The organism is Paenibacillus sp. FSL R10-2788 (assembly GCF_038003885.1).
GTDB lineage: Bacteria > Bacillota > Bacilli > Paenibacillales > Paenibacillaceae > Paenibacillus_AQ > Paenibacillus_AQ odorifer.
In genome coordinates this window covers 2,594,649-3,056,021 of the sequence record NZ_JBBOQA010000001.1, presented here as the reverse complement: position 1 = coordinate 3,056,021, position 461,373 = coordinate 2,594,649, and the positions used below count along the sequence as shown (strand labels likewise).

447 protein-coding genes, 1 tRNA gene, 6 pseudogenes, 1 riboswitch and 1 other annotated feature (1 of these 456 cut by a window edge) are annotated in these 461,373 nt (G+C 43.3%); of the genes and pseudogenes, 124 read left to right on the top strand and 330 right to left on the bottom strand.

Translation table 11 applies throughout. The annotated features are described in order from the left end of the window. Positions 1 to 1,823, bottom strand: the 5' portion of a protein-coding gene (hrpB, locus tag NSQ50_RS13505; RefSeq protein ID WP_076224168.1) for an ATP-dependent helicase HrpB. Its footprint begins 670 nt before the window's first position; the window shows 1,823 of its 2,493 coding nt (coding positions 1-1,823); its start codon is at positions 1,821 to 1,823; its stop codon lies beyond the left edge, outside the window. 139 nt (positions 1,824 to 1,962) lie between these two features. Here hrpB and NSQ50_RS13500 point away from each other — a divergent pair, with 139 nt between their 5' ends. After that, positions 1,963 to 2,385, top strand: coding sequence for a GNAT family N-acetyltransferase (locus NSQ50_RS13500; RefSeq protein ID WP_036686651.1), 423 nt, complete (start codon positions 1,963 to 1,965; stop codon positions 2,383 to 2,385). A 138-nt stretch (positions 2,386 to 2,523) separates the two neighbouring features. On the opposite strand, the gene NSQ50_RS13495 is transcribed toward NSQ50_RS13500, so the two are convergent. Next, on the bottom strand, positions 2,524 to 2,922 hold the full coding sequence (locus tag NSQ50_RS13495; protein ID WP_036686648.1) for a DnaJ family domain-containing protein: 399 nt from the start codon (positions 2,920 to 2,922) through the stop codon (positions 2,524 to 2,526). Positions 2,923 to 4,491: 1,569 nt separating this feature from the next. Here NSQ50_RS13495 and NSQ50_RS13490 point away from each other — a divergent pair. Beyond that, positions 4,492 to 4,968 (top strand): SRPBCC family protein, encoded by a 477-nt coding sequence (locus NSQ50_RS13490; protein WP_036686508.1) that lies wholly within the window; start codon positions 4,492 to 4,494, stop codon positions 4,966 to 4,968. Here NSQ50_RS13490 and NSQ50_RS13485 read toward each other — a convergent pair. The 4 genes from NSQ50_RS13485 to NSQ50_RS13470 all read right to left on the bottom strand — a co-directional run bounded on the left by NSQ50_RS13485 (position 4,960) and on the right by NSQ50_RS13470 (position 9,343). Continuing rightward, positions 4,960 to 5,769, bottom strand: coding sequence for an SDR family oxidoreductase (locus NSQ50_RS13485; protein ID WP_076224165.1), 810 nt, complete (start codon positions 5,767 to 5,769; stop codon positions 4,960 to 4,962). The genes NSQ50_RS13490 and NSQ50_RS13485 overlap by 9 nt on opposite strands. A 219-nt stretch (positions 5,770 to 5,988) precedes the next feature. Continuing rightward, complete coding sequence (locus NSQ50_RS13480; protein WP_036686503.1) at positions 5,989 to 6,855, bottom strand: transglutaminase family protein; 867 nt, start codon at positions 6,853 to 6,855, stop codon at positions 5,989 to 5,991. After that, positions 6,852 to 7,805 (bottom strand): alpha-E domain-containing protein, encoded by a 954-nt coding sequence (locus tag NSQ50_RS13475; protein WP_036686637.1) that lies wholly within the window; start codon positions 7,803 to 7,805, stop codon positions 6,852 to 6,854. The genes NSQ50_RS13480 and NSQ50_RS13475 overlap by 4 nt, the downstream gene beginning before the upstream one ends. A gap of 74 nt (positions 7,806 to 7,879) precedes the next feature. Further along, positions 7,880 to 9,343, bottom strand: a complete 1,464-nt coding sequence (locus NSQ50_RS13470) for a circularly permuted type 2 ATP-grasp protein (protein ID WP_036686502.1) — start codon at positions 9,341 to 9,343, stop codon at positions 7,880 to 7,882. A gap of 354 nt (positions 9,344 to 9,697) precedes the next feature. Here NSQ50_RS13470 and NSQ50_RS13465 point away from each other — a divergent pair, with 354 nt between their 5' ends. Continuing rightward, entirely contained in the window at positions 9,698 to 10,576 is an 879-nt protein-coding gene (locus NSQ50_RS13465; RefSeq protein ID WP_076141473.1) for a DUF1835 domain-containing protein, read from the top strand. 125 nt (positions 10,577 to 10,701) lie between these two features. Here the strand turns inward: NSQ50_RS13465 and ftsY are convergent, their stop codons facing one another. From ftsY to NSQ50_RS13405, 12 genes are all read right to left on the bottom strand, one after another. Continuing rightward, on the bottom strand, positions 10,702 to 11,709 hold the full coding sequence (ftsY, locus tag NSQ50_RS13460; protein ID WP_036686498.1) for a signal recognition particle-docking protein FtsY: 1,008 nt from the start codon (positions 11,707 to 11,709) through the stop codon (positions 10,702 to 10,704). Positions 11,710 to 11,745: 36 nt separating this feature from the next. Next, complete coding sequence (gene smc, locus NSQ50_RS13455) at positions 11,746 to 15,315, bottom strand: chromosome segregation protein SMC (RefSeq protein WP_036686496.1); 3,570 nt, start codon at positions 15,313 to 15,315, stop codon at positions 11,746 to 11,748. Positions 15,316 to 15,588: 273 nt separating this feature from the next. Further along, complete coding sequence (gene rnc / locus NSQ50_RS13450; RefSeq protein ID WP_038570606.1) at positions 15,589 to 16,293, bottom strand: ribonuclease III; 705 nt, start codon at positions 16,291 to 16,293, stop codon at positions 15,589 to 15,591. A 15-nt stretch (positions 16,294 to 16,308) separates the two neighbouring features. Continuing rightward, positions 16,309 to 17,544, bottom strand: a complete 1,236-nt coding sequence (gene fabF / locus NSQ50_RS13445; RefSeq protein ID WP_076101782.1) for a beta-ketoacyl-ACP synthase II — start codon at positions 17,542 to 17,544, stop codon at positions 16,309 to 16,311. 218 nt (positions 17,545 to 17,762) lie between these two features. Continuing rightward, positions 17,763 to 17,996, bottom strand: a complete 234-nt coding sequence (locus NSQ50_RS13440; RefSeq protein WP_036686493.1) for an acyl carrier protein — start codon at positions 17,994 to 17,996, stop codon at positions 17,763 to 17,765. 125 nt (positions 17,997 to 18,121) lie between these two features. Beyond that, a complete protein-coding gene (gene fabG / locus NSQ50_RS13435; RefSeq protein ID WP_036686492.1) occupies positions 18,122 to 18,871 on the bottom strand; it encodes a 3-oxoacyl-[acyl-carrier-protein] reductase in 750 nt (249 codons plus the stop codon). Positions 18,872 to 18,925: 54 nt separating this feature from the next. After that, positions 18,926 to 19,849 (bottom strand): ACP S-malonyltransferase, encoded by a 924-nt coding sequence (gene fabD / locus NSQ50_RS13430; protein ID WP_076224162.1) that lies wholly within the window; start codon positions 19,847 to 19,849, stop codon positions 18,926 to 18,928. Between the two features lie 21 nt (positions 19,850 to 19,870). Beyond that, positions 19,871 to 20,860 (bottom strand): beta-ketoacyl-ACP synthase III, encoded by a 990-nt coding sequence (locus tag NSQ50_RS13425; protein ID WP_139329841.1) that lies wholly within the window; start codon positions 20,858 to 20,860, stop codon positions 19,871 to 19,873. A gap of 8 nt (positions 20,861 to 20,868) precedes the next feature. After that, positions 20,869 to 21,858: a phosphate acyltransferase PlsX gene (gene plsX, locus NSQ50_RS13420; protein ID WP_038570599.1), complete on the bottom strand. Its 990-nt coding sequence runs from the start codon at positions 21,856 to 21,858 to the stop codon at positions 20,869 to 20,871. Further along, positions 21,842 to 22,438, bottom strand: coding sequence for a transcription factor FapR (fapR, locus tag NSQ50_RS13415; RefSeq protein WP_036686484.1), 597 nt, complete (start codon positions 22,436 to 22,438; stop codon positions 21,842 to 21,844). Before fapR ends, plsX begins: the two co-directional genes overlap by 17 nt. 358 nt (positions 22,439 to 22,796) lie before the next feature. Further along, positions 22,797 to 22,970, bottom strand: coding sequence for a 50S ribosomal protein L32 (gene rpmF / locus NSQ50_RS13410; protein WP_019911234.1), 174 nt, complete (start codon positions 22,968 to 22,970; stop codon positions 22,797 to 22,799). Between the two features lie 69 nt (positions 22,971 to 23,039). Further along, entirely contained in the window at positions 23,040 to 23,552 is a 513-nt protein-coding gene (locus NSQ50_RS13405) for a YceD family protein (RefSeq protein WP_036686482.1), read from the bottom strand. A 209-nt stretch (positions 23,553 to 23,761) separates the two neighbouring features. Between NSQ50_RS13405 and NSQ50_RS13400 the strand changes: the two genes are divergently transcribed. Then, on the top strand, positions 23,762 to 25,000 hold the full coding sequence (locus tag NSQ50_RS13400) for a nucleotidyltransferase (protein ID WP_036686480.1): 1,239 nt from the start codon (positions 23,762 to 23,764) through the stop codon (positions 24,998 to 25,000). Here the strand turns inward: NSQ50_RS13400 and NSQ50_RS13395 are convergent. Beyond that, entirely contained in the window at positions 24,990 to 26,027 is a 1,038-nt protein-coding gene (locus NSQ50_RS13395; RefSeq protein WP_036686478.1) for a SepM family pheromone-processing serine protease, read from the bottom strand. The genes NSQ50_RS13400 and NSQ50_RS13395 overlap by 11 nt on opposite strands. 152 nt (positions 26,028 to 26,179) lie before the next feature. Between NSQ50_RS13395 and NSQ50_RS13390 the strand changes: the two genes are divergently transcribed. Next, positions 26,180 to 27,406 (top strand): nucleoside recognition domain-containing protein, encoded by a 1,227-nt coding sequence (locus NSQ50_RS13390; protein WP_051491461.1) that lies wholly within the window; start codon positions 26,180 to 26,182, stop codon positions 27,404 to 27,406. Here the strand turns inward: NSQ50_RS13390 and coaD are convergent. The 11 genes from coaD to nirB form a co-directional block, all read right to left on the bottom strand. Beyond that, entirely contained in the window at positions 27,384 to 27,896 is a 513-nt protein-coding gene (coaD, locus tag NSQ50_RS13385; RefSeq protein WP_036686476.1) for a pantetheine-phosphate adenylyltransferase, read from the bottom strand. The two genes, NSQ50_RS13390 and coaD, sit on opposite strands and share 23 nt — an antisense overlap. Continuing rightward, positions 27,880 to 28,488 carry a 16S rRNA (guanine(966)-N(2))-methyltransferase RsmD gene (rsmD, locus tag NSQ50_RS13380; RefSeq protein WP_036686473.1) on the bottom strand — a complete coding sequence of 203 codons (609 nt, stop codon included), beginning with the start codon at positions 28,486 to 28,488 and terminating at the stop codon, positions 27,880 to 27,882. Before rsmD ends, coaD begins: the two co-directional genes overlap by 17 nt. A 363-nt stretch (positions 28,489 to 28,851) precedes the next feature. Continuing rightward, complete coding sequence (locus NSQ50_RS13375) at positions 28,852 to 29,808, bottom strand: alpha/beta hydrolase (RefSeq protein WP_036686471.1); 957 nt, start codon at positions 29,806 to 29,808, stop codon at positions 28,852 to 28,854. A 228-nt stretch (positions 29,809 to 30,036) separates the two neighbouring features. Next, positions 30,037 to 30,141, bottom strand: coding sequence for a sporulation protein YjcZ (locus NSQ50_RS13370; protein WP_080742482.1), 105 nt, complete (start codon positions 30,139 to 30,141; stop codon positions 30,037 to 30,039). A 123-nt stretch (positions 30,142 to 30,264) separates the two neighbouring features. Next, on the bottom strand, positions 30,265 to 30,687 hold the full coding sequence (locus tag NSQ50_RS13365) for a hypothetical protein (protein WP_036686469.1): 423 nt from the start codon (positions 30,685 to 30,687) through the stop codon (positions 30,265 to 30,267). Between the two features lie 112 nt (positions 30,688 to 30,799). Next, positions 30,800 to 31,084: a holin gene (locus tag NSQ50_RS13360; RefSeq protein WP_036686468.1), complete on the bottom strand. Its 285-nt coding sequence runs from the start codon at positions 31,082 to 31,084 to the stop codon at positions 30,800 to 30,802. A gap of 20 nt (positions 31,085 to 31,104) precedes the next feature. Then, complete coding sequence (locus NSQ50_RS13355; RefSeq protein WP_036686466.1) at positions 31,105 to 31,914, bottom strand: glycoside hydrolase family 73 protein; 810 nt, start codon at positions 31,912 to 31,914, stop codon at positions 31,105 to 31,107. A 437-nt stretch (positions 31,915 to 32,351) separates the two neighbouring features. Next, positions 32,352 to 33,119, bottom strand: coding sequence for a uroporphyrinogen-III C-methyltransferase (cobA, locus tag NSQ50_RS13350; RefSeq protein WP_036686464.1), 768 nt, complete (start codon positions 33,117 to 33,119; stop codon positions 32,352 to 32,354). Then, complete coding sequence (locus tag NSQ50_RS13345) at positions 33,116 to 33,991, bottom strand: formate/nitrite transporter family protein (protein WP_036686462.1); 876 nt, start codon at positions 33,989 to 33,991, stop codon at positions 33,116 to 33,118. Before NSQ50_RS13345 ends, cobA begins: the two co-directional genes overlap by 4 nt. A gap of 28 nt (positions 33,992 to 34,019) precedes the next feature. Beyond that, positions 34,020 to 34,340, bottom strand: a complete 321-nt coding sequence (gene nirD, locus NSQ50_RS13340; protein WP_036686460.1) for a nitrite reductase small subunit NirD — start codon at positions 34,338 to 34,340, stop codon at positions 34,020 to 34,022. Positions 34,341 to 34,350: 10 nt separating this feature from the next. Further along, positions 34,351 to 36,780 (bottom strand): nitrite reductase large subunit NirB, encoded by a 2,430-nt coding sequence (nirB, locus tag NSQ50_RS13335; RefSeq protein ID WP_036686458.1) that lies wholly within the window; start codon positions 36,778 to 36,780, stop codon positions 34,351 to 34,353. 280 nt (positions 36,781 to 37,060) lie between these two features. Between nirB and NSQ50_RS13330 the strand changes: the two genes are divergently transcribed. Together NSQ50_RS13330 and NSQ50_RS13325 are read left to right on the top strand one after the other, a co-directional pair. After that, the gene (locus NSQ50_RS13330; protein ID WP_036686455.1) at positions 37,061 to 37,657 is read left to right on the top strand and encodes an ANTAR domain-containing response regulator; all 597 of its coding nucleotides are present in this window, start codon (positions 37,061 to 37,063) and stop codon (positions 37,655 to 37,657) included. 9 nt (positions 37,658 to 37,666) lie between these two features. Then, complete coding sequence (locus NSQ50_RS13325; RefSeq protein ID WP_076224159.1) at positions 37,667 to 38,722, top strand: anthranilate phosphoribosyltransferase; 1,056 nt, start codon at positions 37,667 to 37,669, stop codon at positions 38,720 to 38,722. Positions 38,723 to 39,163: 441 nt separating this feature from the next. On the opposite strand, the gene NSQ50_RS13320 is transcribed toward NSQ50_RS13325, so the two are convergent. After that, the gene (locus NSQ50_RS13320) at positions 39,164 to 39,772 is read right to left on the bottom strand and encodes a pentapeptide repeat-containing protein (RefSeq protein WP_036686451.1); all 609 of its coding nucleotides are present in this window, start codon (positions 39,770 to 39,772) and stop codon (positions 39,164 to 39,166) included. 123 nt (positions 39,773 to 39,895) lie between these two features. Between NSQ50_RS13320 and NSQ50_RS13315 the strand changes: the two genes are divergently transcribed. Beyond that, entirely contained in the window at positions 39,896 to 40,276 is a 381-nt protein-coding gene (locus NSQ50_RS13315; RefSeq protein WP_036686449.1) for a PilZ domain-containing protein, read from the top strand. Between the two features lie 111 nt (positions 40,277 to 40,387). Here NSQ50_RS13315 and NSQ50_RS13310 read toward each other — a convergent pair whose 3' ends face one another. From NSQ50_RS13310 to NSQ50_RS13290, 5 genes are read right to left on the bottom strand one after another with little or no spacing between them, the layout of a single operon-like run. Next, positions 40,388 to 41,116, bottom strand: coding sequence for a hypothetical protein (locus NSQ50_RS13310; RefSeq protein ID WP_036686447.1), 729 nt, complete (start codon positions 41,114 to 41,116; stop codon positions 40,388 to 40,390). Then, on the bottom strand, positions 41,110 to 41,811 hold the full coding sequence (locus NSQ50_RS13305) for an ABC transporter ATP-binding protein (protein ID WP_170914223.1): 702 nt from the start codon (positions 41,809 to 41,811) through the stop codon (positions 41,110 to 41,112). Before NSQ50_RS13305 ends, NSQ50_RS13310 begins: the two co-directional genes overlap by 7 nt. Before the next feature lie 13 nt (positions 41,812 to 41,824). Continuing rightward, entirely contained in the window at positions 41,825 to 42,199 is a 375-nt protein-coding gene (locus NSQ50_RS13300; RefSeq protein WP_036686443.1) for a GntR family transcriptional regulator, read from the bottom strand. A gap of 2 nt (positions 42,200 to 42,201) precedes the next feature. Next, the gene (locus tag NSQ50_RS13295) at positions 42,202 to 42,948 is read right to left on the bottom strand and encodes an ABC transporter permease (protein ID WP_038570578.1); all 747 of its coding nucleotides are present in this window, start codon (positions 42,946 to 42,948) and stop codon (positions 42,202 to 42,204) included. Beyond that, complete coding sequence (locus NSQ50_RS13290) at positions 42,941 to 43,897, bottom strand: ABC transporter ATP-binding protein (protein ID WP_256717060.1); 957 nt, start codon at positions 43,895 to 43,897, stop codon at positions 42,941 to 42,943. Before NSQ50_RS13290 ends, NSQ50_RS13295 begins: the two co-directional genes overlap by 8 nt. Before the next feature lie 195 nt (positions 43,898 to 44,092). Here NSQ50_RS13290 and NSQ50_RS13285 point away from each other — a divergent pair, with 195 nt between their 5' ends. The 4 genes from NSQ50_RS13285 (at position 44,093) to NSQ50_RS13270 (ending at position 45,894) form a co-directional block, all read left to right on the top strand. Then, complete coding sequence (locus tag NSQ50_RS13285) at positions 44,093 to 44,464, top strand: hypothetical protein (RefSeq protein ID WP_036686439.1); 372 nt, start codon at positions 44,093 to 44,095, stop codon at positions 44,462 to 44,464. 101 nt (positions 44,465 to 44,565) lie between these two features. Next, entirely contained in the window at positions 44,566 to 45,402 is an 837-nt protein-coding gene (locus NSQ50_RS13280) for a sulfurtransferase (protein ID WP_076104273.1), read from the top strand. A 48-nt stretch (positions 45,403 to 45,450) separates the two neighbouring features. Continuing rightward, positions 45,451 to 45,729 carry a DoxX family protein gene (locus NSQ50_RS13275; RefSeq protein ID WP_340949575.1) on the top strand — a complete coding sequence of 93 codons (279 nt, stop codon included), beginning with the start codon at positions 45,451 to 45,453 and terminating at the stop codon, positions 45,727 to 45,729. A gap of 18 nt (positions 45,730 to 45,747) precedes the next feature. Further along, positions 45,748 to 45,894: a hypothetical protein gene (locus NSQ50_RS13270; RefSeq protein WP_340949574.1), complete on the top strand. Its 147-nt coding sequence runs from the start codon at positions 45,748 to 45,750 to the stop codon at positions 45,892 to 45,894. Between the two features lie 270 nt (positions 45,895 to 46,164). Here the strand turns inward: NSQ50_RS13270 and NSQ50_RS13265 are convergent, their stop codons facing one another. Next, positions 46,165 to 46,857, bottom strand: a complete 693-nt coding sequence (locus NSQ50_RS13265) for a Crp/Fnr family transcriptional regulator (protein WP_036686434.1) — start codon at positions 46,855 to 46,857, stop codon at positions 46,165 to 46,167. A gap of 172 nt (positions 46,858 to 47,029) precedes the next feature. On the opposite strand from NSQ50_RS13265, the gene NSQ50_RS13260 reads away from it, so the two are divergent. From NSQ50_RS13260 to NSQ50_RS13250, 3 genes are read left to right on the top strand one after another with little or no spacing between them, the layout of a single operon-like run. Continuing rightward, positions 47,030 to 47,368, top strand: a complete 339-nt coding sequence (locus tag NSQ50_RS13260; RefSeq protein WP_036686432.1) for a cupin domain-containing protein — start codon at positions 47,030 to 47,032, stop codon at positions 47,366 to 47,368. A gap of 16 nt (positions 47,369 to 47,384) precedes the next feature. Next, complete coding sequence (locus tag NSQ50_RS13255) at positions 47,385 to 47,732, top strand: cupin domain-containing protein (RefSeq protein WP_036686430.1); 348 nt, start codon at positions 47,385 to 47,387, stop codon at positions 47,730 to 47,732. Positions 47,733 to 47,745: 13 nt separating this feature from the next. Continuing rightward, positions 47,746 to 48,501 carry a class I SAM-dependent methyltransferase gene (locus NSQ50_RS13250; RefSeq protein WP_036686429.1) on the top strand — a complete coding sequence of 252 codons (756 nt, stop codon included), beginning with the start codon at positions 47,746 to 47,748 and terminating at the stop codon, positions 48,499 to 48,501. A 375-nt stretch (positions 48,502 to 48,876) separates the two neighbouring features. Here the strand turns inward: NSQ50_RS13250 and NSQ50_RS13245 are convergent, their stop codons facing one another. Continuing rightward, on the bottom strand, positions 48,877 to 49,344 hold the full coding sequence (locus NSQ50_RS13245) for a hypothetical protein (RefSeq protein ID WP_036686427.1): 468 nt from the start codon (positions 49,342 to 49,344) through the stop codon (positions 48,877 to 48,879). Positions 49,345 to 49,428: 84 nt separating this feature from the next. Between NSQ50_RS13245 and NSQ50_RS13240 the strand changes: the two genes are divergently transcribed. Further along, positions 49,429 to 49,809, top strand: coding sequence for a hypothetical protein (locus NSQ50_RS13240; protein ID WP_036686425.1), 381 nt, complete (start codon positions 49,429 to 49,431; stop codon positions 49,807 to 49,809). Between the two features lie 30 nt (positions 49,810 to 49,839). Here NSQ50_RS13240 and NSQ50_RS13235 read toward each other — a convergent pair whose 3' ends face one another. From NSQ50_RS13235 to NSQ50_RS13225, 3 genes are all read right to left on the bottom strand, one after another. Further along, the gene (locus NSQ50_RS13235) at positions 49,840 to 50,298 is read right to left on the bottom strand and encodes a hypothetical protein (protein ID WP_036686422.1); all 459 of its coding nucleotides are present in this window, start codon (positions 50,296 to 50,298) and stop codon (positions 49,840 to 49,842) included. Positions 50,299 to 50,505: 207 nt separating this feature from the next. Next, positions 50,506 to 50,691, bottom strand: a complete 186-nt coding sequence (locus NSQ50_RS13230; protein WP_036686420.1) for a hypothetical protein — start codon at positions 50,689 to 50,691, stop codon at positions 50,506 to 50,508. A gap of 257 nt (positions 50,692 to 50,948) precedes the next feature. Next, a complete protein-coding gene (locus NSQ50_RS13225; RefSeq protein WP_051491460.1) occupies positions 50,949 to 51,965 on the bottom strand; it encodes an ABC transporter substrate-binding protein in 1,017 nt (338 codons plus the stop codon). A gap of 210 nt (positions 51,966 to 52,175) precedes the next feature. Between NSQ50_RS13225 and NSQ50_RS13220 the strand changes: the two genes are divergently transcribed. Beyond that, entirely contained in the window at positions 52,176 to 54,239 is a 2,064-nt protein-coding gene (locus tag NSQ50_RS13220; RefSeq protein WP_076224156.1) for a methyl-accepting chemotaxis protein, read from the top strand. A gap of 166 nt (positions 54,240 to 54,405) precedes the next feature. Here NSQ50_RS13220 and NSQ50_RS13215 read toward each other — a convergent pair whose 3' ends face one another. Together NSQ50_RS13215 and NSQ50_RS13210 are read right to left on the bottom strand one after the other, a co-directional pair. Further along, the gene (locus tag NSQ50_RS13215) at positions 54,406 to 56,646 is read right to left on the bottom strand and encodes a M56 family metallopeptidase (protein WP_076224153.1); all 2,241 of its coding nucleotides are present in this window, start codon (positions 56,644 to 56,646) and stop codon (positions 54,406 to 54,408) included. A gap of 5 nt (positions 56,647 to 56,651) precedes the next feature. Further along, positions 56,652 to 57,029 carry a BlaI/MecI/CopY family transcriptional regulator gene (locus tag NSQ50_RS13210; RefSeq protein WP_038570550.1) on the bottom strand — a complete coding sequence of 126 codons (378 nt, stop codon included), beginning with the start codon at positions 57,027 to 57,029 and terminating at the stop codon, positions 56,652 to 56,654. 202 nt (positions 57,030 to 57,231) lie between these two features. On the opposite strand from NSQ50_RS13210, the gene NSQ50_RS13205 reads away from it, so the two are divergent. From NSQ50_RS13205 to NSQ50_RS13185, 5 genes are all read left to right on the top strand, one after another. Beyond that, positions 57,232 to 58,722, top strand: a complete 1,491-nt coding sequence (locus NSQ50_RS13205) for a 4-hydroxyphenylacetate 3-hydroxylase family protein (RefSeq protein ID WP_076224150.1) — start codon at positions 57,232 to 57,234, stop codon at positions 58,720 to 58,722. Positions 58,723 to 58,934: 212 nt separating this feature from the next. Continuing rightward, positions 58,935 to 59,594: a response regulator transcription factor gene (locus NSQ50_RS13200; RefSeq protein WP_036686413.1), complete on the top strand. Its 660-nt coding sequence runs from the start codon at positions 58,935 to 58,937 to the stop codon at positions 59,592 to 59,594. A 79-nt stretch (positions 59,595 to 59,673) separates the two neighbouring features. Continuing rightward, entirely contained in the window at positions 59,674 to 60,969 is a 1,296-nt protein-coding gene (locus NSQ50_RS13195; protein ID WP_340949572.1) for a sensor histidine kinase, read from the top strand. 60 nt (positions 60,970 to 61,029) lie between these two features. Next, entirely contained in the window at positions 61,030 to 61,839 is an 810-nt protein-coding gene (locus NSQ50_RS13190) for a hypothetical protein (RefSeq protein WP_051491458.1), read from the top strand. 80 nt (positions 61,840 to 61,919) lie between these two features. Further along, positions 61,920 to 62,297 (top strand): PilZ domain-containing protein, encoded by a 378-nt coding sequence (locus tag NSQ50_RS13185; protein WP_036686410.1) that lies wholly within the window; start codon positions 61,920 to 61,922, stop codon positions 62,295 to 62,297. Between the two features lie 134 nt (positions 62,298 to 62,431). On the opposite strand, the gene mnhG is transcribed toward NSQ50_RS13185, so the two are convergent. From mnhG to NSQ50_RS13150, 7 genes are all read right to left on the bottom strand, one after another. Further along, positions 62,432 to 62,830, bottom strand: a complete 399-nt coding sequence (gene mnhG / locus NSQ50_RS13180) for a monovalent cation/H(+) antiporter subunit G (RefSeq protein WP_036686408.1) — start codon at positions 62,828 to 62,830, stop codon at positions 62,432 to 62,434. Next, positions 62,805 to 63,098, bottom strand: a complete 294-nt coding sequence (locus NSQ50_RS13175) for a Na(+)/H(+) antiporter subunit F1 (protein ID WP_036686407.1) — start codon at positions 63,096 to 63,098, stop codon at positions 62,805 to 62,807. The genes mnhG and NSQ50_RS13175 overlap by 26 nt, the downstream gene beginning before the upstream one ends. Next, positions 63,098 to 63,571 (bottom strand): Na+/H+ antiporter subunit E, encoded by a 474-nt coding sequence (locus tag NSQ50_RS13170; RefSeq protein WP_036686405.1) that lies wholly within the window; start codon positions 63,569 to 63,571, stop codon positions 63,098 to 63,100. Before NSQ50_RS13170 ends, NSQ50_RS13175 begins: the two co-directional genes overlap by 1 nt. A 4-nt stretch (positions 63,572 to 63,575) precedes the next feature. Further along, the gene (locus NSQ50_RS13165) at positions 63,576 to 65,054 is read right to left on the bottom strand and encodes a Na+/H+ antiporter subunit D (protein WP_036686404.1); all 1,479 of its coding nucleotides are present in this window, start codon (positions 65,052 to 65,054) and stop codon (positions 63,576 to 63,578) included. Further along, entirely contained in the window at positions 65,051 to 65,386 is a 336-nt protein-coding gene (locus NSQ50_RS13160; protein ID WP_036686402.1) for a Na(+)/H(+) antiporter subunit C, read from the bottom strand. The genes NSQ50_RS13165 and NSQ50_RS13160 overlap by 4 nt, the downstream gene beginning before the upstream one ends. Beyond that, complete coding sequence (locus NSQ50_RS13155; RefSeq protein ID WP_036686622.1) at positions 65,386 to 68,250, bottom strand: Na+/H+ antiporter subunit A; 2,865 nt, start codon at positions 68,248 to 68,250, stop codon at positions 65,386 to 65,388. Before NSQ50_RS13155 ends, NSQ50_RS13160 begins: the two co-directional genes overlap by 1 nt. Positions 68,251 to 68,377: 127 nt before the next feature. After that, positions 68,378 to 69,016 (bottom strand): universal stress protein, encoded by a 639-nt coding sequence (locus tag NSQ50_RS13150; protein ID WP_232061321.1) that lies wholly within the window; start codon positions 69,014 to 69,016, stop codon positions 68,378 to 68,380. Between the two features lie 348 nt (positions 69,017 to 69,364). On the opposite strand from NSQ50_RS13150, the gene NSQ50_RS13145 reads away from it, so the two are divergent. Then, positions 69,365 to 69,697: an ArsR/SmtB family transcription factor gene (locus NSQ50_RS13145; protein ID WP_036686399.1), complete on the top strand. Its 333-nt coding sequence runs from the start codon at positions 69,365 to 69,367 to the stop codon at positions 69,695 to 69,697. A 51-nt stretch (positions 69,698 to 69,748) separates the two neighbouring features. Beyond that, complete coding sequence (locus NSQ50_RS13140) at positions 69,749 to 70,285, top strand: SRPBCC domain-containing protein (RefSeq protein ID WP_036686397.1); 537 nt, start codon at positions 69,749 to 69,751, stop codon at positions 70,283 to 70,285. Positions 70,286 to 70,367: 82 nt separating this feature from the next. On the opposite strand, the gene NSQ50_RS13135 is transcribed toward NSQ50_RS13140, so the two are convergent. The 7 genes from NSQ50_RS13135 to NSQ50_RS13105 form a co-directional block, all read right to left on the bottom strand. Then, a complete protein-coding gene (locus NSQ50_RS13135; protein ID WP_051491457.1) occupies positions 70,368 to 71,120 on the bottom strand; it encodes an alpha/beta hydrolase in 753 nt (250 codons plus the stop codon). Between the two features lie 11 nt (positions 71,121 to 71,131). Then, entirely contained in the window at positions 71,132 to 71,932 is an 801-nt protein-coding gene (locus tag NSQ50_RS13130) for an alpha/beta hydrolase (RefSeq protein ID WP_076224148.1), read from the bottom strand. A gap of 19 nt (positions 71,933 to 71,951) precedes the next feature. Next, positions 71,952 to 72,956 (bottom strand): FecCD family ABC transporter permease, encoded by a 1,005-nt coding sequence (locus tag NSQ50_RS13125; protein WP_076104305.1) that lies wholly within the window; start codon positions 72,954 to 72,956, stop codon positions 71,952 to 71,954. 25 nt (positions 72,957 to 72,981) lie between these two features. Further along, complete coding sequence (locus NSQ50_RS13120) at positions 72,982 to 73,998, bottom strand: FecCD family ABC transporter permease (protein ID WP_036686394.1); 1,017 nt, start codon at positions 73,996 to 73,998, stop codon at positions 72,982 to 72,984. 13 nt (positions 73,999 to 74,011) lie between these two features. After that, complete coding sequence (locus NSQ50_RS13115) at positions 74,012 to 75,028, bottom strand: ABC transporter substrate-binding protein (RefSeq protein ID WP_036686393.1); 1,017 nt, start codon at positions 75,026 to 75,028, stop codon at positions 74,012 to 74,014. A gap of 217 nt (positions 75,029 to 75,245) precedes the next feature. After that, positions 75,246 to 75,698 (bottom strand): hypothetical protein, encoded by a 453-nt coding sequence (locus tag NSQ50_RS13110; RefSeq protein WP_051491456.1) that lies wholly within the window; start codon positions 75,696 to 75,698, stop codon positions 75,246 to 75,248. Positions 75,699 to 75,725: 27 nt separating this feature from the next. Then, a complete protein-coding gene (locus NSQ50_RS13105) occupies positions 75,726 to 76,064 on the bottom strand; it encodes a winged helix-turn-helix transcriptional regulator (protein ID WP_036686390.1) in 339 nt (112 codons plus the stop codon). A 165-nt stretch (positions 76,065 to 76,229) separates the two neighbouring features. Between NSQ50_RS13105 and NSQ50_RS13100 the strand changes: the two genes are divergently transcribed. Continuing rightward, positions 76,230 to 76,958 carry an SDR family oxidoreductase gene (locus NSQ50_RS13100; RefSeq protein ID WP_076141478.1) on the top strand — a complete coding sequence of 243 codons (729 nt, stop codon included), beginning with the start codon at positions 76,230 to 76,232 and terminating at the stop codon, positions 76,956 to 76,958. A 172-nt stretch (positions 76,959 to 77,130) separates the two neighbouring features. On the opposite strand, the gene NSQ50_RS13095 is transcribed toward NSQ50_RS13100, so the two are convergent. From NSQ50_RS13095 to NSQ50_RS13065, 7 genes are all read right to left on the bottom strand, one after another. After that, a complete protein-coding gene (locus NSQ50_RS13095) occupies positions 77,131 to 78,522 on the bottom strand; it encodes an alpha/beta hydrolase (protein WP_036686387.1) in 1,392 nt (463 codons plus the stop codon). An 854-nt stretch (positions 78,523 to 79,376) separates the two neighbouring features. After that, complete coding sequence (locus NSQ50_RS13090) at positions 79,377 to 80,099, bottom strand: sensor domain-containing protein (protein WP_051491455.1); 723 nt, start codon at positions 80,097 to 80,099, stop codon at positions 79,377 to 79,379. Between the two features lie 155 nt (positions 80,100 to 80,254). Further along, entirely contained in the window at positions 80,255 to 81,394 is a 1,140-nt protein-coding gene (locus NSQ50_RS13085; protein ID WP_036686385.1) for a toxic anion resistance protein, read from the bottom strand. A gap of 24 nt (positions 81,395 to 81,418) precedes the next feature. Next, a complete protein-coding gene (locus NSQ50_RS13080; RefSeq protein WP_076141479.1) occupies positions 81,419 to 83,107 on the bottom strand; it encodes a VWA domain-containing protein in 1,689 nt (562 codons plus the stop codon). Positions 83,108 to 83,120: 13 nt separating this feature from the next. Further along, the gene (locus NSQ50_RS13075) at positions 83,121 to 83,864 is read right to left on the bottom strand and encodes a hypothetical protein (protein ID WP_036686382.1); all 744 of its coding nucleotides are present in this window, start codon (positions 83,862 to 83,864) and stop codon (positions 83,121 to 83,123) included. A gap of 151 nt (positions 83,865 to 84,015) precedes the next feature. Beyond that, positions 84,016 to 85,257, bottom strand: coding sequence for a molybdopterin-dependent oxidoreductase (locus NSQ50_RS13070; RefSeq protein ID WP_076104290.1), 1,242 nt, complete (start codon positions 85,255 to 85,257; stop codon positions 84,016 to 84,018). 51 nt (positions 85,258 to 85,308) lie between these two features. Beyond that, positions 85,309 to 86,187: a LysR family transcriptional regulator gene (locus NSQ50_RS13065; RefSeq protein ID WP_036686616.1), complete on the bottom strand. Its 879-nt coding sequence runs from the start codon at positions 86,185 to 86,187 to the stop codon at positions 85,309 to 85,311. A 115-nt stretch (positions 86,188 to 86,302) separates the two neighbouring features. On the opposite strand from NSQ50_RS13065, the gene NSQ50_RS13060 reads away from it, so the two are divergent. Beyond that, positions 86,303 to 87,592, top strand: coding sequence for an adenylosuccinate synthase (locus NSQ50_RS13060; protein ID WP_076224145.1), 1,290 nt, complete (start codon positions 86,303 to 86,305; stop codon positions 87,590 to 87,592). Positions 87,593 to 87,735: 143 nt separating this feature from the next. Here NSQ50_RS13060 and NSQ50_RS13055 read toward each other — a convergent pair whose 3' ends face one another. Continuing rightward, a complete protein-coding gene (locus NSQ50_RS13055; protein ID WP_036686376.1) occupies positions 87,736 to 87,924 on the bottom strand; it encodes a hypothetical protein in 189 nt (62 codons plus the stop codon). Positions 87,925 to 88,043: 119 nt separating this feature from the next. Next, a complete protein-coding gene (locus NSQ50_RS13050) occupies positions 88,044 to 89,285 on the bottom strand; it encodes a stalk domain-containing protein (protein ID WP_036686374.1) in 1,242 nt (413 codons plus the stop codon). 167 nt (positions 89,286 to 89,452) lie between these two features. On the opposite strand from NSQ50_RS13050, the gene NSQ50_RS13045 reads away from it, so the two are divergent. Then, positions 89,453 to 89,989, top strand: a complete 537-nt coding sequence (locus NSQ50_RS13045) for a GNAT family N-acetyltransferase (protein WP_076224142.1) — start codon at positions 89,453 to 89,455, stop codon at positions 89,987 to 89,989. Further along, positions 89,986 to 90,702, top strand: coding sequence for an FAD-dependent thymidylate synthase (gene thyX, locus NSQ50_RS13040; RefSeq protein ID WP_076141485.1), 717 nt, complete (start codon positions 89,986 to 89,988; stop codon positions 90,700 to 90,702). The genes NSQ50_RS13045 and thyX overlap by 4 nt, the downstream gene beginning before the upstream one ends. 55 nt (positions 90,703 to 90,757) lie before the next feature. Here the strand turns inward: thyX and NSQ50_RS13035 are convergent, their stop codons facing one another. The 11 genes from NSQ50_RS13035 to NSQ50_RS12985 form a co-directional block, all read right to left on the bottom strand. Continuing rightward, complete coding sequence (locus NSQ50_RS13035) at positions 90,758 to 92,164, bottom strand: GNAT family N-acetyltransferase (protein ID WP_081386933.1); 1,407 nt, start codon at positions 92,162 to 92,164, stop codon at positions 90,758 to 90,760. Between the two features lie 103 nt (positions 92,165 to 92,267). Further along, entirely contained in the window at positions 92,268 to 92,996 is a 729-nt protein-coding gene (locus NSQ50_RS13030; RefSeq protein ID WP_076104294.1) for a DUF4163 domain-containing protein, read from the bottom strand. Positions 92,997 to 93,239: 243 nt separating this feature from the next. Next, positions 93,240 to 93,821 (bottom strand): hypothetical protein, encoded by a 582-nt coding sequence (locus tag NSQ50_RS13025; RefSeq protein WP_076141486.1) that lies wholly within the window; start codon positions 93,819 to 93,821, stop codon positions 93,240 to 93,242. An 11-nt stretch (positions 93,822 to 93,832) separates the two neighbouring features. Beyond that, the gene (locus tag NSQ50_RS13020) at positions 93,833 to 94,291 is read right to left on the bottom strand and encodes an outer membrane protein assembly factor BamB family protein (protein WP_076179036.1); all 459 of its coding nucleotides are present in this window, start codon (positions 94,289 to 94,291) and stop codon (positions 93,833 to 93,835) included. Further along, entirely contained in the window at positions 94,236 to 94,523 is a 288-nt protein-coding gene (locus NSQ50_RS13015) for a hypothetical protein (RefSeq protein ID WP_036686365.1), read from the bottom strand. Before NSQ50_RS13015 ends, NSQ50_RS13020 begins: the two co-directional genes overlap by 56 nt. A 697-nt stretch (positions 94,524 to 95,220) precedes the next feature. Further along, the gene (locus NSQ50_RS13010; protein WP_076224139.1) at positions 95,221 to 96,228 is read right to left on the bottom strand and encodes an ROK family protein; all 1,008 of its coding nucleotides are present in this window, start codon (positions 96,226 to 96,228) and stop codon (positions 95,221 to 95,223) included. Beyond that, entirely contained in the window at positions 96,221 to 96,907 is a 687-nt protein-coding gene (locus tag NSQ50_RS13005) for an N-acetylmannosamine-6-phosphate 2-epimerase (protein ID WP_036686363.1), read from the bottom strand. Before NSQ50_RS13005 ends, NSQ50_RS13010 begins: the two co-directional genes overlap by 8 nt. Before the next feature lie 8 nt (positions 96,908 to 96,915). Beyond that, positions 96,916 to 97,833, bottom strand: coding sequence for a dihydrodipicolinate synthase family protein (locus tag NSQ50_RS13000; RefSeq protein WP_076101719.1), 918 nt, complete (start codon positions 97,831 to 97,833; stop codon positions 96,916 to 96,918). A 57-nt stretch (positions 97,834 to 97,890) separates the two neighbouring features. Continuing rightward, complete coding sequence (locus NSQ50_RS12995) at positions 97,891 to 98,778, bottom strand: carbohydrate ABC transporter permease (protein WP_076101717.1); 888 nt, start codon at positions 98,776 to 98,778, stop codon at positions 97,891 to 97,893. Positions 98,779 to 98,790: 12 nt separating this feature from the next. Further along, positions 98,791 to 99,687 (bottom strand): carbohydrate ABC transporter permease, encoded by an 897-nt coding sequence (locus NSQ50_RS12990; protein WP_428323518.1) that lies wholly within the window; start codon positions 99,685 to 99,687, stop codon positions 98,791 to 98,793. Positions 99,688 to 99,768: 81 nt separating this feature from the next. Then, positions 99,769 to 101,160: an ABC transporter substrate-binding protein gene (locus NSQ50_RS12985; RefSeq protein ID WP_076224136.1), complete on the bottom strand. Its 1,392-nt coding sequence runs from the start codon at positions 101,158 to 101,160 to the stop codon at positions 99,769 to 99,771. A gap of 262 nt (positions 101,161 to 101,422) precedes the next feature. Between NSQ50_RS12985 and NSQ50_RS12980 the strand changes: the two genes are divergently transcribed. Then, the gene (locus NSQ50_RS12980) at positions 101,423 to 103,051 is read left to right on the top strand and encodes a response regulator transcription factor (protein ID WP_076224133.1); all 1,629 of its coding nucleotides are present in this window, start codon (positions 101,423 to 101,425) and stop codon (positions 103,049 to 103,051) included. 5 nt (positions 103,052 to 103,056) lie between these two features. After that, positions 103,057 to 104,862, top strand: coding sequence for a cache domain-containing sensor histidine kinase (locus NSQ50_RS12975; protein WP_076224130.1), 1,806 nt, complete (start codon positions 103,057 to 103,059; stop codon positions 104,860 to 104,862). A 2-nt stretch (positions 104,863 to 104,864) separates the two neighbouring features. Here NSQ50_RS12975 and NSQ50_RS12970 read toward each other — a convergent pair whose 3' ends face one another. Continuing rightward, a complete protein-coding gene (locus tag NSQ50_RS12970; protein WP_038570486.1) occupies positions 104,865 to 106,436 on the bottom strand; it encodes an ABC-F family ATP-binding cassette domain-containing protein in 1,572 nt (523 codons plus the stop codon). 167 nt (positions 106,437 to 106,603) lie between these two features. On the opposite strand from NSQ50_RS12970, the gene NSQ50_RS12965 reads away from it, so the two are divergent. From NSQ50_RS12965 to NSQ50_RS12955, 3 genes are all read left to right on the top strand, one after another. Next, positions 106,604 to 108,853, top strand: a complete 2,250-nt coding sequence (locus tag NSQ50_RS12965) for a pectate lyase family protein (RefSeq protein WP_244886476.1) — start codon at positions 106,604 to 106,606, stop codon at positions 108,851 to 108,853. Between the two features lie 890 nt (positions 108,854 to 109,743). Next, positions 109,744 to 110,061: a transposase gene (locus NSQ50_RS12960; protein ID WP_036683594.1), complete on the top strand. Its 318-nt coding sequence runs from the start codon at positions 109,744 to 109,746 to the stop codon at positions 110,059 to 110,061. After that, positions 110,010 to 110,936 (top strand): IS3 family transposase, encoded by a 927-nt coding sequence (locus NSQ50_RS12955; protein WP_143766314.1) that lies wholly within the window; start codon positions 110,010 to 110,012, stop codon positions 110,934 to 110,936. The genes NSQ50_RS12960 and NSQ50_RS12955 overlap by 52 nt, the downstream gene beginning before the upstream one ends. Positions 110,937 to 111,356: 420 nt before the next feature. On the opposite strand, the gene NSQ50_RS12950 is transcribed toward NSQ50_RS12955, so the two are convergent. After that, positions 111,357 to 112,478: a DUF4179 domain-containing protein gene (locus NSQ50_RS12950; protein ID WP_076224753.1), complete on the bottom strand. Its 1,122-nt coding sequence runs from the start codon at positions 112,476 to 112,478 to the stop codon at positions 111,357 to 111,359. After that, positions 112,471 to 113,007, bottom strand: coding sequence for a sigma-70 family RNA polymerase sigma factor (locus tag NSQ50_RS12945; protein WP_076179033.1), 537 nt, complete (start codon positions 113,005 to 113,007; stop codon positions 112,471 to 112,473). Before NSQ50_RS12945 ends, NSQ50_RS12950 begins: the two co-directional genes overlap by 8 nt. A gap of 224 nt (positions 113,008 to 113,231) precedes the next feature. On the opposite strand from NSQ50_RS12945, the gene NSQ50_RS12940 reads away from it, so the two are divergent. Beyond that, positions 113,232 to 113,615 carry a winged helix-turn-helix transcriptional regulator gene (locus tag NSQ50_RS12940; RefSeq protein WP_076179032.1) on the top strand — a complete coding sequence of 128 codons (384 nt, stop codon included), beginning with the start codon at positions 113,232 to 113,234 and terminating at the stop codon, positions 113,613 to 113,615. Between the two features lie 150 nt (positions 113,616 to 113,765). Here the strand turns inward: NSQ50_RS12940 and NSQ50_RS12935 are convergent, their stop codons facing one another. Next, positions 113,766 to 114,191 (bottom strand): hypothetical protein, encoded by a 426-nt coding sequence (locus NSQ50_RS12935; protein WP_036686349.1) that lies wholly within the window; start codon positions 114,189 to 114,191, stop codon positions 113,766 to 113,768. A gap of 197 nt (positions 114,192 to 114,388) precedes the next feature. Beyond that, positions 114,389 to 114,671 (top strand) — a binding site (T-box leader). A 104-nt stretch (positions 114,672 to 114,775) separates the two neighbouring features. On the opposite strand from NSQ50_RS12935, the gene trpS reads away from it, so the two are divergent. Beyond that, entirely contained in the window at positions 114,776 to 115,771 is a 996-nt protein-coding gene (trpS, locus tag NSQ50_RS12930; RefSeq protein ID WP_038570477.1) for a tryptophan--tRNA ligase, read from the top strand. A gap of 68 nt (positions 115,772 to 115,839) precedes the next feature. Here trpS and NSQ50_RS12925 read toward each other — a convergent pair whose 3' ends face one another. The 3 genes from NSQ50_RS12925 to NSQ50_RS12915 form a co-directional block, all read right to left on the bottom strand. Beyond that, positions 115,840 to 117,072, bottom strand: a complete 1,233-nt coding sequence (locus NSQ50_RS12925) for an aminopeptidase (protein ID WP_038570474.1) — start codon at positions 117,070 to 117,072, stop codon at positions 115,840 to 115,842. Between the two features lie 104 nt (positions 117,073 to 117,176). Continuing rightward, positions 117,177 to 117,635 carry a hypothetical protein gene (locus NSQ50_RS12920; protein WP_038570471.1) on the bottom strand — a complete coding sequence of 153 codons (459 nt, stop codon included), beginning with the start codon at positions 117,633 to 117,635 and terminating at the stop codon, positions 117,177 to 117,179. Positions 117,636 to 117,738: 103 nt separating this feature from the next. Next, the gene (locus NSQ50_RS12915) at positions 117,739 to 118,086 is read right to left on the bottom strand and encodes a hypothetical protein (RefSeq protein ID WP_038570468.1); all 348 of its coding nucleotides are present in this window, start codon (positions 118,084 to 118,086) and stop codon (positions 117,739 to 117,741) included. Between the two features lie 191 nt (positions 118,087 to 118,277). On the opposite strand from NSQ50_RS12915, the gene NSQ50_RS12910 reads away from it, so the two are divergent. Together NSQ50_RS12910 and NSQ50_RS12905 are read left to right on the top strand one after the other, a co-directional pair. After that, positions 118,278 to 119,375 (top strand): VanZ family protein, encoded by a 1,098-nt coding sequence (locus NSQ50_RS12910; protein ID WP_244886475.1) that lies wholly within the window; start codon positions 118,278 to 118,280, stop codon positions 119,373 to 119,375. Between the two features lie 87 nt (positions 119,376 to 119,462). Continuing rightward, positions 119,463 to 120,902 carry a serine hydrolase domain-containing protein gene (locus tag NSQ50_RS12905; RefSeq protein WP_076224751.1) on the top strand — a complete coding sequence of 480 codons (1,440 nt, stop codon included), beginning with the start codon at positions 119,463 to 119,465 and terminating at the stop codon, positions 120,900 to 120,902. 67 nt (positions 120,903 to 120,969) lie between these two features. Here NSQ50_RS12905 and NSQ50_RS12900 read toward each other — a convergent pair whose 3' ends face one another. Next, the gene (locus NSQ50_RS12900; RefSeq protein ID WP_036686601.1) at positions 120,970 to 121,734 is read right to left on the bottom strand and encodes an exodeoxyribonuclease III; all 765 of its coding nucleotides are present in this window, start codon (positions 121,732 to 121,734) and stop codon (positions 120,970 to 120,972) included. Between the two features lie 191 nt (positions 121,735 to 121,925). Here NSQ50_RS12900 and NSQ50_RS12895 point away from each other — a divergent pair, with 191 nt between their 5' ends. Both NSQ50_RS12895 and NSQ50_RS12890 read left to right on the top strand, forming a co-directional pair. Then, positions 121,926 to 123,071 (top strand): MFS transporter, encoded by a 1,146-nt coding sequence (locus tag NSQ50_RS12895; RefSeq protein WP_076101700.1) that lies wholly within the window; start codon positions 121,926 to 121,928, stop codon positions 123,069 to 123,071. Between the two features lie 162 nt (positions 123,072 to 123,233). After that, complete coding sequence (locus tag NSQ50_RS12890; protein ID WP_036686338.1) at positions 123,234 to 123,521, top strand: hypothetical protein; 288 nt, start codon at positions 123,234 to 123,236, stop codon at positions 123,519 to 123,521. A gap of 60 nt (positions 123,522 to 123,581) precedes the next feature. On the opposite strand, the gene NSQ50_RS12885 is transcribed toward NSQ50_RS12890, so the two are convergent. Beyond that, entirely contained in the window at positions 123,582 to 124,442 is an 861-nt protein-coding gene (locus NSQ50_RS12885; protein WP_036686336.1) for a helix-turn-helix transcriptional regulator, read from the bottom strand. 127 nt (positions 124,443 to 124,569) lie between these two features. Between NSQ50_RS12885 and fabF (NSQ50_RS12880) the strand changes: the two genes are divergently transcribed. Next, entirely contained in the window at positions 124,570 to 125,808 is a 1,239-nt protein-coding gene (gene fabF / locus NSQ50_RS12880; protein WP_076101699.1) for a beta-ketoacyl-ACP synthase II, read from the top strand. An 84-nt stretch (positions 125,809 to 125,892) separates the two neighbouring features. Here the strand turns inward: fabF (NSQ50_RS12880) and NSQ50_RS12875 are convergent, their stop codons facing one another. The 4 genes from NSQ50_RS12875 to NSQ50_RS12860 form a co-directional block, all read right to left on the bottom strand. Then, on the bottom strand, positions 125,893 to 127,365 hold the full coding sequence (locus NSQ50_RS12875; protein ID WP_370510598.1) for a family 43 glycosylhydrolase: 1,473 nt from the start codon (positions 127,363 to 127,365) through the stop codon (positions 125,893 to 125,895). 183 nt (positions 127,366 to 127,548) lie between these two features. Beyond that, positions 127,549 to 128,616 carry an ABC transporter ATP-binding protein gene (locus NSQ50_RS12870; RefSeq protein WP_036686331.1) on the bottom strand — a complete coding sequence of 356 codons (1,068 nt, stop codon included), beginning with the start codon at positions 128,614 to 128,616 and terminating at the stop codon, positions 127,549 to 127,551. 139 nt (positions 128,617 to 128,755) lie between these two features. Continuing rightward, positions 128,756 to 129,295, bottom strand: a complete 540-nt coding sequence (locus NSQ50_RS12865) for an HXXEE domain-containing protein (RefSeq protein WP_076101698.1) — start codon at positions 129,293 to 129,295, stop codon at positions 128,756 to 128,758. A gap of 67 nt (positions 129,296 to 129,362) precedes the next feature. Beyond that, positions 129,363 to 130,325 carry a phosphotransferase family protein gene (locus tag NSQ50_RS12860; RefSeq protein WP_052096993.1) on the bottom strand — a complete coding sequence of 321 codons (963 nt, stop codon included), beginning with the start codon at positions 130,323 to 130,325 and terminating at the stop codon, positions 129,363 to 129,365. A gap of 180 nt (positions 130,326 to 130,505) precedes the next feature. On the opposite strand from NSQ50_RS12860, the gene fabV reads away from it, so the two are divergent. Next, on the top strand, positions 130,506 to 131,696 hold the full coding sequence (gene fabV / locus NSQ50_RS12855; RefSeq protein ID WP_036686328.1) for an enoyl-ACP reductase FabV: 1,191 nt from the start codon (positions 130,506 to 130,508) through the stop codon (positions 131,694 to 131,696). Positions 131,697 to 131,715: 19 nt separating this feature from the next. Here the strand turns inward: fabV and NSQ50_RS12850 are convergent, their stop codons facing one another. The 6 genes from NSQ50_RS12850 to NSQ50_RS12825 all read right to left on the bottom strand — a co-directional run bounded on the left by NSQ50_RS12850 (position 131,716) and on the right by NSQ50_RS12825 (position 136,976). Continuing rightward, positions 131,716 to 131,973, bottom strand: a complete 258-nt coding sequence (locus NSQ50_RS12850) for a DUF2164 domain-containing protein (protein ID WP_036686326.1) — start codon at positions 131,971 to 131,973, stop codon at positions 131,716 to 131,718. 72 nt (positions 131,974 to 132,045) lie between these two features. Further along, complete coding sequence (locus NSQ50_RS12845) at positions 132,046 to 133,035, bottom strand: phosphotransferase family protein (RefSeq protein WP_256717088.1); 990 nt, start codon at positions 133,033 to 133,035, stop codon at positions 132,046 to 132,048. Beyond that, on the bottom strand, positions 133,023 to 133,991 hold the full coding sequence (locus tag NSQ50_RS12840) for a sugar phosphate isomerase/epimerase family protein (protein WP_076101695.1): 969 nt from the start codon (positions 133,989 to 133,991) through the stop codon (positions 133,023 to 133,025). Before NSQ50_RS12840 ends, NSQ50_RS12845 begins: the two co-directional genes overlap by 13 nt. 34 nt (positions 133,992 to 134,025) lie before the next feature. Next, entirely contained in the window at positions 134,026 to 135,096 is a 1,071-nt protein-coding gene (locus tag NSQ50_RS12835; protein ID WP_036686325.1) for a Gfo/Idh/MocA family protein, read from the bottom strand. Positions 135,097 to 135,118: 22 nt separating this feature from the next. Further along, positions 135,119 to 136,216 (bottom strand): Gfo/Idh/MocA family protein, encoded by a 1,098-nt coding sequence (locus NSQ50_RS12830; RefSeq protein ID WP_036686323.1) that lies wholly within the window; start codon positions 136,214 to 136,216, stop codon positions 135,119 to 135,121. Further along, positions 136,209 to 136,976, bottom strand: a complete 768-nt coding sequence (locus NSQ50_RS12825) for a sugar phosphate isomerase/epimerase family protein (RefSeq protein ID WP_036686321.1) — start codon at positions 136,974 to 136,976, stop codon at positions 136,209 to 136,211. Before NSQ50_RS12825 ends, NSQ50_RS12830 begins: the two co-directional genes overlap by 8 nt. Before the next feature lie 277 nt (positions 136,977 to 137,253). Between NSQ50_RS12825 and NSQ50_RS12820 the strand changes: the two genes are divergently transcribed. Next, entirely contained in the window at positions 137,254 to 138,072 is an 819-nt protein-coding gene (locus tag NSQ50_RS12820; protein ID WP_036686319.1) for an AraC family transcriptional regulator, read from the top strand. 22 nt (positions 138,073 to 138,094) lie between these two features. Here NSQ50_RS12820 and NSQ50_RS12815 read toward each other — a convergent pair whose 3' ends face one another. Both NSQ50_RS12815 and NSQ50_RS12810 read right to left on the bottom strand, forming a co-directional pair. After that, on the bottom strand, positions 138,095 to 138,826 hold the full coding sequence (locus NSQ50_RS12815; protein ID WP_036686597.1) for a class I SAM-dependent methyltransferase: 732 nt from the start codon (positions 138,824 to 138,826) through the stop codon (positions 138,095 to 138,097). Positions 138,827 to 138,887: 61 nt separating this feature from the next. Further along, complete coding sequence (locus tag NSQ50_RS12810) at positions 138,888 to 139,094, bottom strand: hypothetical protein (RefSeq protein ID WP_036686317.1); 207 nt, start codon at positions 139,092 to 139,094, stop codon at positions 138,888 to 138,890. Between the two features lie 162 nt (positions 139,095 to 139,256). Here NSQ50_RS12810 and NSQ50_RS12805 point away from each other — a divergent pair, with 162 nt between their 5' ends. Then, positions 139,257 to 139,937, top strand: coding sequence for a TIGR00266 family protein (locus NSQ50_RS12805; RefSeq protein WP_036686316.1), 681 nt, complete (start codon positions 139,257 to 139,259; stop codon positions 139,935 to 139,937). A gap of 73 nt (positions 139,938 to 140,010) precedes the next feature. On the opposite strand, the gene NSQ50_RS12800 is transcribed toward NSQ50_RS12805, so the two are convergent. Continuing rightward, positions 140,011 to 140,490 carry a Fur family transcriptional regulator gene (locus NSQ50_RS12800; protein ID WP_036686314.1) on the bottom strand — a complete coding sequence of 160 codons (480 nt, stop codon included), beginning with the start codon at positions 140,488 to 140,490 and terminating at the stop codon, positions 140,011 to 140,013. 318 nt (positions 140,491 to 140,808) lie between these two features. On the opposite strand from NSQ50_RS12800, the gene NSQ50_RS12795 reads away from it, so the two are divergent. Beyond that, positions 140,809 to 141,465, top strand: a complete 657-nt coding sequence (locus NSQ50_RS12795) for an S-layer homology domain-containing protein (RefSeq protein WP_036686312.1) — start codon at positions 140,809 to 140,811, stop codon at positions 141,463 to 141,465. A gap of 94 nt (positions 141,466 to 141,559) precedes the next feature. Here the strand turns inward: NSQ50_RS12795 and NSQ50_RS12790 are convergent, their stop codons facing one another. Genes NSQ50_RS12790 through NSQ50_RS12780 form a run of 3 tightly spaced genes read right to left on the bottom strand, consistent with a single transcriptional unit; the run spans position 141,560 to position 143,884 of the window. After that, entirely contained in the window at positions 141,560 to 142,312 is a 753-nt protein-coding gene (locus tag NSQ50_RS12790; RefSeq protein WP_076105018.1) for an amino acid ABC transporter ATP-binding protein, read from the bottom strand. A 13-nt stretch (positions 142,313 to 142,325) separates the two neighbouring features. After that, positions 142,326 to 142,994, bottom strand: a complete 669-nt coding sequence (locus NSQ50_RS12785; protein ID WP_036686309.1) for an amino acid ABC transporter permease — start codon at positions 142,992 to 142,994, stop codon at positions 142,326 to 142,328. 53 nt (positions 142,995 to 143,047) lie between these two features. After that, positions 143,048 to 143,884 carry an amino acid ABC transporter substrate-binding protein gene (locus NSQ50_RS12780; RefSeq protein WP_076105017.1) on the bottom strand — a complete coding sequence of 279 codons (837 nt, stop codon included), beginning with the start codon at positions 143,882 to 143,884 and terminating at the stop codon, positions 143,048 to 143,050. A 222-nt stretch (positions 143,885 to 144,106) separates the two neighbouring features. Then, positions 144,107 to 144,210, top strand: a riboswitch (TPP riboswitch). A gap of 198 nt (positions 144,211 to 144,408) precedes the next feature. On the opposite strand from NSQ50_RS12780, the gene NSQ50_RS12775 reads away from it, so the two are divergent. From NSQ50_RS12775 to thiE, 6 genes are read left to right on the top strand one after another with little or no spacing between them, the layout of a single operon-like run. Continuing rightward, positions 144,409 to 145,104: an ABC transporter ATP-binding protein gene (locus NSQ50_RS12775; RefSeq protein WP_179087078.1), complete on the top strand. Its 696-nt coding sequence runs from the start codon at positions 144,409 to 144,411 to the stop codon at positions 145,102 to 145,104. Then, positions 145,085 to 145,861 (top strand): ABC transporter permease, encoded by a 777-nt coding sequence (locus tag NSQ50_RS12770; RefSeq protein WP_036686305.1) that lies wholly within the window; start codon positions 145,085 to 145,087, stop codon positions 145,859 to 145,861. Before NSQ50_RS12775 ends, NSQ50_RS12770 begins: the two co-directional genes overlap by 20 nt. Next, on the top strand, positions 145,858 to 146,895 hold the full coding sequence (locus tag NSQ50_RS12765) for an ABC transporter substrate-binding protein (RefSeq protein ID WP_038570429.1): 1,038 nt from the start codon (positions 145,858 to 145,860) through the stop codon (positions 146,893 to 146,895). The genes NSQ50_RS12770 and NSQ50_RS12765 overlap by 4 nt, the downstream gene beginning before the upstream one ends. 41 nt (positions 146,896 to 146,936) lie before the next feature. After that, positions 146,937 to 147,731: a hydroxyethylthiazole kinase gene (gene thiM, locus NSQ50_RS12760; protein WP_038570426.1), complete on the top strand. Its 795-nt coding sequence runs from the start codon at positions 146,937 to 146,939 to the stop codon at positions 147,729 to 147,731. A gap of 23 nt (positions 147,732 to 147,754) precedes the next feature. Beyond that, on the top strand, positions 147,755 to 148,585 hold the full coding sequence (thiD, locus tag NSQ50_RS12755; protein WP_176462624.1) for a bifunctional hydroxymethylpyrimidine kinase/phosphomethylpyrimidine kinase: 831 nt from the start codon (positions 147,755 to 147,757) through the stop codon (positions 148,583 to 148,585). Beyond that, positions 148,575 to 149,231, top strand: a complete 657-nt coding sequence (thiE, locus tag NSQ50_RS12750; protein WP_038570424.1) for a thiamine phosphate synthase — start codon at positions 148,575 to 148,577, stop codon at positions 149,229 to 149,231. The genes thiD and thiE overlap by 11 nt, the downstream gene beginning before the upstream one ends. On the opposite strand, the gene NSQ50_RS12745 is transcribed toward thiE, so the two are convergent. The 14 genes from NSQ50_RS12745 to NSQ50_RS12680 all read right to left on the bottom strand — a co-directional run bounded on the left by NSQ50_RS12745 (position 149,212) and on the right by NSQ50_RS12680 (position 164,814). Next, positions 149,212 to 149,904, bottom strand: a complete 693-nt coding sequence (locus NSQ50_RS12745; RefSeq protein WP_076101683.1) for a pseudouridine synthase — start codon at positions 149,902 to 149,904, stop codon at positions 149,212 to 149,214. The genes thiE and NSQ50_RS12745 overlap by 20 nt on opposite strands. A gap of 109 nt (positions 149,905 to 150,013) precedes the next feature. Beyond that, positions 150,014 to 150,196: a DUF3934 family protein gene (locus tag NSQ50_RS12740; protein ID WP_038570418.1), complete on the bottom strand. Its 183-nt coding sequence runs from the start codon at positions 150,194 to 150,196 to the stop codon at positions 150,014 to 150,016. Positions 150,197 to 150,312: 116 nt separating this feature from the next. Beyond that, entirely contained in the window at positions 150,313 to 150,711 is a 399-nt protein-coding gene (locus NSQ50_RS12735) for a hypothetical protein (protein WP_076224749.1), read from the bottom strand. A 121-nt stretch (positions 150,712 to 150,832) separates the two neighbouring features. Next, on the bottom strand, positions 150,833 to 151,918 hold the full coding sequence (gene asd, locus NSQ50_RS12730; protein ID WP_038570412.1) for an aspartate-semialdehyde dehydrogenase: 1,086 nt from the start codon (positions 151,916 to 151,918) through the stop codon (positions 150,833 to 150,835). A 500-nt stretch (positions 151,919 to 152,418) separates the two neighbouring features. After that, a complete protein-coding gene (locus NSQ50_RS12725) occupies positions 152,419 to 153,021 on the bottom strand; it encodes a response regulator transcription factor (protein ID WP_036686291.1) in 603 nt (200 codons plus the stop codon). After that, on the bottom strand, positions 153,021 to 154,157 hold the full coding sequence (locus NSQ50_RS12720; RefSeq protein ID WP_076224747.1) for a sensor histidine kinase: 1,137 nt from the start codon (positions 154,155 to 154,157) through the stop codon (positions 153,021 to 153,023). Before NSQ50_RS12720 ends, NSQ50_RS12725 begins: the two co-directional genes overlap by 1 nt. A gap of 158 nt (positions 154,158 to 154,315) precedes the next feature. Continuing rightward, entirely contained in the window at positions 154,316 to 155,380 is a 1,065-nt protein-coding gene (locus NSQ50_RS12715; protein ID WP_036686288.1) for a fatty acid desaturase, read from the bottom strand. 142 nt (positions 155,381 to 155,522) lie between these two features. After that, positions 155,523 to 156,719 carry a hypothetical protein gene (locus tag NSQ50_RS12710; protein ID WP_076224745.1) on the bottom strand — a complete coding sequence of 399 codons (1,197 nt, stop codon included), beginning with the start codon at positions 156,717 to 156,719 and terminating at the stop codon, positions 155,523 to 155,525. Between the two features lie 14 nt (positions 156,720 to 156,733). Further along, entirely contained in the window at positions 156,734 to 158,332 is a 1,599-nt protein-coding gene (locus tag NSQ50_RS12705) for a response regulator (protein WP_076224742.1), read from the bottom strand. 17 nt (positions 158,333 to 158,349) lie between these two features. Beyond that, positions 158,350 to 159,669, bottom strand: coding sequence for an ABC transporter substrate-binding protein (locus NSQ50_RS12700; RefSeq protein ID WP_038574400.1), 1,320 nt, complete (start codon positions 159,667 to 159,669; stop codon positions 158,350 to 158,352). Between the two features lie 61 nt (positions 159,670 to 159,730). Further along, positions 159,731 to 161,455 (bottom strand): cache domain-containing sensor histidine kinase, encoded by a 1,725-nt coding sequence (locus tag NSQ50_RS12695; protein ID WP_076224740.1) that lies wholly within the window; start codon positions 161,453 to 161,455, stop codon positions 159,731 to 159,733. 83 nt (positions 161,456 to 161,538) lie between these two features. Then, complete coding sequence (locus NSQ50_RS12690; protein WP_038570403.1) at positions 161,539 to 162,402, bottom strand: carbohydrate ABC transporter permease; 864 nt, start codon at positions 162,400 to 162,402, stop codon at positions 161,539 to 161,541. Beyond that, positions 162,399 to 163,352 carry a carbohydrate ABC transporter permease gene (locus tag NSQ50_RS12685; protein ID WP_036686279.1) on the bottom strand — a complete coding sequence of 318 codons (954 nt, stop codon included), beginning with the start codon at positions 163,350 to 163,352 and terminating at the stop codon, positions 162,399 to 162,401. The genes NSQ50_RS12690 and NSQ50_RS12685 overlap by 4 nt, the downstream gene beginning before the upstream one ends. Positions 163,353 to 163,455: 103 nt before the next feature. After that, positions 163,456 to 164,814 carry an ABC transporter substrate-binding protein gene (locus tag NSQ50_RS12680; protein ID WP_036686277.1) on the bottom strand — a complete coding sequence of 453 codons (1,359 nt, stop codon included), beginning with the start codon at positions 164,812 to 164,814 and terminating at the stop codon, positions 163,456 to 163,458. Positions 164,815 to 165,106: 292 nt separating this feature from the next. Here NSQ50_RS12680 and NSQ50_RS12675 point away from each other — a divergent pair, with 292 nt between their 5' ends. Next, complete coding sequence (locus tag NSQ50_RS12675; protein ID WP_036686275.1) at positions 165,107 to 165,319, top strand: hypothetical protein; 213 nt, start codon at positions 165,107 to 165,109, stop codon at positions 165,317 to 165,319. A gap of 78 nt (positions 165,320 to 165,397) precedes the next feature. Here the strand turns inward: NSQ50_RS12675 and NSQ50_RS12670 are convergent, their stop codons facing one another. From NSQ50_RS12670 to NSQ50_RS12660, 3 genes are all read right to left on the bottom strand, one after another. After that, the gene (locus NSQ50_RS12670) at positions 165,398 to 165,559 is read right to left on the bottom strand and encodes a hypothetical protein (protein ID WP_169744764.1); all 162 of its coding nucleotides are present in this window, start codon (positions 165,557 to 165,559) and stop codon (positions 165,398 to 165,400) included. 170 nt (positions 165,560 to 165,729) lie between these two features. Then, on the bottom strand, positions 165,730 to 166,323 hold the full coding sequence (locus NSQ50_RS12665) for an LOG family protein (protein ID WP_076144048.1): 594 nt from the start codon (positions 166,321 to 166,323) through the stop codon (positions 165,730 to 165,732). Positions 166,324 to 166,412: 89 nt separating this feature from the next. Beyond that, positions 166,413 to 167,972: an RCC1 domain-containing protein gene (locus NSQ50_RS12660; protein WP_076144050.1), complete on the bottom strand. Its 1,560-nt coding sequence runs from the start codon at positions 167,970 to 167,972 to the stop codon at positions 166,413 to 166,415. 194 nt (positions 167,973 to 168,166) lie between these two features. Between NSQ50_RS12660 and NSQ50_RS12655 the strand changes: the two genes are divergently transcribed. Then, on the top strand, positions 168,167 to 168,838 hold the full coding sequence (locus NSQ50_RS12655) for a tetratricopeptide repeat protein (protein ID WP_038570388.1): 672 nt from the start codon (positions 168,167 to 168,169) through the stop codon (positions 168,836 to 168,838). Between the two features lie 85 nt (positions 168,839 to 168,923). Here the strand turns inward: NSQ50_RS12655 and NSQ50_RS12650 are convergent, their stop codons facing one another. The 5 genes from NSQ50_RS12650 to rpiA all read right to left on the bottom strand — a co-directional run bounded on the left by NSQ50_RS12650 (position 168,924) and on the right by rpiA (position 174,307). Further along, positions 168,924 to 172,085, bottom strand: coding sequence for an MMPL family transporter (locus NSQ50_RS12650; RefSeq protein ID WP_076144051.1), 3,162 nt, complete (start codon positions 172,083 to 172,085; stop codon positions 168,924 to 168,926). Continuing rightward, positions 172,082 to 172,537 (bottom strand): MarR family winged helix-turn-helix transcriptional regulator, encoded by a 456-nt coding sequence (locus NSQ50_RS12645; protein WP_036686266.1) that lies wholly within the window; start codon positions 172,535 to 172,537, stop codon positions 172,082 to 172,084. Before NSQ50_RS12645 ends, NSQ50_RS12650 begins: the two co-directional genes overlap by 4 nt. 172 nt (positions 172,538 to 172,709) lie before the next feature. Beyond that, positions 172,710 to 173,150, bottom strand: coding sequence for a GNAT family N-acetyltransferase (locus tag NSQ50_RS12640; protein ID WP_038570379.1), 441 nt, complete (start codon positions 173,148 to 173,150; stop codon positions 172,710 to 172,712). Between the two features lie 3 nt (positions 173,151 to 173,153). Further along, entirely contained in the window at positions 173,154 to 173,630 is a 477-nt protein-coding gene (locus NSQ50_RS12635) for a VanZ family protein (protein ID WP_141118495.1), read from the bottom strand. Next, positions 173,627 to 174,307 (bottom strand): ribose-5-phosphate isomerase RpiA, encoded by a 681-nt coding sequence (gene rpiA, locus NSQ50_RS12630; protein WP_143760539.1) that lies wholly within the window; start codon positions 174,305 to 174,307, stop codon positions 173,627 to 173,629. Before rpiA ends, NSQ50_RS12635 begins: the two co-directional genes overlap by 4 nt. 81 nt (positions 174,308 to 174,388) lie before the next feature. Here rpiA and NSQ50_RS12625 point away from each other — a divergent pair, with 81 nt between their 5' ends. Further along, entirely contained in the window at positions 174,389 to 174,586 is a 198-nt protein-coding gene (locus NSQ50_RS12625) for a hypothetical protein (RefSeq protein WP_036686261.1), read from the top strand. Positions 174,587 to 174,740: 154 nt separating this feature from the next. On the opposite strand, the gene NSQ50_RS12620 is transcribed toward NSQ50_RS12625, so the two are convergent. Next, complete coding sequence (locus NSQ50_RS12620; protein WP_076101672.1) at positions 174,741 to 175,196, bottom strand: hypothetical protein; 456 nt, start codon at positions 175,194 to 175,196, stop codon at positions 174,741 to 174,743. A 231-nt stretch (positions 175,197 to 175,427) separates the two neighbouring features. Between NSQ50_RS12620 and fsa the strand changes: the two genes are divergently transcribed. Further along, a complete protein-coding gene (gene fsa, locus NSQ50_RS12615; protein WP_036686257.1) occupies positions 175,428 to 176,075 on the top strand; it encodes a fructose-6-phosphate aldolase in 648 nt (215 codons plus the stop codon). Between the two features lie 56 nt (positions 176,076 to 176,131). On the opposite strand, the gene NSQ50_RS12610 is transcribed toward fsa, so the two are convergent. From NSQ50_RS12610 to NSQ50_RS12600, 3 genes are all read right to left on the bottom strand, one after another. Next, on the bottom strand, positions 176,132 to 177,445 hold the full coding sequence (locus NSQ50_RS12610) for an MFS transporter (RefSeq protein ID WP_080742475.1): 1,314 nt from the start codon (positions 177,443 to 177,445) through the stop codon (positions 176,132 to 176,134). A 132-nt stretch (positions 177,446 to 177,577) separates the two neighbouring features. Then, entirely contained in the window at positions 177,578 to 179,929 is a 2,352-nt protein-coding gene (gene helD, locus NSQ50_RS12605; RefSeq protein ID WP_038570373.1) for an RNA polymerase recycling motor HelD, read from the bottom strand. Between the two features lie 220 nt (positions 179,930 to 180,149). After that, positions 180,150 to 181,193, bottom strand: coding sequence for an FUSC family protein (locus tag NSQ50_RS12600; protein ID WP_038570371.1), 1,044 nt, complete (start codon positions 181,191 to 181,193; stop codon positions 180,150 to 180,152). A gap of 184 nt (positions 181,194 to 181,377) precedes the next feature. Between NSQ50_RS12600 and NSQ50_RS12595 the strand changes: the two genes are divergently transcribed. Further along, a complete protein-coding gene (locus NSQ50_RS12595) occupies positions 181,378 to 181,881 on the top strand; it encodes a hypothetical protein (RefSeq protein WP_076101670.1) in 504 nt (167 codons plus the stop codon). 68 nt (positions 181,882 to 181,949) lie between these two features. On the opposite strand, the gene NSQ50_RS12590 is transcribed toward NSQ50_RS12595, so the two are convergent. Further along, positions 181,950 to 182,603, bottom strand: coding sequence for a phosphatase PAP2 family protein (locus NSQ50_RS12590; RefSeq protein WP_340949564.1), 654 nt, complete (start codon positions 182,601 to 182,603; stop codon positions 181,950 to 181,952). Between the two features lie 98 nt (positions 182,604 to 182,701). Between NSQ50_RS12590 and hfq the strand changes: the two genes are divergently transcribed. Then, complete coding sequence (gene hfq, locus NSQ50_RS12585) at positions 182,702 to 182,923, top strand: RNA chaperone Hfq (protein ID WP_036686247.1); 222 nt, start codon at positions 182,702 to 182,704, stop codon at positions 182,921 to 182,923. A 136-nt stretch (positions 182,924 to 183,059) separates the two neighbouring features. Here hfq and NSQ50_RS12580 read toward each other — a convergent pair whose 3' ends face one another. Beyond that, positions 183,060 to 184,166 (bottom strand): lactonase family protein, encoded by a 1,107-nt coding sequence (locus NSQ50_RS12580; RefSeq protein ID WP_038570362.1) that lies wholly within the window; start codon positions 184,164 to 184,166, stop codon positions 183,060 to 183,062. Positions 184,167 to 184,372: 206 nt separating this feature from the next. Here NSQ50_RS12580 and NSQ50_RS12575 point away from each other — a divergent pair, with 206 nt between their 5' ends. Together NSQ50_RS12575 and NSQ50_RS12570 are read left to right on the top strand one after the other, a co-directional pair. Beyond that, on the top strand, positions 184,373 to 184,708 hold the full coding sequence (locus tag NSQ50_RS12575; protein ID WP_036686243.1) for a LytTR family transcriptional regulator DNA-binding domain-containing protein: 336 nt from the start codon (positions 184,373 to 184,375) through the stop codon (positions 184,706 to 184,708). A 185-nt stretch (positions 184,709 to 184,893) separates the two neighbouring features. Next, a complete protein-coding gene (locus NSQ50_RS12570; RefSeq protein WP_038570359.1) occupies positions 184,894 to 186,051 on the top strand; it encodes a peptidylprolyl isomerase in 1,158 nt (385 codons plus the stop codon). Positions 186,052 to 186,134: 83 nt separating this feature from the next. On the opposite strand, the gene NSQ50_RS12565 is transcribed toward NSQ50_RS12570, so the two are convergent. Beyond that, complete coding sequence (locus NSQ50_RS12565; RefSeq protein WP_036686240.1) at positions 186,135 to 186,329, bottom strand: hypothetical protein; 195 nt, start codon at positions 186,327 to 186,329, stop codon at positions 186,135 to 186,137. A 71-nt stretch (positions 186,330 to 186,400) separates the two neighbouring features. Then, complete coding sequence (locus NSQ50_RS12560; protein WP_038570356.1) at positions 186,401 to 187,000, bottom strand: nitroreductase family protein; 600 nt, start codon at positions 186,998 to 187,000, stop codon at positions 186,401 to 186,403. Between the two features lie 272 nt (positions 187,001 to 187,272). On the opposite strand from NSQ50_RS12560, the gene NSQ50_RS12555 reads away from it, so the two are divergent. Continuing rightward, on the top strand, positions 187,273 to 188,670 hold the full coding sequence (locus tag NSQ50_RS12555) for a metallophosphoesterase (RefSeq protein ID WP_076144057.1): 1,398 nt from the start codon (positions 187,273 to 187,275) through the stop codon (positions 188,668 to 188,670). Positions 188,671 to 188,768: 98 nt separating this feature from the next. On the opposite strand, the gene NSQ50_RS12550 is transcribed toward NSQ50_RS12555, so the two are convergent. Both NSQ50_RS12550 and NSQ50_RS12545 read right to left on the bottom strand, forming a co-directional pair. Further along, positions 188,769 to 190,286 (bottom strand): copper amine oxidase N-terminal domain-containing protein, encoded by a 1,518-nt coding sequence (locus NSQ50_RS12550; protein WP_051491446.1) that lies wholly within the window; start codon positions 190,284 to 190,286, stop codon positions 188,769 to 188,771. A 92-nt stretch (positions 190,287 to 190,378) separates the two neighbouring features. Next, the gene (locus NSQ50_RS12545; protein WP_076101665.1) at positions 190,379 to 191,047 is read right to left on the bottom strand and encodes a TraX family protein; all 669 of its coding nucleotides are present in this window, start codon (positions 191,045 to 191,047) and stop codon (positions 190,379 to 190,381) included. Between the two features lie 472 nt (positions 191,048 to 191,519). Between NSQ50_RS12545 and thrS the strand changes: the two genes are divergently transcribed. Then, positions 191,520 to 193,433, top strand: coding sequence for a threonine--tRNA ligase (gene thrS / locus NSQ50_RS12540; RefSeq protein WP_076144059.1), 1,914 nt, complete (start codon positions 191,520 to 191,522; stop codon positions 193,431 to 193,433). Positions 193,434 to 193,513: 80 nt separating this feature from the next. On the opposite strand, the gene NSQ50_RS12535 is transcribed toward thrS, so the two are convergent. The 12 genes from NSQ50_RS12535 to NSQ50_RS12480 all read right to left on the bottom strand — a co-directional run bounded on the left by NSQ50_RS12535 (position 193,514) and on the right by NSQ50_RS12480 (position 207,324). Beyond that, complete coding sequence (locus NSQ50_RS12535) at positions 193,514 to 194,503, bottom strand: aldose 1-epimerase (RefSeq protein ID WP_036686233.1); 990 nt, start codon at positions 194,501 to 194,503, stop codon at positions 193,514 to 193,516. 84 nt (positions 194,504 to 194,587) lie between these two features. After that, positions 194,588 to 195,304, bottom strand: a complete 717-nt coding sequence (locus NSQ50_RS12530) for an MgtC/SapB family protein (protein ID WP_036686231.1) — start codon at positions 195,302 to 195,304, stop codon at positions 194,588 to 194,590. Positions 195,305 to 195,485: 181 nt separating this feature from the next. Then, the gene (locus NSQ50_RS12525) at positions 195,486 to 196,277 is read right to left on the bottom strand and encodes an SDR family oxidoreductase (protein ID WP_036686230.1); all 792 of its coding nucleotides are present in this window, start codon (positions 196,275 to 196,277) and stop codon (positions 195,486 to 195,488) included. Between the two features lie 112 nt (positions 196,278 to 196,389). Next, the gene (locus tag NSQ50_RS12520) at positions 196,390 to 197,514 is read right to left on the bottom strand and encodes a rhamnogalacturonan acetylesterase (RefSeq protein WP_249267719.1); all 1,125 of its coding nucleotides are present in this window, start codon (positions 197,512 to 197,514) and stop codon (positions 196,390 to 196,392) included. Positions 197,515 to 197,564: 50 nt separating this feature from the next. Continuing rightward, a complete protein-coding gene (locus NSQ50_RS12515; RefSeq protein WP_038570347.1) occupies positions 197,565 to 198,404 on the bottom strand; it encodes a carbohydrate ABC transporter permease in 840 nt (279 codons plus the stop codon). A 3-nt stretch (positions 198,405 to 198,407) separates the two neighbouring features. Next, positions 198,408 to 199,307 (bottom strand): carbohydrate ABC transporter permease, encoded by a 900-nt coding sequence (locus NSQ50_RS12510; protein WP_036686586.1) that lies wholly within the window; start codon positions 199,305 to 199,307, stop codon positions 198,408 to 198,410. Positions 199,308 to 199,471: 164 nt separating this feature from the next. Beyond that, complete coding sequence (locus tag NSQ50_RS12505; protein ID WP_036686225.1) at positions 199,472 to 200,809, bottom strand: extracellular solute-binding protein; 1,338 nt, start codon at positions 200,807 to 200,809, stop codon at positions 199,472 to 199,474. 121 nt (positions 200,810 to 200,930) lie between these two features. Next, positions 200,931 to 202,499, bottom strand: a complete 1,569-nt coding sequence (locus NSQ50_RS12500; protein ID WP_036686223.1) for a response regulator transcription factor — start codon at positions 202,497 to 202,499, stop codon at positions 200,931 to 200,933. Next, the gene (locus NSQ50_RS12495) at positions 202,492 to 204,258 is read right to left on the bottom strand and encodes a sensor histidine kinase (RefSeq protein WP_036686222.1); all 1,767 of its coding nucleotides are present in this window, start codon (positions 204,256 to 204,258) and stop codon (positions 202,492 to 202,494) included. Before NSQ50_RS12495 ends, NSQ50_RS12500 begins: the two co-directional genes overlap by 8 nt. A 223-nt stretch (positions 204,259 to 204,481) precedes the next feature. Continuing rightward, complete coding sequence (locus tag NSQ50_RS12490) at positions 204,482 to 205,276, bottom strand: ABC transporter ATP-binding protein (protein WP_036686220.1); 795 nt, start codon at positions 205,274 to 205,276, stop codon at positions 204,482 to 204,484. After that, positions 205,269 to 206,192, bottom strand: a complete 924-nt coding sequence (locus tag NSQ50_RS12485) for an ABC transporter permease (RefSeq protein ID WP_036686219.1) — start codon at positions 206,190 to 206,192, stop codon at positions 205,269 to 205,271. The genes NSQ50_RS12490 and NSQ50_RS12485 overlap by 8 nt, the downstream gene beginning before the upstream one ends. Before the next feature lie 61 nt (positions 206,193 to 206,253). Continuing rightward, on the bottom strand, positions 206,254 to 207,324 hold the full coding sequence (locus NSQ50_RS12480) for an ABC transporter substrate-binding protein (RefSeq protein WP_076104998.1): 1,071 nt from the start codon (positions 207,322 to 207,324) through the stop codon (positions 206,254 to 206,256). 324 nt (positions 207,325 to 207,648) lie between these two features. On the opposite strand from NSQ50_RS12480, the gene NSQ50_RS12475 reads away from it, so the two are divergent. Beyond that, positions 207,649 to 208,584, top strand: coding sequence for a C40 family peptidase (locus NSQ50_RS12475; protein ID WP_076224738.1), 936 nt, complete (start codon positions 207,649 to 207,651; stop codon positions 208,582 to 208,584). An 89-nt stretch (positions 208,585 to 208,673) separates the two neighbouring features. Here the strand turns inward: NSQ50_RS12475 and NSQ50_RS12470 are convergent, their stop codons facing one another. Together NSQ50_RS12470 and NSQ50_RS12465 are read right to left on the bottom strand one after the other, a co-directional pair. Next, entirely contained in the window at positions 208,674 to 211,370 is a 2,697-nt protein-coding gene (locus NSQ50_RS12470; protein ID WP_143760538.1) for a cation-translocating P-type ATPase, read from the bottom strand. 125 nt (positions 211,371 to 211,495) lie between these two features. Continuing rightward, complete coding sequence (locus tag NSQ50_RS12465) at positions 211,496 to 211,909, bottom strand: DUF2500 domain-containing protein (RefSeq protein WP_249267720.1); 414 nt, start codon at positions 211,907 to 211,909, stop codon at positions 211,496 to 211,498. A gap of 184 nt (positions 211,910 to 212,093) precedes the next feature. On the opposite strand from NSQ50_RS12465, the gene NSQ50_RS12460 reads away from it, so the two are divergent. The 3 genes and pseudogenes from NSQ50_RS12460 (at position 212,094) to NSQ50_RS12450 (ending at position 214,151) form a co-directional block, all read left to right on the top strand. Then, positions 212,094 to 212,456: a hypothetical protein gene (locus NSQ50_RS12460; RefSeq protein ID WP_038570328.1), complete on the top strand. Its 363-nt coding sequence runs from the start codon at positions 212,094 to 212,096 to the stop codon at positions 212,454 to 212,456. A gap of 137 nt (positions 212,457 to 212,593) precedes the next feature. Further along, positions 212,594 to 213,164 (top strand): annotated as a pseudogene (locus tag NSQ50_RS31595) (cation:proton antiporter domain-containing protein); the annotation flags it as partial. A gap of 126 nt (positions 213,165 to 213,290) precedes the next feature. Further along, complete coding sequence (locus NSQ50_RS12450; RefSeq protein ID WP_051491444.1) at positions 213,291 to 214,151, top strand: YitT family protein; 861 nt, start codon at positions 213,291 to 213,293, stop codon at positions 214,149 to 214,151. A gap of 1,502 nt (positions 214,152 to 215,653) precedes the next feature. On the opposite strand, the gene NSQ50_RS12445 is transcribed toward NSQ50_RS12450, so the two are convergent. From NSQ50_RS12445 to NSQ50_RS12430, 4 genes are all read right to left on the bottom strand, one after another. Then, complete coding sequence (locus tag NSQ50_RS12445; RefSeq protein ID WP_036686212.1) at positions 215,654 to 215,941, bottom strand: stage VI sporulation protein F; 288 nt, start codon at positions 215,939 to 215,941, stop codon at positions 215,654 to 215,656. Positions 215,942 to 216,007: 66 nt separating this feature from the next. Then, positions 216,008 to 218,059, bottom strand: coding sequence for an ATP-dependent DNA helicase RecG (recG, locus tag NSQ50_RS12440; protein ID WP_036686210.1), 2,052 nt, complete (start codon positions 218,057 to 218,059; stop codon positions 216,008 to 216,010). A 9-nt stretch (positions 218,060 to 218,068) separates the two neighbouring features. Then, positions 218,069 to 218,932, bottom strand: coding sequence for a DegV family protein (locus NSQ50_RS12435; RefSeq protein WP_036686209.1), 864 nt, complete (start codon positions 218,930 to 218,932; stop codon positions 218,069 to 218,071). Between the two features lie 83 nt (positions 218,933 to 219,015). Then, positions 219,016 to 220,803 (bottom strand): DAK2 domain-containing protein, encoded by a 1,788-nt coding sequence (locus NSQ50_RS12430; RefSeq protein WP_036686207.1) that lies wholly within the window; start codon positions 220,801 to 220,803, stop codon positions 219,016 to 219,018. Positions 220,804 to 220,993: 190 nt separating this feature from the next. Here NSQ50_RS12430 and rpmB point away from each other — a divergent pair, with 190 nt between their 5' ends. Continuing rightward, complete coding sequence (gene rpmB, locus NSQ50_RS12425; protein ID WP_036686205.1) at positions 220,994 to 221,182, top strand: 50S ribosomal protein L28; 189 nt, start codon at positions 220,994 to 220,996, stop codon at positions 221,180 to 221,182. Between the two features lie 101 nt (positions 221,183 to 221,283). Here rpmB and spoVM read toward each other — a convergent pair whose 3' ends face one another. From spoVM to NSQ50_RS12345, 16 genes are all read right to left on the bottom strand, one after another. Further along, entirely contained in the window at positions 221,284 to 221,364 is an 81-nt protein-coding gene (gene spoVM / locus NSQ50_RS12420) for a stage V sporulation protein SpoVM (RefSeq protein ID WP_020431362.1), read from the bottom strand. A 177-nt stretch (positions 221,365 to 221,541) separates the two neighbouring features. Beyond that, on the bottom strand, positions 221,542 to 222,207 hold the full coding sequence (gene rpe, locus NSQ50_RS12415) for a ribulose-phosphate 3-epimerase (protein ID WP_036686202.1): 666 nt from the start codon (positions 222,205 to 222,207) through the stop codon (positions 221,542 to 221,544). Between the two features lie 4 nt (positions 222,208 to 222,211). Continuing rightward, positions 222,212 to 223,117 carry a ribosome small subunit-dependent GTPase A gene (gene rsgA, locus NSQ50_RS12410; protein WP_036686201.1) on the bottom strand — a complete coding sequence of 302 codons (906 nt, stop codon included), beginning with the start codon at positions 223,115 to 223,117 and terminating at the stop codon, positions 222,212 to 222,214. A gap of 96 nt (positions 223,118 to 223,213) precedes the next feature. Continuing rightward, positions 223,214 to 225,460, bottom strand: a complete 2,247-nt coding sequence (pknB, locus tag NSQ50_RS12405) for a Stk1 family PASTA domain-containing Ser/Thr kinase (protein WP_036686199.1) — start codon at positions 225,458 to 225,460, stop codon at positions 223,214 to 223,216. After that, on the bottom strand, positions 225,460 to 226,233 hold the full coding sequence (locus tag NSQ50_RS12400; protein ID WP_036686197.1) for a Stp1/IreP family PP2C-type Ser/Thr phosphatase: 774 nt from the start codon (positions 226,231 to 226,233) through the stop codon (positions 225,460 to 225,462). Before NSQ50_RS12400 ends, pknB begins: the two co-directional genes overlap by 1 nt. Before the next feature lie 6 nt (positions 226,234 to 226,239). Continuing rightward, a complete protein-coding gene (gene rlmN / locus NSQ50_RS12395; protein ID WP_036686196.1) occupies positions 226,240 to 227,280 on the bottom strand; it encodes a 23S rRNA (adenine(2503)-C(2))-methyltransferase RlmN in 1,041 nt (346 codons plus the stop codon). A gap of 151 nt (positions 227,281 to 227,431) precedes the next feature. Next, entirely contained in the window at positions 227,432 to 228,748 is a 1,317-nt protein-coding gene (gene rsmB, locus NSQ50_RS12390) for a 16S rRNA (cytosine(967)-C(5))-methyltransferase RsmB (RefSeq protein ID WP_036686580.1), read from the bottom strand. A 152-nt stretch (positions 228,749 to 228,900) separates the two neighbouring features. Next, positions 228,901 to 229,836: a methionyl-tRNA formyltransferase gene (gene fmt, locus NSQ50_RS12385; protein WP_076212679.1), complete on the bottom strand. Its 936-nt coding sequence runs from the start codon at positions 229,834 to 229,836 to the stop codon at positions 228,901 to 228,903. Between the two features lie 5 nt (positions 229,837 to 229,841). Further along, positions 229,842 to 230,321 carry a peptide deformylase gene (gene def, locus NSQ50_RS12380; protein ID WP_036686193.1) on the bottom strand — a complete coding sequence of 160 codons (480 nt, stop codon included), beginning with the start codon at positions 230,319 to 230,321 and terminating at the stop codon, positions 229,842 to 229,844. A gap of 85 nt (positions 230,322 to 230,406) precedes the next feature. Next, entirely contained in the window at positions 230,407 to 232,938 is a 2,532-nt protein-coding gene (gene priA, locus NSQ50_RS12375; protein ID WP_036686191.1) for a primosomal protein N', read from the bottom strand. Continuing rightward, on the bottom strand, positions 232,938 to 234,173 hold the full coding sequence (gene coaBC, locus NSQ50_RS12370) for a bifunctional phosphopantothenoylcysteine decarboxylase/phosphopantothenate--cysteine ligase CoaBC (protein WP_076099572.1): 1,236 nt from the start codon (positions 234,171 to 234,173) through the stop codon (positions 232,938 to 232,940). The genes priA and coaBC overlap by 1 nt, the downstream gene beginning before the upstream one ends. Before the next feature lie 216 nt (positions 234,174 to 234,389). Beyond that, positions 234,390 to 234,590, bottom strand: coding sequence for a DNA-directed RNA polymerase subunit omega (gene rpoZ, locus NSQ50_RS12365; protein ID WP_036686188.1), 201 nt, complete (start codon positions 234,588 to 234,590; stop codon positions 234,390 to 234,392). A gap of 52 nt (positions 234,591 to 234,642) precedes the next feature. Next, on the bottom strand, positions 234,643 to 235,212 hold the full coding sequence (gene gmk, locus NSQ50_RS12360; protein WP_036686186.1) for a guanylate kinase: 570 nt from the start codon (positions 235,210 to 235,212) through the stop codon (positions 234,643 to 234,645). A 19-nt stretch (positions 235,213 to 235,231) separates the two neighbouring features. Next, a complete protein-coding gene (gene remA / locus NSQ50_RS12355; RefSeq protein ID WP_006209218.1) occupies positions 235,232 to 235,492 on the bottom strand; it encodes an extracellular matrix/biofilm regulator RemA in 261 nt (86 codons plus the stop codon). Between the two features lie 48 nt (positions 235,493 to 235,540). After that, a complete protein-coding gene (locus NSQ50_RS12350; RefSeq protein WP_036686185.1) occupies positions 235,541 to 236,434 on the bottom strand; it encodes a YicC/YloC family endoribonuclease in 894 nt (297 codons plus the stop codon). A 38-nt stretch (positions 236,435 to 236,472) separates the two neighbouring features. Continuing rightward, the gene (locus NSQ50_RS12345; protein WP_076147266.1) at positions 236,473 to 238,341 is read right to left on the bottom strand and encodes a bifunctional homocysteine S-methyltransferase/methylenetetrahydrofolate reductase; all 1,869 of its coding nucleotides are present in this window, start codon (positions 238,339 to 238,341) and stop codon (positions 236,473 to 236,475) included. Positions 238,342 to 238,525: 184 nt separating this feature from the next. Between NSQ50_RS12345 and NSQ50_RS12340 the strand changes: the two genes are divergently transcribed. Then, entirely contained in the window at positions 238,526 to 238,783 is a 258-nt protein-coding gene (locus NSQ50_RS12340; protein WP_036686181.1) for a hypothetical protein, read from the top strand. Here the strand turns inward: NSQ50_RS12340 and NSQ50_RS12335 are convergent. From NSQ50_RS12335 to NSQ50_RS12315, 5 genes are all read right to left on the bottom strand, one after another. Beyond that, positions 238,756 to 239,856, bottom strand: coding sequence for a GerAB/ArcD/ProY family transporter (locus tag NSQ50_RS12335; protein WP_036686178.1), 1,101 nt, complete (start codon positions 239,854 to 239,856; stop codon positions 238,756 to 238,758). The two genes, NSQ50_RS12340 and NSQ50_RS12335, sit on opposite strands and share 28 nt — an antisense overlap. Positions 239,857 to 239,878: 22 nt before the next feature. Continuing rightward, positions 239,879 to 241,165: a Ger(x)C family spore germination protein gene (locus tag NSQ50_RS12330; RefSeq protein WP_081382500.1), complete on the bottom strand. Its 1,287-nt coding sequence runs from the start codon at positions 241,163 to 241,165 to the stop codon at positions 239,879 to 239,881. Further along, positions 241,083 to 242,744 (bottom strand): spore germination protein, encoded by a 1,662-nt coding sequence (locus NSQ50_RS12325; protein WP_063829831.1) that lies wholly within the window; start codon positions 242,742 to 242,744, stop codon positions 241,083 to 241,085. The genes NSQ50_RS12330 and NSQ50_RS12325 overlap by 83 nt, the downstream gene beginning before the upstream one ends. 146 nt (positions 242,745 to 242,890) lie before the next feature. Further along, complete coding sequence (gene dapF, locus NSQ50_RS12320; protein ID WP_076223870.1) at positions 242,891 to 243,727, bottom strand: diaminopimelate epimerase; 837 nt, start codon at positions 243,725 to 243,727, stop codon at positions 242,891 to 242,893. 137 nt (positions 243,728 to 243,864) lie between these two features. Beyond that, positions 243,865 to 246,684 carry a calcium-translocating P-type ATPase, SERCA-type gene (locus NSQ50_RS12315; protein ID WP_036686174.1) on the bottom strand — a complete coding sequence of 940 codons (2,820 nt, stop codon included), beginning with the start codon at positions 246,682 to 246,684 and terminating at the stop codon, positions 243,865 to 243,867. A gap of 290 nt (positions 246,685 to 246,974) precedes the next feature. On the opposite strand from NSQ50_RS12315, the gene NSQ50_RS12310 reads away from it, so the two are divergent. Then, a complete protein-coding gene (locus NSQ50_RS12310; RefSeq protein ID WP_076099568.1) occupies positions 246,975 to 248,858 on the top strand; it encodes an Rqc2 family fibronectin-binding protein in 1,884 nt (627 codons plus the stop codon). Positions 248,859 to 248,940: 82 nt separating this feature from the next. Here the strand turns inward: NSQ50_RS12310 and NSQ50_RS12305 are convergent, their stop codons facing one another. The 10 genes and pseudogenes from NSQ50_RS12305 to NSQ50_RS12260 all read right to left on the bottom strand — a co-directional run bounded on the left by NSQ50_RS12305 (position 248,941) and on the right by NSQ50_RS12260 (position 258,231). Continuing rightward, the gene (locus tag NSQ50_RS12305) at positions 248,941 to 249,828 is read right to left on the bottom strand and encodes a PHP domain-containing protein (protein ID WP_076224033.1); all 888 of its coding nucleotides are present in this window, start codon (positions 249,826 to 249,828) and stop codon (positions 248,941 to 248,943) included. 72 nt (positions 249,829 to 249,900) lie between these two features. Beyond that, a pseudogene (locus NSQ50_RS12300) lies at positions 249,901 to 250,353 on the bottom strand (GNAT family N-acetyltransferase); the annotation flags it as partial. A 23-nt stretch (positions 250,354 to 250,376) separates the two neighbouring features. Then, positions 250,377 to 251,276 carry a selenium metabolism-associated LysR family transcriptional regulator gene (locus NSQ50_RS12295; RefSeq protein WP_036686171.1) on the bottom strand — a complete coding sequence of 300 codons (900 nt, stop codon included), beginning with the start codon at positions 251,274 to 251,276 and terminating at the stop codon, positions 250,377 to 250,379. Between the two features lie 160 nt (positions 251,277 to 251,436). After that, positions 251,437 to 251,874, bottom strand: coding sequence for a hypothetical protein (locus NSQ50_RS12290; protein WP_076129159.1), 438 nt, complete (start codon positions 251,872 to 251,874; stop codon positions 251,437 to 251,439). Positions 251,875 to 252,038: 164 nt separating this feature from the next. Next, positions 252,039 to 252,302, bottom strand: coding sequence for a YlbG family protein (locus tag NSQ50_RS12285; RefSeq protein ID WP_036686170.1), 264 nt, complete (start codon positions 252,300 to 252,302; stop codon positions 252,039 to 252,041). A 40-nt stretch (positions 252,303 to 252,342) separates the two neighbouring features. Next, the gene (locus NSQ50_RS12280; protein ID WP_076129134.1) at positions 252,343 to 252,780 is read right to left on the bottom strand and encodes a YlbF family regulator; all 438 of its coding nucleotides are present in this window, start codon (positions 252,778 to 252,780) and stop codon (positions 252,343 to 252,345) included. A 20-nt stretch (positions 252,781 to 252,800) separates the two neighbouring features. Further along, the gene (locus tag NSQ50_RS12275) at positions 252,801 to 254,726 is read right to left on the bottom strand and encodes a helicase-associated domain-containing protein (protein WP_076223872.1); all 1,926 of its coding nucleotides are present in this window, start codon (positions 254,724 to 254,726) and stop codon (positions 252,801 to 252,803) included. Next, the gene (locus NSQ50_RS12270) at positions 254,723 to 256,435 is read right to left on the bottom strand and encodes a DNA repair helicase XPB (RefSeq protein WP_076223874.1); all 1,713 of its coding nucleotides are present in this window, start codon (positions 256,433 to 256,435) and stop codon (positions 254,723 to 254,725) included. The genes NSQ50_RS12275 and NSQ50_RS12270 overlap by 4 nt, the downstream gene beginning before the upstream one ends. Before the next feature lie 119 nt (positions 256,436 to 256,554). Next, positions 256,555 to 256,986, bottom strand: a complete 432-nt coding sequence (locus NSQ50_RS12265) for a CBS domain-containing protein (RefSeq protein ID WP_076223876.1) — start codon at positions 256,984 to 256,986, stop codon at positions 256,555 to 256,557. Positions 256,987 to 257,049: 63 nt separating this feature from the next. Then, positions 257,050 to 258,231, bottom strand: a complete 1,182-nt coding sequence (locus NSQ50_RS12260; protein WP_076223878.1) for a M20 family metallopeptidase — start codon at positions 258,229 to 258,231, stop codon at positions 257,050 to 257,052. A gap of 239 nt (positions 258,232 to 258,470) precedes the next feature. On the opposite strand from NSQ50_RS12260, the gene NSQ50_RS12255 reads away from it, so the two are divergent. Both NSQ50_RS12255 and ftsW read left to right on the top strand, forming a co-directional pair. Then, positions 258,471 to 258,818, top strand: a complete 348-nt coding sequence (locus tag NSQ50_RS12255) for a YugN family protein (protein ID WP_036686159.1) — start codon at positions 258,471 to 258,473, stop codon at positions 258,816 to 258,818. Next, entirely contained in the window at positions 258,815 to 260,056 is a 1,242-nt protein-coding gene (gene ftsW / locus NSQ50_RS12250) for a putative lipid II flippase FtsW (RefSeq protein ID WP_081383704.1), read from the top strand. The genes NSQ50_RS12255 and ftsW overlap by 4 nt, the downstream gene beginning before the upstream one ends. A gap of 88 nt (positions 260,057 to 260,144) precedes the next feature. Here the strand turns inward: ftsW and NSQ50_RS12245 are convergent, their stop codons facing one another. Beyond that, positions 260,145 to 260,510 carry an Asp23/Gls24 family envelope stress response protein gene (locus tag NSQ50_RS12245; protein ID WP_019911482.1) on the bottom strand — a complete coding sequence of 122 codons (366 nt, stop codon included), beginning with the start codon at positions 260,508 to 260,510 and terminating at the stop codon, positions 260,145 to 260,147. Between the two features lie 153 nt (positions 260,511 to 260,663). On the opposite strand from NSQ50_RS12245, the gene cax reads away from it, so the two are divergent. After that, on the top strand, positions 260,664 to 261,734 hold the full coding sequence (gene cax, locus NSQ50_RS12240; RefSeq protein ID WP_036686157.1) for a calcium/proton exchanger: 1,071 nt from the start codon (positions 260,664 to 260,666) through the stop codon (positions 261,732 to 261,734). 87 nt (positions 261,735 to 261,821) lie between these two features. Here cax and NSQ50_RS12235 read toward each other — a convergent pair whose 3' ends face one another. From NSQ50_RS12235 to NSQ50_RS12215, 5 genes are all read right to left on the bottom strand, one after another. Beyond that, entirely contained in the window at positions 261,822 to 262,118 is a 297-nt protein-coding gene (locus NSQ50_RS12235) for a YlaN family protein (RefSeq protein WP_036686156.1), read from the bottom strand. A gap of 202 nt (positions 262,119 to 262,320) precedes the next feature. Further along, positions 262,321 to 262,566, bottom strand: coding sequence for an HPr family phosphocarrier protein (locus NSQ50_RS12230; RefSeq protein ID WP_036686154.1), 246 nt, complete (start codon positions 262,564 to 262,566; stop codon positions 262,321 to 262,323). A gap of 106 nt (positions 262,567 to 262,672) precedes the next feature. Continuing rightward, the gene (locus tag NSQ50_RS12225) at positions 262,673 to 263,788 is read right to left on the bottom strand and encodes an aminopeptidase (protein WP_076223881.1); all 1,116 of its coding nucleotides are present in this window, start codon (positions 263,786 to 263,788) and stop codon (positions 262,673 to 262,675) included. Between the two features lie 95 nt (positions 263,789 to 263,883). Further along, a complete protein-coding gene (locus NSQ50_RS12220) occupies positions 263,884 to 264,711 on the bottom strand; it encodes a hypothetical protein (RefSeq protein ID WP_036686151.1) in 828 nt (275 codons plus the stop codon). 535 nt (positions 264,712 to 265,246) lie between these two features. Continuing rightward, positions 265,247 to 267,250 (bottom strand): sensor domain-containing diguanylate cyclase, encoded by a 2,004-nt coding sequence (locus tag NSQ50_RS12215; protein ID WP_076099563.1) that lies wholly within the window; start codon positions 267,248 to 267,250, stop codon positions 265,247 to 265,249. 400 nt (positions 267,251 to 267,650) lie between these two features. Between NSQ50_RS12215 and rpsD the strand changes: the two genes are divergently transcribed. After that, complete coding sequence (rpsD, locus tag NSQ50_RS12210; protein ID WP_036686147.1) at positions 267,651 to 268,250, top strand: 30S ribosomal protein S4; 600 nt, start codon at positions 267,651 to 267,653, stop codon at positions 268,248 to 268,250. Between the two features lie 244 nt (positions 268,251 to 268,494). Continuing rightward, a complete protein-coding gene (locus tag NSQ50_RS12205; RefSeq protein WP_051491442.1) occupies positions 268,495 to 271,407 on the top strand; it encodes a transglycosylase domain-containing protein in 2,913 nt (970 codons plus the stop codon). A gap of 83 nt (positions 271,408 to 271,490) precedes the next feature. On the opposite strand, the gene acsA is transcribed toward NSQ50_RS12205, so the two are convergent. Beyond that, the gene (acsA, locus tag NSQ50_RS12200; RefSeq protein WP_036686145.1) at positions 271,491 to 273,215 is read right to left on the bottom strand and encodes an acetate--CoA ligase; all 1,725 of its coding nucleotides are present in this window, start codon (positions 273,213 to 273,215) and stop codon (positions 271,491 to 271,493) included. Positions 273,216 to 273,374: 159 nt separating this feature from the next. Between acsA and NSQ50_RS12195 the strand changes: the two genes are divergently transcribed. Further along, entirely contained in the window at positions 273,375 to 274,007 is a 633-nt protein-coding gene (locus tag NSQ50_RS12195; protein WP_076223883.1) for a GNAT family N-acetyltransferase, read from the top strand. Between the two features lie 3 nt (positions 274,008 to 274,010). Here NSQ50_RS12195 and NSQ50_RS12190 read toward each other — a convergent pair whose 3' ends face one another. The 3 genes from NSQ50_RS12190 to NSQ50_RS12180 all read right to left on the bottom strand — a co-directional run bounded on the left by NSQ50_RS12190 (position 274,011) and on the right by NSQ50_RS12180 (position 276,526). Continuing rightward, on the bottom strand, positions 274,011 to 274,706 hold the full coding sequence (locus NSQ50_RS12190; RefSeq protein ID WP_036686141.1) for a 5'-methylthioadenosine/adenosylhomocysteine nucleosidase: 696 nt from the start codon (positions 274,704 to 274,706) through the stop codon (positions 274,011 to 274,013). Between the two features lie 92 nt (positions 274,707 to 274,798). After that, the gene (gene ccpA / locus NSQ50_RS12185; protein ID WP_036686140.1) at positions 274,799 to 275,809 is read right to left on the bottom strand and encodes a catabolite control protein A; all 1,011 of its coding nucleotides are present in this window, start codon (positions 275,807 to 275,809) and stop codon (positions 274,799 to 274,801) included. A 252-nt stretch (positions 275,810 to 276,061) separates the two neighbouring features. Continuing rightward, positions 276,062 to 276,526 carry a hypothetical protein gene (locus NSQ50_RS12180; protein WP_036686138.1) on the bottom strand — a complete coding sequence of 155 codons (465 nt, stop codon included), beginning with the start codon at positions 276,524 to 276,526 and terminating at the stop codon, positions 276,062 to 276,064. A 209-nt stretch (positions 276,527 to 276,735) separates the two neighbouring features. Here NSQ50_RS12180 and NSQ50_RS12175 point away from each other — a divergent pair, with 209 nt between their 5' ends. After that, the gene (locus NSQ50_RS12175; protein WP_036686137.1) at positions 276,736 to 277,260 is read left to right on the top strand and encodes a type 1 glutamine amidotransferase domain-containing protein; all 525 of its coding nucleotides are present in this window, start codon (positions 276,736 to 276,738) and stop codon (positions 277,258 to 277,260) included. A 93-nt stretch (positions 277,261 to 277,353) separates the two neighbouring features. Here NSQ50_RS12175 and NSQ50_RS12170 read toward each other — a convergent pair whose 3' ends face one another. The 8 genes from NSQ50_RS12170 to aroA form a co-directional block, all read right to left on the bottom strand. After that, positions 277,354 to 278,748 (bottom strand): DUF4179 domain-containing protein, encoded by a 1,395-nt coding sequence (locus tag NSQ50_RS12170; protein ID WP_076223885.1) that lies wholly within the window; start codon positions 278,746 to 278,748, stop codon positions 277,354 to 277,356. Beyond that, complete coding sequence (locus tag NSQ50_RS12165) at positions 278,741 to 279,271, bottom strand: sigma-70 family RNA polymerase sigma factor (protein ID WP_094902125.1); 531 nt, start codon at positions 279,269 to 279,271, stop codon at positions 278,741 to 278,743. Before NSQ50_RS12165 ends, NSQ50_RS12170 begins: the two co-directional genes overlap by 8 nt. A 179-nt stretch (positions 279,272 to 279,450) precedes the next feature. After that, complete coding sequence (ptsP, locus tag NSQ50_RS12160) at positions 279,451 to 281,220, bottom strand: phosphoenolpyruvate--protein phosphotransferase (RefSeq protein ID WP_036686134.1); 1,770 nt, start codon at positions 281,218 to 281,220, stop codon at positions 279,451 to 279,453. Beyond that, on the bottom strand, positions 281,217 to 283,103 hold the full coding sequence (locus NSQ50_RS12155; protein WP_036686132.1) for a glucose PTS transporter subunit IIA: 1,887 nt from the start codon (positions 283,101 to 283,103) through the stop codon (positions 281,217 to 281,219). Before NSQ50_RS12155 ends, ptsP begins: the two co-directional genes overlap by 4 nt. 344 nt (positions 283,104 to 283,447) lie before the next feature. Next, positions 283,448 to 283,639, bottom strand: coding sequence for a hypothetical protein (locus NSQ50_RS12150; RefSeq protein ID WP_076223887.1), 192 nt, complete (start codon positions 283,637 to 283,639; stop codon positions 283,448 to 283,450). A gap of 648 nt (positions 283,640 to 284,287) precedes the next feature. Continuing rightward, positions 284,288 to 284,956, bottom strand: coding sequence for a hypothetical protein (locus tag NSQ50_RS12145; RefSeq protein WP_076223889.1), 669 nt, complete (start codon positions 284,954 to 284,956; stop codon positions 284,288 to 284,290). Between the two features lie 453 nt (positions 284,957 to 285,409). Next, positions 285,410 to 285,844: a CoA-binding protein gene (locus tag NSQ50_RS12140; RefSeq protein WP_076212713.1), complete on the bottom strand. Its 435-nt coding sequence runs from the start codon at positions 285,842 to 285,844 to the stop codon at positions 285,410 to 285,412. Positions 285,845 to 285,919: 75 nt separating this feature from the next. Further along, complete coding sequence (gene aroA / locus NSQ50_RS12135; RefSeq protein ID WP_036686127.1) at positions 285,920 to 287,212, bottom strand: 3-phosphoshikimate 1-carboxyvinyltransferase; 1,293 nt, start codon at positions 287,210 to 287,212, stop codon at positions 285,920 to 285,922. Between the two features lie 110 nt (positions 287,213 to 287,322). Here aroA and NSQ50_RS12130 point away from each other — a divergent pair, with 110 nt between their 5' ends. Further along, positions 287,323 to 287,628, top strand: a complete 306-nt coding sequence (locus NSQ50_RS12130) for a rhodanese-like domain-containing protein (RefSeq protein WP_038570249.1) — start codon at positions 287,323 to 287,325, stop codon at positions 287,626 to 287,628. Positions 287,629 to 287,632: 4 nt separating this feature from the next. Here NSQ50_RS12130 and NSQ50_RS12125 read toward each other — a convergent pair whose 3' ends face one another. The 4 genes from NSQ50_RS12125 to NSQ50_RS12110 form a co-directional block, all read right to left on the bottom strand. Continuing rightward, complete coding sequence (locus tag NSQ50_RS12125; RefSeq protein ID WP_256717053.1) at positions 287,633 to 288,181, bottom strand: shikimate kinase; 549 nt, start codon at positions 288,179 to 288,181, stop codon at positions 287,633 to 287,635. 144 nt (positions 288,182 to 288,325) lie between these two features. Further along, positions 288,326 to 289,741: an NADP-dependent phosphogluconate dehydrogenase gene (gndA, locus tag NSQ50_RS12120; RefSeq protein WP_076104782.1), complete on the bottom strand. Its 1,416-nt coding sequence runs from the start codon at positions 289,739 to 289,741 to the stop codon at positions 288,326 to 288,328. A gap of 261 nt (positions 289,742 to 290,002) precedes the next feature. Then, on the bottom strand, positions 290,003 to 290,599 hold the full coding sequence (locus NSQ50_RS12115; RefSeq protein ID WP_036686566.1) for a hypothetical protein: 597 nt from the start codon (positions 290,597 to 290,599) through the stop codon (positions 290,003 to 290,005). 381 nt (positions 290,600 to 290,980) lie between these two features. Then, a complete protein-coding gene (locus NSQ50_RS12110; RefSeq protein ID WP_036686122.1) occupies positions 290,981 to 292,270 on the bottom strand; it encodes an MFS transporter in 1,290 nt (429 codons plus the stop codon). A gap of 97 nt (positions 292,271 to 292,367) precedes the next feature. Here NSQ50_RS12110 and NSQ50_RS12105 point away from each other — a divergent pair, with 97 nt between their 5' ends. Beyond that, on the top strand, positions 292,368 to 293,843 hold the full coding sequence (locus tag NSQ50_RS12105) for an aminotransferase class I/II-fold pyridoxal phosphate-dependent enzyme (RefSeq protein WP_036686120.1): 1,476 nt from the start codon (positions 292,368 to 292,370) through the stop codon (positions 293,841 to 293,843). A 130-nt stretch (positions 293,844 to 293,973) separates the two neighbouring features. Here the strand turns inward: NSQ50_RS12105 and NSQ50_RS12100 are convergent, their stop codons facing one another. Then, positions 293,974 to 294,285 (bottom strand): DUF1292 domain-containing protein, encoded by a 312-nt coding sequence (locus NSQ50_RS12100; protein ID WP_036686118.1) that lies wholly within the window; start codon positions 294,283 to 294,285, stop codon positions 293,974 to 293,976. Positions 294,286 to 294,365: 80 nt separating this feature from the next. Further along, positions 294,366 to 294,920, bottom strand: a complete 555-nt coding sequence (locus NSQ50_RS12095) for a copper amine oxidase (protein ID WP_036686116.1) — start codon at positions 294,918 to 294,920, stop codon at positions 294,366 to 294,368. 164 nt (positions 294,921 to 295,084) lie between these two features. Between NSQ50_RS12095 and NSQ50_RS12090 the strand changes: the two genes are divergently transcribed. After that, positions 295,085 to 295,822, top strand: a complete 738-nt coding sequence (locus NSQ50_RS12090) for an MBL fold metallo-hydrolase (RefSeq protein WP_036686115.1) — start codon at positions 295,085 to 295,087, stop codon at positions 295,820 to 295,822. Positions 295,823 to 295,887: 65 nt separating this feature from the next. On the opposite strand, the gene NSQ50_RS12085 is transcribed toward NSQ50_RS12090, so the two are convergent. The 4 genes from NSQ50_RS12085 to NSQ50_RS12070 form a co-directional block, all read right to left on the bottom strand. Next, the gene (locus NSQ50_RS12085; protein WP_036686113.1) at positions 295,888 to 296,127 is read right to left on the bottom strand and encodes a DUF3892 domain-containing protein; all 240 of its coding nucleotides are present in this window, start codon (positions 296,125 to 296,127) and stop codon (positions 295,888 to 295,890) included. An 86-nt stretch (positions 296,128 to 296,213) separates the two neighbouring features. After that, positions 296,214 to 296,657 carry a GNAT family N-acetyltransferase gene (locus NSQ50_RS12080; protein WP_036686111.1) on the bottom strand — a complete coding sequence of 148 codons (444 nt, stop codon included), beginning with the start codon at positions 296,655 to 296,657 and terminating at the stop codon, positions 296,214 to 296,216. Between the two features lie 107 nt (positions 296,658 to 296,764). Next, complete coding sequence (locus NSQ50_RS12075) at positions 296,765 to 296,977, bottom strand: hypothetical protein (protein WP_036686109.1); 213 nt, start codon at positions 296,975 to 296,977, stop codon at positions 296,765 to 296,767. A gap of 100 nt (positions 296,978 to 297,077) precedes the next feature. Next, a complete protein-coding gene (locus NSQ50_RS12070) occupies positions 297,078 to 298,151 on the bottom strand; it encodes a site-2 protease family protein (protein WP_036686564.1) in 1,074 nt (357 codons plus the stop codon). A 272-nt stretch (positions 298,152 to 298,423) separates the two neighbouring features. Here NSQ50_RS12070 and NSQ50_RS12065 point away from each other — a divergent pair, with 272 nt between their 5' ends. The 3 genes from NSQ50_RS12065 to NSQ50_RS12055 all read left to right on the top strand — a co-directional run bounded on the left by NSQ50_RS12065 (position 298,424) and on the right by NSQ50_RS12055 (position 300,258). Next, the gene (locus NSQ50_RS12065) at positions 298,424 to 299,572 is read left to right on the top strand and encodes a copper amine oxidase N-terminal domain-containing protein (protein WP_340949556.1); all 1,149 of its coding nucleotides are present in this window, start codon (positions 298,424 to 298,426) and stop codon (positions 299,570 to 299,572) included. A 162-nt stretch (positions 299,573 to 299,734) separates the two neighbouring features. After that, the gene (locus tag NSQ50_RS12060; RefSeq protein WP_076104778.1) at positions 299,735 to 300,037 is read left to right on the top strand and encodes a phosphatidylinositol kinase; all 303 of its coding nucleotides are present in this window, start codon (positions 299,735 to 299,737) and stop codon (positions 300,035 to 300,037) included. A 149-nt stretch (positions 300,038 to 300,186) separates the two neighbouring features. Next, positions 300,187 to 300,258 (top strand) — tRNA-Val (locus NSQ50_RS12055). Positions 300,259 to 300,459: 201 nt separating this feature from the next. On the opposite strand, the gene NSQ50_RS12050 is transcribed toward NSQ50_RS12055, so the two are convergent. The 6 genes from NSQ50_RS12050 to NSQ50_RS12025 form a co-directional block, all read right to left on the bottom strand. Continuing rightward, positions 300,460 to 300,609: a helix-turn-helix domain-containing protein gene (locus NSQ50_RS12050; protein WP_340949924.1), complete on the bottom strand. Its 150-nt coding sequence runs from the start codon at positions 300,607 to 300,609 to the stop codon at positions 300,460 to 300,462. Positions 300,610 to 300,930: 321 nt separating this feature from the next. Then, complete coding sequence (locus NSQ50_RS12045) at positions 300,931 to 301,851, bottom strand: helix-turn-helix domain-containing protein (protein ID WP_340949555.1); 921 nt, start codon at positions 301,849 to 301,851, stop codon at positions 300,931 to 300,933. A gap of 116 nt (positions 301,852 to 301,967) precedes the next feature. Next, entirely contained in the window at positions 301,968 to 302,414 is a 447-nt protein-coding gene (locus NSQ50_RS12040; RefSeq protein WP_340949554.1) for a hypothetical protein, read from the bottom strand. 4 nt (positions 302,415 to 302,418) lie between these two features. Beyond that, a complete protein-coding gene (locus NSQ50_RS12035; protein WP_340949553.1) occupies positions 302,419 to 303,153 on the bottom strand; it encodes a hypothetical protein in 735 nt (244 codons plus the stop codon). An 89-nt stretch (positions 303,154 to 303,242) separates the two neighbouring features. Next, positions 303,243 to 305,915, bottom strand: a complete 2,673-nt coding sequence (locus tag NSQ50_RS12030) for a hypothetical protein (protein ID WP_340949550.1) — start codon at positions 305,913 to 305,915, stop codon at positions 303,243 to 303,245. 64 nt (positions 305,916 to 305,979) lie between these two features. Further along, entirely contained in the window at positions 305,980 to 306,123 is a 144-nt protein-coding gene (locus NSQ50_RS12025; RefSeq protein WP_340949549.1) for a hypothetical protein, read from the bottom strand. Positions 306,124 to 306,999: 876 nt separating this feature from the next. Between NSQ50_RS12025 and NSQ50_RS12020 the strand changes: the two genes are divergently transcribed. The 3 genes from NSQ50_RS12020 (at position 307,000) to NSQ50_RS12010 (ending at position 311,091) form a co-directional block, all read left to right on the top strand. Continuing rightward, positions 307,000 to 308,295, top strand: coding sequence for a DNA sulfur modification protein DndB (locus NSQ50_RS12020; RefSeq protein WP_340949547.1), 1,296 nt, complete (start codon positions 307,000 to 307,002; stop codon positions 308,293 to 308,295). Next, positions 308,288 to 309,295, top strand: coding sequence for a site-specific integrase (locus tag NSQ50_RS12015; protein ID WP_340949546.1), 1,008 nt, complete (start codon positions 308,288 to 308,290; stop codon positions 309,293 to 309,295). Before NSQ50_RS12020 ends, NSQ50_RS12015 begins: the two co-directional genes overlap by 8 nt. Positions 309,296 to 309,921: 626 nt before the next feature. Beyond that, positions 309,922 to 311,091: a DNA/RNA helicase gene (locus NSQ50_RS12010; RefSeq protein WP_340949545.1), complete on the top strand. Its 1,170-nt coding sequence runs from the start codon at positions 309,922 to 309,924 to the stop codon at positions 311,089 to 311,091. Positions 311,092 to 311,800: 709 nt separating this feature from the next. Here NSQ50_RS12010 and NSQ50_RS12005 read toward each other — a convergent pair. From NSQ50_RS12005 to NSQ50_RS11995, 3 genes are all read right to left on the bottom strand, one after another. Beyond that, positions 311,801 to 312,712: a hypothetical protein gene (locus tag NSQ50_RS12005; RefSeq protein WP_340949544.1), complete on the bottom strand. Its 912-nt coding sequence runs from the start codon at positions 312,710 to 312,712 to the stop codon at positions 311,801 to 311,803. 133 nt (positions 312,713 to 312,845) lie between these two features. After that, positions 312,846 to 313,739: a hypothetical protein gene (locus tag NSQ50_RS12000; protein ID WP_340949543.1), complete on the bottom strand. Its 894-nt coding sequence runs from the start codon at positions 313,737 to 313,739 to the stop codon at positions 312,846 to 312,848. Between the two features lie 26 nt (positions 313,740 to 313,765). Continuing rightward, a complete protein-coding gene (locus NSQ50_RS11995) occupies positions 313,766 to 314,365 on the bottom strand; it encodes a hypothetical protein (RefSeq protein ID WP_340949541.1) in 600 nt (199 codons plus the stop codon). Positions 314,366 to 315,086: 721 nt separating this feature from the next. Here NSQ50_RS11995 and NSQ50_RS11990 point away from each other — a divergent pair. Further along, entirely contained in the window at positions 315,087 to 315,251 is a 165-nt protein-coding gene (locus NSQ50_RS11990) for a hypothetical protein (protein ID WP_340949540.1), read from the top strand. A gap of 14 nt (positions 315,252 to 315,265) precedes the next feature. Next, positions 315,266 to 315,472, top strand: coding sequence for a helix-turn-helix domain-containing protein (locus NSQ50_RS11985; RefSeq protein WP_340949539.1), 207 nt, complete (start codon positions 315,266 to 315,268; stop codon positions 315,470 to 315,472). Positions 315,473 to 315,548: 76 nt separating this feature from the next. Here NSQ50_RS11985 and NSQ50_RS11980 read toward each other — a convergent pair whose 3' ends face one another. Then, a complete protein-coding gene (locus tag NSQ50_RS11980; protein ID WP_340949538.1) occupies positions 315,549 to 316,403 on the bottom strand; it encodes a tyrosine-type recombinase/integrase in 855 nt (284 codons plus the stop codon). Between the two features lie 1,265 nt (positions 316,404 to 317,668). Here NSQ50_RS11980 and NSQ50_RS11975 point away from each other — a divergent pair. Further along, entirely contained in the window at positions 317,669 to 317,854 is a 186-nt protein-coding gene (locus tag NSQ50_RS11975) for a hypothetical protein (RefSeq protein WP_340949537.1), read from the top strand. Between the two features lie 435 nt (positions 317,855 to 318,289). Further along, positions 318,290 to 318,781 carry a hypothetical protein gene (locus tag NSQ50_RS11970; RefSeq protein ID WP_340949535.1) on the top strand — a complete coding sequence of 164 codons (492 nt, stop codon included), beginning with the start codon at positions 318,290 to 318,292 and terminating at the stop codon, positions 318,779 to 318,781. A gap of 64 nt (positions 318,782 to 318,845) precedes the next feature. Here NSQ50_RS11970 and NSQ50_RS11965 read toward each other — a convergent pair whose 3' ends face one another. Together NSQ50_RS11965 and NSQ50_RS11960 are read right to left on the bottom strand one after the other, a co-directional pair. Further along, a complete protein-coding gene (locus NSQ50_RS11965) occupies positions 318,846 to 319,016 on the bottom strand; it encodes a hypothetical protein (protein WP_340949533.1) in 171 nt (56 codons plus the stop codon). A 30-nt stretch (positions 319,017 to 319,046) separates the two neighbouring features. Then, on the bottom strand, positions 319,047 to 319,532 hold the full coding sequence (locus tag NSQ50_RS11960) for a hypothetical protein (RefSeq protein WP_340949532.1): 486 nt from the start codon (positions 319,530 to 319,532) through the stop codon (positions 319,047 to 319,049). A gap of 184 nt (positions 319,533 to 319,716) precedes the next feature. On the opposite strand from NSQ50_RS11960, the gene NSQ50_RS11955 reads away from it, so the two are divergent. Next, complete coding sequence (locus NSQ50_RS11955) at positions 319,717 to 319,941, top strand: helix-turn-helix domain-containing protein (protein WP_340949530.1); 225 nt, start codon at positions 319,717 to 319,719, stop codon at positions 319,939 to 319,941. Between the two features lie 13 nt (positions 319,942 to 319,954). Next, a complete protein-coding gene (locus NSQ50_RS11950) occupies positions 319,955 to 320,797 on the top strand; it encodes a hypothetical protein (RefSeq protein WP_340949528.1) in 843 nt (280 codons plus the stop codon). 78 nt (positions 320,798 to 320,875) lie between these two features. On the opposite strand, the gene NSQ50_RS11945 is transcribed toward NSQ50_RS11950, so the two are convergent. The 9 genes from NSQ50_RS11945 to NSQ50_RS11905 all read right to left on the bottom strand — a co-directional run bounded on the left by NSQ50_RS11945 (position 320,876) and on the right by NSQ50_RS11905 (position 327,357). Beyond that, positions 320,876 to 322,291, bottom strand: coding sequence for an ApeA N-terminal domain 1-containing protein (locus tag NSQ50_RS11945; protein ID WP_340949527.1), 1,416 nt, complete (start codon positions 322,289 to 322,291; stop codon positions 320,876 to 320,878). Positions 322,292 to 322,312: 21 nt separating this feature from the next. Further along, on the bottom strand, positions 322,313 to 322,858 hold the full coding sequence (locus NSQ50_RS11940; RefSeq protein ID WP_340949526.1) for a hypothetical protein: 546 nt from the start codon (positions 322,856 to 322,858) through the stop codon (positions 322,313 to 322,315). 31 nt (positions 322,859 to 322,889) lie between these two features. Then, positions 322,890 to 323,327: a hypothetical protein gene (locus tag NSQ50_RS11935; RefSeq protein ID WP_340949525.1), complete on the bottom strand. Its 438-nt coding sequence runs from the start codon at positions 323,325 to 323,327 to the stop codon at positions 322,890 to 322,892. Then, positions 323,290 to 324,183, bottom strand: coding sequence for a hypothetical protein (locus tag NSQ50_RS11930; RefSeq protein ID WP_340949524.1), 894 nt, complete (start codon positions 324,181 to 324,183; stop codon positions 323,290 to 323,292). The genes NSQ50_RS11935 and NSQ50_RS11930 overlap by 38 nt, the downstream gene beginning before the upstream one ends. 324 nt (positions 324,184 to 324,507) lie before the next feature. After that, on the bottom strand, positions 324,508 to 325,335 hold the full coding sequence (locus tag NSQ50_RS11925; RefSeq protein ID WP_340949522.1) for a hypothetical protein: 828 nt from the start codon (positions 325,333 to 325,335) through the stop codon (positions 324,508 to 324,510). A gap of 59 nt (positions 325,336 to 325,394) precedes the next feature. After that, positions 325,395 to 325,868, bottom strand: a complete 474-nt coding sequence (locus NSQ50_RS11920) for a hypothetical protein (protein WP_340949520.1) — start codon at positions 325,866 to 325,868, stop codon at positions 325,395 to 325,397. Positions 325,869 to 325,874: 6 nt separating this feature from the next. Beyond that, on the bottom strand, positions 325,875 to 326,252 hold the full coding sequence (locus NSQ50_RS11915; RefSeq protein ID WP_340949519.1) for a hypothetical protein: 378 nt from the start codon (positions 326,250 to 326,252) through the stop codon (positions 325,875 to 325,877). Between the two features lie 25 nt (positions 326,253 to 326,277). After that, complete coding sequence (locus tag NSQ50_RS11910) at positions 326,278 to 326,901, bottom strand: hypothetical protein (RefSeq protein WP_340949517.1); 624 nt, start codon at positions 326,899 to 326,901, stop codon at positions 326,278 to 326,280. 222 nt (positions 326,902 to 327,123) lie between these two features. After that, positions 327,124 to 327,357 (bottom strand): hypothetical protein, encoded by a 234-nt coding sequence (locus tag NSQ50_RS11905; RefSeq protein WP_340949515.1) that lies wholly within the window; start codon positions 327,355 to 327,357, stop codon positions 327,124 to 327,126. A 286-nt stretch (positions 327,358 to 327,643) separates the two neighbouring features. On the opposite strand from NSQ50_RS11905, the gene NSQ50_RS11900 reads away from it, so the two are divergent. Next, complete coding sequence (locus tag NSQ50_RS11900; RefSeq protein ID WP_340949512.1) at positions 327,644 to 328,321, top strand: hypothetical protein; 678 nt, start codon at positions 327,644 to 327,646, stop codon at positions 328,319 to 328,321. A 728-nt stretch (positions 328,322 to 329,049) separates the two neighbouring features. Then, positions 329,050 to 330,237 (top strand): tyrosine-type recombinase/integrase, encoded by a 1,188-nt coding sequence (locus NSQ50_RS11895; RefSeq protein WP_340949510.1) that lies wholly within the window; start codon positions 329,050 to 329,052, stop codon positions 330,235 to 330,237. A 532-nt stretch (positions 330,238 to 330,769) separates the two neighbouring features. Here the strand turns inward: NSQ50_RS11895 and NSQ50_RS11890 are convergent. The 4 genes from NSQ50_RS11890 to NSQ50_RS31590 are packed head-to-tail and all read right to left on the bottom strand — an operon-like array spanning position 330,770 to position 331,584. After that, complete coding sequence (locus NSQ50_RS11890) at positions 330,770 to 331,042, bottom strand: group-specific protein (RefSeq protein WP_076224000.1); 273 nt, start codon at positions 331,040 to 331,042, stop codon at positions 330,770 to 330,772. 47 nt (positions 331,043 to 331,089) lie between these two features. Then, entirely contained in the window at positions 331,090 to 331,323 is a 234-nt protein-coding gene (locus NSQ50_RS11885) for a YolD-like family protein (RefSeq protein ID WP_081386922.1), read from the bottom strand. Then, positions 331,302 to 331,433, bottom strand: a complete 132-nt coding sequence (locus tag NSQ50_RS11880) for a hypothetical protein (RefSeq protein ID WP_256715148.1) — start codon at positions 331,431 to 331,433, stop codon at positions 331,302 to 331,304. Before NSQ50_RS11880 ends, NSQ50_RS11885 begins: the two co-directional genes overlap by 22 nt. Before the next feature lie 58 nt (positions 331,434 to 331,491). Next, complete coding sequence (locus NSQ50_RS31590; protein WP_141240308.1) at positions 331,492 to 331,584, bottom strand: LexA family protein; 93 nt, start codon at positions 331,582 to 331,584, stop codon at positions 331,492 to 331,494. 507 nt (positions 331,585 to 332,091) lie between these two features. Between NSQ50_RS31590 and NSQ50_RS11875 the strand changes: the two genes are divergently transcribed. The 11 genes and pseudogenes from NSQ50_RS11875 (at position 332,092) to NSQ50_RS11820 (ending at position 341,254) form a co-directional block, all read left to right on the top strand. Beyond that, positions 332,092 to 332,949, top strand: coding sequence for a hypothetical protein (locus NSQ50_RS11875; protein ID WP_179088914.1), 858 nt, complete (start codon positions 332,092 to 332,094; stop codon positions 332,947 to 332,949). A gap of 620 nt (positions 332,950 to 333,569) precedes the next feature. Next, on the top strand, positions 333,570 to 334,625 hold the full coding sequence (locus NSQ50_RS11870; protein WP_076136087.1) for a cohesin domain-containing protein: 1,056 nt from the start codon (positions 333,570 to 333,572) through the stop codon (positions 334,623 to 334,625). 95 nt (positions 334,626 to 334,720) lie between these two features. Continuing rightward, positions 334,721 to 335,520: pseudogene (locus NSQ50_RS31585) on the top strand (ATP-dependent DNA ligase). A gap of 133 nt (positions 335,521 to 335,653) precedes the next feature. Then, positions 335,654 to 335,749 (top strand): annotated as a pseudogene (locus tag NSQ50_RS11855) (dihydrodipicolinate synthase family protein); the annotation flags it as partial. A 187-nt stretch (positions 335,750 to 335,936) separates the two neighbouring features. Further along, positions 335,937 to 336,122, top strand: a complete 186-nt coding sequence (locus NSQ50_RS11850) for a hypothetical protein (RefSeq protein WP_038570197.1) — start codon at positions 335,937 to 335,939, stop codon at positions 336,120 to 336,122. A 370-nt stretch (positions 336,123 to 336,492) separates the two neighbouring features. Then, positions 336,493 to 336,618 carry a hypothetical protein gene (locus NSQ50_RS11845; protein WP_256717054.1) on the top strand — a complete coding sequence of 42 codons (126 nt, stop codon included), beginning with the start codon at positions 336,493 to 336,495 and terminating at the stop codon, positions 336,616 to 336,618. 143 nt (positions 336,619 to 336,761) lie between these two features. Beyond that, complete coding sequence (locus tag NSQ50_RS11840; protein WP_081386923.1) at positions 336,762 to 337,847, top strand: hypothetical protein; 1,086 nt, start codon at positions 336,762 to 336,764, stop codon at positions 337,845 to 337,847. 617 nt (positions 337,848 to 338,464) lie between these two features. Then, the gene (locus NSQ50_RS11835) at positions 338,465 to 338,716 is read left to right on the top strand and encodes a DUF3951 domain-containing protein (protein ID WP_036686019.1); all 252 of its coding nucleotides are present in this window, start codon (positions 338,465 to 338,467) and stop codon (positions 338,714 to 338,716) included. A gap of 192 nt (positions 338,717 to 338,908) precedes the next feature. Continuing rightward, on the top strand, positions 338,909 to 339,439 hold the full coding sequence (locus NSQ50_RS11830; RefSeq protein ID WP_076224005.1) for a GNAT family N-acetyltransferase: 531 nt from the start codon (positions 338,909 to 338,911) through the stop codon (positions 339,437 to 339,439). Positions 339,440 to 339,833: 394 nt separating this feature from the next. Next, on the top strand, positions 339,834 to 340,055 hold the full coding sequence (locus tag NSQ50_RS11825; RefSeq protein WP_141240305.1) for a hypothetical protein: 222 nt from the start codon (positions 339,834 to 339,836) through the stop codon (positions 340,053 to 340,055). A 371-nt stretch (positions 340,056 to 340,426) separates the two neighbouring features. Next, positions 340,427 to 341,254 carry a hypothetical protein gene (locus tag NSQ50_RS11820; RefSeq protein WP_038570183.1) on the top strand — a complete coding sequence of 276 codons (828 nt, stop codon included), beginning with the start codon at positions 340,427 to 340,429 and terminating at the stop codon, positions 341,252 to 341,254. Positions 341,255 to 341,416: 162 nt separating this feature from the next. Here NSQ50_RS11820 and NSQ50_RS11815 read toward each other — a convergent pair whose 3' ends face one another. From NSQ50_RS11815 to NSQ50_RS11805, 3 genes are read right to left on the bottom strand one after another with little or no spacing between them, the layout of a single operon-like run. Beyond that, entirely contained in the window at positions 341,417 to 341,743 is a 327-nt protein-coding gene (locus NSQ50_RS11815; RefSeq protein WP_036686011.1) for a YolD-like family protein, read from the bottom strand. A 12-nt stretch (positions 341,744 to 341,755) separates the two neighbouring features. Further along, a complete protein-coding gene (locus tag NSQ50_RS11810; RefSeq protein WP_340949493.1) occupies positions 341,756 to 342,028 on the bottom strand; it encodes a hypothetical protein in 273 nt (90 codons plus the stop codon). A 28-nt stretch (positions 342,029 to 342,056) separates the two neighbouring features. Beyond that, positions 342,057 to 342,254, bottom strand: coding sequence for a hypothetical protein (locus NSQ50_RS11805; protein WP_370510578.1), 198 nt, complete (start codon positions 342,252 to 342,254; stop codon positions 342,057 to 342,059). Positions 342,255 to 342,474: 220 nt separating this feature from the next. Between NSQ50_RS11805 and NSQ50_RS11800 the strand changes: the two genes are divergently transcribed. Next, positions 342,475 to 342,606 carry a hypothetical protein gene (locus NSQ50_RS11800; RefSeq protein WP_256717407.1) on the top strand — a complete coding sequence of 44 codons (132 nt, stop codon included), beginning with the start codon at positions 342,475 to 342,477 and terminating at the stop codon, positions 342,604 to 342,606. A 67-nt stretch (positions 342,607 to 342,673) separates the two neighbouring features. Here the strand turns inward: NSQ50_RS11800 and NSQ50_RS11795 are convergent, their stop codons facing one another. Further along, the gene (locus NSQ50_RS11795) at positions 342,674 to 342,913 is read right to left on the bottom strand and encodes a hypothetical protein (RefSeq protein ID WP_036686008.1); all 240 of its coding nucleotides are present in this window, start codon (positions 342,911 to 342,913) and stop codon (positions 342,674 to 342,676) included. 134 nt (positions 342,914 to 343,047) lie between these two features. Between NSQ50_RS11795 and NSQ50_RS11790 the strand changes: the two genes are divergently transcribed. Continuing rightward, positions 343,048 to 344,007, top strand: a complete 960-nt coding sequence (locus NSQ50_RS11790; protein WP_081386702.1) for a hypothetical protein — start codon at positions 343,048 to 343,050, stop codon at positions 344,005 to 344,007. 32 nt (positions 344,008 to 344,039) lie between these two features. Here the strand turns inward: NSQ50_RS11790 and NSQ50_RS11785 are convergent, their stop codons facing one another. The 5 genes from NSQ50_RS11785 to NSQ50_RS11765 form a co-directional block, all read right to left on the bottom strand. After that, positions 344,040 to 344,474, bottom strand: coding sequence for a hypothetical protein (locus NSQ50_RS11785; protein ID WP_081384456.1), 435 nt, complete (start codon positions 344,472 to 344,474; stop codon positions 344,040 to 344,042). A 78-nt stretch (positions 344,475 to 344,552) separates the two neighbouring features. Then, entirely contained in the window at positions 344,553 to 345,017 is a 465-nt protein-coding gene (locus NSQ50_RS11780) for an NUDIX domain-containing protein (protein WP_076224008.1), read from the bottom strand. A 369-nt stretch (positions 345,018 to 345,386) separates the two neighbouring features. Continuing rightward, complete coding sequence (locus NSQ50_RS11775; RefSeq protein WP_076224054.1) at positions 345,387 to 345,983, bottom strand: DJ-1/PfpI family protein; 597 nt, start codon at positions 345,981 to 345,983, stop codon at positions 345,387 to 345,389. A gap of 5 nt (positions 345,984 to 345,988) precedes the next feature. Continuing rightward, positions 345,989 to 346,780, bottom strand: a complete 792-nt coding sequence (locus tag NSQ50_RS11770) for an AraC family transcriptional regulator (RefSeq protein WP_076147206.1) — start codon at positions 346,778 to 346,780, stop codon at positions 345,989 to 345,991. A gap of 16 nt (positions 346,781 to 346,796) precedes the next feature. After that, positions 346,797 to 347,030 carry a hypothetical protein gene (locus NSQ50_RS11765; protein WP_340949485.1) on the bottom strand — a complete coding sequence of 78 codons (234 nt, stop codon included), beginning with the start codon at positions 347,028 to 347,030 and terminating at the stop codon, positions 346,797 to 346,799. On the opposite strand from NSQ50_RS11765, the gene NSQ50_RS11760 reads away from it, so the two are divergent. Continuing rightward, positions 347,029 to 349,590: an Ig-like domain-containing protein gene (locus NSQ50_RS11760; protein WP_081386924.1), complete on the top strand. Its 2,562-nt coding sequence runs from the start codon at positions 347,029 to 347,031 to the stop codon at positions 349,588 to 349,590. The two genes, NSQ50_RS11765 and NSQ50_RS11760, sit on opposite strands and share 2 nt — an antisense overlap. Positions 349,591 to 349,731: 141 nt before the next feature. Here the strand turns inward: NSQ50_RS11760 and NSQ50_RS11755 are convergent, their stop codons facing one another. Together NSQ50_RS11755 and NSQ50_RS11750 are read right to left on the bottom strand one after the other, a co-directional pair. Further along, complete coding sequence (locus tag NSQ50_RS11755) at positions 349,732 to 350,373, bottom strand: uridine kinase family protein (RefSeq protein WP_038570174.1); 642 nt, start codon at positions 350,371 to 350,373, stop codon at positions 349,732 to 349,734. 129 nt (positions 350,374 to 350,502) lie between these two features. Further along, positions 350,503 to 350,709 (bottom strand): hypothetical protein, encoded by a 207-nt coding sequence (locus NSQ50_RS11750; protein WP_340949481.1) that lies wholly within the window; start codon positions 350,707 to 350,709, stop codon positions 350,503 to 350,505. Between the two features lie 163 nt (positions 350,710 to 350,872). Here NSQ50_RS11750 and NSQ50_RS11745 point away from each other — a divergent pair, with 163 nt between their 5' ends. Next, on the top strand, positions 350,873 to 351,550 hold the full coding sequence (locus NSQ50_RS11745; RefSeq protein WP_038574383.1) for a DUF1796 family putative cysteine peptidase: 678 nt from the start codon (positions 350,873 to 350,875) through the stop codon (positions 351,548 to 351,550). Here NSQ50_RS11745 and NSQ50_RS11740 read toward each other — a convergent pair. Continuing rightward, positions 351,540 to 351,809 (bottom strand): hypothetical protein, encoded by a 270-nt coding sequence (locus NSQ50_RS11740; protein WP_340949479.1) that lies wholly within the window; start codon positions 351,807 to 351,809, stop codon positions 351,540 to 351,542. The two genes, NSQ50_RS11745 and NSQ50_RS11740, sit on opposite strands and share 11 nt — an antisense overlap. A gap of 308 nt (positions 351,810 to 352,117) precedes the next feature. Then, on the bottom strand, positions 352,118 to 353,014 hold the full coding sequence (locus tag NSQ50_RS11735; RefSeq protein ID WP_076224012.1) for an SDR family oxidoreductase: 897 nt from the start codon (positions 353,012 to 353,014) through the stop codon (positions 352,118 to 352,120). Between the two features lie 317 nt (positions 353,015 to 353,331). On the opposite strand from NSQ50_RS11735, the gene NSQ50_RS11730 reads away from it, so the two are divergent. Continuing rightward, positions 353,332 to 353,523, top strand: coding sequence for a DUF6199 family natural product biosynthesis protein (locus NSQ50_RS11730; RefSeq protein WP_036685995.1), 192 nt, complete (start codon positions 353,332 to 353,334; stop codon positions 353,521 to 353,523). A 3-nt stretch (positions 353,524 to 353,526) separates the two neighbouring features. Here NSQ50_RS11730 and NSQ50_RS11725 read toward each other — a convergent pair whose 3' ends face one another. Both NSQ50_RS11725 and NSQ50_RS11720 read right to left on the bottom strand, forming a co-directional pair. Next, positions 353,527 to 355,122, bottom strand: a complete 1,596-nt coding sequence (locus NSQ50_RS11725) for a helix-turn-helix domain-containing protein (protein ID WP_076100654.1) — start codon at positions 355,120 to 355,122, stop codon at positions 353,527 to 353,529. 121 nt (positions 355,123 to 355,243) lie between these two features. Beyond that, entirely contained in the window at positions 355,244 to 356,266 is a 1,023-nt protein-coding gene (locus NSQ50_RS11720) for an ABC transporter substrate-binding protein (protein WP_076224014.1), read from the bottom strand. A 288-nt stretch (positions 356,267 to 356,554) separates the two neighbouring features. Here NSQ50_RS11720 and NSQ50_RS11715 point away from each other — a divergent pair, with 288 nt between their 5' ends. Continuing rightward, positions 356,555 to 357,610 carry a LacI family DNA-binding transcriptional regulator gene (locus NSQ50_RS11715; protein ID WP_036685989.1) on the top strand — a complete coding sequence of 352 codons (1,056 nt, stop codon included), beginning with the start codon at positions 356,555 to 356,557 and terminating at the stop codon, positions 357,608 to 357,610. Positions 357,611 to 357,786: 176 nt separating this feature from the next. Beyond that, positions 357,787 to 360,222 carry a GH36-type glycosyl hydrolase domain-containing protein gene (locus NSQ50_RS11710; RefSeq protein ID WP_076224016.1) on the top strand — a complete coding sequence of 812 codons (2,436 nt, stop codon included), beginning with the start codon at positions 357,787 to 357,789 and terminating at the stop codon, positions 360,220 to 360,222. Between the two features lie 94 nt (positions 360,223 to 360,316). Here the strand turns inward: NSQ50_RS11710 and NSQ50_RS11705 are convergent, their stop codons facing one another. The 4 genes from NSQ50_RS11705 to NSQ50_RS11690 all read right to left on the bottom strand — a co-directional run bounded on the left by NSQ50_RS11705 (position 360,317) and on the right by NSQ50_RS11690 (position 364,012). Then, positions 360,317 to 360,625, bottom strand: a complete 309-nt coding sequence (locus NSQ50_RS11705; RefSeq protein WP_076104769.1) for a hypothetical protein — start codon at positions 360,623 to 360,625, stop codon at positions 360,317 to 360,319. Positions 360,626 to 360,729: 104 nt separating this feature from the next. Next, positions 360,730 to 361,365: a pyridoxamine 5'-phosphate oxidase family protein gene (locus tag NSQ50_RS11700; protein WP_076224018.1), complete on the bottom strand. Its 636-nt coding sequence runs from the start codon at positions 361,363 to 361,365 to the stop codon at positions 360,730 to 360,732. 18 nt (positions 361,366 to 361,383) lie between these two features. After that, positions 361,384 to 361,953: an HIT family protein gene (locus NSQ50_RS11695; protein WP_256719515.1), complete on the bottom strand. Its 570-nt coding sequence runs from the start codon at positions 361,951 to 361,953 to the stop codon at positions 361,384 to 361,386. A 91-nt stretch (positions 361,954 to 362,044) separates the two neighbouring features. Further along, positions 362,045 to 364,012 carry a glycoside hydrolase family 127 protein gene (locus NSQ50_RS11690; protein ID WP_370511387.1) on the bottom strand — a complete coding sequence of 656 codons (1,968 nt, stop codon included), beginning with the start codon at positions 364,010 to 364,012 and terminating at the stop codon, positions 362,045 to 362,047. A 162-nt stretch (positions 364,013 to 364,174) separates the two neighbouring features. Here NSQ50_RS11690 and NSQ50_RS11685 point away from each other — a divergent pair, with 162 nt between their 5' ends. Further along, positions 364,175 to 365,041: a helix-turn-helix transcriptional regulator gene (locus tag NSQ50_RS11685; RefSeq protein ID WP_076224023.1), complete on the top strand. Its 867-nt coding sequence runs from the start codon at positions 364,175 to 364,177 to the stop codon at positions 365,039 to 365,041. Positions 365,042 to 365,250: 209 nt separating this feature from the next. Here NSQ50_RS11685 and NSQ50_RS11680 read toward each other — a convergent pair whose 3' ends face one another. After that, positions 365,251 to 365,457: a hypothetical protein gene (locus NSQ50_RS11680; RefSeq protein ID WP_340949470.1), complete on the bottom strand. Its 207-nt coding sequence runs from the start codon at positions 365,455 to 365,457 to the stop codon at positions 365,251 to 365,253. Positions 365,458 to 366,738: 1,281 nt separating this feature from the next. Between NSQ50_RS11680 and NSQ50_RS11675 the strand changes: the two genes are divergently transcribed. The 4 genes from NSQ50_RS11675 (at position 366,739) to NSQ50_RS11660 (ending at position 370,064) form a co-directional block, all read left to right on the top strand. Continuing rightward, complete coding sequence (locus NSQ50_RS11675; protein ID WP_038570150.1) at positions 366,739 to 367,341, top strand: YitT family protein; 603 nt, start codon at positions 366,739 to 366,741, stop codon at positions 367,339 to 367,341. A gap of 81 nt (positions 367,342 to 367,422) precedes the next feature. Next, positions 367,423 to 368,685: a DNA polymerase IV gene (locus NSQ50_RS11670; RefSeq protein ID WP_076100663.1), complete on the top strand. Its 1,263-nt coding sequence runs from the start codon at positions 367,423 to 367,425 to the stop codon at positions 368,683 to 368,685. 157 nt (positions 368,686 to 368,842) lie between these two features. Continuing rightward, the gene (locus NSQ50_RS11665; RefSeq protein WP_076224028.1) at positions 368,843 to 369,607 is read left to right on the top strand and encodes a threonine/serine exporter family protein; all 765 of its coding nucleotides are present in this window, start codon (positions 368,843 to 368,845) and stop codon (positions 369,605 to 369,607) included. Positions 369,608 to 369,635: 28 nt separating this feature from the next. Then, positions 369,636 to 370,064, top strand: a complete 429-nt coding sequence (locus tag NSQ50_RS11660) for a threonine/serine exporter family protein (protein WP_036685970.1) — start codon at positions 369,636 to 369,638, stop codon at positions 370,062 to 370,064. Positions 370,065 to 370,174: 110 nt separating this feature from the next. Here the strand turns inward: NSQ50_RS11660 and NSQ50_RS11655 are convergent, their stop codons facing one another. The 4 genes from NSQ50_RS11655 to NSQ50_RS11640 form a co-directional block, all read right to left on the bottom strand. Next, on the bottom strand, positions 370,175 to 371,062 hold the full coding sequence (locus tag NSQ50_RS11655; protein ID WP_076224061.1) for a DegV family protein: 888 nt from the start codon (positions 371,060 to 371,062) through the stop codon (positions 370,175 to 370,177). A 534-nt stretch (positions 371,063 to 371,596) separates the two neighbouring features. Next, complete coding sequence (locus NSQ50_RS11650) at positions 371,597 to 372,058, bottom strand: DIP1984 family protein (protein WP_038570144.1); 462 nt, start codon at positions 372,056 to 372,058, stop codon at positions 371,597 to 371,599. Next, complete coding sequence (locus tag NSQ50_RS11645) at positions 372,055 to 372,585, bottom strand: GNAT family N-acetyltransferase (RefSeq protein ID WP_256717056.1); 531 nt, start codon at positions 372,583 to 372,585, stop codon at positions 372,055 to 372,057. The genes NSQ50_RS11650 and NSQ50_RS11645 overlap by 4 nt, the downstream gene beginning before the upstream one ends. 2 nt (positions 372,586 to 372,587) lie before the next feature. After that, complete coding sequence (locus NSQ50_RS11640) at positions 372,588 to 374,606, bottom strand: Na+/H+ antiporter (RefSeq protein ID WP_036685967.1); 2,019 nt, start codon at positions 374,604 to 374,606, stop codon at positions 372,588 to 372,590. A gap of 249 nt (positions 374,607 to 374,855) precedes the next feature. Here NSQ50_RS11640 and NSQ50_RS11635 point away from each other — a divergent pair, with 249 nt between their 5' ends. After that, positions 374,856 to 375,617 carry an MBL fold metallo-hydrolase gene (locus NSQ50_RS11635; RefSeq protein WP_076224031.1) on the top strand — a complete coding sequence of 254 codons (762 nt, stop codon included), beginning with the start codon at positions 374,856 to 374,858 and terminating at the stop codon, positions 375,615 to 375,617. Positions 375,618 to 375,694: 77 nt separating this feature from the next. On the opposite strand, the gene NSQ50_RS11630 is transcribed toward NSQ50_RS11635, so the two are convergent. From NSQ50_RS11630 to NSQ50_RS11450, 38 genes and pseudogenes are all read right to left on the bottom strand, one after another. Next, positions 375,695 to 376,330 carry an NAD(P)-dependent oxidoreductase gene (locus NSQ50_RS11630; RefSeq protein ID WP_036685963.1) on the bottom strand — a complete coding sequence of 212 codons (636 nt, stop codon included), beginning with the start codon at positions 376,328 to 376,330 and terminating at the stop codon, positions 375,695 to 375,697. 18 nt (positions 376,331 to 376,348) lie between these two features. Then, positions 376,349 to 377,227, bottom strand: coding sequence for a beta-1,6-N-acetylglucosaminyltransferase (locus NSQ50_RS11625; protein ID WP_076224066.1), 879 nt, complete (start codon positions 377,225 to 377,227; stop codon positions 376,349 to 376,351). Positions 377,228 to 377,309: 82 nt separating this feature from the next. Further along, entirely contained in the window at positions 377,310 to 378,176 is an 867-nt protein-coding gene (locus tag NSQ50_RS11620; protein ID WP_076212739.1) for a VOC family protein, read from the bottom strand. A gap of 154 nt (positions 378,177 to 378,330) precedes the next feature. After that, a complete protein-coding gene (locus tag NSQ50_RS11615) occupies positions 378,331 to 378,843 on the bottom strand; it encodes a GNAT family N-acetyltransferase (RefSeq protein WP_076100668.1) in 513 nt (170 codons plus the stop codon). After that, positions 378,833 to 379,177 (bottom strand): low molecular weight protein tyrosine phosphatase family protein, encoded by a 345-nt coding sequence (locus tag NSQ50_RS11610; protein WP_076100670.1) that lies wholly within the window; start codon positions 379,175 to 379,177, stop codon positions 378,833 to 378,835. The genes NSQ50_RS11615 and NSQ50_RS11610 overlap by 11 nt, the downstream gene beginning before the upstream one ends. 36 nt (positions 379,178 to 379,213) lie before the next feature. Further along, entirely contained in the window at positions 379,214 to 379,765 is a 552-nt protein-coding gene (locus NSQ50_RS11605) for a GNAT family N-acetyltransferase (RefSeq protein ID WP_076100671.1), read from the bottom strand. Continuing rightward, positions 379,762 to 380,502, bottom strand: a complete 741-nt coding sequence (locus NSQ50_RS11600; RefSeq protein ID WP_036686532.1) for a Type 1 glutamine amidotransferase-like domain-containing protein — start codon at positions 380,500 to 380,502, stop codon at positions 379,762 to 379,764. The genes NSQ50_RS11605 and NSQ50_RS11600 overlap by 4 nt, the downstream gene beginning before the upstream one ends. Before the next feature lie 23 nt (positions 380,503 to 380,525). Then, positions 380,526 to 381,128 carry a GNAT family N-acetyltransferase gene (locus tag NSQ50_RS11595; protein WP_051491425.1) on the bottom strand — a complete coding sequence of 201 codons (603 nt, stop codon included), beginning with the start codon at positions 381,126 to 381,128 and terminating at the stop codon, positions 380,526 to 380,528. An 81-nt stretch (positions 381,129 to 381,209) separates the two neighbouring features. Beyond that, positions 381,210 to 381,944 carry a metallophosphoesterase family protein gene (locus NSQ50_RS11590; RefSeq protein ID WP_036685954.1) on the bottom strand — a complete coding sequence of 245 codons (735 nt, stop codon included), beginning with the start codon at positions 381,942 to 381,944 and terminating at the stop codon, positions 381,210 to 381,212. 547 nt (positions 381,945 to 382,491) lie between these two features. Then, entirely contained in the window at positions 382,492 to 383,016 is a 525-nt protein-coding gene (locus tag NSQ50_RS11585) for a hypothetical protein (RefSeq protein ID WP_036685952.1), read from the bottom strand. A gap of 175 nt (positions 383,017 to 383,191) precedes the next feature. Beyond that, complete coding sequence (locus NSQ50_RS11580) at positions 383,192 to 383,614, bottom strand: Rrf2 family transcriptional regulator (protein WP_076100677.1); 423 nt, start codon at positions 383,612 to 383,614, stop codon at positions 383,192 to 383,194. Between the two features lie 348 nt (positions 383,615 to 383,962). After that, a complete protein-coding gene (locus NSQ50_RS11575; RefSeq protein ID WP_051491424.1) occupies positions 383,963 to 384,790 on the bottom strand; it encodes a hypothetical protein in 828 nt (275 codons plus the stop codon). A 377-nt stretch (positions 384,791 to 385,167) separates the two neighbouring features. Next, positions 385,168 to 385,773, bottom strand: a pseudogene (locus tag NSQ50_RS11570) (4'-phosphopantetheinyl transferase family protein); the annotation flags it as partial. A 41-nt stretch (positions 385,774 to 385,814) separates the two neighbouring features. Next, positions 385,815 to 387,239, bottom strand: a complete 1,425-nt coding sequence (locus NSQ50_RS11565; protein WP_036685945.1) for a B12-binding domain-containing radical SAM protein — start codon at positions 387,237 to 387,239, stop codon at positions 385,815 to 385,817. Positions 387,240 to 387,257: 18 nt separating this feature from the next. Next, positions 387,258 to 388,001 carry a hypothetical protein gene (locus tag NSQ50_RS11560; protein ID WP_076225143.1) on the bottom strand — a complete coding sequence of 248 codons (744 nt, stop codon included), beginning with the start codon at positions 387,999 to 388,001 and terminating at the stop codon, positions 387,258 to 387,260. 21 nt (positions 388,002 to 388,022) lie between these two features. Next, positions 388,023 to 389,195, bottom strand: a complete 1,173-nt coding sequence (locus tag NSQ50_RS11555; protein WP_076105501.1) for an NAD(P)/FAD-dependent oxidoreductase — start codon at positions 389,193 to 389,195, stop codon at positions 388,023 to 388,025. Then, positions 389,192 to 390,220, bottom strand: a complete 1,029-nt coding sequence (locus NSQ50_RS11550; RefSeq protein ID WP_141240356.1) for a hypothetical protein — start codon at positions 390,218 to 390,220, stop codon at positions 389,192 to 389,194. Before NSQ50_RS11550 ends, NSQ50_RS11555 begins: the two co-directional genes overlap by 4 nt. Next, positions 390,192 to 390,452 (bottom strand): acyl carrier protein, encoded by a 261-nt coding sequence (locus NSQ50_RS11545; protein ID WP_162164283.1) that lies wholly within the window; start codon positions 390,450 to 390,452, stop codon positions 390,192 to 390,194. The genes NSQ50_RS11550 and NSQ50_RS11545 overlap by 29 nt, the downstream gene beginning before the upstream one ends. An 18-nt stretch (positions 390,453 to 390,470) precedes the next feature. Then, positions 390,471 to 393,812: a non-ribosomal peptide synthetase gene (locus NSQ50_RS11540; RefSeq protein ID WP_076225142.1), complete on the bottom strand. Its 3,342-nt coding sequence runs from the start codon at positions 393,810 to 393,812 to the stop codon at positions 390,471 to 390,473. 38 nt (positions 393,813 to 393,850) lie between these two features. Next, entirely contained in the window at positions 393,851 to 394,138 is a 288-nt protein-coding gene (locus NSQ50_RS11535) for a hypothetical protein (RefSeq protein WP_076141736.1), read from the bottom strand. Positions 394,139 to 394,165: 27 nt separating this feature from the next. Further along, complete coding sequence (locus NSQ50_RS11530; RefSeq protein WP_036685931.1) at positions 394,166 to 395,818, bottom strand: carbamoyltransferase family protein; 1,653 nt, start codon at positions 395,816 to 395,818, stop codon at positions 394,166 to 394,168. Continuing rightward, positions 395,812 to 398,397 (bottom strand): excinuclease ABC subunit UvrA, encoded by a 2,586-nt coding sequence (gene uvrA, locus NSQ50_RS11525; protein WP_076225141.1) that lies wholly within the window; start codon positions 398,395 to 398,397, stop codon positions 395,812 to 395,814. The genes NSQ50_RS11530 and uvrA overlap by 7 nt, the downstream gene beginning before the upstream one ends. Next, the gene (locus tag NSQ50_RS11520; RefSeq protein ID WP_094903500.1) at positions 398,390 to 400,123 is read right to left on the bottom strand and encodes a hypothetical protein; all 1,734 of its coding nucleotides are present in this window, start codon (positions 400,121 to 400,123) and stop codon (positions 398,390 to 398,392) included. Before NSQ50_RS11520 ends, uvrA begins: the two co-directional genes overlap by 8 nt. 10 nt (positions 400,124 to 400,133) lie before the next feature. Beyond that, on the bottom strand, positions 400,134 to 401,327 hold the full coding sequence (locus tag NSQ50_RS11515; protein WP_076105496.1) for a glycosyltransferase: 1,194 nt from the start codon (positions 401,325 to 401,327) through the stop codon (positions 400,134 to 400,136). Between the two features lie 2 nt (positions 401,328 to 401,329). Beyond that, positions 401,330 to 401,596 carry an acyl carrier protein gene (locus NSQ50_RS11510; RefSeq protein WP_036685924.1) on the bottom strand — a complete coding sequence of 89 codons (267 nt, stop codon included), beginning with the start codon at positions 401,594 to 401,596 and terminating at the stop codon, positions 401,330 to 401,332. A gap of 14 nt (positions 401,597 to 401,610) precedes the next feature. Then, positions 401,611 to 402,780: a peptidase U32 family protein gene (locus NSQ50_RS11505; RefSeq protein ID WP_076225139.1), complete on the bottom strand. Its 1,170-nt coding sequence runs from the start codon at positions 402,778 to 402,780 to the stop codon at positions 401,611 to 401,613. 3 nt (positions 402,781 to 402,783) lie between these two features. Beyond that, on the bottom strand, positions 402,784 to 403,980 hold the full coding sequence (locus NSQ50_RS11500; protein ID WP_076147185.1) for a glycosyltransferase: 1,197 nt from the start codon (positions 403,978 to 403,980) through the stop codon (positions 402,784 to 402,786). Further along, positions 403,977 to 404,891, bottom strand: a complete 915-nt coding sequence (locus tag NSQ50_RS11495) for an NAD-dependent epimerase/dehydratase family protein (protein WP_038570110.1) — start codon at positions 404,889 to 404,891, stop codon at positions 403,977 to 403,979. Before NSQ50_RS11495 ends, NSQ50_RS11500 begins: the two co-directional genes overlap by 4 nt. Positions 404,892 to 404,899: 8 nt before the next feature. Further along, positions 404,900 to 406,381 (bottom strand): class I adenylate-forming enzyme family protein, encoded by a 1,482-nt coding sequence (locus tag NSQ50_RS11490; RefSeq protein ID WP_076147183.1) that lies wholly within the window; start codon positions 406,379 to 406,381, stop codon positions 404,900 to 404,902. 12 nt (positions 406,382 to 406,393) lie between these two features. Then, entirely contained in the window at positions 406,394 to 407,188 is a 795-nt protein-coding gene (locus tag NSQ50_RS11485; protein ID WP_036685913.1) for an ABC transporter permease, read from the bottom strand. Between the two features lie 5 nt (positions 407,189 to 407,193). Next, positions 407,194 to 407,985, bottom strand: a complete 792-nt coding sequence (locus NSQ50_RS11480; RefSeq protein ID WP_036685911.1) for an ABC transporter permease — start codon at positions 407,983 to 407,985, stop codon at positions 407,194 to 407,196. Then, complete coding sequence (locus NSQ50_RS11475; RefSeq protein WP_036685909.1) at positions 407,982 to 408,989, bottom strand: ABC transporter ATP-binding protein; 1,008 nt, start codon at positions 408,987 to 408,989, stop codon at positions 407,982 to 407,984. The genes NSQ50_RS11480 and NSQ50_RS11475 overlap by 4 nt, the downstream gene beginning before the upstream one ends. Next, positions 408,986 to 410,134 (bottom strand): DegT/DnrJ/EryC1/StrS family aminotransferase, encoded by a 1,149-nt coding sequence (locus NSQ50_RS11470; RefSeq protein ID WP_052096964.1) that lies wholly within the window; start codon positions 410,132 to 410,134, stop codon positions 408,986 to 408,988. The genes NSQ50_RS11475 and NSQ50_RS11470 overlap by 4 nt, the downstream gene beginning before the upstream one ends. Before the next feature lie 12 nt (positions 410,135 to 410,146). Continuing rightward, positions 410,147 to 411,004, bottom strand: coding sequence for a hypothetical protein (locus NSQ50_RS11465; protein WP_076225138.1), 858 nt, complete (start codon positions 411,002 to 411,004; stop codon positions 410,147 to 410,149). A gap of 26 nt (positions 411,005 to 411,030) precedes the next feature. Further along, positions 411,031 to 411,726: a hypothetical protein gene (locus NSQ50_RS11460; protein WP_038570092.1), complete on the bottom strand. Its 696-nt coding sequence runs from the start codon at positions 411,724 to 411,726 to the stop codon at positions 411,031 to 411,033. Beyond that, positions 411,723 to 412,835, bottom strand: a complete 1,113-nt coding sequence (locus tag NSQ50_RS11455; RefSeq protein WP_249267735.1) for an electron transfer flavoprotein subunit alpha/FixB family protein — start codon at positions 412,833 to 412,835, stop codon at positions 411,723 to 411,725. Before NSQ50_RS11455 ends, NSQ50_RS11460 begins: the two co-directional genes overlap by 4 nt. 3 nt (positions 412,836 to 412,838) lie before the next feature. Continuing rightward, positions 412,839 to 412,925 (bottom strand): annotated as a pseudogene (locus NSQ50_RS31580) (4Fe-4S binding protein); the annotation flags it as partial. Continuing rightward, complete coding sequence (locus NSQ50_RS11450) at positions 412,922 to 413,725, bottom strand: electron transfer flavoprotein subunit beta/FixA family protein (protein WP_235219536.1); 804 nt, start codon at positions 413,723 to 413,725, stop codon at positions 412,922 to 412,924. The gene NSQ50_RS11450 and the pseudogene NSQ50_RS31580, both read right to left, overlap by 4 nt. A gap of 221 nt (positions 413,726 to 413,946) precedes the next feature. On the opposite strand from NSQ50_RS11450, the gene NSQ50_RS11445 reads away from it, so the two are divergent. Next, positions 413,947 to 414,933, top strand: a complete 987-nt coding sequence (locus tag NSQ50_RS11445; protein ID WP_038570088.1) for a hypothetical protein — start codon at positions 413,947 to 413,949, stop codon at positions 414,931 to 414,933. A gap of 33 nt (positions 414,934 to 414,966) precedes the next feature. Further along, entirely contained in the window at positions 414,967 to 416,055 is a 1,089-nt protein-coding gene (locus NSQ50_RS11440; RefSeq protein ID WP_036685899.1) for a hypothetical protein, read from the top strand. A gap of 196 nt (positions 416,056 to 416,251) precedes the next feature. On the opposite strand, the gene map is transcribed toward NSQ50_RS11440, so the two are convergent. The 6 genes from map to NSQ50_RS11410 all read right to left on the bottom strand — a co-directional run bounded on the left by map (position 416,252) and on the right by NSQ50_RS11410 (position 421,682). After that, positions 416,252 to 416,998 carry a type I methionyl aminopeptidase gene (gene map / locus NSQ50_RS11435; protein WP_076100706.1) on the bottom strand — a complete coding sequence of 249 codons (747 nt, stop codon included), beginning with the start codon at positions 416,996 to 416,998 and terminating at the stop codon, positions 416,252 to 416,254. Between the two features lie 32 nt (positions 416,999 to 417,030). Beyond that, entirely contained in the window at positions 417,031 to 418,017 is a 987-nt protein-coding gene (locus tag NSQ50_RS11430) for a hypothetical protein (RefSeq protein ID WP_143760576.1), read from the bottom strand. A gap of 168 nt (positions 418,018 to 418,185) precedes the next feature. Next, complete coding sequence (locus NSQ50_RS11425) at positions 418,186 to 418,812, bottom strand: SGNH/GDSL hydrolase family protein (RefSeq protein WP_076225136.1); 627 nt, start codon at positions 418,810 to 418,812, stop codon at positions 418,186 to 418,188. A 164-nt stretch (positions 418,813 to 418,976) separates the two neighbouring features. After that, positions 418,977 to 420,155 carry an NAD(P)/FAD-dependent oxidoreductase gene (locus tag NSQ50_RS11420; RefSeq protein WP_036685891.1) on the bottom strand — a complete coding sequence of 393 codons (1,179 nt, stop codon included), beginning with the start codon at positions 420,153 to 420,155 and terminating at the stop codon, positions 418,977 to 418,979. A gap of 40 nt (positions 420,156 to 420,195) precedes the next feature. Next, positions 420,196 to 420,639, bottom strand: a complete 444-nt coding sequence (locus tag NSQ50_RS11415; protein ID WP_036685888.1) for a DUF1641 domain-containing protein — start codon at positions 420,637 to 420,639, stop codon at positions 420,196 to 420,198. Positions 420,640 to 420,839: 200 nt separating this feature from the next. After that, a complete protein-coding gene (locus tag NSQ50_RS11410; RefSeq protein WP_076225135.1) occupies positions 420,840 to 421,682 on the bottom strand; it encodes a DUF2785 domain-containing protein in 843 nt (280 codons plus the stop codon). 220 nt (positions 421,683 to 421,902) lie between these two features. On the opposite strand from NSQ50_RS11410, the gene NSQ50_RS11405 reads away from it, so the two are divergent. Then, the gene (locus tag NSQ50_RS11405) at positions 421,903 to 422,520 is read left to right on the top strand and encodes a nitroreductase family protein (protein WP_036685885.1); all 618 of its coding nucleotides are present in this window, start codon (positions 421,903 to 421,905) and stop codon (positions 422,518 to 422,520) included. Positions 422,521 to 422,631: 111 nt separating this feature from the next. Here the strand turns inward: NSQ50_RS11405 and NSQ50_RS11400 are convergent, their stop codons facing one another. The 8 genes from NSQ50_RS11400 to NSQ50_RS11365 form a co-directional block, all read right to left on the bottom strand. Then, a complete protein-coding gene (locus NSQ50_RS11400) occupies positions 422,632 to 423,252 on the bottom strand; it encodes a hypothetical protein (protein ID WP_076225134.1) in 621 nt (206 codons plus the stop codon). Between the two features lie 3 nt (positions 423,253 to 423,255). Beyond that, positions 423,256 to 424,140 carry an EFR1 family ferrodoxin gene (locus NSQ50_RS11395; protein WP_038570079.1) on the bottom strand — a complete coding sequence of 295 codons (885 nt, stop codon included), beginning with the start codon at positions 424,138 to 424,140 and terminating at the stop codon, positions 423,256 to 423,258. A 183-nt stretch (positions 424,141 to 424,323) separates the two neighbouring features. Then, a complete protein-coding gene (gene dnaN, locus NSQ50_RS11390) occupies positions 424,324 to 425,052 on the bottom strand; it encodes a DNA polymerase III subunit beta (RefSeq protein ID WP_076225133.1) in 729 nt (242 codons plus the stop codon). A 30-nt stretch (positions 425,053 to 425,082) separates the two neighbouring features. Continuing rightward, complete coding sequence (locus NSQ50_RS11385; RefSeq protein WP_076225132.1) at positions 425,083 to 425,466, bottom strand: DNA polymerase III subunit beta; 384 nt, start codon at positions 425,464 to 425,466, stop codon at positions 425,083 to 425,085. Then, positions 425,467 to 425,802, bottom strand: coding sequence for a hypothetical protein (locus NSQ50_RS11380; protein ID WP_244886465.1), 336 nt, complete (start codon positions 425,800 to 425,802; stop codon positions 425,467 to 425,469). An 819-nt stretch (positions 425,803 to 426,621) separates the two neighbouring features. After that, on the bottom strand, positions 426,622 to 427,107 hold the full coding sequence (locus tag NSQ50_RS11375) for a DUF3888 domain-containing protein (protein ID WP_038570075.1): 486 nt from the start codon (positions 427,105 to 427,107) through the stop codon (positions 426,622 to 426,624). A 60-nt stretch (positions 427,108 to 427,167) separates the two neighbouring features. Continuing rightward, positions 427,168 to 428,130, bottom strand: coding sequence for a phosphotransferase enzyme family protein (locus NSQ50_RS11370; protein ID WP_052096960.1), 963 nt, complete (start codon positions 428,128 to 428,130; stop codon positions 427,168 to 427,170). Then, the gene (locus tag NSQ50_RS11365; protein WP_155288118.1) at positions 428,127 to 428,288 is read right to left on the bottom strand and encodes a hypothetical protein; all 162 of its coding nucleotides are present in this window, start codon (positions 428,286 to 428,288) and stop codon (positions 428,127 to 428,129) included. The genes NSQ50_RS11370 and NSQ50_RS11365 overlap by 4 nt, the downstream gene beginning before the upstream one ends. A gap of 174 nt (positions 428,289 to 428,462) precedes the next feature. On the opposite strand from NSQ50_RS11365, the gene NSQ50_RS11360 reads away from it, so the two are divergent. After that, positions 428,463 to 429,677 (top strand): MFS transporter, encoded by a 1,215-nt coding sequence (locus tag NSQ50_RS11360; RefSeq protein WP_038574369.1) that lies wholly within the window; start codon positions 428,463 to 428,465, stop codon positions 429,675 to 429,677. Positions 429,678 to 429,752: 75 nt separating this feature from the next. Here the strand turns inward: NSQ50_RS11360 and NSQ50_RS11355 are convergent, their stop codons facing one another. Then, on the bottom strand, positions 429,753 to 430,463 hold the full coding sequence (locus NSQ50_RS11355; protein ID WP_038570073.1) for an SAM-dependent methyltransferase: 711 nt from the start codon (positions 430,461 to 430,463) through the stop codon (positions 429,753 to 429,755). A gap of 388 nt (positions 430,464 to 430,851) precedes the next feature. Continuing rightward, positions 430,852 to 431,745: a LysR family transcriptional regulator gene (locus NSQ50_RS11350; RefSeq protein WP_076225131.1), complete on the bottom strand. Its 894-nt coding sequence runs from the start codon at positions 431,743 to 431,745 to the stop codon at positions 430,852 to 430,854. 131 nt (positions 431,746 to 431,876) lie between these two features. Between NSQ50_RS11350 and NSQ50_RS11345 the strand changes: the two genes are divergently transcribed. Beyond that, the gene (locus NSQ50_RS11345) at positions 431,877 to 432,617 is read left to right on the top strand and encodes an SDR family NAD(P)-dependent oxidoreductase (protein ID WP_076225130.1); all 741 of its coding nucleotides are present in this window, start codon (positions 431,877 to 431,879) and stop codon (positions 432,615 to 432,617) included. Positions 432,618 to 432,995: 378 nt separating this feature from the next. On the opposite strand, the gene NSQ50_RS11340 is transcribed toward NSQ50_RS11345, so the two are convergent. From NSQ50_RS11340 to NSQ50_RS11330, 3 genes are all read right to left on the bottom strand, one after another. Then, positions 432,996 to 436,625 carry a X2-like carbohydrate binding domain-containing protein gene (locus NSQ50_RS11340; protein ID WP_340949919.1) on the bottom strand — a complete coding sequence of 1,210 codons (3,630 nt, stop codon included), beginning with the start codon at positions 436,623 to 436,625 and terminating at the stop codon, positions 432,996 to 432,998. Positions 436,626 to 436,976: 351 nt separating this feature from the next. After that, on the bottom strand, positions 436,977 to 437,735 hold the full coding sequence (locus NSQ50_RS11335; RefSeq protein WP_038570065.1) for a DUF6612 family protein: 759 nt from the start codon (positions 437,733 to 437,735) through the stop codon (positions 436,977 to 436,979). Positions 437,736 to 437,953: 218 nt separating this feature from the next. Continuing rightward, positions 437,954 to 439,195, bottom strand: coding sequence for a purple acid phosphatase family protein (locus NSQ50_RS11330; protein WP_076224933.1), 1,242 nt, complete (start codon positions 439,193 to 439,195; stop codon positions 437,954 to 437,956). Positions 439,196 to 439,421: 226 nt separating this feature from the next. Between NSQ50_RS11330 and NSQ50_RS11325 the strand changes: the two genes are divergently transcribed. Genes NSQ50_RS11325 through NSQ50_RS11315 form a run of 3 tightly spaced genes read left to right on the top strand, consistent with a single transcriptional unit; the run spans position 439,422 to position 442,842 of the window. After that, complete coding sequence (locus NSQ50_RS11325; protein ID WP_036683495.1) at positions 439,422 to 440,135, top strand: polyphosphate polymerase domain-containing protein; 714 nt, start codon at positions 439,422 to 439,424, stop codon at positions 440,133 to 440,135. Between the two features lie 2 nt (positions 440,136 to 440,137). Then, a complete protein-coding gene (locus NSQ50_RS11320) occupies positions 440,138 to 440,866 on the top strand; it encodes a DUF4956 domain-containing protein (RefSeq protein ID WP_036683492.1) in 729 nt (242 codons plus the stop codon). Positions 440,867 to 440,895: 29 nt separating this feature from the next. Beyond that, a complete protein-coding gene (locus tag NSQ50_RS11315; RefSeq protein ID WP_076224934.1) occupies positions 440,896 to 442,842 on the top strand; it encodes a CotH kinase family protein in 1,947 nt (648 codons plus the stop codon). Between the two features lie 112 nt (positions 442,843 to 442,954). Here the strand turns inward: NSQ50_RS11315 and NSQ50_RS11310 are convergent, their stop codons facing one another. From NSQ50_RS11310 to NSQ50_RS11265, 10 genes are all read right to left on the bottom strand, one after another. Beyond that, positions 442,955 to 443,596, bottom strand: coding sequence for a DUF1775 domain-containing protein (locus NSQ50_RS11310; RefSeq protein WP_051491292.1), 642 nt, complete (start codon positions 443,594 to 443,596; stop codon positions 442,955 to 442,957). A 63-nt stretch (positions 443,597 to 443,659) separates the two neighbouring features. After that, positions 443,660 to 444,319, bottom strand: a complete 660-nt coding sequence (locus NSQ50_RS11305) for a response regulator (RefSeq protein WP_038570057.1) — start codon at positions 444,317 to 444,319, stop codon at positions 443,660 to 443,662. Beyond that, positions 444,316 to 445,134 carry a sensor histidine kinase gene (locus tag NSQ50_RS11300; protein WP_076106124.1) on the bottom strand — a complete coding sequence of 273 codons (819 nt, stop codon included), beginning with the start codon at positions 445,132 to 445,134 and terminating at the stop codon, positions 444,316 to 444,318. The genes NSQ50_RS11305 and NSQ50_RS11300 overlap by 4 nt, the downstream gene beginning before the upstream one ends. Positions 445,135 to 445,375: 241 nt before the next feature. Further along, entirely contained in the window at positions 445,376 to 446,269 is an 894-nt protein-coding gene (locus NSQ50_RS11295) for a hypothetical protein (protein ID WP_076224935.1), read from the bottom strand. 20 nt (positions 446,270 to 446,289) lie between these two features. Then, positions 446,290 to 447,210: a cysteine synthase A gene (gene cysK / locus NSQ50_RS11290; protein WP_076224936.1), complete on the bottom strand. Its 921-nt coding sequence runs from the start codon at positions 447,208 to 447,210 to the stop codon at positions 446,290 to 446,292. A gap of 148 nt (positions 447,211 to 447,358) precedes the next feature. Beyond that, positions 447,359 to 451,261 carry a galactose-binding domain-containing protein gene (locus NSQ50_RS11285; protein WP_076224937.1) on the bottom strand — a complete coding sequence of 1,301 codons (3,903 nt, stop codon included), beginning with the start codon at positions 451,259 to 451,261 and terminating at the stop codon, positions 447,359 to 447,361. 265 nt (positions 451,262 to 451,526) lie between these two features. Next, positions 451,527 to 453,221 (bottom strand): methyl-accepting chemotaxis protein, encoded by a 1,695-nt coding sequence (locus NSQ50_RS11280; RefSeq protein ID WP_076224938.1) that lies wholly within the window; start codon positions 453,219 to 453,221, stop codon positions 451,527 to 451,529. 161 nt (positions 453,222 to 453,382) lie between these two features. Next, positions 453,383 to 454,081 (bottom strand): Crp/Fnr family transcriptional regulator, encoded by a 699-nt coding sequence (locus NSQ50_RS11275; protein WP_036683474.1) that lies wholly within the window; start codon positions 454,079 to 454,081, stop codon positions 453,383 to 453,385. A gap of 94 nt (positions 454,082 to 454,175) precedes the next feature. Next, positions 454,176 to 454,700 carry a hypothetical protein gene (locus NSQ50_RS11270; RefSeq protein WP_076224939.1) on the bottom strand — a complete coding sequence of 175 codons (525 nt, stop codon included), beginning with the start codon at positions 454,698 to 454,700 and terminating at the stop codon, positions 454,176 to 454,178. A gap of 24 nt (positions 454,701 to 454,724) precedes the next feature. After that, on the bottom strand, positions 454,725 to 456,236 hold the full coding sequence (locus NSQ50_RS11265) for a DUF4153 domain-containing protein (RefSeq protein ID WP_076224940.1): 1,512 nt from the start codon (positions 456,234 to 456,236) through the stop codon (positions 454,725 to 454,727). A 112-nt stretch (positions 456,237 to 456,348) separates the two neighbouring features. Here NSQ50_RS11265 and NSQ50_RS11260 point away from each other — a divergent pair, with 112 nt between their 5' ends. Then, positions 456,349 to 458,043: an ABC transporter substrate-binding protein gene (locus NSQ50_RS11260; RefSeq protein WP_036683466.1), complete on the top strand. Its 1,695-nt coding sequence runs from the start codon at positions 456,349 to 456,351 to the stop codon at positions 458,041 to 458,043. A 71-nt stretch (positions 458,044 to 458,114) separates the two neighbouring features. Here the strand turns inward: NSQ50_RS11260 and NSQ50_RS11255 are convergent, their stop codons facing one another. The 3 genes from NSQ50_RS11255 to NSQ50_RS11245 all read right to left on the bottom strand — a co-directional run bounded on the left by NSQ50_RS11255 (position 458,115) and on the right by NSQ50_RS11245 (position 461,122). Further along, on the bottom strand, positions 458,115 to 460,067 hold the full coding sequence (locus tag NSQ50_RS11255) for a CotH kinase family protein (RefSeq protein ID WP_076106112.1): 1,953 nt from the start codon (positions 460,065 to 460,067) through the stop codon (positions 458,115 to 458,117). Between the two features lie 88 nt (positions 460,068 to 460,155). Further along, on the bottom strand, positions 460,156 to 460,647 hold the full coding sequence (locus NSQ50_RS11250) for a DinB family protein (RefSeq protein WP_036683461.1): 492 nt from the start codon (positions 460,645 to 460,647) through the stop codon (positions 460,156 to 460,158). A gap of 31 nt (positions 460,648 to 460,678) precedes the next feature. Then, positions 460,679 to 461,122: a GNAT family N-acetyltransferase gene (locus NSQ50_RS11245; protein ID WP_036683459.1), complete on the bottom strand. Its 444-nt coding sequence runs from the start codon at positions 461,120 to 461,122 to the stop codon at positions 460,679 to 460,681. Between the last annotated feature and the right edge of the window lie 251 nt (positions 461,123 to 461,373).

Sequence of the window (461,373 nt, the reverse complement as noted above, 5' to 3'; positions counted from 1 at the left end):
CGTTTCTTCACACTCCCACTTTCTTTATCCCAATACACATCCGCTTCCTCGGTGATGCGGTCTGCATGATAGGTAAGCAGTTGTCCTTCTTCTATCTCAGCTGCCAGCATAATTGCGCCCTGTGTAGCGCGATCATCGATCGAAGCAGCTACGATATAAGGTGACCGGGCCAGCGGTTGTCCTTCCCGCATGGCCGCCTCCCGACCGGAGGAGAGCAGAAACGCGCCATCGCCGCGTTTCTGCCCGATCCGGTCGGGATAGGCGAACGACAGAAGCAGCCCGCAGCGGCTGATGTCGTTCACGTTCTCGCCCGGCGCGGCTTGCAGCTGCGCCAGGAAAAGGCGGCTCTCGCGCTGCACAGCGCGCAGAGCTGCCTGGTCCGCTCCGCCGCTATCAGCGGAGCGCTCGAACCGGAGCAGCGCCTCAACGCGGAGCGTGAGGTCGCAATCTAGGGCCGCGGGACCCTTGAAAAGGTCCCGCTCTTGCAGCAGCGCCGCCAGTCGGCAGGCGAGCGGTGCTGCGCCAAGCTCTGCCGCGCGCAGCAGCATATGCGCGGCTCGCGGGTGCGCGCCAAGCGCGGCCATGCTGTGGCCGTGCGGCGTAATGGCGCCGCCGGCGTCCAGCGCGCCGAGCTGGCGCAGCAACGCGGTGCCCTGCGCATAAGGCGCAGCGGGCGGCGCGTCAAGCCAAGATAGCGCGGCAGGATCGCGCACGCCCCACAGCGCCAGCTCCAAAGCAAGCTGCGCAAGGTCCGTCTGCATAATCTCCGGCACATTGTCATCCGGAAGTCGATTATGCTCCTCCTGACTCCACAGCCTGTAGCACACGCCTGGGGCTGTCCGTCCGGCACGTCCCCGCCGTTGATCCGCGGAGGCTTTTGATACCGGGACCGTCGTAAGACTCGGCATTCCTGTGCGTGGTGAGAATACCTGTGTACGGCGTTGCCCTGTATCAATCACCGTTCGCACGCCTTCAATCGTTAGACTTGTCTCAGCTATAGAAGTCGCAAGCACTACTTTTCGTTCACCTTGAACAGATGCAGCCACGGCTGCATCTTGGATATTTTGTGGCAGCTGACCATATAAAGGGCGAATAATTGCCGGAACTGGCAAGCTCCCATTTTCCAACTCACTTTGAGTTCTGCGTATTTCTCTTTCCCCCGGTAAAAAGACGAGAATATCTCCGGGTTGTTCAGCAAGCGCATGTCTCACAGCAGCTGCAGCAGTTTTTTCCAGTGGAAGATTCCCAGTAGTTGGCACATAGATTGTTTCTACAGGATAGGTTCTGCCCGGACAATTTACTACAGGCGCATCCCCTAGTAAAGCAGACACCCGCTCACTGTCCAAGGTAGCTGACATGATAAGAATCCTTAGATCCTCCCGCAACACAGCCTGTGCTTCCAGTGCAAGGGCAAGTCCCAAATCCGCATGAAGACTGCGCTCATGGAACTCATCAAAAATAACTAAACCCACATCACCCAAAGAAGGATCGCTTTGCAGCATTCTCGTTAATACTCCTTCAGTGACTACAACAATCCGCGTATTTTTGCCTACTTTAGTGTCATTCCGCATCCGATAACCTACCGTCTGTCCAACACTTTCTCCAAGGCAGGATGCCATGTAAGTGGCGGCAGATCTAGCAGCAAGCCTTCTAGGCTCTAACATTAAAATGCTTTTACCCGCCATCCAGGGTTCGTCCAAAAACGCCGGAGGCGTTCCAGTTGTTTTGCCTGCACCCGGTTCAGCGATAAGTACTGCTGCCTGCGCAGTGTTAAGTATGTTTTTCAGGTCAGGAAGCACCTGTATAATCGGAAGCTGTTTCATTCTATCTCTCCATCGTCTATAATCATATGTTATAATTTTCCTAGAAGTTATCTTAGATCATCTTCATCATGTGTGAAAAAACCTTAAAGATCAAGACTTACCATTCATACCCTCTATAATATTAATAAGGAGACTTACTATGATATTCGTAACAAAAGCTACAATTTCAGATCTACCCATGCTAACCAAAGTAGACAGCAAGATCATTGGCAATGAAAGCCGCAAATCGAAGATTGAAAAATATATCAATCATGAGCAGTGTTACGTAGCATCGCATAATGGAACGCTTGTAGGATTTGCTTGCTACGATACCACCTTTTTCGAATGTTGTTTTATTCAGCTGGTCATTGTGGATCCTGAGTTCAGACGCCTAGGCATAGCCAAAACACTCCTTAGCTACATCGAGGAACAATGCCCAACCCCCAAGCTTTTCACCTCTACCAATGAATCCAATACGATCATGCAGCAACTATGTCTTTCTCAAGGGTTTGTTAAAAGCGGAGTCATTGAGAATTTAGATGATGGCGACCCGGAATGGGTTTATTTCAAACAAATTAGATGAGCATACATGATTAGTTACACACAACAAGCAAAAAGGCAGCTCTTCTGTCTAAAACGACCAAGAGATGCCTTTTTATTTTACACTATTTATTCTGATGTCCAAATGACCGTAGGTATTTAGGCAGTAACCTAACCAGCATTAATCCTCTTCCTTTATCATCTGTCCGTGTATTTGAGCACTGTATTGCATAAAAGCAGGGTTACTATCCAAGCCGCGTTCACGTAATAACTCCTGTAGACGCAGTCTTTTCATAGACAGTTTTGACCGCAGAGCCTTGCCCTCACTGGTTTCTGCACCTCCGCTATTATGACACGCCGCTAGCAATCCTTCCAACGTAACACATTCAGCTCGCAGAGAGATTTCCTCAGGAACAAGTCCGGAGTTCTTCATGATATTAAAAGACATCCGTAATTCTTCTGGCACACCTGATAAATCCTCAAGCTCCAGCGGCTTGCCATGCCCAGGTAAATCTCGAAATTCCCCGTTACGCATAGACTCCTGAATCCGCTGCTCAGCTAACCAAGACATCATCCCCATATACGCAGCCTCCTTCACCAATGCCACACTATTATCAACCCTGCCTAATCAAAAGTATATTTTACGGAATTGCGTTAATTTTAGCATAAAAGAATTAGGATTTGCATCAAGGTGCCGGAATGCTTTCTCAGATTTACCTATACGTTAACTATAGGTGTGGCGAGCTATTTACTCAAATGCTCCTTGCCCCTCGTCGCACAGTTGAGCAGCTCGGACTCTGTAACTATCGTATGCTAAGTATATTCTAAGTCCATAACCGTAACGTTAGAGCACACTCGCCTCAGGGAAACGTTCGGACTCAGATGACCTTATTTCACAAATTCAGTCCATTTCGCTGTACTATCGGACCTAGTTGCAGCTATTCGCTCATATGTGCCCTACTTTTAATCAAAATCACAGCGATAAGAGCTATGCAGTCCGATACTGCTAATAAACACACGAAAAACACCAAATAGCTGCAATACAGTCCGATACATTAGCGCACACTCGCCACCGTAAAACGTTCGGACCCTGGAGCTCTTGCTCGTATACTACATCCTTTATTATACATTCATTACATCTTCGTCTCCATTGATCGTTCGGACCCAGAAGCCCTTATTTCGCAAATTCATGCCTTTTTGCTCTGCTTTCGGACTCAGATGCAGCTATTCGCTCAAAACACACCTTACTTTTGTTCAAAATCGCAACGATAAGAGCTATGCAGTCCGATACTGCTAATAAACACACGAAATACACCAAATAGCTGCAATACAGTCCCATTCATTAGCACACACTCGCCCCGTGAAACGTTCGGACTCAGATGACCTTATTTCGCAAATTCATGCCTTTTTGCTCTACTTTCGGACTCAGATGCAACTATTCGCTCTAACACACCTTACTTTTGTTCAAAGTTGCGACGATAAGAGCTATACAGTCCGATACTGCTAATAAACACACGAAAAACACCAAATAGCTGCAATACAGTCCGCAACGTCAGCGCAAACTCTCCTCTACAAATCGATCGGACTCAGCAGCTCTTGCTCGTATACTACATCCTTTACGCCTTCGTTACATCCTCGTCGCAGCGTTCGGACCCAGTAGCCCTTATTTCGCAAATTCATGCCTTTTTGCTCTACTTTCGGACTCAGATGCAGCTATTCGCTCTAACACACCCTACTTTTGTTCAAAGTCGCGGCGATAAGAGCTATACAGTCCGATACTGCTAATAAACACACGAAAAACACCAAATAGCTGCAATACGGTCCGCAACGCCGATGCATCCTCGCCACCGAAAATGCTACTGTTTACTTCCGCCCTTCAACACACACTTACCCCAGTCTTCACTCACTTTTCACCCTCATCACTCCCTTATCTCCGCCAACACTAACTCCGCGCCGTACGCAAATCGAGCTCGTGGACTTGCTTGTGACCTTATCTCTCCCGCTATTTTATTGCCCTCTATTCCCTATAAGATAGTCTTCTAACTCACAGCCGCATCGTGCAATTAACACAGGCGATTGCTATACTCTTTCTAACAAGACTCAACTCAATAAAAAAAGGACTACCACAGTAGTCCAAAGGAGAATATTCATGTTAGCTAACATCCAAAAAGAAGATCAACATTATGTCGCTCGTTTCGAACGCCAGTTAAAGCATTCCGCAACTGAGATTTGGTCCTATTTGACCGAAAATGAGAAGCTTGCCTTATGGTTCTCTGAATTAAAAATCGAGGACCTGCGTGAAGGCGGACTTATAAAGTTTGATATGCAAAACGGAACGTTTGTGGATATGAAAATTACTGAGCTACAGCATCAATCTACTTTTGAGTTTACATGGGCTGAGGATCTTGTTCGTTTTGAGTTATACCCTAATTCAGAAGGCTGTTTACTCATCTTGAATGAAACACTACAGACGCTCACCTCGCATACACCACGAGATCTCGCTGGCTGGCATGTTTGTCTAGAAGTGATCCAGCATCTTTTGGAAGGCACGACGCTGGAGTCACGGAAAGACGAATGGAACAAATTGTACGAGCATTACCGGGAAGCCATCTCGAAATTAGGATAACAAGGACTCCGCGCCGTCAATCACGATTTGCGCACCTGTAATATGGATAGATTCATCCGAAGCCAGAAAAGCAACGAGATCAGCGACATTATCCGGCTTGCCCGGTCCATCCGCCAAGGGTTGCGCTCCATCAGGGAATTCAATCGGAATGACGATCGCTTCAACATCTTCGCTCATTTCAGTGGTTTCATCTATATTCGTAGCAATAGCCCCAGGGCAGATCACATTTACACGAATCTTAAACTTAGCAAGCTCGAGAGCTGCCATTTTGGCAAAAGCCACCTGTCCAGCTTTGGTAGTGCTATAAGTAGACCACCCAAAGCTGGCAAATCTAGTGTTCCCATTAATGGAACTAGTAATAATAATACTGCCCTTCCCTTTATCTTTCAGATGAGGAATGGTATATTTCAGGGTCAAAAAAGTCCCCGTCAAATTCACCGACATCGTACGCTCCCAGTCGCTCAAGCTCAGTTCTTCTATCGGACCTACAGCGCCATTAATTCCCGCGTTAGCGAATACTACATCCACGCCTCCGAATTGTTCCACCGTACAACGTACGGCTTCCTCTATCTTTTTCTCATCGGAAGTATCTACCTCTATGGCCAGCGCGCAATCTTTTCGAAGCTTATTAAGCTTTTCTGCCAAGGAAGAGGTTCTTTCAAGATTTAAATCAAACAATGCTACATTTGCACCTTCCCGCGCCAGCTTAATAGCGGTAGCACGGCCAATTCCCGAGCCCGCTCCGGTTATAATCGCTGTTTTTCCAATAAATCTTTGTTTCTTAGATATGTTTGGGCTCATATGTAATCTCTCCTCTAATGTCTGTAAGATAAGTACTATGGATCAAGATTACCCAAATAAACCTGTAATGGAATCATCTCGTTCATAAATCTTCATAATTTAAGCACGCCGCACAAAAAAATCTCCCCATTCAATAAGATGAGCGGAGAGTTTGTTTCGAATATTTTGATTTTTTTGATTGTTTCGATGTTCGATGTTCGATGTTTCGATTATTTCAATTCAATTGTCCAGCTTGCGTACGTCCACTTTTACAGTCAGTGTGCCTGCTCCGCCGCGATATACCCCTTTTACAGGTACTATATCTTTATAATCCCGTCCATGACCCAGCTTGATATAACGCCAGTTCACTTCAACATTATTCGTCGGATCAAAACCAAGCCAGCCCGTACCCGGAATATGGGTCTCCACCCAAGCATGTGAAGCCTGCTCGAAATTGGCATTGCTGCTCTGTAGATCACCGACAAAATGATATCCACTAACATATCTGGAAGGCAGACCCACACTGCGGCAGACAGCGATCATAAGATGAGCATAATCCTGACAGACACCCCGCTTGAGCTTCAGGGCTTTTTTTACCGTTGTATTTACGCTTGTTGCCTCAGGATCATAGGTGAACTGTTCATAAATCGTCGAAGATAACCTCAGAATCCATTGATACATATCTTCAGCTTCACTAAAAGGGTACTGTGAGGCGAACTCTACCAATTCAGGAGTCACCTCGGTATAACGGGTCGGCAAAATAAACTCAATGTACCGGTTCTGAAACTTCTCATCATTTAGCAGTTTAACTTGCTCTTCAAGGCTGGTTCGCGGAAGATCGGTACCTTGAGATTTATCCAGTGTTACTACAGTAGCTTTCGTATGGATTACCATTTCCGTATGTGGCTTATTAACTGAATAGGCATGCACCCGATTACCAAAGAAATCCTCATACGTTAATAGATTAGCTGCCGGATATACTTCAACCTCGTGGTGATAACAGGATTGCCGATAGTTGGTGCGAGGGGTGAGTCTGATTTCATTGACACTGTCCGTAACCGGCTCTGGATAACTGTATGTGGTGGTGTGATTGATTTGAATCTTCATACAGATACTCCTTCTCGCCGAAAAAAGGCGCCCTCCATCGTTTTGCCCAGTCTCTGGCAAGATATTACGAGTGATTGCAGTACATCTTCCACCAGCTCACCGGACATTTCTTCTTTTTCCATATAATCCAGCTCTGCCTTCAGCTTTCCTGCTTGACGGATGACCTTCTCATGACCTGAGCCTTTTTCTGAGGAATCCAGTTCAAGTCTAGCTAAATGTTCTTCCAGCTGGTGAAAAGAAAAGCGGATCGAACGTGGAAATTTGGGATTCGCGATCAAAAAATCTAAAATGCTCTCCGGTGACATGGCATCTGCATAATAACGGCGAAACGCCTGATACCCACTTACGGATTTCAGCACAGCCTGTAACTGAATATAGATTGCATTAAGCTCTTTGAAACGGCAAGAGGCTATAACTGCCTGCAAAATACGCGTCGTATTCTCGGCCCGTTCCAAAAAACGGCCGCTCTCTATAAAGTGCCATTCATTCCCTCTAAGCATTACGGATTGTTCTGCTCCTAGAAACATAGCTGCACGTTCCTTCACCTGCTGGTAGAAATGATGTGGACCACTCATAATATCAGCAACTGACCGCTCACCAAGCCATAGATTAAAGCTGTTGACGACATCCCATAGCTCACTTGGAAGATGCTGGCGCAGTGTGCGAAGATTATTTCTGGCATGATGTACGCAAGAGAATAATGAATTCGAATTGCCTAAATCAAGTGTAATAAAGGATAACACGTCCTGTTCAGAAAAGGTTTCGAACTGCTGTAAATATTCACTTCGAACCCCTAATGCATCGATAAGCCTCGACCATTTATGTCCTTCTTCCTGAAAATCCTCTTCCTGCTGGATATGATAATGTACATTGATTAGCCGCGCATGATTCTCTGCCCTTTCAATATATCGGCCGATCCAGAATAAAGCCTCCGCATTTCGATTCAGCATCTTTAGCCACTCCTTTATCCTCCAAATTGATGCTGCATATTTTTGATTCACAATCAGGCTTACAAGATAATAGATCAAGCCATAACCCAAGTATCCTTTACGCCACCACCTTGCGAGGAATTCACAACTAGTGAACCTTCTTTCATAGCCACTCGTGTTAATCCGCCAGGTATGACATGCGGCTTCCGGTCTGCACCCATTAATACAAAAGCCCTAAGGTCGATATGCCGGGGTGCCATAGTGCCTCCCGACAATACAGGTGCTCTAGACAAGGACATAATTGGCTGTGCCACATAACGATCTGGATCAGCAATAATTTTCATTCGGAACTCGGCTAATTCTTCTTTGGTTGCCTCGCTTCCGATCAACATCCCATATCCACCGGATAATGAGGTTTCCTTAACAACCATTTCGGATAGGTTCTCAAGAACATACAGGCGTTCATCGGGTCTGGACAACAAATACGTCGGCACATTGCCAAGGATCGGCTCTTCATTCAGATAATAACGAATCATATCCGGTACATAGACATACATCGCTTTATCATCTGCAACGCCGGTTCCCGGAGCATTAGCAATCGCTATGTTGCCTGCCCTATAAGCATTCATAAGTCCTGCTACACCCAGTAAAGAATCAGGTTGAAAGGCTAGCGGGTCAATGTAATCATCGTCCAACCGACGATACAGCACATCCACTCGACGTAGTCCGTTCATTTCTTTCAGATATATTTTGTGATCCTTTGTTACCAAATCTCGTCCTTCGACCAAATGTATACCCATCTGCTGTGCCAAAAAAGCATGTTCATAATATGCAGAATTGTATTCTCCAGGCGTTAGGAGTGCTATAACCGGATCTGACCTCCTTGATGGAGATAGACTACGAAGCACGGATAAGAAGCGATTTAAGCTATGATCTACATCTCGGATGGAGCTGGCAAAGGACAATTCAGGAAACAATTGATTCATAAGTGTTCTGCCTTTAAAAAGATAGGAAAAGCCGGAGGGTGTTCGCAGGTTGTCTTCAAGTACATAATAATGCCCATCGTGATGGCGGATCAGATCGATTCCTGAGGTGGTGATGTAAGCTCCACCGGGCACTCGCAGACCTGACATTTCTGGCCGGAAGTAACAGTTGGAAATAATCATACGCCTAGGGACGATGCCATCTTTAACAATGTATTGCTCATGGTAGATGTCATGAATGAACAAATTCAAAGCTGTGATACGCTGAATTATTCCAGCTTCTAGCCTCTCCCACTCATTCTTAGGGATTATACGTGGAATCATATCGAAGGGGATCGTTCGCTCCATAGGATGATCTTGAGCTGGATTGTAAAGCGTAAAGGTAATTCCTTCTTCCATCATCCTACGCTGCATTAAATTTTGCTTCCCTTGCAGCTCTTCGGAGCTCATTCCGGAAAACATGCGGTTCACATGTCTGTAGTGCGGCCGGACATTCCTCTTATCAGCATACATTTCATCGAAAAAATGCTGTAATGGATACGGAGACAGACCTGGCAGAGGATCTAATTTGGACATGAGCCCGACTCCTTTCGATAGATGTAATCTTTGTTAACAACTTATACTTTCATTTCAGAAAACATCCATGAAAATATTGGTTTATATTCTCATAATACGTAAATCTACTTGTTCATGTCAACATATATAACAGAGAAATGTGATTCCAGAGGTATTTGTATTTTTTGGAATCGCTTCCTTTCTCTCTTATATAGGTTGCCGGAGATGAAATGTACATTCATCATTGAATTGTATGCAGGAAGTGTGACAAGCATTACTATTATGAATTTTTCATATAATGTATTTTTTATATAGTTGCCTGAGGATGTGGATTCATTGAGTATGGTATAATTTGTTGCGATGGGAGAGTGACCTATGGAGCACAAATATACTATGTCAATTGAGCAGGAAGAGCTTAGGCGGAATCACATTTATCTGTTATTTGGTCTATCGGAAGCGGGGTCAATGAAGGTAGCCCTTAGTCATTTGGGTTATCGCCATTTAATACGAGTACTTTCATTTAATGAGACATTCTCTGCTGGACCGTTGCGTGAATTACATAATAATGAAGGATATCATACCCGTGAGTTATGGTTTCAGGAACGATTTCCGGATCATGGTTATCATCTCAATCCCCAGCACAAACTGGAAGCCGTGATACAGACCTTAAAAGAAATTCCCGAGGACAAAAAAATCACTATTTGGTGCGGAGACAACTCCCATGATCAGACAGGTTTACGATTTGCGCTTTCTATTCTTAATGAGAGGACGCAACCTATTCATGTTATTGATCCCGTCAAGGCTTATAGGGAGATTGCCGCTCCATTTGAAACCGGCTTATATCCCAGAGCACTTAGTCAGCTCCCAAACGAAGCTGTGCAAAAAATTATAAAAATTACCGAAAACACATCCCCTGTCACCTCCGCTCAAAGAAAACAGTATGAACTAGAATGGCAAAAAATAAGCAACACCGAGGATATGCTTAGAGTTTGGGTTGATGGCCAGCTTATGAATGTTCCCGAGAGTTACTATGACGAAGAAATTCTTTCTTTAATTCTGCAACTTCAACAGTGTGAGGAAAGAGAAGGCTACGTAAATGCAGGTCTGATTGTAGGCGCAATTATAGGGCAATGGAATTTGTATATCAGTACCTCATTCATAGAATATCGCTTCTGGAGGCTAGTTAGTGAGGGAAAGCTGTTATTTAAAGGGATCCCTTACGCGATGCATTTATACTTTCTAAGAGTCGCTTAGCAGTTGCTACAAAATGACGGACAAACCCTTTATAAAAAAGAAAAGGAATGCCCTCCTAAACTAAATATAGCTTCGAGGGCATTCCTTGTAAATATGACTTCTTTATGATTATATTGTGCTGTTGATTACACTTGCTCTTCCGATTCTTCTGACTCTTCTTCCTCGGCAATTAATCCAGCAAAAAGAGCATGTACGAACTGCTGCGAATCAAATGGCTGCAGGTCTTCCATTTTTTCTCCAAGACCTACAAACTTCACCGGCAAATTCATTTCCTGACGAATCGCTACAACGATTCCGCCTTTAGCCGTACCGTCCAGCTTCGTCAAGACCAAGCCAGTGACGCCACTCTTTTCACCAAATAACTTGGCTTGTGTAAGTGCATTTTGACCTGTCGTAGCATCTAGCACCATCAGTACCTCATGTGGAGCACTTGGGATTTCTCTTTGAATAACGCGGAAGATTTTGTTGAGCTCTTCCATCAGATTGCTTTTATTCTGCAGTCTGCCAGCAGTATCGCAGATTAAGATATCCACATTGCGCTGTTTAGCCGCTTGCACCGCATCGTACATTACAGCCGCCGGGTCAGAGCCTGCTTGTTGTTTAATGACATCTACGCCTGCGCGTTGGCCCCAAACCTCAAGCTGCTCAATCGCTCCGGCACGGAACGTATCCCCTGCAGCCAAAAGAACTTTTTTACCTTCTTGTTTGTAACGATGAGCCAGCTTGCCGATGGTAGTCGTCTTGCCCACGCCATTAACCCCAACGAACAAAATAACTGTAATTCCATTCGGATTTTCCTTCAGGCTGTTATCATCATCTCCGCGCAGCAGCTCCATAAGCTTACGGGACAAAATCGGCTTCAGCTCGGCAGCATCTTCAATCCGATTTTGCTTCACTTCGGCACGCAAATCCTCGACAAGGGTCATAACAGTGTTTACACCCACGTCTGCACCAATTAAAATCTCTTCCAGCTCTTCGTAGAACTCTTCATCTATCTTTTTGCGGCGGATGATAAGGTCGGAGACCTTCTCTACAAAACCTTTACGGGTTTTCTCTAATCCGTCGCGGAATTGTTTCGTTACACTCTCCGTTTTGCCGGAAATGCTTTCTTTTAATTTTCTAAAAAAGCTCATTTGGTTCCTCCTAAAAGTTTCTCTTCTTTGATGAATTTAAGCAATCTCAGCTTCTTCATCCTCTAAACGTACTGAGACGAGCTTGGAGACGCCGCCCTCTTCCATCGTTACTCCGTATAACACGTCCGCCTCTTCCATCGTTCCTTTGCGGTGGGTAACGACGATGAACTGAGTTTGTTCAGAGAACTCGCGTAAGTACTGTGCAAAACGAACAACGTTTGCTTCGTCGAGTGCAGCCTCAACCTCATCCAATACGCAGAACGGAACTGGCTTCACTTGCAGGATAGCAAACAATAACGCCATCGCAGTTAGAGCGCGTTCGCCGCCGGATAAGAGCTGCAGATTTTGCAATTTTTTACCCGGTGGTTGGGCTACGATATCTATACCTGTTTCCAGCATATGTTCCGGATCCAGCAGCATAAGATCAGCTCGCCCGCCTCCGAACAGCTTTGAGAACACGGTCCCGAACTGTTTACGGATCGCATCAAAGGTCTGTTTGAAACGCTTGGACATTTCATCTTCCATCTCACGGATTACCTGATACAGAGTAGTCTTAGCTTCGACTAGATCATCTTTTTGTCCACTGAGGAACGTATACCGTTCATGGACCCGCTGATATTCTTCGATCGCCCCTAAGTTAACCTCACCTAGCGCAGAAATACTGCGTTTCAAACGTTGTACATCGGCTTGTGCGGCAGGTACATCTTCAGGCACCGGATATCTCTGTTTCGCTAATTCATAACTTAGCTCGTAGTCATCACTCAGCTTGCGTAGAATATTATCCAGCTCCACATCGAGTCGACCAACAGAAACTTCAGTGGCACGCAGCTTGTCCTCGACTACTTTAAGGGCCTGACGTTGATCTTTAGTCTTGCCTTCCTCAAGTTCCAGCTTACGGGTTAACGCTGTACGCTCAGCCCGGGCAAAATCCAAAGTTCCAGTCGTCTCTTCCTTCTTCAACCGGTAACTGTTCAAATCTTCCTTCTGCTTCACAGCTTCCAAAGCATTGTTAGCCAGATCTTGTTCTATCGTATGTAACAGATTTCGATTCTGGCGCAGCTCCTTGTCCTGTGAACCCACATCTTGTCTAAGGCGACGTAACTGCTCCTCCAGGGAGAATATCTCCTGATCAAGCTTGCCTTCCGAGACTTTCATACTGGTCAACTTGCCTTGCAGCTCTTCCTTAGCTGATTCATTCGCTTTACGCGCAGATTCAGCGTTACGGATACCCTCATGGGCTTCCTTTTCTTCCTTTTCAAGGCGTTCAAGCTCAGCAGTGGCTTGTTTCCGCGTCTCTTCAAGCGCACGTACTTCACTCTCAAAGCCGCTGCGTTCCGCACCTGTGCTCTCCACTTGCTCCTGCACATGCCGAAGCTCATGCTCGAGCTGCTTCAAATCACCGGAGACTCTTTGCTCTTCCAGTCTCTTCTCGTCACCATCACGGCGCAGGTCCTCCAGCTTCACGCTAGCGTTCTCCTGCTCCTCACGAAGTCTGGCAATGCCTTGCTTCAGCTTCACTATTTGACGTTCGCTTTCTTCAATTTCACTGCTTAATTGATCCAGCTGACGTTTGCGGCTAAGCAAGCTATTGTTCTTCTTATGCTGGCTACCCCCGGTCATCGAACCGCCGGCATTAACTACATCGCCTTCCAGTGTAACTACCCGATAACGATATTGGCATCTAGCGGCAATGCGGTTCGCTTGCTCCAAGCTCTCCGCAATAACCACATTGCCGAGCAAACTGCCGATAATGCTAGTATATTTATCATCGTAACCAACGAGTTCGGAACCAATTCCAACAAATCCGTCAGCATCACCCACCATACCACGGTCACTGCCAGAAATCTGGCGCGGCCGGATAACATCTAGCGGAAGAAAGGTAGCTCGTCCCAGCTGACGTTGCTTTAGAAATGATATCGCTTGGCGGGACACAGTCTCATTATCCATGACCACATGCTGAAGTGATGCACCTAGAGCAGTCTCAATCGCCATTTCCAGCTTCTCCGGAACGGAGATCAGCTCTGCAACCGCACCATGCACTCCGTTGAGCTGTCCTTTCCGGGCGCCCTTGAGCACTTCTTTAACCCCAAGCATGAAGCCATCGAAATCATCCTGCATCTCTTTCATGGTCTCATGACGAGAGACTTGCGCTTCCCGCTTCTGTTCCCACTTCCGAAGACCGGACTGTGTTTCTTCAATCAGCTTCTGACGTTTACTGAGCTGTTCACTTTCAGTGATGTAAGCCCCGCGAAGATTGCTAAGTTCCTTCCCTAGCTGGGCAATCTTGTCCTTCAGCCCTTTCTGGTTGGCAGACAACTCTTCATGCCGGGCTGTCCATTTGCCGCTTTCTTCTTCACTGCGGCTCATACGACGTTCCAGATTCTCCTTCTGTTGATCCGCGTAACGAATTTCGTTACGTGCATTCGCCATAAGGTTCATTAACTCCAAAAGAGCACTTTTGAGCTTTTCTTCCTGGCTCTGGCTAATCCCGTCTGCCACACCTTCAAGCCTTGTCTCTTCATCTTCGATCTGTTTCCGAAGATCCACAAGCTTAAGCCGCGATTGTTCAAGCTTAAGCTCCAGATCCACGACTTCACGCTGACGATCTGCAGAACGCTCGCCAACCGAACCTAACGTGAGCATTAACTGCTCACGATTGCTTTCCAGATTTCGCTTGCGTTCCCTCAGCACTTCACCGTAACCTTCGCTCTTCTCAAATGCTTCGCTATAACGCAGCAATTGCTCTTGCTGCTTCTCGATCTGTGCTTCGAGTGTGCGCAGTTCAGAGCGTCCGCTCTCCAGCTTGGCATCATGAGCCGAAACAACGGTAGACAGCTCCAGCTGCTCGTCCTTCAACGTTTCAAGCTTTGCGTTACCTTCCTGCCAAGCGGTATGAATGCCTTCAATCTGGTGTACGTATACTGAAATTTCCTGATGTTTTAATTGTTCGCGAAGTTCCTTAAAGCGGATAGCTTTCTCGGACTGATCCTTAAGTGGCCCAATCTGATCCTCAAGCTCACTGATCAAATCATGAATACGAAGCAGGTTCTGCTCGGTATCATCCAGCTTTCGACTTGCGTCTTTCTTGCGCGATTTATATTTTACAATACCTGATGCTTCTTCAAAGATGCCTCGCCGATCTTCGGAACGAGTACTTAGAATTTCTTCAATCCTACCCTGCCCGATAATCGAATAGGCTTCACGTCCGATACCGGTATCCATAAACAGCTCTGTGATATCCTTCAGACGGCAGGATTGCTTATTAATTAAATATTCACTATCTCCACTGCGATGAACTCTCCGAGTCACTGTAACTTCGCTAAAATCCAGCGGAAGTGTGTGATCTTCATTATCAAGCGTAAGTGATACTTCGCCATAATTCACGGCTTTACGCGCATCACTTCCAGCAAAAATGATATCCTCCATCTTGCCGCCACGCAGTGATTTAGCACTCTGTTCGCCGAGTACCCAGCGTATGCCGTCAGAAATATTGCTTTTGCCGCTTCCGTTCGGGCCAACTACAGCCGTTATACCGCGCACAAACTCCATTTCTGTTTTGTCGGCAAATGATTTAAAACCAGCTAATTCTATCCGTTTCAAAAACATACTTGCCAATCACCTCTGACCCATTATACCATAGCGTTTGTACCCTAAAAAACCATTAAGATGCAGCTTATTCTATCCTTCAAGCATAAACGCTTTCGCTTAACTTCCCTATAAGGACGGCAAGTGTCTAAGCGAGAAATAGAAGGCTACTTTATAACGTGGACATATAAGTTCTTATATTGTCGAAAAAGAGCAGCAACGGTCTGAGCTCCGCCTAAACGCCGGTATTCAGACCTTTGCTGCTCTCCTCCGCTTGTCCCCTTGATGCAAAACTCAGGCACCGTCCTCTTTCAGATGCAAGAGTGCAGCTGCCGCTGCCTGCTGCTCTGCTTCCTTCTTGGACCGGCCGCTTCCTTTACCAAGTGAACGGTTAGCCATATACACCTCTGAGACGAATTCACGCTCATGTGCGGGTCCCCGTTCTTCTATAATTCGATATTCCAATGTACCCATATTGTGCTGCTGAATTAGCTCTTGCAGTTCCGTCTTATAATCGGTCATCTGCATTTGCAATTTCCCATCCGTTTCCACCAGAGGAAATACGTGATTATCAAGAAAACTTCGCACCGTTTCCAGTCCTTGGTCGAGATAAAGCGCTCCCACGAAGGATTCGAATACATCAGCCAGCAGGGCCGGGCGAGTACGTCCGCCCGTAAGTTCTTCCCCTTTGCCCAACAGTACATAACGGCCAAAACCTAAACTCTCCGCAAATTTGACCAGTGAAGGCTCGCATACAATAGCGGCCCGCAGCTTGGTCAACTCTCCCTCAGGTCGGTCTGGCAATAGATTGTACAAATATTCAGAAACCGTTAACTCCAGAACTGCATCCCCAAGAAATTCGAGACGCTCATTGTCCTGATGCTGATTGAAACGGTGTTCATTCACATAGGATGCATGGGTAAAGGCCTGCTTCAGAAGCACAGAATCGTGAAATTGGATTTGAAGTTGCTGTTGTAACTGCTTCAGTTCTCCTTTCACCGCACTGTCCCCTTACTAATTATATTTTTTTAGAATAACTGTTGCGTTATGTCCCCCGAAGCCGAACGAATTCGACATTACAATATCAAGATCAGCTTTACGTGGCACATTTGGTACATAATCCAGATCACATTCCGGGTCTTGGTTGTCCAAATTAATCGTTGGCGCAATCATCCCTTTTTGCAAGGAAAGGCCACAAATAATAGCTTCTACTCCACCAGCGGCACCCAGAAGGTGACCTGTCATGGATTTCGTTGAACTGATTGCCACTTTATATGCATGATCACCCAATGCTTTCTTAACAGCAGCAGTTTCTGATCTATCTCCTACAGGCGTTGAAGTACCATGAGCATTGATATAATCAATATCTTCAGGAGAGATACCAGCATCCCGGATTGCCATCTTCATGCAGCGAGCTGCACCATCTGGATCAGGCTCAGTCATATGATGAGCATCTGCGCTTAGACCATAACCGATAACCTCAGCATAGATCTTCGCTCCGCGCTTTTCAGCATGTTCGAGTGATTCCAGAATAAGAATCCCGGCGCCTTCACCCATAACAAAACCATCGCGATCCACATCAAACGGACGACTTGCCTTCTCAGGCTCATCATTGCGAGTGGACATTGCTCTCATTGCACAAAAACCAGCCATACCTGTTGGACGAATGGTCGCTTCGGAACCACCGCAGATCATTGCATCTGCGTCTCCACGTTGAATCAAGCGGAAGGATTCCCCAATGGAGTGACTTCCTGTAGCACAAGCAGTTACTGTCGTCGTATTAGGACCCTTTGCTCCAAGGTTAATGGACAACTGTCCAGAACCCATGTTAGCGATCATCATCGGAATGAAGAACGGACTAACCCGCTTCGGTCCTTTTTCAAGCAACAAGTTATGATTGTCTTCCCAAGTTCCAAGACCACCAATACCTGATCCTACAGATACACCTATTCTTTCGGCATCAATATCTTCACCGATCTTAAGTCCGCTATCTCGCAACGCATCCTCACCGGCAGCCACTGCAAATTGTACAAAACGGTCCATTTTGCGGGCTTCCTTACGACCAAAAAGTGCCTCTGGATCAAAATCTTTAACAGAGGATGCTATTTGCGTAGTATACTCACTGACATCAAAGGTCTCAACCTGTGATACACCGGATTTGCCGCTCATAAGATTATCCCAGAACGTCTCCAAATCTTTGCCCAATGATGTAACTACGCCCATCCCGGTAACAACCACTCTATGACTCAAACACAATCACCCCATCTATAGGTTGTATACATTATATTCAGAACTTATATACTTTCTGTTGCTACTATATGAACAGCGATAACCGCATCAATAACCATCCTGCGGTTCTGTTATATCCCTTATATAGTTGCTCAAGGCAACCTTTGATTCCTCTTTAATGCTCTATAAATGAGGAGAAGTCCCGCCCTAGCAGGAACGGGACTCTCAATCATATGACTCTAGGTATGAGATTGTATGTACTTCACAACTTCACCCACGGTCGTAATCGTCTCTGCATCTTCATCAGAGATTTCCATATCGAATTCATCTTCCAATTCCATAACCAATTCTACTACATCAAGAGAATCAGCACCTAAATCATCTTTGAAAGACGCTTCTAATGTTACCTCAGCTTCATCGGCACCTAAGCGGTCGATGACAATGCGTTTTACACGCTCTAATACATCGGACATCCGGTTCACCTCCTCTTTTGGTATTATACGAGATATGAGTTCAAAATACCATAGAGCGTCAAAAACGCTTTCTTTATCCCTCACATTTCAGCATTAAAACAGTGTAATTTCTCCTTGACGGAGAGTTACATATACATCCCGCCATCCACGTGTAGTGTCTGGCCGGTCATATACGCAGCGCCTTCAGAGGCCAGGAAGACTACAGCCATAGCAATCTCTTCAGGGCGCCCCAGACGAGCAAGTGGAATGCCCTTCTCAAGCTCACTGCGCACTTCCTCAGAGAGCTCACGCGTCATATCTGTATCAATGAAGCCAGGAGCGATACAGTTCACCGTGATCCCCCGTGAGGAAAGCTCACGAGCCGATGCCTTCGTTAAACCGATGACACCTGCCTTAGCTGCGGAGTAATTAGCTTGTCCAGGATTTCCTGTTACACCTACTACGGAAGAAATATTGATAATTCGCCCGTAGCGTTGCTTCATCATAGGGCGTGTAGCTGCCTTTAGGCAGTTAAACACCCCTTTTAGATTCGTTTCGATCACTTGATCGAACTCTTCTTCTTTCATGCGCATAATCAGGTTGTCTCTGGTAATGCCGGCATTATTGACAACAATGTCAATACGTCCCCAGGTATTCAGAACCTCTTTGACAAGGTTCTCGGCCTGTTCACTATTGCCGACATCGCCACGAAGGGCAATACCCTCCGAGCCAAGCTCGACAATCCGAGCTACGGTCTCTTGTGCGGCTGCTTCACTGCCCGCATAGTTCACGGCCACCTTCACGCCATGTTCCGCGAGAGCAAGTGCAATACTGCGGCCGATGCCGCGAGAGCCACCAGTTACAAGGGCCGTTTGACCCCGCAATGCTGAGAACATCATTTATTCCCCCTTCGATCATATTGCTATTGATAAACAATGTTTGAACGTATCTTACAAGACAGCTTGCACACTTTCTAGCGTGTTAATGTTGATTACTTTGACCGTTTTGTCTATTTTGCGGATCAGACCTGCCAGAACACTGCCAGAACCAATTTCCACAAAAGTATCCACACCATCAGCAATCAGCCATTCAATACTGTCTTGCCAGAGCACAGGGGAGTACACCTGGCGGACAAGCAGTTCACGGATTTCTTCAGGATCCGTTACAGGTGCTGCGGTAACATTGACAATAACAGGTACAGCCGGAGCATTAAAAGTAACACTCTTCAGCTCGTCTGCCAAGCGGTCTGCCGCAGCCTTCATCATCGAAGAGTGAAAAGGTCCACTTACTTCCAGCGGAATAGCCCGCTTTCCGCCTGCTTCCTTAACACGCTGCACAACACCGTTAACCCCGGCTTGTGAACCAGAAACAACAATCTGTCCCGGGCAGTTCACATTCGCCAGTTCTACCACGCCGCTCTCCTCGGATACGCTCCGGCATAATTCTGCCAGAGCATCCCGCTCCGCACCAAGCACTGCAGCCATAGCTCCCTGTCCACCTGGAACAGCTTCCTCCATAAAACGACCGCGTAAACGCACAAATCTTACAGCATCTTCATAGGACAATACGCCTGCCGCAACCAGTGCGCTGTATTCTCCTAGGCTATGACCAGCTACATAATCCGGCTTCATCCCTTGATCACGTAATGCTTCCAGATAAGCCACACTTGCTGTTAGCAGAGCTGGTTGCGTATTTACGGTCTGTTTCAAATCACTGTCAGGTCCTTCAAAAATCAGCTGGCTCAGTGGAAATCCGAGCACCTCATCACCTTTTTCGAATACCGCGCGGCTGTGCGGAAGAGCTTCATATACATCTCTACCCATTCCAACTGCCTGTGCACCCTGACCGGGAAAGACAAATGCGATTTTACTCATAAGTAAGAACTCCTTCCTCTATTACCAGATCAATACGGACGCGCCCCAAGTCAAGCCACCGCCGAATCCAACCATCAGAACCGTGTCGCCTTCCTTCATGCGTCCTTCTTCCGCTGCTTCAACTAGAGCTAAAGGAATAGAAGCTGCTGATGTATTAGCATATTTATCAACATTGATTACACATTTCTCCGGTGGCAGGTCAAGCCGCTGCATAGCGGATTGAATGATACGAATATTCGCTTGGTGCGGTACGAACAAATCAATATCTTCTTTACCTAATCCGGCTTTAGTAAGCACACGTTCTGTAGCTGAGCCCATAACACGAACGGCAAACTTAAACACTTCACGGCCATTCATATAGATAAAATGTTTCTTGTCTTCAACCGTCTGCTGAGATGCAGGCAAGCGCGAGCCCCCAGCTTCCAGCTTAAGCAAGTTTCCTCCAGAACCTTCAGCACCCAGATCGAAGGATTGGAAACCGCGTCCCTCTGGAACCTCACCGATGATTACTGCTCCTGCACCATCGCCAAACAGTACACAGGTGTTACGATCCGTATAATCAGTGATGCGGGATAAAGTGTCCGCACCAATTATGAGTGCATTATTGTACATTCCGTTCTGAATAAAGCCAACCGCAGTAGCTAGGCTGTATACAAAACCAGAGCAGGCTGCTGACAAGTCAAATGCCGCAGCACCTTTTGCTCCAAGTTTATCCTGCAAAATGCAGGCTGTGGAAGGAAAGGAGCTATCAGGGGTTACCGTTGCAATAATAATAAGATCCAGATCTTCGGCTTTCATGCCTGCAGAATCCAAAGCTTTAAGTGCAGCTTCATAGGCTAAATCAGAAGTTGCCTCATGTGGTGCAGCGATATGTCTTTCACGGATCCCTGTCCGACTGACGATCCATTCATCGTTAGTCTCCACTATTTTTTCTAGATCACTGTTTGTTAAAATTTTCTCAGGTACATATTTACCCGTACCGATAATCCCAACCGGCCGCAACTGTTTCATTTCGTCACTCACTTCCCGCTAATTTCCTTGGATATACTTGGCACAAGATCGGCTTGCAGAGCAATCCGCGCTTGTCTTACCGCATTTTTAACCGCATTTCCGTCTGAAGATCCGTGCCCCTTAACTACCAATCCGCTAAGACCAAGCAGCGGTGCACCACCATGCTCTTTGTAATCCATCTTGCCCTTCAGGGCTCTAAGCTCCGGCATCAGCATAGCCGCTCCAAGCTTAGTTTTCAGAGAACGACTGAATTGCTCCTTCAGCAAAGAGAACAATGCACCTGCTGTACCCTCAAGCGACTTCAATAGGATATTACCAGCAAATCCATCGCAGACAAGCACATCGCAGTTTCCTGTCAGTACGTCGCGTGCCTCAACATTACCGATAAAATGAATGCCTGGCAAGTTCTCCAGCAGTGGATAGGCTTCTTTGGTCAGCTCGTTGCCTTTCCCAGGCTCCGTTCCTACATTTAGAAGTCCAACCCGCGGCTTAGCAATACCGTGCACTTTATTCCGATAAATGCTGCCCATCAGCGCATATTGCACCAGATGTTCAGGTTTCGCATCCATGTTAGCACCAAGGTCAAGCGCAAGCACGCCAACATCATCCAGCGTCGGAATCATAGGTGCCAGCGCAGGACGTTCAATCCCCTGCATACGGCCCACTACGAGTAACCCTGTAGTCATAAGCGCCCCTGTGTTACCTGACGAAATCATAGCATCTGCTTCGCCCTCACGCACCATACGTCCAGCTACAACCATGGATGAATCTTTTTTGCGGCGAACCGCCTTAACCGGCTCTTCATCAGAACCAATAACATCTCCTGCATGCCGCACACTCAGGTTGGACGGCTTGTCCTTCAGCAGCGGCTCTAGTCTGGCTTCGTCACCTACGAGCACAATCTGCGTATCTTTCCATTCCGCGGCCGCGGACAACGCCCCCTCGACATTACATTCAGGAGCGTTGTCCCCGCCCATGGCATCAATGGCGATCAGCACTACGGTTACCCCCTTCACTATACTCTTCATTAGCGGAACGATACACTATAAAGTGGCCTTGAAATACCAATTCTTCTCCGACATAGGTGAATACGTCCACCTCTGCTTTGCCACCTCTGCCTGCAAGTGACCGCACTTGAGCTTTAGCAATGCACTTCTCACCAAGCAGAACCATACGAACAAAGCGTATGTCGGCTGAAGCAGTCAAGGCAATTTCATCGTTAATCACAGCAACCGCAAGCGAGTTGGCTTGAGCAAACACGTAGTGGCCACGGGCGATCCCATTTCTGGAAAAGACATGATCCTCACGAATTTCAAAGATCGAAATCCCGCTCTTATCGAGCTGTAAATCCACAATATCTCCGATCACTTCATCCGCAGGCAAAGAGCGCACCTGATCATAGGAATGCTCTGCCATTTGTTTCATTCTTTCACGCAGTTCTGGTATTCCCAGCTCCATCCGGTCTAACCGAATCGTCTGAATGCTCACCTTCAGCTGACGAGTCAACTCCCGATCAGTCACAAAAGGATTGCCTGCAATTATATGTAGCAGCTGTTGCTGACGTTCTTTCTTGGACATCCGCTCGATAGCGGCTCACCTCCTGGCACATGCCAAGCGTAAACGCCTTCGGCGTCCTAATAAGGACGGTAAGCGTTTAAGCGAGAAATATAAGACATAAAGTATAGGTGCATAACTTATACTTCCTTATATTTTAAAGAAAGCATCCGGCCTCTTGAATGGCCGCTGTTATATTAGGTCAAACAATCATAAATATTATTTAGAACCAGGTACTAATATGTAGTATAAAGCATGCCGCACCAAAAATAAAGCATTGACTTCTGAGCGGAACATAAAGTATAGGTGCAAACCCTATCTTTATTAGATTTGGACAAAAAAATAGTACCTCACCGAAGTGAAGTACTACTTATTTTTGAAACTATTGTTTGATGATTTCTCTTGCTTTGTAAGTTCCGCAAACTTTGCATACGTGGTGAGCTAGTTTCAACTCTCCGCATTGTTCACATTTCACCATGCCCGGCACAACCAACTTAAAGTGGGTGCGACGTTTGTCACGGCGTGTTTTAGACGTTCTACGTTGTGGTACTGCCATGTGTTCCACCTCCTCGTGATATTTCTGTCAGCCTGCTCCTCAGAGCAGGATGTGTTTTGTTGTAATGTTTCATTTGAAAAAGTCTTTCAACCCAGCGAGTCGAGGATCGATCACTGTGTTGTCGCAACTGCAGGTGCCTTCGTTCAAGTTCTGTCCGCATTTCTGACAAAGACCAAGACAGTCTGCCTTGCACAATACCGAATCCGGTAAGTGCAGTACGAAATTTTCTTCCACATACGGGATAAGATCCACAACCTCATCCTTGACGTAAATGAGATCCTCATCTTCGTCATCATCTGGAAGAACTGGCTGCTTAAGCCACTTGAAAGTCTCAGCAAAAGGAATGTTCAAATCACTTTTGACCTCCGTGAGACAACGTGAACATAACATGTCCACATCTCCACTCAGTTTCCCCACCACGTTCACACAATCGGTTCCCGCGGGCAGCGCTTTAAGGTCTACTGAGAGCGGAGCAACAGTTAGAATATCCTTGCGCCCTTTGACTACCTCGCTGACATCCACAACATCGTGAATATGTAACGGTTCGTCGGCATTCGCTAATTTGCGAAAGTGAATCTGCATACTTATCACTCCCAAACAAACAAAATTTATTATACCTAGTATTCTATACCTTTGTCAACCATTTTCCCTTTATATTGTTTCAGAAAATGCGGTGAATTATGATATAACTATTAGTGTAAATCAAAAGATCAGCTTGTGCTAACAGTATCTCTAGAAATCTACCCTACTAAACTCAATAAATATACCTTACTTATCGGAGGGAAGCCACAGTGACAACGGTTGGAATCATCGCAGAATACAATCCTTTACATAACGGACACGTGCATCACTTCACAGAAGCCAAAAGACTCTCCGGCGCAGAGCGCACCATCGTCGTCATGAGTGGTCCCTTTACCCAGCGCGGCGAGCCGGCGGCGGTTAGCAAGCAGGCCCGGACAGAGATGGCGCTGCATATGGGCGCCGACCTCGTCATTGAGCTGCCGGTGGCCTATGCCGTCCAGCCAGCCGAGTGGTTCGCGTTCGGAGCAGTTGCACTGCTGGAAGCGACCGGGGTCGTGGACAGCTTGTGCTTCGGCTCCGAAGCCGGCACTTTGGGCTCGCTGCTCCCGCTGGCCAGATATCTGGCTGAGGAAAGTAGCGAGCTTCAGAGCGAGATCCGCCGCCGCATGGCGCTCGGAGCAAGCTTTCCCGCCGCCTACAGCGCAGCGGCGGCGGTGGCCTTTGAAGGGACTCTCCCGGAAACGGAGAGTCCCGGAGATGCAGGCGAGCTGCTACGCCAGCCGAATAACAGCCTTGGCCTGCATTATCTTATCGCCTTGCAGCGGCTGCACAGCAAGATAATGCCACTAACCGTTCCGCGCACGGCAGCAGGCTTCCATGATCCATTACAAGCCGACTCTTCTATTGCAAGTGCGACGGCCATCCGCAAGCTGCTGCAAGAAGGTGGCTCTCCTGCTGCTTATATGCCGGATTATAGCGTGTCCATTTTGGAAAGAGAGCATGCAGCCGGAAGGGGTCCTCTGAGCTTAGAGAGCTTCAATATCCCTCTCCGCCATCTGCTGTCTACCCATACCGCTGCCGAGTTACAAGCAATCCACGATATGAATGAAGGCTTGGAAAACCGGATACTGCGGCTTTTACCTGAGTTGGAGCAATTCTCTGTTTCAGGCCTGCTTCACACCCTTAAGAGTAAGCGCTACACGCATACACGGCTCCAACGGCTGCTGCTACATGTTCTGTTAAATCATTCTAAAAAAGAAATGACCCCTTCCATACTAGCAGAGGGGCCCGGATATATTCGCATTCTTGGTTTTAGAGAAAGCGGACGAGCACTGCTTAAAGAGATGAAACAAAAAGCTACGTTGCCCATCGTCATGCGCCCGTCCCTTTGTTCCCATCCGCAGCTTGAGCGAGATCTTCAAGCCGCTTCCGCTTTCGCGGGAGCTTTTAAGGAACCCCGCAGAATTGATATGTACCGCGATTATTTGGAACCTCCGGTCATGGTTTGACCGGCAGTTCCTCCATATACTTCAGCGCCTCATCCAGCGTAGATACAGGCACCAGCTTCATAGATGTGCCGATTTTATCAGCTTTTGCTTTGGCTTCGTCATAATTCTTAACAGGCACGAAAAAAATCTCCGCCCCTTCTCGGTCCGCAGCCACGATCTTGTGTTTCACTCCACCGATAGCACCTACCACACCCTCAGCGTTAATCGTACCCGTCCCTGCAACCCTATGGCCTTTAGTTAAATCACCAGAAGTAAGGCGATTGTAAATTTCCATAGTGAACATTAGCCCTGCCGAAGGTCCGCCAACATTTGTATCTACAAAACTGACAGCTTTCCCTGCTTCTTTTGGTTTTACTTTTTGAACGGCGGCAATAGTGACTCCAAAACCAGGTCGAACGGCCGCGCCCTCTTTATCCTTTATTTCAACCAGCGTCACTTGTTCTTTAACTTCCTTGCCATTTCTTTGCAAAACAACAGCGACTTGATCTCCGATTTTTTTAGTGGAGAGCAGTTTAGACAGTGCTTCAGGATCGGGCACTTTTTGTCCTTCTACGCTAATGATTTTATCACCCGGCAGAAATTGTCCCTTATTACTTTCTACAGGAACCGAAAAGACGTAGAGATAATCCACTACATCCTCATATGGAATTCCCGCTGCATGATAAGCGGCCTGAACAGAATAAGACTGTGAGCTATTCATGTAAAAAACCTGCTCCGCAGCATATTCGTCTTCTGACTTATCCCCTAGCCGGGTTTCTTTTCGCACAACCTCTGAATTGGAATTAAAAGCAGAGGCGACCAATAAGGCCACATTAGCATAACTAGCAGACACCGTAGTCATCATAAACGTTCCTTCTTCAGCCGGATCGGCATTCTCCACCTTAATCATAGGGGCAACTTCAGATGCACTGCCTGGCTGATATACGATGTACGGGGTGTTCATAAAGACAAATACATACACGATAACTACAAACGTAAACAGATAAGCTGTGGCGCGGAAACCCGGCCGATGCTTCAGTTGCTTCACTGCTCTTCCCTTCTTTCCCGCGGCACATTTAGGATATGAATGATTGAACTTCATTACCGCTTCGACTAGTGGTTTGGCATGATGGTTGTCTACTCTGCATAAATTGATAACACATCGTCCATGCCTTAAGTTATGAAGAGGTGATCTGAGAAATGAAAAATATTCAAATACGCCGACTAGCTACACGCTCCACACCATTTATACCCGGGATTATGGCAATCCTGATAGCCATTGCAATTATTATCTCACCGGAGAGCTCCTTTGAGGCTTCACTCCAAGGATTGAAGCTTTGGTGGACACTCGTATTCCCTGCCCTGCTCCCCTTCCTGATGCTGTCAGAGATGCTTACCGCTTCGGGTTTCGTGCATGGTTTTGGAGTGCTTCTGGAGCCATTGATGAAAAAGGTCTTTCGTCTGCCCGGTGCCAGCGGCTGGACCTTGGCACTCGGAATCACAGCCGGATTCCCCGGTGGAGCTGGAGGGGTCATGCAGCTACACAAGCAGAACAGCATCTCTGACAAGGAAGCCGCTCGACTTGCAGCACTTACACACTTCGCCAGCCCAGTAACCATGCTTATAGTAATTGGCATAGCTTTTCTACACAGTAATTCAGCAGGTTATTTCCTGCTGGCCATCCATTGGATCTCTGGACTTCTAGCCAGCTATACCGATGCTCTGTTAAAGGGACGGTCAGCGAACACGAAACCAGTTGATAAGATTTCTGCGGACACCAAACGTCCTTCTTTATATAGTCGTGTTCAGCTTGCAGCAACAGATGCCAGAGCAAAAGACGGTCGCAGCTTCGGCAAGCTTCTCGGTGAGTCCGTAGCTAATGCCGTGCAAAGTCTGATGGTCGTGGGCGGTTACATGATTATGTTCGCTGTAGTCATCAATATCATCACTACTGTACTTCCCGCATTGCCAGCTGCTCTGCCAGCAAGCCTACTGGAAATTCATTTAGGCGCCGACGCAATCAGCAAAGGGCTGGAAAGCATTGGAACAGGTCCCTCTAGTATGCTCGGGATAGCTTTGCTGTCTGCTGCACTGGGCTGGAGCGGACTATGTGCACAACTACAGGTGCTGACCATGCTCAAACAAGCCAGAGTCAGATTTCTACCCTACGCTACGGTTCGTCTGATGCATGGACTTTATGCTTTTCTGTTAACTTTATTGCTCTGGAAACCATTGCTGGCTATCCGTAAAGCTGCTTTACCAGCACTTGCAGACTCACGCCCGACTCCAACCGGCACCATGAATGTTACGGACATATGGAGCTCTTTTCCACAGCTGCTAAGTCTGCAAGCACTTCTGCTCATCATACTGTTGGGATTATCTGCTGGAACTTATCTGGTAAGTACTATTCGCCATCGACTCGGTTAAATTTACGCTTCATCGCTTGTTCAACCTCAGGCGTCACAAAATCAGTCACATTCCCGCCGAAATGGGCGATCTCTTTAACAACACTGGAACTTAAGTAGGAATATTTCGGATTAGTCATCATAAAAATCGTTTCCGCATCGGGATCCAGGCTATGGTTGATCGATGCGTTTTGCAGCTCATATTCAAAGTCAGTAACGGTACGGATACCCCGAACTATGACCTGAGCATCTTTTTGACGAACATAATTCACTAACAGATCACGGAAGCTGTCAATTTCCACATTGGGAATATCAGCGGTTGCCTGTCTTAATAGCTCTGTCCGTTCATCTACAGTAAACAGCGGGTTTTTACTCAAATTATTAAGCACCGTTACAATCAAACGGTCGAATTGCTTGGATGCGCGCCGAATAATATCCATATGTCCCATAGTCACGGGATCAAAGGTACCTGGATAAATGGCAACACGTTCTTTTCTAATTTGCTGACTCATTCTCTACCTCCTCACCAGCTTCACTTTCCTCTGTAGGATTAGCTTCATACTGGTAAATAGAAATTGTCGTTTCTCCGTATACGGCCTGACGCAGCCTATAAAATCCTGGAATATCTTCAGGATAGGCATAACTTGATTCATGCTCCAGAACAATAATCGCGTCCTCTTGCAGCATTCCTTTTTCGACCATCATAAGCATAAGCTCATCCCCGTGCTTCAAGCGATAGGGAGGGTCCAAAAAGACCAAATCAAAAACTTTTCCCCGCTTCTCCAGCGCACCTAGCGCCCTTCCAGCTTCATTACGGTACACCTGCGCTTGTTCTTCCAGCTTGGTAGCCTTCAGATTGGCGCGGATCGTGTCGATACTTTTAGGATCCATATCAACAAATACACCGCTTTCCATCCCTCTGCTTAAGGCTTCGATCCCCAAACCGCCAGTACCGGCGAACAAATCCAGCACCGCTCCACCTTCGAAATATGGGCCTACCATGCTAAATACAGCTTCCTTCACCTTATCGGTCGTAGGCCTTGTCCCACTTCCCGGAACACTCTTCAGTGGCCTTCCTTTTGCACTTCCCGATACCACTCTCACTGTTATTCACCCGCTCTATATCTCTGTTTGTTATGCCCAAAAGGGCATAAGTCCACGCCTATCGTAACACATTTGCGCGATGAAATAAAAAATTTGTCTAGATATGAAATAAGAAGGCGAAACAGCTTATTCAGAGAAATAAGTCATCTTAATGTATAAGATTGGACTTCCAGGGACATCATGTAATTATCGACACCACAAATGTCGTAGACAACCGCGGAGCAGGCTTACGTTTCCCCATAAGCTCTTCGTCCGGTTTCTCCTCTCCCATGAAAGGGGCCCTAGAGATAGGGCCCCGAATTTATGTTTAACGGTTTTATAAACACAAAAAGACTACCCTTTCGGCAGCCTTTTCAGCAGCAACTATTTCACAAATCTTCCGATAAACTCAGAAACTACGCTCTCATACTTAACCGGATCCATGCGGAAAGCTTCTCCGTGACCCGCATTAGGAACGATGTAAAGCTCCTTCTCGACCGGACTATTCTCATATACCGTATGAACCATTTCCGTAGGAACAAAAGTATCATTATCGCCATGAATAAACAGGGTTGGCGTTTTAGATTTCTTCACCTGTTCTAAGGCTGAGGCTTCACCAAAGGAATAACCTGCCCGAATCTTTGTTAGCATACTGGTCGTATCTACAATTGGAAAGGCGGGGAGATGGTACATTCTTTTTAATTGAAAGGTAAGCTCGTCCTTCACTGAGGTATAACCGCAATCTTCCACAATTGCTTTAACATTAGCTGGTAAATCCTCTCCGCTTGTCATCATAACGGTAGCTCCCCCCATGGAAACACCGTGCAGGATGATCTGTGTATCCTCACCATTTGCTTTTAGGGCACTCTGAATCCACTTCAGGTAATCCTTACGTTCAGGCCATCCAAATCCGATATAGTCACCGCCACTTTCACCATGTCCTCTGGCATCCGGCAGCAAAATATTATATCCAAGTCTCTCATAATACATTCTGGCATATCCACTCATTTGAGTTGCATTTCCAGCATACCCATGAGCAACAATAACTGTCTTATCGGAATGTTCAGGGGCAGCTAAATAGTACGCTTTAAGCTGTATTCCGTCATCAGAATCTATCTCCCATCTATCAAAGCTCTGGGTATCCCACCACTCTTGGTCTGCCTTCGAGGTATCTTTAGATTGTTCTACCTCTGGACTGGACTGCAGGTCAGGGCTTTCATTTAAGAAATCCTTTGAAGCACGTGCAATAGCAACATGATAGAAATAAAAACTTCCCACAGTCACAACAATGATTAAAAGTACAATAACAGAAGAAATTCCGATCATCATTTTTTTCTTCAAACTAGCTCTCTCCTAAATAAAATTTAACAGTATTAATCTATGTTATCAGACTAAGATACCATGTATATTTGAATATTCAAAATCACAGTATTGTAAACTCATGTTATTCACTACGTGATTAGTATTCTTTTAATTCATTAATTTATATAGCTTTAATGGACACAACATTTACAAAAAAAAGCCCCAAGTCGGCAAAATGCCAACATGGAGCCCTGCTATTTTAGAAATTTAGAACATACATGCACTTGTAATAATTACTAATAAGATGAACAATACTAAGATTGCGCCTGTAGAAGTAAAAGCGCCACCAACCTGACCATATTCAGCACCCATGAGAAGACCTCCTCCGTATTTAGAATACAATATATAATATGTATTTATCCCCCTAGAAGATTGGGCGTACGGTTAAAAAAAAAGACCTCCACTGGGCTACCAGCGAGGTTATGAGCTCAACATCTAATCAGAAACTAAAATACCATCAAAGCTTTCCGGACCCACACGTACTGTACCGAGAAGATTAGAAGATACAAATGCTGTATAAGTGAGCTGAGGTGTAATGGCTGGTAAGAAATCCGCTGCTGAAAAGGTTATTACTTGCGGAGCCAGAAGACTAAGAGAAAAAGTAGAAGTAGCAGAATACACTTTTGGATCAGTAGCCAAGGTTCCTCTTACAATCGTAATTGTGATACCTACTAAAGCTAACGGAAGCGTTACAGATATCGTTCCTTTAAGAAGAACGCGTGGATTGGTAGTCACTCCAGCCGTTAACAACCCAATCTGTCCAAAGAGCTGCGGCGTGTTAAGTACCGTAATAGGAATAGATATAGAGTTGGCGAGGCTGGCATTTTGAGATGTTCTTGCATCAAGGTAAGTTCCCATCGTTGCACCCCCTTTATATATTGGCATACCATAATATATTAGTGTTCTCGATAGAATGCATAGCCACATTACCAGTGTAAAACGATTGTTTTATAAAACTCATAGGCAAAATCTATTTATCATCTTTTTTCGTCCCATCCCTTTTATTAAACGCCAGTTCAAACAACCCGGTCGCTGATAGTCCCGCAAGCCCCCCCGCCCAGAGTCGCAGAATCAGATTCATATCAGTGAACGGATAGGCAACTGCTCCAACCAGCAAGCCAATACCCAACCCCACAACTGGCACAATGTTCCGCGGAAGTTCAATGCTATTCTTCACAAGTTGTACTAGTGCCATTACAAAAACAGCTAGGACTGAAGCAAAGGCAAGCACACTGTTGAGAGCATCGTTATACATGTTTTTTAATCCTCCTTATTTCATTTTTTACTTTCTGTTACAAGTAAACCTGCACGGTTCAGAACCGTTAATATGCGATAGAAATCGTAACTGCCACCCGATGGAGTATCGAGAAGTCCTGCCGCAGTCGCTGTTTTCACAGCCGCCTCAGCCCATGCAGGGACATTCATGACTGCTCGATTTTCAATTAATGCCACCCGATCTCTAAGCTTAGTGATCGACTGCCCCTGTTCTTGCACACCTGTTTTCAGCGTATCCCTGCTAGCTGTAAGAACTGCAATAAGGGCACGCAGTTCCTTTACTTCCGATTCTAGACTAACAAGCTTTTGCTTATCCTCTGCGGACATCTCATCATCTCCTCCCATGGATTTGTCGTCATATTGATACAGATTATAGGTATTCATAATTTGAATCAGCTTAGCTGCATAGTTCGGATCAGTAGCGTAGCCAGCTGCGGCAATCTCTTGTGCGGCCGCCTTGCCACTCGCACCGAGAACCTTGCTGTAAAGGTTGCGATTCCATGAGACTCCATTCACAATCAATTCGGAGTGATCCGCGATAGATTCTCCCCAGTTGTTGTAGGCTCGAAAAGGGGCATTAACTTTAACAGCTTTACCGTTAATATATTCAGTAGTTTGTACAGTAATGCTGCCAGCAGGTCCACTTCCTTTGATCCCAAACAAATTATTCGCTTTCACAGTCAATCCACTGCTGCCCCAGCCTGACTCCAGAGCCGCTTGAGCAATGGTTAACGAAGCGGGAACCTTAGTGAGCTGCATGTCCTTTACAGCAAAATTTGCAATCTTCGCTATAAACTCGCCTTCTGTCATCTCATCACATCCTCTCCATTTATTAAATGCGAGGCATCATAAAATGACTGTGCTTATCCCCTACTAACATTGTGTTTTTACTAGATTCGTATCCGCTATAGGACTCAGCTGACCTTATACGCAGCATTAGCTCACATTTGGAATGTTAACGGACTCCATAGCCGCAATTGGCACCAAAATCACTCAATATCATGCTCTTCATATGGAATAGTGTCACTGGGGTCCGAAACCATGCTCAAATGGTTAAATACATGCTAATAACGTCATCCGGGTCCTTAAGCTTAAGCAGACTGAATATGACTCGGCGGTGTAAAAGCAGCCAAACAACGCTCCAAAAAAGGAGCAGCGGTTCTCCTATTATTGGAGAACCGCTGCTCCTTTATCTTTTCATGACATCGACATCTGCTATCCACTGTGATCAAGCACTTTTCCCGTGTTTAGCTAATTTCCGATCTCACTAATCCCTGTAAATGTATCAGTTGCTCTCTCACCTTCACAACTTCCCCTACTATAATAAGAGCAGGATTTTTAATCTTTGTGGCCACTGCCAGCTTATCGATATTCTCCAGCGTGCCTGTCACTGTTCGTTGGCAAGCAAATGTACCATTCTCAATCAACGCAATCGGTGTTTGGGCATCTTTTCCGTGTATTAAGAGTTGTTCACGAATATGGCTTAATTGACTAACTCCCATATAAATAACAAGAGTATCTACACTATGCGCTAACCGGTTCCATTGTATAGGAGCAACATGCTCAGGGCAGCGACTACCCGTGACGACGGCAAAAGACGCTGCAATACCACGATGTGTCAGGGGAATTCCAGCGGAAGCGGCTACACCGATTGCGGAAGTTATACCCGGAATGACTTCATAAGGAATACCAGCTTGCACGACAGCCAGTGCTTCTTCCCCGCCTCTGCCGAATACGAAGGGGTCTCCACCCTTGAGTCGGACCACTCTATGGCCTTCGCTAGCATATTGAATGAGCAGCCCGTTAATTTTCTCCTGTGACATTGAATGCTGGCCTGGAGATTTACCACAATAGATTACTACTACTCCGGCTTTGGCATAGTTAAGCAATTCTTCATTTACCAAGCGATCATATAAAATAACGTCTGCTTCTTGGATTCGCCGCATTGCTTTTATCGTTATAAGTTCTGGATCTCCCGGTCCCGCTCCAACTATAGCTACGCATCCCGGCTTCATATCGTTTTCTCCAACACAACCTGTTCCAGCACAACAGAATCTCCGCGACCCGTCGATACATCAGACGCAGGAGTTAAGCGACTGCCCTTGAAACTTTTTTGAGAGAGATAGAATAGAATTCCAGTAAACAGAACACCTCCAATAAAATTTCCAAGGAGAACAGGAATGCCGTTCCATAACCACCAGTCACCAAAGCTAACACTCGCTCCCAGCATCATCCCTGCAGGGATCACGAACATATTTACGACGGTGTGCTCAAACCCCTGTCCAAAAAAAGTTAGGATTGGCAGCCACATGGCAATGATTTTACCGGAGGTAGAGCTCGAAGTCATAGCCATAACAGCCCCTAAGGTAACCATCCAGTTACAGAGCATGGCTTTAATAATAACTAACAGCATTCCGTCTCCACCCATATTTTTATAGGCAATGGTCTTGGCCTCACTTGTATTAATGAGGGTTTGAATCATTGGATGACTCATATCTGTGCCCATTTTTGTAATCGTAAGGCCATAAAGAACAGCGTATACCGCACAACCGAGCAGATGTCCGAATATAACCCATAAATAGTTGTTCAACATCCGCTTCGTTGTTGTCTTCTTTTCCAGAACCGCCAGAGGGATCAGCGCAAAACTGCCTGTCACTAGCTCTAGACCAAGTAGAATAATCATTACGAACCCTACCGGAAAAATAATAGCTCCTACCATAGGAATCCCGGTCTGCGCCGCAGCTGTAAATGCAAGTGTAGTAGCACAAGCCAGAATCGCTCCACCCAGACTACCTCTCACCAATAACTGCAGGATAGATAACTCTGCTTTGTTCTTGCCGCTTTCAATCATAGCGTTCAGCACTTCACGTGGTTTGATATAATCCATGATTAATCCCCCTTCAACGGTCTTTTCTTTAAATGGTTACATAGATCGAACCACTATTAGGATCAATTTCTACATCAAATGTAACAACACAGCCTTTATCTGGCTCCATAGCAACTCCACTATGCAGGTCAATCTTCCAGTCGTGCAGAGGACAGTGAACCTTCGTACCACATACCATCCCTTCGGATAATGCGCCACCTTTATGAGGACATTTATTCTCTACCGCAAGAACCTCACCATCTGAAAGTCGAAATAACGCGATCTCCATGTCATTGACCCTAAAAGTTCGTGAACCCCTTGTATCAATATCAGTTACTTTACCAACGAGCATTTTGGTTATAGTCATCATTAGCCCCCCTTTAAACACTCTCTATTTGTGCAATAGCTTCGAAATTCTTACGTAGTTCTGGCTCATTCACAATTTGTTTCCAAGGATCAGTAGTGAGCCCCAGCACTGTCTCAATTCGTTCTTTGAGCGCCAAGCGCTCCTCCTGACTTTCAAGAGCTTTCTTTATATTGTCTACCCCTACTCGTTCAACCCAGTGTGCAGTTCTCTCATTCCAGCCGGCCTGCTCACGGTAATATTGTAAGAACGCACTTGCCCATTCGACTACCTCTTCTTCAGTCTTCACCACACATAGAAGATCCGTGGCCCGCACATGTACCCCTCCATTCCCACCAATATGCAGTTCCCATCCACCATCTATCGCCACAACACCAAAATCTTTAATCGTCGCTTCCGCACAATTACGAGGACATCCGGAAACCGCAAGTTTCACTTTACCCGGCGCATTCAGGCGTTCGAATTGTTTTTCCAGTGTAATCCCCATACTGATCGCATCCTGAGTGCCAAATCGGCAGAAGGTAGACCCCACACAGGTCTTCACTGTACGTAACGTTTTGCCATAAGCATGCCCGGAAGGCATATCCAGCTCCTCCCACATCTTAGGCAAGTCTTCCTTCTTAACGCCAAGCAAATCTAGTCTTTGTCCTCCAGTAAACTTCACCATAGGAACAGCAAATTTCTCGGCAACCTCTGCAATCTTCTTCAATTCTGCAGGTGAAGTTACCCCCCCATAGATTCGCGGAACCACAGAGTAAGTCCCGTCCTTCTGAATGTTGGCGTGATATCGCTCGTTTGTATAACGAGACTCTTTCTCGTCTATATATTCCTCAGGCCACAACATGCCCAGATAATAGTTCAGCGACGGGCGGCATTTCGCACAACCTTCCTCCTGACTCCACTCCAGAACATTCATCACTTCTTTAACTGTCATTAGCTTCATTCTTTTTATCTCAGAAACAATTTCATCACGGTTCAGCGTTGTACAGCCACATATTCCTTCTTTAACTACGGTGACCGCATCACCTGCATAGAGTTGCAATAACCCTTCTACAAGTGGTTTACAGCCCCCACAGGAAGCGGATGCTTTGGTGCACGCCTTAATTTGCCCTACACTGGTACAGCCTCCAGACTCAATCGCTTCAGCAATAGTCCCCTTCGAAACACCATTACATCCACAAATGATTTCATCTTCCGGCATAACTTCCAACCGATTCCCTTGCGTCGATGAGAACACATCCGCTGAGATTCCTAATAACAGTTCCTTTTCTCTTCCACTAATATTTTCTTTATTCTTAATTATCGAGAACAAGTGAGCACCGTCGCTGGTATCACCAAATAGTACTGCCCCGATTAACATGTCATCTTGTATAACTAGCTTTTTGTAGACTCCTTCTATTTCATCCTGATATCGCAGCGCCCTGGACCCGTCCGGCTCGGTGAATTGTCCTGCTGAGAATACATCAACACCAGATACTTTCAGCTTGGTAGAAGTTACAGAACCCATGTATCCTTCAACCTTAACTCCAGCCAGCCTTTTTGCTAATACGGCACCTTGTTCATATAAAGGAGCTACCAGACCATAAGCGATTCCTCGGTGCTCGGCACATTCCCCCAGAGCAAAGATACCGGGGATATTCGTCTCCATATAATCATTTACGATAATTCCGCGGTTGATCTGCACACCACTTTTCTTTGCCAATTCAACATTTGGTTTAATCCCAACTGCCATGACAATAAGATCCGCATCGGCTGTGCTACCATCTGTGAATAGTAAACCTCTTACTCTCTTCTTACCTAAAATCGCCTCGGACTGCTTATGGAGCAGAAATCTCATTCCTTGAGCTTCCAGCTCTCTTCTGAGCATTACTGATGCAGCTTCGTCCAGCTGGCGCTCCATAATATAATCGTGGATATGCACTACAGTGACTTCCATTCCCAGATGTAACAGACCTCTAGCCGCTTCCAGCCCTAGCAGGCCTGCACCGATGACAATCGCCTTTTTATAAGATCCTGCAGTCTCCTGCATGATCTGGCAATCCTTAATATCACGAAAAGCAATGACCCCTTCTTTATCCGCACCCGGTATCGGCAACATAAAGGGATTCGATCCTGTAGCTAGGATTAACTCATCGTATTCGGCAGTGATCCCCTTATCGGAATATACCTTTCGACTCTCACTGTCTATTGAAGTCACCGTATGTCCCATATACAACTTAATACCTTGGCTGTGATACCACTCCAGATCATTGATGATGATCTCACTCATATTCGCTCCACCAGCAAGAACGGAAGATAACATGATCCGGTTATAGTTAGGATAAGGTTCCGAACCAAAGATGGTAATCTCATACCCCTCAGGATTTAATTTGAGCAAATGTTCAATCGTACGAACCCCCGCCATTCCATTGCCGACTAACACCAGTTTCTTGCGCGCAGCTATCATCTATATCTCTCCTCTCCGTTTGGAAAACCCAAAAAGCCCGCTCCACTCCACACGGAAACTTACATTTCCATTGCGATAAGTGAAAGCAGGCGCCATTGCCGCTTCAGTCGAATACACCGTTGTATTCGTGAATGATTAATTTGTTAAACCGACTATACAACAGGAATCAGAGAACGTCAACAATTATGACATATAAAATTTAAAAATCTTAAATTCGTCGACAACCCATCGTTTCTGTGTTATATAAAATAACATAACGATTAAGAAAGGGCGTCGAACTATGCATTCCCTGTTGATTATTCAGAATAGCACGACAGAGAAGGACACAGCCGAGCGCTCAAATAGTAAAACGGATGCCATTCTCCGTTCCTCCGGATATATTGTCACAGTAGCCGTTACACAAGAAGAAGCTGTGGCACGGATCAAAGACGCTGATGCTTCCATACTCCATTTACCCATCACAGAGATCAATAGCTGGGGTACTTTACTAATGAGTCATAAGATTGCACCAATCCTTTGGTGGTGTACTGACGAAACAGCCACACTTTCACTTGCTGCATGTGAAGATAATATCATGGTGGATGGTGTATTATCGCCTTCCATGCTCTCACAGGAGATCCATTGGATCCTTCATTTCAGTGCCAAGCAATGTTTCGAAAGACAACAATGGCGTAAAGAGCGAGAACAGCTGCATGCTCGAATCGAAGAACGGAAATGGATTGATATGGCTAAAGGTATCCTGTCCAAGGTCAAGAATATTTCCGAATCTGAAGCTTATGATCTTCTCCGTAAACAAGCAATGAATGAACGTAAACGTATGGTTGATGTAGCTACTTCAATCGTTAGAGTCTATCAATTACTGCAAGATCAAACCTAAGGGGGGAATATACCTATGATCAACATTTTAAAAGAAGTCGCCCGAGGCAAAAGAGGCGCCCGAGATTTAAATTATGAAGAGTCTACATATGCCGCAGAATCTATACTCGGACGAACAGCATCTCCTGCTCAGATTGGAGCCTTTCTGGCTGCTGAGCGGATTAAGCTAGAAAGCGTAGAAGAACTTGAAGCTTTCGTCTACGTTTTACGTAAATATGCGCATCGCGAACCCCTTTTTGCGGAAGGTCTTGATTGCGCCGGACCCTATGATGGTAGAAAATCCTCATTCATCGCAACTTTTCCCACTGCATTTCTATTGTCCGCGGCCGGACTGCCAGTCACACTACACGGTACTGCTTCTCTGCCTCCTAAATGGGGAATCACTTTACAAGATATCATCTATCAATCTGGGATTGAGAAAACTGCGCTAGAACGTACAAAAGCCATTTCAGCTGCTAACAAGAGTAATGTACTATTTGCCGATGCTGAAGAATGGTGCCCTCCTCTAGGCGACCTTCGCAGCATCCGTGAGGAAATTGGTATGAGAACCTTATTCAACACCGCCGAGAAGCTGATTGACTACGCCTGCTCTCCTTTTATTATCTTCGGGATATACCATAATACAGTCTTTGACCGATTATCTAGATTACTCATAAAGCTTGGTTATCAAAAGGCGTTAATTGTCCAAGGGGTGGAAGGCTCCGAGGATCTTTTCATCGACCGACCTACCCGCGTTTACACTGTCGAGAACGGTGTGGCGGCTCTTGATATTATTGATCCGGAAGGATTTGGTTTGGATACAATTGTTCCTGAAGTCCATTGGACACCACATCAACAGCTAATGACAGCTGAGGCAGTTCTACAGGGCGGCGGTCACATGGCTTTCTATAATCAAACTCTGCTGAACGGTGCAGCAAGATTACATCTAGCTGGAAAAGTCAACTCTATCGAGGAAGGGCTGTATACCTGCAAAAGCTTATTGGATAATGGTGAAGCTTGGAGCGTATATGTGAAATGGAGGGGTGCACTTCTCGGTAGCACAAGCGGTGCCTTAGGTCCTGCATAATGCATTATCACCTCATTTTACCCGGACAATATGTAATTATTAGTAAATCTAGCTTGTGAATCCCGTAGAATTAGCGTAATATATAGTAATAATTTACTATATAGGAGGGTCTAACAGACTATGCCTTCATATTATTTTAAAGAAGTATGGACACCCTTACGCTGGGTAGGTATAAAGTTTTTTCGTGATGATGATGGATTCTTATGGATCAAATGGTGGGCAAAACCCAGAAAACGGTTACGTTAACGCATAATATTTCATATGCAATAATACATAGGTTCAGCAGTGAGTTAATTATAATAATCTGCGTTTGCCACCACCTCCGCTCTAAGCATTGGTTTGCTAGCGGAGGTCTTTAGGCATCTTTCCTGATGAAATCCTTCAAATTCAATTAAAAAGAGCACCCATCGCTAAAGTACTAGCAACTGATGCCCCTATTTACTAATTCCCTACTTTTGCCCCAAATGAACGTGCCAAGAGTACCGCCTGTTCCATATCCATCCGCACTCCCTGTAGATCCAGACTCTTTAAATCAATGCCTTCAACAATCGCTTCCCGCATATCCGCTCCCTTAAGCTTGCATTGAGACAATTGTACACGGCTCAAATCCGCTCCACGCAAGTCACTTTTTTGCAAATTACAGCCCATTAAATCCGCTTCTGTAAATCGAATCCCCCGCAGATCCTGTCTGCTTAGATTGGTATGTCTAAGGTTCGTGTACGACCAGTCCCCTCCAAGCAGCGAGATTCCGTCCAAATAAGCGTTTGAGAAATCCGATCCTACCATCTTGCAATCTTCAAATTTAGATACAAACAGGTTCGCTCCCGTAAATTTACAATTGGTAAAAGCTGAACCTTTATGGTGAGACGCATTAAGCATGGCTCCTGTAAAATCACAATCAATAAATCGACAGCCAATAGAGTTCATCTCTTCCATAGAAGTGCCTTTGAAGGAGCATTGCTCGAATGTGCAGTTGTTTAACTCACCATCCTGCAAGCTTCCTTGGTCAAAATTGTGATTACGGAACGTTTCATTAAGGTATTGGTACATATAAGTCTCATCACCTTCATCAGTATTAAAAAAATTAATTCTTAATTAAAAATAGCACTTTAGTAGATTGTTCTCAACATTCCCTTTCGATATAATAGCAAATAAACAATGGGGAGGTAAATTATGGATGTGTCCAGCAGGAAAGAACCATTCCGTTATGTTATGAACCATCCGCTTGAATGCTGGATTGAAGTTCCGCTTAACAATTCCGGTCCAGGTGCTGGAAAGTTAACAGAGGCTGTATTACTCGATCTTAGCCGTTCGGGTTGTAAAGTACGCACCCCTTTGAATCTTCGATTCACGGCAAGAGATACCAGGCTTATTATTCATCTTCGATTAAATGAAGAGAAGCTTCAGCTCTTATGCAGCGCCCGTTGGGGTTGGATGTTTGGACTTGGCCAATATCAATATGGAGTTAAATTCCGCTTGGACGAGAATGAGGAAGACCGCCTAATAAGAGAGCTTGAGACATGGACCGCCACCCTTCGGGTTGAAGGTCTGTAGAACTTACCATAACAGATGCCCTTCACTTAGAAGGACGTCTTTTTTTTGCACAAAAACGAAGACAAAGCTAAATCGCTCTGCCTCCGTTCTAAAAACTATTCCGCCATGTGGTTAGGCGTCCACTCTTTTTTTAACGAGCTTGATGATGACTGCTATAAGGAGAACTGCTATCACCGCTTCAAATAGAAGAGGAGCTAGATTCAAATGACCCTGTGTAAGCTGTATCCCACTTCGGGTATCGGTCTCAGCTATGACCTCGAACTGGAATACACTTTCCCAAGCAGTGAAGTTACTATTGAAAATCAAATATTCCAAATAGGATATTCCATTCTGTAACAAATACGCAGTGGCCAGCCCAATCCATACTCGCCCCTTAAATTTCATACTTCGCGCAACCGTAATGGAGACCATCAAGGTAAGCATGATATAACCGGCAAACCAATATGCCTGCAAAAGAACTAACAATCCCACTGTCCAGAAATTCTCTGGAAGAACTAATGTGGAATACATCGAGAGATACACGCCTAAATGCATCAAAGCTATTAAAATAATACCCAGCAGCAGAGCTAAAAAAAGTACTAACGGAGAAAGGACTGTGTTCAGGGTTCTTACGGGCAATAGGCGACGATTATAGGAATTTATATTGTTAAAAAAGGTTCGTGCTGCCATGACAAGAAAGATCAGCCCTGCGATGACATAAGTTAATCCGTTCAAAATAAACCTTTCATAGTCATGTAATTTAGTGAACCCCAACCCGATCTGCGCCAGAATTATGATTACAAAAACAGCAAGGAACTTATCCCTATCTCGTCTAAAATCGTACTTCACTAGCTTTAGCATTCTGCGTACACCTCTCTGAACAGTTCATCTATGCTTTTGCCTTGGCGAAGCCGGATATCCTCTACCGCCGTATGCATCACAATTTCTCCCTCTTTTATAAAAATCACATCATCAAAGATCCGCTCAATATCCGATACTAAATGGGTTGATAAGAGAATGGTACTATCCTCTTCATAAAACTCTACCAATGCATTAAGAATTTTTGTTCTAGCTACCGGATCTACACCACCAATGGGTTCATCCAACAAATAAAGGCTAGCTCGGCGTGATAGAGCAAGTGTAAGCTGTAAACGTTCATTCATCCCTTTGGACAGATCCTTTACCTTATCTTGCGGACTTAGCTTCATAAACTCCAACATTCGCGAGGCTTTAGTCAGATCAAAATCAGGATAGAAGTCAGTTTGGAACTTTAGAGCATCAGAAACACTCATCCAAGATTCTGTAAGCGGCTTATCAGGCATAAACGATACCACCGCTTTACTTTCTGTTCCTACAGAACCCCCAATGACCGATACACGACCGGTCGTAGGCTGTGACAGCCCGGCGATGATTTTCATAAGTGTACTTTTGCCGCTGCCGTTACTGCCTAACAGTCCCGTGATCTTACCCGCACTCAGATTAAAGGATACCTCGCGGAGGGCATGCTTGGAACTATATTTTTTTGTAACTTCATGAACCTCAAGTATATTTTCCAACTTGCGTATCCCCCTATTCTCCATCCTTATTGCGGATATTCTCCGCCACCGCCGCTAAAATATCTTCGCCTTGAAAGCCAAGATCCTGCATACCACGAATGAAACGATCCAGCACATCTTTTGCCATTTCTTTTTTGATAGTCAGGATAGTACCTTCATTACTTGTGACGTATCTTCCCATTCCACGCCGGGTTTCCACGATTTCTTCACGCTCCAGTTCCTGAAAAGTTCTTTGCACCGTATTCGGATTAATCTGCAGCTCACTGGCAAGTTCTCGTACCGAGAGAATTTTATCACCCGGTTTCAGCTTGCCTGTGACGATTTCACCTTTGATGTAATTCATGATCTGGATATAAATCGGCAGGTTGTTATCGAATTCGATTGTCATGATTAAGCAACATCCCTTCGTCTAAAGACGGAGAAACCTATGAGAAGAAAGACAACTGTGTATAAGGCAAGCATCACGATGGAAAAGGTCAGCGTCATTCCAGGCATAGGTGCTCCTCCACCTTCATAAGCAGCTAAATTTAAGTTAGGAAACAGAACATATTTGTAAAAATCACGAGAAATAATCAATTTGTCTATCATTAGCGCAAACATAGTAGCCCCAATCGTTACCCCAGTTGAAGTGGTTAATACCCCCAGCATAAAAGCAAGTGTTCCATACACAACCGTACTAACGAGATTATACAATAGGTTTGTAAGCATCTCACTCATACCCGCTTCTCCACCACTTAGTCCAAACCACAAAGCTCCTGTTCCAAAAACGGCTATGCCTCCGATGACGGTCAAAGTCAAAGCATACAACAGTACAACCACATATTTGGATGCGAGGATTGCTGTACGGCTTCTGGCGCGGATAAGCAGGAACTTAATGGTTCCTTGACTATACTCTTTTGAGACAATACCTGCTGTTCCGATGATCGCAAGAATTGTAATCACTTGGCCAATCCCTTGGGAAAGCAGCATCATAGCTGAAAAATCATAAGCTGATTCAAACATGTCAGGTGAAACAGAATGAACAATATAACCTAATAGCAGGGATAATAGAATTAATATCACATATGGCACAATAAATGTGCGTTTCTTTGAAATCTTGAGCCATTCATTAACAATAAGATTATTGAAGTTACGCAATGCGGTTTCCTCCTGTCCATTTCAAGAAATCTTCCTCAAGACTCTGTTTATTCTCCGTAATCCGGAAAATTCCCACACCTTCATCACTAAAAGCAGATACAAGCTCCGGTACTCTGCTATCAAGCAGACTTACTATCACTTCAGAACGAGCGCTGTCCATGGAGGCCAATTCCGCATAATCTAAACGCTCCAAGAGGTTTATCGCCGCTTCAACCGATCCTACACGGATGGTTAGCTTTACTTGTGCGGTTGCTTCCTGCTCTTCACCAATCGCAGTTACGGTTACCAGCTTACCATTCTGGATTACGATAGCCCGATGGCATATTTGTTCAATTTCAGTGAGCAAGTGGCTGGAAATTAGAATAGAGATGCCTTCCACTTCGGCGATGGTACGCATATAATCACGCATTTCCCGTATTCCAGCCGGATCAAGTCCGTTCGTAGGCTCATCTAAAATCAATAACTTGGGCCGATTGAGTAGCGCCTGAGCAATCCCTAGACGTTGGCGCATGCCCAGCGAATAAGCCTTTACTTTTTTATTCATCGCTTCTTGAAGTCCTACCAGTTCTACAACCTCATCTATTCTGCCAGCCTCAATATTATCCGTCATTCTTTGGTACTGCTTCAGATTATCAAGTCCAGTCATATACGGATAAAACTCTGGATTCTCAATTATCGCACCGATATGGCCAATCGCCTGCTTAAAATCATTCCTTACACTGTGACCTTGGATAATCACATCGCCTTCACTCATCCGTATTAAACCCGTCATCATTCGAATCGTTGTGGTCTTACCTGCACCGTTTGGACCTAACAACCCAACAATTTCACCCTTACGGATATCAAATGTCAGCTTATCCACAATCGGTCTTCCTTTGATAATCTTACTTACCTCATTCATTTGCAGAACGACTGAATCTTTCATCTCTACACCACTCCTCTGTTTCATGCGGATCCTCCCTGCCAACTAATGTATTGTTCATTCGTTTTATTGTGTCAGTGTTATAGTTGAATAGTACACTAATATGTTATTGAAGTAAAGCCCAAAATGATAAGTTAATGCAAATAAGGGCTTTCTATTAGACTATTAGCCAAGCAAAAAATTTATATGAACATAGATTAGATAACAAAGGAGGAATTACAAATGAAAAAAGAAGTTCATGTATCGCAGACTTACCCTCGCTTGACCGTGTACGATGAAGAAAACTTCAATGGACGCCGTAGAATATATACTGGCAACCTGGGTATTCGTAATACGGACAACATCCTCGATGGTATTGAGAGCCTTCGGTTCTTCTCTACTAGCAGCAATGCTACACTGGTACTTTTCACTAGAACACGGTTTAGAGGGAACTTCCGTGTACTTCGCGGGAACCGCAACATTAGGGATCTGGATGATTTCATTTCAGGTAATGACGTGGAGTCCATTATTTCTACTAACCAACGCTTAACCCTCGAACAAATCCGTAATATCCGCAGCAGCGGTAACTTGCCTTCGGGATATCGTTTGATCTAATTTTTAGAGGACGCAGTTTAAGCCATAAGCTTAAGGTGCGCCCTCTTTTATTTTCCGCTATAATGACTCCATACATATTAAACAGGAAAGAAGGCTACTTTATGGAACCGATCGTTTCTACTCGATGGCTGCTTGCTCGGTTATACGAGCCTGAACTTGTTATAGTTGATTGCCGTTTTTTACTTACTGACCCGGAAGCTGGACGTAAAGCCTATACAGAAGATCATATTCCCGGCGCAGTTTATCTACATCTGGAAGAACAACTCTCCGCTCCTGTAAGCTCACACGGGGGACGCCACCCACTGCCAGAAATTTCAAAGCTAACTGCCGCACTTAGTAAGGTTGGTATTAACAGAGATAGTATTGTTGTTGCTTATGATGATCAAGGTGGTGCCTACGCTTCCCGTCTGTGGTGGATGCTTAAATATTTGGGGCATGAACGTGTGTTTGTAATGGATGAAGGCTACTCTGCTTGGAAAAAAGCATCCTTCCCCGTCAGTGATCATCAAGCGGTTCGGATTCCTAGCCAGTATGAAGCAGATGTTCAGAAGAAGATGCTTGCTAGCATGGAAGATGTGCAAAATGTAGTTAACGCCGGTGGCGCACTATTGATTGATTCCCGCGAGTCCCGTCGCTATGAAGGTTTGGAAGAACCGATTGATCCGAAGGCAGGTCATATTCCTGGTGCGATCAATAAGTTCTGGAAGGATGTTCTCGATGAGCAAGGGCGCTGGAAATCAACTGAGGTGCTGAAAGAGCATTATGAAGGAATTGATCCTGAGCAAGAGATTATTGTGTACTGCGGTTCAGGTGTAAGTGCCTGCCCTAATGTGCTCGCGCTAGGCAAAGCCGGGTACAAGAATGTTAAGCTGTATGCGGGAAGCTGGAGTGATTGGATTTCATATGAGGAGAATCCGGTGGCTACGGGAGAGGGTTAAGCGTTCGTTTTTATTTGTATATTTAAGAAAAGGAAAAGCCCGCAATCTTTGCGGGCTTTTTTAGCTTGCGCTATATACCGAAACGTTTACGGCAAGAAATCGATTTTCCGAAGGTCGGATACGTTTGCCTCTGCTTCGTCTTCTTCACCGTACAGCATCGTACATATCGTATTGGCGGCAGGCTTCGTATATTCGGGATGGATGAAAACCGTTCGTATTGAGTCGTCAAAAAAGACATGGGCCTGGGTAAATGATGTGCCGAAAAGACTAGTTGTTCTGATCGGAATCGCGGAGCTACTCGGAGCGCTGGGCCTTGTTTTGCCGTGAGCACTGAACATAGCTCCGTTGCTAACGCCGATCGCCGCGATCGCTTTGGCTGCGGTTGCACTGCTCGGGATGCTGTTTCATATTGGGCGAAAAGAGTACCGGGAGCTCGGCGTAAATATCTTTTTTGTAGTTCTGGCGTTGATCGTGGCAATTGGAAGACTATAAAGGAAGTTGTATGCGGGTAGTCGGAGTAATTGGATTTCATATGAGGAGAACCCGGTGGCTACTGGAGGAGAGTAACATACAAAAGCCCGCGTCCGACGCGGGCTCTTGTATTTATGAGTAACTCCGATAGATAGCTAAAATCAACAAATCAAAACTCAAGTCAACAGTTAACTAACTTCAACTACCTCTTTTATGCTGTTTAGATCGGTCAAATACTTTTCTAGTGCATTTTCTAGCTGCGTACTCTTTTCAAGGTTTGGAGGAATTATTCTAAAAATCGCTGATCCGCAGCTGATTCTCCGCGTCCAACAGCTCAAATTGATTTCGATTAAACCGGATCAGCCCGTCCTGCGCCATCCGCTGCAGCTCTCTGGACAAGGCGCTGCGGTCAACAGTCAAATAATCAGCCAGGTCGCTGCGGGTAAACGGAATTTCAAAACAGGCGGAATTGTTTTTTTTGGTCTGGAGGGCTAAATAATGCAGAATACGGTCCCGCAGCGATTTGTGGGAGACCAGATCCAGCTTTTGATAGATGGACCGGTTGTTCTCAAGCAGCAGGGCCAGCATATTCTCAATGATCCGGCCCCTTAAATGGCAAGTGTCCTGGCCGGGCCGGACAATTTTATTTATTTTGACAAACAGAATCCGGCATTCCGAACCCGCCACCGCTTCATAGCCGCTGTGTTCTTGGACAAGGCGAAGCGCCGTTTCGCCAAAGATTTCCCCATCCCCGAGCTCCGAGAAAATAAATCTCATGCCTGAGATATTATCTTTGCACAGCAGAACATTGCCATGGATAATAATGCCCGCCGAATCCAGAATATCGTCTTTTCTAAAAATAACCTCCTTCCGCGCAAAATCCTTGATTGTGCCCTGCAAACAGCTCAGCGCTTGCTGCACCTCCCGCTCCGCGAACCCCTTAAACAAAATAGTGCTCTGTATCCTGCTCAGATATTTCTGCAATTTTCTCAGCCTCCTGTTGCCATGGCAACAGAGTCATGATAAATACTCTGCTACAATAAAATAAATGAGAATAATTCTCATTGGTCATTCTCATTATATCAAATTGCAGGAATCATTCAATCAAGCAATTTGGAAATAAACAAAATGCTGTACTTTGAACAGGGGGGATCGTATGAGTGGAATTACAGCAGGCAAGGTATTTTTTTTAACAGATATGATCAGCGTTAAGCCACACCGGATTGCGAGCCGAGTGCTGGCATTGCCCGTATCTGCAGCCGAAACAGCGGCACAACCGGAATGGGTATTGTATGCCATGGATCAGGAGGAGACCATCAGTTCAGAGACCTCCCCCAAATCTAAAATCATCCATGTGCTGGAAGGCGAGCTTCATCTGCTGGTGGCGGAAGAGCCCTATCAATTGACAGCCGGCGCATCCGTTATCGTCCCAGCGGGCACTTGGCATGATTATTCCGCCCGCAGCAGCTGCAAATTTCTGCAAATTAGTATATAAAACGGAGGTATTCAAAATGGAAACAGGTTTATTCATTAAAAAACTGCCGCAATCCGCAGTCATTGATTTGAAGGACATCATCACAATAGAGGAACAGCAGGTTTCCAGTCTGACCCTTGTACAGCGGCCAAATCTGGCAATGACACTTCTTTCGCTGGACAAAGGCTCGTCGATTGGGGGACATTCTTCCCCGGGTGATGCCATGGTCAACATTTTGTCCGGGCAAGCGGAAATTACAATTGGAGAAGACAAGTACACTGTTCATGCCGGGGAGACCCTCGTTATGCCGGCCAATATTCCGCATGCCCTACACGCAACAGAGGCGTTTCAGATGCTTCTGGTTGTAGTCAAGCCGGATAAGTAATGGGGTGAATGCGATGAAAAAGGAAGTAGGCCATAATTTTTTAGCGCGGCTGGGAAAAAAACGTTTGCGGCCCGGCGGCGTTGCAGCAACCAACTGGCTGATCCAGCAAGCCAATCTGAGTACGGACAACCAGGTATTGGAGGTAGCCTGCAATATGTGCACCACCTCCATTCAACTGGCCGGGAAATACCACTGTCAAATTACCGGCATTGATATGGACCCGCGGGCGCTGGAAAAAGCAAACCGAAATATCAAAAATGCCAACTTGGAAAACTATATCCGTGTCCGGCAAGGAAATGCACTGAAGCTACCTTTTGAGAATGAGAGCTTTGACGTTGTCATTAATGAAGCCATGCTCACGATGCTTAACCAGCCTGCGAAGGAAAAGGCAGTCGCCGAATACTATCGGGTACTGAAACCTGGCGGCATTCTGCTTACCCATGATATTACCTTTGCCAAGGAAAATATGGAAGAACGTCTGGCCGAGCTGCGCCGCACCATTCACATCAATGTCGAACCACTGTCTGTTGGGCATTGGGCGGGATTGTTCCACTCCGCAGGCTTTAAGCAAGTAGACAATGCTACCGGTCCCATGTCCTTGATGAGTATCAATGGACTCATTCGTGATGAAGGGGTTATCGGGGCGCTGCGTATTGTGAAAAACGGGCTCAAGAAAGAGAACCGGGAACAGTTCAAAAAGATGTATACCTTTTTTAATACGACGGGTAAAGATCTGAATTATATTGCCGTTTGCAGCAGCAAACAATAGTTGTGCGCAGGCCTATCATGTCTTATGATAGGTTTTTATTTCCGCTGACGTTGAGAATGATTATCAATACAATTCATCGATATTACCGTCTAGAAGTCAAAATAACCGCTTGAAAGGAACTCACGATGAAAGCTAAATCTGTTTATGCCTTGTGTCTCAGTTTGCTGTGTTAAGTGCCTGTTCGCAACAAAAAAATGAAAGTTCGCCCAAATCCGCTGCTCCCTCCGAAATTCTGGAGCAGCTGCTGACGGCGCAGTAATTGCCTGAATGAAGCAGAACATTTCAAAATCAAGTATATAGAAAACGCGAGCCCGGGTAGCACTGCCCTGAACTCGCGCTTTTTTGCTAAGTTATTCGGTTATGTATTTCTATCGCCTATTTTGCCGGGTATCGCTTCAACTGCTGCTCAAACACGGTATTGTAGTAAAATTTTCGCGGATAGGCATCCTCCTTCAACAACTTGTAAAGTACGGATTGACCTTCTTCATAACGGACCGCAAATTCACATTCATCATAAAAACGCCGGGACAGCTCGCGGATCAAGTCTATCTCGGACGAACAGCGCCATCCGAAATAAATCATATCTAGCTGGTCCAGCGGATCACGGTAAGTGTCGAGGACAATACAAGCGTTTGGCTGCACTGGATTACTGTAAACAAGCACATGTCCGTTGTGAACAGGGTTGGCAAAAAAATGTTCATAAATCTCCGCAACGGGTACTGTAATGCCCAATTGATCCATGATCATCTGAAAATTCGGGTGCGCAATGTAGGCATCATTCTGCTCATCCGGGTACTCCACCAATTCTGTAATGGATGCCATGATCCCAAATTCATACTTCATATGAACATCCTCCCTGTTGATTGCTTGAAAAATATCCCTATGCTTGCTATGATAACAAAATTATTGGGATGAGAGGCGATTATTATGAAAAAAAAGCTGCGTTCTATCACGCTCAGGGGACTGGAATACAGCTACATACTGGGCATGCGAATCCATGACAAACGGAGTCTGCTTGAATTAAAGGTTTATCATAAAAATGTAAAGCTCCATCCGCTACGCATCCAAATCCTAACATGGGATGATCCGATTGCCGGATGTCCGCTGAATACAGGCTATCTGCTGCAAAACCATAAAAAAGGGTTTGATGTTGTCTATAATCTAAACCATCCACAGCGTATCCGCGAATGGATCGAATATGGAACGGCTAAAGGCTGGGACGGCACCCGGACAATAGAGATCATATATGGATTGGATGCTATGCAGGAAATGGGCTACGATATTACTTCATTGCGCACTTCTATATAAATTCAGGCGTATGAAGTTAACGGTTGCGGATCAGTCAAAAACCTGTTCCAGTGCTTGCGGATTATAAGGACTGATAATTTTATATGCATTCAAGTGAGGATTGCTTAAATCATTGTCATAGATGATCATATGCTGTCTGCTTTTTAGAATAATATCAAATCGTTGCTTGCGATCAGCCTGAACTATCGTAATATAATAGCTGAAATTTTTGTCAGAACTGACATTTCGGGCCGATTTCATTAATTGAACATGAGAGAAATCAGTAAAGATCCGCTCAATAACAGCAGGATCAGTAATAATGATGTCTTTCTTTTCACCGGGAACTGAAGACAATCGCGAGATTTCTAGAGAGGCGATTTCTTCCAATCGGATGGTATTAGCTACGATTCGTTTAAACGAAGTATAGCGGCTTGCTGTATAGGCCATCAAAGAGACACCTCCCCCTGTCAGAAGCGCACCGACAAGCATGTATTTTCTATTTTTATCCATTTCCCATTCCTCCCAGTAATACGATTCTGTAAGCTACAATTATAAAACTATAAAGACATCGGTGCAAATCTGCTTATTTTAACTTCTACATAGCACACGAGCCAGGGTCAGAAGGAAATACTTAAGTCAAGTCAGCCCCCAAGCTGTTTTGTTCCTAAACTAGCGCAGAAAAGCCACTCTATGGGCGGTACGATGGACGGCTTGCCCCTAATCCTCTAGCTCGTCCAGCTTCGCTTCCAGTTCAGCCAGCTTACGATTTGATTGTTCCAATATTTCCTGAAGCTCTGCAGCTTCTGCTCGTTTTATTTCTTTTTTAACGGTTTCAATCTGCTGTTCCAAATAGAGAATATCGGCTTCATTTCCTGAGTTGTTCCAAATCTGTGAGTAAGTCATAGTCAGCCTCCGTTTATCTGTGTGCACGATTCAAGCATAACCCGCATTCTACTTCTTCAGATTAATCGATGCTACTCTTAGCGTCTAGCTAATCAACAAAAATCAATGAGCCGATTACTTTCCTATATTCAACACCCTCTACTTTATAAGCAAAACAAAGAAGCAGCGAGTTACTTCACTGCTTCTTTGTTGAATCTCACTTCTCTCATTCAAAACGGTCATTAAACTTCACGTCAAGGGTTAACCTGAGATCTCATTTATTTAGTCAGCAGTTTAGGGAACTCATCCAGCAGCATGCTGCTGGTCAGCATATCGTCGTAATTCCATTTGGTCTCCACAAAAGTAACTTTTCCGCTCTTAACAGCAGGGAGCGAGCTCCACAACGCAGTTTTCATTAACTCATTAAAGGAATTTTCCGCATCAGCATTGGCCGGATAAATGACAAACAAATGGTCACCAATAAGCATCTTATGCATTAGCTCAGGGGAGACCTCAATATAAGGCGCGCCTTCTGCCGGCTCAATTTCCTTCACTGCTTCTGACATTTTGTAGCCCTGCGGCTGATACAGTAGTGCAGGAATGCCACCAGTTTTCATCAAATACATTGTCTTGTTCCAATAATAAATCAGCACTACCGCTGTTTCTCCTTCGGCAAGTTTGCCTTCCTGACGCAATCCGCTCCACATATTCTCGGCCTTGCGATTATATTCGGACAACAGTTGCTCTGCTTCAGCCTTTTTACCCACTATCTCACCAATGACAGGCAGACGCTCAGACAAGGGTTTACTCTGGTCAAATACAACAGTAGGTGATATTTTGGACACTTCTTCATATTGTTTGTCCATCACATAACCTAGCATTGTTAAATCCGGTTCCAGATCCAAAACAAGTTCCAGATTTGTAGGAAATCCGATATCCTGTGCCGGGGTTATCTCCTTGTCCAAATAGACTGATTCTTCAATAAACCGGCGGTCGACACCGACCGGCTGAATCCCGAGTGCCAGCAGGTCTCCGATCGAATTACCCTGCAGCACAATCCGCTGTGGACGCTCTGGAATATCAACCTCATGCCCCTGACTGTCTTTATATACTCTTGTAGATTTTGAATTGGTGGCTGAGTCCGGTGGACTTGTCTCTGTTTGCACAGAGGATACCGGACTAGGGCCAGCATTCGCAGAATTAACAGGACTGTTCCCTGAAGAGCAAGCACTAAGCATTAAAACCAGACATAACAGCATCGCTGCTCCCATTGACATTTTTGTATTTCTAACCATCAGTAAATCCCCAAGTGAACAGACTAATTGTTAAGATCTCCCTCGCCCCCCACCATCTTGAAATCCCGAACCAGTCAAGTGTTTATCCTGTGCGTTATCCATTTTAATTTAATTTTTTTATTCTCAAAATTACTATTTCGAAAATCTCACTATCTTCCGATATGTTCTTATGAGCTATTTGCTCAGAGACAACTTGGGGGAGATGGTAGCATGTTAAAACAACTAAAAAAAAGGCGGTTCGGTTCATCAAGCATAGCAAATACTTTGTCCATTGTACTTTTAGTTATTATTGTTGTCGTCTTCTCAATCTTGGGAACCTTTATGTTTTCCAGCACTCGCAGCATACTTGTGAAACAACAAGAATCTATGCTTCAGACCAAAACACAGGCACTTGTCAGTCAAATTGATGCACTATTTAAGGAAAAGGGTTCACTGGTCAAGCAAATGTCAACGAATAACTTATTCAAACAATACATCGAAACCACCAAATCTCCAGAAATGGCCAAGACTTCACCGCATGCCGCTGAAGTAGCAAAGACACTAGCTGCCATTGTAAAGGTGGAACCCACTTTTGCAGATGCATGGATTGCTAGTACTGCCGGCAAAGGTTTTTACATCCTCAACAATGGTACGACATCAGATGCTGCTTTTAACATTAAAGAACGGCCGTATTATAAGCCAGCAATCGAAGCAGACGGCCTATACTACTCCGATCCTTATATTGACGTCACTACAGGCGATATGCTGATGGGTATTTTTTATCCGATAAAAAATGACAACAATACATTAATCGGTTTTGTCGCGGTTGATATAGCGTCTAAAAATATCCCTGAGATAATGGAAAGCTATAAGCTAGGCAGCACTGGTTATTCCATTCTCGCCTCCAAAACAGGTGATATTCTGTATCACCCAGACCAGTCTAAGGTCACAAAGGAAAAGATTAATGAGCTGCCAGGTGATCTTGGGGGGATCGGCAAGAAAATGATCGCTGGTGAATCCGGCGTACATCTGATTAATGACAACGGAGAACGCCGTTACATCGGCTATGCTACAAGTAAAGATACCGGCTGGTCCGTAGGTTTAACTATTTCAGAGCGTGAAGTGCTCTCCGAATTAAAAAAGTTCACCTGGATTACTATTGGCGGGTTTGTGGCAGCGGCGATTCTGCTCGTTCTATTTTCGTATATCACACTCCGTTATCTGCTCAGATCCATACCGAAGCTGCTCACCAAAATCAAACGGGTGGAAAATGGGGATTTGACTGTTCAATTTGATGCCTATTCCAACAACGAAATTGGACAAATCTCCAACGGAATATTCAACATGGTCCAGAAAATTCAAGGGATGCTTCAAATAGTGGGTACCTCCGCTCAGGTATTAAACCAGTCCTCAAAAGATCTGCAATCCATTTCTTCCCGTACAGCTATAACGATGAACGATACAGCAACGGCCATTAATGAGATTGCGAATGCGACCAACTACCAGTCGATTGAAACGGATACGATTTTGCAAAAAACCGGATCATTATCTGGTCAAATTGACGAAATCGCAAATGATGCTATAGCCATAGAGACGATGGTGCAGGCTTCTGCCGACCAGAGCGAACTGGGGTTAGGTGTATTGAATCAGTTATCGAAATGGGCAGAAGAAAATCACAACTCCACTCATTCGATATCGTCTGCCATTCATGATATTGATCAAAGCCGTCATGAAATTTCAAGTATCGTGGACACGGTACATCAAATCGCTACGCAAACCAATCTGCTGGCGCTAAATGCTTCCATTGAAGCAGCACGTGCGGGAGAACAGGGGCGCGGATTTGCCGTTGTTGCCGGAGAGGTTCGCAAGTTGGCGGAGCAGACCGCACAGGCCACACAGGAGATTGGCAGAAAGGTTCATGAAATCGAGGAAAAAACTAGAGCATCCGTGGAATACACAGCCCAAGGACTTGAAATTGCCGAAGAAAATGCAAAATCCGTGGAGGCTACGAAACAGGTATTCTTTAGCATCAACAGCGATTTGGAGGCTTTGAGATTACGTATGATTCAAATCAGCAGCAACACCTCCAAAGTCCATAAGCACAAAGATGAGATCCTACAGGCACTCGAAATCATTTCTTCAACTACAGAAGAGAATTCCGCTTCGACGGAAGAAGTTAGCGCAAGCACGCAGGAACAATTGGACAGCATTGAACAGGTTGCCGAGCTATCCCAGCAGCTCAACCAGTTGTCCAAAAAGCTTCAGGACGAATTAAACCAGTTCCAGGTCGAATAGCCCTCTAGTCATCCGTAAGTTACGCAGTCATGAGACTATCCTCCCTTCTAGAAAAATTAAGCAGCCAGTGCATGCCGATAATCCATCGGCGCGCACTGGCTGCTTTTAGTTTCAATTCGCTAGTAATGGTCTCTTCAATCGTACGGTACAGACCTATGATAATTAACTATTTATACGGGTCAGGAATTTCCTCCCACTGACCAGTAAAGACATCTACTTTAATCGTGAATTCCCTGCTTCCTTGCCTAACATCACTGAACAAATAACCATCCCCGATAAACCCTGAAATCCAGTCCGTACCTGTTGGCTTGAAACCCTCTGTATCAAAGATAGGTTGGAGTAACTTATACAGTTCCTTCTGGTATTCTGTACCGTTAGAGATATCCCACAGATCTATCGCTTCTCGGTTTACAAGACTTCTCAGTGGACTGCCAGAAGTTACGTCATGAACCGTTCCGGTAAGCGGATTAATTTTATAGCTGTTGCCTTCCCCTACGCCATTCAGTGGATCTATATCCACCCTATATTGATCTCCGTCTTTGCTAAAGGTCCAACCGCTTGCCGGAAGCTGTTTTTCCATCATGGACTTGATGTCCTGTTCACTGAGCGGTGGAGATATAAACGAACCATAGTACATCTGTGCGCTCTCAATGGTCAGATTCTTCCCGTAAACGGCAATAACTTCGAGCGGAAACTCAGACATAGAGGCTGCACCAGCCAAGTGGGCTATAATTTGGTCATCTATCAGCTCGTATGAAACTATTGAGCCAAATCCGACCTTCTCTCCCCAAGCTCCCTCAGTGTAATCATATACTTTGGTCAAATGCTTTCCGTCCAGTTCAGCAGATACATAGGTATGGTTATTTCGGTGTATAATGGAGGATTTCAGCCTCTGATTCAACGTTTCGATCGGATCTTCGACCACAAGCTCTTCCAAGGTAACAGGCTGGAGCACATGAATCTCACTCATAGAGAGTCCGGTACCCGTGCCGGTCGTAATGCGTATGAAGATTTCTTTAGTCCCATCCCCGTTCACATCTGCTTCTTCAATCAATGGAGGCCGAGTTTCATCTTCCCCGGCATTCCACAAGAACGTACGGCTTACTTCACCACGCACATCTACCGTGATTTTATGCAAAAGTGCATTCTCCCCAGTGGGATTAGCAGATACCGTGATTCCGTTTTTTTCCGCCAATAGAGTGCCTTTAACGCTGGAAGCCGTGCTCTCTTTGTCCTGCGCTTCTGCCCGAAAAGTAGCAGGAGCGCTCTTTGCCGGGGCTGATGCAGAATTCAGCTTTGCCCCTGTCAGGGTACAGCCACTTAAGATCATAATTACAGCTAGGCCCAGCAGTGAGTTTTTTGCCGTAAATTTTTTGTGTCTGGTAATCATGATAATCCTTCTTTCCATTTCCTTTTTACTGCTCGAAATGCCAGCTGTACCTGCCAACCGGATCGGGTCGGGTAAGGTTTCTAACAATTTGAGAAGTGTCAGGGCATAACTTCTGTGGCACGCTGGTTCAAGATGCTTCAAGGCCAGAGCATCACAGGCAACCTCTTGATCCTCTTTCATTTGGCGTACGGCATACCACAACAGAGGATTAAACCAATGCATGGCCAGCAGCAGACCTGTCAGCAGATTTAGCAAAATATCACGGCGCTTCACATGCGCCAGCTCATGAAGGAATATATGACGGAGCCCGTTCGTCTCCAGAGTGTGTAAGGTAGAGGTGGGCAGCAGCAACATGGGCCTTATAACGCCAAGTAGTGTCGGTACGGCAATCTGCTTCGTCTCGATCAGCTTGACTGGGCGCCGTACCTGCATCTCCTGCTGACAGGTTCGGAACAACCGTTGGATTTCTAAGGAATGAATCTCTGGTTCCCTTCGAACCCGTGCGGTAAATCGAAGTTGTACTCGAACTGACAAGCCCAGTACCACCGCGGCTCCGCCAAGCCACACCAAAACCAGTAAATGTAGAGGCTCCCACCCTGAATCGGTCGCCCTGGAAGAACTGTCTATTTGCGGATTGACTTGTGCCACATCATCCGATGCTGATGCTCCCGGCAAAGGTCCAGTTTCTGCAATTCCAGTAACTGACGCTGCTTCCTCTTCCTCTCCGGTCAACCCGGGCATATAAGTAAAGCCGATTTCCGACTGTACTGACGGAAAAATGGTACTCTGCGCCGCTTCTTTCTCCAGCGGCAACAGATTAAAAATACTAAATGTGCTTTCTGGTGCCCAAGGTATTGCCAGCCTCACGATCAGTGGTATCCACAGAAGATACGTCCAGGTAGGTTTTAGACGATCCTTGAACAGGAACCGGGTCAATAAGATCAGCAGAGCCAGCACGCTCGCCATGGCAGACAGCGACAATACCTTGACGAACAGATTGTATGCAGCTTCCAGCAAGCGGCTCAGTCCTTTCGTTCATCCAAAATTCTCTTCAATTCTTCAATATCTTCCCGGGACAACTTTTCATCCTGCAAAAAATTGACCAACATCGGGCGCAGAGTTCCACCGTAGATCCGCTTCAGAAAGGATCGTGTCTCCGATTGGACACATTCCTCTTCCCTCACCAGCGGATAATATGAATACACCCTACCTGTCTGGTTATAACCAATAGCCCGCTTCTCTGTCAGACGCTTAATCAACGTCCGTACCGTCTTTGGGTTCCAGTCCCTGCTGCCTTCTAGTGCTTCAACAATCTCACCTGCAGTGCGCGGGGCACTTGCCCACAGCACCTTCATCACTTCCCACTCGGCATCCGAAATCCTTGGAGTTTCCTTAGACATAATACTATCCACCATTCTTTCCTGGCATGACTACATTTGTAATCCAATATCCAAAATATACAAGTCAGCTTCGTTTATGTCAACCCCAAACTCCCTGTTCACACACGGTATATGGACAATGTACACGTAGATTCATGGTCACGTACATTAATAGCAATAATACGGCTTATTAGTCAAAGATGACTTCAATGAGGTGGAACCTATGCCTATAAAAACAGGTAATCAATACATCGAACGAATCGACCGGCAAAAGATCAATATCTGGTACAGAGGAACACGTATTGAAGGTCCTTTATCCAAACACCCTGCCTTTCAGGGTCTCATACAAACACAAGCTGAAATGTATAACATGCAGTGTGATGAACGTTATTTGGCGCAGATGACCTTTCCTTCACCTGATACTGGAGATCCTGTTGGTTTATCTTTTCTTCCACCCAAAAATGCTGAAGATTTAGAACGCCGGAGAAAAATGATTGAACTCTGGTCCAATAGACATCATGGATTTTTAGGACGCTCCCCCGATTATATGAATACAGCCATTATGTCTCTCTTCACAGCTGCTGATATCCTTGAGGACCTTAATCCGAAATATGCTGAGAACCTCAGAAAATACTATGCCTACTGTCGTGATTATGACATTACCTTATCCCATGCCTTCATCCAGCCTCAAGCCAGCAAAATATCCGGCCAGATTGATGCTACAGAGGATTCTATCGCTGCTAAAGTCGTAGAAATCAATGATGAGGGGATGATTGTTACCGGTGCTTTTATGATGGCAACACAGGGAGCTACCTGCGATGAAATGCTTGTATTCCCGACTCCCTCACCCTCACTTGTGGATGATGATAATCCCTTTGCGTTTGCCTTTGCGGTGCCTAATGATCTGCCTGGAATGACTTTTTTTTGCCGTGAAAGCTACGCTGCCTCATCTACTTACGACCATCCGTTAAGTTCAAGATATGAAGAAATGGATACCCTTGTTATCTTTGACCGTGTACTTATCCCTCATGATCGTATATTTTATTATGGCGATGAGATTTACTGTTCCCGATTATTCGGCGAGAGTAATTTTCATACGCATATGGCCCACCAAATTGTCACCCGCTATATTGCAAAAACCGAGTTTTTTCTTGGTATGCTAGAGTCTTTGGCTGAAGAACAAAACGCTGTCCTTGAGTCCTACACGATTCTGCCTATTTCCAGAATATTAACCTATTTAGAAACATTCAAAGCCTTAAGACTTGCAGCGGAAATAGGGGCTTCGCTCGACAAATTTGGATATCTCGTTCCAGACAAGGGACCACTATTGGCTTCAACCATTCACTTTTCAGAGTTTTATCCAGAAATGGTTGAAATGGTTCAAAACCTCAGTTCAAGCGGTCTCATCATGATCCCCTCTGAAGCCGACTTTACATCAAGCGCTGGTTCTTATCTTTATGAGTATTTGAAGGGGAATGTCTCGGATGCATGGTATCGAAATGCCTTATTCCGGCTGGCGTGGGAACTAGGAGCGGGTGCATTCGGAGGTCGTCAAACCCAGTTCGAGCGGTTATTTTTCGGCAACTCCCAAACGGTGGCCTGGCGTATGTACAACAGCTATGATAATCACGAATATTTCCGTCAAATCGTTCACGATTTTATTGCCCCCGATCCCCCCTTGCCTAAGTCAACAACGGATGGAATTTCCAATTAATAAAGAGTTGCAAAGGCTTATAATGATGTGTTTTAGGATTGATTAAGAGACTGCTTTCGTTCTCTTTCAGTCCTTTTTGAGCTCTATTCACAATCAAAATTATGAAGAACTAGATGCTTTTTCATACCTTCACTGGACAATTCTGTAATAAGTTGTTTATAGTTTATTAGCATTAGGAAGTGATTTGCTAGCTTAGGAGGGAACAATGAACTATGGGCCATATCATAGTCGTAGAAGATGAACGTGCAATCAGTGACTTAATTACTATGAATCTAAAATTAGTCGGACATACCTATAGCAAGGCTTATCGCGGGCTGGAGGTTATTGAACTGCTGGAACGTGAAAAGGCCGATTTAATTCTGCTCGATATAATGCTGCCCGAACTGGATGGTTTTGAGATCATGCAGCGGATTGCTCACTTACAAATTCCGGTGATTCTAATCACCGCTAAAGATTCACTGGCTGATCGCATCAAGGGCTTTGAGCTGGGCGCCGATGATTATATCATTAAACCTTTTGAAATCCTTGAATTGTTGGCAAGAATCAATGTGGTGTTACGCAGGAGCGAAAAAGGCACTTCCAATTTTCTTTGTGAAAACGTTGAGGTACGTTATCTTGAGAGGCTTGTCATGGTGGATCAACTACCCGTAGATTTAACCGCTAGGGAATTTGAGCTTCTTGAAGTCCTTATCCGCAACAGAAACATTGCTTTATCAAGGGAAAAGTTGCTGGAATTAGCCTGGGGCTATGATTTTGAAGGAGATACCCGTACCGTAGATGTCCACATCAGGCAGCTGCGCAAAAAACTAGGCTGGGAAGAACGAATTAAAACCGTATTTAAGCTTGGTTACCGCTTGGAAGTTCAGGTCTAGTATGAGATTCTGGCATAAAATTCTGCTGTCAGTCCTCGCCTTCTTCATCGTCGCCCTAGATGTGAGTGTAATAATGATTATGAAAAAAAGCTGGCAGCTGAACATGGACAGCGAAATGCAGCGTGCTTCAAGCGAACAGCTATTAATTGCAAACAACATTTATGAAAATCTTGAATCGATTCAGACCCGTGGGGCCACACTTACCTCTACTTTAATCTCCAGCGTGGCTCAATCCTATGGTGAATTTTATCATAAGCAGGGAATCGGACTACAGCTCTGGGAGAATGACCAGCTGGTTTATCCGAATGCCGGAGTCCCATCCGTCTCAACGCCGGAATCACATTCTATTCAACTCTCTACTGAGCTCCCTGCTCCCTATCAAGCTTTGACGATCGTTTATCAACGTGATATCAGTGACCTGTATGCTAAGCAGCATGAGCTGAACCGTTTTTTTGTAATGATTAACTGGATTATCGGTCCAATTCTGCTCCTATTACTCTACTTGCTGATCCGGCAGTTGACCAAACCACTTAAACAGCTTTCAAAGACTACAAAAACGATCGCTGAAGGCAAATATACCGAGCGTGTGCAGTTGCGCAGTAAAGATGAATTTGGTGAGTTAGCCCTGAACTTTAACCGAATGGCAAACGCAGTGGAACAGCACGTGATCGAACTGTCTAATATGGCCGATGAAAAGCAGAGAATGGTAGATAACCTCGCCCACGAACTGCGCACACCTTTAACCAGTATGCAGGGATTTGCTGAATTTCTGACTTCCGCGAATATAGGCCAGGAAGAACAGCAGATGGCTGGTCAATATATCCTTAGTGAAACCTTACGCCTGAAGAATTTTGCCTTCAAACTGCTGGATTTGTCCGTCCTACGGCATCATCCTCTGACTCTGAAACAAGTAGACATATCAGATTTGTTCAAATCGGTTAAACAGATTGTGCAGCTTAAATTGGACGAAGCAGGCATCAAACTAGAAATGGATTATTCGATCCCTGCGGTTTGGGGTGATCATGATCTGCTAACTTCCTTCTTGGTTAACCTTGTCGAAAATTCCATTCATGCATCTCCGCAAGGGAGCACCATCCGCTTGCTTGCCTATGCATTGCAAAATGAAGCCATATTGGAAGTATGTGATTCGGGATTTGGGATGACCCCGGAACAGAGCGCGCGTGTTTTTGAACCCTTTTATCGAGGTGAAAAATCGCGCACACGCGAATACGGGGGTGCGGGTCTTGGTTTATCTTTATGCAAGCAAATCGCAGATGCACATCAAGCCAGAATTTCACTGAATTCTACTTTAGGTCAAGGAACAAGTATCCGCATTTTTTTACAACTCCATAACATCTGTTCACCTACTCTATAACATCTATAGTTTAAGGTTAGGAAGATTCAGCATCATCCGAAGCAAATGGAGGTTATTCAAGTGAATAACAAAAAATTCCCCACTGCTTTAGCTGTACTCCTGTTCTCGGGGAGTCTGCTAATCGTCAGTGCAGTCATTCAAAACACCACCCATTTAGCTTTAACCAGCATCAAAACCCCAGGGGTGAAGTTGGAAGCACCCACGCGGGTGTCCACAGAGAATGACGATCTACAACAGCAGACGAGCCCTAAAGAAATACAACAAATTAACAATTTCATAGACATGGCTGGTAATGAGACTTCTGTATCCAAACGGAACACTGTTACACCGCCTGCTGTAGGGCATTTGAGTCAAAGCGATACCGTTGCTCTCGCTGCTTCAAGCGTTCGCAAATTATTCGAAGTGGACATGGGAAAGCTGCAGATGCGGGTTATTCTGAGTGATACCCGAACCTCGCTGCCGTGGACATGGGCTGTACATTTCAGTCCATATAACGCCAAGACCCTAGAAGGGCAAGGTAAGGAATTCTGGGAATACGATGTACTAATTGATCCCATAAACGGTATGGTAGTGAATACGACCGCGATTAATAATTCTCTGAAAAGAACACCAATTAGCGCTTCTGCTGCCAGCGCCATCTATAAAGATGCTAGTTGGATCAATACGGCCATTACTATCCTTACAGATAAACAAAAAGAAAGCCGAAAAATTGTTACAGCAACACTAATCAACACTGAAACCAATGATAAACGCGGCATGGTCGCTGTTCAGATGATGCTGGAAGATGGCAGCAGCTACACGGCAGAAATGCGTTATCCTGATCAAAGTCTGCGCTGCCTTACCTACGAGACTGCTCAAGTAGTGAAATAAATCAAAAATAGAATCAGCTCTTCACTAATCCTACTTTTATGTCGATAATTTATAATACATGGAAAAGTATGGAGGAGCATATGAACACTAATCGCAGAACCGAACCTTTTCGATATACCCTTAAAGAACCTGTAACATTTGATCTTCATATTCTTACTATTAACGGCATCCAGGTTCCTTCCAAGCCTGTAAGGGCTGTATTGTTCGACATCAGTCGATCGGGTTGCCACTTATCGTTACCCCTCAATATCAACCCAGAAAATAACCTAGTACGCATTGGCATGGAAATGAATCTTACGGATGAATCTATGTACATAGAAGGAATATTGAAATGGAACAAAGAACAACAAGGCAGTTTCCACTACGGCATTCAGTTGGACATCCCTGAGAATGACGGTGAACGACTCCCAAGGGTACTTCGCATACTTGCTGGAGAAGGCAAAATATTAGTTCGTTAAGATAACAAAAAAAGAGTAGTTTTAATCTAAAAAAGCAACAACCCCGCGTTTTCATGCAGGGTTGTTGCTTTTTAGCTATTGCGATCCAAACTTATTGTTGTAATCCGAAATTACAGACTAACATTTCCTGAATTTTATTCTTGAGGCACATCCCGTTCAGGGGATGCTGCTACAGCTTTTTCTTTCTCCAGTACCTCTCTTAAATCATCCTGAATTCTGCGATTCCATAAGGGAACCCCTGAGCGATAAGCAGCTCTACCTGTCAAATGCGCAGATAAAGGTGAGGTCATAAATACAAAGACAATCCCCAGTAGCAGCTTAGCACTTATATGATCTAGAAAAAATGCAAAATATAGAAAGGCCCCGCTCAGAACACATAAAACACCAAGGGTTGCACTTTTAGCAGCGGCATGCGATCTCAGATAAACATCAGGCAGCCGAATCAGTCCATAAGCACTTACAGCACTAAGCAATGCCCCCATCAGAATTAACAAAGCAAACAGCAATTCACCGACTGTCTTGATCGTTTCCATGTTCTAGCACCACTCCCCTTTCGATGTATCTGGCAAATGCCGTCGTGCCGATAAAGGAAAGAATGCCTATTAACAAAATAATTTCGATAAAAGCCTGCGTTCGGAGTAAAACAGAAAGAACGGCTACCATGGCTAACAGATTAATTCCAATCGTATCCAGTGCTGCTACCCGGTCAGGCAAAGAAGGTCCCTTCAACAAACGCCAGGCGCATACACCAATCGCCAGCGCCATAATCGTAAGCGAGAGCATAAGAATAAAATGGATCATTAACGGGTCACCTCCAATATCGCACGCTCAAAGGTGTCACGGATATTCGCTCTGAACTGTGCGGGATCATCAACATCCATGGCATGAATATACAAAGTCCGGTTATCATCCGATACTTCAAGTACCACAGATCCGGGAGTAAGGCAGAGCAATGTGATCAAAGTAGCCACTTCCCAATCCGATTTCAGCTCTGTAGTATATTTCAAGATTGCTGGACGTATATTAAGCTCCGGTCTCAGAACGGCTTTTACCACTACATAACTTGAAACGACCAGTTCCCGCAGCAGTAAAAGGATTAGCTTAATAATTGCCCACACTTTTCCTAGATATAATTTGGGCCAAAAACGTCGCATTCCGAGCAGAATGAGGATACCGATCAAGAAACCAATGACGAAACGTGGCCCAGTCCAGTCATTGTGCAGGAACATCCACAGGAATGCTATCATGAAATTCAATAATAGTTGAAAAGCCATAGTATCACTCCTTCATGACAGCGTTAATGTATAGTGCTGGATCAGCCAGTACGGCTCCGGCTTGACTCACAAAACCGTTTACCGTCTCCGCACCTACACCCATCAGAATTACAATCACGAACAGAACAGCCGCCGGTGCCATCATGGCTTTATAATGAAGCGGTTTGACTTGTTCTTCCCTTTTCTCGCCACCCCAGAATACTTGCTGGAATACCTTGATCAAGGAATATAACACTACAAAGCTGGATGCAAGTGCAATCAGCGCCAGAGCCACGTGATTCTCTCCAAATCCACTACGCACCATCATCACTTTTCCAGCGAAACCACTAAGGGGTGGAACACCAACCAATGCCAAAGTCAGTACAAAAAACATCCAGCCGGTCCACGGATAACGTCGGATCAAACCACCCATTTCTTTTAATCGGTCGGTGCCCGAAGCTGAGATAATCATCCCACCCAGGAAAAATAATAATGCTTTGGCAACCATGTCATGCATTAAATAAAACACTACACCATTTAACGAATCCTGAGTCGCGACAGAGATCCCAAAAGCAATAAATCCTACACTGATGATGATATTATAATTAAATATTCGGCCCAGATCGTTGTAAGCCAATGCCCCGATTGCCCCAAGTATCATTGTCGCCCCCGCCATCCAGGCAATCAATGTATGGGTGAGTCCCGGTTCTTGAATAAAAATCAAAGTAAAGGTACGTGTAATTGCATACAATCCGACCTTGGTTAACAAAGCCCCAAACAGGGCTCTAACAGCCAATGGCGGTGCACTATAGGAATCGGGAAGCCAGAAAAAGAGCAGCAAACCTGCCTTAATCGAAAATACAATTAGCAGCAGGACCGCAATGACGTTCATTACACCGCCTTGTCCCGCCTCTGCTACACGCATAGATAAATGCGCCATATTCAGTGTGCCTGTCGCAGCATATAAATAAGCAATCGTCGCCACAAACAAGGAAGAGGAAATCACATTAATTAATACATACTTTAATGTCTCTCGCAGTTGACCCTTGGACCCACCAAGTACGATCAAAGCGTAAGAAGCAACTAACAGCACCTCAAAGCAGACAAACAAGTTAAACAGGTCCCCGGTGAGGAAAGAGCCAAAAACCCCGGTTAATAAAAAATGGAAAAACGGGTAGTAATAAAACCGTTCTCTGTCTTCCCCAATGCTAGCGAAGGAAAAAAACAGACAAGCCGCACCAACAATGGCCGCTGTCAACACGAGCAATGCCGAAAACATATCGGCAACAAACACAATGCCATAAGGTGGACGCCATCCCCCCATATATAAGGTCTGGATACCGTTTATATTTACCTGATACACAATGAATCCTGCAACAAAGATATTTAAAAACACACTGACGGCACTTATGATTCGTTGCAGACGTACTCGTTCTTTCAGAAAAATGAGTATAACTGCCGTAATGGCCGGAATCAGCAGAGGCAGCACTAACAAGTTGTTCATCGTCTCTCCTCCTTGGTTCCTTCCACATCATCGGTACCCGTCGAGCGGTAAGTCCGGTATGCCAAAACAATAAAAAATGCTGTTACTCCAAAGCTAATTACAATAGAGGTCAAAATGAGCGCCTGCGGCAAAGGATCGACATAAGCTTCCGCTTCCTCACCCAGCAATGGTGCAGCACCTGTCTTGAGGCCAGACATTGTCAGTAACAACAAATGAACGCCGTGCGTTATTAAAGTGGTTCCCAGAAGGATACGCAGCAAGCTTTTGGAAAGAACTAGATAAACACCTACGGAAAACAGTACACCGATCGCCAGGGCAATAATAAGCTCCATTAGCTATCCCTCCCGATCGTAAATATGATATTCATAGTGACACCAATAACAGCTAAGAAAACACCGAGATCAAAGAACATTGCTGTGGTCAGTTCTGTTTTGCCCATAAGTGGCAGTTGGAAATAGCCAAACGCTTGGCTCAGAAAAGGTACATCGAATAAAAACGAACCTATTCCTGTAAGAAAAGCTACAGATACCCCTATCGCGATTAACTTACGATAGTCGATAGGCAATACCTTCTCAACCATATCAATCCCAAAAGTAATGGCGAGTAGTACCAATGCGGCTGATGCCATCAATGCTCCAATAAATCCGCCTCCCGGATTATTATGTCCGGCGAAAAACAGATAAAGCGAAAATATTAGTATCATAACGAAGGCTACTTTAGCTACCGCTTGTAGTAACACATCATCACTTACAGAAGAACGTGGTTTATTATCCTTCACAGCCCGCTTCAGTGGGGCAATAGTTCCATCTGTATCCAACTGCAGTTTGATCATGGAATAAATAGCAAGTGAGGCAAGGCCAAGCACTGTAATTTCAAACATGGTATCAAAGCCGCGGAAATCAACGAGCAGAACATTAACAATATTTTTACCGCCACCCAAGGTATAGCTATTCTCCACATAATATTTCGAGATGGATTCGAACGGACTACTGCCTAAAGCAGCAAGTGCAACCAATGTCATGGTTATTCCCATCCCGATGGAAATAATTAGCTTAGGCAAGCGGGACCGAAGTTTGAACGGTTCTTTCTCCAGCTTAGGCAAATGCCGAAAACATAGCAGGAACAATGTAACGGATACTACTTCGACAATCATCTGCGTAAGCGCCAGATCAGGTGCCCGGAACAGAACAAAGAGTAAAGTAACCATATAACCAACCATTCCTGTTAACAAAATGGCTGTGATTCTGGAACGTACAAATGGGATAGCCAAAGCGCCCGCAAGCATAACCATAACAACAATAACTTCAAACAACGAAAACGGAGCATATTCAGTTGTCCCAAGCGTAATTCCATCGGTATACCACACGGCTCCACCAATGGCTACGATCAGGAAAGCGAAGATATACATCAAGTAATGGCGCATGGAACCTGTCATATAGGTGCCAGTCAACGCCCTAGACGATTTCTCGACCAGCCGGATTACTCCGTCATAGACTTGATTTAAAGTGTAGCCACTGCCCCATTCTTTATCGACCAGACTCCAGCGGCCATAGATTCGGTATACAATAATACCAAGAATCACAACACCAAGTGTCATCCATATTTCTGGTGTAAAGCCGTGCCAGAAATGAATATTCACAACAAAGGGTTCTCCGGTCTGCAAGATTGGGTGAATAGCATTCATTGCAGGGATAATAAGTGTATTGGATAATATATTCGGGAAAAAACCGATAAATATAGACAGCACTGCTAGCAGGCACGGGGCAAGCAGAAGTCCAAATGGGGCTTCATGCGGTTTTTTGTCCAGCTTCTCAGGCTGATATTTTCCGAAAAAGGTGTGAAAAACCAAAATCATACTGTATGCAAAAGTAAACACGCTGGCAATCCAGGCCAAAACCGGGAAGAGCGTAAACAACGAGGGAACAGACAATATATCCAGGTTTCGGATATTCAGAACAGCTGTAAAAAACATTTCTTTACTTAAAAACCCGGAAAATGGCGGCAAACCAGCCATCGAGAAACTGCCGATCATCGCTACCGTAAAGGTAACCGGCATAATGGAAATCAGTCCGCCCAACTTCCGCAGGTCGCGGGTACCCGTCTCATGGTCAACTATACCGACCATCATAAACAAAGAGCCTTTAAAGATGGCATGGTTAATAAGGTGAAAGATAGCCGCTGTTGTTGCAGCAGTGTAAAAGACTGAATCTCCCCCTACATAAAATGCCGCTGCCGATCCCATTCCCAGCAATCCCATAATCAGTCCAAGTTGACTAATCGTTGAATAGGCTAATAGAGCCTTCAGGTCCGTCTGCTTCATCGCCTGGATAGAGCCATAAATCAAGGTGATCAAACCGACGCCTGACACAACCCAGAACCACTCATATTGCCCCGCAAAAACAGGGCTGAAACGGGCGACAAGATACAATCCAGCTTTAACCATCGTTGCCGAGTGAAGATAGGCGCTAACGGGTGTAGGTGCCTCCATGGCATCTGGCAGCCAGATATGAAACGGGAACTGCGCTGATTTGGTGAAGGCGCCTAAAAGAATTAGTAGCATCGCCGGAATAAATAAAGCATGCCCGCTAATATCGCCAACCTCACTCCAAATTTCCCGGATACTAAAGGTGCCTGTCATTACATAAAGCATTAAAAAGCCGGCAAACATCGCTAAACCACCAAATACGGTAATCAACATAGATTTGAGAGCACCATACCGCGATTTTTGCCGCCGATGCCAAAAGGCAATTAACAGAAATGACGAAACACTTGTTAATTCCCAAAAGCCGTATAACACCATCAAGTTATCCGAGAGCACAACGCCAAGCATCGCCCCCATAAACAACATTAGATAAATATAAAAAGGGGTTAACGCTTCTTTTCGCCGGTCAAGATAATAAATTGAATAGATAATTACAAGACTACCCATCCCAGTGATTAGCAAAGCAAACAACAAACTTAATCCATCCAGATGGAAAACCAAATCAATTCCTAGTGAAGGAATCCATGAAATGGTTTCATATCCCAAATCCCCACCCTTAATAACGGGAATCCGGGTTAAGAAATAAACAAACAAAACGAGTGAACCAGGGAAAACAAGCCATCCTCTATGAAGGTTGGGTGCTCTCTTGGACAAAAGTGCGATTACTAAGGCCATTAGAAACGGAACAAGTATGATTACATGCAGCAAAGGCAGTCCTCCTTTTCCACTTGAGCTTATTAAGTTGTGAACTTTAGTACTTACTTTTTTACCAAAAGCCAAAGATCATATGATTGGTAGGGCCTTATATACAAGGCCCCAATGTTGATAAGGGCAAGCCTAATTATAAAGAATCGGTCAATGTGCCATCACAAATATGCAGATATCTAGCCTTTCCATCTTCCTGCTCAATTCTGAATAAACCGTTCTCAAATTCTGTGTGTAGTTCGTGAAAGAACTTTCCCTTAAGCGAATACTCTCCCTGAGGTTCATCACTGAGCTGATATTCAGCCCCGTTTTTGACCAGGTAGGCGATAACGCCTTCCTCATGGGTTTCTTCCAACCCGGCGCGCATCCGCTGCACAGCCACGACATGCAGATCCATCATTTTCATTTTACCAATGAGTTCATTGATGAAATTACGTTTGGTAAGCTCCTGCCACCGAGTTTGAGCAGATTGTCCAATGACGATCTGTGTGACCTCATTTTCTTCAGCAACTTCTACAATAATATCTGTTGTTTTTCGGCCTTCACGTTTCCGAATGATAAACTCTGCGCCAGCTTCATCGGCAAGACGTTTCCAGACCGTCATATACATTTCTTTGCTCTGATTATATTCATCAATATCCGAACTATCGACATTTAATACAAACAATGGCGCCCCTATAATTTCAGATAGTTGGACACCACGCCGGATTAAACGCTCCCCATGCGGACCATAATGAACACAAACCATAATCTTTTCATTGTGTATGACCTTCACCCTCCTGTAACATGGCCAAGAAATACAAAAGGAGCCCACTGGCGTTAGGCCCCTTGCGTATTACTAAAACCCGATAAGTTATACTTAATTATATCTATTCCTATGTTTTTTGTAAAGTTTGATGGTTATCATGGAACATATTTCTTTTTAATGCTTGTATCATGCCCTTCTTTTGCAGGTGTCATTCAATGCATTTTATACATTCCTTTACAGGAATATTCCTGTCATGGTATATTAAAATTATTATTACAAACAGGAAATAACAAAAAGGAGGCGCTATAGAGCCGTTTAACCATGGTGCGTCATAATAGAGCGAATGAATTTAATGAATCGAAGTGATCCTCGTTTATGAATACTAACGTTATGAGTGCCTTAGCTGAGCCCCACCGCATGCAGATCGTTGAACTATTACGGGTTAATCCCTTAACCGTTGGGGAGATTGCAGAAAGTCTTCAGCTACGGCAGCCTCAAGCGTCCAAGCATTTGCGCGTCCTTAGTGAAGCGGGCTTAATTGAAGTTCAAGCTGTTGCTAACAAGCGCATTTGCAAGCTCCGTCCTGATCCATTTAAGGAAATAGACGATTGGTTAGACTCCTACCGCCATATATGGGAAGAACGATATGATCGACTGGATGATTATTTGCAAAAGCTACAGAGCAATGAAAACAATAAAAAATCATAGTCTCAGGCTGAAATTGGCAGGAAGCATACAAATTTGAGGAGGATCTATCCCATGACAAATTCTAACCCGTCCAACCAAGTGGTATCCAAAATTGTTGATGGCAACACATTAGTATTAGAGCGCGTATTCCAAGCTCCACGTGAACTTGTATTCAAAGCTTTTTCTGAGGCTGAGCATTTGAAGCACTGGTGGGGTCCAAAAGGTTGGACGCTTCCCGTATGTAATGTCGATTTCCGTCCAGGGGGTACTTGGCATTATTGCATGAAGTGCGAGGATAAGAATCAAGGTGATTTCTACGGTATGGAGTCTTGGGGCAAGGCATTGTATAAGGAAATTACAGTCCCAGAACAAGTCATTTATACAGATGGGTTCTCAGATGCAGAGGGTAATATTTCAAAAGATTTGCCTGAGACGCTTGTCCAACTAGATTTTATCGTCCTGGATGGTCAAACGAAGCTGGTGAATACCGGTAAATACTCTTCTCCGGAAGCCTTGCAACAAGTTATTGATATGGGGATGTTAGAGGGGATTTCCCAAACCTTCGACAATTTGGATGCCCATCTCGAGAATTTACAGAAGAATAACTAGAGCAGCTATGTGCTAGCCATGACCCTTTTCATCGATAAATAGGACGAAGCAAGGCTACTCTCTCCCGCTCGTCCTATTATGTTTATTTTGCAGGAAATAAGAACCTGATACTATTCGGAAAATATTGCAGGAAAAACATGTCATTATGCGTGCCCAGCGGATCCGTCTCAAACTTCACACGCTGATCAGCTTCATCAATCTTCTCTTTTAAAATATCATAAGCACGTTTGCTGTTAGGCACCATGTCCTTCTGGACATTTGTCTTGTGGATACCTTCCTGTTCACCAACATACATATAAATTCTGCATTCCCTATCTAGTCTTGAAGCTTCCATGTAATGAATGAAATCTTTAAACCATACAGACGCAGATATGAATATAAAATTTCCAAAAATAGCTTCAGTCTTGTACATTGCGTACAGACTTATTAATCCACCTAGTGAAACACCACCCAAAGCCAATTTCTTCGGCTCGTTAGAGATGCGATAGGAGCTTTTGATATAGGGTACAAGATCCTGATAGACGTAATTCAAATAATCATCGCCCTTGCCCCCAAAGGACCAATCCTTAAAAAGAGCAGGCATTTCCCAAGGTGTATATTCATCATTCCGCAGTTGAGAATCAATCCCGATAAAAATAACCGGCTCTGTTACTCCCTCTTCCACATCTTTCTCTATAGCTATAATCGCCTCTTTGAACAAAAAATCTCCATCCTGTAAGAAAACCGCTGGAAATATCCGCTCCGGAAATAGATGATATTCTTTCGGTAAATACACGGTAATCTGACGATCTATATGTTCAAAAAGCACAAGCTCGCCTGCCCTCATTTGCGTCATATCCCCACTCCTTAACAGTTCAGCACTCGAAACGCTCTACTCATAATCGTTGGCACTACAGAAGCGTGATTTTCATTGGGTGCGACATAGTGCTCAACCTCTAAATTAGGCAGAGCATATTCATTCATTTTTGAAAATAATAATGCTGCGTCATCGACCATAAACGACTCTTCACTCCCTACGGTAATCAATAACTTTTGTTTATCGGCCATCTTCACTTGTACATTGTTATAGAACTGCTCCGCATACGTCAGGATTTCATGATCATTCCACCAAATGGATGGACTAGAGGCCAAATAATACTGGAACAGCTTCGCACGAGTGAATAACGTCCAGAGGACAAATAAACCGCTGAGAGAGTGACCAAACAAGGCTTGTTTATGTTGATCCACATTATATTTCTTGTTGATTGCTGGCATTAACTCTAATTCTAAAAAAGCTAAAAACTTCTCAGCCCCACCATGTGGTCCTATGTCAGCATTTTTCAATCGATCCGGATATACATACAACCTCGCAGGAGGTGTGAAATCATAAAATCTTCTTTTAGAGACCTCTTCATCTGTACCATAATGTCCAATTCCAATCACAATTGCTGGTGCAATAAAAGTTTTTGGGGCATTTCTTGACTGCAGTTTTACGACATCCCGACCTAATTGAAAATATGAATTACCATCGAGCATGTAATATACTGGAAAGCCCTTTTCTGGTGCTGCTTCTCTGGGAAGAGAAACCTTTATATCGTACGTGTAACCCATATACTGAGATTCAAGTTTCCATGATTCTGTGTGTTCGAGCTCTACTTGTGTTGTCATTTTTTCTGTACACTCTCCCCTACACTCTTGACTTGGCTAATAAATATAAGAAATATGGAATACCAATAATCGAAACGACTATACCCACGGGTAACTCTGCCGGCTGAAATATTGTTTTGGCAAAATAATCTGAGATCACCAGCAAAAACATCCCAACCACTGCACTGGATAACATAATATAGCGGTGATTAATTCCTACTAATCGTCTGGCGATATGAGGAGCCATCAAGCCTATAAAACTTATAGAACCGGATACAGATACACAAACACTTACAATCCCCACACTGCATAACAGAAAGATCAGCTTTTCTTTTTCTACCGAGATCCCCAAGCTTTTTGTACTGGAATCCTCCAATTGAAAATAATTGAGTAAATAGCTTTTTCGATACATTACAAATCCTAAAATAAGCACCCAAGGTGCGATCATAATGATATAAGTCCAGTTCGCGCTATAAATACTTCCGACACTCCAAACCGCGGCCATTTCATAATCACTTGCATTCATTTTCAGAGAAATATACAACGACAACGCACCAAAACCACTACTAATCGCGATCCCTGTCAAAATCAAGCGTTGCATATCGAGTGCACCATTCCGCCAAGAGAAAATAAAGATAATCACAACTGCGGCAAGCCCACCTACAAAACCAAACAGCGGCATGGCTAGTATCGAGAACCAGCTTTCTTTGAAAAAAGTAACTCCCGACATCTGAAAGAAAAACATAAACGCGACGATGGCAGCTCCAGCGCCTGCATTAATCCCAAGGATCCCTGGATCAGCCAGCCCGTTACGGGTAATTCCTTGAATGACAGTTCCCGCCATCCCCAGACCTATTCCTACTAAAGAAGCAATAATGATCCGTGGTAACCGAAACTGAAAAATAACCAGATCAAATTTAGGGTTAGGATCTATTCGCAGCAGCGTTTTTATCACATCCATTACAGACATATCAAACACGCCATTCGTAAGATGAAAATACCCCGCCACAAGGGTTAACAGGATAAAAACTAATAGTGTCAGCATATAGCGGCTAAACTGTATTTTACTTCTATCCACGCTGCTCTCCCCCTTTAACCCGAATTAAATAAAGGAAGAACGGGATTCCAATAAAGGCTGTTACAACACCGATTGGCGTCTCAAACGGAAAGTTAATATAACGGCTTAAGACATCGCATAACGCTAAAAAAACAGCTCCAATCACCGCTGAGCAAGGAATGATAAAGCGATAGTCTATACCTACGATAAAACGTGTAATATGAGGAATGATTAGGCCCACAAAGGCTATCTTGCCAACTAAAGCTACTGCTGTCCCGGTCAGACATATAACAGATATAATACTGACAATTTTCACCCATTTTGTTCGTTGACCCAAGCTAATCGCCGTTTCATCCCCTAGGGAAGCAACCATTACTGATTTAGAAATACTAACCGCCAAGAGCAGTCCAACGATTATAAAAGGAATCGATAATATTAGCATATCTGGATTAACGGTATGTATTTTCGAGCTATACCAAACGCTAACATTTTGTGAGACTTGAAAAAACATCGCTACTGCTGAGGCGATACTACTTAAAAAAGTACCAATTACAGTCCCAATAATAGCTAACCTGACTGGTGATAAACCGTTTTTGACCAAGGAACCAAATCCGAAAACCAAACCCGCTCCGATGGCTGAACCCACCATGGATAAAATAATCATCTGAACATTCGATAATCCCGGATAAAACACCATAGCCAACGTAATAACAAATGCCGATCCGTCATTTACTCCCATAATCGATGGTGATGCAAGATAGTTACGTGTAACCCCCTGCATTAACGCCCCTGAAACAGCCAGAGCCGCTCCAACTAATAAAGCGGCGATTACACGCGGAAATCTAGATGTCATAATAATGTTGTGGTCCACATTATTAGCATCGAAGTGTGTAATCGCCTGCCATATTGTCAATATTCCAATATCTTTAACACCATATAAGACGGATACAACAATTGCTAATACGATGAATAATGGAGAAGTTGATAGGATCAATATAACTTTCCAATTTTTTGTATTCATTTTATTCATCGCACCTTTGGTTTTACTTCAACAGGTTTTCAATTGCTGAATCCAGGAATCTTACTTTAGACCAAGCCGTTCCACCTTGTGCCAACGGATCAATTGCATTTACAAACACATGATTATTTTTGACAGCAGTAACGCTTTTGAAGATCGGATTCTTGAGCAAATCATCAAGTGCTGTTGCATTATCAGTATTCTCACTAGTCTCAAACTGCAAGAAAATATAGTCCGGATTAATATCCGCCAAAGCTTCTAATGAAAGCTCTGCTTGTGCCTCTGTAGAGGAGATCACCTCAGGAATGGCAGCGCCCAGATCTTCATAAATAACCGGATTCAAATAAACGCCAGCAGGATATACACACATACTGCCTTGACGAATACGAATGACTAGAATGGATTGATCTTTCAGCTTTTCTCCGATTTCAGCCTTAGCATCAGCGGCTTTAGATTCATAATCGCTAATAATCTTTTCCGCATCTGCCGTCTTACCGGATAATTGACCTAATAAGAGCAAGTTATCTTTCCAGTTCGTTGAAATATGTGAATAAGGAATCATCGTTTGAATTTTATTAAGTGCGCCTGCCACATCTTCCCCAAACTTGGAAGACCCTAAGATAACATCTGGATCCAGCTGCAGGATCGCTTCATTACTTGGAGCAAATTTATCCCCCACTAAGGATGCACCCGCTAGCTCTGTTGACAGATAACCTGGAATAGCATCAGCTATCGCAAGTACACCTACAGGTTTCACTCCCAGTATGGCGGCATCCTCCATAGATTCGAGACTTGCTGCTACAATATTATTAATCTCTGCAGGCACGACATAATCCTTGCCCAAATATGTAACGGTTTGTTCAGTGGCAACTGCCTCCTGAGCCGCATTTCCTTTGTTATTTGCTGTTCCTTCTGCTGCTACTGCAGCATTATTTGTGCTTTTTTCTGAAGCTGTCTTATCCTTCTCATTGTTACCGCAAGCTGCCAAACTCAAAGCTAAAACTGCTGATACCCCAGCTAATAAATATTTTTTCTGATTCATATTCAATCTCCCCATCTATATTTTATTTATCATTCTTCAAACCAAAGTGATGATAATGAGAATCGTTATCATATTAAATCATATGAGAATAATTATCAATACTTTTCTTTGAATATATGAAATCTTGTAGTTTAACAGATGCGTAGAAATATTAATGAGCATGCAGAAGAACCCGCACCAAATGCGGGTTCTTCTGCACTAAATATGAGTTAAATTTTTAATCAACGTTATAAAACTCAGATAAGTCACGGAACAACAATCCGCACTCCTCTAGTCTATTAAGTTCCTCATTCACATCAGTGATCAAATTGCTTTCTCTCTCATGGGCTGTATTGATTAGCCACGGTTGTCCTTGTTTTAGAAAACAAAGATCATCAGGCAGCCTGGTCTGTACCCACGAGTACAAGCTGGTGGAATAGGATAAAAGAATATCGACCGCTTCAGGTGAACAATGAAAAAAATAAACATCTGCATAATGCCCCATAAGCCGAGTCCCCGGCCAATAGTCATCTTTTATGACCTTTTTGAGAAATGGTTGCAGCTGTTCAAGCAGTTCAACTCCTTCTGGCTCCAACTCCATCTGATCACGTTTTACTAGAATAAATTCATCACATACTTCCATAGCTACCTGTACCAGCGTCTTGTAGGTCTGACCCGTTGGTTCCTGCAAAATAGTATGAATAATAATGTCCCCCCTCTACTTATTTGTATTATTCAAATATTCTTTATGCATCCTACCCCAGCCACACATGCTATCCAACACTGTAATTAGCGATTTTCCATGTTCTGAAATACTATATTCTACCCTCAAAGGAAGCTCATGATAACTCACCCGGTCGATAAGCTGATCCTCTTCAAGCTCACGTAATTGTTTAGCTAACGTACCTTGGGAAACATCAGGGATGATCCGTCTAAGTTCCCCAAATCTTTTTGTGCCATCTATCAATAAAATAAATAAAATGAGCGGCTTCCACTTTCCACCGATCTTTTCAAGTGTTGTAAGAACCCCAGTCAATCTCGGCTCCAGCAAATCCATGTGATCCCCTCTTTCGATAGTTATATAACTATATGTTCGAACCAGCTAGTACGAAAAATCGTACCTAGTACGAAAAAAGTGCGTACTGTGCAGGTTATATTTTATAGCTAATAATAAAAAACAGAACTTAATAAGTCCAATTAACTATGAACGGAGAAGATAAATATGTCCACTATTTCATTAAAAAACCAGCGTATCGTCATTATCGGAGGAAGCTCCGGAATAGGGCTTGCGACTGCCAAACAAGCGGTTGAACAAGGCGCAGCTGTCATAATCGCTGGGCGTTCACAAGATAAATTAGAGAATGCTCAACAGCTTCTGGGATTCGATTCTGTTGAAATTCATTCACTAGATAATCAAAATGAACAGGACTTGAAAGCTTTCTTTGAAAAAATCGGCGCATTTGACCATTTGTTCACTCCGGGAGCCTCCTATGTTAGAGGACCGATTACTTCGAGCTTAGGGGTTGCTCACAATTGCTTTAATGCAAAGTTCTGGCCGCAATATAATGCTGTAAAGCATGCTATCCCTTTTATCAACCCTACAGGCTCCATTGTTCTTATGTCCGGCGCATTCAGCCAACGTCCACTTGCAGACGGTGCCTCCTATGCAGCTTGTAACGGCGCGATTGAAAGTCTGGGAAAAGCATTAGCAGTAGAATTGGCTCCGATTCGGGTAAATGTCATTTCCCCCGGAACCATTCATACCAACTTTAATTGGGAAGGCGCAGAACAGGAAACTAGAGACAAGGCTTACGACGAATATACGAATATCAATCTCCTTGGCAGGGTTGGCCATGCCGACGAAGCAGCACATACAACGATTTATTTGATGACCAATGGCTATACAACAGGAAGTACTTTATTTCCGGATGGGGGATATATTTTGCGATAAAAAACAGCTGACTCAATAAGTAAGAATTTCTACTTATTGAGTTAGCTTCTTTTAGTTTAAAGAATTAGGGAAGAATTCCTTGATTATCAGCCAGGGGATCCGTTTCCCTTAGTTAAGATCATAGTAAATTCAAATAAGGAGCATAACCTCATTTGATTATGAACTCCAATGACTACTTCGTATTAAAGGTTATACTTATGGAATCCTCCTGAATCTCCTTAATTGTATATATACCGATTTTTTCAGCAGCGCTCACTAGCGCTGAGATATACTCAGGAGTTGAATTTAATTTCCGAGCAGAGGGCTTCAGATTAATGGAGAACTCCTCCCCATGCTCGTCAACATCAAGAGATTTCACATAAACTTTAAATACCTTTACATAATGCTCATAGTTAACTAAATGTTCTTCAGTAACACCTTGAAATGAAACATTTACTTTCAAGGATTCCGGCTTCAGGAAGCTCACCTTACCTGCCTTGTCTAACTGCCCTACTTCAGGATTCAACACTTGATATTCAACTCCGTCAAGGATTGTAAAATCCATCCCATTATCCATAGTAACTAGTAAATTAAGACGCACGTCGATAGCTTCTGGTCCGATTAATGTCAGATAGTCGCTAACTTCATGCTTGATCGTTTGTCCAGCCTCTTTCCCGGCGAACATAATCAATGGACTATGTACACGTCTATTCCATGACTTCTCTTCATGTGTACCCAAAGGGTCCATCTGAAAGAATAGGTCCTTCCCTAATACAAATCCCTTCGACTTTAGTACCGTCACAAGCGGATCAATTGGCATTCCTTCGGTTACACCCATGTCGAGCCAAATCTTCAATGCAGGCTTCCCGGACTCTTTCGCCAACTCATCCAATATACGCCCATTGCTTACCCAAGTGGCAGGGGATAAAGCCCCTATCGCTGAGAAGGTCTCCGGGTGCTGATACCCCATCCATAATGCCTGAACAGCACCGAATGACGATCCCATGATCATCCGGTGATCCCGATCGGGAATGGTCCGGTAAGCGCCATCCACATAGGGAATAACTGTATTGATAAAATATTGGGTAAATTCGGCTGCACTCGCTCCATCCGAAGGAATAGACTGATCCGGAAATGGAACATACTCCATTCCCCGTTCTGATCCATCACTTGAAGCGACTCCTATCACGATAACCTTCTCCATGGTTCCATCAGCAACAAGCTGATCAATGATCTCCTCAACTCTCCATTCTTTGCCTAAAGAGCTGGTATTTGTGTTAAAAATATTCTGCCCATCGTGCATATACACAACAGGATAACGCTCACTGTCAGCTTCATACCCTGCAGGTAAATAAACAAATATTCTCCGCTCACCTAGATTCTCTATGTGCACAGTACCTTTTGCCGCCCCCACATTGGTTGGGTTCTCCGATGCATTAGAAGTATTGCTTATCGTTGGATTGGGGGTTGGTGATGTAGCAACTTTTTCATTTACATTTCCGTTACTGGAACATCCCGAAAGCGCTAACAAAACTAATACTGCAAATCCCCAAAACCTCCATCTAAATAATCCATTTGAATGCATAGAACCCCTCCTGATTTTTGTTCAAACGTTTTCACAACTCTTATTATACAGGATTTATATGGGATTATGAACATTTTTTCACAAGTTGGGGGAGCGTTATAGTAAGCTCTAAACCAAGTACATCCTGGGACATACAAACCAACTCCGACAACGTCCAAACAACCCGAAGAACGGTTTACGGATCGCTCCGTGAGGGCTACAATTTGTAGCATTGCCATAGCAGGCAGGAATAGGGCATATTTTTATAACATCATTCAAAGGCATAAAGGAATAGGAAAAGCCTGCTTGGAGTTCCCAAAGAGATGATTGTTGAAGACTAACTGATCTCTAACCTGATACACGCGCTTATGAATGAACATATAAATCTATATAATTTGTGCGATTACACTCCAGCGACAAGTGATGCATGGAGAGTTGAGTTGACGGGGGGGCAATGTGTAAAAGCGTTCGAGTTTAATTGTATTTCATACAACTATAATCAAACAGAACGCTCGATCACTGGATATAAGTGTATTTCGTGCAGCTATTTTCTGAAATTACTCCCTTATAAGTGGATTCTCTAGTTTTTAGTTGTATAAAGTGCAGTTAAAGTCAGGATTATTCTTTTGGCACTCGAAATAACTGCACAAAGTACAGCTATTTCGCAGATTCCTTCTACTTCCCACACCAACAACCCGACGAAAAAATCAAAGAAGCAATCAGACAACCTCCACTAGCTCATCATTTGCAAAAGCAAACCTCCCCGCAGACCAAAAACACCAGACAGTGATTCTCCACGAACTGAAGGATCACTGTCTGGTGTTTTATTCAGATTCAGAAAGGGTTGTTGTTTTGAGACAAACTCTTCTTTCCAATTAGTACTGTTGTCTTTCCTCGTAGGATACGAACAGCATTCTACGTTGCACATCCATAAGCATACGAATCACCCAACTTGCTAACAAGGCAACAACAAATCCAGCTACTACATAGGAGATATATTGTTGGGATAATGTCCAGTCGATCTGGAACAAAGCAAACACACTATTCTCTAAAATGTTCAAATCCATGGTTTGCAAGAAAATCTGGTGCAGCACAGGTAGTGTAATCAGGCCCAATGCAGCCGCTACTACAGTTACTGTTATTGAAAAGAATATAATGCTGGATACGAATCGACCCATAATCAGCATAACGTTACGGGCAAACTTCGCTCCATGAAAACCTAACTTCATTCGTTGCAGGAAGCCCGCTCCCTCCAGCTGCATTTCCGATCTGGCCTCTTCACTAGGTCTAGGAATATCTAACAATGATCTGACCAGCTCTTGCTCAAATTGTACGATGTAATCCAATCCCTTAGCTACTGCAAAAAACAAAGGAATTCCGATGAATATTGGGGTTAACGCAATGGATAACGTCAGCCCTGTCACCATAAACACGAAATATACAATCGTAAGCGGCAAAGAGATTAAGAAGTATAAAATACTCCGATATGTCTTTGGACTTGCTCCACGTTTGCGCGTTTTAGATTGGGGTTGGGATTCTGCTGGAATATGCATGGAATCAAGAGCTCCCATCGGCATAGAGTATAACTTATCATTCATTTCTATTGTCCTTCCTCTCACGTTTTTCAATTAATCTCATTATACGTGGGAAAGAGAAGGCTCAAAACAGTCTTGGGACTGGAGTCATACCAGACTAAAGGCTAGGATTTATTCCTTCAAGGCGCATAATTGATCGGTTTTATGATTTTGCTAGGCTACAATCCCAAGTTATTTCCCTTTTCCAGCCGTACAATCTGCTGTTCGCCATTATCTGCCAGCTCTCTGAACTGATTAATAGTTTCACGCATTTTGGGGAGAGCTTCCTGCTTATAAGTACTGATGGAATCGAGAGCGGATAGCACATCTGTAAAAGCTTGCTTTAATGTATCCACTGAAATACTTGATTCTAACGACTGTTTATGGATTTCCGCCCCTTGGTTTTTCAACATTTTTGAGGTACCGCTGATCAGGCTATCGGTGGTTTGATTTAGAAGTTCGATCTTTTTCAAAACAATTCTTTGATTATACAGCGCACTAGCTACCGTAACCGATATTTTCAAGGCAGACACGGTAACATTTCTAGCTCTGTCCACCCCTCTGATCAGCTCTTTATTATTTCGAATAACTACTTCTATGGCCATAATTCCTTGTTGATTCACTACAAGCATCTGTTGCAAATCCATAACACGCTGCCGCAACGGAAACAGCACTTCTTCTGTAATGAACCGAACTTTCTCCTCATCCTCATCACGCAGCTTAGCCGCTTCCAGTTGCGTCTCTATCTCCTGATCCATCAACATGCCGAGCTGAATCTCTTTTTGTAGCTTTTTTGTGAGTTCCCGAAGGGCCTGTTGCTCGAATTCCAGCGTAGTATTGTCGTTCTTCAAAACGGTCTTACCCTTATCTAAAGAAATTATAATATCTGAAATCACAGCATCCGCCTTTTGATATTTAGCAAAATAACTACGTAATGGATTAAAGAACTTACCTAGAAAACCCGTCTTGGCAAAATCTACTGCACTGGGATCCAAATCCTTCAGCTGGAGATTAAGCTCAGTCAAACCTTTTGCTACTTGGCCGCCTTCATCTCCTGTTTTTGATAAATTCCCCACAGAAATCTGCAACAGGGAGTTTTTGTCCGAAGAGGATCTCATCGTTTCCATACCGAAGCTATCAATGGATTGCAGCACCCCTTTTCGCTTATCCAGTGACTCTAAATTCAGATCCAGAATGGCGGAGACATTGTTTACTGCCAGTGCTTTGAGTTGTGATACTTCCTCGGGCTCAGGTTTGACCTGCTCCTCAATTACTGATTTCAGCTTTTCCTGACTTACGACTTCCATAGTAAACGACATAGAACCCCTCCTAAAAAATATAGCTTACATTTGAACATTGAGCAGGTTGCCGATTTTATAGACTACATCCTCTGTATCTGCATTGATGTTGGCCGCTTCATTTATACTCGAAATACTCTCAAGCGCCTTGATATTCGCATTGTAGCCAATCGTGTAAATCGGGATTTTGTAGGTCTCAATCAGACCTCTGATATCATTCAAGGAATGCCCTGCATTGGTCTCCCCATCACTTAATACAAAGATCAACGGCTTTAAATCCGGATTTAGCTGTAATTCCGATTGAAGCATGTGGATGGCTACCGCGATCCCGTCAAAAGTAGCCGTCCCCCCATTTGCTTGTAGACTGTCAATCGCACCAACAAACATGGACTGCTGGTTCGTGTCATATTTTCCAATCGGAAGATTGATTGTAACGTTATCAGAGTAAGAGACAAAACCAATGCTGTTATCCTTGCCCAAGTACTTCTGGCCTGTTAATAAAGATTGCTTTAAACGGTTCAAGGGTTCCCCGTTCATACTTCCTGAGACATCTGCTACAAATACTGCGGCGATAGGTTTATTACCATTTTTCTTCTCTTTCCACAGCTTCTGAGCTGAGGATATGAGACTACCATCCACTGTACTAAGCTCTGATTGGTAATCATTAAGACCATTGAAGCCTTTTTTCTCACCCAGTTCCTGGTATTTATCCAGTTCAACAAACTCAGCAAACTTCTTAATAATATCGAGTTTTTCCTGAGGAAGATCACCCAAAGCATAAAGCGGGCTGTCATGTCTTACACCAAAAGGAGTGAATACATACCCCCCTTTCAAATCTGTTGCATTCACAAAGATCTGGTATTCTAAGACAAAAGCATCAAGCTTACCGGTTTTTGCAGCCTCTCGCATCTGTAAAGTGGTTGAGGCGATAAAGGGTACATTTGCTTGGAATTTCTCAAAGCCCTGCACCGCTTGCTCACCAAGTAAATCTGCACCGCCAAACGTCCCAAGCGCTGTTACCAGAAAATTCAAACCCGTAGAACTGGCAAAAGGATCGGTATAACCCATTGATAATTCATTATTTGCTATGGCGTCTGTAACCGTCTTTACGTTTAAAGAACCGTATTTCTCTATTAGTTCATCATATTTCGCCTTACTGGTAACAATACCAGCTACATTACCTATAAGGCGTTTAGTGATTAGCTGCGTGTTCATCCCGTTTGCTTTTACCATTTCGCCCCACAACTCATTTGAAGGGGTAAAGGCATCTGGCACATACTTCCCAGATCTTATGTAATCTGTCGCTGTACCTGAAGCAATATTACGGATTTTCACAGAAACGTGACTCCCGTTCACCTCAATATTAGAGTTGTTAAAATCTGTAGCAACTTCATTCAGCCACCCGTCATTACCTGTTCCTGATTTTTCAGTAGAAGAGAATATCTCTACAAAGCTATCTGTTGTATTGTCTACGGATACAGGAAACTTTGAGATATCTGGTAATGAATCCCCAATCGCAACAGGATCCAGGTCAATCTGGCCTTTGATTTGCTCAGCCGTAGTCACGTTTATGTTCTTGTATAGCTTCTCTAGCTGCTTCCCCGCATCTTCGGAAGAAATCTGGGTTTTGGTTTTTCCTATATTAGAGGTTAAGGTGATTCCAAAATACACGAGAGCAAAAACTACCACAGTAATGGTCCCTAAAACTGCTACTGTTTTTCCTTTATTAGCCATACACATCTCCCCTTCATTGCTTATAAAATTTCGTCTGCTTGATCAGCTCATCGATTTCCTTCATACAAGGCATCTCTTCAACATCTGTATAATCTGTACTGTCGAGTAGCGATATTTCCAGCAGCAGCTTATCCAGCTTCAGCAGAATCTCTTCATTTGCCCCAAGATACCCTGTTACGTAGGCCAAATATTCATTGTACAAAGCTGTCTTTTTCTGCACCAATTTTTCTGAGAACTGCGAGGGTCTATGCCGGCTGGAGAAAAGGGTGAACTCTGAGGCATCAAATACACTGAGTTTATTCAGAATCCCTCGAATGTTCAGGTAAAAAAGCTTCGCTACTTCATAACTGACTGCATTAAATTTTTTGAAGCTAAGTTCAGTGGATTCGAATCTCTGACCTAAAACATCTAACAAGGTACTTCTCTTCTTTTCCATCCGGGATATCTGATCTAGAGCAAGCGCAATGTCTTTTTTCAGTACTTTGACATTTTTGTATTGAGTAAGCGCGGCTATATAATCCTCATAAGATTTCAGTGTTTTCACAGCAGGGATAGATGAAGGTTTAAACAATAAAATATAACTTCCATAAAGAATAACAAGTAGACTAACAAACAACAATGTCACACCCAAAGCGGTTTCAAATACACTGGTTCCTCCGATTTCCACCCCTAATAAACCTGGTGACAACACGATAATGTTCAGTAGTACCACACCGAGAATAAGTCCCAACAGCTTTATGGCTCTAACCCCGTTCATCACAACCACCTCCTGCATCCAGTCACTTCTATTGTATGGAGCAATTTCTGTTATTACGTCTCTTCATTTGCTATATGTTAAAAAAATAAGGAATTAATCAACAAAAAAACCTTAACAGGCAATAAGCCCATTAAGGTTAACGATCACTATTTTATACCCACGCATCATTTGAATACCCGCGTTGCTCCCAATATCCCGTATGATCGCCTTCGATCAGCTCAATCCGGTTCAGCCACTTCACAGACTTGTATGCGAACATCTTCGGAACGATTAACCGTACAGGACCGCCGAGATCGCTAGGAATCGGCTTTCCATCATGCATTACTGCGACCAGCACATCATCCATGTCAGCTTGTTCCAATGTGAGCGTATCCGTGTATACACCATCACCAGAATAGAATTTCACAGTCTTAGCTGTGGGCTTCACACCGGCCTGACTCAAAAGATCTTTTAGCTTGATGCCTTCCCAGGTATTCTTATAGACTGACCAGCCTGTCACACAGTGAAAATCACTCACCTGAACGGTCCGCTTCAGCTTTACGAACTGTTCCCAGTTCCACTTGAAATTCTGCTCCACAAGCCCATCTATCGTAAAAGACCAATTGTTGTTCGTAAACTCCGGAATCGGAGTGACTGTGTAAACACGGAATTGTCCTTGCGCCCCTCCTCCGAGAGGGGGTGAGGATGCCGCCAGTGGCTGGGGTGCAGGCAACAACTGATTGCGATCACTTTCGATCAGCTTTTCAATCGTTTCGCTGCCCCCGATATTTCCAATTGAACTGCCGAGCCATTTTATAAACGATGGGCCTATAGTTACCGCAAGCCCAACACCAATCGATCCGCGTATGAAAGCTCTACGTGTATAAACCGGCTGCGGGGTTTCCCGATGATTCGAAGGGCTACCTGTCTCAATGCCGCTTTTCACTACCCGGCGGCTCGGTTCTTTAAGCCATTTTACCCGAGTCAAAGAATGATAAATAATATAAGGAAGGCCTATCCAGGTCAATAAGTCATGGACGACCAGAGCAACGTTCGATACATGTGGACCCACCACGCGGAATTGCCAAAGTAGCACTCCTGAAACGAACCAGCCTAGCAGCAATGAAAGTACAACGATTACATTAAAACGTTGCCAAGGCCGCTCCTTCAATTGTTTCCAATGTTTCCCTGCCAGCAGCAAATAATAAATAACCGGAATAATCGAAACAACACCGACCACGATATGAAGCCCTTTGATCCATACTCTGCCTTCCCCTAAGAAGCCACGCCAGAAGCCACCTACAAGTACAAGTCCTGTGAGCGTGAGCAACACAACCAGCCAGCCATTCCAGGTATGAAGCGCCCGAAGCTTTTTCCCGTATCCCTTGCGCAGCCGAGCCAGTAAAGAATTCATTACCTTTCCTCCTCTTCACTAGGTATGCTCAAATTGCTCTTTATCCTGATTCTACTCTAATAATGTTAGAAAAGACTTTGAAGCAGCTGTAAGAGGAACTCCACGCAGGGTAGCAATTCCTATGTTACGTTCTGGCAAAGGTGGGTCCAGAGGAATCTCGACAAGCTCACCTTTCTTCAATTCTTCGGTTACGTAATCACGAATAACAAAAGCAAGGCCAAAACCACGTTTCGCAAACTGAACAAGCAAATCCACACTGCCCAGTTCAAATTCAGGTGTAATCGTCAGATGATTAGAAGCTAAAAACTGATCCATATACTTTCTGGTGCTCCCACCCGCTTCTAAGCATAACAACGGATACTGCTGAATGTCTGCAAGCGGCATGGTCTTGTCCGCCAAATGACGAAAACCTTTGCCTCCTACAAGGCAATCTTGAAGCTGAGTACTTTTGCGAAAATCAATCTGTTTATCAGATGTCGGCAAGCTGACGATACCAAAATCAATTTTCCCTTCTTTTAAAAGCGTAAGTGTTTCTGGTGTCGTACGATTCGTAATATGAATGCGGATATTGGGAAATTGTTCGTGAAATTGCTCCAAAAAAGGCAACAGATAATATTTGCATAAGGTGTCACTTGCTCCGATATGAATCTCGCCGCTGTTCAGATTGTTCATATCTGCGATCGCTCTTTCGCCCATGTCTACATGATGAAAGGCTTGCTCAATAAAGCTAAGCAGTACTTTTCCTTCTGTTGTTAGATCAACCCCGCGAGAAGTGCGAAAAAATAACGGGCCGCCCATTTTCTCTTCCAATTGTTTAATCGTGTGACTTACTGCCGGTTGTGTAATATTGAGTCGTTCTGCCGCAGCAGTTAAGCTCCCTGTATTTGCTACCCAATAAAAAGAGCGATACCACTCCAAATTAATGTCCATCCCCACGTCATTACTCCACCTTATAATAGATATAACTTATATCAATTTTTCTAATGATTTAACTAGCATTATACTTAGTCCTGTAGCCAAAAACAAGCTTGGGAGGCGAAAACGCGTGACCGTAATTGCAATTGTAGGAGCAAACTGGGGCGACGAAGGAAAAGGAAAAATGACGGATGTGCTAGCTGCACAATCTTCCTTTGTCGTTCGTTTTCAAGGTGGTAGTAATGCTGGGCATACCATCATAAACCAATATGGAAAATTTTCATTGCATATGCTGCCATCTGGGGTATTTTATCCTTCCGTTACAAACATTATTGGACCAGGAACAGCACTTGATACAGAAGTATTAATAAGAGAACTGAAAGCTTTAACGGATAGAGGCGTGCCAAAACCTAGGTTATTCGTATCCGAACGGGCGCAAATCGTGCTTCCAATCCATCGTTTGTTTGATGAACTAGAAGAGGAACGTCTGGGATCTCAAGGATTCGGTTCAACAAAACGAGGAATCGCACCATTTTACGCAGATAAATATGCAAAGCTAGGCATACAGGTAGCGGATTTATTTGATCCTGCTCGACTTGAGAAACGTCTTGAACAATTACTCGCTTCCAAAAATATATTACTTGAGCATTTATATAAGAAAACGCCTATCCAAATCTCGGAATTAATGGTTCAGCTGCAAGAAGAAGCTGCACAGCTAGCGCCTTATGTAGCCAATACAACAGACTTACTGCAAGAGGCTTATGCCAAGGGAGAGACTATTTTACTTGAAGGTCAGCTTGGGGCTCTGCGTGATCCTGATCACGGTATTTATCCTTACTCCACCTCCTCTTCAACACTTGCCGGGTTTGCACCTGTCGGTGCTGGTCTTCCTGCAGCAGCTATCACGAATGTCATCGCTGTAACCAAGGCCTATTCCAGTTGTGTCGGCGCTGGACCTTTTGTTACGGAATTAGAAGGACCCGTAGCGGATGAACTTCGTACAAGAGGTGGCGATGCCGGGGAATTCGGGGCTACGACTGGCCGTCCTAGACGTATGGGCTGGTTTGATGCTGTAGCTACTCGTTATGGTTGCCAAATGCAGGGTGCCACTGAAGTCGTGTTGACTAATCTTGACGTGCTTGGTTATTTGGATGAGATTCCGGTTTGTGTGGCTTATGAGCTTGAAAATGGAGAGATTACCGACAAGTTCCCGGCTACCCATAAACTGAACTCTGCAAAACCGATATTCACGCATTTATCTGGCTGGAACAGCGATATCTCTCAGATCACCGACTTCGAAGATCTGCCAGAACAAGCTAAGCTTTACATTGATTTTATTGAAACCTCTATTGGCACGCGTATTACTACGATTTCCGTGGGTCCTAGACGCGAACAGGTCATTAATCGGATAACGAAATAATCATATACGTACTAAATCTCTGTAGAATTTAAAAGAAGCGCCTCTCTTATTAGAGAAGCGCTTCTTTGTTTTATTCATGAGAAGGGCTGCCTCATACGTAGAAAAATCCACTTTTGAGACAGCCTCTTTTTTGTGTACTCTTTTTAAATCAACACGGCATCTACTTTTGTCTGCGGAGCCTTGTCACAGCGTTTACAGACCTTAACGACTGCTCCATCCGTTTTTTTCTTGGGATAAAGCAGCTTAATACGGGTGTTCTGACAGATTGGACAAGTCCCTCTGCCCCTTGATGGTAAATTCCAAAGTGCATGTCCACGTTTTGACTTTGCCATGAATAAACCCCTCATTTCGAACAACAATAGTCAACACTTTAATTCTGAAAGTGCTTCTCCAAAATGATATGTCGCAAAGACAGGCTCTATGACTAAAGTAACGCAGAAATAAGGAAGAATTAATTCGTATAGATCATGGAGACAACACCGTTCGTAAAGGTAACATAGTTATAATTACCATACTGCCAGGTCTCCACTTGAATGCCACTACCTGATAGTGTAGATTTACTTATTGGCTTACCCCAACTAAACTCCACTTGCTGCTTGGTCATCCCAGTAGCAACTATGCTCTTTTTAATCTTAGTCCAAATCGCATCCGACCACTTATAGGTCTTAAATGGATCCGTTGTTAAGAAATATTCTTTATTTCCTAATGTACGGATCAACTCATCTCCCGACATTTTATAAGAGTTAAGAATTTGCCCCGTCGATAAAACCTTAAATGAAATGGCGAATTCACCTTCATAATCAGGTAGAATATCTACAATAGTGACTTTTTGGAACTTATAATCGGAGTCGAATTGATTGAGCCAATATGTTTTTCCAATGAACTTAACGAGGTTTCCTTGTTCTTCCTTCTTAAAAATCTGCGCGGTTTGTTTCGTATAGGCGAACAACTCTGCTTTGCCGAAGTAGATCTCCATCGTCTGATAATTTCCATCCCAAATTAACTCTGCTGACAGTGCAGTCTTTAAAAGCGTGGCAGGAAAAACTGTAGATCCGTCGATCTTTTGCACTTTACCACTCATTTTGACCTTCGCACCATTCACCATTGCAATATCGCTTCCGAGTTGAAGCTGTATTGGCAAATCACCTAGACGAATGCTAAAGGTTTTAGTTGCTGTATTAACTTGGACTGTTGCTCCCAACGTTTGAAAAACCGATTGAACCGGCAAATACATTGTTCCATTAACAAATGCACCTTGATCAATATCATGGTCCGCACTGATCGAAACTTTTATTGTTTTGGTATCTGATCCTGAAATGACCGTTACGTTCGTTTCTCCTACCGCTAAGGCTTTCATTGTGCCATCGGCTTGCTTTTGCAGCAAATAAGGCTTTTCAATTACGACATTTGCTTGAGCTAACGGGACGCGTTCGGATATGCCATCGGCATCTTTAGCATAGATTTGTACCGGAACATTATCCCCAACAGTGATTTCCGTAGCATCCATCTGAAATATCAAATCTTCAACCTGCTGATTGCCTTCATTGTATGATGACGAAACTGAACTGGCACTCCGTAAAATACTACCTTGATCGTAATCGACGTTACGCGTATCTGCCGCCTTCACTGTATGTATTGGACCCAACATAGATACTGCTAACGCTGCAGTGATGCTCCATTTAATAGCTTTCATTTTCCTTACATCCCCCTCTAAATATATAAACCTTAATTACTGTATCACAATTCCACAATTTTACTAGAGAAAAATTTACAGAAATATTTTTTTGTATTTCTAGTGAATTTACTCCGTGATAATTACAGAGTCTTCCATTATAATCATTGATTAGGAGGTGTTAGCCCGTGGAGATAATAGCCGACAGATTGATATTAAGAGATTATACAAGCGATGATTTTTCTTTTTATGAAGAACTGGAACTTAATCCTTTGTCTCACAAATATGAAAACTCCGCACCAGATGCAAAACAAATTAGAGAGAACTTCCTGTCGATTCTGACTCAGACTACCAGCGATCCGCGTGAGCATTATGATCTAGCAGTATGTACTAAGCAAAATAGAACACCCATAGGTAACGTAAGTATAAAGTTAAATTGGGAAGAGATCAGAGAATGGGAGATTGGCTGGGTCCTACTGCCGGAATACTGGAAAATGGGCTATGCGACTGAAGCCGTCAAAACACTGATAGGTTACGCCTTTAGCTCTCTTAATGCCCATAGAGTCGTTGCATATGCCAATGCAGAGAATCTTCAATCTGAAAAAGTTATGATTAGAGCAGGAATGATTAGAGATGGAATCCTCAGAGAGACTAGATTTTGCAATCAACAATGGTGTGACGAGTTCATTTACTCTGCTCTAGAAAAGGAGGCTACATTAAATTGACAACAATCAAAGTTTTAAATGAAGGTTATGTAAGATTAGTAGATCATATGGGCTCAGATTTAACGGTTGCTAACGCTGCGCGTGTATCTTATGCTAAACAATCTTTTGAGCTTAGTGATCGGGATATTAAACTAATAAAATTCCTTGCCCGTGAAGGACATACCTCTCCTTTCCGCCATGCCATCACTCAATTTGAGGTTTATGCCCCATTAATGGTTGCGAGACAGTGGTGGAAATACGTAGTCGGTTCTGCTCATTACGAAGGTACTGGGGATAGCTTGGAAGCCTGGAACGAATCCAGCAGAAGATACATTACAGAAGAACCCGCTTTTTATCAACCTGCTGCGGGAGAATGGAGATCCAAACCAGAGAATTCCAAACAAGGCAGTGGCGACATCATTGCATGGGAGCTTGGTGAAAAATTCACCCGCGAGCTTCAAGAATACACCGAGTTAGGATTATCTAAGTATGAAGCAGCTTTAGCAGATGGCATATGTGCTGAACAAGCAAGACTGTTTCTACCTGCTTATGGATTATTCGTTCGTTGGTACTGGACAGCTTCAGTTCAATCTGTAGCTCATTTTTTAAATCAAAGACTGGAGCATGACGCTCAGAAAGAAATTCAGGAGTATGCAAAAGCAATTCTATCGCTAATTGAGCCACTATTCCCTGTCTCTTTTGATCAGCTGCTGACTACCGGCTCTGTAGATTAATTTTATTTCCTTATATAAAAAAAGAGCCGCCAAACCTTTGGCGGCTTCTCCCTTTCTACACTACCAACCCTCGTATAACTTCAACCTCGTCCCTACTGACTTCAACGAACCCGAGTGATGTATATAAATTCGAAGCACGTTCGTTCTCGATCCGATGGCCAATAACGATTTTGTCGCAATGATGTTCTGCTTTAATATAACGAATTAAGGTATCCATACCCGTTCTGCCTAAACCTCTGTTTTGGTACTTCTGGTCAATCATAAAAGCCATAATCCAATAACTTCCATCCTCAGGATCTACGCTATACACAGAGAAACCTACCAATTCCTCATCTGCATATAAAGCGAGCGGGGTCATACCACAATAAGCTGCTTCTGCTAACCAATAGACCACCGGTACGGGGAAAATAGACTTTTGCGCATCCGATACTTCTAATTGAGTACAAGCGTACCAATTTTTTTCCGTGATATCCTTCAGCACTATATGTGCTTGAAAGCCGGTTCGTAATCGGTCACAAATTCTTTCTAATTTCAGTTTAAGCTGTTGCGCCCAATCCGGGAAAATAGAATCATCCGAATTCTCCATACACCGAAGTAATCTAGCAAAACTGTATAAGTCTGCAAATCTTTGAAATTCAGGTATCAACTTAATATACTCATCATCTAGCTGCTTAACCGATCTATATCCACTAATAAAATGGTCAATGTTTCTTCTACTTTTATCATCATCCGATTCCGTCAGGTCTCTTAACGCCGATGTAATATCCATCGCAAACCAGTGATACATAGAGTCATCAAAATCGATGGCACTGTAGCGGGATTCTTCTTGCATATAAAAGATATTATCTATCTCAAAATCATAATGTACGAGCCCAGTATGCCCCACTCCAAAAGGGAGCTCTGATAACCAAGCTTCAATCCGCTCATATTCCTTAAGCGCCTTATGCTCCTCAGGATGCCTGCTCAATACGGAATAAATAAAATTCAATGAATCGACCCAGCTTTTGCGATAAGGCGTGCTCGGTGCATAGGTTTCCGAAAAATTATGCAGACGTGCAAGCGATTGGCCCCATTGATAAAAATGAGGTTCCTTCATCTCATCAAGTGAAACATATTCACCCTGGGCCTGTTCAAAAACTACCCCGTGGTATCGCCCGTGATTCGTTAACAACGTTTCAATCCAATTGCCAGACTTAGAACGCACAGGAGCGACGGTCTCATAACCTTGCTCTAATAAATACATCATAAAATCCAGCTCTGCCTGGATATTGTCTGCAGAATTATCCTCTTCATGAGTAAACCTTAAATAAAAGCGTTTACCATTCCACTGAAAGGTATAAATAAAATTGCTACTGGCCCTTACCATCTTTAAAGTTCCAGGCTCATGATTCCAATACTTAATCATTTCTTTAGCAGGAAGATCGTTCTCCGTTCCCCGCACCATGTTCATTAAAGTCATCATTGTCCGATAGTGCCTCCTGCTTCATGACGGATTTGATTCTGGGTTCCCCATTAACATTATCGGTAAATTATTCTATTAAATCAAGGGAATTTAATAGGCTCTATTATTTCTGGAAGAAAAAAGTATTCAGCTTAGGCTTCAGTTTGTCATACTTGATTTCAAACTCAGCATGATCTCCGATAGCATGAGAAATCTGCACACTTATCCCCAGCGTATTCTCCGTCAAGTACCATCTTATATCCGCTCCACTAGTATCTGCGTGCTGAAGTGAAGTCAGCCATTCCTCATCTGATCTTTCAGTAAGAATATTCTTTTGCTCAATAATATCGGATTGAAGTTCACTTTCCTTCAGCTCCTTCAAAAATTCCGCATCGATGGTCACGATATCAGTTAATTGTAGGGGTTCAAATTTCTTCATATCAATATTTATAGTATCAAAAATATCTACAGGATGAGCAGCACCTTCAACATAACTGTATCCTGAAAACTGAATACTTAGTAAGCCCTCATTTTCTAAAGATACAGAATAATCCATATCTAAACTAAAGGTCTCTTTTTCCTCCGGAGAGTAATTATCCAAATAACTATAAGCACGTTCCTTGATCATTTCATTTAACTTCTCTTGTTCATTCGGTTTTCCAAAAATAGATATTTGCGGATAGTTAATATTAATTTGTTCATTGTAAGTATATAACTCCGGAGATAATTCATAAGAAATGCTGTGTTGATTTTCGATTAGCTTAGTTTCGTTTATGTGGTTTTCAAGTGTCGGCTCCTTGTTAGTACAAGCTGTTACAGCACACATTACTACAGCAAGAATTATGGATAACATGGTGGTTTTCTTAATATTAATGCTCCTTCCATCAAAATTGAATTATGATTTGAGCTACAGCGCTTTTGTTCTCCCACCATCTCTAATGTATTGCCCCTTTTTAATAATTGAAGTTGGTGATAGATCTAACCTTTTACTTATTTCCTCAAAATCTATATTTTCATCATGAACTATAAAAGAAAAATTCCCTTTCATTTAGCTTTCCCTATCATATCTATAGCATTTTATAAAAAAAATACTTTTCTAATTAGGACTATATAATTCATTGTGCCGGAGCAAATCCCCTTGGGATTTGATAGTTTGAAGGTCTCTGCGGACGTGAACAAATTCCCGACAAAGCGACTCATCGTCCTCTATCCAGTCATATTTCAGAATAAGCGGAGCAGGCACAACAGTCTCCAGTTGCTCTACAATCTCCCGGACATCATCATTCTGGAACATGACACCCAAAGAATCGGGCGAAACGGTCAACCCCAAACGTTCGACGACTGCAGCGTAGTCAAAAGTCTCCGGCTCCATTTCATATTCTTCTAGAACATCACCTCCAGCATATCTGTCCAGTATTTCCCCATTCTGATAAATGAATATTTCCAACACTTCATCATCAAAGTATCCTATAGCAAGTACAAGGGAAGAGATCAAGTTAGACAAAGATCTGGCGCTTTCACCAATCGTTTCCCAGTTGAACTTCTCCCCCAGTACTGTTGTCCAGCCTTGGGACTGCCCGATGTAGTAGCTTCCTTTAGGTCTTAGCCGTTTCAAGCTCTTCAGCACGGCTTCCTTATCGTTTGTAAACACGTGGAGATTAGCAAATGAAGTTCCCATTATTCAACCACCTAACAAATGAATTCCCCGCCGGTCAAATTTACGTATAAATTACCGTCTGCGCCCAGGGAAGGGCTGGTGTCAACGTAACTTTCCTCCGGTTGGTATATCCATTTCACTTCGCCATCCGGAGCAATGGCATATAACTGGCTAGAAAGACACCAATACATAACCCCATCCTGATCTATGACAGGGGGACGGTGCCCTTCTCCTTGACCCATCCGTTTCTCCCACAACAACTCTCCATCAGGACTAAAAGCATAAAGTTTGGAATTCACATTTTGACCAACATATATGATTCCTTCACGGGAAATAACCGGATCGCACCAAAATATGGACGAGCACTTGTAAACCCATCTTATGGTTCCATCCGCGTCAAAAGCATAGAGTCTCCCAATAATTTGTGACTCATCTTCATATGTACACAGGTAAATATGGTTTGCCGTATTGATGATTAAGCTCGAAATCACCCTGCCCCACAGCTAAAATGGCTCTCCCTTGTTCATCCACTGTAAACGGGCTTAATCCATATGAAAAATCCGGCCGCCCCGAGTCAACAACTCGCTTCAAAACTGAAAGCGATGTTGGAGCTCTGAATCGGGATTGTCTGGTCCAATTCGCATCAATGGGATGAATGGCTAATGGACGATAGCTACCTTGTTGAAAACCGCCTATTCCTTCGTTGTTATTATAATCGACCATAGTTTGCCCATCCTTTGTTATATAAGTTAAGGGATACAAATTGGATATCTTGTATTTCTTAAGCCTAATTAAAATCTTAGCTAGGCTGGTTTGGTCAAACAAGTTTATCCGAGCCGGACCAGTTAAGGTCGAATTTCCCCGAGTCTTTGGACACATTGAATTCGTCGTAGCGATATCGTGTGATATACTCACATTAATGAATCACCATCATAAATTCAACGTAAAAAGCGAAAAACTGCTCTCTATAACATAGGTTAGTTGTGTTGATGGTTGAACGAAGGGTTCATTCGGCATTGGGTACTGGGGTGGGCTATAACTAATAAAAGAAACCACATGGAGTATTATTCACATGTGGTTCTAACTTAATTATTTAAAAAATTAATCAATCCCAAAACACTAATCAATCTTCAATGGCTCAATTACACCGGATCTCAGGGGAATCTGAGGAATGGAATAAATGTATTCTATACAGTTATTTCGTAGGCAAATGCAATCATTTTGACTTTAGTTGCATTTTATACAACTAAAAACACGAGAAGCCACCACTAAGGCTGTAAATCAAGAAAATAGCTGTACAAAATACACTTATGCCCATCGGCTTGAGGGATTCGAGAAATATAGTTGTACGAATTACAATTAAATGCTTCTACGTATTGCTCCCGGTGACTTTCTATACAGATAGATTGTGCATAGATCCTTATAGCTCTGCTCTCTTTACTTTATTGGGGCTATACTCCCACACCTGCAGCCCCGCTCCGATCATTCCACATAAATTACCATGATAGGCCGCTTCAATACGAACATTTTCCAGCATCGATGGCATTACTCTGCTCTTTACTTCTCTTCTAATGCCTTCAAATAAAAGTTCGCCTGCTTCAGCCACTCCACCGCCAATGACGATGACTTTAGGGTTAAAAATATGGATTAATGAAGCGATCGCGGATCCGAGCGCAGCAATCGTGTCTACCATTAACTCTGTAGCCAGAGAGTCACCCGCCCTCCATCTCGCTAACACTTCCCGTGAGTCTACGTTCTCTGGGGACTGGTTATGTAATAAAAGCTTGTCGCGCATGCGACGTGCGATACTTGTGCCTGAAGCATACTGCTCCAAGCAGCCTTTTCCACCACAAACGCATGCAGGACCTTTGAAATCTACGGACATATGGCCTAACTCTCCAGCCCCCCCCCAAGAACCATGAACAAGATGGCCGTCTACGACTATCGCTCCACCCACGCCCGTACCAAGGGCAAGACAGATAAAGTCTTTTACCCCTTTGCCTGAGCCTAAATATTTCTCTGTTAATGCTAATACATTCACGTCATTATCAACGATTACCGGAAGTTGAAACTGTGTCTGAAGTAAATCCTTCAAAGCTGTGCCAGCATAGCCAGGGATAAGCTCCGAAGCGGAGCGGACACGCCCCGCCTCCCAATCCATTTGCCCTGCTGATCCTACGCCAATTCCTTGGAGCTGAATTCCCGCTTGTTGTGCTGTTATTTCATCCATTAATGTCTGAATTGCTAGTATAATGCGATCCATTGTTTTCGTCTGTCCAGCCAATGTGCTTAGGCTTACAGTATGTAAAACGCCCCCTTGTGAAGAGACGAGTCCGGCATTAATTTTCGTGCCGCCAATATCTACTCCGATCGCATATTCTATATGAGGATCATATCCTTCCACCGCGGACTCACCTCCGTCAGTCATCGACATTGCTCACGGCCTTAACATATCTCGAAGTGATTAATTGTGGCCTAGTAATTGCACTTCCTACAACAACATATGATGCCCCTGCATTCTTAGCTTTTGCTGCGTCTTCCGGTGTCCATATACGTCCTTCCGCAACAACAGGAATGTTCACAGATCCGCTTAATTGTTGAATTAAGACAAGGTCCGGTCCTTCCTGCTGTGTACTGTATGGGGTGTAGCCTGAAAGCGTGGTACCGATAAAATCCACACCTAATTTCTCAGCGGCAAGCCCTTCCTCAAATGTAGAAATATCCGCCATAACAAGCACACCTCTCAGATGTGCATATTCTATTAATGGCTTTACTGACTCTAAGCGTTCTTCCCGATTCGTTACATCAAGCGCAATAATCTCTGCTTTTGCAGAAACAATCGCCTTCACTTCATCTAAGGTTGGTGTTATAAATATGGCTGATCCGGGAATCTCCCGTTTAATAAGTCCAATGACCGGTACATTTACTTCTTTTTTGATAGCTACAATATCTGGAACACCATTTGTCCGGATTCCTATAGCTCCTGATTGAACCGCTGCTCTTGCCATTTTAGCCATTGTATCCCCACCATGAAGCGGCTCATGCTCAAGTGCCTGACAGGAAACAATCAGACCTTTCACCGGAAAGATATCACTTATTCGAGTCATTATTAACCCTATCCCTTCGCTTCAAGAATATAGTCTAATATTCTATTGTTCAGAGCTTCCACCCGCTCCTGATCGGAATCCTTAATCGGTAAAAGTGGCATCCTTGGCTGACCTGTTTCAAATCCGCGCACACTAAGGATCGCTTTACACGCACCATATAATGAAGGAAAGGATAGCAATTCAACAATGAGCTCATTGATGATGAACTGCCATTTCTGCGCCTCAGCCATCTCTCCTTGCACATAACATTGTTCCACCTTTAGGAATAACTCGGGCATCACCCCATAAGTTCCACCAATCCCGCCATCTGCCCCAATACTGCGGCCCGCCAAATACTGCTCATCAGGTCCATTTAAGACTAGAAAATCCTTCCCGCCTGCGGCTTTAAATTGCTGAAGCTCAAACGTGCTCTCCGCCGAAATTTTCACCCCGATTACTTTATCCTGAGCTGCCATCTTAATCAGCAAGCTTTTCGATAATTGAAAGCCTGTAGTTTGCGGGATGTGATAGATAATAAATGGAAGCGCCGTACTATCAATAATCGCCTGCCAATGACTTTCAACACTGTCCGGTGACAGACGATAATAAATCGCTGGAACAGCCGATACTGCGTGTGCGCCAACTTTCTCAGCATGGATAGCAAGTTCAACACTGTCTCTTGTAGATGGAGCACCCACGTGAGCAATGATTGTAAGCTCTTTTCCAACCTCTGCTATAACTGCCTCGAGCATTTGTTTGCGTTCTTCTACAGATTGCAGCATACCTTCGCCAGAGCTTCCGCCAACATAAAGACCTTTTACTCCGGTAGTAGCATAATGACGAGCTAATTTCCGGGCTGCTTCTTTATCGATTCCCCCCTCAGCATCATAACTGGAGTACATAGCGATAATAATGCCTTTAAAGGATTCAAGCTCATATGATTTCATAAATTACAGCCTCCGTCGTTTAATTCATACTACTAATTTTCGTTGTTATAAGAATAATTAACCTTTTACAGCCCCCATAGTAATCCCTTGGGTAAAGGCTTTTTGGAACATTAGAAAAATTGCAATCATAGGAATAGAGGCTAACGCAGCACCCGCCATAAGCAGTCCATAGTTTGTTGTGAATTCACCCCGAAGAGTCGCTACCCCAAGTGGTAATGTCATCATTGAAGTCGATCTGGTCATGATCAGCTGACTGAAATAATCATTCCAAGAAGTGATGAAGGTAAAGATGGCCAGTGCCCCTATTGCAGGCTTTAACAAAGGTAAAATGATGGTGCCGAACAAGCGAATCTCAGAGCTGCCATCTATTTTGGCTGCTTCAATCAATTCTCCTGGAATGGTCTGCGCGAACTGCTTCATTAGGAAGACTCCAAATGGCCAGCCAATCGCCGGTAAAATAAGCCCTTTATACGTATTGACCCAACCAAAATCTGCAAGCATCGTAAACAGCGGGACAAGAATAACTTGCTTAGGCAATGCCATTGCGGCAACAAACATCGTAAAAATAATCCCTCGGCCAGGAAAAGACTTTTTGGCAAGCACATATCCAGCACAGGAAGAAACGATACAAATCGCTGCCATTTCACAAAAAGCAATGATGAAACTATTAAACATCCAGCGCTCAACGGGATTCTTAAATAACTCGGTCCAGTTTTGCAGAGTCGGCTTAGCCGGAAACCATTCCGGGGGGATCGTTGTTGCTACAGTCTGAAGCTTAAATGCCCCTGAAACCACCCAATAAAAAGGGAAGATAAAAAACAACGTTGCCAGAATCAACAGGATGGTGGCTAATATTTTTGGAATCGTCAATTCTTTTTTCCATCTGCTTACTTTCTTAGATTGGCCAATAGGTGCTCTCAGTTCTAACGGATTCGTAGAATTCATGATGTCCCCTCCTTAATACTCAACATCACTGCCAAAGTATTTGAATTGAATGATAGAAATGATCCCGATCACAATCGCAAGGATGACACCCATCGCCGAGGCATATCCAAAATGACCGAGCATAAAGGCTTGTTCGTAAACGCCATACATTACAGTCGATGTGCTATACACAGGTCCACCCGAGGTGAGCAGCTGAATTAGCGCAAAACATTGAAAGGTGTTGATCGTGGTAATCACGATAATATATAAGTTCGTTGGCATTAGCATTGGCCATAATATTTTTCGGAAAATCTGCCAAGGCGTCGCTCGATCAATCTCAGCTGCTTCTATGTAAGAAGTAGGAATGTTCCCAATAGATGCCACATATAAAATGATCGGCTGCCCTACAGAGGTCGTTATCAGAACCACGATAATTGCAAGCAGTGCAGTCCTCGTATCTCCTAACCAGGATATAGGCTCCATTCCCAAAAAGCTGGTTAAATAATTTAGAATCCCATAGTTCGGATGATAGATCCAGCCCCAAACGACTGTGATGCTTACGACCGAGGATACAGCCGGCAAATAGAACACTCCGCGGAAAAATGATCTGGCAAACTCTTTTTTCTTATAAATATTCATAGAGATAAATAACGAGAAAATAATAACGATGGGTACGGTGATGAGTACAAGCAATAATGTATTTCCCATCGACTTCCTGAAATTATCATCTTTTATTAAGGAGATATAATTATCGAGGCCAATAAAGCTAAAATCTCTCAACGAATAATCGAAGAAACTAATATAGACCCCTTTCACCATCGGATAAGCTACAAAAAGCAGGAAAAACCCAAATGCCGGCACTAAAAAGAGATAACTCATCATCCAGTCGCGAATCACATAACCTTTTATTTTGCGAACCGTTGTCCCCACAGTCCTTCCCCATTTCTTCGATGATTTAAAAAGAAAAGAGTGCTTCCCGCACTCTATTCTTTTGGACATCATTCACTTTTTTTATTTCATTGCAGCCTTTGCTTTTGTAATCGCTTCGTTTGCTTTTGCAGCAAAGCTGTCCAAAGCTTCTTTACCGGTTGCGCCTCCAGTTAAAGCACGTTGTAATTCAGGGAACCAGAAAGTACGAATATCAGCATATCCATCGGCAATGGTAGGTGCATCTGTTGTGAATTTACGAGCATACTCAGCGTATTTGTACTCTGCATCATCATAGAGGCCTGTAATCGAATTACGAACAGACAGACCACCTGTTTGAATCAAGTTTTTCTTACCCCATACAGGGTCATTAGCGATAAAATCAATCAGCTTCTTAGAAGCTGCAATCTTGGCATCATCACCATTATTGAATACAGCCATACCGCCGAGGTAAGGTTCAAGCTTAGGTTCCGATCCATCTAAAGTAGGGAATGGAAGCAGAACATCTTCGAATTCAACCATTTTTTTAGATACGTTCTGAGCTTTAAGTACTGCAGAATAGTTAAGTGTAAAGGCTAATTTTCCTTGCAAAAATAAGTCGTTCACGTCAGCAGCCGCAAGGGAAGCCGCACCAGAAACGCTAAGTTTATCTTTTGTAGCTTGAACTATCCAATCCAACGCTTTCGCAGCATTATCAGTATTGATCGCGACTGCGGAATTATCTTCATTTAGAAATCTGGATACACCTAAGTTAGCAAGATATGCGCGAGTTCCTTGATCTCCAGCTTGGCTCTTCGCGAAGAATCCGGTAGGGATAACATCAGGTGCTTTTTCTTTAACTGCTTCCAGCGCTTTCTTATATTCTTCAAACGTCCAAGTTCGATCTTCCTTATCCAGAGGAAGCAAATCTAGCGCGCCAATCTTCTCAAAAACGGTCTTGTTTACCGCCATCATAAAAGGAGCTGTATTGATCGGGTACATAAAGGTCTCATCGCCAACACTAGACTGCTTCCAAAAGGCTTCCGAAATATCATTTTTCACTTCATCGGTCACCATATCATTAAGAGGTGCTAATAAGTCCTTTTTACCCCAGTCAATAATCCGTCCAGGAGCATCATAAATTACATCAGGTGCGGTATTCGAAGCAATCGCCACATTCAGTTTTTCAGGGCCGCCTTCAAATGTGATCATCTCAAGGTTGACTTTAATTTCCGGATTCTTCTCATTAAAAGCTGCAATGATTTCCTTCTCATATTTACCAACTTCACCATCTAAAGCTTGAAAGCTCGGAAAATTCCACCATGTTATTTCTACTGGTTTAGCAGCAGTCTCAGTGGCCACGGGCTCACTCTTATCAGTATTATTACTTGGTTCATTGGCGGAATTCGCTGTATTCGTATTTCCGCATGCAACTAACTGTGTACCTAAAAGTGCGACACCAACAATGCTCATTAGCCCTTTTTTCATTGCTCTCATGTGCTACCCCCTATTATTTTTGTGGAATAAAATGCTTTATCATTCCTTGCGCTAATCATAAATCAATTATAAATTTAGGAGAATCCCACTCCTTTTACATTTAGGGTCGTATTCTGACCTATACCTTCTTTCAGTCCCTCTTCAATGTTATAATACATTACATATTTCACCTATAATTATTTTAATTTTTAGCTTATAACTTACATTTGATGGTATCGATGTTGAATAATCCACTATAAATCTAGTCTTCCGGAGGGATTTCATGTACAAGCTTATGATTGTAGAGGATGAACCGTTAATACGGACAGGATTAAAACATTACTTTTCGTGGCAGGAGCTTGGTGTTCAGAGTATTGTTGAAGCGGAGAATGGAAAAGAAGGCTTCGTTACCGCACTGCGTGAGCAGCCAGATTTAGTGATCACTGATATTCGCATGCCCGAAATGGATGGTATTCAGATGATCGAAGAGCTTCGCCAATTCCTTCCTGATACTTTGTTTATCATTTTGACGGGATTTAATGATTTCGAATACGCTCAACGAGCCATCAAACTTGGGAGTGTACATGCTTTTTTGCTCAAACCTTTGGAATATGAAGAAAGCCTAACCGTGATTCAAGAATGCATGAACAAGCTGCAACTTAAACAACAAGAACAAAGGAAACGTTCTACTCTGGAAGGCTCACAACTTATAAAGCTACTACTGGAAGAAGAACAACCTTCAATTGACACTAATATAATCTCTGAATTATGTAGTTTCAAAAGTAAACATTATTTGTATCTCCCTTTTGTTTTGGCAGGTTTCCTTATCAGAGAAACTCCTTCACAATCCACCTTGTGGATAAGAGAACAGGCGACTAAGTTTATACATCTTGCTACGGAGGGCTATCTCCCGGCAAATCTGCCACGATCTATTTTTACATATGCTGCTAAATCCAAACTTTACGGGCTAATAGTCATGGGATCACAGACTGCAACGAGCACTATCCCTTTTGAGACACAAGTACTTACTGAACTCGATCAGCATTTGAACAAGCTTACACTAGAACATCATTTTTCCCTTTATCTTGCTATAGGCACAGTAACGAACGAACTATCTCAAATCACTTCATTACTTCACGAGTCTGAAAAGCTGTTATATCAGCGCTTCTATCAGAAAGAGCGCAATATATTCCATATCTCATCCATGAAGGCTGGCGCCACAGCTACTAAACCAACGCTTATTCAACTAGATGACAACGATAAGAAGCGAATAATCTCCTGCATCGAAAACGCCAATAAACAAGAGATATTGCAATTAACGCAACGATTGGCACAAGATATTTTGCATAAAACAGATGGCTCTTCTACTGATCTATGGCTTGCGTATTTACAAGAAATTATAAGTGTCATTATCCGCTTCGCTAATAAAAATCAGATTCATATGGATGGTGTGTACAGCGATAAACTCTTAAACCTCACTTTTGTAGAGAATTTCCACTCCCTTGAGGTCATGTTCGAGTGGCTGGGGAATTGGATGGTTCATTTGGGAAACATTTATACCGAAGGTCTGACGGATAACCATCAGCAGGATGTGATTATCTTTGAACATATTAAATCCTTCATTAGAGCTAATATTGATCAAGATATTACTCTACAAATGGTAGCGGATCGATTCTTCTATAACCCTTCTTATTTAAGTCGTCTGTTCAAAAGAAAACTCGATAAGAACTATATGCGATTTGTAACCGAAATCCGTATGGAATACGCGCAGGAATGCTTAAAAAAACCGGAGATTCTGGTGACCGATGTCTGCACAATGTGTGGTTACAAAAGCTATAAGCATTTCGTTAAAACGTTCCGGATTTTTACCAACATGACCCCATCAGACTATAGAAAACAATCGGGGTGGTAAGCAAAATGATACAAATTAACCAGCCAAAAAAACGTTATCGGATGCGGCATGTCAATCGGCAGATTTTTGTGCTGATGATCCTGACCATTACCATTCCTTTGCTGATTATATCCGCGATTATCTATATTTTTTCAAATCAAGCCGTCAAAAATGAATATCAAAGCAGCTCTAATCTCATCCTTAATAATCTTTCTTTCAACATCGACCAGTATCTGCAAAGCATTGAAAAAGGGACCCTTAATGCCCAAGTAGATAGTCAATTACAAACCGCCCTCGAGCATTGGACTATCAACAAAGATAATATCGGGAATGATCTAAGTATTCAGTATGGAAACACGATTGAACAGTTCATCAGCGGGATTGAAATGACGATTAAAAATGTCGACAGTGTGCAGATTTTCGCGGGGTCACGTGTATTCTACTCCGCCAATTTCAATCGTGCGGATTATGATGTGAAGGACTACACCCAAGAGGATTGGTATTTACAGACGCAACAAAAAAAGGGTGGTGTAATCCTATTTGGAAGTCATCTCCCCTTCTATCGCACCAATTCTAAACAATCCGTCATCTCCATCGCCAGAGTCATTAATAAAAAAGGAAGCAAGCAGCCCTTAGGTGTCATGTTAATTGATATCCGGCTGGATTCATTACGTGAAATCTTAAAGCTGTCCGAGAATAGCAAGCGGAAATTCATTATTTTAGACGATAAAGGAGGCAACGTTTATAGCTCAGATTCATTGGAGACGAGTCCTTTAGAGCCTATCCCCATCGACAAACAGGCGCTTAACACTTTTATGAACAATGACGCCGGGAGCTTATATGGTACTTTTGATGACAAGGATTCGTACATTAATTTTGTTACTTCTCCTTACTCCAACTGGAAGGTCATTCAATATATTGATGAAAAAGAGATGACTAAGCAGGCTTCTTTTCTTGGCAAAATCATTTTAACTTTGGCGCTCTTATCGCTTGTCACTGCACTCTTATTTATGTATATCCTCTCGGAACGTGTAACCAAACCTATTATTCTGTTAAGCCGGAAGGTGAAGCTGGTGGGGATGGGTAATTTCGATGTGGATTTGTACAGTAACCGCCAAGATGAATTTGGGGTTCTATATAATGGAATTCGTAAAATGGTAAAAGATTTGCAAAACTATATTGAGCGATCATCGATGGCCAAGGCTCAACAAAAGGTAGCCCAGTATGGTGCGCTCAAAAGCCAAATCAATCCTCATTTTCTGGCAAATGTCCTTGAATCAATTCAAATGAAAGCCATCATCAATGGGCAAAGAGAGATTGGCGAGATGGTGGGAATCGTGGGCAGATTGTTTCGGATTCATATTCAGACTGGGAAAATCACCGTTACCTTGCGCGAAGAACTTGAGCATGTCCGGCTATATGTGAAAATTCAGCAGTTACGTTTTGGGGATAAATTACAGTATATGGAACAGCTAGATCCGCAATGCGAGATCGTTAAGGTCATGCACTTCTCCTTGCAGCCCATCGTAGAGAATGCTATCGTACACGGCCTAGAAAGTCGCAGTGAACCAGGTCTGCTTGAGGTATCCTCGGTGATATCGGGGGATGATATGCTGATTATCGTTAAAGATAACGGCATTGGCATCGAGGAAGAGAAACTTAAACAGCTTCGTTTCCGTCTCTCTCAACCCTCAGATACCTTAGATGAGGAACATATTGGCATTAAAAATGTTCATGATCGTATTCAATTTCATTTTGGCGAAAAATATGGAATTGAAATTTCCAGTCACGTAGGTGAAGGAACGACAGTGATCATCCGTCTTCCCGCGTAATCCTAGACATTTTGCTCAGTAATGCCTAATTTAGGATCAAAGGTGAGCATTTTCGTCGCTATTTTATCAATAAAAAACCGATCATGACTAACTGTTACTACAGCGCCAGGAAAATGAATCAACGCCTGCTCCATCACCTGAATACTAGTTAAATCCAAATGGTTAGTGGGCTCATCTAAAATAATGACAGCAGCTCCGGAGAGAAGGCATTTCGCTAAAGCCACTCTGGCCTGCTGTCCGCCTGAAAGGCTGCCAATCGTTTTGCTCAGATCCATTTCCGAGAATTGCAGCATCGATAGAAATTTATTCACCTTTTTCCGCGGTGCGTCCAGTCCCAGTCCATAAACATTTACGGCATGGCTGACAGTATCTTTATGATCCAGCTCATCCCACATCTGATTAAAGTACGCATAGCTGACCCCGCGTTCCCAAGTCACTTCCCCCGATTCCGGTGCTTCTTGTCCAGTCAATACTTTGATGAGTGTCGACTTTCCGCTGCCGTTCGGACCCACGATTGCTATCCGGTCTTCCTTTTGAATATCGAAGCTAATGTTCTGGAAGATGGAGCGGCCATCATAACTTTGTCCAATCCGCTTCACTTCCCCCAGCTTGTCAGGAAAACGTAAATTACTATAAATATCAGTGATTAATACGTTAACTGGATGAGGTTCCACTCGTTTTTTCATATCCGTTAGCTTACGCGAAAGACGATCCTTAGAGGACTTCTTACTACCGCGGTTTTCAATGGCCTCAGACTCCATAAGGAGAAGTTCTTCTTCCCACTCAAATTGCCGATCGAGCACTTTTTTGCGCATCTTCTTTTTACGAACGTAATCGGTATAATTCCCTTCATATTCCTGGAAATGATAGTTCTCGATTTCTATCGTCCGCGTGACCACTCTGTCAATAAATTGCCGATCATGAGAGACCAGAAGCATCGCCCCATTGAAACGGTGCAGCCACTGCTCCAACCATACGATCCCTTCCATATCCAAAAAGTTAGTAGGCTCATCGAGCAATACAACATCAGGCCCTTCAATTAAGACTTTAGCCAGTGCCGCGCGGTTCCTCCAGCCTCCGGATAACTCCTCTACAGGTTGATGCCGCGATCTCTCATCGAATCCTAATTTAGTCAGCACCGTATTGATTTCCACAGATACATTCCAGCCATCCAAATGCTCCATTTGTCCAAAAAGCTCAGCTTGGCGCTCTAAAAGTACATTCATCTGGACATCATCCGACACCTGCCCAAGCTGTTCTCCTATTTGGTTAAGCTCCTGTTCAATGCGTGCTACCTCTTCGAAGCAAAGTTCTAACTCTTGTTGTACAGACAAAGACCCGGAAAGCTCCGAGAATTGAGAGAAGTAGCTGATCTTCACATTGGGATCTAATTCTACTTTTCCTGCCGTTGGCTCCTCTTTTCCCATTATTAGCTTAAAAACAGTAGATTTACCTGCTCCATTTCGTCCGATTAAGCCAATACGTTCACCCTTGCTCACACGAAAATAAATATCTCGAAAGATCAATGTATTCTCATATTTCTTAGTTACGTTCTCCATTCGGATTACGCTCAAGTCTATCACTCCTAGTTCGTATAGATCAGAATTCATCGTTGAATACCCAAAAAGCTATTATAGCACTAATTAAAAAAAGGACTTTATAATCATATTATTACTTATATTTATTTCCGATATATGTATTTATATTAATATAAATTTATAAATACATAAGGAGGATTACAATGAGTTTGCTAAAATCAATCAAGAAAAATGTGAGTGTTACTATGTGCATAACCCTGCTCTTTTCTCTTTTTATTGTGTATCCGGCAAGTGCTTCTACCTTCTTCCAAGACCGCTTTGAAGAGGGCGGTAATCTATGGACATCCACTAGTGGGAATTGGACTATTGTTGAGGACGAAGGCAACAGCGTATATTACCAGTCTGCCACAAAAGAAGGACGTACTTCTGCAGGTGATTCAGCCTGGAGCGATTACACTGTGGAAGCGGATGTAAAAGTAGTTGATTTTAATGGCTCAAACAGAACTTATGTTGCAGGCAGATACATAGATGGAAATAATTTTTATGCAGCTTCTTTGTATAATAATAATGATGGCATGCTGGAAATCAGAAAAAAGGTTTCTGGATCTACTACAACTTTGACCAGCAAACCCTACACTCTGCAAACAGGAGTTTGGTATAATGTAAAACTTGAAATGAGCGGAAATACCATCAACATGTATGTAAATGATACGCTGGAGCTCTCAGCTTCCGATTCCAAATTAAAAAAAGGTACAGCAGGGCTCGTTACCTTTAAGACAATTACGATGTTCGACAACGTGACCGTTTCTGACACCAATGGCACTACACCGACACCGACTGTCACGCCGTCACCAACTGCTATACCGACTCCGACTGCTATACCAACACCAACTACAATACCGACTCCGACTGCTTCACAGACACCAACTGCTTCACCGACACCTACTGCTACACCAACACCTACTGCTGCACCGATACCGACTGCAATACCGACTCCGACTGCTACACCAACACCTACTGCTACGCCGATACCGACTGCAATACCGACTCCGACTGCTACACCAACACCTACTGCTACGCCGATACCAACTGTTTCACCAACGCCTACACCGGTACAGGTTAGTGAATATGATTTGGCTGGGTTTGCCACAGGAACAACAGGTGGTGGAAATATCCAAGAAACCAGTCCACTCTATAAAAAGGTATATAGCGCAGAAGATCTTGCCACTGCACTGAGAAAAGGATCCAAAATAAAGGTTATTGAAATTATGAACGACTTGGATCTGGGATGGAATGAAATTTCTGATGCGGCAAAGATCTCCCCATTTAGCGCTCATAACAGTGCTTTAACACATCCCGTATTAATAGAGACTGGTGTCAGCAAAGTGTCTATAGACAACTTCGACGGTTTGACCATTTTCTCTGCTAAGGGTGCAACCCTTAAACATGCCGCTTTTACTTTTAAAAGAAGCTCTAACGTCATCATCCGCAACCTTGAATTTGATGAGCTGTGGGAATGGGATGAAGCAACCAAAGGAAATTACGATAAAAACGACTGGGACTACATCACCATTGAGAATAGCAACAACGTATGGATCGACCACTGCACCTTCAATAAATCTTATGACGGAGTTGTCGATGTTAAAAAAGGCAGCAACGGCGTCACCATTTCATGGTCTTCCTTCTTAGGGGATGATAGAAACGCAAACAGCTGGGTTACTCAGCAAATTAATGCTATGGAAGCCAACAAGGCTGCTTATCCCATGTACGCTTATTTAAGAAGCAGCTCAGTTGGCCTAAGTAAAGACGACATCATTGCGATTGCCGCTAGTCAAAAAAAGGGCCATTTAATAGGCGCAACAGAATTTGCAGCTGATAATGCGCTTCTTTCTGTGACGCTCCATCACAACTACTATAAAGATATACAAGACCGCATGCCCCGCCTTCGTAGTGGTAATGCGCATGCCTATAACATTGTAATGGACAACGAAGATACCAGATTGGCTAAAAAACGTCTAACCTCCGCTATGGAAAAAGCGATCTCAAGCAAGGGGTATCATTTCGGGGTTACAAGTAACGGAGCAATCTCGACAGAAGGAGGAGCTGTATTACTTGAAAGTTCTGTAATCATTGATGTAGTGAATCCACTTCGCAACAATCAAGCGGATGCGAGTAATAGCAAATATACGGGTGCAATCGCAGCTTTAGATACGATCTATTCACTAGATGGAGCAACATTCAGAGGAGACAGTACATCTAAGAACAGCCCTCTCTCCCCTGCACCCGCTGCCGTTAAAGCATTTGCATGGAACGGATTCACAACACTACCTTATAGCTACACTTCAGATGACCCAGTTAGTCTAAAATCTAGACTTACCGCTGTTGACGGTTCAGGGGCTGGCAAATTGTCCTGGTCAAACGAGGAATGGTTGAAAACAAGTTACAGTAACTAATTCGACTAATGCGACTAATGCGACTAACTAATCACTGAACACATACTCCCATAACTACAACGAGAAAAGTTACTAACTTAGTTGCCACATTAGCGCCACCTTTGCACCAAATTAGCGCCATATTAGCGCCATATTAACACCACATTAGCACCACTTTTGTTCCGCACTAACGCCACTTTTGTTCCGCCGAAATATCTAAGACGCTCAGACGGTGTTTTACAGTTTACTGTGCAGTATTTACGAGGTCAGATGGCGAGTTTACAGTTTACAGTGCAGTATTTACGAGGCCAGATGGTTCGGACTCAGGAGCCCTTATTTCGAAAAATCCGGGCATTTCGCAGTGCTATCGGACTCAGATGCAGCTATTCAACCCAATATGCTTAATTTTGGTGTGGATTTAGACCAATAAGAGCTATGCAGTCCGAAAACTCAGCAAAATGGTCAAAAAAGCCAAAATAGTTGCAATACAGTCCGTTAGGAGTGTTACGCGCGTGAGAAACATGAGGAACATGAGAAAAGTGAGGAGCGTTATTAACTTAATTGCCACTTAGCAACACTTTTGTACCGCACTAACGCCACTTTTGTTCTGCCGAAATATCTAAGACGCTCAGACGGTGTTTTACAGTTTACTGTGCAGTATTTACGAGGTCAGATGGCGAGTTTACAGTTTACAGTGCAGTATTTACGAGGCCAGATGGTTCGGACTCAGGAGCCCTTATTTCGAAAAATCCGGGCATTTCGCAGTGCTATCGGACTCAGATGCAGCTATTCAACCCAATATGCTTAATTTTGGTGTGGATTTAGACCAATAAGAGCTATGCTGAAGCTAGAATGAAAAGTGGACAGTAGTTAACAGACTGGCGATAATGAGTCCACGGAGGTGTGTTCACATGGGAGAACATCGACAACGGTATAACGAAGAATTTAAAAAACAGACAGTGCAGTTCATTCAAGAGCAAACAAAGACAGTGGGCGACTTGGCGGAAGAGCTCAACATCCCAAAAAGTACCCTGCATCAATGGATGAGCCAGTATCGAGAACTAAAGAATGAACCGGCAGCTAGCGTGGATCGAGTACGGGAACTCGAGGCACAGTTGAAAGAAATGAGCCGACAACTTCAAGAAAAAGATAACAAGATTGCTGATGTGGAAGAGGAATTAGCGATCGTAAAAAAAGCAGTGCACATCTTCAGCAAACCAAGGAACTGAGATTCCAGTTTATTGAAAAACATCGCTCCGAGTTTCTCTTGGAGAAGATGTGCATGACCCTACATGTGTCACGGAGCGGGTACTACAAGTGGCGGACAGAAAAAAACAGTACGCATATGCTTCGTAAGGCTGCGATAATGAAGCGAATTCAGTATCATTTTGCAGACCATCAAAAGCGGTATGGGAGTCCGAAGATCACCCGCCTGTTGCATCAAGAAGGTTATACCGTTACCGAACGCACGGTGAGTGTGTACATGCGACATATGAAGCTTCGCTCCATTGTCTCCAAAACGTATCGCGTACAGACCACCGACTCCAATCATGACCATCCGATTGCCCCGAATACGCTGAACCAGCAATTTAAAATACTCAAACCCAATTCAGTATGGGTTACCGACATTACGTACATTCCTTGCCGGGGAGGGCGCTTGTACCTGGCTAGTGTGATGGACCTTTGCACGCGCGAAATCGTGGGGTGGCGCTTGGAGAACCATATGGAAACTAGCTTAATTTCGGGCGCCTTACAAGATGCTTACGAAGCTAAACAACCGGAAAAGGGTCTATTACATCACTCCGATAGAGGTTCTCAATATACTTCTCATGAATACAGGCAGCAGTTGAAAGCGTATGGCATGGAGTCCAGCATGAGCCGCAGAGGTAACTGTTATGATAACGCCTGTATCGAGTCGTGGCACAGCATTTTGAAAAAGGAGCTCATTTATTGTAATCCACGATTCAAAACTAAGGAGCAAGCCTACCAGACACTTTTTCAATATATTGAGTTTTATTATAACCGCAAGCGAATGCATGGCGCGCTGGGGTATCTTTCTCCAGTTCGTTTTGCTGAGCAATTGACTAGAATGTCTGTTGCGTGAGTGTCCACTTTCTTGACAGAGGTCCATGCAGTCCGAAAACTCAGCAAAATGGTCAAAAAAGCCAAAATAGTTGCAATACAGTCCGTTAGGAGTGTTACGCGCGTGAGAAACATGAGGAACATGAGAAACCTGTGAAACATGTGGAGCCTGAGAACATGAAGAGCCTGTGAAACGTGAGAAGCCTGTGAAACGTGAGAAGCCTGAGGAACATTAAGAGCCTGTAGCCCGTGAGGAGCATTAAGCACATATAGTCCCGATAGGAGCATTAGGAGTTTGTTCTCATTAACAAGTGATGCGTTTGGTGTTAATGGTAACTCACAAAGTTAGTATAATGTCCCAACAATAACAAAAAGGCCGCAACCAGCGGCCTTTTTGCTATATTACAACTCCCAACGCATATTCACTAATATCGTATACCGCTCATTTTTTCAGAATATCAATATACTCTTCTTTCTCTCGATCTGCCCCCGCATTAAGCTTCAGTCGTAGAGACTTCGGGTGATCCAACACATTACTGCTGAAGTAACTTATAAATCCATCATCAGCTCCACTACCAGAATTCGGATTAATTTTAATGTCGTGCTTCCCAACCTGCGCAGTTAATTCATAGGGGAGCTTTTGAAACAGTTCATTTCGGACGATCCAATCCGTTTGCAATTCCTCATTTATCGTATATTTGAGCGCTATGCTTAACGGAGAAAGCTCGACTTCGGCTAGTTTTACTTCCTGTCCGTCAATAATAAAGGGATGGTCTACAACTAATGTCTCCGTCTTCTGCTCCCAAAACTTAGGATCAATAGAGAAGTTCACTTTTAAACGATCAGAATACCGCATGTCGGATAAAACCGTTCCTGTTTTCGGTTTACTTAACATTCCCGGGTCTACAGAGGCAATCTGGAAATCCGCCACTACGTCTGTTGGCCTTGGTTTATTTCGGTCCAGTGAGAATATAGTTTTACCGAGCCAAGTATATATGGTTCCCTCTGCGTGTGCTCCCATTCCGCCCCTATTCCCATTCTCCTCCATTACGTCTCGTCCAGTTTCAGCATCTGTCAGCTTCACACTATTTACACTGTACACTTCCTGACCATCACTTGTTGTCCCTGTATACAGCAGCATGATTTTATTTTCATCAGCAAGCACAGCATTCAGAGTAATTTTATATCCATTTGATTCAGCACTCTTATTAACGATTTGTAAATAATCATTCCGGATTGCAGACTCTAAAGTAAGAGCATCAATATCAGCTGCAGCCAATGTTTTAAAAGGCTCCAATACGCCCCAATCGAACGTTTCAGCACTCGAAGTCCCTTGCTGTGGCATCAGCTGGGTTGGATTGAAGAACAGCAGGCCCGCTATCATCACTGCAGCCGCCAGCACAGACATCGCGCTTTTTGTGAACATTAACCTTCTGCCACGTTTCTTGCCTAATTCCAAACCTGCTTGGATCGCATAGATTTGAGCGGCTGCATTCTCTATTTTTTGTTCTTGTGGGATACGTTCGGCATCGCTTAACATGGCAAGCTCCTCTTGACTACTCATGGTTCCATTCACCCCGATTCTTTATGATGGTTCGCAACTGCTTCAGCCCCTTATGCTGCCAAGTCTTAACCGTCCCCTCGGGTTTATTCATAATATTAGCGATCTCAGTCAAGGTCATATCGTTGTAGTATTTTAGCAGCAGCACATGGCGATACTTGGGCTTAACCTGCTCGAGTGCCCACAGCATTTCCATCCGATGATGGCCAATGTGTGTGACCTGTTCTCCTATTCTTTCATCTACCAGCGGCGTGGAACGTTTTCTTCGTCTTTGTTCATCTATACAGACATAAATTAGAATGCGAATAATCCATGATTTGAATGCTTTGGGGTCCTTTAAAGTTTTTCTTTTAATCCAGGCCCGGCAAGTCATTTCCTGCATCGCTTCCAGCGCATCGTTTCGGTTCCGCAAGTAACTATAAGCAATACTGTACAGTTGTTCTCTATGTACCAATATCGAATCGTAAAAATCTGTCTCGCTCCGAGTATCAAGAATCGTTACTTTTTTCATTTCTGCATTAGTCATCGTCATGTCCTTCCTTAGCCTCCTCTCTTCAACCTTTCATAGATTAAGACGGGGGAGGTATAGAAACGGTTTTTATTTCGTTTTGCTTTTTTTGCCCAAAGCTCTCTAAATTATAGCATTCTATAAAAATTGAACGAAAAATGTTATGATAGGTTAAATTGGACATAATCAATAGTACGCACTCAAAAGTGCCATAGGTGCTAAAAAGTACCCATACCTTGGAGGTTATCATGACAACAACATCTACAACAACTGTCAAGAAAAAATACAATATTTCTGTTGAAGCCACACTAGAGGTCATCGGAGGGAAATGGAAATGCGTAATTCTATGTCATTTAACTCATGGCAAAAAACGCACCTCCGAGTTAAAACAGTTGATGCCCGGCATTACTCAAAAAATGTTAACCCAGCAGCTACGCGAGCTTGAGGCAGATGGAATCATCAACCGAATTGTTTATAATCAGGTTCCACCAAAAGTAGAATACGAGCTTAGTGAATATGGTGATAGTTTAAGCGATATTTTGACTGCATTATGTAATTGGGGAGAACAACATATCATTAAGCAATTCGGCGATAAATACGCTGTTTTAGAGGATAACATTTTAAATAAATAAACCGCTCTATCAAGGGTATGGTTGGATATTTATGCTGCGAGAGTTGTACTTCAATTATACGTTCATGAAAAAAGGACAGCTGAATCAGATCGATTCAACTGTCCAAAGCTTTGATTCACCCGTCCCTTGAATGGCGCACAGGAACACAACTTAAATTACGCCCTCTCCTCCAATAGCAGTTGCTGTGAATGATATGGGTCCAAATAGATTTATAGGCAAGTTGCTATCATTCTGAATTACCAATTCATAGTTGTGGACTCCAATATAAGCACCATCAACCCACTGAGCACTTAATTGAATATCAGTAATAGTAGTAAAACGATAAAAGGATCTATAAATATCGACTCCAGCTCGTCGGATGATAACAAGAAATTGGCTATTAGCAAGTGCAGTAAGACTAAAACTACCATTTAACTCGACTCTACTGGAGAAAGAAGCCGGATTAGCCGGACTAATATTTACTTGCGCTGTGGCTAGACCCGCTCCAGCTCCAGGAATCCCTGCAACCGTTATAGCTGTAGTAAACGGATCTAACGGGATTTTTGCCTGTGACCCATAACTTATTATTGTCGCCATTTATCATCACTCCATTTCAAGGTTATAGAGTAGTATATTGTGAATCCGCAATGATAGATTGGACTAAATTCCTGATGATTATATACATTTAAGGTATACTTTGCTAGATCATATAAACCTAGATACCTCATCAATCACCATACGATTTCCACTCATTGACAACACCCCTGTTCAGAATTACAATAATTCACATATCATGAACAACGATGACAAAGGGTAAGTAGACAGACGAACATGGTCTTCAGAGAGCCGGTGGTAGGTGCGAACCGGTGACCAGCGTATGCTCGAATGGCCTTTATAGTTGTTTTTCCGAACTATCTTAATGGATGCAGTAGGGAAAACCGGGGTTCCCGCCGTTATCAAGGGACCTGTATCGAGAATTAATTCAACCTCTCCGTACAGGTAAGAGAAGATCGAAAGCCAAGAATCGTAAGGTGACACGATCATTTAAGGTGGTACCACGACAACTTCGTCCTTATTGGATGAGGTTTTTTTGTCATTTAAAGGAGGTGATGGCCATGGATGATGGCTGGTGGTGGCGACTCGAGTGTAACCAAATGCTAAATAACAGGAGGAATTTTTATATGATGAACGAACGTGTCTTAACTGGAGATCGAGTGACTGGAAAGCTTCACCTTGGCCATTACGCCGGCAGCTTGCAGACCCGAGTAGCCCTTCAGGAGCAATATGAAACTTTTGTGTTTTTAGCGGATATTCAAGCCCTAACGACCCATTTTGATCGTCCGCAGCTGCTGGGTCAACATCTGCATGAGATCACACTGGACTATTTATCTGCGGGTATAAATCCGGAGAAAACAACTATATTTATTCAATCGATGATCCCTGAAATCGCAGAGCTGACCATCTTGTTCTCTATGTTTGTTACTGTGAATTCTTTACGGCATAATCCCACGATTAAAGCCGAATCAAAAAATTCCAGCTTAGATGAATTGTATTACGGTTTTCTAGGTTATCCAGTTAGTCAGACTGCTGACATAACTTTTTGTAAAGCAACGATCATTCCTGTAGGAGAAGACCAGCTCCCCCATCTGGAATTAACCCGCAAAATCGTCCGCAGATTCAACGAGCTGTACAGCCCGATACTGGTGGAACCCAAAGCGCTGATCAGTGAGACGCCGAGACTTGTGGGTACGGATGGCAACGCTAAAATGAGTAAAAGCCTTGGCAATGCCATCGAGCTGGACTCCACTAAGGAAGAAATCACCTTCAAGATAAGAAAAGCCACAACCGATCCTGCGCGTGTGCATAAAAATGATCCTGGACATCCAGATATCTGTCCTATTTTTGCTTATCATGGTGCTTTTCGCTCAGCGGGGGTAACCGAAATTCGTGAAGGCTGTGAGCGGGGTACCATGGGTTGTTCTGCTTGCAAACAGTTGATTTCGACAGCTCTAGATCAGCTTATAGAACCGATGCGAGAGCGGCGTTCCTATTATGCTACTAAGCCCAAGCTTGTGCAGGAAATCTTAATCTCTGGAACACAGCATGCCCGCAGCATTGCTCAGGAAACAATGGCCGAAGTACGTGAGGCTATGAGTCTTAACTATTTTTCAATCTAAAAATGATATTTATAGGTACTCAAAAAAGCCGGAAGCTCATTGGAAGAGATCCGGCTTTTTTCTTCTCCTTACAACACCCAATTTCCCTTACGGAATACGGGTTCAATCGTGCCGTCCGCCAGCTCTCCGTCAATATCCAGCTCTGCTGAACCGATCATAAAATCGACATGAGTTAAGCTGACATTAGCTCCTCTAGCCACAAGCTCTTCGTTCGTAAGCTTTGTGCCGCCTTCAATATTTACAGGATAAGCACTTCCTAACGCGAAATGGCAGGAGGCATTCTCATCAATCCCTGTATTGTAAAAAATGCGGTTCAAGCGAGAGATTGGAGAATCATGCTGCACTAAGGCTACTTCTCCTAGATAAGATGCACCTTCATCCGTTGCCAGCAGTGAGGTTAAATGCTCGCGTCCGGATTCAGCTTCATAAGCTACGACTTTCCCCTTTTCAAAAGTGAATGAAAGTCCTTCAACTAAACGTCCATTCAAATTAAGAGGGAGCGTGCTTCTAACTGTGCCATTCACTCCAGTACGATGGGGCATGGAATAAATCTCTTCTGTTGGCATATTAGCAACAAAATAAACACCTTTATCATTCTCACCGCCACCCCCGCGCCATAAATGGCCTTCCGGAAGCTCTACATGCAGATCCGTTCCCGGAGCACGGTAATGCAGGCTTTTATAACGTTTAGCGTTCATTCTATCCTGACTTTCTTTCAACTGACCAATATGCTCTCTCCAAGCAGCTACCGGATCATCGCTGCCCACACGATTCATCTGGAATACAGCTTCCCACATCGCCTCTACCCGCTCTTCTTCAGGAAGATCGGCAAAAACCTTGTTCGCCCAAGCACGTGTTGGCGCTTTGACCAGAGACCAGCTGATTTTGCTGTTCCGAGTATATTTGGAGTAGTTCTTGCGAGCAACAGCTGCTGCTTTGACTGCTCTAGATACCTTAGAAGAATCAATGCCATTAAACAGTTCCGGATCAGGTACTTTAATATGTAAGATGGCACCATTTTCTTCCGCGAATTTCTCCATCATCTCAGCCTGCCACTGTGGATAGTAATCGAAAGAATCCTCTGGGGCTTTTTCATAACGGATCCGTGTAGTTGCTTCATCGTCCCAGTCAACAATTACATATTTTGCTCCCGCTTCATAGGCTTTCGCTACAATCAAGCGAGTAAGTTCTGCGGTTTCTATCGGTGCATGTACCATAAGGACTTGTCCAGGCTGTACATTTACTCCTACTTTTACAACTAGGTTCGCGTATTTCTCCAGCATTACTTCAAAATCTTTCATGAATTCTCTTCCTCCATCTCTAGGGTTGCTATAAGCACTCGGTCAGCTTCACTTCTTATTTTAACGCAAAACGAGGATAGTTGCGATTCGATTTAGATTCTCAGTTACTTCACTTCAGGTATTTCCCCTGTATAGACACCTAGAGCATTCTTATGAATCTCTACAATGGACGTTCCGATCTGCTTATCATTATGGTAAGCAATCACTATGATCTTGGTATCCTGAGGCTCATTTATTTGTTTATTCTTTCCATCCATTGGACTCCAATAAATTTGATCTCCAGATTTGATTTTCAGCTCAAGACCTTTGTTATGCACCTTGTAGTCAGGGGGGTTCCATAACAATAAATTGCCGGACGTAGCCTGTATCTTAATAACATTCGCCCCTTCAGCAGTTATAAGCATAGGTAATCCTGGAGCACTACTATCAGTCACCCTGTATTCCGCTGTTGGGAACAGAACTTCCGGTTTCACCTCAAGTGATTGATTATTATGCTGCAAAATAAAGAAGAAAAAAAGTAAAATCGTTAAGCCCATGACGCCTCCGATGATTATTTTTTTCACTATTCAACCTCCCTTCTACCCTAATACTGTAACATATTTCCTTAATCTGGACAGTTATCAGCCAAATAAAGCGGCTCCCACAAGGAACCGCTCACTTGAATCACTATTTTTTATCCACCTGTAGCAGTGTTACGGTCTTCAAAGCATAAGTATGCATGATTTTATCCTCTGAAATTACATTCAACTTGGTCAAGCTTGCCACCTTTGCCGGATCTGATTTGGAGAGCAAACGCCACACTTCAGGGTCCGATAAGGTCTCATATAACTTTGCATCATCATATTCTTTGCGGTTTTGCACGACCAGCTTCACTTTATAGCTGCCAATTTCAGTCTCGGTGGTTTCCTGCTCACTACAATAATTTAAAATATCCTGACGAAGCTCGGCCAATTCTTTTTCAATATCTTTTTGCTTTTGCTTGAGCCGATAATACTGCTGAACCTTTTTCTCCATCCACTTCACGCTCCTTCATAGACATATGTATGCCGGAAACGTTCGATAAATTAGTTGAGTTCCCTATCATAAAAACTTATAATGAGCCGGGGATAGCTAATTTCCAAGTAGAGTCAAATTTCTTATAAAAACAATTCCACGGCAGGTGACTTATGTTTCATTCGTACTTTTTTCCAATTTCGTATGCGTTCATGATGTTTCCAATAGCAGCGCTGTTCTTCACACTTCCTTTTCTTATCGTACAATACCGCAGACATGGCTATATACATAAGCTTAGAGCTTTAATCCTATATCTGCTGCTGCTCTATCTGATGAACGCTTATTTTCTAGTCTTGCTTCCTTTTCCATCCTCCCGGCACAATGCTGCACCTTCTGGGAGTATCGTCCAATTCATTCCCCTTCAATTTATTCAGGATATTGTGGATGGATCGACGATCATCCCTGATCAAATCTCTACCTACTGGTCATTACTGCGTGAGCCTGCATTTTTACAGGTCATTTTTAACGTTGCATTGACCGTACCGTTTGGAATGTTTCTGGGCTATTATTTTCGTACACGCTGGGTCGTGTGCATTCTACTATCCTTTGCCTTTTCCCTGTCCTTTGAGATCACGCAGATTACAGGGATTTACGGTTTCTTCGATCATCCTTACCGTCTTTTTGATGTCGATGATCTCATTACCAACACAATCGGAGGAATCTTTGGATTTCGAATTTCCATTTGGATCTCCGGGCTATTGCCACGTATAGAACAACTGGATACAAACATTAACCGCTCTGCCAAAAGAGTCTCCTATACCCGCAGAGGAATAGCTTTTCTAATCGATAGTATGGTGTGGAGCATCGGGTTTGGGGTACTCTTCGGATTCGATATAAAAGCTGCCTTCTGGATTGTAACTGGTATTTACTTCATGCTTGTTCCGGCTCTCACGGGCGGACGGACCTTAGGGAAATGGATGGTGCGGATTCGGGTGAAGAGCAGCGGGAATCATGCTTTTTTCTGGGCTCTGATGCTCAGATATGGCCTGCTATATTGGTTGCTGCTTGGGATTCACTCTCTTTTGCTTGATTCCGCCCTTCTAGGGCATCTTTCCTCCGTATGGAATATGCTTATTCATCTGTTTGTTCTATTGATAGACTTGGCTTTCTTTATTCATTTAGTCATTAGTATATTCAAAAAAGAAACTCAGCTAATATATGAGAAACTAAGTCAAACTTCTCATGTTATTTCTTGGCCAGAGAAACGGCTCCAATCTGATGTATCCAGCAACAGCCCTGTAGAAAGCTAAACTAGTTATTTTTTAAAGGGTATTTTAACATTGGAAATTATTATAGAATTAGGAGGTGAGCATTCTCAAAATTTAGGAGATGAGCGTATGGAAACTACAAGCAGCTTGCGGTTATCTAGAAGTCTTCCAGAAGAACAGGGCATTTCATCAACCGCAATATCCAGCTTTATTAGTGCAGTAGAGGAACAAAATTTAGGCCTGCACAGCTTTATGCTACTTCGACATGGTTATGTGGTCTCTGAAGGCTGGTGGGCCCCTTACAGGTCCGATCTTCCGCATATGTTATTTTCACTTAGCAAAAGTTTCACCTCAACCGCAATCGGGTTTGCTGTTACAGAGAAACTCGTCACCTTTGATGATTCTGTCCTATCCTTTTTCCCTGAAGATGCTCCTGATCCAATCACAGACAATCTAACCAATATGACAATCAGACATCTATTGATGATGGGTACCGGGCATGTCGTGGATACTATGGACACACTTCGCAAAAGTGCAGACGGGAATTGGGTGAAGGCTTTCTTCTCCGTCCCGGTCGAGAAACAACCAGGTACACATTTCCTATATAATACCGGTGCTACTTACATGCTGGCCGCGATCCTTCAACGGGTTACTGGCCAAACACTGCTAGAATATTTAGAACCACGCCTCTTCGTTCCTCTGGGCATTCACGGCGCAACGTGGGAGTCTTGTCCACGCGGAATTAACACAGGGGGATTTGGCTTAAACATTACAACCGAGGATATCGCTAAATTCGGCCAGCTATACTTACAAAAAGGAATCTGGAATAATCAACGGGTTCTGCCTGAAAAGTGGATTAATGAGGCTACTTCCAAACATATTTCCAATGGCGAAGGCGATCATGACTGGGCAATGGGATATGGGTATCAGTTCTGGCAATGCCAGCACGGTGCCTACCGGGCAGATGGCGCCTTCGGTCAACTCTGTGTCGTGCTTCCGGAGCAAGATGCCGTAATTATTACTACTGCTGCATCAGACAGTATACAAGGAATGTTGAATGCTGTGTGGGAACATCTGCTTCCCGCGATGGAGCAAGCACCCTTGCCATTAGAGCCTGCTGCTTCTGCCCACTTGGTTGAACAATTAAAGTATTTATCTATCCAACCGCCACAACTGCAGCCATCTTCATCACAAGAAGAACGAATAAACAGCTTAACCTATAAGCTCGATGACAACCAATTTGCCTTGGACACCTTCTCTATCTCTTTCAATAACAACGAAGCTGCAGTTACTTTACAATTTAAGACTGGAGAGGATTCTGTGATCTGTCTTGGTCGAGGGAAATGGCTCGAAAGCTTCGCACAGGTCATTGATGCTTCCTTGAACCGAATCATGTCCAGCTTTACTTGGGTTGCTGATGATCAGCTACAGCTCACTTTATTGTTTATTGAAATGCCTTTTTGCATAACTCTTGAAATAATCTTACTAGAGAAGCAGCTAATTCTTAAACAAAAGTTTAATGTGAATATGGGACCGACTGAATTCCCTGAGATCATTGGCAGACTATAATTCTTAATGAATAAAAAAGGCCGCTTCCTCCTTTAAAGAGACTTAGCGGCCTTTTAAATATTCGATCCTAGTCAGTGAAATCAGCAAGCTTGAGGATGACCGGGCAATGATCGCTCCCCATAATGTGGCAATCAATTTGGGCATCCAGCAGATTAGGTGCAAGTCTAGAAGAAGCTAGGAAATAATCAATCCGCCAGCCTACATTCCGTTCTCTCACCTTCGGCATATAAGACCACCATGAATAAACGCCTTCAAGCTCTGGATGAAAATATCTAAAGGTATCTATGAAGCCGGACTCCAGCAGCGTACTCATTTTTCCTCTTTCTTCATCGGTAAAGCCAGAGTTTCCGCGGTTAGCTTTAGCATTTTTGATATCAATATCCTGATGGGCTACGTTCATATCGCCGCATACAACGACTGGTTTTAGCTTGTCCAGTTCCAGAAGGTAATTGCGGAAGCGGTCCTCCCATTCCATTCTGTAATCCAATCTAGCCAGATCTCGTTTGGCATTTGGTGTATACACATTCACTAGATAAAAATGTTCGAACTCCAGCGTAATAATCCGGCCTTCCGCTTCTTCATCCTCTTCCATTCCGTATCTCGCAGAGATCGGCTTGATTTTGGTGAATATAGCTGTGCCTGAATACCCTTTTTTCACTGCATAATTCCAATATTGATTGTATTCTTCACCCTGTTCCAGAACAATCTGCCCTTCTTGCAGCTTTGTCTCCTGAACACAGAAAATATCTGCTTCTACTTCCTTAAAATATTCATCAAACCCTTTTTTCACACAGGCCCGAAGGCCATTCACATTCCATGATACCAACTTTATCATTAACGTTTCTCCTTGCATTTTGCTTTGATAGTAACCAGTTTATCATATAACGACCAGAAATTTATAGAGGATTAGGGTCATCTTGAGCAATTCCGCGAATAGATTTATATCCTAATCATTTACTATCCATGATACAATAGCAAAATTGACTCTATACAAATTTTCTAACACGTGAGGTAAAAAAACTTATGAATGCACCAAATCTTTTACGAGGGTTTAACTTTTTGTATTTTGCTCTGCTGGCCATGTTTATTCCCTTTCTGCCAGTCTATCTAAGTGAACAAGGTCTAAGCCCATCGCAAATCGGCTTCATTATTGGAACTGGTGGTTTTGTTACCATCATTGCTCAACCTTTATGGGGGATGATTAGTGATAAAACAAAAACCATCCGCAAAGTGCTGTTAGCTCTGCTGTTATGCTCAGCGGTGACCGGATACTTTTTGTTCGATTCCAGCAGTTATGCTGTTCTCATTCTTTTTGCTATGCTGCTGTATTTCTTCTTGATGCCCATTGATCCGCTGACAGAAAGCTTGAATTTCCGAGTCTCTGAGGTGGCTGGAATTAGCTATGGTTCTATCCGTACATATGGTGCGCTTGGTTATGGTGTAATGGCTTTGATTACTGGCTATGTGCTTGGTTTTTTCGGCTCTCATGGTATAGCTCTTCTGTTTGTTGCCATTTGCCTTATAAGCTTTATAGTAAGCTGGAACATGCCAGATGCCCCCGTCACAGGTAAACCGGTCACGCTGAATAGTCTCAAGCACTTTTTTGGCAACAAAAAGACATTGATGTTTCTGGTGCTCATATTTATTAGCTCTGTACCCGCACGAATGAACGATACATTTATTGGAGTTTATATTCGTGAGCTTGGTGGCAGTCCTCAATTGGTAGGCCAATCGTTTTTCCTCGCGGCAATAAGTGAAATCATTGTCTTTGCATTAAGCTTCTGGTGGTTGCGTAAAGGAAAAGAACTGATCATCATATCGATTTCCGGAGGCTTCTATTTCCTTCGTTTCTTTATTTCAGCTTGGATCACTGATCCACACTTATTAGCCTATTTGCAGATTCTGCAAATTCTTACCTTCCCTGTGTTCTACTCGGCTGCTATTCAATACCTGTACAGTATTGTACCCGAGGAATGGCGTGCTACAGGCCAGACCGTACTTGCACTGTTGTTCTTCGGTGTATCAGGTATCCTGGCTTCTTATGCTGGCGGGGCATTATATGATGCCTTTGGGGGTAAAGCTCTTTACTTAACGATCTCCGCGATGTCGTTTGTCGGCATGCTGTTCGGATTGATACTGTATCTGATTTATCGAAAAAAAACGGAATAAGTGTACCAAAATAAACCGGGGTTGTCCCAGCCACTTTCTAAATGGCTATAGGACATCCCCGGTTTTTTCTATCAAAAAGTGCTAATTCACCATGGCATTCGCTCTAGCATTAATAGATTTTCAACATAGAATATCCTATCAAACGAAAAGGAGGTCGTTACTATGGCCATCGTATTACCGATTCAATATTTCAATTTAGCCCCTGTCATTGGTAAATCTTATTATGAAAACCTTGCAGGTGGTATTAACGCTGCTGTTACTGTGAACAATAACTCCAACTTCCCAGTAGATTTAGTAATCACTCGTGTGAATGCTCCAGTTATCACATACACGATTCCAGCGTTCAATAGCCTTACGCTTGCAGTTCATGCCCTTTTGGTAGCTGCACTCTTAAGCACTCCTGCTGGCACCACATTCGGAACTATTGAAATTTCAACATCAGATTTCTAATAGTGTAGTATTAAGCATCTCTAGCTGAAAGTTCAGCTAGGGATGCTTCTCTATGTGAATCTAGCTTAATCCTTCTATTGTATGCTGCTCCATAAGCTGCTTTAGCTTGGTTTCAGTATTCGAATCTCCCGCAGGAGTATAGATGCTGCATCGTAAATCGGCACTGCCATGAACCTGCAAAGAGGTAAGATGAAATAACATTTTCCCCGCCTTGGCATGTCTGAATTCTAGTAACACATCCGGGGCCGAACTAACCCGACTTTGCTCCCACATCTCATTAAAAGCCGGATGCAATTCTTTCAATTCCTCTATAAATTCATCATACCAATGATCCTCTACATACTGTCCGTAATACGCTCTGAAGATAGAAAGATAACCGCTGACGAACTGTTCCCAATTCACCGCTAAGCGTCTGAACTCCTTACGAACAAATAACAATCGGATCATATTCCGCTCTTCGATGGGCAGCTTTGAGAAATCAAGAAAAACATGCGCGGCAGCATCATTCCAACCGACGATCCCGCAACGTCTATCAGAAATTATCGTAGGACAATATTTGAGTTCCTGTAAAATTTTCTGCAGCGAAGGACTAATTACAGAAGATTCATCTTGCGGATAGGGTGTGGTGCCGGTTCCAGTTTCTAAAGCCAGTGCAAAAAGATACTTCCGCTCGTCTTTAGTCAGCCTAAGTGCAGTGGCAATACAGTCCAAAACAGATGACGAGACTTTTATATCTCTGCCTTGTTCAAGCCACGTATACCAGGTGCTGCTTACCCCTGCAAGCTGTGCAACCTCTTCCCTGCGGAGTCCTGGCGTCCTTCTGCGTGTGCCTTCCGGCAAGCCTACAGAGCTTGGTGAAATGGCCGCACGACGTGCTTTCAAAAAATCGGATAATGCTTGTAATCTTGTTTGATTAGCCATAAGCTACCTCCACTTTGGGATTCCTGTTCCTTTAGTATAGTACAAATTATACTAGGATAAACGATAACTTGTAATAGGATAAGTAAAATGAAAAAATACTAGTATACACTAGCTGAGGAGGTTCATTATGGAACGCGTAGTGATTACAGGCATGGGCTTAATCTCACCACTTGGGAATACAATCGGGCAATTTTGGGATCGGCTAATTTCTGGTGAGTCGGGTATATCCCCGATCACTTCATTTGATACAACAGGTTTTAAGACGAGGATTGCTGGCGAAGTACGTGATTTCGATGCAGAGGGCAGATTTGGCCGTAAAGAGGCACGCCGAATGGACAGATTCAGTCAGTTTGCCCTCGCAGCTACTGAAGAGGCTTGGAAACAATCTGGTCTCCAGCTTGATAAGATTGACAAGGAGAGACTTGGCGTTTATGTAGGATCTGGCGTTGGAGGAATTCAGACCTTGATGGATCAAGGTACGGTCCTGAAGGATCGTGGTCCTGATCGAGTTAGCCCTACCTTAATTCCCATGATGATCTCCAATATGGCTGCGGCAATGATCAGCATTAAATTTGGAGCTCTCGGCCCGACCATGTCTCCAGTAACAGCTTGTTCTATTGGCAATACTGCGATTGGCGAGGCTTTCCGTTTAATTCGTTATGGCGGTGCGGACATCGTTATAGCCGGGGGTTCTGAAGCTGCTATTACTGGCATCTCGCTGGCCAGCTTTGGGAATGCCACCTCTTTATCTACACGAAATGAGGAGCCTACGAAAGCGAGTCGTCCTTTCGATGGAGAACGGGATGGCTTTGTAATCGGTGAAGGCGGCGGCATAGTCATTCTAGAGTCACTCTCCCATGCTCAGCGTAGAAACGCCAAGATTCACGGCGAAGTGATCGGGTATGGTGCTAGCTCTGATGCTTATCATATGGTTGCCACTCATCCGGAGGGAATTGGTGCCTATCAAGCTATGAAGTTAGCGCTAAATGAAGCTAATCTCCAGCCTCACAATGTAGATGTAATCAGCGCACACGCGACAAGTACAGTAGTAGGAGACCACTCTGAAACACTAGCGATTAAAAAATTATTTGGCGAGCATGCGTACCACATCCCCGTAACCGCTAATAAGTCCATGACTGGACATGCTTTGGGGGCCGCTGGCGGCTTAGAAGCCATTGCGTTAGTTAAGAGTATCCAAGAAGGAATCATTCCTCCTACCATCAATCAGGACACGCCTGATTCCATCTGTGATTTGGATTACGTACCTAACAATGCACGAAAAGCTAATCTCGAAATAGGCATCTCCAATTCATTTGGCTTCGGCGGCCATAATGCTGTTATTGTGATCCGAAAGTTCGTAGACTAATCTTACATTATAAAAGGGGTTTCAACTTAGCCATTACACATGACTAGTTGAAACCCCTTCTGCTGTTAATCCTTTTAAACTATCTTATTCCGAAGGTGATACATGACTTCCCCAGATAGAGATCCCTTCATTAGAAACCGCGGTGAACGTCATAACATTACTGGCTGTAGCTTCATTCCACTCTTTCAGGAACACACCCTTATAATTAGAACCACCTATCGTTAACTCTGCAGTATGATCGTCGATAAGCTTCCACTTGCCCTTAACCGCGCCTTTGATTTTACCACTCTTCGTCAATTGAATTAGCTCTGATTGCACGATATCAGCCGTAATCTCTTTATTATGATTTACATATTTGTATTCGCCTGCGATTTGCTCTTTCGTATATTTATCAATGGTCTCGCCGCCATAACGGTGTGGTGCGACCACCGGCCAGCCATCAGCGTTCATGAACATTTGATGTACTCTAACCTCATGCTTTTCACCACGATTCGGGAACCGTGTATGGAAGATCAAATAATACTTGCCAGTCTCTTCATCGTAAAATGCGGAGTTATGTCCTGGTGATACATATCCTTCCCCACTTACTGGGAGCTCATCGTCATTATTCAGGAATTCGAAATTCCCCATGAGTTTAACTCCGTAAGGAGCATAAGCAGGATCATCAAACAATACGCCAGCTGTGCCCTGTGAATGGATCATATCCTGGCCCTCAGAATCTTCAAAAGGTCCATCAGGTGTCTTCGAGCGAGCTACACGGATGTTATATCCACCATCTGCAGCCAGACCTCCGTAGGATAAGAACAGATAGTAGTAATCCGTCTCAGGACTGTACAGCATATAGGGAGCTTCTATCCGCGCATGATTTGCGCCTAGAAGCTTTTTGCCATAACCTTGGTCTGGCAGTGGGAATCCTGTGCTTGTATCCAGTTCCATAATAAAAATACCACCAGAATAAGAACCATACACCATCCACAATCTGCCTTCTTTATCAAAGAACACATCCGGATCTACAACATTCGGCTTTTGTGTGGCATCATAAGTTTCTCCGTCATCCCCTGCGCCCACCATACCGGACTTCAGAAAGATCCCTTTGTTCTTATAAGGTCCTTCAATATGGTCTGACACGGCTATACCGAGTGCTGATAATGGGGAATCGCCTTTACAAGCGTTGTAATACATATAATATTTGCCATCCGCCAATTGAATGACATCCGGAGCCCATAAGGTGTCCGTCTTTCCCCAGGTTAAGGCCTCTTTTAATTCCTCTTTGACATTCGGGATGAGTACGTTTCCATCAACAACTCCAGAGGACAATTGAGTCCAGGACATCAGGTCGTCGGATTTAGCAGAAGCCAAATGAGAGCCAAACACATAGTACTTATTATCAGCCAAAATAATGGATGGATCATGTACAGAAACATTTTTAAAGACAGGCTGAACAGGCTCAGGTCCGCTGTTTGTGTTGCCAGAGTTAGCCGTGTCGTTGTTGCATGCGGTTACAGCTAATAATGAAACACTAAGTAAAGTAGTAATAATTATCTTCTTCATCGTTATACCCCCTATGTATGCCTTTTCATTTTGAGATGAAAACGATAAATAGTCAACCCTTTTATTTAATTAAGTTCGTATTAATTCATACTTATTTAAATAATAGTGAACATTTTAGAAAATAAAAAAAACGCTAAGCCAACTAAATGGCCTAACGTTTCCTCTTATTATTTAGTTAAAACAAGTTGCTTACTTAGCGCCTTCTTGCACTAAAACAGGCTCTGGATAAGCGTTCTTAAGCACACGTTGTCTATTCTTAACAACTGTTGGTGGTTCCACCTTAGGAGCCATCGGATGCATTAGCCAAGATTTCACCATATGGGTATCCGAAACCTTATACATTGGAGGCTCTTTCTCCATATCGATTTGCATAGCATAGGTGCTGCGAAGTGCGAAGGCATCACCCTTAGGCGGTTTGATCAAATCTGGAGGTGTACCAGGAATCGCGGTAAGCAAAGAACCTTTGCTCTCAAGACTTGGCATGGATGCAAGTAATCCCCAAGTGTAAGGATGTCTTGGATCGTAGAAGATCTCTTCTGCAGTTCCCATTTCAACAATTTGTCCGGCATACATTACCGCTACACGATCCGCCATTCTTGCTACAACACCAAGATCATGGGTGATAAAAATAATCGCCGTATCAATCTTCTTCTGTAATTCCTTCATCAGGTCAAGAATCTGTGCCTGAATGGTTACGTCGAGCGCTGTAGTTGGCTCATCCGCAATCAGAAGCTTTGGGTTTGCTGCAAGTGCCATTGCGATAACGACACGTTGACGCATACCGCCACTGAACTCATGTGGATATTGATTGAAGCGGCGCTCTGGTGAAGGAATACCTACTAGCGTAAGCAGCTCAATCCCACGTTTATTTGCAGCTTCTTTGGAGATTTTCTCATGTTTGTGCAGTACTTCAGTTATTTGTCTGCCGACCTTCATCATCGGGTTCAAGGAAGTCATCGGATCCTGAAAAATCATACCGATCTCTTTACCACGAATCTTCTGCATTTGCTTTTCAGTCTTACCGATCAAATCTTGTCCATCAAATAAAATTTGTCCACGTTTATATTCTCCTGGCGGCGTTGGAACTAGCTTCATTACCGCTTGTGAAGTTACACTTTTACCGGAACCGGATTCCCCAACAATCGCTAGAGTTTCACCTTTATCTACATGGAAGCTAACACCACGGATCGCTTGTACTTCTCCACCGTGTGTTTTGAATGATATCGCTAGATCTTTTACCTCTAAAAGGCGCTCCATCTTGTCACCCTCTCATTTCCTCGTCAATTATGATAATGATTCTCACCAAGTTGTAAGCAATAAGTATTATTTTATCTAGTTCTAAGGGTTCTAGTCAAGATTTTTCTGAAAAAGATATGGCCAGCAGCAGCCTTATGTACTAGTTCTGATTAATGCGAGCTCTATTCTTCACTAACAACCACAATATTGGCGGAAGCAGCAAAAGAACTAACAGTAGAGACCATCCGATATCTCCAAGGGATACCAAGTTGTCATTCAATAGTCGATAATACGCATAAAGAGAATAGGGAAGAACTACTAGTACTGCTGTAACTACCCCTGGTGCATATACCTTTAAATATATCGTCTGTCCTAGATGAGTAAATACATGTAAGAAAAATACCGCAAGCACTGCCAGGTACAATAAATAATTAGAAAAGAAAACTGCAATACAAGTTACCGTCACTATAAAAATATACACGAATAATACGTCCATTGCAAAATTACGTGTAGTCATTTGTAACATCGAATGATATGTCTTGCGCATAAACGAAGGAATTGCAGCCTCTAACTTGGTTCTATACTTTGCACCCCATGCTTCAATCGTTAATATTTCTTCAAAATCATGAAACATAAATAGGATCGGCAACAGCCACAGCAAACTTACGATATCTATATGTACACTTAGCCACTCAAGCATGTGAATCCTCTCCCTTCTCCTACTCAGCCTCCTTACCTTCTTATGTTGTGATCTTGCTGAAAATGTCCTAACCCATGAAACGGTCCCAACCTTCCAGCAGATTATCATGTGCCCACTGGAAATGGCCTTGGCTATCGTATTTACGCGAATAACACTCAATGAAATAAATTAAATCGATATATAAGTCGTAGAGCTTTTTGCGTGCACATTCATTAGGGCTATCAAAGCTGTCCCCATAACCTCTACAGAAATACTCAGAATTCTCAATATAGCGAAAATAATATTCCATAAGGTGATCGCCCCATAACGCCCGTTCCCAATCGATTAAAGCAACAATGCTTCCCTCTCGTACAAACACATTCCCATCCCATAGATCCCAGTGAACTAAACGTGGCTCAGTCACCACATCCATCACATGTATACGGCTGTTGATCTCCGCCTCAATCGTTTCTAAAGGAATGGGCATCTTTGCATCTAATCGCCGAGCATCATCAAGGAGGTTGCCAATTAAATTTTGAAAGGTTTCCCGCCAAGAAGTCCCCTTTATCTTCGAGGATACATTAAATAATCCGAAATGATCCCCTTGAATCTCATTAATAATCCGGCTATAACGACCTAATTCTTCCTCAATACAACTTCTTTGCTGCGGACTAAGCTCTTCCTTAATTTCATTATAGGGCTGGCCGATTATTTTCTCCATGAAAAAAAAGTCACTAGATATTAAATTTCTGCTGTTATCATAAGCGTATACCTCAGGCACAGGTACCGTTCCTTTAGACTTCATTAGCTGCATTGCCGCAACCTCTGTAGCCATGATATCGTGCTCGTAACTTAGCGTGTCTGTCTCATCAGATGGCGATATCTTAAGAATCGTAGCCCTGCCATCTGACAATAGAAGGTCATAAGCTGCGTTGAAATAACCTCCCGTCAATTCCGTACTTTGAATGATTTTCACATGGCTTCCAAAAGCAGCACCCACCAGGATGTCCTGCTGCTCAACCGTCAATTTTGTTTTAGTCTGACTTTCCAAGACTTCACCACCATACAGAGTTAAGTAAAAATGCAAAAATCCAACCTTTTAAAAGCCCAGGATTTATTGTATTTGATACAAGAAAGATAAACAATCCTTCTCCATTGGAATGAAAATTGTTAAAATTAGAAATAACACGTATCATTAGCTGCTTTTCATGAAAGAGAGGAAACTATTATTATGATCATAAAACCTAGAACACGTGGCTTTATATGTACAACCGCACATCCGCAAGGCTGCGCTCGTCAAGTCGAGCGGCAAATTGAGTATATTAAGGCACAACCCGAGATCAAAGGACCACAGAAGGTGCTAGTCATTGGCGCATCCACAGGCTACGGCCTCGCCTCACGGATTACAGCCGCCTTTGGGGCTGGAGCCAGCACAGTAGGCGTATATCGGCCGAGCAGCAGCAATGGAACCCGTACAGCCTCTGCTGGGTGGTACAATTCTGCAGCCTTCGAACAACTTGCGGAGTCTGCAGGCCTGCAATCCTACAGCGTTACCGGAGATGCATACTCCAAAGAGACCAAAGAAAAAACGATTCAGCTGATCCGCAGCGAATTAGGACAAGTCGATTTGGTCATCTACAGTGTTGCTTCTGGGCGCCGTACAGATCCGGAGACGGGTGAAGTGTATAACTCTGTTCTCAAACCTATTGGCGACACCTTTACCAACAAAACTGTAAATTTTCACACCGGTGAGGTAAGTCAAATCTCCATTGAACCCGCGACCGATAAGGAAGTTCATGATACCGTACGGGTGATGGGCGGTGATGATTGGCAGCTATGGATAGAAGCACTCCAGCAAGCCGGAGTATTAGCAGATCACGCAACCACTATTGCTTATTCGTATATCGGATCAGAGCTTACTCAAGCGGTATATCGCCAGGGAACCATTGGACTTGCTAAAGACCATCTTGAAGCTACGGCGAGAACACTTAACGAAGCGTTATCTGTTACTCACGGTAGAGCTTATGTAGCGGTCACAAAAGGTCTTGTCACACAGTCCAGCTCGGCGATTCCTGTAGTACCCCTCTATATTTCCGCCCTTTACAAAGTCATGAAAGAGCACAGTCTTCATGAAGGTTGTATTGAGCAGACCTATCGGTTGTTTGCTGAACATCTCTATGCAGCGAAAGGAACTCCTGTGGATGAAGAAGGCCGTATCCGTATAGATGATTGGGAATTGTCTCCGGCAGTCCAGCAAGAAGTTATCGAAATCTGGGACCAGCTTACTTCAGACAATATCTACGACCTAACGGATCTGCATAGCTATAAACAGGAATTCTTCCAGCTATTTGGCTTCGAGACTGAAGGTGTAGATTACGAAGCTGATACTGATCCAGACGTAACTGTTATAAATCTGCGTTAAAATTTATCGTGTTTTTGGATTATCTTCTGCCTGAGGATAAGGGTTGTTCGAGAGCATACATTTCCTCTTCCAGAGATATCATCTTTTGCTCAATCATTTTTCGTGCATCTGCCAACGCTTGATTGTAAATATAAGGCGAAAGTTCTTTGAGCATAAAATCGAGAAGGTTCTCGCTGGCTAATTGCCCAATTTCACTGGACAGCTCTGTATCAAAATATTCTTGAATACTGGCTGTAATCTGAAGCTTATGTTCTCTCGGTATTTTTAACGGCTGCATGGTAATCCTCCAATCTAATTAGATACAGGAAAATGACGTGCTTTCGCACGTCATTTTTCACACCTATAACCTTCATTCAATGCTGCCTTTGAAACGGTTCCAACCCTCAGTCAAGTTATCGTGCGTCCAACGGACATAACCTTCGTCTGCATATTTGCGTGAATAACATTCAATAGCAAGAATAAGATCAAGATAAAGATCATAAAGCTTCTTCCGCTGAATCTCGTTTGGACTGTCGTAGGTTGTTCCGTACCCCTTATAGAAACTGGCAGAATTCTCAAAATGCCTAAAATAATACTCCATCAGCACATCACCCCACAGGGCTCTCTCCCAGTCAATCAGCGATACGATGACTCCATCCTTCACAAATACATTCCCATTCCATAAATCCCAATGCACCAGTCGTGGCTCGGTTACAGCATCTAATGCAGGGAGATACTTGGAAACCTCCTGCATAATCTCTTCATAGGACGCAGGGAGCTGTGCATTCAGCCTCTTGGCATCAGCAAGTACACTTTCCATCAGGCATGAAAAGGTCTCTCTCCACGAGGCTCTTGGCTCCTCTGAATCCGTTCCAAAAATGCCAAAACGTTCTCCGCGTATCTCATTGATTATGCAATTGTAACGCCCCAGCTCAGTTTCGATAGCATCTCTCTCCGGAAGTGAAAGACTCTCCTTCACATCACTGTAGGGCTGGCCCTCCACCTTCTCCATAAAGAAATACGGAATAGGAATGAGCAGCAGACTTTCATCATAATGGTAGACGGCAGGCACGGGCACGACACCCTTATCTGCAACCATTCGGAGAGCTTCCACTTCAGTTCGCATAATGTTCTTCTCGTAACTTAACGTATCTGTCTCTACAGCAGGGGCAACCTTTAGAATGACAGATTTCCCAGTGCTAAGTTCCAAATCATAGGCTGTATTAAAAAAGCCTCCGGTAAGTTCTGAACTAAGGTTAACTGCAGTTTCTGAACCGAAAACCGCTTTCACCAAAATATCCAGCTGTTCATCATTTAATTTAACTTTCGTGAAGCTCTCCATTTCGTTTAAACCCACCACATTTCTGTCAGTGGCTCCTCAATCAATACTTGTTGAAGATTACTTACAGCTTTAGAGAAACCTTCTTCAATAGACATCAGCCCATCTTCATGCTCGATACTAACCACATAGTCATACCCAACCAAACGAAGTGCACTAATAATGTCAGCCCAAGTCTTAAGATCATGTCCAAAACCGACAGAACGGAACTGCCAAGCACGGTCAAGCATCTTGGTATACGACTGCATATCAGTTAATCCGTGCATGTTGACATTCACAGGATCAATAACGGTATCCTTCGCATGGAAGTGATGGATTGCACCTTGGCGTCCCAAAATATGAATCGCTTGCACAGGATCAATTCCTTGCCACCACATGTGACTCGGATCAAGGTTCGCACCGATCACTTCACCTGCTGCTTCTCTCAGCCGCAGCAAAGTACCTGGTGTGTGTACAGAGAATCCGCCATGCAGCTCAAGACCTACCTTTACATCGTGCTGAGCGGCAAAGGCACCCCATTCTTTCCAATAAGGAATAACCTTGTTCTCCCATTGCCAGTCCAGAATTTCTTGATAATCATTTGGCCATGGAGCTACAGGCCAGTTCGGATATTTAGCACCCTCATGATCTCCAGGACATCCAGAGAAGGTATTCACAACCGGAACCCCTAGCTTCTGCGCCAATTTGACCGAGTTTACGAAATCCTCATGATCCTTTTGAGCAAGTTCTTTTTGCGGGTGCAATGGGTTACCGTGGCAGCTCAAAGCACTGATTGTAAGTCCGCGAGATTCCACAGCATGTTTGAATTCTTGTAAGGCTGTTTCATTCTCCAGCAGCATTTTAGGGTCGCAGTGGCTGTTGCCAGGATTGCCTCCCGTACCGATTTCTACCGCCTTTAGCCCTTTGGATACTACATAATCAAGAGCATCCTCCAGCTTACGACCTCCAAACAAGACCATAAATACTCCAAGTTTCATTGTAGGCCACCTCCTCTTGGAAATAGTTCACTTATTATTTACCGTAGATATCAAAATTCTTCACCACTTGATTACTCTCAGCAGCTTCAAAAATAACTTCAATCAAATTCTGTACCCGCATAACCTCAGCGTTCTTAACGATAGGTTCTGCAGTACCCTCAATGACAGCAGCGAAATTATCATAAAAGCTAGAGCTTAACTCCGACGGCTGAGGTAATTCCTCAGTGATCGTTGCCCCCTCCGATGGAGGTGCCATAGTTTTAGTTAGTCCTACACCTGCACGAATCGGCTTCGGTTCGATTTTTTCACCTGCGTTATTTCTTGTCACCAATCTTCCGGTTAATGACCAGTCTTCAATAATTCCAGTACCTTCGATACCCTTCACATACCATCTTGGCAATGTAATAAAGTTAGTCGTCCCAACCTCTACGATCGCTTTAATTCCATTCTCAAATTGCAGAATAGCTTCAAAGCCGTCATCGACATCGTTTCCTAAAATAAAGCTTAGACTACTGCTCACACTGGTGATTTTGCTATCAATCATGAATAATAGCTGGTCCAATAAGTGAACGCCCCAATCCAGCAGCATCCCTCCGCCTTGTGCCTTAACATGACGCCAGTCTCCAGGAATTCCGTTTGCTCCATGCACGCGGGATTCGATCTGGAATAGGGATCCAATCGTCTCCTCATCGTACATTTTTTTGATGGTTAAAAAATCTTCATCCCAACGTCTGTTCTGATGCACCATAAACACACGTCCAGCTTCATCAGCGGCTGCCAGTATTTCTTGAAATTCAACCTTCGATAGAGTAACTGGCTTCTCACAAATGACATGTTTGCCAGCTTGTAATGCACGAATCGCAATTTCTTTGTGCACATCGTTCGGTGTGGCAATTAGAATAATTTCGACCGAAGAATCTGCCAATACTTCTTCATAACTTTGGTACGCCTTGTAGCCAGCGTCGTTGGAATTGGTACGACGTGCTTCAAGCACATCGTACGTTCCAACTACGATTAAGGTAGTGGTCTCTTTTATCAATCCTGCGTGATAACTTCCCATTCCTCCAAAACCAACAATGACTACAGAATGTCTGTTTGAACTCATGAACTTCACACCTGCTTCTCGTTTAGTTATCTGATGTTCCGTCAAAATACACAGCACGACCTGTACGGGAAGATTCGTAAATAGCCTCCAAAATTTGGGTAACGACAAGGGCTTGTTCAGGTTTAACTACTGGTTCTTTATCTTCCCTAACTGCCTCAAGCCACAAGCGAGCTTCACGATCGGATTCACTCTCTTGTCCTCCGTTAAAGAAAGCTACTCCCCCTGCGGACAAGTCAATTTTAGTCTCGTATAGACGGCCACCACGGTCACCATTTAAGCGTAACCCGTCCTTCATATCTGCGCCACCCTCTGTACCTGCGAGGAGCGTCTTCGCTTCTCCAAATTCCGATACATTAAGAGCCCAGCTTGATTCCAGTACAATTGTAGCACCATTTTCCATGGTAATAAATCCAAATGCTGAATCTTCTACTTTAAATTGTTCAGGGTCCCATGGACCAAAGGCATTTCCGCCGTTTTTACGGTTACCTAGCTTATGAAAAGTCGAGCCCATAACACTACGCGGTTTATAATTGTCCATCATCCATAATGTTAGATCAAGCGCATGCGTACCGATATCGATCAGTGGACCCCCACCTTGCTTTTCTTCATCCAGGAATACGCCCCATGTAGGAACCGCACGACGACGTACTGCGATCGCTTTTGCATAATAGATTTCACCAAGCTCACCGTTTTCGCAAACGTCTTTAAGATATTCACTATCCGCACGATAACGGTTTTGATAAGCTACAGACAATTTCATGCCTGTACGTTTAGCAGCCTCTAACATTTCCTGTGCTTGAGCTGTAGTCTTCGCCATAGGCTTCTCACACATTACATGATTGCCAGCTTCCAATGCTGCGATTGTGATCACGGAGTGACTGTCATTCGGTGTACATACATGCACGATATCGAATCCTCCGGCTTTCAAAAGCTCTTGATAATCTGTATATACAGCCGCGCCTTCAGCGCCATAGGTTTTTGCTGCTTCCTGTGCACGTTCTTCGACGATATCACAGAAGGCTACCATTTCAGCATCTGCTTGACGTGACAAACTTGGCATATGTTTTCCATTAGCAATTCCACCGCAACCGACAATAGCAATTCTCAACTTTTTAGACATGAACATTTCCCCCTTGATTAGCGTATGCTTTTACCCATTTCAAACTATCTTCTACACTTTCTAATGGTGAACGGCTGCAATAATCCTGCTCCACTACCGCCCACTCTACCTTTGCCTGTACAGCCGCATCAAGAATTGCTGTAAGGTTTACTTCTCCTTCGCCTAGAACAACCGTTTCCGGTGAACCATCCTCATGTTTCTTCAAATCTTTCAGATGGATGATCGGCAACCGGCCAGCGTATTTGTTGATATATTCTACGGCATCATAACCTGCGTGATGTACCCAGCATGTATCCATTTCAACTTGCAGCAAATCAGCTGGCACTTCTTCAAACAAACCGTCAAACGCTGTACGGTCACCATATCGATCAGTTAACTCAAAGTCATGATTATGGTACAAAAGAACCGCTCCACGCGCCTTGCACTTTTCTCCAATGATCTTCAGATTCGCAGCAACTTCTTCATAGTTACGTTGTTCTTCTGACAGATACGGCACAATCAGATTATGATTTCCAATCTCTAGGTTGTACGCAATCTCTGCCTCTGTATCATTTAACAACGCGTCATAGGGACGGTGTGCGCCCAGCGCAACTAATCCTAGTTCATCAAGCAGTTGTTTGACTTCTGCTGCGCTACGGCCGAAGTAATGGAAAAACTCCACGCCTTTATAACCAAGGGCTGCCACTTTACGCAGTGTCCCTTCAAAATCCTGTTCCAGTTCTTCTCTGAGCGTATACAATTGCAGGCCTATCTTCAGCATTTTCGAATCACTCCAATTGGATTTAAAGTTAGCTTTCTGTAGTGATAATCACTTGAACAATAATGCTGTAACAGAATTGACTAATCTGATTCTCATCAGTTTCCTTAAACTGTCATTCTTGTAAGCACAGCTAATACCGACTGTTTCTAGCGTTGATGGTCGATTTCTTTCTTTATTGCTTAGCTACATAGTAATATGAAAGCGTATATATTAAAATGAAGAATATGATTAAAACATGAACAATCTGCTTATCATTTCAATACACCTAGGAGGACCTATGACTCATTCTGCTACCTGTCACGTATTATCAGCCGGATTTTCTTTTCATCGCAAGCCTTTTCATATGTCTCAAAGTCAAGGGAACCAGAACTTTCTTATACGTCTGCAAACGGAAGGAAGAAGCCGTGCATTGATCGATGGTGTGATGTCACCTGTGGAAAGCGGGGATATTATGTTATTCGCTCCAAATGATCCTTACTATTTGATCATAGATAAAGAAGAGTACCCTGTAGGCAAGCCACGAATTGAAAGCGGAGATTATCATATTTTTTGCGGGGGAACATGGATTGATGAATGGTGGCAACGTTCACAAAGACCCACTCGCCTAAGTGTGCCGCTTAGTGAGAATTTTCTTGGCTTGTTTCGCCAGTTAATTCTGGAGCACCGTCGACTTTCCGACTTCTCTCCAGAAATATCTGCCTGCTATCTGCAAATTCTATGTATGGAAATCGACCGGCTAATTACAGACCAGCCAGCAATTACTCCAAAAGGTTATTTGGCATACCGAATGAAGCAATATGTTGAGGAGCACGCAACCGTACCCTTTCTATTGGAGGATGTAGCAGGTTTTGTGGGTATATCCGTCTCGCGAGCCGTTCATTTATTTAAAGAAGCCTTTGGGACCAGTATTATTAAATATGTAAACGATGTCCGACTGGAAATGGCCAGAGAACGGATAACCTTCAGTCCCATGCCGCTGGAGCAAGTAGCAGAAACTTGTGGTTTTGCGAACTATACCTATTTTCACCGCGTCTTCCGAAGCCGTTTTGGTATGTCACCAAGAGAATATCGTGTGCACAGCAGAGAACAGGTGTAAATGAAGAAACATGAGAATGAAATTATTCTTTTACAGCCGAAATGATCAGGAACATCGGTCTACGCTCCTCATCCTTCATCCATGGATCATTACTCATTTCTTCTGAAGGCTTTGGTTCTTTAACCGCTTTAATAGTAAAGCCAGCTTCAATCAGGTCATTAAAGTAGGTGGAAATCGTGCGATGGTATTTAATCACATTTTCTGTTAAGAATTTAGTTTCACGAAGTCCTTCTGATTGATAATGATCTACGGGCCAATGCAGGCGGTTACCTTGTTCATCGGTATACCAGTCTTGCTCTTCCCGTGAAGTAAAGATAGGATGCTCCACTGAAAAAATAAAACTCCCACCAGGCTTAAGAAACGCATGGACTTTGCGGCAGATGGCTGTAAAAGATTCAATATAGTGGAAAGCCAATGAACTGAGGACCACATCAAATTGCTCGCTCGTAAAATCAATGTCCTCAATCGGCAGCTGGATATAAGTTATAGCAGGATCGTTCGTTTTTTCACGCGCCTGTTGCAGCATTTTTTCAGAGATATCCACACCTATAACTGAACTCGCCTGCTGCTCACGGGCATACAGGCAATGCCAGCCGAAGCCGCAGCCCAGATCAAGCACACTTTTATTATGTAAGTCTGGAAGAAGCGCCTTTAATACATGCCATTCACCTGCTGCTTCTAGTCCTCCAATAGAACGAGGCATTTGCTGGTAGGCTGAGAAGAAATTCGAATCGTCATATTTATTTTGTTTCATCATGGATACATCTCCTATATATTATTTCTTCAATTACTATACGCTGAGCAATGTTCTCTTATCAAATAGCCAATAAAAAAGGAGCATCATCTTGGAAGATCTGCCCCTTATATCTATTCTTATTCAATTGTTCCTGCTTGCTTGGTGTTAACCGTACATGCTGTGAAATGGCTCCATAATCACTATTCGATCTACGACTTTGTGCTGCGCACCAGGCTCCGGAGCGCTCTGCCTTACGCAAGGCTTTTTGTGTCTTGGTTCGTGCCATGTGACACCACTCTCCTATTCATGGGTGAATGATTATTGATCTTACATCTATAAGACAACTTCATTTTAACATATTCCAGACTATGAGCGAAGCAAGAATTCCGTTACACTTAGAGCAAAGCTAGTATTCTATCTTATCTAAATAGATGCGGAGGTTTAAAGGATGAATTACCAGGTTTTGTATGAAGGTGCTTTTGCTATGTTAAAGGTCCAACTAAATCCCGGTGAAAGCGTAAAGGCTGAAATGGGCGCAATGGTCGCAATGTCACCTAACGTAGAATTAAAAGGAACCGTGGATGGTGGTTTAATGCGCGGTCTCGGGAGAATGCTGAGCGGTGAGAAATTCTTCTTTCAAGAACTTAGAGCGACCCGTGGTCAAAGTGAGGTATTGCTGTCACCTGGCTCACTCGGCGATATTCAGGCGATAGAATTAGACGGATCGTATAAACTGTTAGTTCAAAAAGACGGATTTCTCGCCGGAACTGAAGGCATTCAAGTAAATACCAAAATGCAGAATTTAACCAGAGGGCTCTTCTCCGGTGAAGGCTTCTTCATTGTAGAAATCAGTGGCAGAGGAACGGTGTTCCTGTCTTCCTTCGGTGCTATCCATGCGATTAATTTAGGACCTGGTGAAGAAATGATTATCGATAACGGACACCTCGTAGCATGGCCAGATTATATGGACTATAAGGTAGAAAAGGCAGCCTCTGGCTGGCTAAACAGCATAACCAGTGGTGAAGCACTTGTCTGCCGCTTCCGTGGAGAAGGTGTAATTCTCGTTCAGAGCCGTAACCCTGGCAGTTTCGGAACGTGGATCAAATCCTTTGTACCTACTCGAAGCTAGACTTCCAAAAACGCAGTAATCAAAAAAGACACAGGCTTGGAGAAAGCCTGTGTCTTTAGGTTAGAAAGCGATCTTAGGAGACTGCTTTATCTGCTTCTGCTTTTGCTTTTTTGCAGCCTGTACGTTTACATGTTCCATAAGTACCCTTGAAATCAAGGCGGTGATCCGTGACGTTAAAGCCATATTCACGTTCCACTCTTCTCTCCAGCTCCACAAGCCAGTCGTCCTTAATTTCCTCCAACCGACCGCATACGCTGCATATCAAATGATGATGCATATGCGAATGATCGTTCCCGCGCAAATCGTAACGGGCAACTCCGTCTCCGAAGTTCATCTTCTCTACAATGTGTAGCTCACATAAAAGCTCAAGTGTACGGTATACCGTTGCCAGGCCCAGATGTGGATAGCTGTTCTTAACAAGCATATATACTTCTTCTACGCTTAGATGATCCTTCTCATTGTCGAGCAGAACGTTCACTATAGCTTCACGCTGAGGCGTTAATTTATATTTTTGCGCCGCAAACAATTGACTGATATTTGATATTTGATCCATTTGGTCTCCTACCTTCCCGGAACGATTTAACATCCGTACCCTCTGAGACGCTCCTATTTATGCAGTTTGGACAATACATAAATAGTAATCGTTACGATATAATCATAACAAAATTAACCACGAATGAAAAGAGCCTGACATCATTATATCATTTCATGCCACTTATCCAAAGTACTACACCCCAATCTGGCCCATATTTCTATTAAAATCTACTTTTTCGTGAAATAATACAGATTAGACCGCAACCTTTCCATAATTTACAACGTTAAAGGAGTGACAAAGGCTAAGGAGCCTATCCATACAACGAGGTGAAAAGACATGAACATGAAAAAAAGCACACTAGCAGCGATCACAACCGTAGCCATTTTCTCCTTTTCTTTGGGTGGTCAGATGTTTGCAGCTGGGAACACCTTTAAGGATATTGATAACATAAACGGCAAAGAAAAAATCATTTCTTTAAAAAATCAAGGGTTAATTAAAGGTGTCAGCGAATCTCAATTTCTCCCTGGCTCTAAGGTAACTACAGCCCAAGGGATTCAGTTTATCTCCGGCGGTCTCCAGCTTAGCCTCGCGGCCATTGATTTTAACAAAGCTCCTGTTGTCAGCGGCTTGTTCACAAAAGTAAAAGACAAAGCCTGGTACGCTGAAGCCTTTATCAATGCTTATTACAATGAAGTTAAGCTTCCTAAAGACATTGATCCTAACCTCATTATGACCAAAGAGCAATTCACTAACTATCTAGTGCAAGCGATCGAAGGCGTTGGCAATCTGCCGATGATCAATATCGTTCCAGTAGATATCGCTGATGAAGCTTCTCTGACTCCTGCGTATCAAGGCAGTATTCAGCGCTCCCTGAAATACAAGATCAATAGCCTGGATGCTAACGGAAAGTTTAATCCAAAAAGCGAACTCACCCGCGCCGAAGCAGCGATTATGCTCTACAACGCTTTGGAATTTCTGAAAACTGGAGTATAACCAAATTTCAGATACTCTTCTCATTTGAATAATCCACACATGAAAAAGCAGCTCCGGATGATTCCCGAGCTGCTTTTTCGTGTATATTGTCTTTCTACTCTTCTTCACCATTCAGTCTGTTCAGAAATTGCAGAGCCCGGGGATTCTTCGGATGCTCCAGCACTTCTTGCGGAGTCCCTTGCTCTAAGATATGACCACCATCCATCAAAATGATCCGGTCCGCTACATCGGCGGCAAATTTCATCTCGTGGGTCACAATCGCCATAGTCATACCTTCTGCCGCTAATTGTTTGATAACCTTAAGCACTTCCCCTACCAGCTCAGGATCGAGCGCCGAAGTGGGCTCATCAAACAATAACACTTCTGGATCTACTGCCATAGCCCGGGCGATGGCCACTCTCTGCTGCTGTCCACCTGACAGCTGATGTGGATAGTTATCAGCTTTATCTGCCAAACCCACCTTAGCCAGCAGCTGAAGCCCCCGCTTGCGCGCTTCTTCCTTGGATCGTTTCAAGACAGTTACCTGTCCCTCCATCACATTGCCAAGCGCAGTCATATGCGGAAATAAATTATACGATTGAAAGACCATCCCTGTTTTCTGACGAAGGGCCAATACGGAATTCTGAGGAATTTTCTTATGATCTGTAAAATTGATGGTGATATCACTGAGCGACAGGCTGCCTTGATCCGGGATTTCCAACAGATTAAAACAGCGCAGCAGTGTAGTCTTCCCGGAGCCAGATGGCCCAATAATGACAAGTACCTTTCCATGCTCCATTTTCAGATCAATACCCTTTAACACTTGGAGTGCGCCGAAGGATTTATGCAAATTAATGATTTCAATCACAAGTATCTCTCCTTTAGGTCGCAGAGTAACGATCGAGTCGTTTCTCCAAGTAATTTTGCAGCGCCGACAGCACAGAACAGAACACTAAATAAAACAATCCTGCTTCGGAGTATACCAGCAGAGGCTCATAAGTGGTAGAGGCTACCTGCTGTGCGGTTCTAAACATCTCCGTATAGGTGATGATCGCTGCAAGCGAAGTATCTTTAACCAAGCTAATAAAGGAATTGGATAACGGCGGTACAGAAACGCGCGCAGCTTGTGGCAGAATTACGCGGCGCAGAGCCTGCCCACGAGTCATCCCGACTGAGAAGGCAGCTTCCCATTGGCCTTTATGTATCGACAGGATAGCAGCGCGTACGATTTCCGATGAATAAGCCCCTACGCTAAGAGTAAATCCAATGGTGGCGGCAATGAAGGGGTCGAGTACAATACCAACAGCCGGCAAACCATAAAATATAATAAATAGCTGCACTAACAATGGGGTTCCTCGAATAACCCACACATAAAAACGGGCGATTAGCTTCGGAATTACCCACGGAGAAAGACGTGCCAGCGCGGTTAGGATCGCCAAAATCAATCCAAGCACAAAGGAAAGTAGCGCCAACGGAATGGTAAAAGCCACCCCGGCTTTTAGCAGGGGTAGCAGTGTGTCTAAGAAAATTTGTATTTTGCGGTCATCCATTATTCAGACATCCTTTTTAGCTTCCAGGCTTAATTAGCCTTGCTAGCCTTGTATTATTTTGAAACGTCAGCTCCAAAGTATTTCTCGGAAATTTTCAAGTACGTTCCATCACTCTTCATCTCTGTAATCGCATCACTGACCGCTTTCACCAGCTCATCATTACCTTTCAGGAATACCGCGGCACTTTGTGATCCTTCAGGAATCTCATCAACCACTTTAATTTTTGCATCTGGTTTTTGTTTTTTTAGATCCAGATAAGACAAGCCATCATTCACAGTTGCATCAATACGTCCCGAAGTCAGCAGGTCCATCGCTTGATTGAAACCATCTGTAGCTACGATTTCAGCACCGTTCTCACGAGCGATATCGGATAAATTACTTGTCAGGGATTGTCCGGCTTTTTTACCTTTAAGATCGGCAAAGGTCTTAATATCCTCATTGTCTTCGCTCACGATCAATACTGCTTTGGATACGATATAGGGTTCAGAGAAATCATATTTCACTTTGCGATCTTCGTTAATGGAAACTTCATTGAAAATGACATCAAACCGTTTCGCATCCATCCCAGCAAAAATACCATCCCACTGAGTTTCAAAAAATTCAGCTTTGACACCTAAACGTTTGGCTACTTCTTCAGCAATTTCCACGTCAAAACCAGTCAATTTCCCCGCAGTGTCATGATAAGTAAAAGGTGCATAAGTCCCTTCTGTACCTATCCGCAATTTGCCGCTGGCCTTCACAGCCTCCAAACTGTTTTGCGCTGAAGATGCTGTTCCACCATTCGTTCCAGCTGTTGGTTCAGCAGCCGTATTGGTATTCGAATTATTGCCGCAAGCCGCTACAAGGACCACGGTTAACGCCAATATAATAGTTAAACTCCATTTTTTCATTATTAAATCCCCTCTCTCTATCCGGTTTTTTTCCGGTAAATTGAATAGTACACTGCCATCACATGATCGTCAATACTTTTTTCCGATTATATACATCGGAATTATAATATTAACTAGATTCCTACCTATATCTTACCCAATCTTGGATTAATCCTTCACTTCTTTCTCTCTTTACTTCTCAGAAAGATATGGTATATTTATTAACAAATTAATATGGACCTGTTATTTCACTAGGGGAGTCGGCCGACTGAGACGGAGCTTCAAGCTCCGGACCCTTGGAACCTGATCTGGATCATACCAGCGGAGGGAAGTGGAGCAGAATTTTCATCAAGCATGTTAAGTGTTATTATGCAGAATGAACTTTTTGACCCATTCATTTCCTCTGGAAATGGATGGGTCTTTATTTGTTTAGGCGCTCCACAAAAATTTTAGGAGGTTAGATCATCACGACCATTTTATCTATTCAAGGCCTAACCTACTCTTTTCCGGAATCTGAGCAACCCCCTGTATTCGCAGATCTATCCATGGATATCAGGCAAGGGGAATTCGTCTCCGTAGTAGGTGCTAGCGGATGCGGGAAAAGTACATTTTTCAAAACGATTGCCGGTTTACTCGAACCTACTCACGGAAAAATAAAACTCTCTACGCACCCGTCAACCGCTAGTCGTTTAGGCCAGATCGCTTATATGCCTCAGCAGGATTTATTGCTGCCTTGGAGGACAGTGCTCGACAACTGCCTTTTGCCTTGGGAGATCAAGCCCAGATTCAATAAACAAGAAACGATCACTCAGATTCGGGAAATGTTGACCCGCTTCGGCTTAGCAGATGTAGAGAACGCTTATCCCCATGAACTTTCGGGTGGAATGAAACAGCGAGTCGCATTTCTGCGCACCTTAGTGGCTGGAGGCGGAAGTGGTCTTATGCTGCTGGATGAGCCCTTTGGCGCTCTCGATGCCATGACCAAACGCGAGATACACCGTTGGCTGTTGGAGTTATGGGGTGAATTGAATCAGACGATTATGCTCATCACTCATGATCTGGAAGAAGCACTATTGCTCAGTGACCGGATTTATTTATTATCTGGCGGTGCGCACAGCGAATTACAGGAGATCGTTGTGGATCTACCAAGGCCAAGACATTATAAGATGAACTATGAACCCCGGTTTATAGCACTACGGGAAGAGTTGGAGCGAAGATTGCATGCAACCTTTACCTTTTAAAAAACATCTAGACAATTATGGTCCCTTCGTTCTTCTGGTACTGCTCATTCTTGTAATCTGGGAGTCAGCTGTTCGCCTTCACATGATTCCAGCCTTTATTCTCCCTGCACCTTCATCTATTGGCTTCGCATTGATCGAGCACAGGCAATTATTATTCGGACAGCATTTATTGGCAACGTTACAGGAGATACTGGTGGGTTTTGTCCTTTCTGTTATTTGTGGTGTATTGCTGGGCACTGGAATGTTCCTGTATCGCCCCATAGAAAAGGCCATCTATCCCTTTCTTATCATTAGCCAGACGATCCCATTAATTGCGCTATCCCCCATTTTTATTATGTGGTTCGGATATTCGCTGTGGAGCAAAGTGGCTGTGGTGTTTTTGACGGCTTTTTTTCCAGTCGTAGTGAGTACATATGATGGACTTCGTACAAGTGGCCAGACTTACAAGGACTTATTATTAACATTTGGTGCAAACCGCTGGCAGCTGCTTGTCAAAACCCAAATTCCACTGGCGTTGCCTGCTTTTTTCTCTGGCTTAAAGCTGTCCATTGTATACTGCGTCATCGGAGCTACTATCGGGGAATGGCTCGGCGGCAGTAAAGGACTCGGTTACTTCAGCCGCAGAATGGCCGGAAATATGCAGAGCGATGAAATGTTCGCGGCTGTATTTCTGCTGTCCGCGCTTGGTGTGGTGCTTTTTCTGGCGATAGCTTTACTCGAACAATTATTTTTAAAGAAAAGAGGATCAAACCAATGAATCATTTAAAATCCCCACAACGAGGACTTATTTCTGTATTTCTAGTATGCACACTTTTGCTCTTAAGCAGCTGCGGGAAGGCAGACAAGATAAATAACAACTCCCAAACCGATCCCTCCAATACCGAAAATAAGCAGTCACACAAGCTGACGATTATGCTTGATTGGTATCCCAATGCCGTTCATTCCTTTCTATACGCTGCGCAACAGCAAGGTTTTTTCCAAGAGGAAGGTTTGGATGTCGAGATCAAAATGCCTGCAGACAGCAATGATTCCCTAAAGCTTGTTGCAGCGAATCAAATTGATCTAGCGCTCAGTTATCAGCCTCAGGTACTTATGGCACGCGGCGAGAAAATCCCTGTACGTTCGATTGCAGCAATCGTGCGGCATCCACTGAATCATCTGATGGTTCCTCAGGCTGGCAGTATTCATAGTCCAAAAGAGCTCGCGGGAAAACAAATCGGCTATTCCTCCATTCCGCTCTATGAAGCGATGATTCGGACAATGATCCAGAGTGATGGAGGCGATCCTTCATCCGCCAAGCTGATTGACGTAGGTTTTGACCTCATCCCTGCGATCTCTACTGGACAAGTAGACGCAATAATGGGCGGGTTCATCAACCATGAACAACTAATCCTTGAAAAAGAGGGACATCCGGTCACTTCGCTTAATCCAACGGATTACGGAGTGCCTGACTATTATGAGCTTGTGCTGGTGGCCAGCGAACAAGGATTGCAAAATTCTGAAGCCTACTTTAAAAAATTTCTAAATGCCATTACAAAAGGACAGGAATTTGTGGAGCAGAATCCTGAACAAGCCCTGGATTTACTGGTTGCACATGAAGATGCAACTTCACCGCTCGACAAGGAGATTGAGAAAAAAAGTCTTGAGATTCTGCTGCCGCTGATGAATGCTGGCGATCAATCTTTTGGATATCAAGACCCGACATCTTGGGAAAAGGTTCAGCAGTGGTTATCCACCAACAATCTTCTACCAGAGGATATTAAAGCACAGGAAGCTTTTATCAATCTGTAATGTTTAGTTAGTTGTTCATACAAGCTTGAGGAGGAATTATGATGAGTTATTTAGCCAAAGTACGGGAATCCAACCCGTTGATCCACAACATCACTAATATTGTGGTAGCCAATTTCTCAGCCAACGGTCTGTTGGCGCTTGGCGCCTCTCCCTTTATGGCGGATGCCCACGAAGAAGTGATCGACATCGCCGCTATGTCGTCTGCTGTAGTTCTAAATATCGGCACACTCAATGATTACGCCATTCAATCTATGTTGCTTGCTGGTAAATCCGCTAATAAACACAGGGTTCCCCTAGTGCTTGACCCGGTAGGTGCAGGCGCAACTTCTTATCGGACCGCTGTCACTCAAAAGCTAGTGAATGAGATGCAAATCACCGCACTGCGGGGGAATGTGGCTGAAGTCGCTAATGTCATTGGAGAGAGTTGGTCCATTAAAGGGGTGGATGCTGGCGAAGGTGAAGGCGATGTAGTCCTTTTGGCTGAAGCTGCTGCGAGGAAGTTAAGCTGTGTGGTCATCATAACTGGAAAAGACGATGTGATCACGAATGGAAAAAACACCTATATTGCTAGCAACGGTCACCCTATTCTCACGAAGGTTACAGGAACTGGCTGCTTGCTCAGCGCTGTTGTGGGGGCATTTCTCGCGGTAAGTGGCGGTGACTCGTTGGAGGCCGCAGTGGAAGCCCTCTCCTTCTATGGAGTAGCAGCTGAAATCGCCGCTGAACTAACGACTGGTCAAGGGCCGGGAAGTTTTCAGGTTGAGTTTCTAAATCAACTGACATGGGTCACGCCAGAAGTCTTCCTAGAAAGATCCAGCATCAAACAGCTCAGTTAATGACCCTCGAAGGAGTGAATTCGATGATTATATCCAAAGCTCTAACCATTGCCGGCTCCGATAGCGGCGGTGGTGCTGGCATTCAGGCCGATCTAAAAACCTTTCAGGAGCTTTCTGTCTATGGCATGTCCGTCCTCACAGCTGTGACAGCGCAGAATACGCTGGGTGTCCAAGGGGTTTATCCAGTGACTCTGGACGCCATAATTCAGCAGCTTGATTCTATAGGATTTGACCTGCAACCAGATGCCGTAAAGACCGGGATGTTATTTAACAGTGACATCATCCGCATTGTGGCAGATAAAATTAAGCATTACGGCTGGTCTAATCTTGTAATTGATCCTGTGATGGTCGCTAAAGGAGGGTCCACACTGCTGCTGCAGGAGGCAGTTCAATCCTTAGTCAGCCATCTGCTGCCCTTAGCATTGGTGACGACACCCAATATTCCCGAAGCCGAAATAATCACAAAGATGACGATCACCACCATCGAAGAACGCAAAAAAGCGGCCAAAATCATTCATGGCATGGGCTCCAAATATGTAGTGCTAAAAGGGGGACATGATACCTCGACCACAGCAGTAACCGATCTTCTATATGATGGTGACGAATATACCTTATTGGAGAGTAACCGGATTCAGACCAGACATACGCATGGTACAGGCTGCACCTATTCAGCAGCAGTCACCGCCGAGCTAGCCAAAGGCAAATCCGTAGCTGAGGCCATTCAAACTGCCAAAGCGTTTATACAAGCGGCGATTGAAGACGAGCTGGGCATAGGGGCTGGACATGGACCAACCAATCATTTTGCTTATCAAAACAGACTGCGAGGGATTAACAGTGCAACGAATGAACAGTGAACATCTGCGAGATCTATTAAAAGTCTATTTCATTATGGGCAGTGTAAATTGCCGTAAAGCTCCAGTTAAGGTGCTGCAGGAAGCGGTTGCTGGGGGCATAACCATGTTTCAATTCCGTGAAAAGGGTACCGGTTCCTTAAGCGATAAGGCTCGACTTAATCTTGGGAGACGACTTCAAAAGATTTGTCATGCCAATGGCGTGCCCTTTATCGTGAATGACGACATTGATTTAGCGATCGCGCTTGATGCGGACGGAATTCATGTAGGACAGGAGGATACACCTGCATTGGCAATCCGCCAGCTACTTGGAGAGAATAAAATCATTGGTGTATCCGCTCACTCTTTCGTTGAAGCTCAGCAGGCGATTGCCGATGGAGCCGACTATCTGGGCGTGGGTCCCATTTATCCTACGTCATCCAAGGAGGATGCCAAAGCTGTTCAAGGCACTGCGATTATTGAAGAACTAAGAAATAAAGGCATTACCATCCCTTTGGTTGGCATTGGGGGAATCACGCTGCAAAATGTTGCACCTGTATTAGCAGCCGGTGCGGATGGGATCTCTGTTATCTCAGCGATTACCGGAGCTGTAGACATTACCCCAACTGCCAGAGGCTTTGTTGACAAAGTTAGTTTAAGCGGGACATAAGCTCATTCAGCTCTTCACTGCTTAAATGCCGCCATTGTCCCAGCTCCAAGCCGTCTAATGTAATATTCATAATTCTTATGCGCTCCAGCTTTAGTACTCTATATCCTAACTCCTTGCTCATTCTGCGTATTTGCAGATTAAGACCTTGAGTTAGGATAATTCTAAACTGACATTCTGTGATCCGATAGACCTCACAAGGTTTCGTTGTGATTCCAAGAATGTTCACGCCGCTAGACATCGCTTGTAAGAATTCTGACGTAACCGGTTTGTCTACATTAACTACATATTCTTTTTCATGCCCATTCTCGGAACGCATCATTTTATTTACGATCTCTCCATCGTTGGTTAACAAAATGAGGCCTTCCGAGTTTTTATCTAATCTGCCGATCGCAAAGATCCTTGAAGGATACCCTACAAAATCAATAATGTTCCCAGCTACATGTGGGGCTGCTGTACAGGTAATGCCTATCGGCTTATTCAAAGCGAGATACACTGGCTCCCCTTTACTGCTTGTTATCGGCTCCCCATCGATCCATACGATATCCTCTGGCTCTATAAGAATGTTCGCATCACAGACGATACCATTCACAGCGATTCGACCTGCAGCAATTAATCGTTTGGTTTCCCTTCTGGAACAAAAGCCTGTTTCGCTTATATATTTATCGATTCTCACTGCTGATCCTACTTTCTCTCTATATACTTACATCTGGTCATAAAAAAACACCTGATTTTAACGATCAAAATCAGATGTTAACCTTCAGGAATAACCCAGTTTATTGGAGCTATTTGGTGCTTCCGCTTTTTTTCACGTTACTGCCCTTGCTTCCACTTGCACCTTTAGCACCTGGACCCGTCGTTGGGTCACCTTTAGCAGGTTTAACTGGTTTTGCTGTTTTGTTCCAGCGTGTCCAGCCTTTACTCCCCGTACCTCTGCCTGTGCCGCCACCTTTACTTTTTGCACCCATTATATCACTCCGTCAGTCATTCAGAATTCGTATAGTTTATACACTTTACCTATCTTACCACACTCTCAACCTTTCTGTTTAAGTAATAACAAATGCTTCATCTAACTAGCCACTGTTTAGAATTTAGCATCTTTATTCATTTCATGAATATCAAAGCTATCCTCATGTATTTCGATGGCGATGACGGTGTCCTTTTTTTCAAAAAATTGCACATGCCCTAACCGCTTGTCCTCCAGCTCTATCCATCCATCATCGCTTAATTTATTAAAATAGCTGTCAGGCCGATAAAGACCTTGTTCTCCCCCTATATTATCCAACTCGTACTTTGCTCCAATTTTTATTTTAGGTTTATTTGAATTTGTTATCACTTCGATTTCTTTGGCATTCTTCGGAATTGGAATTTCAGCATTTATAGATGACACTCCATACTCTTGTTCCTCTTGAGCTGACGATGTACAACCGCTTGTAAACAGGATTAATGGTAACCAAATAAAAGCTAATAAATATTTATTCAAAGGTATCCTCTCCTTCCATAACTTATTTTACCAAATGTAAAATTAAAATAAAAACACCCCACCAAAGACTAAGCTTTGATGAGGTGTCTATTCACATCAGCTTTGCAGCTCATGTATGGACTTATTTCGGTTGAATATAACCTTCTGCTTTCAGAAGCTCAGCGATCAACACAGCACCGCCAGCTGCTCCGCGCAGGGTGTTATGGGAGAGACCTACGAATTTGTAATCATAGAGGGCATCTTCGCGAAGTCTGCCCGTCGATACGCCCATTCCGTTCTCAATATCACGATCCAGCTTGGTCTGTGGACGATTGTCCTCTTCAAAATAGGTAATGAACTGTTTAGGTGCGCTAGGCAGTTCAAGCTCCTGAGGACGTCCTTTAAAGCTCTTCCAGAGATTCAGAATCTCTTCTTTGGACGGTTTTTTCTCAAAAGAAACAAATACAGCAGCCATATGTCCATCCGCTACAGGCACACGGATACACTGCGAAGTAATCGTTGGCGCTTCACTCTTTACGATACCCTCTTCTTCAACGCTTCCCCAGATCCGCAAAGGCTCTTGCTCACTCTTCTCTTCTTCGCCACCGATGTAAGGAATCACGTTGTCTAGCATTTCTGGCCAGTCCGCAAAAGTCTTTCCTGCACCAGAAATAGCTTGGTAGGTAGTGACCACCACTTTAGATGGATTGAAGTCTTTGAGCGCATGAAGTGCAGGCACATAACTTTGAATGGAGCAGTTAGGTTTAACTGCAATGAACCCTGTCTCTGTTCCCAGACGTTTTCTTTGCTGTGCAATAACCTCAAGATGCTCCGGATTAATCTCAGGAATGACCATAGGCACGTCAGGCGTCCAGCGATGCGCTGAGTTATTGGAGATTACTGGCGTTCCGGTGCGAGCATAAGCCTCTTCGAGCGCTTTAATCTCATCTTTTTTCATGTCTACAGCACAAAAGATCAAATCTACATCCGCAGCTACTTCCTCTACCTTAGAAGCGTCTTGGACCATAATATTCTTTACGTTCTCAGGCATTGGAGTAGACAACTTCCATCTGCCCTTGGCCGATTCTTCATACGTTTTTCCAGCAGATCTAGCACTGGCAGCAATCGCAGTTACTTCAAACCAAGGATGATTCTCTAGAAGGGCAATAAAACGTTGTCCTACCATACCTGTGCCGCCAACTATGCCGGCTCTTAGCTTTCTTGACATCAGAAAATACACTTCCTTTTGATTAACTGTCCTATTGTGAATAATAGGCCGATAATTAATGATATACGGCGCGGGAACATTTGGCGAGTGTTAACATCAAAATAACATTAAAAATTTTATTTTTAGCAGATTATATTGAATTTCATTAATGCGAATAAAAGAAATAGCTGCACTCAGTACAATTATAAGTATATTTTCTGCTTAGACAACTCTTTAACTGCATTCTCTACAACTATTTCCCCGAAAAATAATGGAAATGCCCTCTAAGCGAACTTTTAGATGTAAGAAATGCAACTAAATCGCATCTGCCGAGCATTTTATAGCATATAGTTGTAGGAAATACATCTATTTGCGATTGGTGAGTATAAACAGCGATTGGCGATTAGCAATCAGCGATTAGCAATCAGCGATTAGCAATCAGCGATTAGCAATCAGCGATCAGCGATTAGCTATTCACGTTTACAAGCTGCTTCTGCCAACTAATCGTTTCTTACCCACGCTCATTTAAACCAACCTTTTTCCTTAAATCGAGTGATTGCCTCGATGCGGTTACCTACATCCAGCTTATCTAGTATAACAGAGATGTAATTCCGGACTGTTCCCGTGGTAATGTACAATTGGCTGGCGATCTCTTTTGTATTTTTACCGTCGGCAATGAGTCCAAGTACTTCCTTCTCCCGCTGAGTCAGAGGATTCACTTCACCGCTGTAGGCTTCATCCATTAGCTCCGGTGCATACATGCGTCGGCCTGCCATCACATTACGTATCGAAAGTGCCAGTTCTTCGCTAGGACTGTCTTTCAGCAAATAAGCATGAACTCCCGCCTTGAGCGCACGTTCGAAATATCCCGCACGGGCAAAGGTGGTTAATATCATCGTTTTGCAGCCGCTATTCTTCAGCGCTTCCGCAGCGTCGAGACCACTCATCGCTGGCATTTCAATATCCATAATACAGATATCCGGCTTATGCTGCTGAACCATCGCTACAGCTTCTTCCCCGTTGCTTGCCCGGCCCACTACCTTCATATCCTCTTCTAAATCCAACAAAGATGCCAGCGCTCCAAGGAGCATCCGCTGATCCTCAGCGATTACAATCTTAATCATTATAAGGTTACCTCCTGTTCCGGATGCTTAAATGCATTAGGGACCTTAATCACGATCGTAGTTCCCCCATCTTGCACGATATCCATACAGCCATTCACAAATTCAAGACGTTCCCGCATGCCTTGCAACCCATGTCCTTTAAAATAAAGATCATTGCCCGGGATGCCGGTTCCATCATCTTTCACTTTAATGATCAGATCTGTACGCGTAGGTTCGATGATAATTGAGCAGGATTGTGCATTACTATGCTTCACAACATTTGTGACAGCTTCCTTAATACACATGCTGAGCACATTCTCCGTAATCAATGAAGTGTTAGAAAGTTTAGGATTGCCTTGCAAAACATAATCGATCTCCGCAGCCGCAAGAAACTGCTGAATATGAACGAGCTCGTCTTCAAGGCGAATGCCACGCATTCGCGTAATCATCTCCCGGACCTCTTTCAGTGCACTTCTCGCCGTCTGGCGTACATCATTGATCTCGGCTTTTGCTTGCGTCGGATCACTGTCGATAAGCTTTCCTGCCAAATCACTTTTCAGACCAATTAACGAAAGCTTCTGACCTAATGTATCGTGTAGATCACGTGAAATCCGCTGGCGTTCCTCGAGCTTAACCAATTCAGAGATTCGCTTATTAGCATCCTCCAATTGGTCTTGCAGTTTCCCTTGATTATTGCGGTTATAGGTACTGATTGGCAGCAGGATCACTGCAATCATACTGACAAGCACAAACGGAAGCTGGCTGATAAATACGGGATTACGCGACAGCAGCTCATAATTGATCGTAATAATCGTAGTCAGCAAATGAATGGAGTATAGGGTGAAAAAACCTACTCGATTCTGGATATTCCCAATAAAAAAGGCTAAAAAAAGCGCAAAATACATATATCCAAACAACAACGTCATCGTTATAGAGACAAGTATCTGCACGCTCGTCCAAAAATAAACTAACCAACCCTTGGAGACAAAAGAAAGCACATAACAAACAAAAAACACAGCGATCATCAAGATTCCCGAAACTACCTGGTAGGGAGAGGAGGACCGAAAGATGAAATAAAACGGTAGAATATAAAATACGACCCATACATAAGGGCTAAGACCTGTACTTTTATGAAAAATATGATGCCACTTCTGCATGTTCGCTCTCCTTTTTGCCATATGCCACTCACCCTATTCTAGCATAAATCCGGTAAAATCCGGTGAACCACAACGATAAAGAGAAAAAAGATTAGAGCGCGAATGAGTTCTCCGGCTCTAACCTTCCATTTGCTGCTATTTGATTACAATGTGGACCATTATTCTCCCTGGAGTCTGGGCTTATGAACTTGCAGGACCTCGCCTGCTGTTTTAGGTTTATTTAATATGGACTTCATCTCTTTGAAACTGATGAAACGTTTATTTTCCTCATCCCAAAGACGGAAGTGAAGAGCCTTCAAGCTGGTACCAATCGTAATCGTTGTTGCTTTTTGTAGCGGTGGAGTCGCGTTATGCGCTTTTTCCAAATTATAGTTTGGCACCTTTGGACTTAAATGATGCACATGGTGGAAGCCGATGTTGCCCGTAATCCATTGCAGCACCTTCGGCAGCTTATAATATGAGCTGCCTTCAACCGCGGCCATCACATAACTCCATTCGGATTCATTCTCGAAATAAGAGTCTTCAAACTGATGTTGGACGTAGAACAACCATATGCCGAGAAACCCTGATACAAATGCTACAGGCAGCTGCACCATAAGAAATGCCTGCCAGCCAATAGCCCATATCAGCAAGCCATAAAGGGCTGCGATTGAAATATTCGTCAAATAGGTATTCATCCGCTCTTTGCGTCTAGCACCTTTAACATTAAAACGATACTGAATCATAAAAACAGCAATCGGTCCAAGACCAAACATCACGATGGGATTGCGGTAAATCCGGTAATATAGACGTTTCCAGAAGGAAGCTGCTGCGTATTCATCGACCGTCATAATCCAAATATCGCCGATCCCTCTTTTATCGAGATTACTGGAGCTGGCGTGGTGAATGGAATGACTATGTTTCCACTGCCGATAAGGAACCAGTGTCAGTACACCTGTGATCGTTCCGATAATATCATTCGCTTTACGATTCTTAAAAAACGATCCATGTGTGCAATCATGAAAAATAATAAAAGTTCGAATTACAAATCCTGCTGCAGGAATAGCTAACAGAAGGGTGAGCCAATAGGAAACGGATAAAGAGAAATAAGCTCCGCCCCATAACAGCACAAGTGGTCCTAAAGTATTGATGAGCTGTCTTATACTTGCGTTGCGGTCATTTTTCTCGTAAGGGGCTACACTCTTTTTAAGGCTGGAGAGCTGTGATGTCTGTTTTGTAGTCATCTATATCGTTTCCTCCTTGATGTGTCCGGCTAAGGATCTTTTCATCTACTCTAAGTATAGGCGATGAAGTATCATCCTATAAGTCATAAACATCAAGTAGAGAGTATGACAAATGTCATACTCTCATTCTAATCAATTTCCGTCAGCATTGCAGCCAACATCCATCTTCCTTCACTTCGTATTGGCCTTTGATCTCACCAATTCCATTAAGGATTAACGAATCTTTATTAAAAGTTGGAGGTTCATCTAATACTAAGTGCAGTTTATTAATATTTCGAAGGTCAGCTTTATAGTAGCTAATCACTGGCTTTTCCAGAAAATACTCCGCATCATTGATTTGGATTCGTAAATTATTCTTATGAATACATTTCTCATCTCCACCAATAATACCCATAGGATTAAAACCCGTAGATTTTATATCTCCTTCAATATACAGGTGGTACCCTTCAAGGCTGATAAAATCAATGAATTCCTTCTCCCTGATTGTTTTGACCGATTGCATAATATCTTCCGTTTCTTTGCTGATGGATATCTCCTCGAAGGGAATGATGACTTGATCCACAAATTGCTTAAAAAACGCATATAAACTTAACTCCGACTTCATAAACTCTTCTTTCCAATCGGTGCGAAGCTCATCCAGCAGCAAACATATAAACAGTCCAGAACCATAGCAGCTTCTTCTAATATTTGCCGATGATTCAAGTTCATCTATTAAATACGAACTGAACTTCTGCAATACCTCCTCATTAGGAAGTGTGGATTTCTCGGCATAGGCATTTAATTCAACATACCAAGCGGGTCCTTCCAGCGTTTCAATAAGATATTCATTTAGCGCGTACTCCCCGAGCAGCTGCTCTCTTTGTTGACGTAAGGCAATAAATCTGTACATTGCTTGATTACGCTCTTCAATAGTAGCTGCCATTACACTAAGATATAAATGATGTCTTTCTTGAATCCGCAATTCCATATTTTCGAGGGATAAAGGGTAGGTAATCATCAATAATTCATCTGCATAACGTTCATCTCCCATCAGGAATTGATAACCGTGAAATAATTCGTGTACACAAATGGCGTACAAGTCTTCGAATTCTTCATGTAATTCCAGATTAACGATGGCTGTAGGGTGATCCTCATATAAAATGATTGTATCTCCTGAGAATTCATTACTCCAAGGAAGCAAATGTGGATGATATCCTATCGTTTTGAATTTGGGATGATTGTACAGATACACGTTATCCTTATTATAAAATGCAAAAGAAACAGCCTCGAACCCTTTCCAATATTTCTGCAGCTTGTGGTTCGTTAAACACTTAACAATCATCTCCAAATGAAATTCCATCCCTTACCTCCTCTTTAATGGATCTGCTTAGTATGCTCTTCTCGGTATTCTGTTGGTGTTTGACCACTAGCTTTTTTAAAAACCTGTGTAAAATAACGCGGGTCCTGATAACCGACGAGAGGAGCTATCTGATACACTTTTACGTTGCTGCTCTGCAAAATATACTTCGCCCTCTCCATCCGGCAGTGTGTAACATACTCCAAAAAGGTATAGCCCGTTATTTGTTTATATAAAGTACAGAAATGACTGATACTGAGATCAGCCAGCTCCGCTACTTCCTCAATACTCAAATCTTTATGGTAATTACTCTCAATATAACGTTTCGCTTTCTCGATGGCGCTACGCGTATCCTCGCGATTCACAGGCTTGTTCCCTTGCTCCAATCGCACACCAAACTCTTCTTTCAGAGCAGAGATCACTTCATTTAAAGTGCCAAGATTGTGCATCTTGCTAAGCAATCCATGTAAAGACCAATCTGAATTTATATTCAAATACTCATAATTTCTGTACAAAACAACGATCATTTCAACAAGAAGACGTTCAGCCATATCCTTAGGAACAGCTTGTGACTCAATAAATAAAGCAAGCTCATCAAATAAAGACCACATCCGGTCTCTATTTAAGGTACGTATACTTTCAATCAGCGCGGTTTCCAGCTCTTTTGGGTATTTCAACTCTTTAATGCTAGGGAACGATATCTCTTCATCAATAAAGACCCCGGCAAGACCCGAATAGAACCGTTGATATAAGGCCTTCGCAGCCAGAGGGTAAACCTTACTTAATTGATCAATGCCTTGTGTGGTGCGGCTGATGCCTACGGAACAAGACTGCTTGGAGTATCTCTTGATCCCCGCTATCAAATGTTCACCAAGTTCTCTCCTGCTGGCGCTTAAAGATCCAGGGAACAGTAGTATCCACTCTCCATTATGAAACGGGAAAACCGTCAGCACTCCATGTTCCAGTGACCATTCTTCCACAATATTGCGGATTGCAAACAGCCATAGCCGTTTTTCTTCTACACTCCATTGATTGCTCAGTGTGGAGTAATCATCTAACTGGACAACAGCCATGAAATATCCGCTCTCCAGTTCACTGTTCTCCAGCCATTTCAGATGCTCAAGCGGCCTTGCATTTCCCAAAGTGATTTCTGCAAACAGACGTTCACGTGCAAGCAGTGACAGCATCTGCACAGAATGAATCAGCTGATCATTTTGCTTCTGTTCATCCAGCTTGGTTCTCGCGCGGTTTAACATTTCAACCAGTTCATCATGATCGATCGGCTTCAATAAATAATCAAAAGCGCCTTGACGTAATGCTTCTCTTGCATATTCGAACTCTCCGTACCCGCTTATAAAAATAAACACCAGCTTCGGATTTTTAGACAATACTTCCTTCATCAACGTAATCCCGTCAATTACGGGCATGCGAATATCACTAATCACGATATGTGGTGAAGTGTCTTCTATTAAGCGAAGAGCTAATTCTCCATTTCGTGCCTCTCCCACAATCTCCATCTGAAGATCATTCCATGGAATGGCTGCTTTTAAGCTACGAAGAATAATCGGCTCATCATCCACGATTATTACTTTATATTTCTCTTGTAACTCATCCATTCCCTGCACCTCCAGGATCATTGTACACTTGAGCTTTGGATCAAATTCCAATATTGAATGGAGGATGCCTGCACTTGCTTTAACGCTTGCTCAGCAGACATTTCTCCGTTAATCATCTGTTCTATAACACTCAGGAACGTTTTTTTCACTTCTGGTGACAATACATTATCATAAGGGACAAAGCTCTTGCGGTTAACTTCCATCATATTCATGACTTGCGCGAATACGGGTCCTGTCTTCTCAGGATCAAAGGCGATGCGCATGGACGGAATTCTCAACCCTTCATATACAATCCGTGTCTGAACCTCCTGGGTGTAAAAAGCTTTCATGAGATCGAGTGCAGCCTCCCGCTTCGCTCCGCTTAGTTCGGAGGAAAGGCCGATGCCAAATGTATAACCGCCGGCTATCGAAGGTTGTTCCCCCTTCTTCAATGTGGGAAAAGGAATAACACCTACCTCATTTTGAAAATCCGTAGGAGCAGCTGCGCCGGCAAATAAATTGATATCCCAGTTTCCGTTTAGATACATCGCAGCCTTGCCGCTCGTAAATAGTCCCACCGCATTTTCTGTGGATAACACATTCGATTTCGTGCTGAAGGCACCTTCTTTAATCCATTGCTCCAAGTGCTGAAAAGCCTTTAAATAGACCTCATTCTGAAAGCTGGCTTGATCTTCACCAGTAATTAGCTTCTCGATCAAGTCGGCGCCGGCATAACGATCCATTAAATAATGTGCAAAAATCCCTGCGGGCCAACGATCCTCGTTGCCAAGTGCAAATGGAATATACCCAGCCGACTTCAGCTTTAGTATGGCAGCATCAAGCTCTTGCAGCGTTTCTGGCGGCTTCAAACCCAGCTTTTCGAATATGGTTTTATTAAAATATAAGGGTTCAGCATTCCCTTCAATAGGCAAGCCATAAATATGGTTGTCAAAGGTCCAGAGATCCAGATCCTTGAATTGATTGGTCAGCGCATTCTCCCTGACGAAATCAGTCAGATCAATCAGGCGCTTAGAGCGCACATATGGCTCAATTTCCGCTCCACCGAACAAAACAAACATATCTGGCGGGGTGCCAGTAACCATCTCGTTCTTCAGCTTTTGATCACGGTGCAACGTCTGATCTAAACCTTCAAAGTTAACTTTCACATTTGGATGTTCTGACTGATATTTGTCCACGATATCTTCATAAATAGTCAACAATGGCCGATCATGCTCTTTAATCCAGAAATGACGGAAAGTTAATGTGATTTTTTCTGGTGAATCATCTTCAATGGGTTCTTGCTTTCCTAAAGTTATAAATAAAACAGCACCCGAAATCAGCACTAGATATAACCACATCCAGCCCCATTTCAATAACCATTTTTTGATAACAATCTCCCCCTTCTTTCCGCACGGTCGATTACGGCAGTATTTTTGGTATTCGGATTCGGATGGTTGAACCAAAGCCGGGGGAAGAACACACTAGTATGCCGTATGGACTGCCGAATCGAATATTCAAGCGTTCATGCACATTTTTAAGCCCCACGCCGCTATCACTGTATTTCTTCTGAGCACTTCCCTCGTTATCCCAAAGACTCATCATCTTGGCAAGGTCAAAGCCGGGGCCGTTATCTTTTACGATAATGATCATATCCGTGCCCATTTCATAGGCCGTAATCTCAATGATCCCTGGGTCCTCCATCTGCTCAATCGCATGATACAGCGCATTCTCAACAATCGGCTGAACAATCAGCTTTTGTGTCATGAACGTCTTAAGACCATCCGAAAGATCTATGATATACGAGAATTTATCTTCAAAACGAAACTTCTGGATATCCAAATAATGACGGACATGTTCGAACTCCATATGCAGCGGAATCAGCTCCTGATTCTGACTGATGCTGATTCGCAGCAGCTTGCCGAGTGAGATGACCATTTTGCTAATATCTTTATTGCCTTGCAGCACTGCCATCGAATTAATCGATTCAAGTGAATTATAAATAAAATGAGGGTTAATCTGCGCCATTAGCGCTTGCATTTCTGCTTCCTTCTTACGTCCCTGCTCAGTCTCCACCTGCACAAGCAGCTCATTGATCTGCGTGCTCATCCGATTAAAGCCATCAATCAGCAAATCACTTTCATCATCAGCACGATAGGGTGTAGTGATCGGCGTAAATATCCCCTGCTTCACCCGCTTCATCCCGTTAACCGCACTATTGATACTATGAACGAGCCTCCGTACGAAATAGCGGTCGAACAAAATGGCGGACAACAGCGAAACAGTACTTAAAATAATCGCAATATTTCGGATGGATACAGATTCTGACGAGATTAGATTCATAGGTGTAATGGCTACTAAATACCAGGCTGCATTATGAGAAGGTAGGAAGGTTATAAGTGATTTTTCCCCCTGATAGTTGTCGATGTAATAGTCATGTTCTTTAGCATAATCATTTTGTAAAAAGGGGAAATCTGTGCGTTGTCCAATATGTTCACCGGATTTATTAAAAACAATATTTCCTAGCTTGTTGACCAGCAAAATATCCCCCTTCTTGAGGGTTGCTGCTTCCCAGAAAATCTGATCCAATAAATCAGGTTTTACATTAACAACCAGATATCCGATATCTTCGAGAGAATATGAATCTTTGATTACTCTTGCTTGTACAAGTACCGGATTGCCGGAGATCTCCGAGCCATTTTCTCCCGGTCCTGACCACACGGGCCGCCCTTCGGCGCCTTCCATCGCGTCAAACCAGCTTTGTCTTTTCAAGTCCTCAAAGGACATCGATGCATTGTATTGATAAATTAAACGATCTTTACTATAAAAACTAAATGAAGTAATCATCGGATGATCAATAAGATAACTGCTAAGCTCTTGCCTTCGATCATAAGTGATTACAAAGTTCTTCTGCTTCAGTGATTGCTGAACAACCGGCTGCGTAATTTTTGAATTCGTGATCGAGGTGATTTCACTAAGCGCGAATTTAAGCTTTCGATCCGTTTCAAGCAGTGAAATCCAGTAGAAGTTGCTTGATTTTTTCTCCATTGCATTAGAAAAATTAACGTAAGTGACGATCCCCATCAGGATAACCGGAATAAAGACGAGAAGAATAATAGCGAACAAGATTTTACGGCGGAGTTTCATGATATTCCCCTTCCCCCTGCTGTCTCTGTCCTCTAGTATTCTTCACAAAACCGCCTATTCCCTGTAAAGATCAAAAAGTAAGATCAGCTCTTAATAGCTCCAGAAGTAAGTCCAGCAATCACCCAGCGGCTAAATAACAGGAATACAATCAGCAGTGGCAAGGTTGCCGTAAATGTTGCTGACATGATCATTCCGTAGTCTAGACCATCGCGATTGGAGAACAGCTGCTGGAGCGCAATTTGAATTGTGAAATGCTCTTGATTCTTCAGTACCACTAAAGGCCAGAAGAAGTCATTCCAAACGGTCATAAAGTTCAGGATACCTAGTGTTGCCATAGCTGGAGTAATGACCGGGATAGCGATGTTCCAGAAGATCCGGAAATGTCCGCCGCCATCGATCCGACCTGCTTCAATCAATTCCGTATGTACAGCTGTAGTGATATACTGCCGCATCCAGAAGATCCCGAAAGCATTAACCATCGCCGGAACAATAAGTGCCTTGAAGGAGTCTATCCAGTGGAGCTTGGCCATAATTACGTAAGTAGGTAATACACCAAGCTGCTGTGGCACAAATAATGTAGCAATTACAAAGTAGAACAGAAAATTTTTAAACGGAAATTCATATTTGGCAAAGGCATAACCTGCCAGTGTACAGAAAAACACGACTGATATTGTAACCATAGAAGAGACAAATAAAGAGTTGCCCAAGGCTTGAAAGAAGTCCGTTTTGTCCAGTACCCGCTGGAAATTCTCAAAAAACTGGTCTCCAACCGTAAGCAAAGGTGGCACATGGAATACTGCGCCTCTGTCATTAGTGCCAACTACAAACATCCAGTAAAAAGGAAAAATGGACACGAGCGCACCAACAATCAGCAGCAGATAAAATCCTAACTTGCCGATGATCCCTAGATCATCCGGATCTTTTTTAAATACACGCAGCGTACTCACGCTTTACCCCCTCCCGTATCTCCACCCATGCGATTTGAGACCAGCATATTGAGGACAGAGAAAATAATCGTGACCAGGAACAGCAAGACTGCCGTAGCTGCTGCCGTACCAAAAAATCCGTTGCGGAATGCTTCGCTATACAAATAAGTAACCATAGTGATTCCTTCCTGACGTGTAGATCCAGTTCCCGCTTGGCCCAAAAATACATAAGGCTCAGTGAACAGCTGCAAGGCACCTATAGTTGAAAGCAAGGTAACAAATACAATGAATGGCTTCAATAGCGGTAACGTTATAAAGGTTAGCTGTTGTCTTCTGTTCGCACCGTCAATACGTGCCGCTTCATATAGATCCGTAGGGATACTTTGCAAGCCTGATAGAAAAATAATGGCATTATACCCCGTCCAGCGCCACATAACCATCGTAGAAATGGCGATTTTAACGCCCCACCAGCCAGAGTTGAAGGCCATACTATCCAGTCCCAAGCCGTTTAGAATCCAGTTGATCATTCCGTTGTTGCCAAACAGTGTACTGAACACGAGCGTAACCGCAACGATAGACGTAATATTAGGCATAAAAAATAAAACCCGGAACGTCTTCTTAAAGCGAGTCATCGCTGAATTCAGCAAAACAGCAATCAATAGAGCTAGTAATATCTGTGGAACAGTACCCATAAGCCCCATAATTAAAGTGTTGCTAAAAGAAATCCAGAAAGTCGGATCACTTGTGACCAGATCATAGTTTTTCCACCCTACAAATTTCATAGGATTCAGGGCATCCCATTTAAAGAACGAGAGATAGATCGTGAAAAAGATCGGATATAGTCCAAATATCGAGAACAGAATAAAAAAGGGCGAAATAAATGTGTACGCAGTGATGCGGCTCCTTCTTTGTTCAGTTAAAAAGCGGCGCTTGCTCTCGGCATGCGGACTTGAAATAACAGGTTGTGCCATGTCACACCTCCAGGTAATCTAACGTGTAAATCCGAATTCACAGAGAATGTTTCACTCTATGAATCCGGACCTTCTAGAAATTAAATTTCATAAGCTTGAAATCTTAGCTGCGTTCAGCCAATGTTTTCGCTTGTTTTACTGCTTCGTTCCATTCTTTGGTCGGATCTGCTTTTTTCTCCAACACATTTTTCAAGGCGTTTTTGAAGAAAGTATCGGTTTGGTCATGAAGCGGACCGTAGTATACAGGTTTTACCCGGTTTGCTGCTTTACCGAATTCTACAGCGGTTTGTTGTCCACCGAAGAAATCATCTTTGAAATCTACGAATGCAGGATCTTCATACAGTGCAGGAATGGAAGGCATAAGTCCTTTAGTTTTGAACGATTCCAGTTGGTTTTCCTTGTTATCCATCCATGCGATAAAGTCATAAGCTTCTTTCGAGTGTTTGCCTTCTTTTGGCAGCGTCAGGAACGAGCCACCCCAGTTACCAGCACCTTCAGGGAGCTGAGCAATTTTCCATTTCCCAGAGGAGTCTGGAGCATTACTCTTAACATTTCCTGCCATCCAAGCTGGTCCCATAACTACTGCAAATGAACCGTCGTTCATGCCTTGACCCCATTCAGGAGACCAGAGCATAACATTGCTGATCCAGCCTTCTTGAATACCTTTAACCGTGAAATCATAAGCTTTTTTGACTTGCGGATTGGTATCTCCAATAAAGCTGCCATCAGCTTTGCTGAAATAGATTTCATCAGCAGATTGGTCACGCAAAGCATTAAAGGTAAGATCCGTAAGGTCTACAAATGGTTTGCCTGTTTTTTCTTTGAAAGCTTTGGCAACAGCTGCGAACTTATCCCAAGTATCAATAGCAGCGCCGAATCCTTCGGAATCACTTGGCAGTCCAGCCTCTTCAGCCAAATCTGTGCGGTAATATACGACCGTTGGGCCGATATCTGTTGGAAGACCCAGCTGGAAGCTGCCATCTACGGAAGATGCTTGTTTCCATTTCCAATCCAGATAGTTGGCTTGAATATCTTTGGCACCCAGATCATTCAGGTTATAGAACTTGTCCTGAGCGTTGATGAAACGTTCCATGAAACCGATTTCAAGTTGGAAAATATCAGGTGCACCCGATCCTGCCGACAAAGCAGTGGTCAAATTATTATGGTGAGCGGTTTGGTCACCGGTATTTTGCACTTTGATCGTAATGTTTGGATGTTCCTTAGTGTACTCCTTCGCTAAATCCTCGTAGTTCACGTTGCCCAACGTCCAGAAAGAAAGTTCGATTTTCTCAGCCGGTTCTGTTCCCTCATCTTTAGTAGGTTCACTAGTGCTTGCTGCGTTGTTACCTGTATTTTTGTTCGATGTGTTGTTGTTCTCGGCGTTGTTGCCTCCGCATGCTGCCAGTGAACCTACGAGCATGATAGCGACTAACGATAGCGCCAAGTGTTTTACTTTATTCATTCCCCTGTACCCCTTTCAAAGGTTTCTCTTACAAGAATTAGTGTACAGGGTTTAAATTCTTTTTTTGAGGAGGTAAACTTCCGATTTATGGTGGAAATAATTACGAAACGTGGAAAAGCTCAAACAAATATTTCGTACAGGCCTATACCTGCTAAGGAGGGAGTATAGAATTTTGTCCAATTATGTTCCTCACAGGATACATGTACTTCATCTTAAATTGGATTTCTTGTGCTTCCGCAGGTATACTATTTTTATTTCTTACTTCATTACATGATCAAAGGAGTTATTCCCCATGCCAATTAATCGCCCGCTGCTAACCGACAGCGATTTCCAAGAAGCCGTTGACCGCAAATTACCTGTTCGTGTATTTCAGGACGATCATTTAGTAAATTCAGGAGCTACCGTTGTCCGCTTCACTGATTTTGATGTTGTTATTCAATCTAGAGTTAGTGATCTGACTTACTACTCTCGCAAGAGCTGCGAATTTTTTGAGGTCAGACCCTAAAGAAAGCCGGAATGCAATGATCTCTAAGATCATCGCGTTCCGGCTTTCTTTAACAAACATAGGTTATAGCTTTCATACTTAATTTTTGTTGTAGGTGCTGTACACTTTCATTTTCTCATTCAGAACTTCCTGGAAACTCATTCTCTTCTTGTCTGCTTTCCCTTGCTTGGGATTGACCACGGGTTGAGGTCTAAAAAACTGATGATTGTAAGCCATAAGATTATGTACGATCACATTCATTGGATTTCAACCTCCTTCCGTAATGTTCCTGGATTTTGCATTTCTGCTTAATTACTTACGGCTTATTTACCCAGCTTCGCCAAAATTCAAACAGTTTTATCTCCCCCTAATGTCAAAAAAAACCTCCAAGCCATATAAAACAGCTGGAGGTTGTTCATATTCTTATTGTTTTAGCGTTGTGACGGGAACCTTGCTTTCCCCTTCGTTTCATTACTATGATCAATCCGACCGCGCATCAGTTCAAGCAAATATTCGGGATCTGAGTTCGTATGCAGCATTTGGAGTGCAGTTTTTGGTGCAAAACCTTCAGCCACACTATGTGAAATCAAGGCTTGCAGTGGATTAAAATAACCTCGAACATTCAGCAGCCCTATAGGCTTCTGATGAATACCAATCTGCATCCAGCACAGAATTTCAAACAGCTCATCAAAGGTTCCAAGACCTCCCGGCAAAGCAATAAAAGCATCCGCCATACCGCTCATTACCGCCTTACGTTCATGCATACTGGAGACCTCAATCAAATTCGTCAATCCGGAGTGTCTGATTTCATCTTGAAAAAGATCCACTGACATAATTCCTACAGCTTCGCCGCCATTCGCAAGTACCCCGTCCGCAACCTGTCCCATAAGGCCATTCCGCGAACCTCCATAGACCAACCTACAGCCTTGTGCCGCTATATGATAACCTAATTCCCTAGCCATTTCCGTATATTCAGAGTTAAGACCTGGATTCGATCCGGCAAACACACATATTGTAAAAGCCATTCCTATCACTCCAGACTGGTTATTATGGTGCAATTGAGATTAATTCACTTATTGTACCTCAGAATATTAATATAAGTGTTAAATGAAAATCATCTTTTTGTCTGTAATGTTAATTGGTACAGCGTACTATTCCAATCCGCAGAAAGACCTAGAGCTTTAGCCAAAGCTGCTGCTGGAACTAGCGAAGTATAGCTTACTTTAATGGATTCTGCTGACGGTAATGAAATTTTCTTTCCAGCTTTCGTCAACGTCAGTTCCCCCTCCAAAGAGAGGGTATATCCCAGACTTTCTGTTACATCCCTAATCGGTACTTTTACACTACCATCCTTAAAAATAGCGGACTGTACGGAGTCAATTTTTTGACCATCTACAATTACAGTAACAGGCTTTAAAATAGGAGATATAGCAAAAGGACGTGAATCAACAGCACTAATTCCGAGTTGACCAAACATATTCGTTCCCCAAGCCACAGCTGTACCATCCTTCAGGACTGCATACTTACTATTCTCACCCTTGGCAAAAGAAACAGGATCACTTAGTCCTTTTATTAACTTAGGCTGCGTAAAAACCAAACGGTTGTCGGTTGTAGGTTGGGTACTCCAAGTCCACACGGTGCCATCTTTTTTAACAGCTACAAAGTTGCCTAAATCCAGCGTAAGTTTCGAGATCGATTTTACGGCTGTAATCTTTTGCAGACCTTGTAGTGAGGTACCAGCTTTCCATACCCAGTATTCTCCTTTTTTATTGGCAACAAGGTTGAAGCCGTTTTTCGTCTGGACAGATACAATATCCGTAAGACCTGGCATCTTGCTCATCGTGACTTCGTTATAATTATTGCTGTCAATTGTTCCCCAGACGCTCCCGCTCTCGGTTAAAGCCAGTATACTGCGATCGCTCATGGAAACAGACTTCACATGGTATAAATCCTTAACTGGGGTCGGTTTCTTCATCACGTTCGTGTTCTCTGTTTGCGGGATAGCACTCCAAATCCACAGGGTACCGTTAGTTCGAATGGCGGCATGATAAATACTGCTTCCGATCCACTTCACTTCGCTTAAACCCTGTACCTTAGTGGCAGCAGGCAGCTCTGTATAGCCCACATCTGAAGCTTCTGGAGGATTCCACTGGAGAAGGCTTCCATCGTTTCTCAAAGCTAATGCACTATGCAATCCTGACGTTATACTAACCACATCTGTCATTCCAGAGATCCCTTGAGGAAGCAGAACCTTGTGTTGTTTAGCACTTGCCCCATTGCCAGCTTCTGCAACACTCTTATCCCGATAATCTCCCCAAGCCTTAACCGTGCCGTCTTCGTTCAGCGCTACATAGTACGCTTCGCCGATCGCCAGCTGTTTCGTATGTTCAAGCCCAGCTATTTTATGGGGAGTAATCGTCCAACCCTCAGGCCCGGCGGCACCATTAGCAAATTGACCAAAAACATTACTCCCCCATGACCAAACAGTTCCATCAGTTCTCACTGCGAAGGAGCTTCCACCCCAGAAACCTGGCGAAGCAACAATCTCCTTAATCCCACTCAACTTCGCAGGTGATGGAGCTGCACTTATAACTTGAGGGACAGACAATGCAGTCACCAGAGTTGAACAAACCAACAAACTAAGCAGCCTTAGCTTCCTTGCAAATAAGTGCATCTTGATTTTCCCTTCTTATGATATTATTGTAATTATTATTTCTATTACACTAAGACGCTATAAAGCTGACAAAAGTTGTACTTTATCTTAAATCCCGGGATTCAGATTGGTTTGAATTATGATATAATTACGCTGCCTTAGATCTGCTCTTATTCAACCGCAATACCGGAACCAAATGATCATGGAGGGAAATCATGCTTAAATTTATAGGTATTATGATGCTTTTCAGATTAGTGGGCAACCCTTTTCTGGCTTTATTCATCCTGCTTGTTATCTTGTATTTCTTAGATCGGCGATACGTGGGGATCTTCCCTAGTATTACAAAGCCCTTCAAACGAGTGCGGCAAATCTCCAAGCTGCGCACAACGGTATCTTTGAATCCAAATGATGTTTCTGCTAAATTTGATTTAGCCCGGAATCTGTCAGAACGTAAAAAGTATAAGGAAGCCAAAGATATTCTGCTACAGATCGAAGACCGTTACGAACAGTCTGCCGAATATTGGGTAGAGCTGGGTCATGTGAATCTTAAGCTGGGCGCTTTTGAAGAAGGCGAAGATCAGATGCTTCGTGGTCTAGAAATCAACCGAAAGGCCCAATATGGTCAGCCATATCTTCGGTTAGCGGAAACCTTTCGCCATACAGATCACGATAAAGCGTTGCATTACGTTACTCAATTTCAAGAGATTCAGTCTTCCTCTAGTGAAGCCTATTATTTAGCCGGCTCCATGTACAAAGCATTGGGCAGAACCGAGGATGCTAAACGTGCTTTCGACGAATCCACCGCCATCTACCGTTCGCTACCCAAATATAAAAAACGGCAAGAACGCGGCTGGGCGTTACGTAGCTTTTTTGCCAAGATGAAATAACCTTTGCACTTATATTTCAACCAAAAAACCTCTAGCCGCCTATTTATTTAGGCGAACACTAGAGGTTTTTTGCTGTGTAGAGTGATTACATGTTTACATCTTGTTTAGTGGGTTCTCCACTTTGTTTGACCGCAAATGGCCACCAGTTCCCACGGCCGAAGATCCGTACCATAACAGGGACAAAAAATGGCAAGAAGATTAGCGCATACAAGGCCAACCCTACGAGCACCACTGTTGCAATCTGCATCATCGACAATACGCCTGAAGGATACATCGATGCGAAGGTGCCGCCCAAAATAACTACCGCTGAAAGAATGACTGTTCCCATATTGCGCATGGCATGCAGGATCGCTTCTCGAACATCCCATGTTTTATATTCGTTAAAGCGGGCCATTAAGAAAATACTATAATCTACACCAAGCGCAATCAGCATAACAAAGCTGAAGAATGGCGTTGTCCAGGTAATCCCTTCAAAGTGCAGAAGGTGAACGAATATAGCCTCTGTAACACCCAATGCCGAAAAATAAGTAATCAAAAGAGAAATAATAAGGTAAATCGGCATTACGATTGAACGAAGCAGCAACACCAAGATGATGAAGATCCCACCCAGCATTAAGATTACTGTACGTGTGTAGTCTTCGTTGGAAATATTACGCAAATCGTTCTGACTGCTTGTAACCCCGCTGATTGCAGACTCCGCATTTTCCAGCTTCGTTCCTTTCACTGCACGATCTACTGCTGCTTGAATATCATCAACACTGTCGATAGCTTCTGAACTATATGGATTCTCAGTGAATACCACATCCAGCGTCATCACCTTACGGTCATCAGACAAGTAGGTATCGAATACCTGCTCTATACCTTCAGCTTCAAGAGCCTCAGCCGGTACAAAGAATCCACTCAGCTCATCATCCTTAGCCGCTTGAATCTGATTCAAATAATCTTGTGCGGAAACCAGCCCACTGGTAATTTGTTTCAAGCCGTTTGCACTGTCGCTTAATCCAGTAGTTAAGGCTCCTATCTGCCCTGTTAATTGACCAAAACCATCCGCAAGCTGCTGCTGTCCACCTTGCAATTGATCTAGGCCACTAGTAATGGATGGAATTTTATCTACGATCTGTCCTTGGCCTGTTGCGGCCTGCTCCAGCCCAGATTGCAGCTGACCGATGCCCGCAACGAGCTTAGCTAAACCTTGTGCGAGTGCGCTTTGCCCTGCCGAAGCTTTGGCATAACCAGCATTCGCCTCGTTTAAGCCTGCTGCTGCTCCTTTAAGCTGCTCTGAGATCTGTCCGAGACCCGCCGCCAGCTGCGCTGCCCCAGTACCACTCTGCGTTACGGTGCCTTTAATCGTCAGGTAATTAACATCCTGCAGAATTTCCGGATAACTGCTCTCAAGACCCGTAAAAGAACCATCCAGTCCCTTCAATGCTTCTGCCACACCTTGCAGCTGCTGCGGAAGCTGCCCAAGCCCTTGATCCAACGCAGTTAAACCGCTGCCGATTTTTTTATAGCCCTCCAGCAGCTTCGTATTGGCATCCGCAAGCTGCTTAGCACTAGCAGCTGCCTGTTGAAGTCCTGCTTTGATCTCTCCTGCACCTGCTGAGCCGGTTTTTATTCCGTTCTCAATACGTGCCAGCCCATCACCTAACGCGACGATACCATCTTTCAGCTCTGCTGTGCCTTCCGTCAGCTTAGCGCTGCCTTGAGCAGCCTCTGTAAGCTTAGGTGCATTTTCACTCAGCTGTTTACTTGCTTCAGACAATCCCGTTTGAATCTTGGTCAGTCCCTCACTGGTCTGATCCAGACCTTCAGATAAAGTCCCCACCTGATTCGGGATTAAAAAATCACTGATCAGCTCTCCCGTTGGACGAGACATGCTGCGCACCGATTTTACGCTGTCCACTTTTTCCAGCTCGCGGCTGATTTTTTCTGCAAGTCCAAGATATTCTGAAGTATCCATCCGGTCATCATTTTTGATTACGATCTTGCCAGGCATGGATTCACCCGGCCCGAAACTATCCGAAATGATGTTAAATCCTTTTACCGAGGCATATTCTGAGCCAATTTCCTCCAAGCTGTTGAAGGACAGCTTTCCGCTATAGGTAACAAGGAACGGAGCTACGATTACTGCAACAATTAGCAGCGCGGCCCATGGTCTTTTTAAGGAAAAAGAACCTGCTGCTCCCCAAATACGGCTCTCACTGTGCTCCAGCTTGCCGCGTGAAGGCCAGAAGAGCTTTTTGCCAAGTACCGCCATAAAGAATGGAACAATGGTTACAAGCGCCAGCAGCATAACCGCAATCCCCACGGCAACGGCTACCGCCGAGCGATACAGAATGAATTTGGATAATCCAATCGCTACAAAACCTACGAATACCGCAAGTCCGGAATAGAACACCGTCCCACCAGCCTTACGATAGGTTGCAATAATAGCACTTTTGGTATCTTCTGCTGTCATCATTTCTTCTTTAAAACGACTGATCAATAGGATACAATAATCCGTACCAATCCCGAACATGACCGCAACCATAAAGATTTGAGTAAACGTAGATAATGGAAAATCATAACGGTCTACCAAAAAAGCCACAACAGACTGAGAAACAATATAGCTGAGTCCTACGGTCAGTAGCGGAACAAACGGTGCCACGAACGAACGGAACACCACGAACAGGATAAGTAAAATAAATACTACCGTAATATATTCCGATTTCTTAAGCCCGGCTTCCGAGCTAGCAATCATATCCTCAGTAATCAAACCCTCACTGGTTAAATAATGATCCGCCTTAACATCTGAGAGTAATTCATCCACTTTATCAGGAAGTGCGGTGACAGACTCTCCTCCGCCCTTTATAGACAACGCCACCATTATCGTCTTGCCATCCTTGGCAATCAACGTATCCTTAAGTTCACTTTGTGAAAAAGGATCGGTGATGGAACCAATCTGCAGCGTCTCCTTATTCGCAGCCAACTTCTCAACACCCTGCTGGATACTGGCTGTTTCATCGGCTCCGATTCCCTCAGGATTATTGAATACAAGAGCTACCTGATGCAGTGTCTCTCCGCCCTTGTCATTCGCCGCTTCCTTTAAGATCTCTGCCGCTCTAGAAGAGGAATAGCCATCAGGTACAGTAACCTGCCCCTTCTCACGTACAAGATCAGAGAACGAAGGGGCCGTCATGACCAAAACTACGGCCACAGCGAGCCAGATTGCGATAACCGCCCATCTTGCTTTTAGAATCGTCTTCATGGATTCTTCCCTCCATCATCATTCTGAATTAAATTCGCCAGCTTCTCGAACATCATGACGAACATTTCAATATCCTTCTCTTCAAAATGAAACAAATACGGGGAAATCACTTCATGTACCTGCGTCTCCGCTGCTTCAAAAACTCTTTTCCCGTGCTCAGACATCGATAAATACACCTGGCGGCGATCATTCTCGTCACGAGTTCGCTCGATAATACCCGCATGCACCAATCTGTTGATGATTGCTGTAATGGAGCTTTTACCCACGCAAAAAGATTCAGCAAGATATGTAGACGTACATTGTTCCTGAGCATTAATCAACCGAAGAATTTGATACTGATCATTCGTTGTCTCCGCAGCAATACTATCTTTAATTCTTGCTGCTACTTGTCTGGTCACAATCAAATAAGCATCCATGTAGCGATTGATCCAATGTTGCACTTCGTTATCCAAAGCTTCCTACCTCCAAAATATAGTTCAACTGTCGAACAGTTTCATTGTCAAACTATAATGCCTGCCTTTATAAAAGTCAATTGGCTTTTTTTCGGGCATTTAAAGGCGAAATGCACAAAAAAACAGGCCGAGATTTCTCTCGACCTGCCATTTTATGACCTCCAAAGACTTTTTAGTCCTCATCCTCGGTCTCTTCAACTTCGTATACACATCTTAACATTTCAATTCCGGCTTCATTCTCTCCTAAGCTGTACACCATGAACCCTAGACTGCGATAAAAATCTGCGGCGATTTCATCCTCAGTCTCAGCTACCAGATAACGCGGCTGACGAGTAGCGAGCAGCTCCAGAATCATCCCCCGTGCATAACCTTTCCCTCTATTCTCTGGCAAGACGGCAATATGCCGAATGTCCAAAGAACCGTCTTCGGTTTCTTCGAAGCCTACAAGACCAAGCAGGAGTTCTTCTTCTTCCCAGCCATATAACTTCAGCCCGGCTTGTTCGTTGTACTCAGACGAAGTCTGCTCCAAAGCGTTGGGGTCATCAATGACCGCATACGTCAACAGCTCGTTCACCTCAGGCGAACCAATAAGGGATTTAAGATCTACCAACATTGTTCACATTCCTCCTTCTCTGTTGCTTCTGTACCCGATTCGAAACATACCGTAACCTGTCCATATCCCTAACATGTTTAACAATAAATCATCAATATCAAAGCTTCCCACATGCAGCAGCATTTGCAGAGACTCCAAAAGCAGGATGCAAGGAACAGCATATAAAGAGATTCTTATCCAAGAAATTGGCCGTGTCTTTGCAAGTGGAATTAGTATACCAAATGGAATAAACACAACAACATTTCCAAGCAGATTCACAAACCGGCTGATCAGCGATAACCCGTTATTCATGTCGAAATAAAGTGACACCGTACGTAATGGGATCAAATTGTACTGAAGCGGGCCACCTGTATGAATCTCACGCCCAAAACCGATGAACATCCAATAGATAACAGTAGCACTATACAGAGTCAGCCCTATCCGTGTCAATGCTCTCAGCTTCCGTAAACTGCTAGATTCTCTAGATCTACGAACGATCAATTGCCCGGTTTAACTTCTATAATTTCAATGCTTCCATCTTTTTTACCCACAATAGCCATAGCTGCAATTTCGATAAATAGGCCGTGTTCTACAACTCCCGGAATACTTTGGATGGCCAGTGCCAGCTTCGGTGCGGACTCAATCGCTTCGAACCGGCAGTCTGCGATGTAATTGCCGTTATCTGTCTTGTACAGCTCTTCTCCACTACGACGCAATTCAGGATTGCAACCCAGCTTGGCAAGTTCAGCCACAGTCCATTCCCATGCAAAAGGAACAATTTCTACAGGCAGCGGGAATTTGCCGAGTGTATTTACCACTTTACTCTCATCGGCGATAACGATCATACGAGTACTGTTACTCGCAACAATCTTCTCCCGAAGCAGCGCGCCGCCGCCGCCTTTAATAAGCTGTAGACTACTATCCAGCTCGTCCGCTCCGTCAATGGTCAGGTCCAGACTATCAATATCTCCAAAAGCTACGATTGGAATCCCAAGTTCACGCGCCTGTTCTTCGGAAGCACGGGAGGTTGCTACAGCGGTAATCTTTAGACCTTCACTGACGCGCTCACCAAGCTTGTTGATCGCCCAATAGGCAGTAGATCCAGTGCCAAGGCCGATCTTCATGCCATCTTTTACAAATTCCACTGCTTTTTCCGCGGCTAATTGTTTAACATTGATACTCATTTTATTACCCCCATGTTATCCGTTATAATGATCTATGATGATGTTGAAATCACCTATTGTTCAGGAGGATTCCGGATGAGAACCGAAAACCAAATTCAATCTAAAATCAACGAATTGACACTGCAGCGCAGATCTCTGGAATCAAGATTAGCTTCATTAACAGAAGACAGTCCACAGCAAGATAACCTACAAACTCAGCTCACTAGAGTAGAAGATATGATCATGATGCTGGAATGGGTGCTTAATGCACCCGTAGGGAGATATCATGCCTAAGTGCTGACTGGCATCCATTATTTTACCAATCAATGTGCCGCGGTAGCTGTGTTTAACATAAAACGCGATTGCTTCCGGCTGTTTGATTCTTTTTTATATCCAAATTTGTATTATGCTTTGCGCAGAGCAAAAAATCAATATCTTTCACCCTACTCTATGTATATTGTAAATTCACTGCATCCTCTAGATTGAGAACCATCTCTTTTTCTGTGTGATTAGCCGTCCTGTGTAAGTAGGCTTTATGCTCAGAATACGCATTCAAAGGCATTGGCCTACTAATCTTGTCAAGCATATTACGCTCGACATCGGCCAGTAAGTAATCACCTTTACCCGCAGCAACTCTGCACAGAATAATCATAGCTACAGGCTTGTTCACAACAACCGCTCCATTCGACCGCGCAAATACAGTGTATTGAAATAACGGAATGGCCTCAGGTTCTTCAACACCAGCTGCACTAGATTGGTCAAAGATAGAATACATAAGGGAAGGATCACTTGATGCAGTACCGAGTTTCTTCTGATTAGACACCAACTTGCTGTTCTGGTAGGCAAGGAATCCCGCTGCTGCCAGCACAAGCACAAGTAAAATAAGCAATATCGCATACATCATCCCATCCCCACCCCCCACTCCAAAATAACAATTCCGGTTATATATTATCATGGAGGGAGGCCTAAGCCAATCTTATATTATCTGAAATTCAGCGCATACAGGTAATACTGGTTCTATAAAGTTATTTTGAAATATTCAAAATAACAGTTGAAACTTTGATTTGCATGTCTCATAATGTAAATATGAATGTTGCTTGTCAATCCATATGGAAATCAAGGGAGGAAATTTAAAATGAAGTTTTTCTTGGATACCGGAAACATTGAAGAAATCAAACGTATTACTCGCCTGGGACTAGTGGATGGCGTAACGACTAACCCTTCGCTGATCGCTAAAGAAGGAAGATTGTTCAAGGATGTTATCAAAGAAATCGTTGCAATCGTTCCAGGACCTGTAAGCGCAGAAGTAATCGGACTTACAGCAGAAGAAATGCTCAAAGAAGCATACGAAATTGCTGAATGGGCTCCAAACGTTGTAATTAAACTCCCTATGACTGAAGATGGCTTGGAAGCTTGTTATGAGCTTACTAAAAAAGGCATCAAAACTAACGTTACACTAGTATTCTCCGCGGCTCAAGGTTTGATGGCTGCTAAAGCAGGCGCAACTTATATCTCTCCTTTCGTAGGTCGTCTGGATGATATCGGTGTTGATGGAATGAAGCTGATCAAGGATCTGAAGACTATCCTGACTAACTACAACTTGAAATCCGAGATCATTGCAGCAAGTATCCGCAACATTGCACATGTTGAGCAAGCAGCTATTGCTGGTGCTCACATCGCTACAATCCCAGGCTCACTTCTGCCAACCCTCTGGAAGCACCCGCTGACAGATAACGGTATTGAACGTTTCTTGAAGGATTGGGAATCCGTTCCACAAGCCTAAGAATATCTTTTATTCTTTTATCAAGAGGGCTATCCCACAAGCTGCGGCAACGCAGCTTAGGGATAGCCCTTTTTTCCATCCAGAGACATTGCAGAGGTTTGGCGAACACGTTTCGGCCAGATCGGAGGAATTATCTTCTCTGTATCTTTAACGCCTGGTTCTCCCTTTTCCCCCTTACTCGGAGTTACCGCAAATAAGGTCAGCAATCCACCAATTGCCCCTACTGTAGCCATCAACGCGAACAATACCCAATGCCCACTGCTTAACAGCAGCGATACCACCGGCGGTCCCAACGCTACCCCTATAAACCTCATACTACTATAAAGAGCGGTTATCGTGCCGCTGTTCTCCTTCTCAATCCCCTCCGTGATTAAAGCGTCCATACAAGGAAGTACAATCCCGATTCCAACACAGCCTAAACCCATAAATCCTACTAAAAAATAAATGCCTTTGTTGAATCCCGCACAAATCATGGCCGCAGTCAGTAACACCATTCCTCCAAAGCCCAGCCATTTCATTAGCGTTTTATTCTGACCAATGATCTTTCCTGTGCCATAGGAGGACAGACATAAGAGGGCAAGCGGTATCGCCAGCACAAACCCCTTCGTCGCCCCGTGCATTTTATATTTAGTTTCCAGCATTTCTGATAAATAGAATTGAACACCAAAGGTCACAAACATACAAATGCCGCCTATGGCAAAAATAGCATACAGCCAACGCCCTTTTTTACGTAAAACACTCACAATTCCAGCTAAAAACGCTCGGATTTCCTGTTTCTCAGGTTCATCCTTCGCTTCGGGCTTTCGGACGAGAAATAAAACTAAAAAAAATGAAATTAGACATAGAATGGGAATTGCAATAAAAGGAGCAAACCAGAGCCATATCCCAAGATAGGCACCAAGAATTGGACTGAGAACTTTACCAAACGTATTGGAGGTCTCAATGATTCCCAGACTTTTGCTCACATCCTCTTCTTCCTTGAACAAATCGCCTACAAAGGGTATTACAATTGGAAAAGCACCCGCTGCACCAATTCCTTGCAACAGACGCCCCGCTAAGATCACCCAATAAGCGCTAACCCCCTTCATAAACCAAGCAGCTACCACGCAGACGGCACCACCAATTGCGGCAATGATTAAACTAGGAAGAATAACCTTCTTTCGCCCAAAACGGTCTGACAGATAACCTGCAATAGGGATCATTACAATTGCCATCAATCCATACACGGTAATCAGCATACTGACTTGAAAAGCACTAATGCCTAGTTCTTTGGAGATCTGCGGCAGAATAGGCAGCAGCATGGAGTTACCGAGGGTCATTATTAGTGGGATTGATGCTAAGGCAAGCAGATCCCATTTTCTTTCCTTCATGAACTGACCACCTTTGTCATTGTGTACAACATTCTTTATTGTGGTTTGTTCGCTCTTCTTTATTCATGAAAACAAAAAAACCGTCCCTCCGCTGCTGCGAAAAGGACGATCTTAAAATGAAGAGATCTATGGTTACAGCGATCCGGCGCTTAAAGATGCCACATTAGCGGACGGAATAAAATGACTAGGTTCACCCAGGCTAAAAATATGCAGTAAGTGCATAGCCCGAGTGCAAGCCGTATAAAACAATTTGCGTTCACTTTCTCTGCCATATTGTTCAGCCGAGCCATCAAAGATGACGACCGCATCAAACTCCACACCTTTTGCTAAATAAGCAGGCAGAACCAGTGTCCCCTTCTGAAAATTCGGCGTTTCCTTTGTAACAAGTCTTACCGGCAGGCTACGATTCAGTTCAGCATGAACCCTTGCGCTTTCCTCCGCTGTTTTGCAGATGACAGCTACATAATGATATCCCTCAGAATGCAGCTTCCGGATATCCTGTTCTACAGCATTCAGGAGCTCCTTCTCGCTGGATACCACACTTAGCTGGGGTTCTTCTCCCCGCCGATTAAACGGTACGATCCGTTCTCCTCCAGGGATCATTGACCGCGTAAACTCCACGATCTCATAAGTTGAACGGTAGCTTTGGGTTAACGAAATCACTTCTGTGTTTTCTTCACCATATATACTTACGAGACTAGACAAATCCCCCAGTACCTCACCTTGTGCATAAATGGCCTGGTTCAGGTCGCCTAATACGGTCATTTTTGCTCTTGGAAATAAACGGCGCATGAACTCTAATTGAAATGGAGAGTAGTCTTGTACTTCATCTACAATCACATGGCGGATCAGTGTGTTGGTCCGGAAGCCTTGGCTTAACTCCTTCAGATAAAGGAATGGCGTAGCGTCTTCATAAGCAAGCTCGTTCACTCCAATAGATTCCAATGTCTGCTCACAGATATCATCCCACACCTCTGGTAAAGGATAATCACCATTGAGGCGCTCCATAAGTTCGCGATCTGTAAATAACGTGCTGTACAAGCCCTTAACGTCCACAAATCGACCCCGTTTAGTCCAACCACGCAGTGGTTTGAGCCGCTGGCTGACTACATAACGAGATAACACTTCTTTTTCGGTATCAAAATCGTCAAAGCTATCCTGCGAAGCTTTCTTCTTCCGGCGCAACATCTGATACGCACGGTGATAATCGCTGGAATCCAGCAGCTCGATCTGATCTTCAACCCACTGTGCATTTCTTTCCTCATGGGTAAAATCTGCGATCTTCTTAAGCAGCCAGCGGATCATCAAATCCACACGATTCGCAAGCTTTATGGCAGGATCGTACGCGTAGAATTGGCGTTCCATTTCTTCTTTACTGACCACTGCTTTCCCTTGAAACATTAAAGGTTTAAAAAGCATGCCCTCCTGTTCCAGCAACGTAGCATATCGCCGAATCACATCTAGGAAAGGTACAGACGATTTATAGGCAATGCCTTCTCTGCGTATAGCCACCTCAGGACCATCAGGAGCATTTAGTAGACTTTCGGTCTGACTAAAGACATCTTCGAGCTGGAATTCATGGCCAAGACGATGTTCCAAATACATTTGAAACGTTGTTTGCTGCATATTTTCTTCGCCTAGCTCCGGGAGCACTGTAGATACATAGCTGTTAAACAGCGGATTCGGTGAGAACAGCAGCATTTGATCTGCTGATAATACTTCACGGTATTTATATAGAAGATAAGCTACCCGCTGCAATGCAGCAGACGTTTTCCCGCTTCCCGCTGCTCCTTGCACAACTAGCATCCTGCTTTTGTCGTTGCGGATAATCGCATTTTGCTCTTTCTGAATTGTAGCAACAATACTTTTCATCCGATCGTCAGCGCTATGACTTAGCACCTGCTGCAGCAGCTCATCCCCGATCGTAACCCCAGTGTCAAACATAACTTCAATTACACCGTCAGCAATAACAAACTGGCGTTTAAGGTTCATTGTTCCGGAGACTAATCCTCCAGGTGTTTCATAAGCAGCGGGACCAGGGGCTCCGTCATAATACAGACTGGAAATAGGCGCGCGCCAGTCATAAATCAAAAAGGTACCATCATCCTCCATCAATGATCCAATTCCTAGATAAATCTTTTCCAGCCCGCCAGTTGGTTCCTCGGTGAAATCAATTCGGCCAAAGTAAGGAGAGACAACCAGCTTTTTATATTTTTTCAGCGCTTTGCTTGATTGCAAATGATGACGTTCCCGTTCATTTAGGATTTGGGACTGTTGGCGAAGACTTGTTGAGGTTTCTCCCAAATCATCCGGGCTACTGAAGTTTACGGTTACCTCTTCCCAGAAGTCTTTCCGCATATCCACTACATCACTGCGATGAAGTCCAAGCTCCTCTGATAAATGGCGAATATGGGCTGACAGAAGTTTGGTTACTCCGTCAACCCGTTGCTGTTCCTCTTTCCACTGACTTTCATTGTTATCCACTACATTTCATCCCCTTTTGGAAGGTTGACATTCCATTTGAATCGTGATATGATAAATTTGCATATTTATGTTTTTAAATGCATGTTTATTCGATATCTTCTCATTTTAGCAATTACAAGTTGAGATTTCAAGTATTCTCTTAAATAGATGATCCGGTCCCTAAGGAACCGGATTTTTTTACTGTTACAAAGCTTATATGTTGCTCTTCACAAGGTTATGTTTAGGCTTCGTGCACAGATTCTTTCTCCTCTGCTATACGATTCATCTGATCGGCCACTTTATCTAAGCGCTCCAATTGATATCCGTAATCATAAATCGCCGCTGCCACAACATATAAACGCAGCTGACCTATTTTCTCTGCATTATACCCCAAAATCGCGGTATTCAGAAAATCATCATTGTCTTCTCCCAAGGGTTCGGAATCATTGGCATTGGGCTTTAATTTGTCTTCAAACTTAAGTAAGATGTGCTGATGATATTTGATTAAATGTTCCAAATGATTATCAAATAGAGCATCTGTATGTTCGGTCCGATCCGCCTGGAAATAATGCCGATCTACAGCCTCGAGAACATCGTAACCTTTTTGCAAAGAAGCTAACAGGTTCTTATACACAACCATTTGTCTAGTCTGGCTATACTTGGCCCGTTTTAACTGCTTCTGCTCCTCCTCAAACAATGCATACTTATCCGCCAACGATTTTATGGATGAATGTAAGGCATTTTTTTCATCACGAAATACACTTTCCTTCATCTCATGAGAAACCGCTGTTCTCAGCAATAAAGAGAGGCTTGAAAAAACATTCTCAATTTGCTTAATGTATTGCTTACGAGGTTTTGGAGGAACGACAATAATATTGATTAGAAATGCAGAAACAATACCTGTCAAAGTTAATAAAAAGCGATTAAGTGCGAATTGCCATTCACCCGAAGCCTCCATCACTGTTATTACAGTAACTAACGTAAGACTTATCGTATCCGCCCGGTTGATTTTCATACTGATCATAATGACTAGAATACAGACCAAACCGACTGCTATTGGGCTATTGGATAACAGCATCCCTCCGAGTAAAGCCAGAACGGCCCCCATTGTACTAGTCGTGAGCTGGTCAAGAAAATAACGCCAAGAGCGATAAATAGAGGGCTGCATAGCGAAAATCGCTGCAATCCCTGCACCCACGGCAGAAGGAAATTGAAGCATTACAGCTAAATACAGGGCTAGCGTAACGGCCAAACCTGTTTTAAATATGCGAGCTCCTAAAGCCAAACCTATCCCTCCTAAAAATTAGCCCACGCTACAATATGAACATCAGCGAACCCTCGTACTTCTAATTACCCCAGCCTGGAGTTGATGAATTTTAAGAACATTTAAGCTCTCACTCATGTTTCTTTCAGCTTGAAGGGAATACTAATCCGAGTAGTGCCTATCACATAACATACGAGGTGAGTGAATGAATAACCATATCAAAAGATTAATGACTTTCACAACCGTTATTTTTCTCAGCCTGTCTCCAGCTCTTGCGCCAATTGGAAGTGCTTCTGCTGAGAAAGTAACCCCCACAGCCACCGCACCTGGTGCCCACCCTTCAGAGAAAGGTCACGGTCACCATCCAGGAAAAGACGGAAAGGTTAGGGCTGGTGGACATTTCATTATTTTTGAAACGGCTAAACTGCTGGAAATGGATCGTACAGAGCTAATCAATAGCCTGAAAGCAGGCAAAACGCTCCCGCAGCTTGCTCTTGAGAAAAAAGGCTGGACGGAAGATCAATATATTCAGAAGCTCTGCGAATCGGCAAACCAACGGCTGGATCAAGCCATCACCGAAGGACGTCTGACAAAAGACGAAGCCCAAAAGCTTAAAGCAGGACTTCCTGCGATGCTGAAGCAAAAAATAAGCAAAATGGGACAATTCCAGGATCGCAAAACATCTGAACAACATGTGACGACCCCTTAACCAATCTTCTTCCACATAAAGACGGATATCTTCATGCGCTATGAAAGATATCCGTTTTTGTATCTATCCTAATTCGTACGCGAGCTCTTGTAGATTTGAAATAAACAAATGGACAACATCAGCCAAGCGCCACTAGCCATATATCCCCCAATAACGTCACTCGGATAATGAACACCCAAATAGATACGACTCCAGCCAATCCCCACGGTCATGAATACAGCGAACATTATTAATAAGACCCGTTCATGCCTCCGCCGTAGATGACGCCACAGTATAAAGGCAATAACGCCGTACAAAGAGAAGGCTGCCATTGAGTGCCCGCTCGGAAAACTATAACCAATCTCTTCGACAATACGATGTAAATTCGGACGTTCTCTGTGAAAACATAACTTCATTATTGTATTCAAGAGCTGCGAGCCTAATCCAACCCATAGGAACAAGATTAATTCAAACCGGTGTTTCAGCAAAAAATAGAGCAGTGCCATGGTAACGATAGATATGCCAATAGCGATCTTAGAGGAACCAATTAGAGATAAACCTTTGGCGAATGAGGTCAACCCCGGTGATTCCGCTGATTGTACCCAATCAATAATATAGTTATCAAAGGTTGATACCTTATTCATACTTACAAGGACAGCTATAACGGCGAAACAAGCAGCAAACCCTAAAAAAAAGCGAAAAGCTTTAGACCAGTTCTGATAATAAAGCATAAATACCTCCATGTCTATTCAGGTGACTGTTGATCTCATTTCCAGTGAGGGACTAACCCATGTTATAATTATTGAGAGAAAAAATTCACAGAAGATGGAGTGCTGCCAAAGTGGAGAGTTTAAAATTGCAAGAACGATTGTTGAACCAGTTCATTTCCACAAAGGTCCCTGTGACGATTTTTACGACGAATGGTGTGAAAATGCAAGGGCTCGTAACCTCGTACGATGCTTTCACAATCACTTTACAAGGTCAAGGTGATGGCAGGCAAAATGTGCTATTCAAATCTGCAGTATCCACTATTGTACCTCTTAAGCCCGTTTCGCTCAAATAGTCTTCTCCCTCATTCACCTCATCAACCAGATAATCACAGGCTTTTATTTTCAAAAAAAGGGAACACCGGACTTTATATCCGGTGTTCCCTTTAGCATTTCCCAAGATCACTTATTCACTCTTCAAGCGGAGTAACTTTATGCAGGAACAATTACGGGCTTCACACATACCGGTTTGGATACTTCAGCTGTATTTCCAGTAAATTCGAGTCGGCCACTAGCCGCTTCTATTGAAAATACAACCAGGTTATTCGCATCACGATTCGCTACTATAAGATAAGCTCCATCTGGTGTCAATGCGAAGTGACGTGGATGTCCTCCACGAGTAGATACATATTCAAGATGTGTAAGCTTAGCAGAAGCATTATCCACCGCATATACGGCAATATTATCAGCCCCACGGTTTGAAGCGTACAGATATTTCCCATCCTTGGAAATAGCGATTTCAGCGCATGTATTCTCTTCGTCAAAATCATCAGGCAGTGTCGGCACTGTATCTACAGTGTGCAGAGTGCCTGCGGCACTGTCATATGTAAACGATGTAATGGTGGAATCCACCTCGTTAATTACATAAGCAGACTTTCCGTCTGGATGGAAAGTGAAGTGGCGTGGTCCCGCTCCTGGATGCAACGCCGTATCACCATGTACCTCTAGTTTGTTGGTTTCTCTATTGATTCTATAGGCCCGAATTAAATCAAGCCCAAGATCAGATACAAACACATACTGCCCGTCCGGACTGAAAATAGCGGAATGGGGATGAGGGCGGTCCTGCCGTTCAGGATGTTGGCCATGACCTGAATGTACGGCCACATCAACTAATTGATCTGCAGCTTTATCTTCATTTAATTTGATCAAGCCAACACTTCCACCATGATAACTACATACAACCACGTATTCATCATTCAAATCTCTATTGATATGGCAGGTGGTTGTTTGACGGTTGCCAGAGGCAGGCATGGAGGGAATGCGTTTCAGTTCACTCAATTTCCCGTCCTTTAGATCAATAGCAAAGGAAATAACCTCGCCTTCTTTTCCACCCTCACCATTCGGTTTTTCTCCTATAGCGTATAGACGTTTCTCTGCGGCATCTACATTAACAAAGGTAGGATTAGTTAAGCCCTGCACCGAATCCAGCAGCTTTAGCGTACCACCTGCAGCTCCATCGAATTCAAACACCTGCACTCCGCTTTCTGCGGCACTTGCATAAGAACCTGTAAACAGCAATAACTTATTCTGCTCATTCATCTCTATATTCCTCCTCAAAGTATTGCTACTTCACACTCATTAGATGTGATCATCTATATAATCTACAATTTTTAAACGTTAATTACAAACGATAAAGTTAGAAATGTACGAAACAATTCAAAAATGGGTCTTTCCAACGATTAACTGTTGTGATATAATGAAAGCGCTAACATTAGTCTTTTATTCCGTATAAAGGGGGAACATGAATGAGTAGCATCCTGCTGGAAGCCAGAAATGTGTACGAGGACTTCGAGGTGGAGACAGACATTCTGTTCTTTAAGGTCGGGGACCATGATTTGGTCATTTTTCACGGCAGAAACTATAACATAAAAAAGAGAATGACTGCCGAGCAATTAAATCGATTGTTGTCCAATTCAAGTTATTATCATGTGTACGGTGGCTGTTATGTCAACCTGAACAAGATCAGCTCTATCGCAGATGACTGCATTTATTTCGGTGAAATGGGCCTGTATGCTAAAAACGTACGTGTCCCAAGACGAAAACAAGAAAGCATTCGTCATCTTCTGAAAGGACTGAAGTAGACATCTTATTCCCATTAGCCGGAAGGGCATGTTACTGATGCCATTTCCGGCTTTTTGCTTTTTATTAATAGAAACTTAAAAAGATCCTGCCTTTTTTTATACTTTCTTAAGGTTTAGGATTAGGATTTCTGTTAAAGTTGTAAATAGACAAGCAACACCTATATTGAAGGGAGTCATTACTAATAATGGACAAAAAAGATCTGAATGGAAATGAGAACTTAGAAAACAACGGAACCACGGAAGAAGATTTGAACACTTCCGAGATTATCAATGAAGAGGTTGAAGTAGCGCAAGCAGCTGCTGAGGAACCTGTGAATACAACAAAAGCAGACAGTATTCCAGTAATGAACAAAGTCGGTGCGAACAACGCTACGCCTCCTACACCTCCGACTGCTCCTAGAAGCAATAAAGCTTGGATGATTGCCTCTATCGTATTAGCTGCAGCACTAATCATTGTTCTGGTCGTCCAAAAAGACGACAGCAAAAAAGCTGTTGCAACAGTAAACGGAACAAAAATTACAAAAGAACAACTTTATGATAAATTGATCGAAGCAGGCGGAGAAAGCACGCTGCAATCTATGATTACTACTGAGCTTGTTGATCAAGAGGCTAAAAAAGCCAACGTAACTGTTACAGATGAAGACATCAACACTGAACTTGAAGATCTTAAAGCACAATTCGGCGGAGAGGCTGCCTTTAATGCTGCTTTGTCCCAAAGCTCAATGACTGTAGACGACTTGAAAAAGCAAATGCCGCTGCAAGTAAAGCTGCGTAAAATCCTTGAGCCACAAGTCACTGTAACGGATGATGAAATCAAAGAATACTATGACACAAATAAAGCTACTTTCAGTGAAGAAGAACAAGTTCGCGCTTCCCACATTCTCGTTGAGACTAAAGAAGAAGCAGATGCAATTCTGAAACAATTGAAAGAAGGCGCAGATTTCGCTACTCTTGCCAAGGAAAAATCCTCTGATACGGGTTCCAAGGATAATGGCGGAGATCTAGACTTCTTCAAACGTGGCGATATGGTAGCTGAATTCTCTGATGTAGCCTTTAAGCTAAAAGTTGGTGAAACCAGTGATGCTGTGAAATCCGATTATGGTTATCACATCATTAAAGTAACCGACCATAAAGATGCTAAAGACTATACACTGGAAGAAAAGAAAGATGAAATTCGTAAAACTCTAGTTTCGCAAAAGGTTTCCACTCTGTCCTCCACTTGGTTGTCAGAAACAACTGAAAAAGCAAAAATTACGAACACACTTACTGACGCTAAAGAAGATGCAGCTGCAACAGCTGAGCCAACTGCAAGCGCAGCAGCAGGAAATGAATCTACTAAATAATTGTGCCAGTCAAAAAGCAGGACAAGCGTTAATAAACGCTGTCCTGCTTTTTTTATTTCTATGCTCAGGCCTTTGATTAAGCCTTAATGGCCTTTTTTACGGATTTGTTTATCGTGGTTCTCCCCCCACTCTTTCGCCTGCGCTGTGGCAATTGAAATCGCCCGCCCCTCCTCATAACCATCTTCGAGGAGCGCATTCGCAATATCGATTGCCTTATTGCGAACAGGTGCTGTGAAGTTCTTTAATGATTCTGGATAATCCTCTTTGTTCCATGGCATACAAAAAACCTCCTTAACCAGTCTATATACATACTTAGCCTGGCTAAGGAGGTTTCAAACGCTTATCTCACTTATTTAAAGACTTTAACACGATCTTCAACCGGTTGGAATTGTTTCTCACCAGCAGGAGTAACGGTTTTACCAAATGGCAATTGAGCAATCAATTTCCATTCTTGCGGGATGCCCCATGCTTCTTTTACTTCATCATCAATCAGTGGATTATAATGCTGCAAGGATGCACCTACACCTGCTTCAGAAAGTGCTGTCCATACTACAAATTGCAGAATACCAGAGGATTGGTTAGCCCAAATTGGGAAGTTCTCAGCATATAGAGCGAAGTTCTCTTGCAGGCTCTTCACTACCGTTTGATCTTCGAAGAATAGTACGGAACCGTAACCTGCTTTGAAAGACGCTAATTTTTGCGCTGTTCCTTCAAATTGTTCGGCAGGAACGATTTTACGCAATGTTTCTGTAGTGATATCCCATAGCTTATCATGTTGTTCACCAAGAAGAACAACGGCTCTTGAGCTTTGAGAGTTAAATGAAGTTGGGCTATGTAGCACCGCTTGTTCAACGATTTCTACAATTTGTGCATCCGAAATCGTAGTTTCTTTACTGATGGCATATATGGAACGTCTTCCTTTTACTGCTTCAAAGAAATTGTTAGACATAAAATAACTACCTCCATTAATTTTAGTAACTTACTTTTGTATATCTTAGCACCTTTTTTCTGAAAACACAACAGTTATTCACAACTTATTTTGTCGGATATATTCGTTGCCAACTCTTATTGTCGCATTTATGGGCTTAATTATGCACCTGATCTATTAATCATTAATCAATTCATGCGGGCTAGAAACTGCCCTCTTCCTTTTCCGATATACACTACGAGCTAAAATGCGCTACAATAGTGCAGCAAATGTATAGAAGGAAGGTTATAATCATGAATTTTCTGAGCAAGAAAGCCCTTGTTCGACATAAAAAATCAGTCTTTACCTCTTTGTTGCTGCTCCTTTTCCTGAGCTTGGCTCTAACTAGCTGTAAAGACACAAATTCGTCTAATTTGACCTTTACAGAACTAGATCCGACTGATCTTCACCCCCTCACTTTCTGGGTGGCAACGGATACTCACTTCTTAGATAAGAAGCTTCAGGATGGCGGTACAGCTTTTCAGAAATATGTAACTGGCGGTGATGGAAAAATGCTGCCTTACAGTGATGAAATCCTTGAAACCTTGGTTTATGATACTGAGCAGCAGAAGCCTGATTTTCTCATCCTCAGTGGAGATTTAACAAATAACGGAGAACGCAGCAGCCATCAGGAGCTAACCCAAAAACTAAAGCGAATTGAAGCGCAGGGAACCTCTGTTTATGTCATTCCAGGCAACCATGATTTATTTAATCCTTGGGCCAGATCCTTCAGCGGGGATAAGCAGCTCGTTACGGATTCTATTACAGACAAAGACTTTACCAAGATGTATGAGAATTTCGGCTACAAAGAGGCTGTATCACGTGATAAAGAATCGCTAAGTTACATCGTTAAAGCAGCTCCAAATTTATGGCTCCTTATGATTGACAGCAGCCAATATCATAACAATCAGAAATACGGTTTCCCCCAAACGGACGGACGCCTGACCGCCTCTACCCTATCATGGATAGATAATTCTGTTAAACTAGCTGCCAAGGAGCATGCTTCTGTCCTCACGGTTATGCACCACAACCTACTAAGCCACACCTCTATGTCTGTTTCAGGCTTTAAACTTAACAACAGTCAGGAAACAATAAAGTTACTTCGTGAAAATGAACTTAATTTAGTCTTGTCAGGCCATATCCATATGCAGGACATCCAGGTAGACCCGGCAACTTCTTCGGAAGTAATGCCAATTTATGATATCGCAACAAGTGCAATGGCTGTTTATCCACATCAATATGGAGCGATGACCTTCGATCCTCTGAGCAGAACCGTCAATTATGAAGCAATGCCCTTAAATGTAGAAGGATGGGCTAAAGCTAATGGCATTACAGATCAGAATCTTTTAAACTTTAAGACCTATGCTGAGGATATTTTTGCTACAAACTCTTATAACAAAGCTATGGATGGTCTAAAGGAGAGTTCCTTTACGCAGTCTGAAAAGGCATCGATGGCAGAGGTAATGGCCAAGCTAAATGTAAGATACTTCGCGGGGACAGCCGGCAGCTCCTCAGAAGATATTAAAGCGATGCCAGGTTACAAGCTTTGGGAAGGCCTACAAGAAGGTTTCTTAGGTGGATACATCCAAAGTATGACAGAGGATAAAGAGCTTAGTAATATAGCTTTAGAGGTGGTATTAACGAAGCAATAACTGGTTTATGTATTTCATATAAAAAACCCAGCCTCCACTCGCATTTATGCGTCAGATGGAAGCTGGGTTTATTGTGTTAATTGATCGTTAAGATGCAACTAGTTCCGTACAATAGTAATCCAACCATCTTCATCTACCGACACAGTAGCATGAAGCGCTTCAGCAAGCAGACGCAAGGATACATATGCATCGCCATACTCGTCAACAAATACAGGTTGGGCAAGCTTTACAGCCGTGCCGTTAATCAAGGCTTCGGAAGAACCGATTTTGAACACCAGTTTATCTCCGTACACACCATCAGTAACGTTAATTGCACGATTGACAGTATCCCATTCTACAGTAGCATCTAAATCTTCTGCCAAATAACGCAGTGGGATATAAGTAGTGTTCTTGTCTACAATCGGGTAATAATATTCGTCATCAGGTTCGATAACAATGGTTCTCTTCGTAATGCCCAGATCATCCTTCAATATACGATATACATCAGAATCTGGGGCAAAGTTTCTCAAAGTCTCTCCAGGTGTAAGCCCGGAAGAAATATCAAGTGCACCTTCAGTGCTGATTGGATCAGCAGTTACAGCACCGCCAATGTTCCAAACCTGACTGGAAGCTTTAAGCGAGAGACTCTTCAGTGGGAAATCCTCGGTACCCGGAAGCGCCACTTTCAGATCAACATTCTGTTTACGCACATGCAGAGCACTATCAACGAAAATATCAACAGATAACTTCGTATCCTTACTCAACACAGTCTTAATCTCAGGAGTTGATTTGTAAAGACTGTCCACTTGATTGTCATATACTAGCAGCAATGCATCAACAGCCAATTTGGCAGCATCATGCAATACAGTTACGACAGCTTCTTTATCATCCAGTGGAATATCTCCGAATCCAAGATTGAAAATATCGCCAGAACCGTCTTCATCCATAGCTTTGATCACAGGGTACAGATAGTCGTAAAGACCACCTACCAATTCAGTAAAACCTTCTGTGTCTTTGGAGACAGACTTCAGGAAGCCTTTTAACAGTGCAGGAAGCTCATCACCCGTCACTTCTGCATGCAGCTTCGTCATGTTCAACTGCTCGCCATACACAGCATCACTAACCGGTGTAATGTTGATTACGCCAGGATTAGGAAGATTCTTAACAACGAATTTCGTCAACAGCTTACTGACATCTTCAGCTTTTGCCGTATCCAAGCCTACTTCACCTAAGATTTCATCGTATCCTTGTACAGGGAAGTAGAACGGTTGTTTTGCTCCTTCAACTGTAAAAGCAAGTGTTTGTTTGTCCATAAACAAGGTGAATGGAATATCCAATTGTTTATAACCAACAGTTCCTTGGGCCGATAAACTCCCATTATCTTGTAACTTAGCTTTACTAATATTCAAGGAAAAAGAATTAATAAGATCAACCATTTCCTTATCTTCCGCGCTAATTCCCTCTATGGGCTCAGCATTCATGGAAAAAGTCATACTGGATTCTGATGATTTAACATCAACATCCCCAATCAACGCCTTATTAACATCGAACCCCCCTACCGACTGACAGCCGGCAAGAACTAGCATCAGTGCGACAAAAGGCAAAAACCACTTCATTTTTGCTTTAACTCTACTCATAGCATGTCTCCTTCATCTTATTTTGTGAAATCAATCCATTATCTCAGCTAAGGTAAGTTTTGTAAATCAAAGTTCCTTTTATTGTAAAATGTTTAAATATTCAACAAACTTCGCCATTCGATCTGAGCCCATTCCTTGTAAATTACAGCCTTAACTATTGCCAACATCAGTAAATGTGCAGGATAAAATGACCACCACACCCAGCGCGGAACCCGATGCCGCTCCAAGCGATTCCAAATCAAAGGCGTAAAAGCAATCAGCAAGGTAGGTAAAATACTTAGCATCTGTACAACCCAATAATTATAAAACATATAGAATAGATTCAGTGCCAAATGGGCTCCAACAAGCCAGTACGATTTCGTATAACGAAAAATCAATACTAAGAGCAAACCGTACGCGTTATAATCTATAGGGTAATAATCCATTAACACTATAGCAGCAATTACCACAGGTATACCTAGCCATAGTGAAGGCAGTTTGTCCAAAATAACCAGTACGATTGCCGACAGCAATAACGTAAACACCACGTTCCAGCCACCAGAATTTAGCGCTAAATTATAGGGAATCTGAGCAACAATCGCTATCAAGAGCAACCGTAATAAATATTTAGGTCTGGATGAAGTATGGATATGTCCCTGCACAAGCCCATAACAATAAATCGGAAAAGCTATTCTCCCTACATATCTCCAAGCAAGATTCTCCGGGAAAAAGATATAGCCAATATGGTCGATTAGCATCGTCAGCATGGCAATAATCTGCATTACAATCCTCCTTAAGCATATTGAAATATAAATTCGCCAAGCCCTTCCTCATTTCCTTTACCAATAAGCAAATGAAGAACGCGGAGAAACGATCATCCGCTTTCTGTGCACCTCCCCCCTTGACTTTATCGAATACTATTGAGTAATATTAACTAGCAACAGAATATGGCAATGATCAAAGACATGATTTCCTACACGAACTGTCCAGAGAGAGAAGTCCAGGCTGCAAGCTTCTCCAGTTACCGGTTGTGAAGTTACCCCTTTGTAGCCGTGACGCTGAATCCGTAGAACTTTGTTTTTCGGTAGTATGCGGCACCGATTTATCCCCGATATCGGATACCAATGAGGTCCTGTCCATGTGACAGGTCGAATTAGGGTGGAACCACGAGCTGAACGCACTCGTCCCTTTCTGGGAGAGATGCGTTTTTTTGCGTTCACAACTAACAATATTTGAGAAACGGAGGCTAAAATCATGAAGATCAAGGTAACACTGCAAGATGGAACAATTAGAGAGGTACTGCAAGGAACAACGATTAAAGAAGCAGCAGGTGCCATAAGTACCAGTCTGAAAAAAAATGCTGTAGCTGGAAAAATTGATGGAAAATCTGTTGATCTAAACCAAGCGATCGAACATGATTGCCGGCTCGATATTGTTACGTTGGATAGCAAAGACGGTCTTGAGGTTTATAGACACAGTACTGCACATATCATGGCGCAGGCCATAAAACGTATATATGGAGATAAAGCTGTCCAGCTAGGCATAGGTCCTGTTATCGAAGACGGCTTCTATTATGACATTGATATTGAGAAACCTCTATCCACTGATGATCTTGCTGCAATCGAACAAGAAATGGCGAAAATCATCCAAGAGAATCACCAGATTGTCCGCCGTGTGGTGAGCCGCGCAGAGGCCATTAAACTTTTTGAAGAGTTGAATGAGCCTTTAAAGCTGGAGCTTATTCATGATCTGCCGGCAGACACAGTATTAACTATTTATGATCAAGGTGAATTCTCCGATCTTTGCCGTGGACCACATCTTCCCTCAACTGGCTTGGTCAAAGCCTTTAAGCTGTTGAATGTAGCGGGTGCCTACTGGCGTGGAGATTCCAATAACAAAATGCTGCAACGTATTTATGGAACTGCCTTTCCTAAAAAAGCGCAGTTAGAGGAACATTTACTGTTTCTTGAAGAAGCTAAAAAACGTGACCACCGTAAGCTCGGCAAAGAACTTGAGTTGTTCATGTTCTCTGAAGAAGCGCCAGGCATGCCCTTCTATCTTCCCAAGGGAATGACAATCCGTACAGAGCTTGAGAACTTTGCCCGGGAATTACAAAGACAGAGAGATTACGATGAAGTTCGTACACCGCTGATGATGAACAATCGGCTTTGGGAGCAGTCGGGGCACTGGGATCACTACAAGGACAATATGTATTTCACAAATGTAGATGAAACAAAATTTGCCCTTAAGCCGATGAACTGCCCTGGGCATATGCTAATTTTCAAAAACAATCTGCATTCCTACCGGGAACTGCCTATCCGTATCTCGGAATTCGGTCAAGTGCATCGCCATGAATATTCTGGAGCACTTAACGGGATGATGAGAGTCCGCACTTTCTGCCAGGATGATGCTCACCTCTTCGTTTTGCCAGAGCAAATCGAGGATGAAATAAGACGGGTAATCTCACTGATTGACCATATTTATCAAGTGTTCGGCTTTGAGTATAAGATTGAATTATCTACTCGGCCGGCAGATTATATGGGATCTGAAGAATTATGGGATCAGGCTGAACAATCTTTACAAAATGTATTAGACAATCTCGGGATCGAATATCGAGTGAATGAAGGGGATGGCGCGTTCTATGGACCTAAGATTGATTTCCATATCTTAGATGCGCTAAAACGAAGCTGGCAATGTGGAACAATCCAACTAGATTGGCAAATGCCAGAGAAATTCGATCTTACTTACATCGGGGAAGATAATCTTAAACATCGCCCGGTCGTAATCCATCGCGCTGTGTATGGATCGATCGATCGTTTTATGGGGATTATTACTGAGCATTTCGCTGGAGCTTTCCCACTGTGGCTCGCACCTGTTCATGCGAAGTTATTGCCAGTCTCTGAGAACTATGTTGACTATGCACTGCAAGTGAAGCATCAACTGGAGAAGGCTGGCATTCGTGTCGAAGTAGATATTCGAAATGAGAAGTTAGGCTACAAAATTCGTGAAGCTCAGCTTGAAAAAGCACCTTACATGCTCGTACTGGGGGAGAACGAAAAAAATTCCGACACTGTCTCTGTAAGAAAACGTGGTGAAGGTGATCTTGGTTCGAAGAGTATCCAAGACATCATTAAACAGATTAATGAAGAGATTATTAGTAAGAGATAAATTTAAGGGGCTGTCTAATCGTAGAAAAACTACGTTTGAGACAGCCCCTTCTTTATAACCTATTCATATTCACATGAACTCTATTTTACGTACAGGCGACTGCTTTCTTCCCAATATTCGCCTGGTTTCAGGCTGAACAAGCCAATATCATCAGCAGGAAGGTCTACCATTGGCGCATTCACCAAGTTAATTTGTGGCTCAGGGCAGAAGAACTGTTCTGTAGCACCGTTATTCCAGATCATCCATTGTTTGTACGAAGTCCCTACATCGTACACCAAGGTTACTCCAGCTTTGCTATCGGTAAGCTCCATCCGGTTGCGTCCGTTCTGAGGTACAGCCGTGTAGTGATTGTCCATCGATGCAAAATATGGATTCACACCTTCTTCACGAAGCTGAACTTCTCCTGGCTCCAACGCCTGGAATTTGCCTGTTGGCAGCATGCGGTCGTTAAGCTCCCAGCGCTCGCCAATAGTAGCTTTTACGCGGTAATCTTGTGCCGAGCTTCCTGGTGCGAATGGTGCGTTAATGGCAGTGTGGAATGCCAGCAAGCAAGGCATCACGTCATCTCCATCATTGTGTACCAGCACCTGTTGAGATAATCCTCCTTCGCCGAGGGTATAACGCAATTTGATCGTATACTTATGTGGCAAATATTGATAAGAAGGATGATTCTCATCCACCTTGATGAATACGGTTACGAAGCTTTCAGTCTTACCGCTGCCAAATTCTTCGACTTCCCAAGCTGCAGTATGTAAAAATCCGTGTAAATGGTTGCCCGTTGCAACTTCATTTACGGGGAATTGATAAGTTTGACCATTCCATGGAAATTTACCATCCTCATAACGATTTGGAGGAAATAATACAGGAATTCCGTGAATCCCCGGACTTGCCTTGAAGGCTTCCATTTCTTCAGCTCCAGGCTCATGCAGGAAGCGATATCCGTTTTCGGTATCACGAAAACAGATCAGGTTGCCGCCAATGCCTGGCAGAATAGCTGCCTCATAACGACCGGCTTTCAACCAGATAGCTGCTTCTCCTTCATATTGTCCTTCATACGCTGTGATTGACATAATATATTGTTCTCCCTTCCAGTGTCTGATAATTGTCTCCACTTGATAGATTACCACATCTAGTCATGAGGTGACATGCTCTTTTTACAATTGCTCCACTTCTACGCTCATTACATGTTCAATTTTCTTCACATCGTAATAAATTTCTGTTGCGTAATCTCGATCCGGGGCTGAGATCACCATATCGATCATTTGTCTGCCATCTTCCAAATCTTTAATTTTCATTCTTCGAATCGCTCGGGATGGACCTCTAGTACTACGCTGCGAGCTGACCTGAGGCCGCTCGATTTTTTGGATCACTTCTGTAAGCACAAAATTAGCTTCCATAATGATCCTCACTGAAACTTCATGTTTATTCAGTACTTCTGGTCCTAGCGAGCGGATTAAATGAGGAACTAAATTCACAGCAAACATCAGCAGAATAACCGCATATGCTGCTTCAATATAGAATCCCGCACCCACAGCTATACCAATTCCAGAAGCTGTCCAGATGAGTGCTGCCGAAGTAAGGCCCGAAATGGCATCTCCGCCTCTACGCAGAATAACACCCGCACCCAAAAAACCAATCCCGCTGACAATCTGAGCCGCAAGCCGCATTGGGTCCATGTTTGGATGCTCTGGCCCTGCGAACTTATCAAAGGCATGGATAGACACCACTGTGACAAGACAGCTCGCAATGCTTATGACCATACTGGTCCGTATCCCCAGCGGTTTCTGCTTGATCTGTCGGTCAATCCCGATGAACAGCCCGAACAGCATGGCCACTAGTAACTTCATTAATGATTCCAATTGAAAATCCATATCGCAATCTCCTTTCTCCAGAGATACTCCATTATAACGGAAATTGGAGATAATGATTAGCTTTATTTTACAACAAAAAACGGTATAACCATCCTCAGCGCTTATGCTCTTTCGACCCGTGTGGTCCGGCATAGCGACGAGGATGGAATCCGTTATGAGAGGTCAAGATTATGTTGGAAAATTAACCATGCAGAAGCGACTCTGCACCGTCACAATAAATTTCCGTCCCCGTAATATGATCTGAATCTTCCGACGCCAGAAACAGAGCCAGCTTCGCTACTTGATCAGGTCGCCCCGGACCTTCTTCCAGCGGTTGATCTCCCTCAGGAAATTCTACTGGGATTTTCACTTCTTTCAGATCCTCTGATGGAAAAGTGTTGTCATCTATATTGGTCTTTATAGCCCCAGGACAGATCGCATTTACGCGGATTTGAAATTGAGCCAGTTCCAGTGCCGCCATTTTCATAAAAGCAACCTGTCCTGCCTTAGTCGTGCTGTAAGCAGAAAAACCAACATTGGAAAACACACGATTTCCGTTAATGGAGCTGTTGATCAGGATGCTGCCTCCGCTTTCTTTTAGATGCGGTATCGCATATTTTACAGTCGCGAAGGTTCCACGCAGGTTAATATGAATGGTCTGATCCCAAGATTCAATATCCATCGTTTCAATAGGCGTCATCGCCCCATTAATCCCTGCGTTGGCAAAAACAACATCAAGACGACCCCATTTCGCGGCCGCCTTGTTTATCGCCGCTTCCACTTGTGGTGGTTCAGCAACATCACATTCGATAACTAGGGCTTCTCCGCCCTCTTTCTCCACTTGCTGTCTAACCTTTTCAGCGTTCTCCACAGTTCTGTCCAATAATACAACTTTGGCTCCGTTACGTGCGAACTCAAGCACGGTTGCCCGGCCAATTCCTGAGCCGCCTCCGGTTACAACTGCAACCTTACCTACAAGCTTTTTATCTGCCATATCGTGATATCCTCCTTCTTATCATGCAAGTCTTCCAGTTAAGTTCTTTCCTTAACCTTAACCTTGCATACAGAAGTTGAACCGACAGATATTTACTTTTCCTTTAGGATTATTATTCTCCCTGACGAAGATGAATGATGAGATCGTTTAATCCGGCTTCCCGGATCCCTTCCACTATAAGTTCAGCTAGAAGACGAGCCCCTAAAATCTGAAAATGTGTATTATCCTGCACGCCACCTGGATGCGCAATAAATTCTCCTGGATAGCTCCACATGAATAAATCTTTTGAGCCCTCTGAGCCATAAGCTTCAAAGAGCTTGCGGCTCTTCTCGGCTAAATCAATCAGTGAAACCTGCTCGGTATCTGCGAGTTCCCGTATGGCGATTAAATAATCTCCATGCGTGTCTACAATTGCTTCTTCACTATCAAATCTTCGCCGATGTACAGAGCTCACAAGAACCGGATAGGCCCCCGCTTCTCGGGCGACTGTAATCAACCGGAGCAAATGTTCCTTATATGTAGTAAAGGGCTCGGTATGTCTTAAATCATCAGTTTTGGAATCATTATGTCCAAACTGGATGAACAGATAATCTCTGGGTCTGATATCTGCGGCAATGCCCTCCAAATGCCCTTCCTCAATAAAACTCTTGGAACTGCGTCCAGAAAGTGCTCGGTTATCAACAACTATTCCCGCTTTGAAGCAGCGTGGCAGCAGTTGACCCCACCCCGCATAGGGATAACCTTCTTCCCCTTGATCGGTCACCGTGGAATCTCCCGCCAGAAACAAGACTAGCGCTTCATTGTCCATCTGAATGTCCAAGGCGTTAATACGCGGTGCCGCACCCGAGAACGATAGCTTTAGCTGCCCATCCTTAATTCTAATTGCAAAGGATTCGCGTAAATATTGGCCCGCAGGCACATTTAGAGTGTCCAATACGAACTTGCCTTCTCCAGCTTTGATAAATGTGCTGGTCTCTGCCAGAGCATCACCCAACAGCAGCGTAACACGGTAGATCCCATTCGGGAGATCCAGAAGAAAAACTGCTTTCTGTGGGATGCAGCAATCACTTCGCAGTATATCTGTTCCCCCTCTGAAACGACCAAAGACGGTGGAATCAGAAGTGAAACCATACCCTATTTCCTTAGAATAAGATGTGTCCGGCCGAATTTTGGTGTAGCCAGGCTCAGCTTCCTTAATCCCAAAATCAAAACGATAGCTATCCAAATTCAGCCGCACCTTTCTTAATTAGAGATTTAAAACATTTATATTATATTCATTTGCTGAAATCAACCTTTCAAACCACTGGTGCTGATTCCTTCTACGATCTGCTTTTGGAAGATAAAGAAGATAATCATGACTGGTGCCAAACTTAGAACAGACATGGCGAACATTGGACCCCAGTTGGATACGGACTCACTGTCCAGGAACATTTTCAGCCCCATCGAAACTGTATATTTAGAAGGTGAGTTCAAGTACAATACCGGTCCAAGCAAGTCTTCCCAACGCCAATAGAAGGAGAAGATTGCCGCAGTAGCCATAGAAGGACGGATAAGCGGAAGTATAATTCTGAAATAAAGTCCAAATTTCCCACAACCATCGATGGTAGCCGCTTCATCAAGTTCAACAGGAATGGTCCGAATAAACTGCAGCATTAGGAAAATGAAAAACGGGACACCGAAGAACTGTGGAACAACGATCGGTTTGATACTGTCGAGCCATTCCAATTTGGCATAGATAATGTATTGAGGGACGAGCACCACATCGGAAGGAAGCATCAGGGTCATCATCATGATTCCGAACCATAAGCCATGGCCTACAAATTTATTGCGGGCAAAACCAAAGGCAACCAGTGAAGATGAAATGACTGCGCCCAGTGTTGCGACAATGACAATTACGAAAGAGTTCTTGATGAAGACACCAAAGGAGTAACCTGCAATACCTTCCCAGCCTTTAGCATAGTTCCCCCATTCCCATGGATCAGGTATAAGGTGCTGAGCTGTAACAAATACAAGCCGGCTCTCTTTAAAAGAACTCATGATCATCCACAGAATCGGATACAGCATAACGATAGCGAGGCCACCTATAAGGATGTGATAAAGCGGCCATTTCAGTTTAATTTTCGCCATGGATTATTTTCCTCCTTCCGACTCGTAGAAGACCCACGATTTGGATGTCTTGAACAAGATTCCGGTCATGATGCCGACAAGCAACAACATCACCCAAGCCATAGCCGAAGCATAACCCATATTATTAAACATAAAAGCCTGACGGAATAAATAGAGAGAATACAACATAGTGCCGTCCATAGGTCCGCCTTCACCTTTAGAGATAATATAAGCTGGAACAAAGGTCATAAATGCGCTGATCGTCTGCATAACGAGGTTAAACAGAATTACAGAACTTAAGAGTGGCATAGTAATCTTAAAGAACTTTCTGAAGAATCCGGCTCCATCTACACTAGCTGCCTCATACATTTCACCAGGAATATTTTTGAGACCTGCCAGAAAGATTAACATGGATGAGCCAAACTGCCACACAGATAAAGTTATCAACATAATAAGCGCAGCGTTCGGATTGCCAAACCAACTTACCGGACCAATCCCGAAAAAGCCAAGCATACCGTTAATAATTCCAGTATCACTAAAAATATTACGCCACATGATGGAGACCGCCACACTGCCACCTATAATAGAAGGTAAATAATAAGTTGTCCGATAAGCTCCTACCATACGCGATTTCGTATTTAAAATCATAGCCACAAATAATGCGAAGGTTAGACGTAAAGGCACACCGATAAATACGTAAAGCAGGGTTACCTTTAGTGAATGCAAATATTTCGGGTCATTGGAGAACATTTTGATGTAATTATCAAATCCAATCCACTTAGGTGGAGCGAATAAATTGTATTTAGTAAAAGAGAGATACAGCGAAATGATCATTGGGATCAGTGTGAAGCAAAGGAAGCCAATGACGAACGGACTGATGAAGGCATATCCTGTAAGGTTGCTTCGTAACCGCCGGCCGGTCAACTTATTTTTCTTAACAGCCAATGGATTCGAAGGTAGGGGATTCGTTAAGGCCAAGGGTCTCCAACTCCTTTTTATGTGAATAATATGGGAAACGGGATGCCGCCTAGCGAAATGGCATGCCGTTTCCCATGTGAGACGCAGTATAGTTATCTGTTACCCTACGTTTAACGGCTGGAGAGAATAGAGTTCGCTTCTTTTCGGAACTGTGCCGCTGCTGCTGCTGGGTCGATTTTTCCGAAGTTCATTTGTTCAGCGAGGTCTGTAAGCAGTGCTACAACCTCTGGGGATCCTACCGGTGGACTCATAGGTGAAGTAGTAGGCTCCATGTCAGCAACAAACTTAAATACTTGCTTACCGGAATCAGTTAATTGTGTAGCTACAGATTCTTTGATTTTGCTTGAAATTGGTACTCCGCGTTCGCCTTTGATCAGGTTGTTAGCTTCCACATCATTAATCCAGAAATCAACGAACTTCGCTGCTTCTTCCTTCACTTTAGAGTTAGAAGTAATTGACCAGTACATACTTGGCTGCATGTAAAGCCCTTTATCCATATCTGGACCAGGCATTTGTGCCAGCTCCATAGGACGATTTACAGCGATTTGCAAAGCAACGTATTGGTTCGACCATTGCCATACACCGATACCTGTCCCTTTAACAATATCCGACTCTTCAATAACCCCTTTATTTTGGCTCAGTTTGTCTTGTGATGGGACCGCTCCATCTTTAATCAAACCAGACAACATTCCGAAAAAGTCAGTGAACAACGCATCGTCCTCATAACCAAGTGCGGAACCATCATTGTTATAGAGTGCCAGCCCTTTTGTACGCAGATAATAGTTGAAGAACACGTCTGCTGCCATGGAACCATCCATATACAGTCCAGCCGACTTAGCTTTCGCGGCGATTTCCTTGTATTGATCCCAAGTCCAGTTCTCTGGGATAGAATCAACACCTGCCTTTTTCAGCAATTCTGGATCATATTGAAAACCAAGTACGTTAACCCCTAACGGAATTCCGTATTGCTTCTCACCGATCACTCCAGTACTCAGCACGTTCTCATTCACATCGCCGACTTGAATCTGAGAGTTCAAATAAGGTTTCAAGTCTTCGAGCTGTCCGTTAGATCCATATTGATTGATATAAGAAATATCCATTTGAACGATATCAGGAAGCCTATTTGCAGCGGCTTGCGGAGCAAGCTTTTTCCAGTAATCATCAAAGGATGCATATTCAGGCTCAATGGTTACATTCGGGTATTTGGCTTCATACATATCGATAACTTGTTGTGTATAAGAATGTCTTGTATCTCCACCCCACCATGCGATTCGCAAGGTTACTGGTTCTGCTGAGGTCGTAGCCGCAGGTTTCGTCTCTGAAGGAGTATTTGTAGCGGAATCCGTAGCGGCAGCATTGTTATTGTTGTTACCTCCACCACAACCAGCTAACATCGACGACAGCAATAATGGTACGGCTAGTAAAGCGAATCTCTTTTTCAATTTCATGTCCCCTTTTCCTATGATAGTGTAAAGGCTCTGATCCCTTTAGGTAGCGCTTTCATTGGTTAAATTTTCTCAAATATTCCGTGATTATTGAATACAAAAAACCGTCTTGTTTGTTCAATAATCAGTTCGCTTGAGGGGGTTTCATGAAATCTGTAGGGGTCTGGCCGGTTACTTTTTTAAATACCTGACTGAAATATTGTGCATTTCCACCGAATCCGAACATTTCAGCCAGCTCAAATACTCTTACATCCCCACTTCTCAAAATATGCTCCGATGCTTTAGCAATCCGGTAATTGGTTACATAATTCGAGAATTTCTCCCCGGTAATTTTCTTGAAAATTTTGCCGAGATAGTCGGGATTCATATATAACATTTCAGCAGCGACCGAGCTAAGCGACAGCTCTGCATTCTTGTAATCCTCTGCGATAATTTTGAACATTTTGTCTACAATAAGTGATTGCCGGGAACTAAAATGTCGGTCATACATCGCTGTTAAGCGAACCGCTGCCTCTTTGACGTATGCTTTTAAACCTCCCAAGGTTCTAATTTCGGCAAGCTCCGCCAAGCCCGATGTGAAGCTATTTCTTTCATCAGGGACTGCTAAACGAATCATAGCGGAATATAACTGTAAAACATAAGAACGCGTCACGTTAATATCTAACCGCTCATCAGCGAGCAAGTTGAATAATCGTTCCAATTCCAGCTCAACCGTATTTTGATCGCCTGCTTTTATAAGTAGACAAATATGCTCTTCATCTAGCTCGATATCATTTCTTCCACTTAGCTCATCACTTGGGATATCACTCCCGGTAATCAAACCGCCCGCCTCCAAATAAAAACGATGGTTCAGGCACTGCAAGGTCTGACGATACAATCTCCGGGAATGAATCATAAGGTCAGCATCACTAATCGCGATTGTCACATCCATTTTATAAAACTTGCAGAATACCTCTCTTACTTCAGCGATACGTTTAAGCAGGGAGCTATTCTGCACCGTATTCCCTTCATCTTCCAGTAATATTAATAAATGACCACCTATCGTCGCACTCAGGAGTGTTTCCTGAAGTACGTCCTGGGCAATATTTTGCAGAGCGAACAATTGCTCATATTCGTAAGAACCTTCTAGTCGGAACAGGAGCAAGCGCACCGTTTTGTCATTAAGTTCAATGCCGAATAGTTCCTGATAATACTCTAGATCCTGACTTCCATAAGTTTTATTAGAGATCCATTCCTTCAAAAATTGTTCTTTCACATGGGGCAATACCTTCTGAAGACGTTGTTTCATACGATTTACGAATTCGCCTCTGCTCTTCTGCTCATCGAGTTCCGCTACCAGCTCAATCAGTGCTTCATGGATCTGATTCTCATTGCACGGCTTTAAAAGATAATGTTTGACCCCGTTCTGCATAGCAATACAAGCATAATCAAAATCCTTATAACCAGTCAGCATAACGAATTTCACGTCTGGAAATCGTTCACTGCATTTTTGCACCAGTCCCAGGCCATCTAGACCAGGCATAGAAATATCCGTGATCACAATTTCAGGGTTAAGCTCCTCAATTTTCACCAAAGCTTCAATCCCGTTCCGTGCCGTGCCTACAAGCTCTGTTCCCGCTCGTCCCCAGTCCACAACCTGCGATATCCCTTCCAGAATCAAGCGTTCATCATCCACCAGCAGCAGTTTATACATTCTCTAGCACTCCTTTTAAGTAAGGTATACGCACATGTATAGTTGTTCCTTGACCCGGCTCACTTTCTATGACTGTGCCCCATTCAGGGCCGAAGACGATTTGAATACGCTCCGCGATGTTAGCTAAGCCGATGCCTTCTCCACGTGTCTTAACTCTCCCCATCTGTAAATCTTTGATAAATTCAGCGCTCATCCCCGGTCCATTATCACTGACTTTGATATCGAGGCCCTGATCTTCTTCACTAACTGTTATAGAAATGGTGCACGGCTCAATATTAGGCTCTAGCGCATAGCGAATAGCATTTTCGATTAAAGGCTGCAAGGTCAGCTTCGGAATTAATGCATCATGCAGATTTTCAGGTACATCCATCCGGAAATCAAGCCTCTCATCAAACCGTGTTTTCTGGATAATGACATAATTTCGCACGATAGTGATCTCTTTTTCAAGTGTAATTAGCGGATCCTTGAGACCAATAGAGCTGCGGAACAAGTAACCGAGCGCTTCTACCATTTCTGAGATTTTGGCTTGTTTGTTCATTTTGGCTAACCAATTGATCGATTCCAGTGTATTGTACAAAAAATGCGGATTAATCTGTGCCTGTAATGCTTTCAGCTCGGTCTCTCTAATAATCAGCTGCTTCGCATAGTTCTCATCAATAAGCTCTCTGATCCTGCGGATCATCATTTTAAAAGTCCGGTTTAGCTGACTAACCTCGTCCTGCGCAGTCTGTGAAACCACACCTAATGACTGTTCCTCCAGATTGTCCAGATCGCCCTTCTCGATTTGCTTCATTTTTTTGGTCAGCTTAGAGATCGGACGTACAATACTACGAGCAAGCCTGTAGCCTAAAAGGAGACCAATTAATAAGATTAGTGCGAATATGATGACGACCAGTTTTTTGACAAAAGTAATATGTTTGAACATCTCATTAAATGGAGTTGCATTGATGTAGATCCAATCTATATAAGATGATTTCGTCTTGGTTATAAAATAAGTACCTTCTTGATATTTGGCCGTGCGATATAGCTCCGGACGTTCTGTCTCTTCTTTAAGCTCTTCTGGCAAAAGAATCGGTACTTCAGGATAGATCGCCTGTCCCGTCGTGGCATCAACAGCTATTAATTGGTCGGTATCGCTCGTACTATCCGCAATGATTAGATCGATCCGAATACGGATCACGAGTGTTCCCAGATCATCCAGCGTAAACGTTGACCCTGTATAAGATTTAATCTGCCGAACCGCCAAAAGTGAATTTCTGTTTCCTTGCGGATACCACACTATACTCCCGCTAGCTTCCGCAGCTAACGGCTTTAACTGATCCTGCAGATCCTGTGATACCCCTTCACGATTGCCCGCAGTCATTACTCCGCCACTCGTATCCATCAGCATCATGGAATAAACGTATTTCTCTGCCCCTGCAAAAGCAACCAGCCTGTTTATGATCTTGTTATGTAGAACTTGTCTTTCATAAGGCTGTGGATCATTCTGCAATTGGCGCAGGCATTCTTGGATTTGCTCATCAGACACCACTGTAAAAGAAAGCTGATCCAATTCTCTTAGGGCATTCTCGATGCTAATGGAGGACATCCCCAATACCTCAGAGGCCTTTTCATAAATTTGCTTGTCATAGATACGATACACATATTGCAAAACGGTCAACGAGAATAAAAAGGAAAGTAGAAGCAAAAAGGAAATAATCAGTATCATTTTGTTGAAAATGCCCGAACTTCTGTAAGCGCTAACATTTTTCCAAATCATCTGTTTTCTCCGCTCCCTAAATATGATAATTTTCATTTATTATCACTATAATTCCATTATAAACCATAATGTTCCATTTGGGTAAATTTACGTGAACTGAAAGCTAAGGATAGTATAATGGCTCGACGAAAAAAATCCTATGTAAAAAAGGGCTCGAAATGAAATCCAGAATCAGAGTTCACTTCAAGCCCTTATATTGAGCTACCTTCACACCTACAACAGACTAACCAAGCATCATTCGGTCATCTGCCAATTTATGTCCGCTGATTGTCTCGAATTCTCCGAGCAGCCGTTCTACGGTAAGATCTTTTTTACGAACCTCGTCGATATCCAAAATAATACGGCCCTTATCCATCATGATCAGACGATTGCCAAGACGAATGGCTTGCTCCATGTTATGGGTAACCATTAGGGTGGTTAACTTCATCTCACGGACAATGGACTCTGTCAGTTTAGTAATCAGCTCCGCACGAGAAGGGTCAAGGGCTGCTGTATGTTCATCTAAAAGTAAAATTTGCGGTTGAGTAAAGGTCGCCATTAGCAGACTTAGCGCTTGTCTCTCTCCACCTGACAACAACCCTACTTTTGCCCGCAGGCGATCCTCCAGCCCAATCCCCAGACGGCTTAGCTCGTCGCGAAATAAAGCTCTTTTTGCTTTATTTACTCCAAAGGTTAACCCTCTGCTTTTGCCTCTTTTATAAGCCATAGCTAAATTTTCTTCAATCGTCATATGTGGAGCCGTACCCGCCATTGGGTCCTGAAAGACCCGGCCGATCCAGCGACTCCGTTGAAATTCCGCCAAATGGCTGATTGAATTTCCTTCAATGCTGGCTGTACCCAGATCCGGCTTCATGACACCGGAAATAATGTTCATCAACGTAGATTTACCAGCTCCATTACTTCCAATGATGGTGACAAAATCACCGGGAAGAAGCTCCAAGTCAATGCCGAGCAGCGCTATTTTCTCATCTGGTGTTCCGGGATTGAACAGCTTAGATACGTTCTCCAGTTTAAGCATCGATGGTGCCTCCTCTCTTGCTGCTTAGCGCTTGCTCAGCTAATTCAACGGAACGCCTCCGTGCCATATTCTTCTGCTTCAGGAAACGCTGAATCGACGGGAATACAAGAGCGAAAATAACGATAATTGCTGTGATCAGCTTAAGATCCGAAGCTTTCAGCCACGGTACCCGCAAGGCAAGTGCAACTACGATCCGGTAAACTATGGATCCGAGCACAACAGCCAATGTGGCCCGAAATACATTTTTGGCACCAAATATGGCTTCACCGATGATGACCGAAGCTAAACCGATTACAATCATCCCAATACCCATCGAGGAATCCGCAAAAGTAGAATACTGAGTAATTAACGCTCCCGAGAGCGCCACCATTCCATTGGATAAACTGACACCAAGAATAGTGGTATTATCCGTGTTTACACCCAGACTACGGATCATTCTTGCATTATCTCCGGTAGCCCGCAGCGCAAGTCCAAGATCCGTACGCAGGAATAAATCCATTACTATTTTCACAAAAATAACTACAAACGGCAGTACGAGCAGAGGATCAATGGAAGTGAACAAGGTAGTGTCGCCCATTAAAGACCAGTTGGGTTTGCCACCAAATATCCGCAGATTAATGGAATAAAGTGCAATCATCATCAAAATACCGGATAACAGTCCATTAATCTTGCCTTTCGTATGTAATAGGCCCGTGCACATTCCTGCCAGCATTCCACCAGCAATAGCGGCCAAGGTAGCAAGCCATGGTGCATAACCGTTAGTAATCATAACAGCGGCAATGGCGCCACCAGTGGTAAAGCTCCCATCTACAGTCAAATCAGGGAAATCAAGAATACGAAAGGTAATGTATACACCTAAAGCCATAAATGCGTAAAGCAAACCCATTTCAACGGCCCCGAGCATCGAATTTAACATAGATGACTTCCTCCTTCGAGCGGAAAGGGGCGTTCTCACGAAATCGCCCCTATATAATGGCTTATTGAATAATATTGTTAGCTTGATCGGCAACTTCTGCCTTCATTGCATCAGTCACTTCTATGCCTTGTGCTGCTGCAGATTTCAGGTTAAGAATGAGATCAAGTTTTTCTTGCATGGTTACTTTCATATCAGCTGGCTTTTTACCATTTTTCAAGATATCCACGGCCATTTGACCCACTTGATAACCATGATCGAAATATTTAAAACCAACGGTGGCAAAAGCGCCCTTTTCAACCGTATCACGGTCACTGGAGAAGAACGGGATTTTCTTGTCATTAGCCGTTTGAATAATGGTATCTACTGCACTTACGACTGTGTTATCCAAAGTAATGTAGAATGCATCTACACGACCCACAAGTGATTCCGCAGCTTGTTTGACTTCAGAGGTATTCGTGATGGCAGCCTTCACTAGCTCGATTCCATGCTTATCCAATTCTTTTTTAGCAATCTCAGCCATAATTACTGCATTGGGTTCACCTTCATTAATAACGATGCCCAGCTTTTTCACGTTAGGAAATTGGGTAGCTATAAATTGCATTAATCTGTTAATCGCTTCGGGATTGGTGTCCGATACACCTGATACATTTCCACCTGGATGCTCCAGATCCGTGACAATCTTCGCGTCGAGTGGGTCAGTTACTGCTGCGAACAAAATCGGTGTATCCTTACTTGCTTTGCTGAGTGCTTGAACAATTGATTGAGCGGAAGGCGTTGCAATTGCCAATACCAAATCATTTGAGTCAGCGGCAATTTTTTGAGCAATGGACAAGTTATTCGCTTGGTCAGCCTGAGCATTCTCAAGGTCAACCTTCAGGTTCTCGCCTTCAACGATTCCTGCATCCTTCAAAGCAGCGAGAATTCCTTCGCGTGTAGCATCGAGTGAGGGGTGCTCCACATATTGCGAGATCGCAATTTTGTACGTTTTTGAATCTGCTGCTCCTGCATTCGTAGGGGAATTACCGGAATTCGCTGCATTTCCTGAGTTTCCAGCAGTGTTATTGTTGCCACAACCAGTTGCTACGAGCATGAAGCATAAGCTTAATCCCGCCAAAATGTTTCTCTTTTTCATCAAAGTACCCCATTTCATTAGTTTATTAACGCATACATCAAGGTGAGCGACTCAGCATTATCACTTTTATCGATAAAAGCATTAAAGCATAAGCTTACACGTACCTCACATTAATGATAGAAATCTATTAAACCTATATTATATGGAGGTTGTTTATCCGTCAATCACTTATCATATTTCCATAGATTTCAAATTCTGAAGAATATATGACATCAAAAGAGGTAATGCTTGGTTGTCTCTTACAGCGATTGCCTTCGTTTCTTTTACATAAAAAAAATCGCCCTGCACAAACTTAATTTACAGTTTGAAGATGGAGCGTGTTAAATGGCTAATAATCACAAAAGACTACTAACCACCGCTACTGTATTGCTTGTTGTCGCTTTAACGAGTTCATCCTGCGGTTATTCTTCTCAATCGCAAAAACCTAAGGTTAACGCGCTAACTCCTGATGGTAAAAATGCCTCCAGTTATTATGAACAATCTGCAATTACTGACGCTCAGGGAAAGTACTGGATTCCACTCAAGCCTGCGGTTACTTCGCTCGGATATCGGATGAAGGATGATGGTTCTAGTGATGGATACACTAAAATCGGTTATAGCGATGTTATGTATATGCTGCGCCCTGGCTCTCCACAGGTATTCTCACTTGGGGAAAAAATCACACTGCCACAAGCCCCTAGACGGCAAGAAGGGCAAATCTATATCACCCCTTTAGCCTTGTCCAAATTTTTGCAAACAGAAGTAGGCTGGAATCCCCAGTCGGGTGAGATAAACATTGCTACACCGTCCGAACGTAAGACTATCGAAAAATTATCGACGGTCGAATCCACGAGTGAATCTAAATCTTTACGCATTCAAAGTATTTCTGAAGCGGATAAACAGGAGTTAATCTCTTTTGCCAAAAATTTCTTGGGTGTTCCCTACGACTTTGGCGCTGGATCTTATGAAGAAACCAAAAAATTTGATTGCTCTTCTTTTACAAGGCATGTATTCAAAAAATTCGGAGTCAGCTTACCTCGTTTAGCTAAAGATCAGGACAATTTAGGTACCCGTGTAAGTCGAGACGAACTGGATGTAGGAGATCTTATCTTCTTTACCGTTCCCGGTCGATTTGAAAGTGATGCTATACCTGGTCATGTCGGTATTTACATTGGAGACGGAAAGTTTATCCACACCTGGGGTGAACCCGGAGTTCAGATCAGTGACCTCGACTCAGGTTATTGGAGTAATGTAATCCTCCATATGCAACGTGTTTTATAAGCTTCCCATACTTTAAAAGAAATCATTCAAAAAGCCTGAATCCCTATTGATGGGGTTCAGGCTTTTTGACTACAACTCTTATCCATTTCTTAATCCCAGCTCTTGCCCCTTCCGCTCATCCGGACAAACAGCTTTACAAGTTCAACTATAACAATAATCGCTACGGCCGCTGCACATACTATTCCCCACTGTAATCCACTTAAATGTGAAACACCAAACCAGTCGTTTAAGCCCGGGATGATGATCACAAGCACAAGCATTAGTATAGAGATCAGCGAAGCCCATAACATATAGCGATTGCTGAACCAACCGATCTGGAATAGCGATTTTTTATTGGATCTGACGTTAAAAGCATGAGCGATTTGCAGTAATCCTAATGTACCAAAGGCCATTGTAACCGCAATACCTTCATTGTAATGCGTATGCGCCCATTGATACACGATCAACGTAAGCGCCGCTTCTATAATCCCTTGATATATAATCCCGATCCCCACGCCGCCCGCAAAGATGCTACTGCTTGCTTTACGCGGCTTCTTCGCCATTACATCCTCGCCGGCTTTCTCAAGTCCGAGGGCAAGTGCAGGTAAGGTATCCGTAACGAGATTAATCCACAGAATATGGATCGGCTCTAGAATACGCCAGCCAATCATAGTGGCAATAAATAATGTCAGCACTTCCCCAAGATTAGCGGAGAGAAGGAACTGGATAGCCTTGCGGATATTGCTGTAAACCTTCCGTCCTTCTTCTACGGCAACAACTATAGTCGTAAAGTTATCGTCGGCAAGCACCATATCTGATACACCCTTGGCAACATCCGTTCCGGTTATTCCCATGCCCACGCCGATATTGGATGATTTAAGTGCAGGAGCATCATTTACACCATCTCCGGTCATCGCCACAATTTTTCCTTTTTGTCGCCAAGCCTTAACGATACGAACCTTGTGTTCAGGAGAGACGCGTGCATAAACCGAATAATCGGTAACCTTCTCCGCAAATTCCTCTTCGCTGAATTTATCCAGCTCACTACCCGTTAATACACCTGATTCATCTTCAATAATCCCTAATCTTTTGGCAATAGCCGCTGCTGTATCACGATGATCGCCTGTAATCATTACAGGTCTAATTCCCGCTTTACGGCAGATAGCTACCGCATCCCGTACTTCCTCACGCGGCGGGTCAATCATACCGACCAAACCAATAAATACTAACTCTTTCTCCGTGGTATCTGGTGAGAGATCGGTCGGCAGCTGCTCCTCATCTCGGAAAGCAAATGCCAAGACTCGAAGTGCATCATTCGCAAGTAATTTATTACTTTCCATGATATTCCGCTTATGTTCGTCTTGTAGAGTTACAATTTCTCCATCCACATAGATATGGCTGCATTTGGACAAAAGTACATCTGGTGCACCCTTTGTCAGCACACGATAACGTCCAGCTTCGACCTCATGAACCGTTGTCATCAGCTTGCGATCGGAGTCAAAAGGCAGCTCATTTTTACGTGGGTATTTCTTTTCCAGCTCCCTTTTGTCAGTGCCTATACTAAGCGCATAATCGACTAACGCAGTCTCCGTCGGATCGCCGATGATTGCTTTTCCGCTCTTGGTTTGTGGGTCCTTAGCTCCAGCTTTTGCTTCAGGTTCACTAGGAGTCTTTCCTTCGTCAATACTGGAGTCATTACAAAGCGTCATAGCTTGAAGCAATAACTCGCCACCAGGAATCCCTTCAAGCCCTGCACTGGAATCAGTGGTCTTTCCGTTGACATGCACTTTTTCGACAGTCATTTTATTTAATGTTAAAGTACCTGTCTTATCGGAGCATATAATCTCTGTACTTCCAAGTGTTTCCACGGCGGGAAGCTTGCGAATAATCGCTTTTCGTCCCGCCATTCGCTGCACACCAAGCGCGAGAATGATCGTAACAATTGCTGGCAGCCCTTCCGGGATAGCCGCTACCGCGAGTGAGATCGAGGTAAGTAGCATATCCAGCAGCTCTCTTCCTTCGAAGATCCCAACGGCAAAGATAATCACGCAGACGCCAAGAATAATAAAGGTAAAATATTTACCTAGCTCATCCAGCTTTTTTTGCAGCGGTGTTACATCTGTATCTTCTTCCGAGATATAACCGGCAATTCTACCGACCTCCGTCTGCATTCCTGTAGCTGTAACTACACCAATTGCTCGGCCATAAGTTACACTGCTGCTCATATAAGCCATATTGGTGCGGTCGCCGATTACAATGTCGCTACCCTCAAGCACACCGGCCCGCTTTTCAGAGGGCAATGATTCTCCGGTAAGCGCGGCTTCCTCCGTCTTCAACGAAGCGGCTTCCAAAAGTCTTATATCCGCCGGAACTACATTTCCAGCTTCCAGCAATACGATATCCCCGGGCACAAGATCTTCACTTTTTATCTCAGTAACCTGGCCGGAACGTCTTACTCTGGCGTGTGGAGAGGACATACTTTTTAGCGCATCGAGTGCTTGCTCAGCCTTATTTTCCTGAATAACTCCAAGCACCGCGTTCAAAATGACTACAAGCAAAATAATGATCGTATCCGTCCATTCCCCCAAGACTCCTGACAATACAGCTGCTACTAGCAAAATAAAGATCATTACATTTTTAAATTGTTCGATAAACTTTCCTAATAGCGATTTGGTCTTCGCTTCTTGAAGTACGTTCTTCCCATATCGCTCCACAAGTTTAGTCGCTTCATCGGAAGATAAACCCTCTTTCCGAGTTTCCAGCCTATTCAGCACTTCTTCCTCGCTCAGTGTATGGAAGGGTTCCAGCCCTTGCGATTGTGGATTATTTGAATTCAAACCATAGCCTCCTTCCAGAATTGAGATCTGGTAAAACCTCTCATATGAGTTTTACCCAAAATAGGCATGGTGATTCTTGAATGGTATGTACTTTTTTAGAAATTTAGATGTTCTTTCTTCAAATCGCGATTGAAGCTTTTAAACCTGGTCCCTTGATACAGGAGTTCGCCTCGATCCCCTTCTACAATCAAACCAAAATCCTGATCTCTTACCTGCAACTCCAATCGAGAGCCATCGGCAAACTCAAACGTAACAAAATAGCTAGTATTTGCTCTCGATTCACCGGACCCCCCCCATACCTCGGTTCGTTTGGTGACCGCTGTGCAGTTTGCTTTTATCAAAGGACTTGCGTTATTGGATATCCAGATTCTCACTGATTTAACAATTATAAAAACAAAAAGGCCAAGAAAAAGCAAAGCAAATAATTTAAAAAACAGTGGCATCTCATGAATGAAACTTCCGAAAAAGCTGCGCTCATCAAAACCGTTAAAATCCTGCCATTCGCTCAAATTTATCCCTCCTGACTGAAACAAGATAATAAAAGTTATCTATGCTGCGAAATACGTCATTTTTCCCGTTCGGTTTCATGTTTTCATCATCTATATAAGAATTTTTTTCACAAAACAATTTGGATTCAAAGGAAAAGGTATGGTATGCTTTTTATACTACATGCAGTTGGGAGGTGTTATTTCGGTGCAATATATAGCGCGTTTGTCATTACTTTGGTTTCTTCGTATAGTCCTAATTCTGGGGATGATATTTTCTTTTCCACCTGCCTGGTCTGGAGGATCATTCACTACGGAGCAAGAATCAACGACATCCGAAAATGAACGCTACGAGCGAAAGTTTACACCTCCCGTAAGGATTGCACCTCAAATAACCCCTCAGGTAGGAGCCATCAAAATAGCTGAACAGTGGGGAACGAAGTCTATTGCGGTAGCTGCAATACTCCCTGTACTTTCTTTACTGTTCCGTCCAGTGATTTATAAATTCCTGCTTCGACTGCGGCTGTACCTGTTAAAATTCACTTCTCATTTTCTAATATCACTCCCCTAGCGAAGTTCACCTCTGCCCTAAATGAATGTCTGCTGAAGGGATTTTAGAACTTCGATTGATAAATAATCTTATGTCATGAATTATAGAGAAGCGGATTTACCGGTTGGTATACATGCTCGCATTGCTCATCCTCCACCGGAAGAAAGCAAGCATTTTGGCTGAACCGTGTCCTGAATGTCTGTTCCGTTGAGCTTTTTGCATTAGTAATATTCGCAGCACTATTCCTGATTGCTGGATTCACCGACACCATTCATCTAACAGACAGAAGTTATTGGCGCGCTACTAATGGACTTGTCCTCGCTGAAACCGAACATGTGAAACCGATTGAACAGCTTGTGATCCCATTTCGTGATTTCTTCAGTGTCATCTTCTGCTTCAGCTTCGGACTGACATAGATCCACTCACCTTAGGCGGTGAGGCGCTCTGGTACTCCCTTGCATCAGTTATCGTTACGCTAATTGGCAACTTTGTTGCAGGCTTGCTGGCCGGACGTAGCGTTGGTCACAGCCTTCATGCTTCATCCAACATTGGATGCCCATAGCCGCGCGGGATGAATTTTCAATAATTATGGCCAATTTGGGTAAAGCATTGCGGAGTGCTGGCTATTCTTCACTATTTGTAGCCATTCGCAGCCACTTGCAACCATTTGCAGCCATTTACGTGCTGATCCTTGTTCTCCTTGGACATTGTCTGACGAAGGAATCTAAATAGATTTATAAATAATGGATAAAGTATTCAACTTTGAGAAACGACATGATGCACGAATATCCAAAAAATCTGCCATAGCCACTGAAAATGAGTAAGGTCGTTTCCCCTGTTGAAGGAGGAAAAACTATGCAGAACAAAATAAATCAACGTCAACAGCTACAAAGAAGCTCTACCTTCCGAGTTCTTACCGTCATTGCCGGCGCATTGCTTGCTGCTGTAGGATTGGAATTATTTTTAATGCCACATGGCCTTGTTGTCGGCGGGATTACAGGCTTATCCGCATTATTCGCTCATACTACTGAAATGCAGCTTGGATTGTTTCTATTTCTATTCAATCTGCCCTTTATATTTATGTCGCGAAAACAAGTAAATCTCCGCTTTGCTCTTTACACTGTTTTGGGATTAACCTGCCTAACCATCGCGTCTCTTGCGCTGCATCGTTTTCCTGCTGTGATTAGCGATCCTTTACCTGCCGCAATGGCAGGAGGCATCTGTCTTGGAGTAGGTATTGGAATATCTGTGAGATTCGGCGGTGTAAATAAACAAGCCAGTGACCAGGGGTATTCTCTGCTGAGCGGCGGACCTCCAAAATCAACGGAAGTCGTCATTATGATCCTGAACTGTGCAATTCTGCTTTTTGCAGGTACATTGTTCGGTTGGGAGCAAGCAATGTATTCTATTATTGCCTACCTGCTGGCTTTCGAAGGTGTTCGTATCTCACTACGGGGATTATCCCACTCCCGCACTGCTTGGATTACCAGCAGCCGATGTTTGGACATTCAGCAAGCAATCGCAACCTCTCTAAACCGAGAAGCTGCGATTGCCGAAGGTTCAGGGCAAGATGGAGAGGTTAGCACGTTGTTTTGTCTGACAAACAGAATGGAAGAAGATCATCTTCGGGCAATCGTTCTACAGTGTGATTCAGAGAGCCAAATCGTGTTCAGATCAGCCACTAAAGATCATAGACAAACACGCTTACACGAATAAAAAAAGGGAGCGCCCTTAAGCCATGAAAATGGCTGGAGCGCTCCCTTCTTTTTGAATTTAGCCTTTGATCGCAACCAATTTTTCTGAGCGAGGCCTCAAACTTCTTGTTCGAGACCCCAAACTTCTTGCGAGAACTCAAATTTCGCATTATTCGAAGACGTTTACGCGCATGAGACAGCTATCGGACACAGCGGACCTTAAATGCGGAATTATCCCGAATTTTGGATGACATCGGACCGCATAGCCCCTATTGGCACAAAAAACGCCAACTACGAGCCTATTTCTTATGAATAGCTGCACTGGGGTCCGAAACCTTGCTCCAAAGGCGATATATTTGCGAATAACGTCATTGGAGTCCGAATACCTCAGCAGATGATCATATTTCGGCGGTATCGGACAGTGGATGAATGTGATTCGGCGGTATCGGACGATGGATGAAAGTGATTCAGCGGTATCGAATAAGCGGAGAGCTATGATTCGGTGGCATCAGACGGCGGTTGACTATGATTCGGTGGTATCGGACACAGCGGACCTTATATGCAGAATTATCTCGAATTTTGGATGACATCGGACCGCATAGCCCCTATTGGCACAAAAAACGCCAACTACGAGCCTATTTCTTATGAATAGCTGCACTGGGGTCCGAAACCTTGCTCCAAAGGCGATATATTTGCGAATAACGTCATTGGAGTCCGAATACCTCAGCGGATGATCATATTTCGGCGGTATCGGACAGTGGATGAATGTGATTCAGTGACATCGGACGATGGATGAAAGTGATTCAGCAGTATCGGATAAGCGGAGAGCTATGATTCGGTGGCATCAGACGGCGGTTGACTATGATTCGTTGGTATCGGACACAGCGGACCTTATATGCAGAATTTCCCGGAATTCTGAATGCATTCGGACCGCATAGCCCCTATTGGCACAAAAAACGCCAACTACGAGCCTATTTCTTATGAATAGCTGCACTGGGGTCCGAAAACTTGCTCCAAAGGCGATATATTTGCGAATAACGTCATTGGAGTCCGAATACCTCAGCGGATGATCATATTTCGGCGTCATCGGACGGCGGATGAATGTGATTCGGCGGTATCGGACAGTGGATGAACATGATTCGGTGGTATCGGACGATGGAGGAATGTAATTCAGTGGCATCGACGATGGATGGATGTGATTCGCCGGGATCGGACGACAGATGACCATGATTCGGTAGCGTCCGAAGATGGTTGAATGTGATTCAGCGGTATCGGATAAGCGGAGCTATGATTCAGTGACATCAGACGGCGGTTGACTATGATTAGGCGGTACCGGACGACGGACGACTATGATTCGGTGGCATCGGTTTATCCGGAATAGAGACATATTGCAGCATGCCGTAACTACGGCCAAAAACGCAAAGCAGCGATCCTCCAGTAATAGGAGGATCGCTGCTTGCAGACTGTCTCATACGATGAAAAAAACACCCATGGACAACCCCTACTTTTCATTTAATCCGCTACTTAACGGAACATTCCCCACAAGCGGATTAAATGAAAGGTGTTGTTCGGATCGATTTTCTGCGCGATGATAAACTTTACAATTTGTTCTTCCTGTGTCGAGGTCAATTTCTCGTTCAGTACACCTGACGCTTTCCGTACCAATCTGCGAACAACCGCAGGATCCTGCAGCTCCTGTTTCGAGATGCCCTCAATCATACTTTTGATACGATCCTTCACAGTCGAGTTTTTCATCTTCAGCTTGATGCGATCCACCAACTGAGGGCTAATTCCGAATTGTTGATAACCCAAGTGTAGCACCTCCCGTCATATCCAATCTTTCACAGTATATGAGCCTTCGGTGCTACATGTGCCTAGTTAGTCAATTAATTCTCCTTGGAAGATCTGTTCACTCTGTAAATAATGCCGAAGAGATGCATATTCAGGTGATGTCCAAAAGGCTTCATCCTTTAGCAGCTCTGCGACATCATCACGCGCCTGCTCCAGAATTTCAAAGTCAGCCGTCATATCTGCCAGCCGAAACTCCGGTAATCCACTCTGCTTTGTCCCAAAAAAATCCCCCGGTCCACGCAGCTCCAAATCCCTTCGGGAAATCTCAAATCCGTCATCCGTATCGGTCATGGCAGTCATTCGCTCACGTCCGATTTCAGATTTTGGATCAGCTACCAACACACAAAAAGAGGCATGCTGCCCTCTTCCTACCCGTCCACGCAACTGATGCAGCTGTGACAGGCCAAAACGATCCGCATCCATAATGATCATCAATGTAGCATTAGGAACGTCTACACCAACCTCCACCACCGTAGTGGACACAAGCAGCTGCAGCTCATTGTTATAAAACGCCCGCATCACTTCATCTTTTTCAGCGGGAGTCATTTTCCCATGCAAAAGCCCAACTTTATAGCTAGGGAAAGCTTGGCTCATCTGAATATGCAAATCAATAGCATTCTGCACATCCAGCTTCTCTGACTCTTCAATAAGCGGACAGATCAGATAAGCTTGACGACCGAGATCAATTTCACGCTTAATCAAATTCAGCACACGATCCATGAGATCATGTTTTACCCAATAACTAGTTATAGGAACTCGGCCTTTCGGCCTTTCAGATAAAGTAGATACATCCATATCGCCAAAAACAGAGATCGCAAGTGTACGTGGAATAGGCGTCGCAGTCATCGTCAGTACATCCGGATTATATCCTTTTCGCCGCAATACACCACGCTGATTCACACCAAAACGATGCTGCTCATCAGTTACCACAAGACCCAGATCACGGAAAAATACATCCTCCTGAATCAAAGCATGTGTTCCTACCACGATATCAAGCATCCCCATTTGCAACGAGGCCAATAACTCTTTACGTTTTCGGCCAGTCACACTGCCCGTCAGGAGTCCTACAGTAATCCCAAACGGCTCAAACATCCTGGTAAGTGAACGCATATGCTGTTCTGCTAAAATCTCTGTGGGCACCATTAGTGCGCCCTGAAAACCAGATCTTACCGTAGCAAAAAGCGCCACAGCCGCAAGCACTGTTTTGCCCGAGCCAACATCTCCTTGCAGCAGACGATTCATGCAATATGGTGAACGCAGATCATGTAAAATCTCCAGCTCTACACGTTTCTGTGCATCTGTAAGCTCAAAGGGCAGACTGCGCACGAACTGGCGTACCGTCGCGTTATCCACTGTGTGGACTACCCCATCCATCCGCCCGCGGTTCAGAACCCTGAACGCTTGCATCTTCAACTGGAACAGGAATAGTTCCTCATATACCATCCTACGGCGCCCCTGCTGCCCCTCACGAGTGTCCTCAGGCCTATGGATAGTGGCAATGGCCCGTTTACGCGGCATGAAGTCATATTCCCTCATAATAGAATGCGGTAAAATCTCTGGAATCAGATCCCCATACTGCTGAAGTCCCTGATTAATAACCTTCCTGATCCAGGACTGAGTGATCTTACCACCTACCGAATAGACTGGCTGCAGTGTTCCCGTCTTCCCTTCACCACGATCCGGAAATTCATAATCAGTCACTGTAATCTGATTGCGCTTCTGATCCCATTTTCCGGTCAGCACAATTTCCCGTCCCACAGTGAGTTGCTCTCTTACGTAATGGCGGTTAAACCAGGTTGCTGTGAACATCCATGGCTCTGCAACCATCTTACAGCTAAGACGTGACTTGCCGCCAAAACGCTGCAGTACAGGGATACCGATTACTTTTGCCTCAACGGTCACTTTATCCCCGTGTTTAGTCTCACTCAGCGAGCGGGGCCGATAATCCTCGTAGCGGAACGGATAATACTCTAATAAATCCTTTACTGTAAAGACGCCAAAGGCGTGAAGCTCGCTTTGCTTTTGAGCACTCACGCCAGTTATGTTTTTTACTTCAATTTGATTTAATGCCAGTGTCATATTTATCCCTCATTTTGCAGGCCAAATGAACACAGCTAATGTACCGTTACCGACATGGCTGCCCACGACAGGGCCGACGTTCGTCAGCACTTTTTCTTCCAAGGTGAAGTGTCCTGCAAGCTCATTCAGGAACTCCTCGCCGGAAGCCGGTTCAGCCGTATGACCTACGGCCACATTGATTTTGTTTACACCCTGCAGATCCCGCTTGAACAGTTCAATCATACGGGCGACAGCCTTCTTACGGCCTCTAACTTTCTCCACCGCATAAATAATACCTTCTGCATCAATGGACAATATCGGCTTAATATTCAGAAGTGTCCCCAGAATAGCGGAGGCTTTTCCAATTCTCCCGCCTTTTTGTAAATATTCAAGTGTATCTACTAAGAAGTAAAGCTTACGCGATTGACGTAGGCTTTCTACAGCCTCAAGTATCTCTTCAGGTCCTTTGCCTTCAGCAGACATTCTGGCAGCTTCCACTACCATAAATCCAAAACCATAAGAAGCGGAGAGAGAATCCACAACAGTGATCCCTTCTCCCTCTTCCTCCAGCATCGATTTAGCCAGCAATGCAGATTGATAAGTCCCGCTCAGTCCAGAAGAAATATGAAAGGAAAGGATAGAACAGCCCGGGTTACGCTCCAGAATACTGCGGTACACATTCATATATTCAACCGGTGAGGGTTGAGAAGTAGTCGGCAGCTGTGATGTACGGGGAAGACGCTCATAGAACTGCTCCGGAGTCATATCCAGATTGTCCCTAAAAGCCTCTTCGCCGAACATTAAGGTCAACGGTACTACCTCAATTCCGTACGTTTCCGCCATTGCTGGCGGGATATCTGAAGTGCTGTCGGTGACGATAATGGTACGATTCATGGATTTTCTCCCCCAAGCTATAATTTTGCCAACTACGCAATAACAAATTTCTACTCCATTGTTAAAGAACCATTAGTTCCTATCTATGGCTCTACAGAGAACAAATAATAATACAGGGGTTGGCCACCCTCATGAATCTCAACTTCCACATTGGGATAAGTCTCTTCCAACCACTCACTCAAAGAATCAGTAGCCTCGGATCCTGTTTCTGCGCCAATAAGGATCGTGACGATTTCGTCGCCATTCTCCAGCATATTGGATAACAGCGCCTGACTTGCAGCCAAAAGATCATCTGCAGCAGCAACAATTTTGGAATTAGAAATCCCAATAAATTGGCCCGATTTAATCTCCAGCTCATCAAAGCTTGTATCACGCACAGCGTTCGTTACTTGTCCGGACTTCACATGAGAGATTGCTTCCAGCATATTCTCAGAATTAGTCTCCACTGCATCTTCCTCTTGGAATGCAAAAGCTGCTGCTATTCCCTGCGGAATACTTTTACTTGGAATCACCGTAATCTCACGTTCGCCCTCTAGAAGATCTTTAGCTTGTTGAGCGGCAAGAACAATGTTCGAGTTATTTGGCAAAATATAAACATGCTTCGCAGATATGGAAGAAATCGCGTTCACGAAATCCTCAGTGCTAGGATTCATTGTCTGACCGCCAGCTAGGACTACGTCCACTCCAAGGCTTTTGAAAATGTCAGCAATACCTGCGCCAGATGATACCGCGATGAAGCCGTAAGGCGCCAAATCATCGGCCGGTGGTTCAGCAGGAGACATTTGCACTGCGCTCTTCTCATTCGGCATATCAGCGAATACATCAGGCATTGGTGCAATATCCATGCCCGCAGTCAGCAGGTCACGATGCTGCTCTCGCATATTAAGAATGTGAATCTGCGTGATCTCCCCATAAAGAAGAGCCAAGTTCATCACTTCACCTGGAGCCTTAGAGTGCACATGCACTTTAATCGTCTCATCATCTGAAATAACAATAATGGAGTCGCCATTAACTGACAACGCTTTCCTAAAAGCTTCCTCATCAAAATTGGTTCTCACGTTAACGCCTAACTGGCGATTAATGAAAAACTCCATATCATATAGAAATTCTATATCTTCAGTAGATAGCTGTGACTGCGCAGAAGACTGTACAGAAAACAGTTCACTTTCAGGTTTCGTTAATACGGGTTTAGGCGCTGGTGCAACGGGTGTGTGGGTTTGTCCTTGCACAGATTCAGACAGACCGGTAGTACTTCCATTCGTCAGATGCTGGTGAAACCCTTCATAAATGTAGACCAAACCTTGGCCGCCAGAATCTACAACACCGACTTGCTTCAATACAGGCAATTGCTCAGGCGTATAAGCTAAGGCTTCTTTTGCTTTGGCTAATACCTCTGTCATCAGCTCCACAACGTCAGTAGTACGGCGGGCATAATAAACAGCATGTCTTGCAGCCTCTTTAGCTACAGTAAGAATAGTTCCCTCTACGGGCTTTACAACTGCTTTATACGCAGCGTCCACTCCGGTTTGCAGCGCAGCAGCGAACTGCTGTGTATTAAGCTCATCATGTTGAGCCGCATACCTGCTAAACCCTCTGAATAACTGGGACAAAATAACGCCGGAATTCCCACGAGCTCCCATTAATAAGCCCTTGGAGAGTACACCTGCACATTGGCCCACAGAAGTGGTGTTATTTTTCTTTAATTCATTCGCACCTGCGGTCATCGTCAAATTCATGTTTGTGCCGGTATCTCCATCTGGGACCGGAAAAACATTTAGGGAATTGACGTGTTCTGCATGCTGTTGCAGCTTATCCGCTCCAGCCAATACCATAGCGGTAAAATCTGTTCCGTTTATAGAACGCTTACTCAATTGAGAATTCCCCTTCCTAACTTCATGCCTAATCATTCTATGATTAACAGGACATAATGCACTAATTTACATTGTACTATAAGTATTAAAAGAAATAAATGTTTTTGAATCGGTTGACGTAGCAAAATTTGCTGTGATATTATAGATAAGTATTGTTTATGCAGGTGTTAGGAATAAGGAGGTGTAATCTATGTCCCGCAAATGTGCAGTAACAGGCAAGAAACCGAGCAGCGGCAACCACGTGTCTCACGCTAATAACCGCAACCGTCGTTCTTGGGGAGTTAACGTTCAGAAGGTCCGTATCCTCGTGAACGGTAAACCAAAACGCGTGTACGTCAGCACCCGTGCTTTGAAAGCCGGTAAAGTTGAACGCGTTTAGTCTTTAGCAATTTTAAGACCGAACGATAACTTATATGAAGCAAAAAGCACCCTTTACATTTGTAAGGTGCTTTTTTTCATGTTTTCTTTTCTGTTAGCGGCTTAACTCTTCTGAAATGTGTTCAATATTGCTTTAACAAAACCTCCCAAAAACCTTGGCAGCTTAAACGTGTAAAATTTCATGATTTACCCTCCCATCAATTCATGCCGTACGCAGGAGACTTTCCTCTTGTCAATAACGGAAACGAACTGCAGTCCTCCCTGCCAAAACAAAAAAGGCTACATGAGATTTCTGCTCATGTAACCATATTTATGCACCGAGGACTTGGCCTATACCTCTAGTCTCAATAGCCTATTTTTTTAACGCAGTGCAGATTCGGCTGCTTCTCGAATTCCGCGGATCGCCGCAGCACGATCACTCCGGCCAAAAACTGCATTCCCAGCTACCAAAACATCGGCTCCAGCTGCCACAACTAAGGGTGCTGTCTCTTCCGAGACTCCACCATCTACTTCGATCAATAAATCTGGATTCACTTCATTCGCCCATTCTCGAATTTGAATGATTTTGCGCAAAGTGTTAGGAATGAATGCTTGACCACCAAAGCCTGGATTAACGGTCATCACCAGAATCATATCCACATCCTCCAGCACCTCACGCACCGCTGAAGCCGGAGTACCCGGATTAATTGCTACACTTGCCTTCAGCCCCAGCTCCTTGATCTGATGAACCACACGATGCAAATGAACGCATGCCTCAGCGTGAACGGTGATCACACTTGCACCTGCTGCAGCAAAATCAGGGATATAACGTTCTGGCGACTCAATCATCAAGTGAACATCAAGTGGCAGCTTGGTATGTAACGATACAGCTTTTACAATAGGTGGACCCAATGTGATATTCGGCACAAAATGACCGTCCATTACATCCACATGTATCCAATCTCCACCACTGGCTTCCGCCTCTGCTACTTCTGGACCTAAACGCGCGAAATCCGCCGACAATAAAGATGGTGCTATTCGTATCATGATGTTAGTACCTCCGCTTTTTATCTTTCATTTCATTAAAAAACAGTTTGTAATGATCATAGCGACTATCCGCAATTTTCCCTGCTTTCCAAGCCTCTATTACACGGCAGCCTGGTTCATGCTGATGACTGCAGCCCCGGAACTTACAATCGGATGCATATTGAGCAAATTCACGAAAACAAGTGGACAGCTCTTCTACACCAAGCTCTAAGAAATCAAGCTGACTAAAACCTGGGGTATCTGCAACAAAACCTCCACCACCAATATCCATCAGCTCCACATGACGGGTCGTATGGCGACCACGTCCCAATCGTAAACTGATCTCTCCAGTCTCCAGTTTAAGCCCTGGAACAATACGATTCAACAAGGTGGACTTACCAACCCCCGATTGACCCGCAAAAACGCTAATACCACCAGTAAGCCGTTGTCTTAGCTCATCGCTTCCGGCACCAGTAAGTGAACTTGTGACCATCACTTCATATCCGATATCCTCATAAAGTTCTTTAACATAACGAGTAGCTTCACCATCATCATCCGCCAAATCCTGTTTAGTCAGAACAATTAGGGGTTCCAGACCCGAATGCTCAATATGAACTAGAAACTTGTCCAACAGATTCAGGTTCATATCGGGCTCTCGAACGGAGAATAAAAGGACTGCGAGCTTAACATTCGCTACAGGTGGACGAATCAGTTCAGATTCTCTAGGTAGAAGTTCATCCACCATTCCTTCTCCATGCTCAGTAAGTATATAAATAACCCGATCTCCAACTAGCGGAGCGATCCCTTTTTTCTTGAGAATTCCTCGGCCTCTGCATTGAACAGAATGCTCTTCAGTCGCAATTAATCCTTCGCGGAGCGGTTTCACATAATAATAACCGCTTAACGCCTTAACAATTATACCTTCAGGCATACATAGTGAGCCTTCCTCTCCTGATTTTGCGAAAATGACCCAAGTCTGATATCCCCGGGTCATTTCGCTACGCCAACCGTTCAGGTTAAACCCTGTTTAGTTGTTGTTTTTATCTTTAGATTTATCCTTGCCTTTATTGTTGTGCTTATTATTGCCATTATTAGTCGATTCACTATTTATAGAACTATTGTTTACGAACCCTGTCTGATTCACCGCCCCGTTATTCCCTCCGTCATTCTCTGAACCTGAACCTGGCAAGATCTCCGGTTCAATCGTAGGTTCAATTGTAGGCGTAGGTTCAGCAGAAGGTGTTGGAGTTGGCTGTGGTGTTGCTATAACTGGTGGTTCAGGCTCCTGAACGGTTCCGTTCTTAGCATCGATATAAGGAATTACATAAGTATCCAAAAGTACACCGTCACGGGTAACAATAACTGAACCATCTTTATTAGGAGCCAATACTAGATTCACAGATAACACTTGGCTCTTTCCAATGGTACGTGTTCCCCAATCCTGCTTCTCTCCATTATTGCGCGCATCCACGAATTCGATACGAATCTTGCTCTTTTTCCCATCCTGAGCAGGAGCGACTGGCACATTAAAGGTATAATTCAGGGCTTCAGGTGGATAACCTGTACTTAAGTAAATCGTAATCGCTGTTCCAGGTGGAACAGAAGTACCTGTCCCCTTATCAAATGCCCAAGTCTTTGTTACTTTACCTTCTTCAATGCTGAAGCTGGATTCTTGTTTAACTTCTCCAAGAACAAGCTTGGCACCTTCCAGCAGCGCCTTTGCCTCACTCTCCGTCTTACCGATGAGATCTGGCAACAGTACACTTTCTTCTCCTTTACTAACGTAAAGGGTGATTTGAACCGTCTCAGGATCGAATTCTGTATTTAATGCAGGGTCAGATTTTACAATGAGACCTTCATCTGTATTTTCGTCATAGAGAGGTTTATTATCAATCCGGTCCTGGGCTACACCCAGCGCCATCAATGCTTTAACCGCATCATCAAAGCTCTTGTTAACTACATCTGGCATCTTAGGTAGTGGCTTAGCCGTATTCACAGTGAGTATTAGGGACGCTCCTTTTTTCACTTTGGCATCCTTTTCCCTACTTTGCTTAATGACCACATTCTCTTCAAAATTCGGACTGTAGTCATACAGAATAGGATCAGCAACCTCAAGCCCCAAATCCTCAAGCTCAGTTTGTGCTTGTTCTATCTGTTTACCTACTACATAAGGAACGGAAACCTCAGGAACAACTAGCTGTGATTTAACGTACCATACGAGACTGGCCATAGCCAACAGCAACAGCAAGGTAAGCCCAATCCATAATGTGGGTTTTGCCCATTGTTTTTTACCTTTGCTTGAAGGCACCGGTTCATCATCTTCATCACGAACCATCCGTTCCTCACGATGATTACGATTACCATTGCTTCTTTGAATCGGTTTTATCGCCGGGATAACCCGCGTACGATCCTCATCTTCTTCATCGTTGAACAGAATCTTCGCCTCACTGCGGCGCTCCGGCAATAAGCATGTTTCCAAATCCTGCAACATTTCTTTGGCAGAGTCGTACCGCTCTTCCGGATTTTTACGCATTGATCTCAGAATTACATTCTCAACGCTTTGCGGAATGAGTGGATTCAGAAGTTTTGGCTCTTCAAACTCTTCTTGCAGATGTTTTAAAGCTACACTAATCGGACTCTCTCCCAAGAAGGGTAGGCTTCCGGTAAGCATTTGATAAAGTACAATACCTAATGAATACAAGTCAGACTTTTCTCCTGTAGAGACACCTTTGGCATGCTCTGGCGAGAAATAATGTACTGAACCAACTACAGAACCAGTCTGTGTAATGGTTGTTGACGTAACTGCGCGGGCAATCCCAAAGTCGGTTACTTTCACCCGGCCGTTGCGTCCGATCAGGATATTATGTGGTTTTATATCACGATGAATAATTTGATTCTGATGCGCATGATCTAGGGCATCACAGATTTGTGAAGCGATCCGTACGGATTCATCAACCTGTAATGGCGCTCGTTCTTTTATAATTTCATTAAGATTCTGACCCTCAATATACTCCATGACAATGTAATGAATTTCGTCTTCTTGTCCTACATCGTATATGCTGACGACATTCGGATGAGACAAAGATGCGGCAGATTGCGCCTCACGCCTAAAACGGCGAATAAATTCCTCGTCATGCACAAACTGATTGCGCAATACTTTGATGGCGACATTTCGGTTTAAAAGAATGTCATGTGCTCTATAGACGAGCGCCATTCCACCTCCGCCGATCCGTTCGATGACTTGGTAACGGCCGCCCAATTCGTGACCGATCATCAATCCCACTCCTTTGTTTCGGGCACAGCGGCCTCTCCATGATGTTCTAACAAAGCGACGCTAATATTATCGCCACCGCCGGCGAGCAGTGCCAGCTGAAGTAAACGGTCCGCTCTTTCCTCTAACGATATCTCATGTATACCTGCTACTTTGCCTAAATGCTCATTTGTGACAAAGTTGCTTAAACCATCGCTGCATAGAAGCAAAATTTCCCCAGGTAGCAGAGCTATAGGCGCCATATCAACTTCAACCTCAGCATCTGTTCCAAGTGCCCTCGTCAGCACATTACGACGCGGATGATTATCCAATTCCTCCACACTGATCTGACCGTTCTTGAACAGCTCATTGACTAGCGTATGATCCTCGGTTAGTTGAACTGCCGCACTGTCTTTTATTAAATAGGCTCTGCTGTCTCCGATATGGCCAATATATCCGTTTGATCCATTCAAAAGAACAGCAACGACAGTAGTACCCATATTATGATACTTATCGTCACCGGAAGCCTCCCTGAACACAGTGCTGTTAGCTTCCAAAATAGCAGCTGACAACGCATCACGCAGAGCTTCGTCTTGAAGGCCAGACTCTAACCCGTCTAGGTTATTCCTCATTGTCTCCAAAGCGAGCCTGCTTGCGGTTTCACCAGCCTGATGTCCACCCATCCCATCGGCAATAATACCGAGTGTATAACCGTGGCGCGTCGCGCCGATCCAGACCGAATCCTCATTGACAGCGCGCACTCGGCCAATATCGCTGGCATGAACTGTTCTGATCAAATATCCTCACCCCAACTCCATATGTTTGGCACGCAGCTGTCCGCATGCGGCCGCGATATCATGGCCTTGCTCACGGCGAATAGTAACATTCACCCCGTTATCAGCCAAAATACGTTGAAACTCAAAGATATCATTGCGTGAAGTACGTACATATTTTCGCTCAGGCACATGGTTTACCGGAATCAAATTGACGTGGCACAGCATGCTCTTAAGCACCCCAGCCAATTCCTCAGCATGCTCCGGTTGGTCATTTACCCCGCCGATCAAGGCATATTCAAAGCTGACACGTCGTCCCGTCTTAGCTTGATAATAACGCAATGATTCAATTACATCATCAAACGGAAAACGGCGGTTAACAGGCATTAGCTTTGAACGCAAGGCGTCGTTAGGCGCATGAATCGAAATCGCCAGATTAATCTGGGTATCTTCTTCTGCAAATTTATAAATGCTCGGTACAATACCGCTGGTGGAAACAGTAATATGCCGTTGTCCGATATTTAAGCCCTTCTCATGAATCATAAGACGCAGGAATCTCATTGTTGCATCATAGTTCTCAAACGGTTCACCAGTACCCATGATAACAATGCTGCTGACACGTTCGCCGCGCGCATCCAGGATTTGTTGGGAACGTACAACCTGAGCTACAATTTCTCCCGCTGTCAAATCCCGTTTTAATCCACCGAGTGTGGAAGCACAGAAAGTACAGCCGATTCGGCATCCTACTTGGGTTGTTACGCAAACGCTATTGCCATAATTATGTTTCATGATAACTGTTTCGATAGCATGATCGTCATGCAATCCAAACAGGAATTTTACAGTTCCATCTTTAGATTCCATTTTAGTAATTTCAGTTAGTGCTGCAATAGAGAATTGTTCATTCAGCTTCTGGCGAAGCCCTTTGGACAAATTGCTCATTGCTTCGAAGTCATTCACACGTTTTACATACAGCCAATCAAAAATTTGTCCACCACGAAAAGCAGGCTCACCATTGTCTTTCGCCCACTGTTGTAACTCTTCTAAAGAAAAATCATATATTAAAGGTTTCATTATTATCTACACCTGTTCTTTCATAAGGATATGCGTATTATTTCTCATTCTTCCTATTTTAACACAAATTTCAGAGACGGTAAAAGAAAACGCCCGCCGTACGGTAGCCCGGCGGGCGGAGGATACTACAATTGTCAGAAAATTTGCTATATTACAAGACTCTCTGGAGCTTGGAAATATAGAACCCGTCGCTCCCATAATGATGGGGCAGCAGTTGAATTCCATCACCCTCAGCCAGCGCGGTACCCTCCAGCCTGTCCCACAACGGTGAAGCAAAGGTCACTGCGGTGAAATCAGGATTCTGCTTCAAAAAGTCAGCTACTACTTCACTATTTTCCGCTTGTTCAGTCGTACAGGTACTATATACCAGAATGCCACCCGGTTTCAACAGTTTAGAGACCGACTGCAGCAACTCCCGCTGCAATGATGCTACACTAGCCACATCTTCCGGCTGCTTACGCCATTTGAGGTCTGGCTTACGGCGAATTACGCCGAGTCCAGAGCAAGGTGCGTCGAGAAGAATTCTATCAAAGGATTGATGCTCTAACGTTTGCTCCAGCTCCAGCGCGTCTGCACTACCTGTAGATACACAATCAAGACCTAAACGTTCTGCTTGATCTGAGATCAATTTCGCTTTATGCAAATGCAGATCATTAGCGTAAATCGATCCTTCATCTTTCATGAGCTCGCCCATATGTGCTGTTTTGCCCCCAGGAGCAGCGCAGCAGTCAAGCACCCTCATGCCAGGCTCCGGAGCTACCGCTTCAGCTACTAGCATAGAACTCTCATCCTGAACGGAGAGATATCCATCACGATACCAGGAGGTGAGCGCCAGGTTTCCGCCGCCTTTCACAACAATGCCATAAGGACTAACCTCAGATGCTGAAGCTTGCAGACCTTGTTCAATCATCTGGTTCAGCAGAGCTTCACGACTGATCATCGTTGTATTCACACGTACGCTGACCGCAGGCGGCTCATTATTAGATGCACAAATCGCTTCCGCCGTGTCGACACCGTACTCGGTAATCCAACGTTCCACTAACCACAACGGATGTGAATATAATATCGATATCCGCTGCGCTTGACTTAGCCCCTCAGGCAGAACTGGCAGATCACCAGCACGCAATACACTGCGCAGCACGCCGTTAACCATCCCTGAGATTCCCTGGTGGCCTTTTTTCTTCGCTATATTAACAGCCTCATTTACAGCTGCATGGGACGGTATACGATCGAGATACATAATTTGATATAAACTAAACCGCAGTAAATTACGGACCCATGGCTGTAGTTTGGCTATCCCTTTACTAACAAATCCTTCAAGCACATAATCCAGGGTGTTCATCCGCGAAATAGAGCCATAGACAAGTTCTGTGACCAGTCCGGCATCTTCTCTGCTAAGCGTTGCCTTCTGTAGACTGCTGTTGAGCAGCAAATTGCTATATGCACCTTGCTGCTCAACTTTAACCATTATATCAAGCGCGATTTCCCGGGCAGAAGCAGGGGTAACCTTACCCTTGTTGCCAGCTCTGCCGTTGTTGCCAACTGCTTTAGAGTTATTCCCCTGTCTCTTACCAGCGCTAGGATTTACTGCTGATCGGCCAACACCATTTCCACCGCCGCTCAACCTAACACCGTCCCTGGCTTCATAACAGCACCACGGCTAAAATCGGCCGCACTCATTGCTTTTTTGCCAGCAGGTTGAACCGTTGTCAGCAGCAGACTTCCGTCACCTGTTTTCACTTCGACACCTCGTTCAGTTACAGAAAGCACCGTTCCTGGAGCACTATCGCTTGCTTTCTGCGCTTCAGGCAGCTTAGAAGCCCAAGCTTTAAAGGTCTCACCATTCCAGAGCGTAAATGCGCCGGAAAAAGGAACTAATCCACGAATTCGATTATAGTTGTCACGTGAGCTAGCGTTCCAATCCAAGCGTTCATCCTCGCGATTAAGGTTAGGGGCATAAGTTGCCTCACTATCGTCTTGCTGAACAGCTTGAACTTTTCCGCTTACTAAACGTGGCATTTCAGACTTTAACAGATCTCGTCCAGCCAGGCTCAGCTTCTCAAAAAGAGTTCCAGAGGTATCCTCATCCTCAATAGCCACTTCGACACGAGAGATCATGTCACCGGTATCCAGCCCCTCAGCCATATACATCAAAGTAACGCCGGTCACTTTCTCCCCATTGATGATACTGCGCTGAATCGGAGCACCTCCCCGATATTTAGGAAGCAACGAACCGTGTACATTCACACAACCATTCCGCGGTAAGTCCAACACAGCTTTAGGCAAAATTTGACCATAAGCAGCCGTGACGATCAAATCCGGCTCATATGCTGCCAGCTCGGCGACTGCCTCAGGACGACGCATGCGTTCTGGCTGAAGCACAGGTAATCCGAGAGCTAATGCGGCTTCCTTAACTGGTGAAGGAGCCAAGATCTTTTTTCTCCCCTGCGGACGATCTGGTTGGGTGATGACAGCTACAACTTCATAGCCTTCATCTACCAGCATTTGCAAGCTTGGCACCGCAAAAGCTGGAGTTCCCATGAATACAATCTTCATATTCCTCACTCCTCAGTCTCGTTAGCAGTCATCTCGTATACTTTTTCAGCGATATCTGTAAATAGAACTCCATTCAAATGGTCAATCTCATGCTGAAAAGCCCGGGCAAGTAAACCACTGCCGGTTATCGTAATCTCTTTTCCCTCACGGTTAAGGCCACGTACAGTTACAGTCTCCGCACGGCGAACATCACCATTCAAGCCAGGAATACTAAGACATCCTTCTGGTCCTAGCTGTTCACCTTCCATGCTGATGATTTCAGGGTTAATCATTTTGATCAATCCATGCTCTTCATCCGCATCCACCACAATTAGACGTTTCAAAATTCCGACTTGGGGTGCCGCCAGCCCTACTCCTTCAGCGTCATACATCGTATGTGCCATATCATCCAGCAATTTTTTAACATTAGGAGTAACTACAGCTACTTCTTTAGCTTTTTTGTGCAATACTTCATCTGGTTCTTTAACGATCAAACGTATAGCCATTACAAAACACCTTCCCGTTCTGAACATTTCTATATTTAAAGTCAATTGATAAAGCTCTTTTTTTACATTGTAACATGATACGGATTTACATCAACATCTGCGGATCCACATCAATGCTGATCTGAAGACCGGTATCCCGCACAGAATCCTCTAACTCTTCAGCCACTTGGCGGACAAGTCCAATCACATCGATGGCGCCGCGCCATTTTATCATACACTGGAATCTATATCTACCCTTTAATCGAGGGATAGGTGATGCCACAGGACCCAACAGATCTAACACATCGCTGGTTAGCTTATCGAGACTTCCATACCACCTTAGCTGTCTGGCCTTTCCCTGAAGATTCAGAGCATAATTCTCTGCCATCCGCAGTAGAAGCGGCAGCTGTTCATGAGACAATGTGACCAGGATGAGTCTGCAATATGGCGGATAATGGAGACCTCTGCGATGCTTCAGCTCTTCACGTACAAAAGAGAGATAGTCATGTCCGCTGGCATGAATAATAGAATAATGCTCTGGCGTATAGGACTGAACGACCACTTCGCCTGGAAGCTGGTGCCGGCCTGCTCTGCCTGCAACTTGTGTAAGCAATTGGAATGTCTTCTCTGCTGCGCGAAAATCGGGCAGGTTCAAAGCTGAATCTGCTGTGATTACACCAACAAGAGTGACATCTGGAAAATCCAGTCCCTTTGCTACCATCTGAGTGCCCAGGAGAACATCCGCTTTTTTGTCTCTAAATTGGTTCAGCAGCTTCTCATGCGAGCCCTTTTCTGTTGTTGTGTCCACATCCATACGAATCACTCGTATGCCTGGGAATAGCTTACCAAGCTCTTCCTCCACCCGCTGTGTACCCGTTCCGAAAAACCGGATATGCTCACTACCACACTCCGGACAAAGCTTAGGTGCTGGTTCAGCATGTCCGCAATAATGACAACGCAAATTGTCACTACGGCTATGATACGTTAGTGAGATATCACATTCTGGACAACCGGCTACGTAACCACAGCTACGACACATGACAAAGGTTGAGAAACCTCTACGGTTAAGCAGCAGCACCGTCTGTTCTCCGCGTTCCAGCCTCTCTTCCAGTGCTGAATGAAGCTTTCGGCTGAACATCGAACGGTTGCCTTCTTTAAGCTCTTCCCGCATGTCTACTACGTTCACCTTTGGAAGTTCATTTCCAAGCGCACGGGTAGGCATTTCTAGCAGTACCGGTGAAAAGTGAATATCACTCTGCGATCTTGCAGCATGATAGCTTTCCAGCGAAGGCGTAGCAGAACCTAGAATCACAGCTGCCCCACACTGTTCCGCTCTACGAATAGCAGCATCACGGGCATGATATTTCGGATTCTCCTCCTGTTTATAAGAGGTCTCATGTTCTTCATCCATAATAATCAACCCTAGGTTGGAGAAAGGAGCAAACACGGCCGATCTTGCGCCTACAGCGACTGTGGCCTTTCCTTCACGGATTTTACGCCACTCATCGTATCGCTCACCAACAGACAGCCGGCTATGCATAACCGCGACCCCGCTGCCGAACCGCCCCTTAAACCGCTCCACCATTTGTGGTGTTAAAGCAATCTCTGGCACAAGAACAACAGCCTGTCTGCCCTGATCTAAACAGCGTTTAATACATTGCAAATAGATCTCTGTCTTACCACTACCCGTAACTCCATGAAGCAGAAATACTTCGTGAAGCTGCTCCTCTAAGGTTCGAGAAATTCTTGTATATACGACCTCTTGTTCCGCAGTAAGCGGTAGAGGTGTGGTAGGTTTAAAATCTCGCCCTTGATAAGGATCGCGATAGACTTCAATTTCACTGATCTCGATAAAACCTTTTTCCTCCAAGGCCTTTACAGTACTTGCCGTTACTTGGAGTGCAGACAAAACTTCTTTAAGAGCCATGGGGAGTGTAGCTTCCATATCAACTAAAAAGCTCAGAACTTCCTTCTGGCGTGCGGATTTTTTTGGGAATTTGTTCAAAGCCTCACGGGCAGCAGTGACACCTATCGCCAGATCGACTGCCTTGAGCTTTTTCTTGCCCATTTTATCCTTAATGGATTGACTCTCTATAAGTACTCCACGCCGCAGCATGAACTTCACCGTCTCAGCAGCCTCAGGAAATGCACGAGTAAGCTGCTTCATGGAAACTTCGCCACTACGTCCAATAAATTCTGTGATTAGTCGTTCCTCATCCCCTGTGTCGGCAAACATTGGGAACAATTCATCCTCTGGAAATGCTGTCTCTTCCTGCACATCTCCAAGTGAAATCAGCCGTTCTGCCTTCCCTTTTAGAGCGGTGGGCAACATCGCTTGCAGTGCTGAAATTCGTCTACATGCATATCTTTTACTCATCCAGTCCGCAAGCTCAACTAATTCAGGAGATAAAGGCGGAAGCAAATCCAACACTTCTTGAATAGGCTTCAGGCTAGGACTCACTAGGGTCTCGCCTGATTCTAGAGATACTACAAAACCTTGGACTGTCCGGTGCCCAAACGGAACGGCTACCCGACTGCCCACTTCAATCCATAACTTCAGGGATTCTGGAATACTATAATCAAATGGCCGGTCAGTGCTGCGTACAGGCACATCCACAATGACCTTGGCGATATCCATTATAATGAAGCTCCAGTAATCCGCTCTGCCACGAGCGTCAGCAAATGACGAGCAACCTCATCCTTCGACAATTGTGGCAATTCAAGCACCAATCCATTCACATCATATATCGAAACGATATTCGTATCCGCTCCAAATCCGGCTCCTGCAGCCGCTACATTGTTAGCAACGATGAGATCGCAGTTTTTGCGGACCAGCTTGTCCTTAGCATAAAATTCCGTATTGCCCGTTTCCGCAGCAAAGCCGACCAAAAACTGCTTGTTTTTGGTCTTACCGAGTGTTTCCAGAATATCCGTTGTCTTCACAAGCTCAAGCGTCATCGTCTCTCCGCTTTTTTTAATCTTGGAAGGCTCACTATGCTTCGGACGGTAATCCGATACAGCAGCCGCCTTGATCATAATGTCGCAGCTGTCCCACAGTGCGGTAACTGCTTCATACATTTCCTGTGCAGATTGAACACGAATGACTGAAATCTCTGGTTCCTGTGGAGGAGCCTCATCTGTACGCGCAGCAATCAACGTTACCTCAGCACCCATTGCACGTGCAGCACGTGCTAGCGCGAAGCCCATTTTACCGGATGAATCATTGGAGATATAACGCACTGGATCAATCCGTTCTACCGTTCCACCCGCTGTGATGACGATTTTTTTACCCGCAAGAGGTTTGGATGCGACGCTTGCTTGGTGTGCAAAAAAATTCTCAACCACACTCACAATAGCCTCTGGCTCTTCTAGCCGACCTTTGCCAACGTATCCACATGCCAGCAGTCCTTCACCAGGCTCAATAAACTGAATGCCCCGGCTAGCGAGAATATTCAAATTATTAAGTACAGCTGGATGCTGATACATATGAACATTCATAGCTGGTGCAACCATAATAGGAGCCGTAGTAGCAAGCAGTGTAGTAGATAACATATCATCGGCGATCCCGTGTGCCATTTTGGCAATTATATTTGCGGTTGCGGGTGCTACCAGCACAAGATCCGCAGCATCTGCCAGATCAATATGTGAAATGGAGGATGGATCTCTCTCCTGGAATGTATCGCTATATACTCGTTGCTTCGATAGTGACTGTAGAGTTAATTCTGTAATGAACTGCTTCGCCGAAGCTGTCATAATGACATGAACCTCGGCTCCTTTTTGGACAAGCTTACTGGTCAAGGACGCCGCTTTATAAGCAGCAATTCCTCCTGTGATCCCAAGTAAAATAGTCTTCCCCTTCAAGCTCTTCAACATGATCTCCCCCCTGTTCCCTACTCTTACAACGAATGGCTATCTTTACGACGAGAAAAAAATAACAACCTTCCGGTTGTCATAAAGAGCCCGGTTCTGGGCTTTCATCATAAATTTAAGACCCGTAATTGCTCCATAACCCAAGAAGAAACGGCAGCGCCTCAAAACAAATAGGCGGCATCCGTTTCTACAATAGGTCATTATTACTTATACTTGAGACTACTCTTCACCGCGGGTTAGAGTAATGCGATCTTCGTAAATTTCCTCAAGAGCAACACCAACAAATTTATGCGATCTAGGATTCTTCACATCTGTCTTGCCACCCTCACGCAATTGTCTAGCACGACGTGCAGCAGCGACAACGAGCGAATACTTACTGTCAACCTTAGTCATCATTTCATCAATGGATGGATATAGCACTGGGACACCTCTTCATAGTTTACTGTTAATACCATTTGACCTTCAGCATAAATTATCTGACTTTACAATGTTCGGCGATAATAATGCTTTCTATTCTCTTACAAGCCAGATCAATCTCATCATTCACTACAGCATAATCATAATGCTGCATTAAGTTGATCTCATCTTCCGCTACAGTCATGCGGTGATCGATCACATCTGGATGCTCAGTACCCCGTCCGCGAATGCGGTCCTTCAACTCGTCCATGGATGGAGGAAGAAGGAACACAAAAATCCCTTCAGGAAATTTCTCTTTGACTTTGAGAGCTCCTTGAACCTCAATTTCGAGAATAATGTCTTTGCCGCTATTGAGAGTTCTCTCTACAAAATCACGGGGAGTACCGTAATAATTACCTACGTACTCCGCGTATTCAAGCAATTGATCGGCTTCGATCATTGTCATAAATTCCTCTTTGCTTTTGAAAAAATAGTTGACGCCATCTTCCTCACCCGCACGCGGACTGCGAGTAGTAGCAGAAACTGAGTAGACAAGTTCGGGCATCTTCGGACGTAGTGCAGTACAAACAGTACCTTTACCCACGCCGGAAGGTCCGGATAATATGATGAGCAATCCTTTTGACATAATACACTCCATTTAGTTGTTATTCGTCGTTGTCGTCATCTTTACTGGATAAGCGATGCGCCACAGTCTCCGGCTGTACAGCCGATAGGATGACATGATCACTATCTGTAATGATTACGGCACGAGTCCGTCGGCCATAGGTGGCGTCGATCAACATATGCCGATCACGTGCCTCCTGGATAATACGTTTGATTGGTGCAGATTCCGGACTGACGATAGAAATAATGCGGTTGGCAGACACAATATTTCCAAAGCCAATGTTAATAAGTTTGATTGCCATGTTCCGGTAGTTCCCCCCATAAAGTTCTATGCTATTACCTATTCCCGATTACTCTATGTTCGCAGCTTGTTCTCGAATCTTCTCCAGTTCTGCTTTCATATCTAGCACAAGACCCACGAGAGTTAGATGATTGCATTTCGATCCGATTGTATTCGTCTCACGGTTCATCTCCTGAATGAGAAAATCCAGTTTGCGTCCTACCGGTCCTTTCCCCTTCAGGAGGGCTCTGCATTGCTCGAAATGACTATACAACCGGGTCAACTCTTCATCAATATTACAGCGATCTGCAAAAATAGCGATCTCCATCCCGAATTTATGCTCATCAAAAGCGAACGTCCCATCATTTAGTTCATTCAATCGATGTCGAAGTTTCTCACGATATTCAATGATTACGACAGGTGCAAGTTCAACCATTTCAGCATGCATGTTCTCAAGATGGTTCAGGCGCTGTTCAATATCTGCGGCTAGATAACTGCCTTCACGGGCGCGCATCTCCAGCAGAGACTGCAAACACTGCTCAAGTCCCGCCTCCAATACTTCGGAGTAGTCTTCTAATGTCGCAGACACGGCACCCGCAGCCTCGTCTTTGCTGTCCATAATACCGGGTATAGAAAGTATATCACGTAAAGTCAACTCACCAGTCAAACCATATTCGTTCTTAAGCTGCTCTGCTGCCTTTAGATAGGTCATTACAGCAGAGTGATTCAGAACCGGTCTAACTGTCGACTCATCGTGCTCTCTATTGATGGTAACATCTATTCTTCCCCGTTTGATGTGCTGTTGAACCTTTCTTCTCAACACATCCTCATAACCCGTCCAATCCCGGGGCATCCGCAGTACAACTTCGCAGTACCGGTGATTCACCGATTTCACTTCGAACATAATCTTGTAGCCGCCGAATTGCAGGGACGATTGACCGTATCCGGTCATGCTAAATGACAACGGAATCACATCCATTACACTATTGTAATTGATTATTACTAGCGAAACAAGGGGGACAATTTGCGTCCTGATTTCTCCCACACATACTCCATTAGCTGTGCGCTCATATCATAGAACATGAACGGAGTCATCAGATAGATTCCATTAAAATGGGCAGTAGCAACATCTAACAGTTCCTTAGCGATAGCGACACCTTCTGCTCTTCCAGCTTCCCCTTCAAGTCCCTTCATGCGGTTGCGGACATCGTCCGTAAGCTGAATACCGGGAACCTCATTATGTAGAAACTCTGCATTACGTCCGCTTGCCAGTGGCATAACACCAATGAATACGGGGATTTCCAGATGTGCTGTTGCCTCAGCTATCTTCACGATAAGTTCCTGATCATAGACAGGCTGGGTCATAATATAGTCGGCACCAGAGGCAATTTTCTTCTCCAGACGTTGCACTGCCTTATCCAAATGTTTAACATTCGGGTTAAATGCAGCTCCGATTACAAAATTCGCTTTCTGTTTCAAAGGTTTACCTGAGAAGGAAACCCCGTCATTCAGCTGCTTGATCATTCTAATAATCTCAAAAGAGGTTAAATCATAAACCGAGCTTGAGCCGGGAAGATCTCCAAATTTCGCAGGATCACCTGTTACAGCCAGCACATGATCAATTCCAAGCGCATCAAAACCCATCAAATGGGATTGAGTACCAATCAAATTACGATCCCGGCAAGCAATATGCACTAGCGGACGAAGTCCAGTTTTAGCGTGCACCAAATGTCCCAAAGCCATGTTGCTCATCCGTGTGACAGCCAGGGAGTTGTCGGCGAGTGTCAGCGCATCCGCGCCTGCTCTTCTCAAAACTTCTGCGCCCTGCATAAACTTTGCAATATCCAATTCACGAGGTGGATCAAGCTCAACAATAACCGTATGTCGTTCCTTTACCAGATCAACCAGGTTCGGCTCTCTACCCTCTCTATCCTCATCGCCAAAATTCTCTTGCAGCGATACACGCTCCACTGCAGGTGGCAACGGTTTAGGAAGCGGTTGCGGTACATAATTCTTCAGTGCAGAGGAGATTTCTGCGATATGCTGCGGAGTTGTACCACAGCAACCACCGATTATCCGGCAGCCCATCTCCGCGAAAGTCTGTGCCATTTGGCCAAAATATTCTGGTGAAGCCCCGTACCGGTATTCTCCGTCTACATAATCCGCCACACCCGCATTTGGATACACAGAGGCTGGCAGAACCAGATTCCCTTGTACAGCTTTGAGCGCTCGCTTCATTCCGTTCGGGCCTGTGTTACAGTTAAATCCGATAACATCAGCGCCATCGCCTTCCAGAATACGAAAGGCTTCTGGCAAAGTTAATCCATCTAATGTGCGTGCCGTTTCATCGACAGCTAATTGGCAAACTACAGGAAGCGAGCTGATCTTGCGGAGCGTTCTTAGAGCTAAATGCAGTTCCTCAACATCGTAAAAGGTTTCCAGCATAATGCCATCTACGTCCTCTTCTAGCAATGCAGCAATCTGCTGTGTAAAATATTTTTTCAGCTCTGTGGAAGAGAGATTCGCACGTTTGCCCGCACGAATAGATCCTACAGCTCCTAATACATACCCATGATCTCCAGCAGCCTGGCGAGCGATTCTAACCCCGGCTCGATTTATTTCCTCAACCTTGGATTCTAGACCATATTTGGACAGCCTGTCATAGTTCGCCGAGAAGGTGTTGCTTTCCAGCAGCACTGCCCCTGCCTCAATATAGCTGCGATGAACATCTTCGATTACCCCCGGAGAGGTCAAATTTAATTCTTCATAGGAAATGCCGACCGGGAAACCCTTCTGATATAAGTAGGTCCCCATCGCTCCGTCTCCGACTAATACTTTATTTCCCCATGCGGAACGTAAATCCGGCTTCACAACAAGATCCTCCCCTGCCACATTAGTTTCTAACTTTAGTTTCATACTAATGTAACATAAATCGGTATGGATGATAAGCTTTACAAAAGAAAAGCATTTAGACCAAAATATCACCATGCATGTTCATATGTAAAAAGCTTCATACTAACGTTAATGCCGTTATTTCCATAAAGGAGAGAATACTTTGAAGAAAAAAACAAGAAAGTTTCTGATCCGAAAATACGCTGTAACTTTACTGCTAGCCACTCTCTGCTTGCTGTATATTTATTTGCTAGATTGGCTGTATGGCTATGGGCTGGGTAACGTCGGGTATATCCTTAACTATCTATTCTATACCGCCTCTGAGAAAGCTACTGCTTGTATTTTGCTGCTCTGCTTGTTCATCCCCGATATCTATTACTGGAAAACAGGACATCAACCAGAACGTGGCGGGGAAAGATGACTTCTTATCGCCGCAACGATGATAAGAATTACAGGGATCAACACCATAAAGAAGGGGAAAATCGTATATAACAATCTCCCCCCCTCATTAATATGTTCAGTAAAGCTCCGCGCATTCAACATCGAGCTGAACAGAATGATCAGAGCACAGGGATAGACCATTCTCCGGTAAGGAATCTTGAACAATTCCGAAATTCCTATAAGTGCGGCCGCAAAAAACACAGACATTTTGAAAAAAACGCCGATAATCAGCACCATAACAATTAGAATATCCACACGTTGAATAAAATCGGAGATTGAAATCTTGCTAATCGTGGGCATCAGAGGGAGGGGTGACCGTTTCACTATATCTGTGCCAAGCACGGAAATATTCAGCATCATAGTCAGACTTAAGAGCAAACCTGAAACAAATATCCCCGCGGCGATGACCCAAGGACCTTTTTTAACATTGTTCAGATAGGGCATTAGCATGGTAAAACAAATCATTTCACCAAAAGGGAACATATAGTTCTGGCGAATAACAGAATCAATCACAGGCTGGAACCCATTCTCAAAAATAGGAAGTAATCGATTCAAATTAATTGAGCCCGATAACATCAGCATGATCGAGCAAAATATTCCTATCAGCATTACAAGAGTTGCGAATACCAATGAAGTTCGGGATAATACCTCTACTCCTTTATGCAAAACATACGCAGAAGATAAGATCATCAACGTTGAAATAATAAACAAAGGTGTGCGGTGCATAGTAGCCATAACCAGCATGGAACTGCCATCCCGTAAATCACGACCCGCTAAATTGAGGAATAGGGTAATGTAGAGAACGGAAATCACCGTACCTAAGGATTTTCCCAATAGCTTGCGGGTATAAGCCGTTAAGGGGAGATCCGGAAACTTTCTGTACAAATAAGTGTACCCCGAAAATACAATCAAACCGATCAAATTTCCGAGGAGTATGGAAATCCACGCATCTTTACCAGACTCCATCCCAAGATTCACTACCAGCGCTGTTCCCAGCTCAAACAACAAAGTCAACGTGAAAAATTGGAGTAGTCCTATTTTTATCTTTCCCATAGCTGCCCCTCCTTTATTGTCATTACTTATTCTTGGATTGAAAGGAATCACTTCGCATATCCGTATGCCTGATCACAGCATCAGCCTCGATATTAATATGGCAGGTTTCAAATATACTCTCCCAATGATCTTTTACTTGTTTCCAGCCACGTGGATTAGCTCTTTCTACTGCTTCACCGAAACCTAGATAATCACTTTTTAATGAACGGGCAGTTGCTATGGCAGCGCGGATCTGTTCTTGAATATTCTTTTCCAAAAGCTTCGAAAGATCGTTTAACACTGTTGGATCTGTTAGATCCAAGCCATTGGGCGATTCCTTTAATCCAGCCTGCTGAGTGACATTAACCGTGAAGATAGGATGCTCTATATCTTTCGCATCCGCGTGGATATGTACCTGTGATAAATACACATTAAACGATATATAGTCCTTCTCCCCTATCGAGACCAATACCGGCATCTGAGATATTTTATTCTTAAGTAGAACGGTACCGATCGCCTCTTCGCCGAGCAGCCATCCTTTAAGCTTGTCTTCTTTAAAAGCTGCAAGACCGGTAACCTTTATTATGGTCTTCGGACTTATGTTCTTTAAATTATCGTTGCTCTCCCTCTGGTCCAAATCTCCAGTCACTAGCACGCCATTGATCACAGGCCCCCCACCAGGAACCTGAATCCCCCGGATAATATCATCCACTTCCATCCGATAGTTATATCCGAATTGTTTAGAGGTTGTCTGCAGCTTCTCCACCAAATCATTGGCTGGAATCCTTCCGAACACGGTCATAGTCGTCATACATTCACTTGCAGGCTGTCCCTTGGAAATAAAAATCAGGCTTGTCAGCCGGGTTTCGCTTTCCCTTTCCAGCACATCCATGATATCCTTGATGCCTTCTTGAGCGAACTTCTCGGAAATGATGACCACCCTAATATGTCCTAAAGACAAAAAACGTGCAGTCTGACGCGAGGCATTAGCTAATGCTTCAAACATAGTGCGGCCGCTACCTTTATAAACCGAAACAGGTGAAGTCCCTCTAGCGTTCTTCCCAGAGATTTCGTCAGCAACGATAACCTGAAAGGATAATACATATTTCTCTTCTTCTGTAGGTCCTCTATCTATGGACACACCGGAAACGATGGCTCTTCTGTTTAATTCCACACTATCCCAGCAGCCTGTGAGACTAAGACAGATCAATACGCAAGGTAAAAGTCCTGCTAAGAAAAAATTGCATTTACTCAGAATCTTGCTTTCCTTTCTTATGCGGCTGTGTCCCTTTAGTCTTATCAAGAATTTTTGGAGATAGGTTCTGTTCATGTCCGGTTGTGATCTCCTTCCCTTCTGAAATGTTCCCTTGCTGCGCAGTAGCAGGAGCTGGTTCTGCTGTGCCAAGCGCCCACAAAGGCAGCCTTAAGACGGCATCCTTCTGACCTCTGGATGACAAAGGCACTATTGGAGACAAATAAGGAACGCCAAAAGAACGCAGACTGTTCATATGTGCAACCAGTACGATTAAACCTAAAGTAATCCCGTAAAAACCAAACATACCGGCCAATATCAAAAAACCAAAACGGATAATTCTGCCCGCAATCGCCATGTTATACGCTGGAATGGCAAAGCTCGCAATCCCGGTCAACGCGACCACAATCACCATAACGGGCGTAATAATTCCAGCCTCTACCACGGCCTGACCAAGAATCAGAGCACCTACTACAGATACGGTCTGCCCAACTGCACGCGGCATTCTTACTCCCGCTTCCCGGATGATCTCAAACGCACCTTCCATTAGAATAGCTTCGACAAAAGCGGGGAAAGGCACATTTTCCCGTTGCGATAAAAGGTTGATCAGCAAAGTCGTAGGGATCATCTCATAATGAAACGTCGTCAAAGCTATATACACGGAAGGCCCTAGAATAAGCACGATAAAACTGATATACCGAATAATTCGCATCAGAATAGCAATATCGAACCTTTGCGCATAATCCGAAGCTGACTGAAAAAAAAGAGTGAAAACCGCAGGCAAAATCAATACAAAGGGGGTGCCATCTACGACAATCACTACCCTCCCTTCTAACAGATTCGTTGCAGCAACGTCTGGCCGCTCGCTGTTATTGATGGTTGGAAAAGGGGTAAAGGTCTTATCCTGAATCAGCTCTTCGATATAACCGGATTCCATGATGGCATCTACATTAATCTGCTGCAGCCGTTTTCTAACTTCTTCAACCAGCTTCTCGTCCGCAGTATCCTTGATGTACATTAAAGCCACATCGGTCTGAGTTACCGACCCGATCTTCACATGCTCGAGTCTTAGTTTGGGTGATCTTATTCTTCTGCGTATTAATGAGACATTCGTAGCCAAAGATTCAACAAAGCTATCCTTTGGACCACGCACAACTAGCTGAGTGGAGGGTTCAGTGACAGAACGAGCTTCCCCACCTTCAGTCTCACACATGATGCCACTGTCATAACCTTCAATGAGAATCAGTGTCTTCCCAGAAAGAATTCCGAGCAGCACCTCGTTCCAATCCTCCTGCAGCTGCGCTTCACCTATTTCCAGGGCACGGTTTAAGATGAGGTCATTCAGATTATTTGCTGCAGTATTGCTTTCCTTGAGCATCTCATCCGTAATGGAGAGCAATGAACCCATTACAAATTGATTAACGGTTTCTGTCTTAGCTAGACCATTAAGATGTACCGCAGCAGCCTCAACAACGGATTCCTCACCAAGCTTTACCTGGCGGATTCTAAGATCCGGACTATCTCCCAGCTCGGTTATGATATTGTTTAGCGTCTGCTCCAGATAAATGGTTAATCTCACTCCAGAACCTGGACCTGCCGGGTCAGCTTGCTGTCCCTTACCGGATTTATTTTTTTTAGTTAACCCGTTGATGTTCAACAAGCTCCCCTCCTTTTTTTCATAAACATTGTAGTATTATTCTCGGTTACTCCTTCCATTATTCGGCTGCTTAAAGTCACCTCAGGTTAGAAACACAAAAAAGGCAGTCCAAGAATGTGCTCTTGGACTGCCTTTTTATTATTTTTCTATATTGCTACACTGCCCGTGAATACGACCTCAGCAGGTCCAGTCATATACACATGATTATCCTCTTCATTCCATTCAATATAGAGATCGCCGCCCTTTAGACTAATCCAAGCCGCCCGGTCTGTAAGATCATTCAGCACAGAGGAGACAAGGGTTGCACAGGCTCCAGTGCCACAGGCAAGCGTAGGTCCTGCCCCACGTTCCCAGACACGCATATCCACTCTGCCCCGATCCAGTACCGTTGCGAATTCAACGTTTACTTTTCTCGGGAACAAAGGATGTACCTCAAGCTTAGGTCCCCATGTGGCAAGATCAAAATTCACTGCATCTTCTACGTAAATCACGCAATGAGGATTTCCCATGGATACCGCTGTGAACTTAAATTCGGTTCCGTCCGCTTCAATCGGCTGAGCGAGCACTGGCTCTGCATCAATAGATACTGGAATTTGCAGACCGGACAATACAGGTTCGCCCATATCTACGGTTACAGTCTCCACAACACCGTCTTTCACGTTTAAAGTAACCTTTTGTTCTCCGGCACCAATCGTTTCTATTACAATCTGCTCTGAGCTTACCAGTCCGTGGTCATATACATATTTAGAGACACAGCGAATGGCATTTCCGCACTGCTCCGCCTCCGAACCATCAGAATTCATAATACGCATCTTGAAATCGCCACGCTCAGAAGGCAGGATATATACCAGTCCGTCAGCACCGATTCCAAAGAACCGGTTGCATAGGGTTATAGCAAGCTCCGCTGCATTACTTGGCAGCTCTTGCTCGCCGAAAACAACGATGAAGTCATTACCGAGGCCGTGCATTTTTGTGAATTCCATTAAAAGTCCACTCCTAAAGGTTATGTTATGTTAGCATTCGCTTAAGCTTAAAGTTCTGTGTAATTGAGCATTTCGCAAGCATATGAGCGGTTAACTGCAACAAGTATACCTTTAGGAATGGAGCATTAGTATTGACTTTATGCTGAAATTTTTGTACTTTTTATCATCGGATTACTGCCGCTGCGTCCACGATTACGTTTGCCACCCCAAACACTGCCGGCACCCATCAAGAAGGTTGGGATCCCCGCTGTTACAAACACCAGACACCATTCGCGGAAATTGAGCGGCACTGTTTTGAAGACAGGCTGGAGCACAGGCACGTACATTACGGCCAGCATCAGTAAGACTGATGACAACACGGCAAGCACTAGATACTTATTCTGGAACGGATTGCGGTGGAACACTGAACGCGAACTGCGGCAATCGAACACATGGATCAACTGTGCCATAACTAGTGTTGCAAAAGCAACGGACTGTGCCCGAATCAATTGTGCAGGATTCTCTGGTGCTATACGTAAGGTTAGCCAAAATGCTCCTAGCGTACATAAACCAATCAAGAATCCACGGCTTATAATTTTCCAGCCTAAGCGGCGGGCAAAAATATTTTCTTTCGCACCACGAGGTTTATGCTCCATCAAATCCTTCTCGGGCTGATCCACTCCAAGTGCCATCGCTGGCAGTCCGTCTGTCACTAGATTGACCCAAAGAATTTGGATCGGAACGAGTGGTAAAGGCAGACCCAGCATCATGGCAAAAAACATAGTCAGAATCTCTCCCACATTGGATGCCAACAGATAACGAATGAATTTACGAATATTCTCATAGATATTTCTGCCTTCTTCGATGGCAGCAACAATCGTTGAGAAGTTATCATCCCCGAGAACAAGTGACGATGCTTCCTTGGTCACATCTGTACCTGTGATCCCCATGGATATCCCGATATCTGCAGCCTTAATGGCTGGAGCGTCGTTCACTCCATCTCCGGTCATAGCCACTACGTGACCGTGACGTTGTAGAGATTTAACGATCCGAAGCTTATGCTCTGGAGATACGCGGGCGAATACAAACACATTGTCCGATATCTTATCCAGCTCATCATCATCCATCCGGGTTAACTGAGCGCCTGTCAGCACCGTTCCACCACGCTGCAGAATTCCCAGCTGGTGAGCAATTGCCTCGGCAGTTGTTCCATGATCACCAGTAATCATAACCGTCTTAATCCCTGCCCGGCGTGTGACACTGATGGCATCGCGGACTTCACGACGTGGCGGATCGATCATTCCTGCCAAGCCAATAAAGACTAATTGATTCTCCGCATCCTTTTCACTATTCACATGTTCATTTGGACGCATATCCCGGTAAGCCATACCTAGCACACGAAGGGCTCCTGAAGCCATTTGCTCATTGGCATCAAGCACCTTCTGCCGCAAAGTTGGCGTACAAGGCACAACACCGCCCTCCCAAAGCATATATGCGCAGCGATTCAGCAATACATCGGGCGCACCTTTGGTACATACCATCCGTCCTCCCGGATGGCCTACGATCACAGACATCAGCTTCCGCTCAGAATCAAACGGAAATTCCTGTTCACGAGTGTAGGTTACGGCAAGCGTCTGAGCGGTCAGTCCCATCTTTCCTGACAGTGCCACGAGCGCTCCTTCTGTCGGGTCGCCCTTCAGTTCCCAAACGGAAGTGTTGTCTGCAGACTTTTCAAGAACAGCATCCTTATCCTTCCCTTTTCGTTTGCCTCGCACTTCAGACTGGAAGGTCTCAATAATTTCCGCGTTGCTGCATAATGCGCCAACCTGCAACATCCGCCGTAAGCTTTGATCATGTTTTAGATCCACTGCTTTGCCTTTCTCCAGAACCTGTCCATTTGGAGCATACCCTTCACCTGTTACCTCAAGACCACGTCCACCCGTCCATAATCGGGTCACCGTCATTTTATTTTGCGTTAATGTTCCTGTCTTGTCTGAACAGATTACCGAGGCACAGCCCAACGTTTCCACTGACGGCAATTTACGAACGATAGCCTTGCGTTTGATCATCCGCTGCACGCCTAGCGCAAGCGCAATAGTTACAATAGCGGGGAGACCTTCCGGAATCGCGGCAACTGCCAAGCTCACACCAGCTAAGAACATGGAGGTGGCAGGCTGTCCATGCAGAATACCTGCTACCACAACTACAATTGTCAATCCCAGAGATACGTAGATCAGAATCTTTCCTAGCTGCTCAAGCCGATGCTGTAAAGGTGTTTCCTGAGAATCCGTATTTTGGATTAGATCCGCTATCTTACCCATTTCCGTGTTCATACCGGTACGGATTACAACAGCTCGCCCTGTTCCTCTGGTCACCATAGTGCCCATGAAGCCTAAATTCTTCTGATCACCAAGCGGAATCTCTTCTGCACGGATCGCTTCCGAATGCTTCGAGACAGGCAATGATTCCCCAGTAAGTGCGGATTCTTCCACATATAGAGCACTGCATTCCAACCAACGTACATCGGCAGGAATCCGATCTCCACTCTCCAGCAAGACAATATCACCTGGCACCAACATCTTGGCTGGGATAATCTCGCTATTCCCTCCACGTAGCACTTTGGCAGAAGGTGCGGAGAGTTGCTTTAAAGCTCTTAGCGAACGTTCGGCGCGAAACTCCTGAACAAATCCAAGCGCTCCATTCAGTAGGATAATCGCGATGATCGTGATGGCATCCAAGTATTCGCCTAGCAACCCGGATACAAGCGTTGCACCCATGAGCACAAGCACCATGAAATCCTTGAACTGGTTCAACAGCAGGGTAAACGGAGATACTGTCTTTCCTTCCGACAGCTCGTTGTACCCGTTCTCCTTTCGTCTCTCCGCGGCTTCCTCATCACTGAGGCCCGTCCTTGGCTGGACATTGAACATTTTCTGCAGCTCTTCTGCACCGAGACGGTGCCAACTGTTTTGTTCCATGACTTTTCTTTCCCTCCCGGTCGTTTCTTTACTTCCGGCGGCGCACAGCTTTTCCACCTGTTCATGACAAATGTATTCAAGGTCGTCCAATAATATCACCCCTATCCAATTCCCCTTTTGCGCGAATGTCCTAAAGTATGGCATCATAGAGAGGTGAGCATAGACGTCTTCGGCGTCCTTATAAGGACAGGTAAGCGTTTGAGCGAGAAATATAAGATATAAGTATTGTGTGAAACTTTTACTTTCTTATATTTAAGAAATTCATTTCACGGCGACAGGAGAGCTTTATCATGGCATTAGACGGCATTGTTACCCGAGCTATCGTGCACGAATTGCAATCATTCATAGGTGCACGTATAGGAAAAATATATCAACCGAACAATCACGATTTAATTTTTAACCTGCGCGGCGCAGGTGGCGGCGGCAAGCTGCTGCTCTCTGCTAATCCAACGTATCCTCGGGTGCATTTTACCGAAAGAAACAGCATTAATCCTTCGGAAGCACCCATGTTCTGCATGCTTATGCGGAAGCATTGTGAGGGAGGGACCATTGAAAGTATTACGCAGGTAGGTATGGAACGAATTATTCACATAAACGTCAAGACTAGAGATGAGCTTGGTGACGTCTTTGCCAAAAAGATCATCATAGAACTCATGGGTCGACACAGTAACATCATTCTTACTGATCTCAGTTCTGGAACGATCATAGACGGCATTCATCATGTAACTCCATCGATCAGCAGCTATCGGATTGTGATGCCCGGTATCGCATACACAGAACCGCCACAGCAACATAAGCTGAACCCTTTGGAGATTGGTCAGGAGCAATTTCTCAATTTAATCTCGGCTGCTGAAGAAGCTGCACTGATAGAGGATGATGAGGAGGCTGAGCCAGAAGAAATCATTGAGGGTGAGCTTGCTAATCTGATCACAAAAGAAGCAGTAGAGCAAAAACCTGACGGCTCTGGCGGTCCTTCTCCCTCAGCTGACCCCGTGGGCTGGATGGTACATGCTTTCAGCGGAATGAGCCCACTGATTGCTGGTGAAATTGCTCTTCGTCTGAGAAACACCCTGGATAAAGGCGTTACAGAATCCGAAGCAGCATTTCCGACACAATTATGGGTTGCCTTCCATTCCGTAATGGGATCCGTACGCGATAACGAATTTTCTCCTGTTGCAGGTGCAAACGCAAAAGGTAAGATGATTTTTTCTGCGATCCCCTTAACACTTCTGGGTGAGAGTGCGAAACATTACAACTCCATCAGTGAATGTATGGAGGATTATTACGGGGATAAAGCCGAGCGCGATACTGTAAAGCAACGGGTGAGTGATTTGATCCGCTTCCTCAGCAATGAACGGAGCAAAAACGTTAAGAAACTCGCTAATTTGCAGAAGGATCTCGACGAAGCTCAGGATGCTGATCGTTACCGCATTTGGGGTGAGTTGCTTTTCGCTTCATTACACGCGGTATCCAAAGGGGATAAAGAAGCCTCCTTGGTCAATTATTATGATGAAAATCAGGCGGAAATGGTGGTTCCGCTCGATCCGTTATTAAATCCTTCGGACAATGCACAACGTTATTTCAAAAAATACAACAAATATAAAAACAGCCTGCTTGTCATTAATGAACAGCTTTTGAAGACGCATGAGGAAATTCTGTATATGGAGAGTCTGCTGCAGCAACTTGCCCACGCTTCCCTCAACGATATTGAGGAGATCCGCGACGAGCTTGTAAGCCAAGGTTATCTGCGAGACCGGAGCAAAAAGGGCAAAAAGAAGAAAAAGGCCACCAGACCCACATTACAGGTCTTCACCTCTTCAGAAGGAATCGATATTTATGTCGGCAAAAATAATTTGCAGAACGAATACGTCACCAATCGACTGGCTTCTCCGAATGATACTTGGCTGCATACCAAGGACATCCCCGGATCACACGTGGTCATCCGAAGTGAGCAATTTGGAGATGCAACGCTGGAAGAAGCCGCTCAGCTTGCCGCTTATTTCAGCCAAGCCAAACAGTCCAGCAGTGTGCCTGTGGACTGTACATTGATCCGCTATGTACGTAAACCAAGCGGTTCCAAGCCGGGATTTGTAATCTATGATCATCAAAAGACACTGTTCGTCACACCCAATGAGGAAAGAATTAAGAGTCTTCCAAATACTTTGAGAAGCTAAATACTAGATATAAAGAAACCTCCATCTGCAGATGTTGAACATCTAAAGCTGGAGGTTTTTTATAATTCGCTCCGCACTAATTTCATGCCTTTTTGTTTAAAAACTTCAGTACTTCTGTAGAAACCGTAACACTGCCGATATCCCCGTGAAAAATCACGCCTTGACGGGCACCATGAAAGTCAGAACCTCCGGTTATTAACAGATTATAATCCTCAGCCATAACTTGGTAACGTTCTTCTTCCGCAGGTCCATGATCAGAGTGATAGACCTCAATCCCTTTAAAAGCGCCTTGCTCCAGAATATCTCGCACCAGAAGGTCATCCCCGTACAAACCCGGATGGGCTAATACTGGAGAACCTCCTGCCTCAATGATCCACTCGCAAGCTTCCTCCGGTGTGATTCTAGGAGGTGACACATAGGCCGCTGCACCCTCGGCCAAATACTTGTTGAAGGCATCTCTCATATCGGTAGCTGCCCCAATCCGAACCAGCTCGTCGGCAATATGTGGCCGGCCGATGCTTTCATCAGGCTTCAATTCCCGCCCGATCCCCGCTATAACCTGTTCCAAGGTAATCGCAATCCCAAGGTCTTGCAGCTTGGTAATTATCGCTTCATTTCTAAGTGCCCGGGTATCTCTTAGCCCTTCCAAACGTGAGAGAAATTGTTCATTCTCAGGATCAACATAATAGCCCAGCACATGAATGTCTTTGCCACCAGCACGCGTACTGATCTCTACACCAGGCACAACGGTTATTCCGTACTTATCCCCTGCTTCACAGGCTTCCTTCACGCCAGCCACTGTATCATGATCCGTAATGGCAACAGCGCTTAGCCCCTTCTCCTTAGCAAGTCGTACATTCTCCGCTGGTGGCTGCATGCCGTCAGAGGCTTGAGTATGGGTATGGAGGTCGCATACATCCTTCGCAGGTAGGTTGCCTGCATTCTCCCACTCTTCCCGCAGAATCCCCATTTTTATGGCATCGTAGTATTCTCCTCGCACGATTCGTGCTTTACGGACGCGAGCTTCCTCCACCATGCCACATTTCGCTGCCAACCCGATCATTCTTTTATTCCCTGACCAGGTGCCTATTCCAAGACGGACTGTATCAAGAGAATTAAATAAATAATCTATCCACATCTTAAACGCTTCCGTACCGTAACCACCTGACCAATAACTAGAATCAAAGATTACTATACCAATCTCCATCCAGTTGGTTTCTTGCGATATCCAGTAGCGTCCTACTTTCCCCTTTACCTTGCCGTCTATTTCTATGATCAACAGGTTACGCGGGGTTTCCGTCTCAACTAACGCCAAATGACCTATGTAGTCCTCGGTAAACTTTTCGAATCTTTGATGTGCCAAAGATTTATAAGGACCATCCCATTTCAAGTGTTCACGGTCTTCAGCTTCATGATAGTGATAATAAAGCTTCTGAAAATCAGCCTCTGTAATATCGCGCAATACTAGCTTTTCTCCACGTAGAACAATTGACATTGTGATATCCCCCGCTTTAACTATCAGATTTCATTCGAATGCTCACGCAAATAAGTCAGGAAGGTTACTGCAGAAATTGGCAGCAATGTTGATTTTAAATGAATGGCGTAGAATTGTCTTTTAAAAGAGGCATCGGAGATATTCACAATTTTCAACAGTCCAAGCGCAACTTCATGCTTAACCGAAGAGGTCGATATGATCGTTATGCCAAGACCTGCTTCCACCGCTGATTTCACAGCTCCCGTACTTCCAAGCTCCATCACGATCTTCATTGTTCCCGGATCAAGTCCCTTGGAGAACAGCTGCTCTTCCATCACACGCCGTGTTCCTGAGCCCTGCTCACGCAATACAAAAGGATGCTGAAGCACTTGCTCCAAGGTAACCTCTTGCTGCTCCGCAAGTGGATGATCATATGGCACGATCAACTTCAGCTCATCCCCCATCACGGGCTCGATCTCCATGTCCGGATGTGTGACCGGGGCTTCAATTAAACCAAAATTCAGTTGATGCTTGAGGATTTCCTCCATAATTTGCGAGGTGTTCATCACTTTCATCATAATTGAAATGTTAGGATATTGCTTTCCGAAAGGGCCTAACAGCCGTGGCAGCACGTATTCTCCTATCGTAAGACTCGCCCCAAGCTGCAATCTCCCTTCCAGCATATGTGTGAATGCTGACATGGCTTGATCCGTCTCTCGCATCAGCAGAATACTGCGTAGCGCGTATGGCATTAGAGTGTGCCCTGCCTCAGAGAGTACGATTTTTTTGGTGGAACGATTAAACAATTTGGTGCCAAAATAATCCTCCAGTGCCTGTACCTGCATGGTCACAGCTGGTTGAGTCATATGTAAAGTCTGCGCCGCCGCCGAGAAGCTTCCCCGCTCGGAGACCGTATAAAAAATATGCAGCTGATGAAAGTTCATGCTTCGCAACTCCTTATATTACAAAAAGAACGTCCTTTAAAGACGACAATCGTTTCTCGTAGAAACTTAAGAATATTATAATCGTGCTGTATATAAATTCTTATATTTTTAAAAAGGACATGCAGACTCGCCGCATGCCTCTTGCCCGTTTCTTTATAGACTATTTGCGTCTTCGTTTCTTCTTCGACAGCTTTGTGCGGTGAGAATTACGCAGCAGTGAAAAATAGGTCTTTAAATCTCTCAACTGTGGCATCTCCGAGATTCTCCCAAGAAACGAAACGATGATCATAGAATATAATGGCTGGCCTGAGAGATCTCTCTCACCTGTCAATTCCGTAAACTCAGCGATTACTACAGAGTCATCGTCAATTAAATATGCGTTATAATCACTGCTTGAAAAGGGCTTGATCCGATTCTGCATTAGGCACTGCCACATCCATGCAGCGACCTCTTCGGCATTGCTTGCACCATTGCTGATGCGGTCCATATAACGGCTCTTCGCATGATTGGTTATAACGATATCGGCGACCCTGTAATCGTTCAGCATGATGTGGAAGGGCTCATAAGTGCTGGGCCAATCCGTCCCCTTGTTGCGCATCATCATCACACTCCACCATAAGGGTCTTAGTATGCACTTAATGTTGTCATCTTACCTCATTGCCGAAAGTTGTACAAGTTTCTACCGTCGAGAGTAATGGCGTTTTTTTGTAAATAAGCATAAAAAAAACAGACGCTGTTTAAGCGCCTGTTTATCTCCTGGAATCACATACTGTAATTACGGGACTTGTCCGGTCCATTACTAGTATACTCTGTCTTAATTTCGTTACGATAAGATCTTTCAATCTTTCGCACATAGGAGAGTCTGCGGACATTCTTCATAACTTCCTCGGCCCGTTCTGCATTTACATACATAACTGCATAATGCATTTTCCGAGAAACATAATGTAATGTTCCGTATTTCTCAAGGTTACGTGCCGCTTTAACGTCACTTACCCAAATGATGTATCCTGTCCGTTCCGCAAACATAAGCTAAACCGCCTTTCTCTCTCTAAATCCTAAGGGAAGCTTATCCGCAGGAGCATTTTCCCCCGCTGCCGCATCCACCTTTAGGGGAAGGATCATTACTTGGTACTTTAATGCTATCGGATACTGAAAAAGCAATCGCTTCCGACATGGAATGCAGAATGTCGTCAAGGGTCTTCTCTGCCAGCTTGAAACGAACAACTTCTTCGAACCGCTCCAGTTCCGCTTCTACTGCCGAAACCTCATCCTTTGCTGAATGATAATTCGGGTGGAAATGTCCGAATCGCTGTGTTTCTTCAAACAACTCCTTCTTAGTCTGAAGTCGTTTGACCATGGCCTGAATTTCGGGGTTCGTATCAACCCGTCCTTTCCAGTATAAGTAATCCGACACCTCGGCGGATTGATTAATCATATCGCCTAATTCATAGGCGTATGTCAGCACTTCAGCCATATCGACCGTATTTATTTCAGCTACGCTCATGAACTCAGCTCTTTTCTTCGTTAATGATCTACCGATTCAGTAGACTTTTCTATCATACCATAATCACTCGCTTGAGCAGAAGAGGAATTTCTTCGTCCTTTGGGAATAACTAACTTCATTTCCTTCCAGTCTTCCGGAGTGAGCTCTATATCTTCAACCGTTTCACCATCGTGATAGAGCAGCTGTCCGGAAACTCTCCATGGATTTCCGCTTATGCGGGAAGGGATAAAATCTAACATCTGATCTTTTAGTGCAAAACGCACTTTGACTCCCCATCTTAACCCTTGCTCCATCACCTTTTGTGCAGTCGAGCTATGATAATGCCGCCATTCTTTGCTCCAGATCTGCGGTACATTTTCTCCACCGAAGAGAATCTCCTCCTCTTGTTCAGGAGCAATAACCGGCAGGTTAAGAAAAGGATTCCCTTTGGACAGCAATCCTAGTTCTACATTCAGCTCTGGAAGAACATACGTTGCCTCGGGGTTTCCTGTTTCATGAGGAAACCAACTCCACCCTACGTTTGGATCCTCCCCTTGTCCTCCAATGATTCTGGAAGGCGCTAGCCCCGCGGAGTACAGTTCTTTTCGTATCTGTTCCATATATTCCGGGTCCACTATGAAATGTAAAGGACCGATACGTTCAAGATTCTCCTGTAAACGCGGGTGAGCTGCGATAGCAGCTCCATCGGCTTCCGTCTGACAGGTCAAGAGAATTACTTGCGATAGTGAAGTACGGCCAATGCTTTTTGCCCATTGCTCAAGGGACATTTGAACCACCGAAGGAAGCCCGCCCATTGCATGCTCACTTATCCAGGAGATGATGTCATTCGGTGACATTCCACGCTCAGCTGCAAGTTCCAACCTCTCTTTCGTCAGCCGGAAGCTCCATATCGTATCACTTTGCTGGAGCTCAGCGCAGCCAGCCAGTGTCCATCGTACAGAATAGGGGACCTCCGGTGGAACCAGCACCTCGAAATCCGGCTGCACAATAAACTGTTCCTGTGTATCTCCAGACCCAACAGCAGCGAATGATCCCCTCTCAGCAGATAGCATTGGCTTAGCAGCGGTCCAGCGAAAACACAACATGCCCTCAGCGGTTTCTCCCAGTTCACACCAGCCAAAGCCTGTTAAACAACGTAACCAGTTCAAGCTTGACTTCTCAAGCTCATTACGGGCAACGTTACCTGTGAGATTAGAAGCCATCATCCAGTCTAATAGTGCGGGCAGCATTATCCATTTCCCGGGGATAAAATCTGCATTAGAAATTATATAACGAAAATGTTGATCGGCTGGGCCCACGCTTCCAGAGCGATTAATTACAATCCCATAAAGAATGTCACTCATCGTCGCTTCAGGAAGCTGCAGCCAACGATCCAACAGCTCCAGATCAAGCGTGTATCCGGCACTCTGCCTGCGAATAAGTCCAAGACACAGCAGAATATCCACCGTCGCTATGACAGAAAGTGTTTTCTGTTCCTCTAAAAGAGAACCTACGGAGAGCCCTTGCAAATGCTCCTCCCCAAAAGAAAGCTGCGCCGCTAAGCGGTTTAGATGCTTTTTATGAATAATCCCCTTGGCTGTCAGCGGCAACCCTTCCCAAGCGGTGAACAGCAAAGCCCGAAACAAATCTATCGCCAGTCCGGCTCCTGCTTCCATGGTAAGACTCACTAAATGCCCGGCAATGAATTGCGGCTGATACGGGAAAAATTCTTGTTCAATTGCCGGCAGCTGATCAACAGGAATCTGGTACAGCTTTTCGCCTAATATTTTATGCCTTGCAGTTAACAGCCCCTCGCGGCGCAATTCGTTCATTGCAAGCTTTTGCTCAGCACGACAAAGCGCCACAGGGCGCAATCGTTCTTCCTTCCCTTCCTCAAACGGCTGGGCAGCATAAGCTGCACATAATCGCTTTAAGACCTCTAATGCTTCTGTAGACAGCTGGTTCAATGGATGGTTCTCTCCTCTCCACTCGGCATCTTTTTAACGACATATTCATAGCCCTGCTCAGTCAAAAACATCCGGCGGCGCAAAGCGAAATCCTGTTCCCGGCTATCTTCAGATACCAGTGTATAGAAATAGGCTTTATTCTCCCCCGCTTTGGGACGGAGAATTCGACCTAGTCGCTGGGCTTCCTCCTGCCGTGATCCATAAGCTCCCGAGACTTCAATTGCAATCGACGCGTCAGGTAAATTCACCGCGAAATTCGCTACTTTTGACACCACCAGTACCTGTATATCTCCCTCGTTAAAAGCCGCATATAGCTCGTCTCTTTCACGCTGCTTCGTTTTGCCGGTAATTAAAGGCGCCCCGATCCTGTCAGCCAGTTCACTTAACTGATCGAGATATTGTCCAATAACCAGCACCGAAGAACCTGTATGGAACTTTAGTAGCTTAGCTACAATTTCAGCTTTGGCAGGATTGCAGGAAGCCATACGAAATTTTTCTTTTGCCGCCGCGTACATATATTCTTGTTTAAGCTCCGGATTCATCGGCACAATGATCTCTACACATTCCACTTCAGCGATCCAGCCCTGCTGCTCCAGCTCCTTCCAAGGCAAATCGTAGCGTTTCGGTCCGATTAAAGAGAACACATCCCCTTCCTTCCCGTCTTCTCTAACCAAAGTGGCTGTAAGCCCCAGTCGACGTGTAGCCTGAATGTCTGCTGTAGCCCGAAATACAGGCGCTGGAAGCAGGTGAACCTCATCATATATAATCAAGCCCCAATTGCGTTCGTTAAACAGCTTCATATGGAGAAACGGACCGTCTTTGGACGAACGATGCGTTAATATTTGATAGGTGGCAATGGTAACTGGCCGCACTTCTCTTTTTTCACCGGAATATTCCCCCACTGCCTCCCCAGCCAAATCTGTTCGCTCCAGCAGTTCATCCATCCATTGCCTTACGGACGTTGTATTTGAAGTTAAAATTAGGGTTTCACATTGGAGACTTTCAAGTACTGCTACTCCTACAATTGTCTTCCCTGCGCCACAAGGCAGCACCACCACACCGCTTCCCCCTTGTCCTTCTGTCCCTTGAAACAGCTGAACGGCCTCCTGCTGATATTCACGTAAGCCAAATGAATCGTTTGCCGAATCAGCCTTGCAGGTATCGAGATTCTCCTTCCAGGTCAAGCTAAGCGCTTGCCCTTCATGATATCCGGCGTAGTCGAGAACTGGATACCCCATTCTCATCAGCTCTTGTTTCAAAAGCCCTCTATTCTCCGCGGGGCACGAGCATTCCAGAGGATTTATTCTCAGTAGACCCAACGCTTTTAGACCTTGTACATCACTCAATTCATTCAAAAGCTCAGGAGCATCCGCTCTTAACATAACGACCTCATTCTGAGTCTCTTGGCCATGAAGAGTCAGCTTTCCATATCTGGACAAAAGAGTTTCAATTTCCTCCTCCAATCCTGTGGGAACACCCCAGCGTACAAGGTGATGCAGGCTAGTGATAATCTCCTCAGCAGTATAATTAAGCGCAGCTGCATTCCAAAGAGATAAAGGGGTAATTCGGTAGGTATGGTAAGCAGGAGGACTTTTTATCAGCTCCGCGAAGGTCCCTAGCTTTTTCCTTGCCACCTCAAAATCCGGATGAGCACATTCCAGTAAAATTGTCCGGTCCCTGCGTACGATGCAAGCTCCTGATCCATTCATAGCTTTTCCTCCCTAGTGTTCAAGTGATTTAAGCTTGCGCTATGTAATTTTGTTTATTTTCATATAACAGGAAAAAGCCCATCCCCGCATAACGGTCATGAGCTTCCCTATCTGACTATTTAATGTAAGTGCTGCTGCGAAATATCATGGAGGGCTTCACCAGCTTCATCCGCAAAAATGTCGCGCACAGCCAGATCTCCAATCGACACTACGCCCACCAGTTTCTGGTCACGTGTCACCGCCAGCCTGCGAATTTGACAGCCAGCCATTACCTCTGCAGCCTCATCTACTGAAGTATTCTCCGAGACGGTCTGAATCTCTTTACTCATTACAGTTTCCACTGAGGTTGAACCAGGATGTTTAGCCGCATAACCTCTAATCACGAGATCGCGGTCAGTAATTACACCGAGCAGTGTCTTATGTTCTTCATTATCAACAACAGGTATAAATCCAGTGTCATAATCTCGCATTTTCACGGCAACTTCATACACATTATCTTGCAGCGTAACCGTTGCAGGCTCCTTCGTCATAACCTCTTTCACTGTTTTCAAGAATGAACCCTCCTAATCATGGTCTCCATGTTATGGGAATAGGTTCTCCTCTATGAAACGAAATTATACGATTGTGTCCTCACGCATACAGGAATTCGCCATAGCAATGAGCAGCTTCATTCCGTGCAGCATGGCATCTTCGTCAAAATCAAATTTGCTATGATGATGTGGATAGTCAGCCTCTTTATCCGGATTTCCGGCACCCACAAACATAAAGCAGCCTGGAATCTCCTTAACATAATAGGCAAAATCCTCAGCTGGCATCAGCTTTTCCATCCGAATCACTTCAACAGATTCTCCTAAAGCCGCTGGGGCCACCTCGAAAAACCGCTGCACTTCACCATCATGATTTACGAGGGGAGGATATCCCATAACGTAATCTATCTTAGCTTCTGCCCCGTAAGCGCTGGCAATAGAAACGGTCATTTCTTCGATTCGCTGGCGTATCAAATGCCGTGTCTCCTCGTCGAATGCCCGTACTGTCCCTGTGATCCGGCATTGCTCGGCAATGACATTCTGGGCGAATCCCCCTTGAATGGTTCCTACACTGAGTACAGCGGGCTCCAGCGGGTTCACAGAGCGGCTTACAATGCTCTGCAGCTGGGTCACCAGCGCCGCTCCCGCCACGATGCTATCAATGGTACGGTTCGGCATGCCGCCGTGTCCGCCTTTGCCAATGATATCTATAAAAAACTCGTCCGCAGACGCCATCAACGGTCCCGGAGCACTCCCAACAGTTCCCATAGGCAATGGAGTCCACAGATGCAGACCATACACCGCATCCGCTCCTTCTAACATGCCTTCGGCAATCATCCCCTGCGCCCCTCCTGGGCATACTTCCTCTGCGGGCTGAAAAAGAAAACGCAGCTCCCCTTCCAGCTCCTCAAGCCGGCTGCTGTAGTAAGAGGCTACACCGAGCAGTATGGAAGTGTGGCCATCATGTCCACAGGCATGCATTACCCCTTCATTTTGCGAAACGTAATCCTTCTTGTTCTCCTCTTTAATAGGTAGGGCATCCATGTCCGCACGAAGAACCACAGTTTTCCCCGGCCGCTTTCCCCGTAGTATGCCAAGCACACCATACCCTTTCCCGCTTTTTCTGACTTCAATTCCAAATTCGGCTAACTTATCTGCTATAAATGCTGACGTTTCCTTTTCATGAAAAGACAACTCCGGATGACGATGCAAATGGCGTCTCCATTCCACGATCTCCGGCATGAGCGAATCAACCGCTAAGCTCTTCATAAGTTCTCCATCCCCTTCTCGATAAACCCGCATCCATAGCAAGCGATAGCAGTCCTGTTCACTTTGTTCCAGCCGCGAACGACTATAATTCTTTTATTGTAGCAGAAACGCAAAAAACTGGGTATTGTTAGGCACTGCCTACTCTTGCACAACCTTTAGAAACATACTATCATGAGGTAGAACATCAGCAATCGGATCAGAAATTCATCATTATACTTCATAAGGGGGATATGCGTGCTATGATTTTTGAGAACACGGGCCTCGTAGGATTGAAGAGTGATCTTCTCTATCTGGACGAGAGTGCCACAAAAGCTGGCTTCATCCGCTGGCAATGGGAATACTATCGTGCCACTTACGACTGCAAAATTGAAGACCCACAGGATGGTGGCGAATACTTCCTACGCATTAACACTCGCGCTGTCGAGGGAAAACTAGAGAAGTCTGATGCCGTACTTGCAATTGAAGCCGTATACTTAGGAAAAGCAACCTTCCCTCATGGCCTGGAATATGAATCTCCGGTGCCAAAACCAGTATTGGACACTGCTGCTAAGCGGATTCTTGAATTAAAGCAGCTGTTAGAGGCTTGAGTAACAGAAAGGGAACGACGAAACAAAATGTCAGCCTGCCCAAAAGAGGAACACCCGATTTCCAACTACTTATCTTAACACTACTACTTGTGGGTTTCGGTCTAGTCATGGTCTTCAGTGCTAGCTCAAGCTTAACCTTAGCAAGCTCGAAGTTCGGTAATGACCCTCTATTTTTCATTAAACGCCAAGTGATCTGGATCGTACTCGGAACCATTGTTATGTTTATAGCTATGAACATTCACTACAGTAAGTTTAAGAAGTGGTATGTACCTATTTTTATCATCACCGTTATACTTCTGCTCGTGGTAGCCTTCTCTGAAAAAATTAATGGTGCCAAGAGCTGGCTTAGTATCGGAACACTTGGAATTCAACCCACCGAATTAGCCAAAATATCGATTATCCTGTATATCTCAGCACTTATCACCAAAAAAGGTGAACGGTTTAGAGATTTCCGTACAGGATATATCCCTGTAATGGTCATCGTGGGTATTGTTGCCGGACTTATAATGATGCAGCCGGATTTAGGTTCTTGCCTTATTCTCGTAGCTACCAGCGGACTTGTTATTTATGCCGGTGGTGCCAGCATGAAGCATATTCTGGGCTCTATAGCACTGCTAGTGCTGGGTGTAGGACTAGTTATAGGCGCCAAAGCAGCGATTGATTCCTTATCTCCATCCGATAAAGCCACTGACACTCAGGATTATAGAAAAGGTCGTATCGTTGCCTTTTTAGATCCTTATCAGGTTGCTGAGGGTGATGGTTATAACATTATTCAATCCTTAACCGCTCTTGGCCAAGGTGGAGTAAGTGGTTCCGGCTTCGGCAAAAGCATTCAAAAGCTGGACTATCTAAAATACCCTTATACGGACTTTATCTTCCCCGTAATTGGTGAAGAGTTCGGCTTTCTTGGGACCTCCATATTTTTGATGTTATATCTGTATTTTATCTGGCGAGGTATTCTAATCGCTTTAAGGTGTAAGGATCCCTTTGGTACGCTCGTCGGAATTGGGATTATGGGCCTCATAGCCATTCAGGCCTTTGTCAATATCGGCGGTGTAACCAATACAATCCCTCTTACCGGCGTTACCTTGCCGTTTATCAGCTACGGGGGCTCTTCACTCCTTGTCAGCATGCTGTGCATGGGAATTATGCTAAGCATCTCAAGAGAAACCAACCTTCCTGCCAAAGAGGAAGTAACGAAATCTGTAACAACGGTTAGACAGGTTCGTTCCCGGTAAGCTTTATAAAGCCGGAGGTTAGGGAATTTACACATAAAAAAGCAGCCCAGGGAATTAACCTTGGACTGCTTTTTTGTGTACAAGTTTTTTAAGAGATTTCATCATTCTTGAAAGCTACGCCTTCAACTTTGACATTTACCTCAACAATATGAAGTCCAGTCATGCTCTCCACAGCTTCACGTACGTTCTGCTGAAGCATCCGGCACACTTCGTGGATCGGTGTTTCATAGAGAACGATAATTCGTAGATCTACTGCTGCTTCCAGTTGTCCTACTTCAACGGTAACGCCCTTCTGAACGTTCTTACCGCTTAGACGTTTCGCCCAGCCTTCTGACAGGCCACCAGACATGGCTGCAATTCCCGGAGTCTCCAAGGCAGCCAAACCGGCAATTTTTGAGACGACGTCATTTGAAATTCGTATATTTCCCATTTCCAGTTGAAGTTGTTCTGCCATGCCATATCCCCCCTACACTCATTATCAATTATTGTAATTCCAAAACAGGCTAAAAAGCAAATCACTTTATCGCTTTCTCGTTTACACCTAGGAACAATTTGGGTATATTGATTATGAATTCAATCTAAATACATAGATAGGAGTGCCTTCACATTGAAAAAATGGATTTCACCATCACTGATGGGTATCGCCTTTATCCTTAGTGCGATCGGCCATTATGCCGATTGGGATCATACCCTGCAGTTCATTCTATCAGCAATCGCTGTGGTGTTTGTGGCTGGTTTTCTCGGCCGGGCCACTGAAAGTGTAGCTCATTATGCCGGACAACGACTGGGCGGCTTCCTAAACGCCACCTTCGGCAATGCTGCTGAGCTAATCATTGCCTTCTTCCTGGTTAAGGAAGGATTGTTCGACATGGTCAAAGCCAGTCTTACCGGTTCTATTATCGGCAACCTGTTGCTTGTTCTAGGATTGAGTATTTTCGCCGGCGGGATGAAGTTCAAAGTTCAGAACTTCAACGTAACCCTTGCCGGAATGAATGGCTCCCTGATGATCGTTGCCGTCATTGCCTTATTTGTTCCCGCTATGTTCTTTACCACCCACTCTATTACGGAGAAGGATACCGATGTGCTCAGTTTAATCGTTGCCGGGCTGCTCATCGCTTCGTACATAGCTTGGCTAATCTTCTCCATGATCACGCATAAGAAACATCTAGAGGACGTTACAGAAGAGGGTAAAGAAGAATTAGCTCATGAACATGCCCCTGCTTGGTCCAAAAACAAATCCATCCTTTATCTCGTGCTTGCCACTGTAATGGTAGCCTTCGTGAGTGAGTGGCTGGTAGGAACGTTAGAGACTTTGACAGAGCGTTTCGGATTCAGCGAGCTGTTTGTAGGTGCGTTCCTCGTAGCCATCATCGGTAATGCCGCAGAGCATAGTGCAGCCATTATGCTGGCCATGAAGAACAAAATCGGTGCGGCAGTAGAAATTGCGGTTGGAAGCAGTCTGCAAATCGCCCTGTTCGTAGCACCTGTCCTAATCTTCGCCAGTTATTTCATGGGTGATACAATGGACATAGTTTTTACGACCATCGAAATTGTCGCCATCGGTGTAGCCGTCTTTATTGCCAAATCAATTACTCAGGACGGCTCAACTAACTGGTATGAGGGTCTCTTGTTATTAACGGTCTACCTGATTTTAGGAGTCTCCTTCTATCTCGTATAATCATTATTAACCATTGTACACAACAAAAAGCGCACATGAGCGATTCGTCCTCATGTGCGCTTCTATAAATACTTAAGAAACCGATATTTATTCTTCCTTCGCTTTGTTGTTCAAAGCCTCGTAGAGTACTGCTAAGTTACGCTCCAGCTTACTTAGTACCATCTTACCAGTAATCTCTGGGACCAAACCTGCTCTAACCGCAAAATCCACTTCTCTGGAGAAACCGTACATCTGGGTATCCAGCACTTCCTCATAGAGAGGGCAGTAGCGTGTTGCCAGATTCTCCATCTGCACTTCTATAAGTTGCTGAATTTTATCGGCATCTTCTTGTAGAAGATTGATTGCTTTAAGATTATACTGTTCCTGTAATTCCGATGAAGTCATGCCTCTATCCCCCCCATGTCCAAAAGTTAAGCTGCTTTTACTATTTTACTTAATATTAGACGAAATCCGGTATCAATACAACAATTCAGTTTATACTAACCATATATTTAAAAGAACCTGCTGCGTTATCCTATCAAGTTTCGTATCTACTTCTAGAAAAAACGCCCCACCGAAAACCGGTAGGACGTTTTTAGCACGACTATTACTCAGCAACAACTGTGAATTTCAAACCGTGTTTTGCAAACACTTCAGTCATTGCCTTCTTAGCTTCTTCAGCATCTGCCCCATGAACATGAAGCTCATAGCTTTGGCTGGATACCAAAGTAGTGAACAAACCAAGGATACTTTTAACATCAATGTACTTGTTGTCCGCTTGAAGAACGATTGAAGAGTTGAACTGGCCTGCCGTTTGGGCAATATCGACAATTGCCGCATTGTTACTGGACATAGAAATCCCTCCGCAACTTGATTATAAAACTTTAGTCTTTTGTTATCATTTCTTATGATACATTGAATCCGCTTACTTGTGCAAGGAGTTTTCTTGTTATTACATTTTATTTCAAGTTTTCAGGATTCAGACCTTCGAGTTCCGGCAACACAAAAATTCCATCCTTACGGATCAATACATCGTCAAAATAAATTTCACCGCCGCCATAATCGGTACGTTGGATCAACACAAGATCCCAGTGAATGGAGGAGCGGTTACCGTTATCTGTAACATCATATGCTTGTCCTGGCGTAAAGTGCAGGCTGCCTGCGATTTTTTCGTCAAAAAGAATATCATTCATCGGGTGAAGAATGTAAGGGTTAAAACCAATAGCGAATTCGCCAATATGACGCGCGCCGTCATCTGAATTCAAAATTTCGTTCAAACGAGCGGAGTCATTGCTGGTGGCTTCAACAATTTTTCCGTTCTCGAATTTGAATTTGATATTTTCAAAGGTCACTCCATTATATACTGACGGCGCATTATAGCTGATCGTTCCATTTACAGAATCGCGAACTGGGGCGCTGTAAACCTCGCCATCCGGAATATTTTTTTGCCCGGAGCATTTCTCTGCACCGATTCCTTTAATCGAGAACTTAAGATCTGTTCCAGCACTCAAAATATGTACCTTATCCGTTCTGCGCATGAGATCAGCTAAAGCATCCTGAGCCTTGTCCATCTTGGCGTAATCCAAATTACACACTTCGAAATAAAAGTCCTCAAACGCTTCAGTGCTAATATTCGCAAGCTGAGCCATGCTCGCATTCGGATAACGCAGCACTACCCACTTCGTGTGCTTCACACGTTGTTCACTGTGCACTGGATGGGAGTACAACGAGTTATACAATTTCATATTTTCTTCAGGAACATCAGACAGGTCATTCACATTCTCACCTGCACGAATCCCGATATAACAATCCATTTGCTTCATCCGGTTCAAGTCAATTTCAGCCCATGTCTGAAGACTCTCACGAGTTGCGTATTTAAGCATGCTGCGCAGGACTGTACGATCTGTTAATTGTACAAAAGCATGACCGCCGGCTTTGCCGATTTCCTCTACAACTGCTTTAATTAAATCTCTTTCATTGCCAATCATTTCGACGAGCACGTTCTCGCCTGGCTGGACATTTACGGAATAACCGACTAGGTTAGCCGCCAGCTTTTGAATTCTGGGATCTTTCATTGTGTATTCTTCCTTCCTCTGTCTAAAAAATAAGCAAGCTTTTCTATTGTAGCACGCCCTGTATGGAGCGCAAGACCTGTAGGATAATGTGAAAATCAACGAAAGCCTGAAAAATTCACCTGTGATACATAAGTTTCATTATCAGATTTATTCCCCGCTTCCGAGTAGGTAACCTTACGATTTAAGGTGAGCTTTCTCGGCAGATTATGTTTTGTATCAACGGTTAAATGGTAGACAGTCTCAACATTAGCTTGTTTCAGCTTTTGCTGTAATTCATTATTTTTCTTCTCCCACAGCTCCACTAAAGCTTGCGTAACCGCCTGATCGTTCTTTGTTATTTTTCCAGCCGAATCAGGTGTTTCAGGTCGAAGGTCTTGCATCTCTTTTTCTAATTCAGCAGTCAGCTGCTTTCTGGCCTCAGCAGGCGTCAGCTCGATCCGCAGCACATTTGTCCCTCTGCCTGCACCCGCATCTTCAGTCACATTAGCCTCCATGGATTGCAGCTCCTCCAGCTGTTTTAACGGATTAAGCAAAGCAAGCGGATTTCCGTCCTCAGATGAACCTTCAGTGGTCAACGCTACCCATTCCCCCTCTTTTTTCTCTAGCTGACTATGGAAAGCTTTCATAGAAGTGATGCCGCTTTTTAAATCTTTAGCGCTATTAGCTGCTTTCTTTGTGGATGAGGATTTATCAGGAAGCAGTGTATACAGATTGACCTTCTTATGGTCCTGTACTGTGCCTTCGTAAAATATCATGGATTCCGGAACGGTCTTTCCACCTTTTGTAAGCATGGTTGACCCTTTAAAAGTAACCCCATCGCTGCCCGTTATACCCGCTAACACCAAACTTAGATCTTTCTTGGCTGGTTTGTCTCTAATAACGCTGCAACCGCTGTTGAACACGCAGGACAAGGTAAAAATCATAAGAACTAACCCCTTTAGTAACAATGACTTTCTCACGGTCATCAGGCCTTTCTTGGAGTATTTACTTTACAGCCCACTATAGGGTTCTCCCTTCCTGCGCGCCTTATACAGATGCAAATACGTTGCTGCTATCGTTTTCCATACATTGCTCTAACTTATGCGCGTTCGTCGCTTGCTTTCGAATGTCAGTACATACCACCTTCAGACTCACGAAGTTACCGCTGCCAGTCGCCGCACCGTTGTCGCTTTCGGACACAGCTGACCTTAATTACAGTATTTTGCGATATTTCGTATGCCAACGGACTCCATTGCAGCTATTGATCCGAAATGCGCCCGATATGCCCCTCTTATTAAGGAATAGCGTCTCCGGAGTCCGAAAACATGCTTAAAAAGCTAAAATCACGCAAATAACGTCATCTGAGTCCGATGCATCGCAGCAGGATGATAGATACACAGTCGAAGCAGCCAGCCATCTGCCAAAACAAAAAGCAGCGACTCTCCAATAAGGGGAGAACCGCTGCTCTGCTATCTTTTTTTACTTATGAGGCAATCCCTTCACACCACTGCCATTCTCTTTAGTGTCAACGATCACCTGGTTACGCCCATTGTTCTTAGCTTTATACAGTGCCATATCCGCTCGATAGAACAGGGATTCCACGCTTACACGTTCGTCCATCCAGCTCCATTCTGCTATACCGCAGGACACTGTTACATTAGGTTCGGTTTCGTTCATCACCCGCTTGCGAATACGCTCAGCCACATTTACTGCCTGTTCTACTCCCATTAATGGTAAATAGACCGACAGTTCTTCTCCGCCCCACCTCGCAGCAATATCACCTTGACGGATGGAGGACTTCACAATTTCACTGACCTCTTTTAAAATCTTGTCACCCTTTTGATGACCATAGGTATCATTCACCATCTTGAACTGATCGATATCCACAACGATTAAGCAACCGCAAAAATCTGTAGACTGCCGTTCCTTTATTTCTTCGTCCAGATAATGACGAGCATAAAGTCCAGTTAGGCTATCTCTGTTCGCTAGACGTCTAACTTCGGCATGCAGCCTTGCGTTCCCTACAGCAAGTCCAATATGCCCCGCCATCGCCTGAAGCAATCTGTAATTGTCATAAGAGAAATAATGGGCATCGCGATGCGCCAACATGATGGCACCACGCACTTCACCACCTACACTTAAAGGTGTGGCAATCAGCGACTGCGACCCGGTAGCATTCATTAAACGAGAAGTAGTATTAGGATTATCTATGTAGTTAGACATGATTAATGATTCCCCAGTAGTATAGACCTTCCCGCCTAAACCTTGTCCTACTTCTAAAATCTCATTTTGCAAGGAGGAATGATTGCAAGCTATAACCTCTAGCCCGCCCTTTTCTTCGTTCATATGTAAAATACAGCAGTAGTCTGCACCAAACATCTCAAGCAGCTCTTCAAACGCAAATTGGAAAATATCTCCTAAGCGCAAGCTTTGATTCAGACGCTGTGTAAGTTCGTTACTCATACGCAGCTCACGAATGAGCTGATTGGAGCGTTCATACAGCTTGGCATTCTCAAAAGCAGTACCGGCGGTATCTGCCACCATCGAGAGAAACCGTAAATCTACATCCATAAAGATTGAGTTATCCATCACCATGTGGAATACCCCATAAACCCCCTGCTTGCCACCTAGCGGAAGACCAATTTCTACAATGTGTTGATCTTCAGTATTGGTGTTCAGAGCAACACGGCCGTCTTTAAATGCTCTAGCGCAGACATCATCACTGGACATCTGAAACGGTAAAGGTTTGACCTGCGGATGAGTGCTGCGGTGATCTTGCGACATAAACAGCTCAAGCCTGGCACCAGGGTACATTGCAGAAATGCTATCTATAACCTCCGTAAGCACGGCGTTCACATCAATATTGTCATGCATCCGCTGAACGATCTGAAATAACAAGGAGCGGCGATTGCTCTCACGTTCAGCATGTAGATGAACACTCGCAAGATCAGTTACAAAAATATGTTCAAACTTATGATAGAAAATGGTCCGGTACTGCAACGATATAGCCTCAGCAGTATCTCGTCCACCCATTAAATATTGTTGTGTCGGCATAGCACAGCCCAGGAAAGCAAAAATTTCTTTGTCAACGCGAGTGATGAGCGGTATAGTAAAAAAGCTCATATCCTGACCTTGCACCGTCAGTTGAACAGATGAGGTTGTGCCGGAAAGTAAACTAGCTGCCGCCGCCTGCTCCCATTGGTGCCTCCATCGTTCTTGCTGATCGGCAATATTAGCAAAATATCTGCCTTCAAAATTCAGTACACACCAATCCCATGATTTAGCGAACGGTAGTGCCTCTAGCCCATCGATCCATTCCTCGAAGCTGTCTGCAATCAGATTGGCCAAATATGGGAAGTCATGGGACACTATTTCCGTTTCCCTAAGCCAGGCGGTGGGATCTTCGGAATCTCTACTAGCGTGCAATTTGTCCTGTATCAGCATACGACTGTCTTTATAAGCGTATGCTTTCTGTTCTGACATAACGAAGATCCCCTTTGCTTCTCAATTAAGAAAAAAAACCTTCCCAATTAACATCTAATTAACTATATTTTACTCCCTTTCTTTGTGTATTGCATTATATTTTCCTTATTTCCGGGATTTTTTTTAGGACCAAAGAACTAACGACAAAGAATGACAAAAACTCTTTTAATATACGCTTGACTTTATATACTACTTTCATATAATATTTATTGTTGAACAAGACTGTAACAAGTCTTACTTGGGCGTAACGTTGTGTCACCCTCACGCATTTCGTTACTGCCAGGGCAGCGGCTGAACTTCCCTGGTAGTGTGGAAGCCAATAATGCTAATCACGGATACGAAATGCGGCGCAAATAGAGCCCTAACCTGAAATTTCAAATATAAAGGAGTCTACTATAACATGGCACGTTACACCGGACCTAAATTCAAACTCAGCCGCCGTCTGGGCATTTCCCTTAGCGGTACAGGCAAAGACCTGAAACGCCCTTTCCCACCAGGACAACACGGCGCTAACCAACGCAGAAAAGTAAGTAACTACGGAATGCAGCTTTTGGAAAAACAAAAACTGCGTCACATGTACGGCTTAGGAGAGAAACAATTCCGTACTCTCTTCGCTAAAGCACAAAAACTTCCAGGTCTTGCGGGCGAAAACTTCATGTTCTTGCTTGAAAGCCGCTTGGACAACCTAGTTTACCGTCTTGGATTTGCTAACTCCCGTGCTGGAGCACGTCAGTTGGTCTCCCACGGACACGTAACTGTAAACGGCAAAAAAGTCGACATCGCTTCTTACCGTGTAAGCTTGGGCGACGTTATCGGTCTTCGCGAGAAGAGCCAAGGCATGGCTTCCATCAAAGAAGCTCTTGCTAACCGTAACCACCTTCCAGCTTACCTGGAATATGCTGAAGGATCTTTCGAAGGTAAATATATCCGTTTGCCAGAACGTTCCGAGCTTTCCCAGGATATCGATGAGAAACAAATCGTCGAGTTCTACAACCGTTAATATCTCGCTTTTAGCGGGTATGACCGAAGCCTCCGGATTAATCCGGGGGCTTTTTGTTATGTCTATATTCTAAATTCCAAGCCGTTTGTTGCCTATTACGCTTTCGCAAATCATACCCAAAATTACTTTATTTATAATTTTTGCACAAAAGTCGAATCTTAAGACCATGAGAATCAGGTAGAAGCGCATTCAAAAACGCCAATTTATGCTATAATAATTCCGTTAAAAGGAGGAATTATCGTCGATGGCTCAAGAGAACAAGAAAAAAAACGCTAAGAAGCCTTCACCCCGCAGATCCGCCCTAAGCAGGTTCGGTTCTGTAGTTAAGTGGATGTTTATTCTTGGAATAATAGGCGTTCTATTTGCCGGTGGTGCTGTAGCAGGCTATGTCGCTTCCATTGTGAAGGATGAACCTGTTCGCTCCGAAGAAATGATTCAGCAGCAGGTCAGTCAAAATGCGATCACCGGATTCGCTTATTTCCGAGACGGCGCACCGATCGGCCAGCTTCGGACAGAAGAAGACCGAAGGCTCATTGAATTCAACGATATCCCCCAGCTTATTATCGATGCAGTTCTCGCAATAGAGGACAATAATTTTAATGAGCATAATGGCGTGGATTTCAAAGGCACCTTGCGTGCCGTCAAACAAAAGCTTCTCAACGAATCCGTTCAGACCGGAGGCAGTACACTCACCCAGCAGCTCGCAAGACGTGTATTCCTGAATCTGGATCGGACAGAAGATCGTAAAGTAAAAGAAATTCTACTTTCTCTTAGATTGGAACGCTTCTTGACCAAGCAAGAAATATTAACGGCTTATCTAAATAAGGTTCCTTTCGGCAATGGTTCGAATGGCTACAATGTTTTCGGGATTAAAGCAGCAGCCAAGGGGATATTCGGTCTAGACGATCTGGACAAATTGAATGTCGCTCAAGCAGCGTATTTGGCTGGTCTTCCGCAGCTCCCTTCTGCTTATTCTGCATTTAATGGCATAGGTGAATTCAACGAAAAAGCTTTCAACAGAGCTATGGACCGCCAACATCTTGTACTTCGTCGTATGCTTGAGGAGAATAAGATCACTACCTCTCAATATGATGAAGCCCTTAAATTTGATATCAAGAGTTCTCTGGCGCCACATACCAAAAAAGCCTATGCTACATATCCATACCTGATGATGGAGACTGAGCGTAAAGCATCCGAGATCCTTCTATCATTGAATGAAGAGAAAAATGGCACAACGGATGCCAATAGCACTACTGACAATGCCGTGTTACTTGAAGAAGCAAGACAGCAGCTCATGACCGGCGGTTATCGAGTCTACACAACTATTGATAAAAAAGTTTACAATGCAATGCATAGTGTCTCTGAAGACAGCAATAATTTTACTAAAGACAGCAAAACCAAAGGTATGGAACAGACGGCTGGCATGTTAATTGATAACAAAACGGGAGCCATTCTCGGCATGATTGAGGGCCGCGACTTCAATATTGAGCAGATGAATTATGCTACCCAAATGATCCGTCAGCCCGGATCAACTATGAAGCCAATTTCAGCTTATTTACCAGCCTTAGATGCAGGGCTGATTCAGCCTGCCGGGATTGTGGATGACGCGCCAATTATTCTAAAAGACGGCGGAAAAGGATTCCATATTCCCAAGAATGCCAATAACCGCTATCAAGGTCTGGTCACTGCCCGTTACGCACTTAACAAATCGCTCAACTTGCCTGCGCTTAAGCTGTTTAATGAAAAGGTCGGAATAGAGAAATCTTGGGCCTTTACTAAAAAGCTGGGGATCACCACCCTCACAGATGATGATTACAGCGCGCAGACTGGGGTTATAGGCGGTCTCAAATACGGTGTATCCGTAGAAGAGTTAACCAATGCCTATTCCGCTATCGGCAACCAGGGAGCCTTTAATGATGCCTACATGATTGAGAAAATCGTCAATTCAGAGGGCAAAATTATCTATCAGCACAAGGTTAATCCTGAGCAAGTATTCTCTAAGCAAACAGCTTACCTAATGACAGATATGCTGCGAACTGTAATTACAGAGGGTACAGCCAGCACCGTAAAAAGAGCATACAAACACTCTAAAGAAATTCCGATTGTCGGTAAGACTGGATCTACCCAGAATTATGGGGACGTATGGTTTATGGGCTACACTCCTGATGTCACATTGGGAATGTGGGTCGGTTACAAAGAGCAAATCAACACCCTTACGGGAGATACACAAAAACGTCAAGCCCAAACATTATGGGCAAAAGTATTGAATGCTGTCATTGATAAGCAGCCGGAACTATTCGTCACAGACAAATTTGCACAGCCTGAAGGAATTATCAAAAAGACAGTTTCAGCATATAGCGGCAAACTGCCAACATCTCTGACTGATAAATTCACAACGGATATATTTAATACAAAATATGTGCCAAAAGAGAGCGACGACGGGATTTCCAAAGCCAAGTATATTACTTACAAAGGCGTCAATTATATCCCGTTGGAAGGTACTCCAGAGGAGTTCCTAAAGGAAAAAATCGTCGTTAAACGTGAGAAGCCGATACAGGAACTCGTCAAAGAACTCCTGGCTGCCTTCCCTAAGATGAAGGATCATAAATCACTGGAGTATTATATGCCAGCCGATGCCAAGACGGATTTCCCAACAGAAGTTGATCCACGAGTGGACGACGGGGCTTCCCCTGCTGCTCCTGGAAATGTTAACGTCTCTTATAGCACTGGTAAAGCGGTCATCAGCTTCTCCGCTAGCAGCTCGGCAGATGTTGTGGGATACCGCTTATATCGTTCATTAAATGGAGGTTCTTTCCAAAAGCAATCTATACTCATGGCAGATGAGAACAAGGTATTCACGCCGGGTACACCGGCAAGTGCTAATGCAACCTTCTATGTAACCGCCGTGGATGTTGCAGGTAATGAGACGGCTTCTGGCAGCGTTGCTGGAGGGATTACACCAACACCAGAAGCAACTCCTACACCTGATCAACAACCTGGCACAGAGCCGCCTACAGAGCCTGAGACGACACCAGGAGACATTATTGAGGATCCAGGTAACATTCTCCCGCTACCGACGGAAACACCAGCCGGTGGAGGTAACAGTACTGGGGGCAGTAATAATCCCACAGCAGGTAATAATGCAGGGACACGTTAGCCCAAAGATTAATAAATAACTTTACACAGCAAAACACCGTTCCCATGGATTCATCCGGGAACGGTGTTTTTTTACAATTCATTCTAATCCTCAATCGTGGATAGATCTCCTGTCGGAAGATGCAGCTCCCATGCCTTCAGTACACGCCGCATGATTTTACCTGATCGTGTCTTCGGTAGTTTATCCTTAAACTCGATTTCTCGCGGCGCAGCATGTGCAGACAGGCCCGCTTTGACAAAAGCGGCGATCTCCTCTTTCAGAGCAGCAGTTGGAGTATAACCTTCTCTAAGCGAGATAAAAGCCTTAATAATCTCACCCCGCACAAGATCCGGTTTGCCGATTACACCCGCTTCTGCCACTGCCGGATGTTCCACTAATTTGCTCTCCACTTCAAATGGCCCAATACGCTCACCAGAAGAGTTGATAACATCATCAATTCGCCCCTGAAACCAGAAATATCCTTCGTCATCCATATAAGCGGAATCGCCAGAAATGTACCAGCCAGGAATCCGGAAATATTCCTCATACTTCGTCTGATTGTTCCAGATCGTTTTCATCATGGACGGCCACGGAGTTTTTATCGCAAGATTCCCCATAGAGAACGGTGGAAGAACATTTCCCCGATCATCCAGAATCGCTGCTTCAATCCCCGGTAACGGACGGCCCATTGAGCCTGGTTTGATATCCATTGCCGGATAATTACAAATCAATTGTGCCCCTGTTTCAGTCATCCACCAAGTATCATGTATACGCTGATTGTAAAATTTATCTCCCCACCGCACCACTTCCGGATTTAACGGTTCACCAACCGATAGAACATGGCGCAAGCTGCTTAAATCAATCCCCTGTAAGGAGTGCTCCCCTGCACCCATCAACATACGAAAAGCTGTAGGTGCGCTGTACCATACAGATACCTTATTCCGTTCGATTGTCTTATACCAATCCTGAGGACTAAAGCGGCCACCTCTAACTACATTGGTCACCCCGTTTAACCAAGGGGCAAATATGCCGTATGAAGTTCCGGTCACCCAGCCAGGATCTGCCGTACACCAGTATATATCGTCTTGACGTAGATCTAGCACTACTCTGCCTGTATAATAATGTTGAATCATTGCTCTATGCACATGATAAACGCCTTTGGGCTTTCCTGTAGAACCAGATGTATAATGCATAATAAGGCCGTCATCCAAATCAAGCCATTCTAAATTAAGATCAGCAGAAACGTTAGCCATCTCTTCTGCGAACCCTAAGTTTCCTTGCTCAATATCTGTTGCTCCACCTACTAGAAAAATATGACGAAGCTCCGGAAGCTCTTCTCGCTTGACCCGATGCAGCAATTCAGGCGTAGTTACCAGCGCAACGGCTCCACTATCCTCCAAACGATCCTTAACTGCTGTTTCCATGAAGGCTTCGAACAAGGGTCCTGCTATGGCTCCGATTTTGAGAATACCTAGCAGACTGAAATACAGTTCCGGTTGGCGAGGCATAAAAATAAATACCCTATCTCCTTTACCGATGCCATATTTACGCAATACATTTCCGAACCGATTCGACCGTTCCTGCAGATCGGTAAATGTATAGGATTCTTCCCGTACAGTGTCACTGTAGAGTAGGGCCGTTGCCGCTCCCCGCCCTTCATCAACATGGCGATCAACGGCTTCATAGGCCATATTAACCTTGCCGGTTTCATACCATGAGAAATTACGTTCAACATCCTCCCACTCAAAATTGGCTACTGCCTCCGCATAATCAGACATATTGGAGCTCTGCACACGACCCGGCAAAATTTCGCTATGGACTTGACCCATCACTCTTGCCTCCCTCACTCGTTTGATTTAAGCTTTAAGGGTAAGACTCATGTTTTAAATAATGATGTCAATGCAGTGAATGTGAATTTTTTATGTCTGAATTAGTATACCATAGCAAGCGTTTACATACCATTTTTTTGATCTGAAAGGAGCACTGTCATGGAGCATCGCAAAATCCCTATTTCCCATACTCTCTCCTATATGGGTAGAACGATAACTGTGAGCGGACCCCGATCTCCTGAGGACCTTGAAGCCCTGCATATGCATCAGGATCTAGATGCTTTTCGCAGGCCATTAGAGCAGCAAGAGGCGCTCGTAGAGATCGCCAGCTTGCCAGAAGGCCGTGTGATTACTGCGGTAGAGAATGATGTCATAGTGGGCTATGTGACCTTCCATTATCCAGATGAAATGGAGTTATGGTCACAGGGTGGGATGGAGGATCTTATTGAGCTTGGAGCGATAGAGGTGAGTAATGATTATAGAGGGGCCGGACTAGGCCGGCTGCTGATTTCTACTGCTTTTGAACGGGAGCAATTAGAGAATTGTATTATTTTTACAACAGAGTATTATTGGCACTGGGATTTAAAAGGCAGTGGGCTGGACGTGTGGGCCTATCGCCAAATGATGGAACGCCTGATGAAGACCGTTAATATGGTTTGGTATGCTACGGATGATCCGGAAATCTGCTCACATCCCGCTAACTGCCTAATGGTTCGCATTGGACAAGAGGTGCCCATGTCCTCTCAGGAGACCTTTGACAGAGTACGTTTTAGACAACGTTTCATGTATTGAGCATTAAATATGCTGCAGCATAAATTCTAATATGGAATGCGAGCGTTGTGAAGATTGTACTGTAAATTCTCTGAAATTCACCTCAGCTGATCCATCAGACTTATCTGACATCGAGCGAATGATGACAAAGGGCGTGGCGTTCATATGACAGACTTGGGCAACCGCCGCCCCTTCCATTTCCACACAAGCTCCATCCATTTGCTCTCTTAATTCAGCTACCATCTCCGCATTAGAAATGAATTGATCACCAGATAACACTTTGCCTATCAAGTACTTTTGACCTAACTCATTGCATGCCTTCTCAGCAAGCTGTACTAACGCAGGGTCTGCCTGGAAGACGGAAGTCTCCTGATAAGGAATTTCGCCTCTTGCGAACCCAAGCCCCGTAGCATCCATGTCATGTTGTACACATGTAGACGATATAACAATATCTCCAATATTCAATTCAGGATGTACAGCACCAGCAACCCCCGTAAACAGCACACGGGATACGCCAAAATTATCAATTAGAAGCTGAGTCGTAACTGCTGCATTTACTTTACCCACCCCAGATTTACAGAGCACTACGGATTTGCCTAATATATTTCCTATGTAATATTGTATACCTGCTTTAACTTTTGTCCGCTTGTCCTCCATGCCTTCTAGAAGCAGCTTAATTTCTTCATCCATCGCTCCGATTAATCCGATGATTTCACTCACAGCAAATGCCTCCTTTGATGATTTGTTTAATAAATAAAAACATAAAAAGCTCCATAAGGAGCTTTTTACGGAATAACTGTTCAGTTCTTAAATTACTTATTCAGATGATTAACCGACAAGCGGAGAATCGTTTCATGAGGCAGGATAACCCGCGGATTCTCAACGGTTTCTTTCTTCATAAGCTTGGTCAAAAGTCTCATCGCAACCGCGCCCAAATCGTACATAGGCTGAGCTACGGTTGTCAGCAAAGGACGAACCATCGAAGCCATACGAATGTTATCCACACTAATAATGGAGAAATCATCCGGTACCTTCAGACCTTCATCTTGAATACTGTGAATGGCGCCAATAGCCATTTCATCCGTTGCCGCAAAAATAGCGGTTGGTTTCTTCTTGAGTCCAAGGAAATACTTCATTGCTTCTACACCAGATTCATAGCGGTAGTTACCGATGCGTACCAAATCCTCTTGGTACTCGATTCCTGCCTGTTCCAGTGCTTTCTTGTAACCATGGAAACGTGCATATCCATTTGCAGGATCCTGCAGTGTGCCACTGATCATAGCAATCTCACGATGACCGTGACGAATCAATGTGTTCACAGCATCAAAAGCAGCGGTTTCATGATCGATGTCAACGGAAGGATAAGTTCCCTTCTCATCCCGTGTAGCACATAGAACAATCGGAACTGCAGAAGTCTGGAAAGCTTGAATATGTTCGTCAGTTACTGTACCCCCCATGAAGAGCAGACCATCGACCTGTTTCTCCAAAAGGGTATTAATGACACGAATTTCTTTCTCTTTACGCTTATCCGCGTTACACAATATGATATTGTAATGATACATGTTCGCGATATCTTCAATCCCGCGTGCAATTTCTGCAAAAATCGAGTTTGAAATATCAGGGATGACAACCCCAACGGTTGTCGTTTTCTTACTGGCAAGACCTCTTGCCACGGCATTGGGACGATATCCCAAACGTTCAATCGCTTCAAAAACTTTCTTCCGGGTCTGCGGTTTCACGTTAGGGTTATTATTCACAACCCGTGATACCGTAGCCATAGATACGCCTGCTTCTCGAGCTACATCGTAAATGGTTACCGTCAAATTACTCTCTCCATTGCGATAAATTTTATCGTTCGACTAATTAAAAATATGATACGACACTTTGTACATTTGTGCAATGATAACGCTTCATTTTCCTTTCAAAATTTCTTTCAAGGCTGAAAACGTCACCCTGGATTAAAATTGTGACCAGTGCTGGTTAACCTGTCCAAGAGCATCAATAATGTAACTTCTATCTATCGTAACAAAAAGTGAGTGAAAAATCCAACATTCCGTGAAAAATTTTCATTATTTTCACACAATTTTTTTATAATCTTCATTTTCAGTCATTTGGAAGGTTAATTGAGACAATCTTCGACTAGTTTCTTCCATCCAATGCTGGTCTGACAGCTTCTCAGCTAAACGATAGATATCGAGAAGCATATCGACTCGGGTCTGAATCCTCTCTCGGATTATCGCCTCTAGTTCTAATATTCCCCCTATTATAGTTTCTGACAAGGATTCTTTTAATACACTGGCCAATTCATTTCTCTCCGTAAACAAAAAATCTTTTCCCGGATCATCTCCACTGAGTTCTTTTACTAATTTGCCTAGATCTGCTTTAATAAACTGCAAAGGTTCATAACTAGCGCATTTTGGGCAGGTATAGACAGGAACATGCGTAATCTTCATCTTCGTATTAAAAATCAAAGAATGCATATGTAAGTTCATGAGGCCACCACAACTGCACAACTTCTCCATCAAATTATCTTTATACATCTTCTACACCTCTTGCACAAAATTAATAAAGCACAAAGTTTGACTTTTTCAACTTCTATATTCGACTCTACTCGATTAAAACCCTCCTTTATTGCATATAATGATTAAATTGGCAATTTGTCTATAATTTACATCCCTAAAGATGACTTCATATTTTAAATTTGATAGAATAATGAAAGAATCATGGGAATCGAAAGGAGCTTAACTAAATGAGACTAGCCGGTAAAAAGGTGATAGCACTCGTAGACGATGAATTTGAAGATTTGGAGCTCTGGTATCCCGTGTACCGGGTGAGAGAAGAAGGTGCCGAGGTTCACTTGGCAGGTCTGGAAAAAAATAAGACGTACGTCGGTAAATATGGCGTACCTGCTAAAGCAGAATACTCCTGGGACGAGCTTAATGCCGCAGATTATGATGGGATTTTGGTTCCAGGCGGCTGGGCTCCTGATAAAATTCGTAGATACAGTGCCGTTCTAAAGCTAGTACAGGATTTTAATGCGGCTAAAAAACCAATTGGGCAGATCTGCCATGCAGGCTGGGTATTAATTTCTGCTAAAATTCTGGAAGGTGTAACCGTCACCTCCACGCCGGGCATCCGTGATGACATGGAGAATGCCGGAGCCATCTGGAAGGATGAGGCTGTAGTTACGGATGGACATATCATCTCCGCTCGCCGCCCGCCAGATCTTCCTCCATACGGCAAAGCCTTTTGCGATGCACTTGCTGGGGAATAAACAGTAGGTATATAGTTTAAAATCAAACAAGCCCTGTTTCTCACAATTTGAGGAGCAGGGCTTTTGATTTGAGGCGTTTAAAATTCCAAATTATTACCTGATCCGCATAGAATCCGTCTCCATGATCATATTTGGATAATTTGTAAACCTAAAGGTCAAAGGTTGAGGCAGCTTTTCTTGACCCACGTTAAGAAAATAAGTTATTGTAGTTCCTTTTGCATCCTCTCTATACTCTCTATATCCGGAGTAATTATCATGTACAAGCCAATGTCCGCTTCCAGCGCTATCCACAAAATTATCGTCTATACCAAAACCGGTTGCTTCATGCAACTCCTCAACTTTTTTGGGAATCAATAAATCCAATACTATAATCCCCTGCTCTTCGTCCGCGGTCCGTTTGGAAATCGAGAGAGAGTTATCCGGTGCCTTTAAAATCTGCTGCGTTTCCGTGTTAATCACAAGCTCGACCTCTGATTGATCTAGAGCAGAGATTCCTTCAACTTCAAGTTTGATTGGATCATTAGGTCTCATATTGTCATTGTGGTAAATATTCGATCCACTTGCCCGCATTAGTTCCTCTTGATGATCCCCTTTTCCGAGGACAAGCTTAGGTGATAGCAAACTAAAAATCCTCATTGTATTCTCTCTGCCAAAGGTTTCCCGCATATAAATACCCGTAGGTCCAATATAAACCTGGTCCATTATAATTTTCTGTCCACCGATAGACAGACTATCCTTCAAATCAACAAGTTCTCCTTGAAAATAATTGTTATCGGCTTCCAGTGGAATTTTGACACCCATTTCTTTTATATCCTTGTTATTAAAAACTTGACTAAGAGCATCTGGAAAAAGCGATAATGTGATATTCAACTCCTCTGGTATCTCATCCTGATATTTATCCCAGACGATTTGCTCATACATACGAGTCGTCCCAGGGGACCCAACCTCTTGTGCATTAGAAGTGCTAAACCCGCTGTATCCACTAAGGTGGTATTTATCCTCTGGAGTCTTTTTCAAAGACAAGCCAAAAAGACGCATCTTCTGATCCGTATTATTCTGGATTGTATAAAGCACTGCAATGCCTCTTCGATCTGCAATGATTCCGTTAACAGTCCATGTTATCCCATCCACCTCAGAAGAAGAGATACTTACCTCCTTCATCATCCCTGCATCAAGTGCTGATTTAATCGTCAGATTATTAGCAATAACGGGTCTAAACAATTCAAGCTGGCCCCAGCTTTTTGGAGGTAATTGTGCACGTACGGGATTTATCATCTGATTTGCCCAAGGCACAATTATAAGTAAGGCGAATGCCAAGACCACCAATACAACAACAGCGTACCTTTTACTAAAAGACAAACGTGTACGGTTCCCTTGCTGCATCCCCCTGCGGATCGCAGTGTCCAGTTTTACATCCAAAATTTCTTCTGCCTCCGCATCGATTTTCTGAAAATAATCCTTAAGCAGCTTTTCTTCAGACTCAGCCATAAAATAGCTCCCCCTTCCGCTTCATTTTGTCACGCAATTGTTTTAATCCTTTATTCAGCCATGTCTTCACTGTGCCCTCTGGTTTATCCAGCACCTCTGCAATTTCGGCAAGGGTCATATCCTTGTAATATTTGAGCACCAGCACTTGGCGATATTTGGGTTTCACTCCATCCAGCGCTTGTTCCATGTCCAGTCTGCGGTCACTTTTCATCTCCATGATTCCCTCATCACTTCGAGCAGCTTCTGCGACTGTGTTCCTCTTTCGGCGCTTCAGCTCATCATTACAGCAATTAATCAAAATACGTGTTAACCAAGGAGCGAACCGCTCCGCGTCTTTTAAGCTCTTTCGTTTAATCCATGCGCGGCAGGTTGCCTCCTGCAAAACCTCCAGCGAATCCGCTTCATTTCGCAAATAGCTGTAGGCAATGCTATAAAGTTTTCTTTTCTGTCCAGCCACTTGCTCATAAAACAGCTCTTCGTCCGTAGCGGCCATTTCCATTTCATCATTTATAATGTGATCCATTTTCGGCCTGCCTCCCCCCTTGCCTTTATTCCTAAATCGGTTCTGTGTAACTCTCTCTATGTATTGACTGCGCTGCAGGGTAAACGGTTTTGTTTTTTTAAAAGTATGTCATAAATATAGAAAAAGGCTCGGCAAGAATGCCGAACCTTGATATGAATTGAATAAAAGTTACAGTAACTTTAGGATGAGGCTTTCTCCTGTAGTTCTCCGCTTGATCCAAGCGTAAGGCCACTTTTTTGCGCAAACGCAGTTAACATTTCTTCCGTCTCTGAGCTTGTACGATGATGGAAACACGCTTTGGCAATTCTTTTGGCATCCTTGGCCAATGTGTTCAGTGTGCGGTGTTTAACCTTCAGCAGCGCCTGCGGCGACATGCTGAGATCTCTAATTCCCAGCTCCAGCCAAAGAGGCAAAGAACGCTCATCCGCCGCCATTTCACCACATACACTGATATCAATCTTGGCATTACGTGCCGCTTCTACCGTCATACGGATCATTCGCAGAACCGCTGGATGGTACGGATGATACATATGAGCAATTTGTTCATTCATACGGTCTACCGCTAACACATATTGAACCAAATCATTAGTGCCGATACTGAAAAAGTCAACTTCCTCAGCCAATAAATCCGCAATCATAACCGCCGCCGGAACTTCAATCATAATACCCACGGGAAGATTCCGGTTAAAAGGGATATCTCGTTGCTCCAGCTCAGCTTTCACTTCTTCTAAAACAGCTTTTGCCGCCTGCACTTCCTCTACGGAAGAAATCATCGGAAACATTAACTTTACATTCCCGTATGCACTTGCCCGCAAAATGGCACTTAGCTGGGTTTTGAACATATCCAATCGATCCAAGCTGATGCGAATCGCCCGATAACCAAGGAAAGGATTCTGTTCTTCAGGCAGCTGGATATAATCCAACTGCTTGTCCCCGCCAATATCCAGCGTACGAATCACTACAGTGTTGTTGCCCACCTTCTCGACAACCTGTTTATACACTTCAAATTGTTCATCCTCAGTTGGAAAAGATCTGCGATCCATATAAAGAAACTCGGTACGGAACAGGCCTACACCTTCAGCACCATACTTAAGTGCTATGTTGAGTTCTTTAACTGAACTGATATTGCCGGCAAGTCGCAGGTTCACACCATCCTTGGTGACAGCCTCCACGGTGGCGAGCAGTTCCAGCTGCTCTTTCTTTTTATGCTGTTTATCCCGAATCGCTACATATTCATTTATCGTAAGTTCATCTGGGTGGATTTGTACAGATCCGGTATCGCCGTCGATCACAAGCATGTCCCCGGTCTGAATAGGATTAGACAGATTATTCTCCAAGCCCGCTACAAGCGGAATGCCTAGCGCACGAGCCATAATGGAGGAATGTGAGGTTTTACCGCCCATCATGGTGACAATACCTAGAACATAAGTTGGATTCAAGTGAGCTAGCTGGGAAGGAGACAACTCCTTCGCAACAAGAATATATGGCTGTGTATCCGATGGTAACGTAACCTCTGGAGCGCCTAAAAGATGTTTTAAAAGACGGTTTCCGACATCCTTGATATCAACCGCCCGCTCCTTCATGTACTCATCGTCTAGCAGATCAAACATCGCTACAAAATGATCAATCGCTTCTTTCACAGCTACTTCTGCCGCTTTGTACTGGCGTTCAATGATCCCGCGGATTTCACTCATGAACACAGGATCATCTAAGATCGCCAGATGAGCATCAAAAATACTCGATTCCTCCGGACCTACCACTTCTCTGAACTCTTTTTTGATGAATTCAATCTCGTCCTTAGAGGTACGGATACCTTCGTATAAACGCTCAAACTCCTTAGCTAGATCCACTGGGTTCACTTGTGTATCCGGTAAGCTCCATTCCCAGTTCGGCAAGACAAAGGCCTTCCCGATAGCTACACCTGCTGCTGCGCCTATGCCTTGTATCATCCTTCAATCCCTCCAACGTTACTTTCGTGTAAGACTACGGACATTACTGATGATTGCCCCTTTTTAACATTTTTAAATGGAGCATAGCTCCATGATTTGACCCGATCAGGATTCGTGATCACCATCGGTGTAGCCAATGAGGCCGCATGTTCACGCAAATAAGCGAGGTCGAATTTAACAAGCAATTGACCTGGCTCCACGCTGTCGCCTTCTTTTACAACCGCCTCGAAAGGTCCCTTGAGCTGTGAAGTGTCGATCCCTATATGCATGAGTACTTCCAGCCCTTCCGGCGTCGAAATACCCACGGCATGCATTGTAGGATAGACGTGCATAACTTTCCCGAATACGGGTGAAGTAAGTTCCCCTTTTTCCGGCAAAAATGCAACCCCATCGCCCACTAGCTTAGCTGCAAAAATGTGATCAGGCACTTCCTCGATGGGCATCATTCTGCCCTGCATTGGCGAACTGAACAGCACCTGCGGCAAATCACGAAGCATAAGCTTGTTAATCTCCTCGCGGATCAGTTCAGAATACGTGCCAAATACTACCTGGACATTTCCGCCGCCCAGCTTGATAATCCCTGCGGAACCCAAACCTTTAAGCGCTCCAGTATCTATATATCGGTCATTATGAACCGTAAGCCGCAGACGGGTGATACAGGACTGCACTTGTACAATATTCTCCTTGCCCCCAAGCGCCTCTAAGATTAGCGGTGCCTGATAAGGGATATTGCCGGCCCAATCCCCAAGCTCTGAACCTTCTTCACGCCCCGGTGTCGGGATCTGAAAACGGCGAATCGCCCAGCGAAATAAATTATAGTATACAATCCCATAGCCGATACCAATCGGAATCAGCAGCCAAGCCCTCTGTGATAAATGCATGTTCAAGAAGAAATCGATGGCTCCAGCCGAATAGGAGAACCCGTGATGGATTCCCAGCATGTAGGTCAGTACCATTGCGAGACCGGACATTACAGTATGTACCGCGAACAAATACGGAGAAGCAAATAAAAATGCAAATTCGATCTGCTCCGAAACCCCGGTCAGAAAACAAACCAACGCCGCCCGTACAAAAGTCTTTTTAATCTTGGGCTTCAAATCCTCGCGCGCTTCCTGAATAATTGCAAAAGCAATGGCAGGCAGCGCAAACATCATAATCGGAAACAACCCCGCCATAAAAATCCCCGCCGTAGGATCGCCTGCAAAAAAACGCGGCAAATCCCCCTGAACCACAGCACTGCCATCAGGAGTCGTAAAATTCCCAAATTGAAACCAAAACACATTATTAAGAATATGATGTAGTCCAAAAGCGGTCAGAACCCTATATAGGACCCCATAGATAAAAACACCAAACCCGCCCGTCTGCAATATTCCCTGAAAAAGATTATCCAGCCCAATCTGCAGCAGCGGAGATATTCCTAACATTACCCACGCGAACCCGGCAGAAAATAAGCCCATGAACAGCAAAACAAAACGCGACCCTCCAAAAAACTGGATCGCCTCTGGAAGCTTAATATTTTTAAACCGGTTTTGCGCGACACCGGCAACGATCCCCAGCAAAATTCCGATTAGTGTTGCAGGTTGTACAAGCCCGTCTCCCATTTGGGTGACAATTCGGTCGTAAGTGAACATCCCAGCCAGCGCTGCAAGCCCCGCCGTTCCGGCTTGATTGGATAAACCCCATGCTACACCTACAGCGAACAAATAAGGCATATAATAAAATATTGCCTGCCCCGCGTAAGTAGCCACTTCAGACACCGAAGAAAGTCCCCATGCAGACCAAGGTAAGCTGCCCAAACTCAGCAAAATGGCTGCCGCCGGCAGTACCATGGTAGGAAGCATTATGGCTCTGCCCAATTGCTGCAATGATCCGAGCCAATTCAAGGCTACCCTCTCCTTTCTTTCTATATTGAATGGTAAGCGCTGCGGGGATTTTTGTCAAAAGAAACTCATGAGATCTTCACGTTACATTTTTAAAACAAATATTCTCACTTTCCACTAAACATTTATTCATTAGAATTCATAGAACGGCTGGTATTTACGTGGGGCTATTAATACTACAGAGTCAGAATCGGGTTTAAGTGTACTTTGTGCAACTATTCCTATCGACGTTACTCTGAGCACCTTTTTAACTGCACTTTATACAACTATTTTTAGTGATTTTCCACTTCATCTAATCTTTGATGCGTTCTAAGTGTACAAAGTGCAACTATTTCGCATTTAGATAGCTATTTTAGCGTTTTAGTTGTATAAAGTGCAATTATTCCCTTGCGCAGCTGTCCTATAGATGTCCCTAGCATACCTGATTGGATTGGATTTGATTTGATTTGATTTGATCTGGTCTGGTCTGGTCTAGTCTGGTCTGAACTGATCTGATCCCAGAGCATTCGATTCATAACATCGAACTTTTCTCCCCCCATTAGCTATCTCCAACACCCTAAACTCACAGTTAGGAATTCCACCTGAGTTTAAGTGTACTTTGTGCAACTATTCCTATCGACGTTACTCTGAGCACCTTTTTAACTGCACTTCATACAACTATTTTTAGTGATTTCCCACTTAACCTAATCTTTGATGCGTTCTAAGTGTACAAAGTACAACTATTTCGCATTTAGATAACTATTCCGGCGATTTAGTTGTACAAAGTGCAATTATTCCCTTGCGCAGCTATCGTATAGATGTCCCTCGCATACCTGATTGGATTGGATTGGATTTGATTGGATTTGATTTGTTTTGATCTGGTCTGATCTGATCTGAACTGGTCTCAGAGCATTCGCTTCATAACATCGAACTTTTCTCCCCCCATTAGCTATCTCCAACACCCTAAACTCACAGTTAGGAATTCCACCTGAGTTTAAGTGTACTTTGTACAACTATTCATATCGACGTTACTCTGAGCACTTTTTTAACTGCACTTCATACAACTATTTTTAATGATTTCCCTCTTCATCTAATATTTGATGCGTTTTAAGTGTACAAAGTACAACTATTTCGCATTTAGATGGCTATTTCGGCGATTTAGTTGTACAAAGTGCAATTATTCCCTTGCGCAGACTCTAAAGATCCTCTTACCACATTTGATCTGGTCTGAGAGCCTTCACCTCATAATACCGAATTCTTTCTCCCTGATTAACCGGCTTCAGCAACCCCTTCTCACTTAATGATTGCAGCAATCGACGCGCCGTACGGAAATTAATGCAGAAATGCGTGGCCACATCCTTTGGACGAACCGGTCTACCGAGACGCCAAGCGAAACGCAGAACCTCTTTTTCCTCAGACAAAATAGCTACGCTAGCAAAATTACGAGCCAAGTAAGGCGCCAGCACCAGTTGCAACAGCATGCGGCAGACCTCGGGACGTTGCTGGATATCATCAAAAGAAAAATGAATCATCCTCCAGCCCATCCCAGTCAAAAAAGTGTCCCTATTTACTGAATAGTTGAATTTTTCGCGGTCCATATCTTTCACATGGCTTTGATATCCATCACACTCGATCCCAAAGCTGCTGCCCGTCTGCGGAAGAAAAGCAAAGTCCAAAAATTGTGATTTGCGATTCCAGTCATATACTTCGTATTCTGGATGCAAATCGTCTAGGGACTCAAACATAGGCCACCATACATTCTGCAAAAATAGCTTTTCCGCAAAATTATTGCCTCTAACCAGCCTCCCTCTTTTTTCACCTGTTCTTGATTTCATATGTTGGTCGATAAACAAACCATGCGCTTCTTCAAACTCCATAACCTAGCCTCCCCTACAAAATAAAAAAACGCCCTTCACCGCAAAAAGCGGTTAAAGGACGTTCTTCGTCTAATCTCATTATAACTAGCTCAACAGGCGAGTTACATTAAAAATCGCACCTTGTGTTACACAATACCTCTTACTTTGGCTGATCTCCATCATCTAAGTTTGCTATAACCTCAGCGTCATAAATTTAAACCTAGTTAGTTTATTCCTCTTTTGCTCGTTCTCGCCAGTTTACTCATTATTCACCAGCTAGTTCGTTCTTCGCCAGTTAGTTCGTTCTTCACCAGTTAGTCCGTTCTTCGCCAGCTAGCTCGTTCTTCATCAGCTAGTTCATTCTTCACCAGCTAGTTCGTTATTCGTCAGTTCCTTGTTACGTCCGTTGGTCAACGATAACTGTAATCACCACACACTTAACTCAGTGTTCAGTTCAACAGTATATGACCAACCCTACTGCCGGCTACGCCCATGCATTGTGATCGCTTCTTCGACCTTGATGCAGCGGTCCATAATGGCGATCATACCGTGCTCAGCGGCGATTTTAGCGGCTTCTGCGCTAACTATACCCTGCTGGAGCCACAGCACACGTGCGCCAATGTCAGCAGCCTCCTGCGCGACCTTTGCGCAGTGTTCGCTTCGACGGAATACATTGACGATGTCCACTGGCTCCGGAATTTCTGCTAAAGTGTGATAACACTTTTCTCCCAGGATCTCACCATCCACCGTTGGGTTAACGGGAATGATCCGATATCCCCGGCTTTGCATGGCGCCCGCGACCATATAAGAGGTTCGGTCTGTTTTGTCTGACAAGCCGACAACAGCAATGTTACCTGCGGAAGCAAGGATATCTCCGATCTGCTCCCGACTTGGATTCTCAAAGCTCATAAGTAGTGCCCCTTTCCATAGTTACACTTAATGATCCTTGTTTAACTGAAGCTAGATACGCTAGCTCCCTCATTCCTATTGTACCCACTCCACATTCGCACCAAGCGCACGCAAGTGATCAAAATATTGCGGATAAGATTTTGCCACATGATGTGCATCCTTAATCAAAAGAGGTTTACGCGCACGCAGGCCCACTACGGATAGTGCCATAATTACGCGGTGGTCATAATGCGCATTAATGGTGACTCCGCCTTCGACACCTTCAGGCATACCGTGAACAATTATCTCATCGCGGCGTTCTTCTACCTTAGCTCCGGCACGGGTTAATTCTGCTAAGTAATCGGTAATGCGATCGCATTCCTTATAACGCAAATTCTCAACATTGTAGAATCGGGAGGTGCCTTCTGCAAATACTGCGGCAGCCACCATGGCCAATACCGCATCGGTTGCAGCATCTCCATCAAATTCAACAGCTTTTAGGATACCGTTCCCTTGGACATGTACTGTGCCCTCTTCATGAGTAAGAGGAACTTCCATCATCCGCAGCACATCAACAATGGCTCTTTCACCTTGTTTACTTTGTTCTGCAAGACGGTGGATTTTCACATCCGACTTTGTAACGGCAGCCGCCGCAAGGATTGCCGCAGAGCCTGGGTAGTCACCTTGAACAGTATATGACTTAGCTGCATAAGCTTGACGACCTGGAACTTTAAAGGACATGTAATCATCCGCAGCGTGCACCACAATACCTGCCTGCTCCAACACTTCCAAGGTCTGGCCCACGACAACCTTCGATTTCAAATCATCGAGGACAATAATTTCACTATCTTCTTCAAGCAATGGTGTCAGGAATAATAGAGCACTTAAGAACTGGGAGCTTACTGCACCAGAGACAGTAATTCTGCCTCCAACCGGTTTACCCCCACGGATCGTGATTGGCAATTTCCCTTCATTATGCTCCACCTGAACACCTAGCTGTTCCAGCGCCACAATCAAGTCGTCATGCGGACGTTTGCCCAATGAGTCTGGATACGTATTTACAAAAGTAACCTCAGGACTTAACGCGGCCACAGCCATAAGAAAACGCAGCACCGCTCCGGCATTTCCTACATTAAGTTCTTTAACGTCTTTTGGATGACGTCCGAAGCCTTGAATCACAATCTTTTCCTCATCCTCTGTAAGCACAGCACCCAAATCTGCTATGCAGCGACGGATCGCGTCGCTATCCTCACTATGTGCAGGATGATAAATCGTACTTACTCCTTCAGACAATGCCGCAACCAGCAGATAACGTGTCGTATAGTTTTTGGAAGAGAGGGCTCCAAATTCTCCTTGCAGAGATGGCGTTGGCCTAACAATAACGTCCATAATATAAACTCTCCTTAGTAGATGTAGTGGGTATGTAATGCTCGTTTGACAGGGTATTCTGTTCTTGTGTTATCATTAAACCATTCTTCTGATGAAAAGAGGTCAAACCCATGCATAATGTACCACAAATCACACCGCAAGAATTACGGCAGTGTATAGAGACAGGTGAAGACCTTGTACTCATCGATGTTCGCGAAGACGAAGAGGTGGCCTCTGGGATGATTCCAGGTGCACAACATATCCCTATGGGAGAAATTCCACACCGTACTGAGGATATTCCAAGCGACGCCAAAGTGATCTTCATTTGCCGTTCCGGTGCCCGCAGCCAACGTGTCTGCGAATATCTACAGCAGTTTGGTTATAACGCTGCGAACCTCAGCGGTGGTATGATTGAATGGAATGAGACACTCTCTTAAAAGCTCAACCGCGGTAATGCATTAAAATATGTTGCGACACTTCTGCCGCAGTCAGTCCCGTTGTATCGACCGTGTAATGCGCGAATAGGTATGCATCCTGGCGATCTTCCATGATTCGTCTGACCCGTTCTTCTGCATTGCCGGCGAGCAGCGGACGATTCTGATCCCCGCTAACACGTGCAATAATCTCTTCCTCAGTTGCCTTTAGCGCAACCACATGCCCTTTACTCAGCATTAAGGCTGTATTCCCCGGCGCCAATACCGCGCCACCACCAGTGGATATTAATTTATTCTCAGACTCTAGCATTTGCTTAAGAACCGCAGTTTCTACGCTTCGAAAGTATTCCTCACCATCTTCTGCGAAGATTTCTGCAATGCTTCTGCCTTCAGTCTCAATAATGACATGATCCAAATCAACCAGCTCATAGCCCAGCTCCTCGGCCAAAATAGCACCAACAGTTGACTTACCAGTCGCCATCATCCCTACTAAAATAATGTTTTTGTTCTTATCTTCCTGACTCATCGTTTTTAGTTCTTCTGTATCCCCAGCCATGACTATCCTCCAACCGCGATATTTGTCATATCATAACACAGGGTCAAAACATTAGACAATCCGCTTCTTCCAGTAAAAAAAGACCCGAAAGGCTCCCCATTTCTGGTGAAGCCGTCCGGGCCGCTTGTCATTCAGTCAATTAGATTATTCTGCTGCCATCCAGTTGTGGTGGAAGACGCCTTCTTTGTCCACACGTTTGAAGGTGTGAGCGCCAAAGTAATCACGTTGAGCCTGAAGCAAGTTAGCAGGCAAACGTTCTGTACGGTAGCTGTCATAGTAAGCCAATGCGCTGGAGAATCCAGGGACTGGAACACCCAAAGTTACCGCAGAAGCAATGACTTTACGCCATGCAGATTGGTAATTATCCATAACATTCTTGAAGAAAGGATCAAGAAGCAGATTCTTAAGCTCTGCATTGTTCTCATAAGCATCTGTGATGTTTTGTAGGAAACGGGAACGGATAATGCAGCCGCCGCGCCAGATTTTAGCCAGCTCGCCATATTTCAGATCCCAACCATATTCGTCGGAAGCTACGCGAAGTTGAGCGAAACCTTGCGCGTAGGATACGATTTTGCTCGCGAACAATGCTTTACGCACGTTCTCGATGAATTCGGCTTTGTCGCCTTCAAATGTTATTGCTTCTGGTCCGTTAAGCACTTTGCTTGCTTCTACGCGCTCATCCTTCATAGCAGACAGGAAGCGGGAGAATACGGATTCGGTAATCATGGACAGAGGTACACCAAGATCTAGTGAGCTTTGGCTTGTCCATTTACCAGTACCCTTTTGGCCAGCGGAATCAAGGATAACGTCAACCATAGGTTTGCCGGTTTCTTCGTCATATTGAGCAAAGATATCAGTAGTGATCTCGATCAGGTAGCTGTCGAGCTCGCCGCTGTTCCACTCTTTGAAAATATTGTGAAGTTCTTTTGCATCCAGACCTAGAACATCTTTCAACAACTGATAAGCTTCACAGATCAATTGCATATCACCATATTCGATACCGTTGTGCACCATTTTAACATAGTGTCCTGCACCGTCAGGTCCGATATATGTACAGCAAGGCTCTCCGTCCACTTTGGCTGAGATTGCCGTTAGGATAGGCTCTACAAGTTTATACGCACTTTCTTGACCACCTGGCATAATCGAAGGACCTTTAAGAGCACCTTCTTCACCACCAGAAACTCCAGTACCGATAAAGCGGAAACCTTTTTCTTCCAGCTCTTTACTGCGACGAACTGTATCAGGGAAGTAAGCATTCCCTCCGTCGATAATGATGTCGCCTTGATCAAGATGCGGCAGCAGTTGCTCGATGGTAGCATCAGTAGCTTTACCAGCTTGAACCATGATCAGAATTTTGCGCGGTGTTTCCAGCGAAGCTACAAATTCCTCAACAGAAAATGTGCCTACGAGGTTTTTACCTTCCGCTTCAGCAAGAAGATCATGTGTCTTCTCCGGGGAGCGGTTGAATACGGATACGGAAAAACCTTTGCTTTCGATATTTAGAGCCAAATTCTTGCCCATTACCGCCAAGCCAATAACGCCGATTTGTTGTTTTGCCATCTGGTCCTCCACCCTTTGCACCCTATATTTTTGTGAAATCCATTTCTCGCAGTATAAGAATACCACCCTTTATCAGAGACAGCAAAGCCTGCCCTGCGAATAGAGATCAATTTCATTGACAAATTCAGACCAAGAAATGATCACAATGACTATTTTAACGTTTTTAACGTCAGAAGTGAACCCCTGTCTGCAAGTTCCAATACAAATATAAGACACCCCGATGAACAGGGTGCCTTGAAAGAACATTTGCCCGGCACTTGCTTACCATTCTAACATAAACAATTCCTTGGTCAAAAAGGCAAGCTCAGCTCGACATTTGTCCGCGCGAACCGTATCTCCAGCCTTTAATGCATCATTTAACCGATCCAACTGTTCATCAACTTCAATTCTCCGCTGGCGAACCCGTTCTTCCCCTTCAATAGAATAAAAGAGTCTTGTCAGCTCCTCATCTGTGAGCATAGGTCCCTTCTGATATAACACACGCTGCTGATAACCAGAAATTTCAACCAGGCGAATCACTTCGCCAAACAGAATATTTTCAATAATAATCTGCCGATCCCGGAAACGCTTAACGATAGCATGCCCGCGCATATCCCCAATTAATTTCTCCATCCACTCTGACAAGCGAGCATCACGGATCATATAATCGCCCACAAGCTTATAGCCGTCCTTAATCCTTTGAAACCGCAATTTCACTAACTTACGACCCGTACGGACCGAAATCACAAAGACCTGTTCATTCTCGCTCCAATATAGGGAATAACCTTCTTGAATCAAATCCTTGATCAGGTCCTGGATATGCTGTCTGTCGAACCGCAGTTCCAGGTTACAATATTCCACCTCGTCGTTTTTGTTCACGGCACTCCCCCCTAACAGCTTCACATCTGTAAAGCCAGCCTTCATTAGTTCAATTCCAGAGTAATCATGGCTGCCGGACCTCTTCTTGAGTTAACTTCCTTTTTGCGTTCGTCTTAATCTTATTTTATACTTCAGTTTATGTAGCGGTAACTTGGTTTATTGACTATTTTTACCCGCAACAGCCTTTCTCCAAACGCTGAGCGAGAATTTTAATGCCTTTTAGTCCTTTTGGAGCATAGGCGTTCTAGTCCTTCAGCTGCACAGTGTCATACAGAAGACCTTCGAAACTTACTTCCGTTATATCTTATGTCCTTCTAATTTTCTAAAAAAACCGCTGATATACCGGATCATTCTTCGGTTATCAGCGGCTCTTTATTTTCCTCAGCTAGTCTTAAATTTCTGTTTCGTTCTATGCACAATAAGCAGATGCAGCCCGAAGAGCAGCAGCATTACAATGGCACTTGCCAGGAATGGGACACCATGTCCTACATGATCCCATAATCTTCCTGACAAAACTGGCCCCGCTACCATTCCTGATCCTTGGAGTGTCAGGAACAACCCCCAGACCGTCCCTCGTTCTCCCTTAGGTACTTGCTTAGCCAGAAAGGCATTCCATGCCGGGAGGATAAGCGCGTAGCTTATACCGACCAGTGCCACCGCGATAAAGGCAAGTGGCAGCCAGCGAACCTGAGAGAAAAAGGCCAGTGAAAAGGCAGCTAACAAAAAACCTATATTCAGAAACACCGTTGTCCCTATGCGGTCCACCAGCTTGCCTGCGGGAATAAGTGCAAGAACTGTAATCCCTCCCCCTGCAATGAGGAGCAAACTGAATTGATTGGGACTAACATGCAGCTCTGTACGTGCAAACAAGGTAACTACAGGCGTCATCAAGCCAATGGCGAAGGCTTGTAGGAACAAGGCTGGGTACAGCCATCTGCTGACTTTCAGGGTAGTTCTCACCTGATGCAGCGTTCTTTTTATACTTTCTATCGGACTAAGCTTTTTACGATCCATTGCTCCGCCAAGTCCATGCATGTCCCTCACGACAGCATGAGACCCGCTGGAAGAGATTCGTTTAGGTAAGAAAAGGGCTACTACAACTACAGCGGCAGCACAACCTAACAAGACCAGAAAAGCCACATGATAACTCTGTCCACCCTGATCCATTAAAAAATTCACAACAATTGGACCGATTCCTGTTCCTGCGAGAGAGGCCATCTCAACAGCGCCCATGGCCGCACCACTGCTGCCGCTTTTGGTTGATCCGGCGAGTTCGGTAATTCCGGTCATCACACATGGCCAAAGCGGAGATGTCCCGATCCCAAGAATGAGACAGGCGATGGATAACGCAACGGCCGTTTTGGCATAGATTATCAAGCCAATGGCTACTAGAATCAGCAACAATGCACCTGTCATCGTCCAGCGGAACCCTATGCGCTCCATAACCCAGCCTGAAGGGCTGCGGAAGACGTTGTCCCCCAAATACTGTAGGGCAAAAGCGAATCCCACTACTGTCACCGACAGGCCCAGTATATTCTCCATATACACCGGCAACAAGGCAACAAGCAGCGAACCTTTAACAAATTCAACTAAAAAAATAATTACCCACATCTCCACAATAAATGGTGATGCTAAACTAATATTCATCCGTTGTTCAGCTTTCGTGGACATTCTATCACATCCAAATCCTAGTATTCTGAAGATTGTTTTGTTATACTGATGCTTGCCTTAAAAATTAACTATTCGCGAAAGGTTGTGACAGCATTAAATGAATCAACACCGTACTCCCCTCTTCACAGCTCTAAAAAAGCATGCCGCCGGCAATCCAGTTCAATTTCATATTCCCGGGCATAAGAAGGGGCTAGGAACCGATGCCGAATTCCGTGAGTTTATCGGCGATAACGCTCTATCCATAGATCTAATCAACATCGCACCGCTTGATGATCTACATCAGCCAACTGGCGTAATCCAGGAGGCTCAAAAGCTGGCTGCGAAGGCTTTCGGCGCCGACTATACGTATTTTAGCGTACAGGGCACGAGCAATGCCATCATGACGATGATCCTCTCTGTCTGCTCACCGGGTGAAAAAATAATTGTGCCGCGTAACATTCATAAATCCGTAATGTCGGCCATTATCTTCTCCGGAGCCAAGCCTGTGTTCGTCTCGCCTGTACAGGATGAGAATCTCGGGATAGATCACGGCATAACCACCAGTGCGCTGGAACGAGCGTTAAAGCGTCATCCAGACGCTAAAGGAGTTCTAGTTATCAATCCAACGTACTTCGGCGTATGTGCCGACCTGCGTTCGATTGTCGACCTGGCTCACCGTTACGGGGTACCCGTACTGGTGGACGAGGCACATGGAGTACTGATTCATTTTCATGAGGATCTGCCGGTATCGGCCATGCAGGCCGGTGCGGACATAGCTGCCACTAGTGTGCATAAGCTTGGTGGTTCCATGACGCAAAGCTCGGTACTGAATCTAAATGCGAAGACTGGGCTGATTAACCCACAACGGGTGCAGACCATTATGAGCATGCTGACAACAACATCAACCTCATATATTTTATTGGCGTCTCTCGATACATCTAGACGTAATCTCGCGCTGAACGGACATGAAATGGCGGAAAGAACGATCCAATTGTCCAACTACGCACGCGAGACCATTAACACTATCGAAGGCTTGTACAGTTTTGGTAAAGAAATACTTGGAACTGAAGCAACTTTCGATCTAGATCCAACCAAACTTAACATTCATGTTCGCCATTTAGGGATCACAGGTTACGAAACCGAAAACTGGCTGCGTGAGAAATACAACATCGAAGTTGAACTGAGTGACATGTATAATATTCTTTGCCTTATTACCCCAGGTGATACTCAAGAATCAGTAGATAAATTATTAGCTGCTTTGCGGGTGTTGTCCGCCATCCATTATAGCAAGGGTGAAATCTATGAACTGAAGGTTCAGGTTCCAGAAATCCCGCAGCTTGCTTTGATTCCAAGAGATGCTTTTTATGCTGACACTCAGTTAGTTCCGTTCCGCGAATCTGCCGGGTACATCATTGCAGAGTTTATCTATGTATATCCACCGGGGATACCGATTCTCCTCCCTGGCGAAGTCATTACTCAGGATAATATCGACTACATTATCGACCACGTCGAAATCGGTCTGCCGGTTAAAGGTCCTGAGGACCGCAGCATCACTAATGTTAAGGTGATTGTTGAAGCCGATCCTATATCCTAAGATCCATCTTTTCCTAAAAAAACTTCAATCATTTATACAAAAACCCGATACCATAATGAGTATCGGGTTTCTGTATATAAGCATCAACTGTCCCATTCACATAGAACAGCTTAAGTTTAGTCGCTAGAATCTATTCTTGCTGAGCAAGCAGATTGTTGTAAGCTTCTTCAACAGCTTTCCATTCTTCTTCATCTTCGATATTATACAATACCATTTCTTCGTCTTCTTCTTCCATACGCAGAATAATGCCGTCTGCTTCTGGATTCTCGCGCTCTAACAACAGAGCATATAATTTCTCGCCTATGTCGAACGTTTCTACAAGCACCATTTCCACATCTTCGCCCTGCTCGTTCGTCAAGGTCAGCACAAACTCCTCGTGCTCATGGTCGTGATCATGCCCGCAACCGCATGCTTCACCATGCTCATGTTTGTGATCGCTCATTGTAATACCTCACTTTGAATTGTATTATCCTACATCTGGTATCGTACCACGTTAGATTAGTTCAGGTCAATTTAGAACACCTAATTTAACGCTGTAATTACCTTCTCCGACACAAGTACGTAATCTGCATTTTTGGATGGCTTAATATAGAAGCCTACCCGATATTTGCCCGCTTCTTTAAAGTCATAAGTAAACTCAGAGGTTGGAAACCAGAAATTATCCTTCTGTGAGCCTTCAAGCACCTGCGACTGAATATCCTTAACGTTACCAGACGGATCTGTCATGGCTACTTTCACAGCTGAAATCTCTTCAGTCAGGCTATCTACCTGTGTTAATATCTTAATTTTCAGCTTGCCTACGTTGACATTGCCAAAAACCGTATCCCCTTTAAAAAGTACAATATGGACATTAGGTTTAAGAATCGTAACTTTCCCAGAACCGTCCCAAGTAACAACCCCGCCTGTTTCTCTAGCAGGAATGTACGTTTTTCCATCAATTAGATAACCGCCGTCTACAATTTCTTTTCCGTTGCTCCATACTCTAATTTTCTGATTAACGGAATCGGCGAATAATAATGAGCCACCCATTAAGGAAAAAGCAAACACGCACAAAGTGATTTTTTTCCATCTATTCATTTGAGACCCTCCAGATAATTCATGCTGTTAATATATACTTACTTTGTTTCAGCAAGTTGCGCTAATTTTAGGTAAATATTTCATTGATCTTGCGAAAAATGATATTATGGTCTTATTCGAAGCAGAAACATTAGCTATAACCGATTTCAGGAGGGTTCTTTCTTATGAGTCTAAGCCTACAAATGCTAGGAACAGGCAATGCTTTTGCGAAAAAATATTTTAACAACAATGGCTTGCTGCTAGATGAAAATTACACCCTGCTGATTGATTGCGGGATAACAGCCCCGCTTGCCATGCATAGACTTGGAAAATCCTTCAATGACGTAAATGCTACGCTCATTACACATATTCATGCGGATCACGTTGGAGGGCTGGAAGAGCTTGCGCTAACCTTAAAGCATGTGCACGGTAAAAAAATGACCTTGCTGCTTCCTGAGACACTTATAGAGCCCTTGTGGAACAATACATTAAAGGGAGGCTTGTACCAAGAAGATGCTGTATCTTCCTTATCTGATATCTTCGAAGTTAAGCCCTTGCAGCCTGAAATTACCTACAACCTCTCTCCTACTCTTTCATTAGAGATCGTACAAACACCGCATATTCCCGGCAAAAACAGTTATTCCCTTCTAATAAATAACGAGATTTTTTATAGTGCGGACATGACCTTTCAGCCGGATCTACTGATTAGCCTTGTGCGGGAGCGCGGGATCCGGATCATCCTGCATGACTGCCAATTAGGCGGAACAGGCGTTGTTCACACTACGCTGGAAGAGCTGATGTCTCTGCCTAAAGATGTTCGCGAACGGATCAAGCTCATGCATTATAGCGATGAACAACCAGATTTCGTCGGACTTACAGGGGAGATGGAATTTTTAGAGCAGCATGTGAATTATAAGTTCTGATCTTTGCATATAAAAAAAGCCGTACATAAACGTCTGTTGACGTATGTACGGCTTTTCGTGTTGAACTATGAAAATGTCGGCAAATTATCCAGATTGTTAGTTGGATCTCCATCCGCATCTCCGCGGATATAAGTTTCTCCATCCTTACCTTTAAAAGCGTTCACTCCGGCAATATTTCCGGCCTGTACTTCTTGCAGGGCTTGGTCATACGCCAGCACACGTCCTGTAGAGGTCTGGAAGCTTGTCAAATCGCCATCCCCATTTTTTTGAACAGCTACGAAAGATTCTCGTTCGTTATTTGGCACTTTAGCTCGCCCCTTGCACTTGGATTTGCCATCATTCGGCACATCCTAGCTTGCGTAAAGAGTCCAATAATTATGTGCGCCAATCTTTAAAGCATTTTTTGCATCCGTACATGTAATATACCTGCATCATAGAATGGCTCCGTAGAAATAACTTCATAGCCGAGTTTCTTATAGAAATTCTCTGCCTGACACTGAGCATCTAAAATTGAAGCTTCCAGTCCAAGCTCCCGAGCAAGCTCTTCCATAGCCAGCAACAAGACACGTCCGTATCCTTTGACCCGATAGTCTTTCAATACGGCGATGCGCTGCATTTTAGCAGTACCTGCTTTGTAATAGATCAATCTCCCCGTTGCTACAGGTACCCCTTCATCTATAATCAGAATATGGTGCGCATTCGGACTGATGGCATCGTATTCGTCAATTTCTTCCTCGGCCGGTACCTTTTGTTCCTCAACAAATACTTTAGTGCGGATATCCAGCCCCATCTGAAGCTGTTCCTCTGTAGTTACCCGTAAGATTTCTGCCGCCATGTTAGTTGCAAACTCCTCTCTCTATGTAGCCAACGATAGTTGTCTATTATATAAAATAATGACTAGAAAGAAAAGCCTACATATGGAATCCGTAACCTCTCAGTAGACTAATCCACAGAATATACTTCTTCAGGGATCGAACGGTTATATACGTCTTTCATCACAGGTGATAACGGAGGATACTGACTTTTAGATTTGCCATCCAGATTGGTCATCTCATTGATTTCCATAACTTTTGTGGGTTTCGCCGTAGAACAACCCACTACACCCAGTAGTAACACTAGGCAAACGCCGACTTCCCATTTCACAATTTTAGACATTAAAAAAGCTCCTTTCACCGCAGCTGCAGTTATACTCACTACAGCTTTGACGATTCAGGAGCTTTATAAACAATAGGAGCTATTCATTCCAGTTGCCCTCTTAGAGATTGACGTTTCCAACCAAATGGACTAAATACATCATCCCAACCAGAAAGCCTGCTAAAACAAAATAAGCTGTCCCATATTTCCAACGTGTACTGGCTGGTACATCGTAATACTTATCATTATCATGGACTGTATAGCTGATGTCACAATGCATTTTTAAATGAAGACCATTCTCTAACGTTACTTGCTCCAGCTGCGAAATTCTTACCTTTTCAATAATACATTGCTGTGGCAGTGTAGCTTTGCCATAATAATTCAGCTGATCCCATCTCACCACAACATACTGCTGTCTCTCTAGATCACTGTAGGTGGTAAAAGGTAAATCCCGGCGATGCTCAGCTCCTGGAATCATGTAACCCGCCTCTCTCAAGGGCTCCACTGGAATTAAGAAACCCTTAGTCACAGACTGCGGCCGGTTGTTGTTACGTCTTTTCACAAATTTGTTATACAGATCGTAAGCAAACATTGCCCAGATGATAAAGAACAAAATCGAACGCAAGTAAACGATTATAGCTAAGCCACCGACCAGACCCACAAGCCACAGCCAGCGCGTAACCGCGGTAGCGATACGTCCACCGTCTAGCGGATGGATTGGCAGCAGGTTAATCAAATTAAGCAAAAAGCCTATATAAGCCAGGGAATAAAGAAGCGGACTATCCATATAATATGCCGCTCCAAAAACAGCAGTAGACCCAATAGTACCCAGAATCGGTCCGCCAAAAGCTACATACGCTTCTGTCTTCGCATCCAGCGGATGTTTTTTCATAGTAATTAACGCGCCTAAAAAAGGAATAAATAGCGGAGCGCTGACGGGTAGCCCGATGCGCTTAGCGGCTATAACATGTCCCAATTCATGAACAAGCAAAAGCAGGACGATACCTATGGCAAACCCCCACGGATAAATTAAAGCATATGCCCCTATCGAAACCATCATGGAAATTAACGGCCCGGCAATTTTACCTATTTTCAGCAGAGACAAAATCGCCTTTCCTTTTAACAGGAGCATAGCGGCTCCGCCCCCCAACCATTTCAGCGGAGTAGAAGTATTCTTTTTCTGCTCATTTTGCATTTGCGGCAAGATCACAAGCTCCTTTATCTTTCAATTTTAAAAAAACTACTGTACAGTTCCATCTATCTTATCATAGAAGCATTAAGGATATTTCTACAGTGAGCCCTTCGGAAAGTATACGACGCAACTTTTAGAAACGTTTCAGCGTCAAACCAACTATCTTGGATAAATTTTACTGCCATTTAAAGAAAGGGTTGGTTCACATGCTCTCTTTTCACTCCAAAGCTTGGTTATCCGTCTTAATGCTCTCAACACTTTTACTCCCTGCCACCATGTCAGCAAGCTCTTCATTAACTGTATCGGAGTCCTCTGCGCTCGCCCAAGCTTCCTTTGCTAATACTTCGCAAGTATACTACCAATTTGGCGTTCCAGGCGGAAACATTGGCGGACCTGCGCTGCTCAAAAATGGTGTAATCTACGTAGATGTTCGGGGGATCGCTGAGCAAGCTGGCTTAAAAATGGACTGGGATAAATCCGGCAAACGTGCTCTGTTCAAAGGCTGGACTAAAAGTTTTGCTGTTCGAATCGGGAGTCAAACTGGCGTGCTTGACGGGAAAGCGGTAGATCTAGGAGGAATACCTTTTAAATCCAAAGAAGATGGGATATATGTGCCGGCGCGTTTTATCGTTAAGGCTTTCGAAGGCAGCCATCTCCGTCTGGACTCCACAACGAACACACTTTTAGCAGATGATCTGAAAACCTTCAATGTTTTCACAGAATCCTCTGGAGGGCGCACCTATACGTTGGTCAAAGCTAATGGTGATTTATATGTCTCACAAGGCAAGGATACGGTGATAAAACTCACTTCACTCCAAACAAACTTTGACTGGGCAGGAATGAAGATCGAGAAAACGGCGGGGGGGCTGCTAGTCATTAAGATTATTGATTCCTATGGAGAGCCTCATATTAATACACGCGAAATCACACTCATATTCAAAAATGGTGCATTACTACGCAAGGCCACATTCGCCTACCAGTTCAGAGGAGGAGATGCGGATTTCAAACCTTATGATGGCAACCTAATCTTGCATGATGGTAATACCTTACGTTTCATCCAAGACGACACGGGCAATGTAATAGATACTCTTGATCTTGTAAAGCTGGGTGGCGAGGAAGATGCTTACTATGTAGAAGGCATTGATAAAGAAATCATACTGCTTCGTGGAAATCAGAATGGATTGCTTACCTTAATCAACCGCCAAACAGGCGAGCGAACCCTTTTGTATAAGGAGCTACTCACAGCAAAGGATCAGGAATACGCGGAAAATAACGATGTTCCTTTTAAAGGAGATACTTTGAAATTCATAAAGCGGAGCGGTGACAAACTGTATTTTATAAATGACTCCCCTCTTACTGGCAAAAAAGAAGTTATCTACTCCATTGAAGCTCATTCCAATAACTACAAGAATAATACTGATTAGAAAGTACAGTACAAGCATGTGTATTGATTAAAGAACTAATCGAATCCTCCTCAGTGATTATCCCTGAAAATTAACCTTCCTACATATAGGCAAACGCCGTGAACGTTGTAGGCTAAGGACCATAGACTGTTATCAGGATTGAAACATTCGAGGAGGATATCCATGGAATCAAATACAAATTTTCATCAACAGGTCGCTTGGAATTGCATGAATAAATATGTAGGTATAGTAACGACTGATGGTCAATCCTTTGACGGCTTCATCGCTCACGTGGACCAGAACTATATCACCCTTGCGGTTCCCAGCAACGAAATGGTCGATCGTATGAACGGAATGGCTGCTGAGCAATCGAACTATAGACAATTCGGGTTCCAGCCCGGTTTTTACCCAAGACGCCGCTTCTATCCACGCCGTATCCCTTTTTTCGGAATAAGCAGTCTATTTCTACTCCCGTTTTTTATCTGACTCGGTGCAGGGGGATGATGGGTCATCCCCTTTCTAGCTATTAACTACTTAGTCGGAGGAGATAAGAGAAAACACCACTCTACATCTATATTGATTATAAAAAAGAATTGCCATCCTACTCTATCGTATGGTATTATAAATTTCGTCGCAGGACGGTAGCTCAGCGGGAGAGCACTATCTTGACAGGGTAGGGGTCATGGGTTCGAACCCCATCCGTCCTATATCGGTTTCATTCATATCTCAGCTTAAAACCCTTGATTTATAAGGGTTTTTTGTTTGCCTTGTTTTTGTATGTCGCTTTGTTTTTGTCTATAATTTTTATTGGGGGGCATTTTGGGGGGCGTAAAAATCCAGGAAACTCTTTTTCCTCAGCGCAACATTTCGAGAAAAAAATATGAAGGGCAATAATTTGCCCCCCATTTTTAAAATCCTAAGTACCATTTAACAAATGATCTTTTGGGAATCTTATATAATTTGCCTACACGTACACAATGGAATTGCTTTTCTTCGATTAGATTGTATGTTGAATTCTTGCTTAATCCCAAGAAATCTTGAATATCTTTCGGTTCCATTGGTTCGGGTAGATTTCTTAATAGTTTTACCACTTTCTTATCTATTGTTGTTTCGTTCATTTCCCACCTCAATAACTCTCTTATATATTTTCTAATTTGTTCTATGTATTCTTGTACCCAACCACGTATCCACAGCTTTCCCTATCCTGCTCCTTCCAACAAGCAAGAGAATTCTCCCCCTCTCACCTTTCTTCGCTTAGAATCAAACTCAGTAGCCGTCAGCATCACTATGAAGTGATTTCAAATCACCCCATCATGCCCTTGTATACCTATCCCGATGAAATAGTTGTTTTATATGTATATTTATTTATATAAATTCATTTACATTTCATACTCGTCATACTCAACACTATCGCCCACACTACTGCTACCACCATATGTATCTTCTTCCTGATCCCGATTAGCCACAGCGACAGCGGTTAGTGATTTAATTTCATTCTCGCTCAATCCAACATCATTCAATTTAAGTATCATCTTTGACAATTCCTTGTGTGAGATAGTCCATCCACGTTCAACAAATTTAATTGTTCGGATAAAGGTATGTGCAATATTTCTAGCTCTCTGCTCGTTGTAAACAAGTTTATTTTCATCAAGGTATTTAAAACTGCTTAATGTTCCAATCTCTCCATTGTAGTAATAGAACTGGTTATGTTTAAAATCAAACTCCGATACAACCTCATCAATACTGCCTACCCATTGAGTAATGATTTGATATTTGCCAATAGTGATTGCATTCTCTGTTAGAATAAATGGGAGTCCTTTATATTCTCCCTTTTTTACCCCCTTCTTTTCTTCCATCCCATCCAAGTTATCAAAGTAATCTCTAAGCGCAATAGCGTATCGTTTACTTGTTAGGAAGAAATCATAATCATTTGGTTCCTGCTCATTGTAAATACTATGTATACAACCACCAGCAATGAATGAATATGTATTAAAACTTTCTTGAAGATTTTTAGGTAACAGACTTTTTAATTCAACTTTTGCTTTATCGTATAAATTCTTCTCAGTAATCTTAGCAAGTGCTTTATTATCTTGTTTTTTATCAGCCAAACTATGTTCCTTCAATATTTCACTATATTTCTTATAAAATTCATGTCTATCAGTAATCTCTTTGCCTTGTTCAAACCGTCTAACCTTTTTGTCTGAGCATCCAATAAGTTCAGCAATAGCTTTTTGCGTAAGTGAAGTTTCAAGGCGTTCGTCCTTCATATTTGCTCCAACTACATTCCATTCAAGCTTCATTATCAATCCATTATCATCCTTTTATTTTATGTATTTTTATTAATAAAGTAGTTATAAAGGAGCGGGTATCACCAACTTCGGCGAGACCCTTTAAGCCGCTCCTGTATAATAATACTCTAGTTTACAATTACATTATCACTACCACCATCTATTGTTGTTGTATTCCCTAGATGTGTTGTAACAGTTGAACCTTCAAACGCAAGGGGCTTTCCGTTAATGAAAACGTTACTACTACCCAATGTAACCGAACCTGAGCCGCTTCCTGAACTTGCAGGACTAATTGAAGTAATCCAACCTTCATAATGTGGATAGGGTTCAGGATCGGCTGTCCATTGCTCTTGTGTCGTATCTCCAATGGTTATAGCAGGAGAACCATTAATAATTACATTACTACTAGATGAATTCAATTCACTTGTAACCTTAGCATCAGAATTCCAAGTTGTATTACTATAGGTGGGGTTACCATTACTATTCGAACCAGATTGATAACGTTCAGTATACGTTACGTGGCTTGATTTAGTTGAATCGTTAATTGTTGAATTTCTATTTGCTGCTTTTGGCATTTAGTCACTCCTTGTTGAAGATTTTGTAAGCCTTTAAATCCGCTTCATAAAAACTGTTTTTCTTAGCATAATCAATAGCTTGCTTCCCACTATTGTCTTTAATGTAGGCATTCGATTTAAAATAATTGGTCAACTCTCCATAATAAAAGTTGTTTTCATTAATAACACTTAGCATTAGTGGCGTTTGTTTTTCGGAATTCTGCAAGTTCACATTCAAATTATTGACCTTGATAACTGAATATACGGCAAAGTTGTCCTCCAGAATCACATAATGAAGCAAGGAATTGCCGTCCTCTTTATTTTGTGCGTTTACTGTAATCTCTTTGGCTGCAATTCCAGCCTTAATTTTAGCCGCATCTAGCTTTCCATCTGTGGAATATTTGTCGCGTAGCCCTTCAACTAGCTCAGCTCCTGCATTCTCGGGTTTGGTATTGTTTGTACTAGTATTATTTGTAGTTGTTCCAGTACCTACCGCTTTGGTAGTTACTCCTTCTGTAAATGTAACAGTAGATGAAGTAACTCCACTAACTGTATAGCCAAAAGAGTCTCCAGCATCGCGCACCGGAACGTACAACTTCTCATTTACGTTCATTGCTTCTACCGATTTTTGACTGCTACCCACGACTATGTTTACTTTTTTGGGGGTTGCTTTTAGATACGTTGCTGCACCTACTGCTGTTCCTGCAGTTAAAGTGATACCTACGATTAAACCTAATGCAAATGTTGGAATTTTTTTCATTGTTATGTACCCTCCACATATATAATGGTGTATTTAGTGTTTCTAATATATACCATTATATATCGGTTATTTAGGTATAAAGATATATATTAGTTCAGTTTGATGGTTTGACCATTGATTGTAATAGTACCTGTTGCTTTAATGTTAATGTTTCCTTGTACATCCATATTCACACCTGTGGGAGATACTTCAAAGATTGTTCCATTAGTCAGACCAATCTTATAAGCCCCTTCATTAGCAGTAAATTCGAAATCCTTACTCTGAGCGGAAAACTTACCTTTCTCATTGTTGACGTAGATACCAGTATCCATTAGATCAATACTTCTTTCAAATCCATAGTTACTACTATTGTAAGTCTGCTTAAATCCACCGTTATACTTATTAATTTTTGCTTTGGCAGAGTTATTAGCTCCTCCATCACCGATACCAAAATCAATAAATGGATTAGCTCCGTCCCCTTCTCCATCAAAACCCATTCTCATTTTAATTTTCTTATTGGAATCATCTGCACCATATTTATAAACTGGATATGGAGTTACCTCTGTAGTCATTACACCAGTTTGGGAAGATTCTACCCAATACATTGGTTTACCATTAACACTAATATGCTCACCCTGCACAACATGCCCTGTAACCCAATCAATAGTTTTATCTTTGATCTCTATGAAGTTACTCCATCCAGCAATGGCAGCTCTAGTCATAGTGGACAAGGACTTAGCAACGATATCTGAAATGTAGCCTAATTCTGCGCTGACCATATTTGCAGAAATCAGTTTTGCATCTATGGCACCAGAACCTTTCAAGTCCCAAGAATTCATGTCAATAAAGCCATTTTCACTATCAATCATAAGTTCACCGTCAACACCATTTTTAACAATTAGTTTCTTAAATGTTGCTGTACCATCAGGCTTAATAAGTGTTGGTGCTTCATTAGCATTTTCCGCTCCAGCCCAGAAACCCTCACTCGGATAAAGTTTCATTACTCTACCGTGACCATCACGAAGAATGATGTAAGAACCCTCAATTCCACCGCCCTTGACAGATGGATTGTTAATCTTAAAGTCTTCTGCATGGACAATACCATCAGTATCTGCCCAAAATAGATCAACCCAAATTGGCTTATCAGCAGTACCATTATTGCGTTGCACTGCGAATCCTTTGATTGCGTTCATAACAGTTCTATACACAGCATCGTTTCTTGTTGCTGTAATGCCCTCTAAGCTGTCGATTAATACGTTATTGTAGTAGCTGCCAAGCTGAACACTACTATACTTAATCGAATCATTAATCCCTTGCACAATTTGTACTACTTGGTCAAAGTAGGCTTTAAATTTCTGGATAAACTCATCACGGTTGATATCAGATGTAATCGTCATATTGCTCAAAAGTGGCTCAAGATATGTAATCAAGGCATTATAAGCAGCCGTAAATGGTGGAATATCAATTCTAATTGTATCGTCACGACTTGTCTTCTTGTATGCGTTAGCTTGATCAAGCAGCTTAATATATTCACTCATAATACGAGTACGTTCACCTAACACCTGAAGCTTCTCAATGGCTGTCAATTTACCATCAGTAATAATATTCTCAAACTTACCGATATTCATCTCTTTGGTGTAGCTATCTAGCAACAAACCATTATCTTTATCAATAATCTTCAAGGATTTCGTCGTCATATCTTCCGTGAAAAGATATCCGTTTGTATCTACAGAGAATACCTTGTCATAGTTATAACCATTCCAGCGTTCAATAGTAAAACCACCATCTTCTTCAACGCTGATTTTATTGATTGGAGTTTCATCATCTTCATCATCTGTAGCATAGCGATTAACAGTCATACCAAACTTATCGGGTTCTTCTTGAATTAGACCCAATAACATTGCTTCTCTACCGTGTCTATCTCTAATTGTCGTTGTTGGTCCTTCCATTAACCAAACACCGTCACCATCACCAATGACAACACGTTGGGAGAGAATAACTTTACCATACAGTGTTTCAGCAACTACTCTATGCTTCTGTGGGAGCAACCATTCTTGTTTCTTTTCAAGCGCAAGAGAATCCTTAACTTTTAGAGCTAAATCTAGAAAATAATCGCTGTCCATTTCAATTGCAGCATTAGCAAGCCAATCCGCCAACACAGCTGTAGTAAGGTGATTAAGGTTGTGTGGCTCTTGAATCTTCTTTTTTAATGTGTTTTTTACGAATTTCTTATTAATCTGATAAACATTCAATTCTCCACCAATTTGTTCACAGGAAAGGTAATTAAACGTATTTTCAAATGTCTTTCTAACATCCAATCCCCACTCTAAGAATTCAGAAGCTCTTCTAAACGCTTCTTCTACTTTGAATCCGGCTGCATATACAGCGATACCTTCTTTGGGTGCTTCAATTTTTCTGACATCAAAGTTATTTTCACGATCAATTACATAAACAACGGGAGTTTTCTTCTCCATTTTGCATAATACTGCGCTGATAACTCCATTTGTTCCTTCTTTAAACGCCTTTTCTGTCTCAGGGTATTTATATAGATAATCAGGGAGCATTCTTCTAATAATATTTCTTAATGTGTAGATATTTTCATCTGAGTCTTTGTAGACATCATATACTTGTTTAGCCAACTCATCGGCTCCAGATAAAAATAGAACTGCTTTTTCTTTTTTGTTGTATGAAAGCTTATTAGTTTCTCCACAGCGGTATGATTGCCCATTTACTGATACGGATAAACCCGAATCTGCACCTGTATAAATTTCATTTTTAGTCATAATAATTAGATTAGCGCTCATATTGTCTCCCTTTTATATATGTATTTTTATTAATAATATTCATTTACTCAAACTTATATCCCGCTTCCTCCAACTTACTACACAGTTCGTAATAGATATCTGCATCTTCACCAGATAGTTGTTTATCATATGTACTGAGCTGTTCATATAGAAAGTCATTCATAAACATTTCATTAATCCACTTCATTTCTTTCTCATTAATCTCAATCAATCCTCTCATCACCCTTCACCATAATAACGGCAATCCATTATATTTCTTGAATAAATACCTTACCTTACTTTCCTGTTCAGGTTTTAAATCTCTGTTACCAGTCAAAAACATTGAGAAATCTGATAATGAAATACCTATTCCTCTTGCAATGAAATTCTTCTTTACTCCATATTCTCTAATTACATATTCAATTTTATCCTTGACGCTCATAATTACCATTCTTTCATTTTATTATATGTATATTTATTAATTAAAATCCCATCAATTCTAACTCTCCCAATGATCAACTTCATAATCAAACAATTGAAACTCGGACATGTTCAAATCACTACAGATCTTAGTTAGATTTTTCATATTCACCTTTCTCCTTTCATTTATTCTATCAAATCGTCCACCTTCTTAGTAGTTGTTGCCTGTTGATGTTTTCATCTTATCATTCTAATTTTATTTTGTATATATTTATTTATAAAAATATACTTTTTTATTTATCCTCATATGACATACAAATTGTCTGCCACTCAGTGCGTGTCTCATGACACATTTGAAAGAATTTCGCCAACTAGAGTGAGACTCTTTTCTCGTTGGGTAATTCTGTCGGATGTCACTTAACTATTCCTTTTATGGGGTTGTAAATCTGCAACACGTATACTCTACCTCACCTTCATATTAGACACGCCTTCAACCAAGACTCATCACGACACAATATGTGGGCTTTTAATTTAAGCCTATCTTTAGTCGATGCCCTCGATAACATCGCCGCATCACATCATTTATGTTTTATTTTAAAATGTTGCATATGTTTATTATTAAATGATAATATTGTTCTCATAATTACTTATAGGACGGTGTTAAATGAAAAAAGATAGAGTTGAGCTTGAGTCTCTACTGATTGAAGTTATTGATCAGGTGAAACACAATCGAAAGATAGTTCAGCAAATCAATAATGTTTTTAGAGAGTATGGGTTGCCATCTGGCACGTTTCAGTCAATCAGTAGATCCAAAAACGAAGTATATCTATTAGATGTAGCAAGGTTGTTCGTCCTAACACATGCACTCCATATCACAACTAATAATAACGCTATTTCACCATTCGAATACTTCACTATAAAAGAAATAGACCAAGCCAAGGGGTATATAAAAAAGACAAAATCGAATAACGTCCTGGAATTACCTATTATACTGGATAACGTTATCAAAATGAGTGATGAAGAATATGTAACTAAGATAGATGCAAGTACATTAGTCCAAATGTATTTATCACAACTGATTTTTTACGATTTTGAAACGCAAAGAAGTCCAAAATTTAAAAAGCATGGAAATAACAGTTTTATTGAAGTACCAGAGATAAATAAAAGGAGTGTTGATGATATATCTCAACATATGTTAAACGGAATCTATCTTCCAGACACAATCACTCTCAATGTTTATTCAGAACAAGTTGAATCGATTAGCTATGCTCCCAAGACACAAATACTCACAATAAATGAAGAAGCTATAATCTCAATACTTGATGGATTTCACCGTTTACAAGGAGCTGTAAAAGCTTTTTCAGTCAATCCTGAGTTAACTCAACAAATGTTCTTGTCAATACGTTGCTATGATAAAGACACAGCTAAAAGATTCTTTGGACAAATAAACACGGTTAATATTGTAAAACCGGAAAGATTGAAGGAGTTAAAATCTGAAAAGTATTCGGATAAGATTGTTAAGGATCTTCAGCGGAAGTCTGAGCTAACTGGTAAAATTGCCTCCGCATCAAAAGTGAGTAAGATAGCTGGTCAGTTAACAACTTTCGATACATTGTCTTACGCCATCGAAAAAGTGTTCAATCCAACTAACTTTATTGAAGAACGAGAAATCGCACAATATCTAACTGATTTTTTTGGGTATCTGATTGCTTATTATGTTGATGAATTCAAGGATACTAAAACAACATATATAAATCACCCAAAGATGTTTGCTGGTTATATTCAAATCGCGAAAATCTTTAAGAATGAAAATATAAGCTTGAATAAACTTAGACAATATGTTGATGAAATAGACTTTAATGATTCCGAATTGATTGAGGCTTTAGAGGAACGTCGCACAAATAAATCGAGAAATATGACTATCACTTACTTCGAAAACAGAGGTGAACTAAATGTCTAACAAAATATATGAGGATACTCTGTATAATCAAGCTCAAAAACTGAGGTATTTGAATAACCACAATGCGAACACAAGAAGCACATACTATCGGGTGTTAATTAGGGCATCTTCTCTGGAAGAAGAGTATGGCAAAGACTTATATAATTTTAATATTGTAGAGATCGAACAATTGTTGAGTTTCTTGAATCCCAAGACACTCAGTTCGTGCAAAGTTGCTACTTCAACTATCCAAAGATATATACGATGGGCGATTGAGCAGGGACTCAGAACAGATAATACAAACCCTTTAGATGCTATGGTTGATAAAGATTTCATGAACAAATTTATTGATCAATCGAATGAGTTATTATATTCCAAAGAAGACATCGATAATATTACGGGTAGTTTAACTAACTTTATTGACGCTGCTTTGGTACAATCTATATTCGAAGGAGCCTTAGGTAAGGGATATTCTGAGATCCTTAATCTGCAATTTAATGACATTGATGAAGCAAATAATCAGATCACTTTAACTAATAGTATTGAAAATGGACAGACAACAACAAGAATATTGAAATTACGGGACGATTCTAATTTGATCACCTTGTTAAAGAAAGCGTTTGAACAAAAAACATACTATAAAAACAATGGTAATCCATCCCCTAACAATAAGTCAGATGAAATTAAATTAGTCGATAATAATTATATATTTAGATCTGCTGCTCTTAATATTAAACACGAAGATAAAGCGCACCCTCATATAGTTCTACGTAAGCTTAAATTAATGTCTGAGTGGTTTGGATATCCATATTTGACTGCTATCAATTTACGAAACAGCGGTATGTTATATGAACTTTACAGGCTTTATATGACATACGATGAAATTGAAAAAGAGCAGTATGATATTTTATGTGATAAGTACAATGTTAACAAGTCAAAGGCAGGATATTATATTGTATCGAGATATAAAAATGAATTTTTAAACCTACAGACCTTAAAACAGATTTATGATATAGAGTGAGTAAAATCCTGCTTTCTCTATATTTTAATAATAAATATAAATATAATATGTACAAATTAGATTTATCCGTGTATATTAAGATTACCAAATATTATTTTTGATATAAATATTATATGTTTGAAATGTTTATTTGATAGATCATTGATCTATCAAAAGAGTATTTTATTAATAAACATAGTTATATTTTAAACCACTACCTATTCTAAAGGTGGAATATATGGGAAAGGAGTATTATAATCAAAAACTCAAAAAAATGGTTAGCGGATATTATTAAAGATGAATACAAACTATGGAAATTAGGAGATGTCGTATTAATTGGAACTGGAACAGGCTCAGGTAAATCCTTTTTCATTCGGAATCAACTCACATCCTATGCCGAAAAAGAACAAACCGATATTTTGTTTATATTTAACCGAAAAGAACTACATAACCAGAACAAGGAACAACTTAGAATAGACAATAATTTAAGAATACATACAGCTACATATCAGGAAGTCGAGTATCAGATAATCAACAATGGCAAATATGACTTCGCTCCTTATAAGTATATCGTTTGTGATGAATGTCATTATTTTACTGATGATAGTGGATTCAATCACAATAGCGATATTAGTTTCAATGCAATCATGAAACTAGAAAATAAAGTGAAAGTATTCATGAGCGCAACTGGAACGTCATTATTCAACTTTATCAAAGAAACAGCAAGTAATGAGCCAAAAAAAGTATGGAAATACACAAGTAAAAAAAATTACAAACACATTGCATCTCTCCACTTCTACAAAAATAATGATGCTATTGAGAATTTCATACAACATAGATTCAGGGGCGACGAAAAGGTTATTTGGTTTTGTAAGTCTGCTGAAAAGGCTGCTAAACTACATGCAAAATATCCAGATTCACATTTTTTATGTTCTAGTAGCAATAAGAATAAGAAATACTTGAAATTGATTGAAGATGATACCTTTATAAGTACTGGTGATAAGATCACATTTAACAGAAAGTATCTCTTCACAACTAAGGTGCTAGACAATGGATTCGACTTAAAGGATGAGCAGATAAAATTGATTATTTGTGATGAATTCGATATTAATACTATGATCCAGTGTTTAGGAAGAAAACGAATTCTATCTGATGCAGATAAGGTGCATGTCGTGTTATTTAATCACAGTAGTCCCTCCATCCACGGCTTTAGGAATGTCTTAAACGATAAACTAGGTGAGGTCAATGCATTCTTAGAAGGTGGAGTAACGGGGAGAAATAACTATGTGGGTAGATTTGCGCATAGATCCAATTACATAATTTATGACCAACCATCAAAAGAACAAAAATATTCAAGTGATAAAAAGATATCTAGGGTTAAATATTTAAAGACTGAAAACGATCTAAGCATAATTGAAGAAATGATAAGTCGTAACAAGGAAGTAAACAAGCTAAGAATGGATTCAGGAGAGAAGAAAAGGAGCGATACTTATATGATGTACATATTGGAGTTGATGGATAAAGACAGATGTGGGGACTTAGACAGAATGTATGAGCAACAAGAGTTAGTAGATTACCTTGATTCTATACTTGGAAAGCAATTGTTTAAGAAAGAACAGAAGAAATTGATTGATAAAGTTAACATTAGGTCAAATGGGAAGCAACTTAAAAGTTATGAAGCACTTAATATTGCATTAACAGAATTGGGCTTAGATTATAGAATTGTGACAGATAAAGACTGGACTAGAATTGTAGATGGAAATATTAACAGTAATCGAGGAAAAGTTTATTGGAGAGTTATGAAATTAACAAGTTAAATCAACCATTTTAAACGCAATTGGCAAGTTTTTGGGTGTTGTCTTTATATATAGAGTAAACACCCGATTTCTTGCCAATGTTGCTTGGAGAGTGATGAGGTTATCTGATAAATAAGCATTACCCCCTCTTCTGTTCGTTAACTCTATATATAAGGTAAACGTTCAAAAAAGGGGGAAAAGCTATTTGAATAGTCTTGAAGTGCTTTTGACGGCATATTGTGGAGTTTCTTTATATATAAGGTTTATCCATGATTTGCCGTCAAACTTCATTTCAGTAAGTAATCCATAACGAGCCGTGAAGGTGAATTGCCGTAGGCAAGAGGATGGTGTGGCAGGTCTATTATTTTGACAGTACTGCTTGCCAGTGCTGGAAATATAATAGAGTTGATATTAGCATCCTGATTTCAACTTGAAGTATGAGAACATCTAAAGTGCAAGGTCAAGTACACCGTCATAAAACTTGCAAATGACGCAAGTAGTATTCCGTAGCCATCCAACTGCGTTGGCTGTCCTCATTGTTTATGCTTATGCTGAGTTTAACTATTACACTCATATCAATTCTAAGCTAAAATTCATAAGAGTATTATGTATGATTTGAAACCTTTATCCGCTCCCCCCTACAGTTATGACTCCTTATAGGTTGAATGTGGATTTCATTGATTATTTATAATGAAAATAGAGACAAGTTATATTCTTGTCTCTTTGTTTGCTATGGCTTGTCTATTTTAAAGTTAATCATAGAATTACTTTCAAACACATTAAAGTTGTTTTCGTTGTCTACAATCAACTTGAAACTCAACTCTTTTGGAGAGTATCCTAGATTTCCCTCTGCACACTTAGCATAATAACCAATATTTTCATAAATGTGTATCTCAATTAGTTTTATCTTATTGTGGTATTTAATACTGTGCATTGTTGCTTTTCCACTAGTTCCAGCAATCGTTATCCCCCCGCCTAATGGACCATATACAACGTTTCCTTCTACTTCGGTAGCGGTTGTTATTCCAGCTTTTCTTAGTAATCCAACATCTTCATCTGATAAACTATGAGTTAAAGATGCATTATCGCCAAATTTATATTGCATAATTGCTTCAGACCAGTTCTTATGGATAATCCCTACCAATTCTTGCTTACTAAATGAAGAATGATCCATAACCTGAATAATATATGCATCTTTTTCAGTGAAAAAAACATAAAGTAAATGATCACTTAATTCACTGGTCTTATTGCGTTTTACAAAACCATCATCATCAACTTCATTTCCTAAGTGAAGATGATGAATTCCCCAGTCAAAGTATAGCCCATCATTAAATTTAACCTTTTTTAAACTCCGTGATTGATGAGGTATCAAATCCTGTCCAGTTTGAATTTTCTCAACAACCCAATCAAGTCTGGTTTGTATTGTTGTTGGACATTTGAACTCCTTGGAATAATGAACCTTGCGGTTAGCTGGTTGAATTATACGAGTAAACCAATTGAAATATATCAGGCTTACTTCTTTTAACGGTATGTTTTTGTATTCATTTTCTTTAAGAAATGGATATCGAGCAAATTGGGATTTTAAAAAAACATGCCAATCACTAAGTAGATCCATTTTCACTTTGAAGTTGAATGGGATCATGTCTAGAAGCTCCTTTATATTTATAAAGTATAATCATTTGGAAAATACCTATTTTCATACCCTCTCCACGCACAGTCATACCTCATTTGAGTATGAAATTGATTTAACTATATTAAAATAGATATTCCTAGTTCTAGTAGGGCTTTCCTATATCAAATGCTATTAAGGAGTTTTTCTCATAGACGAAGAAATTATCTTCAGTATTACTCAATAGTTTGAACTCTAACTCATTCGGTTGATAGCCTAATTTTTGTGTAACATCCCTTACATACTCGTTTATATTCTTTCGAATATGTTCTTCATTTATTTCTAACCATTTGATAGATATATCGCTTTCTCTCATCGCTAAAACATTTGTTCCAGCAGTGGTTAATCCTCCACCCATTGGGAAGTAAATTACACCATCTATCTCAATAAGTGAATTCGCTCCTGCTTTTCTATTCGCGTGAATATCCTCATCAGTTAAGGTTGATCCAAGTGAATTAATACCATTCGACCTATATTTTGATATGGTTTCAGACCAATTTCTATGTAGTATTCTAACTAACTCTTGTTTGCTGAATGATTTATGATCCATGATTTGAATCAAATAAGCATCATTATCATTGAACAATGCATATAGGACATCTCCATTACGCTTAACAAAACCATCTCTCTCTTCTTCCACTCCTAGATGTAGGTGATGAATTCCCCAATCGTTGAGAAGTCCATCGTTATAGGTAATATCCTTAATTGAGCGTGTAAGGTGCGATGTTAATTCCTGACCAATCTGAATCTTATATGCTATCTCTTCTAATCCCTTCTCCAAATTAGCTGGACAACTAAACTCTTTGGAGTAATGGACTTTACGAATGGCTGGCTGAATCATTCTATTTAACCATTTGAAATATAGGATGCTTAACTTTTCTAATGGGAGATTGATATAGTCTTGTTGTTTGAGAAAAGGGAATCGCTTAAATTGAGATATCAAGAACTCACGCCAATCACTGAGAAGATCCATTTTTATGTCAAAACTATATGGGATCATATAGATTCAACTCCTTTATCTATAGTTTACCCTCTCCACATGCCATCTGTATTATTATTCTCCCTTACTCTATCCGGTGAATAGTTATGCCCTCTTTTTACTGTTTGAGGAACCATAATGAAGTAGGTGAATCCTTTTCTAATGGTCAATTCTAATAAACCTACTTCTAATAACTCTGTTACAGCTGCAATTGCTTCATTCACTTCACAGTTAATAAGAATGGTAATATCATTTATCCAATTCCAATATGGCAAATCTTTATCAGGATCAGTGCTATTCCATTCACAATCATACAGGTAAATATCCATCCCAGATAAATCAGAATGTGAGTCACCGTTTAGGGCAAGTTCAAGATAAAGCTTAGATGAATAGATATTATTCAATTGATACTGGTGATGTGTAACAAAAGGAAAAATGAAGTCACGATATAGATTTGCTAATTCAATGTTAGAGCCAGATAAGAAATAACGTTCATTATCAACCATCTCTTTATAAGGTACATTATCTAGTTGCATTCTTATTGAGGAATCAAGCTCAGACTTAAATGAAGAGAAAGACTTATCACAAATACTAATGCAAGCAGCACAATACAAATCTGAGCCTCTGTTTTCATTAGTTAACTCCATTGAACAGTTACGACAAAATGATAAGGCATGATAAGACACTGTATCCCTGCTTTCTATTAGTTGATGAATGTAGAGATGATTTGATGAGGGGATTTAAACACCTATATAACTGTAGGGTATTTAATAGTCGCTGAGTGGAACAGATAGCGGATTATTTTCCAGTTTTAATAGGTTTTACGATTTAAATTACCCTCACCGTATTGAACATAAAATAACTATGCGGTGTGAGTGGAACAGATAGCGGATTATTTTCCAAATTTTACACTATTTAGGATGTAAAATACCCCCCTGCCCTACACAATTCATTCACTTAAATAATTATCAACATAACTATACTAATAAATATAATATACCAAAATAACACTCTACAACCGTTATCGGATAGGCGATCCCCCTTGGATAACTATCAGAAATGGATAGGTGCTCTTGCTACTCTTACGCTTCTCAGGTTACTTGTTAAAGACATCATAGACGTTGTAAACTACTTCCATAAAAAACCTAAGAAGAAGAGCAAAAAGAAAAGCGCCAAAACCTCTCGCAAAGGTTCTAAGCGCTAAAGCATCCAAGGTTCCTCAACCTCATGACTATGCATGGAACGGACACTAACACCGTTCCTCTTTTCCCTTACAATTGTAAACAAATCATTGCTTATAGTCAACATTAGACAAGTCAATTATAATCAATTTAAGACTAATCAAACCATAAGAGGAGGTGAGAATATATGTCTAAATCAAAACGCGAAGGATCTTTACGTTTATCATTATTTATCATCTTTACAGCTTTAGCGATTGCCGTACAGTCTAATAAATGGGCTACTATTATTGTATCATTTGTTGCCTTATATTCTCTTGTGACTGGTGTATATAGGATAACACGCAAAGACTGAAGGGAGTGCTTTTGATGTTAGAAAAAGATAAACTAACTGACCAACTTGACTCAATCATGACTCAGATTATGACTACAGAAGAAGCTGCTATGCTTTGGAACCTCTCACAGGATCGGATTAAGGCTTTGTGTGCATCGGGACAAGTCATAGCAAGTAAGCGTGGTAAAACGTGGCTTATACTCAAGGAACAGGATAACCCAAAACAAAGAAATAAAGACTAAGAAGTCCTAAAGTTAGGGCTTCTTTTCTTTATGTATAGGATAAAGCCCATACAGTCGCGTATAGGCTTGTGTGGTGCTATAGTCTATCCATCTTGGCAAGCATCTTATCCCTAGTAGGATTAGTGTATAACAATGTAGTGTGTATGTTACTGTGTCCAGCTTGATTCGCAACCTCATGCACACTCATATCATTCTCTAAAGCGTGAGAACAAAAGAAATGTCTTAGATCGTGAGGTGTAATGTCTTTGCCTATGAGAGCTGAATACTGCTTAAATAGTTTATTAATCACTGTTCTATCTATCTTGCTTCCTCGATTGCTAACGAATAGATATTCGCTATCTATACCCTTGTCTGTTCTCTCCTTGATCCAACTTTGCAAGGCAGTCTTTGCCTTACTGCTTATGATTACGGTACGCTGCTTATTCCCTTTACCCTCATACACAATCAATTCCCTTGATGTTAAATTGAAGTCACTCATACGAATATTCAAGCACTCACTAATACGTAAGCCACAGTAAGCAAGTAATGACACAATAGCATAGTTACGTTTGGAATCACTTTCCAATACTAATTGTCTGAACTTCTCAACGTCTGCAAGTCCAACGGTAGCCAGTGAAGCATATTGGGTTTGAAGCTTAAGCATATCTTTCTTGCTGATTACCTGTTCTGATTGTATATGTGATTCAATGAGGAAATCATTAAATTTAATCAATGCTGAAATTTTAGCGTTAATGGATGATGAACTGTTTTTCTTGATTGTCTTCAAGTAACTAATATAATCCTTGATATTCTCTCTATGTAGCTTTTTAAATTCCGTTCCTTTACTTTCCTCGAACCATTTTATATATCCTTTAACATTAAGTATGTAACTTTTGGTTGTATTAACACTCATATCATCGTTTTGTAATTGTTGTTCGAATAATTGAATCATTGTATTCACTCCTATCAATTATGTTGCATTGATTATAGGCTAATAAGATATAAATTATGTTGCATTTCATACATTTATTGTACCTTTTATCGGAGTATTTTGCAACATAATTGTTGTTATGTGGCATTATTATTTTGCGCTAAATTTGGAGAGAATTGGATAGATAGAACAAATCTAATTTTGGCCCCTACAATTATTCTCAATATCTGTTACACGGAGAATACACGGTATAACTTATGACATCGTACGATTTGCTTTATACATTAGGGCATTTCATGCAATCTTGTGTGATTAACTGTACTGGACACGATGAAATGCTTATATATTAAGGGATATTTGCTAATTTGGAGCGGCTACAGGGTTACTAAGCGTTATCTGAAGGTGGATCAGCAAAGGAAAAAGCTTGATATATAAAGGGGATTACCTTGTAGAGGAACATGTAAAGCATGTATAAGGAAATGTTTGTTAATCGAATAATCGTTATCGTAAACGTGTAGAATAGTCAATGTTTGTATACGTTTTTAAGTAAATTATAGCGTAAAAACGTAATATCGCAAACCACATCGAAGATATCGTTTAATATATACGCAAAATACATAGTGTTTATAAGGCATTTATATAATTTTCATGCACTAATATGTATTATTGATCAAAAAGAAAAAGCCTTATTTATCAAGGCTTTAACCTTTAGACTACACGAATCGAGAATATAACGTGGATCGCGGAGTAGAACACATATTTATATCTCTAAATTTGTTGGTTATTGAGAGAACCCATTCTTCTGAACAACTACCTTTCATTTAGTTTCAATTCCTTTAATCTTATCTGTTGCATCCCTCATATCTTCTTCTACTGAAAATAAAACTATAGTTCTTCCTTCGGTTATGTGTTTGTTTTAAGGATGAAGCTATGTACTCAACATTTGAACATGTCTGATCAATCTCATTGGCTTTAATATCTCTTCATAATCTTCTTATACTCATCAATACTGTCCTTACACATTTCAATAGAATATATCGCCATTACTGTTATATTCTTCAAACCATAACTGCCTTTATAAACTAACAACTGAGCAATGACATCTACCATGTGCTTGTTAGTAACGAGGAAGTCATTTGTTAAGTCAATCGCTTTTCCTTTGTCAAACCCACTCTAATACTCCAACGTTGTCAATAAATCCTGTTAGTCTCTAATAATAGATAAGCGTTTATTTCTCGTTTTAATGGTAATGATATGATTATCCCTAACGTAGGAGATGTATTGAAATGAAAAAAGAACATATTACTAAAAATAGTTGTAATATTAAAACCGATAAACCGGATAGCGATCAACCGAAGACTAAACAAAAACCTCCTTACGGATACTCAATCTCTATAGTGGGAGCAATGGATACCTATTATTACAGGACAACTGATGATGGTTTTAATAGGGAGGAATCTTCTGATATCTGAAACTAGTTTAAGTTTTATTGATGCCGATAGAGTCTGCGAGGTTTTCTTGAGAAACCAAAGCGGCATTATGTCGTTCTGACTTTCTGTCTCCACCATTCTTTATCCCATAAATCCTCTCCAATTCCATAATACATTTAGCTATCATCATTGGTTTAACGTTACCTACTCCACGTTCATTTAGTAAATTATTATGATATATAATGTGTAAGGGACTATGGGAATCTTAATGACTTCCCTTAGTGAAGTAGCTTAACGCTTGTGGTGTTTGTCCTTTCTGAGAGGATAAGCACCATTCTTATGTTGTATGGATCCTAGTTGCAAGCGTTCACTACGTTCCTTTCTCCTCTCTTCCAGATAGTGCAACACACTAAAAAGGTTATCTGTATATTACTGTCGAATTCCCAATATAGACCATAGTAGAAGGAGATTCGACAGATGAATGACAAAGTAAAAGGCTTAGTTGTAGGATTGACCATTGGATCTTTACTTACTGGAGTAACCGCTTTTGCTGCAAGTGGAGTAAATATTAATGTAGTTGCTAAGAAACTCAGCATTTTTGTTGATGGAACTAAAAAGACCGCCACTGATGGATTTATTTACAAGGGAACTACTTATGTGCCTGTGAAAAGTATTGGCACAGCTATTGGTAAACAAGTGGGTTTATATGGTGACGGATTATACATAGGTAAGCAGCCAACAGCTAAAGTATCCGCAGCTCAAGCAGTGCAAATTGTAAAAAACAAATATGGCCCATTCTCGTCTGTTTACACTGTTGAAGTTGACACTGAAACACCAACTACTTATACAATCCATGTTTATGAGATAGTAATTGATAATCAGACAACTGGCGAAGGTCATACTGCAACATTTAATTGGTACGATGTTGACAAAACTACTGGTGCGGTCACTAAAATGTTTGATTTTTGACGAAGTTATCCACAAGATTTGCATCTTAGACTCTTAAAGAAGTCTGAGGTGCTTTATTTTTGCATTAACTCATCCGCTTAATTTTCACACAATTGGCTATTGCAAAATTTTGTCTACCCTCATCATCAATGGCATATTCCTCACCATTAAAATTAGTGAATACCTCATATACTTTCCCAATTGTAAATCCACAATGATACTCAAAACAAAAATCTGTCACTATTACACATTTCATTGTTTATCCTCCAATTTCATAAAATCAAGTCTATACGTGTGACAGAGCGTCCATTAACAATAGTTTAGGATTGGCTTGTTTAAGGTTATACATTTTCTTAAGTGTGGCTTTAGACTCTATAAATTGCTCTACCATAACAATGTTAATAGGTTGCTGGAATAGGTGTTCTAAAGCGTCTAGCAGACTCATTTTTTCTAAATGTTCCAATGATGAATTTATGTAGTGATACGATCCAATCTCCTTAAAAAGCACTAACACTTTCAGACCTTTTTTTCTATCTCTCCATAACTGTCTGGATTCATATTCATTGATGAATGTGTTACGGTCTTCATTAGTTTTGAGAAAGAATTTTAAGTGTTCGATTACAATAGTTGCTTTTGGTGAGATCTCGCAATGAGTTAGGATATCTTCTATTGTTACATGTTTATTTGATGCTTTAGGATTCTTAATTGAAATACTTACCGTATTCAGCTTTTGAAGCTTTAATACTTGGTGCTTAGCAATCGTTTGAGTCAATGTTATCGTCTCCTTTAGTTGTATCGCTGATAATGGGAAAATGGGCATGGATAAATAAGGAAATGCATGTACATTCCTTTTGAGAAATGATAATATGAAATAGTTATATACGCTTATAGCGATATTCAGAATATACTCTTATAGCGATATTTTGTCAACTAAATTTTAGGAGGTTTCTTTCGTTATGTTAAAAATTAAAATTAAGCTCAAGGAAGTATTAAAGAAACAAGGAGTGACACAAAAGCAATTAGAAGCAATGACAGGTGTACCTCAATCTAGAATTTCTACACTTTGTAGCGGAGAAAGACAAGAGGTTAACCTCTTGATTTTAGAGAAAATAGCCTCAGCCCTAAACATAACTGACATATCAATGCTCATGCAGTTTGAAGAAGAAGCGATTAACGAATAATTGGAGGTAGATCATGAGAAAAATTCATTTCGACAAAGAGCTATTCATTAATTCTCTGAGAGAATATCTGGAATTTAAAAATGAAGAAGACATCTTAACCCTCCTTTCTATTGTAAAAGTCGAAGCTGGAAGCGATTTAAACAATTATGGAGATCAAAACCCCTACAGATATGACATACTGCTAAAGGTTCCAATAGAAAGAATGGATCCATTACAAGCACATATAGATAAATTACATAGCTATATTAATAATATTTCAGATTCATTTGCTACTGTTTATATCAATCAAATCATGATTGGAATTCTAACTTCTAAAGAGCTTAATCAAATCAACATAGTATTACCTTCAGTTGATCACGTTGCATACTATGAAAACACAATTAAAATGGTTAATGATTCTTCCGTAGACGAAATTGTTAAAACCTATTTCATTGAATCATGCAACTGTGCTATTAATGGTGCATACTTAGCGGCTGCTACCATGCTAGGCTGTGCAATTGAAAAGGTAATAATTGATTTAGCATATTCATTCTTAGACTATTTAAAAGTGGAGAGTTCGGAAGATGAAATCAACAATTTTAATAGCAAAGTCATTAATAAAAAAAGAGCAAGCGATAGACTAAGTGGTCTGCTAAATTATTTAACACCAAAAAAAGATTTCATTGCTCAACTTGGATTAGAGAATATTGATATACACTTAAAAACATTCGATTTTATTAGGCAATTAAGAAATGATCTAGGACATCCAACAGGAGTAAGTGTTGATGAGCCTACTCTTTATATTAATATCCACTATTTTAATCAAATTATTTATAGATTAGATAAAGTAATTCACAACTTACATAACAAGGTGTAATGAATGACCATCGTTCCGACCCTCAGATATTCGGACACATAAAAAAAGCCCTAGAGAATATGTCTCTGGGCTTATATTTCACTTATTATTCTCAAATAATTCCTTACTGTTATTCAAATAGCCTATCCAATTTTTATTAAAATTCAGTATCGTCCAGAGGAGATCATCAGAAATTCCAATTTGTCTAAGTATTGTATTCAGCATTATTAATTTCAAACTCTCATTAATGCTCATGAATTGATGAGGTGAAAACAATTTATCGCTTATTTCTCCGAAGTGAGTATTATAATCTCTATTTATCCGAACGATATCAGCAAAATCTCTTACCTCTAATCCCATAAGTACTATATCTTTAATTTTCGGGTCTAATGATTTGATAATTTCTTGAATCCTTCTTTGAAATCCGAATTCATTAGCGTATTGCAACGTAGACACTAGCTTATTGTACAAGTTTCCTGGAGCTTCAATTTTAATGGCTGATAACATTTTACCTTTAATCTGGTTGTATACATCCTCAGCAACGAATTTATTATTCTCTGAAAAACTATTTCTATGTGCACTTTCAAGCGCCTTGCTATATCCTAAGAATATATCTTCGACAAACATATACTTACTATTTGCTATGATATTCACATACGTTAATGCACTTGAATTTATGTTTAGTGAATACCACTTATTCAAGATATCTTCAATATCATCCTTTATCATTGTAAATGGGATCAAGAACCCTCTATACGGACTTATTTTCACCTTCATATAATCATTAAAAGAAGTACGATAATATCTAATACGTTTCTCTATTGTAGAGTGCTCCACATACTCCATAAATATATTTGTATCCGTAAGTATAGATAATAAATCTTTAAATTTCTTCGCAACTTTCTCATACCATTCCAATGATTGAGGACTATCGGGTTGAATTGTAATAAAGTTCTTGTAGTATAGTTGCTGGTAAGAAAAATTCTCTCCTGAATTTCCAAAAGTATATGTAAATGTGATTTTCGCGTTTATATCGTTAACATACGATTCAACTGTCTCAAAAGTTTTTACACTTATTTGTATTCCCTTCTCAAGATGTTCAACCTCAATCGGTGAAAAGTTTATCCACTCATTAAAATTAGAAAACTCAAAAGATAATTCTGGAAAAACAATGTCTTGAAGGTTCTGATAGTGTTCTCCAATTAGTAACCTAGTGAAACTAAGAGTTAGAATGCTATGAGGATTACTTTTGCCTGTACTATATTTGGTCTGTTGATTATGAGGAAAACCATCAAGAAGGGTAATTGCTCCCTCAAGGCAGTTGCCATGAATAACTGCTAATCTTTGAACATCACTTCGAAAGTTAAGGATATTTATTCCTTCACCATTTAATTCTAATAATATGTCATTTACCGTAAACTTTAAAACCCCTCCAACTTTGTTTCCTTCCTCTCCGGCAATCCACCATACTCCTGGATATTCAAAGGTATCATACATTTTAGGATATTTACTCAAATTTAGCACCACCCTATCATTTTATAAGTCATCCACAAATTTAATGTTGAAGTTTTCTCTAGTTGAATTGTTAATAATGACCCAAGGACTATCTTTATCAACCGTCAATCTAGAAGCACTCACCAGCCAACCTTTATTAAAAGTATCCTCAGTAAAGTCTGAAGCACGTTTAATAAACACTGATACGAAGGAATCGAGATCTATTCCAGCATATTCTCGTAGACCTTCTAATAAATAATTCTTAGCTTCTCTTTTAGAGTCAAATCTTAAAGCATTAATTATCCCTTCTGTATTTAGAAATCGTTCAAGCATAAAATCCAAAATCCTCTCGAACATGTTTCTATTAAATTGTATTGTGATAATTCCAGATGAAAAACAAGAGATAAATATTTCACGAACAAGAAATGTTTCACTAACAAGCTTCTTTTGATTTACAAAACGATTAAACTTTGTTCCACGTTTGGGACGCTTTTTATATCCGAACACTTTCCAAGTCCAATCATCTAATACCATTTTTGCAGATATACTAGTCAATTGTGCTGTGAACTCTTTTACGCTTTGAGCCATTCTTCTTACTCCTGACTTTTATATGTAATTATTAAGCAAATACACTATTCATTGAATCTCCAAGTGAATAATAAGCGTCTACAGCTTTCTCATACCTCTTAACTAAGTCATTATGTTCACTAAGTTTATAGCTATTGTTTCCTTGACTTTTTATAAGCAGATTGTGTGTTATGCCCTGTAGTAGTTGCACAGCATACATAAGCTTATCAACGTAATCAATAAATAAATTGCACTTGTTGGTATCTTCGCTTCCTGATTGCTTTATGTCATTAACTTGCGTCTTATATCTTGACAGATCATTATGAATGTTCTGAAGCCTGTACTCTAAGTCCTGAAAGTTGATTGCTTTAAATATGAATGGTAACGGAATAGTCTTTCTAAGAGATTTCTTAAATATCTCATCATGGATAGTCGTGTAATCGGTAAGAGAATCATTCAGGTTTCTGGCTATGGCAATTAGACTGCTCATGTTCTCCTCCCTCGCTTCCGTTAACCTTTAACTTGTCAATTAAATAATCAAAAAACAATATACATCTCAACGAATTTATCTCATATCCAAATTTAGTATCACCACCATGCAATATTGCATGTCTGCTCAAAGGTGAGTTGATAGCTTCTCCGTGATCAAACTTCTCGTGAACAAGTTTTATGTAGAATGATTTAACTGCATCATCAAATGAAAATTGACTAGATTCATTTAAAATTGATTCAGCAAGACGTTTAACTTCTGCTTGTGTTATATATCCTGACTTATTACTTCTTTCAATAATTACTCCTTCAATCTGTGGTAGTAGTAAAGCGATTGAACTATAATATCTTCCATTGATATGATTATTAATAACCTCTTCTAATATCGAGCTTCTATTGTCTAACCATTCTATTGTTTTCCATTGCTTAAGATATCCTTCAAGCATTGCTTGATTAAAATAAGACAGTAATTTATTTTCTATGAATTCTTTAGCTCTCTCTGGGCCGTATTTATCATAAAACTCTGGAAATTCGCTTATATCTGAGAACTCCATATCATAGTGTGGTGGGAAATTGAATTCCAACATAATCATTTTATAGCGCTCAGTATTGTCAGTTAGTCTTTTTATTGATTCAGATATAGTTATAGCAAATTGTCCAAGTTTTTGTGAAAATACTGTCCATCTTTGAATAGGGGCTTCTAACTTCTTGCTTAAATTTGCCGATGCCTCTGCAATTTGTTGAATACTATTTGCATATGCAATTCTAGCTTGTGATTGCTGTTCTTGCCAATGCTGAGCAATTTTCTTATATTTCTCTCTAAAATCTTTTAGCGGATCATAATTATCATTATCCATAACAATTAGCTCCCTTGTTTTCATAATAAGCAAACCAAATCATAAGTTATTGTCGAATCCTATCATCCAGTAATACTTTAACACGGAAAATAGTACAATAGCATCAATATTTTGGGTTTTACTACGTATAGCATCTCTTAAAGAGATGGCAAAAAGCCTAGACGTTAAACTAGGCTTAGTGTATATAAGGTGATTTTTTGTTTTAAAGCACACTATCCTTAGTATAGGTATAACCTGTTTGATTACTAATAATTCTCAATTGTATTTTTTAGGGCATTAATGTATGAATATCTCCCATCAACCATAGAATGTCTATGAAACTTACTATTCAGCTTCTTCATCACTTCTGCGTTGAACATAAATTTTTTGTGCTAATAGATCCTTTTTTTGCATTGTTCTGAATACATTAGTTTCTTTAGGTGACAGGGTATCCCCTAATAAGTACAAATCGCTATTAGTCGGATAATACACATACCATTTATCAGAAGATTCATTTTCCTGAATATAAAAATATTCTCCACTCGATATTTTCAACTTTTTATCGAGTTGTGATAGATAGAACTTTGATCCACCCATCATCACAATACTATAAATAAAGAAAATCATTGCAAAAGCCACAACGACAACTAAAAGCTCTGAATTATTGTTATATTGAATTTCTCCTTTAATCACAAGAGGGGCAATAAGACTCGGAATAAAAAGAGTAGAGGATAGTATAAATAAAGTAAAAGTTATTAAAAAGGTTAATACATAGACTTTTCTATTTCCGGTAATCCGCTCAACAATACTTTTCTCAGAAAGTATCAAATGGCTCAGAAACATACTAGAACTAAAAAGAACAAATGAAAAGATACTTGGGATTACTTGCATTGTTTTTTTCGATATATTTAGAAATGTGTTAGTGTACAGACCATAAAAGCAATATAATGCAAATCCGAGAACAAACATATATATTAAAGACTGAAATATAAATCGTAATAGTTTGATCAACATTCTCTTTTCTTTTGTAAGCATAGTTCTTTCAAAATTTGAAGAAGTCAAAGTAGTTATTGGTTGTATCTTCCTCAATATCGTAATCAGACCTGCGAAAAATGCCAAAATACCTCCCCAACTTATTGTCTTTAGGGATAAACCTGCTATCTGTTCCCACACTTATATTTTCGCTCCATCCTCAATGGAAAATATTTTTTTGAAAATGCTTCCTATTTACATTATAAGTCCACTCTTAAATTTTTTAAGCCTTCATACTTCGGTTTGTACATACAGTGTAGGATCGCTTCTATGAGGTTTAGTGCAAACATCCCTAACGATACATCAATTATCAAATCAACCCGCTTGGTGTTCAACCTAATCCAGTCTCCTACACTATCAGCATCTAAACTATGTACACTCATTTCTGGATCTGAAAGAATAGATTTAGATAAATTACTTTGATTTCTACTAGGATGATAATGATGGCTATAGAATCTTGACTTGTTCTTTTCACTCACTTTTCCGATTTTCAAGAATCTACCTTTATATTGAAATGCATAGATGGCAACTTTACCTCTTGGATAATTTGGCTTATGAGGATTTCCACTGTCTACAAAAACAATCTGTTCTTCTTCCACCCTGATCCCTGTTTGTCTAAGTATACTGATTATCTTTTCCTTATCCGCTTTTATTTCTTCTGGAACATCCCACATATATAGTTATGGCTCCTCGTGGAAATCGTATTCACCCATATTCTCTTCTTCATCCTTTAATAACTCAGCGTATACCTTATTCTCATGTAGCTTTTCATCTTCAATGAACCAGTTTAAAAAGCTTTGGACAACTTGAATATTAGGCATCTCATCAGGATATACACCTTCGTTTTTGATAGACTTCCCTATTGAATTAATCAACTGTATATGTGCTTTCTGAGAGTATCCATAGTCTGTTTCATGTGCAAACTTAAAGTCCATCATTTCAATGATTGTTTTTGCTGCTTTTAATTGAAGGTCAGCTCCTCCAAAAATCTCATGTTCGCCCTCTATTTTAATTGTCATATTTTCTAAGTTTATTTGAATATCATTGTATTCAGACATGTTTTATCCTCCTATTTCAATTTGATTAGTCATTTTCCCGCTCAAGCTGTTGCTCTACATATTCATCGTACGCCATATCTTGATACCATTCAGCCATTGCCTCTGCATAATCTGAATCAGTAGATTCGAACCTTGCAGCTTCTAATAATTCAGCAATATTATCTATATATGTCCCGAAAAAATTAACAGCTTCTTCATATAGTCCTTTTAGGTCTCTTGTTGTCTCATTAACTTCTGCCTCTGACAATTCAAGTTCATAATGCATGAGTTTGTTTCTGGTTACGTTGAAATTATCAATTCCAGCTATAAATACCTTTGGAAGTTCAATATCACACAACAACTGCAATCGTTTAACACTCTCTAATAATGAAACTGTTTTTAGATCATGCCCTACATCGAAAACAGTTGGTTTCCCCTGTATGATCATTTGTTTCTTAGCGTTCATATACTTACCAATATCGCTAAAAATCAAATATTCTCTTTCTCCTTTAAGTATTAATTTCATTAAGATTTCAATAGCGTGATTTAATGATAGGATTGCATCCTTGATATTATGTTCTATACCTTCATGGAGGTATGAAATTTTATCAATGCTGGTATAAGCAGATTTTAAGGAGTCTACACCATTCTCTAAAAGACCATATTTCATATATTTTGCTTCCCTTCTACGTTCTGTTTAAGCTATCGTCTAATAAATATTCTTTTCAACGCCTCTACAGACTCTTCCCTATAGAAAGTTACTAACACAGCACAGTTCAGTGCAGTAGATGTCCCAAGAATCATCGTTGCTAAACTATTCCCGATAAGCAACAAGTTTAGAATGAGCATGATTATGGAGCCAATTGCAACTGAAAATGATAGGATGAAGGTGTTATTCATTCTCGTTGGACAACTCTTTGTACAGTATGTATTCTTTTTCCCCATTCTTCTCATTATTCGATTCTTGTATTGCAAGTACCCAACCTTGTTCTCCCAACATATTAAGTACATCAAGAAGTCCTAAATTATCGTCAAATCCTTTTTCAGACTCAGCACGATAAAAATTCCAAGAGTATCCGATTCTATCGCTTCTTTTTGAGAGTTGACCATACTCAATTTTTTTCATATTGCTCTCACCTCATTTGTCGATATTTGTTATACAGGATTATTTTACCATACATCTTGTGCGTTTGTACGTTGTTAGAGGTTTCACACTATGTAAAACATTGCTAAAACTAAAAGTGAGGAAAGGGTAAATAAAGCAAATAAAGAAATTTCTCATAGCAAGACTGTTAAATCACTTCTCTCCCTCATACTTCAGACCACATCCAAATAATCCACTAAGTCTATAGACCTAATAACAATAGTGGGATAATATAATAATATTACAAATTATTGGAGGCTTATTGAAATTGAAAAAAGTTGTCGGCTCATTTATTATTACTTCTCTTTTATTTGCAAGTCCTGCTTTTGCTACACCACAGGCACAAGTGAAAAATGTATCTGCTACTCAAAACCAAACAAACCAAAGTATTAAAAACAACATTTATAACCTATCAGACCAGCAAATGAAAAATGCTATCAAGACTGGTCATGATGGTTCAAGTTCTTTTGGGAATTTTCAAAGAAGCCAGAAATTTTCTATTTTGTATGACAAAATGAAGATATGGCAACCTGAAGTATCTATGATTACACCCTATTCTTTGATTGTAGGACAATCTTACATTGCCTCGAACAAATATAAAGAATACAATCTTGCAGATGCAAAGAAGGTTAAAAAAATGTTTTTAAATAATCAAACACTAAACTTTAGTGTAGTAGCATATGGAAATGACATAGATTTTGCAAGTACTATAAATATAGTTTTAAAACAGGGAGAAAAAATTCATCAGCCTTTATCAATAGGCGGAAGAGATGAAATGGCTGATACAACCGTGATTTGGCCTGATTCTCCAGCTTATAGGAATTCGCTTATGCCTACTTTTGATATTAATAAAATAGATTTAAGTAAACCCGCAGAATTGATATATTTGTTTGCAGGAAAAGAATTGTCTGTAACTTACAAAATTGATTTCTCCAAAATAAAATAACATGTGTTATTCCATGCCCACTGACGAGTGGGCTTTTTCTAAGACCAAAAATCCCTATTACAAAGAAATCCAGAAGTGACTATATACCGTCTATTAGACAGCTACATCAATTTTAACTCTGATTTACTTATAGTATTCTTATGAATTTGTGGTTGTCTCGATGTTAGAGGGTAGTTGTTAGGGATGAATGAAGAAAGGGAAGTGCATAATAAGTTATTGTAGCTGATGAGATGAAGCGAGGTACATGTATCTGTTGAGAGCAGATGAGCATGTACCTTGTAAGTAGATTAGCGGTTCAGACCTGCTAGGGCTGTCTGTAAGAGAGTTTCAGTATTGGGAGCCACAAACATTCCATTTCTTTTTTAAGGTAAAACAAACTGATAGAGCGGCTATGAGAGTGTTGTTTTTTCATTAGGTATGATTATCACCTTGACAGGGAGGGTATAATTGAAAGCCCATATGTTTTTTATAACCCCTTACTCCTTTACTTATTTAATATTTTCGTATTTCATTGATAAATATATATATATTATTGATTTTTTTATTAATAAATATATAATTATAATCAGAGAAATAAAGGTCGGGTTTGATTTATTTAAACAAAATCATTATTCGAACAGATGGAGTGCGTAATTGATCTTCACTTTTAAGTTGATAAAAAGCTATAATAAGAGTGAGATATGAGTGAACCTCTACCCTCTTATTATCCTTAATAAGGAGGTGTTTGTTTGCCTGTATATAAAGATGAATCAAAAAAGAAAAATAAGTATTGGTATGAGTTTGAAGCGGGTAAAGATCCTTTAACTAATAAGAGAAATACAATTAGAAAAAAAGGGTTTTTAACTGAAGATGATGCTTTAAAAGCAATGACAAAAGCAATGAATGATTATTTTGAAGGCAACTACATCGAGCCTAGTAAAACTAGATTCATTGATTATTTGCTTAACACATGGTTTCCAGCTAAACGATTGGGTGACGAAACAAAAAAAATGTATTTAAGCCATATTAATAATCACATCAAACCTTCAGTCTGCGGTCAACAAGAATTGGGGAAATTAAATTCTACTCACATACAACAGTCAATTACCCAATTTCGTGAAAAAGGGCTTGAAGAAAGTTCAGTAAAAAAGATTTACAATATCATTAACACATCTCTTAACGATGCACTTATTAAGTTAAGAATTATAAAAGAAAACCCTGCTTTGTACATTATCGACAAGCCAAAAGTTACAAAGAAAGAGATTGTTGTTTGGGATGCAGACCAAGCCAGAAAGTTCATTCATGAGTCAGTGGATAAAAGTCGTTACAGCTTTTGTTTTAAGTTGGCACTTGCAACAGGAATGCGTCAAGGTGAATTGCTTGGTCTTCGCTGGAAAGATGTAGATATTCCAAACAGTATAATTCGAGTCACACAAACACTTTCTCATGATGGGAAAACTTTGACTAGTGGAGCTAAAACTGTTAGTAGCATAAGAGCTATTGCTATTGATGTAGATACCAAAGTTTCACTTATCAAACTTTTTAATTTAATTCAAATTGAGAAAAAGGAAATAGAGAATGAAGGAAAGCAATATACGGACAATGATTTAGTAATCTGCACCAACAATGGAAGCCCTTGTTCCCCAAGAAATTTAATGAGAACATACTACAGTCTGCTCGATAAAATTAGTGTTCCAAAAATAACTTTTCACAATTTGAGACATACTCATGCTACCCTTCTTTTATTGGCAGGTATCCATCCCAAAATAGTCTCTGAGAGACTTGGACACTCCTCCGTGAAGATTACTTTGGACACATATTCTCACTTGTTACCCACTATGCAAGAGGACGCTGCAAAGAGTATCGGTAACATTTTTGGGGGGCATTTTGGGGGGCAGGAAACATTAAAACAGGATAAACTAGTTAAGATTGTTTGATATCATCATTTTCATAAAACTTGCAAAAGCTTGATTTATAAAGATTCTTCAAGATTACTAGGACTAATTGATACACAATAATTAGCTCTCGCATTCTTGACAGGGTAGGGGTCATGGGTTCGAACCCCATCCGTCCTATACTGAAAAAGCCTTATTATATAAAGCTTTTTCTTTTTTTCGATCATCGATGCCGCTCTATAAATTTGTGAATCTTGCTCTTGGGGACGGATTGAGGACGAAATTTTTCTTCTCATAAAAAAATGGGCTATCTTTTTCACAACTCAGGCAGCCCTCTCAGTTACTTTAATAAATGTTATCTGGAGAAGCCAACTTCAAAAAGTGTACAGTCAGTATTATGGTAAATCTATTAGTTGAAGAGAAAAAATGAAAGCTGCACTCTTAACATTTTAGCAACCAGAATTATCACCAATGACCAGCATATAAGCCCCACCATTAACTGATGGTGCTTATTCATATGTTTCATCGCACCTCTTCTTCAAACTTCTCCCAATCAACAATTATTTGCTTTTGTTCACTTAGCCACTTTTCCAAAAAAAGCACTTGTCTCTTTAACCGGATCATACCATTTCCCACCGATTTTATATTTTGGAAATCTATCATCAAAAAAAAATGTATCTTGAATTGAATTCCAACTCATAAAAGTTCGTTTTTCAAGCTCTGTTGTATCCCAAAATACGTACTCATTATCTAATTCATCAAGTAATTTCTCTATTTTTTCTCGGCAGATTAATAATATCTCCGATTTATCTATATTAATAGTAACTAAATTCTTACCATCACTCATCTCACAAACTCCTTACATCTTCATATAAACGGTACATCAAAGTTTTATTACGAACTTGCTCCAATAATGTCCTCTATTTTAATCCAATCCCAATCCTCGCCATAACGAAACTTAATCTGTCTAAGGTGCTGATCTACTCTCATGATTATCCCATGGATGGATCTGTCCTCATATTCCCCAAACAATGTAATTGTGATGAGACTACAATCCTCTAAAGATTGAGCTAATACCTGTGAGATTTCAGCTAATTCTTGGGAATCTAAATCAGGCTTTGATCGCACCCTTCATTTAGCGGATCGTCCAGAATCCTATTTTTATGTTCAGGCATTAACATCCGACTTCCCTCCCAAAGACCATTACCTTCAAGTTTCTTACGCTGTTGTGATTTCATTGTCTTCGTCGACTCCCTTAATAACTCTCAATGCTCGTGGCATGTTACCTCTCTGTATTTACCCCTTACTCTTCAAGCGCTCCATGTGCGCATGTATTACCACTGTAGATGACAACCCTACCTCCCTAGCAAGTTCACGTAGTTGGTGGATAGTGAATTATTTTGATCATCTTAATTAATGATCTGAGCATTTCTTTCTCTTTATCCGTTAATGGCTTCATGCAATTGCTCCTTTATCACTTGGCTGCCAAGCTAATATATTTACCATTAGAAACAATCTTGGTGCTCCTGTATTTAAGCATGTTGCACGAATCTTTCCGTCCTTTATACCTTTAACTTCAATTTTGCGCTGAGTAATTTTGCCAACTTTATCTTAGTAAACAATTTCAACGGTTTACCAATCCGCATATGCACGTTGATAGCCCCCAAAAAATAAGAACGTTTGTGTAACCAAACTAATGTTCTATAATCAAGACATAACACATTCATTATCTGGAATTTAAAGTAAATAAATCTGTGAATCCGAATCATTTTATTACATATATAGGTATTAATGTTTAGACATAATCCTTTATTATGGGTAAACTTCATAAGATATTGGAAAAAATACATAATTTATAAGGGAGAGCTTTGTATGAAAAAGATTAAAATTATTTTGATGTTTTTGCTTATCTTCACTATTATACCGATTACTGGAGTTTCAGCCGAAGAAGGTGGATTACTTAACGGTAAGCCGTTAACTTATGGTTCCCTCGGTTCGATGGGAACCGTTAAAGTTACAGAAGCCACAGACGGCGACCTAAGCACCGTGGCACAAGTAGGACATAGTAGCACACCTGATCGTCGTGTATATTATAAATTTGATACTCCGACAACGATCGATAGTTACAGTTTTTATGGCGATCTGTATGTTGTTCTACAGTACAAAAAATTCGGGTCCAATACTTGGGTCTTTTTTGATGATGGCATTTCTGTTAGCCGAGGTTTAATGTTACAAGGTAGCAAAATTAAAACGCCTAAACCAATTACAGATGTTGAATATATTATGATGGTTTCATATGATGGTAATAACAAGTATGTTAAAGAATTTGATCTGTTTTCATCAGAAGTTACGTCAACGCCGCAACCAACTGCAACAGTTGAACCAACCGCTACTCCAACACCTACAGCAACACCAACGGCTACTCCAGTACCTACAAGTACCCCTAGCCCAACTGTTACACCAACACCAACAGTGACGCCAAAACCTTCAGCAACTCCAGAACAACCAACAGGCGATCGAGCGATTCTTACTATTACACTGGTGAATGGAACAGAAAAAGAATATGACCTACCTATTGCTGAAGTGAATGCATATTTGAACTGGTACGATGCTCGCGATGCAGGCAGAGGTGCAGGATCATATGCTATTGATAAGCATTCAAACAATAAAGGTCCGTTCAGCAAACGTAAAGACTATGTTGTATTCGATAAGATACTTACCTTTGAAGTTAGTGAGTATATTACAAGCGAATAAATAGAAAAAATCCCCGCCAATCACTTCAGGTTGACGTGGATTTTTTTATTTTCACAAAATTTAAGTATGTTACTGGCAGTACCAATATTCGCTTCCCATATATCAGAACAACCTATAGACACTATCTCGACTGCTCAGCTACGCCTGCAAGGTTAATCCAAGTAGATATTAATCCTCTAAAGAATTGTCTTTAACTCTTCTTTGGAAGTATTACTCCAAATGAATTTCTGCCTTATAACAAAGCGTGAAACTATCATAAAGTATGTACGCATCATACCGAACAAACTATTGCTTAACAAACACGAGCTTTTTCGCAATTGGAATGATTATGTATAAATGGTGAATTTAATATATTTATACCATATATACAAAAAAATGTTTGGACGAAACCCATTTATTGTAATAATCTTATCGAGCTTGTATTGTTATTGGGTTCTCATTCTAAGAAGAAAGGAGAAGTATTGTTTTATAAACTTAGTACATAAAATGCTCATTTGATTTATGGAATCCGAAACATTTGATTCGTCGCAGTTCCAACATATATTGAACTAATAAAATCTACAGGAAATTAAGAACTAAAGATATTTTCCTGTCGATAAAAATTATCCAAGGGGTGTATAATGAAAAAACTTTTCTTTCTTACGTTTCTATTAACTTTACTTTTGCCTATAAGTAAGATTCATGCAGAAAGTGTGCCGGAGGACGTATACGATTATCTATCAGGAAAACCATTTGTAATTGCAAATAGCACTATTGAAAATCTTAGTTTTACCGACAATAATAATACCACAGGCACCCAAATGTACAATCATTATACTATTTCCTTTGAGAATCCTATCGATATTTCGGGTTATTCATCTTACTCAGTAGGTGGAATTTATGGGGCAGGTGTTGCAATAATTTTTAATTATGACAATGGAATGAGTAATACTACTGTCGCTGGAGGAAGTGGAGGTTACACAACTTTAAACTTAAAAGGAGTTAAAAAAATAACTCTTGCACGAACTGGTACAGAAGGAAGCCCAGGCTTTTTATATGATTTAAAAGTTTTTGTAAAAAAGACACCAACACCTGTCCTGAATCCTACACTTGATGTGACGATCGAAAAAGAAAAGGTAGGAGTAGGTCAAGAGTTCACAGCAGGAATTACACTTAAAAATGTAAAAGATATTTATGCCGAAGACTTTGAAATAAAGTATGACAATCAACACCTACAGTATCTTGGATTTGAAGAGGTTGCTGGCTATAAAGTATACAACACACCAACCGACTTAAACGGTACTCTACGCTTTATCGTAGCCAGCAAAGGTGAAGACTACGGGATTAATAAAGACACAGTTATTCTGAAGTTGAAGTTCAAGGCGAAAGCCATAGGAACAGCAGTAGTCGATTCCACAAAAGCTAGGATTGCAGATACAGAGCAGGAATATGATCTTGAGAAAGAAAACTGTTTAGAGGACAGCATCATAATTGAAGCAACAGATGTCAACAAATCAGGAGAATTCACCTTGGTTGATCTAGCGATTGACGCCAGATATTTCAAGTATTTGGCGGCGGATGTTGACCCGGTAAAATACAACGCTCAGCAAGCTGGTGATGAGTACGTCAATGACGATGACCTTCTTTATATTGTGGATCAAATATTAAGTAACCCAAACTATTTGCCTAACAGCTAATAAAATAGCCTCCCAACTCTTACCTCCTCTATCCTTAGTAGCCAAGAGCTATAATTGGATGGAGGAGGTTTTGTACGTTTATAACACCTACACTTATGTTATTACAAACTGCTACCGGACCATTCAGTCACAGCGATTACATATATGAACCAAAGATAGATGGGCATCGTCTTATTTATTCTCAAGAGTCCGGAAACTAATTACATCTCCCATTTGCGGACGATGTTGTTTTAGACGGTGAAGTAGCTTGTGTTGATCCTACAACCGGAGTATCAGATTTCGAATCTGTTATGAGTCGTTTTCAAGCGAGACGAGCTGATAAAATAACTCAACTCACTGGGACACTCCCAGCGTATTACGCCATCTTTGATATCTTAATGTACAAAGATCAGGATCTGCATGGATTGCCCCTGATGAGCCATAAGGAGATACTGGCGGGGTTAACTCTACCGTCTGATAGCTTTGGAGTAGCGCCTCACGTTGAAGGTGCTGGAGAGGCATTGTTTGAGCAGATCGAAACTCGCGGTAAGGAAGGCTAGTGGGTAAACGTAAAAATAGCGTATATGAGACTGGCCGCCGTTCTCACGCATGGCAAAAGGTCATCAATTGGACCTATGCTGATGTTTTCATAACCGAATATCGCAAACAAGAATTTGGTTGGCTGGCTGCTGTTCCATCCAGTACATCCAGAAAACTACGTCCAGCTGGGATTATTGAACTCGGTGCTTCACCAATTCATAAACAGGCATTCAGAGTTGTAGCACCGCAACTAATTAAAGGTGAGGATAAGGAGTTAGTTCATTTAGAACCACGGTTAAGAGCAAAGGTGCGAATGAGGAACTGGTCTAAATCCGGCATGCTCCGGAGTCCAGTGTTTACGGAGTTTATCGTATAAGCACTAATAGACCCTTCAGGCATAAGCTTGACAGGTTATTTTATGTTTGTTCTGAATCTAAATCACTACGGGACAAACGTGGCAATTCATAATTTTTAACAACACCTAGCCTCTAAAATTGGTCCCTTTTTTTATTAAAGAAATGGTAAAGGCAGGAGTAGACTCAATTGGTGTACTGGGATCAACTGGAAACTATGCGTATCTTAGTAGAGGGGAGCGTTTGGTCGTTAGTTTTCATCAATATAACAAGTACCCCGTCAACCTTAAGTGATTGACGGGGTATTTGTTATAGACATGCTTATGCCAAAATCACGCTTAAAATATTACAACATTGTCAATTGTCAACTATTTTGCGTTCATTAACAATGAAGTGGGTATTTTATGAATATAATCATCTTATGCAAGGGGGCTTTAATATGAATCTCACACTGATTTTTCACGCAATTGAAACAGAATTACAACTACAAATACATTTAGTCAGTGGAGAGACATATGTTGGTTTTTGTCAGGAGAGCGACTCTTCAGGTTACTTCACAATAAGAACTAAGAGTGGTTTATTTTCTTTTCCTTCTTGGGCGATCAAACGGATTAAAGAAGTGTGATATCGTAGGTTATTTAATGCATGCTATAAATTCAAATCACTCCCAAACAAAATGAGATCCAGCTAGTTTAATAGATCCGGTGTATCCCCCTCTACAATCCCACCATAATCCATAAGATGACCTATTGGATCTTGTTCCAAACGAAACCAATCCAAGTATGAGTATCCATAGAGTTGCTGGATTCCCCACAATAAAGTATGTCTCTCTGTATTGAAAATCTTTATTGTTCATCAGTACAAAAACTCCTTGTTCTCCGAACTATCTATTTCTTCGCAACCAATCGTTTTTCTGCTTTAAAGTCCTTCTTAATAACTTTATTGTTGTTCATGTAATTATCCCACGAATCATACTTACAATTAGGTGAAAAGTTATGACTAATCACATCGATGTAAATACGATACTAAGTAAACACTTCCCGCTTCTGGCACATTTTTATTGTAAAGACACTTCTTGCATTGTAGCTGTGGCTCTTGAAGAAGAACGTGGACAAAATTGAGATTAACTCCTGACTGTCCTTGGTGGAGGGGAAGTATCCGATCTTTTTACAACTCCATAACAACTATCCTCCTAATTCTATAATAACTTGGTGTTAAGATGTATAAAGATTCATCATCTTAGATCCCAATGGAGGTAATCCGATTGAACAAGAAAAAGCGGTTCGCTACATTAGTTGTTATCCTGTTTTCAGCTGGTGTGCTTGCAGCCAGTGCTCTGATCGTCCCCAGCCTGATGAATTCCGTAGTTTTCGCCAAGAACAGTTCGTCAATTCAGGGCAGTAACCGGCTGGCTTTGAGCGAAAGCACGATACCCGTGCTAAAGGTGGAGGCGCCGGCGCCGGTATCCACCATACAACAAGACCTGTATCAACAGATGACAGCGGCGCAAATCCAGCAAATCTATGACTTTATAGACAAGGCAGAAGATCCCCATATTTCAGGTCGGGAACAAACCGAATCCGAAATCAACCGCAGACAAGTGTTGGACGATAAGTATGTGTATGACGGCCTCCGCCCCAAGCAGCAGCTGCCGTTAAAGGCTGGACAAGCAGATATGTATCTAGATTTAGAAACCAATACGTACACCTACCCGGAGAGGAGTATGACTGATGAGGAACTGTTACAGCTGATTGACTGGTACTACCGGCTGAATTACTTCGTGTCCAAACGAAATCCGACTGTGCCTCAGCTTCAGCCTCAGAAAATCAGCCAGGTTGAAGCTGAGGCACTGGCCTCTGACAGTGTGCGCAAGCTGTTCGATGCCGACGTGTCCAAGCTAAAAACATCGGGAATGCTGATTGAGCTGGGACTAAACAAACGTCCAACCTGGACAGTTCATTTTGCTCCTTACAAGAATCTTACCCTGCTCGGATCAGGCGAGGTATTCTGGGAATATGATGTGTTGATTAATGCAACAACCGGTGCCGTAGAGGATACGACAGCCATTAATTTGGCACTGAAGAGAACTCCCATCGACGACGACGCAGCCGGCACCATCCAGAAGGATGCCAGTTGGATTAATAAAGCCGTGCAGGTCATCACGGACAAACAGGGAGAAACAAGAACCATTGTCAAAGCTTATCTAACCGACACCGAGTTTAACAACAAACGCGGAATGGTGGATGTTAAACTGTTGTTGGAAGATGGAAGTAGCTATATCGCGGAGTTCCGCTATCCCGATCAGACCCTTCGTTGCCTAATCTATGAAGCTTCTGACAAAGCCAATTAAGCGGAAACGTTACAGAAATACAGCAGTCGGGGCACCGCCGCCACACTGACTTTTTCAAGACCAGTTATTAATGTAATTGTGAGTATTGCGCGAACATCAGATGGTTCTGGTTCAGGTTGATCTGCCTTCTGAGGGGTAGCTGATGCTTCGTTTGAAACTTAACTTTCCATTATTATTCAATGTAGTAACTACATAAAAATTGGTCTTACCGTTAGAAACTGATATATCTAAAAACCTATCTTATTACCAAGAAGCACAGTAGATGAAATATACAACATTAAAGGTTCTGTCTCTAAGAGCAGTATCTGTCGATATGGTGCAGAGGTTACATTTATAGATGAGATCGGATATCCATATGAGTATGGTGTCTGTAAAACAACCTTTCTGTGATGCTTTAAAGTAATTAATATTTATAACTGTCAAATCATTTCATGTGTAGGTATGACTATTGTGCTACACTTCATCCGTATGTTCGAAGGTTCCACCATTTGTAAAATCTAGTGGCCCAAGCATTTCCTACTGTGCATCAAATCTCAGTCGAATGAATAGTACTCAGCAGCCTGATTCTTGTAAATATTAACATTTGATTATAAAATCAAACAAAGGCGGTGTTAACAATGAGATTAGTACTATTCATGTTGGCTGGAGTAGGCGCGATTTTCTATCTCTCATTAGGAATCATCATTGTAAAGGTAATCCTTACAAGAAAATTACCAAATAATAATTACACTCCATTTGACTACATCACGGCCCAATCTCCTGTTGAGTTTCACGATGAGAAAAAAGAGATAGAAGAAAATGCGGACCATGGTGATGATAAGGATAAAAACATCATTTCGTTATCAAAACGACGACCTTCTCTTCCCTGATGCGCAATAGGCTGCTACTTCTTCATAACCTTTGGAGGGATACTCCTACTCCTTTAATGATCTGTATCTTCGTACTGTGACATAAAAAAACTCTTACGTTATAATAGTGTTGAATTAAATATTGAAGGGACTGAACTATGCGCAGATATCGATATCTTAACCCCAAAATAAATAGATAATGGAGGTAATATATTGATTACAGAAATACAAACCAAAAGACTAAAATTAAGAAAAATGAAATTATCTGACTCTGCTAGTTTGTTTAACATTTGGTCTGATCCTGAGGTTACAAAGTTTATGAATATCAATAGTTTCACTGATGAAAGCCAAGCAGTAGAAATGATTAAAATTCTTAATAACCTGTCTTTGGAAAGCAAAGCTATTCGTTATTCCATAATCGAGTTAGAATCAAATCGCATAATTGGTTCCTGCGGTTATAATTCTATAGATTCTTCAAACGCTAAAGCAGAGATTGGATACGATATTAGTAAAGATTATTGGGGCAAGGGATATGCTCCTGAGGCCATTCAATCTCTGATGGATTATGCGTTCAACACTTTAAATTTCAACAGGATAGAAGCAAAAGTCGAACCCGAAAACAATAATTCCATAAGAGTTTTGCAAAAGTTAAACTATACATTCGAAGGAACAATGAGAAAGTGCGAAAAATCCAAGGGAAATTTTATTGATTTATGCATTTTCTCAAAATTAGTAACAGAGTAACTTTTAATGAGTGGGCCTACATTTTTATGGTGTAGGCTTTTTATTTACTATATTTTCACGTTGCTCAACTAAATGAATAGTTTGCGTCTACTTCGTCATACCCTTTGGGAGAGGAGGGATACTCCTACTCGTTTAATGATCTGTATCTTCGTACTGTGTATTAAGTAGAGCAACTGTTGTCACATCTTCCAAACGTAGAGGGCTAGACAGACTCTCCTAGCCCTTTTTTTTTGAAACCAGTAAATTAACACCTCTTTACCGAAAAGATAGCCAGATAAAATCTCGACACAGCCGATTCCGGATCGAGCTTAGCCGCCTTCTGCCAGCAGCGCTGTGCTTCTGTATACAGATAATCAAATTAGATATTTATTGATAATATTTATTCCTTAAGGAGGTGGACGCCCTGTTAATGATCTTTGATAAGTTATTTAATATTTCCAAGGTTGCGGCATATGCAACAATTGCGATGTACACATTCTTCCAGTTTGTACTCACAAAACATAATACGGTAAATGATTTAATCAATAGCAACCTTTTAGTTTATGTCGTAGCTGCTGCTATTCTTGAGGCATTACATAATCTATATGACTTTTTATGTGGTCATCTAGAGCGGTAATTCTACTACTACCATACCTCACCAGCCCAGCGTTCCGTTTCCGTTACTTCAATACCTCGACGAAAATAACTCGGAAATACGGGAGCGCGACCGCTTGGGTCGCGGGCTCTCGCTTACTGACGAAATATTCACTAGACAGTAGATTTACCCCGAACGTCTCACTTCCCTTAATAAACCTAGCCATACGCAGTACGTGTCAGTGCCATCGGGCCAAAGCTTACCCCGGCACACATCATGGCGCAACAATGGATAGATTTACTTTATTGGTCCCTATTAATCATCTATTTTTTATATGGAGCACTTAATTGACCATCTATTGATTACATTGTATAATACAGGTATATTATGTAAAATAAAGGCAGGTGAGGCTGTTGGATGGAAATATCGATTTAGATTTAGATATAAATCTTCTAGATCTTGATCCAGCCGTAAAAGTTCTTAAAATGATATATTCTTTTGAAAGCTGGCCCAATCTTCTAAAACTAGCAGATACCTTTTTCAACCGAATAACTCAAATTTATAATAATTACACACACAATAATGAACTGGAACTAAAACACCAACGACCTTTAATTTATTATTATGGATACAGCTTGCTTATGTTGGGACTAGCCCACAAAGAAATTGAAAATTATGATAAAGCTCGAACTTACATTAAAGCTTATAGCGATTTGAGTTGGTTCAAGGGATTAGATGCTGAAGGATTAAATGAGGTAGCCTATTATAAGTACATATCAGAACCAAATCTTTTAGAAGTAGAAGTGCTTTCTGGAAATATTCAATTCATAGATCGCTATGTTTCGTTCCTTTTATCCAACTCTAAAGAAGTTCTACCAGGACTAATAACTTTGTTAAAGGCAGCTACTAATTTTGATTTAAACATTGAATCTCATTTAGCTCTTTTCTCTAATAGAATTTCAAAATTTGAGGATACCGCTGCTGATGAAATTATAATAAATTCCTACCAAGAAACTTTTTTTATTAATATGATCAGATATAAAACAAAAATTCAAGATTATAATACAGCTATCAAATATAGCATGAAATTATTAGATTCTGCAGAGGTCACAAACTCTGATAAAATCTTTAAACAAGCAGTAGTATACTTCGAATCATTACGTTCATGTGCTGATGCTACTCAGATTAAAGATTTTGAAGAGAAAATAATAAATTTCAAAGAAAGGGTTGAGTCTCTGTGAAAAAATTTGCCGTCTCTTTATTGTTGGTCCTCACTATCGTCAGCATTGCGCCAGCACTGCCAAGTACCTCACCAGTGGTCTTATTCCACGGAGCAGAACATTAATATCAGAAGTACAGCGCGGGTTAGGAGATTGCTCCTAACCTGTTTTTTATTAAGTGAATTATGTAGTTATTGCAATAACATCCTCCATCTTGAACCAATCCCACTCATCCTCCGACCAGCGGAGTTTAATTCCCTGTTGTTTATCCAGTTTCATCACGATACCTCGTTTTAATATATTCTCCATGGGATCAAACAGAGTGAGTGTAATCGGGCTGTGCTCTTCCATAGAACGATATAACAATTTTTCAAAGCGCTCTATCTCCTGTAGATCTAGAGTGGGTTTTTCACGACGTTCCTGCTCATTATTGTCATCTATAATCCGGTTTTTATGTTCGGGCAATATCATTCTGCTACACTCCCATACGTTCTCTAATTTTTTCATCATGAAGTTGCCCTCCTAATAATCCGTCCAGTAATTCGTTTTACTACCATCTATCCCCCACTGGAGCTCTTGTGGCTCTGACTTTTTCTTTTTAAACCTAGGGTCAATCCTTTCCCAGCCTTCAATAATTCGGGCGCTCTCTGGTGGAGTGTGCGGGGTCCATTCTATATATTTTTCGTTAACTAATTCCCTAAGCCCACTAATGATCTTACTTGGTGTCCGTCCACTCTTGATTTCTAACTCCTGTAAAGTTGGCATATGAGCATGATGCACGGCAGAGTGGCGCATGATCATTAGTAGCTTTCGGGCGGTGTCACTAAGCATGTCGCTTCATTTGCACAGGCTGCCAAGCAAGAATATTAGCCTCCAGAAATACGCGCGGAGCTCCGGTTGATAAGCAAGTTGCGCGAATATATTCTCCACGAATCCCTTTCACTTCAATTTTACGTTGAGATATCTTACCTGATTTATCTTGGTACACTATTTCAATGGTTTGACCGATTCTTATTTGCATAATTACTCACCTTCCAAGGATAAGAACATTTGTTTGTATTATAACCAAACGTACGTTCGTTAATCAATGTAAAAATATCCCGCCAGGCATGAATTATTACATACAAAGTCATCGCTCAGGTTTATAATTTGTTTTATAAGCATTTATTGCATTTCCGCAAACAAACTAAGGAGTATGAGTGTTTTTTATATGTTATAGGGGGAAACGAATATTAGGACCGATGACTGAGGTTGAAGCTATGCGTGAATGGTTTACTCTCTCCGGTACAGTGAAGGAGATTTATATTATTGAGGTAGATGAGAACGATAAGGTAAGACGCCAGATCGGACCCACAAAGAAGAAAAAGAAATAAATATAAAGGAAAATAACGTAAAAAAGCCCCACCGACCCATTAAGGTTGACGAGGTTGTTTTTAATTTTCAAAAAGGAAACTGAGTAAGCGAGACTATTAACAGTACAATCCCAACAATCGAGGATAGCACAGCCATTTTATCTTTAGTTTTCAAATACAATGCCGCTCCATTAAATATTAAAGCTCCGCACATCCCCAGCATAGTCCAAGAGATTATCACTTGATCCTGACCGCGGAAAAATGTGATTCCCAGAATGATTGTTGCTGCACTGAATAAAATACCGCACACCCTTAGTACTTTCAGCAAAATGTTCACCTCCGAAAAATAAAACACGCTAATCTAATATATTGGTTCCGTCATAAATTAAAATTCATAGATTACTATTCCTATATCTGGTAGAATCAACTAGCAATTATTAGCAGATTTAGGGGGATATAAGATTGAACAAAAAAGCTTTTTTATGCATCGTGGCAACTATTGTAATCCTTTCAGGATGTGGTAGTTCCACAACAAATTCAGAGAAAAAAAATACAACGTCTACAGGAGTTACACCGTCCGAAGCAACAGCCAGCCCTTCAGAGCCCACTCCTGAGCCAAAAAAGAAACTTACAGCTTCCGAGAAACTGGCTCTCAACTATGTGGAGATTTTCCTCAATGGTTCAGATATCGAAGCGAAAAAGAAATTCGTATCCGAAAATATACTTCCAGATGTACAACCCATTTTCCAAATGGCTGAATCTACTGAGACACCCGAGAATAATAAACTTAAGAATCCTACAGTAATTGAAACAGCTGATTATACGGACAAAGATGGCGGAAAAGATAAACTCGTGCTTATCCAAGGTGAGAAGTCTTCCTCCAATAGCGAACTTATCATTTTTATTAAGGATGATAAAGTTGGTTGGGGATATTCGTCTAATGACAAGGACAAGGATGCATTTAACGAAGTGAGGAAACTCTTTAAGGAACCTGTAATTAATACTTCAGATTCAGGTAATGCAGGTACAACTGAACAGTCTCCTGAAGCGACGCTTAAAGAAATCAGTAATTTTGTCGTTTCAGATATTTGGAATGATGGATTTGTTGATATCAGCTGGTATGCAGGTTCAGGAACTGGCTCTACGGGTCAAACAATAGATATAGATTTTACAATCGAGCAATTAGCAAAAGCGATGAACCAAAAAATGGAGTACGATAATTATATCAACAACCTTGATGCAAAATATGATTCAGTTAAAAGCATCTGGACTAAGCTCACGGGTGAGATGGATCGTATGTACAAACAAATCCAAGATACGCCTCCTATTGCAAATGATGCAACCACCAAAATAGATACAGGAATATTCACCCAGTACTTGGAAGCCTTTACTGATGAGGTTGACAAATTACCCAATTCTTAGATTAAAAATAAAATCCCTGCCGGCCGCCACGGTTAGCAGGGATTTTGTTCGGCTTTAATGGCTTGCGACTCAAAATAGTAATCCACCAGAACATAAATGAAACCAGCAATTCCGAAAAAAACAATAGCTGTACTACTATTCAAATGGTATTCCCGTATAAAGCGTTCATCGTACACCTCGTAAAAGAAACCATATCCCGCAATACCACTCAATAAGAATATCATTATGCGGCTTATTAAAGGATTAACTATCTTTCGAATAACCCATGATAAAGGAAGCAGTATAACCGGGTAAAGAAGAACTGAAAAAAGGAACATCAGAAAAATAAAAGCAAACCCAATGTTTTGAAAACCGTAATATTCTGTTGTACTTATTTTATTTCCTTCCCAAAGCTCCAATCCAAAGGCTGCCAGGGTGAATAAAATCGTCGAAATAAACCATAACATTATAGGCTTAACTGCACGCAAAACAATCCCACCATCTTTATGCTTTTTATACTTACAGCCGATTTTTCAAATTATCATTTCGCACTTGGTTTAGATGGATTACCTTTTTACCTTGCTGAATAATTCTTGCATGTAATCTTCCGTCATGTATTCTCTAAACTCTTTGTCTAATAAGTATATTTCATCTTGATTTATCCATTGGTAGTTAAAAATAGTCCCACAGTCTTCACCTTCTCCTTCTCCAGTGAAGCTCCACTTTTCAGGTAATCTCGTTTCTGGAATTAGAAGGTAGTCATGTCTTTCGACATTCGCATCTATAAAATCCTTATAATAATATTGTGTGCCTATTTTCTTTACTAATTTAAATTGTTTAAGTCCACTTTCTTCTTGAATTTCCCTGAATAACGCTTCTTCTTCTGTTTCCCCGGCATCGATATTTCCACCTACTAATCTAAAGGGTACTTCTGGTTCATTAAGATAGACTAATAAGGTCTTTTCTCCAACTTCATTGTCTTGCAAAATAAATCCGTATACCTTCTTTCTAATCGGTTTCCCTATCTTCATCGTGACACCTCATATCTTCAACATCTCTTCTGGGACTAAGTGGCTCTTCTAATATTGTTTTTCGATCTTTTGCTTCATCCTTATTTACCTGTATCGTAATTATTTTTTTCTTTTTTTGAGCCGGAATCATATGAAAAAAATATTGAAATAGGATTATGAATCACAATTTTTTTCAAGGAATCACACATAATATTTGTTTCACCGATTACTACACTATCATCTAGTACTTCAAGTTTATACTTTTCCTTTTGACTTTTTATCGAAATAAATAGAAAAGGAAAAACTGGCAGTTTGTGTCCAACATACTTACGCCTCTATTCATCACCTTAATTATTTCACTTTGGATATTATATCATTAATTCCCATCTTTTATAGGTATGGTCTCCCTTTGGAAGGGTTAATTGTCTTGTAATATGGGTAATCCATCTTCTCTTGAATTTCTCGAACTACATTTTCATTAGTAAGCGATTCTATGAAATATAAACCCAGATCAATTGAAGCTGCTACTCCTCCCCCAGTAAAAACATTTCCATCCCTTACGAACCGTTCCTTAACTACTTCGGAACAATAAGGTGCTAATAGTTCATATGCAGAAGGGTTGGTAGTCGCCTTCTTCTGATTTAAGAAACCGGCAGCTCCCAAAATCAAAGCCCCTGTACACACTGACACCTTGTAATCAACCTCTCGAGCAGTCTGAATCCATGTTATAAAATCAGTATCGAATCTAAGTTGTCGAGTGGATAACCCTCCAGGGATAAATATCAAATCATAGGCTGACAGATCAGGGGAAACCTGGTTTATTTTCAACGTCAATCCTCGATCATCCGTGACTTCTTCCTTGTTGGAACAAAAATCCCACGATACATTTTCTATCGCCTTTAGAACTCCCATCCGGGTAACCGCATCGTAAAAACCAACAAAATCTAACGTAGTCATCCCGTCAAATAGAATATAAGCCATCTTCAGCATTTTCATTCTACACACTCCTTCGATACTTTTCGGCGAAATTCATTGGGGGTTATCCCGTATTCATTTTTAAAAACACGATAGAAAGAGCGCAAACTGTTGAATCCGGAATCAAACGCAATATCCGTGACCGGATGGGTAGTGGATAACAGCAGCATATGAGCAAAGGCTACCCGTTGGCCATTGATGTAATCACGAAATGAAATATGAAACTGCTCAGAAAAGATTCGGGAAATGATAAATTTACTAATGCCAAGCTCTCTTGAAAGCGTATCCAGATTTATGTGATCTAAAAAATGCATGTCGATGTAAGCAAGGATTTTGGGGACGAGATCCATTTCTTTTTTGTAGTCTACTTTTTTCATTAGCAGTAACGGCAGCGCGTGCCCTAATACTACAGAGGTATAAGCCTTGAGCAGACGAACATCACATTGTTCTTTATATAGTTTATACAAGGTTTCCAGCAGATCTTGAAGCACCTTTTGTTTCGAAACTATAGGGTTATCCGGAACATGATTAAGCAAATCCCCCGCAAAATCCCCCGGAAACGTGGCGTCAAAAAAGAACAGCAGGATCTGGCTTTTCTCTATGGTTTTGTAGCTGTGAGGTTGATTGGAAAAAATAATCGCTATGTCTCCTTCAGACAAATCATACTCTTTTCCATTGATGTTGATATTGATTTTGCCGGACAAAACCATTGTTATCTCTACATTTTTGTGTAGATGAAGAGGATAAGTGTTATTGGTAGAAATAAAGGAGTGAAACGCCTGGTCACGATGCTGATATTTAATATTCATGTTTTTCTCCCTATCGTCATGAAATGCCAAGCACTATAGCTGCTGTAATACTAAGAACATAATATGAATTTGTTCGTTTGCGCAAGAACCAAAGAGCAATAGTTGGCACAAAAAAAGATTTTTTTGGCAGGTAAATACGCCCTAAAAGTTTTAAAGTATTACCAGTAAGCTGCTTGTCGCAGACCAGTAACATTTCACTGAGAGGAGGAAGTATAACAGGAACAGCATTCAGCGATAAGACTGTATCCATGTTATACGTCAAAAAGATGAAATGGAAGAGTAAAAAATCAGGTAAGGTTATGGGTGTCTTATTGAGTTTTTCGGTAGCGTTTTCATTTTTAGGAGGTCACACACTTGCAGCTTCAGGGCAGACAGACGGAGACAAAAGTTTTGCGGGTGCCTCTATTCTTGCTTTTCCTGGCGCGGAAGGTGGCGGCGCCTATACGAGCGGTGGTCGAGGAGGCGATGTATACATCGTAACTACCCTTGAAGATTACGCTGTAAAAGACAAACCGATTGCAGGCTCCCTTCGCTATGGGATTTTATCTACTCCTAAAGAGGGTCGTACAATTGTTTTTCATGTTTCCGGAACGATTGAACTGAAGAGCACGTTAAGTCTCAATAATATTAAAAACCTGACCATCGCTGGGCAAACCGCTCCAGGCAACGGAATTACCATTGCAGGTTGGGATACCAATATCAGCAATTCAGAGAATATCATCATACGCTACACCTCTTTCCGTCCGGGTGCCACTAATGTGTATAATGGCAGCGATTCAATGGATGCGCTTTGGGGGAGAGACAACAACTACTTCCTCATTGACCATTGTTCCTTCAGTTGGAACACAGATGAAACTCTATCTTTATATAGAGGCGAAAATGGCACGATCCAGTGGTCCATTATTTCCGAAAGTCTGACTCTATCCGGGCATTCCAAAGGAAGACATGGCTACGGTGGTATTTCAGGCGGAGACAAAACAACATTCCATCACAATCTGTACGCGAACCATACCTCGCGAAACCCAAGACTAGGCGGCGGTTACGCAGGTGCTGCAGATGCTGATCATGTGGCGGTTGTTCAGTTCTCGAACAATGTAATTTACAATTGGGGCTTTAACGGCACTTATGGCGGAGGTTTTACTTTTACTAACTTTATGAACAATATCGAAATTGCCGGTCCAGGTACAAGAGATAATGTAACTAACAGAGTCATTGATGCCGGTGAAGCTACCAAGCTGGGCGGTTTCTACATCGCTGGAAACAGAATTAACGGCAAGCTCACAGGCTTACTGAATGATTCTTCAGATTATGTGAAATTTTCCGGTGTACAGAGTGGTGAACAAAAGACGACCCTTGCAGCCACACCATATCTTTCCGCGGACAGTACTGGAGTTAACCATGGTATTACCAATAAAGCATTTGATAATTATGTTAAGTCCGGCGTAAAGCAAGCGAATGAATCACTATTAAAAAGCATTCTGCAACAAGCGGGAGCTACCTATCCGCGTCGCGATGCTATCGATGCAAGAATTGTGGCAGAAGTCGAGCAGAACTCGGGAAGATATATCAACACTGAACATGAAGTCGGAGGTTACATTTCAGACTTTGGCGTCATTGAGGCACAATATGATAAGCAATTTGACACTAATCAAAACGGAATAGACGACAAGTGGGAAAAGAAAAATAAAATCTGGGGCATCAAGGATGCATACAAAACGGTTACTAAAAATGGTTACACCTGGCTTGAGCTTTATATTAACGGTCTAGTTGATATGAAACACGTCGCCGACAACCCCGTTGCTAAGCTTTTGGCGCCAGAAAACAATGCACAATTTGTTACCGGGAAAGAGGTCGAAGTTAAAATTAACGCTTCCCCTAATTCCGGAAACAAAATAAAAAAAGTTGCTGTATATAATGGCTCTAAATATCTTGGGGAAGCAGTCAAAAAAGGCAACACATATACGTATACCCTCAAGAATTTAACGGATGCTTCATACTATATCTCTGCAAGAGTGACCGATACCCAAGGAAATGAGACGCAGACCACAGCTGCTAACATTCATGTCAATACCGCTACCTCTTCCCTGGCTGGAAAGAGTTGGACTACAGCAGATATCGGTGATCCGTACATTAAGGGTTCCGGAAGTATGACAAATGATGTGCTTACCGTTAAAGGCAACGGAAAGCTTGGAAAAAGTGAAGGTGGCACAGAACGTTCTGAAGCGAACAATGCAACCAAAGATGACTTCCACTTCGTGTATAAAGAAATGAACGGAGATATGGAATTTACCGCGAAGCTCGAAGAAATCGGGGCCGTTGACAACCATGCCTTCACCGGGCTAATGATCCGCGATGACTTGAATAAAGACAGTGCCGCGGCGGCCCTTGGTATCTCCTATGTGAAGTTGTCCAAAGAAACCAGCTGGTCATCTTATCTGACGGGCAGAAACATTAAGGGCGGAGGATTTGATGAATTAACTGAAACTTTAGACAGCGTATCAGCTGCTGAAAAAGCTGGCATTCAACTTGTTCCAGATATTCCGTTCAAAATAAATGGTGTGGAGCAAGGGTATTGGCTCAAACTTGGCCGTAAGGGAGATGTTTTTTATGCTTACGGATCAACGGACGGAAAAGACTGGAAGCTAATTGGCGAGCGAACTATTGCTATGGATGGTTCGGTATATGTCGGATTTGCCGTTGACAGTAATGATGTTGCCAATAAGATTGAGCAACTGAACTATGCTAAGTTCTCTAACATTACTGTGGAGAATACATTCACTCCAATAGGTGACTCAGCGGTAAATAAATAGCGTCTGTTCATCTACACAGTTCCAAAAACACGGAAGCCAGTAAAGCGGCTTCCGTGTTTTTATTGATATCCGACTGGACCAACACAATATATTGCCTGATTCGCTGTTCACTGTTTTTACTCCACGAGAATGAAGCTGACTTTACAACGTTCCCTTTTCAAGAACATACTCTTCATTGGAGTTTTTTAAAACGATATCAAATTTATGATGATAAGAATGCATAAACAACTCATATTGCATCCTACGCTGTTCATGGGATTTTCTTAAATAATTTATATCCGTTCCTCTTTCAGAAACATCACGTATACTCCTTCTCACCAACTCGGTTTCTCCATCCGTATATAAGTAGATTTTCAGATCATACAAATTTGGGTCAGTAAAAGCAACGCTCATGCCTTCTACAATATTTATCTTGTTTTGTGAAGATATGAACATACTTTTTGTATAGTCCGTGCCAATGGTGTAAAAATCCAACCCATCCCTCAACATATGAATATCTCTCTCTAAAGCAGATATATAATGAGCAGCAGGATGACAAGCTGTCACTTTATCGTGGTAATGTTCATTCTTATATTCATAGTCGATAGAAGTGTATTTTCTAAGACTAGATTCAACAATATAGGGGTCTGTATTAATATAATTCACATCATCCTGCTGCAAAAGCTTTAAAAGATTATGAGCAAATGTTGTTTTTCCAGATGCACCATGACCCGAAATCCCAATGATGATTCTATTAGCCTCACCGCTAATCAAATTAGCTATCTTATGTAACACCTTGTCCATATTATTCGCCCCTCTCCCTACTCGATCCTATGTATTCCTTACTCCGCTATGGTTTAGCACATTAAAATCTATGGTGCATTTTATATAAAGAAACTTAATAGAAAGGGGTAGATCTTCCATGGCTACTCGTCAGCCTGATTTAGTATTGATCAGTTGGAGCAGAAATCCTTTGGTTGCTGGATCAGCACGTAGGATTATTGCCGCCCGTGTTATTGGAAATGCCGTGCCTTGCAGACCTAGCTTGAGACCCAATGGATTGCTTAACACCGCTTTGGCTTGCTTATTAGACAACGATGTTGGTTTTAAAGTAGTCTTTCGTAAAAAGACTTCAAACATTAGCGGATATATTTTGTTACAACGTAACTAATAGGTTTAGGGGGCAGTGAAATTGCTGCTCTCTTTTTTCTGTGTATCTCATTACACTTAAAGTCCAATCATTCCTAGAAAATGGTGTATATAATTTATTAGGAACTGAATCTGATTGAAAATGGGTGCGTCCATGAAATTACAAGCTGTGAAAAAAAGCTATGATTTAATAGTAAGCTTAGGGATGTCTTGTGCTCCTGCTATAAATCTGCAAAGAAATAGCTTGAGGAAATTCTCCATGCCACTCGACTGGATGGTTTCTTATTCATTGGCTGATGTAAATAGACTGTATAAGAATAGATTTCAAAATTTCATGGAATTAATAAATCTGCAAATCCTTGATGAAACACATTTTTTTCTGGAGGATGGAATACCAGTCTATCCTAATTGGAACAAAAATGCATTAGTGAAATCCTATTTTATTCAGGATACTTTATATAACATTATCTCCGTTCATGATTTTCCAATCCACCAAGGTAAACACTGGTCTACAACCTATCCTTCGTATAAAGCGAAGCTGGAATTACGAATTAATAGATTTTGGGACAAGTTAATCACCAGTAAAAAAACTTTATTCATTAGATGGTCCGCCTCATATGAACAGGCTGTAGAGCTACAATCGATTTTATCTGGTTTATTAAAACCGAACGAATTTATTATTCTTATTCTTAATCCCGTTCGTGAAGCAACCTCGGTACAAGAATTAAGTTGGAATATTAATAATATTTGTGTGTTAGAAGTTCCTGAGGATATGAACGATTATGATAGCTGGGATTATATTTTGAAGGACATACAAGTAACTAATAACTAATTTCGCTTTGATCGATCAAATGATTAATTATTTCCTGTGCTGCAAAAACATATGGATACAAATACAGCCTACTGATGCTGACCAATAAAGAAATAGGGTTACTAATTCCAAAATCGTATTGATTCCCATGCGCTGCTGGATTTGCGGGTTCAGGCTCTACAAGATCATACTTCTCCATCAGCCTTTCCTTGGTTCTACTATCTACTACTGTTCCGTTTCCTTTATCCGCAAGGACAGATCCCGATTGAATACACGCCATGAATAAGACACAGCAAATGGTGAGGATTGCTAGTTTCTTTTTTCGCATCATACATCTCCTAATTCTTTCTGTGGTCTCCCCTAAAACTTAGAGCCGTACAAATTATTTCTTGGGTAATCGCAGGAAAACTATGTATTCGACAATCTTGATCAGTATAGATCATATTCTATGAAAATAATGGAATAAAAAGTCTCGAATTCTATAATACTCCTTTCTATATATAAAAACAAAAGCACCCAAAGCTAAAATTAGCAGGGTACTTTTGGATACTTCGCCGTATTTACAATATCAACATTCCGCTGAGCGGTTTATGGAGTTGGAGTTCCGCCGTTCGCATTCAGTGTTTCGCCACTGATATAGCTAGATTCCTGGCTAGCCAGGAATACATATGCCGGAGCCATCTCCGCAGGCTGTCCCGGACGACCTAGTGGTGTGCTCGACCCGAACTCCTTCAGCACTTCCTCCGGTTGCCCACCCACAACTTGAAGAGGTGTCCATACAGGACCTGGCGCCACTACATTGACGCGAATTCCCTTATCAGCTACTTGCTGAGCGAGAGACTTACTGAATGTATTAATAGCCGCCTTGGTAGTCGCGTAGTCCAAAAGGATCGGCGAGGGATTATAAGCTTGAATAGAAGAAGTGTTAATAATGGTGCTGCCCGGTTGCATATGCTTCACTGCAGCTTTGCACAGCCAGAACATGGCATACACGTTCGTCTTAAATGTATCGTCAAAATGCTTCGTAGTGAGATCAGCGATGTCTGGGACGAATTGCTGTTTGCCCGCGATATTGGCTAAAATATCAATTCCACCTAGCTCCTTAACCGTAGTATCGACGAGTTGTTCACAGTATGCCTCATCCTTCAGATCACCTGGAATGGCGATTGCAGTACGACCCGCTTCCTGCACTAGCTTGAGCACCTGCTTTGCATCTTCCTCTTCCTCAGGCATATAAGATAGAACAACATCTGCACCTTCGCGCGCAAAAGCAATAGCAACAGCACGACCTATACCGCTGTCCGCTCCCGTAACTAACGCTTTACGTCCGGTCAGACGCCCGGTTCCTTTATAGGTATCTTCTCCTGTATCAGGTACTGGATTCATTTTCTTCTGCAAACCCGGCTCCTCTTGTTGCTGCTGAAATTCCGGTCCAGCCTTAGTGTACTGAGTGGTAGGATCTTGCATCGTATATTGGTTAGACATCGATCAATTCCTCCTTTATTTTTAGAAATACATTTTTATATTTTCCGAACTCTTTGTTATGTAAACACAACAAGCACGCCTCTAAACATTCGCCTTCGATAACACAACCTTGAATAGTGCCACAAAAATACCCCAACCACCTGTCAAGGTGGCTAGGGTATCCCTTACAATATTTCTCAGGCTTAAATCTCCTCTGACCTGCCTTGCACTGACTCGTACCGCGTGCGTATGCTTAAATAATATATGGAAACTCACTTATAAATTGGGGAACGCTCCGTATAGTCTGGCGTATACATTAGATAAAGGAGTGATAAATCATGGGCATTTTTATATTCCTCTTTGTACTGTTAGCATTGCTTAATATCTTCTTTCCTCATTTGGGATGGTACATGCGCTATGGCTGGATGATGAAAGGCGATGTAGAGCCCAGTGATGCCTATTTATTAATGACTCGCCTCAGCAGTATAGTGGCACTTATTATCCTCGTTTTTATCTGGACTAGTTTCTGACACTTACCCTAACGCTCTTAGCACATCTTCAATCTTGCGCTGATGCGACAATACCCCGTAATTCATCCAGGCCATAAAATCCACCTCATATACACAGCGACTACGCACAGCGGGCAGACTGCGCCAAAGCGGTGTATCCAGCAGTTCCCGTCCTTCTCCTTCCTGTCGATCAAAGGTAATGAACAAATGATCTGCAGTCAGGCTCGCAAGCTCTTCTCTTGTTAGGCTCACCCGCTTCTGTCCACGGGTCAACTTCGGAACCAATTCATGGGGCTGCAAACCTAAATCATGATGGAGTACGCTACCTGTATAACCCAATTGCCCGCATCCATAGAGATTGATTCCGTAGGAAGATATTCTTAAGCATGCTACAGTCTGCCCTTGGACAGAACGGTTTAGCACTCGTTTGGCTTGCTGCGCCCGATGCTCATAATTGCCGATCACTTCCTGGACACGGTCCGTTCTGCCAAAGACGGCTGCTGCAGAAAATAACGTGGCACGCCAATCCTCCTGATGAAAAGGCAGCTTGAACAACGGAGCAATTTGGCTGCACTCATCCAGGTGCCAACGCTGAAAGCCATCATCCAGCAGGATCAGTTCGGGCATGTACTGGGAGAGCTCCTGCCAATCGCCAGTTGAAATATCAACCGCAGGCACATCGTTGAGGGACAGATACTCCTGCTTCCCCCACTGAGCGTGAGAATATTGCGCCACCGGTGTAATATCCAGAGCCAGCAGATAGTCTTCCAGAAAAGGAGCGAACACCCGCAGCCCTTCCTGATGGAAGCTTCTGTATTGGCCGGGCGTAACGCCCACCGATCTTTTGAAACGCCGGTTAAAATAATACTCATTGCTATATCCTACGGATAACGCGATATCATGCATACGGTCATTCGTAAGCAGCAACTGCTGCTGGGCCCTTTCAATACGAAGTCCGTTCAAATGCTCTAAGGGAATCCGCCCTGTCACTTCTTTAAAAATCTGTGTGTAGCGTGCACGTGTAACGCCTGCCACTTCAGCCAATTGATCGACGGTTATGGCGTGATTATAATGTTCCTGCATATAGCGGATGGAACGCTGCACCGCCTCATGGGCTCCTTTCATCTGGATGACAGAGGAATTTGCCCGCATGATCAGCAGCAGTAACTCTTGAAAGCGGGTATGGCCTGCGAACCATTCAATCTCTTCCGTACTTCTGCGACTATGATAGATAGCCTCAAGCAGTAGTGCACATTGTGAAAAAGGTCTGCAGCTTAGCGGACCAGACCGGAGAATTCCTTCTCTAGTCCCCTTTTCCATTCCACTCTGCTTACTTCCCCCGGTTTCGATTACTTCAAAAGTAAGCCTATAAAAGCTAAGTCCTCGCTCCTCGGCATTGATTCTGCTTATAAGCCCCGGTTCGAACAAGAACCCGACACCTTTTTCCAGGGGAAAACGCTTCTCCTCGGCTTCTAACCATCCCTGTCCTTCCGATACAATGATCAGGGTATGATCTTGAAACACTAAGGTCTGTCCGTTCACCGATAAGGATTGGGCTTCTATGTTAATCAAGCTATAGAATAGCCTCTTTTTATTGCTGTCTTGTAAATCTTCTGCCATTCTAGCGCCCTCCAATTGAGAACCATTTTCATTCACTTTACTATAGTTTAGAATAAAAAAGAAGGTCTATCAACTATGCTGATAGACCTTCTTTATGCTATTCCTTACGACGGCTACCGTTTTATTTCACCATAGCTTTCAGCAAGTCATCAAGCTTCATCGAATTGGCTGTGATGGCACCGGACTGCCAGTGGGAACGTTCCATTCTATAGACATTCCCGTTCTTCACCGCAGGCAGACTCTTCCACAATGGACCCTCAAGTATTTGAATCGCTTCCTGATTCCCTTCAGTATCCCAGCCCCCATTATCAGGGAACACAATAATATGATCCGCGTCGAGCTGAGGAATAAGCTCTTCAGAAATAACAGATTGATATTCGGTCATTTCTGCCGCCATAGGCACGGGTGTCAGCCCAAATTGATCATAAATCACACCGGTATAGCGGTTTTTAACACCGAATAGAGCAAAGGTTTTATCCGCTACGTTAAGCCGGATCACCGCTACTTTTTCCTGACCCAGGGCCTGTTGCAGCTTAGCTTTCCCCTCTGCCACCTTCTGATCATACGCTGCAAGGACGGATTCCGCCTTCTCCGGAATACCAAGGGCATCTGCAATAGCTGTAAGCATTTGTCTTGAGTCTTGCAACACCGCCTCAGGTAGACGATAGGTTGGTGCTATCTTGGAATATAGTTCATACCTCGCCGCATCAGCGCCTCCGTCCACAATAATCAAATCGGGGTCTTTTTCCAATAATGCCTCCACGCTACCCGTGATATCGAATTCTGGCACATCCAGATTTAAATAATCCTGTTTGCCCCAGCTTGGATGATACCACTGAACCACCGGGGTAATGCCCAATGCCTTCAAATAATCTTCTACATAGATCCCGGCTACCCGTTGCGGTTTAACTGGAATTTCAACATCCCCGAATTCCCCGGCAATCGTCCGGGTTGCACCCTCTTCTGCGGCATTTCCACTTCCTTCAGTTGGTGCGCTAGTGCTCGCTGAGGTAGATTCCTCTGCATTCTCTGTCTTAGCAACGTTTTCTTTCGCAGTATTGTTATTCGTTCCGCATGCTGCCAGCGCGGTGATTGCCATTATAAGTACCGCTGCCCACAAAAACTTCTGACCCCATCTTGCCATTGATCCCTTCACTCCTATGCTTTATTGTCATTGATTATCATTCTCAATAACCTTTATCACAATAGTAGCATGACTTTCATAGCTTTCAATGCACTTTCTCCGCAAAAAACTTATACAAACTATTTCTAGTTATTTTGCTCTATCATTATTTGGTAGGATTCTTCTTCTATTTAAAATAGGTCACCCTTTATTAACTTGATCGCAAAATTTCTTTTTTTACGATTGATTTATACGATGCTTTCGCTTACAATAAACTCATAAACGCGCGTTTATGAAAAGAGGGGAAACATGCGCAGCGAAGATATTGCTAAGTTGGCCGGGGTTTCCCGAAGTACGGTATCCCGCGTGATCAACAACTATTCCAATGTTCCTGAAGAAACCCGGGCTAAAGTGCTGCGGGTGATTGAGCAACATCAGTACGAACCGAACAGCTTTGCACGGGCTCTGGCCGGTAAGAAAACCGATACCATCGGATTGTTCGCCATCAGTATGAACGAGAAAGAGAACACTACCCGAATTTATCAGAACAATTACTTTGCACCATTCGTCGATGCCGTAGTCGACACGTCGAATGCCCGCGGATGTTACGTTCTGATTCATACGGTATACTCTCCGGACGATTTTCTGAAGGTAAAACAAGCTTTTCTGCAAAAACGGATTGACGGTGGTATAATTGTCGGCACTCAGAAGGATATTAATATCGTCCGCGAAATGGTGGGACTCGATTCTCCGCTTGTACTGATTGATTATGATATCTCAGAGATTATGTCGGAGCATCTTGACCGCAATCATCTGGCCATTGTGAACTCCAAAGATTACGAGGGCACCACAGAAGTGATTGAACATTTAATCTCCCTAGGCCATCAAGAGATCGGCATCATCTGCGGGCAAATGAATACGTACTCTGGTCGAGAACGCTACACGGCCTATGAGGATACGCTAAAAAAACATGGTCTGCCTATGAATGAGAAGTTTATCCTAAAGGGTGATTTTCTGAAAGAGACGGCTTATGAAGAGGTCAAGAAGCTGCTTGCTTCTGGTGAACCTTTGCCGACTGCCTTCTTCTCTTCCAACGATGACATGGCTATTTCAGCGATGGAAGCGTTCTCCGAACACGGAATCATTGTCCCTGAGGATATCTCCATTGCTGGTTTTGATGACATTCAGCTGGCATCCCGTATTCAGCCTAAGCTGACCTCTGTACGCTTGCCGATTTATGAAATGTCCAAGGCTGCAGTGGAAAAAGTAATCGAGCTGTGTGATTCGCAGCAGCCGACTTTCAGCACGATCAGCTTTCCAGCTCGTTTAGTGGAGAGAGATTCCTGTCAACCGCCGAAGAAGTAGCACAGATTCATCATTCACTGAAGAATACATATTTTTCTGTGAAGCTGCTATCATTGGTTCTCGAAATCACTGCCTAATACTATCTTTTAGAAACAACGGAAAGAATCCCTTCCCTCGAGGGAATTTTTCCTGAAACTTATAAACGCGCGTTCACAATCGAAAGGAGACTTTCTCACATGAAATTCGGTACCTTTGACGACACTCGTAAAGAGTATGTAATTAACACACCAAAAACACCTTACCCTTGGATTAACTACCTTGGTAATGAACAATTTTTCGGACTTATTTCTAATACTGCTGGTGGCTATACCTTCTATAGAGACGCTCGTCTCAGAAGATTGACCCGTTACCGTTACAACAATATCCCAATGGATGCTGGCGGCCGTTACTACTATCTTTATGATGATGGTGATTTCTGGACTCCAGGCTGGATGCCAGTAAAACGTGATCTGGACTTCTACGAATGCCGTCACGGTCTTGGCTACACTTCCATTACTGGTGAACGCAACGGCATCTCTGTAAACCAGCTTGCTTTTGTACCTATGGGTCATAATGCTGAGGTACATCGTCTTGTAGTGAAAAACACGGGTTCCGCGAAGAAATCCGTTAAGCTATTCTCTTTTGCAGAATTCTGTCTTTGGAATGCACAAGATGATATGACTAACTTCCAACGCAATCTCAGCACTGGTGAGGTTGAAGTGAAGGGTTCTGTTATCTATCACAAAACAGAATACCGTGAGCGCAGAAACCACTACGCTTTCTACTCTGTTAACAAAGAAATCGCCGGCTTTGATACTGACCGCGAAGCTTTCGTAGGGATGTACAATGGTCTGGAAAGCCCGCAAGCTGTTGCTGCAGGTGAACCAACTAACTCCGTAGCGAGCGGCTGGTCCCCTATCGGATCGCACGCCCTGAACATTACTCTGGAGCCAGGCGAAGAGCAAAGCTTCATCTTTGTCCTTGGTTACATTGAAAACCCGGAAGAAGACAAATGGGAATCTCTGAACGTAATCAACAAAAAACCAGCAGAGGCTATGATCGAGCAATTTGCTACAGACGCTCAAGTGGACGCCGCTTTGGCTGCACTGGCTGCACACTGGGATAACCTGTTGTCCAAATATCAAATCCAAAGTGGCGACGACAAGTTGAACCGTATGGTTAACATCTGGAATCCATATCAATGTATGGTTACCTTCAACATGTCCCGCTCCGCTTCTTACTTTGAATCCGGTATTGGCCGTGGTATGGGCTTCCGGGATTCTAACCAAGACTTGCTCGGATTTGTGCACCAAATTCCTGAACGTGCTAAAGAACGTATTCTCGATATCGCCGCTACACAATTTGAAGACGGCAGTGCCTATCACCAATACCAACCACTCACTAAAAAAGGTAACAATGAAGTCGGTACCGGCTTTAATGATGACCCGCTTTGGTTGATCCTTGGCACAGCTGCTTACATCAAAGAAACTGGCGATACTTCGATTCTCGATGAGCAGGTTCCTTTTGACAGCAATCCGGATAACACGGCTACTCTGTTTGAGCACTTGAAACGTTCCTTCGAGCATGTAACTAACAATCTCGGACCTCACGGCTTGCCGCTGATTGGTCGTGCAGACTGGAATGACTGCTTGAACCTGAACTGCTTCTCTACAGAGCCGGGCGAATCTTTCCAAACTACTGCCAACATCGAAGGCCGCGTAGCGGAATCCGTATTTATCGCGGGTCTGTTCGTCTTCGTTGGACCGGACTATGCAGAAATCTGCCGGATGCGCGGACTTAATGATGTAGCTACGGATGCAGAAGCTAAAATTGACAACATGCGTGAAATCACACTGACTCACGGTTTCGATGGTGACTGGTTCCTGCGCGCTTATGACCACTATGGCGACAAGATCGGTTCCAAAGAAAACGAAGAAGGTAAAATCTTCATCGAACCACAAGGTATCTGTGTTATGGCCGGTATCGGTGTGGAAGATGGTCAAGCTGAAAAAGCTCTGACTTCCGTGCAAGAGCATTTGGATACTAAATACGGTATCGTATTGCAACAGCCACCATATTCCAAGTACTATCTGAACCTGGGTGAAATTTCTACGTACCCTCCGGGCTACAAAGAAAATGCTGGTATTTTCTGCCACAATAACCCTTGGATCATGATCGCTGAAACTGTACTTGGACATGGTGACAGAGCGTTTGAAATTTACGCTAAAATTGCTCCTGCTTACTTGGAGGACAACAGCGAAATTCACCGTACTGAACCTTATGTATACTCGCAAATGATCGCAGGTAAAGATGCCGTTCGCCACGGGGAAGCTAAAAACTCCTGGTTGACTGGTACTGCTGCTTGGAACTATGTAGCGATTACACAATCTATCCTTGGTATTCAAGCGGACTTCAATGGTCTGAAGATCGATCCTTGTATTCCTACAGAGTGGGACAGCTTTGAAATCACCCGTGTCTTCCGTGGAGATACTTATGTGATTCAAATCAAGAACCCGAACCATGTATCCAAAGGTGTAGCTAGTCTTACCTTGGATGGCGCAGCTGTAGAAGGTAACATCATCACTCCTGTTGGAGACGGTGCTGTACACCAAGTAGTTGTAGAACTGGGTTAATACAAAAAAATCCGCTCAACCGTTCGTTTGAACGATTGAGCGGATCAAAAATTAACAGTAGATGACCCCTGAAGAATTCAGGGGTCATCTTTTTTTACCCTTCCACAATATCTGCTCTTAAATCACTCGCAACCTCAAGCATTCTAGGAATCACGGCTTCATTGGCGCCAGAAACATAAATATCACCCTGATAATGTCTAAATGGGATTGTTGTATCACCATAGCTCCACATAAAGAAATCTCCCTCAATGGACATGGTAGTGGCACCTGTTACTGTAAAAACTGATGTATAGGTGAAATCAGGTTTGGATGCGAAATATTGCTTACACTCTTCTAAAGATAGGGTTGGTGCTGAATCTCCATCATTCTGCATTGCTCTTGTCATCCGATAACGTTTACTCATTGTGATGCCTCCAATATTATCTGTAAAATGATCAGTTGCCTTATCCAGATCAAATATAGCATACAATGAAGGGCAAATCCCATTCCATTTCTAAGTCGAAAATGTTAATATAGCCGTTTTTCATAGCTTTCTTTTAGTGATTTCGAGATATCCTCTGGAGTAACTCCAAGTTTGCGGGCATGCTGCGCCAGTATTTTTGATGGATTAGGCAATACTTCTTTCGCAAGCCAATAATCGTCATCCCACAAATGTGACCGCTTAAAGGCTTTTGCACAATGCATATAACATTCTTCAACTTCCACGCCTATTCCAATGACCGGGACTTTACCATGCGCTTCCATAGGTTTCAATATTTCTTCATCCTTAACTATACTCACGTGCCCATTTATTCTTAATGTTTCTTCAAGTCCGGGAATGATGAATATCAAACCGACTTTTGGGTTCTCAAGTATATTCCGCAAAGAATCAAACCGTCTGTTCCCAGGGCGTTCAGGGATCACTAAATGTTTATCATCCAACACGTGAACAAAACCTTCTGCGTCCCCGCGCGGAGAGACATCACAAGCACCGGACGAACCGCTTGTAGCCATAAAAAGCATTGGGGATTTTGAGATATAATCACGGCAATGATGATCTATAAAAGTTATGGTTTTGTTGTTAACCAATTCGCTTGGGTACCCAAATAAAGACCTTAACTCTTCTTCTGACTCTATAACTTTTTCGAAAAAGTTTGGCTTCATACTTCTCCCCCTCTCAACTTAATAAGCCCCAATGTTCTTATTTTTGCTCAAATATCCGCTTAATAATTGGGCGAAATTTTTTCTTGCTGTCTCATCCGATAACTTCCCATAAGTGCCATACAGATTATCCGCATGATATCTTGGAAACACATGTAGATGATAATGCCATACATCTTGGCTGCCATCCGGCTCATTATGTTGTCTAGAAGAAACGCCATCACATTTATAAACTTCTTTAAGTCCTCTAGCAACTTCAATCTCCAGCTCATGTATCCGGTTTGAAATTTCAACATCCAATGTGTAAATATTCTCGATATGCTGATTAGGGATGATTAGAACATGCCCTTCATTATTCGGATACCAATGAGAAGCAATAAAAGCCGTTATGTAATGATCTTGATAAATAATATCCGCTTGCTTAGAACGCACATGTTCATTTTCAATGCCCGAAACCAACAAACAAAAGGGACAAGTATAACCCTCTGGAGCATGATTATAAATATAGTCCGCCTCCACTGTTATAGGATTTAAGAATATTTCTATGTTTCTTCTAATTTCGCCATTTCGCGTGTGTTCTCCTTTTTGCAAAAAGAAAAGGACAGACTGTAAATTACAGCTGTCCCCCTTGGAAAATACTGATAAAACACATTCATTCCCGAGATCTATGTCTACCGATAACTTAAACGCTGGCTTCCGGAATCCATACCTTCATTTCACCACTGCCACGATTTCCCCATAAGTAATACGGAACCGCCTTAACCTTAACGGTTTGAACTGGTGCTTTGACTCTGCTGTAAAGCTCACCATTCCAGCCCTCTTTATCTGCACGCAGCCCCTCTGCCTCGACAACAACAGCGCCGCCGAGCAATGTCTCATCAAAAGCCGCAGTAAGTTCACTGCCTTCTTTTAAAGAAATTGAGCTTAAAGGCTCACCATTATCTATACTTTCAAGGCAATACACAAGAGGTCCACGCTGAATCGTTACTTTTTGAGCATCTGCACGCAAATTCGGATGTGCGTAGATACGATGTGCCTCCATAGGGTCATGCACTTCGATTACATCTCCTGCTCTCCACAGTCTCCGGATAACGAGATATCCCTGCTCGATGTTCTCAGCAGTATTCATTACTTCACCGTTGACTCTGATCTCCATTCCTTGGCTCCAAGATGGAATCCGCAAGGCAATTCCAAACTCCGCTTCCACTGCGGGATTAATCTTCATCGAGACTGTACCTTCCCATGGATAGTTACTCTCTTGCTGTATCGCAACATCTGTTCCACCCAGCTTTGTTGTCAGCTCACTGCCAATATACAAATTCGTATAGAGCGTATCACCATGGGTCGTATAGATATATTGATTAAGCGAAGTCAGCAGACGCGCCACATTCGGAGGACAGCAAGCGCAGCCAAACCAGCCTTGACGCTCGGACTTCACATGATGTTTATCTGGGTTGCAGCTGCATGCCTTAGGCCATACTTCCAGTGGATTTACATAAAAATAGTGCTTACCATCCTGTGCCATCGAACCCAACACATTGTTATAAAGCGCCCGCTCCATGACGTCGGCATAACGTGCATCCGGCGATATTCTCAGCATCCGTTGTGCAAAAAAGATCAACCCAATAGAAGCACAAGTCTCTGCGTACACCGAATCATTAGGCAGATCATAATCGAAGGTGAATGCTTCACCCCGATGCGTAGATCCGATCCCACCAGTAATGTACATTTGCTTAGTAGTGATGTTATTCCACAGCTTCTCGCATGCTTCGCGAAGGGTATCATCTCCCGTAAGTGCAGCTAGATCAGCCATAGCAGTATACATATAAACCGCACGCACAGCGTGTCCTACAGCCACTTCCTGTTCTCTTACCGGAAGATGACTTTGGTAATATTTTAAATCTAAATTCTCCTTCTGACCTGTGAAAAAATTGATACTCCCCAGACTATCCCATTGTTGCTTTAAGAAATTCGGCTGTTGACCTCGCTCATTAATAAAAAAGCTGCTGAGCTTCAAATACCGCTCCTCACCTGTGAGCCGATACAGCTTAACGAGCGCAAGCTCAATCTCCTGATGACCATCATATCCCCGCATTTTTCCTTCTTCCGGACCAAACACAGAATCGATATGATCAACCATTCGGCACATGATGTCGAGCAGTTTTCTTTTGCCTGTAGCTTCATAGTAAGAAACGGCGGCTTCAATGAAATGCCCAGCACAGTACAGCTCGTGGCAATCATTCAGATTAGTCCAGCGTTTGCCGGGTTCTTTTATCGTAAAATAAGTATTTAAGTACCCGTCTTCCTGCTGCGCTTCTCCAACGAGGTCAATCACTTCATCCGCTTGACGCTCCAGCTCGGGATCACGTTTGATGCTTAAGGAATAACCTACGGCCTCTAGCCACTTGGCTACATCACTGTCTTGAAATACCCAGCCGTAAAATTCACCGGTCTTCCGGCCCGCAGCAATCTCAAAGTTAGCAATGGCATGACTGGGCTCAGCTCCCGCTGCTTTGTCGTGCAATGCCTCATATTGATATGGGATTACAACATCTTGTACCAGCTTTATATAACTTCCCCAGAAATCATCTTTAATGCTAACGGATTGATCTTTTACAACTTGCTGATCCTGGATCGTTTTATTCATCATCATCTTCCCCTTAGCCTTATTTTATACTCGCTAATTACAATTATAGAGCGTACAATAGATAAAAAATATAATCAGAAGCAACCCCTTTTTTGTACTATTTCACACTCCTATTTCCAAGGACAATTTGAGCTCGGACTACGATAAAAAGAGAGGTAGAACACAGTGAGTCCTTCCTATGTACATTTCGCAGCGCCGCCTTTTCCATATTTTCTGGAATGCAATCACACTGTCTATCAACCCGGAGAGCAGCATCCAAATAGAAGCCATATCGGCTTATTTGATCTGATTATTGTAGAGCAAGGTTGCCTATTTATCGGTGAAGAGCATAATCAATGGGAGGTTGCGGCTGGGCATACGCTGCTTCTGCTGCCTGACCGCTATCATTATTCCGTTAAGTCTTGCGAGGAGCTGACTTCGTTTATATGGATTCATTTTCATACCCTCGCAGATTGGTCAAGCTCTGAAGGCGAGCCTGTGTATATCAACCGAGAGACACATTTCCGCCAGTTTCTTACTCATCCATATACCATTCGCATCCCGCAGTTTGGTCCCCTTCCTGATCCCTTTAAAAGGAGTGGACAAGCTGAGAAGCTTTTACAGCTGTCCACTGGAAGACGTTCCAGTGCAGTTTGGGAGCAGCAAAGGATTTTTGAAGAAATGCTGCGGATGATGGATCTAGCGCAGCATGATACTTCAGAAAGTCATGCGGTAGAGATCGCCGAGAGGACAGAGACTTATATCCGCAATCATTACACGGAGCCTCTCTCCAATGCCTCTCTGGCGGATGCGCTGCATTTTCATTATAACTACCTTGCCCGCTGCATGAAACGCGTATATGGACTGACTCCGATGGAGTATTTAACGGATTACCGTTTGGAACAGGCCAAGCTGCTTCTGCTTAAGACAGAGATGCCTATAGCTGCGATCGCAGAACGTATCGGTTTCGAGAGCACCGCCTACTTCTCGCGTCGCTTTACTCAGCAGATCGGAATCTCTCCGCTTCGCTTCCGCAAGCGGTATTCCCGATAACGGCAAAAACAGCATGTCTCATAATTGGAGGCGTGCTGTTTTCGTTGTTTATGCGATGCGCTGCTGGCTTTCTTCTGCGCTGCTGGCTTACGTGATCAGCTTTGGATTAATTGGACGCGAGATGCTCCTCTAGCTCGGAGAAACTTAGGTAACTATTGTGATGGAGCAGTACTCCGATTGGCACATTTATTGTGTACCCGTGATCCGTCCTAAATCCTTCTGCTGCTCTTACTTCTTACTTCTTGCTTCTTGCTTCTTGCTTCTTGCTTCTTGCTTCTTGCTTCTTGCTTCTTGCTTCTTGCTACTCGCTTCTTGCTTCTTGCTTCTTGCTTCTTGCTTCTCGCTTCTTGCTTCTTGCTTCTTGCTTCTTGCTTCTTGCTTCTTGCTTCTTGCTTCTTGCTTCTTGCTTCTTGCAATAATTTTACCAGTTTACCTTCCTAGGCGTGGCGCACTCATACTTACCATAGGTCAACGCTGATTATGCGGCTCGACCCTCCAAAGCTTATCAGCAAGTAACTCACCGCACAGCCATCACACTACTCTCTGTATCCCCCGGAGACGCGTCAGCTTAATCATTCATTCATAGCATTCCCCGTTGCGGACCGGATTGCACCTATTTCAGCATATGGGTTCATTTTGCGAAGGTTTCGGACTGTATAGTCCTTATTGCCCTTGATTTGCGCAGAAAAGGAGCACATTTGAGCGAATAGCTGCAACTGAGTCCGATAGTGTGACAAAACGAGCGGAATCATGGAAATAAGGGCAACTGAGTCCGAACAGTTGCTGAAAAGAACGCCGCCTGCCAAATTTGCTCCTAAACGTGCTAGCCATTGTTTAAACTAGCTGTCTGGAGCTCAACCTAGCTACACTGTGCGGAATTATCTACCTATAGCTCAACCTATCTACACCGTGCGGAATTAGCTACCTATGGCTTAACCTAGCTACTCCGTGCGCAGAATTTGTTAGATGTTGCATAACCTAGCTGTCTACGTCTCGAAATCAGCTACCTTTTGCTGGATCTTGATCGTATCGGACCGTATTGCAGCTATTTCAGCATATGGGTTCATTTGCGAAGGTTTCGGACTGTATAGTTCTTATTGCCCTTGATTTGCGCAGAAAAGGAGCGCATTTGAGCGAATAGCTGCAACCGAGTCCGATAGTGTGACAAAACGAGCGAAATCATGGAAATAAGAGCAACTGAGTCCGAACAGTTGCTGAAAAGAACGCCGCCTGCCAAATTTGCTCCTAAACGTGCTGCCCAGTGCTTAAACTAGCTGTCTAGGGCTCAACCTATCTACACCGTGCGGAATTAGCTACCTATGGCTTAACCTAGCTACTCCGTGCGCAGAATTTGTTACCTGTTGCATAACCTAGCTGTCTACGTCTCGAAATCAGCTACCTTTTGCTCGATCTTGATCGTATCGGACCCTATTGCACCTATTTGTGATTTTCCGTCCATTTTGCGGCAGTTTCGGACTGTATAGCTCTTATTGCTCATAATTTGCTCGCAATCGGACCATATTTGTGGGAATAGCTGCAACTGGGTCCGTTAGCTCGAAAAAATGCCTTGAATCTACCTAATAGGGTCTCCTGGGTCCGCATGATTAGGCCCGAAATCAGTTTTTTTGCTTCACTGCAATTTTTTGGAAGTGACAAGCATATTTATAAGACATGCCTTTAATGTGGAGATGTTAAATATGCAGTCATTATTAAGATACGCGATCATCCTGATCGGAAGCTTGCTCATTGCAGCAGCAACTAATTTTTTTCTTGTCCCATATAAAATCCTAGATGGGGGAATAATAGGAATAGCCCTCATCATCAATTATTTATCCGATGCCAAAATCGGTATAGCTGTCCTTCTCTGCAGCTTTCCGATTTTCCTGTTAGCCTGGCTGAAGGAACGCGATATCTTTTTCAATAGTGTATTAGGTTTATTGACCTCATCGTTTCTGATTGAGCTTCTCGGTCCTTTGCAGTACCACTTTCTGTATTATTTTGAGTTCGGCTCCATTTCCAGCGCCATTATTGGCGGTTTTTTAATGGGAACGGGTCTTGGGCTTATGCTGCGGTTCAAAGCCAGTACAGGCGGAACGGATCTGCTTGCTCAATATATCAAAAGGTATCTCCCGCTTAATCTTGGACTCATCATTTTTTTGACAGATTTCATAATTATCGGCGCGGGGGGACTCCTGATTTCCAAAGAAACCTTCTTCCACTCCATCCTCACGATTATCGCTGGGGGTGTGGCCACAGGTCTCTGCACCTTGGAGACTGAAGAGAAATGGAAAAAAATATGAATATACACGATCATATGTTCGTATTATAATAATAAGAAAATCATCTACCGTATCTCTACCTCACCTGGAGAGTGTGAATCTATGAATAAAGAGCGTGTTATTTTGTTATCCGATTGTCAGAGCTTTTACGCCTCCGTGGAGAAGGCCTCTAATCCGCAATACAGCAACAAACCGCTTATTGTCGCCGGAGATCCAGCTAGACGAAGCGGGATTGTGCTTGCAGCTTGTCCGTTAGCCAAATCTTTTGGCATTACTACCGCCGAGACCTTGAAGGAAGCACTCGCGAAATGCCCCGAAGTAATCGTCGTCAGACCGCATATGCAGCAATATATCGATGTTTCCTCCCAAATCACGGACATTCTACGCAAATTCAGTGACCTCGTAGAACCTTATTCCATCGATGAGCAGTTTATTGATATCACCGGCAGCCTCGGCTTATTCGGCAGCCCAAGACAGATCGCTACGACCATTCAGGACCTGATCCGCAGAAATACAGGTGTGCGCGCACGTATCGGTATAGGTTATTCCAAGGTTACCGCCAAAATGGCTTGCGACCTGTGGGCCAAGAAGAACCCGGAGGGTCTATTTACCCTCACTCAGGAAGAGCTTCCAGATGTACTTTGGCCGCTGCCCATTAGTGAGTTGTTTATGGTAGGCCGCCGCATGTCTGCGCACTTCCAAAGCATGGGCCTCACAACGATAGGTCATTTGGCACAGATGCCGCTAAGCGAGCTGAAATGGCGCATGCGGGAGAAATTCCATAAAAAATGCGATATCGATGCCGAGCTGTATTGGCGAATTGCCAATGGCATCGACGATAGCCCTGTAAGTCCCGCTACCTATGAAGTAGCACCCAAGAGCGTCGGGCACCAAATGACACTGCCACGGGATTACTATACACTGCAAGAGATCAAGACCATCATTCTGGAGCTCTCAGAGCTGGTGTGCAGGCGCAGCCGCAAACTGAAGGTGCATGGTGCAGTCGTGTCTGTTGGCTGCCAAGGCGCCAGCTTTGATGACCCCAGCGGCTTCTCGAGACAGACTACGATGAGCGATCCTACGAATGCAACCCAGCTGGTATACGAGGCCGCCCTCGCTCTTTTCAAACAGCATTGGGAAGGTCAGCCTGTGCGCCGAATTCATCTAAGCCTGTCCAATCTGTCTGACGAAAGCCAATATCAGCTAACCTTATTTGAGTCGCGCCCCCGCTACCGCGAGCTCGAACGGGCCACTGATGCGCTGAAGAATAAATACGGAGAATCGATCATTGGACGCGCCGCATCGTTCACAGATGCCGGACAACTTAAGGACAGATCCGGAAAAATTGGCGGGCACTATAAATAAACAGTGCATCTTTATACATTTTATTTCTTAAACTATATTAAAATATATCCCATATCGTTTATAATGCTATATTGAGGTTGTTATTTTCACACAATGAAGCGACAATCATAAGTATATACACATAGATATGTAACATTCCAGGGGAGGACCGGAGAAGTTGGAAAGCACGAACAACACTAACACTACCTATTATGAAATCGTTGATCTCTGTCTTCTTGCTGGCAAGATCATGCTGCAAAACGGTGCAGAAACCTACAGAGTAGAAGATACAATGACACGTATGGCTGCTTCTCTCGGTTTTCCAGGGGCACACAGTTATGTGACGCCAACCGTTATTATGTTCACCACAAATAGAACGGAGCCCGTTAAGTTATATCGGATTGCCGAGCGAACCACAGATCTGCAGAAAGTCTCGGAGGTTAATGATATCTCGCGGCGTCTGAACGAGCGTCAGATTACAGCCGAGGAAGCTCGGACACGATTAGGAGAGGTCGATGATGCCGCACATGCGTATCCGGTATGGCTGCAAATCATAGCTGCGGCACTTACCGGCGCTTGCTTCACCGTTATGTTTAAAGGCAGCTTGTGGGATGCTCTCCCCGCATTGCCGATTTCCGGGTTAGGTTATGCTGCGGTTATCTACCTGCATCGTCTTGTGCAGACTAGATTTTTTGCAGAGTTCTCTGCTTCCTTCCTGATCGGACTTCTAGCCTTCTATTCTGTAAAGCTGGGTATAGGTCAAGAAATGGACAAAATCATCATCGGCTCCGTGATGCCTCTAGTACCCGGTCTACTCATTACAAATGCCGTTCGTGATCTGATGGCCGGTCATCTGGTCTCAGGCATATCCAAAGGAGCCGATGCCTTTCTAACTGCTTTTGCGATCGGTACAGGCATTGGGCTTGTACTATCACTATTTTAATTCTCCATGTGAAAGAGGTTAGCCCTTCATGATTTTGCAACTTATAACCAGTTTTATCGCCGCGGCAACCTTCTGTATTTTATTTAATGCGCCTAAGCGCGCTCTACTACAGTGTGGTTTTGCTGGAATGGTAGGCTGGATGGTGTATGTGATCCTTGATGTAGAGTGTGGGCCTGTTGTTGCTACGTTTGCAGCTACTGTAGTTGTGGGCATCGTCAGCCAGTTGTTTGCACGATCCTTCAAAATGCCGGTTATTATTTTTAGTGTAGGCGGCATTATCCCACTTGTTCCGGGTGGCCTTGCTTACGATGCTATGCGCAGATTTGTGGAAGAAAACTATAATCTGGCTGTAGAAATCGCTGTTCGGGCATTAATGCTCTCTGGCGCAATTGCAGCTGGACTTGTACTGAGTGAAGTTATCGGACAAATGTTCCGCCGGCGTGCAAGCAAAGCCTAACCTTCTTACAACGTCATCTCATAGATTCAAAAAAAAAGAAATCGTCTCTTGGTATAATGAGGATCATCCAACCCTCTTCCAAGAAGCGATTTCTTTGTTTACTGTCCTATCTACACAAGTACTGCTACAGGTTCAACCTCCGAATAAATACTATTGATCCTGTTATTTTTAATCCAAGAAAGTCCTACGGTACCTTCACCCGCATGAACAGCCACGGCAGGAATGTATGTCATAATCTCCGTACGTAAATCAGGCGCCATTTCTTTGATGTCTTCTTCTAACTTCAGCGCCATTTCTAAATTATTGGAATGCATGATGCACACATCGCTAACAAGTCCAGCATCCTGTTTAAAGATATCTAACAGCGCCTGCTTCGTCTTCTTCATTGTACGGATTTTTTCCACAACAATGACCTTACCCTCGTCAAAACGCAGCAGCAAATTTATCCGCAATAATTGACTAAGCACTACTTGTGTACCAGAAACACGCCCACTACGGTGAAGCTGGGACAAGCTTGCAGGAATTAAGTAGAAGGACATATTTTGAATGATATTCTCTATCTTTTCTTTAATCTCTAGGCCAGTAAAGCCCATCTTGTGCCAATGAATACCTCGCGTGATCATTTCCCGAATCGGATAAGCGCCAACCTTAGAATCAATTCCAATGACATTAGCTTCCGCTATTTCAGCACCTTGCATGGAAGCATTGTATGTTCCGCTAAGCCCTGTCGAAAGATGCACAGCAATAATCTCATCATATTCTTCCTTCAACCGTTCGTATAACTCGATAAACTCACCGATTGGCGGCTGTGAGCTGCCTACTACTTGATCATGCTGACGCATTTTCTCATAGAACTCATCGATCGTAATATCTATATTTTCTTTATAACACTCGTTGTTAATAATCAGACGTAAAGGAACAATATACACATGGTTGTTCTTGGCGAACTCAGGATCGATTGTACATGTACTGTCGGTTACCCAGGCAATTGATTTCATGGTCACTTGTCACTTCTCTCTTTCATGAAAGGAATAGTAGAATGTTTGAAGAGACAAGGGCCACTAAACCTTCTCGGCCAATGAATCACTCTCTCATCCTGTACAATCAACATACGAATAGACCAGCGGTTTAGGAAGTCCTCGTGCGTATTCGTAAATTATACAAGATAACGAGCGATAAGATAGGCAAAACAGGACGATAATGCAAATTTTATTCATCTTTTTTCAACTTTATTCGACATTATTTCACATTATGTATGACGAATATACCTATCCTAATAGAGCCACTTCATGTTATGTAAAAGCCTAACCACAGCAAAAATATCCCCGTCCCCGCCCTCACCGTTCTTGCATAAATCAGCGCTTGGTAGTTACATTAATAGGTACTCTTTACAGTTGTTACAGTACGGGGCTAAGTTATGATTTGGTCAGATTTGGCCCAGCATCTGTCAATTTGTCCAACTTTCCCTGTTGGCGGGTTGCGCTCGCCTTTATGAAGATCAGTTACCTTCTGCTGTGATAAAGCTTAGCTTATTACGGTGTAAGTAAGTCTACCGTCCAGTTTTTCTCCTGAATTTTAAAATCCAACTCCCGATAAGACTTAGACAGCTCATCAATCTGCTTCTGAATCTGGGCGACATCCACCGTTCTCTGGAAACGAACCTCAGAGCGGCTGTACCGATCCTGAGTGATCGATGCTTGCTCAAGCAAATCGCTAAAAAGCTTCCGCAGCTGAAGCATTTTATCCCGTTCGGCTAGGGCATCGGCAATACTCCACTTCTCATTGAAGGCCACAGATGAATTCGTTCGATTAATTGCTCGAATCAAAATCGTCTGCTCGTTAACAGCTATTTCCAGCTCACGCAAAAGAGCCTCCGGCTGTTCTGCCGGTTCTTCCCCTTCCTGCACCTTAACGACCCGATCGAGCCGCTGCTTTAGCTGCGCGATTTTACGAGTAAGATCACTTCGGTTCACTAATGCTTCCGCAAGTTTCATATTTGAGTTCCCCCTAAGATTTTCTGATAGCTGGCGATATCCAGTCTTCGACCAAATTTACAGCCAATCTCCTTGAAGTAGGCGCATTGTTCATATCCATTCTTTGAGAAAAGCTGGCGACTGCGTTCATTCTCTGCGCAAACGGTAGCTACTAACACATGGAAATCCAGTTCGGCAGCTCTCTCTTCAATAAAGCGTAAGGCATGCTGTCCTATTCTTTTACCCACACAAGCCGGTTTCAAATACACACTAATCTCCCCAGAGCTATCATAAGCCGGCTTACTCTTATGTCTAGCAATCAGAACATAGCCCTGAATAACATTGTCCCAGGATAATATAACGTATGATTTGAACCGCGGATCATCATTCATCACTGATTGCCGCATTTCGTCCAAACTTAAAGGCTCGGTATGAAAAAAAACCGTAGTGTTCAGCACGTAATAGTTATAAATATCGAGTACATCCGACAGATGCTCTTCGCGAATTTCAGTGAATAACAAACTTTCTCCCATTACTTTGTTCAACACAGCTAATCCTCCCAAATGGATGTTTCCAAATGATCGACGAACTTGCGTAATTTACCGGCTAGCTTGCGGTTAATGGTTCCATCCTGGTACATTTGCTGGACCTTATCCCGTTGCTCCTGAATAGCTTTCAGTTTCAATTCAAGCTTTTGATCATCAACAAGACCATCTTTAGTCCAGCCTTGTCCCTGCTGGAGGCGTGAGATCAGCTTCTCGTAACTGTCTGCGACCTTCTCAGCTGCTTTACGGTTGTTCTCATTCTTACTTGCATTAATAGCAGCAATCGCTGCATGGGACATAGAGATCTTAGCTTTTCTGGCACACTCAGCCTGTTGCAGCATCAGTTGACTAGCTTCCCCTTCATTCTGGCCAGAGAACATCCCCGCAAACAGCCGTCTAATCTCTGTAATGGAGATTCTGATCTGAGAGTTTAGACTTCTGGCTAGAAAGACTTCACTATGATCCAAGAATTCTTCCATCTTCAGCGCCACTGAGGCAGGAATCTCATTGTTGGCCAGCAATTGGCTCAGCTCTTTGCGTTCGGCATGCAGACCCACAATCCTTGCTTCAACCCCAAGTCGGCGGAAGTTCTCCAATGCGGGGTCATTCGCCTGATCTTCGCGGTTAAGACTATAAACTTTTTCTTTAAACTCACTCAAAGCTGGCAATGCAGATTCCTTGCTCTCTTCTGTCATCATACTTTGAAGCAAGGTTATCCCGGCGGCAACAACCTTAGATTTGGCCGCCTGCTCAACCTCAGTATCACCCGGTTCAGCAACCGGCTCTTCTTTACCTGCGAGAATTGGTAAAAAGATACTAGCGATCAGCAGTGACATCAGAATCACACCCGCAGCGATAAAGATAATTAGATCACGTTCAGGAAAAGGTGAGCCATCCCCTAACACAAAAGGAATCGAGAAGGCACCGGCTAAAGTAACCGCGCCTCGCACTCCTGAAATTGTCAGGATTAGCATAGACTTAATAGACGACTTTTCCATTTTTTGCAGGCCGGCGCCAGCCAGGGAGAACACATACACCCATATAAAACGCAGCACAAAAAGCAGCAACGTTATCGCTAATACATAACCAATCACCATAAGATTGTCCACAGCTGTATCCCGGTAGATCACTTCAATAACATCTGGAATCGACAACCCGAGAATAAGGAAGACCAAGCCATTCAAGATGTAGAGCAGCACAGACCATGTGCTGGCGGACACCAGCTGTAGCTTATACTGTGGCGAAACTGCACGGTCCTTCTCGACCGCATGAATTATGCCTGCTGCAACCACAGCTAAAATACCGGATACCCCTATTTCTTCACTAATCAGATACACAATGAAAGGAGTCAGGATTTGCAGCAGCACATGCACTGTGATGTCCTCCATCCCCAGTCTGCGAATAAATACGCTGAACCGAATCAGGAGGAACGCGAGTATTGCTCCGACAATTAGTCCACCTAGAGCAATAATCACAAAGCTAATGGAGGCTTTCGGCAAAGAAAATATGCCTGTAACAGCTGCTGCAATAGCAAAGTTAAACGCAACAAGACCAGAGGCATCATTCATCAATGATTCACCCTCTAGAATACGATGAATACTCTTGGGAAGATGTACTCTCCCAGCGATTGCGCTTACCGCCACAGCATCTGTCGGCGATAAGATCGCTGCCAGCGCAAAAGCAGCTGCGAGTGGAATGGTGGGGATCATCCAGTTAATGGAATATCCAGCGATAAGCACTGTAGCAAATACCAAGCCTAGTGCCAGCATTAAGATTGGAGCCCGCAGGTTCCATAACTCATTTCTTGGTGTTCGCTTTCCGTCATTGAACAAAAGCGGAGCAATAAATAACACGAAAAACAACTCTGGCTCCAGTGACATATGTATTCCCAAAGGCAGTAGTACGACCACTACACCCAAGCCAATTTGTATTAAGGGTATCGGCACGAAGGGAATGAATCGGTTTATGATGTTGGATATTGCGATAAGCCCAAGTAGGACGAGTACAACAAGAAATGTCTCCAAACCACATCAACTCCCTTTTTTTATTTGATTATTATATCGCAAAGCTTTAGGCAAGGGCAAAATCTAACAAAAGATTCTCAATAATAAAATCCCCTACAAATTCCACAAAAATTCCATTAGATGTATATTGACATAAATATTTATTTGTGTTATAATAAAATATTTACCTATTGTGTTCGTTTCTAGTTTTGAGTAATATATGCATTAGCCTCACGGCGTCGCTCTTATTATCAATCACGGAGGGATATTATGTACATTGCTCAAGGAATAGAAATGCTCGAGATTACAGCGCAGGTTATGGGTGGAAAAGACACGATTTACCCCACGCTACTCTGGGATGGACATGCCGCCGTACTCGTCGATACCGGATTCCCGGGTCTACTCTCTAATTTCAAAGAGGCTCTAAAAGAAGCGGATGTGCCTTGGCAGAAGCTCCGCACCCTTATTATCACGCATCAGGATTTAGACCATATTGGTTGCCTCCCTGCCCTATTGGCTGAAGAAGATCTAGAGCTTACTGTTCTGGCTCATGAAATTGAGCAGCCCTATATTCAAGGAGAGCGAATGCTCCTTAAGCACACTCCCGAAGCATTAGCGGCGGCAGCGGCTATGATCCCAGCTCATGTACCTGAGGAGTGGCGGCGTGCCTTCCTCTCTGTATTAGCCCATCCTCCTAAAGGAAAAGTGGATCAAACGCTTGTGGATGGAGAAAAGTTACCTTTTGCCGGTGGAATTACGGTGATCCATACCCCAGGCCATAGCCCAGGGCATCTCAGTCTTTACCATCATGATAGCCGTACACTTATTGCTGCCGATGCCTTGACCGTTCAGAATGGCGAGCTACAGGGTCCCACTCCTTCCTCCACACCTGACATGGAGCTGGCTTTGTCCTCTCTGACCAAGTTCTCTGAGTATGAGATCGATACGGTCATTTGTTATCACGGCGGACGCTACCGCGGAGATGCAAACAGACGTATTGCTGAACTAGCAGAAGGAAAAGGAAAGCTGTAATTGTACAAAAGAAGACAGAGCCTGAAATCCGGCTCTGTCTTCTTTTTTCATATATGATCGCTATTCTTAATTATCACTTAAGACTCTGAACCCACCGTAAACCGTTCACGAATATGCTGCGGCTGTTCGATTTCATCAACAATAGCAACGGCATAGTCTTCGTAGCTGACATAACTCTCACCTTTGGAGTTCACCAGAAGATTATCCTTACCTTTTACATAAGAGCCCGTTCTTGTGCCAATGGCAAAATTAGCAGATGGACTAACAAAGGTCCAAGAGAGTGAATCTGTTCCTTGTAGTATCTCCAAATTCTTAGCTTGATTCGTCGCTGTTGGCTTAATGAAGTCAGGAAAGTCATTCGTATCCGCTACTTTAAGCGTTTTGGCTTCATCTACATAAAGACTTCCTGCACCGCCAACTACAATCAATCTTGTATCGGGTGAAGCCTTCAAAGCTTCAATAAGCACATTCCCGGCATCCACATGCAGATGTTCTTGTCCAAACGGCGCACCAAAAGCATTCACAACCACGTCGAACCCCTGCAAATCTTCAGTGGTAAGCGCAAATACATCCTTTTCGATGACATTCGCTTTCCTATTTGTTACTTTAGATGCATCCCGTACAATCGCTGTAACTTCATGACCTCTATCCAACGCTTCCTGCGTAATTCGACTTCCAGCTTTTCCACTTGCTCCAACAACTGCGATTTTCATATGATTGTCCTCCTGAGTTTACGATGTTTTCGCTTTAGTATTTATATCAAGAAGCTCCTGAACGATGGTTCTATCGATATCGAGATCAAATTTTCTCCCCCAAAAGCATTCCGTGCCCCGTTGAGTGATCCGATCATAGTCTTCTATCGTTAGTGTTCTAGGATAATCCGGTCCTGTTTCCCAATCTGTATACCGCTTAATTTCATTCAGTACATGCATCTTATAAACGCTATTCAAAATTATCGTATGGAAAAAGATTTCATCTCCACATAAAGTGTTCCTAAAAAATCTGACGTATTCCGGAGAGCTTTTTGTAAAACCCAAGATGTATTCCATACATTCACCTGTAATTGACATCCAGTTCGAGCCTTTATATAAACCTTTCGGCAAAGCACCTAATTTTCTTTGCAGAAACGGAACGCTCATAATTAGTTTAATGTACCTCATTCTGATCGCTGTCATACGCCGGGTCCTTGAGATGAGGAACCTAGGATAATAAACTGAGACCCGCTCGTAACATCCCCAAGTTTCCGCTGCATTAGGCAGCTGCAAATACTTCACAAATTCCTTACCCTCATTCATCTTAAAGAAATCTAGAATCACTTCATTTGAAGCTAGAGGCAGATCCTGACCGCTTAAGATGTGAATATAATTGAAATCCCCATGTTCTTTGATCAGCGAAAAGCACTTCAAAATACATTTAATTTGACTGTAATGCCCCCACTGTACATCAATAGGCTTTTCCACAAAATGAATATCGTTACGATGAATAATATCAGCCTCAATATTACTTTTCTGATCGACATGCAGGAAAAACTCTACGGACTCGTTAGTTAAACTATCGATTAGCATATTGATCTGCTCCGGATTTTTATGACAGAGAATTATATACGCCATTTTGAATGCTTCCAACAAACTTCACCCTTCCGCCCACCTATTTCCAATATTATAAAATAAATGGACGAAAATGGATATAGATTTATCTTTCTAAAACAAGTCTGATTCCAATGTTCCATGGATCTTGGAATGTAGGATTTCCATTCTCTTCTGTAACTGCGTAACCAGCCTGCCGAACTCGCTCCACCACAGCGTTACGTTCCTCTTCATTCGCAAGAATTAAAGTGAAATAATCAATCCCTACAGTATCAGCTGGAGCCGCAGGTGCGCCCTGTCCGGCCCAAACATTCAGCCCGATATGGTGATGATAACCACCAGCAGAGATAAACATAGCAGCACTTCCATAATTAGCTGTTAGTTCAAAACCAAGCAAATCGACGTAGAAGGCTTTCGCCTTATTTAAATTCCCCACATGAAAGTGTACATGCCCTATCACTGTTCCTGCTGGCAGCCCGTTCCATGATAAACCTTCAGAAGCTGCCAATAGTCCATCTACATCCACTGGATCAGTGGACATCATTACATGCCCTTCCGCATCATATTTCCATTCATTCTTAGGACGATCTCGATAAATTTCAATCCCATTATTGTCTGGGTCCTGAATATACAGTGCTTCACTGACCAGATGATCGCCCTGCCCCACCTCAATCCCCGAAGAGATCAAATTACGCACAACCAATCCAAGGCTGGGACGATCTGGAACAAGGATAGCAAAATGATACAACCCAGCCACAGAATTAGGACGGATCACCCGCGCATTTTCAATCTCCCGCAAAATCAATAACACATTCTGACCGTCAGCGGTCATTTCAACTTCGCGGCCAGTCTGCCGTAAAACGCTTAATCCCACAACATTCTGATAAAAGGTGAGCGAACGCTCCAAATTGCTTACTCTAATCTGCACCAGACCGATCTGAGTGTCTGGTTGAAGTATTGTTTTAGTCGTCATTATAAATTCCTCCTAATCATGCTGTAACTATTTCAGTTACAAATTAACTATCTTTAGTATAGTTACCTTCTATATGTTTGTCAATTACCTATAAAAAAATCATGTCGACTGGTTCACAGCCAAACATGATTCACAAAATAATATTATAAGTAATTCAAAAAAAGGTTTCCGGGTATTTCAACTCTCCCTTAATCCTCTGCAGTACGCCTTCCTTCAGCTCACAGACCATAAAGACATTCTCCGGTACCTCAAATTGCTTCAACTCCAGCCCATGTAGCCCTGCGGGTTGAAATCCGAATCTTGGGTAATATTCGGGATGCCCGATCAAAAAAACAAGCTCATATCCAAGCGTTCTACATCTTTCTAACCCTTCTTGGATCAGCGCCTTGCCGATTCCTTGCTTCTGAACGTTCGGCAGAACAGCTAATGGGGCTAACGCAATCACATCAGATAACTTCTCCCCATCTTGAACTACAGCCTTACTTAACAGTAGATGTCCTACAATCTCATTATCCTTTTCCGCTACAATCGAGAGCTCCGGGATAAACCCCTGCGAATTTCTAATGTTTTCGACCAACCGCGCTTCATCTTCCCGATCACCAAAAGCCTTAACATTCACTTGAAATACTCCATTATAGTCTGCCACAGTTTCTGTTCTAATTCTCATTTTTGTTGCTCCATTCCAGAAAATATTCGGATACACTGGATTCCAGAAGGCCGATCAAATCTTCATCCATATACTTATAGTCATCAGCTATGTTCAGGCAAATTATTTTTTTGCCAATTACACAACCTCTAAATTTATCTTGAATTCTTCGAACATGTTTCTTCTCCATCACAAAAATCACATCCGCCCAACCCAAATGCCCTTCAGAAATTTTGATTCTGGCATGATCTTCAGTCCCTGCAGATCTCACTTCATGACCATCAATTCCTTGAAAGATCTTCTCCGCAGTTAGACTCCGCCAGCGATTCTGGCTGCAGACAAACAGTAGTTTAATAAGTGCACCTTCCTTATCCGATTGTTAAAAAGATATTTATTGTCTCGCCTGCTTCGTGTATTCAATCAACCAACAATCTCTTAGCTCTCCTTCATGTTGCTCGTGCTGTTCAAGGTATTTCTTCTTCACAAAGCCAATCTTCTCATATACTCTAAGGGCTCTCTTATTCCAGGCTTGCGGGTCCATGACGATTTTGTCCGCTTGTTTTATTTCGATAAGATACTTAACCGTTTCTTTAATGAGCCGTGAACCAATTCCTTGATTCCATAAATCAGGCTCGCCAATGAACTGGTCCATCCCAAAGATTTGACCTTTGAATCCCACGTAGCCGTACACTTCTAATTCTTCATCATCTATAAGATAGAACTGAAGATAACCTATATCCCTCTCCTTGTATTGCACTATACACCGCGTGACTTCTGCTTGCTCGTCGTAAAAATGCTCCCTCACCAGCTCCAAATCATGCGGGCGATCACGGCCTTCATAGAACTCCAGTACAACGGGATCTGAGAGCCATTTCACAAGTAATGCGGCATCGTTTAACTCAAGTGTTCTCAGTCTGATCTCTTGCTTTTCAAAAATAATCATAACGCGCCATACAGTTCATAAAGAGGTCTGTAGTTTGGATGTTCTTCTATTTCCGTTACGACAACACCTTGCTCGGAGTCAATCACACGGTAGGCTTTAGCTACTTCTCTGGTCGACATCACTTTATATTCATTATCTTTATAGATGATTGCACAATTGTTATCCACCGCGATTCCCGGCAGACCTCCACCTTTAACCATGCGTGTAAAATCTTCAACCCGAATATCCTCATTATAATGCGGACAATGAATGCCCGGCAGAATCCCCATGGCTGCAAGCTTGATATACTGCCATTCCCCCTGGTCGTCGAACGCTTCAGAGTCACTATGCCCATATTCAAACCAACAGATGGAACCTGCGCTAAGCCCGGCCAATACGGTTCCAGAGGAATAAGCTTCTTTCAAAAGCGTATCTACCCCTGTATTTTTCCAAATCTCCAGCATCTTTCGGGTATTGCCTCCACCAACATAAATCAAATCAGCAGCTGTAATTAAATCTGTAATCTCATCCTGAGTGTAGGTTTGGCTCACAAGCAATAAGTGACTTGTTTCACATCCGAGAATATCGCCATATACTTTGCTAAAAGTATCACAATACCCCGGCGCATCACTACTGGCTGTTGGAATAAATAACGCCTTCGGCTTAACCTTTTGAGTTAGCTGCACAACTTCACGATCAATTTCCAGCGTTTCAAGCTCGATTAACTCTCCCCCGCCAATAACTACGATAGTGCCCATGTTTTCCCCTTCTTTCACCAGGATTACATCCTATTGCTTACTCTTGGCTTACCGATGCTTGCAAAATATTCCTCTGCCAAAATGCTGTAAATCTCCAGATCCACCAGCCCTTTACCTGACCATACATGCGCCTGCCTTAACGTGCCTTCTTTCGTAAAACCATTTTTCAAAAGCACCCGCTTCGATCGTTCATTAAAGGGCATAACCTCAGCTTGAATTCGATTGACTTCTGCAGTCTCAAATAAATATTTCACCACTAACTGAATGGCCTGAGCTGCAATCCCTTTGCCCCAATAAGGTTCCGCCAAAAAGTAACCGATCGTCACCATATCCACCTTTTGATTAAAATCCATAACTTCGATGATACCTAGCAGTATGTAAGGGTTATTTTTGAGGAAAATCCCCCATTTCACTCTTACCCCTTTGGTAAAATCACGTTCGAAATGACCAATCATATTTTTGACTGTATCTTTATTATGTTTCGGAATAATCCCACAGTACTCAAACACTTGATCATTGCTATATATCCCAAATACCTCATTAAGGTTGCTGACTTCAATCTTTTTCAGTAATAATTGCTCGGATTCCAAAGTAGGGAATTGCTCAAATACGTGACTAAGCTTCAATTTGTTCCCTCCATTACTTTTTGATGGCTTGGATTAAGGTTGCAGTTTGATTTTTTGTTTCCTTTATTATCCTTTCCTTTATTATCCCCGGACACTTCCCCTGTACTGCGCGGTTCTAAGCTCACGAATATAAGGCTCAGCAGCTGGCATATCTGCCTCAACGGCCTGTTGAACGGCTAACTCGATGTCATAAGGCACTCTTACAAATTGCATATTTAAAGGAGCTGCTGACCCTCCCATGTATTCTCCCTCCATAATCACATAAGATGCCTGGGTTAAATCAAGCGGATTCCCCACACTGCCTACATTAAATAAAGTCTTGCCTTCTAGATGTTGAATAAAAGCATTATGAATATCCCCGTAACCTACGATATCCGCTTGTCGTTTCTCCTGGCAGAGATCAGAATAATCAAACAAAGATAATCGCTTTTCATAATCATCCCAAGGTTGAACACGTTCATACAGGCTTCGTGGCGAAGCATGAAATAATCGCACAAATTTACCACTTATCATAAACTCAATCGAAAACGGCAACGTGCTTAAATAATCAAGACGTTCTTGACCTAATAACCCGCGGCACCACCGAGCCATCTCAAAATCAACATCCTGATTCATTAAATCATCCCAGTTCCCCATAACACTGATTTCACAATTCTTTTTTATGATATCAACGGCTAGATCTGAGTTCGGTCCTTTTCCAACAATATCGCCTAAACAAAAGACTCTGCTGATTCCCCGCTGCTGGATGTCATCTAAAACGGCCGTAAGGGCCGGTATATTTCCATGAATGTCTGAGATTATTGCAATTTGCTCCACTGTAGAACCTCCGTATATATTGATCTTTAAAAAAGTTACTTATCCTAATTCTAATTGTACTGCATCAGCGACTGTGGCTCATTTATAGGGCTTTTTTGCTTCTCATTTTGCTACTTTGGATGATTTCAGCCAAATCTGAGGCATTTATACCGTACATTTCACCATTTCAGCTACTTCAGCCCATTTCTAAGGCATTTATACCGTACATTCCACCATTCCAGCCACTTCCGCACATTTCAACGGCATTTATACCGTACATTTAATCATTCCAGCCACTTCAGCCCATTTCTACGGCATTTATACCGTACATTCCACCATTCCAGCCACTTCAGCCCATTTCAACGGCATTTATACCGTACATTCCACCATTCCAGCCACTTCCGCACATTTCAACGGCATTTATACCGTACATTTCACCATTTCAGCTACTTCAGCCCATTTCTAAGGCATTTATACCGTACATTCCACCATTCCAGCAACTTCAGCCCATTTTAACGGCATTTATACCGTACATTTCATCATTCCAGCTATCTTGTTCTAGTCCCACTTAATCTTTTGTAAACTTTATGGATTGTAAAATATCCTCTATCCTCTTCATGTCTTCTTTATGTACTTCATCCACACTGTAAGGGAACTGCACCATAAATGACATTTCCGGTTCCTCAATAACGTAATAGATAGCTTTCCCTTTACTCCCTTCCTCTTCGAATACTTCAGTTTCGTACTTTATGGACTCTAACTCGCCTAAACTAGCTTTACTTTTTGTCAGCTCCGCCCCGTTGTTGTAATTCGTTTGGGCATCCCCGAGCCATTTGTTGACAAGCTCCATATCCTTAGGCTTAAATCCAAAGAGCATTACTCCTGGACCTTTAAGTCCCTCAGCAGGTTTATAATCAGTCGTAGAGACTATCAACCATAATGGCGCTCCATACTTCTCAGTTACAACCCAATGATCCGGATAGTTAAAGGTGATTCCAAAATTCGCATCCTCGTATTTAGTGGTATCCCTTGATTCATTACATCCGGTAATCATTACCATAATTAGTAGTATAGGCAGTAATTTCTTTAACATTCTTTAGCTCTCCCTCAATGTATGTATGTATATTATCTTTAATCCGGCTTCTAAATACAGATTCTATATTCCCTCTTACTTCCCTTCTTTGTCCATAAACCTAATTAAGCAAAAAAAGACCAGAATCACGTTTTCACATGTTCTGGCCTTCCTTCTAAGCTATGATATGGAGTAATCATAATTCAGGCATTTCATTCACAATCTGCTCCAATGTAACCTCCTGGAGAACATTCTCCATTGCTTTTTGGGCGAGTGAGAACACAGGTACAATTGCACTGGCTATATTCTTACCAACAGGACAATCGGGATTAGGATGCTCATGGACAGAAAACAACGAGTCCTCTTCCACCGCATTAACTGCCTTATAAATCTGCAGCAGCGTAATCTCGGATGCGCTACGTGTAAGCGAAGCGCCTGCGACTCCGGGGCGGGCATTTACTAGTCCTGCTTTTTGCAGCATACTCGTAAGCCGACGGATAACTACAGGGTTTGTGTTTACGCTACCAGCTATCCACTCCGAAGTGCTTTTGCCTTCTTTATTGCTGTCAATCAACGTTAATATATGAATGGCTACCGCAAATCGGGTGCTAATATTCATAGAAATCTCTCCTTCTGCCTTGCTGCAAAACATCATTCAGATGCAACTATAATAGTTACATTTCATGCGTTTGTCAAACTTTTGAGGATATGAACAACTTAAAATCTATCAATATTCTCCATATAGATTAGGATGGTATATTTTCATGAAAAAAGATCGCTGGGCAATATTTTTAATAATAACAGTTGTCTTTGAATTTATTAATATAACTTACAGTTTAATATTCGAACAATCCATAGAATGGTTTTCTTTGATTATATTAATTCTCTTTGTTTCTTTAATTGTTAAGTCTAATATAAGTAAAAACAAAAAAATGATTAAATACAACTGCCAAATGGCACTCGTATCCTAAGTATCTTTTCCTATGTGATCGAATTCCTTTAGAATCTCAGCCACCTGGGCAGCATATTTTTTACTCAGACGCGATTTGCCAAGATTACTCTTCACAATCTTAATGATTCGGGCATCTCGGCTCTTTGCAAATCTCTCCAGCATAACAAAGCCTTCTTCAGGCTCATTCGCCACAAATACACTCAAGCTGTATTCAAGTCCCTTAGATAATACACGAAAATGCTCAGCGTCCTCATGTTGCGCTCCCCCACCATCTATACTCTCCATGATTCGGGCAGCCAACTGAAGACAATATAGCGTATTTTCTTTCTTTTTTAAAAGAGGAGGATGCGCTAATGCCGCTACAAAAGCCCGTTGTTCAAGCCTGTTCGCACCTTTCTCCCACATGTCGATCAGCTGTCTAAGTAGGGTGAAATCATCCTCCCCTATACTTTGCAGCGCCATAGCAGATGCTTCACGTACCCTCCATCGCGAGTCATTCATAGCTGTCTTAATGATGTTTTGAATCACTACTTGCTGCTCTTCTCCACCGTAACTGTAATAAGCACCGAACGCCCTAATCGCACAAAACGGCAGAAACTCACGGGGATCATTCACCCCAGCTTCAGCTTCAGTAATATTAGTCCAAGAGACGAGCAGCTCCCAGCCTGTATCTGTTAGATTAGGATGCGCGAATTGTTTGGCGAAATGGTCTGAGAGCTCCAAATTCACTCGTGGTCCTGGGAGTTTACTCTCCTGCATCATCAAATCATTAAGCTGTACCCACAGCTCCTTATCGTTTACCCATTGCTGAAACGGCACTTCAATCATCTTTTGCTCAGCCATCTCTGGTCCCTCCGATAGTTATCTTCAGATTCGAACGATTCCTTGCATCGCGTATGCGAGTTTCCTGTTCCATCAATATTTGATCAAATCTCCAGCATTAATCACTCATGGACATTTTACATCACATCAATGGCTTATGCATATAACCGATGAGGGAATATTAACACCTTGGCAGAAAACTTCAAATCTAGATAAAGCGAAAACGTGCAAGACAAAAAGCAACTTATCTGTAGATAAGCCGCTTCTCTGTAACAAGTTCAATATCACCTAGGCTTAGATCGTTAAAAAGCATCCAATAGTTGCATGCAATCCTGGTGAAATTGGCATTGGTTTACCACTGAAACCTCCCCGGGAAATAAGGGGTTTTGCGCACATACGGCTAATTTATATTTCTCATCAATATGATACTGCTTAAAGTGATACAATCCGATTGCGTCATGGTTCTCCAATTGAATTCCGTTGTTTAAACGAAACGAAAACGAGTTCAATGGAAGAGATAATCCCTTCCCTATCGCTTTGATATAGCTTTCTTTAAGTGTCCAAAGGTCAAAGAACAGACTCATCCGGCCCATCTCTTCACATTCCGTCAATTGGACATATTCATCTTGCGAAAAAAAACGCTTAGCAATATTAAGATCGGCTTGCTGAATCTGCTCAATGTCAATACCGATCGGCAATTCATCCAATGCGCAAACCACCCATTCTCCTGAATGCGAAATGTTAAACTCTACAGTACCCCCCCTTTTTTTTAGGGAGGGTTTTCCGTAGACATTTGTAACAAACTCGATATCGCGGTTGTTCACTTTTAACCGTTTATTTAAGCTTACACGAACCAGCAATTCAGCAATAAGAGAATGCTGCAACGCTTCCACTCTTTTAAAGCGTTTAAGCCGCTCTCTCTTTTGTTGGGGGATGCGCCACATTAATGTTTCTAACGCAGGTTCAGATATTAGCTCAGCCACCTTCACCCCGAAAATCTCCATCGCTCATCGCTACTCCTTCAGCTCATAAGTACTTGCGAATCCTATTCATGAAAGGACAACACGTCATTCTCTATAAAAGCAGCTTTCTCTACAATTTTCCGCTTATAATTCCTTACTTTTGCATCATCTTTCTCTCCTTGAAGTGCAAAAAAACTATCCCGTGTTTCATCAGAAATTCCCCAGAATTTTTGCATCACCAAGGAAGTATGCATGTAGCTTTCTTCACCATCTTTATAAATTCCAAAATCAAAAAGCTGTTCCTTCACCTGTTCATATAGCTGTGTGCCAACATAAGGAACATTGATATTTATCACATAATTATCAGCCTTTAAGGCTTTAAAAAAAGGTAACATCTCTATATAATCTTGGTCATTGAATCCAGGGCATCCCAGTAAAATATAGGCTGTCCGTTTGATTCCCGCCTCCGCTGCCATGCGGAAAGCTTCCTCGACTTCCGTCAATCTAATTCCTTTATTCACCACTTGCAGCATCCTTTGGTTGGCCATTTCCACACCAAATTTCAAATGCACGCACCCCGACTGCTTCATCTTATCAAGGATATTCTGTCTCACACAAATGTCCACGCGCGCCTCTGCCCACCAGTGAAACTCAGGGTACTCCTCTTTTAGTTCAATCAGCAATCTAAGCATTTCTGAGGTGCGTTTGCCTAAGCCCGGCAGAAAGATCATATCTGAGAAATAAAATCCAAATACATGCATATGTTCAATGCGGTAGCGGATTTCGCTAACAAAACGTTCGGGAGACATAAAGGAGACATTGCAGCCGCGCAGCGAGGGCTGATAACAGAATGTACAGCGTTTGGGGCACCCGCGCATAGACATAATGTAGTCCCAGTCTTCCGGCTTATTTTTCTGCGCTAAATATGAATCTGTCAGTATCGGAAGATCGTTTAATTGCTGGGCCCATTTAACAGGCAGCATTCCCCTTGCATTCCCCTCTACTACAGAAACCGCAAGATCCTCGCCTTCTCCAACAATGATCGTATCCAAATCAGCCGTGTCCTTCAGCTTGGCATGTTTAAGCAAATGTCCATAACCAATACAGGTAACCTTATCTCCCCATCTCTTCTTTATCTCTTTTGCAAGGTATGCACAGGACTGAGTACTTCCAAGCTCGACAGTAGGCATCAGAACATCGCCAACACCAATAAACACATAATCAGGCTGAAAGCGCTCTAGCTCATTTATTACCATATCAAAGCTTTCATGCCCCCGAGTACAACGTTCCTGCATAAGCCAGCTGTTCATAGTCATACTGTACCGCTCTGTATAATCATGATCATCTGGAGCATTATCGCCATTAATTAACGTGACTGCATGACCCCTACGATGCAATATCTCCGCTATGTAATGCATAGCAGGACTGATCCTATTGTTTTTCGACTCAATAAGCCGGTAAAACGGGGGAATAACACAGGCTACTCTTTTACTCTGACGATCTGCCATTGATTTCGGCCTCCATTGTTAAATTTTAGTGAAACTGAGGTCTGAATCTGAGACGATGGAAGAGCCGACTTTGGCAGCGGAACCGGGAAGTGTTCCAAATCTGGCACCCAAAAAACTGGCAGAGAATTGGGGCATCCAGCCATGCACATTAAAGCAGCCATTTCGGTCAAAACCGGCAATTAACATTCCCGAACGGTCGTATCTCCCTCTTGGAAGCCAAATCCAGTATTCCGAATCCGGGGTATTACCTGTCAAGAATCTCACTCTAGCCACGAAAAGAAGATACCTTTCCAAACTAAAGTTAAGATCCCCGCTGTCTTCCACTAAGTGTGCAACCTCTAGCCCTGTGTGTTTCATTAATGAAGGCGACAGCGCAGCCGCTGTTCGAATCCAGCAATCTTCCTGCTCCGTTGCGGCTGTCACAAGTGGATCTTTTAAGGCCCAGCTTGAAATTCTTGTAAGCTCACCAATCTGTTCCCGTGTAATTCCCTTGGGAAAGCACAAAATAATTTCTCCATTTTCTCTCGATGAACGAATCTCTTCGCTTGTAAAAGGACAAGGCGATAGTTCGAATTTTCTGCCAATGATCTGATCTACCCCCATCCCACGATACCAGGATTCAAGCTCCAGACGCAGCATTTCGGGATCATCCGGTGAATGCTCAAGGTTTGCGGTAAACCGTTTGAGATCCGTCCGCTGAAGCACATTTGCGTTTAGCATATTATCTATAAGCTTTAACATTTGGTTCTTAGAGTTCTCCATTTCAATAAACCTCCTATACTTCTAAATCTTGTAGTATTCATTAATTTTTCTGCCTGCTGCAGTTAGCCAGCGATTGGACCGCAATGATGATATGTCTAATGTTTGTGCCGAATTCCCGGCTATTTCTTCACTGATTAGGAGTCCGGCGGCCGGGCTGTGCATAAAACCATGTCCGCTGAATCCTGACGCATGGTAAAACCCTTGGATTTTGTTATCAGCGCCCAGCACTGGATGGGAGTCCGGCGTGTCATCATAATACCCTCCCCAGCAGGATTTGATGGTTGCTTCCTGGAGACGAGGCAGCCGACGAAGAGCAGCTTCCAGATGTTTATATTCCCATTCCGGGTCTGAGTAGCTATAATCCGGATCTTCGCATCCCCCTGCAACAAAGGGCTTATTTAAGCCCGTTAACAGACCGCCTGTCTCCTTATGTAAGCCCAGACCTTCCCCGGGGAACACAATAACGGGAAAATCGGCGGGCAGCCATGGGAGCACATCTGTAACCAACAACTGCTGATGGCAGGGGATTACCGGCAACTCAATTCCGGCTTTAGCAGCCACAAATTTGGACCAGGGGCCCGTAGCATTTACAACAACTCGCGAAGTTATCGCTCCTTCTGACGTTACCACTTGCTGTATCTCGGAACCGTCAGTAATAAAGTCCGTTACAGCGACTCCAGGATAATATTTGACACCCAGCTCTCTGGAGAGCCGAATATACGTGCTTGTAATCTTATTGGGATCGATCAATCCATCCTGCTTATTGTAAGTTGCACCGGTTACATCCTCTAGAACCAGCATCGGCAGCTTCTTTTGAATCTGCTTAGGCTCCATCCATTCCGTTTGCACACCCAACCTTTGCTGCAAAAGCATCGCATCATAAAACTCAGAAAGATTATCTTGTGCCGTGAAAATAAACATATATCCGCACTGGTCCATTTCATCCTGAACAAGGTTATACGAATCAAGCTGCTCCAGCAATCGAAAACTTAACTTGGACAATTCAATATTTATCTCCGTTGTAAACTGACTTCGCATCCCGCCTGCGCAGATAGATGTGGTTGCTCCGCCTAAACTTTCGCTTTTCTCAAGCACTACCACATCAGTTATTCCTTTTTTGGCTAAATAGTAGGCTGTACACGCCCCGACTGCCCCAGATCCAATAATAACAACTTCACATTTATCGGGTATCACCGAGAATTCTCCTTTTCTTCTATTTTGCTGGTTACAGTACTAAATTCTTTCAAAAGCGCTGACAGAAGCGCGCGCTCTTGCACATCGATACTCTCCACTGTGCGTGCAGCGATCCGCAACAGGTTAAGGTCAGGCTCAAGATGATATTTCACCAAAATGTTTCTGAGAATAAGAGTGGTTTCGTATATATCCTCATAGCCTTTCATAATGAAATCAGAAAGGTTATATCCACATTGAGATAAATATCCAAGCCTGTTAACCATGCATTTTTTGTGCTCCCAGAGTAAATGAAACGGACGAACACAATAGAAAATTTCGTTACGCGCCAACCTATCTAAATAGTCTAGCAGCGCTCCATACACCTTCATTCCCCAACACGAACCTCCATCTGTTCCCGGGCAGGTTACCATGGTTTCTGGCTGGCGTGAATAGTAATAATCCGCTAGGCTTGCGATCAGTGTAGTTGGCTCAAAATGCATCTTATCAGCTTCATTTAGCCGGACAGAGCGAATCGAACGCCGTTCGAATGCATGAGCGCGCAGCGATGATATGATCTGATCGGCGGGAAGCTCATGAAACTCGAAGATTTTATCGTAATCCGAGCCAGCAATACTAAATGTATGACTAAGATCATCATAGCCGTAAATCATAAAATTCCTTTCGAAATGAACCTTATTAAAATAGTGCTTACCTTCTATATAAAATTCATCCAAGCTTACTTCGACATACTCCTTCTCGGCCAGACAATCCAAGATCTGTTTTACAGCAACACGTTCAGGACCAAGCCTGATCTCTTTCAAATTCAGATAGGGGAAATGCCCCAAAGATTGCTCGGGTGACAGAAATTCAAGATCCATCACATCCATATTCGCTCCAAGATATAAATGAATATAATGGTTATGCAGCCAATCCATCTTTCTAGAGCAGACTTCCACTACACTGAGCAGATGAGAGCTGTTCATGCTGCTGTTCACCATAGGGTACTTGATCGGCAGGTTAGGCATCTGTGGCACATCCTTCACCATTTTTACTCCAGAGATATGCCGTTAAATCTCCAACCGTAGGAAAATGTCCTGCTACCAAAAGGTAAGGATCAAAGTCCAATTGCAACGCCCGCTCAACTTCAACAATAAATTTGATGTAAGTAAGCGAATCCATTTCCAGATCTGTGAACACACTTTCGGGCTCCAAGGAAATATCACACTTTACAAATAGGCGCAGCAATACCTCCACCCGCTGTTGTATTTGGTCCATCATATCCTCCCTGTCCATCATTTATCTCTGGCCTAATGTTCCTTCGCCTACTTGCAAAATTTCTTCCAACGACATTCCTAATTGAGATAACACTGATTTCGTCAGCTGTCCCTGGGCTGCAGCAGAGGACGGTTCAGCAAGCATGTCCGCCATTCTTGCAATCGTAAATTCGCCTAGGTACAACTCCATAATGGTTATGTTTGTATTGAATCTTTTGTTGACAATACTAACTAGCTTTAGAGCTAATAACGAATGGCCGCCCAGATCAAAAAAATTCTCGGCAATGCCGATCGCACGGCCCTCCAAACTCAACAACTCTTGCCAGATAGATTCTATCTCTTCCTGAAACTCATTTTTAGGAAGTAGAGCGCTGCTCGCTTCTTTAAATCTCACATCAGGCAGCGGAAGCGCCTGGCGATCAACCTTACCATTTCGATTTAACGGAAATCTCTCAAGTCTCATAAAGATGCCAGGAATCATATAGGCCGGCAAATAAGCTCTCGCATAGTTTCGCAGCTCCGCAGCGGCAATCTCTTCATCGCTCACATAATAGGCAATCATAAGCTGCCCCCCGTTATTCTGCTTGAGCGGATGGACAAGAATCTCTTTGATCCGGTTGTAACGGCGAAATACGGCCTCGATTTCACCCAGCTCTATCCGCGCACCGTTGAGCTTGATTTGTTGATCTGTTCTTCCCCCATAAATAATCGTGCCGTCTTCGAGGAATTTGCCCATGTCTCCTGTGCGGTACAGACGTTCAGCAGCAGGATGTCTGGAGTAAGGATTGGGTACAAAACTGCGGTTGGTCAGCTCTTCATTTCCGATGTATCCTAGGCCCACTCCTATTCCACCAATGCATATTTCTCCGTAAACCCCAACGGGAACCGGCAGAAGATACTTATCCAGAATGTAAATTCGGAGATTGGAAATCGGTTTGCCGATCGGAACACTTGAATGGCCTCGGCTCTCCGCACAGTCCCAGCAGGTTACATCAATGGCCGCCTCAGCGGGCCCGTACAAGTTGAACAAATGCGCAGCGGATTTTGAGAAAAAAGAATCACGTAATGTGGTACTCAGCTCTTCTCCACTGCAAATGACATTTTTAAGTGAAATGCAGCTTTCTATTGGAAAGGAGTCCATAAACTGCTGCAGTAACGCCGGAACAAAATGAATCGTCGTAATATGCCTCTCGACAATCACATTCCCAATATATTCAGGATCATGCGGTTTATCCGGTCGGGCTAATACCAATTCCGCTCCATGCAGTAATGGCCACAGCAGCTCCCATACTGCCACATCAAAAGTGAGCGGTGTCTTCTGCAGCACTTTATCGGTCTCATCCAAACCAAACTGCTGCTGCATCCAAAGAAGCCGGTTGTATAATCCCTCATAGCTGTTCATCGCGCCCTTCGGGGTTCCGGTTGAACCGGAAGTATAGATAACATAGGCTAAATCGCTGGGTTCGGCCGGCTCATTGTGCACAATTTCACACCTTAAGTCAGCTGAATAAGAGCTATTCCCGACGAGGACCACCTTATGCATCGGTTTAAACAGAGCCGCATATTGTTCCTGGGTGATGATCAGTGCACACGACGACTCACAAATCATATGGGCCAGACGTTTGGAGGGTAGCTGTGGATCAAGCGGCATAAATGCCCCGCCGCATTTAATTACCGCCAGAATTGAGGTGACTAGCTCAACAGATCTCTCCAAGCCCAACCCAACAAGGCTGCCACGCCCGATCCCCAATTGTATCAGCCTCGAAGCAAGCATATCTGAGGCCAGATCAAGCTCCTCATAACTCATGTTGTCTTCTTCGCTCAAAAATACAGCCCGCAGATGACTATGCTTCGCAGCTTGTTTTTTGATCTGGCTTATGAACCTTCGGCTGTCCAGACAGCCGAAATCCGTACAAGTATCATTCCATTCGTAGATCACTTTATTGATTTCTTCCGCGGTCAAAAACATGTGGCTGCTAACCGTAGCCTCCGGTCGCTGCAGCAGCTGCTGGAGAATGTTAATGTAGTGGTAATGGAATTGCCTCAATGAGGCCGCGTACCATTTATCATTGTTGTATTCGTAAAATAATTGCACTCCGCTTCCGGTATCATTAAGCCCAATCGTCAGGTCAAAGGCCGAAGAGCTTTTATCTGCCTTTAACGCTTCAACAGTTAGGTTGGATAACTCCAAATCCGTTTTGCCGCTCTGCACATAAGTAAACATCGTTTGAAACAGCGGATTTTCCCCTGGCCTGCGATCTGGATGCATAATACTGACCAGCTTGTCGAAAGAGACTTGTTGATAGGCAATGCCCTCATTAATTGTTTCTTTCTCTTTATTCAATACTTCAAAGAAGCTGTCTTCAGTCTGCACATTGGTGGTGAGTGGCAAAGTATTGGCAAAAAAACCGATAAGATTCCTTACTTCAATGCGGTTACGGTTAGCCATGGTTGAGCCGATAATCAGGTTAGACTGGCCGGTATATCTAAACATCAGGACCCGGTAGGCTGCGAGCATAACGTTATAGACCGTGAATTCGGGGTGACGTTTTATAAAATCCAGCATTTCATTATAGGCATCCTGCGGCAACTCTCCCCCATAATTGCACTCCGAATCGGTTGGCCCAGCAGCTTCAGGCATTGCCGCAAGGTTTAAATCAAGCCGTGTATCTGCCGAAGCTAACTTGTTGCTCCAATAATCCATTAGTGTTGGATTGCCGGCATTTGCAATATATTTTTGTTCCCAGACCGCATAAGCAGAATACTGTACCGGTAATTCAGGCAAGCGTGCCACCCTGCCTTCTTCCAAAGCGTTGTAGATCTCCCTGAATTCATTTGTAAAAATATCCAGAGACAACGCATCTGAAATGCTGTGATGGAAACGAAATATCAGTAAATGCTCGGTTGGGCTCATCTGCACCAGTACCGTCTCAAATAAAGAGCCTCCATTTAATTCGAACGGTTTATTAATCTCCATTGCCAACCAATCGAGCGCCTGTTTCTCCATCTCTGACTCAAGACAATCCAACCGCTCAATCCTGACCGCTGCGGGCTGTGGAACCGTCTTTTGGTAAGGCTCCCCGTCTTTTTCGTAAAATACAGTGTCTAAAATTCGATGCCTTTCCTTCAATATACCCAGACATTCAGTCAAGTGTTTATAATTCAGACAACCCTTCAAGCGGTATTGTATCGTCATATTGTAAGCGGAGCTGGCAGGGTTCAATTGATGCAAAAACCATAATCTGCGCTGAGCGCCGCTCAGCGGAATATCGGTTAAATCGGAATCAGCACGGATAGGAGGGAGACTTCTATGCATTCGCTCGGCCTGCAGCAGCGCTTCCCAATTTGATAAACCTCGAGTCATACTTCATCCTCCCGATTCTTGGAATTAAAAATCATGCATCAGGAAATTGCCTTATCATTGAGCAACACTTTAAGACAGTTAATAATCGTCAAGGGAGACTCAAAGGTCTCTGGAGTGAGACAGTTGTCTGGAATCTGAACCCGGAAGACCTCCTCCAAATCGTACAGAAGATATAAAGCCCGGAACGAATTAACTCCCCATTCGGTTAAAGTTCTGTTCAAATCAGCAGCCTGCAGCGTCTCTTTCTGCTCTACTAAGGGTAAGGCTCCATTTTTGCGGATTAGTTCCATCACTGTCGCTTGGATATATTCCTCATCTCTGTTCATAACGGTCAAATCCCCTCGTTTCCCGTATTATTTTTCGATTAAGAAATTGCCGACCGCCAGCGCATCCATAGCGGAGGTATAGAAGGTTTTGATGGCGTCGTATGGAGTCTCACACACCGGTTCTCCTCGTGTGTTAAGCGATGTGTTCATTATCAGCGGAATTCCAGACAACTTATAATGCTCGGCAATAAGCTGATGCCAGACCGGATTCACCTCGCTTCGAACCGTTTGCGGTCTGGTAGATCCATCTACATGCACGATGGCAGGAACAGCCTGCCTTCTCTCTTCTTTGACTGTGTAGGCTTTCAGCATATACGGCGAATACTGCGCCTCCTCCACCAACCAATCCGCATGTTCATCCATAATACTTGGCGCCAGCGGTCTCCAGGATTCTCTGAATTTGATTTTTTGATTGACTTTTACATATGAATCATAACTTGCAGGACTGGCTGTTATGGAACGATTGCCCAATGCCCTTGGCCCCATCTCGGCTGCGCCTTGGAACCAGCCAATGACTTTACCTCTATCAATCAGTTCTGCCGTCTGCCGGCAAATATCGGATGAATAGTTATACTTCAAACCAAGCTTGTTTAATACCTCCGATATATGGTTGTCATCATAGGAAATTCCCCAGTAAGGAGTCTTCAGTCTGCCCTTTACAGGGAGAACGGAACGTTCTTTAGAGGCAATCATGGCAGCTCCGATACAGCCCCCAGCATCATTGGTTGCCGGTAATACGAAGATTTCATCGAAAATTCCGAGGCGTTCCAGCCTTCCATTCGTCGTACAATTGAGAGCAACACCTCCGCCTATCACCAAATTTTTACTGTTGCCTTGCCGGATGGTCTGCTGGCAAAGATGCACAATAGTGTCTTCCAGCGCCTGCTGCGCCGATGCGGCAATATCTTTGTGCTTCTTGCTGTATTCGACCGTATAATTGAGCCCGCCATACAGTGTATTATTGCTATAGATACGCTTTGGAGGATCACCGAATTTACGGTACATTTCCTTCATCCATATTCGGGTCAGCTTGTTATACTTATCCTCCAAACCAAGCGAACTATCAGGTTCTCCGATAGGAATCTCGTACCCGTCTTCCGTCAACCGTACAGAAAAGTCATAGACTGACTCTCCATAAGAGGCTAATCCCATCAGCTTTCCTTCTCCCGATGCTCCAAGCTGTAAATAATCACTGACGATGGAATAAAAAAATCCAAGCGATTGTGAAATCCCGTATTCTTGCTTAACCTCAATATGCTCATTCTTCCCATAGGCTACTGTGGTTGAAATATCGTCACCTTGTCCGTCCATGACCAAAATCACCGCATCATCGAACCCGGATAAATAGTAGGCACTTGCCGCATGGCATAAATGGTGGCTGACCGAAATGATAGTGGGCATTTTTTTGCCTGATAATACCGGGTGCTTCTTGAATTTCTCCAATATCCCCAATTCTTCCGCTTTTTGCGGGTCCCATGATAAAGCAATCAGATCGATATCTTCAAAAGCAACGCCCGCTTGTGACAGACAATTGAGGAGCGACAAAACCGGGGGCTCTCCGTAAGCATGTTTTTTTCGGCAAAAACGCTCCTCCTCAGCATAGGCCACCAAAACGCCATCATGAACCAAACATGCCGCTGAATCATGTCCTAGCCCACCGCTTAAACCAAGAATTAACACGTATACTCCCCCTCTAAGTTTTGTTGATATTGATTGAGAAGCTGATTTACAATTCGACCTGTTTTGGAATTCTTGATTTCCGCGATGTTCTCTGGTGTGCTTTCACCCAAGACTTGTCCCCCCTCCAGGCCTCCCTCCGGCCCCATGTCAATAATCCAGTCCGCCATGACTAAGACATCGGTATTATGTTCTATCACAACGACAGAATTACCCGAGTCGACCAACTGCCCAAGCATATCAATCAGCTTAATCACATCATGCGGATGCAGGCCTGTTGTTGGTTCATCAAGCAAGTACAAGGTGTGGTGTCTACTGCTTTTGGAGAGCTCTCTGGCCAACTTTACCCGTTGTGCCTCCCCGCCGGACAAAGTGGTTGCCGGCTGGCCCAGAATTAAATAATCCAGTCCAATACGGCACATCACATCCAGCTTGTTATATACGGATGGTTCATCCGCGAACAGTTCCATCCCTTCTTTTACAGAGCAAGCCAATACATCTGAAATGCTATGGTTTTTATACTTTACATCCAGAATCTCCGGCTTAAATCGTTTGGTCCGGCATACAGGACATGGGGTCTCAACCGACGGTAGGAATTGCAAATTCACTTGCACAAGCCCTGCTCCCTGACAGCGTTCGCATCGGCCGCCGGGGACGTTGCAAGAAAAGTGTTTGGCCTGGAGATTACGCATTTTCGCTTCAGGCAGCGCAGCAAAAATATTCCTTATCGCCGTGTACACATCTGTGTAAGTTGCCGCGTTTGATCTTGCAGTCTGACCGATAGGGGATTGATCGAAGCTAATGACCTTATGCACATTCTCCCAGCCCTTAACATCTGCATAGGCATCAGTCTCGGTGCTTTGGGTAAAATGAAGCTGTGCGGATCGAGCCAGGACGTCGAACATAAGAGTCGATTTCCCCGACCCTGATACCCCGGTCAGCACAACGAGCTTGCCCAACGGGATATTCACACTTACATCCTTAAGGTTATGGCGATTCGCATTTGTAATCTCAATGCATTTCCCGTTCCCTCTGCGGCGCTGTTCAGGAAGAACCACCGTATCTTTACCAGCGAAATACTGCCCGGTCCATGATCTGCTGCACTGAATCAGCTGCTGCACGGAGCCAGCCGCAACCACTTCTCCCCCTTGCTTGCCCGCACCCGGTCCGATATCAATAAGGTAATCGGCCGCCCGCATAACATCCGGGTCATGCTCGATAACTAGAACCGTATTTCCAAGATCACGCAACTGCCGGAGCACCCGGAGCAGACCTTCGGTATCTATCGGGTGAAGGCCAATTGTCGGTTCATCGAGAATATACAAAACTCCTGTTAAGCTAGCTCCGATTAATGAGACGAGCTTAAGCCTCTGCATTTCTCCCAGAGATAAAGAAACGGTGGAGCGGTCCAAGCTTAAGTAGCCGACACCCACTTCAATCAAGCGAGCCAGCTTTTTTTCCATTTCGGAAACGATGTTCATAAGCGGATCCTGACTTCCCCCTAGCTGTTGAGCGGACACTTTACGCAACCAGCCAAGCAAATGGAAGAGCGGCATTGCAGATGCTTCGGTGATACTTTTCCCGGCTAGCGTAACCGCTCGACTGTCTGCGTTCAGCTTCGTACCGTGACAATCCGAACACTCTTGCAGATGAAAGAATTTTTCAATCTTCTCTCGATAGTCCGATTCGTGTCCACGTTCCTTGTATCTGCGTTCCAGGTTGGTCAGAATCCCCTCGAATCTTCCCTCTGCAGCATAAGTTGGAGGGGTCTTCCCAGGAAAATGCCTGATAAATCGCTGGCTGTATACACCGAAATACAGCAGATCCCGTTCGACCGTGCCCAAATCTCTCAAGGGTTTATCAGGATCAAACACAAATCCGTAATAGTTACCGGCTGCAACCAAATTATCGGCCATTAACTGTGCTCCATGAGGATTGCTCCCCTTAAGTGCACACTGCTTCAAGCTGAGGCTGTCATCGAAAATTTCTTGTAAATTCGGTTTTCGTTCAACCCCCAAGCCCATACAAACCGGACATGCGCCTTCAGGTTTATTGAAAGAGAAATGGGACATGGTCAATGCTCTAAGCTCATGGCTGCACTCTGGGCACACGGCTTTGCCCTCATCGGAATAGGACATAGGAAGATCTTGAATCTCTGTTTCGATCGACTCATAGTTTTCCTGCCAGATGTCAGCACTACTTGAACCCTTGACTTGGCTTCCGCAATTAGGACAAGCTCTTTCTCCGCTTTTGGTAAACAATATACGAAGCAAGGTGTACAAATCCGTTGTAGTTCCAACGGTTGACCGGGGATTTCGGTTAGTGTGGCGCTGGTCAATACAGATGGAAGGCGACAACCCTTCAATAGAATCAACCTTAGGTTTGTGGATAAAATCACTTATCATACCGAGCGAATTCATGTATTGCCTCTGACATTCCTGCTGCAAGGTATTCATGGCAAGCGTTGATTTGCCGGAACCAGACAATCCAGTTAACACCACTAGTTTGTTTCGGGGGATAGACAGAGATATATTTTTCAGATTGTTTTCTCTCGCACCTTGAATTTTAATCCAGTCATTCAATGTGATCGGCTCCTTCATGAGACATCGTCATATGCTGCCGTATGAATGTTATCCATTCGGTCTTCGCTTCAGAAATGTTCATCAGCTCACTGAAGCATGATTCATGGTTAAAAGCTACTAACAGATTTCCTTGCATCTTTGATGCTGGTTTTCGTTTTTTGCCGCTCCATATTTCTCCTTCAAAAAAACAATAGCTATCTTCATCAGTTATACAAACCCCGCCTTGAGACTGGTGGCTTTGATTTAACCAGACATACACCAACACTGTAAGGGAAGCCGGATCGGCGGTACCGTGACGTATTACTTGGTCTGCAGTCATCAGTCGGTCGTGTTCCCGAAATATGGATTTCTTCTTCAATAAATCCACATACTCAAAAAAATGCTGTTTCGTATTATAATCGCTCAGAAACTGACGAATAAGCGGACTATTCATAGATGCCAGAACATAAGCCTGCGGTTTTGTTACTAATAGTGTCTGATAAGCATATTTGGCGTACGTATATACAGAATCCGGCAGATTGCAGCTGTATCTCAGCATCGTTTGACGCAGCAACCGATGAAGTTGCAGCGGGTCAGCGCATTCTTTTAAACTGGGCATTGGGCATTCATCCATATAGCTAATTCCCGTTGTTAGCGGACGTGAGAATTTAAACACAATGCCATCCTTGAACCAGTTATTTAATCGCTCCACCGTCCGGCCTGATAAATTCGAACTTCCGGCAGCAGACCAATACTCCCTCTCATTGAACAGCTTGCTGATTTCGGTCTGATAATAGTAAGTACCTGCATTTAATTTAACAATCCGGTCTGTGAAAAACAGGTATGCCTCTCCAGTGATGGAGACGAGCAAACAATCGTAATTAACTAAACGGAGCTGGACGATATCCGAAGCCGCCAAGCCGCATAATCGGAGCACCGCAAAATAAAATGACATAAGCGGCGTACAATTAGCGGTTAATGGAAAGTGATCTTCTGCCAAGGTCAACAGTTCATCATAACTAAACGTTGGAGCAGTAAATTTGCTTGACCAGCTGCTGTTACGATCAGGCCGCTCAATCTGGAAATTGATATTTTCACTTGCAAAATGATATAAGGACTCCAGCGTCCCTAGAGCGGTTGGCTGAAACAGCAATGCTGCCAGATCAGCTACGCGCAAAGACAGCATATTGGATAGAATGGCCGCACATTCCAATTCAGAGTGCACTTCCCGGGAACGTATATTTCGTGGAATTGCCCGAGCGTATAAATTCGCCGGCAGAGGATCGTTGCTGTTTCTAACAATCTCCAATTCCGCTTCATTGGTCCACCAGAAGAGATCAGTCATGGAATAAGTATCGTAATGAATTAGATCGGCTTCGGCCGAACCAAACGGTAGCCAGCTTTTCTCGATCGTTACAACCTTCCATTCTTTTTTGTCTTCAACATAGCGCATAGTATAAATATGCTCATCCTTTAGCTGGTCAAACTGTTCATAAGTAAAGGTCAAAGTACAAGCAGCAACAATTTCAGCAAGACTTATTCTGACATTTCGTACGTTAAATTCTATGCAAGTCGGAACTGTTTTTTGTAAATACCCATGGAACCATGCCCGCTGTGATTCAGCTTCCATTTCATCTTCGAAATACTGGGTCTCCAGCCAAAGTTCAATATCTCCTGTTGTTAAAGCACGATGAAGACAGTCGAGCAATGTAACGGAAATGGCGGATGTATCCAATGTCTTTTCCACACTCTTCACCTCACCTTGCTGACATTTCGGATTGCAGCATATTCTCCAGATACAGTTCGAATTTTTCAGGCTGGGCCTCCGTTATAAATTCCTGCGCGGCAGCTTTAGAGGCTGCAGAAATGGATTCGTAGAGTGTCCTGTCCGTCAGCAGCCGTTGCAAAGTCTCCACCCATATGGCAGTATCCTGTTCGGGAATAACCGGCATTGTATGTCCTGTTGCTTCATCCTTGTAAGTTTCCGTAATCGGCGTCACCGGAAGATTATAGTCAACCTTGCATTTCGATTGCATGAGGCCGCCTTGATCGCTTGCAATAACAGGAATACCTCTTAGCATCGCTTCAATTACTGTCTGCCCAAAAGCTTCAGCGCAGATGGAAGGATGAAGCCACACTCGTACCTGTTCAAAAATCAAATTCATCTCGCGCTCCGGTTCAAGCAGTGTCACATTAGGCAGAGCACGTAAAGCGGATTGTTCCTCCTGCTTCAAATCGCCCCATGTAATTACCGCAGCAAAAGGATAGTCCGGAAAAGCTTGAGCCAGCTTCAGAAAAATGGATAAACCCTTTATCTCTGTAGGGTTGCATATCGCGATGTATCCTCTGTTGAAATTATGAAAGGTTGGAAAAATACCATCCCCATAAATTGGGAAACGTAGCGAAACAGCATTGGTATAACCACCCCATTCGGTGATATTATGAGCTACGAAATCACTGTCACCAATAAAGCCGGAGACCTGGGCAAGTTCCTGTCGGAGCAGCGGATTTTCGATCCAGCTATGCGGCCCAAAAGGGAGAGTGATCACATCATGACAAATCACAACCAATTTTGTTGCGCTTCCAGCCACGAGCTTTATTCCCGCAGCAACCATGGTGTGGTAAGCCATATTCACAAGAACCACGTCCGGATTGCCTTTTTTCATCAAATCCCCTGCTGTTCTGTATAACAGCATAACACTCGTGGTGAAATGGCATTCTACACCATTTACTGTCCCCTGAAGACTATGCGCGGAACGAATAATATTGTTTACCCCATGCTCCTGCAGCTGTTCCTCCACCTGTAACAGAGAATCTTCCTGGTCTACCAGATGGACTACTCTACATTGATGTCCCCTGGCAGCCAGGGACTCGAATACTGCACGGTTAGCCTTGACGGCCCCTTGATAATAGGCAAAATAAGCACCTTCAGAAAGAAACAAAAGATTCATCGTCAGCTGCTCACCCTTTCCGACTGTCCCTCAATATATGCCGTCAATTTTCCGGTATCATTTAATAGTTCCAGTGCCAGGTCATCATCTTCAATGACGATTCCAAGCTGTTGTTCAATCTTAACGATAATCTGCAAAGCAATCAGTGAATCCATATGGAACGCTTCAAGTAAATCCGCTTGCGCATCCAGTTCCTCCATTGTAACCTCCTTGCTCAAGACCTCTGAAAAAATAGCGGCCAGCTTACCCAGAATCTCCTTGTTCTGCATGCTTATATCTCCTCTCAGAAAACCTTTGGTTGCCGCTCTGCCGTATCTTGTACCAGCTGCTGCAGCATGTTTAAGCTCTTGGTCCGGGCGGAAGGATCAGGAAACGAAAGGGCTTCAACGGCAAATTGATCACAATACCCGCATACCGCACAATCCAGTGACCGGCAATCGACTTCTTTGAAAAAATCAATAAAACCTTGCAGCTTAGAATTGTCAATATAAACATCCAATAAGGTCAGGGCACGGATGCTCTGGCGGCTCTGCTGCGTTTGCCGGGAAAAAACCGCCTTTTCTCGTGTAACCGCACCGGCCGTTCTGCGATGGTTGGTGTGAACGATGTTCAAAATATCAGCCAAGTTCCCCGGATACTGCCTATCATGATAGGCTTTTGCCGCCTGCAACAGCCAGACAGTAGATTTTGACCGGTCCGTCAGCTTAAAACGGTGTATGCCTATCTTCTCATATTCCGCCAAATCCTCCGGCCTGATCCAGCGCGCCTTCATGATATTCCCTGGATCATTAAATTTCTCGTAAGTGCATTTGACGGAGCAATAATCCATAAAGCTTTGGTTATCCGTTCCACGGTTGGATGAGCCATGGCTCATTACATTGTCATGATAGACCTGCATTGGACATTCATAGAGACAGGTCTGATTGACAATGACCTGGATTTCACATTCAACGCTGTTCTGTATACGTTCAAGCAGCCTGAAATCTCTGGCTATGTTTTCTCTTACTGTGATCTCTTTGACGCCCATTGAATCAAAGTATTTTGCCCGTTCCACACTTTCGACCACCGCAAAGGAGGACAAGCTCACTTTGATCTCAGGATGTCTTCTCCTGCAAATGTCCACAAGCAGCTGATTGGCTAAGGTGATCCAGTCCACACCTATTTCAGCGGCCCAATCCATTTGATCTACAATTTGTCGGTAGCCTTCATCCTCATATTCCCTGTTGCCGAGACAGGAACTGTTCATCAAATAGTTAAACTCTTTGTTGTACATATGGGCCCGCTTAACCGCTTGTTCAATATCGCTCCGCGTACTTATCGGCATTGCCGCAACCGATCTTCCGCTTCCACAGCCCTCCTGAGAAGAACCACCGAAGAAGCAGCTGATATATTCGTATCCGCCCAGCTCGTCAATAAGCTGGATATCGCCGTTATATGGAACAGATATCTTCATAAATTACACCTGCCAGCTATTTTTTTGTGCCAGTGCGATCAATGCAGCACAGCAATTCTCAGTTCCGCTTAAAGTCCTCAGCTTGGACCTATAATGCCCGCGAAGCTCAGCCAAATTATCGTTCAACGCTGTCTCAACAATCTTACGGATACGGCTTGGTCTGAATGCTTGAACGGGTAGCTTATAAGTGAGACCAAGATTTTGGAGCTGCGTACAATTATAGTCCCGTTCAAAATGTTGACCGGGAACGGTTATGCTCGGAAGTCCATGAAGCATTGTCGTAAGCATAGTATCTTGTCCGCCATGAAAGATTACCAGAGCTGCTTCCGGCATAATTTCAGCAGCCGGGATAAACCAATGGAATTGAATATTGTCGGTATGGTCAGGAAGCACCTTAAGCTCATAATGAAATCCGCATAAACAGGCAACACGGTAGGGTTGCTTGTCAAAGATCTCTTTGACCAGCTCAATATAAATTAAAGGGGGAATGGCACTAACGCTTAAATAAATAAAAATTAGCGGCTTGCCCTGCCAGTCCGGATGCCACTGCAGATTTGAAGATTGTCTTGCCTCCAAATCCAGAATGTAACCGGCGAAATCGCACTCCTTCAACGCAGCCAGCTCCGGCTCCAGTTCCGGTAGTGTCGGTGCCATTTTAATTGTTGCTCTTGAAAATAATAATTCAGCCAGATTGGAAACAGAATCCAGTGAATAATCCGCCAACACCTCATTAAAAGCGGCGATAGCTTTGGCAGATCCCGGATACTGTAGGTTGGCTGGGAAGGCTGGATGGCTTGGCCAGCTCGCAATCATCAAAGCGGGAATCTGGGCCACGGCAGCTGAAATGGAAGCACTCGGACGAGACTCGGCAAATATGGCGTTGGGTTTAAAAGCCTGTATCGCCTTCAGTTCAGCCTCAACCGCTTGACGAATAAAGCCCGATTCTGCCATCCCTGTCCACTCTACATAATCGGCAGCACTGCGAACATCTCCGGAATTCCCTGAAGGAAGCGGAATCGGATAGTCATAAACCTGAAAGCCGTTGGCTCGGACAAAGTCAGCAAGCTTGCCGCCAATCACAAAGCTGACCGTGCAACCTTGGCTTTGCAGAACCTTGGCAATGCCCAGCGTTTTGCTCACTGATCCTACAGAACCGGAGCTAGGGGGGCTTGGAAGAAGCATAATTCTTGGCGGACTCACAAACTATTCACCTCGCTTCTATTGGACATTTCTTCGATTAAATAAGGAATCGCATGGGCGTAAGTAGGGTATGCCAGCCGTACATCGGCATTCTTTTTTATCTTTTCGTTTCCCATACGTACGGAAAGGGCGCGTAAACCATGTATACTTAGTCTGATACGATCAGTGACAGCCTCAGGAGAAATCCATTGTATTTCAGACAGTTGAGCATATTTCCGAACCTCTTTTATCAATTCCTCCTGTGTTAGAGGAAGATCATCACTCACGTTATAAATCTCTTGAACAGCAAGATTACTCCAGGCCAACTGCATCATTGAAATAACATCATCAATATGCACTTTAGATGAATAACTGCGCCCGTTCCCCAGCATCTGAGTGCAGCGCATTAATTGCCGGATATAATTATGCTCAAGCGGGCCGTACACTTCAGCGATCCTGAGAATGATATAAGAAAATTTCGCATGGGTGCAGTATTGCTGGACCAGCCGCTCCATTTCGAGTGTAATTCTTCCAAATGGATGAACGGGATGGCACAGTGCAGATTCATCGGCCACACAAACGTTGTCGCTTCCATATACAGCCCCATTGCTTGCCACAATGAACTTGCCATACGTTCCGCTGCGCAAAAGTTGGTCCAGCAGATTCCGCGTCCCCTCTACATACAGCTGCCTCATCCGGGACACAGAACCAGAATGTTTGCCGGCAAGATGATAGACGACATCAATATCCTCCCCTATGCCATCCATCGTTTCAGGGTTCAGAACGTCGCCTACCCACAGTTCCATACCCAATTCTGCAAGTGTTTCGCCAACGCCTTTTTCCTTCGGCAATACAAGCCCTCTGACAGCATGTCCCTGTTCCAGTAAACTGCTTGTTAACCTGCTCCCGATAAAACCGCTGCAACCTGTCACAAGAAACCTCATGGCGTCAGGATGTGACTGGCTGCTTGATTCTGATTTCTCAGCTTCTTCCCATAGCGACCCTTGGGAATGTTATCCGTCCACTTGATTACTCTCGGCACCTTATATGCCGCAAGTCTCGCTGAACAGAATCTGATAATATCATCGGCTGATACCTGGGCATCCAGCGGCACGATCTCCGCAATCAGCTTGCTGCCATAGTATTTATCGGAAACACCATATACAAGTGCTTCTTTAATGCCGTTATGGAGCAGCAGGACTTGTTCAATCTCTGCCGGATTTACCAAATGTCCGCCGACATTGATGTTATCAGAAAGCCGCCCCGACAAATACAGATACCCAGCCTCATCCAACCTTCCCAGATCACCCGTACGTACCCAACCCTGTTGAAAGACCTCTGCCTGCAACTCGGGTTGCCCGTAATACCCGCACGATATATGAGCGCCGCTGACCCATATCTCTCCTTCCTCTCCATGAGCAACCTCGTGCCCCTCCGGGTCAAGCAGCCGAATAGAAACTCCCAGATGTGGCTGTCCCACCGAATCTCTGATCAGTTCTTGCTCATTTGAAGGATTATAGGCAATTGCCCCACCTTCGGATGAACAGAACAATGAACGGATAGACTTGCCCGACAGCTTATAAAAGTCCTTAAAAGTCGCTGCGTCCAGATGAGCAGAGCAGCTGATGCACAGTCTCACTTTATCCCAAGCTACACTTGACGATGACACGACTGACTCATTAAGCAAGGCATACATATAGGGAACCGCAAAAAGAATCGTTACCTCTTTGCGATTGATCTGCTCGCAAATTCTAGCAGGCATTGTTCCCTTCGACATGATTAATGTAGCACCGGCACAGAGGGCCGGTAGGACTACAGTGGTTAGCGTCGCGGGCAGCCACGGCGAAATCGGTGTGAACAGCTTGTCGTTTGCAGTAATTTCAAGCCCTCTACAGATGGCCATTACATTATTGTAGATGGCCCGATGGCTAAACTGTACGCATTTAGGCGGTCCAGTCGTTCCTGAGGTATAAAAATTCAAAGCAATATCTTCATCAGACTGCTTATCTGCCTGTAAAAAAAGCGTTGCAGTCCTAAAAATAAACATCGGTACTCTGAGTACGAGCTCAAGCTGACTGCTGCCCTCCGAATCAATTGGATCGCAAATTAAATACTGACAATGGCTTGACGAGTGCATTCTCTCCAGTTCCGGTAAGTTCTTCACAGGTTCAAATGGGATCGGAACGGCTCCCGTATGCCAGCATGCAAGCCACAGCATGATAAAAGCAGATTTGTCTGCAACGGCTAAGGCAACTCTGTGCCCGGGCCGGATCCCCGCGAGATCCAGCTTCTCACTACTGTGCTCCAGTTCCTGCCGTAGCTCTTCATAAGTGATCGTTGTTCCTTCATAATCAATGGCCGTAAGCCCTGGATTATTCGAGCAATTGAAATAAATCAAATCCAATATGGAAGAAGTGTTCACTTAGAATCCTCCTCAGCTAGAAGCACTTGCATATTTTTTCACTGCTCGTTTAAAAAACGCACTGGCTAACATTAGCAAAACCGCAGCTAGCAAGCTGCCTCCGAATAAATAGGACAGGCTTACCCTGCCCACTAATGCTTCTGCAGGAATGGAAACGATAAAGGCGACAGGAACGATCCAGGTAAGCGCCAATTGGATTGGTTTCTGATATACATTGACCGGAAATCTACCCATCTGCATGATACTGTCGAATATACTCAACATCGGACTTCCGGCATACCAAAACGCCAAAGAGCTTAATAACAGCAGTATTGAGTACAACAGCAGTAAAGCATTGCAAATGGCCCATACAAACATCAGACAAGTGGATATTCCTATCGCTTCTTGCATTTGAGAAACGCCCAGCACCATCACTGCTACTCCCACCATAACATCAAACAGATTAAGCGGAGACCAGTATCTCGTGCTCACATAAAACTGGGTCTCAATCGGTTTGAGCAGCGTTAAATCAAATCCTCCAGTCCATAGCTCCCCTTCCATCCCGGCTAATGAGCCAAGGCTTGGACCAACAAATAGATTTTTCATTGCCAAAATAAAATAGTACACGCCCGATAATGCCAGCGTATCCGCAAAAGTCCAACTGTTAAGCGAATTTGTGTTGGAAAAGAGGATCGCGATCCCCCCAATCGTCCCGGTTAAATTAATTGCGGTATACAAAATTTTGATTAGAAAGTCACCGCGGAATGACGCTTCCTTTAGAAGCGCTGTAGAGAAAAACAATCTCAGCAAACGCATATATCTCAGCATGTTCCCTACCCTCCCACGGCCATGTATGCACGAATCCCTTTTTTCCACACTAAACGGTTACATAATATGATAACGACCGCCCAAACGAATTGAACAATTATGCCAAAAACAAGCTGTGAATGATCCAACTTTCCAAGGGAAAACTCTATCGGAAAGCTGATCATATATTGAAAAGGTAAATAATCCGAGATATCCTGCATAAATCCCGGAAGCAACGACGAAGGCGCTACCTGTCCGGCCAGCAAAAATACCAGGGTGTCATTAATAGAAAGCAAGGACTTGATTTTATTGGTGAAAAATGCAAACAGGGAAAGTGTATAGGCCAGCATAAATCTGATTATTTGAGCCATGAGAAGAAGATAAACGGCCACCAGCAAGTCCAGACCGGATATAGCCAGTCTGAAGTTCAAAAAAATGGCAGCCACACCGGCAACAAATATAACAAAAGGCATACAGACGATTTTGACAGCCAAATCTGATGCAACCACATCGTAAAAAGGCGATATCGGCCTCAATAATACAATCGACATCTTGCCGCCATAGATTTGATCGCCGACCGTCCAGTGTGATGTAGGGTAGGTCAGCTGGTTCACAAGAATTAACAGAATATAATACCTCACAAAATCCTGCTGAGTGAACCCGGTTATGCTTCCATCTCCCGCAGCAACGGTCCAAACAAACATATAGATGATAGGTCCCATCATCCAACCAAGCGTCAATGTCCAGAAAAAACCTTTCTCAGCCATAAACCCGAACATAGTCCTACGTATCAGCGCAAAGCCTCCGCGAAAATTCAAAGGAGCCTCCCCTCTCGATACACTTCATCAATTACCGAATCGATTGGAGCATCATTGATTGTTACATTTCCAATGCAATAGCTATTAAAGATTTCTGAAACAATCTCAGGTACAGCTTCCTTCTGAATCTTAAACAATACGTAGCTTTCCGCAAGCTCCATGACCTGCAAGCTGTCAGTAAACTTCTCCTTTAGCTCTTCAATTGTGCCCGTTACGTCTTCATCCATAAAACTGACTTTGAGAATGCGGTAGGGAGCTATTTTACCGCTCAGCTGCTCCAGAGATCCGTCGTATAACAGCTTGCCTTGATTGATCAGCACAACCCGTTTACAAAGGGAAGAAATATCCTCCATATAGTGACTGGTAAGCAGGATGGTTGTCTCATGTTTTTGGTTATACTCCTTGATAAAACTGCGAAGCCGCAGCTGCATGCTAACATCCAGCCCCAAAGTAGGCTCATCCAAAAACAATACACGTGGCTGATGTAACAACGCTGCTGTTAATTCACACTTGGAGCGTTCTCCCAAAGAGAGATTCCGTGCCTGATTCTTAAGCAGATGCCCTATATCCAGTAGTTCTTTTAGCTCGTTGAGTCTTTGTTTAAAATCAGCATCAGAGACTCCGTATATTTCCTTCATCACAAAGAAAGAGTCCTCGACCGTAATATCCCAGGTTAACGTCGATTTGTTCCCCATTACCATACTGATGTTGCGCAGAAACTTATGTTGGCGTTCCCACGGTTTGAAGCCATAGACGGAAATGTTGCCTGATGTCGGATACAGGATACCGGAGAGCATCTTCAGCGTGGTTGTCTTTCCCGCGCCGTTAGGTCCGATGAACCCGACAATTTCTCCCGGCTCAACCCTGAGGTCGATACCTTTTACCGCCTCAACTTCGTTGTATTCCATTTTGATCAGACTTTTGAACGCATGCTTTAACCCATGTTCTCTTACAGGGACGCGATAGACCTTTCTCAGATTATCAATAATAATGCCCTCGTTCATTGCTGCCCCCTTAACTCTGCGACCACACTTAAGAATACAGCCAAAACATAATCGATCTGCTGATCAGTCAAATTGGGATAAATCGGCAAGCAGATATGACGCCGACAATAATCATCCGCTAGCGGATATTCCCCACTGAACTGTAGGGAAGCAGCGATCGGCTGCCTATGAAGCGGCGTTGCATATACCTCCCCTTGGAGCGAAACGCCTTTCTCCTTGAGTCTGTCCTTCAAATCGGAACTGTCAACGTCTAAAGGCACTATAACAATGTACTTATACCAACTGCATCTGTCCTGCGGCATCACAATCTCGAAATCAGGAAGATTTTTCGTAAAGAAGGAAGTATAACGGTTGGCGATCGCTTCCCGTTGTTCAATGATCGCGTCGAGCCGCTCAAACTGGGTAAGTGCTATCGTTGCTGTGATATCACTCATTCGATAATTATTGCCAAGCGAGGTGTGGTAAGTCTCCCAAGGCTGGGGCTTGCCATGATTGCGGAACATTCTTAGCTTCTCAGCCATTGAATGATCGTTTGTGACAATGATCCCTCCTTCCCCCGAGGTAATGATTTTCGTGGCAAAAAAGGAATAACTTCCGGCAATTCCGAAAGCTCCCGCACCTTTTCCGGCCATCCTGCTGCCATGTGCATGAGCGGCATCTTCAAATAACCAGAGCCCCTGCTCATCGCACCATTGCCTGATTTCTTCAATCTCCGGTGTAACAATTCCGCCAATATGTACGATAATAACCCCTCGGGTACGACTCGTGGCCTGCTTCTTTATTTCAGCCAGCGACACCGAAAATGTACGGGGATCAATATCAACAAGGCGAACATGCCCTCCGGCAAACAGGACACTGGAAGCCGTGGCAATAAACGTATTTGCCGGAACCAGCACTTCCTGCCCCTTTACTTCGAGCACTCTCATTACCGCTTCAATCGCACTTGTACCCGAATTAACCGCAATGGCATGAGTAACTCCTACATACCGGGCAAAACGTTCCTCCAGCTCCTGTACATACCTACCCTGACTCAACGCTCCTCTCGACAGACAATCATCAATTCGCTCCATAATGATACGCCGCTCCTGCTCAGAAAATGCAATATCGAGTGCGGGTACATCCATAACACCTTGTGTCAACTGCATGACGAACCTCCTCTACCAGTCATAGACTACTGTTTTCCCTTCAAAAAAGCCTTCCGCCGCTTGCCTGATAAATTGCTCCATATGTTCCGCATGAATATGTTGGGCAATTAGGCTGGTTACTTCAAGCTCTTGCTTCCCAATTCTGCGAGAGATTTCCTGAATACGGTCATGCGTTATGGATTCCTTAAGTATTCCAGGTCTTGTCAGATCAATAAATTGTATGTGCTGGTCTGGTGGATCGTTTTTTAAAGCCGAATGCCGTTGAACCTGCGAGAGCAGGTCCGAATCAAGTGCAACAATGGCTCTCTCCTCGCAGTCCCACACACCGCTGTTTAACCCGGCCCAAATCTCATCCTTGGCCTCCTTCTTTTCAACACTGAAGCTCAAATCTTCATCCTGCTCAAGCAACCTTAATAAAAGCTTTCCTAGCAGTCCCATTCCCCACAGTTCCACCGTTTTAATGCCTTCATCTGCCAGCTCTTCACACACATTTAGTGCCACACAAAACATAGGAACAAACGCAGCTGTCACAGGGTCTAAGTCGTTGGAAATAAAGATCTGACCATCCACCCCACTGTGTAGAGGGACACATACATCCTTTGTATAATGAGGAGAAAACACAAGAGTTTGGCCTACGCGATGCTCTGCTCCAAGCCCCGCTTTAGTCACTACTCCGACACTGGAGTAAGGATAATGCCCTGGTAAATGGCATGCCCCATGAAAAAGCTGCAAGCAGGATGGGTCCTTTACCGTTCCCGTTAAAGTAAAACGGTTGGTAATGAACAATTCATTAGGACCCGGTTCCGCCTTGCGAGCAGCGGTGAAGTGTACACTAGGCTGAGGCCCCGATTCAGTGAACTTATTGTACATAGCCGAAATAACCGTCTCCTTACTGTTTATATATGGTCAGGTATCCAGGTATAACGTCCGCCCACCATAGGCGAGTGGAAATTCGGCATCCAGCCATGTGCTGTAAACTCGCCAGCCGAGTCGAAACCAACCACAAGCATCGCCTTTCCTTCATATTTGCCGTTGGTAATCCACATCTTTGTCCTTATATCCGGTGTTTGTCCTGTCAGATGCCTCATGCGGGCGACAAATACCAGATACCGCTCCAGACTCATTCCCAATTTTCCGGTTTTCTTGTATGTACGCTGTATTTCCACAGCCGTCCGATCCAGCATATCCGGTTCGGTTGTCCGCGGAACGGTGAACCAGAAATCCTCAATTTCCGGAGTTGCTGCGACCAGTCCACTCTCCAGCGCCCAATTGCGGATATTAAACAAGCAGCCTAATTGCTTGCGACTGACGCCTTGGGGAACACATAAAATGATCTCGTTTCTTCGGTCCGCTTCTTCTAATTCTTCTCTAGTAAACTGCGGCATCCGAAGTGAAAATTTTCGCTGGATGATATATTCGATTCCTAATGTTCTGTACCAATTCTCCATCTCGCTCCGGATGTATTCCGGAGAATATGTGTCGTGGACATCACTTTGAAACCTGAACATATCCTCCTTCTGAAGCAAGTGCTCATCGAGCATGACGCCAATCGTATGCAGCGTTTGTTGTCTTAATAGCTCCTTCTCAATCATCGCCCAACCTCCTGTACTGTGTTCAATGCCGACAATATTTCAGGTATGACTGTAAAAAGATCGCCTACGATCCCATATGTGGAGTAATCAAAGATAGGTGCATTGCGATCCGTATTTATTGCAATTATCGTCTCCGAATGATGCATCCCAACCTTATGCTGCACTGCCCCAGACACTCCGCAGGCGATGTACAGTTTGGGCTTGACCATTTTACCTGTCAGTCCGACTTGATGCATACTATCCATCCATCCACATTCTACAAGCGGTCTGGTAACCGCTACTTTCCCCCCAAGCGCATCGGCGAGCGCATAGATTAAACGAAGATTGTCTGCGTTTTGAATGCCTCTCCCGGCAGCAACAATAATTTCTGTAGTCTCGATGTTCTCCTTGCCCGCGGCTTCTTCAATTACTCCCATAAACTGCAGGACTGAGGAAGAGCAAGAATACAGGGAGCTTAGATCAACAATCTTGCCCTGCGCGACGTGTGCGGTCTCAGCAGCGGAATAAAAATTGGTTTTTACAGTTGCCATTTGCGGCCGTCTTGCCGGTATTTTTATCTCAGCGAATTGCTCGCCCATTTGCGTCGGTCTGGTGATAATAAAATCCCCGTGATCCGGTCCCATCTTCAAATCGATGCAATCGGCGCATAGCCCCGTCCGCAGGCGAACTGCGACTCTGGGGAAAATAGACCTCCCCCATGCGGTAGCCATACCTAGTACGACAGACGGTCTTTGATCCCGGAGCACCGCAGAAATCAAATTATAATGAATATCTTCGGCGTAACGCTGTATTCCCGGTTTGTTCACCATCCACACCTCATCTACTCCCCACTGAAGCAGACGCTGGGCTAGGTCTTCTATACGCTCTCCGACCACCAAAGCGTAAATGCGCTGGGCTCTCATAGCCTGCAGCTGTTTTGCTGCGGTAACCAGTTCCGGAAAATATGAGGAGAGAGCGCCTTCAGCATGTTCCACAACAAGGCAAATACCCTCATGCTCAGGGTACGGTTGTCTGGTCTCCTGTGCCCTGTCTTTCATTATAATGGCTTGGTTAGGACAGCAAGACGTGCAGACTGAGCAATAAGTACATGCCGCAACGTCGATACGCAAGCCCTCATCCTCATCCTTGATTGCAGCGGCGGGACAGCGTTTTAAACACAGGAGGCAATATGTGCATTGTTCCTGATCAATCCTAATCATCCATTTCTAACCTCGCTGATTTTGCTGATTATCGGCTCCAATACCCGTAGATATTCATCGCTTTCTAGCAAAATCCCCTTTCTTTCGGAGTGCTGTTCGTACACTGAAACTACTTCAGTAGCCGAGCCTGCCAAACCAACCGTCTGTGGGTCAAGGCCAAGGTCATGACAGGACCATACCAGAATATCCTTGGTTCTGGCATGCAATTTGGCAGCAATTGTTAGCGGTTTCAACTCAGAGACGGCTGTCATTCCACCAATACTCAATACTGCCGGAAGCCGGCAAGACTGTCTGGTTGTTACCCCTTCGTCATGCTGGCGGTGGAACAATACCTCATCGGTCGAAATATCCTCAAACCGTGTTACATTTATCGCGTGGGGGATATCTAGATACTCGCCGATTCCCGGACCTACCTGACCGGTATCACTGTCGGTTGAATGGCTGCCGGTCAGAACCAGATCACATCCACCAAGCTTCTCAACAGCACGAGCCAGTACCAGCGATGTCGCCAATGTATCCGAACCGGCAAAAGAAGCGTCGCTGAGCAGGACTGCCTCATCGATTCCATAACCCATAAACTCCTGCAGAGCCGTTTTACAACCGGGAGGGGCCATGGAAATAAGAGTTACATTAGCATTACAGCTATTCTTCAGCTCCAATGCCACATGGATGGCTTGCCGGTCCGGATAGTTTAGCTCAAAGGTTGCCTTCGGTGGCGGTGAGGCCGAGATCTTACGGCCATCAGCAATGCCACGCACATCGCCTTTGTTCACGTGTGCAATAAACTTTAAACAAACCACTATTCGCAATATATCGCTCCTCCCATCACATTCTGCTGCTTTTTTATCAGAGAAACGTATGTCAAAATGTTTCCAAAAGTACTATTCTTCGCCAGATTACCATTTCCCTTTATTATCATAATATGATTATCATCACATAATTGGAATGAACAATTATTATAGTATAATAATGTCATTTATTTCATTTTCATTTACATATAAGGGGAATATGGAGGTGTAAATTGAGTAAAATTACTTTACCCGTTTCCGATCCACTAATAAATACTTCCAACGCCTATGGGACTTTGTTTTCTATTATTTCTTCGGATAACCGCATATGGCCCTGGGTTTATTCCAACTTCATTCAGCTGAGATATGTAACGGATTGGGAAACTTACTTTTTTGACAATCATGAGCTTCTTGTTGATTATTGCCCATTTCTCAATAAGTTCATATTGCCTAGAACCATCATTTCCAAGTGGTCTTCCTTTACGGATTTTGTAGTAGACTCTATCAACGGCGATTGCTATGTATGGTGCCATCTCGACCGGTACTTTATATCTGCATATCAGGAGTTCGGCCAAGAGCACCGTTTTCACGAGACATTAATTTACGGCTACGATCTTGATCGCCAAACAGTCTGCATTCGGGACAATATTACGGGCGGTAAATTTATGACCGCTCAATGCACCTTTTCCGAACTGGAATCCGCCTTTGACTATCTGTCCGGGGAAGAAAATTTTATTACGCGTGTAACTTTGCTTAGCAAAATCGATGCAGAATTTGATTTAAACGTCGAACAGATTGTCGACAGCTTGCAGCGATATCTATCCTCCAAGCGCTCATTCGATTTTATTAACCATACCACTACCAGCATCTATGGACAAAGTGTGTACCAACACCTCATTTACCAAATGGAGCATCCTAAAGAAGATGACCCTGAGCTTGACATTAGAGCCTATCATTTGCTGTGGGAGCATAAGAAGCTTATGGTTTTAAGACTTAAATATCTCCAACAAATAAAACTCCTGCTGCAAAGCGACCGATGGATTGAGCGTTGTACTGAGCTTGAAGAACGCTCTCTTCTGAACAGAAATATGGTGCTTCGGTATAATCTGTCCATGGACCCCAAGGTGCTAGACGCACTCAAACATTCTCTGTTGACCATACAAACAGACGAAACCAAATTATTGGGCGAAATAATAAGCGCGCTCGGCTCCAAGGGATGAATTGGAGAATTAGCAGCAGTTGGAGGGACAATTATGCAGACGTTGCAGACGTTAGAAATGGAATATTACTATAATTCTGCAGGGGAGCCTATTGCAGAGGTACAGTCACTGGGAAACTGCTATACCCGTAATATTTTTTTCATGCTAAAGAGGTATGTCAATGACTCTAGCGTATTGTACAAGATGTTTTTAGATGATTTTAATCTGAAATTAGTTACCCATACTGACAGTGACCAGTTTGAATTAAGCTTGAACGAGATCAAAGATCCCGAGGATTATATAACAGTCGCTAATAAACATACTTTTAGCAACAATGCAGAGGCAGCCATCCAGACGATAGAGACACTGTTAGCAAATAACGAAGTCGTATTTGTCAATACGTTAATGAAACGAGTCCCCTTTTATAGAACATTTGAATTAAACCCGGCTCTGGAAACAGATCATATTGTGGATGGGCATATATTTTTGATCCTAGGGCAGACGGCAACTGATTTTTATTTCTTGGACAATTATATAAATTACAACAAAGAGTATTTCAAGCCTTATCCGCATAACAAAAATATCGGTCAAGATGCCAAAACTTCGTTTATGGATGCCTACAATCGGCAGTTTTCCTGTTTCACAGTGCATCCTAATCAAGATGAGCTTGCTGAATTGCCAGCCCGAGCCTCGCTCATTTTAAGAACCGCACTATCGAATTATTATAAGCCGCCCTCTTGTACCGAAGGCCGCCTGGAATATATCGGACGATCAGCCATCCAGGAACTGAACAATCTGTTTGCAAGTGGACGTTTCATCCTCAATACAAAGATTTCAAACCGCCCCCATGACCTTTACTCTTTAACCCGGACGACGCTCACCCGTCATTCAGATCGAAAAAAAGTATTGCTGTTGCTGCTGAATTCCTTAGCAAATCCTAATGCTCTCAGCGATGTCATTCATTGTGCTCGGCAAAGCATCGAACAATGGGAACTTTTAAGGAATGTTATGACCAGGCAGTATATTATGAATGAATTTACACTTACTGACCAGATGGAAGAATACATGGCCTATGTCCTTCATGCGGAAGACCTGTTTTATCATTCCATTGAAAAAAACATCGATAATTTATGCCAAATATAGGATATAAGCGTAACGCCTCATCCTAGAAAAAAAGAGACTTGTCAAATAGACAGGTCTCTTTAAAGTATTTACCGCATTGCCACTTATCACGGCTAATAACAACTTCGCTAAAGACATGGAAGGAACGGAGGGTCCGGGTAAGGGCTTTTGCTCATATCCCCCTCCATCCTCCACCCCTTTAAGTCGCTATTCGGGCTTACACACTAGTCAGAATAATAGGCTCACCTTTAGTCACGATAATCGTATGTTCAAACTGCGCTACCCGACCGTTATCTACAACACTTAGCGTCCAGCCATCCGATTGCTGCTCCACATAGTCCGCTCCAGTCGAGAGGAAAGGCTCTACTGTAATTACTTGTCCTTCCTTCAGTACTGTGGTCACTCTTGGATTATAGAAGGGTAGAATTTCAAAAGGCTTCTCATGCAGTGATTTGCCAATTCCGTGGCTGCACAGATTACGCACCACTCTATAACCGCGTTTGCGAGCTTCAAGTTCCATCATTCTTCCGATCTCGTTAACCTTCATCCCTGCCCGCAGATGATTGATCACACTCATCATAGTTTCCTCTGTACTCCGGCATAAACGCAGAATATCATCGTTATAGGGCGGCAGTTGAAAAGAAACGCCAGCATCCCCATAATACCCATTCAGCTCAGCAGAGACATCAATGTTGATCAAATCGCCAGCATTAATCACTCTCGGACCCGGAATACCATGAGCAACCTCTTCGTTCACACTGATGCAGGTACTGCCCGGGAAATTATAAGTTATCTTCGGGGCTGAGGATGCTCCGAAGCTTTCCAGAATCTCAGCTCCAATAAGATCCAACTCCGCAGTCGTCATCCCAGGGGTTACTTTCTTTTTCATCTCGGCGATGGTGTGGCCCACCACTTTCCCAATAGCTTTTAACCCTTCTAAATCTTGTACCGTATCACTTGTCATCCAACACACATTCCTCTCACTTCATGAATTAATCATTTGTTTAGCCTCTGAAATGCACTCCCTACCCACTGAAAAGTATCTTCCACTTGTTTGCCTGCTGCGTTATCGTAGTAACTTCTCTTGAAGCTATGCTCATCAACTTTATCCAGTTTTATGGAATACCGCTCAGGACTGCTGATAAACAGCTGATTTTCAGGTTTAATAGGCAGTTCTTCTATCACGTTATTTCTTCTGAGTGTAAAAAGCTTGTAGAAATAACCGTTACTCGTTCCATATTGTCCGATCGTAAAATCGGGATCACCATCTCCATTATAATCCTCAAACTGAAGCTGGAAAAAATCATTAAAGGTCTGGGCAAATTGATCATTTAACGAATAGCTACTCAGCGTTTTTCCATGCTCATCAGTCACTACTAGCCTAAATCGGCCACTCCAGTTTCTTCCCGTTAACGGACTGGGTGTAGTCCAATCTTCGCTATATGTCCCCTCTAGCAGTTGCAGATTTAAAAATCCCGCTCTGCCTGTGACCGGAGACAGTTCATTATGTGATAGGGTTACTGGACCTGTTACCTCGACAGAAGTCTCCACAGGGTCTGCCTGTTCAATGTTCTCCGTATCGATTGTTCCATAAATGAGCTTTCTTAACTGGTCAGAGTTTTTTACAGGAATCGTGTAGCCCTGACTGCTGTTCTCCGCTGTAGTAAACATCCCTTCATGTCCAAGTTGATCTCCAAGCGCTATGTAATAGTCTTCCGAATAGCCGTCCCCATAAACAAGCTTCATTTCAAATTCCGGACCCCAATCCAGATCATCAGAAAATTTCTTACTCTTGTTCATAGCCTCCGCTAGCGTCTTGATCAAAACAGAATCCTTTAGCATTAAGCTCTCTGAGTGCAAAGGACGATCCGCTTGTTTCTGATCACTAGTTGCGACGGGTGTCAACGACACGCCTTCGATCCATCTGGCATTGATGAAGCCCAAATCACTTTTACATCCGCTTAACACTACGACCAATAACAAAGGTGCTATCCATATTAACCGCCTAATGCGAATCGCCTCCAATACATAAGCATATTCCAATTATAACAGTGTCTATAAATATATAAAAACGACTTTACTAACACGCGATTAAAAAAAGACTACAACCTGCTTATTAAAGCGTGGTTCTAGTCTTAAAATGACAATTGATTAGATTGCTCCCATCGTTTTGAGCCAAGCATCCGCAATAAGTGCATGACCTGCAGGAGTAGGATGTACTCCATCATATGCCCAGTAAGCCGGTTCTGCTTTTACGGAAGCCGCTGCAAAAAGTCCATCTAGCGGAACCAGCGGCGCCCCATATTCACGTGCCAGCTCGCGGACAATATGAATTTTAGGATCAAGATCCTGACGCCAAGTTCTACGATCTTCCGGTACAGGCAAAACAAAAGGCTCTATAAGCACTAATTTAGCATCTAAAGATTTCTGAGTGCGTTCGATCAGGTCCCGATACGAAGCTTCAAACTGCTCGGGAGTGGTTTCTTCACCAGAATCAAAACGGCGCCAAGTGTCGTTAATTCCAATATAAATGGATACCCACGTCGGCTTCAAATCCAGGCAATCCTTATCCCAACGTCCCTGCAAATCAACAATACGGTTACCACCAATACCACGGTTAAAAAAAGTAAGATTCTTCTCTGGATATAAATGCCCCAATCGAGCGGCGACCATCATTGCATAACCTACTCCAAGTGATGAAGCGTCTTCATGATTACGCCCCCAGTCTGTTATGCTGTCCCCTTGAAACAGAATGACATCGTTTTGTTGGAATATCATAAATGAAATCCTCCTCTAACTACCTCTGTTAATATAACCCAATCTATTATATCAAATACAATGAATACAGCCTACTGTGAAACATCAATAATGCAAACATTTCACTAAAAAAACAATAACAAAAACCCCGCTCAGATTTGAGCAGGGTTTAAGGTTAAACTATATTAGTACGCTAGGCTGAACAATCCTTTAATGTGGGACAAGTAACGGATATTACTTGCTTCCTTCATCAGAGTTGCAGGTAAGCCTTTTAATGGAGTAGAACTTGCACCAACGATGGCAACACCGTCTTTACGGCCTAAGCTAGCAAGTGTACCAGAGTTGATTGGACTAAAGCTTTCAAACGATTTATTTTTCAAGAAGGCATACAGATTGTATCCGATCAATTCACCCATTTGCCAAGCGATTTGAGCAGTTGGAGGGTAAGGACGTCCATCTTCTGCAAAGACCACCGCGCTGTCACCAGCAACGAATACATCTTTGTGGGAAGTGGATTGCAAGAATTCATTCACCGTTGCACGACCGCGGTTAACTTCAAGACCGGATTCGCCGATGAGTGGATTTCCTTGTACGCCACCAGTCCATACAAATGTGTTAGCAATAATTTTTTGACCGTCTTTCAAGTCAATCGCATTGCCTTCTACATTCGTAACAGGAAGACCTGTCAAGAATTGAACACCACGTTTTTCCAAGCTTGCTACAGCACGTTCGATCAATGCATCTGGCAATACTGGAAGGATTTTAGGACCTGCTTCAACGAGCATAAGCTTAATTTCTTTAGGATCAACGCCATATTTTTTAGTAAGTGTAGGCAATACATCCGCGATTTCACCAACAAGCTCAACACCTGTTAAGCCGCCGCCACCGATCAGGATGTTTGCATCTGCTTCATTTTTCGATTTCGCATATTCACGAATACGATCTTCAATATGTTGATGAATTTTGTTAGCATCTGCAGCTGATTTCAATACCATACTGTATTGTTCAAGCCCTGGAATGCCAAAATAAGCTGTAGTGCTGCCAAGACCTACAACAAGCGCATCATAAGTAAGTGTCACACCATCAGAAAGAACAATTTGTTTGTTCTCCACAGAAAATGAATTAACCTTCGCGATTTTCAGGTCAATATCTTTACCTGCGAAAAGCTTAGTTAGAGGCATAGCTACAGCACCCTCTGCAACACTACCTGCTGCAAGACGATGCAATTCTGTAATGATTTGGTGAGTAGGATACTGATTAACTACAGTAATTTTAGCTTCATCTTTTTTGAGATATTTGCGTACGGTTAAGGCGCTTAGTAGACCACCATAACCTGCTCCTAGAATGACAATATGTTTAGACATGATGTTTCCTCCGTCCCTTACGAATAAGATATGAAAATGATTATTTCTGCTTACTGCGTTCTCCAGCAACTTGAAGGTATGCATTTACGAAACGGAAAAGCTTTTGTGCTTGCGGATCTTTCAACAACTTCATAAGACCAAAAAGACCAATAACTTCGTTACTTTCATTCGCACGATCTTTTGCTTCGATCACTGTAGCTGCCATATTCTTCGCGGAATGCACTACAGGTTCAGCAAGTTCTTTAATTGCACTTACCGTATCACTTTTCAAGACATCATCCGCTGCGACAGTTTGCACAAAGTCATAGGACTTTGTAAGCACGCCAACAAGCTCAGTTAATTTTGGCAGCTGTTCCACCAAGACTGTTAATGATTCCTGAACTTCTGGTTTCAAGAGCTGCTCTAGAACATCCATTTGTTCCTTGCTAACAGCTACTTTTGGTGATTCTTGTTCAGGTTGTGTTTGAGTGATTGATTCTGACATATCCAAATCTCCTCTGCAATAAGCTTTGCTGCTTAATAGTAATGAAAAACATAAGAACTTTTAACGCCATATTTCTATTATAGCACTTATCAAGTTATAAATGTCACAAAGTTTTTGAATTTCCATAAAATTTTGTGATTTTTATTACATTATAATAAATTATTTAAATTACCAGTGTTAATTAAAACCGTTTGAGTGAATTAATGTACAAATTCATTCAAATTCTTCTCAGTTTTCAACAAAACATCCACAATGTCCATATTCTTCTCTGTTAGAAGTAACCTGAAATAAAGAGAACGCAGGAAGTTCTTTGTATTTATTCGAGTAACATACTGGCTGTGGCTTCTAGGCCAACTGCCACATTGCGCCAAGTTGAGAATCCAATCGGTTATAGACTGCTGTGGAAGTAAATGATGATCGATGATTGTAACTATAATAGTAGCAATCCGTTCATCTTCTTCCTCCCTGAATATGTATTGATCGTTATAAAGCATCTTTTGAACAACTGTCAGAACCTCTTCCCGCACCTCGGCATCACTCTCCGAGCATAAAACCAGCTCATCCAAGGCGTCTGCGCCATGGGCTGCTGCGTGTGCCCAGCCTTCTTTTTCCATATAACCTCTTAAATCCCGTTCTTCCTTATAATAATGAATTAAACCCTGCTTCACCTTTGTAAATTCAGAGCTATCCAATATAGCCTTTTCCCTATGCCGCTGGAGAATAAGAGCAACAACCAATACAGAAAATGTTCTTGTATACACCGTCTGATCTTCTTTGTTCCCAATGTGATAAAACAGATGCTGCTCGTCAAGGAGTATCCACAGCAGTTCACGAAGCTCCGCATCATTAAACCAATGTTTCTCATTAATCCATTTGTAGAATGTGGAATAAATCAATTCATCACGCAGCACAGGCTCGGGAACTCCTAAATGCTCAAGCATCAACTTCACATAATCCTTTATGTCCTCTCCACTTCTAAGCTCGTAGTCATTCTCTTCGATTCTTTGCAAATCTATCATCAATCGTTCTCTACTATTAATCAATTTATCCACCTTTCATTCACCGTGTTTTTACATATCCTAATATCCTAATTTATGTCCTATTTTTTTACAACAGGGTATTCAAGATTAACTTCAATAAATTTTATCATTGACGAATTTTATAGGCTGTGTTATTTTGAGTTAGTAACATTTAGTTAGTAAATTTACAAATATCAGGTGTTTATATTTTACAACCGAATACATACACAACGGAGGAATACTTATGAGCGCTTTTACAGACTTGATTCAGTCCCGCAGATCCGCTATGAATTTTGTGGAAGGGGTCACCATCCCTCAAAATGAATTAGAGGAAATGTTCTCTTACGCCAGATTGGCACCATCGGCCTATAATCTACAGCATACAAATTACAAAGTGATATCTAACGAGAGCTTAAAAGAAGAAATTCGCGAAGCGGCTTACGGCCAATATAAAATCCATACTGCTTCAGCAGTTATTGTAGTGCTAGGAGATAAGCATGCTTATCAGCAGGCTCCAGAAATCTATGGCGGGCTTAAAGCTTTAGGAGCGATGTCACAAGAGGAATATGATGAGCAAATAGAGATGATTAACAATGCTTACATTGATAAGGATGCTTTTCAAAGAGATGAAGCAATACGTAATGCCTCTCTCTCGGCCATGCACTTTATGCTGATCGCCAAAGATAAAGGCTGGGATACCTGCCCGATGATCGGCTTCGATGCTGATGTTATCCAATCCACCTTGAATCTGCCGGATCATATGGTACCTGTTATGCTGATCACGATCGGCAAAGACAAAAAACATAAAATCAGACCCCGCGGCTACCGTAAGCCAGTCAACGAATTCGTTGAGTTCATCTGATTATAGATACAGCAAAACGTTCCATCCGAGGCAAGTAGCGGGTGGAACGTTTTTTTAATTGGAACTCATCATGAAGATAATGAACCGTGTGCCCGATATAGAAGAGGTGCTCTACTTCGCATATTGTAAAATGGCAATCGCTGCTCGTTCCCGTCGTTCGGAGTCATCACAAATCAAAGCTTCTTTCAAAATATTAAGCGCCTTAGAGAGCGTCTCCTCATCCAATTCCAGCGGACTATTCACTTCTTGTTCATTAGCAGAAACACCTGTAATCCACAGATCCAAGCGAGCACTTGGTTTTGGACCCTTAAATTGTACAACCGGTGCACTTTGGTTAAATAACTCCCGCACGCCTGCGTTTAGTTCAGAAATCGGCAGACTTTTCAACCACGTTACACCACGCCGATGGCATGTACCCTCGTCAACATTATCATTTAACTCGTTGTAAAAATAATCTCCGAGGTCTCCGAGATGTACCCAATCTCCATCGGCCACCAGCACATAATCTCCATCTTGCATAGTATGTACAAATAGCTGAAGGGCTTGCAGATGTTGCATAAGCTCCGGCTCACTATATTGGTAAGTACCGAATAATCGATCACGAAGTTCCTCTATGCTTAGATTCTCCAGATCCCCTATTCCGGGGTAGCCGATACTCACATAATTATCCTCCAAAAATGTGCTGATCCGCTCAATCCCCAGTGGCTTAGATCCCATCCGAAACAGATTCATATGTCATTCCTCCAAATACTTAATAAAATGCTTATAGTAGCCCTTGGATTTGGGAGTAACAAACCGTCCATCATTCGCAGAATCCTTCATTAGTTTATGAAGATTCGGACCTCCAGTATAGGGATCTACTACGCTAGCCTTCAGTCTTGTCGCTTGGATTGCCTTCTGAGGACAAGAATAAACACAACGCATACATAATAAACAATTTTGACTGAAAACAATTCCTTCTACGCCGCTACTAATATTGGATGTTGGACAGTTGCTGACACATTTTAAACATAGTGTGCAAGCGTCCGTTGTACGCAATCCTTTTGCGAAGTATTTTCCCCCTTGGTGTTCCTCACAATAATATACTGTTCTCAGAACCCGCTCCAACACAGGGTGAATCGGCAGATTTCGTGGTGTTCGGTTTACGATTTCCTCTGCAAACAATTCCACCTTACGCTGTGCGGCTTGGTACAACTGCTTATTCAACCTGTCATCATATTTGATATAAAAATTACATGGCATCGCCAAAATGGAATTGTGAAAAGGGATATATCCCTTCCCACGCAAAGAACGAAGAACCGTATTCGAAGCACCGTTATTGATATAGTGTGGAGAGGATGCCGTTTTGAATACAAATGCCGGGGTTCCATTACATTCAGGCAGCTGATCTGCAAAATGTTCAACAAAACCGGAAGCGCCAAAGCCTAGAACCGGATGACCAATACCTATAAGATCATAGGCTTCATATTCTACAGAACGAGTGCCTTTAATAATATCTTCCACTCTAAACAAATCTACGTCTTGCCCTTTACTTCTTAGCCTTTCAGCAAATTGCTTAGCAATAATCTCCGTATTGCCAGTACCTGAGAAATAAAATATGGCCGTCTTTGCATTATGCATTCCATCCCCTCCCAGATCAAATATACCTCATTCCCGTCTGGGAAAGCTGTGATGCTGAAGTGGGTTTGGGCTATTTCGGACTCAGTTGCTCTTATTTCTATAATTTCGCTCGTTTTGCCACACTATCGGACTCAGTTGCAGCTATTCACCCAAATCTACTCAAATACTGCAATTAACATATCCTCAATCATGCGTCCTCACAGGAGTAATTAAAAAAAGTGTGGACGAAGATGCGTCTACAGGCAGGATCACCAGCGGCCTTTCTTTTCCCGCGAACCTTATTCTAAGCGTCTCACTATCTATCGCCCGAAGGATGTCCCTGAAATATTTTCCGTTAAAGGCTACTCGAAAATGATCACCCTCTAGATGATCCAAAGGAATCTCTTCTTTTACATCCCCAATTTCTGCAGTCTTGGACACTAAACTTAGCGTGTTAGAAGGAAGTACGCTGAGCATAACACTCTCACCAGCCAATATAGAAATACGTTCAACCACATGTAACAAACGGTCTGTCTTAACAATCACTTCGGAGAGATACGCTTTTGGGATTAAATTATTGACAGAGGGATAAGTTCCTTCTAAAAGGGCAGACTGAACCCTCAATCCATTAGAAATAAATCTGATCTGCTTGGGGCCTATTTCTAAATCGGTGCTGCTGTCTGCATCATCGCTTAATATTTTTAAAAGATCCTCCAGGCTGCTGCCCGGGATTACAACATCTAAAGGAATTGCACCGTAATCTTCTATGCTTTCAACAATATGCTGGGCGAAGCGGATGCCATCAGTGGCGACTACACGAATATTTCGCTTATCTATTTGAAGCAAAACTCCTGTGAGCACAGGTCTGGTTTCCGATGAAGAGACCGCAAAAACCACTCTTTTAAATATTTGCTTCAAGAGAATGTTCTTCATGCTTATCCTTTGAATATTTGGATGATCTATTTATTGGATTCTCGGAAACTCTGCTGCATCCATTCCACATAAACGAAATTGAGTGTTCCCTGATTGAATATTTAATATCAATGACTCTACGATTTCCAGCCTAATTAGTCCAGGATCAAGCTTACGAATGATCTCATAAAAATAACGTGCGGGAACTACGATCTCACCTGTGTTGTGCACAACCACCGAATCCATTTTTACATGGAGCTTATATTCAATGGTCATTCTTATATTGCTGGCTGTTAATATCAGACCCTGAGTTTGCGCTTGAATAAGTATTCCAGATAGAACACGTGAGGAACTATTCGCGGATATGGCTTTTAATGCTGCCTGTAAAGCGGTACTCAGAGAATCTTTTAATACATGGATTAGCAAAGACTTCACCTAACTCTCCTTAGATTCCTTTACAAAATGCGCCTCAATAATGTTCCGAAATACTTGAGAGCGAGATGCGTTCTGATCCGCACAAGCCTGCTCTATCTCCTGCCAAACGTCCTCAGATAACGTCAAAGATACCTTTTTAGTTACACCAGTGCTTTTTCTACCCGCACCCTCCCGAAGACCTCCCCTTGTAAAAAGAAACCCCAACTGCCCATCTTTAGTAGCTACACCTACTTTGACTTTATCCTCGTTGTTACTTGCGCTATCGCTAGTGACTTTATCTTTAATTTCGCTAATACTGCTCCCCTTGTGTTCGCCTTCGAATTTATGATCACCCAATCCCTCACACCTCCATATTTGAATTTGGTAACTTAAATCAATATATCCACTAATTTCATAATACCATAATCGCCATTAATCCACCACAATTCTAACCACAAAAAAACACCCCAAAGATCGGAGTGTGTGTGGTGGGCTGGGCATGAGTTTGGTATGCGTTGGGTATGAGTTGGGTATGAGTTGGGTATTGCAACGTTAACCCATGGATTTTTTATTTTGCTTAAAATCGTTTGTGAATGTATGAGTTAATTGCACTTTATACAACTATAAACAATACATAGTGCTGCCCGAGCGAAATAAGTGTATTCTCTGCAACTAAATTCAACGATATTAACAAATTAGTGTGAAAAGACTTCTTTTAACTGCACCAAATGCAACTAAAAGTGACTAAGCTTCTTATCTCCTGCAAATAAGTGTATAAACTGCAACTATCCCGTTTGCCCGCTCCCGGACACACGCACTCACCCTCATCACGCCACTAGCCCAACCTTCATTCCCTCTCACACACCCTCATCACGCCACTAACCCAACTTCTATCCCCTCACGCACACCCTCATCATGCCACTAACCCAATCTTCCTCCCCTCTCACTCACCCTCATCATGCCACTAGCCCAACCTTCCTCCCCTCCACTCACCCTCATCACGCCACTAGCCCAACCTTCCTCCCCTCTCACTCACCATCTCCTAAGACTCCCTTCCCTACTCAACCCATCACCTTTACCGCAGAACTCCCTACTCATGTAAAAATAGCTCGCCTCATAACTCAACACGCGGCACATATTAACATCTACTCTTCCGCCTGCCTTACCGAAACTACACTATCTCAGGATGTTCTGATAATTTGGTGGGAAGTCTGACTTTTTGGGGTCTTTTAGATGCTTGAACGATTCAAGCTTCACCTTAGGACCAGGAGAGATCCTAAAAGTCATGGTATCTTCTCCAACTGAAATATGTGGACCTACTGTAGGATATACGTTAAGTGTAATCAAGAAATCAAACCCACGGAAACCATTGAGCCGCTTCACCTCAGTCACATCCACAAAGTAAGGATAAACCATTGGCGATTCTCGCAGAAGCGGTGAATAAATATCTGCAATTTTTTTCTCAATATGGGGTAAAAGAAATAACATCAGAATGTCTTGAAACTTAAGTTCGCGAGAATCTTGATCTGGCAGTTGAAGTCCCGAATCAGACCTGGAGGGCGTTATAGATTGAGGTTGAATTAACCTATTAGCGGAGCAAGGTTGTGGCGTCAGAACAAGCATCACTGCGACAAGAAGGGGAGTAATCCAGCTTTTTTTCATCACAATAGCCTCCTTAGGGAACTTTATATAAATTCCCCAAAGAGACCCTATTTTTATACGTTAAATCTCAATCCTGTCAAAAAGAAAGGGTTCTCCCTTAAGATAATTTTTCAGGATCGCTAGCGCATAGGGCTGTTCTGCTTTTAGACCCTCAGTTTCCCTAGGATCGGATACGTGATGGCAATAATTTTCGATCATAACCATGACCGTAAAATTCTCTAAAGTCTGAACCCACTCCCCATCGAGCTTGGCGATACTTTCGTACCCCTTAATGACCCCTTCTCTTTGCAATGGATACAGTCCAAGAAGGGTATGTGCCACGTCATAAAGATAATAACCCCAACCACATCTTCCAAAATCAATCGGCCGAGGTTCGCCCTCTTTAAATATGATGTTGCCTTGATGTAAATCTCCATGGATAACGCCATAAGACCTTCTGTTCTTATTTTTATGCTGCTTGCTTAACCAGTTGTATAATTTTTCAGCTGCCGACTGATACAGCACAAACTCATCATCCGTAAGAAAACAATGATAATGCAGCTTTAAACGAAGCATTGCTTTTCGAAAGCTATGCTCATCCCAAACAGGACGATTAAAGCCAGGGGGTAACTCCAGCTCCTGTGCCGCCTTATGTAGCTTGGCTAATAGAACGCCTTCTTTGTAAATTTGTTCTTCGGTAAGATTTTCATTCGCATGTTCCCCTTCAACCCAGCGCATTAAAGAGGCATACACGCCTTCTCCATTTCCCTGTTCCACTTTGAACGTTACAGCACCCGTGCGATCATGAACACCTTTTGGCAGGGAGACATCAATTTTGCTCCTTAAAAGCTCCAGCCACGCGATTTCGGAGTTAATTTCCTCTTTAGATCTCCCCGAATGAAGGCGCAGTAAAAAAGTTCCCTCTTTATTAGTTTCGATTACAAAGGTACAGTTATCCGATAGCTGGTTAAAACGAATCTGCGTCCAATCCAGGTCAAAGTTCTGAAGCGCTATTAAAGCTGCCTGCTTATAATTTTTTCTCATCGCAAAGGAAGGAACACTTCAGCCTCATCGGGCCAGGAAGGGTTCGCAATTTGATAGATTTCTATATCCAATCCAAGATCATTACTCTGCAAACTGTTATTAAATTCTTGCTTCATTTCCGGCAATTCAAGCACTTGGACTTGGCCTTCAACATTCATAAATAACCATCCCTTCAATGATCTATAAAAATGAAAACTATCTGAAAAAATATTTATCTTGAAAATATTTTCAGAAAACTAAATAATAGAAAGGCAATACTTACATGTCGGATCTATCATCTTAACCAAGGTGGAGCTTCATTACAGGCAGAAGAAAGGTTGAACATCGGCATCATGAATGCAATTCCAAACCTCAACAAGGCACAAACACGCAAAGAACGAGCAGGGAAAGAGCCCTTTCCCATCTCTATACTTTCTCTTACGGTAGGCGCTTTTGCGATTGGTATGACTGAGTTTGTTATTATGGGTATTTTACCAAATGTTGCCAACGATTTACAGGTTAGTATTTCGACTGCTGGCCAACTCATTACAATGTACGCACTTGGAGTGGCCGTTGGCGCACCCATCCTGACCATTCTCACGCAACGCATTCCACAAAAGAAACTGTTATGTCTTCTCATGATTCTTTTTATACTGGGCAACGGAATCTCTGTGTTTGCACCCAACTATACCGTTCTCATGGTAGCTCGTATAATTACAGCTTTAACTCATGGTACTTTTTTTGGGGTTGGCGCAGTCATCGCATCCAATCTTGTACAACCCAATAAGCGGGCCGGAGCCGTATCTATTATGATGGCAGGTTTAACGATAGCCAATATTGTCGGAGTTCCTCTAGGGACATTTATTGGACAAAGTATGGGCTGGCGGGCCTCATTTGCAGCGATTGCTGTCATGGGAGTCGCCGCGCTGATCGGTATTCTCATTTTTATTCCAAAGCTTAAACAAGAGAAACCAGCGAGTGTTATCCAGCAGATTGCTGCGCTGGCTAATCCAAAGCTGCTACTATTCTTATTGATCGGGGCGTTAGGGAACGCCAGCTTGTTCACCGTGTTCACATATATTACTCCACTGCTTGAAGAAGTGACTGGTTTTGCTGAACATAGTGTGACTTGGATTCTAGTCTTATTCGGCTGTGGGGTGACCATCGGGAACATCGTTGGCGGAAAGCTTGCGGATTGGAAGCTGATGCCTTCTATCGTGGGACTTTATTTTGCAGTCAGTATGATTCTAACGATCTTTTCCTTCACGATGCATAGCCCAATAGCTGCGGTAATCACAATATTTTTCTGGGGTATGGTGTCCTTTGCGGTCATGCCGGGTCTGCAAATACGGATTATGAGTCTGGCTCAGGCAGCCCCTGCACTTGCCTCAACGACCAGCCACTCCGCCGGGAATCTCGGTAACGCAACGGGTGCCTTTATTGGCGGTTGGGTCATTTCTCATTTAGCGATCACTTCGCTTCCTTGGGTCGGTGCGGTTCTAGTGGGTCTTGGTCTGGTATTAGGCATAGCTTGTTTTGTAGCAGAACGGAAAGAAACTGTAGCGTAAGCTTTATAGATATTTATACAAAAAACGAGGGCGCTCCCAAAGTCATCATGGCTTGAGGCACCCTCGTTTTATATTTCAGAGGAACAATTCTGCTCTTCTAATCTTCAACATCTGCTTTGCACCTTTTTGAAATTCATAAGGAACCTCTAGTTCCTCTGCAGTAAATCCTTGCCTCACCAAATCATCAATAAGGCGGTCTAAATGCTCATACCTTTTACAAGAAAGGTCGACTAGTGGAAAGATTCGAAGCTCGCCTCTCGTCACCCGCATTAGTTTCTTAATAGTCTTTAGATGAAATCCATAGTCCAGCCGATCGCTGTACATAAATAGAAAGTGAGCAGATAATGTCAGATCAAATGCTTCATCCGCAAATGGCAGATCCGGAAGTACCACAGGAACATAACGCTCCGGGGTTTGTCTTCGATCTTTAGTGCTGGCGGTTAAAGCTGCGTTCCTAGCTTCGGTCAGGCCCTCGATTGATTTAAAGTAGTTCCAAACGAAGTTATCCTGTACTTTTTCCATTCCGGACATCGCATGCGCAATATCTTGAACCCCTTTGTCTGCCAGCTCATCTTCAGAGTAATAGTAAGCAATATCGGCAGCCGTTACAGCACCACCCAACTGATTCGCTATTGCTGTAAAAGAACAAGCACCCGCAGGACAATCCAGAATTCTCTGGCCGATGAGATCTGATTCCAGCAGATCAAACATACGTAAATATTCCTCATAGGTCCTGCCAATAAAAACAATTCTCTCCAAATCAAGCTTTCCCTTTGCTCCGCTCATCTCAGCTCACCTTTCCTCTTCTAGGCTCATTTACACTTCTACTTCTGTTTTAATATACGAATAAGGTAATCAATTAGAATCCCCAAAATCAAAAACGTTCCAAAATGAATAATATAAGTTGGGAATCTGACGCTGATTAACGCACTATTGGTTCCCCATCTCGGATTATTTACATCAACCATGAAGCTTTCAAAAGGTTCTGTAAAGATCAGTGTATCTATAATAGGGTTCAAACGTACAAGAATAATATTCGCGATCCCCACCCCCAGATAGTCACTCAGACAGATGATGATACTTATAATCGAAAGCCAGAAACTGAATTTCCTCCTAAAAAACATCAAACACCGCCCTTTCTATTTTTTCTATTTCTTAACAATTCGTTTAAAATTCAAAATATCCTTGTCACGGTTAGTTCCTGTTTTAAAAAATGATACAATCTGGAGCTCGCTAGCTTAAGCGGATAATCTGAAAGTTTACACAGGATACCACAGGTCATATCAATAACCTTTCCCTCCAGCTTCCGTACTATAGTTCCTGCTGGGGCTGGATTCAGCACAATCTCAGGCACAAGAGCCACGCCTAAACCACTTCCCACAAAATATTTCAGCGCCGTCATGCTCCCAATCTCCATAGTATTTAGTGGCGGCCCACCTGATTCCTGCAGCACACTTTCTAATTTTTTGCGATAAGGACAATTCGCTGCCGTAATCAATAAGCGATGAGCCTGTATATCCTCTGGGGTGATACTCTCCTTGGATGCTAGCGGATGCTCTTCTGGCAAAAGTAACACAAATTCCTCTGCAAATAAGGGTTCAAAATAAAGCTCCTTGCCGAGCTCAGGCGCCGAGCACACAGCCAAATCAATTTCACCACTCAGGAGTAGTTCACTAAGTGCGGCGGTTCCCGCAATATCCACGGAGACCTTCACTTTAGGAAATTGCACCATAAACCTACTTAAAAGCTGCGGCAAACGATAGCTCGCCGTCGGGTCCGTTACTCCTAATCGCACGTTGCCAGCTTCTCCTATTTTTAAATCAGCCAAACGGCTCTCTAGTCGTTCCATATCTTTAACGATATGTAAGCTCTCTTCATAAAACAATCTGCCTGCTTCTGTTAAGCTGATTTGCTTACCCCGCTCAAGCAATTGACATCCCAGATCAGATTCAAGCCTTTGCATCTGCATCGTAACTGTAGATTGGGCATAGTTCAATTCTTCTGCGGCACGATTAAAGCTTCCGGAAGTTACGATTGTTTGAAAGGTTTTTATTGTTTTTAGATCCATCCTAGTGTCCTCCAGTGTTCAATTCAAATAAATTGAACCAAACCTTCATTATATTCAATTATACGAAATCCACTTTTCTCTATAGAATACTTTATATCAACAACATACGCCAACTTAAGGAGTGCATGAGGATGGATCTCAACAATAAAGTCGCATTAGTAACTGGTGGAGGGACTGGAATTGGCAAAGCTGTAAGCTTGGAACTATCCAAACGCGGGGCTCACGTCGTAGTGAACTATTCTAGATCTGAGGATGAAGCCATTGAAACCGTAAAGACAATTCTGAATCAAGGGGGGCAGGCTATAGCAATACAAGCCAACGTTTCTAAAGATCAAGAAGTGCAGAGTATGGTGGATTCGATTATTCAGCATTTCGGGACAATAGATCTGCTAGTGAATAATGCCAGTATAACTAAACATATTGCTCTCGGAGATCTGGAAAAGGCAACCGAGGAAGTATGGGATGAGCTATATGATGTAAATGTGAAAGGAATGTTTTTCTGCGCCAGAGCGGTTGCACCATATATGAATCATAAAAATTCAGGAGCCATCCTCAATCTCGGCAGTATCGCTGGACAGACAGGCTTAGGCTCCTCCCTTCCTTATGCCGTCTCCAAAGCGGCTGTCCACGGTCTTACGAAATCGCTGGCACACGCGCTGGCTCCAAATATTAGAGTTAACTGTGTAGCACCGGGCGCCGTTGCTACTAGATGGTGGGCTGGACGAGAAGAACAGATGTATAAACTAGCCCCTAATCTGCTGCTTCAGCATATTTCAACCGCCGAAGATACCGCCCAGTTCGTCTGCGCTGCGCTAGAACAGGAAGCAATGACTGGACAGATCATTACCATAGATAGCGGACAAACATTGTAACAGCCAAAACAGCTAATGGTATGTCAGAACTACTTTTAAGTATCATTAGCTGGTTCTTACGTACCGTACAGGACGAAGTGAAGCGTTGATAGAATAATTGGGGAATTTCTCCCTAAAATTCTGAGTTTTCTGGTCATCCAACCAATAATTAGGGAAAACCTCCCTAATTATTAGCTAATTTACTGGCAAATAACGAATTCGCCTGATTTTTAGGGAGGTATTCCCTGATTTCGTTCATTTAAAGCAAATATCGGCTATTTTCAGGGAGGTTTTCCCTAATTACTCTCTAGCCCACACCGCACGAACCATAAATGCATCTGACATACCACATAACGTATACCCACGCCTCCTCATAGCACATACCACATACCACATGATTCATAGAACGTAGCCATCCGACATACCACATATCGCATGACTCATAGAACGTAGTGGCGCTTTTGTCCAGTCTACAAAATTGGTATCAACCGCATTAAAGGAGTAATCTCCGGTTTGAGTGTAATTTGACCAATCCTCTTTAGCTACTCGCACTTGGATATCGATGCTCGCACCCGCAGCAAGTGAACCTGCTGCACTCGAGAATCCAAGCTCCAGATAATAATCCGCATCAGCTTTAGCCGTTGGCAGCTTCACAAACGTGCCCGTTACATTCGCACTTCCAGCCTGTGACCAATCGCAGAAGAAGCTTTGTGCCTGCTCACCGTCAATTGTGTAATAATATCTTAATTTCACATCAGAAAGTGCAACAGCACTTGTGCTTGTATTCACCAGCTTAAACTTTGGATTTAGTGTATTTCCGGAAGCAGACACTGTACCGTTATACATCTGCACTTTCAGTGCTACTGTAGGAGCTACTGACGTATCTGAGATGGTGACAACCAAGGATTGTGCGGCTCCTGCACTAAACTCAAAGGTCAGCGTTGTCGTTCCTACGCCTTGAGTTGCCAGATACTCCTTCTTGAGAGTGACTGTTGATCCACTTACCGTATAATCCGTTCCGGCTACGAGGGTTGCCGTTCCGTTCTTGATCGTGCTCAGTGTATTTCCGTTCAACGTCATAGTTACTGCAACGTCTGCTTGATTTGCTGTTTTCTTATCAAAACCTGCGCTGCTTGGGGTGATGGTCGAGTTGGATACTGGTGTTGTAGTATCCGTTACCGCTACCGCCAAAGATTGTGTAGCTCCAGCGCTAAAGCTAAACGTCAGCGTAGTCGTTCCTACCGCTTGTGTCGCTAAATACGCTTTTTTAATCGTCACTGTTGATCCACTTACCGTATAATCCGTTCCGGCTACAAGGGTTGCCGTTCCGTTCTTGATCGTGCTCAGCGTATTTCCGTTCAACGTCATAGTTACTGCAACGTCTGCTTGATTTGCTGTTTTCTTATCAAAACCTGCGCTGCTTGGGGTGATGGTCGAGTTGGATACTGGTGTTGTAGTATCCGTTACCGCTACCGCCAAAGATTGTGTAGCTCCAGCGCTAAAGCTGAATGTCAGCGTAGTCGTTCCTACCGCTTGCGTCGCTAAATACGCTTTTTTAATCGTCACTGTTGATCCACTTACCGTATAATCCGTTCCGGCTACGAGGGTTGCCGTTCCATTTTTGATCGTGCTCAGTGTATTTCCGTTCAACGTCATAGTTACTGCGACGTCTACCTGATTCGCTGTTTTCTTATCAAAGCTTGCAGTTATTGGCGTAATGGTCGAGCCTGTAGCTGGTGGATTTACAGGATCAGCATACAAGGTGCCTCGGCCATTCGTACCGAGATATACACGTCCATAGATTCTTGGATCCCCAGTAATCGCCATATTGATCTTAGCGTATTGGTGAGCATCGTCATTAATACGTACCCAAGTTGCGCCAACATCATCGGAACGGAAAACGCCCCTTACACCATCAATCTTCGCTACGGTGTACAATGACATATAAGTTTGGCCCGGAGCAGCCTTACCATAACCAATAAGATCAGCTTCTTCTACATTCGTTAACTTCGTGAAGCTCGCACCTGAATTAGTGGAGTGCCATAGACCATATTTATTCTCAACCGTATTCCCTCCGGCGAACCAAATGTCGCCTTCAATACCTGGAACTGCCTTCATACTGATTTGGGCTTCATTCGGCTGTAATCCAGCCACATTATTGGTCGGGAAGCCCGAAGCTCCGGTGGCAGTAAATGTAGCTCCACCATCCACACTTACATAGAAAGTTCCTGCATAGAATCCATAATATTTGTTAGGATTCACGCGATCAGACGCTATCTTCGCCCCTGCCGGTAATCCTGCACTTGCTGTCCAAGAATTGCCTGAGGTTTTGGAATAATACACCCCAATATCTGAGGTGCTCCACAGAATGGAATTACCACTTGCAGAGACTGCCACTTGTCCATGGCCCACCGTTGTTTTGGTTCCATTTGAAGGCTCGGAGTTTGGCATATACCAGTTCACTCCACCATCGTTAGAGATACCAATAGACTTCATGCTTGGCGTTTTTTCTTTATCTGCACTGCCTACCCGCACCATATAGGACGGACTCAATTCAGCGTAGTCAATACTCATCGTTGTTGCCCATGAAGGACTGGTCTGGAATTTGGTTGGTGCTACCGACAAATCCTCATGACGGAAACCGGAAACGTCACCAAGTGCAGTGATCAAATGGGAAGTTCCAGTTGGCGGGCTAATTAGCCCCAGCACTGCAGTTTCCTCCACACCTTTTGCCATGACAGAGATATTTACCTTGCCACCGGTATCCCATGAGGTCAAATTGTTCGAGCCATAAATTGTTGCTCCAGTGCCGTACATCATTCGATTCGAGTTAAATGGATCAATTTCCAAATCACCCATCATCCAGCCTAGCTTGGGTGAAGGATCCAGGGATGTTGAAGTGGTTCCATGATCGAGCCATGGAGCGGCGGTGATATCCATGCTGAACTTATAAGTCCGTTCTGGATAATTGCCCCAATCCCAAATGCGACTCCAAGTAGCGCCACCGTTGGTACTGCGGAAAATGACTTCATCAGGCCACCAAGCGTTTAAGCTGGATACCATCAATGTATTAGGGTGCTGAGCATCCAGTGCCAATCCACCAAAGCCGTACCAATTATCTGTACCAGTCGTAGGACTGATATTGGTCCAAGCTCCACTAGTTTTGTTGTATTTCCATACTTCACCCTTACTACCATCATACGGTCCTACACCATTACTATAAGTAATATAGAGGTCGCCTGTGGATGACAGCTCGCCGTGATGTGGCAAGAAACCCGTAGGTTGTCCAGCCAGAGCTGTCCAGGTTACTCCACCATCTGTACTCCGATATACGCTGCTAGCCGTGTCGGCTACACCGACATAGATCGTTTGAGTAGCGTTGCCAAGTGTACCTGTACTCTTATCGAAAGTGATCCAAGACAATCCGACGAGATCATTCCCATAATCAAGTGTCGGATTCTGAATATACGTGCCTACATTTGGAAAAGAGGTTACCTTTGACCAAGTTACACCAGAGTCAATACTCTTCCAGAGACCGTTACCACTTCTAGCTCCAAAGTAGAGAATGTTGTTCTTATTGGGGTCGATGACTAGGCGTTCACCAGCGGAACGGCCCGGCATATTGCCACCTACTTTAAAAGGCAGTGGAGTAGTTTGCCAGGTGTTCCCCCGGTCATTAGAGCGCATAATCTGGCCATTATTATCCCAATGATTAGTATACGTACCCGTTGCCATGTAGACTTTATTAGGATCAATTGGGTCTGTAGCCAGAGCATCTACGCCATTCTTGTTCCAATCTACCCAGCCTACCGAGTCACTAATTGAGACCCAACTGGATGTAGCTTGATTCCAGCGATAGGCACCGCCAATATCTGTTCTGGCATAAATCAGATTCGGTTCAGTTTGATTAAAAATAATTCCGGGTACAAAGCCCCCGCCAGCTCCCGTTACAACGCTTTTCCAGGTGTAAGGTTCACTTGAGGCTGCATGGGTAGTAGCTGGGAATGCAGAGAATAAAGAGCCTACCATCGCGCCAAGCAGGACCAAAAGTCCTGTTTTCCGGATACGGTTACGAATCACGTTTTACGCCTCCTACGATATAATTGGTTTGTTTATGCCTTCTTCTTACTCTATATCCCTGCTCCTCCCTCCCCCTTAATCCATACCTTTAGAACTTAGAATCCATTTTCTGATAACGCTTTCATTATAATGGTAAGGTTTTTCATTATCGAGAGAAAATGGTTATATTTTGCAGAAGATTGTCTCTAAAAATCGTACCATTTTCACACTTCAGGATACAATTTCACTAAATTTTGATCAAAAATAATTCTGTTGATAAAGAAAACCTCCGGAATAAATCCCAGAGGCTTTCTAATATAACTATTCTTCACTAGTATCTGCAGGCATAACAATCTCTTTTATACCATTAAAATGGCTGATATTTGTTTGCAAAGTGAGCACTGATTCTGAATCTAAGTTTTCTGATTTCAATGAAGTGAATATTTCCGCTTCCACTTTTTGCGGCAAATGTGTAGTTTTATCCAGCGTATATCTTAGTTTAATTTTGTCTGTTAAATTCTGTTTCATCAATTTGAGTGTTTCCTTACTCGCATCATTAGACGATATCTCCATCGAAAGTATGTATTCTTGTTCCTCTTCAGTAACAACGATCTCCTGAGAATCTATCTGGTACGTGTCTATATAATCGTACGGATCAATAAATCTTTGTACCATTTGTTTTTCTTTCACTGGAATATAATCGTCTTGCTTGATAAATAAATCATCCATTACCTTTGTATGATATTCAGTATCTGATATGTACTCTTCTCGTTCCTTCCCTTCCGCAGTCTCCGATTTTAGATATACGGTATAAGGATTTCTAACATAGTCGACATGAAATGAGACAGCGCTCGACCAATGTTTATCTTCACTTTTTTCCGATTTGCTTGATGTTTCTTCTTGTTTCTCCATTTCTATAGTGTAGCTCTCCTGCTTAGCCAGTTCACTCCGAGACATGCTGAGCAGCTCCTCTGCACGCTTATCTCCCCCTCCTTCAGCACCCGATTTAGTGTTCGTTGCACAACCTGTCAAACCTAACATACAAATGATACCGATAAAAACCGCTTTTCTGATAAACATATTACTTCCCCTTCACTTCAAATGAAATCCAAATATAACTAAATCTATTTTATCATTATAAAGCTAACAGCTTATATGACGGAAAAGGTAGACATGTGAAAAAGCGTCTTAAGGTGTACAGTTGCGCCGGGTTTGGTGGTTTGATGCAAATCAAAAAAATACCTCCCCCGCCTTTACAGCAGAGAAGGTATTTTAGTAATATTACCAATTCCCTTAGCTCAATGTGTCAGCACAAACTCATCCAGCAGCTTTCCATCCACATCATAAGCCTGATAGGTTAATGTATCCCCGGTAACGTTAATGCCGGCAAACATTTGCTTATTGTTCTGAAAATGCACCGCATGATAGAACTGATCTTCTTTTTTCTCGTTAAATTTCCCTCCAGAAGCGTTAGTCACAACATAGACTGTCCCTCGTTTAGCACCTTTGGAAATCTCACCTTCTGGAACTATTTTTCCGCCACGTAACGGGTAGGATCTGGAATATTCATGATTATGACCCTGCAGCACTAAGTCAACCTGATACGTATCAAAAATATCCGTCCAATCTTCAACTTTCTTATAGGAGTTCCCCCCGTAAGCCGGACGGTGCATCGCAACGATTTTCCATTTCTTGTCTGTGTTCTTCAGATCTTCCTTCAGCCATTCCGTTTGCTTTTTTAGATTGCTCTCTGTATTCAGTACCGTTACATGCACAGGTCCATAATCGAAGGAATACGAGGTACCTGCAATTGAACCTTTTGCCCCATTATCCGGCAGGTTGAAGTGTGAAGTATAATACGTTGCATCCTCATCCACCTCATCATGATTGCCTGTTACCGGCATTAACGGAATCCCTGAAATCCAGCCCTGCACATTGCCAAAAAAATCATCCCAGCCTGCCGAATCCTCCGGATCCTCCGTCAAATCGCCGTTATGCACAATAAATTCGGCTTCAGGAAATGTCTGAAAAGCCTTGTTCAGTGTATTCCCCCACAGCTTAAAATCCTCTGCCGTTTCCCCTTGAGAATCCGTTACGTTGATAAAAGACACACTGTCCAGTCCATCTTCTTCCGTTGTAAATTCCGCTGCCGGACTCCATTCCCCTTCAACGCCACTACCCACTCTATAAGTATATAACGTCCCGGGTTCAAGACCCGTAGCTTCCACTTTATGAACACCTTTGGTGCCATTGTCTGTTTTGATGGAACTACTTTTCGCTTCTACCCTTTGTACATCCGTATTTGCAAAAGAGGACACCTGTCCCTTTACAATCTCCAGAATGCCTGCTGCACTAGAGTCACTTGTATACCAAGTAAACGCGCGGCTTGTGCTCGCGGCTCCCTTAAAGGTAGTCACGAGATCATACGGTGCTGGTGAAGTAGCATCACTTCCGCTTTTCGATCGTTCCAACCCATAAGCCACTAAAATAACCACAATCACAAGCACTCCTAGGATTATGGCAAATTTATAGTCTCTCATCACGGTACCTCCTTATGAAAATTTCTCTCTAGCCTTCTAAATAAGATAGCCCCCTACAAAGTCAGAAGTCAAATCTGCACACGATTCTTTATACAGACTTTTGTTAACGCAGTGTAAAACATTCAGCAAACATTCAGTCTATTTTAAGTTAAGCATAAGGTCTGTCTCCTAGAATTAGTCAAGCAGGAAGGTTAGCCAGAGATAGAGAGAGAAACGAGGTGTGAAAATGAATAAGAAGCTTCAATTCCGGCATGAACTTAAATTTTTCATTAACTATCATCAATACCTTATATTACGCCAGCGATTGCAAAGCTTGATTGATAAAGATCAACACGCTAATGAGAGTGGAGAATACCACATTCGGAGTTTGTATTTTGACGATATCAACAACACGGCACTTGCAGACAAGCTCGGCGGTCTCAGAGAGCGGGCCAAATACCGGATTCGCATTTACAACATCCAAGACAACATCATTCACTTTGAGAAAAAAATTAAAATGGACGATTATATCGCCAAAATCAAAGAACCGCTAACACGGCAAATGTACGACGAGATTATGGCGGGCAACTACGAAGTGCTGAACGTCCCGGACAGTCCGCTGTTCATGGAGTTATACGATCAGATGCGCCATAACCTGCTGCGACCCAAGGTCATCGTGGATTATGTTCGCGAGCCTTATGTTTGCCACAACGGCAATGTGCGAATTACGTTCGATAAAGAATTACGTACGGGCCTGCATTCTACGGATATTTTCGATAAGGATTTGCATCCGATTCGGGCGATTGATGAGAACTTCATAATTTTTGAAGTGAAATTTGATGAGTATATTCCGGAGTACATTAAAATCGCATTGCAGCTGGAGGGACTGAATAGGCAGTCCGCTTCGAAATACGTGATCTGCCGCAAATTCTTAAAAACTAACACTTGGGAGGATTATTGATTATGAATGCATCACTAGCACCGCTAGCAGCTACAACAACGACTACAGATACTACAAATAATTTTTCGGACATTATTAAAAACTCGGTGATCGACAATTTTGTATCTGATATTAGTATCTCCAAGATGCTGATTACCTTGGGCGTAGCTTTTCTGATCGGATACTTCATTTACCTGCTCTACAAACGTGTCTTTAGCGGTGTTTTATATTCCAAAAGCTTTAACGTCTCACTTATGGGCATGACCATGATTACAGCTACTGTCATTATTGCGATTAACTCTAACCTTGTGCTGTCCCTCGGTATGGTCGGCGCATTGTCCATCGTTCGTTTCAGAACACCAATCAAAGATCCAACTGATCTGATCTTCTTGTTCTGGGCAGCTGTAGCAGGGATTGTAACAGGCGCAGGATTTTTCACCTTGGCTATTATCGGTTCGATCATTATCGGCCTCATTTTGTTCCTGTTCATCAAACACTCTTCTATCGAAACGCCATATTTACTGGTCATTAACTGCGACAGTGATGAAAGTGAACGTGAAGTACACAGCCATATCACCAAATCCGTAAAACGTTACAATGTGAAGCAAAAAACAGTCTCCGCAAACAATATTGAATTGACGCTGGAGCTTCGTCTGGATGATAAAGTAGGCGGCTTTGTCAACACAGTCTCTGACCTAAAAGGTGTCAAAAATGCACTCTTGATCAGCTATAGCGGTGACTATGTATCTTAATTACAACGAGATGAAAGGCGGTGCCCCAGATGAAAACCAGAGGTAAGTCAATCCTGCTGAGTTTTTGCTGCCTGCTGCTGGTCATCGCCGTAGCCGGGTGTCAGAACGCAAGTCCGTCTGCAACAAATAATCCAACGTCTGATGCTCAAGACAAGGTCATTTCGAGCGATGAGAAAAAGCTAGACGAGCAGGTCTTTCCAAAAGATAAGGTCGTGGATGTCAAAATCACTTTGGACCCGGACGATTTTCAGGATATGCTGGATAATGCCAGTGCTGAAGAATATAAAATGGCTTCCGTAGAGTACAACGGTATGAAATACGATAATGTAGCTGTACGGACCAAAGGAAATCTCAGTCTCAGAAGCGTAGTACAGATGACAGACTCTGACCGCTACAGCTTCAAAATTTCTTTTGATGAGTATGTTAACCAGAATTTATTCGGCATTACTAAAATCAATCTTAATAATAATTACAGCGATGCTTCTTATATGCGTGAATTTCTGACCTATGAGCTCGCTGAAAGTGTCGGTCTCCCGACGCCGAAATATTCCTTCGTCAATGTGTATGTAAACGATGAACTGAAGGGTTTCTATCTTGCAGTAGAACAGATCGGTGATGCTTATCTGGAACGCAATTTCGGCAACGCTTATGGTGCACTTTATAAAGGTGTAATGACCGGTCAGGGCAGTGATTTGACTTGGCTGGGCGATGATCCAGCCCTCTATACTGGACTAGAAATGAAATCCGATAAGTCCAACGATGATATTCTTGTCGACATGCTGAATGAGCTAAATAACGGCACCGATTATGAAAAATACATCGACGTAGAGGAATCGCTGAAGTATATCGCTCTAAATGCGGTCACGGGTAATATGGACAGTTATTTAGGTGGGAATAAGCAGAATTATTACTTATATGAAGACGATGGAGTCTTCTCGATTCTGCCGTGGGATTATAATATGGCTTTTGGCGGCATGGGAAGCGCAGATGTGTTAATTGACGAGCCTACCCAAGGTGCGTTGGCAGAACGCCCGCTGATTGCGAAACTGCTCGCTAATGAGGAATACAAAACGAAATATCACGAAATTGTTAGTGAGATGATTACTGGCTATCTAGCGGACGATACGTTCCAGGCTCGGATTGATGAGCTGAACACGATGATTTCCAGCTATGTCAAAGCGGATCCATCCGCCTTCTACACTTTCGAACAGTATGAAAATGGGATAAAGGCTGTTGAGACCTTCATGTCGAACATGGCCACAAGTATCCAGCAGCAGCTCGACGGCACCATTCCTTCATCCGGTGACGGATCAGGAAGTGGTGGCGGCATGGGTGGTGGCATGGGCGGCGGTGGCTTTGGTGGCGGCGCTAAAAATGGTGCAGCTCAAGGCGCTGCGGGTGCTGGGCAGGCCACAGGTGCGGATGGCGCTACTGGTAATACTGGCGCAAACGCAGCTGCACCAAATACCGGAGGGCAAGCGGCTACGGATGGACAGACTGCTCAGGGTGGTGCAGGTGGTGAGCCTGGTGCCATGGGCGGACCGGCTATCCCTAATGCCGGCGATGGTCCTGGCAGTAACTCACAAGCAGCTGCGGGTGGGCAGACTACACAAACAGGGCAAACTGCTCAAGACGGACAGATCAACACTAACGGCCAAGCTGCTCAAGGTGGACAAAACAACACTAACGGCCAAGCTGCTCAAGGTGGATTTGACGGCGGCGCGGGTGGTGAGCCTGGAGCTATGGGCGGACCCGCTTTCCCTGAAGGCGGCGGAAATGGTCCTGGTGGTGGCGGCATGGGCGGCGGTGGCTTTGGTGGCGGTATGCCTGGTGGTATGGGCGGTGGCGACTTTGGTGGTGCTGGTACTATGCAGCAAAAAGGCAGCACGAGTGAAGCCATCACCACTGGCGTCGCCATCCTTCTCCTAATACTCACTGCTGCTTTCATAACCCACTACAAACGCAAACGGCTGTAGAGCAGTAAAAAGTATCCTCATCAACAAATAATTCATGCAAGAAGCCTCCGTCGTTTATTGACGGAGGCTTCTTGCATGAACACTATATTCTTGTATCACAACTAGTTCCCGCTTACTCTTTCCGCCCGCGCAATATACTTATGGTTGCTATTAAAAAGGCTAGTAAAGAGATCCCTAATGCGATATAGACCATTGGGTTGACACTGGTTGAGTTGTTCTCGCTTTCCATGATGGCATTATGTTCTTCCATACTCATGCCATTGTCACTGGAACCGTGAGAATGTTCATTCCCACCGGAGGCTTGCACAATCGAAGTAATAGAATGCGGACTTTCTGTTCCTGCCTCACCAGACCACTGCACCAAGCTGCCATCGGCATAATGCTGATAAGCATCCCAAGCAATGTCACCTGCAGTATCAGGGTTCTTCGCTGTGAAATAGAAACGTTGGAATTGTCCTGCTTTAATTCCCTCTCCATTAGCTATCCAGCTAACTTTGTTCCCCTCAATGGTAACATCCCAGCCCGGTGTAGCCTCATATTGCTTGAACTCGGCACCTGCCGGGATACGTAGATCAACTTGTACAGTCGCTACATCTTTTTCTGAAGGGACTTTAAGTGTGTAAGTCTCCCATGCTCCGGTACTGGATTGTGCTGGTGCCACGGTTACGTGTGCGCTTGCCACGGCTGCGAACAACAGAAGTGTTGCAGCGGCTGGTGCGAATAGTGTCATTATTTTGCGAGATAATCTGTTCATAGTTAGAGTGCCTCTTTCCTTAAGTAATTTTATCATTTTTCACTTTCATCTCTATCCTCATAATTACCGCGGAAAATCACGTTTACGTGAAGCAAGCCCCTGCTCCAGAGCATAACGCGTCAGCTGCGTACGATTTTGGAGTTGAAGCTTTTGAAGGATGTTTTTCAGATGGTTTTTTACGGTATGCTCCGAAATCGACAGGCTTATGGCAATCTCTTTATTCGTCGATCCGGATGACACACAGCTTAAAATCTCCTTCTCCCTTGCCGTCAATGACTCTCCTTCGTCCGTTACTGAAGGAACGGTAAATTCTTTCAGGATTTGAAAAGCCAGCTCCCGGCTTAGCGGTGCTTCTTCATTCACAATGGCTTGCAAATATTCAATCCAGGTGGAAGGTGCCAGATTCTTCAATAAGTACCCTTGTGCACCTTGCTTCAGCGCTTCGAGGAGGTGGGAAATTTCGTCCGATACCGTAACGATAACGATTTTGACATAGGGATATTCCTGCTTGATCCGGCGAGTAGTCTCCAGCCCGTCCATCTCCGGCATCTGAATGTCGATAAGAATGAGATCAGGCATCCACTGGGCCGTGAACGCGATCGCCTCAGGACCACTCTCCACTACACCAATGACCTCAAAACTATCATCCATGGACAAAATCTCACACATCGCCTCACGCGCATGCGCATGATCATCCACAACCAAAACCCGGTACCGGCTCATAAACTTCCCCCTCCTTTCGTAATTTCCACATTTGTCCCCGTATTGCCGGAGCTCACCTGAAGCTTCCAACCCATTCCTTCGACACGTTCCTTCATGATCTGAAGGCCGTAACTTCCGTTTACCTCAAAAGGGTCATGCTGAAATCCTTCGCCATTGTCGACAATCGCCACGCTCCAGTTTTTCTCAGTGCCTGCACCCGTGATAGAAACCTTCGCCGCTCTTGTATGCTTACGCACATTAATAATAGCCTCTCGGATACAAGATAGCAGCTCTGCTTTTTCCGAAGGAGAGAGGGCTTCATCCTGTAGACTCCAATCCAAGGAAACTTCAATCATAATCTCGTTAGCCATTTGAGCAAGCTGATCTTTAACCGACTGTTCCAATGAAAAAGAGTGCTGCTCAGACACTGGTACCTTCAGATTAGCGATCGCCTGCCGAACATAACGGTTCACCTCGTGGACGGTCTTTTTGATCTGATCCACATTTTCTTCGCTGACTTCCCCATTCCTGCGGCTTGCTTCCAAACGATCTATTTTGACAGATAAAAGAAATAAAGATTGCGCCATCCCATCATGCAGTTCCTTAGCTAGCCCTTCCCGGGCTTTCATTGCCTCTTTGAGCGCACGTTCCTGCTCCAGCTCCCGCTGATTCCGCTCCATAAGCGAAAACATAGGGACGAGCAATACAAGAGTGAACAAAAATACGAGAACAGGTGTCAAATAATTCCCCAGATCCATCGAAATATAAGGCATTAGAAACTGATGGCGCACGACCTCCCAGATCCCTACCATTAGCGTTGGCAGTAACAGGATCATGTACTTGATTCGGTTATACGTTGCTGTCCCCTCCCGTACATCTTATGATTAACAATATCACCGTCACAATTCTGCTACATGACTCGATCGGGCTATTTAAAGTTCTTATTGTTACAAATTTAAGTATTTTAAAAAAATAATGCTATCCTTTGTAATATTATAAGCAATATATAGTGAAAATTTATACTTTCTTATATTGTAGCAAAAAAAAGATACATCCTTCGATGTATCTGCATCCCAGTTATAGTGGTGATGTGTAGCGTCCGTATTGAATGTCCATTTCTTTAAAAACATCTCCCTCTTTTTTCAGGAAAAATGTATTTACGCCTTCCGCTCCCCACCACTCCATACCGAGTAATGGACCTTCAGCGGTTTCCGCCGCAAAAAGAATAGAGAACATCTCAGGTATCACTTCCCCTCCATCATCCACCCTCCAGACGGAATATTCATCGCCTTGAATGACAGCCGGATAATCCATAAAGGTAAGCCCGACCTTGTCTTCCAGTACGAGACTGAATAACATATCCTGATCCTGCCTAATGAATTGAACGAGATACAGCTGCCGTTCACCAGACAGGTCAGCAAGTTTCCAAATATGCTCTACTTCACGATTTTTTGCAGAAACAATATTCTGCCGCACATTTTCCGCAACATTTAGCGAGGCTTGCTTAACCTCCGTAGGCTTAACAGAGATTAGCGCATTCGTATTAAACTCTGCCTGATCCGTCAGGTAATAGGTCTCATCAGGAGTCGCATTCCCCTCTTCAACCGTATAAAGATACCCTGGCAGATTCAAAAAATTGTGAGCCATCTCCCGGCCATTACTGTTCTCCGTACCCTCCTGCCATTTATTCAATTTCACTTTTAGCACTTGCCCATGATCGCCGATCGCCTCATTCAATTGTTGCATTTGCGCATCCAACCCTTTTTCCTGCCCGGTGACTAAGATGCTCTTGCCAGACTCATCTGCAAAACCAAAATTCGCCTTCAGCTTTCCAGCTTCCAGATAAGCTGCTGGCTGCTGCATGCTTGCCGTTGGTGTTGGCTCTGCACTTGGAGAAGGGGTTGGCTTGTTAGTGCCTGAGCAGCCCGCCAGCAGTAGAACAATAAGAAAACTCACACTGAGCTTATTCATTCCCATTCCTCCAGACGAAACTAAAATATTCCCATACTAAGATACCGTTCCCCTGTGTCAGGTGCAATGCAAAGCACGCGTTTGCCAGCCCCAAGACGACGCGCTTCCTGCAACGCCGCCCATACAGTGGCACCACCGGATGGACCCAGCAGAATTCCTTCTTTTGCAGCCAGCCTTCTTACCGTCTCCAAGGCAGCTTCATCCGCGACCTGAACGATGTCATCGTAGACCTGTGTATTCAAAATTGCGGGCACAAAGCCCGGACTCGTTCCTACCAGCTTATGTGGTCCTGGCTTTCCTCCAGATAATACGGGCGAGCCTTGCGGCTCAACCACAAGAACCCGGATATCAGGTAGATGCTCACGCAAAACCTCACCGGTTCCAGTTATCGTGCCCCCAGTTCCTGATGAAGCAACAAACACATCCAGCTTACCTTCCATTTGCTCCAGGATTTCCAGAGCGGTCGTTGTCCGGTGAATATCAGGGTTGGCTTTGTTCTCGAATTGCTGTGGAATAAAACTGTTTTCCACTTCTTTTCCCAGCTCAATCGCTTTTGCTATAGCTCCCGGCATCCGTTCTGCTGCCGGCGTCAGCACAACATCCGCACCATAAGCCTTTAGAATATTGATTCGTTCCTTGGTCATATTATCAGGCATGACAAGAATCGCTTTATACCCTTTTGCCGCGGCATTCATCGCTAATCCTATCCCTGTATTTCCACTAGTCGGCTCAATGATCGTCCCGCCCGGCTTCAACAAACCTGCTAGCTCGGCTTGCAGGATTAGATTATAAGCTGCCCGGTCTTTTACACTGCCACTTGGATTAAAAAGCTCCAGCTTCACATATAGTTCTGCATCTTGGGGGCTAGTCAGCCGATTTAATCTTACAACCGGTGTATTCCCAATCAGCTCTGTTATATTGTTAACCACTAAGGATGTCATTTTAGAGCCTCCTTCATTTCTGTACCTTCCATTATTGTAACGTGAGCAGCACCTCCTGTCGATTCAGAACCCTTGGTTTCTGCAACCTGAAAACAACCGCCCCCTACGAAAGCGGGAGACGGCTGTTCAGTACTGGCAGCATTTATTTTTAAGGATTAACGTTAATCGTAAAAGTAGACGTATTGTTTTTAATATTCGTTACCGTGTTGGTAATCTTCAAATTGTTAAAGGTAGCTGACCCTCTGGCAGGACCTTGCCCAGCCTCAGCCGCTTCATTTACCCAGATGCCCACTCCGGATTTGCTGTCAAAAGCATCTCCACTCTTTTGCGCACCGGAAATTGTGACATTCGTGAAGATGGTATCTGTCACTGGGAATTGTGGCGTGGAGCCGACATAGTTGGTTTGGAACATGATACCATGATAGGTTGGATCAATGATATCCACATCACTGACACGAATGCCTTGGAATACCTTAGAGGCTGAGAATACCCAGATTGCCGGGAAGGTCTGTGCCCCCCAGAAATGTCCACCTGCACGAACAATGGAAATATTCTCAAAATTCGTTGTCGGTGAAGCGCCAAAGCCGTTCATTGGATACCCGAAGTCAAGTGAGCTGATCGTAATTCCAGAATAGCAAAGCGTGTCGGCAATATAAATGTTGCGGAAGGTATTGGCATATCCGCCATAGACGGCTACACCTGCTGCCCGCCAGGTTAAGATTGAAGTGAGATTCTCATAAATATTATCCTTCATATCTGCACCACCGGAATCAATAGCCGAAAACAATGCAAAGCTATCATCCCCTGTTGCCCGTGCCTCAATATTGGATACGAGATTATTCGTGCTGCCATTCGTCATATTGATGCCGTCAGCGAAGGTGTTGCGGATACGGGAGTTTTTGATCACCATATAATCCGTATTAGCTCCCCAGTACATACACACCTGATGTTCGGTCCAAATGTTATCGATCGTAATATTTGCCACATTGGAGAAATCAAATACTTTACCCGGACCATCAATACGTGATGTGTAGTTCCCAAAGTAAGCAAAATTCGCAAAAGTAGAGCCATTAGCGGTATCGCTTGCCCGGAAACCGATATCCGTATTCTCCTGATTCGTTGGAGCGTAGAATCTCGTATACCATGGGCCTGCACCAATGATCTTCACTGCTTTTCCATAGACTTGAAATTTACTGGAGGTCTGATAGTTACCTGCTGGCAAATACACACCTACGAGATTTCCGGTCGTATCCATGCGTACTTTATCTAGCGCATTTTGCACATCCTGATGTGTAAAGCCGGCTGGGACCGTATATTTGGCCGGATCTGGATTAGCAATCGGTGAAACCTGCTCCAGACTGATGAAATCAATGGCATACTGCGAGGTATTTGCCACATCCTTTTGCAGTCGAATCGTACTACCTTTCGGAATCGTGCTGTCGAACATAATGTTGGCTTCATCATAAATATGCCGCGGAGAGCCCGCGCTTGGTGAATTGCCGGGACTTATCTCTGAACCGTACAGCCATGCATATTTAGAGGTCAGATTAATCGCCTTGGTATAAACTCCGTTCACATAGATGTTCAGTGTAGCATTCGTACCGTCTCCACTCGCCGAATCTGGAATGGAGAAGCGGGTGACCAGTGTATTAGTGTCAGCCTTAGTAGTGAATTCTACATAACTGCCTGTAGTATTCAGTGTAACTGCTCTTCTGCCTGAAGCCTCACCCGCAAGATCTCCAATGGTCCGATTAGCAGTAAGCTTCACAGCCCCGCCACCAATCACACCCTCCTCAGCCTCATACATGTCGTAAGGCATATTGGCTCCACGACCTACAAAAAGAGACTGTGTTTGAATATTGTTGGCTTGTTTAACTGGCAGCTCATTAGTGTCTACGGCAATTTCGGTCTTCACAGTATATTTGCCATTAGCTGCTGTCCAAGTGCCAAGGCTAACAGGAGGCGCTGTTACTCCACTGCCAATCACGCCGTTATAGGTTCCAGTTAAGGTTTGGAGTACAGCATTCGTAGTAGCATCCAGAACCTTCAAGGTTATGTTATGAGCACCCCCTGCGGATGCTGCCGTCCCTTGATTCTTGATTGCCACCGAGAAGCTGACCACATTGCCGCCTGCTGGATTGCTTGGTGTCCAGCTAACGGGGGAAGCTACTAGATCAGAACTGGATACGGGAGCAATAATAAGAGAATTTGGACTAGTGAAGCTGTTATTGCCTTCGTTCAATTCAATAACCGTATTATTCTCGTCAACCTTTGCAGTTAAAGTATAGGTAGCTGCATCCTTTACGCCCATATTTAAAGTGACGTTCGTAGATGCGCCAGCCGCTAATGCCCCCACTGGGCTAGTACCTACAAGTGTGCTGCCCAAGTAGAAATTTACATTAGTCGCTGTGGAAGCTAATGTTCCAATATTTTTTACCGTTGCATTTAAAGTAATGGCATTGGTCTCTACTGGAGCTGAAGGTGACCATGTAAGACCGGTTATCGCCAAATCCGGATTAGCAGCTGGTGCACCCATCACTTGGAATTCAGCGATTTGTCCAGCGGTTGAACCAGTATTGGTGGTAATCTTCAACTGTACTTCACTAGCCGTGGCCGTTACCGGAATAGTGACCGTATTGCCGGCTGCCGGATTAAAAGTATACACGGTTGCTGGCACAAGACTAGTAAAGGCTGTTGTATTCTGATTATGCCCAAGCACTTGAATAGTCTGAGTACGTGTGGACCAGGCCGATGATGGATTCAGTTTGAGGACAATGGATGTAATATCGGCATTACTACCCAGGTTTACAGATAATGTATTGGGATAACTTCCTCCTGCTCCTTCCCAGTAAGTAGTTACATCACCGTCATTCGCATTTGCATGAACAAAGGTAAAGACGGAAGAGGAAGCGTTGATGCTTTTGTTCAAAGCCAGATTGGAACCCGCCCCAGGCGTTGGTGTAACTGTTGGTGTCGGGGTCGGTGTTACCGTTGGAGTTGGTGTAGGTGTTACTGTCGGTGTTGGCGTAGGAGTTACCGTCGGTGTCGGTGTTGGTGTTACCGTTGGAGTTGAGGTAGGTGTTGCCGTTGGTGTTGGAGTTGCCGTCGGCGTTGGTGTTGTCGCAGAAGCTGGAGTGACGTTCAAATTATCTAGATTCACATTTCCAGTGTCTCCTGTATCGTACTTATAAGTAATCGTGTTAGCGCCAGCATTCAGAGCCAGCGTCTCAATCTTTGTTGACCACGTATTCCAATTGGCCAGATTCGCAAGTGAGGTTTGCTTAATTTTAGTTCCATTCACATAAACACTAATGGTTTTTGTACTGCCTGATGCATTTGAAAATCTTAATGTAGCATCATAGTTACCAGCAGAAGCCATATTAACGCTAAATGCAGTTGCAGCACCTTGATTTAGGTAACCATCAACAAATCCTGTACCTGTATAACCTGTATGATCCGTGTTAACCTTGGCACCACCGGATAATGCGGCATTCTCCGCTTCATATCCTGAGGATGGAGTTGTAGTTGTATTACCATGAACCTCAAATTCCGCTAACTGTGCTGCTGGCCAGACCGTATTGGATGTGAAATTCAGTTTAACATATCTGACATTCGCAGCTGTAAAGCTGATGGTCACTGTATTGGAATCACTCGTTGGATTAAATGTATAATTGGCGGAATCTACTAAGTTATTGTAAGCTGCATCATCTGTACTCCCTTGCACCGCTAACGTTTGAGTTCTTGTTTCCCAATTCGTAGGCAGCTTTAACACAACCTGATTCACGCTGCTTGCTGCCCCTAAATCCACTTTAATCCATTGCGGAAAAACACCGCTTGCGCTCTCCCAATACGTTCCTTGGCTGCCGTCATTAGCATTGGCTGCTACGTATACATCACCGAACGAGCTTGAAGTAATAGTCTTCCCTTGGGCTAAATTCCCCGCAGCTAAACTCACCGAGGGATATAATCCTAACTGACCTACAAATAATATAACAATCAAACAATAAAGTACTGCCGTCTTCCCGGTAAATCTTTTAGAAGCTGCTATCATTGAATAACCACCTTCCAAAATTTTGTGGAGCTATACAGCAGAAAGGATGCGCTTTCAAAACAGTAGTTTTATAGATATTCGCCTCCTACATTTGAAATGATGGATTACGGATACAAGCTAACTAATAACGCTAATAATATAAGTTATAGGTAGATGGCCGTCGATGGCAATTTCTATGCTTTGTATGTGGGATATTACGTTCAACAAAAAAGCCCCAGAGAGGACAAGGGGACTATATTGCCCCTTAACTCTCCGAAGCTTCGTGTTATACATTAAATCTAGCTACCAACCCTTGCAGTCCATGCGCCATTGTACTTAATTCACTTGCAGAGGATGCAATTTGTTCAACCGAAGCCATTTGCTCTTGTGAGGCTGCTGACACATGCTGAGTACTCGCAGCGGTTGTTTCCGAGATTTGCGTAACGTTACGAATTGACTCTACAATCTCATCCGCAGCCGCCGTAATCTCCTCCACGGCTCCAGATACTTCCTGAACCTGTTCGGCGAGTGAATCTATAGATAATCGAATCTCACCGAAGGATCGTCCCGCTTCCTCAATAATCTCCGTACCTCCCTTTACTTCACGCATGCTGCTCATCATCACCTTCATCGCGTCATCTGCTTCACTTTGGATCCCAGTCGCCATTTCTGCAATTTGGTTGGCGGATTCCGCGGACTGCTCTGCCAGCTTGCGGACCTGATCGGCAACCACAGCGAAACCTCTACCTTGCTCACCAGCACGAGCTGCCTCAATCGTCGCATTTAGGGCCAGCATATTCGTCTGCGAAGCGATTCCTTTTATGACTCCTACAATACTGCCAATCTCCTGAGATCGATTCACAAAACCTTGGACTTGCTGTGATAAAGATTGTATGGAGTGATTAATCGATTCCATTTGCTGCCCAGCGGCCTGAAGGGATTCATCTCCTGTAATGGCAAATGCCGCAGAGCGATGGGAGGCTTCCGAGATGTCCTGGACACTGGCAGCAATTTGGCCGATTCCTAGTGATATTTCTGAGATTGTAATCGTATTGGTCTGCAAATCATTCATCTGTTTGGCTGTTCCGGTAGCGATTTCACCCATAAAATCCGATATTCGTTCTGTGGCGCCTGCCGTCACTCCACTATCTGACCTAAGCTTTGTAGAGGAATTCGCGAGACTATTTGCCGATAACTTCACCTGTTCAATCATCGTGCCCAGATTATCTGTCATTTTATTAAAGTTAAACGCCAGTTCACCAATCTCATCTTTAGAACGAACACTTAACTTGCGCGTAAGATCGGCATCCCCATCTGCAATTTCCTTCAACTGCGTGTTCACATCACGAAGCGGTTTAATAATTCGTCCAGAAATTAGCAGCGCAAGGATCACCGCGAGCACTACCGACAATCCGGTCACACCAAAGCTAGTAATCAAAGCGTTATTACGATGCGAATTTGCCAGGCTTTGTCCATTCTCTATTTCCTCCATGAGCATGTTCTGAAACACAATCTGAGATTCTATCATAGCGTCTAATGATAGGTCCGTGAATTTCTTTTGCGCTTCCGGGAAGTTGCCTTCCTTAGCTAAAGCAAAAGCTTCCTTCAGAACGATCAAATAATCATTCCATTTGCTCTTCAGCTCAGTTACACCCTTTAACTCAGCTTCACTTAATCGGGCACTCTCCAGCTCTGTAATAGCATTTTCAATCAATGGGAGCATTTCTTCATACTGCGCCAGATAGGAATTCCGCTCATCATCTGTGTTGCTCATCACATAACGAGCACCCAGCTCATCTGCGGTACGAATCTTATCCGTTAAGCCTTGAACAAGTGACAGCTTGTCCCAGTTACGATTAACCTGATCTGTCAATTGGGTAACCTTCCCCTGAAACAATGTGTTTCCGGCTATCGCCACTAGAAAGACTATAATCACAGCAGTAAATCCTAAGACTATTTTCCCACGGATACTTTTCACCATCGTTTTTCCTCATCTCTATATGTATGTAGGTCTATTTGGTACTTTTATCCTACTAGCTCTCCCTTAAGCCTCTCTGAATTTGAACTGAATGTTTGCTTAAAAAAACAAAAAGACCCCTATTTCCGGCCGAGGGCAGGAACTAATGGTCTTTTGAGATCTTTTTATTCGTATAAATTTCCGTTAGCCAGCTCTGCCAGCTTCGATTCATCCAGTACACTTAAGCGTCCACGATTTCGTGTAATGATTCCTTCATCAATAAAACGACGTACGATTCGATTAAGATGCCGATAGCTTGTGCCAAGCAATTCTGCTGTTTCAATAAGACTTGAGGTCCGAATCTCCTCCACTCGCCGGTCACCGTTTTTATCTGCGAACAAAGACATTAAATAACTGGCAAATCGATTCTCCACAGGATACAACAGGTTAAGTGCGGAGGCTTGACCGAGCGTATGCAATTTGTGACTAAGTTCTCCGACGAGAAAACGTAACAACGCTGTATTTTCCTCAAGCTCTCTCAGGAGTAGTCTTCTCCCTGCAAAAAGAATCAAGCTCTCACCCACAGACTCCACTTGATTCTTAACAGGGAACCGGTGAAGCAGCTCTACATCCCCAATCACAGATATCGGATTTGTAAACCGCACCAGCATAGATTTGCCATTTGGCAGCAAGGTCTGAATTTTGAGCTTGCCCTCAACCAATATGAACATTCCATCCAATTGATCGCCAACCAAACACAGCTTTTCTTCATCCGCGTAACGTCTCAACTCCATTTTATGCGTTACCAGCGGGCTAAATATTCCGTCCAGACCGTTCTTCACTGCCAAGGCACGGACAGCCTCACGGTCATTTATCGTCTGCATGTAGTGCCCCCTCTATTGTTTGCTCCAGTGTAATTTAGAATACCCCACAAAAAAAGGACATATGTCCTTTTTAATGAGGTTTTCCTATGACACTTTACATTACAACAGAATCCACACAATAACGAATCATATCTACCTTCTGATCCTGCAGCCAAAATTCAATACTCCGATGGTTGATTTTATCCACGTATCCGATAATCTCAGCCCCTTGCTCCCCTCTTTTATAATAAGAAGTGCCATAAGCCTTGATCACTTCGTCTGCTGAAGCTCCAACATGAATATCTCTTGCCGTACTCATCGTATGATCGGAATAGACGCTGATTAGAATTATTTTATCATCACCACGCGCTGTGGCTATTGTTGTCTCGTTACCCAGATCATAATACTGATACCGCTCTATATCATTATTTGGCTTAGGTTCCCTAGCAATTGAATCAAGGCTTTGAAGCAGCTGAATGCCGCCCAGACTTTCCTGTTCAAGATTGGTGCTGGAAACACGCGAGTAATGATTTTGTTTGGGCGCATTGTATAAATAGATATGATAGATCCCGTAACTTAAACCTACCGTAATAAAAATGATGATAAATGACCAGCCTCTTTTAAATGGCTTCTTCCTCACTGACCTCACACCTTCTTCTTACCTTTACTGTGCAAAATATTCAGCCAGCTCACGCTGCGCCAGATATTGCGGGAAATTGAACGACTGCCAGGCCCGCTCACGCTTATTGAGTTCTCTCCATTCATTCTTTAAAAAATCATCCAGCATCCCATCTTCCTGTTCACTAAACCTTATCAGAGAAGGGATGACCTCCGGAGATAAACGGACCAAATAATTGGCGTCCAATTTACCACTTGCCGCATAACGATCCATATTTTTATTAGCGATAATAACATCCATCCCGATATAGTTCATGACGACGTAGGAGATCAAGCCCAGCACAATATAACATTTCGCCAATGGCACACGCTGAACAGCTATCCGTAAGGCTGCAACCACCAACAATAAGCCCATAAATATCATAAATGCATGCACTAAAAACCGAGTCGTGGTATAGCCGTACACCTCTTCATATAGAGTCAGACGGGTATAGGCGGAATATAGCATCACTGTCGAGCAACCAACCAGAATGTAGAGCAGGACATTAATAAATTTTTGCAGCCCTCCACTTCTTTTTCCTTCCGATACCAAAGCCAGCAGCAAAATCACGAAATTAATCGCAGCCACCATAATCAGCTCAAAAAATCCACTACGTGCGTAATCAGCATATGAGCTGCCCTCTGGTAAAATCCCTTCCCATGCTCCAAACAAGTAAGAAAACTGTACGAAAACAAACAATACATATACCGTGTTAATGGCTATAAGAATCGTCGTCATAATTATCGGATCCATTTTAAAGCTTACAGGCGCCAGCACTGGACCATATTCCTTAGGCTGCATATTCCAGTCATAGATTTTCGAATCCACATACCCCCACACTAAGCCGAACAAGCCCATGCCCAGCAGGATAATCCACAGCACCCGCACAAAACTTTCCCCAAATGAAATCCGATCCAGCACATTCGGCAGCTCCAGCAGTACATGATGAAACACTCCATCCGCTGAGGACAGCAGAGTAACCACAACCAGCAATATTGGAAAAGAGATCGCAAGTCCTATCAGCACTTTCCCCATGACCTGCTTACGCTCGTCCTTCATTTTACTGCCGCCAGTCCTTTTAATGATCGTAAACACAGTGCTCCAATGGCGGAAATTCTGTGGAAGCACATGCTCCAGCGTGTTCCCCACTAATCCAAGCCGGCTCCAAGCCGGCCGTTTATCACTAAGCAAATAAGTCATATGTAATAAAATCAACACCGGGATCACCAGCAGGTTCAGCCCAAAGAAGAAAAAATTATGAAAGAATAAATAGGTTAATGAAAGTAGAAAAATCGCTCCAAACCAGAAGTAACTGAATTTGTTGAGCTTGCGGATTTTAGCCTTGGCATAATAAAGCATGAACGCATAGAACAGACACACAAAGATTGGATACGATAGGCCCGCCAGCTTTCCATAAAATAAATACTGATGAACTATTGCCAGTAAGAACGCAGCAAGCAAAGCAGCAAGCGATCGATTAAGCCTAAGTCCCGTTCCCGTTTCCATTTCCTCGGTCATGGTAATTACCCCCATTTTCTTACTTTCTCATCCTTATTTTACGTGATAAAATAAGAAAAAAAAGAGAAAGAATTTATTTATAATTTCCTATTTTCCGAAAGGAACCAAGACAATGAAGCTGCATAGCCAATTTTTAAAGCTGCAATCTCATTTTGGGGGAGCAACAGAAATCTCAGTGACGATGGATGAGTTGGCATTGATTTTCGGCTGTACACACCGCAATGCCATGCATATTGTGAATAAAATGATGTTGCAGGAATGGATCAAATGGACGCCTAAGCGTGGGCGGGGAAGCCGCTCTTTGCTGCAATTTCTTGTTCCCTCCGAAGAAATTGCCCTTCAATCCATGATGCAGGCGATTAGCCGCAAAGATGTCCACCACGCTATAGAAGGCATCAAAACCCATGCCAGCTCCACCTCACTGCAGGATACACTACAGGGTTGGCTGCTGACCTATTTTGGGCATCATTCTGAAATTCGTAGTGACAAACAAATTGATACTCTCCGCCTGCCCATTACCCAGCAGCTACATACCTTCGATCCGTTATATATGAATTTGCTGGCAGAGTCATTTGTTTCCAGCCATGTTTTCGACGGGTTAGTGAAAAGAAGCGGTGAACGGGACAAAATTGTTCCCTGTCTGGCTCACGCCTGGGAAGTCGATGAGAGCCGGACGCTCTGGACTTTTTTTCTGCGCAAAGAGGTGTTATTCCATCATGGAAAAGTGCTTACAGCCAAGGATGTAGTCTATTCCCTGGGACGGTTGATGCGAACCTCTAAACGGACACTCTATAGCTATATTTTCAAAGAAATCCAGCGGGTCACCGCATTAAATCCATCTACCGTTCAAATTACGCTTAAGCAGCCTAATGAACTATTTCTGCCATTTTTGTGCACGAGCAGAGCCGCAATTGTACCGCGTGATTTAGAAGGAATAGATGAGCAGAGCTTTGGCCGTAGACCCGTGGGGACTGGCCCCTTTAAGGTTGTGGACATGACCGAGGACACTTGTGTGCTGGAGGTTTTTCCTTATTATTTTCAAGGACGGGCTCATTTAGATCGGGTTGAAATCCTTTATGTCCCGTGGGATACCGAAACGTCATCCTCTGATACGGGTTCTGCTTTTCACGTGATTCAGAATCCCTCATCCGCCAGTTCTTCGACCTGGAGCCGAATTCATTCGGAGTCTTCCATCCGGAAATTCGTCACCTGCAATACGCAAAAAAAGGGACCGTTAAGCGATCCCCTGCTTCGGGCAAAAATAGTCTCCTGTTTAAAAGACGATTCAGCGTCCATCGAGCAAGAAGCGATAAAAGATCAAGAAATCACGTTGCAAATCTCTACGATTCCACAATATGCTGGCGATGCTGATTTTATTGCCACTAGACTAGAGCAACAAGGTTATAAATGCAATGTCATTTCCGTGTCTCCAGAGGAATTTAAAGGTCCGATTCGGCTGGAATCTGACCTGATTGTTTTCTCATTATTCCGTGACGAGGATGAACAACTTCGTTTATTTGATCTATACCTTACGCTCTCCCAGCATATTGAACCGTATACCCGGGCGGATATAGAAGGCTGGCTGTATACCATCGCGCGCGAACCTAATCCGGTGGCCCGAGCGGAAAGTTTCAGTATCATCGAGAACCGTCTGATTAAAGAGCACCACCTACATATTTTGTATGAAAAGCCCACTCAGACAGCTTATCTCCCCTCTGTCCGCGGGGTTAGCTTCAATAGCCAGGGTTGGGTTGATCTTCGTCATGTCTGGTTTCCGCCACTGCTCTCTAGCAGCAGCACGAGTTGATCTGCTTGAATTAAAAAATGCGGAAATCCAGAGCTTGCCCCGGATTTCCGCATACGCGATAAAGCTAATTATTAAGCTGCTGTTTTAGTCGTAGCTGTAACTGTAGAAGTCCCCGCATCCCACTTCACATCCATATTCAATCCCTCGGAAATAAATCTAACCGGAACTAATGTCCGATTTCCGATAATTTGCGGAGGAACGTCGAGTGTGAGCGCTTTGCCATTGATGTAAGCAGTCTTGCTGCCAATGGCCATTACGATCGTTGTATTGTCTTTTACTGCAGTGATTTTCTTAGTCGTTTGATCCATGGTTACTGTAGCACCCAGAGTATTAAAGATTGCATTCACTGGCACAAGCACCCGGCCATCCTTATTCACAGGAAGCTGATCTGCAAAGCTGACCGCTGTTCCGTTTAAAAGTACGGATATTCCCTTAGTGCCCGTCGTGTTCGGATTAGTTGTTGATGGTGTTGTAGTTACAGAGGGTAGAGGTGTGACGTTAAGTCCTAGCTGGCCTTGCAGATTAGCAAGTCTGTTCAGCGCAAAGGTCATAATCGAACCTGCAGCCATTGTGCCCATACCTTGTCCCCCGCCTCCAGCGTTACCTGTTGGAGGTGTAGGATTACCATCAGTCGCAGTCCCTGTATTATCAGGACGTGCTGGCGGTGTCGTTCCATCCGGAGGTGTCATGCCTTCCATCCCAGCTGGTGGAGTCATTCCTCCACTACCACCCATCTCACCTGTTGCTGAATAAGTAACATTACTTTCAAATTGTTCCATGGTATAAAATTTGGTTGGGTCTGCTTGAACGTAAGGTTTAATCAAGGTAGCCAATTCAGTGATTCTGCTCTGAATTCCTTCCAAATAATCTACCAGCTCAGATACATATTTCAAGTATTTAGTCTTATATTCAGGCACTTCCAACAGATTAGCAATCATTGGGACCTGATCTAAACTTATCCCAAGTGTAGGATTATCAATCGATGCAGTTACTGCGTTGGTATTGGCTGCAATGGTTGTTGCCGATGTAGATGTTGTGCCCGCAGCAGCTGTTGTACCTGCTCTGCCGCCTCCGCCACCAGAATACCCGTTAAAGGACATGTTCATATCCCATGGAAGTACACTAAATTTACCGGATGCATCCCCGTACAACATATAATTATGACCTTTATCCCCGTTATAGCTGTCATAGTTACCCAATACAGCATTAGCGGCGATATACTTCAGGGCCGAATCCACATCTAGCACACTTTCAATAGAACCCTTCTCACCGGCAGGCATCTCATTCAGTACCTTGATGAAGTTCTTTAACGAAGCTTTATCATCTTCTTTACCTGTATCATAAGTTATCGTTTCGTAGTCACTGTCTTCTTTGTACTGCAGATAACTTTTTTCTTCTGTATCATACAGAACACCTTCGTCATAAGTTTCTCCATAGGTACGTTCTAGATAGCTGTCATCTATCGCTTCCACACCTACATAAAACCCATATAATTCTCCGTTGATATACAGGTTGGTGAACACAGTCAAAGGTGCATCCACACCAACAGAACGGAGCGCTTCGTAATGTAAATATTCACGAATATACGAAGGGTCCGAAAAATTGTTGTTCAGTACCATTTTATCAAGACCAAGTAACGTTTGCTTCTTATCATATTTATCAAATTTCAGCCGGAAGCTGTATCTGTCCGAGTCTGTCATACTGGCTACCGATTTTAACGTCAGATTCCCTTTAGTAGAAAATCCAACATTTTCAACAACATTCCCGTCAACTTCAACCTTAACTTTTTTGTATTCTTTTTCGAGGGGACTTGCTAATATACTTTTCCAATCCGCATCATCAATCGTTACTTTAACATCAATGATTCTGTCACCCGCGAACAGGGATTCATACGCTTTCGTTACACCTGCATCCGCCGCACTAACTACGGGCGTGTTTCCAGCAACTCCAAACGCTGTTGAGACGATAGCAAGACTTAGTGTAACTGCCATAAACTTTCTCAGCAAATTTTTCTTCTTCACCATGTGTAATCCTCCTTGAAGTACAGATTTATGTTTTCGCAGTTCAAGGAGATTGTAAAATATGAATCTGAGTATACGCTGAATAGCTTGTCTACGCTTTGCCAGGCAGGCTGTTTATCAGCCCTTTGCCAATCAGTTTAGCTGAAACCGGCGGTTTTCCGATCTCTCTGGCCCAGACAGATAATTGCCCGACATGATGAATCTCATGAGCAATCACATGGCGCATTACCTCACCCCAGGCATCGGTCACGATCCTGCCATCCGGAAGGTGATCCTCAAAAATCCTCTGCTCCAGCCCCTCATGCCAAGCCGTTACAAAGGGTTCCACCTCTGTGTGGAATTTTGCATCCAATTCTCGTACATGCTGCAAAGTCTTGTACTGCTCAAAATCCTCTTGGAAATCCGGTTTTCCTTGCAATACTTGAATCCAGCTCCACTCCACATCCACAATGTGAAAAAGCGTCTCGAGTATACTGCCTACACCACCTATACGTATTGCAAGCAGCTCCTCCTCAGAAATATTTGCACACCACTCATACCATTGTTCGCGGACCATCCAGTTATATTGAAAAAATGTCTGCAAATAAAAACCTCCTAGAAAGTTGTTGTACTTTTTAATGGGAACTTAAATGTTTTCGGTATCCTTCTACCTTTTCATCTCTATAACCTAACGATTCATAGAACACATGCGCTTCCTTCCGCTGCTCACCGGAGACTAAAATAATATAATAGCAGTCTCTTTCCCGGGCCGCTTGTTCAATGGCGTTCATAAGTTTTTTGCCGACGCCTTGACGACGTGCCCGCGCTGAAACGACCACATTCTCAATCACCATAAACGGTTTGCAGTCCCCCACTAAGTCCTGACACACGATGCCCATCAAAGACCCTAGTAACTCCCCCTCTACAAAAGCACCCAATAGAATGTACCGGTTATCCGCCTTAACCACTTTAAACACTTCTTCAAGCTTATTAAGGTCAGACGGTTTATTCATCAGCTCTTGATATAAATTCCCCAGTTCAGGAAGAGATTCCATTTCTATTTCTTTAATATCAACCATGATTGTTCATCCTGCTTTCTTTTAAATTAACAGCCCTGCTCATACACATACAGTCCACCATTCCGTGGATGAGATATACGCTTTCAATTATAACCTCTTTGGACCAACTGCTGTGCCAACATCTTCATAAAAGAAGAATGCCCATAATACCAAGCCATCCGCCCCAGCACTAGCCACATAAAATGGATGCAGCTTAATCTTCTTCATAGCCCCATTATTTACGAACTATCAACTCGAATTCATCCATCTGT

Excerpts from the sequence above, each read along its gene's own strand:
- NSQ50_RS13120 (WP_036686394.1), bottom strand. The coding sequence starts at position 73,998 with ATGAATAAAATGAATACAAAAAATTGGAAAGTTATATTGATCCTATCA.
- NSQ50_RS11565 (WP_036685945.1), bottom strand. The coding sequence starts at position 387,239 with ATGGCAGATCGTCAGAGTAAAAGAGTAGCCTGTGTTATTCCCCCGTTT.
- fabF (WP_076101699.1), top strand. The coding sequence starts at position 124,570 with ATGGAACGCGTAGTGATTACAGGCATGGGCTTAATCTCACCACTTGGG.
- NSQ50_RS11405 (WP_036685885.1), top strand. The coding sequence starts at position 421,903 with ATGAGCGCTTTTACAGACTTGATTCAGTCCCGCAGATCCGCTATGAAT.
- NSQ50_RS12280 (WP_076129134.1), bottom strand. The coding sequence starts at position 252,780 with ATGAGCGTAGCTGAAATAAATACGGTCGATATGGCTGAAGTGCTGACA.
- NSQ50_RS11345 (WP_076225130.1), top strand. The coding sequence starts at position 431,877 with ATGGATCTCAACAATAAAGTCGCATTAGTAACTGGTGGAGGGACTGGA.
- thiE (WP_038570424.1), top strand. The coding sequence starts at position 148,575 with ATGAACAGTGAACATCTGCGAGATCTATTAAAAGTCTATTTCATTATG.
- NSQ50_RS11765 (WP_340949485.1), bottom strand. The coding sequence starts at position 347,030 with ATGGATACAGTCTTATCGCTGAATGCTGTTCCTGTTATACTTCCTCCT.
- NSQ50_RS13255 (WP_036686430.1), top strand. The coding sequence starts at position 47,385 with ATGGAAACAGGTTTATTCATTAAAAAACTGCCGCAATCCGCAGTCATT.
- NSQ50_RS11655 (WP_076224061.1), bottom strand. The coding sequence starts at position 371,062 with ATGAAATCAATTGCCTGGGTAACCGACAGTACATGTACAATCGATCCT.
- NSQ50_RS11550 (WP_141240356.1), bottom strand. The coding sequence starts at position 390,220 with ATGGTGAAGGATGTGCCACAGATGCCTAACCTGCCGATCAAGTACCCT.
- NSQ50_RS13490 (WP_036686508.1), top strand. The coding sequence starts at position 4,492 with ATGTTAGCTAACATCCAAAAAGAAGATCAACATTATGTCGCTCGTTTC.
- NSQ50_RS12525 (WP_036686230.1), bottom strand. The coding sequence starts at position 196,277 with ATGGCAGATAAAAAGCTTGTAGGTAAGGTTGCAGTTGTAACCGGAGGC.
- pknB (WP_036686199.1), bottom strand. The coding sequence starts at position 225,460 with ATGATCGGTCACGAATTGGGCGGCCGTTACCAAGTCATCGAACGGATC.
- NSQ50_RS12580 (WP_038570362.1), bottom strand. The coding sequence starts at position 184,166 with ATGAATGAGCAGAATAAGTTATTGCTGTTTACAGGTTCTTATGCAAGT.
- NSQ50_RS12775 (WP_179087078.1), top strand. The coding sequence starts at position 144,409 with ATGGATATCAGGCAAGGGGAATTCGTCTCCGTAGTAGGTGCTAGCGGA.
- asd (WP_038570412.1), bottom strand. The coding sequence starts at position 151,918 with ATGTCAAGAAAGCTAAGAGCCGGCATAGTTGGCGGCACAGGTATGGTA.
- NSQ50_RS13230 (WP_036686420.1), bottom strand. The coding sequence starts at position 50,691 with ATGACTTACTCACAGATTTGGAACAACTCAGGAAATGAAGCCGATATT.
- NSQ50_RS12945 (WP_076179033.1), bottom strand. The coding sequence starts at position 113,007 with ATGACGATGACTAATGCAGAAATGAAAAAAGTAACGATTCTTGATACT.
- NSQ50_RS12820 (WP_036686319.1), top strand. The coding sequence starts at position 137,254 with ATGACTCATTCTGCTACCTGTCACGTATTATCAGCCGGATTTTCTTTT.
- NSQ50_RS11715 (WP_036685989.1), top strand. The coding sequence starts at position 356,555 with ATGCGCAGCGAAGATATTGCTAAGTTGGCCGGGGTTTCCCGAAGTACG.
- NSQ50_RS13500 (WP_036686651.1), top strand. The coding sequence starts at position 1,963 with ATGATATTCGTAACAAAAGCTACAATTTCAGATCTACCCATGCTAACC.
- NSQ50_RS12560 (WP_038570356.1), bottom strand. The coding sequence starts at position 187,000 with ATGTCTAACAATTTCTTTGAAGCAGTAAAAGGAAGACGTTCCATATAT.
- NSQ50_RS13225 (WP_051491460.1), bottom strand. The coding sequence starts at position 51,965 with ATGGTTAGAAATACAAAAATGTCAATGGGAGCAGCGATGCTGTTATGT.
- NSQ50_RS11420 (WP_036685891.1), bottom strand. The coding sequence starts at position 420,155 with ATGTCTAAACATATTGTCATTCTAGGAGCAGGTTATGGTGGTCTACTA.
- NSQ50_RS11370 (WP_052096960.1), bottom strand. The coding sequence starts at position 428,130 with ATGAGAAAAAATTATAAGCAGGCAGCTTTAATAGCGCTTCAGAACTTT.
- NSQ50_RS11915 (WP_340949519.1), bottom strand. The coding sequence starts at position 326,252 with ATGTCTGAATACAATGATATTCAAATAAACTTAGAAAATATGACAATT.
- smc (WP_036686496.1), bottom strand. The coding sequence starts at position 15,315 with ATGTTTTTGAAACGGATAGAATTAGCTGGTTTTAAATCATTTGCCGAC.
- NSQ50_RS12865 (WP_076101698.1), bottom strand. The coding sequence starts at position 129,295 with ATGCTTGAGTGGCTAAGTGTACATATAGATATCGTAAGTTTGCTGTGG.
- NSQ50_RS13405 (WP_036686482.1), bottom strand. The coding sequence starts at position 23,552 with ATGCAGATTCACTTTCGCAAATTAGCGAATGCCGACGAACCGTTACAT.
- NSQ50_RS11365 (WP_155288118.1), bottom strand. The coding sequence starts at position 428,288 with ATGAATGTTGAAGGCCAAGTCCAAGTGCTTGAATTGCCGGAAATGAAG.
- NSQ50_RS11815 (WP_036686011.1), bottom strand. The coding sequence starts at position 341,743 with ATGATGAAAAAATTAGAGAACGTATGGGAGTGTAGCAGAATGATATTG.
- NSQ50_RS13300 (WP_036686443.1), bottom strand. The coding sequence starts at position 42,199 with ATGACAATCGAATTCGATAACAACCTGCCGATTTATATCCAGATCATG.
- NSQ50_RS13170 (WP_036686405.1), bottom strand. The coding sequence starts at position 63,571 with ATGGCTTTTCAACTATTATTGAATTTCATGATAGCATTCCTGTGGATG.
- NSQ50_RS13035 (WP_081386933.1), bottom strand. The coding sequence starts at position 92,164 with ATGATGACTTTAATGAACATGGTGCGGGGAACGGAGAACGATCTTCCT.
- NSQ50_RS12260 (WP_076223878.1), bottom strand. The coding sequence starts at position 258,231 with ATGAAGAGCTTAGCGGTTGATTCGCTCATGCCGGAGATCGTGGAATGG.
- NSQ50_RS13220 (WP_076224156.1), top strand. The coding sequence starts at position 52,176 with ATGTTAAAACAACTAAAAAAAAGGCGGTTCGGTTCATCAAGCATAGCA.
- NSQ50_RS11970 (WP_340949535.1), top strand. The coding sequence starts at position 318,290 with ATGAATGACAAAGTAAAAGGCTTAGTTGTAGGATTGACCATTGGATCT.
- NSQ50_RS13210 (WP_038570550.1), bottom strand. The coding sequence starts at position 57,029 with ATGTCTAAGGAAACTCCAAGGATTTCGGATGCCGAGTGGGAAGTGATG.
- NSQ50_RS12665 (WP_076144048.1), bottom strand. The coding sequence starts at position 166,323 with ATGGCTTTTACAATATGTGTGTTTGCCGGATCGAATCCAGGTCTTAAC.
- NSQ50_RS12080 (WP_036686111.1), bottom strand. The coding sequence starts at position 296,657 with ATGGCGGCAGAAATCTTACGGGTAACTACAGAGGAACAGCTTCAGATG.
- NSQ50_RS12680 (WP_036686277.1), bottom strand. The coding sequence starts at position 164,814 with ATGAATAAAGTAAAACACTTGGCGCTATCGTTAGTCGCTATCATGCTC.
- NSQ50_RS11990 (WP_340949540.1), top strand. The coding sequence starts at position 315,087 with ATGTCTAAATCAAAACGCGAAGGATCTTTACGTTTATCATTATTTATC.
- NSQ50_RS11880 (WP_256715148.1), bottom strand. The coding sequence starts at position 331,433 with ATGAAATCACAACAGCGTAAGAAACTTGAAGGTAATGGTCTTTGGGAG.
- NSQ50_RS13125 (WP_076104305.1), bottom strand. The coding sequence starts at position 72,956 with ATGCTGACACTATTAGTTTTTATCCTGTTAACCCTTGTGGCGGGGTAT.
- NSQ50_RS12550 (WP_051491446.1), bottom strand. The coding sequence starts at position 190,286 with ATGAGTAGAGTTAAAGCAAAAATGAAGTGGTTTTTGCCTTTTGTCGCA.
- NSQ50_RS11835 (WP_036686019.1), top strand. The coding sequence starts at position 338,465 with ATGAGATTAGTACTATTCATGTTGGCTGGAGTAGGCGCGATTTTCTAT.
- NSQ50_RS12590 (WP_340949564.1), bottom strand. The coding sequence starts at position 182,603 with ATGGAGGTATTTATGCTTTATTATCAGAACTGGTCTAAAGCTTTTCGC.
- NSQ50_RS12695 (WP_076224740.1), bottom strand. The coding sequence starts at position 161,455 with ATGAAACTCCGCCGTAAAATCTTGTTCGCTATTATTCTTCTCGTCTTT.
- NSQ50_RS11470 (WP_052096964.1), bottom strand. The coding sequence starts at position 410,134 with ATGCAGTTGACACAAGGTGTTATGGATGTACCCGCACTCGATATTGCA.
- NSQ50_RS13355 (WP_036686466.1), bottom strand. The coding sequence starts at position 31,914 with ATGACAGAAGGCGAGTTTATAGCGAAGATTGCAAATTTTGCTGTAAAG.
- NSQ50_RS12700 (WP_038574400.1), bottom strand. The coding sequence starts at position 159,669 with ATGTGGTTATATCTAGTGCTGATTTCGGGTGCTGTTTTATTTATAACT.
- NSQ50_RS13010 (WP_076224139.1), bottom strand. The coding sequence starts at position 96,228 with ATGACTGACGGAGGTGAGTCCGCGGTGGAAGGATATGATCCTCATATA.
- NSQ50_RS13075 (WP_036686382.1), bottom strand. The coding sequence starts at position 83,864 with ATGAACGGGGTTAGAGCCATAAAGCTGTTGGGACTTATTCTCGGTGTG.
- NSQ50_RS11320 (WP_036683492.1), top strand. The coding sequence starts at position 440,138 with ATGAATGCATCACTAGCACCGCTAGCAGCTACAACAACGACTACAGAT.
- aroA (WP_036686127.1), bottom strand. The coding sequence starts at position 287,212 with ATGGACGTTATTGTTAGGCCAACGCCATCTCTGCAAGGAGAATTTGGA.
- NSQ50_RS11735 (WP_076224012.1), bottom strand. The coding sequence starts at position 353,014 with ATGTCTAACCAATATACGATGCAAGATCCTACCACTCAGTACACTAAG.
- NSQ50_RS11690 (WP_370511387.1), bottom strand. The coding sequence starts at position 364,012 with ATGATGAATAAAACGATCCAGGATCAGCAAGTTGTAAAAGATCAATCC.
- NSQ50_RS12295 (WP_036686171.1), bottom strand. The coding sequence starts at position 251,276 with ATGAACTTTCATCAGCTGCATATTTTTTATACGGTCTCCGAGCGGGGA.
- NSQ50_RS12985 (WP_076224136.1), bottom strand. The coding sequence starts at position 101,160 with ATGAGAGCAATGAAAAAAGGGCTAATGAGCATTGTTGGTGTCGCACTT.
- NSQ50_RS13030 (WP_076104294.1), bottom strand. The coding sequence starts at position 92,996 with ATGTTATCCATAATTCTTGCTGTAGTAATGTGTGCTGTAACAGCTTGT.
- spoVM (WP_020431362.1), bottom strand. The coding sequence starts at position 221,364 with ATGAAATTTTACACGTTTAAGCTGCCAAGGTTTTTGGGAGGTTTTGTT.
- NSQ50_RS12795 (WP_036686312.1), top strand. The coding sequence starts at position 140,809 with ATGAACATGAAAAAAAGCACACTAGCAGCGATCACAACCGTAGCCATT.
- NSQ50_RS13080 (WP_076141479.1), bottom strand. The coding sequence starts at position 83,107 with ATGGCTAATAAAGGAAAAACAGTAGCAGTTTTAGGGACCATTACTGTG.
- NSQ50_RS12230 (WP_036686154.1), bottom strand. The coding sequence starts at position 262,566 with ATGTCCAGTAACAATGCGGCAATTGTCGATATTGCCCAAACGGCAGGC.
- fsa (WP_036686257.1), top strand. The coding sequence starts at position 175,428 with ATGAAGTTTTTCTTGGATACCGGAAACATTGAAGAAATCAAACGTATT.
- NSQ50_RS11930 (WP_340949524.1), bottom strand. The coding sequence starts at position 324,183 with ATGGATAATGATAATTATGATCCGCTAAAAGATTTTAGAGAGAAATAT.
- NSQ50_RS12770 (WP_036686305.1), top strand. The coding sequence starts at position 145,085 with ATGCAACCTTTACCTTTTAAAAAACATCTAGACAATTATGGTCCCTTC.
- NSQ50_RS12480 (WP_076104998.1), bottom strand. The coding sequence starts at position 207,324 with ATGAAAAAGAGAAACATTTTGGCGGGATTAAGCTTATGCTTCATGCTC.
- cysK (WP_076224936.1), bottom strand. The coding sequence starts at position 447,210 with ATGACATCCTTAGTGGTTAACAATATAACAGAGCTGATTGGGAATACA.
- NSQ50_RS13280 (WP_076104273.1), top strand. The coding sequence starts at position 44,566 with ATGGAACCGATCGTTTCTACTCGATGGCTGCTTGCTCGGTTATACGAG.
- NSQ50_RS13165 (WP_036686404.1), bottom strand. The coding sequence starts at position 65,054 with ATGAACAACTTGTTAGTGCTGCCTCTGCTGATTCCGGCCATTACGGCA.
- NSQ50_RS11475 (WP_036685909.1), bottom strand. The coding sequence starts at position 408,989 with ATGAACGAGGGCATTATTATTGATAATCTGAGAAAGGTCTATCGCGTC.
- NSQ50_RS12475 (WP_076224738.1), top strand. The coding sequence starts at position 207,649 with ATGGCTAATAATCACAAAAGACTACTAACCACCGCTACTGTATTGCTT.
- NSQ50_RS12060 (WP_076104778.1), top strand. The coding sequence starts at position 299,735 with ATGGAATCAAATACAAATTTTCATCAACAGGTCGCTTGGAATTGCATG.
- NSQ50_RS12500 (WP_036686223.1), bottom strand. The coding sequence starts at position 202,499 with ATGTATAAACTGCTGCTGGTGGATGATGAACGCTTGATTCTGGAAGGG.
- NSQ50_RS12925 (WP_038570474.1), bottom strand. The coding sequence starts at position 117,072 with ATGAAAGATTTTGAAGTAATGCTGGAGAAATACGCGAACCTAGTTGTA.
- NSQ50_RS13100 (WP_076141478.1), top strand. The coding sequence starts at position 76,230 with ATGTCCACTATTTCATTAAAAAACCAGCGTATCGTCATTATCGGAGGA.
- NSQ50_RS12485 (WP_036686219.1), bottom strand. The coding sequence starts at position 206,192 with ATGTTAAATTCGATGCTCGGGGCCGTTGAAATGGGTTTGCTTTACGCA.
- NSQ50_RS12670 (WP_169744764.1), bottom strand. The coding sequence starts at position 165,559 with ATGAATGTGATCGTACATAATCTTATGGCTTACAATCATCAGTTTTTT.
- NSQ50_RS12020 (WP_340949547.1), top strand. The coding sequence starts at position 307,000 with ATGAAAAAAGATAGAGTTGAGCTTGAGTCTCTACTGATTGAAGTTATT.
- NSQ50_RS12125 (WP_256717053.1), bottom strand. The coding sequence starts at position 288,181 with ATGGCTGGGGATACAGAAGAACTAAAAACGATGAGTCAGGAAGATAAG.
- NSQ50_RS12965 (WP_244886476.1), top strand. The coding sequence starts at position 106,604 with ATGAGTTTGCTAAAATCAATCAAGAAAAATGTGAGTGTTACTATGTGC.
- ftsY (WP_036686498.1), bottom strand. The coding sequence starts at position 11,709 with ATGAGCTTTTTTAGAAAATTAAAAGAAAGCATTTCCGGCAAAACGGAG.
- NSQ50_RS11755 (WP_038570174.1), bottom strand. The coding sequence starts at position 350,373 with ATGGACAAGGTGTTACATAAGATAGCTAATTTGATTAGCGGTGAGGCT.
- NSQ50_RS11510 (WP_036685924.1), bottom strand. The coding sequence starts at position 401,596 with ATGCAGAACAAGGAGATTCTGGGTAAGCTGGCCGCTATTTTTTCAGAG.
- NSQ50_RS11850 (WP_038570197.1), top strand. The coding sequence starts at position 335,937 with ATGAATCTCACACTGATTTTTCACGCAATTGAAACAGAATTACAACTA.
- priA (WP_036686191.1), bottom strand. The coding sequence starts at position 232,938 with ATGGATATCGCCAAGGTCATTGTGGATGTGCCTGTACGCAGCACTGAC.
- NSQ50_RS11300 (WP_076106124.1), bottom strand. The coding sequence starts at position 445,134 with ATGATCCTGTTACTGCCAACGCTAATGGTAGGGATCTGGGAGGTCGTG.
- thiD (WP_176462624.1), top strand. The coding sequence starts at position 147,755 with ATGATTATATCCAAAGCTCTAACCATTGCCGGCTCCGATAGCGGCGGT.
- NSQ50_RS12650 (WP_076144051.1), bottom strand. The coding sequence starts at position 172,085 with ATGAAGACGATTCTAAAAGCAAGATGGGCGGTTATCGCAATCTGGCTC.
- NSQ50_RS11630 (WP_036685963.1), bottom strand. The coding sequence starts at position 376,330 with ATGAAAATCGCAGTTGTTGGAGCAAGTGGAAAAGCTGGAAGTCGAATT.
- NSQ50_RS11995 (WP_340949541.1), bottom strand. The coding sequence starts at position 314,365 with ATGGAGTTAACTAATGAAAACAGAGGCTCAGATTTGTATTGTGCTGCT.
- NSQ50_RS12535 (WP_036686233.1), bottom strand. The coding sequence starts at position 194,503 with ATGTCAATCACAGCGTATGAAGGACAATATGAAGGAGAAGCAGCTATC.
- NSQ50_RS12570 (WP_038570359.1), top strand. The coding sequence starts at position 184,894 with ATGGACAAAAAAGATCTGAATGGAAATGAGAACTTAGAAAACAACGGA.
- NSQ50_RS12960 (WP_036683594.1), top strand. The coding sequence starts at position 109,744 with ATGGGAGAACATCGACAACGGTATAACGAAGAATTTAAAAAACAGACA.
- NSQ50_RS11460 (WP_038570092.1), bottom strand. The coding sequence starts at position 411,726 with ATGATTGAGAAGGAGCTATTAAGACAACAAACGCTGCATACGATTGGC.
- NSQ50_RS12935 (WP_036686349.1), bottom strand. The coding sequence starts at position 114,191 with ATGGCGACAATAATAAGTTATGGGTCACAGGCAAAAATCCCGTTAGAT.
- NSQ50_RS12765 (WP_038570429.1), top strand. The coding sequence starts at position 145,858 with ATGAATCATTTAAAATCCCCACAACGAGGACTTATTTCTGTATTTCTA.
- NSQ50_RS11980 (WP_340949538.1), bottom strand. The coding sequence starts at position 316,403 with ATGATTCAATTATTCGAACAACAATTACAAAACGATGATATGAGTGTT.
- dapF (WP_076223870.1), bottom strand. The coding sequence starts at position 243,727 with ATGGAATTCACAAAAATGCACGGCCTCGGTAATGACTTCATCGTTGTT.
- NSQ50_RS11805 (WP_370510578.1), bottom strand. The coding sequence starts at position 342,254 with ATGCAAATAAGAATCGGTCAAACCATTGAAATAGTGTACCAAGATAAA.
- NSQ50_RS11285 (WP_076224937.1), bottom strand. The coding sequence starts at position 451,261 with ATGATAGCAGCTTCTAAAAGATTTACCGGGAAGACGGCAGTACTTTAT.
- NSQ50_RS12825 (WP_036686321.1), bottom strand. The coding sequence starts at position 136,976 with ATGCTGAAGATAGGCCTGCAATTGTATACGCTCAGAGAAGAACTGGAA.
- cobA (WP_036686464.1), bottom strand. The coding sequence starts at position 33,119 with ATGAAGCCGGGATGCGTAGCTATAGTTGGAGCGGGACCGGGAGATCCA.
- fabD (WP_076224162.1), bottom strand. The coding sequence starts at position 19,849 with ATGAGTAAAATCGCATTTGTCTTTCCCGGTCAGGGTGCACAGGCAGTT.
- NSQ50_RS12890 (WP_036686338.1), top strand. The coding sequence starts at position 123,234 with ATGGCCATCGTATTACCGATTCAATATTTCAATTTAGCCCCTGTCATT.
- NSQ50_RS12000 (WP_340949543.1), bottom strand. The coding sequence starts at position 313,739 with ATGATCCCATATAGTTTTGACATAAAAATGGATCTTCTCAGTGATTGG.
- NSQ50_RS13105 (WP_036686390.1), bottom strand. The coding sequence starts at position 76,064 with ATGGATTTGCTGGAGCCGAGATTGACTGGGGTTCTTACAACACTTGAA.
- NSQ50_RS11750 (WP_340949481.1), bottom strand. The coding sequence starts at position 350,709 with ATGTTTGAAGTCTTTTTACGAAAGACTACTTTAAAACCAACATCGTTG.
- NSQ50_RS12050 (WP_340949924.1), bottom strand. The coding sequence starts at position 300,609 with ATGGAACCGAAAGATATTCAAGATTTCTTGGGATTAAGCAAGAATTCA.
- NSQ50_RS12870 (WP_036686331.1), bottom strand. The coding sequence starts at position 128,616 with ATGGAGCGCCTTTTAGAGGTAAAAGATCTAGCGATATCATTCAAAACA.
- NSQ50_RS11920 (WP_340949520.1), bottom strand. The coding sequence starts at position 325,868 with ATGTGGGATGTTCCAGAAGAAATAAAAGCGGATAAGGAAAAGATAATC.
- NSQ50_RS12065 (WP_340949556.1), top strand. The coding sequence starts at position 298,424 with ATGTCAGCAAGCTCTTCATTAACTGTATCGGAGTCCTCTGCGCTCGCC.
- NSQ50_RS12810 (WP_036686317.1), bottom strand. The coding sequence starts at position 139,094 with ATGGCACGAACCAAGACACAAAAAGCCTTGCGTAAGGCAGAGCGCTCC.
- NSQ50_RS13245 (WP_036686427.1), bottom strand. The coding sequence starts at position 49,344 with ATGAAGTATGAATTTGGGATCATGGCATCCATTACAGAATTGGTGGAG.
- NSQ50_RS11910 (WP_340949517.1), bottom strand. The coding sequence starts at position 326,901 with ATGAAATATGGTCTTTTAGAGAATGGTGTAGACTCCTTAAAATCTGCT.
- NSQ50_RS11375 (WP_038570075.1), bottom strand. The coding sequence starts at position 427,107 with ATGAAAAAAAGCTGGATTACTCCCCTTCTTGTCGCAGTGATGCTTGTT.
- NSQ50_RS12195 (WP_076223883.1), top strand. The coding sequence starts at position 273,375 with ATGGAGCATCGCAAAATCCCTATTTCCCATACTCTCTCCTATATGGGT.
- NSQ50_RS12010 (WP_340949545.1), top strand. The coding sequence starts at position 309,922 with ATGAAACTAGAAAATAAAGTGAAAGTATTCATGAGCGCAACTGGAACG.
- NSQ50_RS12170 (WP_076223885.1), bottom strand. The coding sequence starts at position 278,748 with ATGGCTGAGTCTGAAGAAAAGCTGCTTAAGGATTATTTTCAGAAAATC.
- NSQ50_RS13115 (WP_036686393.1), bottom strand. The coding sequence starts at position 75,028 with ATGAATCAGAAAAAATATTTATTAGCTGGGGTATCAGCAGTTTTAGCT.
- NSQ50_RS12450 (WP_051491444.1), top strand. The coding sequence starts at position 213,291 with ATGCAGAACAAAATAAATCAACGTCAACAGCTACAAAGAAGCTCTACC.
- NSQ50_RS12025 (WP_340949549.1), bottom strand. The coding sequence starts at position 306,123 with ATGAAGTGGATTAATGAAATGTTTATGAATGACTTTCTATATGAACAG.
- NSQ50_RS12030 (WP_340949550.1), bottom strand. The coding sequence starts at position 305,915 with ATGACTAAAAATGAAATTTATACAGGTGCAGATTCGGGTTTATCCGTA.
- NSQ50_RS12980 (WP_076224133.1), top strand. The coding sequence starts at position 101,423 with ATGTACAAGCTTATGATTGTAGAGGATGAACCGTTAATACGGACAGGA.
- NSQ50_RS11245 (WP_036683459.1), bottom strand. The coding sequence starts at position 461,122 with ATGGTTGATATTAAAGAAATAGAAATGGAATCTCTTCCTGAACTGGGG.
- NSQ50_RS11330 (WP_076224933.1), bottom strand. The coding sequence starts at position 439,195 with ATGAGAGACTATAAATTTGCCATAATCCTAGGAGTGCTTGTGATTGTG.
- NSQ50_RS11255 (WP_076106112.1), bottom strand. The coding sequence starts at position 460,067 with ATGGTGAAGAAGAAAAATTTGCTGAGAAAGTTTATGGCAGTTACACTA.
- NSQ50_RS12220 (WP_036686151.1), bottom strand. The coding sequence starts at position 264,711 with ATGATTTTTACCTTGTCCTGCGTGTTCAACAGCGGTTGCAGCGTTATT.
- NSQ50_RS12725 (WP_036686291.1), bottom strand. The coding sequence starts at position 153,021 with ATGATTAAGATTGTAATCGCTGAGGATCAGCGGATGCTCCTTGGAGCG.
- NSQ50_RS11625 (WP_076224066.1), bottom strand. The coding sequence starts at position 377,227 with ATGGCGTATATAATTCTCTGTCATAAAAATCCGGAGCAGATCAATATG.
- NSQ50_RS11965 (WP_340949533.1), bottom strand. The coding sequence starts at position 319,016 with ATGAAATGTGTAATAGTGACAGATTTTTGTTTTGAGTATCATTGTGGA.
- NSQ50_RS12175 (WP_036686137.1), top strand. The coding sequence starts at position 276,736 with ATGAGACTAGCCGGTAAAAAGGTGATAGCACTCGTAGACGATGAATTT.
- ptsP (WP_036686134.1), bottom strand. The coding sequence starts at position 281,220 with ATGATACAAGGCATAGGCGCAGCAGCAGGTGTAGCTATCGGGAAGGCC.
- NSQ50_RS12910 (WP_244886475.1), top strand. The coding sequence starts at position 118,278 with ATGATGTTTCCAATAGCAGCGCTGTTCTTCACACTTCCTTTTCTTATC.
- NSQ50_RS13130 (WP_076224148.1), bottom strand. The coding sequence starts at position 71,932 with ATGACAACACAAGTAGAGCTCGAACACACAGAATCATGGAAACTTGAA.
- NSQ50_RS13240 (WP_036686425.1), top strand. The coding sequence starts at position 49,429 with ATGAAAAAAAAGCTGCGTTCTATCACGCTCAGGGGACTGGAATACAGC.
- NSQ50_RS11890 (WP_076224000.1), bottom strand. The coding sequence starts at position 331,042 with ATGAGTGATGGTAAGAATTTAGTTACTATTAATATAGATAAATCGGAG.
- NSQ50_RS13485 (WP_076224165.1), bottom strand. The coding sequence starts at position 5,769 with ATGAGCCCAAACATATCTAAGAAACAAAGATTTATTGGAAAAACAGCG.
- NSQ50_RS11535 (WP_076141736.1), bottom strand. The coding sequence starts at position 394,138 with ATGAACAGAGATGAGGAATATATCCAAGCGACAGTGATGGAACTAATC.
- NSQ50_RS11845 (WP_256717054.1), top strand. The coding sequence starts at position 336,493 with ATGACTAATCACATCGATGTAAATACGATACTAAGTAAACACTTCCCG.
- NSQ50_RS12660 (WP_076144050.1), bottom strand. The coding sequence starts at position 167,972 with ATGCACTTATTTGCAAGGAAGCTAAGGCTGCTTAGTTTGTTGGTTTGT.
- NSQ50_RS11720 (WP_076224014.1), bottom strand. The coding sequence starts at position 356,266 with ATGGCAAGATGGGGTCAGAAGTTTTTGTGGGCAGCGGTACTTATAATG.
- NSQ50_RS12720 (WP_076224747.1), bottom strand. The coding sequence starts at position 154,157 with ATGCAGAAGTGGCATCATATTTTTCATAAAAGTACAGGTCTTAGCCCT.
- NSQ50_RS11745 (WP_038574383.1), top strand. The coding sequence starts at position 350,873 with ATGAAATTACAAGCTGTGAAAAAAAGCTATGATTTAATAGTAAGCTTA.
- NSQ50_RS11335 (WP_038570065.1), bottom strand. The coding sequence starts at position 437,735 with ATGTTTATCAGAAAAGCGGTTTTTATCGGTATCATTTGTATGTTAGGT.
- NSQ50_RS11620 (WP_076212739.1), bottom strand. The coding sequence starts at position 378,176 with ATGACGACTAAAACAATACTTCAACCAGACACTCAGATCGGTCTGGTG.
- NSQ50_RS12015 (WP_340949546.1), top strand. The coding sequence starts at position 308,288 with ATGTCTAACAAAATATATGAGGATACTCTGTATAATCAAGCTCAAAAA.
- NSQ50_RS13205 (WP_076224150.1), top strand. The coding sequence starts at position 57,232 with ATGCCTATAAAAACAGGTAATCAATACATCGAACGAATCGACCGGCAA.
- NSQ50_RS12715 (WP_036686288.1), bottom strand. The coding sequence starts at position 155,380 with ATGACTACAAAACAGACATCACAGCTCTCCAGCCTTAAAAAGAGTGTA.
- NSQ50_RS11810 (WP_340949493.1), bottom strand. The coding sequence starts at position 342,028 with ATGCGCCACTCTGCCGTGCATCATGCTCATATGCCAACTTTACAGGAG.
- NSQ50_RS12235 (WP_036686156.1), bottom strand. The coding sequence starts at position 262,118 with ATGACTTCATCGGAATTACAGGAACAGTATAATCTTAAAGCAATCAAT.
- NSQ50_RS11650 (WP_038570144.1), bottom strand. The coding sequence starts at position 372,058 with ATGAAACTTGCGGAAGCATTAGTGAACCGAAGTGATCTTACTCGTAAA.
- NSQ50_RS11305 (WP_038570057.1), bottom strand. The coding sequence starts at position 444,319 with ATGAGCCGGTACCGGGTTTTGGTTGTGGATGATCATGCGCATGCGCGT.
- rpsD (WP_036686147.1), top strand. The coding sequence starts at position 267,651 with ATGGCACGTTACACCGGACCTAAATTCAAACTCAGCCGCCGTCTGGGC.
- NSQ50_RS11360 (WP_038574369.1), top strand. The coding sequence starts at position 428,463 with ATGAATGCAATTCCAAACCTCAACAAGGCACAAACACGCAAAGAACGA.
- NSQ50_RS13480 (WP_036686503.1), bottom strand. The coding sequence starts at position 6,855 with ATGAAGATTCAAATCAATCACACCACCACATACAGTTATCCAGAGCCG.
- NSQ50_RS13290 (WP_256717060.1), bottom strand. The coding sequence starts at position 43,897 with ATGAAACAGAGGAGTGGTGTAGAGATGAAAGATTCAGTCGTTCTGCAA.
- coaBC (WP_076099572.1), bottom strand. The coding sequence starts at position 234,173 with ATGTTGAAGAGCTTGAAGGGGAAGACTATTTTACTTGGGATCACAGGA.
- NSQ50_RS12070 (WP_036686564.1), bottom strand. The coding sequence starts at position 298,151 with ATGCAAAATGAGCAGAAAAAGAATACTTCTACTCCGCTGAAATGGTTG.
- NSQ50_RS11760 (WP_081386924.1), top strand. The coding sequence starts at position 347,029 with ATGTTATACGTCAAAAAGATGAAATGGAAGAGTAAAAAATCAGGTAAG.
- dnaN (WP_076225133.1), bottom strand. The coding sequence starts at position 425,052 with ATGAAGAACATTCTCTTGAAGCAAATATTTAAAAGAGTGGTTTTTGCG.
- NSQ50_RS12685 (WP_036686279.1), bottom strand. The coding sequence starts at position 163,352 with ATGGCACAACCTGTTATTTCAAGTCCGCATGCCGAGAGCAAGCGCCGC.
- NSQ50_RS11325 (WP_036683495.1), top strand. The coding sequence starts at position 439,422 with ATGAATAAGAAGCTTCAATTCCGGCATGAACTTAAATTTTTCATTAAC.
- NSQ50_RS11400 (WP_076225134.1), bottom strand. The coding sequence starts at position 423,252 with ATGAATCTGTTTCGGATGGGATCTAAGCCACTGGGGATTGAGCGGATC.
- NSQ50_RS12515 (WP_038570347.1), bottom strand. The coding sequence starts at position 198,404 with ATGGCGAAAATTAAACTGAAATGGCCGCTTTATCACATCCTTATAGGT.
- NSQ50_RS12180 (WP_036686138.1), bottom strand. The coding sequence starts at position 276,526 with ATGTATAAAGATAATTTGATGGAGAAGTTGTGCAGTTGTGGTGGCCTC.
- NSQ50_RS12815 (WP_036686597.1), bottom strand. The coding sequence starts at position 138,826 with ATGAAACAAAATAAATATGACGATTCGAATTTCTTCTCAGCCTACCAG.
- NSQ50_RS11295 (WP_076224935.1), bottom strand. The coding sequence starts at position 446,269 with ATGAATAAGCTCAGTGTGAGTTTTCTTATTGTTCTACTGCTGGCGGGC.
- acsA (WP_036686145.1), bottom strand. The coding sequence starts at position 273,215 with ATGGGTCAAGTCCATAGCGAAATTTTGCCGGGTCGTGTGCAGAGCTCC.
- NSQ50_RS12090 (WP_036686115.1), top strand. The coding sequence starts at position 295,085 with ATGAGTCTAAGCCTACAAATGCTAGGAACAGGCAATGCTTTTGCGAAA.
- NSQ50_RS13235 (WP_036686422.1), bottom strand. The coding sequence starts at position 50,298 with ATGGATAAAAATAGAAAATACATGCTTGTCGGTGCGCTTCTGACAGGG.
- NSQ50_RS11575 (WP_051491424.1), bottom strand. The coding sequence starts at position 384,790 with ATGGCTGAGCAAAAGATGATTGAAGTGCCGTTTCAGCAATGGGTAAAC.
- rpmF (WP_019911234.1), bottom strand. The coding sequence starts at position 22,970 with ATGGCAGTACCACAACGTAGAACGTCTAAAACACGCCGTGACAAACGT.
- NSQ50_RS12105 (WP_036686120.1), top strand. The coding sequence starts at position 292,368 with ATGAATCAACACCGTACTCCCCTCTTCACAGCTCTAAAAAAGCATGCC.
- NSQ50_RS13495 (WP_036686648.1), bottom strand. The coding sequence starts at position 2,922 with ATGGGGATGATGTCTTGGTTAGCTGAGCAGCGGATTCAGGAGTCTATG.
- NSQ50_RS11580 (WP_076100677.1), bottom strand. The coding sequence starts at position 383,614 with ATGAATATTAGCACCCGATTTGCGGTAGCCATTCATATATTAACGTTG.
- NSQ50_RS13005 (WP_036686363.1), bottom strand. The coding sequence starts at position 96,907 with ATGACTCGAATAAGTGATATCTTTCCGGTGAAAGGTCTGATTGTTTCC.
- NSQ50_RS11280 (WP_076224938.1), bottom strand. The coding sequence starts at position 453,221 with ATGGTGAAAAGTATCCGTGGGAAAATAGTCTTAGGATTTACTGCTGTG.
- NSQ50_RS12620 (WP_076101672.1), bottom strand. The coding sequence starts at position 175,196 with ATGATGTATGCGATATTGCTTATTTTACTTGTGCTTGTGCTGGCAGCA.
- NSQ50_RS12140 (WP_076212713.1), bottom strand. The coding sequence starts at position 285,844 with ATGAGCTTTGAGAATCCAAGTCGGGAGCAGATCGGAGATATCCTTGCT.
- NSQ50_RS13015 (WP_036686365.1), bottom strand. The coding sequence starts at position 94,523 with ATGGTCGATTATAATAACAACGAAGGAATAGGCGGTTTTCAACAAGGT.
- NSQ50_RS12805 (WP_036686316.1), top strand. The coding sequence starts at position 139,257 with ATGAATTACCAGGTTTTGTATGAAGGTGCTTTTGCTATGTTAAAGGTC.
- NSQ50_RS13465 (WP_076141473.1), top strand. The coding sequence starts at position 9,698 with ATGGAGCACAAATATACTATGTCAATTGAGCAGGAAGAGCTTAGGCGG.
- NSQ50_RS11660 (WP_036685970.1), top strand. The coding sequence starts at position 369,636 with ATGATTTTGCAACTTATAACCAGTTTTATCGCCGCGGCAACCTTCTGT.
- NSQ50_RS13195 (WP_340949572.1), top strand. The coding sequence starts at position 59,674 with ATGAAAAAAAGCTGGCAGCTGAACATGGACAGCGAAATGCAGCGTGCT.
- NSQ50_RS12225 (WP_076223881.1), bottom strand. The coding sequence starts at position 263,788 with ATGAAAGATCCCAGAATTCAAAAGCTGGCGGCTAACCTAGTCGGTTAT.
- NSQ50_RS11505 (WP_076225139.1), bottom strand. The coding sequence starts at position 402,780 with ATGAAGATATCTGTTCCATATAACGGCGATATCCAGCTTATTGACGAG.
- NSQ50_RS13095 (WP_036686387.1), bottom strand. The coding sequence starts at position 78,522 with ATGCATTCAAATGGATTATTTAGATGGAGGTTTTGGGGATTTGCAGTA.
- NSQ50_RS12850 (WP_036686326.1), bottom strand. The coding sequence starts at position 131,973 with ATGCAGCCGTTAAAAATACCGAGAGAACATAAGCTTCAGATTACAGCC.
- NSQ50_RS11670 (WP_076100663.1), top strand. The coding sequence starts at position 367,423 with ATGAATAAAGAGCGTGTTATTTTGTTATCCGATTGTCAGAGCTTTTAC.
- NSQ50_RS11395 (WP_038570079.1), bottom strand. The coding sequence starts at position 424,140 with ATGCATAATGCAAAGACGGCCATATTTTATTTCTCAGGTACTGGCAAT.
- gmk (WP_036686186.1), bottom strand. The coding sequence starts at position 235,212 with ATGTCAAAAGGATTGCTCATCATATTATCCGGACCTTCCGGCGTGGGT.
- NSQ50_RS12150 (WP_076223887.1), bottom strand. The coding sequence starts at position 283,639 with ATGGGGGGAGAAAAGTTCGATGTTATGAATCGAATGCTCTGGGATCAG.
- NSQ50_RS11905 (WP_340949515.1), bottom strand. The coding sequence starts at position 327,357 with ATGAAAAAAATTGAGTATGGTCAACTCTCAAAAAGAAGCGATAGAATC.
- NSQ50_RS11955 (WP_340949530.1), top strand. The coding sequence starts at position 319,717 with ATGTTAAAAATTAAAATTAAGCTCAAGGAAGTATTAAAGAAACAAGGA.
- NSQ50_RS12915 (WP_038570468.1), bottom strand. The coding sequence starts at position 118,086 with ATGGAGAAAAAGGTTCAGCAGTATTATCGGCTCAAGCAAAAGCAAAAA.
- NSQ50_RS12040 (WP_340949554.1), bottom strand. The coding sequence starts at position 302,414 with ATGCCAAAAGCAGCAAATAGAAATTCAACAATTAACGATTCAACTAAA.
- NSQ50_RS11740 (WP_340949479.1), bottom strand. The coding sequence starts at position 351,809 with ATGGCGTGTATTCAATCGGGATCTGTCCTTGCGGATAAAGGAAACGGA.
- NSQ50_RS13315 (WP_036686449.1), top strand. The coding sequence starts at position 39,896 with ATGGATGTGTCCAGCAGGAAAGAACCATTCCGTTATGTTATGAACCAT.
- NSQ50_RS13260 (WP_036686432.1), top strand. The coding sequence starts at position 47,030 with ATGAGTGGAATTACAGCAGGCAAGGTATTTTTTTTAACAGATATGATC.
- NSQ50_RS13365 (WP_036686469.1), bottom strand. The coding sequence starts at position 30,687 with ATGGGAACTTACCTTGATGCAAGAACATCTCAAAATGCCAGCCTCGCC.
- NSQ50_RS12035 (WP_340949553.1), bottom strand. The coding sequence starts at position 303,153 with ATGAAAAAAATTCCAACATTTGCATTAGGTTTAATCGTAGGTATCACT.
- NSQ50_RS11485 (WP_036685913.1), bottom strand. The coding sequence starts at position 407,188 with ATGCTGAGATATATGCGTTTGCTGAGATTGTTTTTCTCTACAGCGCTT.
- rsgA (WP_036686201.1), bottom strand. The coding sequence starts at position 223,117 with ATGCCTGAAGGTATAATTGTTAAGGCGTTAAGCGGTTATTATTATGTG.
- NSQ50_RS12270 (WP_076223874.1), bottom strand. The coding sequence starts at position 256,435 with ATGAATGGATCAGGAGCTTGCATCGTACGCAGGGACCGGACAATTTTA.
- NSQ50_RS11440 (WP_036685899.1), top strand. The coding sequence starts at position 414,967 with ATGCAGACGTTGCAGACGTTAGAAATGGAATATTACTATAATTCTGCA.
- rsmB (WP_036686580.1), bottom strand. The coding sequence starts at position 228,748 with ATGGTTAAAGTTGAGCAGCAAGGTGCATATAGCAATTTGCTGCTCAAC.
- NSQ50_RS11350 (WP_076225131.1), bottom strand. The coding sequence starts at position 431,745 with ATGGATCTAAAAACAATAAAAACCTTTCAAACAATCGTAACTTCCGGA.
- NSQ50_RS11635 (WP_076224031.1), top strand. The coding sequence starts at position 374,856 with ATGTACATTGCTCAAGGAATAGAAATGCTCGAGATTACAGCGCAGGTT.
- NSQ50_RS11465 (WP_076225138.1), bottom strand. The coding sequence starts at position 411,004 with ATGTACAATAAGTTCACTGAATCGGGGCCTCAGCCTAGTGTACACTTC.
- NSQ50_RS13370 (WP_080742482.1), bottom strand. The coding sequence starts at position 30,141 with ATGGGTGCTGAATATGGTCAGGTTGGTGGCGCTTTTACTTCTACAGGC.
- NSQ50_RS13390 (WP_051491461.1), top strand. The coding sequence starts at position 26,180 with ATGAAAAATATTCAAATACGCCGACTAGCTACACGCTCCACACCATTT.
- NSQ50_RS12840 (WP_076101695.1), bottom strand. The coding sequence starts at position 133,991 with ATGAAACTTGGAGTATTTATGGTCTTGTTTGGAGGTCGTAAGCTGGAG.
- NSQ50_RS12785 (WP_036686309.1), bottom strand. The coding sequence starts at position 142,994 with ATGGATGACCGCAAAATACAAATTTTCTTAGACACACTGCTACCCCTG.
- NSQ50_RS11615 (WP_076100668.1), bottom strand. The coding sequence starts at position 378,843 with ATGAGAATTAGAACAGAAACTGTGGCAGACTATAATGGAGTATTTCAA.
- NSQ50_RS11875 (WP_179088914.1), top strand. The coding sequence starts at position 332,092 with ATGTTTTTGCTTATCTTCACTATTATACCGATTACTGGAGTTTCAGCC.
- NSQ50_RS12290 (WP_076129159.1), bottom strand. The coding sequence starts at position 251,874 with ATGCGCAACAAGGGGACGGATTGGCCCAGCACTTATGAGCCCTTCCAC.
- NSQ50_RS12655 (WP_038570388.1), top strand. The coding sequence starts at position 168,167 with ATGCTTAAATTTATAGGTATTATGATGCTTTTCAGATTAGTGGGCAAC.
- NSQ50_RS13425 (WP_139329841.1), bottom strand. The coding sequence starts at position 20,860 with ATGAAACAGTTGCGGCCGGTTGGGATTATCGGTACGGGTAAATATGTA.
- fmt (WP_076212679.1), bottom strand. The coding sequence starts at position 229,836 with ATGAAGATTGTATTCATGGGAACTCCAGCTTTTGCGGTGCCAAGCTTG.
- NSQ50_RS11935 (WP_340949525.1), bottom strand. The coding sequence starts at position 323,327 with ATGAGCAGTCTAATTGCCATAGCCAGAAACCTGAATGATTCTCTTACC.
- NSQ50_RS13320 (WP_036686451.1), bottom strand. The coding sequence starts at position 39,772 with ATGTACCAATACCTTAATGAAACGTTCCGTAATCACAATTTTGACCAA.
- NSQ50_RS11515 (WP_076105496.1), bottom strand. The coding sequence starts at position 401,327 with ATGAATCTTTTGTTTCTTTCTGAAGGTGCTTATTTTGCCTATTATCAA.
- coaD (WP_036686476.1), bottom strand. The coding sequence starts at position 27,896 with ATGAGTCAGCAAATTAGAAAAGAACGTGTTGCCATTTATCCAGGTACC.
- NSQ50_RS12905 (WP_076224751.1), top strand. The coding sequence starts at position 119,463 with ATGGAAACTACAAGCAGCTTGCGGTTATCTAGAAGTCTTCCAGAAGAA.
- NSQ50_RS11730 (WP_036685995.1), top strand. The coding sequence starts at position 353,332 with ATGGGCATTTTTATATTCCTCTTTGTACTGTTAGCATTGCTTAATATC.
- nirB (WP_036686458.1), bottom strand. The coding sequence starts at position 36,780 with ATGATAGCTGCGCGCAAGAAACTGGTGTTAGTCGGCAATGGAATGGCG.
- NSQ50_RS11725 (WP_076100654.1), bottom strand. The coding sequence starts at position 355,122 with ATGGCAGAAGATTTACAAGACAGCAATAAAAAGAGGCTATTCTATAGC.
- NSQ50_RS13175 (WP_036686407.1), bottom strand. The coding sequence starts at position 63,098 with ATGATCCATTTTATTCTTATGCTCTCGCTTACGATTATGGCGCTGGCG.
- NSQ50_RS11770 (WP_076147206.1), bottom strand. The coding sequence starts at position 346,780 with ATGAATATTAAATATCAGCATCGTGACCAGGCGTTTCACTCCTTTATT.
- NSQ50_RS13345 (WP_036686462.1), bottom strand. The coding sequence starts at position 33,991 with ATGGATTATATCAAACCACGTGAAGTGCTGAACGCTATGATTGAAAGC.
- NSQ50_RS11710 (WP_076224016.1), top strand. The coding sequence starts at position 357,787 with ATGAAATTCGGTACCTTTGACGACACTCGTAAAGAGTATGTAATTAAC.
- NSQ50_RS12315 (WP_036686174.1), bottom strand. The coding sequence starts at position 246,684 with ATGGAACAAAACAGTTGGCACCGTCTCGGTGCAGAAGAGCTGCAGAAA.
- NSQ50_RS12705 (WP_076224742.1), bottom strand. The coding sequence starts at position 158,332 with ATGGATGAGTTACAAGAGAAATATAAAGTAATAATCGTGGATGATGAG.
- recG (WP_036686210.1), bottom strand. The coding sequence starts at position 218,059 with ATGACACTGGCATTAAATCAAATTGAAGTAAAAAACATAACTGGCGTG.
- gndA (WP_076104782.1), bottom strand. The coding sequence starts at position 289,741 with ATGGCAAAACAACAAATCGGCGTTATTGGCTTGGCGGTAATGGGCAAG.
- NSQ50_RS12710 (WP_076224745.1), bottom strand. The coding sequence starts at position 156,719 with ATGGAATTTCATTTGGAGATGATTGTTAAGTGTTTAACGAACCACAAG.
- NSQ50_RS13070 (WP_076104290.1), bottom strand. The coding sequence starts at position 85,257 with ATGAATTCTTTACTGGCTCGGCTGCGCAAGGGATACGGGAAAAAGCTT.
- NSQ50_RS12830 (WP_036686323.1), bottom strand. The coding sequence starts at position 136,216 with ATGTCTAAAAAGTTGAGAATTGCTATTGTCGGTTGCGGTGGAATTGCT.
- NSQ50_RS12595 (WP_076101670.1), top strand. The coding sequence starts at position 181,378 with ATGAATAACCATATCAAAAGATTAATGACTTTCACAACCGTTATTTTT.
- NSQ50_RS12505 (WP_036686225.1), bottom strand. The coding sequence starts at position 200,809 with ATGAAATTGAAAAAGAGATTCGCTTTACTAGCCGTACCATTATTGCTG.
- NSQ50_RS12330 (WP_081382500.1), bottom strand. The coding sequence starts at position 241,165 with ATGAACAGAACCTATCTCCAAAAATTCTTGATAAGACTAAAGGGACAC.
- remA (WP_006209218.1), bottom strand. The coding sequence starts at position 235,492 with ATGGCAATCAAACTTATTAACATTGGCTTTGGAAATATTGTGTCTGCC.
- NSQ50_RS12975 (WP_076224130.1), top strand. The coding sequence starts at position 103,057 with ATGATACAAATTAACCAGCCAAAAAAACGTTATCGGATGCGGCATGTC.
- NSQ50_RS11585 (WP_036685952.1), bottom strand. The coding sequence starts at position 383,016 with ATGTTAAAGAAATTACTGCCTATACTACTAATTATGGTAATGATTACC.
- NSQ50_RS12255 (WP_036686159.1), top strand. The coding sequence starts at position 258,471 with ATGATTTTTGAGAACACGGGCCTCGTAGGATTGAAGAGTGATCTTCTC.
- NSQ50_RS12490 (WP_036686220.1), bottom strand. The coding sequence starts at position 205,276 with ATGCTTAAACTGGAGAACGTATCTAAGCTGTTCAATCCCGGAACACCA.
- NSQ50_RS13145 (WP_036686399.1), top strand. The coding sequence starts at position 69,365 with ATGAATACTAACGTTATGAGTGCCTTAGCTGAGCCCCACCGCATGCAG.
- NSQ50_RS11340 (WP_340949919.1), bottom strand. The coding sequence starts at position 436,625 with ATGGTAGGCTCTTTATTCTCTGCATTCCCAGCTACTACCCATGCAGCC.
- NSQ50_RS12005 (WP_340949544.1), bottom strand. The coding sequence starts at position 312,712 with ATGATCCCATTCAACTTCAAAGTGAAAATGGATCTACTTAGTGATTGG.
- NSQ50_RS12145 (WP_076223889.1), bottom strand. The coding sequence starts at position 284,956 with ATGGAGTTTGAAGAAGCGCATGGTTTGTTTATCGACCAACATATGAAA.
- fabG (WP_036686492.1), bottom strand. The coding sequence starts at position 18,871 with ATGTTCTCAGCATTGCGGGGTCAAACGGCCCTTGTAACTGGTGGCTCT.
- NSQ50_RS12555 (WP_076144057.1), top strand. The coding sequence starts at position 187,273 with ATGAATTTTCTGAGCAAGAAAGCCCTTGTTCGACATAAAAAATCAGTC.
- NSQ50_RS13050 (WP_036686374.1), bottom strand. The coding sequence starts at position 89,285 with ATGAAAGCTATTAAATGGAGCATCACTGCAGCGTTAGCAGTATCTATG.
- NSQ50_RS12740 (WP_038570418.1), bottom strand. The coding sequence starts at position 150,196 with ATGGGTGCAAAAAGTAAAGGTGGCGGCACAGGCAGAGGTACGGGGAGT.
- NSQ50_RS12530 (WP_036686231.1), bottom strand. The coding sequence starts at position 195,304 with ATGGATTTTCAATTGGAATCATTAATGAAGTTACTAGTGGCCATGCTG.
- nirD (WP_036686460.1), bottom strand. The coding sequence starts at position 34,340 with ATGATGACTATAACCAAAATGCTCGTTGGTAAAGTAACTGATATTGAT.
- NSQ50_RS11560 (WP_076225143.1), bottom strand. The coding sequence starts at position 388,001 with ATGGAGAACTCTAAGAACCAAATGTTAAAGCTTATAGATAATATGCTA.
- NSQ50_RS13085 (WP_036686385.1), bottom strand. The coding sequence starts at position 81,394 with ATGTCGTTTACTATGGAAGTCGTAAGTCAGGAAAAGCTGAAATCAGTA.
- NSQ50_RS13090 (WP_051491455.1), bottom strand. The coding sequence starts at position 80,099 with ATGAATGATAAGTTATACTCTATGCCGATGGGAGCTCTTGATTCCATG.
- rlmN (WP_036686196.1), bottom strand. The coding sequence starts at position 227,280 with ATGAAACCTTTAATATATGATTTTTCTTTAGAAGAGTTACAACAGTGG.
- NSQ50_RS11260 (WP_036683466.1), top strand. The coding sequence starts at position 456,349 with ATGAAGCTGCATAGCCAATTTTTAAAGCTGCAATCTCATTTTGGGGGA.
- NSQ50_RS13140 (WP_036686397.1), top strand. The coding sequence starts at position 69,749 with ATGACAAATTCTAACCCGTCCAACCAAGTGGTATCCAAAATTGTTGAT.
- NSQ50_RS12565 (WP_036686240.1), bottom strand. The coding sequence starts at position 186,329 with ATGCCATGGAACAAAGAGGATTATCCAGAATCATTAAAGAACTTCACA.
- NSQ50_RS13200 (WP_036686413.1), top strand. The coding sequence starts at position 58,935 with ATGGGCCATATCATAGTCGTAGAAGATGAACGTGCAATCAGTGACTTA.
- NSQ50_RS11975 (WP_340949537.1), top strand. The coding sequence starts at position 317,669 with ATGAAAAAAGAACATATTACTAAAAATAGTTGTAATATTAAAACCGAT.
- NSQ50_RS12095 (WP_036686116.1), bottom strand. The coding sequence starts at position 294,920 with ATGAATAGATGGAAAAAAATCACTTTGTGCGTGTTTGCTTTTTCCTTA.
- NSQ50_RS11800 (WP_256717407.1), top strand. The coding sequence starts at position 342,475 with ATGACTGAGGTTGAAGCTATGCGTGAATGGTTTACTCTCTCCGGTACA.
- NSQ50_RS13330 (WP_036686455.1), top strand. The coding sequence starts at position 37,061 with ATGCATTCCCTGTTGATTATTCAGAATAGCACGACAGAGAAGGACACA.
- NSQ50_RS13360 (WP_036686468.1), bottom strand. The coding sequence starts at position 31,084 with ATGTATAACGATGCTCTCAACAGTGTGCTTGCCTTTGCTTCAGTCCTA.
- NSQ50_RS11355 (WP_038570073.1), bottom strand. The coding sequence starts at position 430,463 with ATGAGCGGAGCAAAGGGAAAGCTTGATTTGGAGAGAATTGTTTTTATT.
- NSQ50_RS13185 (WP_036686410.1), top strand. The coding sequence starts at position 61,920 with ATGAACACTAATCGCAGAACCGAACCTTTTCGATATACCCTTAAAGAA.
- map (WP_076100706.1), bottom strand. The coding sequence starts at position 416,998 with ATGACAAGTGATACGGTACAAGATTTAGAAGGGTTAAAAGCTATTGGG.
- NSQ50_RS13065 (WP_036686616.1), bottom strand. The coding sequence starts at position 86,187 with ATGGACATTAATTTGGAGTGGTATCGCTCTTTTTATTGGGTAGCAAAT.
- NSQ50_RS12780 (WP_076105017.1), bottom strand. The coding sequence starts at position 143,884 with ATGAAAAAATGGAGTTTAACTATTATATTGGCGTTAACCGTGGTCCTT.
- NSQ50_RS12165 (WP_094902125.1), bottom strand. The coding sequence starts at position 279,271 with ATGGATCACATTATAAATGATGAAATGGAAATGGCCGCTACGGACGAA.
- NSQ50_RS13135 (WP_051491457.1), bottom strand. The coding sequence starts at position 71,120 with ATGACGCAAATGAGGGCAGGCGAGCTTGTGCTTTTTGAACATATAGAT.
- thiM (WP_038570426.1), top strand. The coding sequence starts at position 146,937 with ATGAGTTATTTAGCCAAAGTACGGGAATCCAACCCGTTGATCCACAAC.
- NSQ50_RS12110 (WP_036686122.1), bottom strand. The coding sequence starts at position 292,270 with ATGTCCACGAAAGCTGAACAACGGATGAATATTAGTTTAGCATCACCA.
- NSQ50_RS13470 (WP_036686502.1), bottom strand. The coding sequence starts at position 9,343 with ATGTCCAAATTAGATCCTCTGCCAGGTCTGTCTCCGTATCCATTACAG.
- NSQ50_RS11545 (WP_162164283.1), bottom strand. The coding sequence starts at position 390,452 with ATGATGGACCAAATACAACAGCGGGTGGAGGTATTGCTGCGCCTATTT.
- fapR (WP_036686484.1), bottom strand. The coding sequence starts at position 22,438 with ATGTCCAAGAAAGAACGTCAGCAACAGCTGCTACATATAATTGCAGGC.
- NSQ50_RS11985 (WP_340949539.1), top strand. The coding sequence starts at position 315,266 with ATGTTAGAAAAAGATAAACTAACTGACCAACTTGACTCAATCATGACT.
- NSQ50_RS13025 (WP_076141486.1), bottom strand. The coding sequence starts at position 93,821 with ATGGGAACTTCATTTGCTAATCTCCACGTGTTTACAAACGATAAGGAA.
- NSQ50_RS12100 (WP_036686118.1), bottom strand. The coding sequence starts at position 294,285 with ATGAGCGATCACAAACATGAGCATGGTGAAGCATGCGGTTGCGGGCAT.
- NSQ50_RS11415 (WP_036685888.1), bottom strand. The coding sequence starts at position 420,639 with ATGTCAGAATCAATCACTCAAACACAACCTGAACAAGAATCACCAAAA.
- NSQ50_RS12995 (WP_076101717.1), bottom strand. The coding sequence starts at position 98,778 with ATGAATTCTACGAATCCGTTAGAACTGAGAGCACCTATTGGCCAATCT.
- NSQ50_RS13160 (WP_036686402.1), bottom strand. The coding sequence starts at position 65,386 with ATGGAGCTTATTATTGCCCTGGCGATCGGTGTACTGTTTTCCGTAGGT.
- NSQ50_RS11950 (WP_340949528.1), top strand. The coding sequence starts at position 319,955 with ATGAGAAAAATTCATTTCGACAAAGAGCTATTCATTAATTCTCTGAGA.
- NSQ50_RS13475 (WP_036686637.1), bottom strand. The coding sequence starts at position 7,805 with ATGCTGAATCGAAATGCGGAGGCTTTATTCTGGATCGGCCGATATATT.
- NSQ50_RS11425 (WP_076225136.1), bottom strand. The coding sequence starts at position 418,812 with ATGATATTCCAACAAAACGATGTCATTCTGTTTCAAGGGGACAGCATA.
- NSQ50_RS12130 (WP_038570249.1), top strand. The coding sequence starts at position 287,323 with ATGCATAATGTACCACAAATCACACCGCAAGAATTACGGCAGTGTATA.
- rpe (WP_036686202.1), bottom strand. The coding sequence starts at position 222,207 with ATGATACGAATAGCACCATCTTTATTGTCGGCGGATTTCGCGCGTTTA.
- mnhG (WP_036686408.1), bottom strand. The coding sequence starts at position 62,830 with ATGGAAACGATCAAGACAGTCGGTGAATTGCTGTTTGCTTTGTTAATT.
- NSQ50_RS12305 (WP_076224033.1), bottom strand. The coding sequence starts at position 249,828 with ATGGGGATTCTGCGGGAAGAGTGGGAGAATGCAGGCAACCTACCTGCG.
- NSQ50_RS12495 (WP_036686222.1), bottom strand. The coding sequence starts at position 204,258 with ATGATTTGGAAAAATGTTAGCGCTTACAGAAGTTCGGGCATTTTCAAC.
- NSQ50_RS11605 (WP_076100671.1), bottom strand. The coding sequence starts at position 379,765 with ATGATTATTTTTGAAAAGCAAGAGATCAGACTGAGAACACTTGAGTTA.
- NSQ50_RS13285 (WP_036686439.1), top strand. The coding sequence starts at position 44,093 with ATGAAAAAAGAAGTTCATGTATCGCAGACTTACCCTCGCTTGACCGTG.
- NSQ50_RS12675 (WP_036686275.1), top strand. The coding sequence starts at position 165,107 with ATGCCAATTAATCGCCCGCTGCTAACCGACAGCGATTTCCAAGAAGCC.
- NSQ50_RS12310 (WP_076099568.1), top strand. The coding sequence starts at position 246,975 with ATGGCATTAGACGGCATTGTTACCCGAGCTATCGTGCACGAATTGCAA.
- NSQ50_RS12610 (WP_080742475.1), bottom strand. The coding sequence starts at position 177,445 with ATGAAGGAAAGAAAATGGGATCTGCTTGCCTTAGCATCAATCCCACTA.
- NSQ50_RS11940 (WP_340949526.1), bottom strand. The coding sequence starts at position 322,858 with ATGGCTCAAAGCGTAAAAGAGTTCACAGCACAATTGACTAGTATATCT.
- NSQ50_RS12950 (WP_076224753.1), bottom strand. The coding sequence starts at position 112,478 with ATGAGTAGTCAAGAGGAGCTTGCCATGTTAAGCGATGCCGAACGTATC.
- trpS (WP_038570477.1), top strand. The coding sequence starts at position 114,776 with ATGATGAACGAACGTGTCTTAACTGGAGATCGAGTGACTGGAAAGCTT.
- NSQ50_RS12835 (WP_036686325.1), bottom strand. The coding sequence starts at position 135,096 with ATGAGTTCAAACAGACATTCTGTAGTCATTGTTGGTTTTGGAGGAATG.
- NSQ50_RS11705 (WP_076104769.1), bottom strand. The coding sequence starts at position 360,625 with ATGAGTAAACGTTATCGGATGACAAGAGCAATGCAGAATGATGGAGAT.
- NSQ50_RS11780 (WP_076224008.1), bottom strand. The coding sequence starts at position 345,017 with ATGAAGATAGGGAAACCGATTAGAAAGAAGGTATACGGATTTATTTTG.
- NSQ50_RS12895 (WP_076101700.1), top strand. The coding sequence starts at position 121,926 with ATGAATGCACCAAATCTTTTACGAGGGTTTAACTTTTTGTATTTTGCT.
- NSQ50_RS12940 (WP_076179032.1), top strand. The coding sequence starts at position 113,232 with ATGACAACAACATCTACAACAACTGTCAAGAAAAAATACAATATTTCT.
- NSQ50_RS12205 (WP_051491442.1), top strand. The coding sequence starts at position 268,495 with ATGGCTCAAGAGAACAAGAAAAAAAACGCTAAGAAGCCTTCACCCCGC.
- NSQ50_RS12245 (WP_019911482.1), bottom strand. The coding sequence starts at position 260,510 with ATGGCAGAACAACTTCAACTGGAAATGGGAAATATACGAATTTCAAAT.
- NSQ50_RS13250 (WP_036686429.1), top strand. The coding sequence starts at position 47,746 with ATGAAAAAGGAAGTAGGCCATAATTTTTTAGCGCGGCTGGGAAAAAAA.
- NSQ50_RS11870 (WP_076136087.1), top strand. The coding sequence starts at position 333,570 with ATGAAAAAACTTTTCTTTCTTACGTTTCTATTAACTTTACTTTTGCCT.
- NSQ50_RS11600 (WP_036686532.1), bottom strand. The coding sequence starts at position 380,502 with ATGGGCACTATCGTAGTTATTGGCGGGGGAGAGTTAATCGAGCTTGAA.
- NSQ50_RS12215 (WP_076099563.1), bottom strand. The coding sequence starts at position 267,250 with ATGTCAGAACAGAAAGCATACGCTTATAAAGACAGTCGTATGCTGATA.
- NSQ50_RS12575 (WP_036686243.1), top strand. The coding sequence starts at position 184,373 with ATGAGTAGCATCCTGCTGGAAGCCAGAAATGTGTACGAGGACTTCGAG.
- NSQ50_RS12435 (WP_036686209.1), bottom strand. The coding sequence starts at position 218,932 with ATGAATCGTACCATTATCGTCACCGACAGCACTTCAGATATCCCGCCA.
- NSQ50_RS12045 (WP_340949555.1), bottom strand. The coding sequence starts at position 301,851 with ATGAAGCTTGAATGGAATGTAGTTGGAGCAAATATGAAGGACGAACGC.
- NSQ50_RS11540 (WP_076225142.1), bottom strand. The coding sequence starts at position 393,812 with ATGACTCGAGGTTTATCAAATTGGGAAGCGCTGCTGCAGGCCGAGCGA.
- NSQ50_RS11675 (WP_038570150.1), top strand. The coding sequence starts at position 366,739 with ATGCAGTCATTATTAAGATACGCGATCATCCTGATCGGAAGCTTGCTC.
- NSQ50_RS12625 (WP_036686261.1), top strand. The coding sequence starts at position 174,389 with ATGAGAACCGAAAACCAAATTCAATCTAAAATCAACGAATTGACACTG.
- NSQ50_RS12335 (WP_036686178.1), bottom strand. The coding sequence starts at position 239,856 with ATGGGAAAGATAAAAATAGGACTACTCCAATTTTTCACGTTGACTTTG.
- NSQ50_RS11265 (WP_076224940.1), bottom strand. The coding sequence starts at position 456,236 with ATGACCGAGGAAATGGAAACGGGAACGGGACTTAGGCTTAATCGATCG.
- NSQ50_RS12800 (WP_036686314.1), bottom strand. The coding sequence starts at position 140,490 with ATGGATCAAATATCAAATATCAGTCAATTGTTTGCGGCGCAAAAATAT.
- NSQ50_RS12640 (WP_038570379.1), bottom strand. The coding sequence starts at position 173,150 with ATGTTGGTAGATCTTAAATCCCTTATTGGTTCGCCTGAGGTGAACGAG.
- NSQ50_RS12545 (WP_076101665.1), bottom strand. The coding sequence starts at position 191,047 with ATGCAGATTATTGCCATGCTGACGATGCTAATCGACCATATTGGCTAT.
- NSQ50_RS13055 (WP_036686376.1), bottom strand. The coding sequence starts at position 87,924 with ATGGCAAAGTCAAAACGTGGACATGCACTTTGGAATTTACCATCAAGG.
- NSQ50_RS11700 (WP_076224018.1), bottom strand. The coding sequence starts at position 361,365 with ATGAAGCCAAACTTTTTCGAAAAAGTTATAGAGTCAGAAGAAGAGTTA.
- NSQ50_RS13000 (WP_076101719.1), bottom strand. The coding sequence starts at position 97,833 with ATGAAATCATATGAGCTTGAATCCTTTAAAGGCATTATTATCGCTATG.
- thrS (WP_076144059.1), top strand. The coding sequence starts at position 191,520 with ATGAAGATCAAGGTAACACTGCAAGATGGAACAATTAGAGAGGTACTG.
- NSQ50_RS13440 (WP_036686493.1), bottom strand. The coding sequence starts at position 17,996 with ATGTCCGATGTATTAGAGCGTGTAAAACGCATTGTCATCGACCGCTTA.
- def (WP_036686193.1), bottom strand. The coding sequence starts at position 230,321 with ATGGCTATACGTTTGATCGTTAAAGAACCAGATGAAGTATTGCACAAA.
- fabV (WP_036686328.1), top strand. The coding sequence starts at position 130,506 with ATGATCATAAAACCTAGAACACGTGGCTTTATATGTACAACCGCACAT.
- rpmB (WP_036686205.1), top strand. The coding sequence starts at position 220,994 with ATGTCCCGCAAATGTGCAGTAACAGGCAAGAAACCGAGCAGCGGCAAC.
- NSQ50_RS11310 (WP_051491292.1), bottom strand. The coding sequence starts at position 443,596 with ATGAACAGATTATCTCGCAAAATAATGACACTATTCGCACCAGCCGCT.
- NSQ50_RS12075 (WP_036686109.1), bottom strand. The coding sequence starts at position 296,977 with ATGTCTAAAATTGTGAAATGGGAAGTCGGCGTTTGCCTAGTGTTACTA.
- NSQ50_RS12285 (WP_036686170.1), bottom strand. The coding sequence starts at position 252,302 with ATGTTTGCGGAACGGACAGGATACATCATTTGGGTAAGTGACGTTAAA.
- NSQ50_RS12885 (WP_036686336.1), bottom strand. The coding sequence starts at position 124,442 with ATGGCTAATCAAACAAGATTACAAGCATTATCCGATTTTTTGAAAGCA.
- NSQ50_RS11275 (WP_036683474.1), bottom strand. The coding sequence starts at position 454,081 with ATGCAGACGATAAATGACCGTGAGGCTGTCCGTGCCTTGGCAGTGAAG.
- NSQ50_RS11315 (WP_076224934.1), top strand. The coding sequence starts at position 440,896 with ATGAAAACCAGAGGTAAGTCAATCCTGCTGAGTTTTTGCTGCCTGCTG.
- NSQ50_RS13310 (WP_036686447.1), bottom strand. The coding sequence starts at position 41,116 with ATGCTAAAGCTAGTGAAGTACGATTTTAGACGAGATAGGGATAAGTTC.